Genomic DNA, 413,275 nt, shown 5'->3' with positions numbered 1-413,275 from the left:
CACGGCGGGTGCTAACGTCCGTCGTGGAAAGGGAAACAACCCAGACCGCCAGCTAAGGTCCCAAATACCAATTAAGTGGGAAACGATGTGGGAAGGCCCAGACAGCTAGGAGGTTGGCTTAGAAGCAGCCATCCTTTAAAGAAAGCGTAATAGCTCACTAGTCGAGTCGGCCTGCGCGGAAGATATACCGGGGCTAAATTGGTAACCGAAGCTGCGGATGCCTTCGGGCATGGTAGAGGAGCGTTGTGTAAGCCGTTGAAGGTGGATCGGGAGGTCTGCTGGAGGTATCACAAGTGCGAATGCTGACATGAGTAACGATAAGGGAGGTGAAAAACCTCCCCGCCGGAAGACCAAGGGTTCCTGTCCAACGCTAATCGGGACAGGGTTAGTCGGCCCCTAAGGCGAGGGCGAAAGCCGTAGTCGATGGAAAACAGGTTAATATTCCTGTACTCGCTATTGCTGCGATGGAGTGACGGAGAAGGCTAGGCCAGCATGGCGATTGGTTGTCCATGTTTAAGGTTGTAGGCTGGGGACTTAGGCAAATCCGGGTCCCTAAGGCTGAGAACTGATGACGAGTCTCTTTTAGAGACGAAGTGGTTGATGCCCTGCTTCCAGGAAAAACTTCTAAGCTTCAGGCAATAGTGAACCGTACTCTAAACCGACACAGGTGGTCAGGTAGAGAATACCAAGGCGCTTGAGAGAACTCTGGTGAAGGAACTAGGCAAAATGGTACCGTAACTTCGGGAGAAGGTACGCCGGTTTTGGTGATGGGACTTGCTCCCTAAGCTGAGGCCGGTCGAAGTGACCAGGTGGCTGCGACTGTTTATTAAAAACATAGCACTCTGCAAACACGTAAGTGGACGTATAGGGTGTGACGCCTGCCCGGTGCCGGAAGGTTAATTGATGGGGTTAGCTTCGGCGAAGCTCTTGATCGAAGCCCCGGTAAACGGCGGCCGTAACTATAACGGTCCTAAGGTAGCGAAATTCCTTGTCGGGTAAGTTCCGACCTGCACGAATGGCGTAACGATGGCCACGCTGTCTCCACCAGAGACTCAGTGAAATTGAAATCGCTGTTAAGATGCAGTGTACCCGCGGCTAGACGGAAAGACCCCGTGAACCTTTACTACAGCTTTGCACTGAACTTTGAGCCTATTTGTGTAGGATAGGTGGGAGGCTTTGAAGCAGCGACGCTAGTTGTTGTGGAGCCGTCCTTGAAATACCACCCTGGTATGTTTGAGGTTCTAACTCTGGTCCGTTATCCGGATCGAGGACAGTGTATGGTGGGTAGTTTGACTGGGGCGGTCTCCTCCCAAAGAGTAACGGAGGAGTACGAAGGTGCACTCAGCATGGTCGGAAATCATGCAATGAGCATAATGGTATAAGTGCGCTTGACTGCGAGACAGACATGTCGAGCAGGTACGAAAGTAGGTCATAGTGATCCGGCGATTCTGTATGGAAGGGTCGTCGCTCAACGGATAAAAGGTACTCCGGGGATAACAGGCTGATACCGCCCAAGAGTTCACATCGACGGCGGTGTTTGGCACCTCGATGTCGGCTCATCACATCCTGGGGCTGAAGCCGGTCCCAAGGGTATGGCTGTTCGCCATTTAAAGTGGTACGCGAGCTGGGTTTAGAACGTCGTGAGACAGTTCGGTCCCTATCTGCCGTGGGCGTTGGAGATTTGAGAAGAGTTGCTCCTAGTACGAGAGGACCGGAGTGAACGAACCTCTGGTGTTCCGGTTGTCACGCCAGTGGCATTGCCGGGTAGCTATGTTCGGACGGGATAACCGCTGAAAGCATCTAAGCGGGAAGCCTCCTTCAAGATAAGATCTCCCTGGGAACTTGATTCCCCTAAAGGGCCGTGGAAGACTACCACGTTGATAGGCTGGGTGTGGAAGCGTTGTGAGGCGTTGAGCTAACCAGTACTAATTGCCCGTGCGGCTTGACCATACAACAGAGATGGTTACTAACGACTAGCTAAGCTAGCGGATTGTGAGTTAGAGACATACGATCGCTTGCGGTGTATTACTACAGATTGTTTTACCGACTTATTTGGGGTTATCGCCGGTCAACAACATGACCGAGGCAAACAGCGATAACGCGGCAGGCCAAGCACATTGCTTATAAGACCAGCGCCAACCCAAGCCAGTTTGCCTGACGACAATAGAGTTGTGGAACCACCTGATCCCTTGCCGAACTCAGAAGTGAAACGCAACATCGCCGATGGTAGTGTGGGGCTTCCCCATGTGAGAGTAGGTCATCGTCAGGCTTCTAATCCGAAAGGGCCACCCATTGGGTGGCCCTTTTTTTATGTGTAAAAAAATACCCGTGAAGAGCCGCAAAGAAGAAAAGCAAAAACTTGGAAGTTAAAAATAAAAAGAAATCAAAAATAAAAAGAAGGCAAAGATGAAACGAAGAAAAATTAAAAAAGAAAAGCTAAAAATAAAAACTAAGAAAATAATGTGACAAAGAAACCCCTTGAAAAATTTAAACAGGAAAAACCCCGCTAAAAAGTCGAACACGTTTACGCGGCTGTAAATAAAGAGTTCTCCTCGCGGCTTTCTCTCCTGAAAAAAATTGAGCGCCCAGCTATTTTTTACTGCAACCTTCCCTGGAATGGCATTCCCAAATAATTTACCGCAGTACTACTAGTAGTCTTCCCGGAAAAAATCTTCCCAATAAAGAAATTATCTCCGCTGTAAAAAAGGGCCTGACAGGGATAAAAGTGACACAAAAATACCAACGAAAAAGCCGGTGATTTTTTGTGCGCTCGCGCAATGTCACACAACTGTAAGGCTGGCAGCGGATATACCACAGTTATACACAAGTCTATCCAGCCATTCTGTTAATAACGGCCGACCTGTGGAAATCACCCTAGAATCAGTGGTGTTTTTTTACCCATTAAAAGACCCCCTATGGAAACAAAGGCCTGAAAGTGGATATCCCGGAGTTATGCACAGGTCTATCCATGGATTCTGTTAGTAACCGTCTCTTCATCCGCTTGTCATCAGTTATAAACAACTACCTGTTTAGACAGAGATGTCAGTTTTATTAAAGGTGGCACGGAAGTCTTTGTGATCGAAAGTTTGGCTTGGGTGGAATAAGAGGGAAATAAAAAAGCCCCTCTGAGTGGGGCTTTTTAAAATAACTGGAGTATTTATAGATTACTCAGATTTAGTGGGAATACGCCCGAGGTCACCTTCCATTTCGGTGGCAAGGAAAGACATCACCACCCAGGCAGCGACATTTTGGCGTAGGTTCTCAGGGTCGATTTTGTCCAGGGTATCGTTGGGAGTATGGTGGTAGTCGAAGTAATCAGTACCATCCTGGTAAAGGCCAAAGGCTGGCACACCCTGGGCGACGAAAACACTGCTATCGGGGCCGCCATAGGATTCGTTATTACCACGCTCAATGCCTAGCGGCGCCAATAATTGCATCATCTGGTCGGCGATATCGAATTTACTCTCCGGCAGCCTAGTATCAAAGCGCCAGACTTTTCCTGCGCCAAAGTCAGATTCTGAAATGGCGATAATGTTGTCGAGTTCATGGCGGTGGGCATCGACATATTGCTTAGCACCGACCAAGCCAATTTCTTCTGCACCGAACAGGACTACACGCAGGGTGCGACGTGGACGCTCGGGTAACTCACCAATCAGGCGTGCAGTCTCCAAAACAATGGCGACACCAGCACCATCGTCAAGGGCACCTGTGGCTTCGTCCCAGGAGTCCAGATGGGCCCCAATGATCATGACTTCTTCCGGTTTTTCGCGACCAGTAATTTCCCCAATCACATTAAAAGAGGGGCCATCGGCAAGGCGCTCATTATTCACATTGAGCTTAACTTCTACAGGTGCACCGCGTTTGAGCATGGCTTCAAGCAGGTTGGCATCGGGTGCTGAGAGCGCCAGGGCGGGGACTGGATTTTTAATACCGTCGATAGACATCATACCGGTGTGAGCGAAACGGTCTGAGTCTGTACCGACGGAGCGCAGGAGCAGGGCAGCTGCACCTTTCTCTGAAGCTGCGCGCATACCGCGACTGCGCCCCTGAACTGCAGGGCCATAGCCTTCACCGGTGCGGGCTTTTTCCATGCGTTTGTTGATAAACGCTATTTTACCCTTAACCTGTTTTGGCGATGCTTTAATTAAAGCCTCTACATCGGCGAACTCGACAATCTCGGCGGTGAGACCGCCATCGGGTGTTGCAACACTGTAGCCCAGGGAGCTGACAACCAGGGGTTGCGGATAAGGAGAAACAACTTCTGCGTGGGCATGGCCACGAGCCCAGCGCGGTACGTCTATCTGTTCCGTATAGACCCGGTCAAAACCCAGGTCTTGCATCTTTTTCTGAGCCCAGGCCACTGCACGCCGGTCTCCCTCGGTACCTGCGCGGCGAGGCCCAACTTCCACTGTCAATGATTCCACGATGCTGTATGCATCTGAGGACTCCAGGGCGCGGTCGCGTAGTACCTCGGCAACTGAGAGGTCCTCCTGAGGCAGCGGTTTTGCCTGGGCGATACCAATCGCCATGGTTGCTATAAGACCCCCGGTAAGGGATAACAGTGGTTTAAACATATGTTTATCCTTGATTAACACTCGTTGGCTCAAGATTTTGACTGTTTGTCTGATGTATTAATAAGTAGTTTGCTGCGAATTTGGCGCAGCTGTTCCAGTCCCCTTTCGGTAAATAAATAGGGTGGGCTATCACTGGACTCGTACTCTTCTATTTCCAGGCACTTGAGACGCATTTTCTCCAGCTCTGGGTCATGGCGCATCGGAATCGCCACCAAAGCACGCCACTCACTCTCGCTGGCCTGACCGGTAATGGCGTCTTCCAGGCCTTTAATAAAACTGGCTCTATCCATGCGAAAACGCGGGGTACGCAGGTGCATAAAAGTCCAGATTACAATGACGAATGCACAGAAGGACAGCAGCAAGGTGAGAAACAGGGTCACTTTTCTACGGCTCCAATAGTAATTTTATCGCGACAGCCAGGGTGGCAAGAATAATCACAGGCTTAATTAGCCTGGCTCCATGTGTGATAACCAGGTTGGACCCAAGTCTTGCACCAATTATCTGGGCGGCAGCCATAGTAATACCCAGCATTAGAGAGAGGTGGCCACCTAGTATAAATATAATTAGTGAAGTGATATTTGTGGCCAAAACCAATGGTTTGGTCGACGCAGTAGCTTTACGCATGTTGTAGCCGAGTAGCGCCGCAAATGCTAAAGCATAAAAGGCTCCCATGCCGGGGCCAAAAAAACCGCCGTAAAAACCTATCCCGCCACCGACAAAAAGATGAAAGAGCCTCGAGTCCATTCTGGGTTTGGAGTCGATGTCAGAAATTCTCGGTGAAAAACTGAAGTAGAGAGCAATGGCGATAATCAGTAAAGGCAGTAATGAATCCAGTGTTTCAACGCCGAGCTTTGTGACAGCCCAGGTCCCCATGGATGAACCGATCATTGCTGTGACCAGGCTGGGCCACAGGGGTCTCAGTTGCAAGTGCCCCTTTTGAAAATAGTTAAAACTGGATGAGAGAGTGCCGAAAACCGCTTGGAATTTATTGGTGCCGAGGGCATCGAGCGGGGGAAGGCCAGCCCATAAAAGTGTGGGCAGGGTGATCAGACCTCCGCCACCGGAGATGGCGTTGATAAAGCCCGCGGTGAAGGCCACCGCGGTGAGTATCAGGAGTGTGGTTAAGGTTAAATCGCTACTAAGTTCTATCACGGGAGGATTCGTTACCCTCCAAGGTGCCAGTCTGCATTTTGCGGTGGAACCCCTGGTATTTACTGAAGCGGTGCTGGATCTCTCTCATATCCTCGTCCAGGTTTCCGGTGGGATGGTAGAGGGAGTCAAGGCAGAAGCGTTTACGTGAAAAATCCCAGGCAACCAATAAGATTGGTACATTGGCTGCGTAAGCAATTCGCAGGAAACCACTTTTCCACTTGGTAACTTTCTTACGAGTTCCTTCGGGAGTAATACCGACCCACATTTTTTCGTTATTGCGGTACTGCGTGGCTACCTGTTTTGCGATACCCCCTGCGGAGCCGCGATTGGTAGGGACACCGCCGAGCCACATAAAGAGATTTTTAAAGGGAAAGAAAAAAGCTTCCCGTTTCATCAGCCAGGAAATTTTTACCCTGTAGGCCATGATAAAAGGCATGGCTACGACAAAATCCCAGTTGGATGTGTGTGGGGCCAGGGCCACCATCACTTTCTTCTCAGGGGGGAAGGTGCCCTCCAGGCGCCAGCCCATCAGCCTGATCAGCAGCCTGCCAATAGCAGCGGTGACGCTGTTGCCAAGGCGGGGTATCTCTGCCGGTAATTCTTTCTGCTGACTCATTATGGATCTCTCAGTCTACTGCTTAAACGCCCTGGAACTGGCAAATGGTCTCAGGAAAAGCCCGCATAAATTAATGCTCACGGGTAGCGTAGAAGCGAATATCCGGATAACGCTCCTCTGCCAACTGCAAATTCACTCGGGTTGGTGCCAGATAGGTTAGGTGGCCGCTACCGTCAATGGCGAGATTGGTACTTGCTTTGCGTTTGAAGTTCTCCAATTCTTTGACGATTTCACTTTCCACCCAACGGGCTGTATTCACATTTACATTTTCGTAAATGGCTTCTACTTTGTATTCGTCCTTAAGGCGATAGGCAACCACTTCAAACTGCAGTACACCAACGGCACCGACAATAATGTCGTTGTTATCCAGCGGGAAAAATACCTGGGTAGAGCCTTCTTCAGAAAGCTGTTGTAAACCTTTTTGTAACTGTTTCAGTTTCAACGGATCTTTGAGGCGAATCCGGCGGAACAACTCTGGAGCAAAATTGGGGATACCAGTAAATTTAAGAGCCTCACCTTCGGTAAATGTATCGCCAATCTGGATAGTACCGTGGTTGTGTAAGCCGATAATGTCACCGGCAATGGCCTCTTCTACATGGGTGCGGTCGCCGGCCATAAACGTCACGGCGTCGGCAATTTTTACATCCTTGCCAATGCGCACATGCTTCATTTTCATTCCGCGGGAGTAGGTACCGGAACAAACGCGCATAAAGGCGATACGATCCCGGTGTTTGGGGTCCATGTTGGCCTGGATCTTAAACACAAAACCGGAAAACTTTTCTTCGCTCGGTTCAACCTGGCGCTCTTGGGTAGCGCGGGACTGGGGACCCGGAGCCCACTCCACAAACCCATCGAGCATTTCACGAACGCCAAAGTTACCAAGGGCAGTACCAAAAAATACTGGGGTAAGTTCACCCGCAAGGTAAGCTTCCAGATTGAACTCATGGGTGGCACCGCGCACCAGCTCGATCTCCTCGCGGATATCCTCTGCGTACTCCCCGAGCAATTCGTCAGCCTCTGCTGAATCAAGTCCCTTAATCTGGATATCATCCGGGATGGTGTGGCCTTGGCCTTGGGTAAATACGTGAATCGTATCGGTGTAGAGGTTGTAAACCCCTTTAAAGCTTTTGCCGGAACTGAGCGGCCAATTGATAGGAGCGGCCTGGATGTTGAGGACCTCCTCAATTTCATCCATCACTTCGATGGGGTCTCGAATGTCCCGATCGAGTTTGTTGATAAAAGATAGAATGGGAGTGGTACGCAGGCGGCACACATTCATTAGTTTTATTGTACGGTCTTCGACCCCCTTGGCCCCATCGATCACCATCAGTGCCGAGTCCACTGCGGTGAGTACCCGGTAAGTATCCTCGGAGAAGTCCTCGTGTCCAGGAGTATCGAGCAGGTTAACCGTGCGCTCTTTGTAGGGAAACTGCATGACCGATGAGGTGACAGAGATGCCCCTTTCTTGTTCCATGGTCATCCAGTCAGAGCGCGCATGGGGCCCCTTCTTACCTTTGACAGAGCCTGCCATCTGGATTGCGTTTCCGAACAAAAGTAACTTTTCGGTCACGGTCGTTTTACCGGCATCCGGGTGGGAAATGATGGCGAAAGTTCTACGTCTTTGAAATCGTTGAGAAAAATCTTGGTTCACTTAGATTTAACCTTATCTGTGTACGCCCTGTGTACACATATAGAAATATACTCCAAGGCCGAATCCGAAAGGACGCATTATATCAAATTGGCCTTTGGTTTTGCTCTTGGCTGGTGACCAATGAATACTATCCGGTCAGGCTGGTCGATGCTAATAGGGTGGCAGGGTAGGCTCTTGGCTGTATACATTTACTGTTGCTGGAGTTGACTCTTTCCAACGTTCCTGGGTTAGCTTCACTGATTAGTTTTCGCGGTCCATGTTTTGTATTGATGTGACAATATTGACATTTGATGACAGACTGGGTTGAAATGACTATGGACTTGCTGAAAGTCTTCACACGTCATTTTCAAGGAGCACTGAAATGGAAGTTAAACGAAAATTTTTTCTAACAGCAGCATTACTTGTATCAGTAGCGCACTCTGTACCGGCACTGGCATCTACATTATCAACAAGCATAGAACTCAAAAATAACACTTCTTCTGATAATGTGCTCATTAATGGAACAAATTCAACCGGGATTATTTCTCCATTATTTCCAAGCCCAGCAGTTGCAAACAATTCGACTTTCCACACCTCTATCACTAATGGTGTGGCGGATGCTGGGGTATTAACCTATCAATCATGTAGGTTCAATTGGTCAGTTATCCAGATGAATGGCTATTATCAATTTTCAATAGGAGCAACCCCTTCATCTAAGTGCAGTTCAGATGTATTGGTTCAAAATGTGTTTACTGGGGAATACAAAATAAGATTCAACATCGACGCCTAAATAAGTAAGTAATCCTTAGCGAAGGCGATGAGGTGCCTGCCATCGCTAAGGATGGACTGGAAAGCAACTGTGTATTTTTTAAGTGTAAAATTTGAACCTCCCGCTGCTCATCACCTTTGATCGACTAATATCCATTTGAAATCTTTTTGCCTTCGATATCGAAAATCCTTTAGAGATACACAAAATGTAATACCCGCTCAATTTTAACGCAGAAGAAATAATTATTTTCTATTAATTGATTATGGGTAATGGAGATAGATTTATTGAGAAATGCAATAAAAGACGCCGTGTAATTGTGTGTGATAAATAATGAAGTTCGAAGCGTAACAACTTACCCTTTAGTGCCGACAAATAATCTCAAGTCAGATTTTTTACTTGAACTTAGTGGATAAATTTATTTGCGACGGTTATGTAAGGAGAATGATGATGTGTAATAGTTGTTATAGTTCTGGGGCAACTTATACCTTAATAAATAAAATTGAACTGTGGGCCAATAATGGTCTTACCTATACCGATTTGGAGTGTTTGGTTCGTTCATCTGCTGTGACTTATCCAAATACTTATGTTTTTGTTTTTAAAAATGCAATTTTATTTAACGGTACCGCTCGAAAGGTATACGTCGACGTACATTATGTTGGCAACAAAATAATTCCGGGTTCGCCGCGACAAGCATTTGGAGGGCTTTGGGTGAGCGGAGTTAGAAATCAAGCGATGAAACCAGAACAGCACGGTGGTGTGCTACTAAGACAATTAAAATTGGAGCTTCCCAGTCATGCGCCAAAAGGTGGAGTAAAAGCTGTATTTGGTGACCGACATGGCAATCGGCCATTACCAAATGGGATAATTCAATCGAATAAGTTAATATAAGGTGCCCTTTTCGGGTTGATATCCTTCCCGCCCGATAAAATACAAGCTTTCCTCTTCGGGTGGGGAAGTATTGGTCTCAAGCTGCTTCTGGATGTGAAACTTGAGGCTCCCACTTTTCAATATCATCGATAGCCCAATGTTTGTGACTGTCAGATGCTTTGATGTGTGGCTATGGAAAAGGGTTTGTGTCTCGTTTTATCCATCTAAAAAATGTACGGCTTGAGCAGCGGTAGTGCTGGTATAAATCCTTGGTTGACCAATATCCTTTAATCATATTTTTTCTGTTTCTTAATATCTAGACATTTTGCTCTACACAAAGGCAAATCCCTGGCCGTTGTGTGTGAGTTCACCTGCTTGCTACACGGAGTCGTAAACGGGATTAACCGTTGCGTGTCCGAAGAAAATATCGTTGATAATATTGCGTATCATTAGGTGATGTGATCGCCGAAGTTACCATTACCGCTATACAGACTCCATACATCACCGGTGATTCGTAGGTAGATTTTCGGCAGGTCAGAAAGTCCATTATTGGGTCGTAATTGCCAGGTGAGGGGAAACTATACAAACGATCGAAAGACTCAATTTAAAGCCTGGCTAGGGAACCCTTTATCTGGGGGCTGTAGGTCCCCAAAAGAAATGGAAGATACAGGAGGCTTATATATCTCCTGCTTATACCATTAGGTGGGGACTTGCCAAGGGTGATGACTTGAGTAGTTAGTGGAAGCTGTACCTTAGGAGTGGGATTTGCTGAGGGTAGCAACTTGAGTGGCTTGCAGAAATTTTACCCTTAGAAAATTAACATTTAAATCAGGTAGTGTTCCACTTCATATTCTTTGTGCCATCTCAGCCACTGTATTCTGCCAAGTGTCCGACAGTGCTCAGTATGTATACATTTTCACGGTTAACAACAAGTCGATTTGTGAACATGCCTATATACAGATTTTCTTGTGGCTGAGGTTGGTTTTGTATGCGTCGGTACTGTTTAGAGGGTGGGGTATACTGCGAATTAGGCAATATGTGAGCTTGATCAGCGAAGACCAAGCTCCAATGGGCTGTGTTGCTGTCAGGGCTGGCGCTTCTGGACATCTTTCGAATAAAGTTGGCCTTTCAGCCAAATCAATGTTGGGCGGATTGCACAGTGGGACCAGCCAAGGCTGGTGAACGGGTTTGCAGTTCTCGTAAGCTAAGGGGGATCTATGAGTCAGGACAGGTTGCAGGCGTTGCGTGGTGAGCTCAAGCAGCAGGGGGTGGAGGCCTTCCTGGTTCCCCGCGCTGATGAATATCAGAATGAGTATGTACCCGCCGCCGATGAACGACTGTCCTGGATAACTGGGTTTACCGGGTCCGCCGGCATGGCAGTAATCAGTCAGAGGGAAGCAGCGCTGTTTGTCGATGGGCGTTATACATTGCAGGGAGAGCAGCAGATAGGGGATCAACCCATTGAGTTGGAAAACCTTGATGGTCAGGCTATTGCTGCTTGGGTTTGCGATCAATTACGTGAAGGACAGTCGCTTGGCTTTGACCCACGTCTACATACCGAACCTGGACTGGCACTGCTGAAAAAGCGTCTCGCCGAGAGGGATATCTCCCTCCGGCCACTGGAACAAAATCCAATAGATGCGGTTTGGCGGGATCGGCCCCACCCTCCCTGTGGAGCCGCGCGTCCACATCCATTGGTATTTACCGGGGAGCACTCTAGAGAAAAGCGCCAGCGTATTGCTGGATTACTGGCGGAAAAACGTGTAGATGCCCTTTGGCTGCCCAACCCCGAAAGCTGCGCTTGGCTTTTTAATATCCGCGGTGATGATATTCCCCACCTCCCCGTTGCCCTGGCTAATGCGGTGTTGTACCGGGATGGCAGTGCCACACTGTACCTGGCCGAGCAGGCTATTGGTGAAGGGGTGCTGGAGCATCTGGATCACGAAGTGACACTGGTGTCAGAAAAAGGGCAGTTATTCGAAGACTTGCGCCGTCGCCATGCCAATAAGATCTGGGTAGATGCCTCAATAAGCAATTGCTGGACCCTGCAGCAGCTGCGCGAACTGGATTTACAGTTGCTACTTGAGCGCGATCCCGTGATTGAGGCGAAGGCTTGTAAAAATTCTGTGGAGCTGGCCGGCTCCAGGGCCGCCCATGAGCGCGATGGCGCGGCACTGTGTGAGTTTCTGTGCGAGTTACCCAGCGCGGTTCAAAATGGCCTCGACGAACTGTCGGCGGTGCAACTGCTGTATAGCAAGCGCGAGGAGCGCGAGGGTTTTCGCGGAAATAGTTTTGAAACTATCTCGGGCTACGGACCTAACGGTGCCATTGTGCACTACCGGGTGAGTGATCAATCCAGCTTGGCGATGAAAGCGGAAAGCATTTACCTGTGTGATTCCGGGGCTCAATACCCGGATGGCACCACCGATGTCACTCGCACAGTGGCCCTGGGGAAATTTCCGGCACCTGCAAAGGAGCACTTTACCAGAGTACTGAAGGGCCACATTGCAATAGCCACCCTGCGCTTCCCACTAGGCACCTGCGGAGAGCAGATAGATGCTATCGCAAGGCGCTCACTGTGGGAGGCGGGTCTGGATTATGCTCATGGTACAGGCCATGGGGTTGGCAGTTTCTTAAGTGTGCATGAAGGACCACAGAGAATTGGCAAGGTAGCCACTGGTGTGGCATTGCAGCCAGGCATGATTCTTTCCAATGAGCCCGGCTTTTACCTTACCGGCCAATATGGAATTCGAATAGAAAATCTGGTTTTCGTTAAAGAGAGTGCGGATTACATCGGTTTTCTGGAGTTTGAGGAGCTGACATTGGCGCCGATCGATCACCGTTTAATTGATGTGGAGCTGCTGACAAAAAAGGAGTTGGACTGGCTCAATCGCTATCACCAGCGCGTACGCGATACTATTACGCCGCTGGTCAATGAGAAGACTGCTGAGTGGCTGCAAAAGGCGACCGAAGCCCTGTAATTTTTTAGCTGGGGCTTGCCCCCAGCTGTTGTTATAAGCACCAAAATTTGCCTGTGAATAACAAGGCTATTATTGCATCTCGAATTTATATCCCGCCCCATACACCGATTGAATAAGCTCTGTGTCTGGTAGTACAGCGGTTATTTTCTTGCGTACTTTTTTGATATGGCTGTCGATAGTGCGGTCGCTGATTACCCGGTAATCTGAATAGATGCGATCCATGATTTGCTCTCGGGAAAAAATGCGGCCGGGTTCACTGTAGAGCAGCTCAAACAAGTGAAACTCCAGGGAGGTCAAACCAACATCGCGGCCGCCAATACGCAGCTGCCTGGTTTTGGGTTCCAGTTGTATCGTGCCCAGGTCTGGTTGCCCGGTGGCAGTGGTACGACGTAATACCGCCTTTACCCTTGCTACCAGCTCCCTGGGACTGTACGGCTTGCACACATAGTCGTCCGCACCAATTTCCAGCCCTCGCAGGCGGTCTGCTTCCTCTATTCTGGCGGTCATCATAATAATCGGTACGTTACTGGTGCGACGGATTTCCTCGCAGATTTCCAGTCCGCCTTTTCCAGGGAGCATCAGGTCCAGCAAAATTAAATCTGGCGATTGGGACTTCACATAGGGCACAACCTGATTGCCATCAGAAAGGATATCGGCTTGATATTCAGCTGCGCGTAAATAGTCCAGCAGCAGGTTGGCCAGCTCGGTTTCATCTTCAACTATAAGGATTTTTGCGGTCATTATTCCTACCATTTGATCCGCTGAATAAGGGGGAGAAAAATACTGATTTCCAGGCCTCCTAAGCGCGAAGAGGTGGCTGAGATACTGCCCTCATGGGCTTTGACAATATTTTGACAGATTGACAAACCCAGGCCAGCCCCACCGGTCTCGCGGCTGCGTGAACTTTCAGTACGGTATAGGCGGTCGAAAAGGTGGGGTATATCCCCACTGGTGACTCCAGGGGCTGAATCCTCGAAAGTGAGGATAACGGTTTGTGCTTTGGCACGGGCTGAAACTCGTAATTGGCCGCCACTATCGGTATAGCGCAAACTGTTAGTGAGCAGGTTGCCGAATAGCTGCTGTAGGCGCGCCGCATCGGCATAGATAAGCCTGTCTACACCTAGTTTATTGGTCAATTTCAAGGCTATATTTTTCTGCGCAAAGGCACTGCGAAAATCATCGACGATATCATTTAGTAATGGAGCTAGGGGAATATCGGTTTTGCAATAACTAAGAGCTCCCACGTCAGATAGGGAGAGTTCGTAGAGGTCGTTGATCAGGCGATTTAACTGGTGAATTTTATCATGGAGTATATCGAGGTTTTTTGGGGAAGCGGTGCGTACACCATCCTGTAACGCCTCAATTTGTCCCTTCAACACTGCCAGTGGAGTGCGCAATTCATGGGATATATCTGCCATCCAGCGATTGCGTGCGTGTTCATTGGCCTCAAGGGTTGCAGCCAGCCGGTTGAAATCCGCACTTAGCTGGCCCAGCTCATCGCTGCGTTCAATATCGATACGGGTTTTGTAATTGCCGGAGGTAAGGCGATGGGTAGCTTCAGCTAGGCGGCGGATGGGGCGAACCAGCTGCCAGGCCAGGGGCAGGGCGATACCAAGGGCCAGGATGAAGGTGACAATAGAGATCAGTGCAAAAGTACGTGACTGTTCCCGTATAAAGCCCTGCTCATAATTATTGGACAGGGATGCCGGTGGGTTGATAGTGAGAAACCCCACTGTCTTGCCTTCAATGGTCAAGGGTTGGTAGAGCAATTTCTCTGCTGGTGCGGGGCGTCCAATCACCAGGCGCTTTTCGCTATCGAGCAGGCTTAGGCGTGGGCCGAGACGGTCACCAGCGGGTGGGGGCATTCCTGGTCTGCCACCTTCTGGACCCATGCCCCTTGGAGGCCTGCCGGGGCCGCCAGGGGGCGGTGGTGGTAATTGTCCCAGTTGGCGAAAGATAGTTTGGTGGTGTAGGTCCAGCCATTCATGGCCGTTGCCTTCCAGGGACTGCCAGCTCCCTTTATGTGCATAATAGTCTTCCAGCGCTTGAACAAGGTCTTCAACATCGCGTAGTTCCTGTGCACGCATGTAGGCGAGAAAACCGTGGCTAAAACTCCACTGGAAAAATACAAACATACCACCGACGGTAATTGCGGTGGTCAGTAAAAATGCCAAGCTGAGTTTGTAGCGAATATTTAACGACATATCGTATCCGGTTCGTCCTTCAGGCTGTAAACGCGGCGAATCCTCCCGTTCCGTTGATCCTGGGTCGTGCCTGTGCTGGTAGGTTGTAACACAAGCGTACACGTACAGTAATTATGCAGTAAATACGCAGGTGATTTTCTTTCCCATGGCGGGTGAGTAGCTTTTGCTGTGCAGAACAAAAGCTCAATTATTTGCAAGGGCGGCTCCCAGTGTTGGAGCCTGATTTTTAACGGAAGCTCCGAGAGAAATTGGCGAAGTGGAAAACCGGTGTAAGACGAAGTTTTCCCGGTCGCACTGTATAAAGAGGGTTGCCAGTATCCGTTTACCTCCACGGCTCCAGGTGCTGTGATCATGTGCATTTAGGGTTACAGTGATTTGGTTAAATCCGGGCCGTAATAGCTTTTCTGGCAGGTGCACATCGGCGGCATAGAGGCGCTGTACTTTTTTGCCATTAATATAAAGATGTGCGTGGCCCTCAAGAAATCTTTGTGGGGTATCACTGGCATCGCGAGGTGATTCGAGTTCGAAGCGGTCAAAGTCGATGTGTAAATTGAATCCGGACATCGTATCCCGGCTGATGTTCAGCTCAATTCTCGGTGTGGCAATATGCATTGGTATTTTCACAATGGGGTGCTGATCACCACCGTGTCCTGTATGCGGATTGGCTTGGGCTATCACTGTGAGGGTGCCGATCACTGCATATACCAGGAACCCAGCAATTAAATACTTGTGTAATTTCATAAGCTGCTCGCTTCCAAGTATGATTAAACTTTAACGACCAACAGTAGTGGAGCATCGATTCACGATAGTTTGGTCGTCCAGTTTTCCGTAAAAGCGCGGCCCAAAAGTAAATGGGAATGCCGGTATCAGCTGGGCATCATCACTGAGCGTAACCGTTAGGTGGTAGTGATAGCCGCGCTCGCTATCGCTGTGCCCGTTGTACTGATCAAGGTAGGCTCCGCCCAGAGCGGTTAATTCGGAATCCCAGTAGTAATCTTCGTAAAAGAAACCAGAGGTTGTATCGAATTCATTACCCGATAGTGAGGTATAGCTGCCGCTGGTAGTGGGACCGGTATTATTGGTGGTTTGGGTCCCCTGGTTGATGTTGTATTCATCTACCAAGAGACAGCTCCGCTCTCCGGCATCGCCACAGCCGGTTTTCGAGTTGGGATCGTTATAGTTGCGCACCGCCCAACTACTCAGTGCCAGTTGGTCGTCGTCTTCCCAGGGGCCGTGAATGGCATAGCCATCGGCAGTGTAGCCGTAGATTGGTGAGTGGCTATCACCCACATCACCCACCAGGTCAGCGAGGCAGTTGCTGTAGAAGTGATGGTGGTAGTCGCCATTGGCGGCATGGCCTCCACAGACATCCACATCGTAGACCTCTGCGAAAGGTGCGAGAGTGTGCCAGGTGTTGTTAACTGACTGGCCATCACTCCATTGGTAAATTGAGGTGCCGTTCACCCAGTAGCCCTGGACGCCGAGGCCGGTCTCGCAATCCTCGGTAGCAACTTCTGGCGTTTTGGGAATATAGCCTTCATGGGAAACGTTTTCTGGGCAAACGGGCCCCGGTGGCCAAAAACCATATCCAGCTTCAGCGCCGCAAGAGGAATTACTGCGGTAACCAATATCCTGACCAAAACTGATAATATCCCCTGGCTGCACTGTAGGGCTGCCACTGAGGAAGTCTGTGCTGACTTTGGGGCGGCTGAGAAGCGCGTTGAGGATATTGTCAGTGATAAGAATTTCGTAGTCGGGGATGCCTGTAGCAGTTACCCGTGTATAGTCTCTGCCATTCACCGTTACTGACTCGACACTTTGTACGTTTACCTGAACCTGTTCATTACTGTTATTCTCATAGATGTAAGGAGCGCGCTCATCGGTGGTGTTGATGATCCAAACACCGGCATCCCCCGAGCCGCCATCATCGCTGCTGTTATCCCCAGAGTCACTATCGCCATCACTGCCACTGCTGCTCACATCACTGCTTGTTTCTGTTTCAGAGGAGGAGTTTCCACCACCTCCACAGCCATGCAGTACACCAGCGAGTAATGTGAGGGTGAGGGCATAGGACAGTAGCGAGTACCCGTCGTGATTTAAGAGTGCTTTTACTTTCATAATCCACCGAGGCATCAAAGGATAAGTACTTTGAAACTACCCGAGAAAAGTGGACAAAATATGGATGCTTGCTGTGCATTTTGATACTGGATGCAGTACAAGAATTATACTGAGAAGCGGTTTCTAAACTGGAAATTCCCCCCGACAACCTAAACTGAAAAGCTGTCCTATGTCTTTGCCGCTAAGTAATTCAGTCATTTTTTAGAGAGAGCAAATTCCTCCTGTACCTATGATTATTTATCGCCGGGCATTGTGTACAGTGCGCCTGGGGTAATGGTGTTAATTTTTGCAAAGCCCAATATTTTTATGGACAGAGTTCCAGCGCACAGTCTGTGCGCTGGAGTCCCGTCGAGTCACGGAGGGAATCAGGGGCGTGGAGGTGGTCTGGGTGGCAGCCCGCCGCCGACTTCACCGGAGCAGACATTTACCAGGGTTTGATCGTCCAGCTTGCCGAAGAAGCGTGGGCCAAAGGTATAGGGGAAGGCTGGAATTAACTGCGTGTTGTCACTCAGGGTCACGGTCAGGTGGTAATGGTAGCCACGCTCGCCCCATTCTATTGGTCCAGATAAGCGCCGCCTTGTGCGGTTAGATGCGGGTCCCAGTAGTAATCCCTATAAAAGAAGCCGGCAGAAGTTTTGAAGATATTGCCGGACAGAGCGGTAAAAGTATCGCTGGTACTGGGACCAGGTTTATTCAGCACTTCATAACCCTGTGCCAGGCTTTATTCGTCGACCAGCCGGCGGTTCCTCTCTCCGGGAGAACCACACCCGCTGATTGAGTTGGATCGTCGTAATTTTCGGATAGCTCAGCTACTTTTGGCCAGCACACCATCTTCTTCCGAGGACCCATAAACTGCATAGCCGTCGGCAGTAAAGCCGTAAATGGGTGGGTGGTTGTTACCTATGTCGGCTACAAGCTCTGCAAGGCAGTCGCTATAGGAATGGTGGTGGTAATCGCCACGTGCGGCGTGCCCACCGCAAATATCCACATCCTACATTTCTGCCACTGGCGCCAGAGTGTGCAAGGTTCCATCCAAAACCTGGCCGTCGCTCCACTGATAGATAGAGGTACCGTTAACCCAGTACTCTTGGACACCCAGGCCAGTTTCACACGCCTCCCCAGACTCTTCCGGCACCAGCGGAAAATACCCCTCGTGGGAGATATTTTCCGGGCAGACCGGGCCTGATGGCCAGTAATCATAGCCAGCATTCACGCCACAGGAAGAGTTACTGCGATAGCCGATGTCCTGGCCAAATCTGATGAGATCGCCAACCTGTAGGAGTGGATTGCCGCTGACGAAACCGGTATCCACCCTGGGTCGACTTAGGAGCCATTCGTACAGGTCTTCAGTAATTTTGGTTTCATAGTCGGGGATACCGGTGGCCGTTACACTCGAATAATCTTTTTCACTCACCGTTACCGAATCGACACTCTGTACATTCACCAGAACCTGTTCATGACTGTTGGCTTCGTAAATATAGGGCGCGCGTTTATTGTCGATATTTATTATCCAGGGGGAATTATCCAAGTTTTCAGTGAAGTTATTTAAATTCTCACTCGAGTCAGAGCTTTCTTGGGTTGGGTTATCCCGATCGCATCCGCCTAACAAGCCAATGAATATGATTAACAGGATTTTTTCAGGCAGCAGGCGCTGCATTGAGCGGGGGTATTCCATTGCTTCCATAGGTCACCGACCATGTTGGGAATTGGTCGATTTCTAAGTGATCCTTCACCGGAAATGCCGGATTTGAGGTGAGGCTTGCCGGTGGTGTCTGAAGCGATTGAGGAAAAGTGGAAGTAATGTGCATGAAGAGAAAAGTGGCGGTCGCTTCCTTGACTGGTACTGACGTTTGAGTGAGTGGAGTGCCTGAGGTGGGGAGTAAGCCCCGGTGTGCCCGGGGCTGCTGTTTAGCTGGCTGGCAGCTGCTCCGGGGTGGCTACTTCGGCCGTACGCTGTCGGGTATCGTGGCGTAGCCACCACCATGAAAGGATACCCAGGAGGATATTGGATGTGGCTGTCGCAACAAACAAACCGGTCATTCCCCATAGCTGATTTCCCAGCCAAGCCAGGGGCAGGTAGATACCGAGCACCCTCAAGAAGGAAATCATGGTAGCGGGCAGGGGGCGTCCAAGGCCGTTAAAGGCGGCATTGGCTGACATTACAAAGCCGTAACCGGCATAACTGATGGGCACCAGGGTGAGGTAGGCGACTGCCACGGCGATAACTTCTGGGGACTCACTAAACAGGCGCGCGATAGGTTCGCCAATAAAATATAAAAGTACTGCCAGGCTACTGCCCAGTATGAGGCAGAAACGTGCCAGTACGCTGACAGTTTCCCGCAGCCGATCGATTTTTCCAGCTCCAGCATTCTGTCCCATAAAAGGACCAACTACCGCTGAAAGCGCATAGAAGATAATCAGAGCCATCGGCTCAATACGCATCGCTACCCCCAGGCCGGCAACGGCATCATCACCATGCACAGCAACCAGTGCTACAACGACACCGCCAGACATGGGGATGATCACATTGGTCAGTATCGCCGGCAGTCCTACGGCCAGTATCTTGCGCCAGGATTCAATCAGGGTGCCCAGATGCCATTGGGGTGGGGCCATCAAGTGTTCGCGGCGAATCAGGAAATAAAGAGCTGCAAAGAAACTCAGTGCGCGCACGATGACCGTCGCGATTGCCGCACCCTGTAATTCCAGGCGGGGGAAGCCAAACAGCCCAAAGATCAGGATGGGATCGAGAATAAGGTTAAACAGGGCCACACCCACCATAATACGCCCGGTCAAGGCGCTGTTGCCGATGGCGCGTAAGGCGGACATGGCGATCGTGGGGACAATCACGAAGATAGTGCCGAGGTACCAGGGCACCATATAGTCGGCAATGAGTGGCAGTAGCTCAGGGCTCGCACCAAGCAGTGAGAATAGTGGTCGGATCGTGAGCAGGCCGGCAACTGAGATTACCAGGGAGATCAGTAACGCCAAAATCGAAGTATCGGTAACCAGTCTGCGTACATCCTGTACTTCTCCGGCACCAAAGGCACGGGCGACTGCCGATGAGGTGCCGGCGCCCAGGCCGATAGCAAAGCTGTTGATTACCATCACTACGGGAAAGGTAAAACTCATGGCCGCCAGTGGCGCACTGCCCAATTGGGAGACAAAGAAAGTGTCCACAATATTGAAGGACATTACGGCGAGAATGCCCCATACCATAGGAAGGGCCAGCCTCTGCAGGTGAGCGGGCACCGAGCCTTCGAGGAGTGATGGGCTGCTGTTCGATAGCGTCATTCAATAACTCTTTTTACGCGGTCGGATCAGTGGGAACCTCGGTGATGCTGCCGCAAAAACTGATGGGTGGTGACGCTGTTTGGCAGGGCGCCCCCCTTGAAAGTCGCCCTCTAGGCGCAGTGAGAAAACGGTCCTTTCTGTCGTCAGTGGGTATTTTACGACCCGCTATCGTCCAGGGCGAGGCTCATGAGTACAGCATTCTCTCTGCTACCGTTTTCTGCGGGATAGTAATTCTTACGCAAGCCGTCTTCAGAAAAACCTAGTTTGCGGTAGAGCGAGAGTGCGGCGAGATTTGAACTGCGCACCTCAAGCAGTAGCCGCCGGATGTCATCGGGTAGCTCTGTGATTAACCCCTTGAGCAATCTCTCGGCGATGCCGTGCCGGCGCCAATTAGGCGCGACGGCTACATCGAGGATTTCCACCTCGTCGAATAGATGGCTGATGACACAGCAGGCGATCATTTCCCCTTCATTCTCAAGTAGCCAGCCTTGGTGTCCAGACTCAAGACTTTGTCGGTATTGGGTTTCATTCCACGGGTGGCTGTGAGCACTGCGTGCAAGCGCAGCGAGAGCTGCACAATCAGTTACTCCTGCCAGGCGTTTTCGTAACCCAACAGCTGCCGGCAAACTCATTTTGCCTCTGTCTCTGCCGGGTAAGTTACACGCAGTAATTGCCAGAGGTCGCGTTTGCGCTCGGGTTCCTGTAACAACAGGGACAGGCTTGGCATGCCGATGACACGGACCCCTTGCCAATTATTGACAGTTTCATCGAGTGGAATGGGAGTACAAAACTTCTGTGCTTCATCGCCCATCAGCCAAATAGACTTTACCGGGTGGCGGGCACAGGAAGCTTCTAGCCAGCTGGAAAAAGTATCTCGAGCTTCAGAGGCATCGGCTATCGGGCCAAAGCGGTTTTGTGCCAGAGGCCAGTGCAAGCGCTCCTGCTGACGCGATAACTGATGCCAGTTCATCGCTTGTACAATATTGCCAAACAGGGCATCCAGCGGTAGGGCGGCTCCGGGTTCATGGCTGTCCACAGCGAGAAGCTCTTCCCCGAGTCGCCAGCAATTGAGGACAAATGGCCGAACCTCCTGTCGGGGCGGCGCAACCTGCGTAATGACCGCAGGTTGCACTTGGGGTACGCCACCGGTAAGCGTTGCAATATCCGGCGGGCTAACAGCTGTGTCAGCCTGCTCTGGGGTAGAGACAATGTGCGCTACCGATTGAGGCAGAGGGTTGGCAGCGGGCTCTGCCTGTCGCAGTGGGGGTGGGGCAGCCTCTACAGCCGGTGGCAGCAGGGCTTGGCGAGGCTCCGGTGCGAGCGGCAATACGAAGCGCGGCGCATAGCTGGCGACACCAAGTACTGACAAATATTCCGCTCGCTGCAGTTCGTTCACTTACACGCCCTGTTTTTTACTCTCACTACTGGCGAGCAAGTTTAACGCATCCATATAGGCTTGTGCGGAGGCAATTAGAATATCGGTATCTGCCCCTACCCCGTTAACCAAACGGCCATCTTTTTCCAGGCGTACAGTCACTGATCCCTGGGAATCGGTTCCCTGGGTAACAGCATTCACGGAATAGAGTTTCAGGTCTGCACCGCTATCGACGATATGCTCAATGGCTTTAAACGTGGCATCTACGGGGCCGTCACCCTTAGCTTCTGTCTCGTGAGCTTTGCCATCAATTGACAGGCTGATAAAAGCCTGGGGGGCGCTGCCAATTTTGCTGCGTACATCCAGGTCGTTGAGCTGAAAGCGCTCCACAGGAGCTTCACTTTCAGCAACCAGGGAGTGTAGGTCTTCGTCGAAAATTTCGTGTTTCTTGTCAGCCAGTTCTTTAAAGCGCAGGAATACCTGATGGAATTCTTCGCTGTCTGAGAAATTGATGCCCAGTTCTTCGTAGCGGGCGCGCACGGCAGCACGACCGGAGTGTTTGCCTAAAACTAGGCGGTTCTGGCCCCAGCCCACATCCTCAGCACGCATGATTTCATAGGTTTCACGATGCTTGAGTACACCGTCCTGGTGAATGCCGGATTCGTGCGCGAAGGCATTGGCGCCGACGATAGCTTTGTTTGGCTGCACCGGGAAGCCGGTTACTGAGGAAACCATGCGTGAAGTGGGTACAATATGGCTGGTATCGATACCGGTTTCTACTGGGTAGAGATCCTGGCGGGTCTGCACAGCCATAACAATTTCTTCCAGGGAAGCATTGCCTGCGCGCTCTCCCAGACCGTTGATAGTGCACTCTACTTGACGTACCCCATTCATCACGGCGGATAGGGAGTTGGCTACTGCCAGGCCCAAGTCGTTGTGGCAATGGGTGGAGAAGATGGCTTTATCGGAATTGGGGACACTCTCGATAACCCGGCGGAACATGGCACCGTATTCTTCTGGTTCGCCGTAGCCGACAGTATCGGGAATATTGATGGTGCCAGCCCCGGCAGTGATTACCGCTTCAATAATGCGGTACATAAAATCGGGCTCGGAACGGCTACCGTCCTCCAGGGAGAATTCCACATCATCGGTAAACTGGCGTGCGGTTTTAACTGCGTTTACCGCTTGCTGCAACACGTCTTCCGGATCCATCTGTAGCTTGTACTTCATATGGATCGGAGAGGTGGCGATAAATGTGTGGATGCGGGAGGCGTTGGCTTTCTTTAAGGCTTCACCGGCACGCAGAATATCGGCGTTAACCGCGCGGGCCAAGCTACAAATCCGGGATTCGGTCACTGCTTCAGCGACTGCCTGCACGGCTTCGAAGTCCCCGGGGCTAGCGATTGCAAAACCGGCTTCTATAACGTCCACCCGCATGCGCTCCAGCATACGGGCAATACGTACCTTTTCCTCTTTGGTCATAGAGGCGCCGGGGCTCTGCTCACCATCGCGCAGAGTCGTATCAAAAATGACTAACTTATCTTTCTTTGTGCTCATTTTCGCTTGTTCTCCTTATTTGTTCCGAGGCTAAACAAGCGGCTCTGCTGCTGTCTATGCGCCGTCCAAATAAAGTTGGGAATTCTGTTGGGGGTGGGGGAGAGAAAATTATATGCCGCGTAGCGGCAGTCGTAGCGAGGAAGCTAGGGCGAGATGATGCTGGCTAAATGTACAGATGTCAGTCTTCATGTCTGGCGATATCCGCGTCGGACTGGATTTCACACATTATGTATATTTTTCAACCTTGCAGTCAATGGTTATCCTAAATTTGCACTTTATTCTTTTTTTTGTAGTTTTTTCATCCTATTTTATATCGGTTTTCAATGAATTTTATTTAATAAATACATGTCCCCTCAAACTGTGAGGCCAATGAGGGGGCATAAATGGAGCAGTAGAGTCTATTTAGTAGGTGAACTGGCAGTCTCACTTCCCAGCTTATTCAGGAATTGCCAAAGGTCTCCGTGCAATTGCTCCACTTCAGACCTAGTGATTGAAGACTGGTCAATGCGTTGTTGTACCCAGGCGCGGGCCCGGGGCTTAAGATCCAGAGCTACTTCGGTAGCCGACAGTAGGGTGACACGTTCATCCCAGGAGGCGCGGTATCTTTGAACCAGACCGCGCTGCTCCATGCGCTTTAATAGGGGGGTGAGTGTGCCCGAATCGAGCATGAGGCGCTGGCCAAGAGCTCCAAGGCTCCGATCTTTGTGGCTTTGATCCCCCTCCGCGGCCCACTCCCACAGAACCATCAATACCAGGTACTGGGGGTAGGTGATATCCAGGTCCTTCAGCATGGGCTGATATGCCCGGGTCATAGCTCGGGAGGCGGCGTAAAGGGCAAAGCAGAGCTGGCGATTGAGAGCCAGCTCTATGGAATCATCATCACAGACCACAGTCACAGCATCCGCTCAATTTCCGCCTGGAGGGATTCGGGAGTGTCCTTGGGAGCGTAGCGCTTTACCTGTTCGCCGTCCTTACTAATCAGAAACTTGGTGAAATTCCACTTGATTCCTTCGGTGCCAAGCAGCCCCGGTGCACGCTTCTTCAATTCTACAAACAGTGGATGTGCAGAGGGGCCATTTACGTCCAGCTTGGCGTAAACAGGGAAACTGACTCCAAAATTCAGCTCACAAAACTCCTGAATCTCTTCATCACTGCCTGGTTCCTGCTTGCCGAATTGGTTGCAAGGAAAACCGAGAACAGTCAGGCCGCGATCCTTGTACTCTTTGTAGAGGTTTTCCAGCCCACTGTACTGTTTGGTAAAGCCGCATTTACTAGCGGTATTGACTATCAGGATCACCTTGCCCTTAAAGTCTTCGAGAGTTGCAGTCTCACCAGCGGCAGTCTTGACGGGAATCGAGTAGAGGTCAGTCATGATCATCTCCTGTAATTTATATTGTACGCAATGTAATTGTGTGCAATATAAATTACAAGCTTATCTCTGAAGCAGTTAGTGTTCATGCGGACTTTGTTGTGAGAATGGTTATCAATTATATTATGCGCCATATTCTCAACATTGTTTGCAGCAACAGAAAAGGACTCTCCATGCGCCTTTCCCAATACCTGGCCCGCCTGTTTGTGGCGTTGTTGGCGATTACGATAATCCCCACCCAGGCCCAGCAGGCAGGCCTTTCCGAGCAGCAGCTGCGCCAGCTTATGCAGATGGCGGAATATATAGGTGTGGATTACCCGGAGGCGGTGGCCGACGGTGAGATCATTAACACGGATGAATATGCTGAGATGGAGGAGTTTGCCCAGTTGTTGATCGACCGTGGGCAACAGCTCGCGGATTCCGCAGAGGCTGTGACAATCCGCGCCGAAGCCAGGGCTTTACAGGAGGCGATTCAGCGCAAAGCAGCTATTGCCGAGGTCCAGGTGCACACGGCTAAATTGCGACAGGGATTACTGTCTATTGCGCCAGCGCTTTCTCTGCCTACCACGCTGCTCGATCTTAATGAAAGTCGTGCCCTCTATCAGGCTCAGTGTATCGCTTGCCACGGTGTGGAAGGTAAAGGGGATGGCCCTCTGGCGGCCCAGCTGGAACCTGCACCGACCGATTTCCACGAGCGCGAGCGGGCTGAGAATCGCTCGCTGCTTGGGCTCTATGATGCCATTAGCAATGGTATCGACGGTACTGCCATGACAGCATTCAAGAACCTCAACGAACAGCAGCGCTGGTCACTGGCTTTTTTCGTGGGGAGCCTGGCTTTTACAGGAGAAAGCGCTGACGCTGCAGAACCGAAGCTGAGCTTGCAGGATCTAGTGATGTACAGCCCACAGGTACTGCGAAGCGACCGTCCGGATTTTTCCCCCCAGTCAGTAGCGGCTCTGCGTGGAAATCCCAGCGCGCTGTTTAGCACTGCAATGGAAGAGGGGGACACCCCAATTGATGTCGCGCGTGTACAGTTGCAAAAATCCCTGCAAGCCTACCAGCAGGGCGACTTTGTCAGTGCCCGTACTCTGGCTATCAGCGCTTACCTGGATGGCTTTGAGATGGCTGAGAACTCGCTGGATTCACTGGATGTGCATCTGCGCCAGGCCACTGAGCGTGAACTGCTGGGTTTGCGTGCACAACTGAACGCAGACAGCGACCCACAACAGGTTGAAGATCAGGTTGAGGCGATTCTGCAGCAACTGGCTCAGGCGGAAGCACTGATGGAGGATAGCAATCTGTCCGGCGCCGCCTTGTTTATTGCCAGCTTGGTAATCCTACTGCGTGAAGGGCTGGAGGCCCTGCTGGTGGTAATTGCGCTGACAACAATTCTGGTGAAGACTGGACGCCGCGATGCCCTCAAATTTGTGCACTTGGGTTGGATTGGTGCATTTGCAGCTGGCTTTGCCACCTGGGTTGCGGCCCAAAGCGTTATCACCATCAGCGGTGCCAGCCGTGAGGTCATGGAAGGTGTCGCTGCGCTGTTGGCCGCAATGGTGCTCTTCTATGTAGGTTTCTGGATGCATAGTAAGACACAGGCGTCAGGGTGGCAGAAATATATTCAAGATAGTATCAATCGCAGCTTGAGTACTGGCGCCCTGTGGGGGATTGCCGGCCTAGCCTTCATTGCGGTTTATCGTGAAATTTTTGAAACTATTCTGTTCTATCAGTCGCTGTTGGCGCAGACTTCAGAAAGTCAGTACAACACACTCTGGGGAGGTATTGTCGCTGGTGTGGCCCTGCTCGCAGTAGTTGGCTTTGCCCTGATGCGTTACTCAGTGAGCCTGCCGATTGGCAAGTTCTTCTCTGCGACCACTTATGTACTGCTGGCCCTGTCATTCGTGCTCGCAGGAAAAGCGGTGGCGGCGCTACAGGAAGCGGCCTGGATTGCTATTTCACCCCTTCCAGTACAATTCAGTATTGACTGGTTGGGAATTTACTCCACTTGGCAGGGGCTAGGTCTGCAGGCCACTATTCTTGTGGCCGCGTTATGGCTGATGAGAAAAGGCGGTGCTACTGCTGAAGCTGCGGGCAAAGCGGCTTAGATGTCAACGAGATACCCGTTCTTGTGGACGGGTATCACCTCCCCCTACTCCTCCTTCAAGTTTGCATTTGCTCTTGCAGAGTTTCCGCGTCAATTTTAAAAGCGGTCAAAGTCTTACCTGTCACGGCCAGAGTTCTGGGAAAGCTGGTTTTTTTCTTGTCTCTGGTTGTCGGGCCAGTGAGTTTGCAATATGGCTTTTGGGGAGCTAGGGGCATTACTGGCGCCGACGAACAATTGCTCAAGTACCCTTTGGAGATCATTGGTGAAAGGTTTTCGTATCTTCAGGAGTAATTGCTGCTCCAGCGGTGATATGAACTTTGGACAGAAGTTTCTGCCGCTTTTTACTCTTATTATTTCTGTGCGTATTGAGCCCCTGTAAAAAGATAGGAAAAAGGGGAGTAGTTATGCCGGACAGAACTCTGTCGATAGAGACCCGGTTATCTTGGGTATGATCTTTATCCGTTCCAGTACTGGGGAATAAGCAAACCAGATCACCATTGCCTAGCGCATTTTGGATGTCTCCAGATACTTTCTCTTCACCTTCGGTTATGTCATGGATGATGGGATTGGTGCCGTAATTCTTGAATATAAAGTGCAATACCGGTGCTTCATAGATAGACCTGGGCAACACAAAACGAATAGGGCGTGAAAACGTGTCCATTAATAGTAGAGGGGCAAGTTTCCCGTCAGGAGAGCAAGCCAATAGAGCCGCGCCCTTTTTGGGTATTTGATTGAGGTTTCCGTGTGTTGTGCGGACCAAAAGGCGAGATGAAAACCAGATTATCAGGTGCACAATAAATTCGGGTAATTTGCAAAAGAGGAAGGTTATGACTGCAATATTTAAAAGAGCGATGAGAATAAACAACTGTGGAATGGTGATTTTCAACACGTCCAAAAATACGATATTCAGCAGTGAGATAGCTACAATAAAGAAAGCGTTAAGTACGTTATTGAGAGATAAAACCTGAGCGCGAACCGTTTTTTCTGTTCGGTCCTGAATAATGGTATAGAGTGGAACGATAAAAATACCTCCAAAAATGCCCAGTAAAGCGGTGTATATCAGGATTGCATAGGCGCCATCGCTGCGGAGGTACTCTGCTACCGATGCCCCGGATAGTGTTTCAAACTGGGCGGCACTCCAACCCAACCCAAGACCGGCCAGTGTTATACCTAACGCACCGACAGGCACGATACCGAAGGTAATTCGTCCCCTGGAGAGACTCTCACACATCAGTGAGCCTACCGCGACCCCAATAGATAAACAGCATAAGATGAGGGTGATAACAGGTTCACTGGCGCCCAGTATATTTCTAGTGAAGCTGGGAATCTGGGCCAAATAGGCTGAGCTCACCAGCCAAAACCAGGAACAGGCAATAATTGCATAAAAAACAGATGGTGTTTTTATGGTCAGCCGTAAGATGCGCCAAGCCTGTGACAGGGGGTTCCAGCCGATATGTAGCTTGGGAGCCGATGATGGTGCTGTCGGGATCCAGCGACTAGTTAAGTAGCCAAATATTGCGACGATGACCATGATCCAGCCTATATCGAATAGACCAGGCTGTCCCGGTTTGGTATAGCCAGCCAGTAGAGAGCCGGCAATGGTACCGATAAGTACCCCGGCAAAGGAGCCCATTTGTGCAAGCCCGTTACCGCCCATTAACTCCTGGCGCTGCAAGTGCTGGGGTAAAATGGCATATTGCACTGGGCTGAAGATCGCTGTGTGTGCTGCCAGCAGGAAGAGCACAAGAAAGTCCAAGGTACGGCTGTTGTAAATCAGGGCATAGGCCCCGAGTATCACAATAAAAATCTCAGCCAGCTTCAATATTCTGATGATTACGCTTTTGTCATACTTGTCGGCCAACTGCCCGGCGGTAATGGAAAATAAGAAGTAGGGCAATATATAGAAGCCGGTAGCCAGGTTGATCAGTGCGTTGGCCTGACCTTCTGATAGGCGGAATGCCAACATTACCAGGAGCGCATTTTTGAATATATTGTCATTGAATGCCGCGGTAGTCAGCGACAGAAATAATGGCAGGAATCGGCGTCTACATAGCAGTTTGAATTGATTGTGCTGAGCCATTGATGCTCGCTTCATAGAATTATTAGCGCTGGATATTGCCGAGAGGCTCTAAGTATCTAGGGCATCAGTAAACGCAGCCTCGCCGCCCAATAGTGTGGAAATATCAAGATGCTAGTTATAAGAATGCTAGCAGGTTGTGGCAGTCATATTTGCCTGGCTTGTTTCAAGCTAGAAATACTTTTTCCATAGGTAAGAAAACTGTCGCTCAATACTCGCTTTATTTACACTGGCGCCATTAATAGGCTTATCAGCGAGGAGATAAAGCCGTCTAAATAGATGATGATGTTCATTATTGCCCTGTGTATCTTGAATTGAACCCGATTGCGTCTTTCCTGTTAAAAGTAGCGGAATGACTGGAAGTTCACTGTGCGCAAGGATTTTCCCTATCCGTCTATCCCAAGTACGTTCACCAACTTCTAGCTCAGGAAAAATACACAGTAGCTCGCTCTGACCGATGGCCCGCTCCAGTTCGGCACGAGTGGTCTTTGTGAAGTCCCCTGTGGGTAAGTCATACCAAATAGGAGAGGGGCCGCCATGTTTCAGTGTGAATCGCAGAAGTGCCGATAATTCTTGGCAGTATAAAGCGGGCTTGTCGAGGTGCCGTGTCATAAATAATCAGTGGAGCCAGTTAATCAAATGGGCTGCAGAATTTTACTGCCAATAAAGAGGGCGGCCGCACCCAGTAGAACTATAGGAATCTCTATCAGTTTGATGATTCGCAGCATACGGCTTTTATCTACCCTATCTGCCAATTGCCCTGCGGTAACTAAAAATAGGAAGAACGGGAGTAAGTAAAAACCGGTGGCGAAGTTGATCAGGGCATTGGCTTCTGACTTTGCCAGCTGGAATGCCAGTATGACCAGTAGAGCATTCCGGAATAAATCATCGTTGAAAAAGGTGGTGACGAGAGATAAAAAGAGTGGCAGAAAGCGACGTTTGCCCAGCAGTTTAAATTGATTTTCTCTGGCCATCGCCGCTTATTCTGGGAATAGGATTGTGCAGAGTCGTATAAATAACTGACAGCCATACTCTAGGCACATTCTGTACAATAAGTGGAGCGTCAGAGCGGAGCTAGGTGGGGAAAGGTTAGCGTTTGGGAGACTGTGGCTCAGTATCGTAACAATGAACTGGGGCTGAGCATGCAGGTCAGCCCCGGGAATAAGGGCTTTTAGCGCTGTTCGCCGCGCAATTCTAAAACTTCATCGTGGAGTATTTCTGCTTTGGCCTCGGGGGGCTCAATTGGACTACCGGCAACTACGCTCACTTTGGACCAGAAGCGCCGGGGCCAGGTAGAAAAAGCGTGCCCATCCTTGTGGCTGAAAAAACTGCCCCACAAGCCCCTTAGCGCCATAGGAATTACCGGCACCGGGGTTCGCGCCAATATTTTTTCAATACCGGCTTTAAACGGTTGTATTTCTCCATCCTTTGTCAGTTGTCCCTCGGGGAAAATACATAGTAGATCGCCATTCTTCAGCCCCTGTTCAATTTCCTGGAAAGCTTTTTCGTAACCCTCTGGGTCCTTCGCCTTGGAGCAGATGGGAATGGCGCGCCCGGTTCGGAAAATAAAATGCAAGACCGGAATTTGGTAAATGGGCTTGTACATGATGAAGCGAATCGGGCGTCGCACGGCGCCGGCCAATAGTAAAGCATCGACATAACTGACATGGTTGCACACAATTAGTGCCGGACCATTTGCGGGTATCTGTTCCAACCCTTCGTGCTTTACCCGGTACATCGTATGGGAAAGCATCCAGATCAGTAAGCGCATGGCAAACTCGGGCACCTTGGTAAATACGAAGGTGGCCACAGCGGCATTCATCAAGGCAATTACCAGAAAGAACTGTGGAATGGTGACTTCCAGGATATTCAGGAAGAACAGGCCGAGCAAGGCGGAGACCACCATAAACAGCGCGTTGAGGATATTGTTGACGGAGATAATTTGTGCGCGAATTTTTGGGGCTGAACGGTCTTGCATCATCGCGTAAAGAGGTACTATGTAGAGTCCCCCGCAGATACCGATCAGAACCAGACAGGTAAGGATTGGGTAAGCTCCGTCACTGCTGAGGAAAGCGCCCAGGCTTGCCTGCTGTAATTCGACAAAATTGCTGCCGAAAACAGATAGGGCAATACCGGTAACAGTAAGGCCGGCGGCCCCAAGGGGAACCAGGCCCAGTTCAATATTTCCATCCGACAAGCGCTCACATAGCAGTGAACCCAGGGCTATGCCAATGGTAAAGGTACATAACAGCAGGGTGACGAGGGATTCGTCACCGCCGAGAACATTTTTGGTAAAGCTGGGAATCTGTGTCAAGTAGGCTGCACCCATTAACCAGAACCAGGAAATACCAATAATTGCGTAGAAAATGGATGGGGTTTTGGAAGTCTGAACCAGGATGTTTTCTGTTTGGGTAAAAGGGTTTGGGTTGACGCGTAGGTTTGGCGCTGGTGCTGGAGCCAGTGGAATACTGCGACTAGTCAGGTATCCCAGGACTGCCGCCCCCATAATCACCAGGCTTAGGTAGAAGAGGCCGTTTTCTCCCTGGCCGGTTATCCCTGCCAGCAGGCCGCCGACGATGGTCCCGGTAAGGATGCCGACAAAGGTTCCCATCTCTACCAATGCATTGCCGCCAACCAGCTCAGAGCGCTTCAGGTGTTGCGGCAGGATGGCATATTTAACTGGGCCGAAGAAAGCGGACTGTATACCAAGCAAGAAGAGCACGGCGAGACAGAATACATTATTTCCACTGTAAAGTGCGGTGACGCCAAGTGCCCCAATACAGATTTCCCCGAGCTTGATAAGCCTGATCAGACGGCTTTTATCGTACTTGTCGGCCAGTTGCCCGGCGGAGGCGGAAAAGAGAAAGAAAGGCAGGATGAACAGGCCCGCAGCCACATTAATCAGGGCATTGGCCTCGCTCTCTACCAAGCGGAAAGCAATCATCACGATCAGTGCATTTTTATAAACATTATCGTTAAAGGCACCGAGAAACTGGGTGAGGAAGAAAGGCAGAAAACGGCGGCTGCTTAGCAGCTGGAATTGGGTGCGGTGGGCCATAAATAATCTCTTTCCAGTAAGCACCTTACCTATGTTACGCCATAGCGGCTACAAGTTGTCTAGGCTGTAGTGGCAATGAAATATGCGAAATTGGCGCGCGGCAGTGAATAGTGCAGAGAGGGGCGGGAGGAGAGATATCGCAGGGATAAGGATGACCGGCCGCTGGCGGCGGCCGGTCTTGAGAGGAAAGTCCGTTACCAGATTTTCACCCGCTCTTCCTCAGGCAGATACATGCCGTCACCCTCTTTTACATCGAACGCCTCGTAGAAAGCTTCAATGTTGGGCAATACGCCTTGGACCCGGTATTCGGCGGGAGAATGGGTATCTGTTTTCATACGACCGCTAAGCGCTTTATCGCGCATTTTACTGCGCCAAACCTGGGCCCAGCCCATAAATACACGCTGATCGCCAGTGAAGCCATCAATCACCGCAGCCTCTTTGCCATTGAGGGACATTTTGTAGGCTTTGTAAGCGATGCCCAGACCGGAAAGATCACCGATATTCTCACCCAGGGTCAGCTCGCCATTGATATGTTCGCCTTCCAGCGGTTCGAAAGCGTTGTATTGGGAGACCAGCTTGCTGGTGAGGCTTTCAAAGTTGTTTCGGTCTGAGTCTGTCCACCAGTTGTTCAGATAGCCCTTGCCATCGAACTTGCTGCCTTTGTCGTCGAAGCCGTGACCAATTTCATGGCCGATCACTCCACCAATACCACCATAATTCACCGCGTCGTCCGCATTTACATTGAAGAAAGGTGGTTGCAGGATAGCGGCCGGGAAAACAATCTCGTTCATCGCCGGGTTGTAGTAGGCATTAACGGTCTGTGGGCTCATGCCCCATTCGCTGCGATCGATAGGTTTACCCAGCTTGTCACGCTCGAAGCTGGCTTCAAACAAGTTGGCGGCCAGCACGTTACCTACCAGGTTATTGGCATCCACCTGAAGGGCGGAGTAGTCGCGCCACTTATCGGGATAGCCGATTTTTGTGGTGAAGTTATCCAGCTTAAACAGCGCCTGCTTGCGGGTATCCTCCCCCATCCACTCCAGAGACTGGATGGATTCACGGTAGGCCGCTTTCAGGTTATCCACCAGAACGACCATGCGCTCCTTGGCCTCTGGCGGGAAGTGCTTTTCTACGTAGCGCTTGCCGACAAGCTCACCCACCGCGCCGTTGACGAACTGTACTCCGCGCTTCCAGCGGGGTTCCATTTGCTCTACACCGTGAATAGTGGTGCTATAAAAGTCAAAATGGGCCTGTGCCAGTTCACTGTGCATATAGGGCGCCATAGCGGATAGGACTTTGACCTTTAGATAGCGCTTCCAGGTGGCCATATCGGTATCGGTGATAATCTGGTTGGCCGCTTCCAGGTATTCGGGCTGGCCGACGATGAAGCTGTCAGCCTTACCCAGCTTGGCCTTGGCCAGATAGCTGTCCCAGTCTACCGCCGGCATCAGCTTCTTTAGCTCCGCAACAGATTTTTTGTTATAGTACTTCTCGGGGTCTCGGTTATCCAGACGGCTGCGCTGGTGCTTAGCTAAGCTCTCTTCCAGTTTGAAGATCTTGTCAGAGAAAGCTTTGGCATTGTCGAGCCCAGCCAACTCCTGGATTTGTGCCAAGTACTCTTTATATGCTTTGCGCAGTTTCTTGCTCTTCTCGGTATCCTCGAAATAGTAATCTCGATCCGGCAGTCCCAGACCCGCCTGCCAGAGGAAAGTTATGTAATTTTCAACCTGCTTCAGGTCCTGATAGATAGTACCGCCGAAAGGAACGTTGTAGCCGGCGATATCTGCATAAGCGAAGAAGTCAGTTAGGTCTTTACGGGACTTGATAGCGTCTACCTTGGTGAGTTCACCGGAAACGGCAGACAAGCCCTTTTTCTCAATCAGCTTCTCATTCATAAAGCTGTTGTAGAGGTCACCAATTTGTTTAGCGCCATCGCTTTTGGCGCCCTTGCCCGCTTCCATAATGAGGGCTTTTACCTGCTCGGTGCTCTGGTCCCGCAGGATTGAGAAGCCACCCCAGCGGGATTTGTCAGCGGGGATTTCGGTGTTTTCCAGCCAGGTACCGTTTACATAGGCAAAGAAGTCATCCTGTGGACGTACGTTAGTATCCATGGCGCTGAGATCAATGCCTGAGGAGAGCTGCTCCTGCTGGCTAGCGGCTTTATGATGGCCAGAATTGCCGTGATCGTGTGCCTGGGCTGTTATTGATAGTTGGGTGCCGGTAAGGATGCCCGCGATAGCGACTGGTAATAATAATTTTTTCATTTTTGCTCTATTGGCTAAATTTTCATCGGTCAAAACAGCCGCATATGGTAAGAGGTGACCTCAGGCCAGGACAAGGGGAACTGCGTTCAGAGGGAGATTGGTCGCGATAGACTGCGGAGGGTGCAAGTAAAAAGAATGGGATGAGGGCGGTAAAAGTATCAGGCTGAGCCAGTAATAAGGCCCCATAAGCTGGGACCTTATTGGGATGGGACTTAGTCTGGTAAGTTAAAGGTAATTGGCAGTGAGAAGCTAAAGCCCTCGCTCCCGAGCTGTGTGGGCACAGAGGGGTAGGGGGCTGCCCGCTCAACAGCAGCACGGGCTTCGCGATTGAGAATACTGTAGCGAGAGTCCTGTACCGTCTGAATTTCCTGGATATCACCAGCAGAATCAATTACCACATGCAAGCGTACACTGCCTTCCTGGCCGCGCTCCTGGGCGCGTTTGGGGTAACGAATATGGCTGAAAGTATGGCGCAATAGGGTGGAATGGAATATCTGACGGGCGAGAATCATATCTGCGGTGAGAGGGGCTTCTTCTTCCTCCTCAAGCATTTCCGCAGTGTCGGCGGAGGACTCCATGGCGTCAGTGGCAGCCAGTTGGTTGGCCTCTGCACTGTCTACACCTGCGAGTTGGCGCGGTTCACCTGCTGACTGCAGGAGTTGGTCTGTTGTCTCAGCTCCGGCCGCGCTCTCTACCAAGTCTATGACCTCAATAGTCTCGGCAGCCGCGGGTGTTAGGGTCATTGTTGGGGGGGCGAGTTCGACTGCGGCCAGAGTCGGTTTGGGTAATACCTCCTCTTTTTCCGGCTCCTGGGCAGCCGCTAGAGCTTCTTCCTGGCTGATTTGCTTCAGCTGCAATTCGGCGATGCGTTCACTGCTGGGCTCGAGTGCTTCAAAGGAAGTGAGTAGGCCACTGGGAATATTTCCCGCAGCGAGCAGACCATCGCGGAAATCTGTGGATGGCGGTACAGGACCAACCCAGGCACGCATCAGGGTATCAAAGAAATCGGGATCATTGATCTCGCCCAGAGTAATGCCGTTTAAGGCTACGGTGGTGATGCCGGTATCTGCGGCAAAATCAATGGTCAACTGGTCCCCGCGTAAAAAGCGCCCCTTAAACAGATTGGCAAATGTCACCATGGTTTCAGCCTGGCTGCTCAAGGTATCGCTGCGGTTGTTAATGGCGATGCCTTCCATCCACTGGTTGCGGAATCGGCGTGCGGGCAGGCTACTGGCTAGTACACGCACCTCGAGCCGTCGTGGCAATTCACTATTAAGTAGCCCGGCGGAGTCACCGCTGAGGTTTTCAGAATAGATGGCGGCGATGTAGAGCTCTTTGTTGAATTGCTTTTCGAGCGCGAGGCCGTTTAGGAGTGGTGCAGCTTTTGCAGATACAGCAAGTGTAAACACCAAAAGTGAGAAGACAATTTTTATCGATTTCATTGTTCTACGGTGTCTGATTACCCGGATTAAGAGGTTCCGGTAATTAAGAAGTTGGGGCCCCTCCCCAGTGCACACAAGTCAGATGAAAAAGTGCGCATTCAAAGTGTGAGCGAGCACACTGTACTCACCACTTCGTCTAACTCTACTGCAACTGCAATGGAGTTCAAGCCTAGAGCGGTTAGAATGTCCTCCTACAGGTGATTGGGCGATCACAGCGGGAAACGATTGTCACAAGTCAGGATGGGTGTTGCAGACTGTTATCGTTTAGAATCGCGCTTTATAAAGTCGCTTTGGCCACAGTTTCCAAAAAAATGGAATAGTTTTCACTAATTTGTCGTACGCATGGAAATTAAACCTCTTATCGATTACCCGCGGGATGCCGTGGATCGGCTGCTCAATGTCATTCATCTCTTTCGTGATATTCGCGCAGCCAGTGAATGGCAGTACGATGTACTGTTGAAGCGATCCAGGCTGGTAAGCCTGGAGCCGGGAGAGCAACTGTTGCGCGCCGGTGATGTGGATCAATGGGTCTATTTCCTGTTGCGTGGTGAGTTGCAGGTACAGATGGAAAATACCGGTAATGGTTTGGGGGTGTCCCCGGAGCGTACCTTGGCAGTTATTCGGCCGGGAGAATTATTTGGCGATTTGTCGATGTTGCTGGCGGAGCCGCGCAGTGCCAATGTATTTGCCGCGCGTCATAGCCGTGAGACTCAGGTACTAGGCCTCGATTGTACTTTGTTTGGTGATCTGGAAGACCTCTCCCTATTGCAGTTACCGGCTAAGCTGATTTTTTATCGCAACATGGTGCATTCACTGCGTTGGAAACTAGAGGTTTACCGCTCCAAGTATCCGGGCCACCAGTTGGCGGATAGCCACCGCAGGCTGAAACTTTATACTGGTCCCAAGAACAGTCGCGAGGAACTGCTTGCCCTTGCGGAGCAGGCTCGTGCATTGGCGCAAATACTGCTCGATTGGAATGCGGAGTTTGGTTCTGGCGAGTTGGTCGATGATGAATCTGATATGCTCGGCTTCCTCGAATCCATGCTCTCATGAGTATCAAACCAATTTAATCTTTAAGAGGGTTGAGCTGCTGTCGTGGCCCTAGGTAGTTAGTCAGAATTTGGCAGTGGCCAGCCTTCCCTCCTCTTTAGGTTAAATTCCCGGTTAAAACCAACGCTGTGATTAGGTTCCCCATATACTCAGAGTCTCTCAGACCTCTGTGGATGTAATCGGCCCTGTCGTCACGTCAGTTGGTCTATTTCCAGCAAAATTCAATTTTGGAATATGGCCGTGCTGTGTAAAATTTGGCCTGCTTAAGCCCCTGCTCCATTGAAGCGGGGCCTGTTTACCTCTGTTCAACAGGTTTTTATAGCTATGAGTTTATTGGCATCCATCTGGTCTAACCGCAATTACCGCATGGCAATGTTCATCAGCCTGTTGGCATTTGCCTGGCTGTTCAGCGGCGAATTGCGTTCAGGTGATCCTGTTGAGGAAGAGGAGAAAGCGGCGGCAGGTATAAAGCCCGAGGCGACTATGCGCGTCCAGGCCCAGCGTATCGAGGCACAGTCCTATGCAACCCAGGCACTGGTAAATGGGCACACAGAAGCTAACCGCAGTGTACGCCTGCGTGCGGAACTGGATGGGATCATTACCAATCTGCCTGTGCCCGAGGGCAGTTCTGTGCAACGCGGAGAGGTGATCTGCGAAATTGAAGCGGAGGATCGTCTGGATAAATTGGTGCTAGCGGAGGCAGCCCAGCGCAAGGCTGAGTTGGATTATGCCGGTGCCTTGCGCTTGAAAAAGAAGGGGTTGCAATCGGATACCGCCATGGCTGCTCAGCAGGTGGCATTGGCCCAGGCGCAAGCGGACTACATCCAAGCCAAGGTAATGGTTGATAACTTAAAAATCCGTGCCCCTTTTGACGGCGTTGTTAACAGCCGGGCTGTAGAGTTGGGAGACTTTATTCGCCGCGGTGAAGAGTGTGCCACTCTGTTGGATCTGGACCCGCTCCTGATAGTCGGAGAAGTATCGGAAAACCAAGTAGGCCACCTAATTCCAGGGGGACCAGCCAGCGCGCAATTACAGCGTGGAATACCGGTGCAAGGTAAGGTCCGTTATATCAGCCAACAGGCCCAGGAGATTACCCGTGCCTACCGGGTCGAGGTTGCAGTTAATAATCCTGATAATGCTCTACGGGGTGGCTTGAGTGGTCGCCTGGCCCTGCCTACCGGTGAAATCCTGGCACATCATATCAATTCCTCGCTATTGACCCTGGATGATCGGGGTGAACTGGGGGTGCGTATCCTCGATGAAAATAATCAGGTCAACTTTATTAATGTCACCCTGGTGGGCGATGGGGATGGTGGTGTCTGGGTTAGTGGTCTACCGGACAAGGTCACATTAATTACTGTAGGCCAGGAATATGTCAGTACTGGGGATATTGTCCGTGTGGAAATGATTGCACCCGAGCGGACTTTTGAAAGTCTTTCCCAGCCTGCAAATACTAACTCCGAGCCTATTTTAATACCTGCCTCGGACCAGCGCCCAATAGTAGAAGGTGACCAGCAATGAAGTTGTTGGAAGGCGCGATTGAGAGAAATCGCAGTACGCTTTGCTTGATGCTGCTGATTGTCCTGGTGGGGCTGGTGGCACGCGGAGCAATGACGATCGAATCCAGCCCCGAAGTAAATCCACCCTTTGTTATGGTGCAGGTAACCCATGAGGGAATCTCGCCGGAGGATGGAGTTCGACTGTTAGTGCGCCCAATGGAGCAGGAAATCCGTGCAGTCGAGGGCGTTGTCGAAGTGATTGCCGTCGCGCGGGAATCGCTCGCCTATATAGTGGTGGAATTTGATTCCGCAATCGACGTCGATGATGCCGTGGACGATATCCGCAATGCTGTTGAGAGAGCCAGGGCCGAATTACCCAGGGATGCGGAGGAGCCGACAGTTGAAGAGGCTTCAGCACAGCCATTCCCCACAATAGTAGTTACTCTTTCTGGAGAAAAGGTCAGTGAGCGGGTTTTACTCGATAGTGCACAACGGCTAAAACGCAAAATTGAAAATCTCAGTGATGTGCTGAGTGCAGACCTGCATGGAAACCGTGAAGAAGTTGTTGAAGCAATTATCGACCCGGTGCGCCTGGAGCATTACCAGGTAACCAGTAACCAGCTGATTAATGCGGTACTGGGTAATAATCTGCTGATTCCCGCCGGCGAACTGGATACCAAGCGCGGTCGTTTTTCAGTAAAAGTTCCAGGTTTGATAGAAACTGCCCAGGATGTTTATGAGATCCCCTTAAAAAACTCCCCCGATGGGGTCATTACCCTGGGAGACGTTACCGATATCCGCCGTACCTTCAAAGATGCCGTTAGTTATACAAGCATTAATGGCCGCCCCGGTCTCGCAATTAATGTCGAGAAACGTAACGATGCCAGCTCCGTAAATGTGGCTGACAGTGTCAGGCAGGTTGTACAGGAAGAGCTGGATATGCTGCCCAGGGGGGTGGAAGTGGAATTTGTCTTCGACCAGTCCAACTTTGCGCGGGATATGGTCAGTGAAATGCAGGGCAATATTCTCACAGCCATGCTGCTGGTGATGATTATTGTGGTCGCCGCACTTGGTTTCCGCTCGGGTATCCTCGTGGGTCTGGGCGTACCTTTTTCATTGCTATTTGGTTCCATTGTTACCTGGTATTTGGGTTACTCCTTCAACTTTATGGTGATGTTCGGCATGTTGCTGGCGCTCGGGATGTTGATTGATGGTTCCATTGTGATCACCGAGTTTGCCGATCGCAAAATGGCTGAGGGGTTGAGCGCACGCAATGCCTATATCGCCTCAGTCAGCCGCATGTTTTGGCCGGTGGTCGCCTCTACCGCGACAACGCTCGCCGCTTTTTTGCCGATTATGCTTTGGCCTGGAGTTGTCGGGGAGTTTATGCGTTATTTGCCGGTGACTGTATTTGCAGTTCTGGCGGGTTCGCTGTTGTACGCGCTCTTTTTTGCCCCGGTGCTGGGCTCCCTGTTTGGCAAGAGTAATCTGACTGCATCCACTCGAAATCACCTCAAGCAACTGGAAGAGGGAGAGCCGACCCTGCTGCCGGGCATTACCGGATATTACACACGCCTGCTGGCGTTTGTACTGCGTCGCCCCGCCGCAGCATTTGCAACCACGATAGTGATACTTGTGGCGATCTTTATGGCCTTTGGCCGTTACGGTGCTGGGGTGGAGTTTTTTACGGAAACTGAAGAGCAATATGGCAATGTAGAAATTCGGGCTCAGGGCAACTTATCTATGGCGGAAAAGAAAGTACTTGTAGCCCAGGTAGAAAAGGCTGTGTTAGGCGTACCGGAAGTTCGCGTTGCTCACAGTACTATTGGCTCTGGAGGAATATCCGGTAATTCCGATAGGGCACCGGATCAAATAGCCAATATGCTGGTTGAGCTGTTACCGGCAGAAGAGCGGGCAAGGCGCAGCCGGGAAGTATTTGAAGATATTCGTGCACGCACTGCCAACTTTGCCGGAATTAAGGTGACGGCCAATGTTATGGAGGGAGGGCCGCCGGTTGGTAAGGATATTGTCTTGGAGTTACGAGGGCAGGATTATGAAAAACTCCTGGCGGAGACTTGGCGATTGCACCGGGCGATGGAGGATGAATTCACAGGCCTGCGGGATGTTGTGAATACAGCCCCACTTCCCGGTATTCAGTGGGAGGTGCAAGTGGACCGAGCCAAAGCTGCCCTGTATGGAGCGGATCTCACTGAAGTAGGGCGCGCAGTACAATTGGTGACAAATGGTGTGCGCGTGGCCGAATACCGTCCCGATGACACTGATGAAGAGGTGGATATTCGTATTCGCTACCCAAGGAGCGCCCGTGGAATTACTGCATTGGAGCAGCTGAAGGTAAATACGGCCCGAGGTACAGTGCCGATCAGTAGCTTTGTACACACAGAGGCCATGCCCAAGGTTGATAAAATAGAGAGGATTGATGGAATAACCCGTATGCAGATTAAGGCGGACGCCCAGGAGGGAGTATTACCGGATGATAAGGTAAAAGAAATCCGGGCCTGGCTGGAAAAAAATCCGGTGGACCCGAGTATTGAATTACTGTTTCGTGGTGCAGATGAAGAGCAGAGTGAGTCTTTCCAGTTTTTAGGCGTTGCTTTCCTACTTTCACTATTCCTCATGTTTATCTTATTGGTGACCCAGTTCAACAGCTTTTATCAGTCATTGCTGATTCTATCCTCGGTAATTATGTCTACCATTGGCGTCATGCTCGGCCTGCTGGTAACCCAAAGTACTTTTAGCGTCATTATGACTGGAGTTGGCATCGTTGCTCTGGCGGGAATTGTGGTCAACAACAATATCGTACTTATTGATACTTACAATTTTGTGCGTAAGAGTGAACCGGGATTCACACCAGCCCAGGCTGCGCTAAAGGCCTCTACCCAGAGGCTGCGCCCGGTGTTTCTTACTACGGCCACAACTATTCTTGGGTTATTACCACTGGCTTTGGGGGTGAGTGTGGATATGGTTGGCAGGAATGTGGTGGTTGATGGAGTGATAGCCTCCTTCTGGGTCAAACTTGCCAGTGCTATTGTGTATGGTCTTTCTTTTTCCACATTACTAACGCTTCTGGTCACTCCGGTGATGCTGGTGCTACCGGGACATCTACGTGGAAAGCGATTTGGGACCGGGTTGGGCAAAATTCGCTGGAGTTAGCTTTATATAGTCTTATGATCACTAATTGCGGGGGCCATGGCCCCCGTTTTCTTTGTAGGAAATAAAAATGCTAAAAACCTGGCCCGAAAGTATTGTGGAGCGCAGCCGCTATCTTGTCGGGACAAACTTGCGCTCCAGTATCGTGGACTTTATTTCGCAGCATCAGTTGCCAGCGGAGTTTCACTCAGAGGTACTTCAATATTATTTGCCGCTGGCATTGTGGTTGCAGGAGTGTCATGCACCAGGAAAAACGCTGGTAGTGGGTATTAGCGGTGGCCAGGGCACTGGTAAGTCCACACTGACAGACTTTATTCGTTGCGTTTTGTCAGAGTTTGGACTCGATTGTTGTGCACTCTCCCTGGATGATATTTACCTGACCCGCGCAGAGCGACGACAACTTGCACAGGATGTTCACCCCCTTTTGCAAACTAGGGGAGTACCGGGCACTCATGACGTTCAAATGGGGATTGATATCCTTGAGGCTCTGTGTCATGCCAGCAGTCAAACGACTATAGCTCTCCCCCGTTTTGACAAAACTGTTGATGAGAGGGCGCCTCATGATCGGTGGCCGATACACAATGGGAAGGTGGATATAGTTCTGTTTGAGGGCTGGTGCCTTGGAGCTCGGCCAATGGTTAGAGCAAATTACCCATTAAACCTTCTGGAAAAGACAGAGGATCAAGCTGGTATCTGGAGGAATTACGTCAACCAACAGCTCAAAGATCATTACCAACAGCTTTTCGATAAAGTAGAAGTTATGGTATTGCTAAAGGCGCCAGATATGAGTTCTATTCTTGAGTGGCGAAAACTGCAGGAGCAAAAGCTACGTGAGCGGACTGGTATGGGGATGCGAGAAGAAGAGTTGGAGCGATTTGTTCAGCATTATGAAAGAGTAACACGAAACATCCTGATGGATATGCCTAACTGGGCGAACTGTGTTTTGCAATTAGGTAGGGACCATCGAATTAAGAAAGTCAGACTCAGGCCAGAATGAGAGAATTACGCGGCTTGGAATAGGAGGAGTGGCAAACGAAAAGCTGAACCCCGGGCCAGCCGGGGTTCGTACAGCGGGAGTTCAAGTTCCCGTTGCTAGGGCACTTACTTGGCCTTGGGCGGGCGGCCACGACCGCGCTTTACAGGAGCAGTTTTAGTTGCAGCTGGGGCTGCGGCGTCTGCTTTTTTGGGGCGCCCTGGCTTTTTCTTTGCTTCTTCGCTTTTAGCTGGGCGTCCAGGCTTCTTTTGTGCAGTTTCTGCCTTTGGTGGACGGCCGCGGCCGCGCTTCACTGGAGCAGCTTCAGTTGCAGCTGGGGCTGCAGTGTCTGCTTTTTTGGGGCGCCCTGGCTTTTTCTTTGCCGCTTCACTTTTGGCGGGACGACCGGGCTTTTTCTTGGTTTCTTCAGTTTTCTTGGGGCGACCGGGCTTCTTCTTAGTCTCTTCAGCGGCTGCTGCTTTTGGCGGACGGCCAGGCTTTTTCTTGGCTTCTTCAGTTTTAGCCGGGCGTCCAGGCTTTTTCTTTACAGCAGTTGCCTTCTTTTTCTCTGCAGCGGCGGCCTTTTTGGCAGCAGCAGCAGCTTTTTTGGCTTCAGCAGCGGCTTTCTTCTTGTCAGCAGTAGCCAGCTTTTTGGCAATAGCAGTTTCTTCTTTAGCGACAACTTTAGCTACCTTAGCGGCAAGTTTGTTGGCAGCTTTGATCGCAGCCAGTTCTTCTTTGGCTTCAGCCGCGGCATTCTTGAGTTCAGTTGCTGCGGTTTTGGCAGCTGCTGCGGCATCGCGGGCTTTCTGCAGTTGCTTTTGCTGTGCAGGAGTCTTCTTCTTGGCGCGAACAGTGGCCAGTTTTTCCTGGGTGGTTTTAGCTTTTTCTGCAGCTTTCTTGGCGTTGATGGCCAATTTTTCTGCTTTAGTGGAAAGGTCTTTCTCTTGTTTGACTCGAGCGCTTTCCAGTTTTGCGGTCAAAGAGCGAAGCTCTGCTTCTAGTTGAGCGATATCGCTAGTAGCGACCTTAGGGGCTTTCTTTGTAGCCATTAAATTATCCCTGCAAAAGATTTGTTTTAGTAAATTGGAGGCATTCCTATCAATTATTCTCAGCCATCTTTGCGTTGCATTGCGTCACTAAAGACGTTTGTTTTCGGCAGAAAACAATTGATAGTGAGTCCCTCCAAGTAAGCGGCGCTAATTGCAGCTTATTTGTATACCTAAATGCAAGTGTTTTATAGGGTTTTTTGCAATTTAAGTTAAAAAAAATGGTTTTTTTTAACTTATTTCCATTTTGTGGACCTGTCAAAGAGGATTTCGAAGGGCGTTTTGTGTTTCTTGATAAGTTATGGACACGTTTTGTTTATCGTAGTGCACGTTTATCAAATGTGTTTAAAACGTGAATAGTTGAGTAATTTCGTATGGATTAATGGTCCTACATTTTTTGTGGCCAACTCTCTTTGTTGGCAAGCTTCTCACTACGGTTAAGATGAGTTAAGTAAGCAATTTAACTTTCTTGTCTACTCATCATGCTAACAAAACCTAACTGATGGCTGTCCATGCCACTTTGTATCTCCGGAAATTTCGCTGTGCAAAGGCATCTATTATCGGGGTGTATAAGTGTGGTGAAGCAAATCATGTAGTTTGAGTGGTTCTTGAGTGTAACTAGTGCGGTGTAAATTAAGTATTTGCAGTGGAAGTGAGTGGCAGACGATATAGCCTTCTTATTTATACGGTTTTATGAGAGCAGTTCTTTGGGAGCAGATTATTAGATGATGCTTTTTGTAACCCATGGTTCTACGGCAACATGGCCGATCTCCGACACCAATGTATAGATTAGTTTTGATGCTCCAGGTTAAGGGGTGCCAACTGATTGAGGGGTTTACACAATGTTTGTGACAGGATTACCAAATAAAAAGCAGGTCAGTTCTTTCAGCCAAAGGAGGGGAAGTTCTAGAGGGGTAGATTAACTAGTTGTTTGTTGATTCATACATTCTGTATTGTCCCTACTTCAGACCGAATCAATTCATTTTGTTATATAGTGACACAAGAACGTATTTCTCTCATTTGTGAATCCCAGTTGATGTTTCGAAGCTTGAAGTAGTCTCACTAGGCAGCATTCGGCCCACGAATTATCACTTTTGTTCATTTTCTATTGAAAGTTGTAAGGGCTTAGTTTGTTAATAGTGTTCATGGGCAGATGTCAGGCTGGGTTGGCGGCAACAAAGTTATTGCGATTGATATTTGCAATTGGGTGGGAGGAGGTTGGACTTTAGTGGATTCTTTTATGGGGCTCCGGTGAAAGGAAAAGACCAGGCTGTTTCTTTCACCGAACAACTAGCTATCTTCATTAGTAATGATTAGATCATAGTGGCCCGTATGGCAGATAGCGGTTATCAGAGTGTTGGCGAATCCACAGCAGCTGTTCTCGTGATAGCGCGGCTTTACGTTGTCGAAGAACCTTTGCTAAAGGTATTACGGCTGACTCCGCTCCCGCATCCCAGCCGGCCAATTGCATTTCTGCGAGTGTGAAAAAACGTATCAGTTGCCATAGCTGATCGTTATTCCAATGCTGGCTTTGCTCCAGCCACTGTTGAGCTGGAAGTCGGATAAGTTGTGAGGCTTGTTGGTCCTCCTCATTTATGGTTTCTGCTAGAGGGCTATCTATCACTGTGGCCGCAATAAATCTTTGCAGTTGATCCCGGTTGAATTCCCAATGGCTTTCTTCTTGCTGGCCATTCACCTGTGGCTCCCAGGCACCGACACTCATACTCACTCCTTTATATAGATAGGATTTTTTTCCTATTATAACGGGCTGGAAATATTCCTGCGGGAGAGAATTTTCTTAATTGGATTGGCAAAGGGTTTTCAAGGGGAGGATGCCAGAGCTAAAAGCCAGAATTAAGATAATATAGAAGAAAATCACCCTGCCGAGGTTCCAATGGAATTTATCTCTAAAGCCCTGCCTGCTACCAAACGCGTCGCTCTAGTGGCACATGATAACCGCAAGGGAACAATGATCGACTGGTGTTTGCGCCACCGCGCGCTTCTGGAAAAGCACAACCTCCTGGCTACTGGAACTACCGGTGGCAAGATTGAGGAGGCCACGGGCCTGAGGGTGGAAAGGTTGCTAAGTGGCCCCCTTGGTGGGGATCAGCAATTGGGGGCCAGAATCAGTGAGGGAGAGGTCGACCTATTGGTTTTCTTTTGGGACCCTTTTGAGCCGATGCCACATGACCCGGATGTTAAAGCGCTATTGCGTATCGCGGCAGCCTGGAATATCCCTGTGGCTTGTAATTCGAGCAGTGCTGATATGATTGTGCAGTCGGCCTTGATGGATCAGGCTTTCAATCGTGAAGTACCGGATTATCAGAACTATTTAGAACAGCGCTAGTCGGATTTTTTCGCTCAAAAAATGATCTGCGGGGCTGGGATTATTTTGTAAGCTATTGATTTTTATGGACTATTTGTCTGAGTTATAGGTTGTGCTTGCAATGCTTGCCGATTCGCGGCAATCTTGCCCACCAGATTAGACCGGTTAATCCGGCACCTTTGGTATTTGATAATTGCACGGTGTTTTATGAGTAGACGACGCGGAAAGGCCGTAGAAGAAGAAAAGGCGGATATCGACCTGACGCCCATGCTGGACGTTGTGTTTATCATGCTGATCTTCTTTATTGTGACGGCGTCCTTTGTGAAAGAGAAAGCGTTGGACGTAAATGTGCCTGATCCGAATCAGACCAACCAGAACCCACCTGATGAAAGTAATCAGAATATTCTACTGGTTGTGAATGCCAATGATGAGATCACTCTGGCGGGTAGCAGAATTGATAGCCGTGCGGTTCGTGCCCGTATCGCCCAGCTGTACGCTGAGAATCCCCAGGCAATCGTGATTGTACGTGCGCACAACAAGTCCAGTGCCGATACTTATGTACAGATTGCTGATGCGGCTAAGGAAGTAAGCCCGGTTATCCAGGTGTCACTGGTACCCTTCGAGAAGTAAGCCCACTCAACTATTTAGTTGAGGGTTAGAGTTAAAAAGCCAGCATTGTGCTGGCTTTTTTTATGCCTGCGCAGTTTTACGGGCAGGAAGAACTACTTGACTATTCACCGACTTATAGTCATAGCTACTTTCTTAGGTCCCGAGTTGTATCTAGAATTCTGAGCGAATAGCCCACAGATCAGGAAAAACGGCCTTGAACAGGGTAGTTTGCAAGTAGCCCACACCACTAGAGCCGCCGGTGCCAATCTTGCTGCCAATGGTACGCTCCACCATCTTCACGTGCCGATACCGCCATTGTTGTAGTGAGGTATCAATATCCACCAAAGCCTCGCAAATCTCGCTAACCAGGGGATCATTGCGATAGATATCAATTAGAATTTGCTGTACCGCAGGGGATGGTTCGGCAACCAGGTTAAAATCACGCTCCAATAGACTATTGGGTATCTGGTGGCCCTCCTTAGCCAGGAAATTTAGAAAAGCGTCCCACAGTGTTGGGGATTTCAGTCGCTTTTGCAGGCGAGCATAGTGTTCAGAACCCGGTAAATAGTTATCGAGCTTTCTTGGATCCTTGGCTCCATATAAGAATTCCAGCTCGCGGAATTGAAAAGATTGAAAACCACTGGCGGTTGAAAGACGATCACGGAAAGAGAGGAACTCCAGAGGGGTGAGGGTTTCGAGGATGTCTACCTGCTGGATTAGGGTACGATAAATGGCATCCACTCTTTTCAGCGTATGCAGAGCGCGGTTGCGTTCGCCAGCATTGAAAAGGCTCACGAGGAAGTCCAGCTCGTGCAGCATTTGCTTAAACCACAATTCATAACTCTGATGAATCACAATAAATAAAAGCTCATCGTGCTCTGGGCCATCAGAAAGGGGCTTCTGGCATTGCAGAAGCTCGTCTACTTTAAGGTATGAGCTGTAGGTGAGTGGCATAGTGGGCAGCTTCCTGGTCGAGTTTTGATCAGCTACAGAATATTGCTCTCTTTAGCCAGTCAGGATCAAAACAAAAATTTCAGCAAAGTGATTAGTATGTTGCTCAATATTAGGCCCGGAGTTCTTTGAATGGAAAACCCCGTACAACAACTGCGTGTCGACGGTGCACGCCTATGGCGTAGCTTGATAGAGATGGCTGAAGTTGGGGCCACTCCTGCTGGTGGCTGCAATCGACAGGCGCTGACGGATGAAGATCGCAATGGGCGCGATTTGTTTGTGCGTTGGTGCCGTGAAGTTGGCTGCGAGATTCGTGTGGACCGGATGGGAAATATTTTTGCCAGGCGAGCGGGTTTAGATAATAGCTTGCCTGCGGTTATCACCGGGTCCCATCTGGATACCCAGCCTACTGGCGGAAAATTCGATGGTGTGTATGGAGTACTGGCGGGATTGGAGGTACTGCGTACTCTGGAGGAGAAGGGGATAAGGACCAAAGCGCCACTGGAAGTAGTCGTGTGGACTAATGAAGAGGGCGCACGTTTTTCCCCAGCGATGGTGGGTTCTGGTGTTTGGGCTGGGGAGTTCAGTCTCGAGTACGGCCATAGCCGTGTTGATAAGGCGGGATTCAGTATTGGTCAGGAGTTGGAGCGCATTGGATACCTGGGAACTGAGCCAGCCAAGCCCTTCCCGGTAAAAGCGGCTTTCGAAGCTCATATTGAGCAGGGGCCGATTCTTGAAAAGCAGGATCAGGTGATTGGTGTGGTTACCGGGGTACAGGGTATCCGCTGGTACGATGTCACTTTTTTCGGTACTCCCTGTCATGCCGGTCCTACGCCTATGGAGGACCGCCGTGATCCGGTGCAGGCTTTGGCATGGCTTTGTGAAAGGCTTTACGGCGAAGTAAAGGCTTACTCTGAAGATGCCAGAATGACCTGTGGCGATCTGCGCGCAGCTCCGGGCAGCCGCAATACAGTGCCGGAAAAGGTTGTACTGGCCCTGGACTTGCGTCACCCCAAGCCAGAGGGGTTAGAGCACCTGCATCGCAGCCTTTACCGAGTGGCAGAGCAGGTGCAGGAAGCCAGTGGTGTTGCCATTGATGTGCGGGAGGAATGGTATTCGCCGCCGGTAGCTTTCGATGAGGCGTGTATCGAGGCTGTTGACAGCGCTGTGCAAAGCCTGGGTTACAGCCATCGCAAGATGGTCTCCGGTGCTGGGCATGACTCTGTTTATGTCTCCAGGGTTGCCCCGGTCTCAATGATTTTTGTCCCCTGTGCAGGTGGCCTTTCCCATAATGAGGCTGAATCCGCTGAGCCTGGACATCTTGAGGCAGGTTGTAATGTCTTGTTGCAGGCAATGCTTTCCAGTACTGAGCTGGCCTGAGGCTATAGAGAAATAAATTAAAGACTGAATGGGCTTTTGGGGAATATAGCCAGTGGCCCGGCAATAGTAATTTGGATGGATTAGATGAGTGAATTTACCCTGAAGTACCGCAATGAGGATGGCGGCACAGTTCCCCTTGCCAATTGGGGGATGGATTCCGAATATGGCGTATTGCGCGATGTACTTATCGGGCCTGTGGATAACTTCAGCTGGCGAACTGGTAATGCCAGTGCCCGTCGCGCCGAGCGCCTCGGAATGCAGTTTGATCACAAGGTAGCTGAAGCCCAGCACGCGGAGATGCTTGATGCTTATCGACATGCGGGAGTAAATACACACCTGATTCCAGCCGATCGTAGCTTGCCTTACCAGATTTATGGGCGTGACTCCTCAGTAATGACTCCTTGGGGCCCGATAGTGACGCAGATGTACAGTCCCTGGCGTCGTGGTGAATGGGTGCCCATCGTCAAAAAATATGCCCAACTGGAAATTCCCATTTACGATGTGATTACTGCAGGTTCTCTTGAAGGCGGTGATTTCATGGTGTTAGAACCTGGGGTAATACTTTGTGGATACTCTGGAGAGCGCACTAGCCCCCAAGGCTTTGAGCAAATGCAACGCTGGGTGGAAAAAGAGGGCTGGGAAGTGAAGGGTTACCAGTTTGACCCCTTCTTCCTGCATATTGATGTCATGGTGGCGATGCTGGCAGAGAAGTTGGCAGCTATTTGTGTTGATGCTGTAGAGCCTGAGTTGGTGCAGTGGTTTAAGAGCCGTAATATCGAGATTATCGATATCCCTTTCCCTCAAGTTTTGGAACTCGGGGTTAATGTGGTGGCTCTGGGCAACGACCGGGTGATGTTGCCTAAGGCTAACACCGGCCTGGCGGAGAAATGCCGCGCTCATGGGCTGGAAGTGATTGATCCAGACATCTCCATGATCACCCCGGGGGGTGGCGGCGTTCACTGTGTGTGTCAACCTCTACGAAGGGATCCTGCGGTAAAAGGCTAGCGGTGCAGTCCTCCCGGTGACTCTCAGCTGCCGGGTTAATCCCGTCAACGAAAGTGGTTGGTTATGAACTCGCCTAAGCGAGTGCAGCCGGTAATATGAATCGCCTGAATAGGTGCTCTCTGTTATTGATCCGCTCATTGAGTGGATAGCTGGAGTCGTTTTAATGCAAAACGGCTCTATGACAGGCCAATATAAAAGACTGTTTGGCAGTCTCAAATGATTCTATACCCGGAGAATAATATGCAAAGTGCATGTACGGAAATTCTGGCCCAGGTCAACGACCGTATACTGGAAATCACCATTAATCGCCCGGAACGCAAAAATGCTCTGACCATGGCCATGTATACTGCTATGGCTGAGCTGCTCAATAGTGCAGCGAATAACTCCGATATTCGAGTGGTCATCATAACTGGTGCAGAGGGCATTTTTACAAGTGGTAATGATTTAACAGACTTCCTCGGCGGTTCCGCTGAGGGTGAAGAGTCACCGGTATTCCAGTTCATGAGTGCGCTTTACAGCTTCCCCAAGCCTGTTGTAGCAGCGATAAATGGTCCGGCGGTAGGTATCGGCACCACTATGCTGTTGCACTGTGACCTGTCCTTTGCCGGTCATGATGCTATGTTCCAAATGCCTTTTGTAAACTTGGGGCTTTGTCCCGAGTACGGTTCCAGTTACTTGCTCCCCCGTATTGCTGGCCATGCCAAAGCTTCAGAACTTCTATTACTCGGCAAGAAGTTTTCTGCACAGGAGGCTGTGGATATTGGTATTTGTAATGCGGCGGTGGAACCTGAGCAGGCGATTGCTCGTGCTCGAGAGGCCGCTTTGGAACTTGCGGCAAAGGCACCGGCAGCTGTGCGCTTGACCAAACAATTATTACGTCAGGCGACACTGGAAAAAGGACTGGAGTTTATCCAGGATGAGGGGCGCCACTTCAAGGATCGACTAGCCTCGGAGGAATTCAAAGAAGCTGCGACTGCTTTTATGGAAAAACGTCCCGCAGACTTCTCAAAGTTCGACTAAAAGTAAAAGGCCGCTAAAAAGTGGCCTTTTTTTTCGCTTGATTTACTTACTGTTGATGTTGCTTACGGTTGCCGCGGGATAGGTAATTGACTGCCTGATCGGGGTGATCTGTAAATAAACCATCCACGTGTAACTGGTAAGCGGCAAAATGTAAAAAGTGATTAAAACTTTCGAACTCTTCTGGGAGCTTTTCTGGGTCGGCGCGGAAAGTGTAAGGATGTACCTGTAAATGTCTGCGGTGAGCGCGGCGTACGACATTATTGGCACGTGGTTTTCCATCTTGAATTTCAATCAGCATGGGGTACCAGGGGCCGATGCCATCTGCGTAGTTGGCAATCTTACGCAAACCGCCCTGTTCCAACATCCAATCATAATCGTAATTTTGAATATTGCCGTTAACTTGAATTAATTTCTCTCCCCAGCTGGTTGCTGCAATAAGTTGAACCAGAGGGATGTCCATATCGAGAGCAGGCATTAATTCATATTTAATTCGTTGTAATTCTTCAGCATCAAAACACTGGAAGAAGATTTTTTGATCCCTGTTAATGTAACCGTATTGCTTAAGTTTCTCCAGTGCAATTGCGGCAATGTCCTTACCTTCCCAGTGATGAAAGTAGGGTTTTTTGATTTCCGGATAGATACCAATGTCATAGCCGAGTGAGCGGTTCAATCCCTGGATCAGTTCAATTTCCTCTTCAAATGTAGAGAGTTGGAAACTGGATTTCCACAGGGGGAAACGATGTGGATATTTCGCCTGGGGTCCATCTTCACCCATGATGAATGCTTCACTGACACGTAGTTTTTTCAGTTCTTCCAAAGTGAAGTCAATAGTGTAAAAGTGGCCGTCCTCACGGGCCCGATCGGGAAAAACATCAGCAACGTCGGTTGTGCTATCAAGATAAATATCGTGCATTACAATCAGGTGGTTATCTTTACTAAGAACCAGGTCTTGCTCGATATAATCAGGGTGCATACCGTAGGCCAGTGCTTTAGCCTCCAGGGTGTGCTCCGGTAAATAGGCAGATGCTCCACGATGGGCGATGACCAGAGTGCGCTTATTCTTGTCAAAAGAACTATCTGTTTCGGCACAGGTAAGACTTGCGACAACGGAAGAAAGTATTATTAAAAAAGATAAAAATTTTTTGAACATTTGAAATGCATCCCATATAAAGATACGAGACTTTCTAGCAAATAAATATGACAGGGATGTATCAGTATACAGGATGTAATCTGAGGTTGTGATCTGCCCAGCATTTTGCTGGGCTCCGCCAGTCAAGTCGTTGCATTCAGACAGATTCTTCATGTCTGTCTGAATGCAAAATTTACTAAACATTTTACTGCTGGATTTTATACGGTTATCTCTTGAGGCCATAGGTGTTCTGAAAATTTCTGACGCAGATCCTTTTTACTAATTTTTCCAGTAGCTGTGTGTGGTAATTCATCGATAATTATACAGTCATCGGGAATCCACCATTTGGCAAACTGCCCCTGGAAAGTACTGAGAATTTTATCGGGTTTTAGTTCAACACCTGTTTCGAGAACCACGAGCAATAGGGGACGCTCTGCCCATTTTTCATGAGTCACGCCGATAACTGCCGCCTCTGCTACACCCTCTAGTGTCATAGCGAAGTTTTCCAGCTCTATTGAGGAGATCCATTCACCACCAGATTTAATAACATCCTTAGTGCGGTCGGTAATTGTCAGGTATCCAAGAGAGTCGATAGTGGCAACATCGCCTGTGTCAAACCAACCATCGGTGGTTAGAGCAGACTCTTCGGACTTAAAGTAGCGCTCACAAATCCAGGGACCGCGCACTTGTAAGGCGCCAAAGGCAGTCCCATTGTGAGGGAGGGGGTTTTCTTGAGGGCCGACAATACGCATTTCTACTCCAAACCCTGCTCGTCCCTGCTTGAGTCGTAGTTTTTTGGCTTCTTTAGGTGCAATAGAGGGAGCGATTCGGGCGTTATAGGTACCGAGTGGGCTCATCTCGGTCATGCCCCAGGCATGGTGGGTATAGACACCATGCTGCTGTTCAAATTCTTCCATAATGCTCCAGGGACAGGCGGAGCCACCCACTACTACGCGGTTGAGGCTCGGAAGGGTCTCTTTGCTATTGCGTAGGTACTTCAGCAGTGCCAGCCAAACAGTTGGGACGCCGGCGGCAATCGTTGCTGATTCCTGTCTTATCAGTTTACTAAGTGTCTCTCCACAACCCATACTGGGCCCAGGTAAAACGAGTTTGGCGCCGACTGCTGGTGCTGCGTAGGGAATAGACCAGGCATTGACATGGAACATGGGGACAACCGGGAGAATGGCTTCGTCGCGGCGAATAGCAAATGCATCTGGCATTAACACACCATAGGTGTGCAGTGCCATTGCGCGGTGGGAATAGAGTACGCCTTTTGGATTACCGGTGGTTCCAGATGTGTAGCAAAGAGCTGCCGCACTCTCCTCACGTAAATCTGGCCATTGGAAGCAGCTGGGCTGGTTGACTAGTAGGTCTTCATAGCAATAGTAATTGGCTAATTTACTATCGGGCATATGTGCCCTGTCTGTTAAGACAATTACACCCTCCACGGTGCTGAGCTTATCCTCCATTGATTCGATGAGTGGCACAAATAAAGGATCAATAAATAGCCAGCGATCTTCGGCGTGCTCAATAATATAGTGAATCTGCTCAGGGAAAAGCCGGGGGTTAATCGTGTGGCAGACCAAGCCGCTGCAGGATGTTGCGTAATAGAGTTCAAAGTGCCGGTGGTCATTCCAAGCGAGTGTGCCGATGCGGTCACCTCTATTTGCTCCGAGCATACATAATACTTGGGCGAGCTGCGCAGCACGAGCAAAAGCCTGCTTATAGCTGTAGCGGTGGAGGGGGTTATCCAGAGTAACCGAAATGACTTCACTATCCGGTGAATTACACAGGGCGCGGCGTATAACAGCGGTAAGTGTGAGCTGAGATTCCATCATCATGCCGTTCATAGTCGACTCCTATTATTATGTTTATTGTCATCTATCGGTAACTAGCCTGAATGGCCACACCGGACTTTAGGGGGTTCTTTCAAAATGATTCAGGTAAGCTTTGAAATCAGGGCCCAATGTTCAAGCTTATGAAAAAACAAATCACCCTTCATAAAGTAGGCAAATAAAAGCTTTACAGAAAAGAGATACTGTTGCCAAGAAATTAATGTGGATGAAGCAGTCACAATGCGTTACCGCACTATCTTAATCCATTCACCAGGTTGAGGTTCACCGCGAGGGTAGTAACCATTTAAAAGTCTTAATTGCTCTTCGGCATATTCACCAATTTCCATATGTTTAGCCAGAGAGGAAAAAGTAGTTTTTTCATTTGCTTTTACGTAGTGCAACCGGCGAATATCTTTCTCCACAATATCTGTTTTACGTAGGGGCCGGAAACTACGGATACTAGTTAGGAACATAGTGTCATATTTTTCCAGGGCCTCTTTATCCTGAGAGCCAGAGTTGGTTACCTTGCCCTCCAACATAAATTGCCGGCTTCCATAGTAGATAACTGCAACTCTGTCGGGATCGGGCGCCTCTTTCTCAAGGTTGGGAAATTTTCCTGTGTGACCCACAAGCTGATATTGTTGTAATTTTTCCCCTTGCTCCAGTTTTCGTAAGTCATATTCCTCACGCAAGGCCATATCTGCAGGTTGGTTACCATCGCGTTTTGCTACCTTGATAGTAATTGTGGCGGAGCTATCTGGGGCGGATCCTACAATTGAAGACCGCTGGTTTGCCACCGTCCAGCCATCTGGGAAGAGGAGAGAGAAGCCCAGGCGTTTATGATTAAATCGATTTTTATTGGATTGCCGGGAGTTATCCCCGTACACCAGACCATCAGTCTTCTCCCGATAATAGGCCACTTTGGTTTCTTTATTATCTTCAGGTAGGGTACCCGCTGCTTTTACTACTTCCTGCAGGCGAAGATCATTACGAGGATGAGTAGAAAAAACACCATGATAGGTTTGGGGTTTTTTACCCTCAATACGGGCACGTCTTCTGGCAAAGGTCTCCTGGTCTTTTAATAGCCCGATAACATTTATCATTGCCTGTGGATCATAGCCCGCATTAAACATATATTGCGCACCGAATCGGTCTGCTTCCAACTCCATTTCCCGGCCATAACCCTTTACCGCTGCTGTACTGTATAAATTGGCTACATCGCCAACCACGCCGCTACCGGTTACTAGAACCGATAAAACTGATGCGACGCTGGCACCAGTGGCTGCAGTTTTTTGCCGAACAGCGTGTCGCGCAGTAATGTGCCCGATTTCATGGGCTAGTACGGCGGCCATTTCTGCCTCTGAATGTAAATAGGTGAGTAGGCCGCGATTGATATAGACATAACCGCCAGGAAGGGCGAAGGCATTGATGTCCTGGCTGTCGATGATGGTGAAATGGTACTTGAGATCAGGCCGATCACTGGCAGCAGCCACTTTTTGCCCGACATGATTGACGTAGGCTGTGAGAATCGGATCCTGGTAAATAGGAGTACTTTCTATCAGCTTCTCATGCATCTCTTTGCCAATAGAGATTTCCTTGCCTTCAGACATTAACACCAAGTCTGGGCTTTTTGTGGCAGGGTTGAATGCACACCCTGCCCCCACTGCTACCAGCGCACTGGCGAGCCACCGATTAATGGTTTTCATTACCCCCTGCCTCCCTGTCTATTTATTGTCTAAGAGCTTGTACCACTAGCTGGAACCAGGAACTGTTGTAGCTGGGCCGCCATACCTTTACAGGCATTATTCTGTACCCTGGCAATCAAGGGGATTGGGATGACAATCGCAGGCATATAAGAGGTGCCTTTGGCATCAGCACTCAGTTTGCCTGATAATTCCCGATCGCGGAAATCCCAAACAGAGGCCTCATAGTCGGATTCCTTATCCCAGGTACCAAACCCGAAACAGCCGGCGCCGCCGGTACTGATGGTGCAGCTAATAGACCCAGCACTTGCCGTCGTTTCAGTGGATCCATCAATCCATACTATGTACTTAACCCCGTAGTTTTCCATGCGCTCACGCACGCCTTCATTTTCCATTAGACGGTCCAGAGAACGCACATGCATGGGAGCTGTGCGGGGTTCAAACCAGGGGTACATAATGTCGACAAATTCTTTCTCTGGAATGATGTTTACACCCATCTCCGGGTTGTGTAGCTCTCTGCCGACACAGGCAATAAGATCTGGTTCTGTCTCATAATCGCTGGAGTGACGGCGCCCGAGAATAACTACGGAGTCGCCTGCTCTTAGCTCTCCATCGCTACGCCGGTATTCGTCAATAACAACAGTGGTACAACCGGTCAGGAAAATCAGTGCGAAAATAATGAATGGCTTGAACACAACAAAAATCCTCTATTCAGCCTTGCTGGATTTCACTTTGAACTCCTGCAATGAAGCAGACCTTAATTTCCCAGAGAGAAATGCCTGTAACTCAGGTACTTTTTCGAAGCCGGTGTAGAGCGTTGCCCCTGCGTCACGCAGGGCAATGTTGATTGCCTGGGTTAGAGCCTGCTCCTGGGACTTCAGGAAGGCTGTAGGTGTTTTTCCGTAGGCAGTAATTACCCAGCTGGCTACCTGTTGCCCACGGGGATCATAAGCATTCATGTCATATTTGATCCACACTTCAAAAATATTAACTCTGGTTTCCCGTGGCATTGTGAATTGCAGCTCCCTGACTTCGGGAACTATTACCAACTCGACATTGTCAGGTACTTTTTGTGGGTACTCGGAAAGGGAAACTGTATTGGTAAACATGGAACCGAGTACTGTCTCGAACAGGTTTTTTTGTGCCCGGCCAGTATTAATCTTCCATTCCTCACGATCTTCGCTATCTTCCTCGTAAATGTAATTTCTAAAATCGTCACTGAGGTAAATGCCTACAGAGAGGGGGAGCTGTTCACCCACAGGTGATGGATACTTCCCCTCCACCCGCACAGTATGAGAGCAGGCCGCAACCAGTAGTGAAAACAACACCACCGCGGTAAAGTGGAGTGGCAAAGCCGCCTTTATCCTGTACTTCATGAATTGCTCCTGGAATCAATCAGCTAGCGAAAATCGTTTAGTCCTACAAAAGTGCCACCATTGCGATAGGTGAGTTCACGCATAAGGGCTGCAAATCGCAGGCCAGTGGTTTGCAAATGGGGAGGGCGGGAAAACTGGATGGGAAATCCCACAGCATGAATGCGGATATTGCGCTTTCCTTCTCCATGCTTTGCGTTCACCCGATCGACCGCTAGCATCACATTACGGATAGATTTACCAGTAAATTCATCGCCCAAGACATAGATACTGATTTTCTTGTCGGGATCGTAAAAGCTACGAACTGCTTTTTGTATACCTTCCACCGGACTGGAATTGCTAAAGGGGTTCCAGGTTTTTAAACGATTAAGAATAGCCTGGCGACGCCCGGGTGTATCGGGAATCCACTTGTTGCGGTAATTGAAAAACATGTAATCGCCCATGTCATTCATTACCTGAATGCCCTTAACATTGGGATAGAGATCCAGAGTATTAACCATTTCTGCCATCATGCGGTCCCAGCCGTAATTGAACATACTTCCGGAGGTATCGATGATGAAGAGAATGTATTCGCTGTCTACAGGAATACCGCCAATAACATTGTTTTTACGTTGATAGTTTTCACCCAGTAAGCGACGCATTTCTTCAGTCAGTGTCTGTAATGCGACGGTAAGTTCCCCTTTTAATTTCCCCTCTTCACTTTGCCCTTCGGTTTTACTGGCATAGACGGCCTGCAGAGCTACTAACTCTCCACGAAGATTGGCAATTCGCTTGTGTTCAATATCAATTTGTTCTCGTTTAGCATTGAGGTCTCGATTGAGGACTGTGGTCTCCCCACGGATTTCTGCCAACTGCTGTTGCAGTTCCATTACCTGGGCTTCCAGGTCGACTTCTGCCTCCTCTAGAACTATGGGTTCGGCAGTTTTAGCGATCATCAAGAGCAAGACAATGGCTCCGAAACCACAGCAGATTACGTCGAGAAAGGAAATACTGAACTCTTCTTGGCGTCTTTTCTTTCGTGAAACTGTCATGGCCAGTCCCTCGATGGTGCGAGAAAAGAGCCTTGGGTTTCCATTGCCAACTTCCAAAACTCGCTGGCAGCAAATGGGTCGCCTTCCATAGGAGTCAGGATAATATTCACGGGGACATTTTTAGGAAGTACCTTGACGGCGCGCTTGAACAGGTTGCGCCTTTCTCTACCAGAAATTGTGGAGCCCCTGGGCGATTTAATTCCCTGGGTAGGTAGCCCATCTGTGATGAGAATAATGTTATCCGGTAGTGGAGTCATAGCATGAATGGCGTTGAACACCCTTTCCAGGCTGGTACCGTTTTCAGGTACTATTTCATTCAGTCCTTTAATTGCCTGGTCCAACTGGTCGCGATCATCCACATTGAGCCAGCGATCTTCCGTACCGGCAATGGCGGCGCGAAAAGAGGTATTAAAAGTATAGATCTGGTACTGGCTGTCTGGAGGCAGCTGTGCGGTTAACCAAGAGACTGTGTTGATAGCCCTACGCCACTTTTCAGTTTGTCGTTTCACTCGTGACGACATATTTCGAGCGCGTATGATTTTGATCAGTTCATCGCCGAGCATAGAAGCGGAAGAGTCCAGCAGGACCAGGATTCTGTTGCCTCCCAGGCGTAGCCCGGTCAGGTATTGGCGATCACCATCACCGGTATATTTGCGCACATTGTTGCCTAACTTCTTATTTTCCTCCTCAAGATTTTTCTTGGCCTGTTCCAGCTTTTTAAGCTTATCCTGAAGCCTTTTAATATCCTCTTGTTCGTCAATGCTGTCGATTTCAGCGATATTACCTTTTACCTCTTCAATTTGATCCAGTATACGGCGGGCGAGCCCTTGGGCCTCAGCGAACTCATCGCTGACGATATCTAAGGTATTACGTGCCTGGACCAAGTGCTCTTGACCGAATTCAACCTCTTCTTGGAGCAGGTTTACTTCGGCGCTCAAGTCTTCTGTTTCCACCTCTATTTCGTGGTCTGAGCCGTGTTTGATGATTAAAAAAATCAGTGCCACGGCGCCGAAGCCACAAGACATGATGTCTAGGAAGGATAAACTGAAGGTGGAAAAACGACGCTGCTTACGTCTCATGGCGTTCCACGCTAATTGCCGTTATCACATCCGGTTGATTGGCAATACTAATTTGGTCTCCTGCATTTAGATTGACCGGAGCAGACACCTCCTCGCCATTCAGCATTAGACGGGTTCCCGCATCCACACGTAGAGCCAGGCGACCTGCGTGATTAGTGACTGTTGCTGCAGGGTGTTTTGGGGGAGTGGGAGTTATTTGAAACTTATCTTCATGCCAAAAAACAAACAGTGGCTGATGCGCAGCTAGGGCACGATGGCCGAACAGGAGATGCGTTGCCGCTGCTTCAGATGGCGCTTCGAGGCGTATGGTAATTTCGCTCTCCGGTGTTGCGCTGATACTGTTTATCAAGCGCAGAGCCGAGTCTTGGCTTCGCAGTTCCTGCCAACGATTATTGATGGATTGCGCGATACTGTCTCTGGAGAGAAGGTACATGTGCTGTGCCAGCTGAACACCTCCGGGAATCTCCGCCCAGCGGTGAGATATAAAGCTGACACTGTTATTCTCTGAGAGGTTTTCAATCATCGCCCGTACGCGGGAGAGTATAGGCGCAGTGGCATCCTGTAGCTGACGCAGAGTGATTTTTGCGGTGCGATCATCCAGCTCTGCCAGAACTTCTCCCTGGCGCATGGCGCGACTTACCCACTGTGGCATCAGGTCGTATAGCTGCTGTTCAGACTCTGCGGAGTGGAGTGGGTCAAAGCGACACTGCATGACAAAAGCGTCGGTAAAAACCCGTGCCCAAGCCTCCTGGAAATGATACTGTCCAGCATCGGCTACTGTTTCAGCGGACTTGACGACAGCCTCTTGATCAACATTGATACGGGAGACCAGGGTTTGGTGTAGTTGTAGTTCTACATGCAATTGCAATCCGGAAGGAGCAATATGGCCAATATTTGCAGTGGCAGAGTCAATAAGGCCCACAACATTTATACTGCTTTCTTTGATAATACCCAGCAACAAGGCCAGCTGCTCTCGAGTGAAGTTTCCTGGCACTGCGAGTACAAGTTCCTCTGGAAGATCGCAATGCTCAGAAATTTCTTGTAAATGGCAGTAGGCCAAATCGGCATGATGACGACAGCTCTGGTTTTCAGATTTCAGTGATTCCAGGCTGAGCCTGCGCCAGAACTGATTATTGACTTGGGTTGGGTGGTTGCGTGCACGCATTTGTGCTGCAGTACCTATATGGATCTGTCGGGGTTCAATTACCGCTATACCAGGGCTTTCTAGAACTTCCGTAGTTCCAATAAAAACCCTTAGACCATAATCATTGATTTCAAGGACACCTTGTCCCATGGGGGCTTCCTCGCGGCCAATAACCGATATGTTGACAACCTGTGTCGGTTAACTAATTTTCAGGAATCGCAAAAGACGGTTGTCACAGTAGTTCTGCGTATCGAGTACCAGCCTCTCTTGCATCAATTGCAACTGGTGCGTAAAAAACATAATGACAATACTGATTACCAGAGCGATAAAAGTTGAATTGAAGGCGACACCGAGGCTCACGGTCACCCCGGCAATATCACCCTCCACAGCTTTGTGCGCTTGTGCTAGAGCTTCACCGATGCCACGCACCGTACCAATAAAACCAATAGAGGGGATTGCCCAGGTGATATAGCGAACCATTGCCAGCTCTGAGTCAAGGCGGTCTCCCTCGGTTTCACAAACCTCTTTTATAGAGTTGGAAACTGCAGCCACATTACGGGTTGAACCAAATCGCTGCAGGGCGGTGAGAATAGCTCTGGGTACCAGATAACTACGCTCCTCCTCAGGGAGTGCCTGAATCGGTCGAGACAGGTCGCGAGTATCTTCTGGTAAAATAGGCGTGCCTTCACTGACATTGAGAAGTGCTCTGTTGAGCAGCTTCCGTTCTCGCATACTTCGCTGGGCTTTCAAACCCATTATTGCCATGGCCCAGAGCATTAGTACAAAACAGGCCTCCTGCTCATAGTCTCGCATCACAATATAGATGGAGCGCTGTTGCACGTAGGTTTCTCCCGCCGCCTCACGAGCCAGCTGCTCCTCAATTAATGCATCAGCGTTTGGACGGATAATGGCTACATAAATGGCATGTACCAGGATAACTGAGCCCAACAGCGCAAATATCTGGAAAATAAAATCTGATGATTTGAATTTCATGATGGTGCTCTTGGCAACTTTTCTCTATATATCTACTGGATAGGAAACGGATAGATCCTCAGAAATTTCTTCGGAAGCTTTGTAATCATCGGAACTGCTTTTACTACTTTTTGACTTCTTTTCATCCGATTTTTTTTGCGCGACCTGAGTGAGGGTCTCCCCTTCTTTTTCCTGCTTTTCCTGTGCAAATAAAAAGGAAGGTAACAGAAGGATGAAAATAAAAATAAATTTAGGCATAGCTCTCTCCTAATTGACCCAGCGCGCCACTCTGAAGCCGATATCGTTTCTTGGGGCCTCTCCATAGTCGCGATAAGACAAACGCAACTCCGTCAGCCCTGAGTGACGCCAGCTGGAGCCACGAATAACATGGTAGTCACCATCCTGTGGGCCCACTGGATTTTCCTCCTGGCGGGATGAAAGACCTGTGCCAATGGTATAGAGATCGTGTATCCATTCAGATACATTGCCTCCAAGGTCATAAATTCCCAACGGGTTTGGGCTATAGCTGGCTACAGGTGCAGTCGCTGCATAGCGATCACTATAGGTGCGCAGTACAGTGGGAATTAGCTTGGCAGCATGACTGTCGGCATAATTACCTGAGTTATTACCAATGGGCAGGTCATTCCCCCAAGGATATTTGCGCATAACACCGCGGTCGTAACGGGCTAGCCATGCCCATTCAGCTTCAGTTGGTAAACGATATCCATTTGCGGCGGAATCAAAGCCGACAACCCGACCGCGTTCTGTCAGGTATACAGGAGTCAGCCCATCCCGTTGGCTGAGCCAATTGCAAAAGAGAACAGCATCGGCCCAACTGACATTGACTACGGGAAGGTTGTCGTTATCTAAGCTCACACCGTTTACATGGCTTGAGGTATGTGAGGGTTTAAATCTTCGGTATTCCCGGTTGGTGACCTCTGTGGTGCCTATATAAAAGGGGCGGTTTAAAGCGACCTGCCGCATAACTTCATTTGCGCGACGCCCTTGCTCGCGTCGGGATGAGCCCATAGTGAATACAGCGTTGGGGCGCATTAATTTCATGGTGCCGCCTGCGCCATGGCGAAGCTCTGGTGGAACTTGTTGCCAGCGAGCCTGCTCCTTGGTTAATAAAACTGCACGCACAGTTTGCTCCAGTCTGGCACTGGGAATCACGCGGGTATCAAATGTTTCATAGCCTCGCTTGCGCACTTCAATACGGTGAGTTCTTGCGGGTAGGTTGAAAGTCTGTCCGGTATTCCCCGCAAATTGCCCATCAATATAGACTTCTGCATCTGGTGGCACACTGGAGACACGAACCCTGCCATACACTGCATTCAGGTTAATATTCAAGTCGCGCTGCATACCTGCAGCGAGGTCGATGGTGTGTTCTACGGAGGCATAACCGTCCTTAAAAAAACGCAGGCGATGGATTTCCCCTGATGTGAGCTCGAGCTCCAGTGGGGTATGACCTCGAAACTCCCCATCCACGGTTACACTCGCGCCCTCAGGAGTGGTAACGACACGCAATAGCCCGTCAGCTGGCCCGAGGGTTACTGTGGCTAGTGCCTGGTCTACTCCAGCGGTAACAGCGACAGGGATATCAACCGTCTTATGCTCGGCAAGGGAGATAGAGATAACTCTATCTCCCTGGATTAACTCTGCGTTAAGTGGCGTAGTTCCAAGTACCTTGCCGCCCACGGTTACTGTAGCGCCTTGCGGATTGCTGTTGATTCGGATACTGGCCCAGGCTGGACGTAGTTTGGCTTCAAGGCGGTAGGTTTTATCGAGCCCCTCGATATTAACCTCGCGGGTAAAAGGCAGATAGCGGTCAGATAAAACTGTTATCCGCATGGACCCCGTAGAGACATTTTTCACCAGACCATTTTCATTTGGAACTTCACGACCATTCATCAGAACTTTTACAGGTACTGGGGGATCCGTTTCGATTTGTAGATGGCCCGGAAGTTTTTCAAGGGTAACCGAGTGGCGACTATGGCCTTCCCGGCTGACTTCTACTTCGCCACTTTTGGCTAGATAGCCCTCAGCTTTAATTGTGTAGCTGTAGTTTCCAGGTAATACGAGGTGGCCATTGCCGAGGGGAATTGCAAAGCCACTGATACTGATTTTTGCATGGACGGGCTGTGTATCGAAAATTAGGGAGCGGGCGATAACTAAATAATATAGCGCCAACGCGCTTAAGAGTAAGCAGGCCGCAACAATCAAGGCGCGCTTGGAGAAAAATAACCGAGCACGAGTGGATTTTGGCTGTACTGGAGTGAAACCAATTGGTTCGATGAGGGGGGATTCATCGATTGCGGGTTTCTCATCCTGGACAGGTACTGCCTCTTTCACTGTCATTTATGCTTCCCTATTGCCACATCGTTATGGAGTTATCGCAATGACTTCGGTGTCGCTGGATAGGCCTTGTTAGGGCCAGGTTGGCAAAACCGAAGCAGGGGTGCTGTGTGCAACAAAGCTTAGCTCGCCGATACCATGGCTATGTGGCATGGTGAGAGGTTTGTCGCGGAACTCTTCATATCCTGAATTTAAATCAGGCGCTCTAAATCAGGCACGGCCCCACTGCGAAAAGACCTGTTTTTTTGATTTTTCGAGGCAATGGAGGTTCTTGTAATTAGCTGTTATTAGCGCCGTTAATTTTTTCCGCACATTGTATGACAACTTCTGTGACAGGTTTCCCTGGCTTGACGATAAACTCCCGACGCACATCCCGATAGCCGTCTCGGGTACCGATGGCTGTATAACGGCCGGGCTTTAAGGCAATTTCTCGCTGATCAAAATAGCCCAGCCTTCCCACATGATAAATCGTGACACTGGTACTACGGTCGGACTTAAAACGTACGGGCATGGGGATTAGTGCTTTAGTGAGTGCATCTTCAAGATCTTCGATCTGTTGTGCCAAACGTGGTGTTTGGCTATTGAGTTTCCGTGCATCACTGAGTACTTTTCTGGCAAAATGATTACGCTTTCCTTCGCCTAAAGTCAGAGGATCTTTAAGGAGATCCTGCATTTGATCATCCAGTTGAGCCCTGGCCGTGGCGCGGGCTTTCCCTGTCACAGCAGCCACTAAACTAGCGTCTTTTTTTACTAAGGTAGTGTAACTCTGCAGGGCTTTGTGCCAGTTTTCCTGCTTTTCCTGGTCGCGCGCGTGAGTGAGAAGTTCTTCGATCTTGGCCTGCTCGGCCCCATTTTTTGCCTGCTTAAGGCCTATACCTGGGGCCTTGGCTTCAGGCTTCAACTTACTGGCTTGGTTGAAGTGTTTCTTTGCTGAGTCAAATTTTTTATCAGCAATAGCGGCATACCCTGCGGACATGGCATTTTTGTAGTCGCGTTCGGTGATTTCCTGTTCTACTTTTGCCAATAATTTTTTTGCAGGCTTTGTTTGTGGATCAGAAGAAAGAGATTCCTTTAAAGATTTCTTGGCAAGATCTAAGTCTGAATCCAGATAGGCACTTTTCCCTTCTGTGAATTTCCACCAAGCCAGCGGAAGCGTATCGGTGCGCTCTAATCCTCTTAATCCCCTGGGGTGCTTCTCGGAAATTATAAGGGTAAGTTTGAAAGCTTCTGTTGCAGAATCCAGGTCCCCACTTTCTAGCGCTCTTTCGCCTTCAGCAAGATGTATTTCAATACGCTCGGGTATACCGTCACGTAATACTTCTAGTGCCTGCAATGATTCCTGATATTTCTCCAAAGCGGGCATAAATTGTCGTTTGCGGTAGAGGCTGTCGGCCTTGAGGGCCAGATCTTCTGCCGCATAGAATTCTTCATATGCCCATAGCTCTACTTTTCGCTCCTTTAATTCTTCCTTGAGGGCGAGAATATCCTGCAGAATTTTCTGGACTTCCCGGCGTTGCTGCATAATTTCGGCATCTGTATAAGGAGATGCTTGGGCAACATTTTCCGAGATGTTATTAGTTGGGGGGGAGCTTATTTGCAGGCTACGTAACGGAGGTTTTTCCACCACCTGGGGAAGCCCCCAAAAGACGCCAATGAGACCGCTGAGCATGGCTGCACCAATTACTATGGGTCCATAAAACCTTTCTTTTTTAGGTTTTCCCTTATTGGTGTTGGTTGCCTTGGGAGAATGAGCCTCCTCACCGCCAAAGGTAAAATTGGCTGGCTCGATTGGTGCTATATCTTCCTTGGCATTATCGCGGTGCTGCATAGTATTTCCGCCTAGTTATTCGTGGTCCCAGTGAAGATGTTGGGTGAAAAGAGTGGAAAAGCGCTTTGATTTACCTCAGTTAGTAGCACTTGTGATGCTAGATACTGTTACTGGATGAGCCCGTCTCAGCATCGTATATTTCCTTCAGAATTTCGCGCCATTGCCGATATTGGTTTTCTACTGAACCGGTAAGAGTCACAGTACGATCCTCAAGCTCTACGATTTGTGGCTCAACTTCGGCCTCCATTGAGTCACCCAGCTCCTGCAGTGCCTCTAAGTGCATCTTGGCATCAGCACGGCGATCAAAGGCGCTCTTTATCAGGTAACCACCTGCGCCGATACCGACCTGGCCCGCAGCTTGGGCGCTGCCACCTCCAGCTCCTGCGGCAGCAATTCCGCCGATAATGGCTGCGGCACCCATAATGGTGTGATTACGGGCCTTACGCTTTAATTCGCGCATCTCCCGAACCTCCTCGTAACTGCGCGCACGCCATTCCTGATAGGGCACCTCCATGGTTTTTGCGAATGTGCCGTAATACTCCTGTAGGGTATCGACAAACAGGTAGTCCCGCTCACGAATTTTGCGCACCCTTGCTAGCATCGGATCATTTTCTGCGGGTAGGGCACTTAGATAGTAGATACCACTTTCGCTTTGGTGCAGGTAGCGGTCGAAGGCTTCAGGGGAGAAGCTGCGGGCAAAGCGCATTTCGGAAATAGTGCGAAGCTCGACAATTTGCTGATTTGATAGTTTTTGCCGGTACTGCAGCATGTCGTTGGCAATACGGTTGTAGATGCCTTGGAAAGCATCCCCCTCCGTAGGGTGCTTGCGATCGTAGGCATAATGCGAGGCGTTTTCACTGTACTCTTTTGTAAACCAGAGCTGGCCTCGGGAGTCAGCGACAGTAATTTCAACTGTCAGGGATTCGCCGTCGGATTTGAGAATACGGCCAGAGACGGTTACATCTATATTGGTGCGTGCAGATGGGATAACTCGAACTGCTCCCCAGCCAAGGCTTGATTGCAATGAGTCGGCCAAGGTGACGGCCATAAAGCGAGACTCCGCCTGGCGCAATTCAGGAAATACCAGGGTATCTTCGTCTGCCTCAGTAGTTTCTAGGCCTGGGTCAAACTGAATTACGCCTACGTCGAGTAATCGCTCTTCAGCAATATTTTTGTCCTCAATAGTAAGGGGCGTAAATGCGGTAGTTCGTACTTCCGTTGTGGTACAGCCTGTGAAAATTAATGCGACTACCGACCACAATAATATGGTAAATAAGCATGTCGGGGAGTGGCCGTTTTTGTAAGTGGACTTGTAAAATGACATACAGGCATCCTTAGTAACTACTTCGTCGCTTTTTTATACTTTCGGTATTCTTCCCATAATTTTTCCCGCAATTCGGGGTCGGTTTCCCGGGTGGCTGCTTCACGAATTTGCCTTGCTACAACATCGTCATCTGTACCACTGGGTATATCTGCGGGTACTATGGCCTGTGAGCTGCTGTGGTTGTAGTCCCCCTGTCGCCCTTTTGTAGGCAGCCCGGGTCCGGTAACCTGGCCACTGGAGTTATTTTGCTGCGGTCCTCCTCCAGCTGGTGCTCCACTGCCTGGTGGTGCGGGGATTTCAGCTTCGGCTGATTCAATGAGGTCTTCCAGGGATTCCCCTGGCGGCGCTTCATCCATGGCGTCCTCGTCACTTTCAGCGGAGGCCGAGCCAGGCCTATTACGCACGTAATCACGCTCGCGCAGGATCATGCCGTCGTAACTCACCATGGTGGATTCAAAGCGGCCCTCCAGTTCCGCAACCTGCTCCGCAGCCGATGTCGGGGCTTCGTTGGGTGCGCTTCCCGCCCTTGATGCACTATCGCCTGGTTGCCCGGCATTAGCGCTATTGGCATTACTACTGCTGGAAGATGCACTGCTGGAAGAACTGCTACTGGAGGCGCTGGAAGATGAAGCGGTTTGATCCTCCTCGGAAAAATCGATTTCGTTTGGAGGAGTGCCTTCCTCTCCAGAGGAGGGGTCTGGCGGATTACTTTGATCCCTTTGTGATTGCTTTGAATCACTATAAACCGGTGTGGAGCGATTGCGGGAATCAGATTCCGGCATAGAATCTCCAGCTGAACTCTGGCGGGAAGCCTGTTCCTCTCCCGGTGCCGTACTGCTGTTACTCTGGGAGTTTCTTTCCGCACCGGGCATGCTCATACTGGGCTGGCTAGAAGAGTTGCTACGTGGCTGGCCGCTGCTACTGCTGGCGGTCTGCGACTGGCTGGAGCTCTGTGAACTGCTGCTGGACGAAGAACTGCTCTGAGACTGCGATTGTGACTGTGGCTGCGATTGAGACTGAGAACTGGCAGAGGGCATTGATGGCATTGCTGGCGGTTGCGATTGTGTCTGTTGGCTCTTACAGCCGACCATCGCTGAGGTCAATAAGGCAACGGAGAGCAGAGTATGCCAGCCAATACACTGGCAATGACCTTTTCGAAGCGCTTTCCGAATTGTCATCTGCTTTCTCCTAAAATATTTGATATGTGCCCGGGCAGGCGGGTCGGTGAACAGTCTACGTAATCTGCCAGTCCGATAAGTAAACGGTGTGGAATCTTAAAAATAGTTGTTATTTGATTATTTGCGCGTTTACCACACCGCTTTAAAAGTGCTTTGCAGCAAAAATCCTCAATCAAAGACGAATCGTTGCACTATGCCGCGGGTTTCTACTGCTTCGCCGTCCTCAAAGCGAGGGCGAAACTTGGCGCGCTTTAATATGTTGCGGACTTTGGAACGAATGCGCACCTTGTCCGATGGGTAGGCTCTCAACACCTTAATATTGCGTGCTTTTCCGAAAGCGGTAACGTCGTATGAAACAGTGATGTGGGAGTTGGCTAGGGCCTTACTGTCGGAGTCCAGTATTGGAAGTGCTGGCAGGGCGACAGGACGCCCAAAAATATCCTCTATTTCGTCATTGGAGGCGCCATTGTCCCATAGTGCCTGATAGGCTTCGCCATATGTCTGGCGAGCCGAATGCCACTTGTTAAACATCATGTACCAGTCACCTAGCTCTACTTTTGCTTTGGCTGAAGCTGCCGGTGGGGATAGGGGATTTCTTTGGTAAACGTCGACGATACGGGTTATGGCTTTTTTACCGGTGTTAAAACTCTTCGTCCGGTAGTGATCTACTTTGTGAAGTTGACTGGCATTGGATCCACCAGCGCCAAAGCTGGTATTGACGATAACTGGTGCCTGTGGTTCGCCCTTATAGGTTGCCAAGTAATAATTGGTTGCTTTGAGTCCGCGTAGAGCGTCTACCAAGCGCAAATCACTGGCACCAAAATTCTTTGTGATGATATCAACCGCTAAGGTATAAAGTTTTGTAGCATTGATCAGGTGCTCAACAAGAGTCTCACCTTTTTCTTCTATGTAAGACTGTAGATGCCAGCGGCTCAGGTTATTGATAACGGGTAACATCCGTGGATCTTTTTCACCGTAATTTTTTTCGTAAAGCCAGTAGAGGTACTGTTGATTGTCGTTAGCTTCCTCCCACTGATTCAGGGCAATCTGACTTTCGATCAGTCGCTCAATCATAGGGATCTGGTTAAGGGAGTAGAGTCCTTCATTGACCCTATTTACCAGCATGGCACGACGGAACTCACTGGCGGCTTCTTTATGTGCACCAGTTTTTTGCAAAGCTGTGGCTAACCCAAGTAATTGTTCATCAATTCCCGCGCCATAAGCACCGTGTTGTGCCTCAAGTTCTTCAATTCGTTCGCGGTAGCTTTCTACCGCCTCAGAAGGACGAAGTTGTCGTCGATTTTTTTGTAGGGGTTTGGAGGCGGCCTCAATAAATGCCTTGGGAGGGGCATTAGTATCCTGGCTCACAGTTACGCCATCTGCAGCGAAGGCGCTTTTACACAGCAGTGCTGTGGCTGTAAACATCAAGCCGATAGCAAGTGATTTGCTGGTATCTATCTGTGTCACGATTGAACCACTTCCATTCCGGTTTTCATTACCCACAACTGCGAAAAAAGCCATGGCCTCACGCAGGGTATGTGGGTCTCGTTTCCACCTGTGGACCCCAAAGGTCGTTGAGTGGAAGCTCTCTCCTGAAATGTGGTTCTGCTTCAACACGAGGGCCGGCGGTGAGTTCGCTCTTGGGGCCTCGGGGAAGACGCAGCCGGATGCTTATCTTTGCGCTCCTGGCTGCGTATTAAACAGTATAGCCAGCACAATCTGTCATCAGAGGGATTGTGACGGAGACTTCAACCAACCGGCTATCGATTTGCCGGCATGCCTGCGACCACCCTTTTGGTTTAGCAGGCCGGGAGAAATAGCAGAACTCAAGGTCGGTAAGCAGGTGCCAAAAGTTTATTGTGCTTGTTTGGGCGACAGTTGATATTGCCGGGGGGATGCCGTATCTGACACTGTGGGGCAAGTAATACGAACTGCTTAGTGGATTTTCATCCTAAATTTTTGCGTTTTTTTAGGGGCTATTAGCTGTATCTGATCAACCCTCGGGTGACATATTTGGATTGCAGCGCAACAGGCGCCATAATCAGCCAATTGGAATGAGAGGAGAGAGCTGGTGAGCATCTATATCGACCCTGACGTAGCCCCGAGCCTGCGTGGATATGAAATGCCTGAGAGGCTGGGTTTTGGGGCAGTAATGGCGCCAGTAATGTTTCGTGCTGTCTGTCAGGATGGTTGCTGGAGCAGTGGTGAGTTGGTCCCCTACGCACCACTATCTGTTGACCCGGCAGCTAAGGTATTGCATTACGCTCAGTCGTGCTTTGAGGGGATGAAAGCTTACCGTACGTCGCAGGGTATTGCCCTTTTCCGCCCTGAAAAAAATGCAGAGCGCATGTCTTATTCAGCCAAGCGCCTATGTATGCCTCCAGTGCCTGAGTCTCTGTTCATGGATGGTGTGCGCACTGTCGCTGCTTACTGCGCAAATTTAGTACCTGGTAACAGTGGAGAATCCCTCTACTTGCGTCCCTTTCTGATGGGTACCCAGGCAGACCTAACGGTATCTGCGAGCACCTCCTATGAGTTTTATGTGATCGCAAGCCCTTCAGAGGCTTACCACTCCGGTAATATGCGACTTTGGGTAGAGCGAGAAGACGCCAGAGCTGCAGTAGGGGGCACTGGGGATGCAAAGGTCGGTGGTAACTACGCAGGCTCCTTGCTTAGTATTGGTCGCTTAAAAGAGCGTGGCTTTGACCAGTCACTATGGCTTAACCCAGACGACCGCAGTAGTGTGGATGAGTTGTCTGGTATGAATTTCTTCGCGGTAATCGACGGCGAGCTTCACACTCCGGCGCTTAATGGCTCCATTCTAGAGGGGATTACCCGTTTTAGTCTGATTGAATTGGCTAGGGACCTCGGATACAAAGTAATTGAGGGTGCAATTCATATTGATGAATTACTAGGGCAGGTCGCCTCGGGCGTCTGCTCTGAAACATTTGCCTGTGGCACCGCTGCGATTATCAGCCCTATAAGCGTGATAGGTGATGAAAGTGGTACCTACAAACTTCCTCAGGCACCTGGTCCTGTGGCCCAGCACCTGCGTCAGGCGCTCCTTGATATTCAGGAAGGGCGAGAGGAGGATCGTTTTGGTTGGATGTGCGCTATTCAGGCGGTCAGTTTCTGAGGCTGGAATGTCCCTTCAGATAGCTGGCTGAGTTAATTCGCCAGCTACCTCTGATATGGCTATATCCACTTATTTGTCTCTCTTTTATTTATACAGATAATTATCCTCCCGGGTTGTTTTGTATCATTTTCGGTGGGTTAAATGTTTCTCCTAGAAACGCTCATGTAAGCATTTCCGCCAATTCCTTCCTTATTGTTGACTTGAACGACTTAAGCTCCTAAAAGTAAGTCGATAGAAGAAGAAATGAACTGGAGCTTCGAGGATGGCCTTTTAGTGGTACACCTCATTTTGACCAGCAGTTTCAAGATCAAATTGAGCAAATAGGTCGCACTTAGAGTTCCTTACAGAGCGTGAGGAAAACGGAATGTTGATCCATATGTTCGGCCTTATGATACAGCCCCGCAGGCAGTGGGAACTGATCAGTAGCCTCCCTGAAAAGAAATTACGCAGTCAGTTGCCCTACGTGATTGTTTTGGCGTTGCTTCCAGCAGCGGCGTGGTATTTTGGCACCACTCAGGTGGGTTGGAGTATTGGTGGCGGTGAACCGGTCAGAATTACAGGTCAGAGTGCACTGGAGTTAGTTGCGGTTTTTTACTGCACTATGGTATTGACTGTTGTTGCGATTGGTTACTTCATTCATTGGATGGCCAAGACCTATGGAGCTGAAACACACCCATTGAAGGGCGTTGTTATCGCTGGATTTACTGCAACACCAATCTTTTTAGTCGGTGTCGCCGGTATATACCCTTTGCTATGGTTAGATATTCTTTTGGCTACCGTTGCAGTTGCCTATGCCGTTTATTTGTTATATTTGGGAATTCCCATTGTTATGGGTGTCTCGGAAGAGCGCGGGTTTCTTTTTGCCAGTGCCATTATTACTGTCTCTCTGGTAATGGCTGTGTTGATTATGGTGGGAACTGTACTTTTCTGGAGCTATGTCTCCGAGCCAGTTTTCCACTGATATCACCATTATTCTTCAAATAGCCAGTTTACTTGTTAATTCTAAGCTGGCTGCTTTTAGTAGACAAAGTAATTATATCTATGGATTCTTAATTATTTCCTACCAGTTAATCAGGAAGCCTTTATGTATGGAGGCTACTTATAATGTTGATGACTGCTTTGTGATTTACCTGAGAGGACAGCCTGTTGCGAAAGGTAAATGCGAAACTGATCCCTTTTCTGGATCAACTCAACGAGAGTATGGCTGCGCAAGCAGCTCAGGGGTTCAAGTTTAGTGTAATTAATTCTCGTGAGATGTCTGGAAAAATGATCAGGAGTTACATTTCTGATATTCCAGAAGTGGACTGCATATTTGATGAAGTAGTCTATTCCACTGGCTATAACGTGCCTGTCAGGGTATATAATCCTGCACCAGAGAAGAAGTTGCCTGTACTTTTATATTTTCATGGTGGTGGTCATGTTGTGGGAAGTGTAGAAAACTACGATCCGATATGCCGGAAGTTTTCCCTCGCGACGCAGCATATTTTGGTGGCACCAGAGTATCGGCTGGCTCCCGAAAATCCATATCCCGCTGCAGTGGTCGATTCGTGTGCTGTCGCTCGTGGGATATGGACGGTTTTGGATAAAAGAAAAGTCAATTATCAAACAAGTTTATCTGTTGCTGGAGACTCAGCAGGTGGAGCCCTGTCTGCATCAGTTTCGCATCTCGCCCAATATGATCTAGGTATTACTATTTCCAAACAAGTTCTGGTCTATCCCTGTGTTGATTATACAGCTAGGTGTGCGTCATATAAGGAAAATGGTGTGGGCTATTATGTCGAACGCGATAAATGCATCTGGTTTTCTGAGCAGTACTTTAAGGATGGCCAATGTAGAAAGTCAGCATCTCCATTACATATGGATTTCTCCGGAGGATTGCCGGATACCCTAGTTATAACGGCAGGGTTTTGCCCCTTGCGAGATGAGGGGGTGCTTTATTATAAGTCTATAAAAAATACTGGGGTTCGTTCAGAAAATTTCCACTTTCCAGATATGATACATGGCTTCTTAAACATGGAGGACTTAGTAAGAGATGAATGTCAAGAAACTTATTTTCAGGCTGGTAAGTTTCTAAATGGTTAATTACTTGTATTGTTTTATTTTGGAGTGTAATGATATTTTAAAATGTAGCCGTTGCTTAGCTCCAGTTCCTCTTGCTTTTCTATGTTCCTCATAAGATCAATTTCTCCAATAGTGTTAAATATCTGTTTTGGCTCGGTATCAATACAATGAATGCCCATACTTGCTACTGTCAAATCTTTATTGATTACTGAATACTCGATAAACTGTAGGTATACTCGATCATTCTTCTTGAAAATCTCTATGCCTGGACCGCTTGATAGCATCACCTTGTACTTAATTGCACCCCATGGGCCGTTGCACCGTATCGCTTGATACTCTCTCATTATTGCCCTTATAGATATTACGGGAGTGCTTTCTGTGAGTCGATTTTCCAATATTTGTTTTGTTTGAAATGTTTCTCCATTAGGTGTCATGATCACTACTTTAAGTGACTGCTCGGCGAGAGTGCTCTCCGCCAATAAGCTGATGGAAATCAAGGCTGGCTTTAAGATTTTCATCGCTTTAGCTTTCCTGGGCCAATTTAAAGTGTAAGTGACGGATAATTTGCTAATGCCGAGTCGGTATTGTTTTCCGGTTCATTAATAATAGTGTCTTGATGCAGAGGCACTGGTTGGATAGTATCGGTAAAGCTATGTAAGAGGGTTTTTTGCGCAACCTAATTGGTACATTCGTGCCTATTTTTATAGATTGCCACTAATTGCTACCGATAATAATTCAAATAAAGGACGTATCATGAAAACATCAATCTGTGTGGGAGTGGTTTTGGCACTAATGGCTTCCACAGCTTGCTCGCCTGGTGACAAGGACAAGCGGGTACAAAATGACGCTCCCGGCGTAAAAACTAGCCATGATTTTCAGAAGCAACTACTCAGGCAACTGATATCTGCAAAACCGGGGGATGTGGTGTTAATTCCCGAAGGAGAGTTTCAAATTAACCGCAGCTTATCCTTGAATGTGGATGGCGTCACGATACGCGGTGCGGGTATGGATAAATCTATTCTCTCGTTTAAAGGGCAGATTCAGGGGGCCGAAGGATTACTGGTGAATGCAAGTAATTTCACTATCGAAAATCTTGCCATTGAAGACACAATCGGTGATGCCTTAAAAGTAAATGAAGGCGAGAACATAGTGATTCGCAATATACGTGTTGAGTGGACAAATGGGCCAGCCACTGAGAATGGAGCTTACGGCATATATCCTGTTCAAACTAAAAATACCCTGGTGGAGAGTTCAGTTGCTATAGGGGCATCCGATGCGGGTATTTACGTAGGGCAGTCGAGAAATGTCATAGTGCGTAATAATCGTGCCGAATTCAATGTGGCTGGGATTGAAATTGAAAACACGATCGGCGCTGATGTATACGGAAATGTGGCAACTAACAATACGGGTGGAGTCTTGGTTTTTAATATGCCAAACCTTCCTCAGCCTGGGCATAGCACCCGTATTTTCAATAATAAAATTTTTAAAAATAATACATCAAATTTTGGTCATGAAGGTACGCCAGTAGCTGCAGTTCCTGCAGGGTCAGGTATTGTAATTAACTCCAATGATAATGTTGAGATATTTGAGAATGAGATAGCAGATAACGATACCGCTAATATAGTAGTGAGTAGCTACTTTACGGCGGGTTATTATAGCGACAAATCCACACAGGAAGATTTCGACCCATATCCTGAAGGAATTTATATCTATGATAACCAGTTTTCTGGTGGGGGCACTTCACCCGACCACCTGGAATTGAAAGCCTTGAAATTGGCTCGATTTGGACTGGGTGGAAGCATTCCCGATGTACTTTGGGACGGGGTTGTCAATCAAGAGAAAACAGTTGATGGAGCCCTGCCGGATCACTTGAAATTATGCATTGATAATGCAGAAGCTGGTATTCTCAATGTGGATTTCCTCAATGGCTATCAAAATATCTCTACCGATATTTCCGCACATAAATGCCAGCTTGAGAAATTACCCCAAATTGTCCTGGAGTTTGAGCAGCCCGTAGAGGATCAGAAGACAGATAATCATCTGGCAGTATTAGAGGGTAGAAATGAATAGTTGGATATCCTGGGCAAGTGCCTTTATCCTGCTTGCAGGAATGATGCTGTCCACTATAGCAGGCTGTGATAAATCTCGCCCTCAAGTGGTCGTGTTTGCTGAAAATGCGATTCCGGAACGACTGAGTGATTGGAACCTGGTAAATATTCTCGATGGTGTATTAACGCCAAATATCGGAGTGGTGCCCTATGATCTCAACACAGGACTATTTACTGATTATGCCCATAAGTTGCGTACAGTGTGGATGCCTGATGGTGTTTCGGCCCGATATGGCGATGAGCAGTTTGACTACCCTGTTGGCACAGTTTTAACCAAAACATTTTACTATCCAAGGGGCGAAAACGAGACAGTACTGCGCACTGATAATTTCGAGCATGACTATGCTGAAGGCCGTATGGGTGAGGCCCTGGATATGCAGCGGGTGCGTCTGATGGAAACCCGGTTGCTAGTGAGGCGTGAGAGTGGCTGGCAGGCGATTCCCTATATTTGGAATGAATCACAGACAGAAGCGGTATTTGAAATTGCTGGTGATGCCAGTCGACTTAAGCTAAAAACGGCAACGGGGGATATTACAGAATTTACCTATGTGGTGCCTGATGCTAATCAGTGTGCTGGATGCCATGCAGATAATTTCACCGGCAAGAAAATTTCACCTCTCGGCCCAAGGGCCAGACACCTCAATCGAGATTACCCCTACCTCAGTGGTACAGAAAATCAGCTGAAGCACTGGCAAAAGATTGGTTATCTTCGTGATGTTCCCAAGACTATTGAACTGCCCAGCTTAGCCAAATTTATGGATAACAGTGTAACGCTGAATGAGCGAGCCAGGGCCTATCTTGATATCAATTGTGGTCATTGCCATAACCCTGCTGGCGCGGCCGATACCTCTGGTTTAATGCTAAATCATAGTGAGACAGACTTGCGTAAGTTGGGCTTGTGCAAGCCACCGGTGGCGGCGGGAACTGGCAGTGGCGAGCGCTTATTTGCCATAGTGCCGGGTGAACCGGATCACTCCATTTTGAATTTCAGAATTGAGTCTGTTGATCCCGGTGCGATGATGCCGGAACTGGGTCGCAGTTTGGTGCATGAGGAGGGGGTGGAGCTGCTGCGCCAGTGGGTTGCGGCTATGCCGGGTACTTGCACATAAACCCTTCTAAAAGACGGAGCTAGTTCAGAATAATGGGTACAGTGCCCGAGGGCACCGTACCTTTTCCGAACCCCATTTTAACCGTATGCTGCGGCTTCAGTAACCGGAGTGGCGGCGGGAATCAGCCCGTGGACCATCATGGTTACCGTACGCTCGAGTAGTGGTGAGTCGAGGGCAATAGTGCCACTCAGTATTTCATACTCTAGCTTTAGAATTGTGCCATGGGCGATCTGAGCTGCAGCTTCGGGGTCTGTGAGGCCAAGCAGGTGGAAGAATTCCTGCATCAGGGATTCCCGTGCATGGTTTGACATGCGTACTGCTCGTGTCAACTGCTCATTCCGCAGTGCTTCATTGCGAAATGCTAGTTCTATAAGGCGCCGGTCCTTGTCCTCAGCTTGGCTTCGGACATGGGTCAGCACAAAACGGGTTAGCTGTTGGACTAATAATTTGCGGCTACTGTTCGAGGCGCGTTCTTGTGCTGAAAGGTTACGGGCAGCGCTGAAGCTTTCTTCCTGAAGTTGGCGCGTACTCTCTAGTCCCTGTTCGACGAAATATGTAAATGAGTCGCTGATAAGGTCATTGAGGTCTTTAAAGTAGTAGGTAGTGGCAGCCAGGGGTACACTTGCTTCCCGGGCTACAGCGCGGTGACGAATACCGCGAATACCTTCCTTTACGATCAGTCGCAGGGTGGCCTCAAGGATTGCCTTGCGGCGCAGGCGGCTGTCGGCGCGTTGAGCGCGGCGGCCGTGGTAGACCAAATCAGACTTTCCATTGTCTACAGTCATAGCAGTATCCCTGTTCTTATTGCGTTGGCACCGATAGCACTCTCAAGCTGGTCGGTCGTGCCATTCTAGCCAAACGAATTCAAAAAGAGACAATAATGCTATTACATTCGATTACACCGGTATTGCACTGAAAAAGGGCTTTATTTTCAGTGTGTTAGCAAAGGTGTATATTTTTGGGCTTTTGGTGACAGATAGGTGTTTATTAATCTATCAAAGGAAAATAAATACGCCAAATATGAATATTTTATTTAGAAGAATAAATGAAATATGCCCTTTAAATAATCACTGGCAATCAAATGGTTTTCGCTAAACTAAGAGATTGCCGTCGATATTTTTTCTCCAAGTTTATTTCTAAGAAATTTTTCCGGTAACGCGAACACGTTTAGAGCCGGGAACAATTTTTACTTGTTGGCTGCGACGACGTTCAATACCTGAATCTATTGCATTTTTTGCTGCGATTAGTAGACCTGCAACCAGGAATGCTCCTGGGGGGAGTACCGCCACAAGTACTCCAGGATAGTTACTACCCAGAACCGAGATGCCCCAGTCTTTTGCCATGGGGCCGAGTAATAAATCCATATCTGAAAAGAGAGTGCCCTGGCCCAATATTTCCCGTACGGCGCCAATTACGATTAATACTGCGGTAAAGCCAACTCCCATCATAAATCCATCTACCAGCGAGGGAAGGACCGGGTTTTTACTCGCGAAGGCATCTGCACGCCCGAGAATGGCGCAATTGGTAACAATCAAGGGAATAAAAATACCGAGCACCAAGTACAACTCATAAGTGAAGGCCTTCATGAGCAGCTCGACACAGGTAACGAAGGTGGCGATGATCATGACCGAAGCGGGCAGTCGAACAGTATCTGGCATTTGCTGACGCACGAGGGATACCGCCAGGTTTGAGCAGGTAAGAACTCCGGTTGTGGCTAGGCCCAATCCAATAGCGTTGACCACTGTGCCTGTCACTGCCAACAGGGGGCAAAGCCCCAGTAGCTGCACCAGTGCAGGGTTATTCTTCCAAAGCCCATTGTGGGTGATTTCTGCGTAACCGGGGGTTGCCATCAGTTTTGCTCCATCTCTGGTTGGGCCCCATCTGTTTTTTCTGCTTCGGGGTTCTCAACTTCCACCGCACGCTTTGATATTGGCGCACTAAAAATCTTTTGGTGATTCTGTGCGACAAACTCCAATACTTGACGCACCTCATTCACGACCGCGCGCGGGGTAATTGTGGCCCCGGTAAACTGATCGAACACTCCGCCATCTTTCTGTACTTTCCATTCATTAGCGGGTGGATTTTTTAATGACAAACCATCGAATTGCAGTATCCAGTCACTTTTCTTCAGCTCAACTTTGTCGCCGAGGCCGGGGGTTTCGCTATGACCTGTAACCCGCACCCCGGCAATAGTACCGTCGCGGTTTACTCCCACCAGCAATTGGATAGGGCCTGAATAACCGTCGGGTGCCACCGCTGGCACAATCACAGCGGAGATTTTTCCATCCTCCCCCCGCGCGAGGTTGATATCACCACCCTGGGGGAGGCCGAGCTGGTTCCAGAAGACCTTGGGAATTGGATAGGTATCAACCAGTAGGTCGTTACTGTGGCGATCCAGGGGAATGATTTCCAACAGTGCTTTTGCCGATGCTGCCCGTATGGCGCGCTCAATGGGTTCACGTGTAGTGATCTGGGTCACTGCCAGCGTTCCGGCAGTGACCAGGGCAAATAGGGTTAAGACAGCGGCGTTTGTCGCCATGGACTGTTTGAGCATCAGTGCTCCTCCAGATCGGTGGCGCGTCGTGGCCGCTTATGGCCATAAGTGCGGGGCAGGGAATAATTGTCGATAGTGGGCGCGGCAAAGTTCATCAAGAGCACTGCGAAAGCCACTGCATCCGGGTAGCTGCCCCATGCGCGGATAATATAGGTAAAGAGTCCTACCCCCGCCCCAAAAATCAGGCGCCCCTTATTACTCGTACAGCCGCTAACCGGATCGGTAATAATAAAGAAGGCCCCAAACATGGTGGCACCAGAAAATAGGTGCAATAGCGGCGAACCTTCAGACAGTGAACTGCCACTGTCATAAAAAAACAGGGATAAAAGAGTCAGGGTGGCAAGCATCGCGACCGGCGCATGCCAGGTGATAATGCCGCGGAAGAGCAGAAATAGTCCTCCGAACAGGAAACCAAAACTAATGGTTTCCCAGCCAGCCCCAGCAAAGGTGCCCTTGTTGAAAATGGGCTCCAATTCATACAGCTGTGACAAAAGAACTGATTCATTGAGGCGGACAATCTCCAAGGGTGTAGCGCGGGTGAAACCATCCACGTTGTAATTGCCGAAGACGAGGGCGAAGGCTTCCCCAACACTGGGGGCACCCCCGATTACATCTGCAGCGCCCACCCAGCGAGTCATGTCCACAGGGAAGCTGATGAGTAGCACCACATAGCCCACCATTGCAGGGTTGAACGGGTTGTAGCCCATACCGCCATAGAGGTGTTTAGCCAGTATTACAGCCACGGCACTGCCTACTACCGGCAGCCACCAAGCACAATAGGGAGGAAGGGCGATGCCAAGGAGCAATGCGGTAACAAAGGCACTATAGTCACGCAAGTAAAAGGCCACGGGGCGATTGCGTAATTTCATCACCGCCGCTTCGCACAGCATGGCGGTGATAATCGACAAGGCAATATTGATCAGAACGCCTATGCCAAAGTAGATTACCATCGCCAGTACACCCGGGGCGGTGGCGGCGGCCACCTGCAGCATCACTTTGGCTGTTTGATCTCCGGAGCGGGCATGGGGAGAGGTGGCACGGATCAGTGACATTATTGATCTCCACCCTGTGCCGATTGCTGTTCATGCATCTTGTTTTCCAATTTTTTCTGCAGCTTCTCCAAGGCGGTCTCAAAAGCCTCTAGATTAGCGTCATCTTCTTCCCGGGCCTTTTGCAGTCGTGCTTCGGCTTTGGATACCCTCTTGCGTAGAGCATCGATATCCGCAGTGAGCTTTTCCGCATCACTTAACTGGGCCCGCGCCTCTGCGGCGGAACGGGCTTTGTTGATAGCGCGTACAGCGGCATTGGTTTCTTCTTTGCTGGGTTCTCGCGCGGGGTCGCGGTCAGCGCGTCGCTTGGCCAGGGTGAGCTTGTGTTCAGCTTCCTGTAGTTTCAATTCAGCGGCTTTGAGTTGAGCGGCAAGCTGGTCGCGCTGGCTGTCATTGGCGGTTTCCAGTTTGCCGCGTAGGCGCTCCACGCGGCTCTCTGCACTGGAGAACGTGCGCTGAGCACGGGCGAATAATTGCTGGGGGTCCTCTTGGCGGGACTGGACCCTAGCTAGCGCTGCGGCGACAACATCGGCCTCCTGTTTACTGGCTTTGGCTTGCTCAGACTCTGGGTTTTGCTCGCGCTGCTGGCGGGCCAGTTCGGCTGCCTTGCGTCGGGCTTCACGTTTTGCCTCTTTTTCCTTTTCCGCCTTTTCCAGGCGCAGTTTACGGAATTCGAAGCGGTCGCGAGCACGGTCGGATTTCTCCTTCTCCGCCTCGGTCTGGCGTATAGCCCCCTTTGCCGCGCGGTAATACTGGACCAGAGGAATCGTGCTGGGACAAACATAGGAGCAGGCCCCGCATTCAATGCAGTCAAACAAATTGTAAGCCTGTAGTTTTTCCCGTTCATCAGCGCGTGCATACCAGTAGAGTTGTTGTGGTAGCAGCGATGCAGGGCAGGCTTCTGCGCAGAAACCACAGCGGATACAAGCTTTGGCTATTGGAGCGGGTGGCAGCTCATCAATGGTAGGTACCAGCAGACAATTGGTGGTTTTTACAACTGGTGAGCTTTCATCATCAATGGTGTACCCCATCATGGGGCCACCGATAATCACCTTTTGCATCAATCCGCGGTGAATTCCGTGATGCTGAAGGATATGACGAATGGGGGTACCGATGGGTACTTCAATATTGCGTTGTCGCTCCAGGGCTTTGCCCACTACAGTGGTAACCCGGCTGATCAAAGGCTCTCCGAAGTGTACTGCGCGGAATATGGCTCTGGCAGTACCCACGTTCTGGCATACGATACCGACATTGGCCGGCAGTCCCTGGTTGGGGACCTCACGCCCTGTGAGAATCTGGATCAGTTGCTTTTCACCGCCGGAGGGGTATTTAGTAGGAAATACGACAATATCGAAACGAGTGCCTTTGGCGGCCTCGCGCATCGCTGCAATCGCTTGAGGTTTGTTATCCTCAATCCCGATGAGAACCCGTTCCGGTTCATCAAGGATGTAGGAAAGGATACCGACTCCGGCAATAATTTCTCCAGCGCGCTCCCGCATCAGCATATCGTCAGCGGTGATATAGGGTTCGCACTCGGTGCCATTGATAATCAAAGTATCAATCTCTGCACCGCCATGAGGGTCCAGTTTTACTGCAGTGGGGAAACCGGCACCTCCCATTCCCGCGATGCCGCAGTCACGAATTTTCTCCAGCAACTCCACTCGGCTGAGCTGGGTAAAGTCCTCACAGGTCTCAAGCTTGCACCAGCGCTCCTCACCATCGGTGCGAATAACAACGCAGTCTTCCACCTGCCCCGATGGGTGGGGGACGGCGCAGGGCTCTATAGCAACGACCTTGCCAGAGCTGGGAGCGTGCACTGGACAGCTGATCAAGCCATCCGCTTCAGCAATTTTTTGCCCCTTTAATACATCGTCACCAAGATTAACCAGTGGCAGGGCTGTAGCACCTGTGTGCTGTAGAAGGGGCACTATCAGATCTTCGGCTAAGGGAATACTGCCAATGGGCTCGCCGGTACTTTGATGCTTATTCTCCGGGGGGTGTACGCCACCGTGAAAATCATTGGGGCGCAGCTCCCGCGCTTTTTCGCTGGCAATTAACTGGGCCTCACGGGCAGCGCGACGCTCGGTAACCGCTTTCCGCTGTTGGGCTCTCTCTTGCTGTGCTTGGGTCTCGTTCTCGGGGCTCAAACTGCACCTCCCCCAGTTTCTGTCTGATTACCGCGACGGTCAGAGGCTATTAACTGGATGCCGTCCTCAGGTTTCCGGGGGTGCCAGTCTTGTAAAGGCATATCCACAGGCACCATATCAATACAATCCACTGGGCAGGGTTCCACACACAGGTCGCAGCCAGTGCATTCATCGGTGATGACGGTATGCATGTATTTAGCAGCCCCGGCGATAGCGTCCACCGGGCATGCCTGGATACATTTGGTACAGCCGATACATTCTGCCTCGCGAATAAAAGCGACTTTCTTTACTTCCTCTACCCCGTGCTCGGCGTCCAGTGGCATGGGTTCCATGTCCAGTAAGTTGGCCAGCTCATTGATGGTGGCCTGGCCTCCGGGTGGGCACTTGTTGATGGCATCGCCGTGCACGATGGCTTCCGCATAGGGTCTACAGCCGGGGTAACCGCACTGTCCACACTGGGTCTGTGGTAGTAGCGCATCAACCTGTTCCACCAGGGGGTCGCCTTCAACTTTAAAGCGTACAGCGGCAAATCCCAGCAGGGCACCAAACGTCAGCGCCATGCCGCCAAGTACCAGTAGGGGAGAGGAAATTTCTGAGATCCAGTCCAGCATCGTAAAACCCTATACCAGACCGCTAAAGCCCATAAATGCCAGGGACATCAGCCCAGCAGTTACCATACCGATAGCTGCACCGCGAAATGGCAGGGGTACATCTGCGGCAAAGAGACGCTCACGCATGGAGGAGAAAAGAATCAAAACCAGGGAGAAGCCTACAGCAGCTCCGAAGCCGTACAAGGTGGACTGCATAAATGTATGGGCCTTCATGGTGTTTTGCAGGGCCACTCCTAATACTGCGCAATTAGTGGTGATTAGAGGTAGGAAAACCCCTAGTACCTTGTACATTAATGGGCTGGTTTTCTCGATAAACATTCGCGCAAACTGCACTACTACTGCAATTACCAGAATAAAGGAGATAGTGCGCAAATACTCGATACCAAAAGGCTCAAGCAGGTAGGTATTTACCAAGTAGGAGCAAATTGACGCCAGGGTTAGTACAAAGGTTGTGGCACCGGCCATGCCCACGGCGGTCTCCAACTTGTTGGAGACACCCATAAAGGGGCACAGGCCCAGAAACTGTACCAACACATAGTTGTTGACCAGGATGGTACTGAGCAGGATAACTGCGAATTCGGTCATAACAGGTCCGGTTGAAGCCCTGGGGCGAAATGGCACGAGCGCTATGGCGGTGTATATGCCCCTGCCCCTGATAGTGGTGCGTTCTGTGAGCAAGGTGTCCGTCGAATGTCGCGCAGGGCCGGTATTATGGGTGAGTCGCAGAGGGCCTTCAACTCGGAACAGGCATCTTCTGGCAGGTGAGGGGCCCCAGCTTCGGGGTCAGTAATATGACCAAATAGCCGCTGCATGACTATAAGCTGTGCGAGGTTATTGAGATATGGGGTTGTCGTTAGTGTCCATATAAAAAATAGGGCTTATTTCAGCTGGTTTGCCGGTTGTGAGTGTAGTTTCGGGTGAATTAAGTGAACTCCTTTGAACTTTCTCGATAAATGCTGGCGCGCCCCTTTACAGTAAATTGACGTGGCCATATCTATGGCTGGACAAATCCTAATATCAGTTGGAGCCGTGAAATGTCGGATCAACCTTATACCCCACCAAAAGTCTGGACCTGGGATTCGGAGAGCGGTGGGCAGTTCGCCAAGATCAATCGCCCGGTGGCGGGTGCCACACATGAGAAGGCGTTGTCCCGGGGTAAGCACCCGATGCAGCTGTATTCACTGGGGACGCCGAATGGGGTCAAAGTGACGATCATGCTGGAGGAGTTGTTGGAGCTGGGTTTTGATGGAGCTGAATACGATGCCCATCTGGTTCGTATTACTGAGGGAGATCAGTTTGGCAGTGGTTTTGTGGAGGTGAACCCCAACTCGAAAATTCCTGCTCTTTTGGACCAGAGCACAAATCCGCCTATCAGGGTATTTGAAAGTGGCTCGATACTCCTTTACCTGGGAGAGAAGTTTGGCGCCTACCTACCGCATACCCCGGAGCAGCGCACGGAAACTCTCAACTGGCTTTTCTGGCAAATGGGCGCTGCCCCCTATCTCGGTGGTGGTTTTGGCCACTTCTATGCCTACGCCCCTGAGAAGTATGAATATCCGATCAATCGTTTTGCTATGGAAGTAAAGCGGCAAATGGATGTCTTGGATCAGCAGCTGGCAAAACACCAATATATAGCCGGGCGTGAATACACTATTGCAGATATCGCGATCTGGCCCTGGTATGGAGCATTGGTACGCAATGAGGCTTATGATGCTGCCGAATTTCTCGATACCCAAAGTTACAAACATCTGAATCGCTGGGTTGAGGAAATTGCCGCACGGCCTGCGGTGCAACGTGGACGCATGGTAAATCGAACCTGGGGAGATCCCAAAAAACAGCTTCACGAGCGCCATGATGCCGGTGATTTTGAGACAAAGACCCAGGACAAATTAACAGATGAAGAGAGCTAACAGGGAGTTGTTTATGAGAAAAAAGCTCGCCTTCCTCTTTAGAAAGTACGCAGTGAAAGCATCAGCTGAACTATTTGCGAGGTGCGTGGCAGCCGCCACAATTTCTCGGTAATAAAACCAGCAGCGAATGCCAGACCGAGCATTAGTGGTACAGGAATTGAACTCAGGAGTTGGCGGGCCTGCTGCTGCTGTTGATTGATTAAGTGCAATGCGCTACGACGCTGTTTTTCTGTATCGTGGCGGCATTGTTCAATCTGTTTATTTAAAGTTCTCAGCGACATCGCTTAAGGCCTCTTTCACCTGCCGCTTGGTTTCTTCAAACCCAAGCAGCGGGCGCAGTTTCTGTTGGTATATCAGCACGCCGATAAAAATAGCAATTTGTAATAAGAGAAAGACGAGAAAGCCAATATAGATAGACTGGGAAAAATAGTAGGCAAAAAGGCCTACGCCGCCGCAAATAGTGACAAGCAGGGCTGTTCCCAGGGGCACTAACATCAGTTGCAAAAATATAAGGCGTTTGCCAGCAGTCAGAGTCCGATCCAATTCCAATTGGAATAATCGCTGAATATTGCTGATCCAGGCAGTAAGTAACGTGAGAGTGGCTTCGGCACGGGCCAAAGTTGTTTCTAAACTGTCATCGTCGCTATTTCCAACGCCGTTGGCTGATCCATCTGTTTCGTCCCGGCCGCGATCGTGCGCAGCCGGGCCGGAATTAGAGTCAGGCTTTTTTCCATTTCCCATCTAGGGTATCCCTACCGGTAAAAAAATGATCAGAGCTATTTAAAAAGCTTAGCGATTGCCCAACCGACTACAAAGGCACAACCCACCGCAAGAATTGGGCGTTCCCGCAATGAAGATTCCGCTTTTTCCATAACTTCCGCAGCACGCTGTCTCTGGGTTTCCACTGAAGATTTAGCTCGCTGTCTCAAGCTTTCCGCAGCATCAGTTGCCGCCTCGCCTGCGAGATTATAGGCCTGTTGCAGCTTTTCCCTACTGGAGTTTGTGTGGGGAGATCTTGCAGTTGCCATCGGGTTGCTCCTTTTCAGGGGTTGATTGGCAAGGAATGATATAGTCGTCCCCTGTATTCCCCAGTCAAATTAGCGCTTTTATTAGGGGAATTGAAAATAAGCACAATTAATTATTTTATAAAAAGCTATATACACTCTCTTTTCTTGTCTCCTAACCAAAATCACTGAAATTCCTTCCTGGGTATAAGTACTTTTTAGGGTGAGAATCGTGCCCAATGGGTAGGATAGTGACCCCGAGCCTTAATTGTGATCATTTTTCTAAGGCTCTGTTGGGTGCGGGGAGAGCATATAGATAGAAGAGGGAAGTCACGGCTTAAGGGGTGCGTTGTCGAATTCCCGTCTCCAGGATTCAATATTATTAACCACGCCATTTAATAGGCGCTGGCGGCTTTCTCGGCTGATCCAGGCATTGTGAGGGGTAAGGATTAGGTTGGGAATGTCGTTATCCAGCAGAGGGTGGCTTGCGGGTGGGGGTTCTTCGCTGAGTACATCCAAGGCTGCCCCACCCAGCTTGCCGCTGCGCAATGCGTCGGCGAGAGCTTCCTCATCTACCAGGCCGCCGCGGGCTGTATTGATCAATAGAGCGCCGGGTTTCATTGCAGCGATAAATGTGCGATCGATAAGTTTCTCAGTTTGCTCTGTGAGTGGACAGTGCAGACTGAGCACATCTGACTCCGACTGCAACTGCGCCAGGGGCACCCGGTTTTTCTTTTCAGTTTGTCCGGAGGATTCAGCGATCAAAATCCGCATATCCAGAGCCTCGCCGAGGCGAGCAACCCTCTGACCTAACTCCCCATAGCCAATAATGCCGAGAGTTTTTCCCGATAGTTCAACTACTGGATGATCCAGCAGGCAAAAAATCTCTGACTGACTCCATTGTCCCGCCATTACGTCCTGGTGATAGAGGTGCCAACGTGAGGCGAGGGCCAGCATTAAGGCCAGAGTATGTTGTGGCACTGAGGCTCCAGCGTAGCCTTGGACATTGCGCACTGGGATGTCGAATTCTTTTGCGGCCTCAAGGTCAACATTGTTGGTGCCGGTAGCGCATACACAGATCAGTTTGAGGTTTTTTGCTTGCGCTAAAACGGCGCGATTTAATACCACCTTGTTGGTGATTACCACCTCCGCATCGGCAATGTGCTCAGCAGTTTGCGTGTCGGAAGTGGTATCGTGGAAATCCCAGTGGTCTAGACTGTTTTGCAGGGCTGATATGTCCAACTCCTCCAGCTTCATTGTCAGTGCGTCAAGAAATACGCCGCGCATGGGGTCTCCTTAGTTTCTGTGTTGTTTTAGGCATGCTACGGCAGTTGATGCCGATTGCAATGGCTTCGCTGGAGGGGCGCGTGATCTGTCCTGTGTGGGTGGCTACGGTTTGTTTGTCGGGCCTTTCTGTTTCAGTTGAAGAGGGCTCTTAATGGGAATATCGGTAACCGCAGCAACACTGGTTTTAGTATCGGCATTTCTCCATGCGGGATGGAATTTACTGGGAAAATCCCGCACACCTTCCCCGGCTTTTTTTTGCATCGCCACACTGAGCGTGGGCTTATTACTTCTTCCCCTTGGTGTTTGGGTCTTGTCTCAAGCACAGGGATTGCCGCGTGCGTTCTGGCTGCTTCTGATAGGCAGTGGCTTTTTTCAGATGATTTATATGGGAGGCCTGGCGTTAGCATACCAGCGCGCCAATATGGGGCTTGTTTATCCCATAGCACGAGCACTGCCTGTATTACTGGTGGCGCTGGCAACGGTGCTGCTCGGACAGACTCTGCCGTGGCTTGCCTGGCTGGGCATGTTACTGGTCACCATTGGCTGTCTGTTAGTGCCACTGGTGTATTTTCGTCAATGGCACTGGCGCGCTTACTGGCGAGCTGATTGTGCCTGGGCCCTGGTCGCCGCACTGGGGACTGTAGGGTATTCACTGGCAGATAAGGGAGCTTTACTCCACCTGGAGACAGCTCTCGACGGTGCCGTTCGGCCTATGGCGATGGCATACAGTTACCTGGGTATGCAGTTCTTTGCCAGCGGCTTGTGGTTGCTTTTCGGTTGTCTTGGTAGCAATGGGCGTGCCCAATTGGTGCGAAGCCTGGGTGATTTGAAGCTCGGGTTAGTAACGGGACTGATGATGGGAGCTACCTATGGCCTTGTTTTGCTGGCCATGGCGATGACGGAGAATGTGAGCTATGTAGTGGCCTTGCGCCAGCTCAGTATTCCGCTGGGAGTTGGTTTTGGTATCTGGCTATTAAAAGAGCCGGCATACAGGCCCCAACTGCTTGGTGTGGGGCTAGTATGCGCCGGCCTGATTGCGGTGTCACTGCGCTAGGCTAGGGACATCGCCAGATTCAATTACATGACTCGCATGCCGGGCTTGGCGCCCTCGTGAGGCTCTAGAATCCAAAGGTCTTTACCACCAGGCCCGGCGGCCAACACCATACCTTCGCTCACCCCGAAGCGCATTTTGCGCGGCGCCAGATTAGCTACCATGACAGTATGCTTGCCCTCCAGTTCTTCTGGCGAATAGGCGCTCTTGATGCCGGCAAACACCTGTCGTGTTTCGCCGCCCAAGTCTAGGGTCAGCCGCAGTAACTTACCGGCGCCCTCTACGTGTTCTGCTTTGGCAATCAGGGCGATACGCAGGTCTACCTTGGCGAAATCATCGAACTGGATTTGCTCGGCAATGGGCTCATCGGCCAGGGGACCTGTGGCGGCCTTGGCCTCGGCCTGCAGTTGGGCCAGAGACTCCTTTGCCGCATCCATCACTGCATCCACTTGGGTTTTTTCTACACGCTGCAGCAGCGGCTTGAACTTGTTGATCTCATGGTCGACCAGAGGTGTAATCGCACTGTTCCATCCCAGCCCGCTGTTGAGGAATTCAGCCGCCTTTTGCGCGGTGTTGGGCAGTATTGGGGCGAGCCATGTGATCAGCGCGCGGAACATATTCACGCCTTGAGAACAAATTGCCAGTACTTCGGACTCAGCTCCTTCCTGCTTAGCCAGGGACCAGGGGGCTTTGTCGGCGATCCAGGCATTGGCAGCATCGGCCAGTGCCATAATGTCACGCATGGCGCGGGCATATTCGCGCTGCTCATAGTAATTGGCAACGCGTGGTGCGGCTTCTATAAACTGGTCCCACAATTTTTCATCGGCCAGTTCAGTGGCGAGCTTGCCACCGGCCTTACTGACAAACTTGGCGGTGCGTGAGGCGATATTGACTACCTTGCCTACCAAGTCGGAATTCACCTTGGCGATAAAATCATCCAGGTTGAGGTCCAGGTCATCCACTCCGGCGGTGAGTTTGGCGGCGAAGTAGTAGCGCAGGTATTCGGGATTCAGGTGATCCAGGTAGTTGCGGGCGTTGATAAAAGTGCCGCGGGACTTGGACATTTTCTTGCCGTTGACGGTTAGGAAGCCATGCACACATACCTTGTTGGGGGTGCGGAAATCTGCGGAGTCCAGCATGGCCGGCCAGAATAGGGCGTGGAAGTTGACGATATCCTTGCCGATAAAGTGATATACCTCAGCATTGCTGTCTTTCTTCCAGTAATCCAGCCAGTCGCTACCATTCTTGTCGCAGTAATTTTTCAGGCTAGCCATATAGCCGATAGGAGCATCCAGCCATACATAGAAATATTTGCCCGGCGCGTCTGGGATCTCAAAACCGAAGTAAGGTGCGTCGCGGGAGATGTCCCATTCCTGCAACCCCTCTTCGAGCCACTCGGCCAGCTTATTGGCGACTTCATCCTGCAGGGTGCCGGAGCGAGTCCAGTCACGCAGAAATTCGGTGAAGGCGGGCAGTGTAAAAAAGAAGTGCTCGGACTCTTTTTCCACCGGTGTAGCGCCAGAGATGGCGGAAACCGGATCGATTAGCTCTGTGGGGCTGTAAGTAGCGCCACAAGCCTCACAGTTATCACCGTATTGATCGGGTGTGCTACAGCGTGGGCAGGTACCCTTGATATAGCGGTCTGCCAGGAATAGCTGTTTCTCTGGATCGAATGCCTGGGTGATGGTGCGAGAGGCGATATGGCCATTGTCGCTCAAACGCTGATAAATCATAGAGGACAACTCGCGGTTTTCCTCTGAATGGGTGGAGTGGTAATTATCCACGCCGATCAGGAAGTCGGCAAAATCACGCTCATGTTCCGCCTGCATGTTGGCGATGTGCTGCTCCGGAGTCAGGCCCAATTGTTCGGCCTTGAGCATGATTGCGGTGCCGTGCGCATCATCTGCGCAAATGTATAGGCAATCGTTGCCGCGCGCACGCTGGAAGCGCGACCAGATGTCGGTCTGGATGTACTCGAGAACGTGGCCCAGGTGCAGGGAGCCATTGGCATAAGGGAGTGCGCTGGTGACTAGGATTTTGCGCGTATCGGGCATCGGTTTTTCCATCGCTTTGGGGTTGCGGCCGGGGGCTCCGCTGGAGCGGCCGGAGAACGTCAAAAGACCGCGGAATATAGCAGATTTGTGCTATGCCGGGGAGGTATGTGGGATGTCGTTGAAATGATCCATTCACTGGCGTTGGGCTGTTTCATCCTACACAATGCATCCCAGACAAGAAGCACCAAGAGGGAGATACCGTGAGCGATCATCACGACCATGAAGAGCTATCAATGGAAGTTCAGGCCGAACTCGAGCGCCTGGCTGAATGCCTTGGTCAGTTGCACGACTCGGCCAGTGGGTTGTTACTGGACGAGTTGGATGCGGACATTGAGGTAGGTTACGAGGGCGATACAGTGCTTGTAGGTATAACCCTTGGCTACCCTTGCGCGAGCCAGGTGGAATCCTGGCACAAAAGGGTCAAAGAGGCCTGTGAGCCCTTGTTGAAAAGTGGCCCCCTGGGTGGTAGCAGCCTGCAGTTTGAGCTCTTCAGTGATATCCCCGCGACTTCATCGCCAAGTGCCCCTGAGCCACTGCAAGGGGTAAAAAATATCGTTGCGGTAGCCTCTGGCAAGGGGGGGGTGGGGAAGTCCACCACAGCAGTAAACCTGGCGCTGGCGCTGGCGGCAGAGGGAGCCCGGGTAGGGTTACTCGACGCAGATATCTATGGCCCCAGCCTACCTACGATGCTCGGTACTGAGGGGCAACGTCCTCACGTAAAGGAGCAGAAATTCTTTGTGCCGGTGGATGCTCTGGGAATTGAGACCATGTCTCTGGGCTACCTGATGACTGAGGATACCCCAGCTGTATGGCGTGGCCCGATGGCCAGTGGTGCTCTTAATCAAATCCTTACCCAGACTTTATGGTGCGATGCAAAGGAAGAGCTAGATTACCTGATTGTGGATATGCCGCCCGGCACAGGTGATATTCAGCTGACATTGGCACAAAAAACTACTCTAGCTGGGGCGATTATAGTGACTACCCCCCAAGACTTGGCGCTGAAAGATGCCATCAAGGGAGTAGAGATGTTCCGTAAGGTCTCTGTGCCTGTACTTGGTATCGTCGAAAATATGGCACTGCACACCTGCTCCAAATGTGGTCACAGCGAACCGATTTTTGGCGTTGGTGGCGGTGAACGCATTGCTGAGGAATACGATACACATTTACTTGGTGAGTTGCCGTTGGCACAAAAAATCCGTGCAGATGTCGATAGTGGCTGTCCGAGCGTTACCGCAGATCCAGATGGGGAGATTGCTGGGTTTTATCGGGAAATTGCTCGTAAAGCTGCTGCTCAAGTCTGGCTCAATGCCAGTAGCGAGGAGGACCTTCCAGAAATCGAAATTAGTTGAACCCATTCGCGATATTGATCACAAAGAATTAATTTTTTTATTATTGTGGTTTTTCGCGGTGGTAAAAATCCCTATATTGAGCCTCTCCGGTGTGCCTTCCATGGAATTTTCTGTTGTGTGAAAGGTGCCTAAATCAATGGCCGGGTATTATACCCGGCCATTACGTATCAACTGTCGGTTTGTGAGTTCTGGCCGAACAGTGCCTCAACCTTTTAATTAAAATATTTTTCGTAATTTACGGGTATCACTGTAGGTTGCCTTATTTAGAAGCTTAAAGGGAGGTTGTCCGTATTTGCAGTATTTTAGGGGGCATTTGCTCTGCACTGAGATTGATGATTGTGTTAATGAGCATTTATACCTATTTAAGAAAAATTAAGTATTTATGCTGTATTTATGCTGGTGGTCGTCATAGCTATTAGTCAGTGATTCTGCCAAGGCTTCACAATTCAGGGAGGGCAAAAGGCCGATATAGATTGCGTGATAAGAAATTTCGACGATCCGGCAGAACAGCACAAATTTGTCGGGTTAAAGTGATAATTTCAGGAGTGTGCGAAAAGTCCCCAGCAGCTGCGTTAGCCATAGTTGCAGGTGAGGCTCATAAAAGGCATTGCAAAAGCTGTAGTCGATAAAAATAACAAAGACAAAAGCGCGGGTGCTTATATCAATGAATTTTCAAATCAGCTATCGACCGATAGGGGGTATTGCGCGGGTATTATTTTATGGGCCGGTTGGTTTTGCGGAGAAAATGGAAGCTGCAGCCCGGCTTGTGGAAAAATACCGCCACAGGGTGCCATTACGAGTACTTTTGGACCTGCGCTATGCGCGTTCGAAAGTCACTTTAGAGGAGCAGCGGAAATTTACTACTTACATCGCGGAGCATCCGGTATTGCGACGTGCTTATATAGCTGTGTTGCATCCACGCAGTCGTTGTACATCTCCGCTGGCGACACAGGGGACCTGCCTATGCAGACATAGCTCGCGGGAATTTGTCGCCGAAGCCGAGGCTGAGGCCTGGCTTACCCAAAATAAGGGAGCTGTCAGGCCTGTCGCGCTCTAGTTATTTTAAGCCTGCTGCTGGATCTGTGTGCGCTGGGCTTCAGCCTGGCGTCGGCGCTCTTCTTTTTTCTGCAGACGTTTATTTGAGGTCAGGTCACGGGCATCCTGTCCCATATGTTTTTCGCCCCGTTGTTTGGCCAGCTGAATCTGCCTTTCACGCTCGCGGAAGCGGGCGCGATCGGCATCGCTGACCTTGTCGTGGCAGTGTGGGCAACTGACCCCCTGTTCAAACAGTGGGGACTTCTGGTCTTCCTGAGTGATCGGCATTCGGCAGGCGTTGCACTGGTCGTACTGCCCGCGTTCCAGGTCGTGGTTGACAGTAACACGCTCGTCGAAAACAAAGCACTCACCTTCCCATAGGGACTCCTCTTTGGGCACCTCTTCGAGGTACTTCAAGATCCCGCCGTGCAGGTGATACACCTCTTCAAAGCCCTGCTCTTTCATATAGGCTGTGGACTTCTCGCAGCGAATGCCCCCAGTGCAGAACATGGCGACCTTCTTGTGTTTGGTCGGGTCCAGGTTTTCTTTTACGTACCGGGGAAATTCGCGGAAAGTATCGGTTTTTGGGTTGATTGAATCCTTGAAAGTACCGACTTGGAATTCATAGTCATTGCGAGTGTCGACTAAAACGACTTCTGGGTCGCTGATCAGGGCATTCCAGTCCTTGGGTTTGACGTAGGTCCCCACCACGCGGAGAGGATCAATACCCTCCACACCCATAGTGACAATTTCCCTCTTCAGTTTGACTTTGCTGCGAAGGAAAGGCATCTCGCCGGTAAGGGATTCCTTGTATTCCAGTTCGGCTAGACGCTTGTCAGATCTTAGGTGGGCAAGGACAGTGTCTATGCCCGCGCGGGAACCGGCAATAGTGCCGTTAATGCCCTCGCTGGCCAGAAGTAGGGTGCCGCGTACACTGTGTTCCAGCATGACATCCAGTAGAGGGGCGCGCAGAGACTCGAAGTCCTCCAGGGTGACGAACTTATAGAGTGCACATACAACAAATTGATCCATGGTACTTCCTCATTTGCGGGCCGGAGCGTAAATCCGGAGCAGAAAAAATCGCCGCGCATTTTATCGCAAAAAAAACAGCTTGTCGTACATTTAGCAAGCAGTTCATAGCTTGCCCCAACACAGATTTGTGGTTGACCGGGAGGCTGCAAATTGTCAAAGTTCTGGCCGAAATATAAGGGTCACAGCGAGGCGAACCCCATGGGCGAAGAATTTGCACCGAAAGAGTCGGAGTTAAGCCAGGTCTACCGCGAGGGCGAGGTTTCTGTCCAAATTGATATTTATGAGGATGGAGAGGGCGGCTGGCTACTTGAAATCGTCGATGAGAATAATAACTCCACGGTGTGGGAAGACTCATTCGAGACTGAAAAAGAGGCCCTGGATGAGGCGGTGGATGCTCTGCGTGAGGAGGGCATTACGGCCTTTATAGGCCCGGTACAGGAGGTAGATGGTCATTGGTGAGTAGTTCTTTTCATACATCATGCGGGAGGCTGCGCCCCGTCTAAAGCCGGCAAACCCACCGGCTTTTGAGGTGCCACCGACTTTTACTGCTATGGTTAAGGTGAGAAGGGAATCGCGACTGTGTGACAGCACACCCAATCACCGCGCCGTCGCGAGGCAACTGTGTAGTCTTTGTCTCCGGCGGTGCTATCTAGCCAGCGGTTACCCTGCCGATGAAACTGCGCTGCGTATTGCCTCTTCTATCTTTGTGCATTCTGCCAGCCTCTGCTGAAACCTTAATTCTCTCCGATAAACAGCTGCTTAATACAGGCCTCAAGGAAGCTCGTCTGATTTCAGAACTACATGGTTACGCCATTGTAGCTGGGCGCTATTGCGTGGATTGTGATGAGAATTTGGCAATTTATATTCATCAGATCCCCCGACAGGAGGAGGGTGGTGGTGAATTGCTGGGCTCGATAGGTTCTGACCGCTATACCTACCCAGGTCGCTATATCGATTACATGACCAAAAAACTGGTAGAGAAAACCCGGATGTTTTATGGCTACTGTTATGAAGGGCAAGCTTCTTTACTGTGGCTTACGGAATACTTCACTGGTGACAAGTGGGTCAAAGCGGAGTATCTGATAGTGCTGGGTGATAATGGACTAGAACATCGCTATAACGAGAACCAGCAGCCGGGTATTTTTAATCTTGAAAATGAAGACTGTCGGGAGTTAAAGGGTATCTTTGCAGAAATGGAGCCTTAGGGATTTTTAAAAAGAATATAAGCCCTTAGGCTCATCTGTGCTTTTAATAGCAAGGTATCGCACAATAAAAAAACCCCGCTGGAGGGCGGGGCCAAAAGGGTCGTTGAAATCAGTTCTGCTTACTTAACAGGTTCGAAAACAATCTTCAGTTTTTTCTTGCCCCAAGCTCGGGCTTTGCGAATATCTTTTTCCATCCACACGTCAATACGGTTGGTAAATCGCTTGTTCATACGGTCACGCACAGTGTAAGTACCGGGCAGACCTTCAATTTGTACTTTGGCACCGTTCGTCAGGCCGTGCTTTTCCAAGTCACGGGATACGGCAATTATTTTATCGCCTGGGCGCAGGCGGTTGTTCCAGGCGGCAACCCAAGGGTCGCTGTCAGTTTGTCCTGGTACAGAGTTATAGGCGGTTGCATCAACGATCATGGTTTTCTTGATTGCCGCGGACGCGTTGACACTTACACCAATTGCAAGAAGAGCGGCGATGAAAAAAGCTGTATTGCGCAGAGTCTGTTTCATGATGTCCCATTACCTCCAGGAATCAAATGGTCACAAGCCAAGAGGCGCTTGTGAAATTTCCAAGTGTTTTTGGAAATCGTTGATCAATATTTAATCAACGCTGGTTATATTACCGGCGATTTAGGAGGTATCAACTTTTTCTTATTTGATGACAGGATCACCAGCAGAACGGAGGCGGGCATAAAAACTTTGGAATTATTTGTTAAATAAATAGATAAAATAGAAATTTTAAAAGCATAATATGGAAATTTTTTACTCTAAAAAAGAATTAAAAAGGTCTTTCAGAGGGAAATAATTTCAATATCAAAAATCCACCTGACAGCGATGTCATTCTAAATATTGCTGGGCGGTACGAGGATCGGCTTTCTAATTAGCAGCAAAAAAGTAAAAAATTTCTCTGTAACTATTTGTGACTAGACCTTCAAAACCTTCATATTGGAGAGATATAGGGTTATGAAATGGTGTGACTAATTATCCATATGGCCGGTTGGGCTTAAAGAGCATTTTTGTCGAAGGCTAAAGAGTAGTTTCGGGGTTCTGACCAATAGGTTCCACCTGCTGACGCAATGTGGCGAGATAGTCAGCATCCTCTTTCAGGTCAGGGAGTTTGTATTGAAGATCTAGTTGTACCGCTTTCTCCAGCCATGCGATAGCTTCTTCCAGATTTCCTTGCCACTCACATACCTGTCCGATATTGAAGTAAGTAATGGCCAGGTTATGCCACTCTTCCTGAGCCGATAGCCCGTTAATAGCACTCTTATAAAGAAGGTAAGCGGTGTTTAGTAGGTGGGCACGTTGGGTTATGGTTTCCTCGCTGGCTGCTTGGCGATGGTAGGTGTGTGCCATAGCTGAGCGCACCCTGGCAGCAGAGTGTGGCAATTCAGCACCGGAGTCCAGGTAATTCAATACAGATTTAAACTGGGCGCGAGCCAGAGGGTAGAGATCAGGGCGGGATTTTGCTCCCAGGGCATTTAACACAATGCCATAGCGATAACGCAGGGCCTGCTGCTGTGCTGGGTAAGGGGATAGTGCGGAGATAGCTTTTTCATAAAGGGGCAGAGCGGCACCGTATTCCCCTTTACGAGCCAGAGTTTCAGCTTCATTCACCCAGGTAACAGCGCCATGGGTGCTGCTGTGCGAGTCGAGCTTCTCGATTTGGGCATGTTGTGTGATCGATATAGCGGGCACTAGTATCGCAAGGGTGAGAAGGGCGCAAAATAGGATCTGAAAACTGAAAAAATTTCTGTGCATAAGGATTTCCGCAATCTGGCCCGGTCGACGGTAACAAGGCCCACTTTCGTAGGCCCCTTACGTCAGTAAATCCCTAGTTCTTGAGTTGTGCCAGGAGTCCTTGCAGAGGGTGGCGCAGGCTGACACCTGCGAAGCGATTGGCTTGGCAGCGACAGGAATAACCGGTGGCTAGTTGGTTGCCCTTGCCGCCACTAAGTTTGGGTGCCCATGACTGCTGGAATATTACTTGCGAGGTATCCTTGTGTGTGGCCTCGTGGCCATAAGTGCCCGCCATTCCGCAGCAGCCGAGACTTTCGGTTTGCAGTTCCAGGCCGAGGGTGGCAAAAACCTCCTGCCAATCCTTCAAAGAAGCGGTGGCGTTGGTTTGTTCACTGCAGTGGGGCAAGAGCTGAAAACTGGCTGGGCGCACTCGCTCGCGTTGTTTGTATAGGTGTTCTTCTTGCTGTGCCAGCCACTCCTGTAAAAGATGGACTTTCGGTGCCTGTTCGCCCAGGAGTTTTTTGTACTCGGAGCGGTAGGTGAGAGTCATGGAGGGGTCTATCCCCACAAGAGGTATGCCACTGTCCGCCAGATTGTTGAGCATCTCGCTATTACCCTCGGCAACCCGTTGAAACTGGCGCAGGAATCCATGCACATGCAAGGGTTTGCCGTTGGCGCGGTAGGGAGCAAGTATCGGTACAAAGTCCAACTGTTTGAGCAGGCGCAAGATATCGGCCACCACTTCAGCATCAAAATAACTGGTGAAAGCATCTTGCACGATGATTACCGCCCGGCTGCGCTGGGACGGTCCCAGGGTTTCCAGGCAGGCTTTACTGGCAGTAGGCACGCCGAGTTCACGCACACTGGCTTGCAGAGTTTTCTGCGATAACTGAGGACTATCTACCATGCCGAAAATACGTTCCATTAAGAAGGAAACCGGCTTCAGTTTTAAGGGCCAATTGTAGAGCTGTGGCAGTTTTGCCATATGCGGCATCAGAAATTCCAGTCCGCCGACGGCGTAATCTTTTAACGGACGCAGGTATCGGCTGTAATAGAGTTCGAGAAACTTGCTGCGGAATTCCGGTACATCTACTTTGATTGGGCATTGGCCGACACAGGACTTACATGCGAGGCAGCCTTGCATGGCTTCATTCACTTCGTGGTTGAAGTCGTATTCGCCGCGGGTTTTAGCCAGGGTATTGATGAAGCGTTTGGGCAGGCCGACAAAAAAGGAGCGCTCGCGGTACTTGCGCGCGCTGGCTACAGCATCTACATCGTGCTTGCTTAACAGCCGCAGCCATTCGCGCATTAGAGAGGCGCGCCCCTTGGGAGAGTGGATTCGATTGCGGGTGGCCTTATAGGACGGGCACATCGCTTCATCGGGGTTCCAGTTAAAGCAGGCGCCGTTGCCATTACAGTGCACGCCTTCATCATAGCCCTCCCATACCTGGGCTGGGATCTGTCGGTCGAGTTCTCCGCGGGTGTTTACCGCATCAATTTTCAGCAGGCTGGAGTTGTCATCAGGCGTGGCAATTTTGCCGGGATTAAACTGGTTACGTGGATCGAAAGCGGATTTAATTTTTTGCAGCTCGGGATACAGTTCCCCAAAAAATTCTGGTGCATACTCGGAGCGAATGCCTTTGCCGTGTTCCCCCCAAAGTAGCCCCTTATATTTTTGCGTAAGTGCCACGACCTGGTCGGTGATTGGGCGAATTTGTGCGGCCTGCTGAGGATCTTTCATATCGATAGCTGGACGCACATGTAATACACCGGCATCCACATGACCGAACATGCCATAGTCGAGGTTGGCTTTATCCAATACTGCGCGAAACTCAGCAATAAAATCTGCCAGGTTTTCGGGCGGTACGGCGGTGTCTTCCACGAATGGAATCGGGCGTTTTTCCCCTTGGGCATTACCCAATAGGCCTACCGCTCGTTTGCGCATGGCCCATATCCGGTTGACCTCCGTGTGACCGCGGGCGATGGAATAGCCGAAGCTTTTACCCGGTCGGCCTATGGTCTCATCAATGTGCCCAGTGAATGTTCTTAATGCATGCTCCAGCTCTTCTTCTGTGTCTGCAGCGTATTCCACCAAGTTGACACCTTTGACTGGGCGATCCTCTGAGGGAAAAAATTCGCTCACGCTGTGCCATACGATATCTTCCATGGCCAGCTGCAGGACTTTACTGTCTACCGTTTCGATAGACATGGGCCCCGCGCGCATCAAATCATTAGCATCGCGCAGTGCTTCCTGGAAGTGATCATACTTCAAGTTGACTAGCGCTACGCACTTGGGGATGGGTAGAAGGTTTAGCTTCGCTTCAGCGATAAAACCGAGGGTCCCCTCGGACCCGCAGAGTACACTATTGAGGTTAAAGCGCTCGCCTTCGCGGATATGGGCCAAGTCATAACCAGTAAGGCAGCGATTGAGCTTGGGGAACCTCTGTTCAATTAATTCGGCTTTTTCCCTGGCGATGTCATCACAGGTTTCGTGTACCTTTGCGGAGCGGCTGTCCTCTTGACATATTTTTTGTAGCTCTGTTTCCTCTATGGAAGAGGAGTGCCACAGCTCCCCCCCCATGAGTACTGTATGCAGCTCGAGCACGTGATCGCGGGTTTTACCGTAAACACAGGAGCCCTGGCCTGAGGCATCGGTATTGATCATGCCGCCGATGGTGGCGCGGTTACTGGTTGATAGCTCAGGTGCAAAAAACAGACCATGGGGTTTCAAGGCGGCATTTAACTGGTCTTTAACTACGCCAGCCTGCACTCGCACCCAGCATTCTTTTGCATTGATTTCCAGGATTTGATTCATATGACGGGAGATATCCACTACCAGTCCGTCAGTGAGTGACTGGCCATTAGTGCCAGTGCCGCCACCTCTAGGAGAGAGCACAATAGAGTGAAACTCTTTCTGATCCGCCAGCGAGGCCAGCAGCTGCAAATCGCGGCTATCACGGGGGTACACCACTGCCTGTGGCAGCACTTGATAGATGGAATTATCGGTGGCTAGGACCGTGCGGCTGGCGTAACTGGGGGTGGTATCGCCGCGGAAACCCGCATCTGTCAGTTCTTGCAAAAACTGCAAATAGAGCGCTTGAACCTCGTCGACTTCGCGCAATGCTGGAATCATGAGCTAATCCGTAATTTCGGGGGAGGTGAAGGCCGCATACAAGACCGGAGTGGAAGGCAGGTAATAACTTAAAGCCTGGCCGCTCGGTAGGAATGCGGCTCTGCATTGTAGCTGCGGTGTGGGTGGGCGCAAGCGGCATAGCGCTAAATCCAGGGTGCCGAAAAAGTTATACAAAGTGGAAGCTTGTATAACTAATTGCCGCAGGCTATAAAAAAGATACATGAAATTTTTCTGCGCACCATAACTATGCATATCCATCTACTGCCTAAGAAAATCCCTGTGGGAATTAGTCGCTGCGCGGTGGGGGACCCGGTGCGTTACAACGGCAGTCACAAGCACAGTAAAGTCTGCACTCAGCTGCTGAGCAATTGCTTCGAGCTCCATTCCTATTGTCCGGAAGTGGCAATTGGCATGGGAGTGCCTCGACCACCTATTCATCTCATTGTGAGTGACCGCCTGCGAGCGGTGGGAAGAGAGGATGCCACCCTGGATGTGACGGAGTCACTGGAGCACTATGCGGATCAGGTAGTACCAGAAGTGGAAAATCTTCGCGGTTTTATTCTGATGCAGAAGTCTCCCAGTTGTGGCATTCGCACCACGCCCCATTACAAGGTGGATGGAACCGGAGTACTTGCCCATGACTCTGGATTGTTTGCCGCGCGTTTACGCCATCATTTTCCGCATTTGCCGATGGAAGAGGTGGGGCGTCTGAATGCCAGTGATATACGTGAAAATTTCCTCACCCGCGTTTTTGCCTACGATGCCTGGCATCGCTACGTGGCTTCCGACCCCCGCCCGGCTCGCGTGATCGAGTTTTATACCGCTTATAAGTACTTGCTGCTGGCCCATAGCCAGCCACAGACACGTGCACTTGGCCAGTTTGTTTCAAATTCCCGAGCGTTGGAAGCTGAGCGGTTTGCCTATGAAGTGCGGGGAAAAATTATGGAAATTCTTACCAACCAAGCCAGCCGCAAGGATCGAACTAATGCCCTGATGCATAGCCAGGGCCACCTGAAAGGTTATTTGACCAAAGAAGAGCGGGCCGAGTTGGCACATCTTATTGATGAGTACCGCCAGGGGCGCAAACCTTTATCGGCAGTGCTTACTATGCTGCGCCATTATTTACCGCGCAGTCCCCATCATTTTATCCATAGCCAGGTCTTGCTTGCTGCAGAGCCAGCTGAACTTGGTTTGTGTGAGTTTCGTTGATGGTTAGCATGAATGATACAGGTCTCACAGAAGTTGCCTATCTGCCTATTCGAGAAGTGGCACGTCGCACTGGTGTTCAGCCGGTAACATTGAGGGCCTGGGAGCGCCGTTACGGCCTCTTGACTCCGGTCCGTACCAGTAAAGGCCATCGTCTCTACAGTGACGAGGAGGTCGGGCGTATCGAAACTATTTTGACGTTCCTAGCGCGTGGCGTGTCTATAGGACAGGTTCGTGCACTATTGGAGCGTGGTGATGGAATAGTATTGCGCGCAGAGGAAAGTATAGAAACCGGGAGCAGTTGGCGTGAGTTACTTGATGAAACTTGTGAGCTGCTTCGAGAGGTTGCTGAGCCTCAGTTACGCCGGCGATTAGATCAGTGGATAACCGGTTTTTCTCCGCAGTTATTATTGGAGTGCTGGTTAAAGCCCTTGAGAGAAAGACTGGATCGGTCGCCTTTACCTGACAGGACGTTGGTTCTTTCCCTTTTTTGGCAGTTGCTACATGAGCAGCTGATAGTGGCCAACGATATTGCCCGAAAAAACCTGTGCAAAGATAACAAACCAGATAAGTGTCGTATTTTTCTCCTGGGGCCTCCGGGTGAGGAGCAAAAGGTTTTTACCCTGATGTTTGGCAACGTGCTGCTTGCCAATGGTATCGATGCTTTTGTCTTTAATGGTCAGGTAGGCATGGGCAACTTGGCAGCAATTATGCAAAAGCTGCAGGTGGATGGTGTACTTTGTTATAGCTACCGTGCGTTGCCCAAGCATTTTGTTACTAGGGATTTATCGACTCTGGCCTCAGGGCTTCGGGTGCCTCTATGGCTGGCGGGGGACTATGTTGAGATCCAAATTACTGAGTTGGATGGCATTATGAGACTGCCTTTTTGCTCAATTCTGCCAGGAGCTACCGCTAGTATTATTGCTCAATTACGGGAGCAGCTGAAGTAATGAGCCAACAATTTACCCTGGGGCGCGGTTTGGTTTGGTTGCGCAGTGATCTGCGGTTACATGATAATTCTGCGCTCTACCATGCCAGCAAATGTTGTGAACAGTTGGCCGCGATTTTCATTGCATGCCCCGATAGTTGGAAAAGCCATAATGAAGGTGATGCATTAGTGGCTTTTCGTATGGGCTGCCTTTACGAACTACAGCTCCAGTTGCAAACCAAAAATATCCCCCTGTATTTTCTCGAGGTGCCCACATTTTCTGGGGTTCCTCAGGCACTGCAGAAAATTATCCGACGCCTTAAAATAGACGCGCTATTTGCCAATGCTGAATATCCCCTAAATGAACAGCGCAGGGATAATGCTGTGCGGGAAAAGCTACAGAGAAGTGGTATTCAGGTAAATTATTATAGTGATCGTACGCTCTTTTCTCCGGGGTCAGTGAGGACAGGTAGTGGAGATCCTTACAGGGTTTTTACTCCTTTTAAGCGCGCACTGATAGAACGATGTACAGATAGTGATGTTAAGCCTTTGCCCGCCCCTCGAAAAATACCCCTGACTGATGAGAGAGCACAATGGCCGAGGTCGGTGACCCTGGAGGGGGGCGAAAAACTGAATCAAAAAGTACCTGGTAAGTTATTACATTTTTCAATTGAGGCCTTTAATTCGGGGGTTGTCAATGGCTGGAAGACTGGGGAAAAAGCTGCGCAAAAACGCCTGAAGGCATTTAGTGAAATAGTTAATAAATATCAGGCAGAACGGGATTTTCCTGCCTTGGATAGTACCTCGCGGCTATCGCCCTACTTAAATAGTGGGGCTATCTCAATCCGTCAGTGTGTAGGAATGGCCCTAAAACTCAATGACGGACACTGGTTAGGTGGACAAGATGGTATCGCCTGCTGGATTAGTGAGCTGATCTGGCGGGAGTTTTATACCCATTTATTGGTGGATTTCCCTCGGCTGAGTAAAGGAAAACCATTCAAAGAGGAAACTGATCAAATTCCCTGGTCATATGATAAAGATAGATTTGAGCGTTGGAGCCGAGGTGAAACTGGAGTGCCTATTGTCGACGCGGCTATGCGACAGCTGAACGAAACGGCATGGATGCACAACCGGTTACGTATGATAGTAGCTTCATTTTTAAGCAAAAATATGCTTATCGATTGGCGCTGGGGTGAACGGTATTTTATGCAACGCTTGATTGATGCTGACTATGCATCTAATAATGGCGGTTGGCAGTGGACGGCATCCACCGGTACTGATGCTGCACCCTATTTCCGTGTATTCAACCCTTATAGTCAATCTCGGAAATTTGATCCCAAAGGTGAGTTTATCCGAAAATTTGTGCCGGAGTTAGCTTCTCTTGATGACAAGGGTATCCATGATCCACCACCTGTTGCAGGTTATCCGCAGGTTATTTGTGATGTGGGAGCTGGACGAAAACGGGCGATTGAGCTTTTTTCGAAATTGAAATAAAGGCCGCTAACGTGTTTTAGTAAGTATCATGTGCTCCAGTTAATAAGATACGTTCAAAATATTTCATCTTCATCATATGTAGAGATTGATAAGTCTCCATTCATATCAATATTTATGCGAAAAACTATTGGATTGCAACATACTTGGCAGTCTTCGGTGTATTGCTGTGGGGTTACAGAGGTGTCGATCAATACCGTAATTGATTCACCACAATATGGGCAATATATTCTCTCTTCAATTAAGGCATTAGGCATGGTCTGCTACCTTGCTAAGTTGGGGTAAAACTTTCATTTATCTTGCCATAAGAAAAGCTTTTTGAAATCGTTGTTCGAATCTATGATTAGAATATTCGACAATTTGTGTCATGATTACTTATGTGAATATAGCAGAAATTATTTCTTTGCTATAAGGCGGGCTCCCTATTGTAACTACCCCCCCCCTCTTTTTTTTTGGAGAATTTTTTAATTTATGAAGTTGTCGATGTGAAAGGGGATGGCTTAATTAAAACAGGGGAGAGTCTGGTTTTAAACCTGAAAGCAGATTTTGCCATCTTATAACAGGGCTTTTTCATGTCTAGCCAGCTTTATTGGCTTTAAAAAGAAAGAGAGCTACTTTTTAGATCGTCATTTTCTTCCGATGAATAATAAATTGATACTACAAGATCTTGTTGCCCTCTAAGGCAGTAGCATATATGGTGTGGATTATTGCTTTAGGACTTCTGTATTACTTGACAGATATAAAGGTAGCTTTGAAATTTATGGGCAGCTTGGTTGATTTTGGGTTTGTAGGTCTTTTTATTTCCGCATTCTTGGCTGCAACTATCTTACCTTTAAGTTCAGAGGTTATTTTAAGTGCATTATTATTAAGTGGCCTATCACCAATTTCTTTAATTGCTGTAGCAACTGTTGGGAATGTGGCAGGCTCTCTGACTAATTATGCCTTGGGGTACTGGGCTGGCTTGGGGCTTGCGAAGAAATGGCTTAAGATGACCGAGAATGAATTTGATCAGGCAGAGCAAAGATTTAAGAAGTACGGGGTACTTTCACTTTGCTTTTCCTGGGTTCCAATTATTGGCGATCCATTGACAGTTGTAGCTGGTATTTTACGGGTGCGCTTGTTGTGGTTTTTGATATTAGTAGGCCTGGGTAAGCTGCTTCGATATATAGTTCTTAGCTATATGGTGTTAAAAGTTGTATAGCTATAAGGCTTTGTTATGTTTTCCTCCTGTAATGTCCAGTTTATGGTACTTTAAAGGGTAGCCGTGTTGCCTAATTGGAGTGGCGAGTACCGTAATGCCACTTCTCAAAGAGGTGAAATAGAGGCGAAAAGTAAGATATGTTTTTTGGACTAATTTATTAGAAGTCAAAATTTGTATATGCTCAGTCATTTTTACTTTATAAAACGAAATGCTCAATTGTCTTGCTGTTAAGCCAGTTTTTCAATTTTATTTCCAGTTTTTAATACCTCCGATATAGACCTCGTCGACATGGTAGTATAAGAATGTGCGGTCTCCGCGTTCAAACTTGTGTATTAACCTATCGATAAAGCTTCTATCAGGTGGTGTGGAGAAGAGAGAGTAAACAAATTGACCTGTTTGGGAATGTAAGCGTGCCTGCCCATTTCTCAACTTATGCCTCCAGTTTTGGCTTGGTAGCTTCAAGAATGTATTGATATCCATTAGCTTTAATCTGTGTTCGGGCGGATTAACCCAATTATAATTTTTCTTGTGGCGAGTGATTCTAAGCTGTCTATTTACTTTTGATATAGTTTCCATCTGTTCAGCTAATCCCTCATTTAGCCTGGAGGGAGAGTAGAGTGTTATAGTATTTTTGATAGCGTGGCTAACATCATGTTTGGTTGTACGAAACGTCCTAGCTCTTGTTTGCTTATCTAGGTATTTAACGTTTCACCGGTGATTTTGAACGGAGATCAGTCTGATATGTACTTTTTAGAATTGATTATTTCTTGTTTTACATTTTCATTTTTCTTATCACTAAAATGTACTTGGCCGATTTTTATCGGCCCACTTATAAATATTGGCATTGGCTGTAAACGAAATTAGGATAAAAAAGAGAAAGGTAATGGAAGATAAAGGGGAGGTCACTGCGGATATTCTCTAGATGACAGATACTTGGTGCTTTTGTATATATTAATGATTGCTATTTTGACCGCATCAATATCGCTTCTGCCATAGCTGCCTCTGCCAATAATCGATTGGAGTTTAACGTTGGAATGGGTGAATTACTATCGTTAATTATCAATGGTATTTCCGTGCAGCCAAGGACTACAGCATCGCATCCCGCTTCCCCGAATTGCCTTATGATATCCTGAAAATATTGAATGGTGTCTGGTTTAAAAATCCCGTTGACCAGTTCATACATAATTAAGTGGCCGACTTTTTCAATTGTTCTTTGTGGTGGGCGCTGCCAGCTTATATTTGCCGCCTCAATTTTTTCCGGATATACATCACTCTCCACAAGCCACTGGGTCCCAAGTATGCCTAGATTTGTATAGCCCTTTGACAGTGCTGAATCAACTACACAGTCAACGATATGGAGCCAAGGCAGTGGAGACTTTGAGCTTATATAATTGAATGCTTGATGGATGGTATTGTCAGGGCAAATTAGTAGATCAGCCCCTTGAGCTTTGAGTTTCTTTGCGGAAGAGAGCATCAGGTCGCCGATACCCTCGAAATTATTTGACTCCAGGTACTGTACATAACTTGCCAGGGAGTGGGTGTGCATGGAAACCTCAGGATGGGCGTGTTTCCCAAGATACTTGGCGCTCTCATTGCAAATTGTCTTGTAGCAAAGCGCTGCTCCCTCAGCGGAGCATCCCACAATACCAATGTGCTTTATTTCGTTATTTAGCTTCACCGACTACTTCCTTTGATGTTTGAATAGCCCCCAAACACGCTCTCAATTGCTTATAGGGACAGGGTTTACTGACTCGGCAATAGGAATAGTTATCTTAAACGATGCATCCAGTGGAAAGAATTGTCAGGGATTAGCTTTTCCTTTGGTAATCTCACCAAGTAGAGTGGCTCTCTTTAAGTGTTTTTGGTAGTAAGCAAATGCTTTTGTACTAGAGAATGTGTTTTTGCTGGCCCTAAAAAAATAGGAGTATCAGATCTTCTTTCGCCGTTAATATTATCGGAAGTTCAGAGTTCTGATGTTTTATTGGAAGCTTTCCAATAAATGCTGTTCAAGTGTGTAGGCATATCAATAAGCAGCTGCCAATCGGCTGGCCCATATTTCCATCACCGCCACAATTATTCCTGAGAGCAAAGATGATGAAATCGGTATCTTCTGCTTGTGTCTCTTTAGATTGGGAAGCCCTCTGTAGACTTTTGTGAATTGCAGGAATGTTTCCTGTAGGATGTAACAGCTGGACATTTCCAAGTTAAGCGCACTAATTAAAGTGTCTTTTTGCTCTTTTGGTAAAGACGTGGAGAAGGCTAAACTTGCGATATGTAATAGCGATTTAGCCAGACATCTGTTCATTTGGTCCAAGCTCTTTTTTATTTGTCCCTGAATGTCCAGTTCAGAATGGCAACTGAAAATTATCGGCGATTGTAAACCTAAAAAGGTTATGACAGATCTTCCTAGTCTCGGTTGCAGAAATAGGCGCCAATAGAAAACAGGTTTGTGCACCTTGGTAACAGGTTGACTCTTACCGGGCCTAAAATGAATTTTGCCTATCTGATCAGGTTGCTGCTGAATTATCCAGACCAACTGGTCATATTCAGGTGCTTGATAGCATTATCTGATTACCTGCTTTAACTCCTCCCCTTTAACTCTCTCTCTGGTATCTCTTTGCCGACCAGAACCCACTCCCCGGTCGCAAATCGAGAGAGACGGATACTCACAGAATTTTCTGCGGTAATGCCCCTGCAAAATTCTGCCTAATGCGAAATCAGCCCTGATTTATAGCCATCAATTACCCTGACGGTTGTTACCGTATCGGGCATAAATGGCAGATAAATAGTGAAGAACGTGACAGATTTTACTCCCCGATTCAGCCTGCAAAGTCAGGCTCTGAACAGCGAGGATTCTAATGTATGGGCCGTCAGTGACCGGGCCCATGGCCTGGCTGACAAGGGGGAGGACGTCATATTTCTATGTGTGGGTGATCCAAACTTCGACACCCCGGAGCCCATACTGGATTTTGCCCGTGCCAGGCTTGGCGTGGGACGTACCCATTACTCTCCCGCCGCGGGGGAGCCTATGTTGCGCCGCGCTATTGCCGATATCGAGAGTAAGGTATCTCAACACCCCTGCAACCCCGATGATGTCGTAGTGTTTCCAGGTGGAACCAACGCTATCTACGCAGTGCTTTCCTGCCTTCTGAATCCTGGTGAGGAGATAGTGATTCCCGAGCCGATGTATATTGGTTATGTGCCAATTTGCGACGGTCTCAGGCTCTCTGTTAAGCGGGTGGCTTGCCCTGCAGAGAAAGATTTTGCTTTCGATGTGGAAGCAATCAAGGCAGCTATTGGTGAAGAGACCCGGGTGGTAATGATCAATACCCCGGTAAACCCCACTGGCGCCATGGCAACCCCAGAGCAGTTACATGAACTGGCGGCATACTGTCGCCAGCGCAATGTCTGGTTGGTGTGCGATGAGATGTATTCCATGATTACGTTCGCTCGCCGTCATACTTCCCTACGCACGGCCGCTGAAGAGCTGGATAACATTGTGGTCATTGACGGCCTATCTAAATCCCATGCCATGAGTGGATGGCGCCTTGGCTGGGCAGTAGCTCGTGGTCCGTTGGTTGATCGGCTGGCGGAGTTTGCAGGTGCTACTATTTTCGGTTGCCCACAGTTTATCCAGGAAGCAGCGGCTTTCGCCCTGGAGTTCGATTCCTATTTCGTCAAACAGATGCGGGATGCTTACGAGCGCCGCCGCGACTTAATTGTCGAACGCATTGGCAAAATACCTGGCCTTAGCTGCTACAGCCCAGAGGCGGGAATGTTTGTTATGGTGAACGTGTCTGAAGTCGCTACCTCTGGGCAGGAGTTTGCCGAGGCCCTGCTGGATGCTGAGCGGGTATCCGTGCTACCTGGCGCACCTTTTGGTGAGAGTGCAGTGAACCATGTTCGCCTTACCCTTGCCGCGGATGAAGCTGAACTGTCCCGAGCGTTGGATCGTATCGAGCAGTTTGTCACCAGTGGAAATCGCCAGGCCGGCTGAGCCGATGAGCGAAAGAGGTCGCCTCAGACTAAAGTGTTGAGGCGGTGGCTTTTGCCGCTGTGGAGGCTGTAATGTTTCAGCCTTCAGCGAATACCGCTATCCTTGCCCCCTTTCAGATTCAAAAGAAATCAGTTCTGTGAAAATTGACCGGCATAATTTGCGTATTTTGCGGGCGCTGCAAACCAACGCCCGTATTAGCAACCTGAATTTGAGTGAACAGATTGGTCTGTCGGAGAGTGCCTGCCTGGCTCGGGTTAAGCGCCTGACCAGTGAGCGCTACATCCGCGAATTTCTTGCCGAGATTAACTTGGATAAGGTGCGCCATGCAGAGTTTTATGTAAACGTGGCCCTTAAGCGCCAGGATGCGCGTACCAGTGAAAATTTCCGGCGGATTATCAATGACATCCCTCAGATAGTATCCTGTGTGAAGATGTCTGGTGAGTTTGACTATATGTTGCGTTTCGTTTGCCCTGATGCGGCGGACTTCAATCGGGTCTCTGAGCAGCTGCTGGCCAACGAGGAAGCTGCGATCTCACGTATGACCTCGCACTTAGTCATTGAAAAAACCAAACCTTTCACTGGCTATCCCCTGGAGCTGCTGTTTCAGGACTGAGCCAAAACCGCAGGTGGTGGGGCTGAATAGCCCTACCACTGGAGCCAAGGGCTAGATTAGTAGCGATAGAGTTCTATCCAGACACCACCAGCAGGCGACTGCGCCGATCAAGTAGGCAATTGGTGTTGCTATCCAGACTGTTATATTGCCCCTTTCCCACTTCTTTTCAGGCACCTGCTGCCCTGGGATGTATCGTTGATGGAGCAGCCTGAGTATGTGACAAAACCCTATGAATAGAGTGGCAGTGATGGCGACAAACAGTATTTGTCCAGCTTCCACACCCAGGTTGAAACTGAGAAGTGCCAGGGGGATAGAGCTTTGCGGCAGCCCAATATCCGCCAGAGCACCGGCAAAGCCGAGGCCATGCAGCAAACCGAAGGCGAAGGCCACAAGCCATGGCAGGCGCGTTGTCAGGCTGCTGTAACCATGACCCTTGGCCAATATTTCTCGGGCTATAAAGACAATGCTGAGAGCGATGATTACTTCGACAGGGGCTTGTGGCAGGGATAAATGCCCCAGGGTGGTGGCGCCCAGGGTTATGCTGTGAGCTAGGGTGAAACCGGTGAGGGCAAGCAGTAGCTGCTGCCAGCCACTGCAGAGCAACATCAGGGCCAGGACAAACAAGAGGTGATCTATGCCGAGTAGAATGTGTTCCAGGCCGAGCTTGAAATAGGTGCTGGTAACTTGATCATGGGATTCCTTTTTGCCGACAGTAAAGCCAGTGCGCTCGGGCATCAGTCGTTGGAATATTTCATTCCCATCTAGCCAGGCAATCCGTACAAGTACGTCGGTGAGGGTGTGTTCCAGCCCATCAATGGAGATGGGCAGTTGTGAAAGCGCATTGGGGTGATATATCTGCCAGCGCTCTGTATAAAATCCGTTTTGGAAGCCACCACTGGCTGGGCCAAGTACAGTAGAACCCAGGCCCAGATGTACATCCAGAGACAGCCGTAATTCTCCGCGCGCGGGCACTCGCCACATAACATCAAATCGCCGTGAGTCTATCTGTTCAATTTGGAGATAGGCGGATCGTAACTCATGGGCGGTGGTAGGGAGTGAGAGAGCAGCTATACACAGCACTAATAAGTATATTTTTGCCCAGCTTTTATAGTGCATCTTTTTCGTCCTGCTATAGTGTGGCAATTTCAGAGGGATGGGGCGTCAATACGTACTGTGTAATTTTCTCGGTACTGCTGATATTGCTGTTCCAGTTGTGCTTTTCGCCTGTTTAATTGCCAATCACGCAGCACCTGAGTCCGCACTTCTGAAAACTTGGCTGCGCTGCTGGGTTCATAATCATCTACGAAAACCAGGTGCCAACCATAAGCGGACTTCAGTGGTCCAAACCAGTTTCCCTGCGATGATTTAGTAAGTTGGCTGGAAAAGCCGGGGCCAAATAGCTGATCAATACGCGTGCTGCTCTTATTGTTTATCTGATTGGGCAATAGGCTACTGTCTCCGGCAGAGGCGTCTTCCAGGCCCTGGTTAAGCCGGATGAGGACTTTTTTAATATCCTCCTGGCTATTACTGGTTTGAAAATAGAGTTGTCGGAAGCTGAAGTGGGCTTGGCGCTGGTAGTCTTTCCCATTTTGCTCCATGTATTGCTGCAGCGTGCTTTCCGCCGGCTCAACGTTGTCGGCAATATCCCTGGCGGCAAGTTCTATCTTCATACGTAAACGTCGCCGGATCACGGTGTCATTGTGATCCAGACCGAGGTTCAGCGCCTCACGGTACAATATTTCTTCTCGCACATAAGTTTCCACAAGCTGCTGTACCTCAACAGGAGAGGGTGCCCGTTGCCAGCGACGGGAAAATACTGCGGAAAGGTGCTCAATACGGTCCTCAGTTATGACAATTTTGTTGCGGTCCACCGATTGTTCTTGTACAAGCGTATCAAGGATAAACAGTGCACCGCCGATGATTAACATATGAGTGAGCGGCTCTTTGATTAGTGCTCTCATACTCGGGACCTGTTTGAAGTAACTGGTGGGAATGAAGTGGCGACCGGTAAGTATGGAAGGCGGTAAGTGTTTTGCCAGAAAGAAAAAGCTTTCCCTGCCGGCCAATTTACCAAGGAATGGTGACCTATTAGAAAGAGTGGCGGCTTGGGCCTCATATATACTTGAGGAAGGCTTTCGGGAAGGCTTGCGGTTTTGCGAGCCTTCCTAGACGTTAGATCACCGCTGGTGGAGGGGAGTTGCAGTTGAAATATTTGGGTAGAGTCTATTTAACTCTCAACTTGTTGATTTTTGCGTCTATCGGTCTGGGAGCCCTGTTTAATCCAGAGGCTTTCGCTGCAGCAGTTGGCCTGTCATTCATTTCCCCTGCAGCTGTGCCAGAGTTTCTTGCTACTTATGGTGGCTTTATGCTGGCAATTGCCGTAATTCTCTTAATTGCTCTGGCAATGCGGCCACACCGCCGGGCAGCCTATGCGGCTTTGTCGATTTCTTATATTGGGTTCGCCATGGGTAGACTTTTTGGCATGCTGGCAACCGGCAGCTTTGACGAGCGCAACTTGTTGTTTTTGGCCCTGGAAATATTGATGGTGGTCTGGGGACTTTTCTGTTATCGAGAATCTCGCTGGTTGCCGTTGCAACATGGACACTAAATGAGAGTTTTCCAATTCAAGTTGTACCTCTAAAGCTTTCGCTTATTGATAAATGACTTATTCTTTTCCCATCCAATAATTTTCCTTGTATTAATTATTGCCAAAAAGCCTGGCGAGGGCTTTCAGCCCTGGCCTGCTGTGTCTTTTTTATCAATTGAAAAATTGTTGCGCAGTGGCCCTGTGTGGCCTCTGATTGGTGGGTGAAATGTCACAGTTCCAAAGCTTGGTTGAAGCCTTGGTTATCCTGGTTGCTCTCTGTGCCTCGGCAATCTGGTTGCGTAAGCACCGGGTGATTCTCGAAGAGGAGCAGGGCGTTTTTGGGCGCCTAACGACGGATTTTGCACTGCCCGCAGTCATCCTACTCAGTTTGAGTAAGGTTCCTTTTTCCTCTCAGGCGTTAATACCGGCTGCAATTTTGTTCGTGGTTAGCATCGGTATTATGGTGCCCGCGTGGCTCATCGGAAAAATGATGGGATTAGGTCGCAAGACACTTGGCTCTATTGTATTGGTGGCTGGGTTTGGCGGCTCATCCACCTTGGGACTATCGTTGATCCGGCGGGTTTTTAACAATAATCCACTGGTAATGAGAGATAGTGTACTGATAGGGGAATATGGCGCCTTATTATCCGTGTTTACTTTTGGTGTTGCCGTAGCTATTTACTTCGGCAGGGATGAGGGAAAAAGGGAAAGTCTGTGGGAAGCCTGCAGGCCTTTTTTTACATCGCCAATTTTCATTGCCATGATCCTAGGAACTGTTATTTCTCTTATTAGCTTGCCTCAGGGAAATGTCTTTGTTCAACTATTTGAAGATATTTTGCGAGTTTCGGGTCGGTCCCTGATTGTACTGGTGGCATTCAGTATCGGTTTGGCATTGCGTCCAATTGCGGTGCGTGAACTGGCAGGTCTGATTACTGTTGCTGTGCTTTTGAAGTTAGCGGCAGAGCCTCTTCTTGCCTGGGTTCTGGCGCTGTCTTTTGAGCTGCCACACCTGGAGCGGGAGTTACTGGTTTTACAGTCTGCTATGCCCTCTGGTGCGATTGCTGCTGTCCTGGCTAAACGTTATGGATGTGATGGTGCGGTTGCCTCAGCTATGGTGGTGGCGACAGCCTTTATCAGCTTGGTATCACTGCCACTCACGCTGTATTTGGGAGGATGAGCATTCGGGAACCGGACCTGTGAATATCAGTTGAATGCCACAGGTCCGACCGAACGCCCTATGCGATAATTTTTTCTCCGTCCTCCCTATCTGGAGTTGGTGCCGTCCCATGGGCTTGAGGCAGCTTTTCACCATGGAGCTCCCCGTCTACCGCTTGGCGGAAAACTTTCTTGTAGTCTTTGAATTCAGTACCCATCAACCGGTCCCACCAAGTGAAGTAGAAGCCATAATTACCCTGGAATCGTTGATGGTGAAGGTCGTGGTGGGTGGTTGTAGTCATATTGTCCAGCGGACCATCCACCCAGCTGCGCGGGTGAAATTCGCGGCCGGTATGTAGCATGGAGTTACGGAAAATCATTACAAACAGGAAACTGAGCCAGATAGTTGGGTGTAGGGGTATTGTTAGTGCAATCAGGGGGGAGAAGAGCCCATTAACAAAAATTTCCCCGATTGAAAAACTGTAAGCCGTCCAGGGTGTGGGAGTCCGCGACATATGGTGCAGACGGTGGAAGTGTTTAAACACCCTTGGGTGGTGCATGGCCCTGTGGGTCCAGTAAAAGTAGGCGTCATGTAAAAGGATAACTACAGGCAGGCTGATCAGGTTCCACCACATAGGGTAATCACTCCACTGCCAGTAAAGCTTGGCAATGCCCATATCCTGCAGCAGATTAATAGTGATACCGAAAAGAGTGAAAATACAAACGGTCAGCATTGAGTAGCTGACTTCTCGTCGAATGTCCCCCCAGTTGGCTCGGCGTTCTTGAATTCGGCGCCGGTTCATCCAAGCGCGAAATAGCCAGCCTGCACAGATACTCATTACCGAAGCCGCCAGCACATAGCGAAATAGGGTTAATTTAAAGTGAGTGGCTCCGTAGTGACTCACGTCCATTAGAAAATCCATACTCTCACCATCAATATTGTATTGGAAATGGAGTCGCTGTTTTCCCGGTAGGATTGGGGCAGCGCGTGCGGTGGAGTTTCCAGTCTGGGGACGTTTTTTAATAGAGGCTTGCGGAAAATGAAAAAATGCTGACGGATTCCGAACGGCTGCCCAATCAGGCGGGCAGCTTCTCGCGACGGTACTCGGTGGGAGTCAAATTATGGCGGCGCTTGAAGGCAGCATTAAAGGGGCTGAGTGAGCGGTAGCCGATATCCAGGGCGATAGTCAGTACCGGAAGGTGCGCCTGTTCAGGGTCTGCAAGGCGGGCGCTGGCTTCATCAATACGGAACTGATTTAGATACTCATTAAAATTCCGATAACCGAGATGGCGATTAATCAGAGTGCGCAGCAGGTGTTCGCGAGTATCCAGTTGCTCTGCCAGCTCCCGAATAGTAAGACCCGTGTGACGGTAGCCGCCGTTTTCCATATGCTCCTGCAGTTTTACCAGCTGTGCCTGCTGCTGTTCATCCAGACTTGGCACTGGTTCTGGTGGTGGTGCCTCTTCCTCTGGGGATTCTACTGGTGCTTGTGAAAGGGACTCCCCCAAGGCGCTGGGTGCTAGTGCCAGCAGCCATAAACAAGCTGCCAGCGATAAAAGGCTGGCTAACAGTGCGTGTAGGGTCGGTACACCATTCGGCACAGGTCGGTAAGCAAACAAAGACTCGGCACTGATCACAATAAACATATAAGCGCCAACTACAATTAACAGGATTGCGCGCAGGCGGCGGCGCTCTTCCACAAGGTCGGATTGGAATTGCCCTAACAGTGTCAACACTCCCAAGCCAATCAGGGCGAGGCGCAGGAATTGGGATAGATTAAAGAAAATTTCCTGTGCGTTGGCGCTCACTGAAATTGGTGCGTGATTTGCCATGACGCTGAAGATGATGGAGAGGGAAATCGGGAGCCAGCCCCAATGTGGGAAGGATTCCTCCTCTCGGCATAGCAAATGTGTAAAAAGCCAAAAGGCGGCAGGCACCAGAATCACAGGCATATGAACAAGCATGGCAACGGTGCCACTAAGCGCGGGCAGTGTCGGTAGTAGTAGGTAGCAAATTACGCCTAGCAGGACCAGAATCAGCCACCGACCTGCAGCGAGCTGGTAGTGGTTAATGGATACTTTGGCAGCCGCCAGCAACAGTAAAGCGCAGGCCCCGCCAGAGAAAAATAAATAACCGGCGGTCATGGCTTACCTCCAGCGGTTAGCCCAGGCATCCAGGACTTTGCTGCTATAGCTGTGGCGGCCATAGCTGCCATTGTAATAAGCGAGGGCATTGGCCAAGTTACCCTTGGCTTTCTTAATATAGTGCTTGAGGATTGTGCAGCCATAGCGCAGATTGGTATCCATATCGATCAGGTTGTCATCCGGACGCCCGATTTCCTTTTTCCAGAATGGCATCACCTGCATCATACCCTGGGCACCTACTCGGGATACCGCATAGGGATTGAAGGCGCTCTCGATCTGGATTACGGCGAGGACAATCTCCGGTCGTAGTCCCGCACGCGTCGCTTCGCGGTGCACCGCTTTCAGCACATGCATCCGTCTTTTAGGGTCTTTGATATAGCGGGATAGAGGCTGGGATTTTGACATCAGCCACACCTCTGCATCGAAGCGATCGACAAAACTGTCTGCCTGGCTGATGGCTTCTCTCAGGGCGAGGCGCAACTCGGGATCGACTTCATTGGAGATGCTCTGGGATTGGGCGCCACACCAAGACAAGCATAACCATATTGTGGCGATAGCTTTTTTTATCATGGCTTGGATTTTACGAAATCCTGACAAAATGGGCAGTGCCTTTTTGCGGACCTGTAACGCAAATCTACTTTATCGCGGAGTATTGGCAGGATACCCGGCCCGCTAAGGAGCCGGGATGGCGGGTTGTGGATTAGTGGCTGATTTTATCCAGTAAGACTTCTTCCAGCTGGGAGACAGCAAACTCCTGGCTTTCAGCATCGCCGCGCCCTTTGTACTCCACCACACCTTTTTCCAGGCCGCGGTCGCCGATTACGATACGGTGTGGGATACCGATCAACTCGACATCTGCAAGCATGGCGCCAAGTCGTGCCTTTGGCTCATCCATCAGCAATACATCGATGCCTTTGTTGCGCAGGGATTCGTACAGGTGGTCGCACTTCTCCCGCACCACTTCGCTTTTGTGCATATTGATAGGCACGATCGCCAGCTGGAACGGAGCGATTGCATCTGGCCACAGAATGCCGGAATCGTCGTGATTCTGTTCGATCGCTGCCGCTACGATACGGGAAACACCGATGCCGTAACAACCCATCGGCATTACCTGTTCCTTACCGTTTTCGTCGAGTACAGTGGCATTCATTGCGCGGCTGTATTTGTCACCCAGCTGGAAGATATGGCCTACTTCAATGCCGCGTTTGATTTCCAGGGTCCCCTGTCCATCAGGGCTGATATCGCCGGGAACCACATTGCGCAGATCGGCAATACGGCCGAGCTCTACATCGCGACCCCAGTTCACGCCGGTATAGTGGTAATCGTCGCGGTTAGCACCACAGATGAAATCTGCCAAGTGCGCTGCTGATCTATCCACAACCATCTCGATCTTCATGCCCACTGGGCCCAGAGAACCGATATTGCAGCCCAGCTCGTCAGCGATACGTTGCTCTGGTGCGAACTCAAGCGGGCTTGCGATACCGGCCAGCTTTTCCGCTTTTAGTTCATTTAACTCGTGGTCGCCGCGGAGGACCAGCGCGACCAGTGGTGCGGTTTCCCCTTCTTCGCATGCGCCCATCACAATGAGAGTTTTCACCGAGTGGGCAGGGTCGCTCTTCAGGAATTCGCTGACATCGACGATGGTTTTCTGCCCTGGGGTGTGCACTTCCTGCATATCCCCACTGGGTGCGGCACGCTCACCGGCAGGGGCTACAGCTTCAGCCAGCTCTACGTTGGCTGCGTAACGGGACTCTGTGGAGAAGGCGATATCATCTTCACCACTTTGTGCCAGAACGTGGAACTCGTGGGAACTGGAGCCTCCGATAGAGCCGGTATCCGCCAGCACTGGACGGTAGTCCAGGCCAATGCGGTCAAAAATACGACAATAGGCATTGTGCATTATGTCGTAGGTTTCCTGCAGGGAGTCCGCATCGATATGGAAGGAGTAGGCGTCTTTCATGGTGAACTCGCGTGCGCGCATTACACCAAAACGGGGGCGAATTTCGTCGCGGAATTTGGTTTGTACCTGGTAGAAACTCGCCGGTAGTTGTTTATAGCTGTTGATCTCGTTGCGGATCAAATCGGTGATCACTTCTTCGTGGGTTGGGCCCAGGCAGAAGTGATTATTGTGGCGGTCCTGGATTCGCAGCAGCTCAGGGCCATACTGCTGCCAGCGGCCGGATTCTTCCCAAAGCTCTGCCGGTTGTACCACGGGCATTAGTACTTCCAGTGCTCCGGCTCGGTCCATTTCCTCGCGTACAATACGCTCCACCTTACGCAGCACGCGCAATCCTGTGGGTAACCAGGTGTACAGGCCGGATGACAGGCGACGGATCATACCCGCGCGCAACATTAGTTGATGGCTAATTACCACCGCGTCGTTTGGGGTTTCTTTTTGGGTTGCAATGAGATAACGGGATGCGCGCATAGGAATCTGTTGGGCTCAATTATCAGTAAGCTGGCTATTTTACGCTATTCATCGCGCAATAAATATTGCCGCTTGGTTCTGGTCTGGTTATTAAGATTGGGGGGCAGTGAGCTCTAACTGGCTCATATCCTATGTAAGCCAAATTAAGTAGGAAAGGGCGTTTTCCGAGTACATCAGTAAAAAACCCCGCATGAGCGGGGTTTTTTACTGAGGAAGAGGGATGTCTTAGGACTCCGCCATTTCTTTCAGCTTCTTCAGCGGACGAACTTTCACCTGAATGCTGGCCGGCTTGGCCTTAAAGGTGGTCTCTTCACCAGTGAACGGGTTGATGCCCTTGCGAGCCTTCTTGGCCGGCTTCTTCACGGTGGTGATTTTCATCAGGCCAGGCAGAGCGAACTCGCCAATAGCGCGCTTCTTGATGTGACCTTCGATGATATCGCTCAGCTCATCCAGAACAGACTGAACCTGTTTGCGGGACAGCTCAGTGTTTTCCGCAATTTGGTTCAGGACCTGGGTTTTAGTGTACTTTTCCTTGATTGCCTTTACTTTTTTGGCCGGTGCGGCTTTCTTAGCTGGAGCCTTTTTGGCAGCAGCTGTTTTAGTAGCAGCTTTCCTGGTAACAGCCATGGCTTACTTCCTTCTTTTGTTGTTTGGTATGTATCCGGTAAAAGTGTGTTTGGTCTCCCGCTGCGCTGCATCCAAAAAACGGCGGTCTCAGCGGGTGATGGAGGGAAGTATATATAGTTTTTGTTCGGCCGCACGGGGAAATACTGGAAAAATAGTGCTTTTTCTATAGTTTTTAGCCTTTTTGTGACTCTGAAACCCCTCTCGACAGGCCAAAAGGTGGGGGCAGCTTCTTCCCTTTGGGGGGCTCATGTATACTCTGTCCCCCTTTTTACAGCACCAGGTACTGAGCAATGCCGATCTATGAATACCAGTGCAATGCCTGCGGCCATGAAATGGAGGCCCTGCAGCGCATGAGCGATGACCCGCTCAAAGACTGTCTAGCCTGTGAACAGGCAGAGCTGCGTAAGAAAGTTTCCGCGGCTGGATTCCGCCTGAAGGGCGGCGGTTGGTATGAGACTGACTTTAAAACCGGTAATAAGAAAAACCTTGCCGGTGGCGCAGCCAATAATGGTAATGCCAAGGGCGACAAGCCCGCTAAGCCGGCGGCAAAGACGGCCTAGATCCGCTGTGCGGGTTTGCCCGCGCGGTGTACTCTCTACTTAAACTTTTCACCTATCGATAACGGGAATTTTCATCCATGCGCAGCGACTACTGTGGCGTCCTTCGTTCCGCGGACATAGACCGTGTAGTAACCCTCTGTGGCTGGGTCGATCGCCGTCGAGATCACGGCGGTGTGATCTTCATCGACCTGCGCGATCGCGAGGGTATTGTTCAAGTAGTATTTGATCCGGATGCTGCCGAGCATTTCGAAATGGCCGACCGCGTGCGCAGTGAATATGTGCTTAAGGTCACTGGGCGTGTGCGTGCCCGCGCTCCAGAGGCATTGAATCCAAATATGGATACAGGTGAAGTCGAGGTATATGGCACCGAGCTGGAAATTCTCAATGCAGCGGAAACCGTACCTTTCCAGTTGGATGAGCATACCGAAGTAGGTGAGGACGTACGTCTTAAGTACCGTTACCTGGATCTGCGCCGCAATGAGATGCAGAGCAATTTGTATTTCCGCTCCAAGTTGACCACTGCTATCCGCAATTACCTGGATGAACACGGCTTCCTCGATATTGAAACTCCAATCCTGACCCGTGCCACCCCGGAAGGCGCGAGGGATTATCTGGTCCCAAGCCGGACCCACGAAGGTAAATTCTTCGCCCTGCCGCAGTCTCCACAGCTGTTTAAGCAGTTGTTGATGGTTTCCGGCTTTGACCGCTACTACCAGATAGCCAAGTGTTTCCGAGACGAGGACCTGCGTGCGGACCGCCAGCCGGAATTTACCCAGATCGATATCGAGACTTCCTTCCTCGACGAGGAAGAGATCATGGCGATCACCGAAGGTATGGTCCGCAAGCTGTTTAAGGAATTGAAGGGCATTGAGTTGGGCGAGTTCCCCCGCATGACCCACTATCAGGCCATGTTGCGCTACGGTTCCGACAAGCCGGATCTGCGTATTCCGCTGGAAATGGTAGAAATTAAAGACCTGATGACCGAAGTGGATTTCAAGGTATTTTCCGGACCGGCTAATGACCCTAAGGGCCGTGTGGCCGCGATCAAAGTACCTGGTGGCTGCGATAAGCTGACCCGCAAGCAGATCGATGACTACGGTAAGTTTGTCGGAATCTATGGCGCTAAGGGGTTGGCCTATGTGAAAGTCAACGATCGCGCTGACCTTGAAAACGGTCTGCAGTCTCCAATTGTTAAATTCCTACCCCTGGAAACACGCGCGGCAATCCTCGACCGTTTGCAGGCGCAAGATGGAGATATTATTTTCTTCGGAGCGGATACGGCTAAGGTGGTTTCTGAAGCCCTGGGTGCATTGCGCTGCAAGCTGGGTGAAGACCTGGATCTCTATACCAGCGAGTGGGCTCCCTTATGGGTGGTGGCCTTCCCGATGTTTGAGGAAAATGATGACGGTAGCCTCACCGCATTGCACCACCCGTTTACTGCGCCCTCTTGCAGCCCGGAAGAGTTGGAGAAAAATCCGCTCGAAGCTTTGTCGCGCGCTTACGATATGGTGCTAAATGGCACTGAGCTGGGTGGTGGCTCTGTACGTATCCATGATCAAGAGATGCAGCAGGCGGTATTCCGCATTCTCGGCATTGATGAGGAAGAGCAGCGCGAGAAATTTGGCTTCCTGTTAGATGCGCTTAAATACGGTGCGCCCCCCCACGGTGGCCTTGCCTTTGGTTTGGATCGTCTGGTTATGCTAATGACCGGCAGCGACTCTATCCGCGATGTGATCGCTTTCCCAAAAACCCAGAGTGCGGCCTGTGTGATGACAGATGCACCGGGAACGGTGGACGCCAAGCAGCTGCGTGAATTAAGCATCCGACTGCGCCAGAAAGAAGAACAAATCAGCTGATTTTCCCCGGTGGGCTATGCGAAGCGAGCCCGCGAAATCGTGTAGATGGACAACTCGCTTCGCTTACTGGTCCATCCCACGCACAGACTGAAGAGAGACGACAATGGCCGGACATAGTAAATGGGCCAATATCAAGCACCGCAAAGCGGCCCAAGATGCCAAGCGGGGCAAGGTTTTTACCAAGATTATTCGCGAATTGACGGTTGCAGCGAAAGCAGGGCCGAACCCAGATGATAACCCGACGTTAAGGGCTACCATTGATAAAGCTCTGGGCGCCAATATGAAGCGCGATACCATCGATAAGGCGATCGCCCGCGGGGCCGGAAATGCTGAGGGTGAAAACTACGAAGCGGTTGTATACGAAGGGTACGGTGTTGGTGGTGTAGCGGTGTTGGTAGAGTGCCTGACCGACAACCGCAACCGTACGGTGGCCGAAGTGCGCCACGCTTTTTCCAAGCGCGGTGGAAACCTGGGTACAGATGGCTCGGTAAGTTACCTGTTCACGCGTAAAGGTCAGATGTTCTACGAGACTGGGGTCGATGAGGATTCGCTGATGGAAGCGGCCCTGGAAGCGGGTGCTGAAGATATCGAGACCAATGACGATGGCAGCGTTGAAGTTACCACTGAATTCCAGGACTACCTGACAGTAAAAGACGCGCTGGTAGAAGCTGGTTTTACTCCGGATAGTGCCGAGATTGCGATGATCCCCTCCACCACAGTTCCCCTGGATAAAGAAGGTGCGGAGAAGGTGCTGGCGCTGGTCGAGATGCTGGAGGATCTCGATGATGTGCAAAACGTTTACACCAATGCGGATATTCCTGCAGAGGTCATGGAAGAGTTGGGCTAACTCCCGCTCACTGCAGGGCAGGGAGCGTCCTGCCTTGCCCCATGAGATTTTCGATACGCTCCTCGCAAGCTCTCCCTTGACGCTTTCATCTCACCTTGGGACACTCCCACCACTATATAAACATACAGATACCTGGGGAGCTGCCTCTTGACCCGAATCTTGGGTATTGACCCCGGCTCGCGTAAAACGGGCTATGGAATTATCGATGTGGAGCGGGGTAAGGCTCGCTATGTGGCTAGTGGGGTTATTCGTATTCCCGAGGGACCTCTGCCGGAACGCCTCAAGCTGATTTTCGATGCGGTGTGCCAGATTGCACTGCAATACCAGCCTGCACAGATGGCAATTGAAAACGTATTTATGTCCAAGAGTGCAGGCTCCGCCCTAAAACTGGGGCAAGCCCGTGGTGCCGCTATTGTGGCTGGGACCAATAGCGGCCTCGAGGTTGCCGAGTATGAAGCGCGCAAGGTCAAACAGGCGGTGGTGGGCAATGGCGGTGCAGATAAATTGCAAGTTCAGCATATGGTAAAAACCCTGCTGTCGCTGCCAGCGGCGCCCCAGGAGGATGCCGCTGATGCGCTCGCGGTGGCGCTGTGTCATATGCATACAGAGCAGACATTGGCATTTACCGCTGGAGATGGGGGGGCGCGCAGTCGCTTCCGTCGCGGGCGTCTCAGTATGTGAATGGCTCCTGCCGCTCTCCCTCTTTCGTTGGGGCAGGTATAACAAATTTGGAATAACACATGATTGGACGATTGAGCGGCTCTCTGGCCGCAGTGCAGCCGCCGCAGCTATTGGTGGATGTGCAGGGAGTTGGCTACGAAGTGCTCGCTCCCATGACCACTATCTTTGAGCTCCCGGCCCTGGGTCAGCAGGTGCAGTTGCACACCCATTTGGCCGTTTCAGAGACTGCCCAGCAGTTGTATGGCTTTATCCGTGATGCCGATCGTAAGCTTTTTCGGATCCTGATAAAGGTAAGTGGTGTTGGACCCAAAATGGCACTGGCAATTCTGTCTGGACTCGACGGTGCGGCGTTGGCGCGCTGTGTTGCAGAAGACAATGTTGCAGCTCTGGTAAAAGTGCCTGGTGTGGGTAAGAAGACTGCTGAGCGTTTGATAGTGGAGCTGCGGGATAAGTTGACCCCGGACTTTGGTGATGCCAACGATATCCCCTTGATAGCCGCGACTGCCAGCCCCAGGGCAGATCATGCCGGAGAGGCTGAAAGTGCCCTGGCGGCATTGGGCTACAAGCCAACTGAAGCCAGTAAAATGGTTGCCCGCGCCAGCAAGGAGCAGCCTGATGCAGATAGTGCTACCTTGATTCGCTTGGCCCTGAAGGGCATGGCGCCCGCGTAAATTGAGTGCCCTGGAGTTGTTGCGATGATAGAAGCTGATCGCCTGGTAGCACCAGATCCGGTAGGCCCTGCAGGCCACGAAGAGCAGTATGACCGCGCTGTGCGCCCCAAGACTCTGTCGGACTATGTGGGTCAGCCGGTGGTGCGTGAACAGATGGAGATCTTTATCCAGGCCGCCAAACTGCGCAAAGAGGCCCTGGATCACACCCTGGTGTTTGGCCCGCCCGGCCTGGGTAAAACCACCCTTGCGAATATTATTGCTGCGGAGATGGGAGTGGCTATCAAGACCACTTCCGGGCCCGTGCTGGAAAAGGCGGGCGACCTGGCCGCCTTGATGACCAATTTAGAGCCGGGTGATGTGTTGTTTATCGATGAGATTCACCGCCTGAGCCCACATGTGGAGGAAGTCCTGTATCCGGCGATGGAGGACTACCAGCTGGATATCATGATTGGTGAAGGGCCTGCGGCACGCTCAATCAAACTGGATTTGCCACCTTTCACCCTGGTGGGCGCCACAACCAGGGCAGGCTTGCTCACCTCCCCCCTGCGCGATCGCTTCGGCATAGTTCAACGCCTTGAATTCTATAACGTGAAAGACCTCACCAGCATCGTGCGCCGCTCCGCGGGCCTTATGGGGGTGGATATGGATGAGGGGGGAGCCCTGGAGGTGGCGCGGCGCGCCCGCGGCACCCCGCGGATTGCAAACCGCCTGCTCCGCCGCGTCCGCGATTATGCCGATGTTAAGGGCAATGGCTCTGTGGATTCGGCCACCGCGGATGCCGCGCTCAATATGCTCAATGTAGATGCCCGCGGCTTCGACCAGCTCGACCGACGCATGTTGCTAGCCATGATTGAGAAGTTTGATGGCGGCCCGGTTGGGGTAGACAGCCTAGCAGCAGCGGTGAGTGAGGAGCGCGATACCCTGGAGGACGTAATTGAGCCCTACCTGATTCAACAGGGCTATATCGCTCGCACACCTCGCGGACGGGTGGTTACAGGGCTCGCCTATGAACATTTCGGCATACCAGCGCCGGATAAAAAGCAGTGAGAGGAAACGGGGTGAAGGGAGACTTCAGTATTCCCATGCGTGTGTATATCGAAGATACAGACGCGGGCGGCATTGTGTATTACGTGAATTATTTGAAATATATGGAGCGCGCGCGCACAGAACTGTTGCGCTCCCTCGGTTATGATAAGCCGGCGATGCCGGCGCAGGGACTCTTACTGGTGGTGCACTCCGCCGAGATCCAGTACCGCCGCTCCGCTCTACTCGATGATGCATTGCGCGCTACTGCGGCGATTGGCAAACTGGGGCGAGCCGCGGTAACTTTCGAGCAAAAAATCTGGCGCGGCGATGAGCTAATTTGCGAAGGTGTGGTCAAAGTTGCCTGTGTCGCTGACGACAGCCGCAGGCCCTGTGCCCTGCCGGAACCTATTTATTCAGCATTAAAGGCAGTTATTTAAGAAGATGAACGCCGGTGAACAACTTTCTCTTTGGGGGCTAATCCAGAACGCCAGCCTGTTGGTACAGCTCGTGATGCTGTTGCTTTTATTGGCCTCTGTGGTGTCTTGGGTCATGATTATCCAGCGCGGGCTTTACCTGTCCCAGGCCAAGCGCGGCCTCAGTAGCTTTGAGCGTCGCTTCTGGTCCGGTGCGGACCTCAACAAGCTGTTTCGCGAGGGGAGTGAGCGCGCCGAAAAAGGCAAAACCGATGGGGTCGAATCCCTGTTCCGCGCCGGCTTTACCGAGTTTACCCGCCTGCGACAGCAGGGCAGCAGTGGCCCTGAAGCGGTTATGGAGGGTACTGAGCGGGCGATGCGCGTGGCCATGTCACGTGAGCAGGAAAAGGTGGAAATGAATCTGCCGTTTCTGGCTACTGTTGGCTCTGTCAGTCCCTATATCGGCCTGTTTGGCACCGTTTGGGGGATTATGAATTCTTTCCGCGGTCTCGCCACGATGCACCAAGCCACCATCGCCACGGTTGCCCCAGGTATCAGTGAGGCACTGGTGGCCACGGCTATGGGCCTATTTGCGGCAATACCTGCAGTGATGGCATACAACCGCTACTCGGCCAAAGCGGAGTGGCTGTTATCCAGCTACGAAACTTTTGCCGAGGAGTTTTCCTCGATCCTGCACCGCAAAGTGCACTCTGGCTGAGTAGTGAGTAGGCGAACCCTATGAGTGTGTTTCGCAAAGGAACCAAGAAGAAGCTGGTATCCGAAATCAATGTGGTGCCCTACATCGATGTGATGCTGGTGCTTCTAATTGTCTTTATGGTCACGGCACCATTATTGATGCAAGGGGTCAAAGTCGACCTGCCCAACGCGCCCTCGGCGCCGATGGAGGATACCGACGAGGAGCCGTTGATCGTGTCTGTACGAGCCGACGGTACCTATTACCTGAACCTGGGATCAGAGGAAAAAGAAGCTAAGCCACTGTCTGAAATCAAGGAGACGGTTGGCAAGGTTTTGCGCCAAAAGCCAAAAACCCCGGTGTTGGTATGGGGCGATACCGATGCCAGGTACGGCCTGATCGTGAATGCCATGACTGAGCTGCAACAGGCGGGAGCGCCCAGTGTCGGTCTGGTGACAGAGCCACCGCAGGGGTAGTGTGTCGGTGAATAAAGGCTTTTATGCACTGGCGATTATAATCAGCCTCCTGTTGCACGGAGCGCTGATTGCTGCCATCACTTATGGCTGGGAAGCCAGCAGTATGCCCGAGCGCAAACCGATGCCAAAGTTTGTGCAGGCCAAGCTGGTGACGATTGAAGCGGCAACACCGAAGAAGAAACTGCCGAAAAAGGTCGATAAAATAAAACAGCGTGCTGAGCGCGAGGCGGAGCAAAAACGCAAGGCTGAGGTCGAACGTAAGCGCCGCGCAGCCTTGGAGCAGAAGAAAAAGCTCGAGGCGGAAAAGAAGCGCAAGGCGAAAGTCGAAGCTGATCGCAAGGCGCAGGCAGAAAAAGCCCGTCGCGAAAAAGAACAGCAAGAGAAGGCGCGCAAAGAGAAAGAGCTTCAGGAGAAGCTGGCCAAAGAGCGCCAGAGTTCCTTTGATGAGGCACTTCAGGATGAAGAGGACCTGCTGGATGCCCCCGAGGCGGAACAGGCTTTAGCTTCGGTTAGTGATGCGATCAATCGACATATTGCAGGTGTATGGAGTCGTCCACCTAGCGCCCGTAACGGTATGCTAACCACGGTAAAAATAAACTTTGTCCCCACCGGTCGGGTGGTGGCAGCTAATATCATCGAGAGTAGCGGAAATGCGGCTTACGATCGCTCCGTACTCACCGCCATTAAAAAGGTGGAAGTTTTTCCTGAGGTTGCCGAGTTGGCCAGGGAGGAACCGGTGATATTTGAGCGGGAAGTCCGTACAACTATAGTTAACTTTAGACCCGAAGATCTGCGCCAATGATCAAGAGCTTATTGAAAACAATTGTTATTTTTGCAATCGCCTCGGTGAGCCTAGGGGTTCGAGCCCAGCTGGTGGTAGATATCACAAGCGGTATCGATGATCCTACTCCTATTGCGATATCTCCTTTCAGCTGGTCCGGCAGCGGTGTGCTGAAAGAGGATGTCTCCGGGATTATTTCCGCAGACCTGCGCCGGAGCGGCCTATTCTCTCCGGTGCCCAAAGAGGACATGCTGTCTTTTCCTAAAACCCCGGAGGATGTGGTGTTTCGGGACTGGCGTATTCTCGGCACCGAGTACATAGTGACTGGCCGCATTGAGCCCCAGGCCACCGGTTACCTGCTCACTTTTGATCTGGTCAATGTGTTTGGGCAGCATAAGGTGTTTACCAAGCAAGTGCGCGGTGGCCAGACCCAGCTGCGGGATATCGCCCACCGCGCCGCCGATGAAATTTTTGAAGCCGTTACCGGTATTCGTGGTGCCTTCTCTACCGAAATGGTATACGTGCAGGAAGAAACCCGCGGTGGTAAGCCCAGCTATGTACTGATGCGCTCAGATATCGATGGTGCCCGCGCCAAGCAGATTCGCCGCTTTAATGCGCCGGTGATGTCTCCCATGTGGTCGCCAAATGGACAGGAGCTGGCTTATGTTTCTTTCGAGACCGGCCGCCCGGCGATATTCCGCGAGAACCTGCGCACCGGTGCGCGCAAGCAACTGACTAATTTCAAGGGCATCAATAGCTCGCCGACGTGGTCCCCCGATGGAACCAAGTTGGCCATGGTGCTCTCCAAGGACGGCAACCCGGAGATCTACGTACTGGATCTGGTGAGCAACAAGTTCACCCGTATGACCAGACACTTCTCCATTGATACCGAGCCAAACTGGATGCCTGATGGTAAATCGTTGGTTTTCACATCCGATAGGGGAGGAAAACCACAAATTTACCAATTGACTCTTGCCACTGGTCAAGTCGACCGCTTAACCTTCGATGGCGACTACAATGCGCGGCCGCGTGTTTCTCCTGATGGGAAGACGTTGGTCATGGTACATCGCAACCGGGGAACCTTTACCATCGCCACGATGGATATTAATTCGGGCAGAATGCGTGTCCTCACGGAGACCACACTGGACGAATCCCCTAGCATTGCACCGAATGGGGCAATGTTGATGTACGCAACCAAGCGCGGAGACAAAGGTATTCTGGCTGCGGTATCGCTGGATGCTGGGGTGAAGTACAACCTGCCCTCACAAAGAGGTGATGTCCGGGAACCGGCATGGTCGCCATACTTTGATTGAGGCGGGGGCCCGACGCGTTGATGCGTAGGGTGTTTAAAAGACCAATTTTAAAAATCTTTCAGGATTTTCGATAACACAAAAAAGCGGAGTAGCTTATGTTGAAATCAGTTAAAACAGGTTTTGGACTGGCCTGTGTATTTGCAGTAATGGCCGGTTGTAGCAGCACTGACAGTGACCAGAGCGGTCAGGAAGTTGTAAACCAAACCGACATTGAAGCTCCGGTTGAGACCAATGTTGTAGACGATGGCGAGGCTCTGGCTCCTCTGGAAAACGTAGTTTACTTCGACTTCGACCAATCCCTTCTGAAGCCGGAAACCCGTGAGTTACTGATCCGTCATGCTGACCGTATGCGCAGTGCTTCTGGCTCTGTGCGTCTGGAAGGCCACGCTGATGAGCTGGGTACCCGTGAGTACAACCTGGCTCTGGGTGAGCGCCGTGCTAATGCTGTACGCGACTTTTTGGTACTGCAAGGCGTAGATGCAGCTACTCTGGAAGTGATCAGCTACGGTGAAGAGCGCCCGGCTCAAATGGGCTCTAACGAAGCTGCCCGTGCGATGAACCGTCGCGTTGTTATTAACTAATCGTCAAAATGGATGCCAATGGCTTTTACGATTAGAAAACTGGCGATTACCGCAGCAATAATGGCTGCGGCATCGCCCGTATTCTCCCAGGCTCCGATTGTGGATCTGTCTGCCAGCAGTCAGGAGCAGTCTATTTCCCCGAGCGATAGTGACGCTGCGGAAATGCAGCTCGCCCGTGCCGGAAGTCCGGCTCCGAAAGCCAAGACTAACCCCCAGGCCGAAGCCTACTACCAGATGCAAGTGCTGCAGCAGGAAGTACGTGAACTGAGGGGGACGGTCGAGGAGCTGCGCCACGAGATCAAACGTCTCAAGCAGCAGCGCACCGAGGACTACATGGACCTGGATCGGCGTATTGCCCGCCTCAGCGGTACAGAGCCCTCGTCTCAGCCGCCAGCCAATGCCGACGATGGCGGAGCAACTTCCGCTCAGGGCGGTAGCGCAATGCCTGCCAAGCCTCAGGGCCCAAAAGACGGCAAGAGTGAGCGCGATCGCTATCAGGCCAGTTTTGGCCTCGCTCGCAATGGCGACTACGGTGGTGCCAGCGCTGAGTTCAAGAGTCTGCTGCAAGACTTTCCCAATGGGCAGTACGCTCCCAATGCCAACTACTGGCTGGGTGAGATAGCACTAGTGCAGGGAAACCTGGAAGAGGCTCGAGAATGGTTTGTGGCACTGCTTGATGGCTACCCCAACTCCAATAAAGTCTGGGACGGTCGTTACAAGCTGGGTACTGTTTACCACCAGCTTGGTGACCAGCAGAAAGCCCGCAACCTGCTTGAGCAGGTTGCTGCCAGCGACGCCAGGGCATCAAACCTGGCGAAGAAGTATCTCCAGGAGAACTTTTAGTAGCGGATAATTCGTTACTCTCAAAGTACCATCGCTGGTTTTTTGAGCAGAAAAAGCCTATGATCCCGCGCCCGGATGGCATGTGCCCTCTGGGCGTTTTTGTGTCGGGTGTATATGTCCAGTCTGTCTAAAGAATCACTGAGAATTAGTGAAATTTTCTACTCCCTTCAGGGGGAAGCACGAGAAAGTGGCCTGCCAACAGTGTTTGTTCGCTTAACTGGCTGCCCGCTGCGCTGTACCTATTGCGACTCCGAATACGCTTTTTATGGTGGAGAGCGTATGACCCTGGAGCAGATATTACAGCAGGTAAAGAGCCATCCTGCGCGACATGTCTGTGTGACTGGCGGTGAGCCCCTGGCGCAACCCAATTGCCTGCCCTTGCTGGAGTCCTTGTGTGATGAGGGTTACTCAGTAAGCCTGGAGACCAGCGGGGCCATGCCTGTGGACCAGGTAGACCCGCGTGTCTCCCGGGTTGTGGATCTGAAGACACCAGCTTCTGGGGAGCAGCACCGCAACCGCATGGAAAATATGCAAGTGCTCACCCGCGATGACCAGATTAAATTTGTGATCTGCGATCGCGGCGATTACGAGTGGGCCAGATTTACGCTGGATCAGTACAGCTTGCCAGAGCGAGTAGGAGAAGTGCTCTTCTCGCCCAGTTATGAGCAGCTGCAGGCGCGGCAGCTAGCTGAGTGGATACTGGCGGATGGCCTGCCGGTGCGTATGCAGATGCAGCTACATAAGTTGCTCTGGGGAGATATTCCTGGGGTTTAATTCCATGCCCGGGTTTGCCGTCTGCTGCGTATAAATAAATGAGGAACTGATGACTGCAAAGAAAGCGGTAATTTTGCTATCTGGAGGCCTGGATTCAGCCACCGTACTCGCTATGGCGAATGCTGAGGGCTATGAATGCTACGCATTAGGGTTCGATTATGGTCAGCGCCATGAGGCCGAACTGTTAGCCGCGGAAAGGGTTGCCAAGGCCCAGGGTGCCCGTGAGCACAAGGTAGTCAAGCTGGACCTGCGCGCTATTGGCGGCTCTGCTCTGACCGATGACTCTATTGAGGTACCGGAAGAGGAAACTGCTGGCATCCCTGTCACCTATGTACCTGCACGAAATACGGTTTTCCTTTCTATTGCCCTCGGTTGGGCTGAGGTTCTGGGGGCGCAGGATATTTTCGTTGGTGTTAATGCGGTGGACTATTCTGGGTATCCCGACTGCCGCCCAGAATACATTGATGCCTATGAAAAAATGGCAAACCTTGCCACCCGTGCTGGCGTTGAGGGGCACAAGCTCTCAATTCGCGCGCCTCTGATGCAGATGAGTAAAGCGGATATTGTGCGTGAAGGGACGCGTCTTGGGGTGGACTACAGTTTGACGGTATCCTGTTACCAGGCGCGCCCGGATGGAGCCGCCTGTGGGCGTTGCGATAGTTGCCGTCTGCGCGCAGCGGGTTTTGCAGATGCAGGCCTTGAAGACCCTACAGTCTATGCACAGTGACCGGTACCTGGTGCCAAATTTCAAAGAAAATACCTAACTCCTTAAATTTGTTGGATTTTTTTTCGAATTAGGTATTGTCTTTTCGGAATAGATCCGTAAGATACGCAGCTCCTCACATTGAGGCACGGAAAAGGGTCGTTAGCTCAGTTGGTAGAGCAGTTGGCTTTTAACCAATTGGTCGCTGGTTCGAATCCAGCACGACCCACCATTTTCCACCGGGTAAGCACACAATTACCCAGTATGCTTTTTATATCTCCGCGCGAGAATAAAAGGTTCCTGAGTTGGGACATACCAAGATAGCCCAACGTTAAAGGGTCGTTAGCTCAGTTGGTAGAGCAGTTGGCTTTTAACCAATTGGTCGCTGGTTCGAATCCAGCACGACCCACCATCTCCAAAACCTCTCAGAATTCAGCGATTATGAGAGCATCTGAATTTCTCTACAGTCTCCTTCTGTCATCCGATTCCCGAGAGATTATTGCATAACTACATTTCGTCAACATGATTCCCCTCTTTGGCATAGTTTCCAATATTCTTATGGTGAAACTTAAATTCAGTTATGCCAGTGCGAATGTTGAAGTTGAATAGGGAAGTGGGCACAAATTTTTTTCCTATACTTTCAGTGCTTCTTTCTCATGGCGATATCCCTCTCGTTCAATAAAAATTAGCTCAGTGGTTGATCGGCCCAGGATCAGCCGATTTGAGAATAGTTTCTAAGTATTTAGCTTTTCTGTATCTCAATTGATTCAGTGCTATGGGGCGTAAGTCTCTCGTAGTCAGTTATCCACATTCCGATCTGTAATTCTTATCGCGCATTGACCTTAGTGAAAATCAGCGCTGTTTTATAGCTGTATTCTGCAAAGAGCGATTGCTTTGGCTTTTTGGGTGGTTAATAGTACCTGTTTAGGCCATGCAGAATTTAGTGATAAAACTTTAGTGGAATTTTATTGCCAGGAATTGTTTCCGGGTTCATGAGACTTACTGAAAAAATAAAAAATTCTATAGTCTGAGAATTATCATTGGGCCGGTTAAAGTTGTTGCGAACTGATTTGGAATTACCGGTAAAGTGCCGCTGGTAGACTGGAGCAAAGCCTAATGGCGACTGACATTCTGACTGAAAATCCAATGTAGAGTTGTGGTACGAATATTGGATCTATTATCCGGTCATTTCAGCCATATCTTTAGGGTAGGGGGTGAAATGAATGTTGCTGAGACCGAGCAGAATGCTATTAGCGGAGGTGCTGTAATGGTTAATCAACTAGGGGGTGACAATTTACAGTTTGCTTCCCAGACAAATGGCAGCCAAACCGCCCAGGTAACACAAAATGGCAGTGGAAATATGGGGAGCGTTTTCCAATAGATAAGCCAAAGAAGGCGCAGGATATTAAGTGGATATGATCTTGTGGAAGGGGTTGCTGTTCCATTTTACAGTGTGCAAAAAGAATTTCTGAGTGGGAGCTTTCGTCAAGAAATTAAAAGATAATTGAGCAGTTATTCCCGGCTAAGATATTTTCCCATGGCTAGGGCAGCGAGTTCGCCGAGGTAAAGTGCAGAGGTTAAGCCGGGGGATTCAATACCAAAAAAGGCTAGCAACTGCAGGTTAGATGCCTGGCCTTTTTGATAGATGTAAAAATCGCCTGCAGGGGCACCTTTGGGGACCAGTTTTGGGCGTATTCCTGCGTAGTCAGCGTGTAAAGAGCCACTTGGTAGGCCGGGCCAATACCGGCGGATGTTTCGATAGAATTTTTCACCGCGCTTTGCATCTATGCTGTAGTCAATCGCATTGACCCATTCTACATCAGGCCCAAATCGAGCATGGCCGGCTAAATCGAGAGTGAGATGTATACCCAGCCCACCTTGTTCAGGCAGGGGGTAAATCAAGTGTGAGAAAGGAGCCTTGCCGGATAGGGTAAAGTAGCTCCCCTTGGCCATATATAGTGGTGGGATTGCTCTGAGAGTGGTTTCATCTATGCCGGAAAGCAACTTATTGGTGTGGAGTCCTGCGGCTACTACCAGCCGGGGTGTCTTGAGCTGGTAGCCATCCTCCATTGTCAGCAGATAGTCGTGCCCAGTGAACGACAGGTTTGTGACTCTGGTTGATAGGGCTAGTTGGCCACCTTGATCTTCCAGGGCTCCCTGAAGAGCGAGTAGCAGGGCGTGGCTATCAAAAATGCCTGTCGTTGGGGAATAAATTGCAGCGCAGCACTCCAAATCGGGTTCCAGCTTTCGGACATCCTTTGCAGTAAGAATTTGCAGCCCCCCTGCGTTGTTTGCATCGCCTTGTACTTTCAACGCATGTAGTTGAGGCAATTGGTCCTCGCTGGTGGCCACGATTAACTTACCGATGCGCTTGTGCGCTACGGCATATTGCTCGCAGAACCTGTAGAGCCTGGACTTGCCTTCGACGCACGCGCGGGCTTTTAGGCTATTAGTCGGGTAGTAGATCCCTGCATGAATGACTTCGCTGCTGCGAGCGCTGATCCCCGTACCTATAGCATTGTGTTGCTCGAGTACTATAACCCGGCGACCAGAGCGGGCGAGTGCATTAGCACTGGCAAGACCCAGGGCTCCGGCCCCGATCACTATGCAATCAGCTGTATCCATAAATTCCTTTGGGGACGGTCAAAACCAGGAGGAATGCGCAGATACAAACTCCAGGCAGTCGGCGCTGTCCAATGGCGTAGTAACTATAGATGAGGTTGTGAAAGCACTGTGTTGGCGCTGCAATGCGCTATAATGCGCCCTTTTCGCGAGTAGTGGTAGTTAGCCATGACCCAAAAGTCCGTTGCCGCAGAAACGGTAGAATCCCGCTCACTGGTGCAGGCACACCTGGCGGAGCCGGTTGTGACTCAATACAGTGATGAGGAATTGCAAGGCTGGCGTGAACGTATCAAGCGCCTCTTAGAAGAGCAGAATGCCGTACTGGTGGCTCACTATTATACGGATCCACTGATCCAGGCTCTGGCTGAAGAGACGGGCGGCTGTGTATCTGACTCCTTGGAAATGGCCCGCTTTGGCGCTAGGCATAGCGCTGATACTCTCGTGGTGGCGGGGGTGAAATTTATGGGGGAGACGGCCAAGATCCTGACCCCAAACAAGCGTGTCCTGATGCCTACTCTGGAGGCCACCTGTTCCCTGGACCTGGGCTGCCCACCCGATGAATTTTCAGAATTCTGTGACCAGCATCCCGATCGCACAGTAGTGGTATATGCCAATACGTCCGCTGCGGTAAAGGCACGCGCGGATTGGGTGGTAACCTCCAGCATCGCCCTGGATGTGGTAGATCACCTAGATGCCAACGGTGAGAAAATCCTCTGGGCACCGGATAAACATCTTGGTGGCTACGTTCAGCGCGAGACCGGCGCAGACGTCTTACTGTGGGATGGCTCCTGTATTGTGCATGAGGAGTTCAAGGCCAAGGGAGTGGAAGACCTGAAAGCCCTGTATCCAGATGCGGTGGTATTGGTACACCCGGAATCTCCCGCGTCGGTGGTTGCTTTGGCGGATGTCGTAGGCTCCACTTCGCAGATTATCAACGCGGCCAAAACCCGCCCGGAAAAGCGCTTTATTGTAGCCACCGATCAGGGCATCTTTTACAAAATGCAGCAGGAGTGTCCAGATAAGGAACTGATGGTTGCGCCTACTGCCGGTGCCGGTGCCACTTGTCGCAGCTGTGCCAACTGCCCTTGGATGGCGATGAACTCCCTGGAAAATCTCTGTGGGGTTTTGGAGCGCGGCGATAATGAAATTTTTGTAGATGCGGAGCTGGGCCGTAAGGCAATGATTCCCCTGCAGCGAATGTTGGATTTTCGCAGGGCCTGACGGGTTAATTTAGCCGTATAGCGATAAAAAGCGGCTGTTGGCCGCTTTTTATTTTGGGTTAAAGCTCTTTGGCTTTTTCCTGCATTTTGATCACATCCTTGAGGCGCTGCTCGAGAATGGCATTGGTCTGGTATTCGTTTTTAGTCATGCGAATACCGTGACGCAGGTGCTGAAGGGCTTTATCGAAGACGCCATTGAGAATGTAGTACTCGGCGCGGGCCTCATGCACTCCGACGATGTCCCCAGCGAGTCCATGGGTCTCCGCCAGCAGATACCATACGGAGGGGTCTTTCTTGCGTATGCGGCTATATTTGGCCAACAGGCGCTCCGCAGCCAGGTAATTGCCGGCTTTAAAGTGGGCATTGGCGAGGCCCATGATTAGGGCGTGATCACCAGGGTTGCGGTCAAGTGCATGCTGCAGACGCTGGGTGGCACTGGAATAATCTTCCCGCACCAGGTCGATGTCGGCTCGCGCCAGTACAAAGGCGGCCTTTGAAGGTTCTTTATCAAGCAGAGGCTGAAGGGTATCCAGGGCTGTATCTGGTTTACCCGCGGCAAGCTGCGCCAAGGCCAGGCCATAGCGTGCGGCGTCTTCATTGTCATTGATGCCGTTTAGCTCGGCATTGAAGCGTTTTACAGCTTGTTGGGGGGTTGGCTCCCCGGCCAGGCGAATACGGGCGCGCATCAGATGATAGTCCCGGCTATCACTCGGAGGTACTTTTGTCATGCGCTGGGAGCGGAGCTTGGCATCAGCGATACGTTTTTCTGTCACTGGGTGGGTGAGCAGGAATTCTGGTGGGCGGCGGTAGTAGCGGGTTGCCTTGAGCATTTGTTCGAACATTTCACCGGCGGCTTCCGGATCGCGCCCGGATTTGGCCAGGGTTTCGATGCCGACCCGGTCTGCTTCCTGCTCATTCTTGCGGCTGAAGCGTAGCTGGTTATCCAAAGCTGCAGCTTGGGTGGCAGTCATGGCAGCGAGGCCGGCTTCGCCGCCGGCAGTGGCGGCGAGTACCAGGGCGCCGAGCATGCCAGCCAGAGTGGGGATGGTACTGTTGCGCTGGGCTTCCAGTGATCGCGCGTAGTGCCGCTGACTGAGGTGCCCGAGTTCGTGGGCGATCACCGAGGCGAACTGGTCTTCATTTTCGGCAAATAGAAAGAGACCGGTATGGATACCCATAATCCCACCGGGAACCGCAAATGCGTTCATGGTTTCATTGCTCACCACGACCACATCGATATTCTTGTCTTCCAGTGGGCTGTATTCCGCCAGCCCCTTTACGGTTTGCTCTACATATTGTTGGAGCAGGGCATCAGAGGAGGTTTTCACTTGGCTGCGGAACATACGCAGCCACATTTGTCCCAGCTCTTTTTCCCGTTGGCGCGAAACTACCCCGCTAGTGCTGTCGCCCAGCTCCGGTAGACGTATTTCCTCGCTGTCTGCGGTGGTGGCGATCGGGGTGGCGCCGAGTAGCAGGCCTATACCCAGCGCCCTAAGGCCGGTGCGGAATCGCTGCGTTAGAGGCGCTTTGTTACAACGGCGAGGCAGGGTCTTGTGGGAATCAGTCATCTCAATTACTGCTCGGTCTGTCCGTGAAGGATCTATAGTCCAACTCTATACGCAACCCTATTGAACTGTCGAGGTTTGGACTCAGTGGAGCACAAATGGTTCAGCTTTGCGCCACGTAGAGGGTTAAAAAGGGTAAAGCTTTGTGGGTGTGTGGCGCAGATTACGCGCTATAATCCGCGGCAATTCAAAGCGTGTGACTGAATAGCCAATGGCAAAAATCCCCACTGAGACAGTGCGAGAACAACCACTTCCAGATTGGGACGCGGCGGAGAGGGTGGATGCGCGGAATTTGCCGTGCCCCCAGCCCCTGTTGGCCATGCGTCGCGCCCTGCGCGAGTATGAGGTGGGAACTCTTTTGTGTGTGATAGCAACAGATGAAGCTTCCTGGCGCGATTTTCACAGCTTTGCCGCCTTGAGCGGTAGGTCGCTACTGCGCGCAGAGCGGCGTGATAATACCTTTCTATATTGGCTGTACGCTGGCAAATGATGAACCAATCCCGAGAATCCATGTTATCGATTGTTAAAGGCTGGGTGAATCGCTACTTCAGCCAGGAAGAAGTGGTGCTGCTGGTGCTGCTTCTTACTGTAGCTCTGGTGGTGCTGGCCACACTCGGGGTGGTATTAGCGCCTGTACTTACGGCTTTGGTAATAGCCTTTTTAATGCAGGGCATGGTGCAAAAGCTTAAATCCTGGCGGGTGCCCCACTGGATGGCAGTAACACTGGCTTGCCTGGTGCTGGTGGGCGCCATCGTTGCCTTACTGTTTGTAGTGCTACCAATTATCTGGCGCCAGTTAGTGCGGCTGGGTGCGGAGTTGCCGAATATGGTTCAGCGCGGGCAGGAACTTTTACTGCTGTTGCCTGAGCGATACCCACGCCTGATTTCAGCGGCGCAGATCGATGAGATTTTTAACTTACTGGGCAGTGAGTTGGGTGGCATAGGTCAGACCCTGCTAGCCTTCTCCCTGACCAACCTGCCAATTTTTGCCGGATTGTTGATTTATGTGGTGGTGGTGCCGATCCTGGTGTTTTTCTTCCTCAAGGATTCCGATCAATTGATCCGCTGGTGCACCTCCTTCTTGCCAAAGGAGCGTCCGATGATGCATCAGATCTGGCATGAGATGAACGACCAGGTGGCAAACTATGTGCGCGGTAAGGTGGTAGAGATTGGCATAGTGGCAGCGGTCAGCTATGCCGCTTTTCTACTGTTAGGGGTGAATTACGCCTTACTGCTCGCGGTAGCAGTAGGGTTCAGCGTGTTGATTCCCTATATCGGCGCTGCGGTAGTGACGATTCCAGTGGCGGCCATAGGCTTGTTTCAGTGGGGGTGGAGCAATGAGTTTTTCTACTTGATGATCACCTACGGCATTATCCAGCTGCTCGATGGTAATGTGTTGGTACCGTTGCTTTTTTCTGAAGCGGTCAACCTTCACCCAGTGGCAATTATTCTGGCAGTTTTGTTTTTTGGTGGCATCTGGGGGTTCTGGGGTGTCTTCTTTGCTATCCCTCTGGCGACTTTGCTTAAGGCCATTATGAGTGCCTGGCCTACCAGTGAGCACCAGGCTGAGTGGGAGGCGAGGCGAATATCGGATTAATTATCTGATTTGGGTATTTAATCGATATCTTTTCTTTGTCTGTAGGTCGCGGCATTTGCTAGAATGCCGCGCTTTCTTTTATTTGGTCCCTTCAAATAGGTGAGAGCCCATGAGCCTGGCTGACAAAGTCCTAGCGGTCAATAATGACCTGCCTATCCGCACTGACAAGTCCATCCACAGTGGCAAAGTTCGCTCCGTTTACTGGCTGACCGAGGCCGACAGCCGTCGCCTGATCGAGGAGAAAGGTTATCCGGTAGCGCCGGACGCGCCTCTCGCAGTGATGGTAATTTCTGATCGCATCTCTGCATTCGACTGCATCTGGACCGGTGAAGGCGGTATGCGTGGCGTGCCTGGCAAGGGCGCGGCATTGAACGCTATTTCCAACCACTGGTTCAAGTTGTTTAAAGAACAAGGCCTGGCCGATAGCCACATTCTGGATATTCCGCACCCGCTGGTGTGGATCGTACAGAAGGCACGCCCGGTTATGATCGAAGCGATCGCCCGCCAGTACATCACTGGCTCCATGTGGCGTTCCTATCAGAAGGGTGAGCGCGAGTTCTGCGGGATTGAAATCCCCGATGGTCTGCAAAAAGACCAGAAGCTGCCAGAGCTGCTAATTACTCCCTCCACGAAAGGTATTCTCAAGGGCATCCCCGGTGTGCCGGAAGCAGATGATGTAAATATCACCCGCAAGAATATTGAGGACAATGTCGAGGCATTTGACTTCCGCGATTCGGGAGACATTGACCTGTATGAAAAGCTGCTGAAAGAGGGCTTCGATGTAATTTCTACGGAGCTTGAAAAGCTTGACCAAGTCTTCGTCGACACCAAGTTTGAGTTCGGTTACGTGACCGATGCCAACGGTGAAGAAAAACTGATCTACATGGATGAGGTGGGCACCCCGGATTCCTCTCGTATCTGGGACGGTGAACAATACCGCGCTGGCAAGGTTGTGGAAAACTCCAAAGAGGGTTTCCGTCAGGCCCTGCTAAACCACTTCCCGGATTCCGATATCCTTCTGAACAAAGACCGTATGGGTGAGCGTCTGGCTCTGGCCCGTGATAACGAGTTGCCCGAGTCTATGCTGATGGATCTCTCCGCCACCTACGTGGGTATTGCCGAGAAAATTACCGGCAAGAAACTGGAGATTTCAGATAACCCCAAAGAAGAGCTGCTTGAAGTTCTGCGCAAGGATTACGGCCTGGTCGATTAATCCAGTTCTAGTTGAAAAACCGGCGCTGGCGCCGGTTTTTTTGTTCCTGCAGTTCCGGCTTGGCTCTTAGGGCTTTGCAATTTTCTACCCGCCATAATTCGTCATTTTTGCTCCTTACTTTCGCCCGATTCGTTGCCGTGTTTCGCCTGCTTCCCTGTTTTTAATAACCCCAGTTAATTAAAAAGTGGAGGGAATTTTGTGAACAGGGTGATGTTGTACGGGCAACGCTTTCACAAAGATGATCTGATGCTGCCGACAGAGGAATACTATCGCCGCCGTCAGCGCAGCGGTGGTCTGGGCCGCTGGATATTGTTTATTGTGGTGGTATTGGCGGCGGCTATTGGTGCAGAGGTGAACGCGCAAGAACTGCCCGGTGAGGTGGACACTGATGCTGCCTTCTTGGAAACGGTTACCCTGGATGAGGTAAAGGCTGGTGACTTGTTATTTACCGGTGCTGAGATGGGCCGCTATATTCCCGCAGTACACCTAGCGAGCCAAGTCAAAATAGTTATTCGCGGACTGGTTGCAGATGTACAGCTACAGCAAAAATTTCAAAATACCAGCGATAATTGGCAGGAAGCCATTTATGCATTACCACTGCCAGAACAGGCGGCCGTTGCCAGGTTACAAATCCAGTTAGGCGAGCGCTTGATTGTCGGAAAAGTACGTGAACGCAAGCAGGCGGCGAAGATTTATAAGGCTGCCCGTGCGGCGGGCAAGCGCGCAGCCTTACTGGAGCAACAACGGCCTAATTTGTTCACCAATAAGGTTGCCAATATTGCACCGGGAGAGGTAGTGCAGGTAAATATCCGCTACATCCAACCGGTGACTTACGATGGGGGTACGTTTTCCCTACGTATGCCTACTACGCTAACACCCCGTTATATCCCAGGTGAGTCTGTCCCTGTGCATGCGCTTGGTGGAGATGAGTTGAATCTGGTAACACAACATAATGGCTGGGCCCTACCGACAAATCAGGTACCGGATGCCCCGGCCATTACCCCACTAATGCAGCCGGCTGAGGAGCTTCACGCTATTGGCAGCCATAAGATGGCTATTGAAGTGGAGTTGCATAGCGGTCTGCCACTGGCACAAGTCAGCAGCCCCTATCACAAAATTGATGTTGAGGATCAAGAGGGCGGGCGCTACGACGTCCATCTGCGAGAAGGAGCGGTGAGTATGGATCGGGATTTTGTCCTGCGCTGGCAGCCGCATGCCTCGGCCCTGCCTCGCGCCGCCCTGTTCAGTGAGAGGATCGATGCTACTAGTGAGAAAGCTGGAACCTACTTACAGGTGATGTTACTGCCGCCCGATGACGGTATTCGCAGCCAGCGCCTGCAGCGGGAAGTGGTTTTTGTAATTGATACCTCTGGCTCCATGTCCGGCAATTCCATTCGTCAGGCTAAGGAAAGCCTGACACTGGCACTTGCTCGCCTGAGTGCGAATGATCGTTTTAATGTGATCGCATTTAACAGCGCTAGCCGTGCCCTTTTTCCACGCCCTGTAGTGGCAAGTGCGGAAAATATCCGTCGCGCACGGCAGGAAATAGAAATCTTGAATGCAGAAGGTGGCACAGAGATGGCACCGGCTCTGCGCCTGGCTTTGGAGCAGCAGTTACCGGGCGATATCAACCTGGTGCACCAGGTGGTTTTCATTACTGACGGGGCGGTAGGGAATGAACAAGCGCTGTTTGAGGTAATTCACCAGCACTTAAATAACACCCGTCTTTTCACTGTGGGGATTGGCTCGGCACCCAACAATCATTTTATGCGCAAGGCTGCGCAGTTTGGGCGAGGTGCCTTTGTCACCATCGGAGATATTACTGAAGTGCGTGAGCGTATGCACGCCCTGTTCACCAAGCTTGAAAACCCCGTGGCCACTGACCTGCAGCTCAGCTGGCCCGAGGGGTTAGTAGCGGATGCTTACCCCAAGAGAATTCCGGATCTTTATCGTGGTGAACCCTTACAACTGGTGGCCAGGGTAGAGGGCGGTAATTTTCAGGGGGAAATCAAGCTACGTGGGCGTATGGCAGACAAACAGTTTGTGCGTAAGCTGGCTTTAAAAGTCGATGAATCTGGACATGGTGGCAGTCTTGGAAGCCTGTGGGCGCGCAGCAAAATTGAATCCTTGCGTGACCAGCAGATGCAGATCGGTGAGAGCAGTGATACTGGCCAAGTATTGCGTGAACAAATTTTGCAGCTAGCCCTGGCGCACCAGCTGGCTAGCCCTTATACCAGTTTTGTTGCTGTAGAGGAGAAAGTGGTTCGCAATGAAAAGGATAAACTCGCCCGCGGCCCGGTTACCAATGTGGTGCCTCGAGGGCAGGTGCTGCAGCGCCAGGCTTACCCCAGTACAGCGACTGGAGTCTATACCCAACTGCTTGCTGCCATGGGATTATTCAGCTTTGCAGCATTGTTAAGTCGCGGGCGTAAGCTTCCCAGCAACATGGTGCATCAATTGCGCTACCTGTTGCGCACGGTAATGCCGGATGTGCGCTGTACCCAAAATAGCTTTGAAGCCCGGCCTGGGGGAGTTCGTCCGTGATCCGCCCCCTGCTTTTCCTGGTGTGCTTCGTGGCGGGGTTATGGCAGCTGGGTTCCGCTGCCTGGTTGCTGGCAAAGGCACAGTTGGCTCAGCTACTGATTGTCAGCGCCTGGGAGGAGCAGTTGCAGGGTGGGGCTCCGCAAAAGCCCTGGCCCTGGGCGGATACTTGGCCTGTGGCCAAATTGAAGCTGGAAGGACAGTCGCCATTAATTGTTCTCGCCGGAGGCAGTGGGCAGGCGCTGGCTTTTGGCCCCGGCTTGTTGTCGGGTTCAGGGAGCCCAGGGGAAAACCGCACTACAGTGATTGCGGCTCATCGGGATACTCACTTTGCAGGATTGGACCGTGTCAGGCGAGGTACCTCCATTTATCTGCAAGATAAATACGGACGCTGGCATACTTACCGGGTTTCGGAGATGCGGATTGTGGATAGCGAGAGCGAACGCCTGCCGGTCTTTGCCGAGCGCGGGTTATTGCTGGTGACCTGTTACCCCTTCAATGCCCTGGCGGCGGGTGGTCCCCTGCGCTACTTGGTCTACGCTGAATATCAATCCGGCGGGGAGCTGGTTCGGCTGTGACCGAGACTATTATTTGGGACTCGATTTTGTAGTTCATTTTCTGAATCTTTCCATAAAATATTCCGGTAAAAGGACAAAATGGCAAATAATTGTTTTGCCCTTTTGTTTTATTTGTTACTAACCGTCCTATCTGGAAAATTTTTTGTAGTAATACTACAATCCTCTCCGCTAACAACCGGGAATGGGGTTTTGTCCGCCACTTTGCGCGGATCCCGGAGTAGATAATCACAGTCAAACTAGGCATTTGCGGTAGCAGATGGCGTCGCTTTTCCTCTCCGCCATATTCAAGTGAAGAAACACGCACTTTGCATTTGCGCCAACAAAGTTGGTGAATTGGCGGAACCAAGAAAAAAAGGAAGCTTTTTTTTGCCCGCGCTGTAGTTTGCCCGCGTACCGATTTTTGAGAAATAGACCGACTCGACGTCGCCTAATTCGCCGAGGAGCACTTGATGCACGAAGATACCGATAACCTCGAAACGCAGGAATGGCTGGATGCGCTGCAGGCGGTTATCCGCTACAGCGGCAAAGAACGCGCAGCCTTCCTTCTGAAGCAGTTGTCCGATCGCGCTACTGATGTAGGCGTACAGCTGCCCGCGGCTATCACCACACCCTACCGCAATACCATTCCGCCCAATGCGGAAAAACGCATGCCCGGCGATCTGTTTATGGAGCGCCGCATACGCTCTCTGATCCGCTGGAATGCCCTGGCGATGGTAGTGCGCGCTAACCAGAACAACGACCATCTCGGCGGCCATATCTCCAGCTTCTCTTCTGCGGCTACTCTCTACGATGTGGGCTTCAACTACTTCTTCCGTGGCAATGAAGGTGAAGAGCGCGGCGACCTGATTTTCTTCCAGGGTCACAGTGCGCCGGGCATTTATGCACGTTCCTACCTCGAGGGGCGCTTCGATGAAGAGCAGCTGGACAACTTCCGTCGCGAAGTAAACGGCAATGGCCTCTCCTCTTACCCGCACCCTTGGCTGATGCCGGAGTACTGGCAGTTCCCCACGGTTTCCATGGGATTGGGGCCGATCCAGGCGATTTACCAGGCACACATTATGCGCTACCTGTCTGCCCGCGGCCTGTCCCCGCGCGGCGATCGCAAGGTGTGGGCTTTCCTCGGTGACGGCGAGTGTGACGAGCCGGAAACCCTGGGCGCAATTTCCCTGGCGGGTCGAGAGCAACTGGAAAACCTGGTGTTTGTGGTCAACTGTAACCTGCAGCGCCTGGACGGCCCGGTTCGCGGCAACGGCAAGATCGTGCAGGAGCTGGAAGGCGTATTCCGCGGTGCCGGCTGGAACGTTGTCAAAGTACTCTGGGGCCGCCTGTGGGATCCGCTGCTGGAGAAAGATGATAAAGGCCTGTTGCAGAAAGTCATGGACGAAGTGGTCGATGGCGAGATGCAGAACTTCAAGGCCAACGGTGGTGCCTATACCCGTGAACACTTCTTCGGCAAATACCCGGAGCTGTTGGAGCTGGTTAAGGATATGTCCGATGATGAGATTATGAAGCTCAATCGCGGCGGCCACGATCCTTACAAAGTTTACGCAGCCTACGCGGCGGCGATGGCCCACAAAGGGCAGCCCACTGTAATCCTGGCGCAAACGGTTAAAGGCTACGGCCTGGGCTCCGCCGGTGAAGCGGCGATGGATACTCACTCCGTGAAGAAGCTGGACCTGGATTCCCTCAAGCGTTTCCGCGACCGTTTTGCCATTCCGCTCACCGACAAAGAGTTGGAAGAAGTGCCTTACTACCGTCCATCTCCGGACAGCCCGGAAATGAAATATATGGCGGAGCGTCGCAAGGCCCTGGGTGGTCCGGTTCCCCGTCGCCCGGTTGAGTGCCCGAAATTGGAAATTCCCGGTCTCGACGCATTTAGCGCACTGACTAAAGGCTCCGGTGAGCGTGAAATCTCCACCACCATGGCATTCGTTCGCGCCATTGCCGCACTAGTAAAAGACAAGAATATCGGCAAGAACATCGCGCCGATCGTTCCCGATGAAGCCCGTACCTTTGGTATGGAAGGCCTGTTCCGCCAGCTGGGTATCTATTCCTCCCAGGGGCAGCGCTACACCCCGGTGGATCACGGCCAGATCATGTATTACAAGGAAGACAAGAAAGGCCAGGTGCTGGAAGAGGGCATCAACGAAGCTGGCGCTATGTCCGCCTGGATGGCGTTGGCCACTGCCTACAGCAACCACGGCGTGCCGATGGTGCCTTTCTATATTTACTATTCAATGTTTGGCTTCCAGCGCGTGGGCGACCTGGCCTGGGCCGCTGGAGATATGCAGGCACGCGGTTTTCTGATCGGCGCCACTGCCGGCCGCACCACCCTGAACGGTGAGGGTCTGCAGCACCAGGACGGTCACAGCCACGTGCTGTCCTCCACTATCCCCAACTGCCGCAGCTATGACCCAGCCTACGGTTACGAGCTGGCAGTGGTTATGCAGCGCGGCTTGAAAGAGATGTACGAGGAGCAGAAGAACCTCTTCTACTACATCACCATCGAGAACGAAAACTACCTGCAGCCGGAAATGCCCCAGGGTGTGGAAGAAGGCATTATTCGCGGTATCTACAAGCTGCAGTCCAACGTCAAGAAAGGCGCCAAGGGCAAAGTGGCGAAAAAGCATGTGCAGCTGATTGGTGGCGGTACTATTTTGCGCGAAGTACTGGCAGCGGCGGATATCCTCGCCGACCAGTTCGGTGTGACTTCTGACGTGTGGAGCCTCACCTCCGCCGTTGAAGCTGCCCGTGAAGGTCAGGATGCGGCGCGCTGGAATATGCTGCACCCGGAAGCTGAGCCGCGCAAAGCCTGGATCACTGAGCAGTTCGAAGGCAACACGTCTCCCGTTATCGCCTCCACCGACTACATCCGTTCCTATGTGGAGCCACTGCGCGAATTTATCGACGGTGAACTGACCACCCTGGGTACCGATGGTTTTGGCCGCAGTGACAGCCGCGAGCAGCTGCGCCGCTTCTTCGAAGTGGATCGCAACTACGTGGTAATCGCCGCACTGAACGGCTTGGCCAAGCAGGGCGTTATTGATGCGAAAGAGGTTGCGGAAGCGATCGTGAAGCTCAATATCGACGCCGAAAAAGTTAACCCACGCATCAGCTAAGAGAAGGCAGAACTCCTATGGCAAAACAAGTCATTAAAGTGCCTGATCTCGGTGGTGCCGATCAGGTGGATGTGATTGAAATTACTGTTGCTGTCGGCGATACCGTCGCGCAAGAGGATTCACTGATTGTGGTGGAGGGCGATAAAGCCTCCATGGATGTCCCAGCCCCAGTGGCTGGCAAAATCCTCAGCATCAGCGTGAAAGAGGGCGATAAGGTCTCTGAAGGCGATGTGATTGGGGAGATCGAAACCGATGTAGCGGAAGCGCCGGCAGAGGAGCCCGCTGCGGCACCTGCCAAGGAAGAAACTGCACCGGCGGCCGAGCCCGCAGCTGAAGCCCCTGCGGCAGCAGTGAGCGGTGAGCCGAAAGAGGAAACGATCCAGGTCCCGGACCTGGGTGGTGCCGATGCAGTTGATGTGATCGAGATCAGTGTACAGCCCGGCGATGCGGTCGAAGAGGGCGACTCCCTGATTGTGGTGGAAGGCGATAAAGCCTCTATGGATGTGCCTTCCCCCAGCGCCGGTACTGTGGTCTCTATCGCCGTTAAGGAAGGTGATAAGGTTTCCACTGGCGATACCCTTGGTGTGTTGAAAGTAGTTGCCACAGGCGCCGCCGAGCCCGCGGCTACAGCTGCAGCCCCTGCAGCGACAGCGCCTGCCGAGAGCGCGCCACAGCAGGCATCTGCGTCTGTTGAGCCCCCGGCAGTGCCGCAAAAAGATCATCAGCTGGAACGAGATTTTACCGCCGCAGCCCAGGTTTACGCCGGTCCTGCCGTGCGCAAACTGGCGCGGGAGTTGGGCGTTACCCTGAACAAGGTGAAGCCCACGGGTCCCCGCAACCGGGTCTCCAAGGATGATCTGCACAACTATATCCGCGAACAGGTGAAGAAGGCTGAGAGCGGTGCCGTTGGCGTAGGCGGTGGAATCGGTATTGCCAAGATGCCGGATATCGACTTCAGCCAGTTTGGCCCGGTGAACGTGGAGCCGATGAGCAAGATCCACAAGATCACCGCTGCCAACATGTCGCGTAACTGGCTTAATGTGCCCCACGTCACCCAGTTTGATGATGCGGATATCACTGAGCTGGAAACCTTCCGCAAGTCCATGAAGGCCGAGGCGGAGAAGCGCGGAGTGAAGCTCACCCCAGTGCCTTTCCTGCTGAAAGCGGTAGCCGCAGCCCTGCGCGCAGAGCCCAGCTTTAATGTATCCCTGCACAATGATGGCGAGCACATTGTGCGCAAGGACTATGTACATGTGGGGATGGCAGTGGATACGCCAAAAGGCTTAATGGTGCCGGTTATCCGCGATGTGGATAAAAAAGGCTTGTACGAGCTGGCGGCCGAGGCCACTGAGATGGCCCTGAAAGCCCGTGATGGCAAGCTGAAACCCAACGAGATGCAGGGTGCTTGCTTCACTATCTCCAGCCTGGGGGCTATCGGCGGCACCGGATTTACCCCGATCGTCAATTCTCCGGAAGTGGGTATCCTCGGAGTATCCAAGCTGGCGATGAAGCCGGTGTGGAACGGTAAGGACTTTGAGCCCCGGCAGATGTTGCCCTTGGCGCTCTCCTACGATCACCGCGCGGTGAATGGCGGAGATGCCGGACGCTTTATGACTTATTTGGTCAGCGTGCTGGCAGACGTGCGTCGACTGTTGCTGTAAAGGTTCCAGAGTCATTACCCTAAAAAAGCGGCCTTTGGCCGCTTTTTTATTTTTCGAGCTGCCTTATGTAGCTATTGCTTTTCGGTATGCTGGCCTATGCAGTGGGGTGGAAGGAAAATGACGTTTAAATTCACTTAAAGATGAATTATGTGAATAAATGACTTGGCGCCAACTGGCTGGAAATTCCCTGGCAACTAGACTCAGAGAAAGACAACTATCAACGCAACACTGAAAATGTGGAGTGTCGGATCATGAGACCTTCAGGGAAATTCGCCTTTCCTGTCGTATCGGCACTGGTGATGCAGGGTTGCTTGTTTTTGCCGGCTGAGGAAGTGGAGGGTGAAGATCCATTCTTCTTTGAGACTGGCACAGCCAGGCAAGGCGAGAGTTTTGTTGATGCCGGCGCCTATCACTCCCAGCTTCGGCCACCTATAACGGTCGGTTTTCAGTGTGAGGAGAGTTGCGAGGATAGAGTGTACGATTCCTCTAGTTGGTTTTTCCCGATACTGAGGGTGTATTAGCCTCTGCGGGAATCCGCATGGAGATCGCTACAGCATAACCCGGTCTTTTACCGAAGTACGCGAAGTCAATTTCGCGTGGTACCGATACGGAGAAGTGCCCATGCAAAAATCCCCGATAGTAATTTCATTGTTTACAACGAGCTTGTTATTGGCAGCTTGTGGAACACCAGATACACGCAATCAAGTGGTTTACCCTTACAGTCCACCTACACCGCGCCATCTGGATTACCGTGCTTATCCTGCCCCTTCGTCACACGTGCCCGCAGCGCCCCCATCACGTAAATCCAGTTATTCCAGTTGTCCCGGAGATTCTGAAGAGCTAGCGCCCGGTTCTATTTGTCCACCCAGTGCTCGTTGTATAGATATTTCTGGCGGAAGGCGATGTATCTCTTATGAAGAGTAAAATTATACTGCCTTTGATATTTGCGCAGTTACTCGGCGGCTGCGCCGACGGCTTTTGGCAGGATTTGTGTGGCGACCCGGTTTATTACACTTATAAGCGCAGCCCAGTACCACCCGATGAAATTACGGCTTTCCCGCGTTTTTGTCTTGTGGGCGACCCCTACATGGGTGAACTTGAAAACTGCATTGCCGCCGGTGTGCACTGTTACCAACTAGATACTGGCGACTGGTGTGCGGGACCTTATTCGCCATTTGTATTGAGCTACAGTTTTTACTAGCACCGGATGCGTGCAGCTTTATTTGATTCAGGTTTGGGTGGTTTAAGAATGCTTAAATATTAAGTTTACTCAGGCTAAGGTAATTAGATTTTAAGCAAGGACTTTAAACTGTCTTTGATGGTCGTGCCGATATAGTGCTTTAATCCATTGAATGTATTCTTGATGTTAACCTCATGGTAATAATCATATCCTAGTTCTTTTAGTAGTACGTGAATATTCTTTGTAACACCTATGGCGAACCAGCTGCATGGAAAGGAAATAATGCAGGGCATCTCTTTATTTTTAAGCTGGATTTGCCCCTGGGCAATGCAATTTATCTGATTGAGAAGGTTAAAGCTTCCGTCTGAGAGGTCAAAGTTATAAAAGAGCTTGGACTTGCCGTCTATTCCAATGTGTTCAGGCGAATGGTGTGTGTAGTATTCCCTTATCATTTTTTGGTCATCGCTATAGTCGGGATACATCTTCTTAATGACAGAAAATAGATGACTTAATGTTTTTACTTTTCCTATAAATATACCCGTTGAAAATATGGTGTTTCCTGCAAAGTACTTTCGCTCGAAGAAACCCTGTGTTCCACTATGTTGGTGGTCATTTGAGAATACTATATCTCGGTCAAAAGAATAAAATTTACTCTCGAGTTGATGAATGGCCGGTAAGATTATTGAATCGAAACCATCAAAATAACAGAGGATATCTTCTTCCGGTAGAGTCTTGCAGAAAGGGAGAAGCAGATCGATTTTTGTGGAAAAATTTTCCCATGGTTGTTCTTGCCCGAGTATGGTGAGTGAAACTCCATTGCGTTTGGCGGATTCCTGTAGAACAGGGAACATTCTTTCAGAGTGAGTGGCAATAGTGACGAGGTGTAACATTTCAGGAACAAGACTACCTGGGTTCCATGGCCTTAATCGTTGACTGGTGAATTCCAGCTGCTGAAGCAAGTCTAGTCCAAGGTTTGTGAACCGTTTGGAGGGGCTGGTTTCCTCGCGTAGTGTGACTCCACGCCTTGCCTATGAGGGCAAGAGTTACTTTTGAGCAAATGGGAAAAGGGTTCCAGGCCGGTGCCCGCTATTGAAAAGACGAGCGTAAAAAGAAAAAGCCCCAGGCACAAATATGTGCCTGGGGGTAAGGGGCTTTAGCCGTTAGCAGGTTGTTCTAACGGCAAGGGGGTATCCTGGACTTGATGTGCGCTTACATTCTTTGACGTGGATATTTTACCGCCGGCAATTTTGCGTAGGGCAACATAAAACACGGGTGTCAGGAACAGGCCAAACAGTGTGACACCGATCATGCCGGTAAATACGGTAATGCCCATGGCATTGCGCACCTCAGCGCCAGCGCCGCCGGCCAATACCAGTGGAACAACACCGGCAATAAAGGCGACGGAAGTCATAATGATCGGACGAAGACGTAGGCGGCAGGCTTCCAAGGCAGCTTCTACCGGGCCCTTACCGTCCATTTCCAGTTCGCGGGCAAACTCCACAATCAGAATGGCGTTTTTACAGGCAAGTCCCATTAAAACAACCAGCCCGACTTGAACGAAAACATTGTTGTCGCCGCCAGTAGCCCAGACACCAAATAGTGCAGCCAGCAGGCACATGGGCACGATCAGGATCACCGCCAGCGGCATAACCCAGCTCTCATAGAGTGCGGCCAGTACCAGGAATACCAGCAGTACTGCGAGTGGGAAAACCACCATAGCGGCATTGCCCTGGTTGACCTGCTGGAAGCTGAGGTCGGTCCACTGGATTTGCATGCCCGGTGGCAGGGCTTGGCTGGCAACCTGCTCAACCGCTGCCAGTGCCTCGGAAGAGGACAACATGCTGGGATCGGACTGCCCCATCAGGTCGGCTGCCGGATAGCCGTTGTAGCGGATCACCGGGTCTGGTCCGTAACTCTGGCGCAGGGTCACCATGGTGCTGATGGGCACCATCTCCCCATTCATATTGCGAGTGTAGAGATTATCGAGATCCTGCACTTCATCGCGGAAAGGCGCATCTGCCTGGGCAACCACCTGGTAGGTGCGACCGAACAAGTTGAAGTCGTTGATATACATGGAGCCGAAATACAGCTGTAGGGTGCCGAATAGATCGTCCATACGCACGCCCTGGGCTTTGGCCTGTAGGCGGTCTACCTCGGCGTCCATCTGCGGCACATTGGCCTGGTAGGAGCTGAAGGGGTAGCTGAGGCCGCTGGCTTGGCTCAGGGCCCCAGCCAGCATATTGGTAGCATTTTGCAGCTCACCGTAGCCGGCACCGCGACGGTCCTGGACATAGAGGGAGTAGCCGGACCCAGCACCCAGCCCGAAGATGGGCGGCGGCATAAAGGTCATGGCAAAGCCTTCTTTGATCTGTGAGATTTTGCCATTTAGCTCCGCAGCGATTTCCTGGGCACTGCGCTCACGTTCATCGAAATCGTCGAATAGGATAAATACCGTGCCCACGTTGGGGGTGTTGGTACTTTGCAGGGCATTGAAGCCGACAAAGGCCGCGGCGTTGGCAACCCCCTCAGTTTCCAAAGCCAATTCACTCACGCGGCGAGCAACTTCCTCGGTGCGGTCCAGGGAGGCACCTTCCGGCAGGCGAATACTACCCACCAGGTAAGTCTTATCCTGAACCGGAATAAAGCCGCCGGGCACCTGTTGGAACAGGGCGAAGGTACCGCCGAGCAATATCAGGTAGGCCCCAAATACGATACCGCGACGCTTGAGGCTATGGCCCACCACCCGCTGATAGCGCTCGGAGTTGCGCTGGAAGAAGCGGTTGAACGGGCGGAATAACCAGCCGAACAGGCGCTCGATAATGCGCGCGGGTATATCCGGCTTGGCACCGTGGGGCTTCAGCAGGGTTGCCGCCAGAGCCGGGGACAGAGTCAGGGAGTTGATCGCGGAGATAATGGTGGCGATGGCAATGGTGGTGGCGAACTGGCGGTAGAACTGACCGGTGATGCCGTCCAGGAAGGCCATGGGCACAAATACCGCACAGAGCACCAAACTGATGGCGACAATCGGACCGCTCACCTCGCGCATGGCTTGGTGGGCAGCGGCTAAAGGTGTCAGTCCCTCCTCGATATTGCGCTCGACGTTTTCCACCACCACGATGGCGTCATCCACCACAATACCGATGGCCAGTACCATGGCGAACAGGGTCAGGGTGTTGATCGAGAAGCCCAGCATCAACAGCACCGCAAAGGTGCCGACAATAGATACCGGCACGGCCAAGAGTGGAATCAGGGAGGCGCGCCAGGTCTGCAGGAACAGGATAACCACCAGCACTACCAGCAGCACCGCCTCCAGAAGGGTCTTGATCACAGAGCTGATGGAAGTGCTGACGAATACGGTTGGGTCGTAGGCAACTTTCCACTCCAGGCCTTCGGGGAACTGTTCTCCCAGTTCTGCCATCTTCTCGCGCACTGCAGCGGAGACTTCCAGGGAATTGGAGCCTGGAGACTGGAAAATCGGAATGGCAACCGCCTGGCGGCCGTTTAATAAGGCGCGTAGAGAGTCTTGAGATGAAGCCAGTTCAACCCGCGCCACGTCACGCAATCGGGTAATTTCACCATCGCTGCCGGTCTTCAGTACCACATTGCCAAACTCTTCCTCGCTTTGCAGGCGGCCCTTGGCGTTGATAGAGATCAGGAAATCAGAACCATTGGGCATCGGCGAGGCGCCGATCTGTCCGGCGGACACCTGTACATTTTGTTCACGCACTGAGCTGACGATATCCGCTGCAGTCACGCCCAGGGCCGCCGCTTTCTGCGGGTCCACCCACAGGCGCATGGCATAGTCTCCGGAGCCAAATACGGCGGCCAGGCCCACACCGGGAATGCGCGACAGCTCATCACGGATATGCAGTACGGCGTAGTTGCGAATATAGGTCGCATCGAGGCTGTCGTCTGGAGAGATCAGATGCACCGCCATCATCAGGTTGGGCGACTGCTTCTGCGTGGTTACCCCCTGGCGGCGTACATCTTCCGGTAGACGGGGTAGTGCCTGGGATACCCGGTTTTGTACCTGAACCTGGGCCTGGTCTGGATCGGTGCCCAGTTTAAAAGTGACATTTAAAGTGAGGGTGCCGTCACTGCCTGCTACCGACTTCATGTAGATCATGTTTTCTACACCATTGATGGCTTCCTCCAATGGTGTGGCAACAGTTTCGGAAATCGTTTTGGGGTTGGCTCCAGGGTAGCGAGCGCTAACTTGCACGCTGGGTGGTACAACTTCCGGATATTCACTAACCGGTAGCGATGGGATACTGATCAGACCCACCACAAAAATAATGATCGACAGCACCGATGCAAAAATAGGTCGGTCGACAAAGAAACGGGAAAAATTCATACACTGCTACCCCGTGAGCGGCAATATAAACGCTCGAATTCCATTGATATAACTCTTCCAGAGTGGATGCTGGCCATAGTAGGGCTGCCTTCTACCCGTTGTCTCAGTGGCCCGCTGCCTGGGCGCCACCACCCCGCACTTGCTGGGCAACCATTTCAGGCACCACGGGCATACCGGGGAAGAAAATTTTCTGCAGGCCGTTGACCACAATTCGTTCGCCAACTTGCAGGCCACTGCGAATTACCGTGCGCTCACCCTGGCGTGGCCCTACTTGAATTGGGCGACGTTCTGTCAGGTTCTCTTGAGTGACCACATAGACGTAGCGGCGGTCCTGATCGGTAAGTACGGCCTTGCTATCGATTAGTACTGCTTGATCCATTTCTTCAATGGGCATCTCCACACGGGCGAACTGTCCGGGCTTAAAAGTACCTTCGGTATTGGAAACCACTGCCCGGAACTGGATGGTGCCTGTGTGGCTATTGAGGCGATTATCGATAAAGTCCAGCTTGCCCTTATGGGGGTAGCCGTTTTCACCGGAGAGGCCGATATGTACTGGAGGCGCAGAATCGGCCTTGAGCAGGCGGCGGCTCTCGGCGAAAGTCTGTTCATCGCTTTCGAAGTAGACGTACATGGGGTCTACAGAGACCAGAGTGGTCAGCAAGGTGGCATCGGCATTAGCGAGATTACCTTTAGTGACTAGGGCGCGACTTACCTGACCACTAATTGGAGCCTTGACCTGAGTGTACTGGAGGTCGAGTCGGGCGTTTTCCACTGCTGCTTCTGCGGCGCTTAGGGCTGCGCGTTCCGCGTCCCTTGAGGCGATGCGACGGTCGTATTCCTCGCGGGAGATCGCTTTACTGTCCAGTAGCTGCTGAGCGCGGCCGGCCTGTTTTTCACTGAAGGACAGCTGGCTGCGCACTCGCTGTAAATCGGCCTCAGCAGCACGAAGACGGGCTTTATAGGGGCGTTGGTCGATGGTGAACAGGACATCGCCACGTTTTACTAGGGCACCTTCGGCAAAGGAAACCTGGTCGATATAGCCACTCACGCGGGGACGTAATTCCACGGTTTCGGGCGCTACAACTCGCCCGGTAAAACTGCGCCACAGGGTGGTAGGCTCAGAGCCGACTTTTGCAACTTCAACCGCAGGTGGCGGCGGCTGTTGTCCCGCAGGCTCGCCGGTGCCACAACCGGACAGAACCAGTGCGGACAGACCGAGTAAAGTGACTGTTAATTTCTTGACCATAACGCGTGTACTCCCTTTGCTACGGAAGAGGGAGGTGCTGAATGGCTCCTCTCCTACTAGGACTGCAACTTTAATGATGAGCAAGATGATGAGGGTATCCGGTAACTATGGATTGATTGCCTATTCCTGCTTAAGGGGGAAAGTGATGTAGAAATGAGTGCCGCATGGGGGGAGTAATTGGAACTGGATATATAACTAGTTGTTTGTCAAATTGAATGAGATTTTACCGTGATTTGAGAGGTATGATTCGTCTGCGGTTATCTATTACTGCACGGTAATTGCCCATTCCTGCAAAAGAGTCGGGAGATTGCCTAAAACTCCGTATACTGTGAGCCACCTAGATTGATGTAGCCCGCTGGGATGCGGTCGAAAGGGGAACGTATGAGAACCGATGGCAGTGTGAATCAACAGTCTCCAACTTCTTTGCTGGAACCTACTCGCAAGAAGTTGGCCGGGACACTCCAGCGACTGGCACCCGAGCAGGGGCTAATAGAAACCTACTTGGATGGTTTGGCCCTAATCCGTTGTAACGAGCCGGTAGCTTGTGCCTCCTCTGTATATGCGCCATCTCTCAATTTTATTATTCAGGGAAGTAAAACTCTGGAGTTGGGAGACAGGGAAATTTCCTATATGCCTCTCAGCTATGTGGCGACTTCAGTACATCTTCCCATTCTTGGGCGAGTAGAGCGTGCTTCGGAGGACACCCCTTTCCTCGGTGTGAAGTTAACGATAGATCCCAAAGAAGTAGCTGACCTGGTATTGGAGCTGGGAGATAAGGCCCCGGGAGTGGAGGCGGGGTATGACTGCCCTGAAGTGAGTTGTGGCCTTTGTGTGACGCAGATGGATCAGGGAATGCTGGATGCATTGAGCCGGCTGGTACACCTGTTGGAAACTCCTGTGGATGCTCAGATATTGGCCCCCCTGGCGCGACGGGAGATTATCTATCGCGCCTTAATGGGTGAAATCGGTGCCCGTATGCGCAAGTTTGCTATGGCAGACAGTCAGGCAAATCGGGTATCCAGAGTCATTGAAGTATTGAAGGACCGCTACTCGGAGCCGCTACGCATTAGTGACTTGGCAGAGCAGGCGAATATGAGCGAGTCATCGCTGTATCACAGCTTCAAGCAAATCACCCGCATGTCGCCCCTGCAGTTTCAAAAGAAATTGCGCTTACATGAAGCCCGCCGCTTGATGCTCACTGAGGGCCTGGAGGCAGCTTCCGCCAGCTATAGGGTGGGCTATGAAAGTCCTTCACATTTTAGCCGTGAGTACAGCCGCATGTTTGGCCTCCCCCCACGTGCGGATGTGAGTAAGCTGCGTGGTGAGCAAAGGGTGCCAGCCTAGTCCGAGGTGGCATCACCCTGTTTGAGGACAAACAGGCTGCACCACCCCTCAGGACTGATTTCTCCTTCGACCACGATGCAGGCATTAGGCGGCTGGAAAAGCTGGCAGTCAACGCACTTCTTGCCATTATTTGGTGTGTCCTGATAATTCACGGCTTCTTTTTTTGCCTTGATCTGTGCGTTAGTGCGATCTGTGACAATAACTGCCGCCGGTAATATCGCTAGTGAGCAGCTGGAGATTTTGAGGAATTTTCTACGGGAGATAGTCTGTTTCCGGTCCATGCTAGAAAAGTGTCCAAATTAATTGGTTAGGGCTTCAAAAATTCAGAGTAGCTGGACGAGAGGTTTTTGCTGGGATTAACACTTTTTACAGAAAAAAAAGAGAAGTAAGAATCAATCTTATTGTCATTTAAGGGTTCAATACACCTGTCTGTTCCCTGGTCAGCTGAAATCAGGCTTCGCACTAAATTAGCCGCTGGAGGAGCACTATTTAATCTGCCGTGATTTTTTTGGATAGGGTTGCTTTAGGTAGTTGTATAAAAGAAATTTTTGTTAAAGTTTTTTGCTCCCATAAATAGGGGGCCGCCTTGTTTAGCCAAAGCTGCTATAGGTCTGAATGACACTTAATTTATTGTATAACTTGCTATTTGAGCAGATAACCATTTGATGGTTTGCTTTTTGGGCAAGTTCCTCGCTAGTGAGATTCTTTAGCCCAGGGCAGCCATAAGGTAATTTGTAATCCTCCCTCAGGACGGTTTAGCAGTTGAATGTGTCCTCCGTGGGCATCGACAATTTCTCTGCACAGCGCTAAGCCAAGGCCCACACCCTGTTCTTTGGTAGAAAAAAATGGAAGTAGTGCCTGTTGTAGAACTTTTTCACTCATGCCGCAGCCGCGATCCGCAATTACGAGTTTTTGTCCTAGGCCATCAGTGCTGATGGTAATTTTAATATCTTCATTACTGGAACCGGCCTCGTGGGAGTTTTTGATCAGGTTCAGTAGGGCTTGCTCGATTTGTACTGGGTCAAAATACCCCTGGCGCTCTGGTAAATCCCCCGACAAGGTGAATTCCTGCAAGGGGGCAATACGTTCGATAAGTGTCTGCCAATCCACAGTTTCGCAACTGGGGGCGGGCAGCTTCGCGAAACTGGCATAGCCCTGGGTAAATTCCGTCAGGTGTTTGCAGCGGTCGGCGATGATATCAAAAACTTTTTCCAGCGCCGCAGCTTTATCTGGCTTGGCGATAAGCATTTTGCCTGAGTGCGCCAGTGAGGATATGGGGGCCAAAGAATTATTGAGCTCATGGCTGATTAGGCGAATGACTTTTTTCCAAACTTCTACTTCAGCGCGGGTTAACTCTCTTGTCATCTCACGCAAAACAATCAAGCGGTGCTTTTGCGCATTGAGTACAAATGTACTATTACCGATGTGCATGGAGTGAGTTCCATTTGTATCGGTGTAGTTAAAAAGCCCATTTTCCCAATTATTAATAGCATTTGCGATCTCCCCTGGGCTATTGGGGAGTAGTTTCTGTAAAAGCAGGCCTTGGATGGGCCTGCCGGCATTAAGTAGTTTTTTGGCACTGCTGTTGGAATAAATGATGTGATCGCTTTGATCGAGAAGTAACAGCGCTTGCGGTGAGCTTTGGATCACAGTATCGAGGAGCAATTCGCGCTGATAAATATGAGCGCGCTCACGTCGCAGGTGCTCACCGATTTCGTTGTATAAATTTGTAATCTGGCGGAGCTCTATATCCCTGGGAGGGACCAGAGAGATCGAAAAATCACCATCGCGAAAATTAAGTAGCCCCCCCTGTAAGGATTTAAGGGTGGTCGTCAGGGGAGTGAGAACCTGACGCATCAGCCCCAGGATAATAATAATCCCGAGGAACAGCCCCGTAGCCCACGATAAGCGTGGATCCAGGCCTATATAAATACAAAGCCACGGGATAGCTGTACCTATAATCAATGCCACAGTGGCTGTGGCAACGATGCGCCCCTCCAGGGAAAAATATTTGGACATCAATAGGAAATACCATGTTTTTCCAAGCGACGATACAGCGCTTGACGGCTCATACCCAGCTCTCTTGCGGCCTGGGCAATAATACCATTGCAGCTGGCTAGGGTTTGCTGTAGTAGCTCCCTACTAGGCTCAAAACTCACATCAACTTTTTCAGTTGCAGGCTGTTCGGGCAAGGCCAGCACTGCCTCATCAATGGTGTCCTCCTGGCACAGGACTGATGCACGCTGCATCACATTCTGTAATTCGCGTACATTGCCTGGCCACTGGTAGCGAGTCATTGCGGTCAGTGCCTGTGGGGAAAGTTTTTTGGGGTTACTGTTTTCACCTAAAAAGCTTATTGCCAGAGGTGCTATATCCTCGGGGCGTTCACAAAGAGGCGGTAGACGCAGCTCGATCACATTCAGGCGGTAGTATAAGTCCTGGCGGAAGTTGCCCTCAGTGATGGACTTGGGCAGGTCACTGTTGGTAGCGCTGATTACCCGTACTTTAACCTTCCGCGTTTGACTGCTGCCAAGACGCTGGAATTCGCCGGTTTGCAGCACGCGTAGCAGTTTTACCTGGCCACTGGCAGAGAGTTCGCCGATCTCGTCGAGAAACAGGGTGCCTCCATCGGCCGCCTCAAAACGACCTTCACGGGCCTTATTTCCTGCTCCGGTGTAGGCTCCGGGCTCCGCGCCAAAGAGCTCCGCTTCCATCAGCTCCTCCGGCAGTGCTCCGACATTCACTTTGATAAAGGGGCCATCACGGAGTAGTGAGTTAGCTTGAACAATATCGGCTATTTTTTCTTTACCCGCCCCGTTGGGGCCTGTGATCAGCACAGGTACATCGGACTTGGCTACCTGGGTGGCCATTTCCAAAAGCTTTTGCATATTATCGCTACGGTAAATAATATCTCGTAGATCAAACTTTTCTCGCAGTTCGCTGCGGGCATTCATTGCCTGTTGTTGTGACGCACGCTGGCGCTTTTGTAGCTCGCCCAGCTCTAGTAAGTTGACAATCGTGGAGATTAGCTTGTTATCGTCCCAGGGTTTGCCCAGGTAATCGGCCGCTCCAGCGCGGACCAGCTCCACCGCCATTTCCAATTGCGTCCAGGCGGTCAAGAGGATAATGGGCAGATCCGGATTGATTTCGCGAATAGCAAAAAACAGTTCGCGCCCCTCTTCACCAGAGGTGGTATCCGCAGTGAAGTTCATATCCTGGATCACCAGGCTGATATCCCGGTTCTCTCGTAATAATTGCAGACCTGCCTGGGGAGTAATGGCACAGAGGGGCTGCAAGTCATGTAATGACAACAGTATTTCCAGGGCCGAGACGATACCGCTGTTATCGTCAATAATGAGTATTTTATCCATAGGACCAAGAGCCAGCTTGTAAGCTGGCCATTATGCAATGAGTGGGTGGTTAGGGGGAACTGCTGCCGCTGGTGTTTAAATCCAGGCCGTAGGTTTGAACGTTAGTGTCAGAGGCTAATGACCATTGCTGGCAGGTTGGTGATCAAAACTCAATACTCTGGCGAGCTTCCACTGCCCATCCTCTTTTTTCCAGAGGTGGGTGAACTGTCCACTCTCGCGTAATACTTCGCTGTTATCAGCATTTATGCCATAAAATTTATGTGTACCGCTTTGAATGGCCCCGTAGTTGTTCATTGGGAAAACTCTAACACTATCGTTGATGAGTTCGCGGCGCGCTTTAATGTCACTGCCGGATTTTTGACGTTCACACATACTGCTAATACCATTGAGAAACTCTTGTGCTGAGCTTGCAGTTTTCCCCCACTTATCATGGTACATTTCAAAATCATCGGTGACGAGTTGACCCAGTTTTTTAATGTCGCAGCTGTTGAAAACAGCATCAAAAAGTTGTGAGTCCACAACGGTGATTTCCTTTTCTAATTCCTCTGTAGCTTGAGGGCCGGCAACGACGGGATGTTGCTCGGCAATTGCTGTGGGTATGAAAATTGATATGGCAGTAAAACCTAGAGCCATCAAATAATTTCGCATAATAAATTCTCCCTTTTTATTTACTATCTTACTTTTCGCCAAACTGGCGGTCAGCTAAAAAGCCCGACCACCAGTTTCAATTTGATTTTATACACTGCGCGTGGCGGTAGCCGGAGAGATATTGGCTGCACGCAGTGCTGGCGCTAGTGCAGCAGCGAGACTAACAACCAATACCAATAGAGCACAGATAAGGAGAGGTAGTAGGGTTAATACCGGCTGAGAGTAATCGCGTACCATATACTGATTAACGATTAGGGCTGCGGCACTACCCAGGGCGATACCGGTAACGGCAATCAGACTGTTTTCAATCAGGAAATAGCGGCTGATATTGCTGCGGCTAGCCCCTAGTGCCCGTCTAACACCTATTTGTTTGGCGCGTTGGTTAATCCAGAAGATTGTCAGCCCGACGATCCCCAGCGCTACGATAAAGCTGAGTGTGGCCGCAACAATAGATAACACTTTGACCATTAAGTTATCGCCTGCATAACTGCGAGCGACATACTCTGAGAGCACTCTGGTTTTAATGACTCTTTGAGGGTCCCTTTCAGACAGTTTATCTACCAAGGTTTTTAACACATCATCGCGCTTGCCTGGTTCGGCGCGTACTAAATAATTGACGTCCTGAGTATTTCTGACAATGGGGAAAAAGGCCACATTACCTGCTTTTGACCAGTCCACCCAGGCGCCCAGATGCCGTTCGATAACACCAATAATTTCTATTGGATGGGAAGTGTTGCCATCATAGAGGGGTTTTCCAATAGGATCTTGGTCTGGGTAAATTTTATCGGCGAACTGCTGGGTAATAACTGCGACATTGATATCCCGAATTTCACTTGGATCAAAATATTGCATTTCTGCATTGGTAAAATTTCGCCCCGCCACTAATTTTAAACCTAGGGTATTGATAAAGTTTGGGTCGGTGTTGTATCTGTTAGAGACCTCTCCGCCGACCTCCTGATTAGGTTGAGTGTAAAAAGTGCCCGCGGAGCCAGACCGCGATAAGGGGACTTGGTTGGTAATGGTTGCATCTTTGACGAAAGGCAGTTTTCGCAGTAACTCCAAATCAGAAGAAACGGCTCCAATCATGTCGTAGTTATTGGGAATTGCCATCACGTTGATGGCAATGATCTCCTCTACGGCAATACCGGTGGGCCTTTCTATTTTTGCAATACGATCTTTTACGATCACAACCGTGTTGCTGATGATTGCTAGTGTCAATGCAAGTTGAAGAGCGATCAGCAGGGCAGGCACTTTGTTACGCCAGAGGGCGGATAACATGGGTTTTAATTCAAGCATGACTCGTCCTTACTGGGTTTTCAGGTAAATGGAAGGGTTAGTGCGACTGATACGCCAAGCTGGGTAAAGCCCTGCCAGCAGGCTTGCGATTAGCGCGAGACCAATGGCTGCGATCACCATCACCCAATCCATCCTCGCGACCGTATCCAGTTGTCCCATAGCTAAATAACGGATTCCACTGATCCCCATAAAAGCAAGTAAAATACCGGCTATTCCACCGAGAATACCGATGGTTGAACTTTCAATGAGGTGCTGCGTGAAAATGGCATTGCGGCTGGCTCCAAGTGCCCGACGCACACCCGCTTCAGGCGCTTTGCGGAGAAACTTGGCGAGTAATAGAGCTACTGCGTTGATAACGCAAACTAACAGAAAAGCCAGGGATACCCAGCCCAATACGCGGTTGTCATCGCTGAGGACTTCGTTGAGAACCAGCCATTCGGAAGGTTTACTCAGGGCAAATTTCAATGGTCGCTCGAAGCGCCCTTGGTCCTTCTGCCCTTGAATATATGCGGTTAGAAAGTTTTCGTACTCGGTTTTTTGTTCTTTATTAGTGAGTTCCACCCAGTACTGAATCCAGACGCTCTCACTTTGTAGGAAACCCTCATAACCTTCGCCCTCTCCACTATCCCAGCCATTGGTATTCCCCCAGCTGTAAATTTCCAGCTTGCGGTGAAGACCAAAAGGCACGAAAAGGGATTCAACTTTCGTAAAGGAACCATTATTGACATCGTAAACTTTGGGTGAGGGTTCCCAGGTATCAATAACGCCAATGACGGTAAAAGGTTGGCTATTTAATATGACGGTTTCACCAACGCTGTCTTCTCCAGAGAATAACTTTTCATTGGTGGCCTTGGAGAGTATCACCACTTGCATGGGTGAGCTGTCGGCAGTCTTCTCCCAGGTGCCTCCATATATAAAAGGGATATCGAATAGGTTAAAGAAATCACGGGTGGTTACGCGGATGTCAGCGGTATAAGGCCGGATTGCTGACTCTTCCAGTTCCACGGTAAAACCATAGCGGTGCATGGCCACCTGATGAGTGGGGATGTCAGAGCGCAGTAGGGCTTGGGCATCTCTATAAGTCAACTGCCAGGGAATTTCATTGGTGGTATTTGCGGCTTCATTAACATCCCAGCTATCGAGTTGAACGGCAAAAAGAACATCGTCTTTATGCTCTAGCGCGTTCTGCGACATCATGTAGTTGAGGGTGAGTACTGTCATGGAGGCACCCACACCCACCGCGATAGCAGCGACCATCAACGCACTTAATGTCGGTGTACTACGCAGGCTTCGCAGTGCCAGGGAAATATAGTATCCAATCATTACTGCAGACTCCTTAAGCAGTAGCGGCTTCGGGTTGCTCTGTGACCGGGCGCAGGTCGCACACTTGCCCATCCACGATCTGGATATTGCGGTGCGCACGACGGGCCAGCTCCGGATCATGGGTAACCATTACGATGGTAGTTCCCCACTCATTGATAAATTCCAGTAGCTCCATTACTTGGCGTGCCATTAGGGAGTCGAGGTTTCCAGTGGGCTCATCTGCGAGCAGGAAACGTGGCTCCCCTGCCAGGGCCCGGGCAATAGCAATACGTTGTTGCTGTCCGCCGGAAAGCTGTGCAGGCAAGTGTTTTGCGCGGGCGGACAAGCCCACTTGCTCCAGTACTTTCTCAATACGCTTGCGGCGTTCTTTAGCGCTGAATCCACGGTAGCGAAGAGGGACATCAATATTGTCGAACAAGCTTAGATCCGGGATCAGGTTAAACCCTTGGAAAATAAACCCGATCTTTTCATTACGCAGGCGGGAGCGCTGGCGATCGTTCAGGTTACTTACATCCTCGCCATCCAGCAGGTACTGGCCGCCGGTTGGGGTTTCCAATAACCCTGCGATATTCAGAAAGGTCGTTTTTCCGGAGCCACTGGGGCCGGTGACAGAGACAAATTCCCCCTCCTTCACTTCTAGGCTGAAGTCACGCAGGGCGTGGGTTTCAATAGTGTCTGTGCGGAAACTCTTGCGGACGTTATGCATCTTAAGCATGGCGATGTTCCTTGTTTGTCACTGAATTTTTAAATCGTTGATAAATCGCGGAAACTGAGAGGGTGTAGCTTGCGCGTGTTGAATGTCTCGCTCGGTTTATTCTTTCAGGGCAACTAGCTGTGCCCTCTCCAATTCTTCGGAGGCGGAGATAATGATTTGATCTCCCTCTTGCAGGCCGGAAATGATTTCCACTTGTTTCAGTCCCAGCGCGCCAATTTGAATGGCAACGCGCTCTGCCTGTTGTTGATCGTTGAGACGGAATGCAAAGCGGCCGCCGCTCTGATCCAGGAAACCACCACGTTTCACCAGCAGCACATCATTGCGATTCTCCAGTAGCACGCGGGCGGTGAGGCGCAGGTTTTGGCGCAAGTTTTGGGGTTGTCCCTCGCTAAAGCGCACCCGGGCGATGACTTGGTTGTCGATGACTTCGGGGGATATCGCAGTGATTTCACCGGGTAGTTCACGCCCCCCTAGGTTGACGGCCACGGCCATATTCAAGCCGAGGTCGTCGGCGTAGTTCTCTGGCACTGCCGCCTCAAGCTCAAAACTGGTGAGGTCAACTACGGTGATCAAGGGGGCGTTAGCGGCAACGGCGCTGCGCTGGGATACGGCGAGACTGCCGATGGTGCCGCTGACAGGGGAGAGGATTTCTAATTCCCGCACGCGGCGCTCGAGTTCCTCTACCTGCAACTTCTGCTGGGACACTTGTAAATGAAGGGTTTGGGTATCAAAGCTCAGGGACTCTTTTTCCAGCTCGGCATTTTGTACAGCCTGCTCATACTCCAGTTGTGCTCGGGCCATATCGTCCTTGCTCTTTTCAAAGTCGAGCAGGGAAATAATCTGCTTCTCCTTGGAAAGCTCAGCCCGTTTTAACTCCCGTTTGGCGGCGGTGAGGTTTACCCGGGCGAGATCGGCCTTTTGCTGGTTTTCCAACTGCTGGCGCTTGGCCTGTATTTTCTGCCGTTGCAATTCTACGGACAGTTTATTGAGTTGAGCTTCCTCCTGGGCGAGTTGGTTGGATAGCTCAGGGCTGTCAACCGAGGCGAGGACTTGCCCAGCTTTCACAGTATCTCCGGCTTTTACCGCAAACTTAACGATGCCCTGCGCAGGGCTATAAAGTGTGGGGCTGTTGGCTGCGACCACTTTGCCCTGAACCACCAAGTCTCGAATCAGGTCACCGCGCTCAACCTGGGCAATATTGATACGGGATAAGGACAGGGTGTTATCTACTGAGCCGGTCCTATGCCAGGCATTAACACCCCAGATCAAAAATGCGATGGTGAGGCCAAGCAAGGCGGCAGCCTTATAGGCTTTGGGGTTTTTCCAAAGCGGTAGGGCTTCGATTTGTGTATCTTGCCTGGAAGTATCTCTAATCATTGTTGCTTTCCACTTCTCTGTGCGATTGCTTCTGCTTTGTAATTTGGATGCAGTGCATTTCTGTTTCGGATGCAAATCAAAAAAATCTGCTCTGTGAGCTACTACGCAAACCCTGTGCCAACTTTTTTTTGTCTGTAACTTATTGATATTTATTGATATTTTTCTTTTATGGGGATGTGCACAATCACAGGGGTGTCCGCTAAAAGTGTCCGCTGTCCGCCCTGTCCGGGAGATGGATAGGGCACTGTAAGCTGCATATTTGCGCCGGAAGAGGGGCGGATACCGAACTTTGCTTGCGGTTTCACGAGAGTGGTTGTCATGCGGGGGGACGGCGGTTTGTGGTAGAGTGCGCGGCCTTTTTTTGATCAATTCAAATTTATTTGCGTTTATGTTCCTTCCATCGCTGCTCTCTTCGACCAAAGCCGACTGGTTCGGCAATATACGTCGCGACGTACTCGCCGGCCTGGTAGTGGCCCTGGCACTGATTCCCGAAGCCATTGCTTTCTCGATTATCGCGGGAGTTGATCCCCGAGTTGGCCTCTACGCCTCTTTCTGTATTGCTGTGGTTATTGCCTTTGTGGGCGGTCGGCCGGGGATGATTTCCGCCGCTACTGGTGCAATGGCCCTTCTGATGGTGACCCTGGTGAAGGAGCACGGACTGCAATATCTGCTCGCAGCCACATTGCTCACCGGGGTTTTGCAGATCATCGCTGGCTATCTGAAGCTGGGTAGTTTGATGAGCTTTGTCTCACGGGCGGTGGTCACGGGGTTTGTGAATGCCCTGGCGATCCTTATCTTCCTGGCGCAAATGCCCGAGTTGATTGGTGGTACCTGGGAGGTCTATGCCATGACAGCTGCGGGTCTGGGGGTCATTTACCTATTCCCCTATGTCCCGGTGATTGGTAAAGCTGTGCCTTCACCGCTGGTATGTATCCTGTTGCTGACAGCAGTGGCTGTCACCATGGGGATGGATATCCGTACCGTGGGGGATATGGGCGAGTTGCCGGATACCCTGCCTATTTTCCTCTGGCCCGAGGTTCCGCTGAATTTCGAAACCCTACAGATTATTTTCCCCTACTCCGCTGGTCTGGCAGTGGTAGGTCTGCTGGAATCCCTGATGACAGCAACGATTGTGGACGACTTGACCGATACTCCGAGTGATAAGAACCGCGAGTGTAAAGGTCAGGGGATCGCCAATATCGCGGCCGGCTCCCTGGGGGGGATGGCCGGTTGCGCCATGATTGGCCAGTCTGTCATCAATGTGAAGTCCGGTGGCCGAGGTCGGCTCTCAACTCTGGTAGCTGGCGTTGGCCTGCTGACCCTGGTGGTGTTTCTCAGTGACTGGGTTGCGGTAATTCCTATGGCAGCACTAGTTGCGGTCATGATTATGGTTTCCATAGGTACTTTTGACTGGAGTTCTATCCGCAACCTGAAACGCTACCCGCTCTCCACAAATTTGGTGATGTTGGCTACTGTGGTTGTGGTAGTGTGGACCCATAACCTGGCCTATGGTGTATTTGTTGGTGTGTTACTGGCCTCGCTGTTCTTTGCCAATAAGGTTAGCCACTTTATGTACGTGAGCAGCTCTCTCGAAGAAGCTCAGAGCCGCCGAACCTACAAGGTCATTGGACAGGTCTTCTTCAACTCCGCCGATAAGTTCATGGCCTCTTTCGATTTTAAGGAAGTGGTGGATACTGTAGTGATCGATCTCAATCGCGCGCATTTCTGGGATATTTCCGGAGTAAATGCGCTGGATAAGGTGGTGCTCAAGTTCCGTCGTGAGGGTGCAGAAGTGGAGCTGGTAGGGTTGAACGAAGCTAGTGAAACCATCGTCGACCGGTTCGGCGTACACGATAAGCCCGAGGAAATTGAGCGGGTTCTTGGAGGACATTGATGGCCGTAAGCAGCAGCGAAAATAACAATAAAGAGACACATAATGGTGGGTCTTTACCAGTGGTACTTTCCTGTATTGATGGTTCCCAATACACCGGCGCCGTCTGTGATTACTCCGCTTGGCTGGCTGCCAAGCTGGACGCACCGCTAAAGCTGTTGCATAACATTGAGCGCAGTAGTGTACCTGCGGTCACCGATTTTACCGGCAGTATCGGCTTAGGCAGCCAGGAAGAGCTGCTGGAAGAACTGACGGCGCTTGAGCAACAGCGTGCGCAATTGCTGGTGAAGCAGGGCAAGCTCATGCTGCAGGCGGCACGAAATCGCGCTGAGGATGCCGGCGTTGGACAGGTCATTACCTGCCAGCGCCACGACACCCTGACAGAATCTGTGGTGGAGCTGGAAGACTGCATTCGTGTTCTGGTACTCGGTATTCGCGGTGAGGAGCACGGCGAGTCAGAGCAGGGGCTGGGCGCACAGTTGGAAACTGTAGTCCGCTCCCTGCACAAACCGATACTGGTGGTTAATCGGGAATTTCAGCAGCCGCAGAGGATTATGCTTGCCTATGACGGTAGTGAGGCGGCGTGCAAGGCCCTGGGCCTGATAGCTGGTAGCCCGCTGTTCCGCGACCTGTCCTGCCACCTGGTAAATGTAGGACCGGCGCAAGTGGCGGAAAAGCTGTTAGCTGAGGCCAGTGCCGAATTGGACAAGGCCGGCCTCGCAGTAACGGCCAGTAATCTGGAGGGTAATACAGTTGAGGCCTTGATCACCTATCAGGAGGAGCACCAGATTGACCTCACTGTGATGGGGGCGTTCAGTCACAATCGTCTGCGCGATTTGTTGATGGGCAGTATCACAGCGAAGATGCTACTCAAGACCCGCCAGCCTCTGCTGCTATTGCGATAACTTTCCTAGAGCGCGAGTACTGCGTCCCGGGGGCTGACAAACCAACGCAAAACCTCCGCATCCTCGGGAAGCGGTAGATCGTAGAATTTTGCATTGCGTGGTTTGCGGCAAAGCTCCCGCTCGGCAATGGCCAGGTACTCCTCTAGAGGAAGTAATGACACCTCCTGCTCGCTTTTACTGGAAGGGCAATTGCTGAAGTTCAATTGCGCCAGGCTGGCTGCGGACTCTGGTTTTTTGCCTTGATAGCGCCAGACTCCCTGATCCTGGTCGAAATAATAATACGGCAGTAGTCTCCAGCCGTGGCGCGCTACCAGAGCCACGGCTTCAAGCAGATATTCGAATACTGTCTCACTGATGAAGTAATTGAAGTTCAGGCGTACCCAGCCCGGACGCATTAATTTTTGCCCTTTGAGTATCTGTCCCTCCAGCGCCCGGCTATAGGCCATATCGATATTGAGAAGGGTATGCCCATAGGGGCCTGCGCAGGAACAGCCACCGCGGGCCTGGATTCCGAAAAGGTCATTGAGTAGTGCTACTACAAAGCCGTAGTGCAAATCCTTCCCGCGCCATTTGATGCGCAGCGAGACAATTGAAAGACGCGGTATATCAAGGCTGCCGAGAACCTCGATGTTCTCTTCCTTTGACCAGCGCTCGAGAGCATGGCCGATCAGCCGCTTCTCCCTCTGGGTTATTTCATTGATACCCACAGTTTGCTGGAGTTTAAAGACCATGCCTGCGCGAATGGACTCGACTATCGCCGGGGTGCCGCCTTCCTCGCTGCGCTCCGGGTCTTCGAGGTAACGGTGATCCTCAGGAGTGACATAGAGCACTGTGCCACCGCCGGGTGCTGCAGGGACGGCGTTTTGCAGCAGCTTCTCTTTCACCACCAGAATTCCTGGAGTGCCGGGGCCACCGACAAATTTATGCGGAGAGATAAATACAGCGTCTTTTGAACTATCGCCCCGGGGGTCTTGCTCACCGCGCACATCAATTGCCATATAGGGGGCGGCCGCGGCGTAGTCCCAGAAAGACAGGGCACCGTACTGGTGAAGTAGGCGGGTGACAGCTTCTACTTCGGTCACGATGCCGGTGACATTAGAGGCGGCGGAAAAGCTGCCGATCCGCAGGGGGCGGTCAGCGTACGCACGCAGCTGATTTTCGAGCGTATCAAGATCCAATGTGCCGGTGCTATTCAACGGAATAGACACTAGTTCGGCAATGCTTTCCCGCCAGGGCAATTCATTGGAGTGGTGTTCATAGGGCCCAATAAATACGACAGGACGCTGGCTGGCAGAAATACTGTCACTGAAGCGATGCTGCAGGTTCAAGTCCACCGGAGGACGCAACTTTAGAATATCGATCAGCTTGTTAATGGCGGCAGTGGCACCGGAGCCACAGAATATGATTTTGTGCTCCTCGCTCCCGTTGACTGCACGCCGGATCTCTTTCCTCGCCTCCTCTCTGAATCCTGTGGTTTGAGCACCGGTGTAAGACGTTTCGCTATGGGTGTTGGCATAGTAAGGCAACACCTTTTGGCGAATAGAGTCTTCGATGAAAGATAGTGAGCGGCCGGATGCAGTGTAATCAGCGTACACCAGTGGTCGCTGTCCGAAGGGGGTGGCAATGGGCTGCATATCGCCAATAACTGAGTCACGGATGTATTTGATGAGAGCTGTCACGAGTTCCATTTCCTGTATTTTTCATGGAAATTACTCTAGTGCTTTAACACCGAAACAATGTCCCTGTTTGTCTTTTTTAATTGGTAAATTTCGAAACATTGTGCCGTTTTATTTAATTTTCGGTACGTTAATACTTTAAAAAGGTATGGTGGAAACACTAGTAATTATTATGAATGTTTTAAAGGAGGGGCTTTAATGGCGGCGCGGCTAAACAGGCAAGACAAACAAATTCTGGAGCTGTTACAGGGGGATGCGACGCTGTCTGTTGGGGAAATTGCTGAGCGAGTGGGTGTGTCAAAATCCGCTTGCTGGAGGCGCATTCACAAGATGGAAGAGGAAGGGATTATCGCTGATAGAGTGACCTTGCTAAACCAGCATAAGTTAAATTTGCCCCTGACTGTATATATCTCTATCCGTACCAACCAACACAATGATCAGTGGGCAGCCCAGTTTGCCGAATTGGTGCAGGGGGTTGCTGAGATTCTGGAGGTACACCGGATGAGTGGGGATCTGGATTACCTGATCAAGGCGGTGGTGACCGATATGCCTGGTTACGACCGCCTGTATAAAGAACTAATTAAGGCCGATCTGTTTGATGTCAGTTCCAGCTTCGTAATGGAGACCATGAAACAGACGACCCGTTTACCTCTCACATACGCTATTGATAAGTAAGCTTCAGTGGCTGTGGCGCTTGCGTAACCATTGGCGGAGTTTTACCTCGCCAAGAGCCTTGTCTCCATGTGGTACTTTGAGGCTATTGCGGATTTCCCGCCAGGCATTGGAGCTGAGCCAGAGATTCAAGGCCAGTACGACCAGCATCACCAGGATGGAGCCCAGCCCCGCCAGCAGCATGTCCTTTTGCGCGTCCCAGATATCGCCCTGGGAGCCGAGGAACGCGATTCCCAGCTCCGGAGAAACTGTCCGTGCTGCCAACCATTCAATAATTTCGTAAATAGAAGAGAGGGCAAACGTCACATCTACTGGGAAGAAGTAGGCCCAGAATCCACGCAGACCAGCCAGGCGTATTAATATTTCCCGCACTGGGTAGGCGAGCAGCAACCCAAAACTAAAGTGCACCAGGCGATCGTACATATTGCGCTCGGCGCCAAGCCATTCCTGCAGAGTGTAACCAAAGGGCACTTCTGCATAGGTGTAGTGGGAGCCAAACACATGCAGGCACATAAACACGGTGATCAGCGTATAAGAGACGTTGGAGAGCGGGAGCATACGTATGCTGATCAAAATTACCGGCAGCGCCGCAAAGACCAGGTAATTTTCTAATAACCAGTCATCCGGATGCAGCGGCTGCCAGGCTGACCAGCCCCATGCGACTGAGAAAATAGCCAGTAATAACAGGCGGTACCAGTGTTTTCGAATAGCGGACATGACTGTAAAAACCCACTGCAAAAAAAGTATATCTGCGCCAGGATACACCATTGTCCGCCGTTGTGGGTTGGGCCAAATGACCCCTGGTATGAATAGCTAATGCAGGGCCGGCCGGTAGGGAAGGGCGGCAATAATCCTGGCTTCCTCATTCAGCAAATGGGCAAGACGACTCTCCACCGCCTCACGGGGGAAATACTCCAAGGCCAACTCAACAAACAGTTCATGGTGGCGGGCCTCACTTTCTGTAATGACCTTATAGAAAGTTTGTAATGATCCCGCTGGAAGGGCCTCAGCGACCAAGCCAAAACGCTCACAGCCTCGCGCTTCAATAATTGCTGCGGTGAGCAGGCGGTCTATCAGGTACTCTTCCGGACCACGGCGAATCAGCTTGCGCAGGGCATGAATATAGGGATCTTTCTCATCTGGTGCCTGATAGATCCCCCGCTCATGCATAATCCTGATCACTTGGCGGAAATGGTTCATCTCCTCTAAAGCCAGATTCACCATGGCCTCCACCAGTAGAGGTTTATCGGGATAGTGAGAGAACATGGACACTGCCATACCAGAGGCTTTCTTTTCCGCTGCGGCATGATCCTGCAGGAAGCGGTTAAAGTCACTGAGAACGACTTGGGCCCAGTCTTTCGGGGTCTTGTAATACAGTTGGAACATGGTGGATGGCGGTGACGCAAAAACGCCATTATACCGCCATCGATAGGATTGACCTGCTGGCCCTGTTGAAAAAGGTTTTAGCTCGCCAGGCGGCGTTCGCGTACTTCCCGATCGCGCTGGGTAGCAATTCGCGCCTGCTCCAGGGACATGCCGGCTTTAGCATGGGGGGTTGGCCTGCCATTAGCACCCAAAGCTACGAAGACTATTTGCTCGACTTGCACAATCAACTCCTGGCTCTGCTTATTGCGAACCTCACAGTGCACGGTGAGTGAACTCTGGCCAATGCCGATCACTTCAAACCCAAACTCTACTACGTCTCCGCAGCAGGCTGGGCTGACAAAATCGATCTCTGACATTAGCTTGGTTACCAGCATTGGTGTACCCATCTGACAGCCGGCAAAAATGGCAGCCTCTTCATCAATCCAGGCGAGTAACTGGCCGCCAAACAGGCGCTGGGCGGGGTTCAGGTCGCCGGGCTTTACACAGTGACGCGAATAGTATTTCACACTGACCTTCCTAACTAACTGTGGAATGAACAATTGGTGAGCTACTGGTGGCGAATTTGCCAGAAGTAATCCTCGGCAAATTTCGCAACAGAGATTAAATCGATACTCACATAGGGAGTTACTGCATACAGCGTGCCAAGGCAAAAAAAGTGTAGCCGAGGAAAAAGGTTGTAAAGAGTGTCATGGAGTTTAAGGCAAGCACATATTTGGCGCGATTAGGCACCTGAGAGCACATAAATAGTGCGATAAGTCACAATAGATGGGTTTGGTGGCTGCTTTGGCCGCTGGGTGGGATATTCTGGACAATCTGCTCGCCAGCCTGGAAATGTCGCTATGGGACTCACCAGCCACAACCAGTAGAATGGCCGGGAATTTGTCCCAAGTGTCTTTATTCTTGGGGCCGTCAGTGTTTTCCCGATGCGCTGTAAGCGTATCTGTGATCACATAACCACGATTCCCCAAGTGCAAAGGGAGAGACAGTAAGGATGATCATCCAGCCGAAAGTACGCGGATTTATTTGTACCAATGCCCACCCGCAGGGCTGTGCAGCCAATGTGCGTGAACAGATTGAGTACATCAAGTCTCAGCCAGCAATTGAGAATGGCCCCAAGCGGGTTCTGGTTGTAGGTGCCTCCACCGGTTACGGCCTCGCTTCGCGTATCACTGCCGCTTTTGGTTGTGGCGCCAAGACCCTGGGGGTGTTCTTTGAGAAGCCGCCCACAGAAAAGCGCACCGCTTCTGCCGGTTATTACAACTCGGCTGCGTTCGAGGACGAAGCGCATAAGGCGGGCCTGTACGCCAAGAGTATTAATGGGGATGCCTTCTCTGATGAGGTGAAGGCCCAGGCGATTGAGATGATTCAAGAGGATCTGGGGCAGGTAGACCTGGTGGTCTACAGCTTGGCATCTCCGCGTCGTACCGACCCCAAGACTGGTGAACTTTACAGTTCTGTATTGAAGCCGATCGGTGAGTCTTACACCGCCAGGAACCTCAATACCGACAAGCTGGAAATCTCGGACATCACAGTTGATCCTGCCAGTGAGGAAGAGATTTCCAATACCGTGAAGGTTATGGGCGGTGAGGATTGGGAACTTTGGATGCAGGCTTTAGGCGATGCCGGCGTATTGTCAGATACCTGCAAGACAGTTGCTTACACCTATATCGGTGAAAAGTTAACTTGGCCTATTTACGGTCATGCGACTATTGGTAAGGCGAAAGAGGACCTGGATCGGGCGGCCAGAGCCATTACTGAAAGTGGTCAGGCGGCGGCAAATGTCGCGGTACTGAAAGCACTGGTCACTCAGTCGAGCTCTGCAATTCCAGTGATGCCACTATATATCTCCCTGGTCTACAAGGTGATGAAAGAAGAGGGCACCCACGAAGGCTGTATCGAGCAGTTGTACCGCTTGTATACCGAGGGTCTGTACACCGATAGCCCACGCCTCGATAGTGATAACCGCCTGCGTATGGATGACAAGGAGTTGCGCGAGGAGACCCAGGCTAAGATTGAAAAATTGTGGCCAGAGGTGACCAAAGAAAATCTTTTTGAGTTGACTGATTACAAAGGTTATCAGGCCGATTTTCTCAAGCTGTTTGGTTTTGGCGTAACCGGTGTTGATTACGACGCAGATACCAGCCCGCAGGTAGAAGCTGAATTCAGCTGATCACGCTGAACCAGTCCCGACTGCAATTTTGCATTCTACAAGGAGCGGCATGGCCGCTCCTTGATCCAACCCCACCCAGGTCTTCTATCTACTCTCTCAAGCCCCAAAACGGCATAATTCCTGTTTCGCCTTTTTGTGGAGAGAGGACGCCATGAATTACCGCCAGCTTGGCACCAGCAATCTCAAAGTCAGCCAGATTTGTCTGGGCACAATGACTTTTGGTGAGCAAAATACAGCTGCTGATGCGGCTAAACAGCTGGATTATGTCTTTGATCAAGGGGTAAATTTTATCGATTGTGCCGAGATGTATCCGGTGCCGCCGCGCCCTGAGACTCAGGGGCTCACCGAGGAATATATCGGTAAATGGCTGTCGGCCCGTGGCGGTCGTGACAAGGTAATTATTGCCACAAAAGTGGCGGGGCGCGGTGAGGCTAATCCGGGGGTTAGGCACCTGCGTTCTGGACCGCGCCTCAGCCGAGATCATGTACTGAAAGCTTGTGATGAGTCCCTAAAAAGGCTGGGCACCGATTACCTCGATCTCTATCAGGTCCATTGGCCGGAACGCCAAACCAACTTTTTTGGTTGTCTAGGGTACCAGCATGGAGGTGATGATGGCATTACTATTGCCGAGACACTCAATGCACTGGAGGAGTTGGTCAAGGCAGGCAAGGTGCGTTATATCGGTATTTCTAACGAGACGCCTTGGGGCATGCATGAATACCTAAGAGAGTCAGTTGTTTATGGTAAGCCGCGTATCGTTTCCATTCAGAATCCATACAATCTGCTCAACCGGAGCTTTGAAGTGGGCTGTGCGGAGATCTCCATCCGGGAGCAATGTGGCCTTCTGGCATATTCGCCACTTGCCTTTGGTGTCTTGTCCGGCAAGTACCTTGGCGGCGCAAGGCCTGCAGGGGCACGCCTGACTTTGTATGAGCGTTTTCAACGCTACACAAACGATCGCAGTGCAACAGCTACCGGTGCTTATGTGGAGTTGGCCCGCCAGTTTGGTCTAGACCCTGCACAGATGGCTCTGGCATTCGTCAACCAGCAGCCGTTTGTGACTAGCAATATCATCGGCGCAACCACCATGGAACAGTTGCGTAGCAATATTGCCAGTACTGAATTACTTTTGGATAACGAACAGCTAGCTGCGATTGAAGCTATTCATCAGTACAACCCAAATCCGGCTCCGTAATAGGTGGCTCTGCTATCTATAATGGGGAACACAAACCGCTAAATCGGTACCAATACATCACGTGAGCACGAGAGAGGCAGCTCCCATGGAAACGACCGGGCATCACACGCTCAACGATCTCTTTGCCCAGCTGGGGATGTCGTCGGAAGATGCGGCGATTCATGAGTTTCTGATTACTCACTATTTGCATAGGCATGAGAAATTATCTTCCGCATCATTTTGGACTGAGGGGCAGAGGGAGTTTCTTCGGAGCGCCATAGAGGAAGATTCTGACTGGTGCGTCGCTGTTGATGAGCTGGATTCCCTCCTGCGCCATTAAGTTGTAACACTCCTGCGGCTGCTGTCCATTCCAGCCTTTATCCCATGGGTTATACTACGCCGAATTCAACCGATTAAGCTGGTGACTATTCGCCGGCAGCGTAGCGATACCCGATGGAAAAACCCCGATTTCGAGTTGCCTTACTGCACCCCCGGCACTGGCTGACCTGGTTGCTCTTTGCTTTTTGGTTCCTGCTGGCTCAGCTGCCTTTTCGTTGGCAGTTGTCTATAGGGCGTGGTGTGGGCAAGGTGATGATGAGGCTAGCCCCAAGCCGGCGCACTATTGCCGAGCGCAACCTTGCCCTGTGTTTTCCTGAGTTCAGTAAGGCTGAACGCTCACAACTTCTTCGTCGAAATTTCGAGTCCAGCGGAATTGCCCTAATGGAAACCGGCATGGCCTGGTTTCGCTCTGCGCGCTGGCTGCGTAAGCGTGTCTCTATAGAGGGGCTGGAAGCCTTGCAGGATATCCAGGCTGAGGGGCAAGGTGTGCTGCTAATGGCTATGCACTTTACCACCCTGGAATTGGGGGCGGCTCTTATGGGGATGAGCATTACCCTTGATGGTATGTACCGGCCGCACAAAAACCCTGTATATGACTATATGCAGCGTAAAGGGCGTGAGCGCCATACTGGTGATGGTAGTGTCTACCAGCGTAAGGATGTTCGTGGGGTACTGCGCGCCCTGCAGCAGGGGCGTGCCGTCTGGTATGCTCCAGACCAGGATTATGGAATTAAGCAGGGCGTCTTTGCCCCGTTTTTTGCCAATCCTGCGGCAACGGTGACAGGCACATCGCGATTTGCCCGGGTGGGGCGCGCCAAGGTAGTACCCTATGTGCTGACCCGTTTGGAGGATTGCTCCGGTTACCGCCTGAAGGTGTACCCACCTATTGAGGAGATTCCCTCTGGAGACGAACTGCAGGATGCCATCCTGGTTAACCAGTTCATTGAAGCTCGTATTCGAGAGGCACCAGAACAGTATATGTGGGTGCATCGACGTTTTAAGACCCGGCCGGAAGGCGCCAATAATGTGTACGAAGGGGTCCGCAAGAAGAAAAAGAAGCGCAGGAAAGTGGCGAGCTAGTCACACTGGCATAGACACTGCGCCCTAAGTAACATACAGGTTCGATTCTGGCGGTGCTATTCCAGGCCGAGCGCGAAAATTAAGGAGAGAGAATGTTTACCGGCAGTATGGTGGCCTTGGCTACCCCAATGTACGCAGACGGAAGCCTGGATTGGGACAGTCTGCGCAATTTGGTTGAGTGGCATATAGAACAAGGCACCCGCGCATTGGTTGCAGTAGGTACTACCGGCGAATCAGCCACTCTGGATGTGAATGAACACATTGAGGTCATCCGGCGCGTGGTAGATCAGGTTGCGGGGCGCGTTCCAGTGATTGCAGGAACGGGCGCCAACTCAACTACTGAAGCGATTGAACTGACAGAAAATGCCGCTCGTTGTGGCGCCGATGCCTGTTTATTGGTGACCCCCTATTACAATAAGCCTTCCCAGGAGGGCTTGTATCAACACCACCGCGCTATCGCCAAAGCGGTGGCCATTCCGCAGATCCTGTATAACGTGCCTGGGCGCACAGCCGTGGATATGTTGCCCGAGACTGTGCAACGTTTGGCTGCCATTGGCAATATTGTTGGAATCAAGGAAGCGACTGGAGACCTGGAGCGGGCTAAAGTTCTATTAGAAACTCTTCCCCAGGGTTTCGCCGTTTACTCCGGCGATGACTGCACTGCGATGGAGTTGATCCTGATGGGGGGGCAAGGTGATATCAGCGTCACCGCCAATGTCGCCCCAGCTGCTGTTGCGCAAATGTGTGAAGCTGCTCTGGCCGGAGATGCTGCGACTGCACGGGCAATTGATCAGCGTATCCAAATATTGCACAAAGTGCTGTTTTTGGAGTCCAACCCGATACCGGTGAAATGGGCTCTGCGGGAAATGGGGCGTATAGACGGGGGGATTCGCCTGCCGCTGACCAGCCTTTCCCCTGAGCATCATGCTACAGTGCGCGAAGCTTTGCGCAGTGCCGGCGTACTGTGAGTCCGCGAACAGAGAATTAACCAGGAAAGCTTTGATGAATAAATTGACCGTTGGAGCCGCGCTCTGTATTTCCAGTCTTACCCTGGCAGGTTGTGGTGTGTTCGGCAACGATGGCTATTTCCGCGATCGCAGCAATGATTACCAACAGGCCGACAGCTTGGCACCGCTGCAGATACCGGAAGGCATCAACGCCAAGCACCAGGAGGAGCTCTATGAGATCCCCCAGATTGCAGGAAATGAACTGGAGCAGAGTGACTTCGAGGTTCCGCGGCCTCAAGCATTATCTGTCAATGCTGGAACGGAACGGGTAAAGATACAAAAGCTGGGTAGCAACCGTTGGGTGCTGGTATCCCAACCACCGGCAGAGGTTTGGCCTCAGCTGCATTATTTCTTGCGCTCCTCGGGCTTACATGTGGAGATGTCTGATGCCAGCACCGGTATTATGGAAACGGCCTGGATGACATTTAACGAGAGCCCGGAAACCAAAGATAAGTACCGCCTGCAGATTGAAACCGGTGTGCAGCCCGACACTACCGAGATCCACGTGCGTCACCTGTCGGTTGCCGCGGATGCTCCGGTGGGAGGCTCCGTCAACTGGCCACAGCGTTCCAGTAGCCCTGAACGCGAAGGTTGGATGATCGATGAAATGTCCACATCCCTGGCAACCGAATCCACTGGTGCTTCTGCTTCATTGGTGGCCCAAGCTATCGGTGGCAGTACTGTGAAGGTTCAGTTGCGCGAGCCGGTTGGCCATGAGCCCTATATCTCTATGGGGCTGGAGATGGAGCGCGCTTGGGCGACAGTCGCTCATGCGGTGAATGCGGGAGGTTATCGTCTGCATCGTGAAGATTCTGATATCGGCCTTTTCTACGTCACTTACGATGAGGAGCGCGAGTTGGCCGATAGTGAGGATGACGGTGGCTGGTTCTCTTGGGGTAAGAAGGACAAACAAGATGAGCTGGCCGATAGTGCTAACCAGGTTACCCTGCAGCAGATTCTTGCCGGTATCGATACCACTGAAGGCACTGAGCCTCCCTTGTTCAAAGAGATCAAAGGGCTTGGTGTAAGCGCTAGTCCCGAAGGAGAATATCCTGGCTACTTGATTGTGATTCGCGGAAATGATGATGAGATTGAAGTGCGTATCCGCGATACCCGTGGCCAGCCGCTGTCTCGGACCAAAGCCTCTGAGTTACTACTCTCGATTCAGCAGAACTTGATTTAATGGGCCTGCGCTTCGCCTCACTGGGAAGCGGCAGCAAAGGCAACGGCACTCTGGTCGCCAGTGGCGACCACTGCCTGCTTGTTGATTGTGGCTTTACCATCAAGGAGACCGAGCGGCGTATGGCGCGGCTCGGTATGTCCCCTGCCGATCTCACTGCCATTCTGGTAACCCATGAACACAGCGACCACCTGTCTGGGGTTGCTCCTCTCGCGCGTAAGTATGGCTTGGCTGTTTACCTGACCCCGGGCACTCTCCGAGCTCGCGATATTGGCAAGTTGCCTGAAGTTCACCTGATTGAAGGTCATCAACCGCTTACTGTTGCCGGTATACAAGTCACACCTGTGGCTGTGCCTCACGATGCGCGGGAAGCTGCGCAGTATGTTTTCCGCAGTCGTGGCAGTAGTCTCGGCCTCCTTACTGATCTGGGTACGGTGACACCTCATGTAGAGGCCCACTTTAGCGGCTGCGACGCACTGGTTTTGGAGGCTAATCACGATCCCCAGATGCTGGCACAGGGGCCATACCCTCCCTCATTAAAAAGGCGGGTTGGCGGAGCTTATGGTCATTTGAGTAATCAACAGGCTGCCGGATTTTTGCAGCGGGTGGGCTATGAACAGCTGCAGCACTTAGTGGTGGCCCATATTAGTGAGAAGAATAATACGCTGGAACTTGCCCGTTCAGCGATGGCTGAGATGGCGGAAAGTGTGGAGAATTGTATTTTTGCCTGCCAGCAAGAGGGATTCGACTGGCTCACAGTGGAAGCACGGGGATAGGCCCCATTCGCTTCGTACCACTCGGCTCTAAATCTCTCAATACAAATCTGCTTTGCCTTAGTTAGGACGACCTCTGGCTATTCGAGGGACGGGGGATATATGGAAACAATACTGATTTATCTATTGGTTGGGGCGGTGGCTGGCACTATCGCTGGCCTATTTGGTGTTGGTGGCGGCCTGATTATTGTTCCAGCGCTGGTACTGGTTTTTACCGCTATGGGAGTCTCGCCAGAAATTCTGACCCATATGGCTGTTGGGACCTCACTTGCCACGATTGTTATTACTTCTATTAGTTCTGTACGAGCCCATCACAAGAGAGAAGCTGTGGATTGGCAGCTGTTCAGGAAGATGACGCCGGGAATACTGCTGGGCTCTTGGCTGGGAGGGATGACGGCGGAACTGTTACCTGGGGCCTGGTTACAGTTATTGATAGGAGTCTTCGCCATTGTGATTGCCGTCCGTATGTGGCTGAGTGGCCTCCGCCATGGCCAGGTTGAGGAGGGAGTTGGTAATCCTCCAGTTGCTCCTTTGCTGGCTGCTGCCGGCGGCGTGATAGGTTGGGCCTCTGCAATTTTTGGTATTGGCGGAGGGTCCCTCACCGTACCTTTTCTTTCCCGGTGTCGTGTACAAATACAGCGCGCGGTTGCTACCTCTGCAGCTTGCGGGTTACCAATCGCTTTAGCTGGGGCGCTGAGTTTTACGGTGCAGGGGTGGGATAATAGCCAGCTGCCGAGCTGGAGCAGTGGATATATCTATTGGCCCGCTTTCCTGGGAATCGTCGCAACCAGTACCTTGTTTGCCCGTTTTGGGGCCAATCTGGCTCACCGTCTTCCGGCAAAGTGGTTAAAACATGGCTTTGCTGTTTTACTTTGTATGATAGGCGGGCGCTTTATTTGGCTCAATAGCAGCTTGCTAACCTCTTAGATACTGGCAGATTTTAATGGTAGTTTCCTCTTGAAGCGATTTGGTTGATTGGGGGGATCTTAAGATTCTTTTCCTTTGGCAGAATCAGGTGATCCCGTCTTATTATATCTGCCTACTTATCTGTTTATGGGCTCTAAAATATTCACTAACATCTGTCTCGGTGCGCTATTAGTAGTGACTAAAATGAAGCATCATGGAGATGTTTTTTATTTATTTATTGCTCGGTGCGGTTGCTGGGACTGCAGCAGGCCTCTTGGGAATTGGAGGAGGCCTGATTATTGTGCCGGCACTGGTACTGATTTTTTCTGCAATAGATATTTCTCCTAAGGTCCTAACCCACATGGCCGTGGGGACTTCTCTGGCGACAATAGTCGTAACTTCAATCAGCTCAGTGCGAGCGCACAACGCAAAGGGCGCAGTAGACTGGCACTTATTTTGGCTGATGACCCCGGGAATACTTTTGGGGTCCTGGCTGGGTGGTGTGACTGCAGACTTATTGCCTGGTGCTTGGCTACAGCTCTTGATAGGTATTTTTGCCATCTTAATGGCAATACGCATGGGATTGAGTGGCTTGAGAGCTATGCCTCTAAAGAACGGTAATAGCCGGTTACCATCTCGATTTCCCTTAATTTGTTCTGGTGGGGTAATTGGCTGGTTAGCGGCCATTTTCGGAATCGGAGGTGGGGCTCTGGTAGTACCTTATTTATCTCACTACCGGGTCAAGATGCAGCATGCTGTGGGAACCTCTGCGGCATTTGGGTTGCCTATCGCAATTTCGGGGACTCTCAGTTTTGTTGTGCAAGGATGGAGTAATAAGTTGCTGCCTAGCTGGAGTAGTGGCTACATCTATTGGCCCGCATTTTTGGGTATTGTTTTAACCAGTGTGTTCTTTGCCAAAGTAGGAGCGAGCTTGGCGCATAGGTTTTCAGCTGAGCGATTGAAATTGTGTTTTGCTTTACTGCTCTGTGTTATCGGGGGACGGTTTATTTGGCAAAATTTCAGTTTGCTAACAAATGTTTTAGCTAATTGACTTCAATTACTGGCAATCAACTATCTCGGTTAGCCTTTAAATGAAAGCCGCTGTTTCCAGCGGCTTTCATCAAACTGGACTCAGTTTAAGGCGTCTCTCATGCAGTTTTTGTTTCCACTTGGGATTCTGCCGCCTGCTGACTTTCATTGGTGTCACTTTCCCAATACTTGGATTTCAGGCTGATCAACGCGAGGATAATACCTACGCCGATGGTGAACAGGCTGATTTGCAGGTAAAGGTCGGGCATTTCTGCAACATTACTAGGATCGAAGTGTCCAGCCAGAAGACCCGAGAAAATATTGCCGATGGAATAAGTTAGGACAAAGACTCCCATCATCTGTCCAGCGAAGCGGCGCGGAGACAGTTTGCTAACAGCACTCAATGCTACCGGGCTCAGGCAGAGTTCGCCAACAGTATGCAGGAAGTAAGTTGTAACCAGCCAGTATGGAGCGACTTTAAGGCCATCAGCGGCATATTGAGCCGCAAAGAACATCACCAGGAAGCCGCTTGCCATAATGATGAGGCCAATTGCACACTTTAGCCCATAGGATGGCGTGATCATCCGCTTACCAAGATTAATCCATAGGGCGGCGAAGAAAGGTGAAAGGGTAATAATAAAGATGGAGTTGAAGCTCTGCAGCCAAGATGCCGGCATTTCAAAAGAGCCGATAAGGCGGTCAGTATAATCACGACCAAACAAGTTTAGAGATGAGCCGGCTTGCTCGAAGCCTGACCAGAAAAAAGTAGAGGCCACACAAACCAGGAACAGGGCCCACATTTTCTTTTTTTCGGAACCGCTCAACTTTCCGCCGAAGTAAATGAAGCCGAAGTAGGCCAGGAAAGTTAAAGTAAAGGCCACCGCGACATATTGAGCCATGACCGTTGGATTAATAACGATAGTGCCATTCATGGCAAGACCGGTGATCAAGGCCACACCGACAGCGATTACTCCGATGATCCGCCATGCAAGCTTGGCCTTTTCTGGAGCTAGAGGGTTTTCCGGTGCCAGGCTCGCATCACCCAGATTCCCGATTGTCCTACGGTATTGGATAAGACCGATCGCCATACCGACCGCTGCTGCACCAAAGCCCCAATGCCAGCCAACATTCTCACCAAAATATCCACAAATTGCATAACCGAGAATCGAACCAATATTGATACCCATATAATAAAGTGCGTAGCCACTATCACGGCGAACATCATCGGGCTGATAGAGGTGACCGACCAGGGCACTGATATTGGGTTTGAGTAGACCAGTACCGCAAGCAACCAGAATCAGGCCAATAAAGAAACTGCTATCTGTAGGGATTGCCAGAACGATATGGCCACACATGATAATAATGCCGCCATACCATATGGTCCGCTGTCCGCCAAGGAGGCGATCCGCAATCCAGCCGCCAGGCAGGCCAAGGAAGTAGACAGCGCCAGTGTAAAGACCATAGATCGCCGTAGCAGCAGCGACAGTGAAGGCTAAACCTTCTTCTTGCAAGCTGGCGGTCATAAACAGTACGAGCAGAGCGCGCATACCGTAGTAACTCATCCGCTCCCACATTTCAGTGAAGAACAGTGTGGAAAGCCCTTTGGGGTGGCCAAAAAAGCCCCCTCCATTCTGATGTGTATTCGACGACATAAGCTGAATTTCCAATTGTTATAGCTCTAGTAGGGTATGCAGGGCATACCGGGTACATCTCTATTGATCCCGAGCAGTTGCTCGCTTTGACCATGCGGTCATCTCGTCTATTCAGGAGAAACTATACCCCCTCAAGTATTGATTCGAGATTCTTTAGCTAACTAGTTCTTTTCCTTGCCATAAGAAAGCCCTTCTCATGGAATTAGAAGATAGAAGCTTGCGAGCTAGCCCCCAAAGCAATTCCTGAAGTTTACCAGTTGTCTAATTTACAGGCGAACCGTTGTCGGATTATTTGGTGAAATGGAAATTGGGCACTTCCTTTACTCTCAAAATAGTGGTAAATCCTGTTTGAAAACCTATTTCAAGGGGAAAATAACAATGAAAGCCCCATTGCTGCTTAGCCTGATCCTGTTCTTGGCTGCTTGTTCAAGCTTGCCCTCTAAAAAAGATAAAGCGGAGATAGACCTGACCTCGGCCTTGAGCGGGGAGGCAATACTTGGGTATCCGGTCAGCCTGAATGAGTTGCCCTCAGAGGATCTTCTTTGGCTATCTCCCGAGGTGCGAGATTTTTTGGCGACTCTGGCTCCTGACTCTGATTCTCGCCACCGCCTTGCCGCTCTGATAAGGGCCTTCGAGGAGCGAGAGTTTCTGGTCCAGTACGATGAAAACAGTACGCTTTCGGCTATGGAAACCTATCGCCAGGAAAGAGGTAATTGCCTTGCTTTTACGTTGATGATGGTGGCTATGGCTCGGGAGTTGGGAGCGGAAGCTTACTTCAATCAGGTAGAGGTTCCACCAGTTTGGAGTCATGATGAGGCGGAGACCTTTGTACTTTACCGCCATATAAATATGGTTTCTGAAAGCCTCCGTGGCCGCCGGGTAGTCGACTTTAATCTGGCTGCCTATGACCCAGTCTATAAACAGTTCGAGCTGGATGACACCACAGCCTTTTCGCTTTATTACAGTAATCGGGGAATTGAGCTGATGCGTGCAGGAGAGCGGAAGCAAGCTTTTTTGCACTTGCGAAAGGCGGTGGAGATGAGCCCGGAGAGAAGCGACTTGTGGGCTAACCTAGGTGCAATGTACAGCCACTTTGGATTCCTCCAAGAAGCGGAGCAAAGTTATCGTAAATCCTTGTTCCTGAAGAATAATAATCTCACCGCAATTAGTAACTTAGAGCGACTTTATCGCTTCAAGGGTGAAGAGGGTCTTGCTGATATATATGCCAAGCGTGCTCGCTTTCATCGCGAGAGAAATCCTTATTATCTCTACTATCAGGCTCGGGAAGCCTACGAAGTTGGCGAGTATAGGCAAGCCGAGAAGCATTTGCGCCGTGCTGTTTGGCGGTATGAGGGCGATCACCGCTTTCACTTTCTTTTAGGGTTGGCAAGGTACCAGCTTGGGAACATGGCGGCATCACGAGCAAGCTTTGAAGAGGCCTTTTCTTTGGTAACTGGGCCATCTACTGCGAAAGCTTATGAGCGCAAGTTGAATTTACTTTTGAAGTAGGGGGTTTTGTACAGATTGTGACTTGTCACAATTGAGGGAAGTGTTCAGAGATGCAGGTTAGCAAGGTAAGCACTTTTTTTGAGTTTTGGGTAAATTTTTATTGAGGGGGGGAGTATCTGGTTCGTCTCTATCTACGTTGGGAGCTGAAGTGGCCATGGGGGTGGTTGCTTCATGAGTAAACTCAAACGTATCTAGTAGGGCCCAGCCCTACTCTAGAGAGAGATAAAACAATGAAAAGGAATATCCTTTCGTCTGCAATCAAGACAGCACTTGGAGTATCTGTAGTCCTTGGAGCAACTGGCCAAGCTTTTGCCCAGGAATCCGCGGATGCAAATGACGCGACACTGGTTGAGGAAGTAATCGTAACCGGTTCACGCATCACCAGATCTAACCTGGAAGCTGCTACACCAATCACAACCGTAAACTCTGAGAGTATCGAATTCTCCGGCATGATAAACAGTGCTGACGTTCTGCGGAGTCTGCCGGCAACTGGTGTGTCAGGTATTTCTAGTAGCAACTCTAACTTCTTTACTTCTGGGGCTGGTGTCAACACCGTTGAGCTCCGCAACCTGGGTGAGGATCGTACCCTTGTTCTGGTTAACGGGCGCCGTTATGTTTCTGGTGTTGCAGGTACATCAGCTGTTGACTGGAACACTATCCCTACTGAGCTAATCGAGCGCGTAGAAGTTATTACTGGTGGAGCATCAGCTATCTATGGTTCTGATGCACTTGCTGGTGTAATCAACGTTATCCTCAAGGATGACTTCGAGGGCCTGAGCATCACCTCCTCGCATGGTGAAACAGTAGAGTTTGGCGACGACCAAACGGATCGTTTTAACATCACTGCTGGTGGCAATTTTGATGACGGTAAAGGTAATGCCGTTATCTCTATGACCTACACCGATCAAAAAGGTGTTTTGGCGCGTGACCGTAAGAATACTGAAGTTGACGATATTGCTACTTGCCGCTTGACACAAAATATCGACGATTGTCAGGATAGCACCGCTCCTTTTTACTCTTCTTACTCTGAGCACGGCCGCTTCTTTGTCCCATCCACAGGGGATTCTTATGTAGTTGATGGTGGCCAAGTTGTTCCTTGGGACCAGGAGAAGTATGGGTTTAACCGTCAAAACTTCCGTCGCTACACTATACCAACAGAACGTTACCTGATTAGCTCTAACCTGAACTATCAGATTAGTGACTCTCTGGAAGCGTTTATCGAGACCACCTTTGCCCGCACCGAAACGCAGAGTGAAATCGAGCCATATCCACACAGTAATGAAGATTTATTTATTACTGGAATCTCCGTTGATAATCCCTTCGTGCCTGATGACCTGCGCGCTGCTGTAGTAGCTGAGGGTGACGACGTAATCGAATATTTCCGTCGTACCACAGAGCTGGAGCAGCGGGGCAATTTTGCGGAGCGTCAAACTTTCCGTGGTTTGATGGGTCTGCGCGGTGAGTTCAACGACTGGAATTGGGATGCTTATTTTGGTCAAGGCCAAATGCAGGATAGCCAGCGTGGCACAGGTCAGCTTAATATTTCCAACTTCCGAAATGCGTTGAATGCGACCGTTGATGGCGATGGCAATATCGTATGTGCAGATGCCGCTGCAGTAGCAGAAGGGTGTGTACCAATTAACCTGTTTGGTTATGGTGCCATTTCTGCGGATGCAGCAAAGTACGTAACTGCTCCGTCAATTCGCGACCAGCGCACCAAGCAAACCTTTGGTGGTATCAACATAAGTGGCGAACTGCTTGAGTTACCTTCTGGCCCCTTAAGCTTGGCAGCTGGCCTTGAGTACCGTGATGAGTACGCGGCAGATTTCCCTGACGCCTTAACTCGTACCGGTCAGAATGCCGGAAACAAAGAAGAGCCTACTGAAGGTAGCTTCGATGCTACTGAGTTGTATGTTGAGGTAGAGGCACCAATACTCTCGGGTCTTCCTGGTGTCCAAGAGTTGAGCGTCGGCGCTGCATATCGTTATGCCGATTACAATACTGTTGGCAATACCGATGCTTACACTGCACGTTTTTCATGGATTCTTAATGATGATCTGCGAGTTCGTGGCCAGTATGCACGCGCTGTACGTGCCCCAAATATCAGTGAACTTTTTGCACCCGGTGGAGAATCCTTTGGTGCAGTAAGTGATCCTTGTAATGGAGTAACTGCATCTACTACCGGCACTATTGCAGAAAACTGCCGTGCTATTCCTGCTGTAGCTGCTCGAATTGCCGATCAGGGTGTGTTCGACTTGTCACAGACTGAAATCCAAGGAACAGGTGGTTTCGTTGGTAAGGGCAACGGTAACTTGGATCCTGAGACCTCTGACAGTTACACCTTAGGTGTGGTGTTTGATCGTGACTTGGGTATTGGTAGCCTGTCTGTTTCTGTTGACTGGTACAACATCGAAATTGAAAATCTAATCGATACTGTTGGTCGTCAGACTTCTGTGGATTTCTGCTACAACGCTACTAGTTATCCAAATAATTTCTGTGATTTTGTTGTCCGTGATACTTCTGGCGCTGACTTCCAGTTGGGTGAAATTACTGAAGTAAATTCCGGCTATATCAATGAAGGCTCCCTCGAGACCGAAGGTGTGGATGTCCAGGTTCAGTGGGGCATGGAGTTAGGTAGCGGCCAGTTGGATCTCTCTTTAGTCTATGGCCATGTAATTGATTACACTGAGACCAAGTTTGGAGAAAGGGATGAGCTCGTAGGAGAGGTTGGCCTTTCTGAGAACGAGTGGGTTGCGACAGTTAATTACTCCTTGGATCGACTGATGGTACAGTGGGAGACCTCTTTCATTGGCGATGCAGTGCCTGACTTGAGTAATGACCTGTACAATTTTGAGGTGGGCACTTATGTCTCTCATGACCTGTACGCTTCTTATCAGTTCACTGATAGCATCAGCGCAAACCTCGGTATTAATAATGTCCTGGATGAAGAGGCTCCGGTTATCTTGAGTGGTATTCCGGGCAATACAACCGGGCACGATACTGCTGCTGCTGTCTACAATGATATTGGTCGCAGTGCATTCGTGGGCGTTCGTATGGAGTTCTAATCCTCTTTACTGAAATCGCTAACAGCGGGCCATAAGGCCCGCTTTTTTATTTTCCTCTCCTCTAGAGTCCTCGCTAGTACTTGTTTTGGTTCCGCTTCATCTAGGGCTTGATTTTTAGCCATCTCTTTCCTTTCCATAAATATACTGCTTGCTAATGCGAAGTGCGTGATTCTCTGCTTAGGTGAATTATTTTTCCTAGGACAAAAGTGACTTTTACGAATATAAGGGCAAGCCCGAATTTATTGAGGTTTTCCTGGTTTAGACCGTCCAAGAACTGTTGGGAAGAAAGCAGCCACTTGGGGGTAGTTGTTTTCATGACACGTCAAAAATGACAAAAAACAAATAAGTCCAACGATCAAGAGAGGATTGACCATGAAGAAGAATCTCCTATCTGTGGCTGTAAAGGGAGCCCTTGGCTTCACTGCAGCGGCAATTATGGTTCCAGCTATGCCAGCTTTTGCCCAAGAAGATGCGCAAATGGTGGAAGAGGTTGTTGTAACAGGCTCCCGTATTGAGCGTGCGAATGATGTGAGTGTTAGCCCTGTAACTTCCGTTACTGCTGAAGACTTAAAAGCAACGGGGGTTGTACGTGTAGAAGATTTGATTAACGATCTTCCGCAGGTTGCTGCTACTCAAACAGCTGGGCAGGCCAATGGTTCAACTGGTACGGCAACGGTTTCTTTGCGTGGGCTCGGCTCCCAGCGCACACTGGTGCTGATTGATGGTCGCAGAATGCCGGCAGGTTCTCCACTGCAGGGTGGTTCTGGTGCTGACTTAAACCAAATACCTGGCGCTTTAGTGGAGCGGGTTGAGGTACTTACAGGTGGCTCTTCCGCAACTTATGGATCTGATGCAATTGCTGGTGTTGTCAACTTCATCATGATGGATGATTTTGAGGGCGTTCGTTTCGAAACCCAAACAAGTGTGTATCAACACAATAATGACAACAGCAAAATGCAAAGCTTGGTCGAATCTAATGGATTTGATGTGGCTGATGGCAGTGTGACCGACGGGGAAACCAATGATTTCTCCCTGATTATGGGGGCCAATCTCGATAACGGTCGCGGCAATGTAACAGCTTATGCGAACTATCGAAAAATTGATGCAGTACTACAATCTGACCGGGATTACAGTGGCTGTAGCCTGGATGGAGGCCCTGACAGCTTCGAGTGTGGTGGCTCCTCAACAGTTCCTTGGGGGCGTTTTACTGATTTTGGGGGCAATGAGGGAGATAATACAGAGGGCTTTGACTACAGTCTTGATGGGACTGGCTTCACTAACTTTAGCCGCCTGTATAATTATGGCCCACTGAACTACTTCCAGCGCCCTGATGAGCGCTGGACAATGGGTGCTTTCGGTCATTATGAAATCAATGAGAAAGCTGAAGCTTATGCTCAGCTGATGTTTACGGATGACCGTACCGTTGCACAGATTGCCCCCTCAGGTGCTTTCTTCGTTACCGATGATTTGTATTGCGGCAACCCCCTTCTTTCTGAAGAGCAGTTCCAAGCAATCTGCGGCGTTTACGGCTTAACAAAAGATAATTATGTTAGTGATCTAACAGTTGTTAATACTGATCCAGACACAGGCCTTCAAACTTTTAATCCAGGTAAGGTATACATTGGTCGTCGAAATGTGGAAGGCGGACCTCGTCAGGATGATATGCGTCACACCACCTTCCGTGGCGTGTTTGGGCTGCGTGGCGACATAAACGATAGCTGGAACTATGATGTTTACTATCAGTATTCTGAAGTTAGTTTAGAACAGACTTATCTGAACGATATGTCTGTAACTAATATTCGCCGGGCGCTGGACGTTCGTACTGATGATCGTTTGGATGCAAATGGAAACCCCCTTGCAGAAACATACGGCCAACCTGTTTGTCAATCTGTTATTGATGGTTCTGACCCCAACTGTGTGCCCTGGAATGTATTTCAAGAGGGCGGTGTAACTCAGGAAGCGATTGATTACTTGGTCTTGCCACTTTATGCCCGTGGTACGACTGATCAGGAAATTATCTCAGGATATGTGACCGGTGATCTGACTGATTACGGCTGGAAACTCCCCAGCGCAGATAATGGTATCGCTGTAGTAATGGGCCTGGAAAGTCGCCGTGAGAGCCTGGTTTATTCTCCCGATGCTGGTTATCAGAATGGTGAGGGTGCTGGACAGGGTGGACCAACATTGCCTGTTGACGGCTCTTTGAGTGTTAAAGAAATTTTTAGTGAGATGAATGTCCCACTCATCAATGGAATGCCAGGTATTGAATACTTGGGATTAGAGCTAGCTTACCGCTACTCCGACTATTCTACAGATGAGCAGACTAATACCTATAAAATTGCAGCGGACTGGCAGCCTACTGAAGACTTAAAACTGCGTGGTAGCTTCCAATCAGCTGTTCGTCATGCAAATATTCGTGAACTTTTTCGCCCCCAGTCAATACAACTTTTTGATATGACTGAGGACCCTTGTGGATCTCGCACTAAAGATGGCCAGCCAGTTGCGCCTTCAGCAACTCTTGAGGCCTGTATGAATAGCGGCATTACTGCAGCCACCTATGGTAATTCAATAGATTCACCCGCTGGTCAATATAATTTTATTGGTGGAGGCAACCAGGAGTTGACACCAGAGGAGTCTGAGACTCTTTCATTTGGTTTTGTGTACTCTCCTTCATTTGTTGAGGGGCTGACTGTCAGTGCCGACTACTTCAATATTACTGTTGAGGATGCAATTGCCAATATTCAGCCAGAAACCATCTTGAATAAGTGTCTGGAAACTGGTGAGGCTCGATTCTGTGATTCTATTAGCCGCGGTGGTAATGGTAACTTGTGGATTGGTGAAGCGGCTATTACAGCGGTAGATGTCAATATCGGTTACTTTGAGACTGAAGGGGTTGATATTAATGCAAACTATGGCTTTGATATTGGAAGCTATGGCGCAATTGATATGAACTTGATTGCAACATACCTCACAAAGTGGGATCAGCAGGAGTTTAAAGGCGAGCCAGTTGAAGAATGCGCCGGTAATTGGGGCAGTTCTTGTGGTACACCCACTCCAGATTTCGTAAGCACCTTACGTACAACGTGGTCTACCCCTTGGAATTTGGATGTGGTTGGTAGTTGGCGCCATATTGGTGGTGTTACTGATCTTGGTGCAAATGAAGCAGACTTTGATGCAGTTGACTACTTTGATTTAGCTGCTTCTTGGGCAGCTTCTGAAAATTGGACCATTCGTGGTGGTATTAATAATGTTTTTGACAAGGAGCCACCTCTAACCGCTGATGCAGGTTCAAGTATTTTTGGTAATGGTAATACCTTCCCAGGAATCTATGATGCACTTGGACGTTATGCATTCTTAGGTCTGACAGTGGATTTCTAAATTTAGAAGCTAGATTTAGAAGTTAAAAGGCGCGGCATGATATGCCGCGCCTTTTTTGTTGGTGTTTTAGAATAGATTTAGCTCTTATATTTATTTAAGATTTTTAAATGCTTGCTGTAATAATTATTTCTTCCCATAGAGGTGCTATACAGAGGGTTGCGGACCTGCCAAATACTGGCTGTTTTCACATAATTTTTCCTTTGGGAGAAGTCTAGGCAGCTGGACTCCCATGGTAACTCTAGAAATCTCAGAAGTTCTCTAGTTGTGATTTCAGAATTAGTTACAAGGTTCTCGTAGTTGATTTCATAGATATCATTTGGGAAAAGATTCTTCCAGTGATCCATTAAGTCAATATGTTCGCTGTAGTAGTGTGCAATATGTTCCAGGTTTACTGAATAATTAAAATCTGGCCCCATTTGTTGGAAGAAAATTGATAGGCAGTTGTCTAAAAAGTTTCTTGTTGTCCATACTATTTTCGCTTTAGGAAAAATTTTTTTTATTAATCCAATGTGGAGGAAGTTGTCAGGCCTTTTGTCTGTGATATATTTTTCGATTGGAACAGGTCTTTTTAATTCTTTTATATAGAGTTTTGATAAACTATTGAAAAAGTCTTGTTTTTTTGTCTTCAGGATTGGAGGGTATTGGCTTCCCATCTTTTTAACCTGTTCAGGTATAAATTTTATTTCTCCACCTGGGGAGACTTGAGAGTGGCCACTTAATATTTGTTCAAGTAGGGTGGAGCCTGAACGGAACATACCACAAATAAAGATTGGAGTGATACTGCTATTCCCTGATCCCTCTGGGATGGAATTATCTTTAAAAAACACATCTTTCAGTGTGTTTGTTTGCCACTCCTGTAGTTTAGGGTCGTAAGGTGGGATTCGTTGAGCACCTAAGGCATTGGCTTCGCAATAAGTTTTAAATGCTGCATCATACTGGTGGCAATCATCAAGCAATTTTCCTAGTGCGAAATTTAGTTCCTCCATGTTAAGGTTAGAGAGCCTACCAGAATCTAAGGCTTTTCTTATATTGTTTATACGAGGGTCCTGGATGCTGTCGGCATGGTACATATATGATAGTCGAGCGAGAGCCAAACTGCATTTTGGATCGACTTTCAGGGCTTCGTGATATATTTTAGTTGCTTTCTGTTTGTCGCCTTGTTCTTCAAACAGAGCGGCAAGGTTTAAAAGGGCGGGTGTATATTCTCTGTTTTTATTTAGTGCAAGCTGATAACTGTCTTTGGCTTTATCCTCTTGTCTTAGTTCAGAATAAATGACCCCGATATTTGTGTAGACCTCTTCCGGATTTGAGATCCCCTTGCTCAGAGCTTTTTTGTAAAAGGATAAGGATTCTGAAAGTCTGTTTTCTATTTTTAAATGGTATGCGAGGTTGTAGACAATGTTTGGGGAGCACTCTGGCGTTTGTTGGATGTAATAGTTTAGAGCCTGTATAGCCTTATCGTTATATCCTTGTGACTGAGCTAGCTTATATGCTTCGGCCCAATAGCTTGTGTCATTTTTTTTTATTGAAGCAAGAGAAAATAAATGATCTAGGGCCTTATCCTTTCTGCCAAGCCTCAAAGTAAGTTTGTATAGCTCCTCAAGAGCCAAAGTTTTCAAGTTGTTATCAGAGTCTTCTAGAACCCTCAGTAATTTAGCCTCAGCTGCTGTATATTGGTGCTTATTAATGAGCTTTTTGGATTGTTGCAATTCACTAAATGAAGCCTGAGGTTTAGTCATTTGAGTTGTCCACAGCAGATGATTGAAAAAAAGGCGCTTACACAAGCGCCTTGGTGGATGATCAATTTTTTTGAAGCTTCTGCCCCAAAAACTTTAGTTGGTACAAATTATCCACCTTCAGGATTGCCTAAAACCCCTTTACGATTTTGGTTATTTACCATGTTGGATGATTCGCGAGACATCCTTTTCCATTCTTCCGCTGTCATGCATGTTTTTTGCTTAAACCTGGAGCCGGTAATTGCTCTTGATTTACAAATCAGTTGATTGCTGGTGTTACTCTCGACTTCATTTGTATTTTGGCTGGATGGCGCAATGTTTTGGCCTTGTTGTTGCTCACTTGCGCAGCCTATAAGTAGCCCCAATCCGAAAAAAACAGAGATGAGTGATTTTTTTCTCATTAGATATTTCCAATTATCTTAAACAAGTCCATGCTAATGCTTAAATAAAGGCGGATCTATTATAAGGCCACCAATCGTTGAGGTCACCCTAAGGCGGAGAAAGGAACGATTCAGGGGCAGGCTAATTAAGAACTATATTGCTCATGTTAATAAAGATGGTAAAACCGGCTGGTTCTAATAACTGATTCTTTCTTAATGGTCTTGAAGTAAAAACTTTCGATATTTATTGCGTAAAGTGAAGTTCCTCTTAATTTTCGATCATTCTCATGGTGAGCGGCACTCTTTTTTAATTTTGGCTTTTATCTTTTTGGTTGATGTGTGTTTCCACTAGTGGTTTTTGGGGGTAGAGGTCGGAATGTGATAATAAGCAGGGGTTTTTAGGTTGGTCTGGTGCGTTCTGAGCCTAGGGGGCAGCGTGAGCTGACTGTAATGAGGTTTGTCAGTCATGTGTGGTAAGTGATATAGGTTCATAATGATACAGATCGCTGCCTCCTTGAGAATAATCTCATCAAGAGGACTCTTTAAGTCCTGGCTATACAGTTTCATGTTTTCATTCTGGAGAGATCGATAAGCCCTGAATTGGTAGAGGACCCTTTGCTCTCTCACCCCATTTCCCCACAAGCTCCCCCTAATATGAGTAAACCCGGGGCTAAATCTTGCCAAAATAGCCTTCAATCAGCTTATCTTGGATAGCATTGGGCTTAAGTGTTTTTATACTAATAAAGCCCTATATTTCGCAATATAAAGCTAATTTTAGACTGCTAGATAAGTATGTATATCTGATATCGAACGGTATATGTACTAAATATCTTTTTGTTTTTAATCACAAGCAAGCCAACCTTGAACAAAAAAAAGTCACAATAGTTCCATAAATCTCTTCAATGCTTTAAAGTCAGGTACGTTCTTTAAGAATGCTAATAGATAAAAGCAGTTTAAGTACCTTAAGTATAAGAAGGTTCCACTATGATCAAGACCAAACTGAGCGTTGCCATTGCAGCACTGGGCACGATCGCCAGCACTGGCGTATTCGCCCAGGAATCCGTCCCCGGACCAGAGGTTGAAGAAGTAGTTGTTACTGGTTCTCGCATTGCGCGTGACCCACTGTCCACTACTGGCCCAATTACCCTCGTTGACTCAGAAGCCATCCAGCGTTCTGGAGTGGGCACCATCGACGAACTGTTGAACCAACTACCGTCCATGGGTACCACCGGTATCAACGCCAACGATAATAATGGCGGTGCTGGTCTTTCATTCGTGGACCTACGTAACCTGGGTTCAGCGCGTACCCTGGTACTGGTTAATGGTCGCCGCTTTGTGTCTTCAAGCTCAGGCGTGAGTTCTGCTGTAGATATGAACAATATCCCTGTAGACATGATTGACCGGATTGAAGTGCTGACTGATGGTGCCTCTGCGGTATACGGCTCTGACGCTGTGGCTGGAGTTATCAACGTAGTATTGAAAGACTCTTTCGATGGTGTGCGTATAAATGCCCGTGCTGGTGCTACTGAAGCTGGTGGCGGAGAGAATGGCGAGCTGTCTATCACTTTCGGTAAAGAGTTTGATCGCGGACAATTCATCGGCAACGTTACTCATAGTAAGCGCGATGAGATCGCTTACACCGACCGTGACTGGGCTGGCCTACAAAGCTCTATGTCCCCGACTGGCAATATTTTCACCAACTACGGTGCTTTTAGTGTTGGTGAGGATGGTGAAACGCTTGGTGATTACTCCTCCTACGACATTGGCCAGTACATGTGGCTGTCCGGGTCTATGGAACGTACCAGCTTTACAGGAAGCGGCACCTTCTCAATTACTGACTCCATCGAATTCTATGGAGAAGGTTCTTACACCACTAAAACTACCAATCAGCAGCTTGCTGCTCAGCCGATGTATGCAGGCAATGGCCTGAACATCACTGCTGACCATCTTTCAGCAGAAGTCCAGTCTCAGTTGTCCGACGCTTGGCAAGCGGCTGAAGATGCCTACCAAATTGAGCTCGCGGCATATAACGCAGCTGTTGCAGAGTGGGAAGCCCAGGGCAGCCCTGATGACCTGAAGCCTACTGAACCAGAAGCCACTCACGGGGAAAACTGGCAAGACGGCCTCAGTGATGTGCGCTTACGCCCGGTTGCTGGTGGTACTCGCGACTCTGAGCAACAAACTGAAACTTACCGAATTCTCGGCGGCTTGCGTGGTGATTTCTCCAATGGCTGGGGCTGGGATGCGTTCGTGAGCTACGGCAGAAACGAAGGTGATAACACCGTTGGCAACTCCATCAGCAAGACGAAAGTTCAGGAAATTCTTGATGGTGTAAGCGGTATTGCAGAGGAAGATATCCAGTTCCTCGGCGGCATGAGCGGTGAAGTTATCGACTACATCAGCTACACCGATCGTGAAGACAACGAATACGATATGCTTAATGTCGGCGCCAGCTTGACCGGAGACATCGAACCTATTCAGTTCCAAGGTGGAGCTTTAGGTTTTGCTGCGGGCGTTGAGTATCGTAAAGAGTCTGGTGAGTTTAATCCGAGTGAAGAAACTCAACTTGGTGAGACCTTTAGCAACCAACAAGATGCCACTTCTGGCGACTTTGCGGTAACTGAGGTATTTGCAGAGTTCAACCTGCCAATCCTGGCTGGTGCCAAGTTTGCTGATGAACTCTCCGTTGACGCTGCTGTACGTTACTCTGACTATGACACCTTTGGCGGTCAGGCAACTTATAAGCTTGGCGCTGTATACGCACCAACAGAAAACCTGCGTTTCCGCACCAGCTTATCCACTGCATTCCGTGCTCCAGGTATCTATGAACTCTATAGTGGTTCTGCTCAGAGCTACGAGTACCTCATCGATCCCTGTGATACCAGCAGCAACAATGAGGATGGGCAGGGTGCAAACTGTGGCATGGTAGGCGCAGGCTTCACCCAGGCAGGCAATCAGGTACCAACCAACATCGGTGGTAACGAAGATCTGCAGCCTGAAGAATCTACAAGCTTCACGGCTGGTATCGTATGGACCCCGGCTTTTGCTGAAGATCTGTCTATCACCCTTGATTACTTCAAAATTGAAGTCGAGGATGCAATCACTTCAGCTGATACACAGCAAATCCTGGATGACTGCTACCGCGATGGCAACGCTACAGCTTGTACGCTGGTACGCCGCAGCGACAGTGGCCAGATCGAGTATCTGGAGGGCTCCCTGATGAACATCGGTGAGATCAACACCAGCGGTATTGATATCGATGTAGTTCAGAACTTCCATTACGATGCGGGTAAATTGGCTCTGCGTGCCCAGGCAACTCACCTGCTTGAGTACGAAGAGTACAACTCTCAGACAGACCAGACCACTGACCGGGTAGACTACATCGGCACTACCAGTGAGGCTTACACCAAGTGGCGCGGCCTTGCCAGTGCAACCTGGTACGCTGACAACTGGGACTTTGGAGCTGACATTCAGTACATTGGTGATGGCCACAGCCCATACATGGACATGCCTTCCCACACTTATCTGAATTTGAAAGCAGGCTGGGATGTAAATGAGTCCATGCGCCTAACCGCTGGTATCGATAATGTGACCGATCGTGAACCGTCTACTACTTCAGGTAGCGATTGGAACGGCACTTACGACTTCCAGGGCCGCTACGCCTGGGCTGGTGTTACCTATCAGTTCTAAGAGCTGTTAAAGCATCATATTAAGGGGGCTATTTTAGCCCCCTTTTTATTGCTTTGATTTTTGTTAATTTCTTAGAAAGATTATCGGTCAAATACTGCGAAGTTCTACATGGTTGTTTAAAGTAACCTAAACCAATATCAATTTATTGGCCTCAGTGACGCTTTTTATTGAGGTTGAGTTTCTTTACTTTATTCTCCTAATCTAAGTACCTGTAGATTCAATTGATCAGTGCAACACCCCTGTAGGAATATGGCCTATCGGGGGATCATTGAATGAAGCGCATATTTACAGCAGAAGAAAAGGAGTGGATTTTCGACGCTTGGAAAAAGGGCATTGGCTTTTGTGAAATTGCCAATGCCATAGATTCTAAGTCAGGAACCATTTTTACTGTTTTGAGAGATACTGGCGGAATTAAACCAATATCCAGAAAGCCATCTCCTCAACACCTCACATTAGCCGAACGCGAGGAAATACGTGCAGATCTTTCTGCAAAACAAAGTATTCGAGTAATCGCTCGCTCCTTGAATCGGAATCCATCCACAATCTCGCGTGAGATTCAGAGAAATCGGGGGCGACGATACTGTAAAGCAGTAGACGCAAACAACCGTGCAAAACGGATGGCAAGGCGTCCCAAGCCGTATTTGCTGGAGCAAAACTCGAGGCTAAAGAAGCTTGTTTTGGAAAAATTAGAGTTGAGCTGGTCTCCAGAGCAGATATCGGGTTGGTTACGGAAGACATATCAGGCTGATGAATCAATGCAGATATCAGCAGAGACTATCTATAAAACACTGTACTTCCATGTGCGTTCAGCACTTCATCATAAGCTAGTAAAGCATTCGCGTCGATCTCACAGTCTTCGTCACAGCAAACAACATTCACGTAAAGGCGAGCGCGGTACTATCAACATCTTCAACGGTATATCGATAAGGGAGCGTCCTCAGGAGATACAAGAGCGATGTGTTTTAGGTCATTGGGAGGGTGACTTAGTGTCAGGTTCAAACAACACTCATCTCGCCACGCTTGTGGATCGAAAATCGCGGTTTACGATCATTCTTAAATTGAAAGGGAAAGATGCGACTTCTGTGAACCAGGTGCTTGTTGCTAGGTCTAAAAACTGCCAAAAGAGCTTTGCCAATCACTGACGTGGGACCGAGGAATGGAGTTGGCGAAGCACGCTGAATTTAAGGAAAATACAGATGTTCCTGTCTTCTTCTGCGATCCTCAGAGCCCTTGGCAAAGGGGAACGAATGAGAATACCAACAGTTTAATCCGTCAGTACTTTCCAAAAAAGACATGCTTGGCGCAGCATACTCAGAGGAAACTCAATCAAGTTGCTAACGAGCTTGATAGCAGGCCAAGAAAAACACTGAATTTTGCGACACCAAAGCAGGTTATTAAACAGGGTGTTGCCTTGACAGGTTGAACCCACACCTGCTTTTTCCTTGTCGGTGGTGTGATTGATAGAATATTAGTGCCCAGCCAATTGTTAGAATTGCCTTTAATGATCGACACCTAGGTTTTCCTCGCTTTTTCTTTAAGTTCTAAATAAAAGAGGAAGTGCTTATTGTTTTATCTGATGTAGATTTCACACTTTTTTGGGTAAGGGAAAGGTTGTAAGTGTGGGATGTATACTAGCCTTGAATTGAGTTTAATATACTTGGTCATGAAATTGTGGGCTTAAATTTTCGATCCTAATCAGGGCTGTTGAAGTTATTTTAATAGCGTTATAGCAATGGGTTAGGGTGATTCGTATTGTACTGCTATCTAATTCTTCTATTAGGTTGTCGGTTGATGCTTCAGGGGAAGGTGTTCTTCTGGAGGCGTAGTGAATTGCATCTTGGTACGTAACTGGGAGGCTGGCTATAAGTCAGAATTTGAATGAAATATTACCAAATAAAAACCGGCCAGTTAAATCATATGTGCGATAGTCAAAATTATTATCTGTAGCGGTAATAGTAAGAGGAGGGGCGGTGTCGAACAGGTTTCTTATTCCAAATGAAAGTTTATAATTTGATGCGACAGAGAAGGCAAATTGTAAATCGTGTGTAGACCAGCTATTAATTTTTCGATCTACAAATGCATTACCCTCAACATAGGACTCCCTCATTTCTCCTACGAAGTGTACAGTGTATCCGGCTTCCCATTGATTTCCAGTCCAATAAATCCCTGCATTAGCTTTCCAGTCGGGAAGAGATCCCGCTCCACCCTTTGCAGTATTTACAAATAATCCTGCTAAGTCTTCCTCAGGCAAGCTCGGGGCACTTTGGTTTAGGTAGTGCAGCATGTGGCTCAGGTTCAGAGCAAAGCTAACTTGGCCGATACCCTCTGGATTTACCACTTGGCGGAGGGCAATATCGTAGCCTCTTATATGGCGGCTTCCTTTATTGATACGCGTGGCTAAGATTTTTGTAATTTCACCATTTTCATCCCTAATAACTTTTTGATCAAAGGTTCCCATGTAAGCATTTTGCTCGACTAAAAACTGCGGACTAGCACCGATCACTTCTTCTTGTCGTATGTCGTAGAACTCAATAGTTGCGTTAAGACCTTCAAGTTGACTTGGGGTCCAGCTGAGACTGGCGAAGAGGCTTTTTGATGTCTCTGGCTTCAGGTTGGGGTTACCACCAAACTCAGTTAGGTATTGGATTCGAGCGCTGTCTGATTGTTTTAAGCATCCAATTAGTCTGTCTGCATTCTGACCCGTACATGGATCTAAGATAAACTCCTGACTCTGATAACCCTGCTGGTACATATCGGTAAGAGTTGGGGCCCTAAACCCTGTAGTAAAACTGGCTCTCAGCTGCAGGCTCTCTGTAGGGTGCCAGCGAATAGCTAACTTAGGGTTATGAGTACTGCCAAAGTCACTGTAGTCGGAAAGTCTTACTGCGCCATCTAGCCATAGTTTACTTTCTTGTATGGGTATCGAAACTTCTGCGAAAGCTTCTCTGATGGTACGGGACCCTTTAGCTGAGCCAGGTGTATAGCCTCCAATGAATGAAAGCTCCATGCTGTCATTGGAGTTTGAGGTTAAGCCCTCGTGTCGAATTTCAATACCCCCTGCTGCTAGTATTTCCCCTGATTTTATTTGCCCTAGTGCACCATCAGAGACAAAGGTTAGTGACTCCATGCGTGAATGGTTCCGGGTGGAGCTTTGGTCACGGATGAAGTCCAGTTGCTCCTCGTTGATGCTGCCACTTGGACCTAGAAGATTTACAGGGGTACAGCCGTTATTTGTGCTGCAAACATCAGGCCCCTTTAGCCCCAGGGAGAGAGCAAAAGGATCGATTAAGTTACTGATTTTCTCGGTTCTGTCGGTATGGTGAAAAGCTGCGCCGAGTTCCCATTGCCACTCATTGTGTACACCTTTCAGGCCTCCGTTAAAACGCCAGGTTGTTGCATGGTTCTCTTGGATGCGGGGCCCTAGTTCAATGATTCGTTTCCGGACGTCAATGACATCTTGATTGAAAGGGTTGTAGATGTTGTCTGCTGTTATAGTCAATTCACCATTATCAAAGCGGGTGAATACCGGGGTGGGAGCGTTGGTGGCTTCTGCTGAGGTGTGCAGTCCCATTATTTCTGCAAAAAGCTGAGTGTTCTCACTTAAATCGAAGCTGGTGGATATATAGCCGGAGTTACTTTCGACAGGGGTTATTGCAGAAGTGTAGTCATTGTAGTTGTACCTCTCCTCAAGAGACCAATCCTGGTAGCTCCCACTTGGGGCGTTGGTAAGTACCTGATTTCTGCCTAAAGCAATAAAGCCTTCAGGAATTGCAGATGAACGTTTATCTGTACCGCCATCCCCGCGGCTATCCGCTGACTCTGACAGGCTGCGATCGCGGCTCATCACCGATCCCTGTCGATAGTGTGCCAAGCCTATCATCAGGTGACTGCGCTCCCCTTGCCGTCCCCAGGTTAGGTGGTGGGATTCAGTCTGGCGGTCATTTTCATATGCTTGGCCGTAGTAGCTATCGACAGAGAGTCCCTCGAAGTCCTTGCGGAGAATGATATTGATAACCCCGGCAATTGCATCTGATCCATAGATAGCTGATGCGCCGTCTTTTAGGATTTCAACGCGCTCAACCAGAGACAGGGGAATGGTGTTGAGGTCTGTAGCCTCACCGTTAAATCCATCTCCTATGATGCGGCGGCCATTGATCAGGACTAAGGTATTGCTCGCAGGTAGGCCGCGTAATGATACTGTTGCCGTGCCGTTGTCTTCTTGGCTGACTGATGTGCTGGTGGAGTTGCCGGATACTGCCGGTAAGAATTTTAATAAGCCCGCAATTGTTTGCGCCCCTGTAAGCTCAAGTTGCTCTCGGGAAAGTCGGTCGATAGGGGCGTAACTATCAAGCTGGTAATGACGCAGGTGGCTGCCCGTCAGACTTTGTCCTGTAACAGTGACTTCCTCTGTTGGGAGAATGGTTGTGCCTAAGGGGTCTGGTGACTGCTCTTTGTTAGGTGTTATCGCAAAAGAGCTTGGGCCAATGCGCTGGTAGGTGAATGGAAGGTCCCGCAATAACTGCTGTAGTATGGGTTCGAATTGGCCATCATCACTTGTCAAGGTCTGCTTGGGTACCGCATAGCGGGATGCAGATGAGGTTTGCACCAGAACGGAGATCTTACACTGTTGGCCTAATGATATTAGGGCCTGGGGAAGCGACCCTGCTGGTAGTTGGATTTTGGGTTCTGGGCAGGCGGCATCAGCTGTACCAGTATTTGGTAGCAGCAAAGCCAGAGAGAAAAAAGCCCAGTGCTTTAGCTTCAAAGAGGGTGCCCATGTTTATTGTATTCAGTGCCATAGCTGGCACTGAAGTACTTGTTACTATTTTATTAGTGGGCGGCAAATTGTAATTTGCACAATAAACAACCGCCAAATTAAGACGGTTATAACCTAGTTGTGCTTTGGGGACAAGATAGTCAGGTTAGAGTTACTGCGGTCTTGCTGAAGTTGTAAGGCTGTTGCAATGGCCTCTAGGGTATTATCAGGGTCAGAAACGGCGAAAGTACCAGAAACCAGACGCCCCTCTACTTGTGGAGTGGCAGCTACAGGTACCGAAAGATAACGATTTAACTCCTCTAGGGCCTCTTTTAGTGGAGTTTTCTCAAAAACGAGAAGGCCGCGGGTCCAGTCAGTTACTTCCTCGGGAGAGGTCCTACGGACTTCGCCAAGGCCTCGATCAGTAATGCTGACTTTCTGGTTTTTGGTTAATTTTACCGACTCTGGGGCCAGTCCGGGGCTGGATTCTGCCTCGCTTACTGATACTGTACCTTCAGTGACAGATACCCTGGTGCTCTCCGGGTTGAGCTCTACATTAAACTCCGTCCCAAGTACGCGAATATTGGCGCCGCCGGCTGAGACAGTGAATGGTCGGGAAGTTTGTCGGGCAACTTCAAAGAAGGCTTCGCCGCGAATTAGTTGGGTCTGCCTTTCGTTTCGGCTGTAGTTAATAAGCAGCTTACTGTTGGAGTTTAGTTTTATTTCTGACCCATCAGCTAGGTTTATCGTTCGAATCTCACCAAGTTCGGTGGTATAGACTTCCTGCTTGGGTTTTCCTGTATTAAGCCACTCTAAACCGACCAGGGCAGCGAGAAATACGCCACAGGTAGCTAGCCCACCACTGAGGATCCACTGCGGCATACCCCAACTGCTACGCATTGACTTCTTCGAGGTCCCAAAATTTTGCTTTCTTTCGTGAGTAGAATCAGCTATCTGTGGCGCTGGAGTGCTTTCTGGGAAGAGCTGGTCAACCGGCATATGTGCAAGTGCACCTAGGTCACCCCATAGCTCTGCAATTTCCTCAAAGGCCTGGTGGTTCTCACTCGACCCGGACAGCCAAACTGCAAAATCACGCTTATCAGCTTTACTGACGACATCAGAGCGTAAGCGCGCAACCCAAGCGCAGGCCTGATCCAGGCTTTCTTCGCTTAAGTTTTGTTGTGCGTTGATATTCATGCTTGCTCTGATATTTCGTGTTTCTGGCTATTCAGTGAGACTGTCGTGCCTAAATTTGTGGTGCATCTTACTCAAATTCCGCTGATTTGTGTGATGCATGCGGCTCAAACTTTCCATTTGCGAAATAATCACAATGTACTCGATCACTTTGTCAGCAAAATATTCTGAAAGTGCCCTGATTGGCAGGGTTGTTCAAGCTTTAAGTATCTCCCTTGCATTCTGAGACGGCTGAGCAGATTCCCCCCTCAACAAAATTTTGAATTCTTGGGGGATCGCAGAGATTTAGTCGACCTTCTTTCTACAGGCTTTTAGAGCCTGTAGAATATATTTCTCCACACTACTGACCGAAATATTCATTTCTCGTGCAATTTCACTGTAGGAAAGCCCGCGGGCTCTATGTAGCAGGAAGGCCTGGCGACATTTGAGTGGCAGTTTATCCATGGTTTCGTAGATGGACTGAAGCTGTTGACGTGCTGCGAGAACCCTTTCCGGGGATTGATGGTCAGCGTGATCATCGCTGTGGGGCTCCCCATCAAAGGGAACTTGCTGATTGATATATTCCACATGCAGCTTGCCCCGGCGCAGTTGATCGACAGCCAGGTTGTTGGCAATTTGATAGAGGTAAGCGCGGGGGTTGTCCAGTTCCTTTTCGTCGCTGAGTTTTTGCAGGCGCAGGTAGGCGTGTTGTGCGATATCTTCGGCATCATCTGGACTTTTAACAATGCGTGCAACAAACCGTACCAGGGCTTGGCCGTGCTCGGCAAACAGCTTTTCCAGAAGCGTCTTCCTGGCCTTATTCATTACTTATCGTGATCCCCGTACCAAACTCGCTGTAGTTATGGACTGATTGTTCTAAGTGCGAGTTGGCGCACAGTTATAACACAAGCATTGCTTTGGCTACGAGTGGCACGATCGATCTCTTTAGGTTGCTGTTGGTGACCGGCTATGCGTAGGCGCCTATGCCGGTATAATGGCGCCCGCGCAAGTGGCGCACGATGATCGATTTTGCAGAGGTGTGCCGAGCACCGGAGACTGGATGAGCTATCAAGTACTGGCACGTAAGTGGCGCCCACGGCTATTTCGGGAGATGGTAGGGCAGGAGCATGTACTCCAGGCACTGATCAACGCCCTGGACAACGGCCGCCTGCATCACGCTTACCTATTTGCCGGTACCCGGGGGGTGGGCAAGACCACCATAGCCCGAATTCTAGCCAAGTGTTTGAACTGTGAAGAGGGTGTCAGCTCTGAGCCCTGCGGCAAGTGTGACACTTGCATGGAGATTGCTGATGGTCGCTTTGTTGACCTAATTGAAGTGGACGCGGCATCTCGCACCAAGGTAGAGGATACCCGTGAACTGCTGGAGAATGTTCAATATGCTCCGACAAGAGGGCGCTATAAAGTTTACCTGATTGATGAAGTCCATATGCTCTCCAATAGCTCCTTCAACGCCCTGTTGAAAACCTTGGAAGAGCCCCCTCCTCATGTGAAGTTTCTTCTCGCCACAACAGATCCGCAAAAGCTGCCGGTCACTGTGCTATCCCGCTGCCTGCAATTCAAACTAAAGAATATGAGTCCTGAACGGGTGGTTGAGCATTTGCGCTTTGTTTTGGAGCAGGAGCAGGTACCTTTTGAAGAGGGGGCCCTCTGGCACCTTGGGCGCGCTGCGGACGGCAGTATGCGAGATGGCATGAGTCTTACCGATCAGGCGATCGCTTTCGGAGCCGGAAAAATTAGTGAGGCTGAGGTTCGAGGTATGCTCGGTAGTATTGATACCGGGCTGGTGTGGAAGTTACTCCAAGCTCTGGCTGATGAGGATGCCGTAGCGCTGTTTGCGGTGGTTGCAGAGCTGTCCCAACAGGCACCCGACTACGGCGCTGCGTTAGCGGAGATTGCAGATAACCTACATCGCTTGGCAGTCGCCCAGGTTTTACCTCAATCGATGGATAATTCTCTTGGGGATGGGGAGCGGCTGAAGACTCTTGCGGCTCAAATAGCCCCGGAAAATATACAGCTTTATTACCAGATGGCTCTACATGCCCGCCGCGACTTGCCTCTGGCCCCAGACCCGCGAAGTGGTTTCGAAATGGCGTTGCTGCGTATGTTGGCATTCCGCCCCCAAGGGGTAGCGGATATCCCCAGGAAGGCACTTCCCGTGAATGAGCGGGAAGGGCAGGGCATTCCTGAAAAGGTAGAATTACAATCTAGCTCCCCAATAGTACGGGAGGATGCCGAGGCAAAAAAGTCTGAACTGACCTCGCTACAGCCAGAGGTTGCGGCGGATAAAGTGATACCTGTTTCCGGGGAACAGTTGAAGCCAGTTCAAGCAGATGAACAACCGGTGCTGAAGGTTGCAGGAGAGCCTGCGGAGCCGGACATACCTGAGTCCGAGATCACTCCGGGCCGTGTGGATGAGGAGCTACCCTCTCCCGAGATCGAAGCAGGAGTGTCATCGCCGAGCCCCCGTGAAAATGTCTTGGCTGAGCTTCGACAGCGTGTAGCGGAAGTGGAGTCGACCCCGGTAGTTCCCGCACAGCCGCAGCAGAGGCCAGCAGTGGTAGCCACCGAGGTGCCAAAAGCGCGCCTTGATGCGCTCACTCCAGGCAGTTGGCCGGCGATGTACCAGCAACTGGGAATCAGCGGGATACTGCATTCTATCGCCCAGCACCTTGAGCTTGTGGGGCGCCGGGACAATATACTGTCCTTTACCTTGGATGAATCCTATAGCAGCCTCTATGACGATGTGCATCAGAGGCGTCTCGGAGATCTGCTTGGAGACTTCTTTCAGCAGCCGGTGGTGGCGCAGATCCAGGTTGGCTCGGTGCAAGGCGGCACACCTGCGCGTTTGGCAGCCGCGACCCGTGAGGCTCGCCTTGTCGCTGCCCGTGAAGCGCTGACTACTGATCCTTTGGTTCAGGAGCTACAGGCCGAGTTAAATGCGCAGTTACTGCCAGACTCCGTCGAATCGCTAGTCGAAGCAGATTAATACAATATTGTATGCCCGGTTTTTATTTGGGTGGTTACATGAAACAGGAATAGAGGTTACTTATGAAAGGTTTGGGCGATTTGATGCAGCAGGCCCAGAAAATGCAAGCCGACATGCAAGAAAAGATGCAGAAGCTCCAGCAGGAGTTAAGTGACCTGCGTGTCTGTGGTGAGGCTGGTGCGGGTCTGATTAAAGTCACTATGAATGGCCGTCACGATGTGACATCAGTAGAAATTGATCCTTCGTTGCTTACTGAAGATAAAGAAATGCTTGAAGACTTACTTGCGGCGGCAGTCAATGATGCGGTGCGCAGGGCTGAAGAAAAGGCTCAGGAGCTGCAAAAGCAGCAGGTTGGCGATCTTGCTTCGGGTATTAATCTGCCCGAGGGTTTTAAATTCCCGTTCTGATAGCCGGGCATCCCATCTAATTAGAGTTTTATGTTTAGTCCCCTGATCGAAGAACTGATTCGCGCATTGCGCTGCCTGCCTAGTGTTGGGCCCAAGTCTGCGCAGCGCATGGCGATGTACCTGCTGGAAAAGGATCGCGATGCTGCAGTGCTTTTGGCGCAGAGCCTGTCGCAGGCAGTGGAAAAGGTTGGCCGCTGCAACCAGTGCCGGACACTCACAGAGGAAACTATTTGCGCGCTGTGTAATAACAGTCGTCGCGAGCAAACGTCCCTATGTGTAGTGGAAACCCCCGCAGATGTTTTGGCGATAGAGCAGGCTGGCAATTATCATGGCCGTTACTTTGTACTGCATGGCCATCTCTCCCCAATTGATGGTGTAGGGCCAGCGGACCTGGGAGTAGATTTGCTGGAGCAACGCCTCGCCAGTGAGTCCCTGCAGGAATTAATTGTAGCGACCAACCCGACGGTCGAAGGTGAGGCAACGGCGCAATATATAGCTGAGCGTGCAAGGGCGCATGGTGTAGCGGTAAGCCGCATCGCTCACGGGGTTCCCATTGGAGGAGAACTGGAATATATCGACGGCGGAACTCTGGCTCATGCCTTTAACAGCCGCACATCTTTTTTCCCCTCTGTTGAGTGATACCGATGGTTGAGATAGATACCACTCCACGCTGGGTGGATAGCAGCGAGCAGCTGGCTGCCCTGTGTACCGAGTGGCGCCGGCAGCGCGCGGTAGCACTGGATACTGAGTTCATGCGCAGTCGTACCTTTTACCCTCAGCCGGCCCTGGTGCAGGTAGGGGATGGGAAGTACTGTTACTTGATCGATAATCTAGCTATTGAAGACCTTCAGCCTCTGAGGGATTTACTCCTGGATGCGGCTGTGACCAAGATCATGCATAGCTGCAGCGAGGACCTGGAAACCCTGGAATGTCTGTTGGGAGCCGTTCCTGAGCCGATTTTCGATACCCAGATTGCAGCTGCTATGAGTGGCATGGGGGCGGGCCTGGGATATGCGGCTACTGTTCGCGAGTTATTGAATATTGAATTACCGAAAAGTGAGACCCGCTCTGACTGGCTGCAGCGTCCACTGAGTGAGGCACAACAGAGTTATGCAGCTCTTGATGTCGCTTGGTTGCCAGTGCTTTATGGTGTTTTACTGAAGCGACTAGAGGGATATGGCCGGGAAGGATGGCTTCAAGAGGATTGCGCTGCACTGGTAATTGCTGCGCGTAGTCCACAGGCGCCGGAACTCTATTATAAGAAAGTAAAGGGGGCATGGCGCCTGCGTGGCAAGCAGCTGGCGGCTCTTCAAGACCTCTGTGCCTGGCGTGAGCGCGAGGCACGGGTACTAAACATGCCGCGTAATCATCTGCTCAAAGAAAATATCTGTATGGCCCTGGCCCAGCAGTTACCGCGGCATAAAGGTGCTCTGAGTCAGGCTGGGTTTGAAGGTCGCGCCCTCAGGGAGCATGGGGACAGTCTGTTGCAGGTGATTTCCCAGGCTGTACAGCGGAGCGATATGCCAGCACGCCTACCGCAGCCCCTCAATCGCCAGCAGGGAGAGGTTCTCAAACAATTGCGCCAACATCTCAGCATAATTGCTGAACGCGAGGGCCTGCCAGCTGAAATCCTTATCCGCAAGAAGGAGCTAGAGACTCTGGTGCAGGCCCGCAAGCCGGAGCTACAAGGGCGCATGTGTGGTTGGCGGGCAAAGGTTGTGGGCGAGCCTCTGCTTGATGTATTGCGCCAGCTGCGCAAAGAGGAACTATAAGTGAAAGTTTTATGTGATATATACCGCAGTCCCAAAAAAGAGGAAATGTACCTGTACGTGGATAAACGTGAGGGAACTGCGCGGGTACCTGAAAATCTATTGGAGCTATTTGGCAGCCCTCAGCACCTGACTACCATGTTGTTAACCCCGGAGCGTAAACTGGCGCGCGCAAATGCTGACAAGGTCCTGCAGGATGTGCGTGCGCGAGGTTACTATTTACAAATGCCGCCGGTAGCTGATTCTGAAATGAGTGAAATCGCATTGAAGAACAGTAAGCTGCAACGCTGAGACTGAAATGGCTCAAGTGCCTTTTTGGCGGCGTAAGACCCTTGAACAAATGAATTCTTCCGAGTGGGAGGCGCTTTGTGATGGCTGTGGACGCTGCTGTATACATAGTCTCGAAGATGAGGAGACGGGAGAGGTATATAGTACCAACGTTGCCTGTCGACTGCTCGATACATATTCCTGTCGCTGTAGCCAGTACAGCCGGCGTAAAGTATTGGTGCCTGGCTGTATACAGCTTCAAGTAGAGGACGTTCCAGAGTTCGGTTGGTTGCCGAGTACTTGTGCTTACCGCTGCCTGTCAGAAGGGCGCTCTCTACCGGATTGGCATCCACTGATTAGTGGGGACACAGAGTCGGTGCATAAGGCCGGTATTTCAGTTCGTGGCAGAGTCGTAAGTGAGGAGCTGGTGCACCCGGATGATATGGAAGAGCATGTCGTTACCTGGGTTGATGTTGATTGAGAGGATGCCTCCAGATGTTCTTGCGGGAGGCGATGAGGATTTAGAGAAGAAAGTAAAAATGTCAGAAGATTTTCAACTTGCCTGGATTGTTTACACGGCGTCGACTCTGGTGCTGTTATTGGCGGGCTGGTGGTTTATGCGCAATTGGCGCTGGAGCTGGTTGCGCCGTACTCTCTTATTAATCTTTGCAGCGGTATTGTTAGTGCCGGTAAAGGTACCTGTTGCTGAATCAGTGGCGATGCCAGTGTTACCTCTCTTTGTTTATCAGATGCTTTTTGAAGAAAATGGCGCAGCGCCGGAGGTCACCGCAAATCTGGTTTTTTCCGCTGGCGGAGCTTTGGCTGTGATGGTTTTTTGGGGGATTGTCACACTGCTGCTGCGCTTTCGGCGCGATCGACGCAGTCGCTTTGATGATGATCCTTACTTTAATGAGCAGTAACCGCCAGAGACCAGACTTTTTTTAGTTAGCGATCACTTTTAAGGGCTGGTGGACAAATAGTTGCCTATTAGCCTTTCTTGCATCTAGCCAGTTAATAGTCGACCCAAATATTTCTTCTGCGAACTACCTTTCCCCATTGGATCAAAGGCGCCGTATCCTCTGCTCCGGAGTTCTCTATCCGGTGACAGCTGCTATATCTATTAGGCTGCCTGCAGGCTTGGCGTGAGGCCATGCTAGTCGGTTCAATTTTCGACGTTGAATAAGGGCGTAGCCATATAGAAAATGCGGCTTGGAATGTCCGTAAGCAATTCGAAAATTCACTATGCTGGCAGCTTGATGGCCGGACTTAAAGAAAAATACTGAAGAAGTGCAATTGGCACATTATTCCGTCCTTGTAAGTTGGCGGAGGCTGCCATTGACGTCTGAGGAATCCTGATGCTCGACCACCTGCTGATTCTTACCGCGGTAATGCTGGTTTCGGGCATTCTTGGCGGGTTGGTGAATTACTATCAGATGCTGTTTACAGAGGAGGATCCGGCCGGTCTTGCACGTTGCCTGATTATGGGCTTGTGCGGTGCCTTGATAGTGCCAATTTTCCTCAAATTCACTCAAAGTGACCTCTTGATCGAGATCCAAGGGGATCCATCGCGCCTGCTGATTTTCACCGGCTATTGTTTACTGGCTGCCATTGCCTCGCGTATGTTCGTTTTTAATGCTGCACGTCGTCAGTTACGGGACGCCAGTATTGCCCGGGCCAGGGTTGAGAACCTTGAGCAGGAGCTGCGTACAATGCAGCTCGAGATGATGCCGTTATTGGAGCATGAAATTGAAGGGGATCTGGAGCAGGGGCCAGTGCTGGATTTTAACCAGATCCGTAAGCTGGATGAGAATGCCCTGCAAGTGCTCAACCTCCTTAATAGTGGTGAGTGTGTATTTCGCTCCCTGTCAGGAATGGTGCAAGACAGCGGTATGGAGACCAATTCTGTCGCCCGCGCCTTAAATAGCCTGTTAGTGTTGGAGATGGTCGGTAAGATTCATAGTCACTTGGGAATCCGCTGGTACATCACCAGTAAGGGAAGACAGGTGGTACATCGCCGTAGTACCCAGATGGCTTGACCCCGGTTGCATAAGCAGTCGCTCAGCCTACTCAAGCTGGTCATCCAATTTGGTCGTTCCCGCCTCGCCTCCTGCCCTGTTGTTCAATTATCATTCGCTAAATCAGATAGATAGCGGCGAATACAGGATTGGAGTAGTCATGAAATTTACCGGTACCGACAGCTATGTAGCTACTGAAGACCTGCAGATGGCGGTAAACGCAGCGGTCACCCTGCAGCGTCCCCTTCTGATCAAAGGCGAGCCGGGCACCGGCAAAACTTTGCTTGCGGAGCAGGTTGCGCAGAGCCTCGGCATGAAGTTGATCCAGTGGCATATTAAGTCCACTACCAAGGCACAGCAGGGTTTGTATGAATATGATGCCGTGTCACGCCTGAGGGATTCCCAATTGGGAGTGGATAAAGTCCATGATATTGGCAATTACATCAAGCGCGGTAAGCTGTGGGAGGCTTTCGCGGCTGAGGAACGTGTAGTACTGCTGATTGATGAAATTGACAAGGCAGATATTGAGTTTCCCAATGACTTGCTGGTAGAGCTGGATCGCATGGAGTTTTTCGTCTATGAAACCGGCGAAACCATCAAAGCCAAGCAGCGTCCCATCGTAATTATTACCTCCAATAATGAGAAAGAGTTGCCTGATGCTTTCTTGCGCCGGTGTTTTTTCCATTACATCAGCTTCCCCGACCGTGACACCATGCGCAAAATTGTTGACGTGCATTACCCGGATATAAAGGGGCAGATGGTGGCAGAGGCGATGGATATCTTCTTCCAGTTGAGGGAAGTGCCAGGCCTAAAGAAAAAGCCCTCCACTTCGGAGTTGATTGACTGGCTGAAATTGTTGATGGCAGATGATATTCCCGAAGAAGTCTTGAAAAACCGTGATAACAGCAGTGCGATCCCTCCTCTCTACGGAGCCCTGCTGAAAAATGAACAAGATGTTCATATGCTGGAGCGTCTTGCGTTTATGGCGCGTCGAGATAATCGTTAATTGGTGAATCGCTGTGTTTCAGGGAGAGGATATGCTCTTCCTGAAGTTTCATCGGTTGGTTCGATTGCAACCCTATTTTCCTATGCTGACTGCGAATTACTATGCTGATTGGCTTTTTTCTAAATTTACGCCGCTATAAATTACCGGTATCTATTACCGAGCTGCTTTCATTGCTCGAAGCTTTGCAGCAACATTTGGTGTTTGCAGACTTGGAGGAATTTTACTTCCTGGCCCGAGTTTGCCTAGTGAAGGATGAGAAGCATTTCGATAAATTCGATCGCGCGTTTGAGTCTTATTTTAAAGACCTGGAAACACTGGATGATATTGTCGAGCAGATGATCCCGGATGACTGGCTCCGTGCAGAGTTCCTGAAACAGCTCACGGAAGAGGAAAAGGCTAAGGTCCAAAGCCTCGGAGGTCTGGAAAAACTGTTGGAGGAATTCAAAAAGCGCCTTGAAGAGCAGAAAAAGCGCCACAGTGGCGGCAACCGCTGGATCGGTACCGGTGGCACCAGTCCTTTTGGTAACAGCGGCTATCACCCGGGAGGAATTCGGGTTGGGGGTAAGGGCCGCAACCGCTCGGCATCCAAAGTGTGGGAGAAGCGTCAGTTTAAGAACCTGGATGACAGTGTCAGCCTGGGTACTCGTAATATCCAGGTCGCCCTGCGCAAGCTGCGAAAATTTGCCCGCACCGGCGCTGCTGAAGAGCTGGACCTGGATAACACAATTTCCTCCACAGCACGCAATGCGGGCCTTTTGGATATCCAGATGGTTCCGGAGCGGCACAACGCGATAAAAGTATTGATCTTTTTTGATGTAGGGGGCTCCATGGACCCCTACGTACGGGTTTGTGAAGAACTGTTTTCAGCCTGCCGCTCCGAATTTAAGCACCTGGAGTATTTTTATTTCCACAACTTTGTCTATGAGCATGTTTGGAGAGACAACCAGCGTCGTTTCAGTGAAAACACTTCATTGCTGGAAGTACTGCGTACTTATGCCAAAGACTATAAAGTTATTTTTGTGGGCGATGCCTCTATGGCGCCCTACGAAATTACCAGCCGCTATGGCAGTGTCGAGCATATGAATGAGGAACCCGGTGCTGCCTGGATGGAGCGAATTACGAATACCTACAGTAACCTGGTCTGGTTAAATCCTGTCGGTGAGGAGTACTGGCAATACACCCCCAGTATTGGAATGACACAGCGTTTGGTCGATGGGCACATGTACCCGATGACTTTGGCGGGGTTGGATAGGGCGATCGCCTATCTGGTAAAAGGGCGCTGATGCTGCAGTAATATCTTTCAAGTCAGGCGGCACTGTCCGAACCGCCTGATCACTTGTTACTTATCATTGCCGCTAAAGTGTTTTGGGGGCACACCGTCGTGATCGGCGGTGATACTTAATTCCTCTTTAGTGGTTTCTCCTACTGTGGCGTGCACCTCCTCCGCGCCATGCATCCAATCCACCAGTTTCTCGCGAATGAGATACAGGATAATTCCTGCAACAATGGCAACCAGGGCTACGCCCCCAAAAGTAGCGAGAGGGCCGGACACTCCCACCAACTTGCCAATTTCCGCCGCTCCTTTGTTAGCAATACCAATAAAGGCAAACCAAAGCCCCATCATTAAGGATAAATAGCGTAGAGGGGATAATTTGGTGACTACTGAAAGCCCGATAGGTGATAGGCACAGTTCACCGATAGTGTGAAAAATATAGGCAAACACCAGCCACCATATACTTGCTTTTATGGTTGTAGAGTCTCCGATTTGTAATGCTGCTCCACACATTGAAATAAAGCCGATACCAAGAAATACCAGCCCCAGGCTGAACTTGGCTGGCGAGCTGGGTTCCTTATCTCCCATTCCTATCCAGATGCTGGCCATAATCGGCGCGAGGATAATGATAAATATGGGATTCACCATCTGTAGCCAACTGGCTGGAATCTCCCATCCCAAGATATTTAGGTCGGTGCGATATTTGGCAAACAAGTTCATTGAGCCGGCAGCCTGCTCAAAACCGGCCCAGAAAATCACTATAAAAACACCAAGTACCAATATGACCTTTATACGGTCTCGCTCTTCGTGAGTCAGGGGACGATGCTTTTCGGCCTCTTCATGTTTCCGGTTTTTGAGTTCCAGGTGTGCAGAGGGCTCTACGCCGATTTCTCCCAGATAGCGCTTGGCCTGGGTCATTTGCAGCAGCAGGCCCAACAACATGCCGACTCCTGCAACGACGAAGGCCAACTGGTAGTCCACCTTCTCTCCAACCCAGCCCACAACTAAATAACCGAGGATTGAGCCCAGGTTTATGCCCATATAGAAAATGGTAAATGCCGTATCGCGACGGTGATCTCCCTCTTCGTAGAGGTCTCCGACCATGGTGGAAATATTTGGTTTGAAGAAACCATTGCCGATAATCAGCAGGGCCAGTCCCAGCCACAGCATATAGATCTCACTGCCATTGGGCAGCCAGGCGTGGGGGAAGCCAAGGGAGAATTGTCCCAGCATCATCAGGGTGCCGCCGAACATAATGCAGCGGCGTTGTCCCCAGCGGTTGTCCGCCATCCAGCCGCCGATAATTGGAGTCAGGTAGACCAGCATTGCGTACCATCCCAGGTAGCTGAGGGCTTTGGATTGTAATTCGGTCTCGGTGAGCTGCTCCCAGCCGAATACTGCAGCGGTGGCCGTGGAGGTCAGGTAGAAAACAAAAATACCGCGCATACCGTAGTAGCTGAGGCGTTCCCACATTTCTGTACCAAACAGCAGAAACAGGCCTTTGGGATGGCCAAACAGCTGCCCGGCGCTGGAGGGGGGCTTGGGCTTGATCTCTTGCATAGTACCGCTCGCAAGGTGTGACCCTGAGGCGCAATGGTGCTTCTAAAATTGACCTCTATCTGCTCCAGTATAGATGAGCGCCACAGTAAGGTTTGATAGCCCTATCGTATCCAGGGGTTATAATCCCGCGTTTGCCATTGCTGTACGAATTATGAGTCACACCGAAGCAGAAAAAGTTGTGGGAGCGCTGCAAACCCGTATCCCGGCCTGTATGGGTAGGGATCGTTTTGACTTGCGCAGAACCCTGAAGAACGTGCGCCGGCGCCAGAAAGAGGGCAAGCCGGTCGATCGAATGCTGGCCCAGCTGGAACAACAGTTACAAGCGTCTGAAGCCCTGGTGGAAGAGCGTCGGCGAAAGCTACCGGACGTGCAGTGGCCGGAAGCACTGCCCGTGGTAGCGCGGCGTGATGAAATCGCCGGGTTGATCGAAAAGCACCAGGTTGTAGTTATTGCCGGTGAAACCGGTTCTGGTAAAACCACCCAGTTACCGAAAATCTGCCTGTCTCTGGGGCGGGGGATTTACGGCCAGATTGGCCACACCCAGCCGCGCAGGATTGCCGCTCGCACTGTGGCCAATCGAATCGCCGAGGAATTGCAGCAGCCCTTGGGGGAATCAGTCGGTTACCAGGTGCGTTTTACCGATCACAGTACTGAGCATACCCATGTCAAACTAATGACAGACGGCATTCTGCTGGCAGAAATTCAGCGTGACCCACTGTTAAATAAATATGACACGCTGATTATCGATGAAGCCCATGAGCGCAGTCTCAATATTGATTTTCTGCTGGGCTATTTGAAAACTATCCTGCCCAGGCGTCCAGACCTGAAACTGATCATTACCTCGGCCACTATCGACCTGGAGAAATTCTCCCGACACTTTGATGATGCGCCCATTATCGAGGTATCTGGCCGGACCTATCCGGTGGACATTCATTACCGCCCGGCCGTGGACAGTGATGCGGATCTCAATGAACAGGTCGTAACTGCGGTAGGGGAGTTACTGCACGAGGAAAAATCCAGCAGCCGGCGCGGCGGGGATATACTGGTATTTATGAGTGGCGAGCGGGAAATCCGTGAATGTGCCAAGGCCCTGCGGGATGCGCAGATTGCCCAGCTGGAAGTATTGCCCCTTTATGCGCGTTTGAGTCTGGCGGAGCAGGCCAAAGTCTTTCACGGCCATAAAGGCCGCCGTATTGTACTCGCCACCAATGTGGCGGAGACCTCTATTACGGTGCCGGGAATTCGCTATGTGATCGACCCGGGTACTGCACGCGTCAGCCGCTACAGCTATCGCAGTAAAATTCAGCGACTGCCCATAGAGCCGGTTTCCCAGGCCAGTGCCAACCAGCGTGCCGGCCGCTGTGGCCGCGTCAGTGCCGGTGTCTGTGTACGCTTATATGAAGAGCGGGATTTTGCGCAGCGTCCGGAATTTACCGATGCGGAAATTCTGCGTACCAACCTGGCTGCAGTAATCCTGCAAATGTTGCAGTTGCGTATTGGTGATATCCGCGAGTTTCCTTTTGTTGATCCGCCCGATCCGCGCCTGATTAATGATGGTTACAAGCTATTACAGGAACTGCAGGCCGTCGATGGTCAGGGCAGGGTCACCAAACTGGGGCGAGCCCTTTCACGATTGCCGCTGGACCCACGACTGAGCCGAATGTTGCTGGCCGGGGCAGATAATGGTAGTGCGCGTGAATTATTAGTTATTGTCGCCGCCCTGGCCGTACAGGATCCGCGCGAACGCCCGGTGGAAAAGCGTCAGGCAGCGGATGAAAAACATCGCCAGTGGCAGCATGAGCAGTCAGATTTCCTGTCCTTTGTACAGCTTTGGGATACTTTCGAAATCCAGCGTCAGGAGCTGAGTCAAAATCAGTTGCGAAAATGGTGCCAGAAAAATTTCCTGTCCTGGTTGCGTATGCGTGAGTGGAGAGATATCCACCACCAACTGCGGGTGGCTTGCCGCGATCTTGAAGTAAAAGAAAACAAAGAGCCAGCGGAGTATGAAGCGGTACACCGGGCTATAGTCGCAGGTCTTCTCAGTAATATTGGCGCTCGCGATGAGAACAAGGAATTTATTGGCTGTCGCAATCGCCGCTTCCATATTTTCCCTGGATCTGGCCAGTTCAAGAAGCCTCCCCGCTGGGTTGTTGCCGCCCAGTTATTGGAAACCAGCCGTTTATTCGCCCATACGATTGCAAAAATAGAGCCCGATTGGGTATTGGCTGCATCCCAGCACCTGGTAAAGAGAAATTATTTCGAGCCTCATTTTGATGCCCGTTCGGGTCAGGTGATGGCCTTTGAGAAGGTTTCCCTGTACGGCCTGGTGCTGGTGGAGAAACGCCGGATTCCCTACGGTAAGCTTGATCCGAAAACCGCGCGGGAAGTCTTTATTCGCCAGGCTTTAGTGGAGCAGCGTTATCGAGGTAAAGGCCGTTTTTATACACACTACACCGACCTGCTGAAATCTCTGGAAGAGCTGGAGGCTAAATCCCGCAGGCGGGATATTCTGGTAGATGATGAAGTGATTTATCGCTTTTTCGATGAGCGTATACCTGCCGATATCGTTAACCTGGCTGGGTTTGAGCACTGGCGCAAGAAAGTGGAATCCACTGATCCGCAGTTGCTCTTTATTCCCCGTGAATTGTTGATGCAGCAGAGTGCGGATCACGTCGGCGAAGCCCAATTCCCCGATGAATTGCAATCGGGCGGTATTGTTTATCCGCTCAGCTATCATTTCGAGCCGGGTAGTGTGGATGACGGTGTCAGCATTCAGGTACCGGTTGCGGCTTTGCACCAGGTGCCCGCTGCTCGACTTTCCTGGCTGGTGCCTGGAATCCTACGGGATAAATGTATTGCCCTGGTCAAAGCCTTACCTAAACAGTGGCGTAAATATTTTGTCCCCGTACCAGCAGCAGTGGATAAAGCCCTGCCGCGATTGCGCCCGGATAATGTCCCCTTATGGCAGTCACTAGCACTGGAGTTACAGCGCCAGACGGCGCAGCAGTTGCCTGATAGCGCCTGGGAATCCGCTGAGCAATCCCTGGAAGATTATTATCGCTTCAATATCCAAGTGGTGGATGAGGCAGGTAAATTACTCGACCAGGACCGAGATCTCTCGCTGCTACAGGCGCGCTACCGCGATCGGGTGCAGCAGGGGCTTGCGAGTGCAGGAGACAGCTTTGAGCGGGAGGGGATTACCAGCTGGGACTTTGGAGAGCTTCCAGAAACCCACACCCTTAACCAGGGCGGCCTCAAGGTGCGGGCATACCCGGCTCTGATAGAGGAAAAAGACAGTGTTTCTCTGAAACTCCTGGATAACCCGGATGACGCGCGCCGGCTGAGTCGTGCAGGTATTTCCCGCCTGGCACTGTTGCACTTGCCGGAGAAGGTTAAATACCTGCGCAAGGAGCTGCTTCGTGGCAAGGAGCTGGGGTTATCTGCCGCGGACTTGGGGCGGCGTGAAGAGGTTGCAGACGATATCCTGTTGGCTGCCGTGCGAGAGGTATTTTGGCCCAAGGGCAATTGGCCGCGTACCGAAGCTGAATTTCTGTCCGCGCTGGAAAATGATAGTGACCTGGTGGGGGTGGCCCAGGAAATTGGGAACCTGCTGGTCAAAGCTTTAGCCCTACTTGTGCCCCTGCGCAAACAGATCAAACAGCAGAAAAACCTGGCAGTTGCAATGGCGGTGGGAGATATTCAGCAGCAATTGTCTGGGCTCTTTTATCGCGGTTTTCTGTTCGATACCCCTCTGGAATGGTTGCGTCAGTATGGCCGTTATCTTAAGGCGATCGCTATGCGACTGGAAAAAGCCGTCCTCGACCCGAATCGTGATCGCAAATTACAGGTTGAGTACCACAAGGCCGCGGAACCTTATGCCGGTCTGGCTGAAAAATATTCAAGCAGGGAGTTGGCTGCGGAAGCCTTGCTAGTGGATTACCGCTGGATGCTTGAAGAGTTCCGCGTTTCTTTATTTGCCCAGACCCTGAAAACCCTTATGCCAGTATCTTCCAAGCGCTTGCATAAGGCGTGGTTGGAGGCTGATGGGAAGGGGCTGGTAGGTTGATTGCCACTATTGGTATGAGATCACAAAAAAACTGATTTCTTTATGTAATATTCTGGCGACCGGTTCGACAAACCTTATGTGAGTAGGCTATAGGTTCAAAGTGGCGTGAGATTCTCACCCTAAGCTGGCTAGCCTCAACAAATGACGGTTTTCCACCCCGCGTCATTATACTGGCGCGGGAGAAAAGAAAGTCTTTGGTACTTTTTATTACTCAGGGTATTAATTAGGAGATCCCTTATGAACAAGAAGCATCTTTCCCCCGTAGCGGCCGCAGTTGGTGCAGCGTTTATTGCCTCTGCTGCGATGAATGTGTCTGCAACCACTGGCGAAGCTAATCCGTTTGCTGCGGCAGAGCTGACTTCTGGCTACAACCTGGCACTGGCTGACCATGGCGATAAGGAAAAAGAAGGCAAGTGTGGCCACGACAAGAAAAAAGAAGGTAAGTGCGGCGAAGGTAAGTGCGGCGAAGGCAAGAAGAAAGAAGGCAAGTGCGGCGAAGGTAAATGCGGCGAAGGCAAGAAGAAAGAGGGTAAGTGCGGCGAAGGTAAGTGTGGCGGATAATTTAAAGCCATACTCGATCGGGGCGGTATTGCGTTAACTGACGCGCCGCCCCTTGTTCTTTTCTTCATATAGAACCGTTTGAGGCAGACAGAAGTGCGAAATTATCCAGTGGAGGGGGCCGGTCTTGGACTGCGTCGCTCTATGATGGGAGAGGAAGTGCCATCTGCTGCGGTGGATTTCTTTGAGGTAGCGCCGGAAAACTGGATCGGCGTCGGTGGGCGCTATGGCCGCTGGTTTCGGGAATTTACTGAGCGCTACCCATTTATTTTGCACGGCTTGTCCCTTTCAATTGGGGCGCCGGAGCCTTTGGATATGGACCTTGTTGGGTCTATCAAGAAATTTATTCGTGAGCATGATATTCGCTATTACAGCGAGCACCTGAGCTACTGCTCCGACCACGGACATCTCTACGATTTACTGCCGATTCCCTTTACTGAAGAAGCGGTGATGTATGTCGCCGAGCGAATTCGTATTGTGCAGGATGCATTGGGGCAGCGTATTGCCATGGAAAATGTTTCCTACTATGCCGCACCAGGCCAGGAAATGAGCGAGCTGGCCTTTCTAAATGCCGTACTGGAGGAAGCAGACTGTGACCTTCTCCTTGATGTAAATAATATTTATGTCAACTCCATTAATCATCGTTACGATCCATTTGAGTTTCTGCGCGGACTTCCTTCGGAAAGAATGCGCTATGTACATGTGGCGGGACATTACGACGAGGCGGAGGATCTAAAAGTAGATACCCACGGTGCACCGGTAATTGATCCTGTGTGGGAGTTGTTGAATAAGGCTTATGAAATTCACGGTGTAATGCCAACCCTGCTTGAGCGGGATTTCAATATTCCACCCATACCGCAATTGCTCGAAGAAGTAGGGCATATCAAAACCATTCAGGCCAGTCACCAAGTAGAAGAAAACTATGTCCTCAGTCGCCGATAAAACTGACAATTTTCAGGGGTTGCAGAGAGACTTGGCTGCTCATCTGCGTGCTCCGGAGCAATGCACACCGCCTCCCCAAATTGAAGATCGGCGCTTGGCGATTTATCGGGATCTAATTTACAACAATATTGAGTCTTTTATCTCGAGCGGGTTTCCGGTGCTGCGCAGTCTCTATAGTGACGAATTCTGGCACGCTATGGTGCGTGATTTTGTGCATCACCATACTTCTAGCAGTCCCTACTTCCTGCAAATCAGTGAGGAGTTCCTCACTTACCTGCAAAATGAGCGGGGCCAGCGGGAGGGAGATCCCCCTTTTTTACTGGAGCTAGCTCACTACGAATGGGTAGAGTTGGCACTGGATGTCAGTACCGCTGAGATACCTGCCAACCTCAGCCGCGAGGGGGATATATTGGGATCCGTACCAGTAGTATCGCCCCTGGTATGGAGCCTTAGTTATCGATATCCCGTGCATCGTATTGGCCCGGTGTTCCAGCCTCAGGAACCCGATGAAACCCCCACCTTTTTGCTGGTGTATCGCGATCGCAGTGATGAGGTGAATTTCATGGAAATTAATGCGGTGACAGCGCGTTTGTTGCAACTGGCTTCAGAAGAGTCGGCCACTGGAGAGCAACTGTTGGCACAAATTGCTGCAGAGTTACCCCAGGTAGATACCAGCACCCTGAGGAGTTTTGGTGTGGAGCTATTACAGAAACTTCTGGGGAATGGTGTAATTGCAGGCCTTAAACCTCTACCTGCTGAAAAATAGGTGTCGACAGCTTATCTTTTGGCGTCATTATTATTCTAAAGCCCCGCTGCACTTGCCTGAAACTGCTTCATCTTTGACGAATCCCAGCTGCTATGCTGCCGAGGGTAGCTTACGATATGCGAGGGCGTTAGAATCCTTGGTCTTAGTATTTGTTAGTAGAGGAGCAGGGTTTTGCTAGGACGCAGAGTTTTATCGCCCTGGTTGATGGCCGCGCTGATCGCGGTTTCTCCAGTGAGTGTATTAGCGCAAGATGACCCGTTTGGAGGCGCGGCAGGGGATACCGCCGTTCAAACTGGTACTGATGGTCAGGTTACCACAAGTGGCGATGAAAATGGTTCGCTACTGGATGAATATGGCTTTGATCCCGCGGATGAATTTGGTGGTGCGGAAGGGGAGGATTTTTCCCTTCGTGACCCATGGGAAGGTTTTAACCGCGCTGTATTTAGTTTTAATGATGGCGCTGATCGCTATGTGTTGAAGCCAGCTGCCGTCAGCTATCGGCAGATCACCCCAATATTCGTGCAACACGGTGTTAGCAACTTCTTCAGTAATCTGGGTGAAGTGACCAATACCTTTAATGGCGTATTGCAAGGTAAATGGGGCCAGGCAGGCAATGATGCAGGTCGCTTGCTGATTAATACCACTATTGGTCTTGCCGGTCTTTTTGATGTTGCCAAGCATATGGGGCTTGAAAAAGGCGATGGCGAGGACTTTGGTCAAACCCTGGCTGTTTGGGGGGTGCCTTCCGGTCCATACCTGGTTTTGCCGCTTCTGGGTCCTTCCACAGTTCGGGATACGCCAGCACGGGTAGTTGATTACTACACCAACCCGCTGACCTATGTGGAACATGACCCTACACGCTATACGTTGAGGGCAACCGATATTATTCAGAGCCGCGCCAGCTTGCTGCAGGCCGAATCACTGTTACAGGGGGATCGGTATGTGCTGTTACGTGATGCTTACCTGCAGCGCCGCGACTTCCTGATCGTGGATGGCGAAGTAGATGTGCAGAGTGAAACTGAAGCCGCTGAAGCGATTGACCAGGGTGAAGTTGAAGAGTCCAGTGACTACTGATCACCGGATAGAACTTACTCTTTTTCCAAGGGCCACTCATGCCCGGTCCCGGTAGCCTGTTACTGACTGATGACGAGCGCTCCCGCAGTTTCCTGCGTGGAGCACTTTCACGCCAAGGGTTCTCTGTTGCGGAGGCAAGTAGTGGGCAACAGGGTATCCAGCAATTTTCCCCCGGTCTTTTTCAATTGGTCGCGGTGGACTTCCAGTTACCCGATATGAGCGGGCTGGAGGTGTTACAAAAAATCAAACGTCAGTCTCCAGATACCTCTGTCATCGTAATTTCATCCAGTGCAGTACTGAATGATGCCCTGCAAGCAATACGCCTGGGCGCCTGCGATTATCTCCTCAAACCTCTCAAGGAAGCCGCGCAAATTGACCGGGTTATTTGTCGTATCAGCGGTGAGGAGAATCTGGCCCAGCAGAACCGGGAATATCGGGAAGCTCTGGAGCGGCGTAACATAGAGCTGCGTGATCACGTAGAGCTTTTGCGGCGGGACCAGGAGGCTGGCCGCCAGCTGCAACAGCACTTGCTGCCGCGTACGCCTTATAGTTATCCAGGTGGTATTGAGGCGAACTATCGCCTGATTCCCTCACTGTATCTCAGTGGTGACTTTGTCGATTACGGCCTGTTTGGAGAGCGTTTTGTCGCCTTCTACCTAGTGGATATTTCCGGTCATGGTGTCTCGTCTGCGCTGGTTACCGCACTCGTCAAGCACAGCATCATGCACCGTCTGCGTGAGGGTCCACTTTTTACCCAGCTGGAGTCCCTTGGCAGTGACCTGTTAGAAGTTCTCGAGCTGATCAATCGGGAGTTGTTATCCACACATATGGGCAAACATGCCAGCATGTTCGTCGGTGTTGTGGATACGGCCGCGCGCCAGCTGCATTATGCTGTTGCCGGGCAGATTCCCATGCCGGCTCTCGCCAGTGATGGTGGCGCTGATTGGTTGCCGGGCAAAGGGCGTCCGTTAGGTATCTTTGAGCGGGGTGACTGGCAGGTAATGTGCGCCGAGCTACCGCCCAGCTGGCGTTTGGTGGCGTGCTCCGATGGCGTTCTGGAGCTGCTTCAGGGAGATCTTCTGGAAAAAGAGGAGCGCCTCTTACAGATGATCGCCGAGTGCGGAGGAAATTTGGAAAGTTTGTGCCAGAGCCTGAAAGTAGATACTTTTGGGGCGTTACCGGACGATATTACGATCCTCACCCTGGGGCACAATTAGGACGAGCGTTTGCATCGACTAAATAGTCGAATTTCATGCCCTAGTATACTTGTCAGTCCGGGCAGTCAGGAGTAAGCTCCGCCCACTTTATGCACAAAATTGCACAAGGCGGCAAAACCACCGAGTGCGGCTTGTGTTCTCTACCAGTGAACTTTTGCCACCTGTTAGCACTTTCACCTAAAAGTGTATCCGGGTGAGCCAGGGGTTGTTATGCAGTCCGGGCAAATTATGGTTGGGGCCCACGAGGGCGTTTACATCATCAAGTTGATTGGTGATGTTCGGCTCAACCTTTGTACTTCATTTGATAGCTTCATCGACAACATGTTTGCGCGAGATGACTTCGCTGGGGTGGCTTTCGACCTGGACCGTGCCGAAGGTGTTGACAGCACGACCCTTGGCCTGATGGCAAAAATTGCGATTCGCGCCCAAGAGCGCGGTTGTCAAAAGCCATTGGTTTTCTCTGCCGATAAGGGAATTCAACACCTGCTTGATGCAATGGGATTTGACTCCCTGGTGGAGATCAGTAGTGAGCAATATGATATCTCCGTTGAGACTAAACCCCTGGTCTGCAACACTCCTGATGAATGTGCTGCGCGGGAGAAGGTACTGGAAGCACACCGTGTTTTGATGAGTATGAACGAGCAAAATGCGGAAACTTTCCGCGATCTGGTGCATACCCTCGAGCGGGAATGCGAGCCCTACAGCAAACGCTCCGCCCATCTGCATTGAGCTTCTTAAGGGCTCCTGCTACCGATTTGGCGCTTTAGACCTATTCCCCCAACTTATTCAGCTAGCGACTCAATTATCTTTCAAATCCCTCGCTTCCGCCCTGGCTCTGGTGAACAGTCCGTGGGGTAGGTAGATAAGTTCGGATACCCGGCGAATAAGGTGTTCCTCAAATGCCTCGATAACATCATCGGAAAAAGCGACCTGCCACATTTGCCGAACCAGCAGGTACTTGTCCTGCTCAGTGAACTGATCATTAACTGCTTGGGTAAACTCGAATAATGAGGTGGCATGCTCCCGTTGATCAATGGCCTCATCAATAATCTCGGCGGCGCTGTGTACATCTAGTGCATAGTGTTGGCAAAGTAGATGCGTGAGGGTGTCGCGCTCGCGCTGGTCCAGCTTCTGGTCCACAGTCGCCACTTCAACTAGAAGGGCGGCGCTGATCATGCGCACGTCTTTTTCATTACGTGTTTCTACATCGGCACTGTTGCCAATCTGCTCAAACAGCTTACGGATTTGTTGCAGCATCAGTTTCCTGGTGTCCCATCACTTGGCTTTGTAGCAGCATTTCAAGTCGCTGCTGGTCTTTAACAAAGTTGCGAATGCCTTCTGCTAGCTTTTCTGTAGCCATGGCATCGCTATTGAGCTGGTAGCGGAATGTCGCTTCCTCCAATCTCTGGGTTGGCCGAGCCAAAGGTTCTGTAATCGCCGGTAGGCCTCCTACCAGCATCCCCTCACTTTCCTCCAGGGACTGCAACAACTGCGGGCTGATAGTCAGGCGATCGCAGCCAGCCAAGGCTTCTATCTCACTTGTATTACGGAAACTGGCACCCATCACGATGGTGTCGTAGTCGCGGGATTTATAGTAGTGATAAATATTGCGTACCGACAATACACCGGGATCCTCTTCGCCACTGAACCCCTTGCGCTCACCATTTGCCAGGTGCCAGTCGAGGATACGGCCGACAAAAGGAGAGATTAAAGTGGCTCCGGCCTCGGCACAGGCGATGGCCTGGCACAGGCTGAATAGCAAGGTCAGGTTACAGTGGATGCCTTCTTGTTCCAGGATTTCTGCCGCTGCAATACCCTCCCAGGTGGAAGCAATTTTGATGAGCACACGGTCCCTTTCTACATTCGTTTGTTCGTAGAGAGTGATCAGGTGCCTGGCGTAATCAATTGTGGCGCGGGTATCGAACGAGAGTCGCGCATCCACCTCGGTGGAAACCACGCCGGGGACCAGCTGTAATATCTCTGTACCGATACCCACTGCTAGCTTAATTGCCGCTAATCGCGCTGTCTCCGCTGTCCCACGTTGCTTCTGGTGGCGAGCTGCCCACCCCAATGACTCTTTGATAAGCGATTTGTATTGAGGGAGCTGGGCGGCCTTGTACAGTAGTGAGGGGTTGGTGGTGGCATCTTGAGGGCGGTAGCGGCGGATAGCCTCAATATCACCCGTATCGGCCACTACTAAGCTGCGCTGTTTAAGTTGTTCCAATTTGTTCATTGCACTCCCTCTGTCATTGATTGGCCTCCATTTCCAGCCATCTTGGTTTACCCTCTATGCGGCCTGGGTAACGAGCGTTAAAGCGTGTTCAACAATTTCTGGTCCGGCCCCTTTCTTGTGGGCATTCTCACTTAGGTGGCGGCGGAATCGCCGCGCGCCCGGCAGCCCCTGGAAAAGCCCGAGCATATGTCGGGTAATATGATTCAGGCGCTGGCCGCGCTGCATTTCATTTTCTATATAGGGCAGCATTTGCTCGACCACTTGCGCTGCATCCGGCCCTTCACTTTCACCAAATAGCAGGCTATCCACTTGGGCAAGGATTGCCGGAGTTTGATAGGCTGCACGCCCCAGCATAACACCGTCCATATGCCGCAAATGTTGCAGGCTCTCCTCTAGCGAGTTAATACCGCCGTTAATAATGATTTGTAGCTGTGGATAGTCCTGTTTCAGACGGTAAACCATATCGTAATTAAGTGGGGGGATTTCGCGGTTTTCCTTTGGGCTGAGGCCTTTTAGCCAGGCTTTGCGCGCATGTACGATAAATGTGTCAGTGCCAATAGCTGCCTGGGCCTCCACAAAACGGGTCAGGCCAGGATAGTCCTCCATATCATCAATACCGATTCGGTGCTTTACCGTAACTGGGATAGATACTGCTTCGCGCATCGCGGACAGACCCTCAGCTACCACATCCGGTTCTGCCATCAGGCAGGCACCAAAACGGCCCGATTGCACCCGGTCACTGGGGCAGCCGCAGTTGAGGTTAATTTCAGCGTAGCCCCACTCCTCGGCGATACGGGCGCATTCGGCCAGCTCTCTGGGATCGCTTCCGCCCAGTTGCAGGGCTACGGGTTGCTCTGCTGCATCAAACTGCAGGTGGCGCTCCCTGTCTCCATGCAATATTGCCCCAGTAGTCACCATCTCCGAATACAAGCGTGCCCGCTTACTCAACAGGCGCCACATATAGCGGCAATGGCGATCACTCCAATCGAGTAGTGGTGCGGTACAAAAGCGGTGGGGGCTGTATTCAGACATAAACTGCGGCGTAAAAGACTATTAAAAACAGAGTAGCCCGCCATTATATGGGATGTAAAACCCATACCCTATGGCGGGATGGCCTGTTGTTGTTGAATCTGGGTGTCAGCACGGCTCGAAATGTTACCCTTAGCTTCTCCGGATCACGTGCTGACTTGATGGCGAGCCGTATTGTCAAAGTAGTTAACTGCCGGGTTGTCCATTGTTCTATTGCGGCAATGGTGACTCTGAACGGGTGATTATTTGTTCGGAGCAAAAGCGACCACAGTTTGGTCAACACCGGAGCCAGCGGCTGAGCTGGCCAGTTCGCTCGCTATATGGGGAAGCTGGCTGACAACTTTCCCCCGCCAAAGCGGCCCTGAATAAAGCGGATGGCCTGCATTATATGAACAGAGCAGTGGTTGGCAGGTTGGCAACCGCTGCTTCGTTACGAGATAACGGTGATGCCGATACAAATCTGGCTGGGATGGTAGAGCAAACGCTTAGCGTATTAAACTGGGTTCATCAGGATAACCGAGCTACCAGACAGATAGGCTTTATTGGAAGCTACTTAACGTTTTAAACTCCCCTCGAAACCTCTCTTCCTTCCAGCTGGCTGTATCTAAGGCCTGAATAAACTTTGAAATAAAGTCAGTGAAGTTCTCGGCAATCAAGAGCTTTGTATCCTCATCTCGGCCAAAAGCTATTATCTGGCCAGGAACTCCTTTTTTACCAGGATCGAAATCGATACCAATATGGTTGCCTGCCCAATCAAAAGTTAATGGAATCCAAAACTTATTAATATATAGGGGTTTTATAAAGCCCTCCGGGTTGGACCGCATGTAATCAGCACAGTCCTCATTCATTTCTTCTTCATCCAGCTCTCGCCAACTATCCCAGCGCTGTGCAATTTCAGAGGTTGATAGAAATTGTGATTCAAAGAAAAGGCCTAACCCCTGAAAAAACTGACCATTATGTACTGACAAAAATTCTTTTAAGTCAGCCGGTAGCTCAACACCTAAGTGCTGCTCTAGTACCTCAATTTCGCCTTGTGAACAGCCTGAATTTAAATTCAACTTATCTAAACAGCCAAGTTGAGAAAGCTTCCCTTTTATAACCTCCCAAGAATCCTTCATATCTAGTATCTCATTGTTCCTTGCTATGAAATCAGCATACCATGGCAAACCAGAGTCACCAATTGAGTAATTAATTAGCCAAGGTAGCATTCTTCCATTGTGATTGGTATCGATGTATCCCTCGATGAGTATGCTGATTAGCTTTTCTGGGGTAGTGAGGGTTTTGTAGTTTCTATAGGTAGTTTCTATAGAAGGTGGAGCATGCCAAGGTATATTCAAGTTGACAACTTTACCACGTTGATAATCTATATATAGGGTTTGAATTGGATACGGTTTACCCCCATCAGTTGGCTCCTGAAGTTCATTGGTGAGGCGTTGGGAAGACTGGCGGGGTTGATGTTTTTGCTGACGAGGAGGGGGGCTGTGGAAAACTGCAAAAATAGTGCGCGGCCGGGCCGTTTATTGGATACCAATCCTACGGTAACCATTATGGCGCCCCTGTATGGGCAGGGCTTGCTATGCAAGTCATCGATAGAAAAATCTAATGGCCGAGGATTTTTGTTCATGAAGGTCAAAGATATTCGGAAGAGGTACCAAGTTGATGATAGGAAACCAGTATAAAAAAGTCAGAATCGTAAACCTTTTCGCTCAAATACATCTGATAGAAATTCTATAAAAGCACCTACCTTTGCAATCTTGGCGCGATTTTGGGGATACAGTGCATATATACCTATTCTTTCCATGCTCCATTTTGGTAGTAGGTTAATAAGAGTGCCCTCTTTAACTTCTTGAAAGCACATGTAATCTGGTAAGACTGCGATACCACAAGAATCAATTGTTGCTTGTTTAATAGTTGAGAGGTCATCTGAGTAAAACCTCGGTTTTATTTTTTGTTGAAAAACCCTATTTCCATTTTGCAAAATAATTTTTGACTCATTACCCAAGGCGTTCATAAATAGCCACTGGTGATGTACAAGTTCTTTGACATTTAAAGGTGTACCATTTTTATTGAGATAATCAGGGCTGGCATAAATTTTTCTGCAGGCGTGACCGAGGGGCCTCGCAATCAGCCTTGAGTCATCCATTTCCCCAACCCGTACAACAACGTCAAAACCCTCCTCGATCAGGTCTACCCGATGGTTCACCAGGCTCAAATTCATTTGTATTTCTGGATAGTGATTCAAAAAAATTGCCAGGGCTGGTTTTAGGATTTGCTGGCCGATAGTGATTGATGCGCCAACCTTAATAGGACCGCGGTGAACTTGTAGTACCTCAGAAACTTCGGCCTCTGCCAGCATCATTTCTTCTTCAATACGTTTACAGTGACTTAAATACTTTCTTCCTGCTTCTGTTAAAGCCTGGGAGCGGGTAGAACGTTCTAGTAGCTTGACGGATAGTCGATCTTCTAGCCGAGCGACCTTTCTGCTTACGTTGGCTTTTGGGATTCCCAGACGGTCTGCAGCTTGAGTAAAACTGCCTGTCTCTACCACCGCCAAAAAAACCATCATATCGTTTAAGTCGTGAATCATGGAAATCTATTGTTGTTAAAAATGAAATAATTTTTTTCATTTTTTAGTATATATCAAACAATAGATTGCACCTAAGATGCTCCCGTATTGCAAATGTCTGGGAGGCACATTTTGAAGATTCTCACTCGTGACTCGTTACCGTTAGGTGGTTTTGCTGGGCTAAAAGAGCACAGGCTGGTAACCGACAGTCGTGTATTTGGCCCTCATAAACGCCCAAATACCTTTGAAGGCCTGGATAACTTTGTGTATTTGGCCGATGCGCGCTTTAAACTCCGTGGTGAAACGGGCATGCATCCACATCATGAGATAGATGTTATTTCGGTGATGATAGATGGGCGTATACAGCATGAAGGCTCATTAGAAGATGGCAGGGGATTGGAAAAAGGTGGCGTACAAGTCCAGCGGGCGGGAGGACAGGGTTTTACTCACAATGAAGTAAATCCAGATACCAGGAAAAACCGAATGATCCAGCTATGGGTTCTACCTATAGCGCCTGGCCAGGCCGCTGGTTACAAGTATTACATACCTGCCGAAAGTGGAGTTACAAGAATTTATGGGGGAAATAAGAACCAAACAATTACTTTCGATAGCAGTACGATTATTGAAATTGCCAATTTATCGGCGGATCAGCAACTATCAATTAACAGTGAATCTCTGGTGTATCTAACCAAAGGTAGCGGCCGATTTATTGAAGAGGAGCAAAAAGAGACTGTAACAGATGGAGATTTGATCAGAAGTTACAGCGGTAAATTAATAGCGGATACCGATATTAGTGCCATTGTAGTTAGGAAATCCAATCAGTAAATGAGAAGGTAAATGCATGAATAAGTACGTTGAGACATTGACGGTAGATAATTCTGTATTGGCGTTAGTTGACCATCAAACAGGGTTGCTGGTGAGTTGTCGGGATATGGATCCCCATCTAATGACCCAGAATATTAAGGGGCTGACAAGTCTTGCTAAAACAGTAAACATGCCCACTGTTGTTACTGCAAGTATGCCTGACGGTCCGAATGGACCAGTTATGCCAGAAATAACAGATATCTTGGGCGATGAAATAATTGAGCGCGCGGGTGAGATAAATGCTTGGAAAAGCCCAGAATTTAAACGAGCTATAGCAGCGACGGGCCGTAAAAAAATTATTATGGCAGGTATCGTTACAGATGTTTGCCTGATGTTTCCCGCGATTTCTGCCGTGGCAGAAGGATATGATGTATATGCTGTGGTAGATGCCTCTGGTACTTGGAATAACACCGTTATGCAAGCGGCTATGCATCGTATGAGCCAAGCGGGGGTTAAGGTTGCCACCTGGTCATCTGTGTTGGCAGAGATAATGGACGATTGGCGAAGTGAACATGGAATGGAACTCGGCGAAATATTAGCTCAGCACACTACATACCGCTGGGTATACAACAGCTACCTTAGTGCAACTAACCAAAAGTAGTTCAGAGCCCCTCTTGTGTTAATAAGAGGGGTGGGAGAAAGTCCATGCGTCACCACAACAGGCATCTCGTTGTATTTATCACTTTTTTATCGTTGGTGCCCCTCGTATATTTTATTCCCGATGGAGTGGCCCAAATTTTACCAGATCAAAAATTCCTCCAAGTAGTTGTTGCAGTGGGTATAATTGTGCCTGTTACTAGCTATTTGATTTTACCCTTAGCTTTGTATGCTGTTAAATATATCAATAACAAGCATATTGGGTCTGCTGTTCATAGGTATTTCTGCAGGTAATGCTTTTTTCGGTACTATTGCCCCTATCTGGTTAGGCGAGGGGGAAGGCACTATCCTTTAGGAGAGTGGATAACCTGGGTTCAAAACAATGGCGGCATCCACTCTAGCTATATATTTGATAACTTATTGAGTGCTCAGATAAAAACTTCAGAAGTATCATTATATTGATGCAGCTTACGTTAGAGCGTATTATTTTTCATCTTCCTAGAAGTATGGCTAGCCAGAAAAAATTGATAGCTTGCTGTTTTTAAGAGTATATCTGATAAAAGGAATTAAGTATGAGAAGTAAACTAATCTGTCTGAGTATTGCAGCAATGGCTTTGGGAGGTTGCACTACTCTGATGAAAGAAACCGTCTCTAAGAGGGCGCCTTTTGACTTAAATTGTGATGCTTCATCTATAACTATCCACCAATTGGGTACCAGAACATATGGTGTTGCCGGATGTGATAAGCGAGCCACCTATGTATTACAAGGGCCTTGTTCAGGCCCTGGAAGCATGTGTGTAGCTGTAATGAATTCTAGTGTAGAGGAAGGTTAGAAGTAGGGGGCAATAAGCCAGCGGGTGCAAAGGGTTTCTCTCTGCTGGCTGAAACTTGTTACTCACATGAGTACTGCTCTTCAATAGATTTTCGGTAAAACTAATCCACTCCTGTAGTGCCAAATACCTAAACTCTTTGTTCCTTTAGAGATTCGGTTAGAGTAGAGGTTTGATTAGAAGGTACTGTAGTTTTGTATGGTTTTTCCATAACTGGCTGCCGACCTCTCCACTGATATTTTCACTGAAAATTACCACGTCCCTATTTTGCTATCGTAGAATTAAGCTCTGCGCGGGACTTTATTACGGTTAATCGAGAGAAGCATTGAATTCTTTTGATCGATTAGAGGTTCCGTTCCCGCTCAGAGGTGCTGGAATGGCTAGAGGTTTCAGTGCTTTCGTGAGTTGATGTTGCCTTATCCTGCAGAGTGGCTTCGAGTTTCCGTGCCAGTTTTCGCGCAGTGGCGCGGTAGCTGGTGAGTTTCCCACCGGCTACGGCGAGAATCCGAGGTTTGCGCTCATCATCGCAGCAGATCATAGATTCCCTTGAGCGTGCAAATGGGCTTTTCTCCGCTTCAGGTAGTACCCGCAGACCGGCAAAGCTTTCACAGATATCTTCAGCTTGCAGCCCGCGAGTCTGGGTGAAGTACTGCTGCACAGTGCGCAGCAGGTAGGACTCCTCCTCAATTGTGGGGGACACATCCCGCGGATCGCCACAATAAGGACGCTCTGTGGTGCCCACCAGGGTTTTATCCTGCCAGGGCATCACAAAAACTGCGCGCCCATCATCAGCTTCCACATAAAAGATTTTGTTGCCAAGAGATAGCGGGAGCAATATGTGGGTGCCTGCGACCAGATCTATTGGTGGAAGGGCGACTGGCGGTGAGCAGCGGGCATTTGTAGTGGCGACCCAGGGGCCGCTGCAGTTGACCAGGGCACGGGTGCGCAGTGTGTTGAGTTTACCGTCGGCCACATAGTCAATCCGTACACAATCTTCAGTGACCTCCGCTCCTACCAAACTGCCGGGACAGATAATCTGTGCACCATGGGCAATTGCGGATGCAACCACATCACGGGTGAGGGCGGCATCATCTGTCTGTGCATCGTAGTAGCGGAATACGGCAAGTAAATCTTCACGCTTTAGACCGGGCAGGGTATCCCATTCAGACCTAGGCAGGGATCGGAATCTAGAGTCGCCATTTCGAATACCGGAGAGCAGGGCATAAAGGCTGAGCCCCAGTCTGACCATCCAGGGAGATCTTTTGCTGTTGCGATACACAGGGATATAAAAAGGCACCATGCGCACCAGCTGAGGTTTGTTATCCAGTAACCAGCTGCGTTCGCGCAGGCACTCATAAACCAAGCGGAATTGTCCGCTTTCCAGATATCGCAAGCCACCGTGAATCAGTTTTGAAGAGCGTGAGGAGGTCGCAGCGGCAATCCCCAGCTGCTCCAAAATGACGACAGAGTGATGGGCTTGGGCCAGGGCCTCAGCGGTACCGGCGCCGAGAATTCCGGCGCCGACGACTAGAACGTCAAAATCCGTAGACATCACTCGCTTCCCGGGAGCGCATTAATAATGGCAGGTTACCGGTCAGGATATGGTGTGCGCCGCGTTTACGCCAGAGAACGGCCTCCTCTGTGGAGTTGATTTCATAAACAACCCACTGCCAAGGCCCCGGTGGTAGTTCATTGCACTCAACAAAACTGTCCCGAATCAGCAGATACTCAGGTGCAAGAGTAACAATATCTGCCGATAGACAGCGGGAGACGCAGCTGATCTGCAGTGCCACCCTGTGCCAACCCATATTGCGTGCAGCGCGTAAGCTGCGACAGTCCTGGGAGAGTAGGGCGAAGGATTCGCGTTCATTACGCATGAGGTCCAGCAGCTTTTCCACTGCTGCGGTGAAACCGATGCCGGTAATATTGGATGCGGAGATCCCTACAAACCAGTCCAGGTGGCGATGACAGCTTGCCCAGTCCACCAGTTGGATAAATGAGTTGATGGGCTGGTGGTGTAGTTGTGAATCCCTCAGTTCGTGAAAGAAGTGCACGCGCTTATCGCTGGGCAATTGCAGTGTATCGCTGTGGAAACACCAGGGTGTTCCGTCCAGGCTGAAGCGGACATCGCACTGGATTGCGCAGGCCCCCAAGTTATGGGCTGCTTCGAAGGCGGCGATTGTATTCTCCGGTTGGCGGGTCTTGTCGCCTCGGTGCGCGATTAGCATGTGAGTAAAGTCCGGAAAGCGGGTGTTATTGTCGGCTGGATTTGGGGCGAGCGGCCCCTGTCACCAATGGGTATTTCCGACCTGGGTAGGCCCCGGGTCTTACAGGAAAAATAGACTGTGCTCCAGTTGTTGCAAGCATCGTGGGGCTGAAATATTGGCGCCTGGTACCATGAGCCGGCAGTAGGGATTGAATTAGGCTGGATCGCCAACTGCAGTTTACGCAAATGTGATGGTGCTGGGGCTCTGAGAGGTATGGTGGGAAGTTTAACGTTGGCTTTGGTGCAGCTCATCTTTGAGGTGGCGCCATCTTCAATGCAAAGTATTGTCGCAGCAGGCAATGCAGTATCCGCTAGCGCCCGGATTATATTGATATTGCCCACCCGAGCTGAGTGGCGCCAGTTTGAGAAGGGAGCTAAGCGCGAGCTGTGTTTGAGACAGATTCCCACACAGCATTTCTCCTTGGTTGCAACTGGGTTGGATGAAGGTGAACAGCAGAAGCCGCTTTCACTGGGGGCTGGAGATTGCCTCTCTGAAGTGCGACTGAAAGATTACTCTCAATTGGTTATTACAGAGAAATAATTATCTTTCCCAAGGCTTGATTGGTAAATAAAGCCAACTGCCGCCCACTCCTAGTGTAAAATACCGCCACCAGAATAATGAATGCCGAGTTATTCACTTTCCTATGAAAAAGATATTCCTTGCATTGCTTTTGGCAATTTCACAGCCAGCCCTGGCTGCGATGTCTCTAAACAAAGTAATCCTTTACCTCGATGACGCTCCCAGTGCTCGGGATGACGTTGTAATCACCAACCCGGATAATGAGACTCTGTACTTACAAACAGAGATTTTCCGGGTGGATAACCCCGGGCAGGAGAATGAGCAGCGTGTAAGGGTGGTGAACCCCGATGAATTCAAGCTTCTTGTCAGCCCGGCCAAGGCTGTCCTGGCACCAGGAGAAAGAAGACGTTTCCGCCTGATGGCCTTGGATCGTGACCTGGAAGAAGAGAAAGTTTATCGGGTGACGTTTAAGCCAGTTGTCGGAAAAATCAAAACTGAGCAAACGGCCTTAAAAATACTCGTAGCCTACCAGGCCTTGGTATTTGTGCAGCCAAGCAGCGGCCAGTATAAAGTTGAGCTTGTTGGGGAAGGAGATAGCTACAAGCTGGTTAATGATGGCAATATCAATATTGAAGTTGTTGAAGTACGTCATTGCCTCGACGATGGAAACTGTAGGAAATTGAATGTATCGGGCCGTTTGTATGCCAGAACTAATCTCTCACTTGAGGACATCCCAAAAGATGGGGAGTTGGAAGTACTGTTACGTGGGCGCAAAAGCGAAAGGGTGCGTTTCCCTCTTAACAGTTAGCCTAAATTTTTTTCGATATAGCGACTAATAAAGTTAGTGGCTTTTTATATTTTTCTGCCTTGAGAGGTTTTATTTGACGCTGGCTCCTGTGGTAAATCTACTGGCTACTAACCGTCACCGTCAAAACATCGGTATAAAACGGTTCGTTGGCATTTTCCCAGTCTGACGGGGAGACGCTGATATAGATTCTCGCGTTGTCAGAAATACAGGACTCATCAGTCCTGCGGGAGAAGCTACCAGGCACGTCCCCGAGTCCCCCGGGCGCTATGCCGCTGGTGCCCGTTAAGTCATCTGAGAAAGTTACTGTATAGGGTATATTTTCGCTTGATCCACCTAACTCATAACCGCTGCTTCCACCACCGCCGGTACTGCCATTACTACTGCTAAGGTTAACGGTATAGTTGGAGAATCCGATACCGCCTACACAGAAATCTTCTGATCCCTTAATAACCTGGCCCAAAGTGATGCCTGAATTACTCAGGTTGATATCTCCCAGGTTGCGAATAGTAATATTTGGTTCTACTTCCAAGACTATGTCGAACTCTATGGTTTCTGTATCAATGGGGAAAATTAAAAAATACTGGCTTAGTTCCATTTGAAAGCTGCCAGAGTATCGACTGGAAGATGGAGTGAGAGAACTATCTACCTCGACAGAAAGAAAAGCACCTGTATCGTTTGTGGTACCACCAAAGGAGCCGGCCAGAACTCCAGGATTTAATACCTCTGTAATGCCTCCGTTGGAAGTGAATGTTATAGAAATATCAATCTGCTCTCCGTTATCTGAGACCAGTGAAAAAGTATTGCCGTTTAGCGATGATATTTCTAGATAGTACGACCAGGCATTACCGCGTCGATGACTGCGTAAGGTGAAAGGGATATCCTTGGGGTCTGTTTCGTAATTTAAAGTATGGGATCCCCCAAGATTACAAGTGCGTAAACTACCATTACTGGAACAACTGGTCTGCGAATTCACTGGTAAGCCCAATCCCATAGCTAGGATAAGTATAAAATAAACAGGCCAAATAGCTTTTTTTAGAAGTCTTTTAGTGGTGTACACCTTTTGCCTCCGAGGTGTATTCGATTTGGCAAAGAGCCCGAGATTGCTCAATGGTGCCTAGATTTAGCCAGTTTTCCCCACCGGATTGGATTTTTATAGGGATGCGGCAGTTACTCCAGGTAATTTCCTGGGAGGTTAGAGTTTGCTGGTCGCCACTCACTTCCAGTTGGAAAACGCCATATTGGTCGGTAACAGTATTGTGGTCGCCGATGAAAACCTGAATGTTGGCTATTCCTATACCTTCATCGCTTAGTCGGCCTAAAACCAGTGTTTGGGGCAAGATCTGGTAGCTCGCTGAACTTACGTTGCCGGGATAAAGGGTGACAGTTTCACTTCTCTCGCGAAAATCAAAGAAGCCTTGTTCAAGCGGGCGCAGTGACAAATCGTAGCTTTTAAAAGCCGGTAGATTAATAACGGATTTGTTACCACCCTTGGCATAGCCGCGCCGAACACCATTCACCAGTACTTCAAAATCCTGTTGATCACTTCCTTCAATATCGACAATAACTGCGCTTTCCAATGCCCTTTCGCCTCCCCAGGCCAGCTCTCGTTCTGTGGAAATCAAGTTGGTGCTAAAGCCTCCCAGATAATTAATGGCATCACCCTGATCATCATGAGTAAAACCGACAGTAGCATTTGCATAGCCCATATGTCCCGCCAGGTGGGTACGGCTTTCCAGGTAATTTGCCCCCGGTGCTTTTTCAATAAAGAGTTTCTGCTCAAACTCTGGTGCCCATAAGTCACGGTCACGCCAGCGGGTATGAAAAGCCAACCGTTCCCCGTCTGTTCCGCTATCACTATTTTCACTGTGTAAATTAGCGGTGTGCTGCCAGTGCTTTGATCGCAGGCGGAACTCGATACCAAGGTTGGAATATTGCAGCCCATCTGCTTTGCCGTAGGAGAAGCTGGCATTGCCTAGCCAATTTGCGTTTTGAAAGAAAGTGCGGCGAAACTCCAGGGTTGTTAGTTTACGTGCTCCATCGGCAGTGTTATCCAAAGTGAAATCACTGGGTAATAGATTTTGAGCTTTGTCCCGCTCGCTATGGCGCAGGGAAAGATGCCCACCCAGAATACCGCTTTGTAAGCTAAAGCTGCGCTGGGAATACCCTCCGGGTAAAAGCTGATAGTTGTTATCGAAAGGTAGTTGATCTTTTGCTGGAAGCTTGGCCTCCATCGCACTTATGGTGGCAAAAGGCGTTTTTATTAGAGCTTGAAAACGGTGGCCATTACGGCCTTCACTGGTAGTAACCAGGCTTGGGGAAAATTCCAGATATTGCCCCACCCAGCGCAGGCCAACCTCTGCCAGTTGTTGCTTCTCTGTGGTAGCTACTGAAGCGAATAGTCCTGTGCCGGTTGAAAGGCGGCGCGCAATCGAGCCTTGAACCAGTCCTTCATCATAATACTCGGGCAAAGTGCCGGTATTGTAGGGTAGAGTGGGTAGTCCTGCTTGGAAGCTCCACAACCACTCTCCCGGAGCCGGCAGCAACGAGTCCTTGGCAAAAAATTCTGTGTGCTGGCTGAGTGCTCGCCCAGTCTCATCATATGTACGAATCTCCACTTCATAGGCACCATGCGGCATAGTGGAGGTATTTAATAAACGGTTACCTGCCTCCAATAGTTCTGTGTGAACCAGGCGCTTATCCCGATAGACTTCAACCCGCCCGCGTACTGGCATATTAATTTCCAGTGGTGCTCCTTGCTGGTACTTAATATCGGTACGGCTTCGCTGGGAGTTTCGCAACTCCAAGCCGTATATAGTCTCTTTAGACTTAAAAAAATTAAGCCCACCTTGTGGCTGCAATAACCCTATTGAATAGGCCTGCCCACGAAAATCCCTGCTCCAGTGCAAGTTATGAAGCCGGCCACCCTGTTCTGTTGCGTTGGACCAGAGGCTGTGCAGCGCGCTCTCACCAAAACTGATAATGGTATTGCCGCTCAATGTTGCCTGGTAACTATTTGGGCCCCAATCACTTTCGACACCACTCCAGGTGCCACTTAGATTCTGAATTACAGAGAAGTCACTACTGGCAGCCGGTAAGTAAGGGTCTTTAATCGCTGCCTGCAGAGGCAACAGCTCGGGTGCAAAAAACAAATCAAGCCGAAAACGCTCTTCGTCATAGATAACTGCGAACTCCTCAGGCAGCAGGTATCCACAGTTCACTTGTCTAGCCGAGTGACAGATATATTGTGTATTTTTGGACTGGCTTGTTCCCAGTAAAGTGAGTACCCGTTCGGGGTCATTCACTTCTGGCAGAAGGACGAGTACAGATTCGGGGGAATCAAAGCGGATACGGTTAGACTCTACTGAAACCTGCGCGGCCCCAATTTCCTTACCACCGTAATAGAGATCAACCACAAGATGTTCGGAGACTAGCAGCGCATCAAACCCTTCCGGCGCTGATGTTTCCAGCAAGAAGGTAGCCGCTGTTGCCGCTAGGGCATCAGATTGAAGGGCTTGCGCCAAGCAAAAAGCCAGCGCCAGCCCTCTCGGGTGACGTCCTGCCATAAGGAGCTGTCGGAGCAGTTGCTAGAGTCCAACTGCCCTCTAAATTACTCGGAAGCTACGGTAATTTCGAGAATATCAGTGTAAGTTGTGCCATTTAGCACATCGGGCTGCTGCCATTCATTTTGATCCACAGTTACTTGGAAATGAGCATTGTCTGAGCCACAGGAAGCAGCCTGTCTATCCAAGTTGGTAACGGGAGTACCGCTTGTTACTTCCTGATAGAGATTAGAGGTGTCGTTTACGAAGCCAACGCTATAACCGACATCTATACCATTCCCCTTCAGGTTAAATGCAGTATCACTGTCAGTGTTATCACTTTGAAATGTGATACTAAATTTTGAGAAGCCGAAGCCGGCCACACAAAAGGTATCGTCACCTTCTGCGCTGTCACCAAGATCGTCAACTGTAATTAGGATGTCTTCGACTCCACTAATTTCAATTGCAGGGGTAATGCTCAGGGTGATTGTACTATCTGCACTAGCGCCAGCAGCCATTGAGGTCGTTGAAGCGCTGAAGAGTAAGCCTGCTGCGACTGCAGAGACCAGAGAACGAACTACATTTTTTTTCATGGCCTATCTTCCTGAGCCGTTGATTTATCATTTTGAGGAAAAGTTGCTCACGGAAATCCCTGCACAATAAGGGCTATTGCGTTAGTCAAGCTATTCCATGTTTATGGCGGCAATCATACTTTTTTCGTGAATCAAGTCACGTCAATTGTGTACTTTATTTGAGCTATGGCACGAAAAGCATCTTTTTGTTGAAAAAATACCGCCTGGGCCCAGGGGCAAGCCAGCGCTATAATCCCGCGCCTTAACAGTCCTTTATCTATCTTCTATCAGGTTTGTCATGACCGTAAGAACCCGAATTGCACCTTCACCAACCGGTGATCCCCATGTTGGTACTGCCTATATCGCTCTCTTCAACCAGTGTTTTGCCCGCGCACAGGGTGGCCAGTTTGTACTTCGTATTGAAGATACCGATCAGCAGCGCAGCACCCCGGAATCCGAGAAAGCGATTCTCGACAGCTTGCGCTGGTTGGGTTTGGATTGGCAGGAAGGGCCCGATGTAGGAGGTCCCCACGGCCCCTACCGCCAGAGCGAACGCGGTGATATCTACAAAACTTACTGCGACGAGCTGGTACAGAAAGGACATGCCTTCCACTGTTACCGTACTGCGGAAGAACTGGAGCAGCTGCGTGAAGGATTGCGCGAAGCAGGGCGCACTTCACTGAAGCCCAGCGACCTCGCCCTGCCGGAAGAAGAGGTAGAGAAGCGCCGCGCCGCCGGAGCGCCTTATGTTGTGCGCATGAATGTGCCTGAGAGCGGCACTTGTGTAGTGGAAGACCTGCTGCGCGGTACTATCGAGATTGACTGGGCCCAGGTAGATGCCCAGATTTTGCTCAAGTCCGATGGAATGCCCACTTATCACCTGGCGAATGTGGTAGATGATCACCTGATGGAGATCACCCATGTACTTCGTGGTGAAGAGTGGATTAACTCTGCGCCCAAGCACAAGCTGCTGTATGAATACTTTGGGTGGGAAATGCCGGTGCTCTGCCACTTACCGCTGTTGCGCAACCCGGACAAGACCAAGCTGTCCAAGCGTAAGAACCCCACCTCTATCCTCTATTACCAGCGCGCCGGCTTTATGCCCGAAGCCCTGCTGAACTATCTGGGCCGCATGGGCTGGTCCATGCCGGATGAGCGTGAGAAGTTCTCCCTCGAAGAGATGCTGGAACACTTCGACATCCAGCGTGTCTCCCTGGGCGGCCCGGTATTCGATGTGGAGAAGCTGTCCTGGCTGAATGGCCTGTGGATTCGCGAGCTGGAAAACGAGCAGCTCGCCGATCGCCTCACCGAGTGGATGTTTAACCGTGACAATCTGCTCAAGGTGCTGCCACAGGCCAAAGAGCGTATGGAGACCTTCGGAGATTTTGCTCCTCTGGTTAGCTTCCTCGCCTCCGGCAAATTGCCCCTGACCGAAGAGAGCTTCAACGGTAACAAGCTACCCCTGGATGACCAGAAGAAACTGCTGCAATTTGCCCTGTGGCGCCTCGAAGCCCTGCGTGCTTGGGATAAGGACAGTATCTTCCAGGCAGTGAAAGCCCTGTCCACAGCCATGGAAATCAAGCTGAAAGACTTCAACGCCCCACTGTTTGTCGCCATCAGCGGCACCACCGCCTCCTTCTCTGTGATGGAAGCCATGGTACTCCTGGGCCCCGACCTCAGTCGCGCCCGCCTGCGTCAGGCAATCGACGTACTGGGCGGCGCCGGGAAGAAGGTGCTGAAGCGCTGGGAAAAGGAGTACGCTGGGCTCAATTAAGGCTTTGCTGCCTTCATAGCCCTTGAAATTGACAGCTTCTGAGGGCGTCCATTGTTGGCAGCTAACTAATTGATTAAAAAGTTATTTTTTCTGTTGACAGGCGCCTAAACCTTGCTAAAATGCGCCCCGCTTTCGACGGAAACGTCAGGCAGCAGAATTTGGGGCTATAGCTCAGATGGGAGAGCGCAACACTGGCAGTGTTGAGGTCAGCGGTTCGATCCCGCTTAGCTCCACCAAATTTCCCTTGTCTATCAAGGGGTTGCGAGAAGAGGTTCACGACCTCTTATCCGGTGAACAAAAACTCGCGAGAAAGAAAAAGGGCCTTTAGGCCCTTTTTTTTCGCCTAAATTTTAGCTCCTTATACCTCCTCCCAAATATCTTATAAATCCACGTGGATACCGATCCTGCAGTAACTATTGCTGATTCTATTGGCGTCTGATGTATTTGATATCAGTAACAAAAGCAGTTACTTCATAAGTGCTTTTAAACAAACACGGGTACCAAATTGTCCGTACTCGCCTTGACTCTTCAACTTTGTTTGAATGAAAGGGGTTGGTTTTCAGGATGCATAAATAGATGATATAAAGGTGCTAGCTCAAATAATAACTACACGGAATATAAGCAAAAGGATTTTTAATGACTGATTTAGATGCCATAAGACTCTTTGGTTTAGCAAGTAACTTTTGGCAGCTCACATTAAATGTCTCCAATGAGCTGATCAGCTCTGGTAATCCAGATTCGATGCAGTATCGAGGTTGGGGATGGCCAAGTAAAGAAGAACACAAGGAATACGAAGAGCTTGTTAAGTGGTCGGACCTGAATATTGTTGAGCCAATACTGTTTAATTTTTACCATGGAATAGAGTTAAGTCTTAAGGCACTAATTCGAGCAAAAAATACTGAGATAGATAATATTCACAAACTTTCTAAGCTACTACAAAAGGTAACAGATCTTTATATCGATTCAGATTTTATAGATTTTTATGAGAAATATGTAAATTTGATTGGTATTCATGAAATTCTTAGAAATTTTTGTAATGAATCCGGTATAACAATGGATTTGTATTATCAAAGTCTAAAGTATCCTGTAAGCACGAAAGGCGTAGAATTTAATCATACTGTTCTAAGATATCAGGGTGAAGACGGAGTGGCTTTATTTCAGGAAATCTATGAAGACTTATCAAAAGTTAGAAAGGTTGTTAAGCAGAAGATCATCAGTGAATGTGAAGAAGTATTAAGCTGATTAGGGCTTTAATCTGACTTGTGTTCCTGAGGGAGAGTTGGAATCTAAAGGAATACTTCAAAATTAATAATAAATTAATTATGTATATTTATGTGCTGTTGCTGAGATCTGATAAGTATTATGTAGGTGTAGCTGAGGATATTGGGCTTAGGCTTTGGTCCCATTTTAAAATGGGGAATAAATCAGGTTCAGCATGGACAAAAAAGTATCCGCCAATTTCAGTTTTGCATTGCAGTGAATGCTCTAGTAGTCCTATTGAATTTAAGAGGATAGAGAAAGTTTGTACTCTTAGATTGGCAAAGCTTAAAGGTTTTGAAAATGTTAGGGGCTCAGCTTATTGTTTAAGTTCAGATGAATACCCTAAGGGCTGGGATAAATACTTAGATGGGGTGCAGCCAGCTAACCTCGATAAAATGAAGCCTTTGACAAATAAGGAATTAAAAGAGTTGATGAAAGGGAAGTATCAACTTTGGCTTAAAAAAAGAAGAGAGGGAATTGAAAAGCATAAAGCTATATAATTTTTGAAAAATATAGATTGTGGAACTGCTTATAATAAAGTAATGGGTTGCTACCAATTTCATTTTAAAATCCCCTCCCAATTGCCTGTTCATCCAAATAGATACTAATCTCCTTATAATCAATACCATGTCCTGCTTGATAGGCCTGTGTGATACGTTCATCGGTATGGGCCATCAGCTGCTGCACCGACTTGACGTCATACCCCATTCGCTTGAATCGATCTGAGGCGAGACTGCGCACTTCGTGGAAGCTGGGTGGGGTTTGGTGTTTAGGTAAGCTGATGTAAAGTCCGGTAGCGTTGCGAACCTCGGTAAACATATCGCTAAGTCGGTCTGGGCTGACTTGGCATACATGTTCTTTAGTTCTCCCCGTCCGCCGTTGTTTGGGTGTATGGCTCAGTACATAAGGACAGCGGTAATTTCTTAGGCTGAGTTCTCTTGCGCGGCTAATAAGTTTGCCAAGTTGTTGGTGGGTTTTTAAATTAAAACTTAAGTGGCTGGCGGCGAGGCTATCTCGTTGCGCTTCGGATTTATTAATCGTTTTTCGTAGGTGGTCGCCTTGCAGGTGTTTCTCAAAGTTCAGCTCGCAGATATCGGCGCGACGCATGGTGGTTAGCATACTGATACCCATAGCAATCTGGAGCGCTTCATAGCCTAATTCCCCAGCCTTTTCATAGATGGTCCAGTAAGCTTCCAGGGTTAAGCGTTGGCGCTTTTTAATGGGCTTTCCCTTTTCCAGCAGGCGCGGACGGTCGTCGGCTGTGGTGAAGGGGTTGCTTTCCAGTTTGCACAAGCCTTCAGCCATTAGGTAATTAAAGAATTTATTAAACTCGGCGCGGCGTGCGTGTTGTTGATGGTAGGTAAGGGATTCCCACCATTTGCGTAGATCTGCCAGTTTAGCTTTGTGTATTGGAATAGCCTCAAAAGCTTCACCAAACCGCTTAAGAGCGTTGCAGCGATTGCGCCAGCTGGCTTTGCTGGGTAAGCGTGGGTCGTTCTCTGTTCGCCACTCTATATAGCGTATGGCATGGTAGGCGAAGCTGGATCTATCAGGTACTTTGGCTGGTTTTCGTTTAATACGCTCCCCACGCACAGCATTGGCTTCTACGGCCATACGCATGGCATCTTCTAATGATGCAGAGAAAACACGATAGCGCCCGTCAGGTAAGCAGTAACGCCAATAATTTTCTCGCTTGCGTGCGTCTGGATAAAGGTTATCCGGTAGTGGTGTATCACCCCACATGCGGGGCTTTCTGGGTCTGGCCATTTCCTTGCTCGACTGCAGCTTTGTTGGTGTTGTTCTTAGCCTGCCAGCAGGTCTAGCCCGCTTTTAGGTTGGCCATCGTTAATGGCGGTATTCTGAGCTGGGCTTTTGCCGGTGTGATCGCGTATGGCGAATCGGTCGGCATCGACATAGGGTTCCCCGGCAATGATCTGGCCTGGGATATGTTCGGCGGTGATCCATTCAATAATTTTGTCCCTACCAGGGCGAGAGCCTAATTCAAATTGCTCTCTGGCCCAGGTAGTGCCTTTAACTAGCTTACCCACGGGGTAGCCCTCCATGGCTTATTCAGGTAAAGCTCGTTCCTTTAGTTCACCATTAATAATGCTATAGCTGGTGAATGTATCGGTTTCTTTATCGAAGATTTGTACCCAGTATTTGAAGCGTTTTTCTTTGGCAATTTGCTCTGCTTTTTTCTTCGCTTCTTCTAGAGTTTCTGCTGATTGCCGGAAATCTTTAGCACCACCCATTAGTAAGTTATAACTGCCGCAAAATAGTGCATACCTTTTCATTGGATTCTCCGATTTTAAAAAGGGGCTCCTTACCGGCAGCCCAAGGATGGTTACCTCTGACTGAATGCGCCGGGGCGCGGTTAAATCTTTAGCTGGCCTGGGGGATGGTTCCTTTTTCGATTAAGTCCCGAATCCACACCATGCCTTTCGATGTCACTTTGGTATTGATATACGGCACCTTCACCGGGCCGCGGCTATATTCGGCATTTTCTGCAACCAGTAGCCCCTGCTGTACTGCGGTTTTTGTGGGTGAATTGCGCATAGGTTCACGGCTGTGCAAAAGGTCATTATTGCGCAGCAGTTTCAACAGGTTATTCCTGCCCATTTCCAGCGTTCGGGCGGCTTGAGTGATTGTGAATAGTTTTTCCTTTTTCACGCTGCCTCCTGGTTATCCACAGTTTGTTTTGGGGGCTGACCTTGGATAGCTTCAGAGAGCGCGGCGATCTGCTCGCGCATGCCGTTTATTTGTAACTGCTGGGCTTCTACCGTGGCCATCAGGTCTTGGGTGATTTGCAACAGCTGGGAGAATTCATTCATGGCCTGTGCTTACCACTTTCTTGAACTTTCTTTCCCGGCCTATTGCCGGCTCCCAGTACTTGCAGAGCTGGCAAGCCCAGCCGCGTAATAACAGCTTCCCATTAAATACTGGCTCTGCGAGTTTTCCACAGAGGGGGCAGCGTATTCTTGGGAGCTGCTGGGCTTGGTTCACGCTGCTCCCTTCCTTTGGGTTTCAAGGTGAGACCACTCGACACAAAGGGTGCGAAACTTTTTCTCGCCATGCGCAATGACGTATTGGGGTTCTTTACCTTGGTAGCGAAGCGTAATTACGTTGAGTGCGTGCTGATAGTTATCCCCATCCAGTAGAGCGAGCTCGGCAACGGGTATCGTGAAATCATTGCTATTCCAGGCTGAAAGCAATACCTGTGCAGCAATTGCACTAGCGCCGGAGTAGCCGTTGGCTACGGTGAGTAGGGCTTCCACACTTTGTTTTGGGCTGAAATTACTCATGCCGCATCACCTCCAAACGGAGACCAATCGTCACCTTGCTTGGGTGTATCCGAACTTGGTTTGGTCTGTGTGGCTACTGCGTGACGGCCTTTATGAATTGCGGCAACGATTGGCCCGGTACAGCCATTTGGGCGTTTGATACCGCGTTGAGTTTGAGCTGTTGGGAGTACATAGACTTTGGCGGTCATACGATGCCCTCGCGGTTATTGCGGGTGCGAATAGTTCGAATAGTGGGGCGGCGTTGGATACGGGTGCGTAATTGCTCCTGTGCATCGGTACCAATACCGCTAAGAACTGAGGCAATTAGGGCGAACTGAATTAATCCGTGCTTTACCGCTTTGGCCACTGCGTCTGTGCTGTTGCGGGCGTGGAGTTTGTAAAAGCACTCTGTCAGCAGGTTGGTAACATTGGTCACAGAGCACTGCATAGCCTGGGCTGTTTCTCGATTGGAGAGTCCACGAGCGCGGTGGGTAAGTGCTTCAGCTTGGCGTGGGGCCAGAGGTCTTAGGTGGTTTGTGTAGTTATCCATTCTGATTGCCCTATCCTTAGCTTTAGTAGACAGTAGCCGAAAGTTAATTGTTAAGTCAATAGCCAAAAGTTAATATTTAAGAGGGCGAGCTTGGGTAGGGGCCCAGATTGTGGTATTAATGCTTCCGCTCCATAATTAACCCCTGTTTTTATGTACAGTTTTTATGGATTTGGAGTGGCTTTACTTTTATTGGATTGGGATTGAATAGATGCCTTCGATTGCGGCTGTTGATTTGTTTTGTGGGGCTGGAGGACTGTCCCATGGTCTACTAAAGGCTGATATCAACGTTGTTGCCGGTTATGATGTTGATGAGATGTGTGGCTTTCCCTATGAAAGAAACAATGAGAGAGCTCGTTTTTTTCATCGTGATGTAACTTCGGTAACAGCTGATGAATTGGCACCTTTATACCCCGATGAAAGTGTCAAACTGCTCGCAGGATGTGCCCCATGCCAGCCTTTCTCTAAATATTCTCAAGGTAGGGATGTAACGAGTGATAAGAAATGGCCGTTGCTGTATGAGTTTGCAAGGTTAATTAAGGAAGTCCAGCCCGAGCTGGTTACTATGGAAAACGTACCTGAAGTAGTTAAGCATCAGGTTTATCATGACTTTGTCGCAGATTTAGAAAATCAAGGATATTTTGTTTGGGCTGAGTCTGTGTATTGTCCTGAATATGGAGTTCCACAGAGTCGGACACGTCACGTGTTGCTTGCTTCAAAGCTTGGAGAAGTGGAGCTGATACCTGTAACACGTAAAAAGGGGCGCTTTAAAACGGTAGAAGAAACCATTGGTCGTGGGAAGTTGAGGCCCCTAAAAGCCGGTGAGTGTGATGTAATTGATCCATTGCATAAGGCGTCTGCACTATCTCCTCTTAATTTGAAGAGAATTAAAGTTTCTAAGCCAGGTGGTACGTGGAGGGATTGGCCTGAAGATCTAAGGGCGGAGTGTCATCGACGCGAAAGTGGTCGATCATATGGAGGAGTCTATGCGAGGATGCGTTGGGATGAACCTAGTCCAACGATGACAACTCAGTGTTATGGGTATGGAAATGGAAGGTTTGGTCATCCGGATCAAGATAGAGCAATATCTCTACGCGAAGCAGCAATGCTTCAAACATTCCCTAAAGCGTATCAATTCGTGCCAAAGGGTGCTGAGGTTAATTTCAAGTCAATTGGCAGAATGATTGGAAATGCTGTGCCGGTTAGGCTGGGAGTTATTATCGGCCGAAGCCTGGCTGCTCACGTCAATAAGCTTTAATTGGAAGCTTGTTGGTATTCTTCTGCTTTTAGGTATCGCTCTACACCGTCTAAGACAGCCTCTAGGTATAGACTGCTTTCTTTGTAGAGCTTAATTACATCATCAATGGCTGTGTCTTGTCCGCATTGTTCGAATGAAATGTTTCCATGTGAAAGCTCATTGCGTTTTACACGAATAACTTTCATTCGTATACCATCCTGGCTTTTGGATTTGTCATGATCGGCGATTTTAAACCCATAGGATCTCGCTTTTTCTTGTATGATTTTGGCGTCGATATTTCCACTAAATAATTTCTTTTTATCATACCCCATCCAAGTTAAGGCTTCATTTATGAGCGTTTCTCCATGAGAGTGTGCAATTTTTGATGTTACAGCCTCTCTAAAGTTTTTAATGCAAATTGACTTTAAAGGTTCACTCAATTTTTCAAAAGTAAGCTTTTTATTTCGGACTTGTTGATGAATGCTGTCCAAAGCATGGGTCATTGTTGATTCAATGAGATTGTATATTAACAAGTAGGCAGTGGCAGATAGGGTTTTAGTTAAACTGCGTTCAATTGGGAAAATTGACTCGACCTCACCGGAATCTTTTCTAGTTCTAGCTAATGTGTTTGCTTTTTTATCAATAAGGGCTTCCGTGAAATCAAGGTATCGTTGAATTTCAGCTTTCCTTTCTTCAAAATTATCACGAGCTATTGTAATTTCATTGATGTACATGTGTATTAGCTATCCCCAAAGATATCGGATTGAACGTCAATCTTTCTGGGGTCGGCGAATATTTTTTCTGGATCTCCCTCATACTCAACGTTTCGATTAAGGAGGTTGTCCCGCACGAAATGTAGTCTATTGATCAGTTTAGGCCGAGAATTGCTCGCATCGGAACGAGTTAGGTGTCCGAACTCTTTACCAAAAATCCAGTCATTGGTTTCAATTTTTAACTCAGGATTTTCTCGGAGTGCAAGGGTTGTTCCGATGGCCATTGCTTCAAATCTAATGCGAGGTACAGACTTGTTGTTGGCGGTTTTTCTAAATCCGTATTGAAAATTACTTTCAATGAATTCAAGCATTTTGTTGAATTCATCTGCCATTTCTATTCCATTGAATCCGTTGTTGTTCTTATCGTCAAGATAATCGTCAAGAAAGCTATCAACTCGTTTGTTGAATGATTTGTATTTTTCTAAATACGCAAAATATCTCAATACGAGTTCTTCGTGTTCTCTGTGTTGTGTTCTAGCGGTGCTAATTGGACACAGCTCAATGAGTTTCGGACTGTTAGCTAGTTCCTTAATGAACTTTAAGAAACCTCCATCTCTAGAGCCCATCCTTTGTTCCATTGATGTGAGTTTAGTTCCACCGCTATTGAGGCGATCAAACATTTGACGACGCGCCTCTTCATCCATATTCTCAGTTAATTCGATAAGCCTGATTGTTTTTCTACTAAAGCGTCGCTGCCTAGACTTTGGTAAGTCGCAAAACCTAAAGTCGTTAACTTCGGAAAGTAATGTTAATCCTGAAAGAGTTAAGGAGTTCTGCATAAAGCTAACTAGAGTTCTAATGCGCTGTGACCCGTCAACAATTTCTAATCGCCCGTCATTATCTGCAACAAATAAGTAAGGGACAGGTAGATTTATTAGTATTGATTCAATAAATCGTGATTGCTGGTCTAGTTTCCAGACCATCTCCCGTTGGTAGTCGGGTATGAATATTTCAGCTTCGTCAGACTCTAGACCATTTACAAATTTATCAACAATGACTTCAACAGGGTATTCACGAATGTCATAGTCAGAAATTTTTTGCCGATCAATAATTTGTTTTTCGGCGGCCTCTTGTCTATCTTGGTTAAACCGAGATTTATCTTCATCCAGTTGAAACTGCATATCACTTCCTTTGTTAGGTGTTAGATTAATCAGGAATGTATGAGCCTAATATTACTCCGCAAAAACTCACTTCCATATTAGTAATATCCATTGATGGATAGCTGGGATTGATTGGGCGTAAGAAAGTGTGCCCCATATCTTCGGCATAAATTTTGAAGGTTACTTCGTCATTAAGCTTGGCTATAACCCGGCAACCATTGGTAAGGGGTTTGTCTGGATCAACAAAAATGATTGTCCCTTCCGGGTAAGAGCGTTGGCCAGGGTAAGGGCTAGTCATGCTATCGCCATTTACGCGTAGTGCGTAGGCGCGGTCTGAGTGGGCAGCGGGGCAGGGCAGCCAGGCTTCGGCTTCGCCGGGTTCTAGCAGATCTACCGCTTCACAAAAAGCGCCTGCTTGTACCCAGCTGATCAGGGGGATTCTCCCTTGAATTCTTGGTCCTTGTGTAACATTGCTTCCCTCCTTGTTACCTAGCGGTCCTGGACCGGCCCCAGTGAGCAACCAATCCACTGACACCCCGAGAGTTTCTGCAATCCGTGTGGCGGTACTCATGCGCGGTAATTTTTCACCGTTCCGGTAGCTCCAAATTGTCACGGTGCTGACATCAAATAGGCGAGCCAGGGCTTCTTGCGTGTCTTCTACGCCAGCATGTGTGACGGCCTGTTTAAACCGCTTTGCAAAGTCAGGATGTTTCATAACGACATATTAGCTACAAGTTAATTAATTAGCGGCTATTGATTTTAGGTAGCCGAAAGTTAATACTCTGGCTACTGATAGCAGGGAGGAGCCGAGATGACCCAGGATGTGATCAATACAGCAATTGATGATGCTGTGAGGGTGGTTGGCTCTCAGGCCAAGCTAGCGCGGGCGATTGGGGTTACAGCTGTCTTTGTCTCTCAGATGCGTCGAGGGCTGAGAGCAGTGCCGCCAAAGCTGTGCACAAAGATTGAGTTAGCCACTAAGCGCAAGGTATCTCGCGCCAGCTTGCGCCCTGATGTGTTTGGTTCTTTGGAGGATCAAATAGATCAACAAGGCACTCCAGAAGTTCATCAGGCAAGTTAAGCCGATACGGGTTAGCTGTCGAGATCAGAATAACGATCATTTTCAAATCCTCATTTTATTGTCTTGCCATTCTGCGGTGAATGAGTGTTGGGATTAATTCATTTCGGTATATGGGGATTTATATAGGGTGGGGAATCCTGTCTGCAGCCGGACAAGACCGGTAACACTTCTCTGCGTCTGTCTTAGGCGCTTCTGTAGATTGGAATTCGCTATGCACGAATAGTGAAATCAAGGATAGGTAAAAACAATATGACCAATGCATTTTGTTCTAGGGGGGCTGCCGCATGATTCGTCGAAGTGCCCGACCATCTTCAAATTATTTGGTGGTCTCGAATTCCGTTGTGTGTGATCGCCGTATTTCCTTCGCTGCTGGCGGTTTACTGCTACACCTGCTGTCAAAGCCTGATCACTGGGAAGTTTTCCCTTCGGCATTAGCCAAAGAGGCTCAGGAGGGTAGAGATAAAATCTACAAGCTGTTGGGTGAGTTGATTGATGCTGGTTATTGCAAGCGTATCACCCGGCGTGGTGAGCGAGGAAAAATAGTCGGCACAGACTATGAAATCTCGGATGTTCCACGAGATGCTGATCCACTTCTTGAAAACCCGGATACGGATTTACCGGATACGGATTTACCGGATACGGATTTACCGGATACGGATTTACCGGATACGGATTTACCGGATACGGATTTACCGGATACGGATTTACCGGATACGGATTTACCGGATACGGATTTACCGGATACGGATTTACCGGATACGGATTTACCGGATACGGATTTACCGGATACGGATTTACCGGATACGGATTTACCGGATACGGATTTACCGGATACGGATTTACCGGATACGGATTTACCGGATACGGATTTACCGGATACGGATTTACCAGATACGGGTTTACCGTATCCGGATTTGCCGACACAAGAAAGTAAAGATACTAAGAAAGTAACTAATCTAGAAAATAACCAGAGAGAGGGCGGACAGGGAGATGCCCATGCCGTTCCCCATCAGCCCGCCCCAACATCCAAGCGCGGAACACGCCTTCCCGACGATTGGCAGCTGACCAGAGAATTTTACGATGAGGCAGCCAGGGTGCGCCCAGAGGTGATGCATCAGATCTACGATATCGCGGCCAGTTTTGGTGATTACTGGAAATCTCAGTCAGGCAAGCAGGGGGTGCGGTGCGATTGGCTGGCGGTGTGGCGCAACTGGGTGAGACGGGAAAGGTTTATTCCTCCGCAGCGCTCAGTGCCCCAGCAGCGAACGCGAGACCGCCCAATCGGTGAGATGTTGAGAGATACCAGCTGGTAAACCCCGCGGAACAAGCCGGTAGTTTTCAGTTGGCCGCGTGATAGGGCCCAACTGGGCCAGTTGAGATTAGTGTTTACAGTCTTGGAGGGGTGACATGAGATTCGAATCAGCGAGACAGGCTTGGCATGATGCCTTTGATGGCTCTACAGCAGCGTTTGATTATGAGGCGATGGGCAACAGGAGCACGGTCACCTCAAACACCCGGCGAGGCCGGAAATTAATTATTCGGGGTGAGGTGCAGGGAAAGGCGAATCAAGTGATTTGCCGAATTGATGCGCCCCGGGTGAGTGGTGCCGAAACTGTTGTGGGGAAGAGCAGCAGTAACCGAGTTATGGATTCATGTGAGAAGGGAATTATTCAAAACGTGGTTGCCAAGCTGAGACAAAGTGACCCACTGGCTTACTGCTGGGGCATGGCTGCCTATGCACCACCGGCAAAAAGATTTAAAGAGCGGGCGGCGCTATTGCAATACTTGATGTCTGAGTTTGACAAGTGGGAGGAGCCGCACCCGAGAGAAAAGGTGAGTCAGTTGGCGCTATTTTGTATTAATGCGTGTGCACTGCGTGATGTGAATGGCCGATTAATAGACCTGGGCCATGCGCGGACAATTTTAGGGTGTAACAAAAAGCGTTGGGATAGGGAGTGGGTAAAAATTTGGAAACGTTTGCAGCGGCGTTTGGACCCTCTACCCGCAAGTGCATTAGGGCCTATTTCTGAGGTTGTGCAGGAGTACAGAGGGCGGCTTAAAGCCGCTTGTTGACAGCTTTGTCCTGAGTAGGTATAAATTCCCCAGAATGCGGTTTTTCCGCTTTGCAGAATAAAACCGGCCTCTGAGCCGGTTTTTTTACGCTGTTAATTTCTAAATCTATTGAGCGAATGTATGCACATGGAAATATTGGACGTAAAATTCTCATGAACTATTTTTATATAATTTTTTTAATGTTGTTAAGCATAAGCAGTTTAGCTTCTAATGATACTTCCTTCATGGAGGTGAATAATAATTCAAGCCATGAAAAAATCTCGAAGATTGATAGTGCAGACCAGAGCACTAGAGATGAAGCAAGGATGGGTGCTGAATTAGATAATTGTATGAGCTTACTTAGAGATAAAGTAGTAGCTTATGCTTCTAGTCCTAATGGTATGAGTATAGATAAGCTTGTATATAAGGGAAGTCTAGATGATAAGTATAGTGTATCTAGAACACTGAGATCCATAATGAAGAGTGGTGTAGAGGAAATATCCTATTTTACACTAGAAGCTTATAATGCTCGCTATGGAGCTTCTCCTATACCCAATGTAAGAGATGAAATAGAACCAACGCATTTAATTTTTATTAAGCCGAATGGTAATAGATTTTCCAGTGGTTTAAGTTTTCCTGCTGGTCGCTCAGGTGATGTTTGTTATTTCCTTGAACCTGAACTTTTAGTTATTGACTGACATATGTAAATGTTAATGGCGGTTGCCTAAGCGCAAGGATTTTTCAGGATATTTTAAGTTGTTTATCTTAACTCATTTGCGGGGAAGAGCTTTGGAGTAGTATTTGAGTTGGAGAAAAAGGGTCAAGAAGCGATTTAAAGTAGTCTGTTGACAGTTTTGTCCTGAATAGGTATAAATTCCCCAGAATGCGGTTTTTCCGCTTTGCAATAAACCCGGCTCCCCCAGCCGGGTTTTTTCGTTTCTGACTTTCTATTTTTCATTGCTCCATTACCTGTACTTGGCGGCGTTTTTGTGGGCGCCGTTTTTTATTCCTTAGCTCTGCGAGCGGAAATTCATGAACTGCGATCTGCAACGATTCGCCTATGGGCCTGATGCCACATTGGGGCGACTGAGAGTGCGTGACTGTGTGTTTTATACGGTAGAGCGCCCGTGGTTGGGTAATCGTCCGTTCGAGAGCTGTATTCCTGAAGGGGTTTATTCCTGTAATCCCTATAACTCACTTAGGTTCCCCAATGTGTGGGAGCTTCAGGAAGTCCCTGGCCGCACAAAAATATTAATCCACACCGCTAATTATTCGGCGGACGTGCGGGGCTGTATTGGTATTGGTTCTAACCTGGCTCATGGTGGTTGGTGGGTGACGCAATCCCGCAAGGCAATGCAGCAGTTGCGAGAGCTGTTGCCACCTGAGTTTGATCTGACAATTACGCACTATGTGCCGGAGTATCCGTGATGGGTATTTGGTCTGGAGTTAAGGGTTTATTTGCTGGCCCCGAGTCTGCGGGCAAGGTTCTGGATGCCACTGTAAATACTGTGGATGCGGTGTGGTTTACCAATGAGGAAAAATCCCGTTGGTATCTCAAGTACCTGGAGGCAACGCAGCCTCAGAACCGGGCACGGCGATTAATTGCCTTTTTGGTGACATTAGTTTGGGCGTTACTGGTTTTATTTATTGCAGCGGCCATGGCTTTTAAGGCGCCTTTTGTAGCAGACCTAAAGGGCCTGCTGGTTGATGTGGTTGTGCAGCCTTATAGCATCATCATCGGCTTCTATTTCGTGAAGTCGTGGGTGAGTGAGGTTAAGCGGTGAACACTGTAGCTCAAGAGGCAGCGAGGGAAGCCATGGTTCAGAAGGTCGCCAGTGCAACCACTACGGTTGCTGCGGGTACAGCGGTAGTCGGTGGATATGCAGCACAAGAGTTATTGGCGGTGGGTGGTTTCTTGATTGCTTTGAGTGGGTTCATTGTGAATTGGTATTACAACCATAAGCGCTTGAAGCTGCAGGAAAGGCAGCAGGACGGGGACGATGGACGTTAGTGTAAAGCTGGATACTTCAAAGTTTGATCGGGCATCTGCTGAATTAAAAAAGCAGTTACCTTATGCCAGTTCGGTTGCCCTAAATAACGTGGCCTTTCGAATCCGGGGAGAAGAGCGCTCAGCGATGGGGCGTGTATTTACAAACCCGGCAAAGTTAACGCTGAACTCTGTATTGGTAAAGAAAGCCACGAAGCGTTCTGGCATTGCCAAAGTCTTTATCCGTGATCAGGTTTCCAACGGAAATGCACCGAGTAAATATCTGGCCCCGTCAGTCATGGATGTGGACCGGAACGACAAGCGCTTTGAGCGTGCCCTTCGATATATGGGTGTCCTGCCTGCTGGTATGTATGTGGTGCATGGTGAGGCGGCGAGATTAAACAAGCATGGGAATATCTCAGTCGGAACCTATAAAAAAATCCTGGCTGAACTACGGGATAACCCTGGCTCTACAAGTGGGGCAGGTAGTGCGCAGGGTAAGAAGGGGAAATATTTCGTTGGCAAAGTTAATGGTGTCTTAGGCGTTTGGAAGAGGGCAGGCGGTAAGCGCCGGCCAACGGTTAAGCCCATCCTGGTATTCCTCAAAGGCAAGCCAGACTACCGCAAGCGTTTCCCATTTATCCAAATTGCCGAAGGCATAGCGCGGCGTCACCTGCCGATTGAACTGGATAAGGCTATGGATCATGCGATTGCGACCGCAAAGAGACGTTGAACGGGTCCTCCTGAGGGGTCCAACACACGGGTAATTCGAACCCCGTTTTTTTAACAGATATCTGAAATTTCCTAGGGGGTTATACCTTGGCTGAAAACCTATCACTTGATGATCAGGCAACCCAGTCTGGTTTCGCTCGCCTGGTTGGTGCTTCTCAACCTGCTATTTCCAAGCACTACAAAGCTCAGCTTTTTACGGAAGGCGCCAGTTTCAGAGTCTGGCTTCATGAATACTGTGAGCGTCTGCGAACCGAGGCCGCAGGACGCCAGGCGAATGAGGCCCGCAACCGTCGCGATATGGCTCAGGCGATTGAGTCGGAAGCCAATGCTCAGCTGAAAATGCGCGAACTATATCGGCAAGACGAATTAATTCTGGATATTGAGTCAGTGCGTAAAGCGATGGTGGAGTGGTCCACCATTGGGAAGAATGAATTTATAGGAGCGGTAGAAAGCATCCTTATTGCTATCGAGAGTCAGCATGCCATTACCGTCGACCGCGAACCTCTACAGTCAGACATTGACGCTGCCCTCAAAGCTATTGGCAGTTACCAGATTGAATCTGAAGAGGCTGGTGGAGGAGGTGCGCCAAGCTTGGATACCGCAGCCTAAGATTCCTCTGATTGAGTGGTTGCCGGACAATATCAAACTGCCCTCGGAGGATAGCGATAACGCCGGATATTACCGCAACGATTATGTGCCCTATTTTTGGGGCGTAATGCATGCACTGGATAATCCCGTGTCGTGGATGGTGGTGATGCAGAAAGCCGCGCAGATTGGTTGGACGGTTTTGCTGGCCACCGATATCTGTAAGGTCGCCGTCACTGACCCGGCCCGCATCCTGATGCTATTTCCCAAGGATGAAAAGGGCCGGCTGTTTATGGATGAAAAGCTGGTGCCGATTATCGAAGGGTCACCAGTAGTTAATAGGGTGATCGATGTCACCACTAGCCGCAAGGGCGGTAGCCGCTCAACGCGCAAGAAATTTCCTGGAGGTGAGGTGCGCACCATTGGCTCCAACTCGATTTCCAATGTGAAATCCACTACGGCCCGCCGGGGCTATGTGGAGGAGCCAGACGATACCAACAAAGACGTTGGCGATCAGGGCGACTCTATTCGCCACCTCCGTGAACGCCTTAAGCGCATGCGCAACAAGAAATTAATTATTGGTGGCACGCCAGCGGTTGCCGATCTTTCCCAGGTGGAGCACTACACCAAGCTCGGCACCATGCGCGTCTTGCCGATTACCTGCCATGACTGCGATGAGTCTCATGTACTGGATTGGGAAAACGTCACCTGGCTGAAGAAAGAAGACGGCATACCGCACCCGGTATTCGGTCTGCATCAGCCTGATACTGCCATCTATGGCTGCCCGGAATGTGGCAGCGAATGGGATGACTACCGCCGCCAGGCCAATATTCTGCAGACCTGCAAAACCGCGCAGGAAATTGGCGATGACTTTGCCGGCTGGATCAAAACCCAATGCGGCGAGGATTTCGCAGAGGATGAAATAGAACCGATAGAAACCTTTATGGAACTATCGGAGCTTTATGTGTGTATCCCTGGCACAAGCCTTGCTGATGTGGTGCGGGATTTTCTCGAAGCCGAACACGAAGCTAAAAGCGGCGATGAATCCGCACGTATTGTTTTCCAGAACAACAAACTGGGCAGGCCCTACCAGTACGCAGCTAGTCGATTACTTGACCATGAAGAACTTCAAAAAGCTGCAGAGGACTACCCAGAGCTAGTTTGCCCTTCGGGTGGCCTGCTGGTAACGGTTGGCATTGATGTGCAGCACGACCGGCTAGCGATCACTATTCGCGCCTATGGCCGCAATGAAGAAAGCTGGCAAATGTTCTGGGGCGAGATCGACGGTGATACCGCCGATAAACAAGATGATTGCTGGTCAGCCCTGGATAAGCTGGTTTTCCAGAGTTTTGAGCATGAGCGCTTTGGAGAAATTCGCGCATCAGCGGTAAGTATCGACTCGTCTGACGGTGGCACCAGCAACGCGGTGTATCACTGGGTAAGAACCCGCGATAAAAAGCACCGCGGTGTACTGGTGATGGCCATTAAAGGAGACAGTAATGACTTCGGCACCAAAGAAATATTCACCCAGCCCAAACAGGTAGATTTTAAAAACCCTAAACGCCGAACCAAGGCAGACCGCTATGGCGTAAAGGTTTATATGGTCGGCACACACAAGGCTAAAGACCTGATCGCCAAGCGTTTGCTCGGCACCAGTGCTTATATGCACAGCTGTAAGCATGTACGCCAGGATTATTGGGAGCAGGTAACCGCCGAAGTTAAAGCGCCCAGTAAAAAGCATAAAGGCAGAGAAACTTGGCAGCCGCGCCCCGGTAGGCCCAACGAAGGCACAGATACCGAGGTCTATGCCCTGCACGCAGCCCACGCCAAAGGTATGCACAAATATACCGAGAAAAAATGGTCCACCATCGAATCACAATTGGGTCAGCGCACCTTGTTTAGTGAACCCGATCAATCACCGGATCAACCCAAAACAGCCCCGAAAAATACAGCCCGGCCAGCTCAGCCGGTGGGTTCCCTACTGGATAGTTAAATGTCAAAAACTGCGCAAGAAATGGTCGACCTCTATATTGAGGCCGAGATAGACGTGCTCGCCGGTAAAACCACGGTAATCAATGGCCGCCAATTTACCGCAGAGAACCTGCAGGAGATCCGCGCCGGTCGGCAGGAGTGGGAGCGTCGAGCAATTCAAGAAAATTTAAAGGCTTCCGGTAAGCGCCGTGGACCCGCCTACGCGAACTTTTGCTAATGAATAAATTAGATTCTGTTATCGGTTTTTTTTCGCCCGAGGCTGCCTTGCGTCGTGTGCAAGCTCGGCGCGCCTTGGAAATTGCCGCGGCCTATGAAGCTGCAAAGCCAAGCCGACTGAGAAAAAACCCCGGTGATAACCGTAGTGGTGATTTGGTACTTGAGGGCAGTGTGGAAGCGCTGCGCGGCCAGGCCCGGCACCTGGAGCAAAACCACGATTTTGCCTTTGGCATTCTCACCACCCTGGTGAACAACATTGTCGGCCCACGCGGTATTGATGTGGAGTTCCAACCCAAGACTTGGGATGGCGATATCCATGAAGGTCTCGCCAGCCAAATGAATGACGCTCACCAAGAGTGGGCGCGGCGCCCGGAATGTACTCGGCAATTCAGCTGGGCCAAATCCCAGCGGCTTTTATGCAATACCTGGCTGCGCGATGGCGAAACTTTGTTAAGGCATCTACAGGGCACGGTGCCAGGACTAAAACACCGCACCCCGGTGCCTTACAGCATCGAATGTCTGGAACCGGATTTTCTGCCGGTGGATTACAACGATTCCAGCAAGCGCATAGTGCAGGGCATCGAGAAATCGGCCTGGGGCGAATCTAAAGCGTTTTGGCTCTACGACGAGCACCCCGGCGCCTCTCTTAACTGGCGTATGAAGCGCAGACGTCATAGTGCCGAAAATATCGAGCACCTGAAATTTGTGCGCAGGCTGCACCAGTCTCGTGGGGTTTCCATCTTTGCAGCGGTAATGAATCGCCTCAATGATATAAAAGACTATGAAGAAAACGAGCGCGTTGCCGCCAAGATTGCCTCGGCCATGGTTGGCTTTATTCAAAAAGGCAGCCCTGATAATTATGACAATGACAATTATGATGCGAATGGAAACCGCGTTATTGATGTTCGCGCCGGTGCCATCTACGACACTCTCGCACCTGGGGAAACCGTCGGCACCATCCAGAGTAATCGCCCCAGTGGTCTGCTAACCCCATTTTTAGAAACCATGCATCGCATGGCCGCCGCCGGCACCATGGCCAGCTTTAGTAGTATCAGCAAAAACTACAACGGCACTTATAGTTCGCAGCGCCAGGAACTGGTGGAGCAGTGGAATAATTACGAAACCCTCAGCCTGGAATTCTGTGAGGAGATTGTGGAGCCGGTCACCCGGCGCTGGGTACAGATGGGTTTACTGGCGGATGCCTTCAAAGTGCCTAGTGATGTCGATCCATCCACATTAATGAACGTCGATTTTATTACACCGGTGATGCCCTGGATTAATCCAGCCCACGAAGCCAGCGCCGATGAAACCCTGCTGGAAAATGTACTGGCCAGCCCACAGCAGACCATCCGCCGCCGTGGCAAAAAGCCGAATGATGTGATCAAGCAGACCGCCGCCTGGCAGCAAAAACTGCGAAAAAACAAGATCACCACCCCAACCAAACGCACTGCGGTCCCCGCAGAAAATACTGATTCAGAATAGGAGACCGCTATGCCGAATAAATCCTGGTACAGCATCACCGCTGCCGCAAATAACAGTGAAGCCGATATCTATACGACACCATCGGTTATTGGGGCGTAACTGCAAAAGACTTTGCCCGCGATCTTAAAGCGCTAGGCGATGTCAGCAAGATCAATCTGCATATTAACTGCCCCGGTGGTGATGTGTTCGACGGCACGGCTATTTACAACCTGCTCAAAGATCATAAAGCCGAAGTGGAAACCTGGATTGAAGGCATCGCAGCCAGTATGGGCAGTGTAATCGCCCTCGCCGGGGATACGGTTCATATTGCCGAAAATGCCTATTACATGGTGCACAATCCCAGTGCCGGTGTGCGAGGCGATGAGCGTGCCCTGGAAAAAACCAAAAGCCTGCTGGCAAAAGTGAAAACCACCATGATCGGCCTCTATTCCTCCCGCTCAGGAATGTCGGATGAGGAGGTCAGCCAAGTGATGGATGACGAGACCTGGTATACCGGCGCCGAGGCCGTGGAAGCCGGCTTTGCTACCGATACCACAGCAGCAGTGGAAATGGCTGCAAGCTTCAGTGCTGATCACTTAAACCAGTTCAAAAATACCCCTCAAGCCATTAGTGCATTGGTAATGCAGGGGCCTACTGAATTTAGATTCCCGTCTGCGGTTGCAGACAACCCACCCAAAACCAAGGAGGCGCAAGCCATGCCGAAAACTACCTCCACCACGCCAGCTGCAACCGCTGCGACCGAGGTTACCCCAGAAATGAAAGCGCAGATTACCGCCGATGCAAAAGCACAATTTGCAGCGGATGAGCAAAAGCGCAAAGATACGATTAAAGCCGTTTTTAAGGGCTTCGAAGCACACAGCACCGTAATGCAATCCTGCCTGGATGATATGGACTGTACCGATGAAAAAGCCAAAGACCAGCTGCTCACTGCGCTCGGCAGCCAAACTCCAACCCCGGTGCAAAGCTACAGCCTGGTGGTACAGGAAGGTGAAGGCATCAAGCGCTTAAAAGCCGATGCGGAAAATGCCATTGCCATGCGCGCCCTCGGTGAAAAGCGCACCGAAGGCAACGAACTCACCGGCTACTCCATGATGGAGATTGCCCGCATTCTGATGCAGGCCCACGGCCAGAATTTGGGTGGTATGGATAAGATGGCAATAGTCGCTGCTGCCTTTACCCACAGCTCCGGTGACTTTGCGACTGTCCTCGGCAATATCGCCAATAAATCCATGCTGAAAGGTTATTCGGAAGCAGCAGAAGTATTTCCGCAGTTTACCGCCTCCGGCAACTTGAGTGATTTCAAGATCGCCACGCGTACCGATCTCGGCACCTTCCCCTCACTGCGCCAAGTGGCACCTGGGGCAGAATTTAAATACGTGAGTATTGGGGAGCGCGCCGAAACTGCCGCGCTGGCCACTTACGGGGAAATGTTCTCTATAAACCGCCAGGCAATTATCAATGACGACCTGGGGGCCTTCACCCGAATCCCACAAAAGATGGGGCTCGCTGCTATTCGCACAGTGGGGGATCTGGTGTTCAGTATTCTGATCAACAATCCCAATATGGCCGATGGCAAGGCCTTATTCCATACCGACCATGGCAACCTAGCTACTAAGGCAGGCATCAATACGGCCAGCATCGACGCCGCGAGGGTATTGATGGGTAAACAGAAGGACGGCACCGCCTTCCTGAATATCCGCCCCAAATTCCTGCTGTGTGATATCGCTGACGAGGGTGCCGCAAAGGTTGCGCTGGAGTCAGAGTTTGAAGTGGGTGAAACCAGTAAAAACAACACCGTACCTAATAGCGTGCGTAATATTGCCAGTGTGATCTCCGATGGTCGCCTTAGCGGCCACAATGGCTGGTACCTCAATGCCGACCCGGTAGCGCACGACACTATTGAAGTGCTTTACCTTGATGGCCAGCAAGCCCCAGTGCTGGAACAGCAAAATGGCTGGAATATCGATGGAGTGGAATTCAAAGTGCGCCTGGATGCTGCTGCGAAAGCCTGGGATGCAAAAGGCATGGTGAAAACGCCCAAGACCTAATACCCAGCTCAAACCGAACCAAACCTTAAAAAATCCGAAAAGGGCTGCACATCGTGGCCTTTTTCATTTCAACAATTATTAATCCAAGCGGGGAAAGTGAAATGGCTACTAATTTTGTGCAAGACGGGCGCATGCTGGATTACACCAACAACACCAGCGCCGCTATTACCTCTGGCCAGGTGTTAGCAGTAGGCGCAGTGCTGGGTGTGGCGATGGATGATATCGCCGTGGGCGCATCTGGTGTGATCGCTATTGAAGGAGTATTCACTGTGCCCAAGGTATCCGGCGCAGTGATTGGCCAGGGGCAGGATCTAACCTGGGATGTTTCCGCAAAAGCCTTTGATGATTCTGCGGCAACAGCTGCAAGTGGTGATATCACCGGCGCTACAGCCTTTGCTGCAGAGGCTGCCGGTAATGGTGCAACCAGTCTAGCGGTGAAGTTTACCGGCGTACCGGGCACGGTGAAGGCATAGGTGATCTATGGACCTCGACCAGAGAGCCGCAGAGCGCGCGTTTCGTAAATGGGGCAAGCCCGCTACCTATTCAGACGGTAGCGGTGCTAAGCCAATTGCTTGCCGGGTGATTAAAGACGAAGAGATTGACGAGTTCGAAGATGATGAGCGGGTGCGGGTGCCGCGTATCGAGTTGAGTCTGCTGGTGAGTGAGGTGGGGTCTTACAATTATGAGGCGGTTATTACGCTTGGTGGTGTGGCGTATACGGTGCGTAAGCGGCTTGGGGATGATGGGGTTGTTTGGCGGGTGTTGGTGGATGCTTAGCCTAAACCGACAGATCAGCAGGGGGTTTATGATCACTGTGACTGTTTTTTTTTGGGGTTGCTCAATTTGGCGGATAAAACCAGTAAAATCAATGGGTTGAGAGATCTGTGAAAATTGGGGATAGTGGTCACGATGACCGTTTTTCTAGTTGGGTCGATAGTGCTAAGTGATCGCAATCTATTGATTTAGTAGAAGAAGACGGCGTGTTGGCGTAAATTTGCACCAGAAATAGTGGTCAAGGGGATAGTAGTCATGATGACCACTATATAAATGTTAAGGCTCCCTATGAGATTGCGAGGAAATTGGGATATTGATCGTGTTCCAACTAAAAAGGAGCGTATATTTTCGATCGTAGTTTCCCTCATTATCTGCACATTTACTGGAATAGTATCTTACTTCGGGATGCTTATGTTCCTTAATGGAGAAGCTTCACTTTTAAGCTACTCATTTTTCTATGTGACTTTCCTTCTATCCCTTTGGGCGTTGATTCGTGCATGTGTAAGTCACGCGTCGAAACCTAGTGGGGTTGCAATTATGGCTGTTGGCTCATTCCTATTCATAAGTGGTGTAGCATTCCTATTTATCCCTTATAGCAATGCATTTCAGGCAAATTTTGTTTTTGTAGGGCTCTTCGGCGGTACCACCATCTTCCTTCAAGGGTTGCGTAAGCTAAATGCGCCTTAACAAAGTTATCAAGCATCGCCCGCGAGCGGGCTGGACCTCCACTCCGTTGCTTAGTTTGCGGTTTAACGCTACGCTACCGCAAACAAACCAACTCCGTTCCGGCCACTTATAACGGCGTTATGTTTCTGGAGCAATATGCTGAATCCTAATGATTTTGCGAATGAAGTGTCTCCAGCTTCGAGAAAAGTGATCGGAGATGCTTGAACGCTCATTGGTTTGGCTCTTGCCTTGTCTGCTTGGCTTACAGGTGAAATGGTTGTTGTTATTTTGAGTTTTGTTGCAGGTTTACCTGTAGGTCTAGTTGGGTTGTCTTTACTCTTCGGTAAAGCAAAGCGTGGGAATGGAATATTTTCGCCATTAATCCTTTATGTTATTGGTTCGCTCATCGCATTAGCCTCGGTTGTAGGTGCGTACAATGGGCAGCCCAAGACAGGCTTCGGTGTATTGGTTGCTTTTGGTTGTTTCGTTTTAGCAAGAAAGAGGAGCAATTAACGAAAGGCATGGTAAAACATAACAAGGCCATTAAATACGTTCGGGGCACAAATAGCGCGCCCTCCACCCGACTACCTACGCTTTGCTTTGGTAGCCGTTTATGGCAGCGTTAGAGTATTCAAAAAGAGTATTTATGGAATTAGTGCTAATAGAAAAACGAAAAGAGATTTCCAACGCTCAGGAAGCATTGGAAAGCCTGTTATATTCAGAACTTACGGATACTCTAGATTGCACTATTGGCTTTCCTAGTGGTAGTTGGAATACGCAAATTGCTCTAAACGAATCTATTTGGTTTAACAGTTACCTTCTCGACGAGAATGGTAAAACGAAGAGGTTCTGGAATGGTTTTGGTGTGTCTGGTGAAATAGACCAGAACAAATCCAATAACATCACGGTTGAGGTAAACATTCCCTTTGAAGGGCTAAACCGTTCGGTTGCAGGGGCATTTGCTTTTGATAGTGAAGGTGAAATCTATCTGTTACATCGAGGACGGATAGGGGGAGGCCGAAAAGGTATCGGAAAGGACTCATTTCTCAATTGGACATCTAAGAATCTGACTGAAGTGCGAACTTCAAAAGGTATTGATAGTTTTATCGTAATTGGGGGCATAAACGAAAGTAATTTTATTCGTAATTTATCTGGTTTTATACATGATGTGAAGCGCTTCAAAAGCTACATTACGTCATCTGACTTTGATGATATCTCCCTACTAAGCCTTGAAGAAATTGAAGTTCTCATAGAGTCATCTTCAGAAACAGAAGAATCTACGACTAATTCTTCGTCGAGATATAGCCGATCGCATTTGGTTAAAGAGCATGCTCGTCGACGAGCGAACGGGATTTGCCAACTCTGCGAGCTAGACGCGCCATTTAAAGATCGCCATGGACAACCTTTTCTAGAGGTTCACCATATTGAATGGCTATCTAGGGGCGGTGCAGATACAGTCAAAAACACTGTAGCGCTTTGTCCCAATTGTCATAGAAAAATGCATATTGTCGATGAATGTGTAGATACAGATTTATTGCATGCCAAGGTGTGTCTACTCTAACAAGCGGCTGCATTTCGTCCCGGCCTGCGGCCTCCACCGGACTCGCTTCGCTCGCCGATGAGCCGGGCGTTAAGCAAAAGGTAACTTATGAAATTTTTATTGCTGTTTCTTACGCTTTCTTTTATTTGCTCTTGTGCAAGCATTGTAGAAGAAGCGGATTATTCAAAATATCTAAATGAAGATGAAAAGTGCTATGTAATCGTTGAATATGAGATTATGAAAAACGGAAGAACAAAAGATCATCGTATTGTTGAATCGATTCCTCCAGGCTTGTGCGATTCTGATGCAATTAAACAGGCAAAGGGTTGGAGGTACACAAGTCAGGAATCTGTGTCTCAAAGTATTAGAACAAGAGTTGGTTTCAAAGAATAGTGAGCAATGCTTAACAAGTGACTATGAGTAAAGCTGTCCCTTTTTTTGATTTGCATGGTTCTTTGTGATTTAGGTAATCATCAAAGAGAAGATGGTTAGTACGAAAAATATTCCTGCACTGTAAACACCCTAACCCGCAATCGCGGGTTTTTTTATGCCCATAATTTATCAGGAATAGACTATGACTCGACGCATAGCCATACGCGATGCAGTACAGAAAGAAATAGAGAACCTAAGCGGCTATTCATTCCCACCCCCTGGTACCACAGAAGAAATCGATTCCAAAAAACTGCCAGCGATTGTGGTGGGTTTTGCAACCGAAAACACCGACCACGAAATGTATGGCGGCACCAGTCGGCAGCTGGATCTGACTATTGCTGCGGTAGTAAAGAGCGATGGCGATATATATGCCGCACTGGATCAAGCGGCTGCGGATATTGAGAGTGCCCTGCAGGATGATGCCACTCTGGGCAACACCTGTGACTTATTCCTACTCAGCGCAAACCCAGTTTGCGCTGGACCAGGATCACCCACTGGGCGAAGTGCGGCTTACCTATAGCGCCCAGTATTCCACCGAACCCACAGACCTTTAATTGAGCAACCCACAGAGGGCACAACGATGGCACAAGGTTATAAAACAAAATTTTCCCGCAGCGATGATGGCAACTCATATACGTCAGTGGCGGGCATGTTGGATATCGACCCCGGTGAGGAGTCGCGCGGTTCTGTTGAGGTGACGCCGATTGATGGTACCAGCGGCTATATGGACTACGACCCTTCAGGCTTACGCGATGCCGGCGAGGTTTCCATTACTTTGATCTGGAAAGAGAGCGATAGCGGCCAGCAGGCGCTGCGGGCAGATTACGACTCCGATACTAATAAGTATTACCAGATTGAATATCCTGAAGGCACGACAGTAGAGTTTACCGGCCATATTACCGGCTGGGGTAAGGCAGTGCCTAAGGATGACAAGATCACTCGCACTGTGAAATTCAAGATTTCCGGTAAACCCACTGTAACCGCAGGCAGCTAACAATGAATTCAGTTCTCACGCCTATTTTAGAATCCGAAACTGTTGTATTTGGTCAGCAGGAAGTAGAGTTGTTTGAACTGAGCGCCTACCACCGCTGTGAATATCTGCAAAGGACTACCGAAGATATTCCACTGCCGCAGGATGAAGAGGTGCCGGAAACTGAGCTGGAAAACTTTGGTCAGCTTTGGGCGTTCCGTGCAGGCGAGGTGAGCAAGAAGTTGTTGCTGGTTGCCTATGCCATCTGGATGAAGCCGGATTGCCAGGATTCACTGGAGGATATTCACCAGGGGCTGATCCGCAGCATTACCCCTAAGCTAATTGATGTGCTTTATGTGCCTGCGGCCAAGTTATCTGGTCTCTATGTAGAAGCATCCATTGAGGAAGAGAGCAGCGAACCAGAAAGCGAGGACAACGAAAAAAAAGGCTAGTGCCGGGTTTCTATTTCGCCCGGCAGCTCGCGCGGGATTTTAACCGTCCCGACTATTTCAATATGTTGCGCTCCATGAGTTCTACCGAGTTCGACCACTGGTATGAATATCACTCTGAGCGTCCTCTAAATACCGAAGTCCAGCAGTGGCAACTCGCCCACATTGCCGCCGGCACACTGGGGGGCAAAGTCTCAAACTTCCTACCTCAGCCGCACAAGCCCAAAACCGTGCAGCAACAAATCGCAATCTGGAACTCCATGAGCTGAGCAATGGCAAAACAAACTTCCATGGCCACCATGGTGGCGAATCTGGAGCTGCGCTCCACTCAATATAAGCGAGAGATGGCCCAGGCCGCCGCACGTAATAAACAGCTTACCCGCGAAATGAAATCTACCAGTTCAGCGGGCACTATGTTTGGCCGCTCAATGCGTGGTGCTGCTCAAGGGGTTGCAGCTATTGATGGTCCCTTGGGTGGTGTATCTGGCCGAGTAGGTGCCCTTAATGGTCTGTTGACTAATGGCGCGGCTAGCTGGGCATTGTTTGGTGCAGGGGTCGCCGGTGTTACTGCGGTGTTTTATCAGAGCATACGCGCCGGTGAGGAAATGGAGCGGCAGCAGCTCAAGATTGAGGCGCTTCTCAAGGCGACTGGGAGTGCCAGCGGCCGCACTGCAGAACAACTGGATGAACAGGCACGCTCAGTGGCTCGCGCTACCCTGGCCAGCGTTACTGGTATCAGGGAAGCCCAAGGCGTATTGCTCACCTTTAAGGGTGTGCAAGGGCCAGTCTTTGATGATGCTATTCGACTGAGCCAGGATTTATCAGCCGTTATGGGTGGGGATGCCAAGAGTGCAGCGCTGCAACTGGGTAAGGCATTAGAGGAACCATCGACCGGGTTGACCGCACTTAAGCGCGCGGGGGTGAGTTTTACCGAGCAAGAAAAGGAGCAGATTAAAACCCTGGAGCAGTCGGGCCGTGTAGCGGAAGCCCAGCGCATGATTTTGCTCAAGTTGGAGCAACAGGTTGGTGGTGCAGGTGCGGCTGAAGCTGGAGGCCTTACCGGTGCTACAGATTCCCTCGCCCAATCCTGGCAGGAATTTCTCGAAGGCCTCAGTGAAACCAGTGGCTCTACCAGTATCGCTACGGCAGGGATTCAGAAGCTCACCGGGGTAGTGGATACCTTGCGCCGAGGTATTGCACCAACTGATGAAGAAAAGCAGCGCACCCAGTTTGCTGAGCTTCATAGCCGGTATGTTTCGCATCAGCACCTGCTGGCCAAGGCGGAAGCCGAAGGTGTTCAGGTTCAGATAGAAATTCACCGCCACAAATCGGAGCAAATACGTAAACAGCTTGATGAGTTACAGAATGCACACATAGCCGCGCAGAAGAAGCGACAAGAGGAAGAGCGCATAGCTGAAGAAGCTGCTGCAGCGGCGAGGGAGCAATCTGAGCGCGACCGTATTGCGCAACAACGTGCCATGGCAGAGGAGGCCGGTGGGGCTCAGTTAATACAGCTGGATCAATTTCTGGCAGATCAGCAGGGAAAAATAAAACTCGATCATGAGCAGAGACTGCAGCAAATAGACGCCCTTCAGGTTGCTGAGCAGGAGCTGACAAGGCGCGGCTTCGATTCTATCGAGGCTCTGCGGGCTGAATACTCTGAGCGTGAGAAAGAGCGCTATCAAATGGCCCTGGCTGAAGAGCAGGCGCGTTCTGAGGGTGGTGAGGGCGATGGTAACCAAGCTGGCGCCGATGGTCTTACAGATGCAGAACGTCAGCGCATGGTGGCCCGTCTGGAAACTTTACAGCTTTCCTGGCTTACCGAGATGGAACAATTACAGGTCCAGCAAGATGAGGAAATGGCCCTGCTGGATCAGGGTTATGCCAGCAAACTATTTGCCCATGATGAATATGAACGCAGGCTCACCCTTTTAGAAAACAAACACCGAAAGCAGCGCGAAAAGCTCGAACAAGCTTCTAACAAAAGCAAGCTGAAAATGTTTACTGCCGGTGCCGGCCAGATACTGTCTGCCGCGGCTGCTTACAACCAAAAAGCGGCAAAGGCAGAAATGGCTATGGCTGTTTTCTCTACTGGGGTTTCGCTAGTAAAGAATATTGCTAAGGCTTCTGAGATCGGTTATCCGCAAAATATTCCGATGATCGCCGGTGCTATTACATAAGGGGCGCAGATCGCCGGCATGTTGTCATCGCTGAAAGCACCCGGTGGGGTTTCCGGTGATGCCAGCGCACCCAGTATGAGTACCGGGGGTGCGGTAGCAGCCACACCATCAGAGAGTTTTGCCAGTTCTGGTAATGATGGTTTTGTAGAAGGTGAAACCAAACAGCCGGCAAGCCAGTATATTTTTGAATTCCATGGCCCGGTTGGTGATCGCGCTGATCAGTTTATCGAGGATATAAAAACTCAAATTGAGGAAGGGGATCTGGTGTTATTTGATAAGAATAGCCGTCAGGGTCAGGAACTGATGGGGTAGGGTCATGCTAATTCAATACACTTCAACACGTTCTATTGTCGGTGATGGCAGTAATTATCAGATTGAAGCCAAGCTAAAACGCTATGATTGTAGTGACCGCCCCGAAAGTAAAGAGCACAAAGCGCTCAGTGGTAAAACAGAATACACAGTTTACCGCCTTGAAGAAGAATATCTTTGTCAGACGGTACCGCTAAAACTCACTTACACAGATTTGGCCCGTTGGCGGGAGTTTAAAAGAAGCTGCGCCTTCGGTGAGTTTTTTATCTTCGATGCCTATGGCAGTGCGGCTACTGCCGATTTTCCACAACAAGTGCAACTCAAATATAAATCCTTCAAAGAGCAGCGCCAGAAAGATGGCCGCTTTATTTTCTCTTTTACTACCGTCCAAATTATCGCTTAATCATGCACAACTTGTCGCCCCAATGAGAGGTGATTTAGATAGATGCTCTAGAGTAGAGTTGCTATTTGGTGACAACAATTAAGGAGGCATAGATGGGAATATTGTTCCGAAAATTAGCTGATGTGATATATTAGTCAGTAGATGGGTTTCAAGGCTATATCGTCCTTTAGCTGCTTCAATAAATTTGAAGAGCCGCCTTTTACCAAGTTTTAAGCACCATCTGATTGAGCTGCTCAAACCGTTTTTTACTATATTTTGGACAAAGATCGATATCAAAAATTGGACTCAAAATGAAAAAATTACTTTCTATTCTTATGTTGTCTTCTATCAGTGGTGTTACCTTTGCAGAGTGTGCAGGGGGGCAATGCGTAGCTGTTGATATTGATAAGCTTTACGTAACCACTGGTAATATCACATATGTTGGAACTAGTGGTGATGAGAAGCTGTTAAATTGTAGCGCGGAAGCAGGGGTGTATACGACTTTAGATAAAAATCAGGTAGGTGCCGATGCTATATATGCCACGCTACTGGCTGCGCAAATGGCAGGAAAAAAGATAAATATAAGAATTGTTGATGGATCACAGAGCTGTTCAATCCAATATGTCACTCTAGAGAGACAGTAAGTGAGATATGCACACCACTATTAAGATAGCTTGGTAGTGGTGATTTCTTACAGCGAATACGAATTTTCTTAAGTGTTCCTTATATGACCACAGTCCCAACAGGTGATTTATGGCTTATCCTCAATGCAGCTATACTTTAGCTTTTCGATAACTCACCTGTGAATTTCCCCAAGGATTTCCTTTCTGAATTGGGATCCTCGTTCTTATCGATATAAACACCTCTTTCAAGCAATTTGAATTGCTCTGGTGATGTCTCGTACCTTGATTGTAGCTGTGCTCCCAGCTGTTCAGTAAAAGCTAGCTCTTGTACATAGTCTACCAAGCGACTTTTTTCTTTCACTATCACTGTAGTCATAGATTAATCATGCGCAATAATTCAGAAACTTTTGACCGGTACAACCGGGGGGCTCAGCGTGAGCTGCGTTTGGTGATCGAGATCGGTTTTGATCTTCCCCTATATATTACTAGCCACAACGATATTCCCGGCCTTCCGTTAAATGCGATTCTTGGAAGCCTGAAAAAGTGCAGTGCTACCAGCCAAAAATTAATTCCCGAGCAGGGCCTGGCACAGATCGGCAATATCTCCTTTGAAGTGGTGGATATCGGCGGTCAGCTTTCCTATGTGCTACGTGATGAGTTAGAACAGGGTAACGGCATCAAGGGGCGTACAGTACGTTTATATCAAGGCTTTGCCGGGCTCGACTGGGCGGATTTTCGCCTGGAGCAAACCCAGATTGCCGAGGAGTCTATTTCCTACGCTGAGGGCGTTTACCGGGTGCGCTGCCGGGATATCCAGCGCGAGATGCGCCGCGATATTTTTATACCCAATACCGCGCGTCTGGCTGCCAATTTTGCCAAAGCAGATACCACCCTGCAGGTATTCGATACCAGCAGCTTTGAAGCGAACCCACATACTATTGCCTATGGCGATGCCCCTGGCCAATCCGTGTATTACCTGAAGATTAAATATCAGGACGGTTTCGAGATTGTGCGCGCAACCGGTAAAACGGGCAGTAGCTTTACCAACTGTACGCGCGGCCTGTTCGGCACCTTTGCCCGCGACCATGCCCTGCCTGAAGACAGCGATAACGAAAGCGGCGTAGAAGTTGAAGAATTTATCTATCTGGAAGGCCCTGGCCCCCAACTGGCCTATGCATTGCTGACCGGAAATATTCTCGGTACCAATAACGTACTGCCGAGCAACTGGCATCTGGGCATAGATCCTGCCTTTGTGGTGTTGGATGAGTTCCAAAACATTGGCGCCGACTGGTACAAGCCAGGCGACCACAGCAAGGGCAAAATCCTGCGCTTTGATGGTTTGGAAAAAGTCGACGGCAAGAAGTTTATCGAGACTGAAATCAATTTATTGCTCGGCGCTTTTATGCCAGTTAATGCGGCCGGCCAGCTGGGCTTTCGCCGTATGGCTGGGGTACTGGCTGAATCCGGCACAGTAGCCACCATCGGCCCCGATGATGTGAAAAGCCTGGGGGAACTCAAATACAACCTGGCCGGGGTGCGCAATATCTTTTCGGTACAGTGGAGCTGGTTTGAGCAGCCCGGATTCGATGGCAAGTTTTTGCGCTCGAATAATCTGATCGATGCGGATTCTGTTGCCGTGCATGGCGAAGCGAAACAACACAGCTTGAAGTTTCGCGGCCTGCACAATTCCCGTCATACCTATACCACGATTAAAAACACTTTCGATGCCCTGCGTGATCGTTTCGCCGGCCCACCGCTCAGTCTGCGCCTGGGATTACTGCCCAGCAATAACGATTTAGAAGTGGGCGATATTGTGCGGGTGAGTCTGCCGCAATTGCGCGATCACTCTATCCGCGGAGACAGGCCCTACGATTTTAATTTTAGTAGTGACAGCGAAGGCTGGACCCCTCGCGATGGCATCACCAGTTCCAGCGTAAGCAATGGTGTCCTTTCGGTAACAGTAAAAGGTGAAAACCCCTGGATCAGTCGCAGCTTTGCGCCCACTTTTTTAGGGGCGGATCTGCCCTTTATTAAATTGCGTGTGCGCCGTACCAGCGAAGAACCCATAGCAGCGGGCACCGGTAGCAAGTTGTTTTTTAAACATACCGAAAGCAGCAGCTATTTTTCCGCTGGTACTGCGGAAATGCTGGACCTGATTGAGCGCCTAAACGGGGCCAAAGGAGAGTGGCAGGAATTAGTTCTGAACCTCTCGAATAATAGCGACTGGACCGGCAAACAAATCGAACTGTTGCGCTTTGATATCGGCCATGACCACAGCGCAGACTATAGCTATGACGTGGACTATATTCGCCTGCTGCCAGCGCTGGGCCTCGATGAGTACAGCCTAGACCGCGCTATGGAAGTACAACGCATCAGTATCGATCAGGTGAGCGGTGCGGTATCCGTGGATCTATTCGGCAGTTACCAGCCTGCAGGCATGATTGCAGACCAGGCCGATAGTACTAGCGCGGAATTGCCGGATGCCTGGTACAGCGCTGAAGGTGCGGCCATGACGGCCAGTGGCTTGAGTATCGATGCCAGCGGCTTTTTAACTGCTGACGGTACTTTGGCTGGCAATGGCGATAGCCGCGCAATTTATTACTACCCGGGTGATCTTACGATTCCTGCAGGGCGCACACTTTCTGTGAGTGGCAATATTGAGTTGCGCGTGCGCGGTGTGTTGCAGATCGATGGCACTTTGCGCGGCATTCCAAGCAATAACGGCGTGGGCTTTCTCGGCTCCTGCTATGGCGGTGCTGGCCAGTTAAAAAATGCCCAAGAGATTGTCAACCGAGGAACGGCCAGAGGGGCTTGGGGAAAAACTGTCAAAGGGCGCAATGAGGTAATGCCGCCCCTCAATATCGAGAATAACGGTGGAGATCTACAAGGGATCCCAGATGATCTAGCGGGTTCTGGTGGCGCTCGCGGTGGTCACTCCTCTTTTTATTCCTTTGATGGCAGTTATGAACCCAGTGGCCGCGGTGGTTTAGGTGGAAAGGGCGGTGCGGGGATTGTTGTAATCGCAAGAGGTGTCGCCATTGGTGTCGGCGGCAAAATAGAAAACTCTGGCGAAGATGGCAGCCCCGGCATCACCGGTGATAGCAATGTAATTCAGGTGCCTGGAGGCAGTGGCGGCGGTGGTGCGCCTGGCGGCATAGTGCTGTTGGTAGACGGTACTCAGAACACCATGCCAATCCTCAGTAACAGCAAGATTGTTGCATGTTATGGGGAAAGCCCGGATAGCCCGGGTAATGCTGGTCACGGGGGCACCTGTTTAGGCACTAACGCCGTGCGCCTGATGTTTATACCCAAGTCACGCATACCCTATACCGACTATGAGGACCCGGCCTTAGATCCTGAAGTACAACAGGCAATCGACAAGGCTGAAGCCGCACAGGCCGACGCTGATGCCGCATTGGCAGACTTGGATAACATTGCCGCCGATGGTGTTTTACATCAAAACGAAAAGCTCATTGTGATTCGTGAATATGCCCAGCTTCAGTCAGAGCAAGCGGGTATTGAAGCACAGGCTGATGGTGCCGGGCTCGTAATAGAAAAAGGCAACTACTCCGGCAACCTGGCGGCACTTGCCAGTTACCTGGGCGGCCTGTTTCCAACCTGGAACGATACCGCAGCCAACACTTCTATCAGTCGCACAATATGGAATGCCAACTGGGAAGCGGTGTACAGCGCACGCCAGGTTTTACTCAACACCATCGCCCAACAAGCGCGCGAAGCGGGCATGGTCGGGGCCACGCTGCAGTTTCAGTGGGATGGACGACCTACCGGGTTGCTTTGGCCCACGAACACCACCTATGCCGGCGGCACTAAGTATTCTTTTAATGCTACTGCTGGCCGAGGCTTTATCCATGTACTGGCCTATGATGCCGAGGGCGGTCCACGCGTTGGTTTGAATGGTGTACAAGTCGGGGTAATGAGTGGACCGAATGACGCTAGTCTGTGGTACAGCTTCCCAGTCACTCTGCAGGCCGGTGCCAATGAAATCTCTATCTGGTCTAACGCTGCAGATGGCGGCACATACGGTGGCCTTGTGGTTACCCTCGGCGGTAGTGGTGACCCTGAAGCATTGCTTGGTGTTTCTGCAGCGGATGCCAAGGCACAAGCCGCAGCAAATGCCGCTCAAGATGCACAGGCCGATGCCGCGGCTGCTCTGTTAGATCTAAGCAACATAGCCGCAGATGGCAAACTGCACCCGACAGAGAAATTAACTGCAGTACGTGAATACAATCAGATCCTGGCAGAGCAGGGCGATATTGAAGGGCAGGCCAATAGCTACGGGATTACCACTGAGAAAACCAGCTACAGCGGTGCAATAACAGCACTTTCCAGTTATCTCAGCGGTGCAGGTCTAAGTAACACCTCAACAGTCACCAGCATCGATCGCAGCACCTGGAAAGCCAAGTGGGAGGCGGTATATAGCACGCGGCAAAAGGTGCTGATTAAGATCGATCAAATTGCCGGAGCCCGTGCAGACTGGGAAGAAATCTACGGGACCAATAAACCTGAGGACGGTGCCACCGTTGGCGCTACCGCACAGGAGCGCGCGCAAATTCGCTCGATGCGAAATACCTTTTTAGAGGATTTTTCTGACCTGAGCTGGCTGGATGCGTGGACCAAAGCCTTTGGTTCTGGTGGTGTGCAAGACTATACGAGCGTGGGCGGCTCTTCGCCCCTGAAAATCGGCAGCAGTGCTGCACTTCTGGGGAACAGTAGTTCTGATGGTATGGCCTACTTCCACTCAAAAGAACGCGTGCCATTCGATCCAGACAAGTTATACAGCATCGAGGCGCGCATGTTGGTATACAACGAAGGAGATACAGACCGGCATATGCACTGCGGCCTAGTTGGTTATGACGGTAGCGAGGCTTTATGTAGCGGAGTTGGAACTGATAGTTACAGTAGCCAGCACTACATTCTCACAGCCGGTCATACGCCGCCGCTGAGTAGCTGGCAAACCTATGTTGCCTACTTTAAAGGGAACTCGACAGCTAACGCGGTCTACAGTGGAACCCTTGGAGCTAACCACATCGGCAACCCAGCTAAGCTACATGCCAACGTGCGATCATTCTCTCCTATGTTTTACGTCAACTACCCGAATAAAAATGGTCGTGTCATTCTCGACTATGTAAAAGTTGACGTGATTGAGGTGCAGGACCAGCGCAACCTGCCAATGATTCAATCTGGTATCGCCAGCCTGCCTACCAGCTCTGCGCTATCCGCCTCAGATGATGGCAGTACCGCAAAAATCACGATTGCCGCGCACTCAGTGCAGTTTGGTTTCGGCACTATTAATTACAACAGTGGCAGCATCACTGGTTTGTCCTTCAGCACTAAATATTATGTGTACTGTGATGATCCCGGCACTCAGGGCGGTGCTGTTACCTATTACGCGACCACAAACATTTACCAGCTGGCCGCCAGCACCTGGCGCCGAGGTATAGGCACCATTACAATCCCGAGCAATGGAGGTGGAACCACAGTCCCTAGAGATCCCTGGTGCGTTGCCGCAGGCAGTTGGCTGCGCGAAGGTTTGCTAGCGGATAACTGCGAAAGCGGCGACCTGATCGACTGCTGGGATACCGGCGACGAGGAAACCCACCGAAGCTCCATTATTGGCGAAGTAGATACTGAGCCAGAAATACCCTGCGTATTACTCACCACAACAAGCGGTGCCCAGGTAATTTGCAGCCGCGAAACCCCCGTTACCGACCGTGCAGGCCGTGTCTATGAGGCGCAGCACTGCCAGGGGGTTGAGCTGGGGGTTTTGCATGAAGAGGAGCCGTTGACCTGGGAAACCGTCGAGCGGGTCGAATGTGCCGGCCTGCACACCGTGTACAAAATATCTGTAGGTGGTAAGAGCTACGCTGCCGGCGAAAATCCATTACACCGCGTAATCACTCACAACGGCGTACACAAATCTGATTAAGCAAAGGAATAGATAATGCCCAGCTTTTCCCCAATAACCGTACCGAACCTGGAAGCCTGGCAGTTCGCCTACACCATCGATGATGGCCACAGTGCGGGCACTATTGTGCGTGCAACGGTAACCCAGGCCACAGAGCCCACCAATAGCGATGCTCAAGCGGCTGCAGTGCTTAAATGCACCATTGCTGTTATCGATGATCAGAACAACGTACAGACCGATGGTGCCGGCGATCTAATGTCCAGCGTTTATGTAACCACTAAGACTCTGCAGACTGATGCAGGGCAACCGGTAAATGTCGCCGACCATGCAGCTGATTTGGTAGCGAGCTGCATTGTTGAGGTGGCCAATCGCCTAGCTGTGCATAGTTCTATTGCGGCTATGGCGATACCGAGTGGGTGATACTGGCTGTGGTTTTCAGTAGTGGAGTGGGCGTATCGCCGGTGCGAAAGCCCGAATTATAGGGCCACAGCTTACATCTACAGAAATTCCCCCCTAACTTATTGATTTAATTATGGGTAAAATGTGTTCAAGAGCGGGAGGTCGAACCAGACGACTTGAGCCGATGGCTCACTATCTCTGGTTACTATTTAAACGAAAGTCTATAAATTACCGCAAATAAAGGCTTTTTTGCGGAGCTTGGAGTCTCTCTCCCAGAAATAGTGGCCAAATGGATAGTGAGCCACTGGCTCTTTAATAAACTGTTAAGGCAAATAATGAATAAAGTCTTCCTCTGTATGCTGATGCTTAGTTGGTCTGTAATTGCAAAGGCAACAGATCAGAGTAGTTTCAACGGCTATTTAGTTTACGATGAAGAGTGGGTCGGGTTTTATCACTGTGGAGGTGATGTATACGGCTTAGATGACAGTAGCGATCTTGATATTTACTCTATGTACCAAAAAGAGAAGTCAGGTTTTAGGAAGCTTCTATATGTCGAGCTAATAGCAGAAGTCACGAATAATGGGATCTATACTTTTGGGCTATCCTCACCGCCGAGAGACATAAATCTCCGTATTACTAAAATTATAAAAACTGAAAATCACGACTCTCCAAAGTGTAGTATTGCTTCTGAAGCAACGATAATTACTATTTATGATGAAGCGCCAGATGCCTAGTTTCTTGTGGCAAAGTATAACGGGTACTGAAGCCGGGGCCAGGGTCCTTGTCGTCTTAACAAGGTGCGGCAGACCGACGTCTTATTTTGTGCATTTTTTGCCCAGTTGCTACGCTCCTATTTTCGTGCAAAAAATGCACAAAGTAAGCCGCCGCTGCGCACGGCGTTATGTGAGCTCATGAGTAAGGCATCAAAAATAGTAATCTGCATGATTCTGTCATGCGTCGCAATCGTAGTATTTGTATTTGGAAAACCCGATACACTCTACTATCGTCAGCACCCCATCAAGTTGACAATAATGGAAGAGGAAACAGGAGAGCCAATTGAGGATGTTGTGGTAGTTGCAAGATGGGTAGTGACTGGCGGCATGTTCAATACTCACTCTGTCGGAGTTCTGGATATACAAGAAGCTGTTTCAGATTCTAATGGCAAGGTGGTTTTTCATGGATTTGATAAGTATTGGCGATCTTGGTTTAGTGGAGAGTTCTTTCACTTTAGATCCCCCCAGCTGATTATCTACAAATTCGGTTACAAGCCGGCTGAATTAACCAACGGCCAATCACCAGACCGCTTGCTTTCTAGAAAGCACCCTGCAGAAGTATTTTGGTGGGGGAAAAAAGAAATATACTTATCGAGGTATCCAGCAGATCCTGCTAAACGAGCTGAAGAGTTCATGACTTCATTAAACAACCCTGCAAGGGATTCTAGGCCAAGTCTTACAGGTGGCTGCACCTGGACTAAAATGAGGCGTATGATTCTAGAAATAGACAAACAAATGAGGGAGGCGGAAGATCTCGGGTTTTATCGCTCTTCATTGGGCCCTTGGTTTACACCAGCTCCCCACGAGATTAATCGCAGTGATTGCCCTGGCGGGGTTGAGTGGATGAAGAAGAATAGACAACGTGCCACTAATCACATAACAATGCGTGCAAGCGGGACAAAGTGCTGCGCACTTCGCCCCTTCACTTAGCGTTATTTGTACTAGTAGAGAGATTAAATGAAGGTATCCGTTTCCGGTAGTATGGGAGAATCTGAAGAAGGGAAATTTATTATTATTTCCCTTGGTCATGAAAACTTCGTATTAAACATATGGGTGCCAATTACTGACTTGTGTTTGTTTGACAAGGTATCAAGTGCTAGCTGGGAAGATGGAGGTTTAAGAATTGGCACTTCTGCGGATAGTAGTGCTTTTTGGGGTATCGATGACGGCAAGCTTTTTATTGGAATCGGCCATGACAATCAAACTTGGGATTTTTCACTAAATTTGCCAGATGCAAATGTACTTCTTGAGGAAATTATTTCCGAGATGAAAAGGGAAATAGAATATGCTGGCTGGAATGAGCACAAATAACAAGGACAATCACAGTGGCACTCGTGCCTCGTGCACGTGTTGTCAACGTTAGTTGCTCTTAATGAAGATAATGAAACATAAATGCCCACACTGTAATAAAAAGGTGATTTCGAATTGGGGTAAATTCAATTCCAGCGCGTTGCACCCCGCCATTTGTCCAAACTGTGGTGGTTACTCTAAGCAGCACTACGCTGGTACAGCACTTGAGAGCTTACTGGTAACTTTTGGTGTTCCCGTAGCCTTGCTATGGTCTCTCCTCGCTAAAACCTGGTGGCCAGTCTTTGCCTCTGTGTTGGTTGTTATATCTAGCGGTATTCTTAAATTCTTATACGTCCCGATGGTTGCGGTTGACCTACAGGCAGCCAAAAACTATCACTGGTTTGCTTTTGGGTGCTTAGTTATAGTTCTAGCTTGGGTCTCCTATGAGGCACTTGGAAGTTAAGCAACTAACAAATCAATTAACTACGCGCCTTCGGCGCCCGACAGCTTACACTCCGCTTCGCTACATTCCAGCTGCGGGTTATTGAGGCGTTAAATGTCATCATGAATGAATTGCCATCGAAAGAAGAAATGCAGTCCATCATCGAAAAAGAAATCGATGGAATGGAGCCTGGGCTAAAGGCTTATGCATTCTCCATATTGATACCTTTGAAGAAAAAGGTTCTTAAATGGGAGTATGGAAACGACGAAGAGTTTCCCGCATGGGAGTTTGCCAACTTTGGTGAGCGCAATGTCGGTGCGGCGTACTGTTTAGGCGGTCATGGTGCAAGCGGTGATTCCTGGGGCCTCATATTCACCAATGATGATTACTTTGGTATGGATGCAGGTTGGTATAGCAGCTTCAAAGAAATGCTAACTGATGGCTGGTATGGGCAAAACATTTAACAAGTCAATGAACTTCGCGCCTTCGGCGCCGGACAGCTTACATTGCGCTTCGCTCCGTTCCAACTGCCGGTTATTGAGGCGTTACACGTCATGATTAAACGAACCATCGCAACAATATTATTGGTATTTTCAGGATTTTGCTTAGGGGGAACTGTGCAAGAAGGCAAAGAAGAATCTCAAGAATTAATGGATGCAGTATTACCGCTTGCACAAAGGCTATTGTCCGAACATGGTGAATTCTTTCCTTATGGCGGCGCAATGACTCCTGAAGGGAAAATTGTAAGTGTCGCAGCATATGATGGCGACGAGCATCCTGCCTCCTCAGAGGTGATAGACATGCTTCATAAGGCATTTCATACAGCAGCTAAGAATAAAGAATATAAAGCTACTGCTCTTGTCTACGATGTTAGGGTTCAATTAGCTAACGGCGAACCTTCAGATGCATTAGCTATCGAGCTGGATCATGAGTCGGGTTATTCTACTGTTGTTCTGCTTCCCTACACATTAAACAATGGCCAGCTTCAATACGGTGAAACTTCGGCGCAAGCAGGTGAAAGTAATGTCTTTCAATAGCAAGCAACGTGTAACAAGTCAAAGCACTTGGACGTGGCAAAGCTGTCATCTTTTGTGCAAAAACACGCACAAAAGCCGCCAACTTCACCACTCCGGTGTTTGAGGCGTTATATTACTCCATGAATTCAAAACTAAAGAAAAATGTTTTAGCCATAGTGGGGTTTGTAGGATTACTTCTCTGTGGGGGGGGCTTTAATAAATATGCCGGTAGAGTTGCCCACGGAGCACCGAGGTGAATTTAGCGTTGTTGGGAAAATCGACTCTTGCGATTTCAAAGGCTTAACTAGACACTCGCCAAAATTTTTTGTGGGTATAGCTTTGCAAGATTCTGAAGAAATATATCGAGTTAACCCTTTGCATAAAGAGCGAAAGTTTTATGAATCTATTTGCTCTTCCAAGAGCTATGTACATATAAAATTCCGTGCTATAAAGCGTTTGGTTGGTCCAATAAGATTTTGGGTAACCCATATTAAAGCAACGTAATATAACAAGCAGCGGCAGGGCGATAGCCAACGCTACGCACCTTTTGTGTTACTCGCTGTCGCTCAAACATTAACACAAAATGCGCTCCGCGCTGGCTGCGCCTGCGCTGGGCGTTATAAGTCATGATGAGAAAGTGCCCAAAATGTAAAGAGAAAGCGGTAAAGGTAAAAATGCTGTCTTTCTCAAGTAGAATGCATTGCGAAAAGTGCTTCTTCCAGTATGAATACACATCCTTATCTAAGTGGGTGATAGCATTTTACGAGGCCTGTATACCCATCCTTGCAATCTACATGGGGTTGGCACTTCAAAGCTTAGTGGTTTTTGGATCCCTATTGTTAGCTGCTCCATTTCTTGCTGAGTTTGTTTTTGCAAAGTATTGCTCACTAAAGCCAGTTGGCATCAGGGCCTTAAGGGAGAAGCTCCGTGGCAAAAGCTTATAACAAGCGGCTGTTGTCGCGCCTATGGCGCTGGGACGGCCATTTTGCCGCTTCGCGGCTCCATGGCCGCCCCAAAGCCGGGCGTTATGTGGCTATCAGATCAAAGCGGAAATGAATATTAGAAATTTTGTTGCGTTAGTTCTTGTTGTCTCTGGATCAATATTATTGGGTGGCGCCTTGTGGTCTTTAGCGGGTATATATACTTGCCCAGAGGGCACACCGGATTGTGAGGGATGGGCTATTTTGGGTGGCTATGTACTAGGTCCAACAAGCTTCGGGCTTCTAGTTGGTGGAGTAGCTCTGTATAAAAGGTATAGCGCTTGGTTCCAGCTTGTTGCAGCTCTTGGGTTAGCATGGGGCGTGTATTGGGGGTTTGTGTGAAACCGCATAACAATCACAGGCAGGTTGCTCCGGCCCTTCAGGCCTGCGCGGGACGGCCTACGCAAGGTTTCGGCCGCCCCTGCTATGGGCGTTAAGTGCCTATGAGCGATAAGTACAGTGCATATAAGCTAATTCTTGAAGAGTTAGTATTGGTTCTCGGAGAATATAATGAAGAGAATTGGTTCGCCTATTTCTCTAAATCCTTGGAGCTACTAGAAAACAATAAGCCACAAGCAAGTATTTCTCACTCATTGCGTGCATATGGAGGAATGTGTAGCTTCAGTGATGAGTTGTATTTTACTGGCGCTCCTCCAGTTGAGGCGCAAAGAGGGTATGAGCTTCGTGAATTACTATGGCAGCAATGCAAGGACAGTGAAAATGTTCTCAAGCGTATTTTTGAGCTATGAGCACTTAACAAATTTAGGCAAGCGACGCAGAAAAGCGCCGCGCGCCTGCTAAAAGCGTTAGGCACACAACATGGCATCGGAAGAGAAAAAGGATTTAGAGGTTGTTTTCAAGCCTTTGCTAAAGGAGCTCCGATTTCGAAAGAAAGGAGGGACCTGGTGGCGCGAAGTAAATGGATTTATTCAGGTCGTGAATATTCAGGGCTCTCAATTCTCAAAACGGTTTTACCTAAATTTAGGTGTTTACATTTCGGAAATTGGAGATAAGTCGCATCCAGCAGTATATGATTGCCATATCCGGATTCGCCTTGATGAGCTTCATTCCGCTAACAAAGTAAATGAGCTACTCAACTACGAACACGTTGCGCTAGGTAGCCCGGAAAGAAATGAGTTGGCAACTATTCTTAAAGAGTACGGCATTCCTTGGCTTAATCAGTGTTCGTGCTTCGATGGCGCAAAAGCAGAATACGTTTTACCGAACCGCGTCATGACAAAGCACCAGAGGGAGGCCCTAGATGAGTACTTTGCCTAACAAGGCCAGCCAGAGGGACCAAAAAACCGCCGCTTCGCTCTGGTTTTTCGGCCCCTGCCGGCGGCGTTAGGAGTCTCGATGGGTCAAGAATTTGAAAATTTTAAAAAGCTATATGATGAAGAGCTCCGCCAGGAAACACCGACTGCTGATTTTATTGTGGACGCAGCTTTTAGATTTCTCACGGAAGGAAATGTAATAGATATTCTCGAACTTTTAGCCTCAGACGAGATTGGGGCCAATGAGATGTTCTGGAAAGAGATTAACAGATCGCCAGTCTCAAACGAAGACTGGGAGAAGTGGGTTTATATAGTGGGGGAGGTAAGCCATGAAGAGTATAAGAGAAATATGCGAGAAAAAATCGAGCTCGTGAGGAATAATGTTGATCCACTAGAAAAAAGCTGCAATTCAATGTTCAGGGCTCAGTGATGTGTGGAGCTCCTAACAAAGTGCTGCTAGGGACAAACCTACGCTACGCTCAGGTTTTCCCCAGAGCACGACGTTATGTGTAATCGATAAGTTGGTGAGGCCCTAGTAATGAGAAGAGTAATATTGTTAACAGTATTTCTAGCGGCATGTGCTACGACTCCAGAGATGTATCAACCGAATTTAAATAAAGCGGTCTTGGTTGCCCAAAATGATGCTTGGGGAAAGTCATTTATTCCGCTAGAAACCCAAGCCAATACACGGATTGAAGCAATTGATGGTGAGAAGGTATCGGATTTTTTCAATAGTACAAAAAATATTTCCATTGATCCTGGAGAACATAAGGTAGTGGTTTCTTGCTATCTACGAAGGGGGGGGCTTCATCAAAAAGCGGAGCACGAGTTCATCCAAACTTTCAAGAAAGGCATAGTGTACGTTTTTGCGGGTAAGCTTGGTAAGGGCCCAGAATGTGAAGTTGATATTGAGCAACGTACATAACAATTACAATCAGGTTGCTACGGGCCTTTGGCCCTTCGCGGAACGGCCTACGCTGCGCTCCAGCCGCCCCTGTTGTAGCCATTAAATTTCATCATGGTTATATTCGCAGTTACAAGAAATGGCTACACAGAATTAGAGCCAATAATTAGATCGGCGCTGTATCCAGTATGGGTGGGCGATGGCGTGCTGAATGAGCAGGAGATAGATTCGCTACGATCAAGCGATATCGACCTGACTAACTTCAACTATGCAATAGATCCTAGCGATGATAGCGCGTTAGATGAAGCACTAGCCACGATTGCAGAGCACCATCCAAATGAACGGGTTTGGCTAGAGTGCCTACCCTAAATTTAACAAGGCATGCAAGCGGGACAAAGTGCTGCGCATTTCGCCTCTTCGCTTGGCGTTAAATTTCTATGAGCCATATTCACATTAATCACAGAGTTCTCTTGAAATCGGTGCTAATTTCAGCAATTGTGAGCACTGTTGTAATGGCTTTTTTTTCAGGCTATGGAAAAACGATTACACCTGATGGTGTTGTTACTCATTATTACAATTTCAGCTCCGTATTTTTATGGATGCCAATATTGTTTATGGTAATGATGCCAACCATCGTGATAGTTGCCTACCTGCTGGGTATTGTCCTAATCAAGAGCCGACTATTTTCATTGCCAATTGTGGTTATTGCTGGAGCTGCGGGTGGTGGCCTGGTGATATCTATGCTGTCGGGGAAATGGCTAATGTTCTCAATAGTTGGTTTGTATTACATTGTGTCAGGTATAGTTTCAGCAGTTACCTGCTATTACCTGTACAAAAAATTTAACAAGGCGCTCAATTCGCAGGCTTCGCCTGCTGGGACGCCAAAAAACGGCGCCCATTAGCGCGGCGTTATACCTCTTGGCGGTTTAGATGAAGAGAGTACGTGAAATAGAAATAGCATTAAGGGATTCGATACTAGTTTCTCTCTCGATAGAATATGAGTATTACTCTGAGCTTTTGAAACAAGGCAACTCAGTTAATATGAAGTTTATTCGCTTTGATGAAGAGATAATTGAACTTCAGTTACTCAATGTTTTGGAGGCCGACTTTTGCGATGATTACTCAGGTGTTTGCGTATCTCACATAAAAGCTTTGAGTCAAAATGATAGAATTACTTTATCATTGGATCCGTACGATGAACGTGTTGATGCTATTGAACAGAAAGACAATTTTGTGCTCACGGCTAAGCAATACTATATAAACGTAAGTCAGGTATAACAAGATGATGATGTTCGTTCCGGCCCTGCGGGCCTCCACCGGACAGCCCACGCTACGCGTGGTCTGTCGCATATCACGGCGTTAGAGCTCTCTAGGTAATTACGAAATGGTATCTGAAGGTCCTGTGTTCTCATTGGGAGAATATATCTCTGAGCACAAAGATGATGATTGTGGTACGTGGGAGAATGGTCACGCTCCTTATATTGAGTATGTTCTAAATCAATTTAATGAACAGGAATCAAAGGAATTCAGTGAAAAGATATGGATGTGGTCAGATTTTCACTTGTATATGCTGGCAGATCCAATTCTCTTTTGTAAAAATGAATATATTGATCGTTATTTTTTATATTCAAAAATATTTGGTCAGGTTGGTGATGTGGAATACTTGGAATACTTAGCTGAAAACCTACGAGCTGTTATTCTTAACTCGAAAATGAAAAATATGGATAGTGATTTTCTGAGCAGGATAAAGAGCAATCTAGTTAAGATAATTGAAACAACAAATAACCCGAATTGGGCCGATGCACATAATCAATTGATCAACTTATTGGTGGAAGAGATTCTGAGGAATGACGGGGAGAAAGCATGTCTCAAGTGGTAGCTAAAACTCGTCAAATTCTAACTCCACCGGACAGTCGACACAGCGTTCTGGCTGCCGTTTAGCAAAGCGATTATGAATCGAGTAGATTTTTGAGGATTATGAGTAATAAAGTTATTTTTATAATGGCCTTTTTTATGGTTGTTTGTGGGGTAGGTTGTGCAAGCCAAGAGGATCTTCTCCATGCTGATCTTTGGTCTGATGATTCATATATAAACACTCCTAAAAACAGTGAGGCTGCACAGGATCTAGGCAAAACACCTCGGGCTAGAATGTTGGAACAACGAAATATTGATAAAGAGCGAAAGAATCAATCATTAAAAGATCAGTTGCTTGATGATTTAGTTTTGGGTAAAGATGGGAAGATTAATTTTTAGCCTAATGTCAGTAGTACTCAAAGTATGGTGTCTCCGGCAAATCCATACAAAGCCATTAGATTCACTCTGGCCACAAAGTACGTGGCCTCCACTGGACTACCTCCGCGCTGCTCCGGCATCTGTTTATGGCGGCATTAGCTAGAAAAAGAAAATCGAATCATGAAAGAACCAGAACTAATCGTCATCCTACTAAATCTAGTCATCGTGCTTATTGCATATTTCATGATTTATCCTAAGTTAGCAGGGGCAGATGGAAATAAACTAGCAATTAGTGATATTTTTGCATCAGGCATATCGATAATAATAGCTGGCACCTTGTTCTGGAATTCAGGGCAAGAATTTAATGCCTTGTTTTTTAAGCTGAACTGGTTTTGGTTTACGTTATTCACATATGCTGCAATAGAGATACCTTTAATGCTTTGGTATTACAAAAGAAACAATGTTTGGGAATCGTTCAGCAGCTAAGAAGCATATCAAACACCTTCCAGCCGAAATTGGTAATTAAACTATTTTCAGAAATCATCTAAACTTTTGCCTGGGGACTCTTTTCCTGGGGGGTATCCGGAAGAAATGGAAGATGACATCGCCAGTCTATACGACTGGGTGGGATATTTGCCGAAGGTGGCAACTTGAGTGCGAATAAGCCTGTTTTCCCTGTCGTCAAAATGTATCTTGTGTTTGGCGGGCTAGACATTGAGTATTGAAACCAGTATTTTTCTAATAAAATCATAGCGTTACATTTTTGTGTGCGGAAGACTGGCAGTGTTGAGGTCAGCGGTTCGATCCCGCTTAGCTCCACCAAATTATCGTTGTAAATCAACGACAAAAAACCCGCTCAAGCAGCGGGTTTTTTTGTGCCTGAAATTTAAGTTCATATTAAGTCCGCCAATTCCTTTGGGGGTAAACAGGCTAAGCGACTTCTAACTGGTAATTAGCTTCGGCCAAAAACTCTAATTTTGTATAAATTTACAGTGATACACTTTGTTGGACTTGGCCGATAAAGTGATTGCGAATAGTTTTTCCTTTTTCACACTGCCTCCTGGTTATTCACAGTTTGTTTTGGGGGCTGACCTTGGGTAGCTTCAGAGTGCGCGGCTATCTGCTCGCGCATGCCGTTTATTTGTAACTGCTGGGTTTCTATTGTGGCCATCAGGTCTTGGGTGATTTGCAACAGCTGGGAGAATTCATTCATGGCCTGTGCCTACCACTTTCTTGAACCGGCCTATTGCCGGCTCCCAGTGCTTGCAGAGCTGGCAAGCCCAGCCGCGTAATAACAGCTTCCCGTTAAATACTGGCTCTGCGAGTTTTCCACAGAGAGGGCAGCGTATTCTTGGGAGCTGCTGGGCCTGGTTCACGCTGCTCCCTTCCTTTGGGTTTCAAGGTGAGACCACTCGACGCAAAGGGTGCGAAACTTTTTCTCGCCATGCGCAATGACGTTTTGGGGGTCTTTACCTGTAATTAAGTTGAGTGCGTGCTGATCGTTATCCCCATCCAGTAGAGCGAGTTCGGCAACGGGGACCGTAAAATCATTACTGTTCCAGGCCGAAAGCAATACCTGTGCAGCTATTGCGCTAGCGCCGGAGTAGCCGTTGGCTACGGTGAGTAGGGTTTCCACACTCTGTATTGGGCTGAAACTACTCATGCCGCATCACCTCCAAACGGAGGCCAATCATCACCCTGCGGAGGTCGAGCCAACGCAGGTTTTGGCTGTGTGTGGTGGTCTTTATGGCTTGAGGCAACGATTGGCCTGGTATAACCACTGGGGTGTGTTATATCGCGTTGAGTTAGGGCTGTTGGGAGTACATAGACTTTGGCGGTCATACGATTCCCTCGCGGTTATTGCAGATGCGGAGTGTTCGAATAGTGGGGCGGCGTTGGATACGGGTGCGTAATTGCTCTTGTGTACCCTTACCAATACCGCTGAGAACTGAGGCGATCAGAGCGAACTGAGTTAATCCGTGCTTTACCGCCTTGGCCACCGCTTCAGTGCTATTGCGGGCATGCAGCTTGTAAAAGCATTCCGCCAGCAGGTTAGTGACATTGGCTACAGAGCACCGCATAGCTTCGGCAGTCTCTTTGTTGGAGAGGCCGCGGGCGCGATGTGTAAGCGCTTCAGCTTGGCGTGGCGCCAATGGCCTTAGATTGCTGGCTGTGTGCATTTTGATGCCCTGTCCTTGGTTAACAACCACAGTAGCCGAAAGTTAATTTTTTAAAAGCTCCTCTCCTTGATATGCTCAGTGAGCGCTTATCACGGAGGATAAGAATGAAAAAACTAAGACATGCAGTAGTAGTAGTTCTGCTAGTGGCTGGCCTTGGTGGTTGTATTGCAACGAATGAGACGCCAGCGATTATTAGTGAGTACTTTGCTTTAGAGCACCTTTCAACAAAGCAAGAAGTATTGAGTAAGGTGAGGCAAGCTTTGTTACGGGATGGGTTTCAGATTTTGTCCTCTGATTTAGAGGCGGGTTATATCTCTACATCCCTAAAAAACAGGAAGCTCACGCCGGTGTGGTGCAAACGAGGGCAGAGATTATTTAGAGGATAATTACACCAAGACAGAAGTCGCCTTTAATGTGGTTGTTGATGATAGGGATGTGATTGTTCGCTCAAATATTCAGGGCGAATACTTACCGGGGAAGCCGGCTCGAGATCTTACTTTGAACTGTGTTTCTCGCGGTGTTATTGAAGTTGAGATGGTCAAAAAGATTCTGTTGTGATTCTCAGCATTCAAAAAAGCCCGCTACTGCGGGCTTTTTTGTGTCCTACTACAGGGGTGTAGGAGCCAATAATTACGCCACAAAACGATATATCTTTGCCTGTAACTTCCATCGGGGAGCGGATTGGATTGATGGGGAGTAGATAAATATGGCCCATATCTTCTGTATAGCCTTTGAAGGTGACCTCACCATTTATTTTGGCGATAACTCGGCAGCCATTGGTCAGAGGTTTGTCGGGGTCGACAAAAATGATTGTCCCTTCTGGATAAGAGCGCTGGCCTGCGTAGGGGCTAGTCATGCTATCGCTATTTACTCGTAATGCGAAAGCGCGGTTTGAGTGAGCAGCGGGGTAGGGCAGCCAAGCTTCGGCTTCCCCTGGCTCTAGTAGGTCTACGGCTTCACAAAATGCTCCCGCCTGCGCCCAGCTAATCAGTGGAATTCTTCCTTGGGTTCGTGGTCCTTGCGTAACATTGCTTTCCTCCTTGATACCTAGCTCACCAGGTCCACTGCCGGCACCGGTAAGAGGGCGATACCTCCGAAACTCTGTAAAAAAATCGAGCTGGCTACCCAGCTGGTTGTTACCCGTGCTCGCCTACGCCCTGATGTATTTGGTCCTTTGGACGACCAAGTAAGTGTTGAAATCCAGTGAGCAAGCTAACTGGGCATAAGTTTGCTGGTAAAACCTGAAGATCAACCATTTTCAAATCCCTCTGTTGCGACATGGTGATTCTGCTGCTTGTGGAGTAGGGCGGTAATTCGGTGCGCTATATGGAAATCTATACAGGAGGTGGGTGGTGAGCTTTGAAGCTGCGGCATGGGCCATTAAACGCAGGACTAGAACACCAACAGCAAAGCTGGTTTTAATCGCGTTGGCCGATTGCCATAACAGTGATACCGGGCAGTGTGACACGGGCAATGCGTACCTGGCCGACGTTGCGCAATGCACGAAACGTTCAGTGATCAATGCCATCGAAGAGCTGGAAGAACTGGGCTACTTGAGCGCCGAAAAATCCAACGAGCGCAGAACCAATTATGATCTCTTTTTACACGTAAACCGATGCAATGATTTCACCGATATAAATGACAACACGTCCTTCTCTATAGAACCAGTATGAAACCAGTAGAGAGAGGCACAGTTCCAAAACGCGCCAACCCCCAACGCGGCACACGCTTGCCTGGAAACTGGGTTCTCACAGATAAATTCCGCACCGAAGCCCAGCGCCTCCGCCCAGACCTGATCCCCCGAATCCACGACATTGCCGAAAGCTTCCGCGATTACTGGATATCCCAACCCGGTCAGCGCGGCGTAAAACTCGATTGGCTCGCCACCTGGCGCAACTGGCTAAAACGCGAGAAATACATCACTCCGCAACCCCGGGGGTCAGGGCAACAGCGAACACGAAGTCTCAGCGCAGTAGAAATTGCAACAGATACCAACTGGTAAAACCCAATCACCAAGGAGAGTTCACCATGTGCAAAGTCACCATTCCAGAAGCCATCAAACGGATTTCCACAACCAACCCCAGCAGCCCCCTAGCCGTATTCCGCACCAAGTCCGCCCACCTCGTGGAAGTCGTGTTCGCGAATACGGTGGTTACCCAATTCTGGATAAACCAGGGGCATATAAATTACCTCGGCACGTATCATCGAGATAATTTGCACGCAGCCGAAAGGCGATTTCAGGATTACTACGAGAGCATGCCGCAGGCTGCTTGATGGGACGCTTGGCTGGTTTTTTGTTGTTTGATAATTGCTTGGGGGGCATGACATGAAATTCGATAGTGCTAGACAAGCGTGGCACGACGCCTTTGATGGCTCCACAGCCGCATTTGATTATGAGGTCATGGGCGGCCGAAGTACGGTTTTATCAGCTGGGAGAGGGCGTAAGGTTGTAATTCGCGGAGAGGTGCAGGGGAGGGCCAATCAGGTTATTTACTGAGTGGATGCTCCAAGAGTCAGCGCGAAAGAAACCCCTGGGGCCAGGGACAGTGGCAACCGCATCATGGATGTCTGTGAGAAAGGGTTAATCCAAGATGCAGTTGCAAAGCTACAAGTGAATGACCCGTTGGCCTACTGCTGGGGCATGGCCGCCTACGCCCCTCTAGCCGCAAGAATTAAAGAGCGGGCAGCACTACTGCAATACTTGATGTCTGAGTTCGACAAATGGCAGGAACCGCACCCGCGAGAAAAGGTTAGTCAGCTAGCGCTATTTTGTATTAATGCGTGTGCACTGCGTGATGTAAATGGCCGAGTAATAGACCTGGGCCAAGCGCGGACAATTTTAGGGTGTGACAAAAAGCGTTGGGATAGGGAGTGGGTAAAAATTTGGAAACGTTTGCAGCGGCGTTTGGACCCATTACCCGCAAGAGCTTTAGGGCCTGTTTCTGAGGTTGTGCAGGAGTACAGAGGGCAGCTTAAAGCCGCTTGTTGACAGCTTTGTCCTGAGGGGGTATAAATTCCCTAGCATGCAGTTTTTCTGCTTTGCAGGAAACCCGGCCTTCCCAGCCGGGTTTTTTATATCCCGATCATGGGTCATGGATGAATGAGGGCCTTCTGTCTATGACTGTATTTAAGAAATATTAGATCGGTCGATGATATCCTTAAAAATAGTATCTTGTTAATTATTGATTGAGCTTTGGATGAAAAAATTAGCATTAGTCGTATTTGGTTTTTTGTTCTCTCTTGAAGTCGCTGCTGCGAGTAGTGGGTTTGTGGATATATCTGATAATAATATTCAACTTATAAATGGTAGTGGAATGAGTAGACTTCTTGTTTACGGCGTAACCATGAGCGGTACGACATGCACTAATACAGATGTTCCGATATTGTTATTCAGCGAAAGTGATATAGCTAAAGAAATGTATTCCATGATTCTGACTGCTAAAGCGACAGGAAGAAAGGTAAATATAATTTCTGGTGAATGTGTGGATCTAGTGGGGGTTACCTATAATTCCATCACCTCTGTCTATATGAATTGAGAGTGGAGTGGTTAAGTAACTATTTTTATCGGTGCTAACTTAAGTGGCCAAAATTAGTATTCAGTTTTAATTCTTTGTCTCTGTTGAAAAGTAACCCGGCTACTTTAGCCGGGTTTTTTCGTTTCTGGGGCTTTATTTTCATCTCTCGGTGAACTCTGTACTTGGCTTCATTTTGGACAAGCTGTCCGCTTTTATTTTCAAGGGGAAATAAGATATTGTCCTTGTCGTAAAAATTTACAGATGACTTTACAAACTTTATTCCTAGAGATTTAGCTATTTCATCTCATGGAAATTATCTAACTTTTGCTAAAAGCTTAAGCGGTTAAAAACTCATGCAGCTGTAGACATGATATTGACTAATCAGATGTCAGAATCTCCATTGATTTCCGCGATACATGAAAATAAACAAAAGTGAATATGCAATTATTGAAACCTATAGCAAATATGATCTTGGTTGTTAAGTGTGAATTTGGATAAGCACTTGCCTAGGTCACTCAGAGCGTATCAATTAAGTAAAGGAGCTACTTGTGAAGGCATTAATTGCATTTGCTGCAATCACATTGATGACAGTTAGTACAAATGTTATTTCAGATGACAATACTGCAATATTGATTCAAGTTGGTGGCGGCAATCTAGCCAATACAGATCAATCAGGCCTAACGACCCAAAATAACTTAATAGTTCAGACTCAAATTGGTACCTCTAATGAATCAGTTGCCGCGCAAAATGCTGGTACCAATAGCAGTGAAGCAACACATCTACAGAATGGTGAGTTAAACTTTTCTAGTTCGTCCCAGATTAATGACACCTCTCTTAGTAGCATCTCAATAGTGCAGCTGGGGCAATCAAATGAAGGCTTTGCAGAGCAAGGCAATGTCTCTCTAAGTGCTGCATTGGTAGGTCAAGTAGGATCATCGAACCAAGCATTTGTTGGCCAGCGTGATGTTGAAACCAGTTTTGCGAGTTCTAACCAAGTTGGCTCAATGAATGTGTCTTTCTTGGCTCAAATTCTTACCTTTGAAAGTATCGCTTTGATCAATCAACTGGGATCCATGAATCAAGCTAGCCTAGCTCAATCGGGTCCGGTCATGGCAAGTATTGCCTTGATCAATCAATTCGGAGATATGAATGGAGCTAGCCTTGGCCAAATAGCGGTTAGCGAAAGCAGTGCTTCAATCAACCAAGTAGGTTCTACGAATTGGGCCAGTATTACCCAAATTGGAGCGATGGCGAGTAGTGCTTTTATTAATCAGTTGGGCTCCACAAATGAAGCTATTCTCAGCCAAGGGAATGGGGTTGCTGGAAGTGTTGCTTACATGAATCAAGTGGGTCAAATGAATATTGGAGAAGTGGGCCAACTAGAAGCTATTGATAGTACTGCGTTTGTTAACCAGTTTGGTTCCATGAATATGGCAGGTACTGATCAGAACGAGGTTACTGGAAGTGGGGCCCTGGTCAATCAACTCGGCGCTATGAATGAAGCTAACGTTTTTCAAAATATGGTTACTTCAAGCAGTAGCACTATCAACCAGTTAGGTACCATGAATATTGCAGGAAACGGCCAAAATACCGTCGTAGCAAGTAGCACTTCAATTAATCAAATAGGTTCTATGAATGCAGTTGGTATTGGCCAGGGTACGATCACATCAGTTCATAATTTTATAAATCAAATAGGTGTAATGAATGTTGTCGGAATTTCCCAGGGGGGTACAGAAAATACAATCTCGCTTAATCAATTAGGCGTCATGAATAGTATTGGTATATCTCAGTCAGGTACAGAAGGCTCTATTAGTTCGAATCAAGTAGGGTCTATGAATGAGGCTAGACCTTTCCAAATTTCGGTTGCCGATAGTAGCGCCTTGACCAATCAAGTGGGGGTTATGAATGACGCTAACATTAATCAAAGTACAACTTTAGAAACTAGTGCATCTATCACTCAAATAGGTTCTATGAATGATGCAGATATTACCCAGCTATCCGCAGTACTTAGTGTTGCTTCTACCACTCAATTAGGAATTGGTAATAGCCATACAATTAACCAAGCTGGAGTTGGTCAAACCGCTGTAGTAGTTCAGATAGGAAATGGTAATGTAGGAACAATTACCCAGTGATAACAAGTTTTCCATCGCGATTTAGTTAAGATTTGCTTTACAGTATTAGACTTCCATTGCGAGCGAAACTGCTATCATTAGGTGCTTCCTGGAGTTGGAGTATGTTGTTGTAACTAGTTTTGTGAATGACTTGTTATGATCTTTTGACTTCCTCAATGTTTGACTATTGTAGAAAAATATTCTCTCTATAAGTCCTGAGGAAAACTAAATTCTTAAGTCTTGCTTAATGCGAGCTTTTTTATTTCTAATAACTCAATGTTCAATAATGACTACTTCCTAAACTGGGAAATGGCTTGTCATTGCTGTGGAAAAAATCATTTTAAAGATGAAACACTCAGACGCTTGATTCGAGTCAGAGAGCGTTATGGCAAACCAATGATTATTAATTCCGGTTACCGCTGTCCAGCTCATAACGCCAGATTAAATGCCACCATGACCCATGCCTCCGGCCAGGCTGTTGATGTTTCTGTAGCTGTGAGCGGGGCGCATAAGCTTATAAAAATTTCCTTAGGAGAGGGGTTCACCGGTATAGGAGTGAAGCAGAAAGGGCTAATCAAAGAGCGGTCTATTCATTTGGATGACCTTGGATCAATTTCTGGTAAGCATTCGCGCCCTACGGTGTGGAGCTATTAATGATTTTAGCTATATCCGACCTATTCGGAAAAGCCATAGACAAGGCGTTCCCGGATAAGGCGGAAGCTAACCGACTCAAGGAGCGGGTGGCACTACTACAATACTTGATGAGTGAATTTGACCAATGGGAAGAGCTGTACCTTTCAGAGAAATTGAGCTAGTTGGCACTATTTTGCATTATTGCGTGTACGTTGAGTGATGCGAATGGGCGATTAATAGACTAGGGTCATACGCGGACAATTCTACGATGTGACAAAAAGAGTTGGGATAGGGAGTGGATAAAAATTTGGAAGCGCTTGCAGAGGAGTTTGGACCCTTTACCCGCAAGAGCTTTAGGACCTGTTTCTGAAGTTGTGTAAGAGTACAGAGGGAAGCTTAAGGTCGCATTCTGACAGCTTTGTCCTGAGTAGGTATAAATTCCCTAGTATGCAGTTTTTCTGTTTACAAAAAAAACCAGCTCCCTCACCTGGGTTTTTTGTGTCTTAATATTCTATATGTTGATTTGTGAGTTGATAGACTGTCTATTTCTAATATGCCTATCTTTTATAAATATTGATCAAGTCTGCTTGATGATATTGGAGTAAAATTTGGTACAAACATTGGTTTGTCTGTTTTGATAATTTGCATTTGTGTACCAATTTGTCCCAAGCGAGAGTTATTAAATATACTGAAATCGAATTAACTGGCTTGAATGGTGGATGTTAAAAATATATTGAATTTTGTGAGCGTATTGGTGTTAATTTTTAAGTGACTATGTTTTAAAGGTATAAATAAATGGCCACCAGGTTTAAACTTTCTTTATTTTTAGTGCTTGTGTTTTTCTCAGGGGGTGTTTTTTCTCAGTCCTTACTCTACTCAAGTGAGTTTGATTTGAAAAGAAAGGGTGGGGGAGAATTGTATGGAAGTTGGGTTTCTGTAAACCAGGCGAACTATATTGTTTCTACAAGAGAAGAGCTTCAGAATGCTTTGGCTCAGGCTTCCGCTGGTCAAATTGTATATGTCAGTGATAACGCAGAAATAGATTTAACAGGATACTGGGATTTAGATATTCCTAGCGGAGTTACACTTGCTTCTGGTAGAGGACAGGATGGAGCTCTTGGAGGACTTCTTTTTACAGATGAAATGAGTAAGAGGGGGTTGTTCAATTTAGGTGATAGATCCGACATCAGGATTACAGGTCTTAGATTTAAAGGGCCATTTTCGGGGATCGAAACAGATGATTGTGGTAATAGAGATGCTGATGGTATACGAGTAATGTCATCTTCTTCTGTTGAAATTGACAACAACGAGTTCTTTGCTTGGCCCTTTTCGGGAATCAAGATTAATTCTTCAAGAGCAATTGACATACATCATAATCATATACATCACAATCGGCGAAGTGAGAGAACAGAAGGTTGTCGTTTTTATGGGCTTGGTTATGGCGTTGTTACTGACACTAGTCAGGATATGACTATTAGGCATAATCTTTTTCACCATAATCGTCATGATATTGCTAGTGCGGGTAGTATAGATGAATGGACAGAGTATGAAGCGGCATACAACCTAGTTTTAGGTGGAGCTAATAGCCATAGTTTTGATGTTCATGGAGGTGATGATAAAGATCATCGTGATGATCATAACGCTGGTCATTATTTTTTATATCACCACAATATTTTTTATAACCCCAACTATACTGCAGTTAAAGTTAGAGGAATACCTATTAAGGGGGCATGGGTCTTTGATAACGTTTTTTCTCATGATGATAAAGAGTTTGCTGTTCGACAGCATTATGTAACAGGGAATTTAACTGTTGGAAAAGATGAAGTTGGAGTAGAAAAGCCTAACGTTTATGGTGAAAAGGTGCCAGGTTATTGGAGTATTTCTTACTCTGGTGATCAATATTGGGAATGGCGTCGATTTGAAGATGAAGATTTTAATAACTTTGGCTGGGGAGACTTTGATGGCGATGGAGCGACTGATGCACTTCTTGCTAATGGCTCAGATTGGTTTACGTCTCCAAAAGCAAAGGGTGATTTAACCAAATTGGTTTCTTCGAGTGTTACTAAAGATAAGTTGCGATTTGGTGACTTTAATGGTGATGGGAAAACTGATGTTTTCAGAGCTAGTGGTGAAGGATGGTATGTAGTTTGGTCAGGAAAAGGAACCTGGAATAGAATTGGTACTTCATCTACAACAGTGGATAGCCTTTCTTTTGCTGATTTTGATGGCGATGGTATAACTGATATTGTTCATAACTCTAAAGGGACGTGGTCTGTATCTTGGTCTGGAACTTCCGGGTGGAAGACGCTAAATACAAATATGCCTGACTTTTCAGATTCAGTGATTGGTGATTTTAATGGTGATGGAATCGCAGACGTATTAAAGGCTGATGGTACTTACTGGTGGGTAAGTTTATCAGGTCAGGATCCATGGATAAAATGGGGGATATCGAAAATAACTGTGGATAGAATGAAGCTTGCTGATTTTGATGGAGATGGTACTAGTGATATTTTTATAGTAAGCAATTCAGACTGGTTGGTGTCTTTCTCCGGAAAGTCTGGATGGGAGAAAATTAATGCATCTTCTGTTTCTATTCAAGATTTAGTGATCAAAGATTTTAATGGTGACGGAAAAGCTGACGTGTTAACTAAGTTTTGATAGTGATTTAGCCCCTCCTTCATATGAGAGGGTTTTATTCTCTAATCTAAATCTAATGGTTGTTATAAAGTCCGCTTTAAGCGGGCTTTTTTATTTGTGATGATTTAATGTTCGAAAATAACTATTCCTTAAACCGGAAGCTAGCTTGTCGCTATTGTGCAAAAATCATTTTAAAGATGAAATGCTAATGCGATTAATTTGAGTTAGGGAGCGTTATGGCAAACCCGTGATGATTACTTCTGGTTATCGGCGTCCAGCTCAAAACGAAAAATTGAATGCGACCATGACCCATACCTCTGGGCAGGCTGTTGATGTTTCTGTGGCTGTAGGTTGGGTGCAAAAGCTAATCAAAATTGCCTTAGAAGAGAGTCTGACCTGTATAGACGTGAAACAAAAGGGTTGATCAAAGAGCGATTTATTTGGATGACCTTGTTTCAATTTCTGACGAGTGTTCGTTCAAACAATTTTAGGGTGTGCCGAAAAGCGTTAGGATAGGGATTAGGTAAAAATTTGGAATCGCTTGCAGCAGAGTTCGGACCCTTTGCTCGCAAAAGCTTGAGGGCCTGTGTCTGAGTTTGTGCAGGAGTACAAAGGGCGGCTTAAAGCCGCTTGTTGACACCTTTTTCCTGAGGAAGTATAAACTCCTCAGCATGCAGTTTTTCTGCTTTGAATAATTAAACCGGCTATTGAGCCGGTTTTTTACACCCTGATTACATAGAAGTTTTAATTAACAATGTAACCCCAACTCCAGTTTTCGATTTGGGAGTATGTTTTGCATGAGCTAGTCCCAACAGCATGTATTTTTTTGCCTTGAGCTTGAGCTGCCAGAAGCATTGAATATATAGCCGCGCCGCCATTTTCATTCGTGTCGAAAGCAAGCATATCTTTATAGTTGGAGGCAGTACAATCGGCGGGTTCATAGTTTAGGTCAGACTTGAATTTGACATGCCCTTTTCCTGACTCGTCGATACGTACATACTCAATATCAAATGAAGATGCGATGCCAGCTGCACTGGTGATTGATGAGTAAGATAAGGCAATGGCAATCGGTAATATTAATTTTTTCATGGTAAGATTTTTTACGTTTATTTATAAAATATTCTCATCTAAAAGTAATAAATTTGATCTATAGATGAGTTTGATATTCTTATGGTTTGATTTACTTCTATATACGGATAGTAATTAGTTATTCCATGGTAGAGTTTATTTATAGTGAGTATGCGGCCTTATGAAAATTAATAAATCCTAACATAAAGAATACGAGGGTTTGTTCCGCAACCCGATGTAATCTCAGGATCATAAGTGATCATTACTTCTCTATTGCCCATAAGGGCTGCTAAAACTATAGATTGAATATCATCAGAACCTTCGTCATCTTGAATTCTAAATGCCAAGAGCTCTCCAGTTGATTTACTTTCTAGCTGTACCGTCCGACAGTTTGGTGAATGGTGTCCTTCAGTAAATATAATTTTACCGCGAACATTAGTTGAGTCCGCCGAAACAAAAGGTGCGGCTGAAGCTAAAAGTAATGCCCCCAGAGTTTTTTTAAGATTCATGTTTCTTATCTGTCTTATTATAAAGAAGAGTAGCTTACTTATTTTTTGACTACTTTCAACCAAAAAACTAAATAGGAAATTTCTACCTCATGGATTTTAGCCTGACAAGATTTGCCTATGGGTCGAGTGCTACTTTGGGGTGATTGAGTTTGTATGGCCGAACCTTCTATAAGGTAGAGCGTCCATGATTGGGTAATCGACCGTTTGAGAGCTGTATCCCTGAGGGCCTATACCTATGTGAGCCCTATAGTTCTGCCAAGTATCCTAACGTGTGGGAACTAAAGAAAGTTCCAGATCGCTCGACAATCCTGATTCACGCCGCCAACTACGCCTCTGATGCTCAAGGAGGTATTGGAATTGGTATGCCTCTTGCTCCGGGTGCCTGGTGGGTAACCCAGTCGCGCAAAGCTATGAAGGAATTACGAGCCGTTTTGCTACCAAGATTTGAATTAAGTGTCACTCACTATATTTCGGAATAACCATGATTACAGCTATATAAGAGTTGATTAGTAAGGTTATAGATAAGGCATTCCCTGACAAGACTGAGGCTAACCGTCTCAAGGCTAAGGTGGATGCTAAGCTCATTACAATGGACCTGGAGGAGCTCAAGCGGGCTACCCAGGTGATTACTACGGAAGCTATAGGTGACTCATGGATACAGAGAAACTGGCGACCGCTAACAATGCTGACGTTCGTAGGATAGATCGTGGCTCATTGGCTGGGGTGGACAGCTCCAAACCTCGGCAAGGAACAAGCGCTCGCCCTCCTGGGGGTAGTAAAAATCGGCCTCGGTGGTTATGTCGTGGGGCGCAGCGCTGAGAAGGCTATCAAAACCTGGAAGCAGTCATGACTTTCCAGGGCGCAGTAAAAGAAATAACAGAAAAAACCAGTTATCTCACTGCTGTTAGTGTAGGCACTTTTGCCGGGTGGCTTGCAGATAACTGGTTAGGTTTTACTGGTGTACTGATAGCTGCAGCAAGCCTTGCCGTTAACTAGTATTACAATCACAATAGATAAAAAATATAGGAAAGGCTGTAGGGAAAACTCTGATGAAAGTCAGTGTTAGCCTGGATACCTCAGCATTTGATCGTGCTTCTGCTGATCTGCAGCGTCAACTCCCTTATGCCAGCTCTGTAGCCCTAAATAATGTGGCCTTTCGTATCCGGGGAAAAGAGCGCACAGCTATCTTGAATATCCACCCCAAATTCCTGCTGTGTGATATTGCCGATGAAAGTGCCACAAAGGTTGCCTCGGAGTCAGAGTTTGAAGTAGGTGTTTCTGAGAAATCCAACACTGTACCCAACAGCGTGCGCAATATTGCCAGCATGATCTCCGATGGTCGCCTCTGCGGGCACAATAGCTGGTACGTCAATGCTGACCCGGTAGCGCACGACACTATCGAAGTGCTCTACTTGGACGGCCAGTAGGCCCCAGTACTGGAACAGCAAAACGACTGGAATATCGACGGGGTGGAACTCAAAGTGCGCCTTGATGCCGTCACCAAAGCCAGGGACGCAAAATGTATAGTGAAAACCCCTAAAACCTAATACCCAACTCAGCTTAAAAGAATCCGAAAAGGGCCGCTTATTGCGGCCTTTTTTATTGCAGTAGCTCTAACCCAAGCGGGGAAATGAAATGGCTACTAATTTTGTACAAGACGGGCGCATGCTGGATTGCACCAATAACACCAGCGCAGCTATCGCTTACGGCCAAGTAGTGGCCATCGGTGCAGTACTGGGAGTGGCCCATGACAATATTGCGACTGGAGCGAGCGGGGTCGTCGCCATTGAAGGCGTATTCATGGTGCCCAAGGTAACCGGGGCAGTGATTGGCAAGGGGCAAACCTTTACTTGGGATGTTTCCACAAAAGCCTTTGATGATGCTACAGCTACAGCTACAGCTACAGCTACAGCTGCAAGCGGCGATATCACTGGTCCCACTGCCTTCGCCGCAGAGGATGGTGTTACCAGTGTTGCAGTGAAGTTTACCGGCGTACCAGGCACGGTGAAAGCCCAGGTGATTTATGGACCTGGACCAAAGAGCCGCAGAGCGCGCGTTTCGAAAATTGGATAAGCCCGCTACCTATACAGACGGTAGCGGTGGTGAGTCTATAGAGTGCCGAGTGATTTGCGAGAAGGGCCTTGATGGATTTTCTAAAGAGCGGGTGCGGGTACAACGCATTGAGTTCAGCTTTCTAGTGAGTGAGGTAGGAGCTCATAGTGTCGAAGCTATGATTAACCTTAATCGGCAGAAATTCAAAGTGCGTCAGCTGTTGGAGGATGATGGGGTTGTGCGGCGGGTACAGAGGGATGGGTAGTCCAAGCTGGCAGATCAGCAGGGAATATCTGATTACTGTGGCTGAAATTTATAGAATTGTTTAAAATAACGAATGGAAATTTGCCGAGATAGCAGTTACAACTTTGGATAATTGTCACCAAAAGCAAGCTTCCAGTAAAATTTTATATTAGCGAAGAGGGATAAATGAAAAAGTATTTGGTTCTAATATTGATGTTTATTTCGATGAATTCATTTGCTGGTGCAGGATATATTACCACGGGTGCTACAGTGACAAAAGTATCAGCAACTTCACAGAATGCAGATGCTTTTTGGGTATGGTATTCATCAGGTACAGATAAGTGCTCAGGAAAGGTAAAATTTCAGCTTGCTAATGCAGGGACTGAAGGAGTATTTCAACGAACTTTTACGCTAGCAACGACAGCTTTAGTTTCTGGCAAGCGAGTTGATGTTTATAGTTATACGGATGATACTGATTGTTTGTCAGCGGTTTCAATCGATCTAATTGGTTAGTTTAATTTTTTTTTAAATATTCCCTAAAAGATATAAGTCAGCGAAAATGTTGAGTTTTAAAGAAGCTACCATAATTTTACACTCTTAATATTGCATTAGGTGAAGTCATTTAAATAGCTTGCTTGGTTTTTCCGCGATTAGGGGCGGGAGAAGTTTTGGTTTAGAGTAGCTCTCTTTCTAGATTTTATATTGAGCGTCAAGTTGTCAATTTATTAAAGTAGGAATTACATGAAAAAAATTTTGAAACTAACAGTAGTAACTTTGGCAGTCTTTCTATCAGGATGTGGGCTAATCAAAGAAAAAAGACAGTTAGCTATTTCAGAAGTCTACACAAGTTTAGACTCAGCTGCCTCAGAAGTTCCTTCCATGTTAAAGCTTAGTAGAGGGGATTCGCTTCAAATAGAAATTAGCGAAGGTCTATCACCTCGGCTAAAAAGAGGTGAACATACAGATTATTTTGAAGTGGTAGAAGTTGAGGGTGCTAAAGAGACGGAATTCTCTTTAGTGCTTCACGCCATGTGTGATTGCTTAGGTTTGAGGAAATGGGCAGTGCTATCAGAAGTATACTTAGTTAGCCCTTCTGGCAAACAAGTTGAGTTGCATCGGTCAGGTTTGCAGTCTATGACGGTTGCAGGTGAATTTAAGGAAATGGGTCTTCACAAGTTTATTATTATTGCTTCCTCTAAATATGAAGGCCAGAAAATGGGAAGTATTGACGGTTATCTACCACTTGGTAAACCTGCACAAGTTATTGAACTTAGTTTACCTTTAACTGTTCACCCTACAGGTACGCTAAAGGTTGAATATGAGTAAACTTAAATATGGAATCATAATGATTCTGTCTTGCTTGCTTGTAACTTCGTGTGCGACTTACAATCAAAAAGAAATTGTTAATACTTATCTTGCAAAAAAAGATACTTCATATAACAAGTTTCCTATAAAGAATCTCTTTTCTTATGCGAATGACTGCAAAAATCATGGTGAGAATGAATTTTGCTCTTGTGTTGAATGGGCTAAAGACTCTTCAGGTAAATTACCAAAACCCGAATTTGGATTGGTAGACGAGGAGAAATATATGGATCAGGCACTTCCTGCTCTAATGGATTATTTCGATAAGTTAGAATCTTGTGAAGTGTTTGCGCCGATTTCAATTGATTTTGAAGTGCCGGCCAATACGGCTGTCGCAGAAAGAATTTTACTGGAAAATCAAGATAAAATACTTACGCCAGTAAATTCTAGTGATATTGAAAATATTCAGAAAGAGATAGGGTGGACTTTCAAAGTTAGTAGTGTCAAAAAGAAGCCCAGCTTTACTAGAGGGAGCTTTGTATATACGGGGAGAGTTGGAGATCAGGAGAGGTTTGATTACTCAGGTAGTGATTCAAAGTATGCCTATATCAATGGTGTAAGGCATTTTCTTGACAAAAAACAGAGCCCAAACATATTTAAAGTTAGTGGGTTGGGTGAGTGTAAGTTTGTATTGGGAGAATGCATATATGGACCTCCTGGTGATAGAAAGAAAGTTTTTACTGTTTTTGAAAATGGTGTTTGGATTCATAATGTTGGAGCTCTTTCAATAAGACATAGAATGTTAAAAAAAATGATCTACGATAGAAGTGGAATTCCTCTTTATGAATATTGGGAGAAGCCCAATTTTACATATGAAGCAATAAGACATGAAAAAAATATTTTTAGGGTGAATGTAGCTGGTTTTTTGTGAAGATAGTTATATCTAAATGGGCTCTAAAATAGGATCTCCCTTTAAATTTGTCTAGTCATCACAGAAAAGGTATTTCGGTCGCAAGGCACTGCTGTGCTATCGATATCTGAACCCGCACTAGCGGGTTTTTTTATGTCCGAAATTCATGGAGCGATCCCTAATGACCCAACGCATAACAATACGCGATGCCGTACAAAGCAAGCTACAAACCCTATCCGGCTAAACATTCCCACCCCTTGGGACCACAGAAGATATAGATTCAAAAAAGGCTATCGGCTATTGGGCTGGGCTTTACTACCGAAAAAGCTGGTCACGACATTCATGGCGGTAACAATCGACAGCTGAATCTATTTATATCTAAACTCTTTTTCATGTTTTTTTGTACCCTAGGTTTATCAAATGAGGAGTAAGTTTTGGCTCCTGAAGCTCGAGGATTTGTTAACCACTTAATTGTTTTAAGCTAAAAGCGAAACGTTCGTGCCATTAGTTTTATTAAATTCTTTTAGTTTTATAAGTGATTCACATGGCGGCGATACTTTTGGTCTGATAATATCTCGAGCGATATAAATGTATGGAGATAAGAGATGGAATTTAGGTGTTTTTTAGCTATATTTTTGATTTTTTTTGGTGTCAAAGCAGTAGCTTCAAATAATGTTATAGACTATGGTGCCATTCCGAATGATGGTATTGATGATACTGCTGCCTTTCATAGAGCGATTGAGAATTCTGATTCTATTGTTTACGTCCCTGCGGGCGAGTTTAATCTATCTGCCAGATTGAATTTTAAAGGTGATACCCTTTCTATAAAAGGGGATGGAATTGGAGTTTCTAAGCTTGTATGGGCATCTGGTTCCAATGGTATTTATGTTGAGCCACCTTCTGGGAAGCACAAAGTCGCTGTAATTCAAGGGCTTACTTTATTTACTAAGTCATCAAATTCTGGTAGTGCTTATCAGTATAATGGGAAAAATAGCATTGTTAATGATCATATTCAGCCAAGAACTAGGCCCAAAGTTATAGTTCGTGATGTAGAGTTGTCAGGTTACACAGGAGCAACTAATAGTGGCTGGAATACTGGCTTAATAATTGACACTGCTCTAGGAGTCCACATAGATGGATATTATTTTTCTGGTCAAGTAAAGAATAGTACAAATACCCCATTGAGTAGTAGGGGGATATGGATGAGGGGGAGTGGTCACTCTGTCCAGGTTACAATCGAAGAGGCTGAGATTTACTATACCAATATTGCGATAGATGTGACGAATCATGAGGGGCTTTATATCTCAGAAAGCAATCTTGTATTTGTTAATTATGGTCTAAAATTTGCAAACTCCGCTGTTGAGCCACAGTTAAACTTATCAAACTCTCATCTTAATTGTAAAATTGGTTGTGTTTGGCTTGATAAAGTTGCTCAAGTAAGTATTAAAGATAATTTGATGTATGGGCACCATACATCTAGTCAGTCTGTATTTGGTGTGCAGCTATTTAGTGGCTCAGATCATTATAATATTTCTAATAATACATTTATTAACACTTCAGGATCTTTTGGTTTTAATAGTGTTGTTGTTCATTCGGATAAGGGCATTATATCTGGAAATATTTTTTCGCTAAAAAATAAAGGGGCAGGGGTTTGGTTTAAAAGTTCTGCGAGCTATGGTAAAGCTATCAATAACATTTGTAATAGTTGTGCTACTAAAGGATTGAATCAAGGCGGTGGTACTAATAGTATTAATTGGTTATGGTAGTTAGAAGCTATACTGAAATGAATGAGCGTAAATTGTAAATCTTAAGTAATCTATTCTAGATATGTAATATTTTTGAATTTCAGCTGGTTGCTGAAAATAATATAAGAAAGCTGTTTTCTGCCATAAATACTGAAACCCGCAATAGCGGGTTTTTTATGCCCAAAATTCCCGGAGCAATTCCAATTACCCTACGCATTACACATCCGCAATATGGTTTTAAACAAGCAGTAAACTCTATGCGGCTACACACTCCCACCCTCTGGCACCACAGAAGAAATTGATTCATTAAAACTGCCATCCATTGTGGTGGGCTTTATAATCGAAAACACTGAATACGAAATGCATGGCGCACCAGTAGGTAGCTGGATCTGACTATTGCCGTGGTAGTAAAGAGCGATGGCGGTATGTATGCCGCACTGGATCAAGCGGCTGCAGATATTGTGAGTGTCCTCCAAGATGACGCGACCCTGGGCAAAACCTGTGACTTATTCCTACTCAGTCAAACCCAGAATGTTACAAAACAAAATTTTCCCGCAGCGATGATGGCAGCTCTTATTAGCCAGTGGCTGGCATGTTGGATATCGACCCCGGTGAAGAGTTGCGCGGTTCTGTTGAGATGACGCCGATTGATGGCATCAGCGATTAAATGGACTACGACTCTTCCGGCTTACATGATGCTGGCGAGGTCTCTATTACCTTGATCTGGAAAGAGGACGATAGCGGCCAACAGGCTCTGCGTGATGATTACGACATAGGAAATCGCAGAGTATGCCGCCCGGATGTTGTGTATGAGTGTTAGCGGTAAGGTCCGTGTGCTCAATACTATCCGTACCGAAGACGTGTTAGTGACCGCTTCCTTTCGGACTAAACAGAGGAAGCATGATTGCTGTTTAAGCGGGCTTGTATGATAATCCGATACGCTTTGGTGCTCCAGGATGAAGTGTTTGAATTTAATAACTGAATTATTTTTAGTCCTGTAATTCTGGCTGTGGTAGCATTGCGCCAAAAAAATAGATGGACAATTAGAGGCTATGATAAACGTGAAATTAAATGTTAATGAAAAAGGGTTCTCAACGGGTATAAAATTTTTATTGCTTACTATATTTCTTATGCCGACTGTAGCGCTGGCAGGGATTTCGCGTCACAACAGTGTAGATTGGGTTCTGGTCAGTAGTAATAAAATGAATAAAGCTAGTTTTGTCCAGTTTAAAAACAAGCTTGAAAATGATGAATGTTTCATGGGTAGTAATTCTGCGAGAATACGCTTTTCAAGTGATGATAGCTCATTGTTATCGTTACTTCTCACTGCTAAAGCTGCATCACTGAAGGTTGGTTTTTATTACAATACGAAAACTGATTTGCCAGATGTCACAGGTCATGGGACGGCAGAATGTGAGATTGTTAATGTGTGGTTAGAGTCTTAATAATATCGGTATATGTAATATATTTTTTAATTGCTAACAGTATATGGTTAGCTGAGGTTATATGAAAACTTTTTCTACATTTTTTCTTTTGGGTAGTATTTCAATTTCTGTAAGTGCAGAGACTACTAAATGGCTTGCACCTGATAATATTCAAGAGTTTTATCCAGATCGTGGCGGCGTAAATGTGGTTTTGGCGAAAGTCTCTTCGGATTATTCTATATGTAATGATGGGCGCAGATTTTATTTACCTTTAACCCATCCAAATTATGAGGTTACATCTTCAACACTTCTCACGTCATTTGCCTCCGGGAAGAGGGTCAAGCTCATTATCAAACAAATCTCTGGCTGTGCTCCTGAAATAGACAGGGTTGTTCTTGTTAATTACTAGACTCGGTAGCCTAGTTAGTCATGCTGCTTATGCTGGCTAGCCCTTTGAAAGCATTATTTGCTTAGATTGATGCGCGGGGTATTGTGGATATGAATTTAAAATTTTTTTTAAAAGATAATTATTACATTACTGCCCTGTCGTATTTAAAACACCAAACCCGCTCTCGCGGGTTTTTTTATGACTAATTGAGGCGCTGTTAAGGGCCACAGGCAACGCCAGTGGATGCACTACACAGGAGTTAGGTGAGCACGCGCTCGGTGGCTCGCAATACCCTGGCGAGCGTTTCCGGTATCTCCGATGCGCAGGGTGTGTTGCTTACCTTTAAGTCAGTGCAAACCGACGTGTTCGACCAAGCCATTGTGCTATCGCAAGACCTGGCAGCAGTAATGGGTGGCGATGCTAAGAGTACAGCGCTGCAACTTGGTAAGGCGCTGGAAGACCCAGCAAGCGGCCTGACAGCACTGAAACGATCTGGTGTCTCGTTTGCCGAGACAGAAAAAGGACAGATCAGGACCATGCAGGCGAGCGGCCAAGTGGCCGAAGCGCAGCGCTTCATCCTGGCCAAGCTGGCACAACAGGTAGGCGGGGCTGGCTCTGATGAGGCGGGCGGACTCGCCGGCCAGGTCGAAACTCTAAGCCAGAACTGGCAAGAGTTTCTGTAGGCAATGGGCAGGACCGAGGAGGCCTCCAAGAATGTTGGTTTTATCGCCGATGTAGTGAGCTGGTGGCGTACTGTGTTGATGCCAACGGAAGCCGAGAAGAATGCGGATAAATATTTCGAGCTGCCGGAGAAGTATTTGTGGCATCAAAAGGAATTGGAGAAAGCGACGGCTCAATGTGAAGCGGCAAAAATGGAAAAACAAAGATATTGGGTAGAAAAATACCGTATACAACTACAGGAAATTAAAGACGCTGATCTAAAAGCGGCAATGGCGCGGCGAGACGAGCAGAAAAAAGCGGCAGAAGCATCAGCGGCAACCAGCGAGCAAGCAGAGCGGGATTAGGCCGCGGCAGAGTTTAAGCGTCTACAGGATGCGGGCTCTCTGCAGTTGAATCAGCTGGATCAATTTCTGGTCGACTAGAGCGGCAAGATTAAACTCGACTATGAGCTGCGATTGCAACAAATTGCGGCGTTACAAATTTCTGAACAGGAACTTAGTAAGCGAGGTTTCGAATCTACTGAGGCGTTGCGGGCTGAGTATGTCGAGCGCGAGAAGGCACGCTACCAAATGGCCCAGGCTGAAGAACAGGCGCGCTCGGAGAATGGTGAAGTTGATGGTAGTCAAGCCGGCGCAGATGGACTCACCGAAGCGGAACGCTAGAGTATTGTGGCCCGCCTGGAAACCCTGCAGCTTTCCTGGCTCACTGAGATGGAACAACTGCAGGTGCAGCAGGATGATGAAATAGCCCTGCTACAACAGGCATTCGCCACCAAGCTGATAGCTCATGATGACTATGAGCGAAAACTTACCCTACTGGAAGCTAAGCACGCAAAACAGCGGCAAAAGCTTGAGCAGGCTTTCAACGAAAGCAAACTGAAAATGTTTACTGCCGGTGCCGGGCAGATACTGTCTGCTGCCGCTGTCTACACCATGGACGACGGCCGCAGCGCTGGCACTATTGTGCGCGCAACGGTAACCCAGACCATAGAGTCCACTAATAATGAAGCTCAGGCTGTTGCGGTGCTAAAATGCTCCATTGCCGTTATTGATGATCAGAACAATGTACAGACTGATGGCGCTGGAGATCTGATGTCCAGCGTTTATGTAGCCACCAAAACTCTGCAGTCTGATGCGGCCAGCCGGTAAACGTCGCCGATCATGCTGCTGATTTAGTAGCGAGTTGTATTGTCGAGGTGGCCAACCGCCTGGCTGTGCATAGTTCTATTGCGGCTATGGCGATACCGAGTGGGTGATACTGGCTGTGGTTTTCAGTATTGAAGTGGGCGTATTGCCGGTGCGAAAGCCCGAATTATAGAGCCATGGCTTACATCTATAGAAAGTTCCCCCTAACTTATTGATTTGATTATGGGTAAAATGTGTTCAAGAGAGGAAGGTCGAACTAGGCGACTTGAGCTGATGGCTCACTATATCTGGCTACTATTTGAACAAAAGTCTAAAACCTACTGCAAATAAAGGCTCTTCTGTGGAGCTTGGAAGCTCCCTCCCAGAACTAGTGGCCAAATGGATAGTGAGCCACTGGCTCTTTAATAAACTGTTATGTGTAATCCACGATGAAGCTACTGCTGCTAACGATTTTATGCGTGAGTTCATACATTCTTATGGTTTGGCTTACGACCAGAGAGAAAAAAGATAAGCTTCAATCTCTCAAATGGGTACTGCAAGCGACACTAGGCACCATGTGTGTCCTGTGGCCGGTACTATTTATTAGCAAGTTTTGGGTTCTGTTCGTGGCAGCTTTGCTGCTGGTTATAGTAGCTTACTTAGGTTCGCGAGGCGGGCTTTTCGGTAGGCTAAGTAAAAATGGTATGCTTGGTGGTTTCTGGTTAACAACCCCTTTATATGTCTACTTACTACCAAACACATAACAGGGGCCGGCACATCGCCGCCTCTGGCGGCTGGACTCGCCACTACGTGGCTCGCCTGTGCGGCCAGCGTTAAATTTCATTCAGGATTAAAACGATGTTTTCATGGATAGTATTTATTTTAGGTTTGGTTGCTTCATGGCACTACACAGACCTTCAATCAGAAAATGCATTTCAAAGTGCGATCTCGCCAATTTTAGTAGGCGTATTTCTAATTCTACTGCTAATAAAATTTGTTTTTCTTTTAGGTCCGGATAGTGGTCGTGGTGGTCACGGTGGAGATAGCGGTGGTGGTTTTGGAGGTGGTTTTGGAGGTGGTTTTGGAGGTGGTGATGGGGGCTGTGGAGGCGGAGATGGTGGCGGTTGCTAATGCTAACTTTAAAGTGCATGACAAAAACATTTAACAAAAATGTCAAACACCGCTACATGCCTTCGGCATTCCGCTGGACTCGCTTCTGCGTCGCTCGCCGCTTACATTGGCGTTATAAATCTTGGAGAGTTTTGTGCTCGGAAAGCTGAATGCGATAGCTACATATATAGCTTGGTTATTTCTTGGAGGTATGATTGCATCCTTTGTTCTTGGCTACTTCGACGTTACTTATGAGATGCCCGTCTACTATACGATCTTTGGCGGTTTCTTCTCGTTTGCAATCATTCACTTTGTATTGGTGTTTTGGGTACGTTGCCCGAATTGTAACAAGTGTTTAACCTTTCAGGGTAAGCATGGGGTTCATCCTGCCTCTATACACAAAAGCTGGTCGTCCGTTGTGCTCCACTGGTTTTCAGGTAGGGTAGGTTGCATACATTGTGGTACTACAGTTTCTACAAATGATTTATAACAAGACGCAGCAATCGCTCCCTTCGGTCTCAGGGATAGCCAAAACGCTGCGCTTATTTGTCTGCCCCTGTGCGGGACGTTACATCTCAAAGTAGTAGAAATCATGGATAAATGGACAGAAAGTCAAATAACACCAAATAAGGGATCTGGATTCAAGAAAAAACACGCTTTTCTTGGTGTTGCTGCAATAGTCTTTGCTTTTATTGTGCATTACTTATATACATGCACCTGCATTTTTGGTTCAACTATTTGCCATAAACAAGGAAAGCTTCACGATGCAAAGGATCCTTATATTACTGAAGTTAAATTTTCGTTTTTGGCCGAACCTGGCAAGCTTGTTTATCCTTGGGCATCTATGATGTTAAAAGAAGAAGGAAGCGTCGGGGTCGAACTTACAATTGATAAAAATGGAATAATTACAAAAAGTAAGATTTTCGAGTCTTCGAAATTTGAGTATCTTGATCAAGCGGCTCTGAATTCAATTCCAACATTGCTCGTTGATTCTTCAAAAATTGATAACGAGAATGGCTCCATTAAAAAAATTAAGTTTACTTTTAAAATACCAAATGAGAAAAATGTAACAAGTTTAGGCATGGGACGTAGCTGAAGCTACGCCCATGTTAAAAGCGTTAGGGCACTTTACAGCGCATGAATAAAGCAGAAGAAAAAATTGTAAAACACATCGAAGAGTACGGATGTCATGTTACCTCTGTCTTTGACCCTAAAGAAGAAGATCCTAGCTTCACCTATAGCATTGGCATTAGCCAATGCACTGACGCTCCGGAGGTTATTGTCTTAGGGCTCAGGAGCGAGCTTAGCTCTTGGATAGTAAATGAATACAACCGCAGGGTTACTGCTGGTGAAAAGTTCGAAGAGGGTAAATTTTACGAAGGATTCCTTGATGGCTTCGAAGTCACCTTTGAGGCTGTCGCTAAAAAGTATAGAGAAGAATTTATGCTGTCTTGTAATTGGCTCTATAAAGGTAGTTCCTACAACGCACTTCAACTAATCTATCCAACTGTAGATGGCATATGGCCATGGGATAACGACGCTAGCGATAGTTTTAAGGCTATTCAAGCAAGCTTTCAGGAGCCTGCCAGGTGGGAGCCCCAACAAAGCCATCAGCCCGACGTCCACTGCGTCGTTTACAGTGTGCTTAAATAGCGTACTTTAATAAACTCCGTTCCCGCCGGTTATGGCGGCGTTATGAATTTATAGGTTTGGAAAAGTTGACGATTATGAATAAATTATTTTTATTACCAATTATTTTTCTTTTTTCTGGTAATGTATATTCTGCCTATATTGAAGGTATCGATATACAGAGGGTTCATACAAAAAATAATGGTTTTACCTACTTGAAGGTAGCTAACCCTCCTGAGGATACGTGCGATTGGTATGCAGAAGATTTTAGGTTTAAATCTGATACGGAAGCTGGAAAAGCCATGCTTTCGAATATACTGTCAGCGCATGTACAGTCAAAACCAGTAACTTTATGGTATACCCCTAGTACAGGGTCAGGAACAGTTAATGAAACATGTACTGAAGAGAAATTGGCTGAAATTACAGGAGTTGGTCAATAGTAATTCATAACAAGGCGTTGCAGTACCACATCCAAAGCTGTGTACCTTTTTTGACCGCTGCGCTTATACCACAAAAGTCCCACAATTTTAGCTGCGGCTGAATGCGGCGTTATGCGAAGGTAGAAACAATGAATAAAGGATTGCTGTTCATAATATTGATGTTTTCAAGTTCAGGTGCGTTAGCATGAAGACTTACCCACGTTTAGTAGACACCCTGTATAGTTAGGTTTAGTCCTAACACGGAGGTGTGTCATGGGTAAGAAAAGAACTCAGGCGTATACGGAGGAGTTCCGTAGAGAAGCAGTTAAGAGAGCGGAAAAGCCTGGAGCAACAACGGCCTCCGTGGCACGAGAGCTAGGCGTCAGCGCACAGCAGATCTACAACTGGCGTCGTCAATTTAATCGACTGTCTGATAAGCAGTTCAATAGTTTAGGCGGCGTCAACTATTCCAAACAGGAAAGCGCTGAAGTTCGCAAGCTCAAGAAGGAACTGCATGAAGCACGTCAGGAGGTTGAATTTCTAAAAAAGGCAGCTGCGTACTTTGCGAACCACCGAGAGTAAAGTACGCACTGATACAAGAGCATGTAGGGTCATTCCCGGTTAGCTTGATGTGTCGGTGTTTAGAAGTCTCAAGATCGGGTTATTATCGATGGCGAGGGCGGTTGCCACCTCCTCACACGATTAGAAAGATACGAACAATCGATAAAATCCGAGAGACGTTTACTGCGTTTAAAGGTCGTTATGGAGCGCCTATAATCGCTTGCGAGCTTCGAGAGTTAGGTGAGCCATGTTCACGGAACTACGTCACTAAGCTTATGCATCAGGAGCATATTAAAGCGAGAAACGGCAAAGGCTTTCGATATAGTCAGCCCGTAGAGGGGAGCATTAATGTCTCCGCCAACTTACTTAAGCGTTGCTTTGATGTGGATCGACCAAATTGCCGCTGGACAAGTGACATTACGTATATCTGGGTTCTGGAGCGGTGGTTGTACCTCGCGGTAGTTATGGATCTGTACTCTCGACGTATTGTAGGTTGGGCATTCGATTCCCAGATGGCCGATGAATTGACACGTCGAGCATTGAAAATGGCTCTAGAGCGACGACAAATAAAGCCTGGACTAATAGTTCACTCTGACAGGGGTGTGCAATATCGATCGCAGAAATACCAGGATCTCTTGTCCGAAAGCAAGTGCAAGCCGAGTATGAGTCGCCAGGCTAACTGTTGGGATAATGCGGCAATGGAATCATTCTTTTGCAGGCTAAAAGTCGAGCTGGTCTATGCCGGAACATTCGAAAGCGAAGAGCAAGCAAAATCTGAGGTGTTTGAGTACATTGAGATTTTCTACAATAGGGTTCGTAAGCACTCTGCATTGGGCTATGTAAGTCCAGCAGAGTATGAGCGTAACTATACATAGTTAGAGTGTCTACTTTTAGTGGGCAAGACCAATAGTAAAATAACTTAAATTTGATTATAACGAACCCAAATGCAAAGGATAATTAATTGAGCTGAAAACAATCTATTGAAAAATATGTGCGCTAGTACCGATTATTCGGCTGAATCACTGTTGCGTAAACTAAGTATATAGATTTAAGGTGAATTGTCGATTAAACCTTTACAATCTAAATTAAATTTTTATGACAAGAATAAATGTTTAGCGTTTAAGGTTAGTTAAGAATATTCTACTAATTTTTAGTAAATCTTCTAGAGCGTAATAGAAGTATTTTGTCATCACACTAATTTTTTAGTTCAAGTATTATTTGAACCAGATTGGAAATATGTTTATTAGATTCTTGTTATAGAGCAATATTAAGCACCTAAAGCATAGATTCAATAAACTAGCAGGTTTGATTGGTAGTATATTTGTATTTCATGTAGTGGTTTACCAATTTAATAATAAAGGAAATTCTCTAAATGAAAAAAATTTTAAAAGCCATTGCCTGTCTTGCTTTAGGAGTCGGTTTCTGTAATCAGGCCTTAGCTATAGAGATTCTTGCTCACAGGGGGGCGTCTGGTGAGTACCCTCAAAGTACTTCCCTAGCATTTGATATGGCCATGGAACAGGGTGCAGATATCCTGGAGCTGGATGTTCATTTATCAAAAGATCGTTACATCATTATTAATCATGATGCAGATCTCAAAGACAATGTAGGGGTGTCTGATAAAATTGAAGATTTGACCTTAGGTGAAATTAAATCCCTAGATGCAGGATATGAATTCACTCGTGATAATGGTAACAGTTATCCCTTTCGAAATCAGGGGCTTACTTTGTTAACACTGAATGAACTATTCGAGCGTTATCCTGATGGTTTATTCAATGTAGAGATTAAACCTAATGATAAAGTGCTCTCAGAGGTACTTTGGCAGATTATTTCAGATTATCGGATGCAGGGGCAGGTTACCGTTGCGAGCCAACATAGCAAAGCAATGAATCATTTTCGTGATATCAGCGGGGGTGAGGTTAGAACCAGTGCAACCATAGGTGAACTTATTGAGGCAAGTCTTGCCTGGAGCACAGGGTTCGGTTGGGCTTTCAAGCCTAAGTTTGATGTTGCTCAGCTTCCATATAGCATTACAACTAAGCCCTATGTGCGTTTTTTCCAGAAAAAAGGGGTACTTGTTGATTTGTGGACTGTGAATGATGAAGACCATATAGAGCGCAGTATTTCACTGGGTGTAGACGGCATTATTGGTGATTATCCTGATCGTATTTATCAGGCACTTGTAGATGCTGGAGAACGCTAATTTTTGAACCAAATTTCTTTATACTAATTTACAGCCATAGCAAGCCATCATTAATAGAAGAGGGGCATCGTTGATAATGAAATGAGTAATCCCAGGCAATTTTGGATCATTTTGATGGTTTATGTAAATTTACGATACCGGCTTAAGAGTCGGTTTTTTATTGAAAAATAAATATTAATATATTGAAGTCATAGATTGTAATCAATTCCCTTGATATTTAGCGTCGCCCTTCTGCTTGCTACCCCATCAATTTGATGTTTAATAGAATCGATTTGTAGACGCCAGACAACAGTACAGTATAATTTTAAAGTGTGTAAAACGGTTTCTTCAAAATAAAGAAATTTAATTGTCACCAATTAAAACCGATCAGGAAAGCGGATCCACTTTCAATTTTTAGAATAGTTCCTATGTTTATTTTTATAATTTATCAATCAATTTTTTATTTTAAAATGTGATGGCACCTCTTTAGCTTGGTTTTCTGTCAATTACAGGACTTTGATATGGCCGAATAGATTTTTTCAGTATTTTTTACATTGGCCAGCTTGGTTTCAGATAATGCGCATTAAATAATGTATGATGGGCAGTATCCAACTCTATTTAGGAGTTTTATCTAGGAAAATATTCTAAATTCCGGTGACTAATATAAACCTTTTGGTGATGTGGAATGAAGCGGCTACGAATGTCAAGTTGGGGAGAATGTGCAAAATGAGCGGTGATTTACTTCAGTTTAGGTATATAGCTCCTATTGAATAAAAGTAACAGGAACTTTGATAAGGAAAAGATTGCATTAAAGATGGTTCAATTTAATGCCTCTTACTACGGGAAATTTCAAATATCCGTGAAGGATGGAAGAAGTAGGCAGCCCTCCTAAAGCTTTTAACTGCTGCTTATTTATTTGAAGGAGTAAATAATACCAAAGATGCTGGAAAGATTTTCATGCCAAAAGGGATTAATATTTAATTTTGTATTCCACGCAGGTTAATTATCTATAGAGGTCCACCAATCTATACGCGCCACTGACATCACATTCGACTCATGGGCGAATTTTGGCGCTAGTCCGTGTCCATTACCATATAAGGTATTATTTCATAGCCTAATCTACTATCTAACTTATTCTAATTTCGGTGTCATTCTGAGTATTGTTATGCAAAACAATGGATTAAAACAGCTAGTTTTGATTTCCTTTCTATTTGGTTATGCACTGTTCACTTCCGCGTCAGAGCTTAAAGTAGCGATTGAGGAGGATGCGCCACCATATGTGGGGAATAATGCGGAACGCGGACTCGAGGTAGATGTAATACTAAAGTCACTTCCAGGATATTCAATAACATTTTTACAGATGAGCTGGGGTGATATTCCAAAAGCAATTGGGAGGGGAATTGCAAACGCAGAAGCAAATGCGATCGAACATAGTGGCCCAGAGAAGTACTACTACTCAAAATACTATATCGGTTTTGTGAATTATGCGATTAGTCACAAAAATAAAGGTTATAAGATAGATAGTGTGAATGATCTTGTTGGGCATGATCTCATTGTTTGGCAGGGAGCCCATCTTACTCTCGGACCAGATTTTAAGCGCCTGTTCTCGCCTGGAGCGCCAGGCAGGAAAAACTATGTTGAGGCTGATAACTCAGAGGATCAAGTCTTAGACTTCTGGAGAAATCCAGATTCTATCATAATAGTTGATAAAAGTATTTTTATGAATTTCACTATTGTGGAGGGACACTCAATGGATGAAGTGGATATCCACAAGATTTTTTTGCCTGTTACTAAGTTCAAGATGGCATTTAAGAATGAAAAACCTAGAGATGATTTCAATAAGGGGTTAGACCGACTCTGTGCCAAAGGTGAATATGCTAAGTTGTTGAAGGAATATGGTATCCCAGAAAAAGCAAATATATGTGAATGAAGTGTATTTGTGGACTAGAATTTTAAATTATGAATGCATGAAAAAATAAGCTGTATGAATATATTTATAAATTATCTAGATAATAATTGGTTTTAAAATCATTACTCTCTAAGTAACCTATTCATATATTGCAATAAATATTCCTCGGCTAGTTCTCCCCAAGAATCGTCATGGTAAGAGATTTATAACTGATGATTCTATAGAAAATATAGGCAGGATTGTCGCTCTTGAAGATTAAGATAACTTAAAAACGAAGTCCTTGATGCTTGATCTTACATAATTAGATACTTCAGTAAACTAATCTTAAGAAAAACTGGCTCTCTTCGCCTTGCATAACGTCTAGCTAAATATCATTATGATCCGAGCTCTTGTGTGGTTGAGAATGCATATTACCTTATGAGTATCATGTTGAATGATTTATTCATGAGGATATGTATAAAATAAGAGCAATTATTGAGAAGTTAATTTTTATTTCTATGGATTCTTGAGTTGACTTTTAGTGAGAATAACCGCCTCAAGTTTTTTATGAATTTTGATATTTTTCCAAGCCTGTATTTCTTATAAAAATCATAGCTGAGCTTGGTTCCCAGTAGATTACGATAAACATGGGAACACTCTAGTCTGCTAAGCAGGTTATTTCATTAAAACGACTGGTCTAGAAAGCTTGACTCAATCTACTAAGACTAACTTCCGTAGAATGGATTGATGCTTATTGGTTAGAGTTTCAAGGCTTACCACAACAAATTGTCTGTAGTTTACAAAGTTTACTTTTTTGTGTGGCAAGCTGCCACCAGTTATCGAACGATAATCGATGCTATGTAGAATAATTGATATTATCCCAAACTGAAAAGAAACAACTGTCTAACAAGCGGATAATTTTTGATGTTAGTGTATACCCATTGATTTGAGCTTGCCCCGAAATACGTAGTCTTTTACCACACACTGAGAGAAAGGGACAGATATCGAAAATGCGTAGTTTTTCAACTAGATTATTCATTGAGCCATTAGGCTTGTAACTTTATAGATCTTGCTGGTGGTAGCTGCGGGCAGTTAAATACGACTAATCTACTAACAAACTTAGCCTGCTTAATAGCTGGTTTACGATGCTTTAAGCTGGGTGTGTATTATTTTGGTAACGTATAGTGACCTTGCAGTATCTATTAAAAGCTCATCGGCGATGATCTCGGTCGGCTGGTTGATTGATTGGGTGGACGAAGTGTTAGCCTAAATTTAGGTTGTTCAGTGACCGTTAACCACAAGGCAACCTTACTTGGATTGTTTTACTAAAAGCCTTTTTAAGGCGTGAATCTTGTTATCACCAACAGAGCGTTGCTGTGAAGCAAATTGAGCTGGTTTGGCTTTTATGAAAAGTCACTCCAATCGGGCACGGGCTTAATTAAGAGATGTCATTTTCACATGCTAGGCAAGCATACGCCTAAGTGCGGATCACAGTGTGAGAACCTTTGTTTATTGCGTGAGTATGGGAGCCTATACCTTTGCAAGGTATGGCGTTGGTCAAGTCAGCCCTGAAGTAAAATCTTATCACTGTAGTTTTGGCATATGGGTACTAACGTATGCAAAAGATTGAGTAGACTTATTGCTTTCTTTAGAATGCAATCGATTGCATCGTTGAGCGACACCCTCTGAGAGCACTACCTCAATCAGGAGCGCCTCTATCGTTGCATAAGATTTGTTCAATTTATAAGGTTTATTAGTACGCTCAATAAATGATCGAATCGTTGGGTCATATACCGTGAATTTAGGTTGGAGCGGAAATTGTAACTGGTAAATTACGAAGAGCTGCACACGTTACGTTGAGGGAATGTTTGAGATTTTGGGTGAAGGTTCTTGCTGGAAATTTGCCCAGAGTGGATGCTTATTCGCCTGCTTGCCATTCAAACCATTTGGTCCAAGATTAGCCATTGGCGACAGGAAGCGTGCGTGCATTGAGTGGATTGATCAAAGAGTGTACCTTTTCAGACTACTCAGTCTGATCTCACCAATTTAGTGTAGGAAAGTTCGTAATGGCGCGTAATTAATTCGTCAAGACGCTGATGGCGGGACTGCGATAGCATACCGCGCCTATTAAGGACGCAACTGGCGTTTTCAGGAAGATTCGCTATATAAAGTGTGTGACCCTAGTATTTTTCACGCTAATAACAACGATCACAGCAAAAAGGCGCGTGTAACAGTTGTAACAATGTGAAAAAAATCCCACCAAATGGAATTGAGTTAATTATCCCAGTTTGTTGCCCTGGTTGGCGTGGAACTGGTTCACATATATCAAAGAAAAAGCTGATATGGAATCCTCCGTTCAACGCACAGTGTGGCAGATCCAGCGTGATGTAATTCATGCGATGCTGGTTAGGGAGATGAAAACCCGTTTTGGTAAGTGGCGGCTGGGCTATGTGTGGGTGCTGCTCGAACCGTCTCTGCATATGATGGTGCTTGTAACAATTTTCAGCTTGGTTAGGGAAAACTTCTACCCTGGTATTCCCACTGCATTGTTCATGTTATCTGGAATTGCGCCTTTCCTTTGTTTCAGCCATTGCTTTGGGAAGGGGCTTACTGCTATTGAGCCGAATAGGGGGCTGTTTAACTATCGGCAACTGAGACCATTTGACGCAGTACTGACTCGCACGCTGTTGGAGTTTGCCATCTATTTAGTAGCCCTGACATGCTTACTTGGCTTGCTAGCGTGGTTCGGAGTGTCCACTCGTTTTAATAACTTCTTGTTGTTAGTAGTCGTAAACTTGCTATTTTTCTGCTTCTGCCTTGGGCTTAGTTTGGCTCTCTGTGTTGTTGGCCAAAGGTTTCCTGAAGCTGCGAAGATGTCCCCAATAATTGTACGATCGCTATATTTTTTGTCTGGGGTGTTTTTCTCACTGGAGCAAATTCCAGAAGAGTATCACCCTTACCTGGTATGGAACCCACTCCTACATGTTATTGAGCTTACTCGAGAGGGGTTATTTGTTCAGTATCAAGGAGCTTTTGGAAACCTTAACTACTTGATATTTATTTCCGTTTCTTTCCTCGCCTTTGGCTTGCTGACATATAGGGCTAACTGGCGTGACCTGGTGAGAAGCCAATGATCAAGTTGGAAAATCTAACAAAGTCTTATCGTACGCCAAATGGCCGTAAAGTACTGTTTCGCAATGTGAACTCGACTTTTCCAGAAGGAAAAAATATCGGTATTTTGGGCCGCAATGGTGCGGGTAAATCAACATTGTTACGCATCATGGGAGGTATTGACTATCCCGATTCAGGACGGGTGGTAACTGATCGGAGAATTTCCTGGCCCATGGGGCTTTCTGGCGGGTTCCAGGGAAGCCTAACTGGAAGGGATAATGTAGCTTTTGTTTGTGGAATACATGGCATTTGGGGTGAGGAACAGCGCAAGGTTATGGACCGGGTTCAGGACTTTGCTGAAATCGGCGATTATTTCGATGCCCCAGTAAAAAGTTATTCTTCTGGAATGCGCTCGCGCCTCGCATTTGGGCTCAGTATCGCCGTAGATTTTGATACTTACTTGGTTGATGAGGTGATGTCTGTCGGGGATGCGCACTTTAAGAGAAAGTGTGAAGAGATTATTGCCGAGAAGCGCAAAACTTCAACGTTCATTATTGTTGCCCATGCTATGCCATTGTTACGAAAAAATTGTGACGTTGGTATTTATCTTGATGCTGGACAGCTTACCGTATTCGATACGGTGGATGACGCTATTGAAAAATACCAGGATGAACAACCTAGACCCAAACCCAAAGCTGGCAACGCCAATAAGGCTCTTAAAGTATAAAAGTTGATTATGGAAGCTAGAGACTCGCTCAAAGCAGAGCAAAAAATGGACCTTGCCAAGTATAAAGCGAAAAGCACTCTACGGAACGCTTTTAAGAGCTTAAAGCAATGGGTGGGGGAAAATGCATCAGTGAAAGATAAAACAATTAAAGATCATCTCTATCGGTGGCGTGGTATCACCCTGTTTGTTGTCTTACCACTTATCATGGTCAGTGCTTACTATCTTTTCTGGGTTTCTGAGCGCTATTTAAGTAGCACCCAGCTAATTGTAAAAGATAGCGGTTCCAGTCAAGTGGCCTCACCAGCTCTGGGTTTCCTTATGCCAGGAGTCGGCACAGATAATCAGGATGCCTTCCTGGTGGTCAACTATATCCAGTCTCTGGATATGGCTCTGTATCTCGATGAAAAACTGAAGTTGGCTGAGTATTACCAGAGCGATCGCCATGACATTTTCTCCAGGCTGGCTCTAGATGCTACGCAAGAAGACTACCTGGAGTATTACCGGAGCCATATCAACGTAGGCCATGATGAGGCTACAGGTATCATCACAATAGATATGCAGGCCTATGACCCTACTTTTGCGCAGCTCTTGGTGGAGACAGTTACTCAAAAATCTGAAGACTTTGTCAATGCGGTGAGCAATCAGCTGGCAGACAAGCAAGTTGCCTTTGTGAAAACCGAAGTCGAACTGGCGCAAAGCAAGTTACGAAGTACTAAACAGGAGATTCTTGATTTCCAGAACAACAATAATGTGGTTAGCCCGGAGGAGTTAACCAAGGGGATAAGCAGCATTATTCAAGGCCTGGAAGCTCGCTTGGCAGAGCAGCGGGCGAATCTCACTGCAGCTAAAACCTACCTGAATACTGACTCCTCGCAAATTGTTTCCATGATGGCCGAAATTGGAGCACTGGAAAAGCAAATTGAAATGGAGAAGGTTCGCTTGGTCGGTATAGGTGAGGAAGAGGGCGACCAGAGGCTTAATAGCTTGGGAGCGCATTTTCAAAATCTGGAGTTAGACCTTCAATTTGCTACTGATGCCTACGCGGCTTCTTTGAAAGCACTGGAAACTGCCCGAATGGAGGCTTCAGGTAAGCTAAAACATTTAATGGTAGTGACTCAGCCTTCTCTTGCCGAGGAAGCCGAATACCCACACAAACTATATAACCTGACAACTCTCGCCATAATACTATTGATGCTATATGGGATAGTAAAAATGTTAGTCGCCAGCATTCGCGATCACAGAGTGTAACCTGGGCAGGGAAGGACCTGGCTCATAGATAGAACCGGCGAATATCGCCCTCTTATTAACTAAGTTAATTTTCATTTACAAAGAATGACGAAAATGATTAAAGGGAAAATAAGAAGCTTTGGTTTAGGAGTAGGGCTACTAGTTTCATTTGTCAGTATACAGTCTGTAGCTCTAGAGACTCAGCTAATAGATGAAGTGGCACCTACAGAAATACCGCGATCAGGTGTGCCAGTTTTTGGTGAATCCCTCTTTAAAGGAGCCTTCAAGGACCAGCCATTTAGCGGTTTTAATCCTGACTACCGGATCACTATAGGTGATCAAATCAATCTGCAGCTCTGGGGTGCTTATAGTTTTAGTGCCACCTTGCCAGTTGATCCCCAGGGCAATATTTTTGTGCCTGAAGTTGGGCCTGTTCATGTTGCAGGCGTTAAAAATGGCGTGCTGAATGATTTTGTCCTGCGGCATGTAAAGCGCGTCTTTAAAAATAATGTACAAGCGTACGCGAATTTAGAGGCTAGTCAGCCGGTAAAAGTGTTTGTTACCGGGTATGTTAACAGTCCCGGCCTATACAACGGCTTTAGTTCTGATTCTATTTTGTACTATCTGGATAGTGCCAGCGGTATTGATGCAGAAAGTGGTAGTTTTGTTGACATTAAAGTCATGCGCCAGGGAGAGGAGATACAAGGAGTAAATCTGTACAACTTCCTGGTGGACGGCATTATGCCAGCTCTCCAGCTTCGTAATGGTGATGTTGTTGTAGTGGGCGGGCGGCATGGATCGGTAACCGTGGAAGGTGCGGTACAGCAACCCGCTCAAATGGAATTCGTAGGGCCTTATACCCAGCTTGGGGAAATGCTACTTGTGACCAAGCCCGACCCACAAGCCAATTTTGCCCGAATTACTCAGGTCATTGGTGGAGTTCAGCAGGCTAATTACATGCCGTTAGCGGATGCTATGACAACGCGATTGTACCCTGGAGCACAAGTAGAGTTAGTACGAGATAACGATATTGAGTCTATTTCGATACGTGTATCGGGTGAGCTGGATGGTCCAGCTACCTATGTTCTTCCCTATGGAGCAACACTCAATGAATTGTTAGATCAGTTGAGTTTCCGAGGCAACGCTGATGTAGATTCTATTCAGCTTTACCGTAAAAGTGTTGCCGAGAGGCAGAGAGCAGCTTTAGATCGTTCGTTGGATGCCCTGCAAATGGAAGTATTAACGCGTCAGCCCAATACTGATCTGGAGAAGTCAGCGCAAAAAGACAATGCCATGATGATTCAAAATTTCATTGAGCAGGCACGCAAGGCTGAACCCAGAGGGCAGGTCGTGATTGCAAACAACCCAAACGCGGCGGAAATGCTTCTTGAGGATGGTGATGAACTGGTAGTGCCTCTAAAATCTTCAACGGTTTCAATAGTGGGAGAGGTTATATTTCCAACTTCTCTTGTGTATAGCAAAAAGCGTACTTTAGAGGACTATATCGAGCTGGCCGGTGGATTCGCTAATAATGCTAATCGCGATGAACTCGTTATTTTGCACCTCGATGGCACTATCAGTCGTATTGATGATAGGGACTTTGATAATCGCCTGGGAGATCGTTTGCGCCCCGGAGATGAAATCATGGTGATGCCAAAAATACAGTCTAGTGAATTACAAGTAACCAAAGATGTCACCGAGATACTTTATCGTATCGCAGTTGGCACAGCCGCAGTTCTCTCCTTCTAAATTGGTACGCGGTGCCCGTTATTTTTATTCATATTGGCCTCATTATTGCTGATTAATTGTCAGGAGCCGCGGAGTTTGGCTCCTGTCTTTTACGGTTATGAATATAGCTTTTGGCGAGTGTAGGCACGTGTAATACCGTTTTCATTAATTGTATGTAACTATGCACGTCAAAATTATTTAAATAAATTTTGACTGATAATCGCATTCTGTCCAATTAAACAAACCGGGCAAAAACCCCTGAATTTATCTCTGAGGGGCGTTCTCGGATCATTAAAGGATGTAAATTCAAGGGTGGGCGAAATGGTTGTGAAAGGATCTTCTGATAGAAAGGGGATAATCTTAGCTGGAGGTTCAGGTACTCGCCTGTATCCCCTGACCAAAGGTGTAAGTAAGCAGCTGATGGCTGTCTATGATAAACCGATGATTTACTATCCACTGACAACCCTGATGTTGGCAGGTATCAGAGACATCTTAATTATCACTACACCAGAGGAACAGTGCCTATACCAGCGCTTGCTTGAAGATGGTGCTCAATGGGGTATCAGTATTTCTTATGCAGTGCAGCCCTCACCGGATGGTCTCGCCCAGGCCTTCTTGATTGGGAGAGAGTATGTGGGTAATCATAAAAGTGCACTTGTTTTGGGTGATAATATTTTCTACGCACAGAATTTCAGCCAGATACTTCAACATGCCAATGCTAAAGAGGCTGGAGCCACAGTATTTGGGTACCGTGTTGCGGACCCTCGTGCCTATGGGGTAGTTGAGTTTGATAGCGAAGGCTGTGCCATAAGCCTGGAGGAAAAGCCCGAACATCCAAGGTCCAACCATGCTGTTACGGGTTTGTATTTTTATGACAACCAGGTTTGTGATATTGCCCGGGAAATTAAACCTAGTGCTCGTGGTGAACTGGAAATTACCGATATTAATAAGGTCTATCTGAATGAAGGGCAACTTGACGTAGAGCGACTTGGACGAGGAAGCGCCTGGCTGGATACTGGCACCCATGACAATCTGTTGGAAGCTGCACATTTTGTTCAGACTATTGAGCGGCGTCAGGGTCAAAAAATAGCTTGCCCGGAAGAAGTTGCCTATCGTAAAGGGTTTATAAGCGCTGAAGACTTGGAAAAGCAAGCCCATCCGCTAATGAAGAGTGGTTACGGCAAATACCTGATGCAAATACTGATTGAGAGTGGAGAGAGTTCAACTCTGAATGCACGACGATACGCACTAGGGACATAAAAAGAATTGCTTCGGGATAATTCGAGCCAGAAATTTTAGTCAGTAGGCTATTGCAATATTGCCGGTTGTTCATGATGGGCCGTCAGCCGGCGCCTTCCCCTCTTATTTTGTGATTACTAATGTTGTATGAAAATCATTGAAACAAAAATCCCTGATGTAAAAATTATCGAACCCAAAGTATTTGGGGACGAGCGTGGCTTCTTTTTTGAGTCTTTTCGAGATGATGTTTTTAATAGAGAGTGCGCTGAGAGAGTCTTTGTGCAGGACAATCATAGTAAATCTTCTCTGGGGATACTACGTGGCTTACATTATCAGACTGAGCAGACGCAGGGTAAATTAGTTAGGGTGACTCAAGGCGAGGTTTTTGATGTTGCCGTGGATCTACGCAAAGGTTCAACCACTTTTGGTCTGTGGGTTGGTGTTTATCTTTCTGCAGAGAATAGAAGACAGCTCTGGGTGCCCGAAGGTTTTGCGCACGGGTTTTATGTTACTAGCAAATCTGCCGAATTTGTCTATAAATGTACGGATTATTATGCACCAAAGTATGAGCAGTCGATTGTTTGGAATGACCCGGATTTGAACATAGAATGGCCGCTCGTCGGTGATGAGCAGCCACAGCTATCGCCGAAAGATCGGGATGGGAAATACTTTAAGGATGCTACCTATTTCGCCTGAAATTTAGGACTTATTTCCTTAAAAGAGTGTAATTACCCTTCTGGTTGTAATTCAGTCTCGTTGAATCGGAAACTTCTTTTTTTGAGCGGCAAACTGAGCTGCTTTTAGTGCATTGGTAAGCAGGCATAAGAGACACTTATGAAAATTCTAGTAACTGGGAAGAATGGGCAGCTGGCCACTGAGCTTCAGCAGCAGTGCCCCAATGAGTTTGAACTGGTGTCTCTGGCAAAAGAAGAACTGGATATTTCTGATAGAGCGGCTGTATTTTCGGCAGTCGAGCATTTTTGCCCTGACGTGATTATTAATGCAGCAGCCTACACTGCAGTAGATAAGGCTGAGCAAGAGAAAGAAAAAGCTTTCTCTATAAATACGCTTGGTGCAGAAAATCTGGCTCACGCCTGTAAAGAGTTTAATTTACGTTTTCTACATGTATCAACGGATTTTGTTTTCGATGGTAAAAAATCTTCCCCCTATTTAGTATCTGATACCGTAAATCCACTTGGCGTCTATGGAGCCAGTAAAGCTGAAGGCGAGTCCGCTGTTCAGAATATAGCTCCTGAAGCAATAATTTTAAGAACAGCCTGGGTCTATGCTGCCCATGGTAATAATTTTGTTAATACGATGTTGCGCCTGATGAGTGAGCGCGATGAGCTAGGAGTAGTGGCTGATCAGGTGGGAACACCGACGTGGACCGGATCCATTGCACAAGCTCTATTTTGCTTGGCCGAAAGTAAAGAGGCGTATGGTATTTATCATTGTACAGATCTCGGTGTGGCCAGCTGGTATGACTTTGCAGTAGCTATCTTTGAAGAGGGAAAGGCAAGTGGCCGGATTCCCCTTGATAAGGAATTGATCATTAAAGCTATTGCAACGAAGGATTACCCGACCCTTGCAAGAAGACCCGCTTACAGCGTGTTGGATAAGAGCCGTTTAGTTGATGAGCTAGGTATGGAGTTGAGGAACTGGCGTGATTCGTTGAGATTAGCCTTATCTCATAAAGCACTTCAGCGAAATGTTGAGCAATAACCCCCTTTTAATATTTAAGAACTAAAATTAATAGTGATCTTAAGATGAAAAACTTACTGGTAACTGGCGGCGCTGGTTTTATAGGTGCCAACTTTGTGCACTACTGGATAGAAAATTATCCGCAAGATACAGTTATCGTGTTAGATGCATTAACTTATGCAGGTAATCTCAAAAGTTTGAATTCGGTAAAGGATTGTCCAAATTTCCAGTTTTACCAGGGTGACATCTGTGACACTGATCTAGTAGAAACGCTTCTCAGAGAGCATCGTATAGATACATTGGTACACTTTGCGGCGGAAAGCCATGTAGATCGCTCTATCAGTGGTCCCGATGTATTTATTCAGACCAATGTCATAGGTACTCATAGCCTACTTAAAGCGGCAAAAAAAGTTTGGCTGGAAGAGGGGGTCAATCGCGAGATACACCGTTTCCATCATGTTTCAACTGATGAAGTATACGGAACTCTCGAAGCTGAAGATCCTGCATTTAGTGAGGCTACGCCTTACGCACCTAATAGTCCTTATTCAGCGAGTAAAGCCGCATCAGATCATCTGGTACGCGCCTACCACCACACTTACGGACTAAAGGTAACCACCAGTAATTGCTCAAACAATTATGGTCCCTACCATTTTCCGGAAAAGCTGATCCCGCTGCTGATCACCAATATCTTACAAGACAAGCCATTGCCAATTTATGGTGATGGCCAGCAAATTCGTGATTGGCTCTATGTTGAGGACCATGCTCGAGGTATCGATTTGGTAATCCGCAAAGGAGAGCTGGGCGAGTGTTACAACATCGGGGGAATTAACGAATGGACCAACATCAATATCGTAAAAATGATTTGTGAGTTGATGAATAGGGAGTTTGAAAATCAACCAATACTTGCCAACAGGTATCCGCAGGCAACTTCTGTAATAGCTGGCAAAGCCCAAGATCTTATTATTTTTGTGGACGACAGGGCTGCTCATGATCGGCGCTACGCTATAGACCCACGGAAATCCAATAGCCAGCTGGGCTATCAACCACAGGAGAGCTTTGAAACTGGCATCCGAAAAACGCTCCTTTGGTATTTAGAAAATGAGGATTGGTGGTCTTCAGTGATGGATGGCAGTTATCGACAGTGGATAGAACAGCAATACAGCACCGCTGAGTAAGGATGGATAAATCAATGGGTATTAAGATACGAAAACGTTTCAAGGCTGCTGGATCCGTGCAGGAAAAAATGTTCTCAGAGCAGGTGCAGGTATGGGTAGACGTATGTGGAGTTATCGGTAGACGACATCTGTTGATACAAGGTTGGGCGTTCCACCCCGAATATAAATCTCTGGATTTCCGGCTTGAATATATCGGCAGTGAAGAGGACAGCAGCTCTCAGGATGTAGGTGAGCTTAATTATTATACCCTGAGAACTACTCGATTAGATGTAAACAGACATTTCAAATTCGAAGGTGATAGCTGCTGGGGTTATAGCCTCCTAGTGGAATGGCCCTATGATGTCGCTGTGGAAAACACTTTCCTGCGTATGACTGTAAGTGCTGACAGCCAGTCTAAAGAGGTAGAGCTTAAGCCATTTGTAGAGTTAACCGGTGAAACCTTATTTGGTCACTGTATGACTTGGCGTACGGGAGAAAAGGCTGAATTGCTCAACTTGATGTTTGAGAGCATGGGTAATGGGGTCTTTGAAATTCCGGGATTAAAAAAACTAGAAGAAAACCAACTCAAATCTCTGGTTGACTGGCACTGGGATAGTATTCTGGCAGTGCCCGGCCACGGACTATTCCTTTCTGGCTGGCTACTTGATGGTCAGCGGGATCTGGCAAGTTTAGTGCTACGTACTACTGATGGCAGCTACAGTCTCAATTTGCTCGAGGAATCTGCACGTTTTGATCGTATTGATGTCTTAGAGGCCTTTCCCGGTAGAGCTGAGCCAAACTATAAGGCAGGCTTCTTCACTTGGGTGCCCATGCCACACCTGATAGAGCGAGCCAGTCTAGAGATGCTGTTTTTTACAAAAGAGGGCGGCTTGGGCGTAGTGCCAGTTCGGCAGTCTAACGTTCGTGAAGATATCACCCAGGCCAGCCAGCAGGTGCTGGTGAATTTCAATGTAGATGGCCGGGAATACCAGAGCAATATGCGTAAATATATTGGCCCGGCACTGTCTGCGCTTTGGTCCAATCGGCGCTATCTCCTGGAAGATCCCCAAGTGGAAATATTGCAGTTCGGGCAAGAGGTGAAAGAACCCAAGCGCAGTGTGATAGTACCGCTATATGGTCGCTATGACTTCTTGCTGCACCAGATAGCCCAATTTACTGAGGATACCGATTTTGCCGAGACGGAACTGATTTATGTTCTGGATGACCCCAGGCTCTATGATGCGTTTATACCTTTCTGTTATGACACGAGTATGTTGTTCCCTGTAAGCTTCAAGGTGATTTACGGCGGTCGTAATTTGGGTTATGCCGGTGCTAATAATCTCGGAGTACGCTATGCCAGCGCAGATAACTTAGTATTGCTTAATTCAGATATTATCCCTAGCTGCAGTGGTTGGATATCCAGAATCGAACAAAAAGTATCTTCGCTGAAGGATGTCGGTGTGGTTGCACCAAAGTTGGTTTTTGATGATGGCACAATCCAACATGTGGGAATGACTTTCTCCAATAGTGTCCAGTTTGGCAACTTATGGTTGAACGAACACCCAGGTAAGGGTAATCCGGAATGGTTGGTGGACATTAATTCTGTGATGGAATCACCAGCAGTTACCGGTGCGTGTATGTTTATTAGCAAAGCGTTATATGATTCTGCGGATGGTCTGGATGAGACTTATGTACTCGGGGATTTTGAAGATTCTGATCTCTGCTTGAAATTACGCGAAGCAGGCTACCGTCACTATGTTCTTGCCGATGAAAAGCTCTACCACCTGGAGCGGATGTCACAAAATTTGTTCGAAAATAGAGACTGGAAATTTAAAATCACCCTTTATAACGCCTGGCAACATACCGAGCGCTGGGGAAGCCTGATTGAACAGCTGGTTCGTTAAGGAATTATCAATGACTGAACACAGAATACTGATTGTTTCCCACGGTCACCCGGATCACAGCAAGGGTGGTGCAGAAGTGGCCGCCTATAACCTGTTTAAGGAATACGAACGACTGGGCTTGGACACTGTTTTTTTGGCACGTACCGACCAGCCTTCCCATGGAGGATCTGCTTTCTCCACTATTAATTCGGACAAAGAGATTCTATTCCATACCTATATGTCCGATTTTTTCCTGTTCCAATCGGGTTGTAAAAAGCATGTTTGGCAGGAATTTCGTGCATTATTAAAGCGCTACAAACCGACTGTAGTACATTTTCATCACTACATTCATATGGGTTTGGAATTGATCCGTGAGGTAAGAAATACCTTACCGGATGCACGTCTTGTTGTAACACTGCACGAATATTTAGCTATCTGTGCTAATAATGGCCAAATGGTGAAGCCAGGCAAACAGATGAAGCTTTGTTATAAGTCATCTCCCACTGACTGTGCACGTTGTTTCCCCGAGCGCTCTGCAGCGGACTTCTTCCTGCGGGAGAAGTATATCAAATCCATTTTTAACTTGGTGGATATGTTCGTCTCACCCAGTCATTTTCTGATTGAGCGCTATAAAGCCTGGGGAATCCCCGAAGAAAAAATGGTAATGATCGAAAATGGCCAGCCGGAGATCGAAACGCCTGCACCTCGTCCCTTAGCAGAAGGGGAAGGGCGCGGCCGTTTCGCTTTCTTTGGTCAGATCAATCCTTTTAAAGGTGTAGATGTATTGCTGGAGGCCTTTAAACTGTTGCCCGAAGATATCCAAGAGAAGGTTCATTTGGATATTCACGGAGCTAATTTACAAGGCCAGACGGAAGAGTTTCAGGAGAAAATTCTTGGGTTGTTAGAGGATCTGGGCGATTTGGTTACCTTGCATGGATCCTATGAGTCCCATGAAATAGGTCGCTTAATGGAGCAAGCCGACTGGGTGATTATTCCTTCGGTATGGTGGGAAAACTCACCGATGGTTATTCAGGAGGCCTTTAACTATGGCCGTCCTTTGATCGGTAGTGATATCGGCGGTATGGTTGAAAAAATTTCCGATAATATAAGTGGGCATCATTTCCGTAACGGGAGTAGTAATTCTCTGAAACAGGCAATACTGAAGGCTTGTGGAGAGGATAGTAGCTGGAACCTGATCGCAAGTAATATTCCGAAACCTCTAACTGTTAGTGAATGCGCAGATAAACATATGGGTATTTATCATGGCTAAACTATTTCTGCATGTCGGAATGCCTAAGACAGGCACCAGTTATATTCAAGCCTATATGAACCTGAATGCAAAAAGGCTAAAAGCTGATCACGATGTTGATGTCATATCGGGGCGGGATCCACATATTGTTGCATGTGAGCATATTGGGGATGCTCGCTTACGAAAGCGCGAAGATATTAACGGATTGCTGCAGGAAAAAAAATTATCTGAAATATCCAAAAAACTGACTACATTTAGCACAGGCTCTGTAGCTATCTGTTCATCTGAGTATTTTACGCTCTCCGATAAGAAGTCGGTTTTGAGTTACTTCTCTTCCTATTTTGATGAAGTAGAGGTTATCTATACCGTTCGTAGACAAGACAAGTTACTGGCTTCAGGATTTAACCAGGATGTAAAAGCTTTAGGGAGAACTTCTAATCTTGTTTGGTCAAAAAAAGATAGCCTTCTGGATTATTATGCCAACTGTCAGGAATGGGTAGATCTTGGAGCGAAAGTATCGATCATTAATTTTGATCAGGTGCGAAGTTCAAACCAAAAGATAGAGGAACAGTTCTTTGAGGTCTGTGGTATATCTGGAAATTTATCAGGTTACGCTATTCCAGATTCAAAAGGAGCGAATTACTCCCTGAAAAAGAGAGAGGTCCTTTTAAAGCTGGCTCTTAATCGGAGAGGCGTGTCTGCGCCAGAGCTGCTGGAAGAGTTTATCTCCTTTAACAATCAGGATGTTGAGTTTGTACTCCCAAAATATTATGCAAGGGTATTGATGGGGTATTACTCTGAGTCAAATAGGAAGTTTGCTGATAAATTCTGTATCGGAACTGATATGAGTGAATTTATAGTTTCTGAACCCCTGGTAAATGGTATAAGTGGATTTGAATGGAATCCATTGTCCGAATCTGAATGTCTAGTCGATTTCTTTATTCAAAAATTAATTCCTTAGGTGCTTTATGAAGAGAATAGCATTTATTGGTGCTAATCCAAACGGGTCATCATTTAAAAGAAATACAGATGAAGCATTTTCAGTTTCTGGAAATAACACGGGGAATTATGCATTCTGGAATGCGGTAGATCGGCAAATTTTAGGTGATAAAGAGTATATCGAAGGCTGGAATTTCAATCCTGAGAAGATTCAATGTGAATTTGATCTAGTTGTTCTTCCTGCATCAAATTTTATACATCCTGATAGGGATATGGGTGGGTTGGCAGATAAATTAGAAAAAGTCAATCTACCAGTGTTGGTGGTTGGTTTAGGTGCACAAGCGGCACATAAGAATGAAGGAGTTAGATTTAAGAAAGGCACTGTTCGCTTTGCTAAAGTCTTGAGTGACTTGGCTACGAAAATTGCTGTTCGAGGAGAGTATACAGCCGCAGTCCTTGAGTCATTTGGCATTAATAACGTAGAGGTTATTGGTTGTCCATCGAACTTTACAAACTTAGATCCTGAGTTGGGTGTAAAGAATGAAAATTCTTTAAGTGAGTTAAGGAATATTCCTGAAGAAAATATAAGTATTTTGGTGAATATTGATGCACATAGGAAGAAGTTTAAAGGGGCATTTAAAAAGTTTCATTCTTCAATAAAAAATAATCCTTTTCAAATTGTTTGTCAGAATCCCTTCGAGTTAGTCTCTTTGGCGCGTGGGGAGGTGTATGATGAGGCTAATCATCACATGACTCATCAGGCTGACTTATGGTGTTCTGGGGAGTCTAGAGAGGTGTTTGAGCGCTTCGCCAAAGAAAGGTTTATTACTTTTTTTAACGCTGAAGCATGGATGGAGTATGCAAGAAAATTTGAACTATCAATAGGTACGCGGCTTCATGGGAATATGCTGGCCTTCCAAAGTTATGTTCCTTCATTTTTTGTATCCCATGACTCAAGAACAAATGAATTGGTTGATATTATGATGCTCCCTAGGTGTGATTGGGATGATTTCACCGGAGGACAAGTTCATAAAATAATCGAAAAATGTGAGTTTTCTGGTCGAAACTATGATCAGAACCGCCGCTATTTGGCGGCTAGCTACCAAGTTTTACTTGATAGTTATGGTGTTCCCATTTCGAGAGAATTACGTGAATTCGTTGGTTGACCTTAAGATCTTTCACATATTGAATTGGTGATCATTTTGGATTCAATAAATGTAGAAAATGGTGTATTGGTAGGGAATAATGATGAGCTTTTTCTTGCGAAAGGCAATCATAATCCCTTGGAATATATCTTAGGTGATAAGGTTGTAGACCTTGAATCTATTGAGAGCTTCTGGGCTAATATCGCAGCTAGGGCGAGTTATTGTGCTAAAGCTGGCTGTGCTTTTAAGCATGTAGTTTTTCCAGATAAACATGTTGTTCAATATAAAGATTTTCCTTTGGGAAAAGTTGATGGCCTTTTTTCTTTTTACATGGAAAGAAAATTTGATAATTCTGTAATTTACCCAGTCTCCGAGCTTCGGGAATTAGTCGAAAAACCATATCTTAAGCATGATACTCATATGAGTATGTATGGGAAAAGGTTGGTTTCGTATTTGCTCTTAAAGGAGGCTTTAGAAGAGGTCTCTTTCGAAGACCATAGAAAGATCCTTGCAGAAAATCTTAAGACTATTCGAGCGCAAGGGGATTTATCAGTTAAGTTGGGCCTTGGTCCGGACGATGTAGAAGTTGTTTCTTCCCCAAAAAGTGCAAGATATCTCAGTAATGGTGTCAGGGGAGGGAATAATGGAATTGTTGATATTTATATCAACGAAAATTCTATAACTAATAAGCGCCTTTTGATTTTTGGTGATTCTTTTTTTAGATCTATGTTGTCCATGCTTGCTTATTATTTTAATGAGATTCTGTTTCTGAGAACACCTTATTTTCATACTGAAATGTATAATTTGTATAGGCCGGATGTTGTTTTTACTGGCAATGTGGAAAGATACTTGTCGAAAGTAACATGCGACAATGAGGCTCGCCCATTTTTTATGTATCGTTATGCAAAATCTAGTGAAGACTATGGAAATGAAACCAAAGGCTTTTCTGATATTTATGGTTCTTTATTGAGCGCTAAGAATAGCTTTGTAGTCTCCAGATAGATAAGATTTTATGAAAGCAATTTTACCTGTTGCCGGCTTGGGAACCCGTATGCTGCCGGCCACCAAGGCTATTCCCAAAGAAATGCTGCCTATCGTCGATAAACCGCTTATTCAGTATGTGGTCAATGAGGCGGTTGCCGCTGGGATAAAACATATTGTGCTGGTTACCCATTCCAGTAAGAACTCTATCGAAAACCATTTCGATACCAGTTTTGAGTTGGAGGCTACCCTAGAGGCCAGGGTCAAACGACAGCTATTGGATGAGGTTCGGTCCATCTGCCCGAAAGACGTTACTATCATGCATGTACGCCAGGGTGAGGCGAAGGGGTTGGGGCATGCCATCTTATGCGCCCGACCATTGGTGGGTGATGAGGATTTTGCGGTGTTACTTCCGGACGTCATTATCGATGATGCAGCTTCTAATCTCTGCCGGGATAATTTGGCGCAAATGTTGTCGCGATTCAATCGGATTGGTGTTAGTCAGGTGATGGTTGAGCCGGTTCCGGTAGAAGAAGTGCATAAATATGGCGTGGCGGATTGTCAGGGAGCAGCGTTGTCTCCAAATGCCTCGCAGCCAATGACAGCCATTGTGGAAAAGCCTCCTGCAGCTGAAGCGCCATCGAATTTAGCAGTGGTTGGACGCTATGTATTGTCACGCAAGCTATGGCCCTTACTTGAGCAGACATTACCAGGTGCCAGTAACGAAATTCAGCTTACTGATGCTATTGCAGAGTTGATGACACAGGAAACAGTTGAGGCTTATCGTATGGTCGGCAAGAGTCATGATTGTGGCTCTAAGTTGGGCTATCTAAAGGCAAATGTTGAATACGGATTGCGCCATCCAGATTTAGCAGAAGATTACCGGGCTTATTTGAATACATTGATGCTATCTGGGGATATGGCTTCCGATAGTCAGATCCAGCTTCCAGAGGATGCTGTTGCATGATTGGGAATAGCGAAACGATGGGTAGACGGGTATTGGTTACCGGTGGCGCGGGTTACATTGGCTCTCACACCCTGGTGGCATTACAAGAGGCTGGGTTTGAGGCTGTAGTTATCGATAGTCTGTGCAATAGCTCCGAAGTAGCTCTACAAAGGGTACAGGCGATTAGCGGCAAACCGATTCGCTTCTATCGTGGTGATATTAGAAACCGCAAACTGCTAGGCCAAATTTTTACTGAGAATGCGATTCATGCCGTAATTCATTTTGCCGGACTGAAGGCAGTAGGTGAATCCTCACAGAAGCCGATCGACTACTACCAGAGTAATGTTAGTGGCAGTCTGGTATTACTGGAGGCTATGCAGGCGTTTGGAGTTAAGCAGCTGGTGTTCAGCTCTTCCGCCACTGTTTATGGTAGTGAGGCCCCTGTGCCTTATGTGGAAACTCTACAAACTGGTCGCACCAGTAACCCATATGGCACCAGTAAATGGATGGTAGAACAGGTTTTACGGGATGCGGCCGCTGCGAACCCAGAGCTTTCTGTGGCACTCCTTCGATATTTTAATCCTGTTGGTGCGCATCCTTCTGGATTGATTGGAGAAGATCCTCAGGGAATACCTAACAACCTGCTACCTTATATCGCCCAGGTTGCAGTGGGTAAGCGCAACGAGTTATCGATATTTGGCGATGACTACCCCACACCGGATGGTACCTGTCTGCGGGATTACCTTCATGTAGTGGATTTGGCGATAGGACACGTTCGAGCCTTGGAGTGGCTGGCAGATAAGTCAGGCGCAGAAGCATTTAACCTTGGGACTGGTCGGGGCACTTCTGTACTGGAAATAGTTCGAGCTTTTGAGCAGGCTTCAGGTGTAACAGTTCCCTATCGGCTGTCACCACGTCGTGCAGGCGACCTGCCAGCTTTTTGGGCTGATGCCTCCAAGGCAAAATGTGAATTGGGGTGGGTTGCAAATCTGGGGTTGGAGCAGATGATGGCCGATACTTGGCGGTGGCAGAGTAAAAACCCCCATGGCTATGGCGCTGTTGCTACCAATAAGTAGATGGAAATGGCGCTAGCGATATTTTCTTGAGAATAGCAGAAGAAAATAGAGAGTCTCGCGAACGTCTCACTATGCACTGTGTTGACGGCGTTAAGTTAGCTCGGCATTGAATAAACAAGTTTTTTAGATTTTTAGCATGAAAGTATTTCAGATTGGCTTTAATAAGTGTGGTACGACAAGCCTGAACCACTTTTTCTTGCGCAATGGCTATAAAGCTATTCACTGGGATCATGGGAACTTGGCTTTACAGATTGAAGATAACTATCTACATGGACGGCCATTGCTGAGTGGATATGAAGATTTCGATTTCTTTAGCGATATGGAGCTGGTTTCAAGTCGGTGCCTATATGCCTTCGAAAAATACTATCAGGAACTGGATCGACAGTACCCAGGTTCTCTTTTTATATTAAATACACGCCCTGTGGATAAATGGATAAAGAGTCGCCTTAATCACGGTGATGGAAGTTACTTGCGGCGTTTTGAACAAATCTATTCGTGTAACCGTGAAGGCGTTATAGATCGTTGGAAGTACGAGTGGTACAAGCATCATTCAAATGTGCTTCAGTATTTTTATGGGCGTGAGAACTTCCTTCTATTTGATATTGAAAACGATGATGGAAGCAAGATAAAAAAATTTACTGGCTGTTCAAAAATGCAGGCTTCTTTTTACAGACATGATCACCGGACCAGCTGTTAGTGTGATTGGTGCTACGACTGAGATAATGTGTGCCTGCACTTTTCTGATTGTCACTCCTGTTAGATTATACGTTATTTTAATAGTGACCACTTTCGAAACTTTCTTAGAATAGTTGACTAAAGATGGTCTTTTGGAGCGCGAATGAAGTTTGGAATCGCTGCGATTTTTAAAAATGAATATGAGTATATTCTGGAATGGATTGTCTATCACCAGTTGATAGGTGTTGATGCCTTTTATATTGCTGATAATGTCAGTGATGATGGATCCTCACAGTTATTGGAAGCACTGGACAGCCTCGGTGTGATAAAAAGGGTTTATTTCCCCAGAGTTGGTACCGGTGGTCCACAGATGCCTGCTTATAATAATATGTTGCATCGGTTCGGTAATGAAGTTGACCTTTTGTGTTTTATTGATGCCGATGAATTTCTTGTCAGCACAAATGGCAGTAATTTAAAGGATGTTTTATCTGGTTTTTATGCACTAGAGGATGCTGGTGCTCTGGCACTCAATTGGCGAAACTTTGGGTCGTCCGGTCATAAATTCAAGGATGAGGGCTTGGTAATTGAGCGTTTTACATATGCCTCAAAACAAGATCATGATTTCAATCGACATATCAAGACGATCTTAAAGCCCTCTATGGTAGAGAGGATGCATGTTCATGAATGTATCCTTAAATCTGGACGTTATTATTCAGGGAATCTTCAACCAACGGTCTTTGAGAATGGCAGTCCGTGTGAGCCCAAGACGAGCAAGGTTCTCTATGATGGGATAAGAGTTAATCATTATGTGGTTAAGTCCCGTCATGAGCATGTTATGAAAAAGGAGCATAAAGGCTCTGGAGCTGGCAGTGCAGAGAGAAAAAAGGGTGAGGCTTACTTTAAGGCGCACGATTTAAATGATGAGAGAGATAAGGCACTGCTCTGCTATGTTGATGACGTGAAGGCAGGCGTTGCAGCCCTGAGGGATCGTATTGGTGCAGAAACCCCATTCCTCTGTTACGGGAAAGCGTTTGTTGATGTTAAGCCTGAGCTGATTACCGGTTGGGCTGTTACAGAGTCTGATTGTCCTGTAAAGATTCGCTTGTTGGTCAATGGCGTAGAACACCTTGTCGATTTGAGTCGGGCGCGCCCCGATGTTGTGCGTAAGGGGCTTTCCAAAAGGCTACAATGTGGCTTCAGTTTTAAACCCAAGAAGGTTATCACCAGAGAAGATAAAATTGAGGCGTATATATACGGTACGACTGTTGAAGCGAAGGTTAACTTTAAGTTGGATATTAGCGTTTAGGAAGAAACCTTATATATGGCCGGATATGGCATTGGAACAAGTAGCTAAACTTGAAAGTAAGGTTATTCCGGTACGCATAACAAGCACGGTAAAGTGCACAATTAAATAGCGGGATTTAATACTGGTGTTTAAATTTTTGAAGTCCCTGTTTCGTATTGATTTGATCTCCAGGCTTAAGCCTGCACTTGCTATTAGTCGGGCCAGTGATGCTTCGATAAATTTTGACTGGTATTCTGAGGGAAAAGATCCGCAATTTCTGGTAAAGGGACGGATGCCCAGTGCCGGATGGTATATGGTGGAAATTGCTTTGAAGTATAATCAGTCTTCTATAGATTCAAAGATCTACTTTGATTATGGGGCTGGTTTAAGTGAATCTGACAGCATTTTTATTCCTATTAAATCCGGTAAAGTCACCAAGCGCCTGGTATACCTTTCTGCTCGACCACAGGCAGTACGTTTTGACCCCATGGAATCTGTGGGGCTATTTTCAGTAAAGCGTTTTAACTTAGTCAGACTTTTGCCCCAGTTTGCTTATGATCGCTTGGCTCAGCGTCTCAACAATATGCACTTTAAGTTTCGTAACTTGGGAAAAGCGAATGTGTTGCGGAGTATTCGCGAGGAAGCCTTAGAAAGGAATTGTTGTTGGCGTGATTTGGCGTTAGAACACTACGGGAGAACTTTTATTAAGAGACGTCAGTCTCGTGATTATAATGAGTGGATCAGAACCGTTGAGCTCAAACGCCTCGAATCTGCGGATAAGGGGCTTTCCCTAAATACAAATACAGACCCCCTGATTTCAATTGTTGTCCCTACTTACAATACTGATTTAAAGCTATTGTGCGCTTGCGTTGACTCGGTACTAGCACAAAGTTACGGCAATTGGCAGCTTTGTATTGCCGACGATGCGTCTTCGAAACCACAGGTTAAGGCTTGCTTGAAGGAATACCAAGCCAAAGATGCACGCATCCAAGTGGAATTCCGGAAAAGTAATGGACATATTTCAGCGGCTAGTAATAGCGCTTTAAATTTGGTAAAGGGCGAATATATCGCTTTACTGGACCATGATGATACTCTGGCGCCGCACGCCCTACAAAGAGTGGCAGAGGAGATTCGGAAGAAACCGCAAGCTCAATTGCTTTATAGTGATGAAGACAAAATTGATCAGTTGGGTGAGCGTTTTGATCCGCACTTCAAGCCGGATTGGAATCCTGATCTTCTATTGTCACAAAATTATATTTGCCATTTGACGGTGTTAAGGGCATCTCTAGTGGCAGGGGTAGGAGGCTTCCGCTTGGGGGTTGAGGGCAGTCAGGATCACGATTTGCTCCTGCGTTGTTCGCCCTATCTGAATGTTGATAATGTCGTACATATTCCGGAAATACTATACCACTGGCGAGCGATCAATGGTTCCACCGCCCAGGAGGGCGACGCCAAAAGTTATGCAGCCAAGGCGGGCTTAAAAGCGGTGACTGATTATTTTGAAAGTGAAGGGTTGCAAGCTATGGGAGAGCCGGGTACAGCACCAAACAGCTATCGGGTGCACTGGACTATTCCTCAGCCTGCTCCTTTGGTGAGTTTACTGATTCCAACTCGGGATGGCCTGGAGATTCTTAAGCCCTGTGTGGAGGCGATTCTGTCCAGAACAGATTATCCGAATTATGAGGTGCTGATCTTGGATAATCAGAGCCGTTGCGAGGCAACATTGCGCTTTCTGAAGGAGATAAGTAATTCTAATAGAAGGGTTTCAGTGCATCGTTGGGACCACCCATTCAATTACTCTGCGATCAATAATTTTGGCGCTGAGCTGGCCAGGGGTGAGATTATAGGGTTGGTGAATAACGACATCGAGCCTATCAACAGGGGCTGGCTGACAGAGATGGTAAGCCAGGCGCAGCGGCCTGAAATCGGCTGTGTGGGCGCAAAACTTTACTACTCCAATGATACTATCCAGCACGGTGGAGTGATTCTCGGGATTGGAGGTGTCGCAGGCCATTCCCACAAGTATTTCAACCGTAATGAATACGGTTATTTTTCGCGCCTGCACTTAGTGCAAAACCTTTCAGCAGTGACAGCCGCGTGTCTTCTGATACGTAAAGCGGTATTCGTGGAAGTGGGGGGGTTGGACAGTGCTAATTTGGCGGTGGCTTTTAATGATGTGGATTTATGTCTCAAGGTGCGCGAAGCGGGTTATCGTAATCTGTGGACACCTTATGCGGAACTCTACCATCATGAATCAGTTTCCCGAGGCGCCGACAATACCTTGGCTAAACGCCGCCGTGCGCAGCGTGAGGCGCAGTATATGCGCAATCGTTGGGGAGAGTTGTTAGATACTGATCCAGCTTATAATCCTAATCTGACGCTTGTGCATGAGGACTTCTCATTGGCATAAATCTGAAGTAGTAAGGCACCTTAGCTGTATTCACTGATTTATTCTAATGGAGACTTCTTTGCATTTGCCAACTTGCCATATTAAGAGAGTGGCGCGTATGGATGTTCTTCTGTTGCGCTTGGCGGCTAGGCTGGGGGCTTACGGGCATAACTATAGGAAGCTTTGGGCGGGCAGCATAACCGGATCAGTTTTGGCATAATCTGTTGTTGCTCCAGGCCTGCAATAAAACAAATTCTCGTATCGGTAACCAGAGCGGTGCCCTGATCTTATGACACTTTCCCAATTTTTTGTTGCGGGTATCTTTGCCCTGGTGATCGGTTCCCTGATTTTCACACGTTTCCGCCCTTCTCTGGTCTTTGCTTCAGCTGCTGGAGCCTGTTTTTTGACCGGATTGGTACCTGCGGAGTCGGTGTTACAGAAGGGGGCTAACCCGGGTTTGGTGACATTGATAATTTTGTTACTGGTATCGGTGGGGTTGGAGAAGGCCCGTTGGTTGCGGGCTCTTTCAGAAGGGTTGATCAATGGCTCCCTGAGGATCAGCCTTCTACGCTTAACTTCTGCAACAGCGCTAAGTTCAGCTTTTCTCAACAATACTGCTGTGGTGGCAGCTTTGGCGTCCAGCGTCAAAGGACAACGCCGTTTACCGGCAGCAAAGCTGCTATTACCACTTTCCTATGCCGCTATTCTCGGTGGAACCCTGACCTTGATAGGCACTTCCACCAACCTGATTGTTAATAGTTTCGTGCTGGACCGTGGCCTGCAAGGCCTGGAGTTCTTCACTTTTTTGCCAGTAGGATTGGCCGCAACCTTAGTGGGACTGGCAGTGTTGTTGTTGTGTAATCGCCTTTTACCTGAAGGGGCGGTAACTGAGGAGCCGGTGACTGAATATCTGCTGGAAGCAGAGGTAGTGGCAGATTCACCCCTGGATGGCAAGAGCGTTGAACAGAACCGCTTGCGCCAGCTGGAGACCCTCTACTTGATCGAAATTGTTCGTGGAAATCAAATCATAAGTCCAGTGGCACCTTCAGAGGTGCTCCGTTGTGGGGATAAGCTGATTTTTAGTGGTGATGTCCGAGATCTGGGACGTTTACAGGATATTGAGGGGTTACGCCTTTTCGCTCTGGAAGATGAGAAGTTGGACCTGAATCTCACCGAGGTGGTGGTAACGCCCAGTTCCAGTATCCTTGGCCAAACCCTAAAGGGGTGCAACTTTCGTACTCGTTTCGACGCTGCTGTAGTTGCTATGCGCCGTGGCGGTGAACGGTTGTCAGGGAAGCTGGGGGAGATAGAGCTGCGCGCGGGAGATGCGCTGCTGCTGGCAGTGGGAGCGGATTTCAAGCATCACTTAAATATCGATAAGAACTTTTATGTGATAAGCGGTACTGAAGTACGGCGTGAACTTTCACGGCGGGATAACTGGCTGCTGGGCCTTGGTTTTGCTGCCGTAGTTTCCGGTGCGGCGCTCGGCTATTTTTCGTTGCTGAAAGGACTGGTGGTATTGCTGGGTGGCATGATAGGGCTGGGTATCGTATCGACTACTGAGATGCAGCGACGCTTCCCTTTCCAGATATGGTTAATTATTGCCTGTGCCTTGGTACTTGCAGAGGCCTTTGCTGTTAGTGGCTTGGCGGACACGCTGGCTGGTGGTTTGAGGAGTATGCTTGCTGGCTGGGGACCGTTGGCTGGTCTGGTGGGTATATTTTTGCTGACCTTAGTCCTAACTGAACTGATGACGAATAATGCAGCCGCCGCGCTTACTTTCCCCCTTGCCTGGAGTTTGGCAGAGAGTTTTGGGGTGAGTTGGGTGCCTTTTGTAATGGCCGTGGCCTATGGGGCCAGCGCAAGTTTTTTGACTCCATTTGGCTACCAGACCAATCTGATAGTGCAAAACTTGGGTGGGTATCACTTAAGGGACTTCCTGCGTGCGGGTTTACCTCTCACCATTGCATACTCTTTAACTGTCCTAACATTATTGCCAATCGTATTTCCCTTTGAGAGTTGAAGCTTTTGAGAACTGAATTGGATAATGCGAACCGCTGGTTGATCGTTGAAGAGGGCCCAAATCCCTCAACGGATTATTTTGTTATTCCTTATTTGCGGAAGAAAAAAGCGCAAGTACAGCGGTTGTCTTTTTCGGAAGTTCTTAGTGGTGATGAGCTTGAGGGCCTGGGATTGATATTTGTACGTTATATCCCCAGATCATGGCAGTCTCTTATCCATAAAAATCTTAGTAAATTGTCAGAAATTTATTTATTTATTGATGACGATTTATTTGATTGGTCCGCCTTTGTTGGCTTGCCCCTCCGCTATCAACTAAAGATTTTTCGTTATAGTTGGTCACGACAAGGTTGGCTGAAGTCCATAGGGGCAGGTCTGTTGGTCTCAACGCCATATTTACAGAGCAAGTATCAGGAATGGTCTCCACAGTTATTACAGGCGCAGCAGATAGATTGTAGTGGAGGTCAACCTCTAACAGTTTTCTATCATGGTTCTGCATCGCATATTGAAGAAATTCGCTGGTTGGTACCAATAATTCAGAAAGTATTGCAAAGAAATTCAAGTTTGAATTTCGAAGTTATCGGTGATGGGCGTGTAAATAACCTGTTTCGAGGGATGTCAAGAGTAAAAGTAATACATCCTATGAAATGGTCAACCTATCTATCCATGTTGCAAAAGCCAGGGCGAACTATTGGTTTGGCACCGTTGCTAGACACTCCATTTAATAAAGCCCGGTCTTACACTAAGTTTTTTGATATTACACGGGCTGGTGCTGTAGGAATATATGCGAATGGGGATATTTATGGCAGGGTGATTCGTCATCAGGAAAATGGTTTGTTGGTGCCTATGGAGACTTCGGCCTGGGTAGATGGCATTTTACATTTAGCGGATGATAAACAATTACGTGAGAAGTTATTAAGTGGGGCTCGACAATGTCTGTAATCGGATATTGTTCGCTGGGCCTTAGCCGATTGCGCAACCTGGAACATTTTCTAGGGGCTCCCTGTCAGTATGTGCTGTCAAAACCAGGTAAGTCTGTTACCCATATGGTTGGTTGGGGTCTCAAGGCAACTGCGGATAAGGCGCAACGTATAGCCGTTCGCTCAAATTTACCTTATTCCTGTATTGAAGATGGATTTTTGCGATCACTGGGTCTGGGGGTTGAGGGCGCTGAACCCCACAGCTTAATTGTTGATCAGACAGGTATTTATTACGATGCCTCCCGCCCAAGTGATCTTGAGTCCTTGATCGGAGAATCTGCTTGTTCGGCAGAAGAGATAGAGCGAGCAGAAGCAGGGCTCCGGCTTTTACGAAGCTATAGACTTTGTAAATATAACTCTGCTGATGATACTCCCCTGGAATTACCGGACAGTCGCGCTTATGTGTTGGTAGTTGACCAAACCTATGGCGACAAATCTGTTAGTGGAGGATTAGCTTCAACGAAACATTTCCAGCAAATGTTGGAAAGCGCCATCCGTGAAAATCCTAGGGCTGAAATATTAGTAAAAATTCACCCAGATGTTATTGCGGGAAAGAAACGCGGATATCTGGAAGAGCTGGCGGAGGAAAAAGGCTGTAAGATACTTACCCAGGATATTTCTCCTTGGGCAATATTTGATCGAGTTGAAAAGGTCTATGTGGTAAGTAGCCAGCTGGGCTTTGATGCACTAATTGCTGGTAAAGAAGTGCATTGTTTTGGTATGCCTTTTTATGCTGGTTGGGGGTTGACCAAGGATCGCCAAAGCTCGGAACGCCGTGGAATCAAGCGTACTTTGGCGGAGATTTTCGACGCTGCTTACCTGCGCTATTGTCGATATATAAATCCCTACACAAGACAGAAGTGTGAATTTGAGGATACTGTTGGACTCATTGCGGAACAAAAAAGACAGTGGAACCGGTTTCGGGGACAGTGGCAGGGCATTGGGTTTTCAGCTTGGAAGCGTCGATTTATTCCTGATTTCCTTGGAAATAAGGATAGGGTGAAATTCTCTAAAAGATATAGCGAAGCAAGAAATCTGGATATCGGTACCAATATCCTGGTTTGGGCAAGTCGAGCGTCGAGTGAATTAAAGGAGGAATGTAAGCGCTCAAACTTAAATTTATGGCGGGTAGAGGATGGTTTCTTACGCTCTGTTGGTTTGGGGGCAGATTTAATTTCGCCAAAGTCGCTGGTTTTTGACTCTCGTGGTATCTATTTTGATGCGGAGCAACCAAGTGATCTTGAAGCGCTGTTAAATTTTGGGGTTTTTCCAGAGTCATTATTAAATAGGGCCAGAAAGCTACAAAAATCGCTGATCAGAAAACGCTTAACTAAATACAATTTAAGTGTTTGTAAGCCAATATCCAGTTTAGGCATTTCCTCAGATAAGAAAGTGATCCTGATTCCTGGTCAAGTCGAAAGTGATGCATCCATTGCCTATGGCTCACCAAAATTAAAAAGTAATTTTTCATTGCTTGAAAGAGTAAGGCGCGATAATCCAGGGGCATATATTGTGTATAAACCCCACCCGGATGTGGTAGCCGGAGCTCGACTGGGAGCGCTGCCGGCAGGTGCTGAGTCTTTGTTTGATTTAATAGTAGAGCAGGGTGATTTTCCTTTTTTATTAGAAAATGTAGATGAAGTACATACACTCAGTTCACTGAGCGGCTTTGAGGCTCTGATGCGCGGGGTAAGGGTGGTAACCTATGGCCTGCCTTTTTATGCAGGCTGGGGTCTCACAAATGATAAACTTATAGAAAACAGGGAGATGAGTAAAAAAGACTTATTTGAACTGAAGTCTCGTAGGCAGCGCCACTTAAGTCTGGATCAACTAATTGCGGCTACTTTATTGCTTTATCCGGTATATGTGGATAGGAATACTGGGGAGTATATAGACGCAGAGACAACAGTTGAACTGTTAGAGTCTGAACGAAATTTGAGTGTCCGAAATAATATTTTCTTTAAGTTTTTCTGTTGGTATCGGAGTAAATTTTTGCGTTATTAGTTTAAGCGGTTGTTGGCTAGGCGTAGACTTCTACCTTAGAAGATATGTAATACAGGTCTTTGTGAAATATATTTTCATTTAGGTTATTTGGTTTTGTGTTTTCTTGATGTTGATCTCGCACCTTTAAATAATCGCATTATTTTCTAATCGCAGTCTAATTTTGAGTGGGATTTACGGTATTTGGGTTCTTTTCAGGAATTGCTTCATCTTTTTTAAGTTAATGCCCTTTTCTCTAGTTGCGAGTCCTGTTTTGTTGTTGAAGGTAACTTTATTCTTAAGTTTTCCTGGGATTATCTGTCTCGCTTATGGTTGCTATCAATGCTGTCTAAAAGATTGAGGCGAGTCATAGAGTTTTGCTTTGCAAAAAGAGTTGATCAGTGGTTTTGTATTTAATGGTTTTTCGCTTTTCTGAGTTTTGGCAGTGATTTTATTTAAGGGGAAGATGTTTTATTCAATTCAAGCTGCAAACGATTGCAACTGCGCTGCATCTAGTCTTTGAGCTGCACTAAACTGGTCACCGATGACGTACGGCTGTGCGCAGTGATAAAAATTTGTTGGGTAAAAAACAGGGTGCGGTTATATCTGGACTGTTAGTCTACTTTGAAGGGACACATGCGCTGTATTTGTGTGTGATGGCATATTTTTTTTCTTGATATAAGATGCTTTTTTTCCGGGCACTGGCAATTGGCGGGCGATAGATTTATTTGCGTCTATGAAAATATGTAAAGGCCTAAATTAATCGACTCTCAATTTCCACTAATACAGACGCTGTCTTTGTAAATAGCTATTAAGAAAGGTTCAATGTATAGGCCTTGGCTTGTCACTGATCTGTAGAGAGCGGTATTGCGGAGTTAGAGGAGGCTTTAGGAGCTTGACTTTAGATGAGATAATACCTCACTGTGGGTTGTTGACTAACTTAGGTTTTGTGGTATCGAAATGCGTAGGCAAGTTTCTGTTCTCTCCTCCTACACTTGCCTACCGACAAGTTGTATTGCGCCAGCTTATTGATACTCAGGGGTAGATCAATTTATGTCTGTTGCAGTATTTCTACAGGGGCCTCATGGTCCATTTTTCGCCAGGGTGGCGAAAAGGCTATCCCAACATGGTGTGATCACCCATAAAATCAACTTTAACGGCGGTGATCGCTTTTTTGCGTGGGCGGATTTCCAGGAAGATTTCGCCGGTAGCGAGGATGACTGGCCATTCTTTTTTCGCCAATACCTGTTAGACAAGGGGGCTGAGGCGGTCTTTGTCTATGGCGATTGCCGACGCTACCACGCCACGGCAAGAGAAATCTGTTCATCACTTCAAATCCCTTTTTGTGTATTCGAAGAGGGATACTTGCGCCCAGATTTCGTAACTCTGGAGTGGGGAGGAGTAAATGCTTTCTCCCAGAGGGATTGGTCTGAGGAGACAATTAACCAGTACGAACCTAATGGACGCCAAAAAGGGATTCCCGTAGGGCAAACGTTCTGGCATAGAGCACTTTTTGCGATCGAATATTACTTGGCAATGCGTTTTGGACAGTCAGAATTCCCTTATTACCGGCATCACCGCAGTCGTGATTGGCTGGAGGAGGGTACTAACTGGCTTCGCAGCTTTGTTCGCAAGGGACTTTACAAGATAACGGAGCATAAGCTGACTGATCGGTTAACTTCAAATCTGAGTCAGCAGTTTTTCCTGTTTCCCCTGCAGACCCGAGATGATTTTCAGCTTAGGAGGCATTCCGACCTTCTTTCTATAGAAAACGCCATCGATGTAGTGCTGAAGTCCTTTGCCCAGAATGCTCCAGAGGGCACAGTGGTTGTTATCAAACATCACCCTATGGATAGAGGCTTTTGCCATTACCAGAAGCTGATTGATGTGTTGGCCGAGCGGTACAGTATTGCCGGAAGGGTTATCTACTGCCACGATTTACACCTACCCACTCTGCTCGATCATGCCAGGGGGGTTGTGACAATCAATAGTACGGTGGGTATTTCAGCATTGCTGCATAAAGTTCCTACCAAGGTGCTTGGTCGTGCACTTTACGATATCCCCGGATTAACCCATCAAGGTCAGTTAGCCAGCTTCTGGTCATCACCCGAGAAAGTAGACTTTACATATTTTCAGCGTTTCCATACCTATCTTTACGAGCAAACCCAGATTGACGGTAGCTTCTCCAAAGGCATTGATAAGACAATAGACGGAGTGATAAAGCACTTACAATCAGTTGCCGTATTAGCAGCACAGGGACCTGTTTCCGTCGAAACCTGTAGTACAGATGCCGTATAAAGCATGGGTGCTCCCAACTCCCTGCTCCTCCTCAGCCTAATACGGCATCTCCTAAAGGCTTTCAGTTGCACTGGTCACCCTTTGTTTAAAAAATAGGCTGATCTAAATCGACTAACCTGTTAGACTGCGCGGCCTTTTGACCCGCCGCTCCGGTCCCTCGATAGGGACTTTGGCTTCAAGTGAATTCCGAAATGACCGATACCCCTAAACCGGCCGGCTTCGACCAGCTGGGCCTGCCGCCTGAAATCCTCAATGCCATTGAAAAGCTTGGTTATGAGACTCCGTCCCCAATTCAGGCGCAGACTATCCCTTCCTTAATGGAGGGCCGCGATGTACTGGGCCAGGCACAAACTGGTACCGGCAAAACAGCTGCTTTTGCGCTGCCGCTGCTTTCCCAGTTAGATTTGAGTGACCGGCGCCCCCAGGCGCTGGTATTGGCGCCGACCCGTGAACTGGCAATCCAGGTGGCAGAAGCTTGCCAGGCCTATGCAGGCAAACTTAAAGGCTTTCATGTAGCACCGATTTACGGTGGTGCAGACTACCGTGGACAGATACAGCAGCTGAAGCGCGGAGTACAGTTAATAGTGGGAACTCCAGGTCGGGTGATGGACCATATGCGCCGCGGTTCTCTGGACCTCTCCAACTTACGTACACTGGTACTGGATGAAGCCGATGAAATGCTGCGCATGGGCTTTATTGATGACGTGCAATGGGTATTGGAACAAATTCCCGAAGAGCGCCAGATTGCCCTTTTCTCTGCGACCATGCCCAAAGAGATTGCCCGTATCGCCCGAGAGCACCTGCAGGAGCCGGTAGAAGTCAAAATTCGGGTTAAGACCGAGACTGCTGAGACTATTCGCCAGCGTTACTGGCCAGTGGGTGGTCTTCACAAGCTGGATGCACTGACCCGCATTCTGGAAGCTGAGCCAGTGGATGCCACAATTATTTTTGTGCGCACCAAGAACAGCACTGTGGAGCTCGCGGATAAGCTGGCGGCGCGTGGCTTCGCCAGTGCAGCATTGAATGGAGATATGGCACAGAACCTGCGTGAGGCGGTGATCGATAAGCTCAAGAATGGCAAGCTCGATATCGTAGTGGCCACTGATGTGGCGGCGCGAGGCTTGGATGTGAAGCGTATCAGCCATGTGATCAATTACGACATCCCCTACGATACCGAAGCCTATATCCACCGTATTGGCCGTACTGGTCGCGCAGGCCGTGAAGGTGATGCCATCCTGTTTGTTGCACCGCGTGAACGCCGCATGCTGCGAATTATTGAGAAGGCCACCAAAAAGCCGATTGAAAAGCTGGAGTTGCCAAGCGCGGCGGCGGTTAACAGTGCTCGTATGCAGCGTTTCCGTGAACGTATTACCGCAACATTGGAAGGCCAAACTGATCTGGCTCCCTACCGCCAGCTGGTAGAGGAGTTCCTGGCACAAAATGAAGTGGACCCACTGGATGTGGCCGCGGCGCTGGCTGCGATGGCTCAGGGCGATCAGCCTTTGTTGATCAAAGAGCAGGAGCCCAAGCAGCGCAGAGAACGACGCGAGCGAGATGATGACTTCGAAGGGGCGCGCGGCCGCAAGCGAGGTGGTTATGAGAAAGACCGCAAATTGCCGGCACCGGACGAAGGCCTGGAGCGCTACCGTATCGAAATCGGACGCGAACATGGTGTAAGGCCTGGCAGTATTGTTGGCGCAATTGCCAATGAAGTGGAGCTGGATAGTTCCTACATTGGTCGTATTGAGATCTACCCGGATTTCACTACGGTGGACCTGCCTGAAGGAATGCCAAAAGAAGTCTTCCAGCACCTGAAAAAAGTGCGTGTGTCTGGAAAGCCGATGAAGATATCACGCTTTGATGAGGCGAGCTCAAAGTCCAAGGGTAAACCGAAAGGTAAACCCAAGGGTAAGTCGAAAGATAAGCCAAAAGGAAAGCCCAAGTTCAAGCGGGAGAATAGCGGGGAGTAATATAGCCCCTATAAAAAACGGCGCCGAAGGCGCCGTTTTTTATTTGATAAACCATTTAGTTTATCGCTTTTTCTATTCTCTGGTGCTAGCGCTGCGGCAGCATACGGGTCAGGGTGGTATCGCGCTTCACAAAGTGATGCCACAGGGCGGCGGCAATATGCAGGCCAACCAATACCAACAGTGCCGGCCATAGAACGTCTTTGTGAAGGAAGGCGAGCTGCTTGCCCAGATCGGGGTTTTTCTCTAACAGGCGTGGCAACGCGAAGAGACCAAAAAATTCAGTATCCCGGCCAAACAGCTGGCGCATGGCAATTCCGGATACTGGCATTGCCAACAAGACCAGGTATAGGGCGCCGTGTGTCAGTTTGGAAACGGCCTTCTGCCAAGTAGCTCCCTGAATTTCCGGGCGCTTGTGACGTGCACGCCAGTAAAGGCGAACAGCCAGCAGCATCAGTACAGCAACACCCAACGAGAAGTGCAGGCGTACAAACCAGCCGCGCATGGGGTCCTCCCGGTCGAAGAACTCATGTAGCTCTACAGCGCCCCACACGGTCAGCAGTAGAATCACAAATAACCAGTGCAAGCCCTTGCTGACTGAATTCCAGCCTTCGTTCGATGTTGACATAGGTAAATCTCCTGTAAAAACAATGCCCGAGAAGAGGCTTATCAATAGTGGCGAGTGTGTGCACCCGCTCCCGTTATGTCTCTGTGGTTAATTCGGCCTGTCGGTTTTTATCCCCAGTGGCAGCGCGAATGCCCTTCAAGTGGGAAAAACAGGTATCCCGCGCTGTTTGTAGGAAGTCAGCCAAGTAAGCCTGCTCCAGTATTTCCTCTCGCACCGCTGCGTAGAGGGTGCTCCAGAGGCCCTTTTCCCCCAAGCGCAATTGCGCAATAAATCCTTTTTGCAGGTATTCGTGTAGGGCCCAGTCGGGTAGGGCACAGACACCACGGCCACTGGCCACTAGTTGCACCATCATAACCGTCAATTCTGCCGTACGCACATCTGCGGGTTCAACACCTGCCGGGTCGAGGAAATGTTGGAATATATCCAGGCGCTCCCGCTCCACGGGATAGGTGATCTGTATTTCTCCGTCCAGGTCATTGGGGGTGACCCAGCGCCGCTTGCCATTTTGTAATAAGGGGTGGTTACGGCTGAGCGCCAGGCACATCTCGAAGCTGAACAGAGGGTAGTAGTGGATACCTTTCAGCTCTGAATCAGGGTTGGAGGTGACCACGAGATCCAGATCGCCGCGAACTAGTGCCGGTAGCGGTGCGAAGTGAAATCCACTACAGAGGTCCAGCTCTACTTCGGGCCAGTCGTCGCGGTAGGTATTTAGGGTTGGCATCAGCCACTGATAACAGCTGTGGCATTCAATGGCGATATTGAGACGGCCAGACTGGCCTGAAGCGAGCCGGGCCAGGTCGCGCTGTGCGACGGCCACCCGCGGCAGTATGTCGTCAGCGAGCTGTAACAGACGCAGTCCTGCGCTGGTAAAGCGTAGCGGGCGGGATTTGCGCACAAATAACGGCTGATCGTGGCGCTCCTCCATTTCCCGGAATAAATGGGATAGTGCCGACTGGGTTAGGTGTAGCCTCTCGGCGGCTCGGACCAGGCTGCCGGTCTCCCTTAGGGTGCAAAGGGCACGTAGTTGACGCAGCTCAATCATCTTTAAATTTATTCATGTTAACCGCAAAAAATATGAAATTGATTGAATAACACTGTGCCGACACAATCAAGTCTGAATTATCGCGGAGTGTGTGACGGGATCTGGAACCGGCGATTTACCGCGAACGACCGTATACACGGAGCGATGCTCCCTCACAGGAATGGACTTGGTAACAGAGACATGGCGCAGACACATATTCTTGGCTATCCCCGTATCGGGGCCAATCGTGAGTTAAAGAAGGCCCAGGAGGCATACTGGCGTGGGGAAATTTCCCAGCAGCAACTCTTGCAGGAGGGAGAGGAAATACGTCGTAGCAACTGGCAGGCACAGAGTGATGCCGGTCTGGATTGGGTGACAGTGGGAGATTTTGCCTGGTATGACCAGGTACTGAATCACTCGTTGATGTTTGGTGTGGTGGGCGATCGTTTTTCTGAAGGTGCCGCGGAGAACAAACTGGATCAGTACTTTCGTTTGGCGCGGGGGCGAGCGCCCTCTGGGCAGCCGGTTGCGGCCAGTGCCATGACCAAGTGGTTTGATACTAACTACCACTACCTGGTACCGGAGCTTACTGATCAACAGGCCTTCTCCCTGGATAGTGAATGGTTGTTGGATGAAGTGCGTGAAGCTCAGGTTCAGGGGCATAAAGTAAAGCCGGTTGTAATGGGTCCCTTAACCTACCTATGGTTGGGAAGAGGCGTTGATAGCGCTTTGTCCCTGTTGCCGAGTTTGTTGCCGTGTTACACACAGTTGTTTTCGCAGCTGGCTGATCTCGGTGTGGGGTGGGTTCAGCTCGATGAACCAATCCTGGGTTTGGACTTGCCAGAAGAATGGCGCTCTGCATTTATTGGTGCATACAAGGGGATTGGCGCGGATTCTGGCAGCCTGAATTTACTCCTGGCAACTTACTTTTCCCCACTGCGGGAAAATCTACAGCTGGCTTTCTCTCTGCCAGTGGATGGTGTGCATCTTGACTGTATACGAGCGCCAGAAGAATTAAATACCGCCCGCGATCTCCTTGGTGATAAGCAGGTACTTTCTGCGGGTGTGGTGAACGGACGTAACATCTGGCGTGCAGATCTGGATAAATGGCAGCGTGTCCTGAAGCCAATGGCGGAAAAGCTGGGTGACCGCTTGTGGATCTCAGCCAGTTGTTCGTTGCTACACAGCCCGGTAGACCTGGATACTGAAATCTCCCTGCCCGTGGAGCAAAAGCAAAAACTTGCCTACGCTCGCCAAAAACTGGATGAGCTGGTGCACCTGCAAAGTCTTCTAGATCAAGAGGTAAGTACGACCGTAACCGAGTTGAAGAGCGGTGATAAAAGCGGTTCAGTTGCCCAACAGCTACGGGATACATGGCGTGAACAGGGTTACCTGGAGCGTGTTCCCGTGCAGGCTGAGCGCTGGCAATTACCACTGCTGCCTACAACGACTATCGGTTCATTCCCACAGACTGATCTACTGCGCAAGGTTCGCCGCCAGTATCGCAATAGTGAAATCAGTGAAAAAGATTATCTGGAGCATTTGCGCGCGGAGATTGCTGAAGCGATCCGGCGGCAGGAAATTCTTGGCTTGGATGTTCTGGTTCACGGTGAAGCGGAGCGCAACGACATGGTTGAGTACTTTGGTGAACAGCTTGATGGATTTGTGCATACCGGCAATGGTTGGGTGCAGAGTTATGGTTCCCGCTGTGTAAAACCGCCGATTATTTTTGGGGATATTTCCCGGCCCCAGGCAATAACTGTGGAGTGGAGCAGCTACGCACAGAGCCTTACCAAAAAACCTGTAAAAGGCATGTTGACTGGCCCGGTAACAATTCTCAACTGGTCCTTCCCGCGAGAGGATATTCACCGCAGTGAGAGCTGCCTGCAAATTGCCAGGGCTTTGCGTGAGGAGGTTCTGGACCTGGAGTCGGCGGGTATCGGTATTATTCAAATAGATGAGCCGGCTCTGCGCGAAGGCGTGCCCTTGAGAGAATCAGAACATGCAGATTACTTCTCGTGGGCGGTGGGTTGTTTCCGCTATACCTGCAGTGAAGTGAAAGCGGAAACGCAAATCCATACTCATATGTGCTACAGCAATTTCAATGCAATTATGGATGCGATTGTTTCCCTTGATGCGGATGTGATTACTATTGAATCTGCGAGATCTGACCTGCGCCTGCTCAGCGCTTTTGCCGACAAGGCTGGTGGTTACCCCAATGAAATTGGACCTGGCATTTACGATATCCATTCACCCAATGTACCTGAGCGAGGAGAATTGGTGGATCGCCTGAAGAAAATTGCCGAAGTGGTTCCGGTAGAGCGCCTCTGGGTAAATCCGGATTGCGGCCTTAAAACCCGTAACTGGGCTGAGGTGGGGTCATCCTTGCTGAATATGGTAGAGGCTGCGCGTACTGTGCGTACAGAACTGGCTTAGTCAATTTATAAGTAGAAAAACCGGCGATCATTTGGATTGCCGGTTTTTTCTTTTCTGTTTTTTCCGCTTCTGTTTTTTCCGTTTACTGGGACTTGGTGGCCACTGTAGTAGTGTTATTTAATTCAAATGGCACTGAAGGGTGGAAAGATTTAATACCCAAAGCTGTGTAAAGCTCATCCGGGCGATACATATTCTGCCCCTCGAGCACCAGTGCAGTGCGACGCAGCGCGGTAATATCCTCGAGAGGATTTCCCTCCAGTAAAACCAGGTCTGCATTTTTCCCCACCGCAATACTGCCAGTGTACTCGTCGGCCCCCATAACCTGAGCCGGTACCAGGGTGGCCGTGCGCAGCACATCAATATTGGGAATACCGGCTTTGGCATAGAGCTCCAGTTCACGTAACAGGGTAAATCCGGGGATACCATCGGAGCCCGCTACCATAGTGACCTTGTGCTCGTGTAGCTTGAGCATCATGGCCAGCAGGGCTTCCGCTGAAAGGTCGTAGTCATCCCGGTGTTCCGGCTTCACATCCAGTTCGGCCCCAACAAAAGCGCGCTGGATATTCACTGGAAGGTGGTCGGTAATATCGGCAAATTCAGGATCTACTTTGCCCGGCTGGCGCAGTAACATCGAGCTGAATACGGTGGTGGTTGCGTCTACGACAGTCCCTTTCTTGGCTAGCTTATCCAGGAAAGCAGCCACTTCTTTGCTATCCAGATCCAGCTCGTGGGCGTGCTCCCCGATTTCTGTAAAGCGCAGTCTTTTACGGGTATCTATCTTGCCCATAAAATTCAGGAACAGCATATTGATATGCTGAATTTCATCAAAGCCCGCATCCACGGCTTCCTCGGCGGTCATAAATGCAGGGATATGGCCGGATAAACGCATACCATTTTCGTGGATATGCTTGGCTAAGGGAGCGATCCACTCGGGCTCCATTGAGCTGTAGGTTTTAATTTGCTGATAGCCGCGATCCGCGTACCATTCGACAATATCCTTAGCTTCTTCCAGGCTGTCTGCAGTCTTGCCCATACGCATGGCATTTTCGCTTTCCCGGTCCATAAAGCCCGCGCGGAATAGGTCGCCGCCAATGATTTGCTCTGACTCAAACATCCCTTCAATACGCATGATACTTTCATGGGTATTACCGATGTCGCGAACATTGACAATGCCAGCGGCCATATTCAGAACACCATCGGTAGGGGATAAGTGGGCGTGCATATCCCAGAGGCCGGGGATCAGCGTATGGTTACGGGCATCAATGGTGGTTGCCCCGTTGGCTTTGATCGGTTTTTTACTGATTTTTGCGATCTTTCCATCTTTGATCAGAACATGCTGCTTTCTCTGTAGTTTGCCAGATTCAACATCAACCAGGTTGACGTTGCTGATCAGGATGGGTTGGGTTGATGTGTGGGTATGTTTTTTGGCAATACCTTGCAGGTACTGGTCTGCGGCTGCGACTTGCCGGGTTTTCAGTTCTTCGAGGTGAGATTTATCCCAACCTTTGCGCAGGATGGCGAACCATCCCCCCTCATCGGAGGCAAATAAATCCCCATTTTCATCGTACCAGGCGAGATCTGGGGTAAAGCCCAGGCCACTTACGCCGTAAAGGTGGACCGTTTTCTTTTTCTCGCCTTGTTGCAGGGTCACTTTATCAAGCTTATGGAGGCGTGCTTTTCCCTGCGGCAGTAAATCAATATTTTGATCTGCATCGGCAATCAGTGCTTTTACCAATTGCGCCTGTACGGCAAGGGTGCTGTTCTTGGGAATATAAAATTGAGCTTCGGAAGTTTTTGCACTGCCATGTTCATCGGAACCTTTCCAGCGAGCGACACCATTTTCCAGGGAAAATTCTTCGCTGACTGGAGCACCAAATGGGCTGATCCCTTCAATGGATAGTTGCTCGGGCATTGCCGCCTCACCGATAGTGAAGCTCTCCTTGAGGTTTAGGCGGCGGTTATTCCAGCTGAGCTTTAATTCACCAGATACCTTTGCTCCATCCTGGTGAATAATTTCAGAGCCGGCAATGCCCTCTTTATCGTAAAAAATATATTCGATTGATTTTGCATAAGCGCTATTGGCTGCGGCTAGAACTGTGGCTGCGATAAGCGTTGCCAGTGTTTTTTTTCTCATGAATTGTCCCTTTTCTTGTTGTAATACCGGTGATGGACTTTGGCTTCTTTTGGGTGAGGGGGCAAGCAGCTTAGGGGCGCAAGCGGCGAGAGGAAAAGCGGGAGCGGTAGGGCGTTCTTTAATGTTTTAACTTTCGGAGTAACGTAAAGGTATTGCGAGAGCGCTTACCTGTAAGCACTCTCACAATATTGCTTTAGCCTATGAACTAAGGGTTGCGAGAAAGGTTTTCGTTACCGGATGCGTGTACAACAATATTGTCTTCAATGCGCACGCCGCCATAGGGGCGGAAGCTGTCGACCTTATCCCAGTTAACCTCGGCAGCGAGGTCTGAGTCTTTTAGCTCTCCCAATAGGCTATCGATAAAGTAGAGTCCCGGCTCGATGGTAAATACCTGGTTCTCCTCGATAGTTCGGCTGGTACGCAGGAACGGGTACTCGGCCGGTGGGGGTGTCGTGCCTCCATCGGGGCCGGTCTGGTGACCGCCGACATCGTGTACCTGGAGGCCGAGGAAGTGACCCAGACCGTGTGGCAGGAATGGGCGAGTTAAGCCGGATTCCACAGCACTCTCGGCAGAGGTTTTGATAATGCCAAATTGGGCCAACAGCTCTCCCACGTTTAAGTGGCACTGGCGATGTAGTTCCGGGTAAGGCAGGCCAGGTTTGAGGCCGTCTACCAGCTGCAACTGCTTTTCATCCATAGCCGTTACCAGCTCTGCGAACTCATTATCGGCATAGGCGTAGGTGCGAGTGATATCAGAGCAGTAGCCATTGCAGTCGGCACCCGCATCGATCAGGAAGCTTTTCAATTGCGACTCAGGCAGGCGTTCAGTAGACAGGTGGGTGTAGTGCAGGATTGCAGCGTGTTCATTCAGGGCAACAATATTGCCGTAGGGCATACGGTTCTCGCCCTGGCCAGCAGCGCCCAGGTAGGCCTGGTTGATTTCAAATTCACTGGCGCCACTGCGGAAAGCCTGCTCGGCGGCGCGGTGCCCATTGACCGCAATACGGTTCGCCTCACGCAGGCAGGCGACCTCATAAGGCGTTTTATAAGCGCGGGCCCAGTGCAAGCGGTTGATCAGAAGCTCCGGATTTTCCTCCCCCAGTGACCAGCCTTGCAGCTTGTCGCTCTTACCGATAAAAGCAGCATTCTCTGGGCTCAGGAACGCCTGGGCATCGGCCGGCTTGCTCAGTAGCTCGATATCGTAGAAATCGCTCCAGAAGGTCTGGGGTGCCGGCGGTACATAGTGCCAAAAGTCTACTGGGCGGTAGAACAAAAGCTTTGGCTTTTGTCCGCGCTGATAGATAACCCAGCTGTGGGGATTGTCGGTAATGGGAACCAGTGCCTTAAAGTGGGGGTTCACCTTAAACGGGTAGTAGTTATCGTCCAGGAACTGCACCCTGGGAGCGCCACTGAATACGTTGAGGATTTCAAACCCGCTCTGCTCGAGGATTTCGTCGTAGCGGCGGCACAGGGTGGCCATATGATCGGCGTAAAGGTTTTTATCCATGTTCTCCCCAAAATGGATCGCTGAATCTATAAGACGGCATAGTGTATAGTCTGATGTCTGGATATTTGGCCTGAAATTCGACCATGGAAAAGAAGATACTGCTGACCGACTGCCCTGATGATAAGGGGCTGATCGCGAAGATTACCAACATTTGCTACAAGCACCAGCTCAATATCATCAAGAATGACGAGTTTGTAGACCGGGAACAGGGGCGCTTCTTTATGCGTACTGCCCTTGAAGGGATCTTCAATGATGCAACTTTCCTGGAAGATCTGGATATGGCCCTACCTCAAGGTGCTGAGCGGCGCCTGGTTTCGACAGAGCGTAAGAAACGCCTGGTGCTGATGGTTACCCGTGAGCCTCACTGCTTGGGGGATATACTGATGAAATGCTATTCAGGTGCCTTGGATGTGGAAATCACAGCAGTGATCGGTAACCACCCTGATCTGGCGAGCCTGGTACAAAAGTTTGATATTCCCTTCCATTGCGTGCCTGCGGAAGGGATGGATCGTGTGGCACATGAGCAACAGGTTGCTGCGTTAGTAGATGAGTACAACCCGGATTACCTGGTGCTGGCCAAATATATGCGTGTACTCACTTCTGATTTTGTAGCCCGCTATAGCGGTCGCATCATCAATATTCACCACTCCTTCCTACCTGCCTTTATTGGAGCAAAGCCCTACCAGCAGGCCTATGAACGTGGTGTGAAGATCATTGGAGCCACAGCGCACTTTGTTACTGATGACCTGGATGAAGGGCCGATTATTGAGCAGGATATCATTCATGTAGACCATGCTTACTCCGCAGAATCTATGGCAGATGCCGGTAGAGATGTTGAAAAGCTAGTACTTTCCCGGGCCCTGCAATTGGTGTTGCAGGAGCGGGTATTTATCCATGGGAATAAAACCGTAGTGTTTAAATAAGAGATGAAAAAGGGGGCTGAGAGGCCTTTTAGCTGAAATGGTGTATAAATTCAGAGGACAGAATGGGAATGAATAGTACCCGGATTCACAAATTTCCACCCAGACAGAGAACAATAACAGGTCTACTATTTTTTTTGTTGCTTTCAGCTTGTTCTAACCATGGGCCTATTCCCGGGATGGTGGAGTCTTTTCAAACTGAGATCGCCCCCAATGGCGCCAAGCGTTTTACATTCAGCATAAATCGAGAGCGACGTGATATACCTGCGCCTGTTGTGGCGAATACCAGCCCTCAGCGGCGAACGCAAAATGAGTCAGTGAGAAAAGTGGGTTCGACTCGTCGAGTTGAAAGTTACTTTGATTGGGCCCTTGAACAAAAGATGTTGGAAACAGGTTTTTGTACGCAAGGGTATTTTGAGATTGAACGTACTATTTCAGAGTATGGTGGTGAAGTGCGTGGGGAGTGTAGAGAAGGAGCGTTTTAGTGCTTTTTCTGACTTTCGTTCTCCAGATTAGGTTTATTGTTTAAAGAGGGCTTTTTAGTCAGTAGTAAAGCTTGGGTTTCGGTTAGTACTAAAAATGTAGATAAGAATAATGAAGTACGAATCAATTTTAGAGCAAGTCTCTACTCAGCAGATCATTGCAGTATTTGATCTTATATCAGATATTATTTTTTGGGTAAAAGATGAATCCGGCTATGTGGTGCATTGTAACCGGGAGTTTATTGAGCATGTCGGATGCAGATCCTTGCATCAGGTAGTAGGCCGCTCAGATATGGACTTCTCCCCTTCTTATCTCGCTAAAAACTATATGCGTGATGATAAAAGGGTGATGGCAGGAGAGACTATTACAGATCGGCTGGAATTGAATATTGGTAAAACAGGCGAGTTAGTTTGGTTTACGACATCAAAACGCCCATTAAAGAGTGCCAGTGGAGAAATCATAGGAACCTATGGCGTAGCTCGAGATCTTAAAGAGACAGTTAAGACTCTCTCTAGAATGGATAAACTTAAAAGGCCAGTTGAATACATAAAAAATAACTATAGCCAGCCAATTGCAGTGGAGGACTTGGCAGAGGCCGCGAGTTTATCGGTGAGTGCATTAGAGCGGCGTTTCAAAAAATATCTGGATAAAACACCTATGCAATTTGTTCGGGAAGTCAGATTAGAGAACTCTCGCCGTATGTTAGTGGAAACGCAAAGCCCAATATCTGAAATTGCTTATCGGGTGGGATTTACGTCGCATAGTTACTTCAGTAGACACTTCAAAGGCATGTTTGGACAGCTTCCAGCAAATTATCGTGATGAAGTTCAGTCCAATATATAAAGATCAATTAAGCTGAGTACCCTCAGCGACTCTGGAGAGAGTATTGCGTTATCCTTTCCTGTTGAGTTGATAGCCGCCCATTTCATTCATTTCCGAAAATTCTATACCTAAGTTTGACATAGGTTTTTATTCTTAAAAACAAACAGTTAGCTGACTGTTTTTGGCTTTCTGTGACTGTTTATTTTTTTCTTAAAATCTAAGACGCCGATTTTGTTTCATTAGTGTCCCAGTATTGATTACCTCTTCATCAGGGTTTTTTTTTAGGGTTTTAGTGCTCAACAAATGAACTGTCTTTTTGGGGTTTAGGGTCCCCTGACAGTTTTGCGTCAGCCCTCCACTTGGGGGCTGGCACTTTTTGAATCTCGGATAAAAAGAATAGAAAGTTGGGACGCTATGAAATCAATCAATAAGAATAGTCTAAACAAGGTTAAAATTCGGAGTAAGGGGCTTAAGCGCAAGACTATAGCCTCCGCTATTGTTCTAATCATTAGTAACATGGCTAATGCAGAAGAATCCTCCGGTGAGGATAAGCCGATAGAGCACATCGAGGTAATTGGCATCCTTGAAAGTAACACCAGAAACTTGGAGATCAAACGAGATTCCAATGCCATTGTGGATGCGATAACCGCAGAAGATGTAGGCAAGTTTCCGGACAAAAATGTTGCAGATTCACTTCAACGTGTACCGGGAATAACAATTACCCGCAGTGGTGGTGAGGGTAGTAGGGTTAGTATTCGTGGCACCAGTGCTGAGTGGACCTTGACCCAGTTAAATGGAAATTACATTGCAACCTCCGATGGAGGAGCACCATCTCGTAGCTTTAATTACACTTTGTTGCCTTCCAACATGATCAGCAAGGTAGAAGTCTATAAAAGCCCGGAAGCTAGAATTGATGAAGGGGGAATTGGTGGAACAGTTATTCTGCACAGCCGTAAACCTCTGGAAATGGAGTCTGGAGAGGGCGTTATTACGACTGAAACCACTTATTCAGATACCAATGAGCAGTGGGAGCCGCAGTATAGTGCTTTTTACTCCTGGAAAAATGAGAGTGAAACCTTCGGTATTCTGGCTGGCTATACCAAACAGGGCAGAACTGTAACCTCTATTGAAAACTACGCGAGCCATTGGCGATTCCACTCAGACACGGTTGAAGGTGCCGAACGCCCGGCAATTGTTGACCAGGAAACTGGCGAAGTTTACAACAATGTTTGGGCGCCCAGGGCTATGGGTATTGGTAATCATGAGCAGGATAGGGCCAGGGATGGTTATCAAATTACCACTCAATGGCGGCCAACTGAGCGCTTGGAATTTTCTCTGAACTATTTCGGTTCCCAGTTGGGATACGATACCCGTAGTCAGAACCTCACCTTAGCTGAATGGAATGATAACCATAACCCCTACTTTGGCGTTGAGCTGGAAGGGGACACCGTAGTTACCTATGGCAACGGTGATAACGGCCTGCTAAATGCGAATAACTGGGGAGATGCTGATGTCAATGGTGGTGTCGAGGTAGAGCGAGGTTTAATGTCTCCGCAATTGACCGGGCAGGATAGCTACGGTGAATCAGAATCTCATACCTTCGACCTCGAAATTCTTTATGAAGGTGACTCTTACACAGCAGCAGTAAATATTGGACGAAGCTCTGCAAAAGGTGGTGTCTCCGAAAGAATCATGGCAAATATGGATGCACGTTATGGTTCTGTAAATAGTTGGCTGTGGTCTATTGCCGATGGGGAACCTAGCTACGAAATCTCTACAGATCTCACCTCGGATCAAGAGGCCTATCCATACTATGACTGGTTTAGTTCTGACGCTACCCAAAATCGGGACAGAGAAGATTATTATCAGCTTGACCTGGGATTTGACACCAATTGGGGAATAGTCAACAAAGTCTATGTCGGTACTAAATATCGGGATCATGAAGCAAAGTCCCTAAGAGATACTTTCTTGTGGGATGACGGTATCTCGGATAACGGTGGTTATCGTGGGTGGTTGTCGGGTACAGAATGGTTCCACAACCCGGATTTTCATCCAGATACTTCCATCTTACTTGGTAGCGACGTAATCGATAATAGCGCAGGCGATACCGGGGCTATTAACTATCTACCTTTTGATATAGATGCGCTTAAAGCCTACGTGAGTGATAATTTCACCCGGACTGTAGTTCCTGTGTTATCCGGTACCTATACCATCGAGGAAAAAATATTTTCTCTTTATGCCCAGGCGGACTTTGAGTGGGAGGCTTTCCGGGGTAACCTTGGTGTCCGCTATGTTAATACAGACCTAACTACCTCGACATACGATGACATTATTGGTCAAGAGACAGATATTACCAGTGCAAATAATAGAAGTGCTGATAGTGAAAACTTTCTGCCAAGTTTAAATATTGCCTGGGATCTAACTGATGAGCTGGTATTACGATTTGCTGCAGCAAAAACCATGTCTCGAGTCAGTTATGCTGACTTGGGGCAGGCTGAGTCATATGGCCCTCCTGTAAATATAAATTCACCGGATTCTTGGACCGGACGTGGGACCGGTACTTCCGCAAATACTGGACTAGAGGCGATGCTTTCCAATCAATTCGACCTGGGAATTGAATGGTATTACCTTGATGGTTCCGCACTTGGAGCAACATTATTTAGTAAGGATATTAGCAATCTTCCTATAACTACAACTGAAGTCGTATTGCGTGAGCACAGTTGCTGTAATGGTCCCATTGAAGTCGATATGACTACAAAAACAGGAGGTGCTGAGGCAACTTCTAGAGGTGTTGAACTATTTGCACAACATGCGTTTGAAAGTGGTTTTGGTGTAATGGCTAATTATACCTACACTGACACTAGTACTTCGGGAGTATTTGTTAATGGTGTAGAAACTGAAGCAGAAATTCCTGGAACGGCAAAGCATCAATACAACCTTTCCGGTTACTATGAAAACGATTTGTATAGTGTACGAGCATCTTACAATTGGAAGGATGACCGGGCTGGAGGGCTTCATCAGGGATATAATTTGTACGACAAAGCCTATGGGCAACTTGATCTTAATGCCAGCTATACCTTTAATGAAAACCTCAATTTCACGGCATCTATTATTAATTTAACAGAGGAAAAGACAGAGGGGTTCTGGAAACAGGAAAACAGGATGACTTATTATAATTACTCTGGTCGCCGATTATATATTGGTGCAAACTATAAATTCTAACACCTCGTTGATCGTAGTATTGGGTGTAGAGCATACGCTCTACACCATTTTTTTAACTTGAGATGTTAGGCTATAAAATTTACAGAACTACATAATAAAAAATGAGAAAAGATATGAAGCAACCAACACGTAGAGCAATGCAAGCTGTTTGCGCCACCTTCCTATTTCAGGCTGGTGCATACGCAGATATTGAAGTGGTCAATTCGGATGTCTGTCCCTCGGACGCTACAACAGTAAGCTATTCTGAAGCGCTTAATTATCCTGATGAATTTTGTGGTCTTCTCAATAGTGGTGATTTAGTCGGCCTATCAGGTGGGGCTTCAATCGAACATCTGGGGGCCAATTGCCAATTGACGGGTAATGACAGTCGCCAAATAGCGAAGACATTATGTAAGTCTGAACCTTCAGCACCACATGTTGTGAGTGGAAGCAGTTGTTCATCCGATGCAGACCCGGTTACCTATCTTGAGGCACAAATTTATAAAGATGAGCTGTGTTCGGTTCTGGGGGACTGGGAAATTGCAAACCTTGCCGATAATGCCTCCATGGATGGCAGTGGATATGGGTGTGGTTCACGCAAGAATGAAATACGTGAGCTGGGCTCAACACTGTGTAAATCTGATACTCCTCAGGAAAGTGGATCTGCTCCGAAAGTTGCCTACATAGAGGTTAACAGTAATAACCTGGGCAATGCGGGCTGCTTTACAGAGAGCGATGGTAGTCAGTTGTTCGATATAGCTGTTATCTTCGCGGCAAATATTAATTACGATGGCCAGAAAGCTGTTTTGCATTTCAATAATCAAGTGTCAGACCTGCTCAATAACAATTTGAGTACAGTACAAGATTTACAAAACAAGGGTACGAAGGTGGTACTCAGCGTTCTCGGAAATCACCAAAATGCAGGTTGGTCCTGTTTTGCCGATGAGCAGTCCGCTGATGACTTCGCGCAGCAGCTCAAAGATGCCGTGGATCAATATGGGTTGGATGGTATTGATATTGATGATGAGTACTCGCAGTGCAGCCAAACCTATTCTGACTCCTTGGTAAAAGTGACTAGTGCATTACGAGAGAAGATGCCTAACAAAATTATTTCTAAAGCACTTTGGAGTGATACCGATGCTTTTCAGGCTGAATGGAATGGGAAGAAACTGGGCGACCAATTAACTTATGGTTGGGAGATGAGCTATTGGTTGGGCTCAAGCTGTACTTCACGAATTCAGAATTACTTAAATTTGGGGGTCGATAGATCCAAGTTGGGTGTTGGCGCTTCTACTGTGTTGAATACTGCTTCTGCAGCGAGCGCTTTAGCATCGTGTAATGAGAATAATAATCTTGGTGGCGGCACTATGATTTTTAATGTGACTAAAGATTCTAGCAGCTATCTTTCTACAGTATGGCCAGGTACTTCAGAGATCCCTAATTGCCTTAAGTGATTATATAAACCCTGGCTGAGAGCCCCGTGGGAATTGGCATTAGTCGATGAAGCGGGGTAGGTCTTAAAAAAAATGGAGATTGAAAAGTAGTTCAAGGGAGTGAAAAAGGTGTACTCAATTATTGACTCTGGTATTTATTCTAAAATTACTATGTTGGGTCAATTGTCATTTCTTTGAGTCAAGCGGGGGTAGCCTGATATCTTTTTACGTTGGTAACAGCAGTGCTTCCCCTACTCAGTACTTAGAAACAACTTTACGAAGCCATTACTACCTTGCCTCCCTCACAGATGGCCCCATTGTTTGGCCGATCATACCAAAACTTAATTGGTATTCGAGCAGCATGAGCAGCTAGAACTACACTTTGAATTTGTTTAATGGACTCGTGAGTTACGCCTTGGGAGTTCCCTACTTCAATATAAATACGTTTGCCACTTCCATCTGTACATGCGGAATTAAAAGCTTGTGGAAAATTAATTTCCAGCCTCCCATCGGGTAGAACACCAACAGTTTCTGGAATCTGGTAGCTGGGCATAGCTACGCTTGCTAATGATGGACTTGATATAGCCAGGAAGGATAGACCGATCACAGTTTTCTTCACTTCAACTCCTTTTCGTGTAGCTTTATAGATTAGTAATTTTTGATTGTGCTTAATGATATAGAAAAGCGGGCATATAGCCCGCTTTTAAATCCACCTGTGAGAGTGTTGGATTTTACTCGGAGTAGCTCTCGATCGGAGGGCAGGAGCAGATCAGGTTGCGGTCGCCGTATACGTTGTCGATACGGTTGGCAGCCGGCCACACCTTGTGTTCTTTTAGCCACGCTGCCGGGCGCGCAGCGATATCACGGGAATAGCTGTGGGCCCACTCTTCGCTCATCACGTCCTCAAGGGTATGAGGGGCATTGTGCAGCGGATTGTCCTCTGGGGTGTATTTACCGCTGGTTACATCTTCCACTTCCTGGCGAATTGTTGCCATCGCTTCGATAAAGCGATCCAGCTCACCCTTGGATTCACTCTCGGTAGGTTCGATCATCAGGGTGCCGGCTACCGGGAAGGACATGGTAGGGGAGTGGAAGCCAAAGTCCATCAGGCGCTTGGCGATATCCTCTTCAGTGATACCGCTAGCTTCCTTGAGCGGGCGCAGGTCAACCAGGCATTCGTGGGCAACAAAGCCATTGGTGCCGGTGTAGAGCAGGGAGTAGTGCTCACCCAGCTTCTTGGCTACGTAGTTGGCGTTCAGGATTGCCATCTCAGTAGCCTGCTTCATGCCCTGCTTACCCATCATGCGGATATACATCCAGCTGATTGGCAGGATACTGGCGGAGCCCCAGGGAGCGGCGGAGATGGTGCCGTTATCCAGGTTGGTTTCCGGTACTTCAGTCACCGGGTGGGCCGCCAGGTAGGGCTTCAGGTGTTCGCCAACAGCGATCGGGCCCATGCCGGGGCCGCCACCACCGTGAGGGATACAGAAAGTTTTGTGCAGGTTCAGGTGGGATACGTCACCACCGAACTGGCCCGGCGCGGCGACGCCGATCAGGGCGTTCATGTTGGCGCCATCAATATAAACCTGGCCGCCAGCCTGGTGTACCAGGTCGCAAACTTCGCGGATACCTTCCTCAAATACCCCGTGGGTGGATGGGTAGGTGACCATCAGTGCGGCAACGCGGTCGCCGTGCTCTTCGATTTTGGCTTTCAGGTCTTCGATATCCACATTGCCTTTATCATCACAGGCAACCACAACCACTTTCATACTCACCATCATGGCGGAAGCCGGGTTGGTGCCGTGGGCAGAGGCGGGAATCAGGCAGATATCGCGCTGGGTTTCGCCCTTCGCTTCGAAGTACTTCTTGATAGCAACCAGGCCAGCGTATTCGCCCTGGGAGCCGGCATTGGGTTGCAGGCTAACGGCATCGTAACCGGTACAGGCGGACAGCATCTGCTGGAGCTGGCGGAACATTTCCGCGTAGCCTTCCGCTTGATCTACGGGTGCGAAGGGGTGCAGCTTGCCGAACTCTGGCCAGGTGACCGGGATCATCTCGGCTGTGGCATTCAATTTCATGGTGCAGGAGCCCAGGGGAATCATGGAGTGATTCAGGGCGATATCCTTGGCTTCCAGAGACTTGAGGTAGCGCAGCATCTCGGTCTCGGAGTGGTAGGTGTTGAACACCGGGTGGGTCAGGAATTCAGAATCGCGCACCAGGGCGGCGGGTACACCCAGGGAGCCCTTGCTGGCAATTTCGCTGTCCAGAGTATGCAGATCGATGCTGTGTTCGGTGCCGATAAAGGCATTGATCAGGTCGGACACATCCTGCAGGGTGGCGGTCTCACTCAGACTCACACCCAGGGCGTCTTCACCAATTTTACGCAGGTTGATCTCAGCGGCCAGGGCGCGCTGGTAAATCTCTTCCTGCTTGGCGCCAACGGTGACATTCAGGGTATCGAACCAGCTGTCGTGGGCCAGATTGAAGCCTTCCTGCTGCAGGGCGGAAGCGAGAATATCTGCCAGGCGCTGGATGCGGGCAGCGATGGTTTTCAGGCCTTCGGGGCCGTGGTAAATCGCATAGAAAGCGCTCATTACCGCCAACAATACCTGGGAAGTACAGATATTGGAGTTGGCCTTCTCGCGGCGAATATGCTGTTCGCGGGTCTGCATAGCCATGCGCAGGGCACGCTTGCCTTTGCTGTCGACGGAAACGCCGATAATACGACCCGGTGCGGAGCGCTTGTAAGCTTCGCGGAAGGCGAAGAAACCAGCGTGGGGACCACCGTAGCCCATGGGGATGCCGAAGCGTTGGTTACAGCCAACAACTACGTCTGCACCCATATCACCCGGTGCTCTCAGGGCTACCAGGCTCATCAGGTCTGCGGCCACGGTTACCAGGGCGTTGGCTTCGTGCACCTTGGTGATGATATCGGTCAGGTCGCGTACGCGACCGGTGCTGCCGGGGTATTGCAGCAGGGCGCCGAACAGCTCGGCGGGGATATCTTTCTCCACATCGCCGACAACGACCTCGAAGCCGAAGTGCTCGGCGCGGGTTTTAACTACGGCGATGGTCTGCGGGTGGCAGTCCCGGTGCACAAAGTAGACGTTGGATTTGTTGCGTTTGACCTGGCGCTTACACATGGCCATGGCTTCAGCTGCTGCGGTACCTTCATCCAGCATGGAGGCGTTGGCTAGTTCCATACCGGTGAGGTCCATAATCATCTGCTGGAAGTTCAGCAGGCCTTCCAGGCGGCCCTGGGCAATTTCCGGCTGGTAAGGGGTATAGGCGGTGTACCAACCCGGGTTCTCCAGCACGTTGCGCAGGATCACATTGGGGGTAATGGTGTCGTGGTAACCCATACCTATAAAGGTACGGTAGATCTTGTTGCGCGCCGCAATATCTTTTAGCTCTGCGAGGGCCTCCACTTCATTGATCGCATCGGCCAGATCCAGCTCATCGGTCTTGCGAATGGCTTCGGGCACGGTTTTCTCGATCAGCTCTTCGAGGCTGGCAACTCCGAGGGTTTCCAGCATGGCCTCTACCTGTTTGGCATCGGGGCCAATATGGCGATGGATAAAGGCGTCGTGTTGTTCCAACTGCTGCAGCGATGGTTGGGTCATAAACTTCGTTCCTGTAGTCGCAGGGAGTCGTCGCGGTGCGCTCGCGGTTAAAAATAGCACCTGGCCTCGGTACCGCTTTTCCTGTGGAAAGCCTCGGGCCTCCGCATTGCGGATAGGCGAGGGTAACGCTTGGGAGAATCGGTTTGCTGGCAGCCCCAGTGTTGCAATACGGAACCAGAGGGGAAGCCGGGCCATAGCGGCAGGCGCGCATCTTAGCAATCGGCGCGAGTAGGGGCAATCTGCGGGTTTTGGGCGGGGAAACTGCTAAATTTTGGCACAAAAAGTGGGTTAAATCCTGTGAAATGGGGGCTGGGGAGATTTTGTTCTACATATGGCTGAGCAGATTTGAAGTCTGCCTATTTCACTATTAGGCCGCTCAATGCTAATGGAATGCTGAATGCCGTGCTTCTTCCCTACGTTTTTTCTTTTTTTCTCAATAAGCACACCATCTCAGCTCCTTCTACAGATTAGCCAACACCTTATTGAGAGCGACGTATCAGCCACCAAGAATTGCGATATGGGTGTAGTCAAAGCGACCATGGATGCCGCTTATGGAATGAGGCTTATATTAGATGTCGTTTAGCCCGGGTGCTGAATCTTTAAATCCACGAATGACCGGTTATCTGGGGTGAGATAGAGGAATGTTCAAAATAGAAAGAAGTTTTGACGATATAACCACCCTAAGGAATTCAATCGCTTTCCTGCAAGTAGGTAATCCCCCCGAAGGGGGATGAGACTGGACGCTAACCTTGCTCTATCATTCGCCTGTCTTTGGCTATTACTTTGGGGTTAAATTCCGGGCTCAAAAATATACAACTGCCACACAGCCCCATGGCTGCTAGCAATAACCAGGTATTGTTCAATCCCATTACGGCTGCGCCAAAACCACAAACCAGTGAACCAATAACACCGCCAAAGCGAGTTGTTAATGAAAAGATGGAATCAACAGTTGACCTGACTTCGTCCTCCACTGCTTCATGTTGTAACTGGGCAGAGGCAGAAAGCCCCAGACCGATACTAAAATTAAACAATAAGAATAAACTTACAAACAGTAACAAATCTCCAGACAGCGCCAGTAACATCACTAAAGATAATTTTATCAGGCTGGCTATCAAAAGTACTTTCCCCAATTGATGGTTCAAAAATTGAGTCATCCAGGTAGTAATTCTCGCTGACAGACTGCCTAATAGCATGATCAATGCCATTAATAATCCGTACAGCCAGCCCACGGACATATCGCCTGATAAGGCCTCTAAGCGTACCGGCCAATATTTTTCGATAGCACTGGCTATTGGAGTCAGTAATATAACAGTCAACAACAAGCGCCATAGTGATGGCGAGTAACAGGCTTTAATACCTAAACTGAGCTGGCTGGGTATTTGACTGATATTTGAAAGTCGAAAACGATCAAATACACGATTCTCCCTGATCTTTGTCTTGGTGAAGGCGAACAAGAGTAAACTACTTAGCAACGCCAAAAATATAAGTCCCCGATATAGATCCAGATCATGATGTCCGAAATATTCCCCACTTCCTACGACCAAGGCGCAGCATAGTGCACCTAGGGCTCCGATGAGTCCGGCACGAGTCGCGATACGCGCAAAACCCTCCTGTAGGCTCATTGTACCTTCAGCTTGGTTAAAGCATTCTACAAACCAGGCATTTAAAGATCCTGAAAATAATGCCTGGCTAGCTCCCCATAAAAACATCGCCACCAAGGCTCCATAGAAACTTTGCCAAACCAATAGCACCACGTAACAAGTCATAGCCATTGTCAAAGAGACTAAGTATACCTTTTTCCGACCGATCTGATCCGCCAAGCTACCAGTAGGTAATTCAAAAAGCATCACTGACAACCCCATGACTGCCAGTATCATCCCCAGCTGCGGCATAGACATACCCATAGCTAAAAACAAAGGCGTTAATATAGGCAATATTAAATAGGTGGAGAAAAAACCCCATCCCATTTGAAATCCGTATAAACGGATTAATTCTATTCGCTTCATAAACCCATCCTAAGGAGCCCCTGAAAAACTCTGTAATACCCCTGAAAGCCCCGGCGGATATCAGTTGTAGGGCAATCATACTTAATGAAACATATTCAAGTATTAGAGAGATGTTGGAAATAATTTAGAGATTGACTGAATTTAAACATAATTTTAAGGCTATACCAGAATCATAATTTCCTGTTTAGGGGAATTCGTACTCTGTAAAAGACGAATCCCCCCCCTGGAAAAATCAGGTTTACATTTCTGTAGTTTGAGCTTCTGGTGCTAGATACGTTTGTTGTCCAGCAGATAATTTACGGTTAATTGCCATGGCTATAGTATTCAGAGTCTCATCTTCGATCATGACCCGCTCGTGTTTGGCTTTAATAGAAATATAATCGCAATTTAATAACAGATCTTCGAACCCATTTTTTGGTGTTGAGAAGCCCTTTTTAAATACGCCTTGAATGTCAATATAGTCATTGATCAAAGCAAGGGTTTGTGTCGGGGTTGCTTCATCAGAGACACTGCTACCTTCAAAGAAAATCGCAGGTCCGCCATAGGGTTGGAGTGATTTAACATATTCGGCATAAAATAGAAATGTATCAACCATTTCCGCTTCAAAACGGCCACATTCGAGTAATCTGGAATCTTGTTTTATAGTATCAATCATAGTTTGTTCTATGGTGATTACTACAGGATCAATTAAAAACAACATTTCAACTTGCTCCCCTAAAGCTTCCAGCTTTTGAGCAATACCGAGAGAAACCATGGCTCCTTCGCAGTAGCCCCCCAGAAAATATGGTCCACCCGGCTGCTTTTTACGTATCACGGCTAAATAGTAATCAATCAAATGGTTCAATCTAATTTGTCGACCGCTGTACACCTGTATGTTTTCCAACAATTGGACCGGACGATCGATATCAAGCTTTTCCACCAGTGAGATAAAAGTTTCTGGCCCTGCTGCCGCAGGAATCAAAAATAAACCAGTTTTATTACTATCACCATTGAAAGTCATAAATTTTCTAAACTCATTATAATCTTTCAAAAAGTCAACAATTTCATTTTCTGTACAGGATGAAAAGTTAGGTATAGATTGTGATTTTATCTTTTCTGCCAAGCCCCTAATGGTTGGTTGTTCATTAAGTAATTTAGGCGAAACCCGGATATTACTGCGACTACAGTGATGATAAACTTTAAGTAGCAATATTGAGTCCCCGCCTAAATCAAAGAAATTGTCAAGTACACCTATGGTCTCTACACCTAATAGCTTCTCCCAAATTAAGCACAACTCGCGCTCTAATTCATTTTCTGGTTCAACATATTCTGCTACGGTGGTAAAATTGGGAAGTGGCAGTGCGTTTCGATTTAGTTTTCCGCTAATTGTCAACGGCAAAACGTCAAGCAAAGTAAAGGTTGTTGGTATCATATAGGCAGGTAAGTGAACCGAAACAAAAGCTTTTAACTCATCAATAGTTGATTCTTGTTTTTCACTTAGAACCACATAAGCAGCAAGGTACTTATTCTCTTCTTGGCACCTGTCTATTACTACCACCTGCTGCACCCTGGGATGTTGTGCAAGAACAGCTTCAATTTCGCCTAATTCAATGCGATAACCCCGGATCTTCACTTGAGAATCATTTCGCCCCAAATACTCCAGCTCGCCATTAGGTAACCAACGGACTAAATCACCAGTTTTATAAAGTCGAGTATTAACCTCGTCCTCTGGTGAAATAAATGGATTTTTAATAAATTTTTCAGCTGTGAGCTCCGCCCTATTGAGGTACTCCCTGGCCAATCCTGCTCCCCCTATATGTAATTCACCCGGGGCACCGATAGGTAAAGGTTTTAATCTACTATTGAGAACATATGCCTTCATATGTTTTAAGGGCCGCCCAATGTTGGAACGGCTGGTATCTTCATCGACTGTCAGCTCTTTGTAAGTTGCAGTCACGGTTGTCTCTGTGAGGCCATACATATTTACCAGCCTAATTGACTTACTACCATTGGTATCCCACCACTCTTTAAGTTGTTCAATATTTAATTTCTCCCCACCCAAAATCACCAAGCGAAGTAATTCAAGAGGTTCACCAGTGAACCTCAATGTATCAACCAGGGCATAAAATGCAGCCGGCGTTTGGTTTAACACCGTCACTTGCTCTTGCTGACACAGGCGGACGAATCCGGGAAGGTCCGTCTTGATTTCGGTTGTCGGTACTACCAGCTTTCCGCCTGTGGTAAGGGCTCCCCAAAGTTCCCAAACACTGAAGTCAAAGGTATAGGAGTGATATAAGACCCAGGTATCGTTATCATCGAAGCTCAAATCTGCCCGGGTGCTTTCTAACAGCCGCATCACATTTTCATGAGTTTGTAGCACTCCCTTAGGTTTGCCTGTCGTACCTGAGGTATAAATTACGTAAGCCAAATCTTGAGGCTCAATATCGCTGACAGGTATGAGGCTGACGTCATCAGCTAAGGGTACAGAGGCATCTGCAAATACTAATACGGGTGTTAGCTCAAGTTCGTCAGAGAGTGCCGTAAAGGTACCGGTGTATTTATTGTCGGTGATGACTATGGGTACTTCAGTATCCTGGAGGATATACAAGGTTCTGCTTGATGGGTAATTGGGAGAGATGGGTACGTATGCGCAACCCGTTTTAAGAATTGCAATAATACTAATCACCATTTCCATGCTATGATCGAGGAAAATACCGATCAGCGTGCCGGATTTAAGGTGCTCTCCATATGCTGATTGATAATCAGCCTGGAGCTTTAAAGCGAGTTGGTTAGCTCTATTATTTAATTGGTCATAACTTAACGTTTGCTGCTTAAAAGTTAACGCGGGTTTATCGGCAAATGACCTAGCCTGGATTTCAAACAATTGGTGAAGACATAAATTTTGTGGGGAGCATGGTGTGGTTTTGACCCAGTCAACCAACAAGGTTTTCTTCTCCTGTTCACAAATCAAGTTCATATCAGCAATAGGTTGCTGTACATCAGCAACTATCTCCGCCAGTACCCTTTGATATAAAGTGGAGAATCTAGTAATTGTCTGCAAGTCAAATAAACTAGTAGAAAAATTAATAAAACCGTCAAGTTCAACCTGCCCGTCATTAATATGTAAACTTAAATCAAATTTAGCAGGGGAATACTCTTGATTATACTGCGTGCCCTCTTGTGATTCATCATCTGAAAGTCCTTGGTTAAGCTCGCTTAAGGACTGCTGAGTAAATGGAAGGTTTTTATCTTCTTCGCGGATCTTCGACGAGGTATTCTCTAGGCTGAATACGACCTGAAACAAAGGATGACGGGAAGGGTCCCGTTCCACATTAAGCAGTTTAACTAAGCGTTCAAAAGGTAGCTCCTGGTGAACTTTGGCTCCTAGAACAAGCTGATGAACTTTATCTATCCATTGTGCAATTGTGAAGCTCTCATCTATTTCTCCCCTTAACGCTAATAAGTTAACAAAAAAACCTATCACGCCCTGAGTTTGTGCATGGTGACGATTTTCTGACGGTGTGCCGATAACTAAGTCTTTCTGGCCGCTTAAAGTCGAAAGTAACAGATAAAAACCGCTAAGCATTAGACTATACAGTGTTGTCTTCTGTTCTCGGGCTAACAATCTTAATTGGTGTGAAAGCTTTGTATCCAAAGAAAATTTCAAAATCTGCCCACGGTAATCGAGTTGGGGCGGACGTGGTCTATCTGTGAATAAATGAAGTGAGCTGTAACCATTCAGTTGCTCAAGCCAGTAATTCTCTAGATTTCGTAATTCTTCTCCTTGTAAAAATGCTCTTTGCCATACGGCATAATCGCTGTACCGAATGTCTATCTGTGCGAGCTGTGGCTCCTGCCCAAGACAGTAAGAAGAATAGGCATGAGATAATTCGGTAAAAAAAATCTGTGCTGACCAGCCGTCAAATGCAATATGGTGCCAGACAAAAAGTACAAAAGCTCCTTGGGGAGAATCAAGTCGAATAACCCTAAACGGTCTTCCTTTGGCCAGGTCAAAGTCCTGTTCTATGGCTTCTTGCAGCCCATTTAACAGAGCAGCATTGTCCTTTTTTGATATACAGCGAATAGTTAAGGGGGTATCAAGGACCTGCTGGTAAGCATCACCATTTTCATGAAGGCGATAAATGGTGTTGAGTATGGGATGGCGCCTAACCATATACTGAATGGCATCTACTAATGCCGGGTAGTTAATATCATCGGATAGTCGAATCAGGTGCGGGATATGATAGGCATTACTTCCTTGCTGCCACTGATGAATAAATAATAACCTTTCCTGGGCAAAACTAAGTTCAGACTTCTCTTCGGGTGTGGAAAATATTATCCTATTGATAAAGTCGCCTTTACTGTAAATATGATTAAATTTCAATAGGCGAGTTAATGACGACTTTTGCTCTTTGATTAACTCTAATAGATCGCTGTTCGATAAATCTTTTTTGCTGTTGAGGCGCAGTTGTTCTCCATCCAGCCAAATTGCGACTTGATTGGTTTTTATTTTGCTGATTAATTGATTCATTTTATTATCCCTATAGGACCATCTCAAATTCTTGAGTTTCGTCCTGGTTTGATGCTGCGTCTTGCTGTAACGAAGTACTTAATTTTTCAATTGTTTGATTTGCAAATAACATTGCTAGTGGGATGTCTATACCAATTATCTGGCGACTTTTGGCCCCAAGACTGATGGCTTTGATTGAATCTCCTCCGATACTAAAGTAGTTATCGCGGATACCAACCTGGTCCAATCCCAAGACTTGTTGCCAAACCTCGCATAACTGGCGTTCAAGTTGCGTACGTGGTGCCAGATAATCAGTCTGGGAAACAAGTTTGGGAGTTGGCAAGGATTTTTTATCCAGTTTACCGCTTAAATTGACAGGTACTTTATCAATCCAGTTAAAGCTTGTCGGAATCATATAGTCGGGCAATACCGATGTTAATGTAGCTTTTAATAGATCAAGATCTTTGGATTCCTCGGAATCTGGTACTAAATAGGCTGCCAAGTATTTTTGATTTTGATATTCATGATCCGTTACTACCGCTTGCTTAACTCCTTCCAGGTCATTTAAAGCCGCTTCGACTTCACCTAACTCAATACGGAAACCTCTAATTTTGACTTGTAAGTCATTGCGACCGATATAATCTAGCTCACCGCTAGGTAACCATCTGACCAGATCGCCAGTTTTGTAAAGCCTGGTATAACCTCTGGCTTTATCTTCCTCGCTGGCAAAGGGGTTTTTTATAAAACGCTCTGCTGTCAGTTGAGGTTGGTTCAAATAGCCCCGGGCAAGGCCGGCTCCGCCTATGTGCAACTCACCAACGGCCCCTATTCCTAATAACTGACCTGATTTATCGAGGACATAGCTTTTGTTATTGGCGATGGCCCTGCCTATGGGGATCTGGTTGTCTTCTGATTGAGGTGGACAATGATATTGATGGCTACTGATAGTCGCTTCTGTAGGTCCGTAGACATTAATGAGTTTATCCCCCAAATCACTGGCCAGCTTGGTTGAGGTCACTTCGCCACCCGAGATGACTCGCTTCAAGCCATGCTTTTCCCCAAGCTCCAATGCCAGTAGGAGACTGGATGGTGCATCCAGGTGAGTAATGGACTCTTGCTCAATCAACTGCTCAAGATGACTAAAAGACTGGATATCGGCTTCACTGGTAATTACTAGCCGCGAACTACTAAGCAATGCGATAAATATTTGCTCTATTGAGGCATCAAAAGTGTAGTTAGCCAGTAATAACAGAGACTCATCAGAAGAAATCTCATACGCTTGTATATTATGCTGCATCAAATTTACGCAACTACGATGCTCAATCATCACACCTTTAGGCATGCCAGTGGTACCGGATGTATAAATCACATAAGCCAGGTCGGATGGTGATGTCAGCGCAGGTAAATTTTCTCCACTTATTGCTTCATTCAGAAGTAACTCTTGGGTTACACAGAATATGAATTCTTGACGTTCAAGACCGATGATTTTTCGGAGTTTATCCTCAATACTCTCTCCCGTCAGGATCATCGGGCATTGACTGTCAGATATGATATAACGTAGGCGCTGCTCGGGGTAATCTGGAGAAAGCGGCAAATAAGCTCCACCGGCTTTTAGTACTGCTAAAATAGCAATGACCATATCGATACCGCGTTCGAAATATAGTGAAATAAGGGTATCTGGAATTATCGATTGCCCGTAGGCTGATTGATATTGTTTTGATAGGATGCGGGCCAGGCGGTTGGCCCTTTCATTAAGTTGACGATAAGTAATCCGCTGCTGTTCAAAGATCAGTGAAATGTTATTTGGCGTTTGCAGGGCTTGCTGTTCAAATAAACCATGTAAGGTTTGTCCCTCAGGGAAGTCAATTCTAGTATTATTCCACTGACCCAGGATTAGTTGACGTTCAGTTTCACTAACTCGGTCAATCTGATCTATACATAACTTCGGTGTTGCCAACAAGCTTGTGAGTAGGTGTTGATACAGGTTGGCAATGCGAATGATGGTATTTTCATCAAAAAGGCTGATTGCATAATTAAAAGTTGCAGTAATTTCCTCACTACCATCATTTAAAAATAGACTTAAATCGAAAATTGCCGGTGAATAAAGAGAAGTTTCTCCATCAAGTTCAGAGGGTAAAAAAGGAAAATTTTCATTAACATTTTCTTTCTGAACAAAGCTCTGTACGCCGAACATGACTTGGAAAAGTGGGTGGCGCGAGGTATCACGTTCAACATCAAGTGCCTCGAGCAGGCGTTCAAAAGGCAGTTCCTGATGCACTTTAGCCTGAGTAACGGTCTGATGCACCTGGGCTATCAAATCCTTTACAGTCATTTTAGTATCAAGAATAGTTCTCAATACTAGAGTGTTCACGAAAAATCCAATCAAGTCTTGAGTTTGGGCATGGTGACGATTATCTGAGGGTGTGCCTACAAGAATATCTTCCTGCCCGGATAAGGTTGCGAGGCAAAGATAAAACCCAGTTAGTAATAGAGTATATAAGGTAGTACCTTCAGCTCTTGCAAAAGCGCGTAACTGCGCTGACATATTTCTGTCTAGGATAAAGTGATAGTGCTTACCTCTTTGATCAGCCTTTGGCGGCCGTGAATGATCTAGTGGCAGTGCCAAGGGTTCATAACCGGACAACGTTTTTTGCCAGTAATTCAGCAGATTTTCCAGTGTCTCACCTTTGAGATGGGCTCGTTGCCAAACAGCATAATCATGATATTGAATTTCCAGCGACGGTAATGATGCTTGCTGCCCCTCACAAATAGCATGATAGATTTGTGAAAATTCTTTAATGAAAATGCCAGTAGACCAGCCATCAAAAGCAATATGATGCCAAAGAATCAACAAGTATCGTTGTTTTCCTAACTGGTACATATGTAAGCGGACGGCACCCTCATGGTTTAGATCAAAAGGGTGATTATTTTCCCTTAGCAGGGCAGTCTTCAATTGAGCTTCATCATTAAGCTGGTGCTTGTTTATTTTTATCTCCCTGGGCTGAACTTCTTGTAGGCTGACACCATGTTTGTCAGTGTAATAGATACTGTTGAGTACAGTATGACGTCGTACTACCTCACATATTGCCCGTTCAATATTATTCAGCGATGCCTGCGGCTTGAGCCTGACTAAGTAGGGAATATGATATGTACTTGCCCCGGAGTCGAATTTCTCGATAAAGAATAAACGTTCCTGTGAAAAAGACAGGGGATAAGGGCCGACTTTTACCGAAGGAATTCTTAGTAGAGGCTTCTCCTCAAGCCCTTTGGAGAGGGCAGCAATATTTTTTTTCTCAAACAGAGTTACTAGGGGAAGTTCAATACCTAATTCCCTGCGAATGGTAGCTATGAGTTGTACCGCATTGATCGAATGTCCACCGATTCGAAAAAAGTCATCCGCAATACCTACACGATCAAGTCCCAATATCTGCTGCCAGATCAGGCAGAGATTTTGTTCAAGATTGGTGCGGGGAGGGAGATAGTTATCATTTATAATCAATTGTGGATTTGGTAACGCACGATAATCCAGTTTTCCATTAGGGGTTAATGGCAACTTTTCTAGAAAAATATAGCTTTCAGGGACCATGTATCCCGGTAAATTAGTGGATAGAGTTTGCTTTATGGTTTCCGGTGAAGTTTTCTCTCTTGACTTAAGTACTATATAAGCAACTAATATTGTATTTTCTTCATGGTGAAAAGTAGTCACTAGTGCCTGTTTTACTACGTCAATTTCATGTAGGGCTGACTCGATTTCTCCTAATTCGATCCGGTAGCCCCGTATCTTAACCTGCTTACCAATGCGCCCAAGGTACTCTAAATTTCCGTCTGGTAACCAGCGAACCAAATCCCCGGTTTTATATAGCCGGTCATGTCCCCTTTCTCTATCTTCATCACTGGCATAAGGATTATTAATAAAGCTCTTAGCTGTCAGCTCTTTCTGATTAAGGTAGCCGTGAGCAATACCTGCACCGCCAATATATAGTTCCCCGGAAGTCCCGACAGGCGACAGCTGGCCACTTTTATCTAAAACATACAATTTCTTATTATACAGTGGACTGCCAATAGGCAGTTTTCTCATCTTGGTATTCAAGTGACAAGCAGTAGCAAAAACAACTGTTTCAGTAGGGCCATAAACATGTGTGAACGAAATTTCAGGGTGGTCGTTAACTAGCTGGTGAAAAGTTCCTGCATTGGCCTTTTCTCCACCAAACAAAATATTTTTTACCTTCAACCCGTTTAACAGATTCTCTTTGGCCAAGACATTCAGTAATGCTGTTGTGATAAAAAATGAATCAATATGATGGCTATTTAGATAATTTATTAAGTGTATAGGAGATTGGATTACGTCCTGCGTAGCGAGATGCATACTACAGCCATTAAGAACACTGTAAAATAAGTCAAATATAAAACCATCAAAAGCATAGGAGGACAAACTGGCTATATTGGTCACCCTGGAGGCTTCCAAATAACGATTATTACAAGCAAAGGCTGCTACTGCATTATGTGGCACTAAAACGCCTTTAGGCTTACCTGTTGTCCCTGAGGTATAAATCACATAGGCAAGATGATTGCTACCTGATGTTTCTGGTAAATTATCGTAATGATATTCGGCGATTCCCTTATCATCATCAACTACCAGAGTTGATGGGGCCTGGTACTCGCCAGCGTCAGATGCGGGTAGTGCCGATAAGCTCTGCTTATCACTCATTACTAACGAGACTTGGGCATCCTCCAGCATAAATTTGATACGTGCTTGAGGGAGGTCTGGAGCAATTGGCACATAGGCAGCTCCAGCTTTCAGCACAGCCAAAATGGCAACCACCATATCTGCACTACGTTGAAAACATAATCCTACTAGAGTGTTGGGTTGTATTGTCCCTGCGGCGCTGGCCCTATATTTATCTAAAAGCGCACGTGCAAGACGGTTGGACTTTTGATTAAGCTCCCGATAGCTAAATCTGCATTGCTCAAAAACCAGGGCAATACGATCAGGTGTCTGCCTGACCTGTTGTTCAAATAATCCATGTATAGTGTCTCTGTCGGGATAATTAACCTGGGTATCATTCCACTGGTACAACGTTTTCTTCCGATCAGCTGCACTTAGCTTTTCTATTTGTGCTATCGGAAGGTCTGGCCGAGAAAGGAGACCGGAAAGCATTCTTTGGTAAAGGCTGGATATACGCACTATGGATTCTTTATCAAAAAGACTTACCGCATAGTTAAACCCTGCTGTAATTTCATCGCCACAATCATTTAGGGATAAACTTAGATCAAATTTTGCCGGTACATATAAGTTGCTTTCATCAACTAATTTTTCAGGAATGAAAGGTAATTTTTCGGAATCACTGATTTCCTGCCCATTATTCTGTAGACCAAACATTACTTGGAATAAAGGGTGGCGAGAACTATCTCGCTCTATCTTCAGCTCTTCCACTAGACGCTCGAATGGGAACTCCTGGTGTACTTTGGCCGAAGTTACGATCTGGTGCACTGTGGCGAGTAGTTCTTTTACCGACATTTCGGGCTTGATTACAACACGCAGAGCCAGGGGGTTAACAAAAAAACCGATCAAATTTTGAGTCTGGGCATGATGACGATTATCTGACGGTGTGCCCACTAAAATATCTTCTTGCCCAGACAGGGTTGTCAGGCATAGGTAGAATCCACTAAGAAGTACCGTGTATAGGGAGGTTCCTTCATCTCTCGCTAATGTTCGTAACTGTGCTGAGATTTGACTACCTAGAGTGAACCGATAGTATTTACCTCGGTGATCAGCCACTGTGGGTCTGGGGTAATCAAGTGGTAAAGCCAAAGGTTCATATCCGGACAAACGTTGTTGCCAATACTGTAGCTGCTTCTTTTGCTGCTCTCCTTGCAGATAGTCGTGTTGCCAGGCAGCATAATCACGATATTGAATATCCAGTTCGGGTAGGTGAGCTTCTCGCTTTTGACATATGGCTTGGTAAATTTCTGAAAGCTCTTTAATGAAAATCCCGCTAGACCAGCCATCAAAGGCGATGTGGTGCCAGAGTATCAGTAGATAATCTACTTCCCCTAATTTATATATATGAAGTCGAATTGCCCCTTCCTTTTCAAGGTCAAAAGAACGCATACACTCTTTTCTAATTAAGAGCGTTAATTGTTTTTTATCCGCAGCCTTGTGCATTTGTAAAGTGACAGGAGTAGAGAGCACTTCTTGCCGACTAATCCCCGTGTTATCGGTATAATAGATACTGTTAAGCACAGTATGCCTACGAATCACAGCGTTTAGTGCTTGTTCAAGCTTGTCCAGCGATGTCTTTGGCTTTAGCCGGGTAAAATGAGGTATATGGTAAGCACTGCTTCCGGATTCAAATTGTTCAATAAATAGCAGTCTTTCCTGAGCGAAAGACAGTGGAAATGCGGTTGCGTTTGAGCGTGGGATTGTCAAGAGTTCCTGTCTTTTTAATCCTGAAATCAGAGTGGCTATATTTTTTTGTTCGAACAAATCTTCCAGTGAAACTTCTATAGCCAGTTCTTGGCGAATAGTAGCAATTAGTTTCACTGCATTGATTGAATGGCCACCTATACGGAAAAAATCATCCTTAACGCCTACTTGTTTCAGCCCCAGTACACGTTGCCAGATCTGACACATCTGACTTTCTAGTTCGGTTCGGGGTGCAAGGTAGTTATCCTTAGAAATTAGTTCTGGGGTGGGTAAAGCACGATAGTCTACCTTACCGTTGATGGTTAGCGGGATCTGATCCAAGTAAGCATAGCTCTCCGGTAACATATACTCAGGTAAGCTAAGAGCCAATGTCTCCCGCAAGGCTTCTGATGAAATATCTTGTGCTAGAAGAGGTACTATATAGGCTATCAGTAAGGTACTACCCTGATGATGATAAGTTGTCACCAGTGCCTGCTTTACCGCTTCTATGTTGGTGAGCGCAGTTTCGATTTCTCCTAACTCAATTCGGTAACCCCGAATTTTAACCTGCTGTCCTATGCGTTCCAGATATTCCAAGTTTCCGTTGGGTAACCAGCGCACCAAATCGCCGGTTTTATATAGGCGATCATACCCCCTGCTTTTATCTTCATTATTGGCAAAAGGGTTATCGATAAAACTCTGTGCTGTCAGTGCTTCCTGGTTGATATAGCCTCGGGCGACTCCTGCTCCACCGATATATAATTCCCCTGGAGCCCCGATGGGTACCGGGTAACCTTTTTTATTAAGTACGTAAGCCTTAACATTATTGATAGGGCGCCCTATACATCGATTATTATTTTGCTGATAAAAGTTCAGGCTTTGAATGGCTGTTACCGTAGCTTCAGTTGGTCCGTATTCATTAATAAGCTTGTCTTTCCAAATATTTACCAACTCCGGTGAACAAGATTCACCGCCAAATACCACTCTTTTTATTTGCTGTTTGTTTTTGATATCACCTAAAGTCAACAAATGAGCAGGAGATGCTACCAAGTGTGTAACCTGATGTTTGGCTAATAAGCCGATGATTTTTTCCGGTTGTTTTAATATTCCTCTTTCGGGTAATATCAACCTCCCACCATTCAACAGAGCCAAATAAAAGGGCTCAACTGAAGCGTCAAAAACATAAGACAACAGCCAAAGTACACGTTCTTGATTGTCAAAATTAAATGCTTCGCTTTGTGCTTTAATTAGATTAACAACGGATTTATGCTCTACCATTACTCCTTTAGGAGTACCGCTTGTGCCTGAGGTATAGATTAGATACGCCAGGTTGTTTCCTTGCGGACCATGACTTAGGTTTTCGATAGAATACGGCGCAGTTTCTACTTGGTTATCTACTGCAAGCAATAAAGGTGGGGTAGGGATTTCCTCGAGTAAAGAGCGGAGTTTATCTAGCTTGAAACTTTGACTTAATACCAGAGCAGAATTACTGTCTTCTAATTGAAATTTCAGACGTTTTTGAGGTGCATCATAGGCAAGGGGCAGGTAAGCTGCGCCGGCTTTTAGCACAGCTAATATCCCTATTACCATTTCCAGGCTTTGCTCAAAATATAGGGCAACGATAGTATCAGGTCTTATCGTATCTCCGTGTTTATTTTGATAGTTATGCTGTATTGCTCTTGCTAACTGATTAGCTTTTTCATTCAACTCTTGGTAAGTTAATTGTTTTTCTTCAAAACTAACCGCGATTGAATCATGATTTATTAGGGCTTGAGTTTCAAATAGATGTGATAAGCTTACCTCATTACCACCAGGTGAGCTTGTCTGATTCCAATCAATTAAAACTTTTTGGCGATCCCTATCTGACAAACTATCAAAAGTATTGATAGATCGTGAGGGCTGCTCCAGCATCTGTACCAAAATTTTTTGATAGACTCTACCGATATGAATAATGCTGTCTTCATCAAATAGACTTACGGCATAACTAAATATACCTTTTATCTGGTTCCCACTGTCATCGAGAGTTAGGCGTAAATCCGCTTTTGCAGGCGAATATAATGGATTTTGAGGATCTGTTTCTACCTGGGTAAACGGCAATTCATATAGGTTTGTCAAACCAAAATTTTGTACCGTAAACATTACCTGAAACAATGGATGGCGGGACAAATCCCTTTCCACTTCCAGTGTATCAATGAGAGACTCAAATGGTAGATCTTGGTGAGTTTTAGCCGCAGAGACTACCTGATGTACTTGCCTGATTAATTCATCAGCTGTTATATCTGCATTTAACTTTACTCGTAGCGCCAGTGAGTTGACAAAAAAGCCAATTACGTCTTGGGTCTGGGCATGATGACGATTATCTGACGGAGTACCTATCAGGATATCTTCTTGCCCTGATAGGCTAGACAGTGTTGCAAAAAAAGCACTGAGGAGGACGGTATATAGAGTAGTTTCCCTTGTTTGGGCATAGTGCCGCAATTTCAGGGATAGTCCAGTCTCTAACGTAAAGTAGGTATTTTTTCCTCGGTAATCCATTTTTTTGGGGCGAGGGCGATCTGTTGGTAAAACTAAAAGTTCATAACCGCATAAGGTATTATGCCAGAAAGACTTTAGCTTGGAGAGATTCTCTCCATTTAGGTAATCCCTCTGCCATTGGGCATAATCGCTATATTGGATAGATAGGTCTGGTAAGCGTACTTCCTGACTGTTAAGTAGAGACTGGTAGATGCTAGATAATTCCCGTAAGAAAATATCCATTGACCAGCCATCAAACGCAATATGATGCCACATAATTAGCAAATACAGCTTTTTATTGACCTCATAATATTTCAGGCGCATTGGTGGATCTTGCGACAGATCGAAGGGACGCACTATCTCATCTTTTACCGCCGGTAGTAACTTTTCTTCTGTGCTTAATTGGTTTGTCGAAATTTTAACAGGGTCAGATAATATCTGGCTGATATTCCGGTTATCAGACTCAATATAGACTGAATTGAGCACGGGATGGCGTATTGCCAAATGTGTAAAAGCACTTTGTAGAATATCTAATCGGGCATCTTGGTTCAATTGCACTAAATATGGAATGTGATATGCACAGGTTTCAGGCTGTAAACGTTCAATAAATAATAGTCGCTCCTGAGCAAAAGACAGGCGGTATTGTATGAGTTCCTCAAGCTTGGAAAACTTTTTCTGTGAGTCAATTTCTCTTTTTTGTAAATACTTAACTAACTGAGACTTTTCTGCTTTCAATCGTGTTAGTAGTTCTTGCGGTATTTCATCACCGCTACTTGCCAATTTAAGAATATCTCCACTGACCCATACAGCCAGTTTATTTTTCTTGAGTTCTTTTAATAACGCCAACATCAACTAAATCTCCATTACAAACTGATTATTAGCCGTAGGCTTATCAGCCAGCTTGGGAATGACCATGCTTTGCTGGTTTTTTAATGCAAGTGCTAATCTGGCAATGGTGCTGTGCTCTAATAGTAGGCGTAAGGGAATATCTATCCCGCTTAACTTTCGGCTGACAGCTGTGAGCTTTACTGCATTGATGGAGTTGCCACCGATACGGAAGAAGTTATCCTCAATCCCGACCTTGTCCAGCTTCAAGACTTCTTGCCAAACTGTACATAAATGTCGTTCAAGCTCATTTCTTGGCGCTTCGTAATTATGCTGCGTGACCAGTTCTGGCTCAGGTAACAGATTGGGATCAAATTTGCCATTGATATTAAGGGGGATGACATCTATTAAATTATATGAATCAGGTACCATATAATTGGGTAGGCTCGATTGTAGAAATGACTTTATTGCGTCGCAATCCAATACTACATCATGTGTTGAAACCAAATAGGCTGCCAAGACTTGATTACCCTTTAACTCCCGTTTAATAACAACTGCCTGCTTTATTTCAGGGTGAGTGCACAAGGTGTTTTCGATTTCACTTGTTTCTATTCGATAACCACGGATTTTTATTTGGCTGTCGTTTCGGCCAAAATACTCTAGAGAACCGTCAGGTAACCAGCGGACTAAATCACCAGTTTTATATAATCTATCGTAACCTTTATCCAGATCTTCCTGTGTTGCAAAATAGTTGGGAATAAATCGTTGTTGCGTTAAGGTTTCTCTATTTAAATATCCGCGAGCCAGGCAAGCTCCACCTATATATAATTCGCCAATAACACCAACAGGTGAATAATGTCCATGTTCATTTAATACATAAAGCCTCACATTATCGATTGGTTTTCCTATGTTTATTTGGTCAGGTTTCTCTATTTTTTGCTGTGTCACACATACCGTGGCTTCTGTCGGGCCATATTCATTAAATGTGAACTCGGCAGGTAATACTGCTAATGGACTTAAATTGTCACCACCTGTGTGAACTAATGTTAATGTGGAATTCCTTAGTTCTTTCGCAATTTCATTGAGTATTGCAGTTGGAATAAATGCCTGGTTAATATTATTCTCATTGATATATGAAATTAGCCTTTCACTCTCAACTCTACATTCATCCGAGGCAATATGGAGTTCCGAGCCAGATAAAAGTGCTGGAAATATTTCAAAAACACTGGCATCAAAAACATAGTTGGAGAACTGCAAGATCCGTTTTTCAGTATTCAACTGATGACTTTTGATCATGTATTGAGCCAGATTTACTACACTTTGGTGCTCTATCATCACCCCCTTGGGTTTTCCTGTAGTGCCGGAGGTGTAAATCACATATGCAAGAGCTTTGGAATCTAGCTTAATAGCGGGAGATGCTGACGATTGAGTGAGTAGCAATTCAGGTATGTCAACAGAAATAAGTAATGGAATATTTTTAAATTCTGATAGTTTTTTATCAATCGCAGTAAAGTGGTGCCGTTGCGTTAGAATAATCGGAGCTTGACTGTCTTTAAAAATAAATTGAGTACGTTGCTCTGGGTATTCTGGAGAGATAGGTAAATAGGCTCCGCCAACTTTTAAAACGGCTAACATACTAATAATCATGTCCAGGCTGCGATCTAAATACAGCGCTACTATTGTATCTGGTATTAACTCATGGCCGGTTTGAGCTCGATACTGAGTGAGAATAACCTGGGCAAGTTGATTAGCCTTCTTATTAAGCTCCTGATAGCTGATAACATTATCCTGATACACCAGGGCTGTATTTTTGGGGGCTTTACTTACCTGGGATTCAAATAATTCAACCAAAGTTCTGCTCGCTGAATATTCGGTATCGGTATTATTCCATCTGGCAATCTGTTGATTCAGTTTAGCATCAGCTATAACCAAATCTGATATTTTACTGGCATCCCCCTGCAGGATTTGGGTCATTACTGACTTAAATGAGGCCATCATATTCTGAATAAACCAAGGGGCATGTCGTTCCTGATTGAACTCCCATAGTACGGTAACAGGATCGCCACTACCTTCCTGCCCGATCCTGGGTATAACCACAATATTTAAATCGAACTTTGCAGATTTGCTTCCGATGGCTTCGACCAATTGCATCTCTGAGATGCCAGGCAATGTCATTTTGGGTAATGGAGAATCATGAAAACTAAAACAGACCTGAAATAACGGATTTAATCCTTTAATACGTTCAGGGTTTACCAAATCAACTACAGTTTCAAATGGAAGTTCCTGATTTTTTTGTATTTCTTGTGTCGTATCAAAACATGTATGAATAAAATCATTGATTTCTTGTTTTGAGTTCTGTTTTATTCTCGCAACATTGGTTGCCACCATCATTCCGATAGTGTTCTCTACTCCTTGATAATTACGGTTCGCAGTGCCAGTGCCGACGCAAATATCGGTATCGCCGGAGTACCGAGATAATACTAAGTTGACGGCCGCCAACATAAAGGAAAATGGTGTTACTCCCTGTTTCTGACAATAATTTTGTATCTTATGCCAGAAATTCCGAGGGATCTTCATTTTTTTAGTGTCTCCTCCCTTTAAATCTCCCGTGGCGGTCTGAGGTAAATTGATTTTAGTTGGGGCATCTTTGAGCTTTTCATACCAGAATAGCTTTTGTTTTTCAGCTGCTTCGCTCGTTAGCCAGTTGTTTTGAAAAACAGCAAAGTCGGCGTACTGCCCAACATGATTAAGAGTTATATTTTTTCTGCCCTCGAGTCTTTGCTGATAGCAGGAGAATAAATGCTCAAGAAATATATTCGAGGACCAGCCATCATGGACAAGGTGGTATTCAATATGAATAAGAATATGTTCTTTGTCTGTTAATTTTACTAATCCCCAGCGTACCAAAGGTAGTTGGGTAATGTCGAATACCTGATTCAGACCTTCTGCTATTAAATAGTCAACCTGCTGTTGAGCCTGGTGATAATTCATGGAGCTAAAATCATATCTGGCTAACTCAACCTGGTAGTTTTCATGGATGTATTGGCAGGGTTCTTCCAAAGAATAGGAGCTTCGGTAAATCTCATGTGCATCGACTACATCCTGGATAGAGTGAGCAAGAATGTCTGGATCGATTTCACCTTTTAGAATCAACTTGCTCTTTGCATGATATGCTCTATTTCCTGGGTTGGATTTTGTCAAAAACCATATGGCTCGCTGCTGAGAGGATAAAGGTGAAATAGTCCGATATTTATTATCCCTGGTATTGATACTGAAACTTTGCTGGCAGCGAGGTAATTCCTGCCAGATATTTTCAGGTGTGCGCTCTGTATAAATTAACTCAACTGGAATATTTACAGATATTTCTCTGGCGAGTTTTGAACATAATCGAATGGCTGAGATTGAGTCGCCACCAGCGGCAAAGAAGTCTTCTTTCCATGCCAAAGGTAACGCTGTGTATTCATTTATCCAGGCTAGAAACGTCGCCTGTTCAGAATTAAGATTCACATCCACCATCGCAGATGTGTCGTGTGTTGCCATCGATAATAAAATCGATTTATCTATTTTTCCATTCTCTGTCAGCGGAAGCTCAGGTAGAATATGAAAATGCTCAGGTACCATGTGAAGTGGCAAATGTGCCTTTAGGTGTGATGCGAGCTGTTGTATATCCAACGAGACTTCTCGCTTGAGTACTGCATATGCATGCAACGATTGTTTGTTTCCTGTATCGCTTACAAGTACACATGCCAAGGCAATGCCATTTAGAGTTTTTAGGCAATTTTCAATTTCCGAAAGCTCTATTCGGTGGCCTCGTATTTTTACTTGCGAGTCATTCCTGCCTATAAACTCAAATTCGTCTCCTTGGAGGCGTCGAACTAAATCTCCTGTTTGGTATATGCGTTTATAACCGTCGCGACTAATTACCGATGGTAGTAAACTACCGCTGATAAATTTTTCGGCTGTTAATTCTGGTTTTCTCCAGTAGCCACGAGCAATGCCTGTACCGCCAAGATATAGTTCCCCAATATCTCCGATGGCCACCTGCTGTAAATTACTATCTAACACCCAGGCTTCGGTATTCTTTAACACTTTGCCGATATTATTTGCTGAATCCCCATGTGTAAAAAGGTGTGCGGTCGCGCAAACAGTAGTCTCTGTCGGTCCATAGGCATTGAAAATTTTGCTTTGCCTGTTGAGCTTTTGCATCATATCTAGTGCCGGTGCTTCACCAGCAACAACAATACTTTGCAAGGAGTGAAGTTTTTCTTCAGGTAATAACGCTAATAATGATGGTGGTAAAGTGGCAAACTGTATTTGATTGTCTCGGATTAGGATCGCAAGTTTATTGTGATCTTTACGTTCCTCCTCGCTAGCAATATAAATCGTTTGCCCCAAAAATAGACTGGCAAATATCTCAAATACACTGGCATCAAAAACATAAGATGCAAACTGTAATGTCCTTTGATAATTAGCTAGTGAAAACCTTTCAATTTGAGCCGAAGCGAGATGAAGGATATTCTGATGAGTGATCATGACCCCTTTAGGGTTGCCTGTTGTTCCAGAGGTGTAGAGTACATAGGCAAGATCATTAAGGCAGTTCTTTTTAGCTTCACCTATTGAAGGGTCGGGTTCAGTAGTATCTTTAGTGTCGGAAAAGAGTAAAGTTGGCTGGTTATGAGATGAGTTGAGCCAGCTCGTCAGTTGAGCATCATGATGAGTTTGAGTTACAACCACTCTGGTTTTGGTATCCTGAAAAATATATAAAGCTCTCTCTCGTGGATACTCTGTAGAGATTGGAACATAGGCAGCTCCGGCCTTTATTACTGCCAACATGGCTATTATCATGTCCAAGCTTCGATCTAAATACAGTGCAACCAGATTTTCCTCTGAGTTTTCTTCTTTAGCCAGCGTCTGACTGATTAGAGTCGAAAGTGACTTTGAACGCTTATCAAGTTCTTGATAACTAATACTTATTCCTTGATGTACAAGAGCTGTTTTATTTGGATTTATACTGATTTGCTTTTCGAAACAGCTATAGACCGACTGGGCTTTTGAATTGAAATTCTCGCTGTGAATTTTTGGTGAATTAAATATTTCATTGATTTCCATTATCAGTACTCCATTATTATTTTTTGAATTAAATTTGTATTAATTGTAAATATTGAGAGGTTTAAGCTCGGGTGCTTTATCCGGTTTGTACTCTTTTTTAATGACTTTCAAATATTATAAATATGGCAGTTTTATGACTTTCTATATGGCGTATATGATCGATCAGGTCTGATAAGCCCCATGGATCTATAATTGCTTATTGCCTAATAGGCTAAGATTTCCATCTCTTGATGGACGGGGCGGTAGATACTTTGGGTGGGGCTAAGTAAATTAATATCGAATATGAGAGGCGTGCGCCAACAAAAGATAGTTTTTCAAATAATTTAAAATAAATAATTTGAAGCGAAAGTCGTTGTTTAATTTGAGGCTGCTTATCTCTTGTTTGTTTAAAGTGAGATAAGAGTGAAGTAATAAATAGAGCTAGGCGTTGATGGTAATATACATTTTTCATAGTGCCGACTTCCATGTTTATCTGTCACTACAATCCTGCGCCAGGACGTTATCAGAAATAATTCTGCGTATCAACGGCAAAATACATTGAATGAATTTATGTCGAATTTATTAATGATTATTTGTTTGTTGGTACATTTATGAATAGCGGTACAAATCGTACTTTTTGTATGGTTATGACTTCATGCGTTATAAGTTGTAGAGGGTTGTATCATTATCAGGTGACATGAAATGTTTCATCTGGCGGTTTTAAATATGTATATGCCCTTTTTACCCATATAGATGTGGGTTTGATAATACTATTTAATGGGTGATTCATTGCGCATTCACTGTGTAGGCTTGCTTAAATCTTTTCAGTTTAGTGATAGTGGATCATTTTCGATGAACAATCTGTGCTAACTATTGATAGAAAGGTATTGAATATCGTATTCTGAAAAATTTTCCCCTCAAGTCCATGTTGATTGTTGGTACCTATTTTTTAGGTTGGTCTTTTTCGACTTTATCGAATTGAGCAATTTGGATAAGTAGAAGGCTTTCTCGAATTCTTCGATAGTGATAATGCAATGTCTCAATAACGGATGATGTGGGCTTTCCTGCATAGTCACACTAAATGAGACTGAATAGCCTAATTTTTAGACAGATCTGGTCGTAGTGAAAAGTCCAAAGGCAAAGATGTTTATTTGTTTACTTAGATGAATTTAAAAATGAAAACAGCTTCTGAATTGTGCCGCTTAAAAGTACATGGAAATTTTAAAGTTGGGCTTGAGAAGAAGTGGGTGCATACCCGGCTCTGTCGGGACATTTTTTGACTAAGAAAAAATTGTCTTTGGTATTTGCATTAAATATTACTAAGGGTATCCCTATTTTCAGGGTTTATTAATTTATAGTTCGGTAAAATACCTGATCTCATGAAATCGTGTGGTGTAAGGGAGTATTGCTGGGTCTATTGTTTTGCCTAGACAAAGGACCTTTTAATGCTTTTGCAGTTATTCTGCATTAAATTAAAAGGTTCCTTAATATTAAGACAATCTAGATTAGTGTAGTTTAGCCCGGCACCTAGGGCCCTTACGTGCACTATTAAAGCCATCACGCAGGCGCTCAATCATTGCTGTACGGGCGGCATCATGATTGATGCCCATAACCACATTAACTTCCAGCCCTTCACCGCTTTCAGTAATTGTGGTTTTACCCACGGTAGGGTCGAAGGTGATGGGATCGTAGGGAGTCATACTGTCGGCCAGGCCGGCATTTAGCTGGTCTACTTCGATAAACCCAGGTACCAGGTCCATCTCCAGAGTTTCAGGCTCCAGCAGTACCAGTGCGGCGATAATATCCCACAGGCGGATGACGGTATCCATAGCGAAGTCACCATTACCTTGGAAATCTCCACCTTCAAATTCACGAATAGAGCTGAGAAGTTGAGACGTGTAGCAGGCTTCCGGCGTTGCGCGGCGTTTAGCCAGGGCTTCGATGGTGCTGCCCTGTACCTTGGCCATATCGGTAGAGTTGGTGGGTACCAGATAAGTTTCAATATTACTTTCGCTCAGGGCGTCAAAGGCCCACTGTGCACTCAAGGGGTCGAGCAGAATATTGAATTCCTGGTGGGTACTGAAGTCGCTGTCACAGCCGAAGCTTGGGTGGGAGAAAATATTGCCACCCAGGTTGCGAGATTTGTCGCCAAAGCAGGCCGCCTCGTGATCTGCAGTAAATGGCTGGTAATTTTCAAAGCCGCCACCCATCATAATTACGCGATCAATTTTATCCAGCTGCTCTTCGTTGGCTTTGCCAAGTACCCGGGCCAGGGTGGTGAGTTTGCCGGTGTTGAAAACTACTGGGGGCTTCTCCAGGTTATCCAGGGTGTCAAGAATAATATCCTCAGCTAGCTCGAAATTAAAGGAAACACCATTGTTGCCCTGGTAGCGATAGTGCGCCTGCTTTGCGCGTGGGATTAGATGATCGGTGCCATATAGGGTGGAGCCGTTGTCGCGCCAGGGGCCGGGCACATACTGGCCGTAAAGGTTAATCCCCATGGCGTTGCGGCGTTCCAGGTTCCAGGTGCCGGTGGTGAAATCCGAGGAGTTAGGCAGCTGATAATCATCGCGGCCTGCTACAGCTTTGTCGTCATTTACCGGGGTGCTGGAAGCCTTGCCATTAGCTCCGTAGGCGACCTCTTCAGTGGCAAAGTAGGCACCGCGAATTACTTTGGTATCGTTGTTGCCCAGCCACTCAAGTATGTTGTAAACCGTATTGGCTCCATGCGCTACAGTATTGAAGGAGTCTTCGACGACTGCCAGTTCCAGGGTATAGCGGGGGTCTTTGGCAATCAGCATCAGTGCCACGGCATCGTCAAAGTTATTGAAGTCGCCAATCCAAATAATGGATTGGGCATCTTCGTTTTTGCTGGCCTGATACAGCTTATTACCGTGGTGGCCACTGTCTGCGTTGCAAGAAGCGAGTGTGGCAAGACTGCCCAGTAGCAAAGCCCCTGCAGAAAACCAGTGTTTTAATTTCATCAATTCTTCCCTAATTTTCGAATGGTTTAATCCTGGAACCCAATAGGTCTTCCATGATCTATTCGGTTGCCACTTTTGTAATACTCGTGGTATATGTATTGAGATATTGCAAAAGAGATGCCGACTTTAATCGGCAGCGATACATCCCTGTTGAACCAATTGAAAACTGCCTACATCAATTTCCAATAAATGGCTTTAAATTTCGAGCCAGCTGTTGCTGTAATGGTTCCTTGCCTTGAATGCCTAAGTCTGTAAGGCGTGATTTATCCAGTTGGCAATTGTATGGGCGCGGTACAGAAAAATTGGGTTCACTATCTGCACTGATATGATCGGCCCTTAATTCGCAGGCTTCGGCAATAATGTGAGCGAGCTCATAGCGGGTGCAGGCGGTATCGCCGCTCCATTGATAAATGCCTTCAAACTTGGTGTTACAGCAAATTTTTAACAGACATTGCTCCAATACTTCTGCTACTTCCTCCACACTGGTGGGAAAGCGAACTGCCCAGTGGTCCAGTGTGACCGGTTTTTGTTCTCTCAGTGTATCCAGAAGGGCAGTAATACCGGATTCCTCCAGATAGGCGACGGGTCCAAACAGCCAGGGCAGTCTTAATACCCAATGGTTAGCGTTTTTCAGTACCGCTTCCTCTCCGGCTCGCTTGCTGCGGCCATAGAAATTTACAGGATTGGGGATGTCATCGGAACTGTAGGGTGCCGCTGTTCCATCAAAGACATAGTCGGTGCTGATATACACTAACTGTGCATCGATTTCGCTACATTGTTTTGCCAAAAGCTCTGTGCTGCTGACATTCAGTTGCCAGGCAGTATCTGGGTTTTCGGCACAGCGGTCTGGCCAGCGCTCGGCGGCACAGTGGATTACGACATCGGGCTTAATTTCTTGCAAGCAAGTTTTTACTGCGTCGCTATCAGATAAGTCCAGGTGAATGAGGTTTTCATCTACGCGGGAAAAAGCGGTACCAGCTACGGTAAAAGCCGGGTTGCTGTAAAGTTGTTTAAATACACTGCGGCCTAATAGGCCGGAGGCGCCGGTAATCAGGATTTTCACGGGTTACTTTCCTTTAATCAGGCCAGTGGGAGAAATGTGACCCTTATAGAGCAATTGATGATGCAGGATGGGTGGGCAGGAAGCGGAGAAAGCTTACCTGCTCGAGCTGCCCGGCTCGCCAACCTGCATATTTGCTGGAGGTGTGGCCGGGCAGGAGCCAATTACATTTGCTCCATCACTTCAATGCCGAGTAAACCGAGGCCAGTAGCAATAGTGCTGGCGACGAGGTTACACAGTTGAAGGCGGCTGTGCTTCTGCTCTTCGCTGACGCCTTTTTTCAGTACCGGGCAGGCTTCGTAGAAACTCATATAGGCACTGGCCAGCTCGTACAAGTAGGTGCAGAGCACGTGCGGAAAGGTATCTTTGGCTACCTGATCCAGTACTTCCCCAAATTGGCTTAGTTTAATGGCCAGGGCGCGCTCTTGAGGGCTTTCCAGATTGATGTCGCCCTTGAGTTCGCTCGGCTCAATACCGGCCTTGCGGAAAATACTGCGGACACGGGTATAGGCATACTGCAGGTAGGGGGCTGTGTTGCCTTCAAAGCTGAGCATGGATTCCCAGCTGAAGATGTAATCGTTAGTGCGGGTTTTGCTCAGATCGGCATACTTTACTGCGCCGATGCCCACCTTGCGCGCGATTTCCGCACAGGTTTTTTCATCCAGCTCAGGGTTTTTCTCGGCTACCAGTTTCTCTGCCCGCTCCACCGCTTCGTCCAGCAGGGCTGCCAGTTTTACGGTACCACCGGTGCGGGTTTTAAAAGGTTTGCCGTCATCGCCCATCATGGTGCCAAAGGCGCAGTGCTCAAGAGAAACGGATTCCGGCAGGAAGCCAGCTTTGCGTGAGGCGACGAAAGCCTGCTGCAGGTGCAGGGATTGACGGGCATCTACTACGTAGAGGATGCGGTCGGCTTTGAGCTGGTTGGCGCGATAGCGGATGGCTGCCAGGTCGGTGGTAGCATACAGGTAACCACCGCCTTTCTTCTGAATAATCATCGGGCTGGGATTGCCCTCTTTGTCGGCCATCTCTTCCAGGAACACTACGATAGCACCTTGGTCTTCTACGGCGATGCCGTTATCCAGCAGTTCTTTAACCAGCACCGGCAAATCGTCGTTGTACTGGCTCTCGGCGTAAACGTCCTCCTGTTTGAGGGTGACATTCAGCTTGGAGTAGATTTCTTCACAGTGGCTGATAGATATATCGATAAACTGCTTCCAAAGCTTCAGGCACTGCTCGTCGCCGCCTTGCAGCTTTACGACGTATTCACGGGCGCGGTCGGCAAAGCCTTCTTCGTCGTCGAAGCGCACTTTGGCTTCGCGGTAGAATACTTCCAGGTCGGCTAAGGCCACCTCTGCATCACTATCCGCCAGCTTGTCAGACAGGTGAGCCAACAACATACCGAACTGGGTTCCCCAGTCACCCATATGGTTTTGACGGATAACCTTGTGGCCCTGGAACTCCAGCAGACGCGCCAGGGCATCACCGATAATGGTGGTACGCAGGTGGCCCACGTGCATTTCTTTGGCCAGATTGGGGTGGGAGTAGTCGATAACTACGTTCTTCGGCTCTTCAACAGCGGCGATATTCAAACGCTGATCCCCATTCGCGGCCAACAGCTGCTGGCTCAGCCACTGCTCGCTCAGGTGGATATTCATAAAGCCGGGACCGGCGATCTCGACCTTTTCGATCATATCGCCTTTTTCAAGATGTTCCAGGATTTTGCTGGCCAGCTCGCGGGGGTTGGTACCGAGTCGCTTGGCTGCACCCATAGCGCCGTTGGCCTGATAGTCGCCAAATCCGGCTTTTTTCGCAGGTGCCACGATGGGGCCGCATTCTTCGGGGGTACCGGCGGCGAGCATGGCGGCCTGGAATTTATCGGAGAGGAGTTGGCGAATATTCATAGAGGGATATAGCTGTCTTAAATTCGTGGAAACGCCGAATTTTAATGGGCGGTGGCGGCTTTGCAACCAACCTTCGCTATAGAGAGGTTTAAATCTGGATGCAAGTGTCCAGACGGCATGGCGCTCAGTGGTATGATGCCGCCAAATTATGGAGGTACCGTGAGTTCTACCACACTTTATTGGCACGATTATGAAACCTGGGGTACAGACCCGGGGGCTGACAAGCCGGCGCAGTTTGCCGGTATCAGGACTGACGAAGAGCTGAATATCGTCGGCGAGCCGTTGATGATTTACTGCCGCCCCTCAGTGGACTGCCTGCCGCAGCCGATGGCGAGCCTGGTGACTGGAATCAGCCCGCAAAAGGCCCTGGCCAATGGCGTGCCGGAAATAGAATTTATCCAGCGCATCCTCGCCGAGCTGGGTGCGCCCGGCACCTGTGGGGTGGGCTATAACAGTTTGCGTTTTGACGACGAAGTTACCCGCTACACCCTGTATCGCAACCTGTTAGATCCCTATGAGCGCGAGTGGCGCTCCGGCAACAGTCGCTGGGATATTATCGACATGGTGCGACTCACATACGCCCTGCGTCCTCAGGGCATCCAATGGCCGGCCCGAGAAGACGGTGCGCCGTCCTTTCGCCTGGAAGAGTTGACCGCTGCTAATGGTATTGCCCACGAGGGTGCCCACGATGCCCTGTCGGATGTGCACGCCACGATTGATATGGCGAGACTGATCCGTAAGCAGCAGCCGAAATTATACGATTATGTATTCCGCCTGCGTCGCAAGCAGGAAGCTGCCAAGATGATTGATATGCGCGAGCGTCGCCCGCTGTTGCATATCTCCGGCAAAGTGTCTGCAAATCACGGGCATTTGACCTATGTAATGCCTTTGGCCAGCCATCCAGTTAACCGCAATGCGGTCATTGTTGCCAATCTGGCGATGGACCCCGAACCGTTGCTTAATTTGGATGCGGATACCCTGCGCGAGCGCCTTTACACTGCCCGCGACCAGCTTGGTGAGGGCGAACTGCCTGTGGGTCTGAAGTTGGTGCATTTAAACAAGTGCCCGGTTCTGGCCCCGGCAAATATGCTTGATGACAAGCGCGCCACTGAGTTAGGTATCGACCGCGCAACCTGCGAGGCGAATTGGCAGAAGCTCAAAGATGTTGACCTGACTGAAAAGCTACACAGCGTATTCCTGGATCGGGAGTTTCCCAAGAAAGATGTGGAGGCCGATTTATACGGTGGTTTGCTCAGTGATGCCGACCGCGATATCTGCCGTGAGCTCCACCGTGGGCTGGCTGCCCGAGGCCCCGAAGCGTTGGCCGGTGAAGTGCCTTTCAGTGACAAACGCCTGCCCGAGTTGTTGTTCCGCATGCGTGCGCGCAATTTTCCCGAGACCCTGTCTGAAGAGGAACATCAGCGTTGGCAGATCTGGTGTTTCCAGCGTTTAACTGACCCTACCGCTGGGGCTTCTATCACGCTCGAAGATTATTTTCGCCAGTTGTCCGATTTACGGGTACAGCACCCGGAGCGGATCTCGCTGATTACCGAGCTGGAAAACTGGGGCGATAGCCTGCTCGCCTAATGTGTCGAATCACGCCGGCGGTTATTCTTCCTCTGGGCTCTGCTGCAGTGCCCAAGTAGAATGCCGCTCGCGAACACCTGGCGCCCACAAGGCGCAACCACTGGAGTAACCATGGACTTTATCGGAGCCAATATTCTGTCCGTCAGCCAGTTCGAGCGTGCCGACATAGAGCGCGTGTTCGATGTGGCCGACGCCATGACCCCTTACGCCAAGCGCGAAAAAGTAACGCGCGTGTTGGAGGGGGCGATTCTCGGCAATATGTTTATGGAGCCGAGCACCCGCACTCGACTCAGCTTTGGCGCGGCTTTTAACCTTCTGGGTGGTACCGTGCGTGAAACCGTTGGAATTACCGCCAGTGCCATGGCAAAGGGGGAGTCTCTCTACGATACGGCGAGAGTGCTCTCTGGTTACAGTGATGTGATTTGCATGCGTCACCCACAAGAGGGCTCTGTGGCAGAATTTGCCGCGGCGAGCCGCGTGCCGGTGGTCAATGGTGGTGACGGTGCCAATGAGCACCCCACCCAGGCGCTGCTGGATCTCTATACCATCCGCAAGGAGCTGGCCGCCCACGATCGCACTTTGGACGATTTCCGTATCGCTATGATTGGCGATCTTAAGCACGGGCGCACCGTACATTCGCTATGCAAGCTGTTGTGTCTGTTTGGCAAGGTGCAGGTGGTACTGGTATCTCCACCGGAGCTGGCTATGCCGGAAGGGGTGGTAGAGAAGCTCCGTACCATAGGGCATGATGTGACGGTCACCGATCAGCTGGAAACCTCTATTACCGATGTGGATATTGTCTATTCCACCCGCATCCAAGAGGAGCGTTTCGCCTCCCAGGAAGAAGCCAACCTTTATCGCGGTCGCTTCCGTCTAAATCGTGAAATTTTCACCCGTAACGCCCAACCAAATACGGTGATTATGCATCCGTTGCCCCGGGATTCCCGCGCGGAAGCCAATGAGCTGGATACGGACCTAAATGAGCACCCGAGCCTGGCAATTTTCCGCCAGACAGATAATGGCCTGCTGGTTCGTATGGCATTGTTTGCTCTGTTATTGGGGGTGGAAAACCAAGTGGACAAGTACGCCCGTGAGGTGAACTGGCACAGTCGCCGCAACCCGGTTTAATGCTGATTGGTTCCGTTTTCAGATAGCGCCGCTTTTTTCTGTTAATCTGATTGAGTTAGCCCGGCCAGTATTGATCTATCTGGTTCGGGTGCCTCTGCAATCGCATCAGGGAAAGGTGCATGTTGAATCAGATTTCGCCTGCGGTTTTCTCTCGCAGCGTCGCTTTTCTGGCGCTGTTTTTTTCCGTATTAATTTGTAAAAGTGCCGCGCAAGAAGGCGCTTTTCCCCATGTGGCACTTTTAACCATCGATGGCGCCATTGGCCCGGCTACTACCGATTATTTTAAGCGTGCCACAGAGGAAGCGGGAGAGCGGGGTGCAGAATTAATTATTTTGCACATCGACACCCCCGGCGGCCTTGATGCCGCTTCGCGCGATATTATCCAGCACATCCTTTCTTCCCCAATTCCAATTGCAACTTATGTCTACCCATCTGGCGCCCGTGCGGCCAGCGCCGGTACTTATATCCTCTATGCCAGCCAAATAGCAGCCATGGCTCCAGCTACCACCCTTGGCGCCGCTACACCGGTACAAATAGGGGGCCCGCCAGGAACACCCACTCCGGGAGGTAAGCCCCAAGAGAGTGAAAAAAAAGAGGAAAAAGAAAAGGAAGAAGGTGACGAGAAAAGCGAAGAGGAAAAAGAGGAGAAGCCTCTATCCGGTACTGCGATGGAACGTAAGGTGGTTAATGATTCGGTCGCATTTATCCGGGGACTCGCTCAGCGCCATGGGCGCAATGCGGATTGGGCAGAAAAGGCGGTGCGCGAAGCGGCAACTCTGACGGCATCGGAAGCACTTGAAATGAATGTGGTGGATATTGTTGCCAAAAATGATCAAGACCTGTTAAAGCAGATTGCAGGGCGCAAAGTCTCCCTTGACTCCGGCGAGATCACTCTATCAACAGAAATTGCGCAACTACCCATAGAAAATTATGAGCCGGATTGGCGCAATGAATTACTGGCGCTGATTACCAATCCGCAGGTCGCCTATATTCTTCTGCTTATTGGCATTTATGGCTTGATATTTGAAGGCTATAGCCCCGGAGCCTTTGTACCCGGAATTGTCGGAGTTATCTGTTTATTATTGGCATTTTACGCATTACAGGTCTTGCCAATTAATTATGCAGGCCTGGCCCTTATTATTGTTGGCGCACTGCTGATTGTTGCGGAAGTATTTATGCCCAGCTTTGGCGCTTTGGGTATTGGCGGGATTATTGCGTTGGTGATTGGCTCGGTAATGTTGATTGATACCGATGTTCCCGGCATGCAGGTCTCGAGAAAGCTGATTGGCGCAATTGCCGGAGTAAGCGGGCTCTTTTTGTTGACATTTTTCCTGGCGATCGGCCGAAGCTTGCGTACGCCGCGGGTGCCAGCTGACCAAGCCCTTGTAGGGCGCTCCGCGGTAGTTAGTGATGTCACAGAAACGGAGGTGCTGGTGCACCTCGATGGAGAGATCTGGAAGGCCCAATGTGAGACACCATTGGAGCCGGGGCAACGTGTACGGGTAATCGCACAGCACGGTTTACTTTTATATGTAGAGCCTGGTTAATTGTTTTGAATTTATCAACCTGTGAGCGTACTTGCATGCTTGCAGATTTCAGGTGGTGAGAACAGGGAGAGAGGAAAATGGTCAGTTATTTTATTGGTCTACTAGTGCTCGCGGTAGTGCTGCTGCTGATGTATGCCATCCGCATCCTGCGAGAATATGAGCGCGCGGTGGTATTTTTTCTCGGGCGTTTCCAAACAGTTAAAGGCCCAGGCCTGATCATTATTATCCCCATCATCCAGACTATGGAGCGTGTGGATTTACGCACCGTGGTAATGGATGTACCCACGCAGGATGTTATCAGCCGCGATAATGTCTCAGTGAAAGTTAATGCAGTGGTTTATTACCGCGTAATCAACCCACAGTCTGCAATTATCAATGTAGAGTTTTACCACGAGGCAGTAAGCCAGTTATCCCAGACTACTCTTCGCTCTGTGCTAGGTAAACACGAATTGGATGAGATGCTTTCTGAACGCGATAAGCTTAATGTGGATATACAAAATATTTTGGATGAGCAAACGGATGCCTGGGGGGTAAAGGTAACCAATGTTGAAATTAAGCATATCGATCTCGATGAGAGTATGGTTCGAGCTATAGCTCAGCAGGCCGAAGCTGAGCGGGCGCGGCGCGCCAAAGTTATTCACGCAGAGGGTGAAGCCCAGGCGGCTTTGAAGCTCACTGAGGCGGCTGATCAACTTTCCAAAAATGCAAATGCAATTACCTTGCGTTATATGCAAACTATGATTGATATTGCCGGAGCCAATAACAGCTCAACATTGGTATTTCCGCTGCCGCTTGATTTGATTGAGCCGCTTCTTAAGCGAGGTTCACAGGCTGGTGGTTCCTAAATCTGGGGCCGCTTGCTTTTAGGTGTGTTATTATTTTTATAAGAACAGGTGTGAGAGGAATAAGGAAATTAACTGTGTAAAATCTAAGATAAATTAAAAAGGCCGCATTATAACCGCGGCCTTTTTTGTTGAGTAATACCTTTCTGCCCTAGGATTTTCTACAGTAGTTTTTCCATCAGAATACGGGTGGAACTATCCCAATCTTCCGGTACTTCGCTATCGGCCGCCTTATGAATTTTTGAACTCAGCTGTTTGCCAAGTTCCACACCCCATTGATCGAACGGATTGATACTGAGCAAGCAGCCGCCCACATAAACTTTATGTTCGTACAGCGCCAGCAGAGCCCCTAAGTGATGAGGGTCCAGCCTATCAAGGATCAAGGTATTACTTGGGCGGTTACCTGGGATTACTTTATGTGGGGCCAGTGCATGGGCTTCGCGATGGGTATAGCCGGCCTCTTCAAGTTCCTGGCGCGCTTCATGCAGGGATTTACCACGCAACAAAGCCTGGCTCTGGCTGATGCAACATGCCAGTAGCCAACGGTGCTGTTCATGTAATTTAGAAGTTGGCTCTTTCACCGCAATAAAATCCGCGGGGATCAGGTCGGTACCTTGGTGTAGCAGCTGGTGAAAAGAGTGTTGGCCATTAGTGCCTTCGGTACCCCAGATTACACTGCCGCTCGGATAGTCCAGCGCTTGACCATTTTTATTTACGCTTTTACCCAGGCTTTCCATGTCTAACTGCTGCAACCAGGCTGGGAATTTTGCCAAACGTTGAGCGTAGGGCAGAACAACCTGGCTGCTGGTATTCCAGCACTGCCGATACCAGAATTGAATAAGGGCCATTATCACTGGCAGGTTATCCTGCAGAGAGGTATTGGCGAAATGCTGGTCCATAGAGTGAGCGCCTTGCAGCAGCTGCTCGTAAACTTCATAACCGCAGGCTAGAACGATCGGCAGGCCAATGGCGGACCACAGGGAATAGCGGCCACCCACCCAGTTCCACATTGGGAATATATTCTCAGGGGCGATGCCGAAGTCCTGTGCCGCAACAATATTGCTGCTTACGGCAACGAAATGTTGAGCAAGTTTCTCTTCATCACAGCCAGCAGCTACTATCCAGCGGCGCGCAGAGAGAGCGTTCTCGCGGGTTTCCAAGGTGGAAAAAGATTTGGAGGCGACGATAAACAGGGTTTCCTCAGGGTTAAGACCCCGAAGGGTATCACTGAGATCAGCACCATCCACATTCGCTACAAAGTGAATCTGGAAATCTTCCTTGTACCATGGGCTAAGTGCCTCCACTACCATGCGTGGACCAAGGTCAGACCCACCAATACCGATATTAACAATATGGCGAATTGGCTTTCCGCTGAATCCTCGCCAACTTTGGTTGTGGATATTTTTGGCAAATTGCCTCATCTGTGTGCGGCAGTCAGCCACTGCGCGTTCGTGATCATTTTGTGGTTCACCCTGGAAGCGCAGGGCAGTATGTAGGGCCGGGCGGTGTTCAGTATTATTGACATTGGCGCCGCTAAGGAGTGCTGAGATCTGATTGCCTAGATTTTGCTCTTCGGCGTAATCGAGTAATAACTGGAAGGTATCCTTGCGTAGGTGATTCTTACTAAAATCCAGGTAAATACCTGCGGCTTCACAGCTAAAGTTTTTTGTACGTTGCGTATCGGTAGCGAACAGCTCACGCAGGGACCATTTATGTTGTTTAAAATGAGACTGCAATTGTTGAATTGCTGCGGCTCGGCTGAATGCCAAAGTTTCACTTGTCATGGTGATTGCTGATTAACTCTCTTGTGAGCGGTTTCTTATTGCGAATATCACACAAGCTTATGGTGCATGATTGAAAAAAGCGGGTAATGCTAACGCATTCCAGTCTGTTGGCTGGCGCCCGAAGCGTTACAGTGTATTACAGTGGATAGTTTCCGGTAAGAATGAACTGCTCAAAAGACAAATGCCGCTCGTAAAAGCGGCATTTGGTGGTGATTCATACTAAATAAAGCTTTTCAGAGTAGGTGTCTGTCAGCTCCGATTTGGTCAAAACCTCATTTAGTATGAATCACCACGCTGGTTCTGCTTGAAAGTGATTTTACTTCACCACTTTCATGCAGCGTACTCTATCCGAAGCCATCCAGCAGTCAGCATCTGCGGGGCAGGCCATTGAAAGAGGAATTTGTTCAGCGCCAGGAGGGCAGTAAGCTGGAGGTGCCGGAGGGCTACAGCAACCTGCTAGAACCAGTGCACTGATAATTCCGATTAAGTACTTGGCTGGAGTGAAATTCATCCCCTAACTCCTTTCCGTTGATGTAGACATTAGCATAGCCAATAAAACGTCACCTGTTGGTCAGCTTTGTAAAATGCTCTCTACAAAGATACCGCCTAGTTGAGTGTAATAGGCGCAGGGATTAAATAGCTGCCAAGATTAAAGTCTGGAAAAAAGTCGTGCCAATTTATTGTGTTTTGTGCTTTAAAAAGCGAGTTTTTTGCCAGTTTAGGGCGTGTTTAAATTAACGGGGTGTATTTATTTTTTTTGCTTCTTCCAAGTTGGAAAACTTGCTCAAAAGAGAGATTAATTTTAGATGGTTTTTTAATTTTATTTTGAGGGTTTGGGGAAAAGTGGCGGGAAATAAATGATGAAAGGGTGGTTGTTAAAGGAGGATGAAGCAGTGGGAATTGCTGGAAATTTACAACAAATCTTCAGAGTGAGTCACTCTGTTAGAGGTTGGGAAGAGCTTTTTATTGGTTCATTTAGTGAATTGGTTGAGATATGGCAGCTTTAAAATTATAAAACCGCCGTATTTGAATCAATGAGTGGGTTTGGGCCCATGAAGAAAATTACCAAAGGTCTGAGCAAGGGTTTCTTCACGTGCAGGGTCACGTAATGCGATTAGCAGGGAGTTTCGTATCTGGGGAATGAACATTAAGTCCGATAGTAACAGGTTAAATGTGCTTTGATCTCCAGTGTGCGCCAAGTTGGTGAGCCAGAGCTTGGCCAGTTCTGGGTTCTCCAGATCAAGTGCGCAGCGACTGCCAATTGCTGCGAGTACTTCTTTGTTCCTAGCCGCGTTAGAGGATTGCAGCAGTTTTTGTAGGAACGACTGGCGCAGCCCTTTAGCTGGCGAGTTTGAGATACCGCGTGCGGCGGCGCAAACCACATTAAAGTCAGGCGTACTATCGGCGAGTAATGTATTGGCTCGAGTGATGATGGCTTCTGCCAGTTGATGGTCGATAGTTTCGTTTTCCAGGCAGTGGCACAAGCTGACAAATACTGGCGCAGCTATCTTTGAAATTTGGCACATAAGAAGCGCCTTTTCACTTTCCCAGTGAGCGGCAAGGTCAGCAATGCCCTGCAGTGCCAGGTTGTCCCAGCGGGACTCCTGCGGGTTGCGGAAGTAACTGAGTACCGTTTCATAATGAGCGCTGGGCTTGTGTTTCAACAGCAACCCGGTATGGGCATGAAATGCAGCTTGTCGCTCGGTAGAAGGGGTATAGAGAAGGCCGCTCTGTTGTAGCAATTGATCCAGCTGCGCTGCGGATTCAGCGGCAGGCCCCCTTAATTCCTGTGCCAGCGCACGCAGTAGACCATCGCGAGCCTGTAACTGTAATTTACCCTGCTCATCGAGAGGAAAACGCAGGAACCATACCGCTGGCTCGCCGCCTTCGGCGGGTTGCAGTAAAAGCCCGGTCCAAGCCTGGCGCAAGTAGGGGGAAGGCCAGGGCTTTTGACCCGCTTCAAAGGCTTCGGCTGTGGATTTGGATATAGACTGCAGGCGCCGGCCCAGGTCGAACCAGCGCAATTTAAAGTTAGCCTCTTCGATAAGGCTGCTCAGGGTACCGCTTTCACTCATGGGTGACTTATCTACTTCCTTAGGACGCAGTGGCTGCAATAGAGATGGGTTTTTGCTTAAAGTGCAACCAGCCGTATGCAATTGCCAGCAGCGGGCAGATGATATTGAACAGGGCGTAGGGCAAATAATTCCAGGTTCCAATACCGAGAGTTGCGGCCATAAAAGCGCCACAGGTATTCCACGGAATCAATACGGAAGTGATGGTGCCTGAATCCTCTAAGGTGCGTGACAGGTTTAGCCCGTGTAACCCCTTTTCCTTGAAAGCTTCGCGGAACATACGGCCAGGAATAATAATCGCCATATATTGATCGCCAGCAGCTAAGTTCATGCCAAAACAGGTGAGTACGGTGGAGGTCACTAGGCCGCCGACAGTTTTAACGAGTGATAAGACGCCAGTGACAATCACTTGCAGGAAGCCTGCGCGCTCCATGGCTCCACCGAAAGCCATGGCGGAGGTGATCAACCACACGGTATTAAGCATGCTACTCATACCGCCCTTCGATAGCAGTGCGGCCACGTTTTCATTACTGGAAGTGGACTTGTAGCCGTCGAACAAGCTGTACCAGGCGCCTTTAAGGGCTGCCAGGGTACCCTCTCCACCGCCCAGGCGGCGTGCGGCTTCAGGTTCAAAAATCAGGGCAATCGCACAGCCAACCAGGGAGCCGATGATCAGGGTAGGGAAGGCTGGGACTTTGCGCCAGGCCATGGCCAACAGCAATACGAGGGGTAATAAGCTGATAAGCGAGATCTTAAATTCGCTTTTTAGTGCGGCTAACAACGATTCGATATCACTGGCGGAGGCACTGCTGGCTTCAGAGGTGAAGCCGAGGAAAGCAAAAGCGATCAGGGCGATTGCGAAAGCCGGGATAGCGGTGGACATCATGTGGCGGATATGCTGAAACAGGTCATTTGACGTTACCGCTGCGGCCACATTGGTGGTGTCGGAGAGGGGGGACATCTTGTCGCCAAAATAGGCGCCTGAAATCACTGCGCCAGCGGTAACTTCCAGGGACAGGCCGAGGGCGCCAGCGATCCCCATCAGAGCTACGCCCAGGGTGCCGGCGGTAGTCCAGCTGGAGCCAATACTGAGGCCTACGACGGCACAGATAATACAACTGGCGGCATAGAACCACTGGGGTGAGAGAATCTGTACGCCGTAAAAGATCATAGAGGGTACAGTGCCGGCCAGTATCCAGCTGCCGATCAGGGCGCCCACTGCCAGTAGAATTAGAATAGCGCCAAAGACCAGGCCGATGCCGTGCAGCATGCCGCCTTCCATATCGCTCCAGCTGTGACCATTCTTCATACCCATCAGGGCGACCACACAGGCGCATAACAGCAACGCAATCTGGTTCGGGCCGTAGGAGGAATCGGCACCGTAGAAATAAACAGACAGGGATAACAGGGCGATCAGGATCCCTAGTGGGATCAGCGCATCCAGCAGGCTGGGCTTGCGCGGTTCATTATTGGGGCTGGCTTGAGACAAGGTGAACTCCTGCTTGACTGCGTGGCTAGTGCCGTTTTCGTTATCGTTGTTTTTGCCGTCGGCGACGGTTGATCCTCCTATTCTCTCGGCTTGGGGCGGTGAAGTCTACTTTGAATAGAGAACCGAACAGGAGGACCTTTTCACTGACTGACCCGTCTAAGCATGCTTTCATCACTCTCATCAGGTATCTGGTTGGGAGAGGTGCTAGCAGTTCGGCGAGGCTTCCGGTATGTTCTGCGCCGATTTCTTATCCCGGCTAGCCTTAGCCGCACAATAAAATGAGCCAGGGCCACTTGAAGTTAGCAGGTCCGGCAGGTAGTGATTTCATGAGAGCAAGTGAGTTAGACCCCGCTCAATTCGAGGATATGCGCCCCTATCGCGATGATGAGGTGCGCACAGTACTGGACCGGTTGATTGCCGATCCAGAAATGTCCCATGCCGTAGCGCATTTCCTGATTCCTAAGTTGGCGCGCCTTGAAGGTCCGCTGGCTTGGTTGGTACGTCAATTTCTACGCTTTGAATTCCGCAATGTACACGATGTGCGCGGCGTGCAAGCGATTGTGGATAAATACATTGACAAGGTGGTGAGCCGTACCACCTCTGGCTTGACTATCTCTGGGTTGGATACTCTGCCCAGGGATCGCGCCTGCCTATTTGTGAGCAATCACCGGGATATTGCCATGGACCCTGCCTTTGCGATTGTGTCCATGTATAAGGAAGGGCATGAGACCTCTCGAATCGCTATTGGCGATAACCTGCTCAGCAAGCAGTTTGCCAGTGACATTATGAAGCTCAATAAGTGCTTTACGGTCAAGCGCAGTTCCGGCAGCCGTCGCGAGAAGCTGGCAGCGGCGAGCCAGCTATCCAATTACATTTATTACTCTATCGTCAACGAAAACGAGCATGTGTGGATTGCACAGCGCTCGGGCCGTGCCAAGGATGGGTTGGATCGCACCAATCCGGCCCTCGCAGCCATGTTTGCAATGACCAAGGATCGGGATACGCCTTTTGCCGAGTTCTGGAAGAAGCTGCACATTGTGCCGTTGTCCATCTCTTACGAATGGGATCCCTGTGATGGTCAGAAGGCCAAAGAACTTTACGTCACTGAGCACAAGGAAGAGTATAAAAAGGCCAAGAATGAAGACCTTGCCTCCATCGGTAAGGGGGTTATTGGCCAGAAGGGGCGTGTTCATACCGCTTTTGGCACCCCGATCGAAGGAGACTTCGACGATGTAAACAGCCTGGCTGAAGAGATTGACCGCCAGATTGTGGGCAACTATGTCCTGCACCCCACCAATTTAATCGCCTATGAGATGCTTTATGGTGATGTATGTGGCTTGCCGGTAGGTTACCCATCAAAGCCATGGGATCCCAGGGATTACGAGGAAACCCGAGAGAAGTTCAAGGCGCGTATGGCCAAAGTTGATAAGCGCTGGCGCGACAAAGCTATCCAGGCCTATGCCAATCCGGTGGTATCCCGTCTGGCATTTGAATGATCACTGGTTGGGTGGAGTGGTGGCGAGAGTGTGCTTAGTGGATAATAGCGCCCCTTGCGCCACTCACTAGCGAATAGATTCCACTTCCTGTGCTCAACGACAAACACAAAACCGCCATCCAGGCCGCCTATAGCCAATTCCTGTCCAGCCGTGGGCTTAAGGCCCGTTACGGGCAGAAGCTAATGGTGGCGGCCATCGCCCGTACGCTTGGGGCTATAAGCCAGAATGCCAGCGGCGAACGCGATGTGGAAAAGAGCGATGGTGAGCATATTTGTGTGGTTGAGGCTGGTACAGGTACGGGCAAGACAGTGTCCTATCTCCTCTCAGCTATCCCTCTGGCTCAGGCCCAGGAAAAGACCCTGGTGATTTCTACTGCCACTGTGGCTCTGCAAGAGCAGATTATCTACAAGGATCTGCCTGAAGTTGCTCGCCATAGTGGTCTGAAGTTTGAATACAGTCTGGCAAAGGGGCGAGGTCGTTACCTATGCCTGTCTAAGCTGGACCAACTACTTTCCAGTTTCTCCGCAAGTGGCACCGGTATTTCCCTCGGCCTCTATGAAGACGAGTTACCCCAAGTGGAAGCGGAGAGCATTGCCCTCTACCAGAAGATGACCGACAGCCTGGCAGCCGGCAGCTGGGATGGTGATCGTGATAACTGGGCAGATGCGATTGAAGCCGATGACTGGAGCCGGGTGACTACAGACCACCGTCAGTGCAGTGGCCGTCGATGCCCTCATGTAACTAACTGCAGCTTCTTTCGCGCTCGAGAGAATTTGGGCAAGACCCAGGTAATCGTGGCCAATCATGACTTGTTGTTGGCAGACCTGGCTCTGGGGGGGGGCGCTATATTGCCGCCGCCGGAAGAGACAATTTATGTACTCGATGAGGCCCACCACTTACCAGATAAAGCACTAAATCATTTTTCCCACCACAGCCGGGTTGGTGCCTCCACTGGTTGGCTGGACCAGGTCAATAAAGTACTGGGGCAAATGCTGGGGGAAATTGGTGATGGTGCGGAATTGGATCGCTGCGGTGAACAGCTGCCAGCGGTACTGACCTCGGCCAAACAGGGCCTTGAGCAGATGTGGCCCTTGATTGAGGAGTTGTGCGAATTTGAGGATGAACGCGGTAACACCACCCGCCACCGTTTTGAGGGCGGTGTGGTGCCGGAGACCATGGCACAGCTTGCAGAAAAATTGCGCGAGGATTTCGACGAGCTGGAGAGCTTGTTCAATAAAATGCTGCAAACAGCCCAGAGAATGCTGGAAGATGCACATTCACCTGTGCCGATTGTGGACTTGGAGCGCTGGTATCCACAATTGGGCAGCTGGTATGGCCGTGCCGAAGCCAACCTGCAGCTCTGGGCCAATTATGCCCGCCCCGATACTGGCGGTGCCTTGCCGCAGGCGCGGTGGGTAACCCTGGTGGACTGGGGTGGCTCTACTGATTTTGAGGTGTGCAGCTCACCGATACTCGCGGGTAAAGCTCTGGAGTACAGCCTGTGGCGACGTTGTTACGGTGCGGTGCTTACCTCAGCCACGCTGACCGCATTGGGTAAGTTTGACCGTTTGCGCATGCGAGCAGGTACCCCGGACAATGCCAGTTACCAAGTGGTACCTAGTCCCTTTGATTTCTCTCGGGCTACTTTGCAGGTTCCTGCCAGCGCAGTGGATGCAGGCAATGCAGACCGCCATACAGATGCGGTGATTGATGCCTTGCCGGAACTACTCAATGGCAGTGGTGGTTCTCTGGTGCTGTTTTCCTCTCGCAGGCAGATGGAAACTGTTTACGAGTCGCTGCCAGGCACCTGGCGCAATCGCATACTGATGCAGGGGCAGAAGTCCCGCCAACAGTTGCTGGATAGCCACCGAGAAATAATCGATGGAGGAGGCAACAGCGTTCTGTTCGGGCTCGCCAGTTTTGCCGAGGGGGTTGACCTTCCCGGTGACTACTGTCGCCATGTAGTGATTGCCAAGTTGCCTTTTGCCGTGCCGGATGACCCAATTGAGGCTGCACTGGCAGAATGGATTGAGGCCAAGGGTGGTAACCCCTTTATGCAGATTACTGTGCCCGATGCGGCCTTGAAGCTGGTTCAGGCCTGTGGTCGCCTACTGCGGGCTGAGGGGGATAGCGGTACTGTCACTCTGCTGGATCGGAGAGTAGTTACCCGGCGCTACGGTCAGGCAATACTTAACTCACTACCGCCCTTCAGTCGCCGAATCGAGTAATCTCTTATAAGTACTCCGACTTTCTCTGTCAGTGTGTGCGGGGTGCGTGAATCTTATTGCTGCGCAAATTGAGCAGCTCTGGTATTGGATGATATGCAAGCTATTTATTCTGAAGTTGCCGATCAATTATTGATTCTTGAGGCGGAGCTGCGCCGCATGGAGTTGTGGCAAAGTGAGCCGCCGCCGGCGGAGGCACTGGCCAGTTCGGAGCCATTTTGTGTTGATACCCTGACTCTGCCCCAGTGGTTGCAATTTATCTTCTTACCGCGCATGCGGGTGATGATTGAGCAGGAAATGCCGCTTCCCCGGGAGTGCAGTATTGCCCCCATTGCGGAGGAGTTTTTCAAGACCCGCGGTGGTGCCGAAGAGCTGATAGTAATCCTTGAGCAGATAGACCAGCGCTTACGGCTTGGCTGATACAAGTAGGAGCGATACCCATTTCTGCCTGCCGGGTGTCGCCACTTCCATTCCTCCATGTCTTTCTGATGCTGACTGTCTGTTGTCCCTATTTGGATTGCAAAGATCTGGCGCATGTCACATTGTGGCGCTTGCATAGCCCGGCTGGATGGAGATCCCTGTTCACTAGGCTCTGTCATAGGCTAATATCGACTTTTTGCTTGGCGTGGGGAGGAATTTCCCCACGTTTTACCGTGAACGCTGCTGAGACGGTATGGTCGGATTGAAATGCTAATGGGGCTAGAGGTAATCGTTAGGATGCAGAAATTTTCCCTTCTGTGGTTATTGGTGGCGGTCCAGCTTTTGGCGGGCTGCCAATCTGTATTGTATCCCGGTAAGGAGCGCACTCAACCGGCGTCAGTGGGAACACAGCAGACAGAGCCGCAGGGTGAATTGGTACAGTGCCCTGAGCCCGTGGAAGTGATTTGTGCCGAACCGGAAGTCAGGGTTGTTGAGAAGGTTATCGAACGAAGCGTTGAAAAAGTAGTCGAAGTGCCCGTTGCCAAGGACAAATTGGTGCTCGGAGCAGTGGAACAAGTCTCCGTTGAGCCCTCTGGCCTGGTAATAGAATCCATTGTCGATACAGGTTCACCGACCTCCACTTTGCGCGCCCAGGCGCTGACCCGCTTCGAGCGAGACGGCGAAGACTGGATCAGAATCCAGCTGACCAGGGCCGATGGTGATGGCAAGGCCAGGCCCGTGTCTGTGGAATTGCCGGTCAAGCGGCATATCCGCGCTACACGGCTCGGTTTTCCCAGCCAGCGGCGTCCGGTGGTGGAAATGAACCTCACCGTGGGGAGTATCACCCATATGGTTGAGGTCAGCCTGACAGACGAGGGCGGCACTGATGTTTTGATGCTGCTGGGACGCAATTTCCTCAAAGACGCCGCAGTTGTCGATGTGAGCCGTCGCAATGTTCAGGGCCCACCCCAAATATCCGGGGGCAAATAGGCCGAGTTGAAAGTTAGGTTCCGATTGGAACCGTAGATTTACGGGGAAGGGCGAATGTCGCCGCGTGTCCAAGTTTATGTCATTGCGGCATTGCTCGCATTGATCGGAGCGGGTCTTACCGCATACAAACACTTCGAATTAGGTTTTCCACTACTGCCGGGCGAATACCGCACCGTTTGGACCATTGAGGCCAAAGTGGGCTTTGATGCGGAGGGTGGGCCTGTCAAGGCAGCCCTTACACTGCCCCGTGAGCAGCGCAATATGGAAATTCTTGGGGAGACATTCAGCTCTTCAGGTTTTGGCTTTTACATTGCCCGTGAAAACGATGAGTACCGGGCAATCTGGACACGCCGCTCGGCAGAAGGGGCCCAGTCCCTATTTTACCAGTTGGATGTTTATCAGACTCCCGGTGCTGCCCTTGAACAGCCCCTGAATCTCAGTACCGAAGTGCAGAAACCCTTCCTCGGTGCGCGAGAGCAAGAGGCCGTGCGCCTGGCTATCAATTCTTTGGTACAGCAGGCCCGTGAGCGCTCCTCCGATGTGGAATCTTTTACCACCCAGCTGCTGTTTGAGCTGAATGATGACGGCAACCAGGATCGCAACCTGGTCTTTCGTCATTATGCTGATAGCTCCCTGGTAGATGTAGCTCTATTGATGCTGGCTACTGCTGATATTCCCGCGCATCGAATTCGCGGTCTCTATCTTGAAGATGACCGGCGCCGGCTGACACCCGAGGACCTTCTAGAAGTCTACGATGGCAGGCGTTGGATCGTGTTTGAGCCCAACAGTGGCATGCCCGGTGTGCCGGAAAACTTTTTTATTTGGCAGCGTGGCGGCAAGAGCCTGCTGGACCTGGAGGGTGGGCGTAACTCTCAAGTGACTTTTTCGGTGATTGCCAATGATGTACCCGCACGAGATGTTTCCATGCGCAGTACCAGCCAGGATAAAGAGGCCCTGGTTGATTTCTCTATCTACAGCCTGCCCATTGAACAACAGAGTATTTTCAAACTGATTCTGCTGGTACCCGTAGGGGCCTTGGTAGTGGTGCTACTGCGAGTATTTGTAGGGTTGCGCACCTCCGGTACCTTTATGCCGGTGCTGCTGGCGATTGCCTTTATCGAGACCCAGCTGATTACCGGACTCTCCATCTTTGTGCTTATCCTGGTGCTGGGATTATGGGTGCGTTTCTATTTAAGCCGGCTCAACTTGTTATTGGTGTCGAGGATCGCCGCCGTAGTGGTAACGGTGGTGCTCATAATGGGAATGATCAGTGTGGTTAGTTTCAAGCTCGGTATCGAGCAGGCGCTGACAGTCACTTTCTTCCCAATGATTATTCTGGCCTGGACCATCGAGCGTATGTCAATCGTGTGGGAGGAAGACGGCCCCTATGAGGTGATTGTCCAGGCCGGTGGTAGCCTGCTGGTGGCAGTGCTGGCCTGGTGGGTGATGACCAATCGATATGTTGAGCACTGGACATTCAACTTCCCTGAACTGTTATTGGTGCTGTTGGGCTTTATTCTGGTGATAGGTAATTACACCGGTTATCGCCTCAGCGAACTGATGCGCTTTCGGCCTCTGGTCAGGTAGGAGGTTGTTATGCTTCACTTTTCGTTCAAGCATATGATCAATAAGGTACGCGGTGGAGTAGTTTCACCGCTGACCTTGAACGATATCGGTGTGCTCGGTATGAATGCGCGTAATATTAATTACATCGCGCGTTACAACGACCGTAAAAAATATCCCATCGTTGATGACAAACTGAATACCAAGCACGCCGCAAAAAAGGCGGGAATCCCTGTGCCTGAACTGATTGAGGCCTTTGAGACTCCTGCCAGTCGCAAGCGGGTTATGGAAGTGATTGACCCCCTTTGGCAGTTTGTGATTAAGCCGGCACGTGGATCCGGGGGCAAAGGCATCCTGGTGATTGCGGGGCGCAATGGTGATAAATACAAGAAAATTTCCGGCTCGGAAATCGAAGCATTGGATATTTTGCGCCACGTTAATAATATCCACAGCGGCCTATACAGTCTCGGAGGCAAGCCCGACCGGGTAATGGTGGAGTCTCTGGTGGATTTCGATCCGGTCTTCCAAAGCTACTCCTTTGAAGGCGTGCCGGATATCCGTGTGATTGTTTTCCGTGGGTTTCCGGTGATGGCGATGCTGCGTTGCTCCACTCACGACTCCGATGGTAAGGCCAATTTGCACCAGGGGGCTGTTGGAGTTGGCATCGACCTGGCTACCGGAAATAGCTGTCACGCTGTGCAGCGGGGTCTACGGATTAATCGTCACCCGGATACCGAGGTGCATTTCGATCAGTTAAAAGTACCGGGCTGGTATGATCTGGTGCGTTTGGCGGCAAGTTGCTATGAAATGACTGATCTAGGTTACCTGGGTTGCGATATTGTCCTGGACCGCGCGCGGGGCCCGCTTCTCTTGGAAGCTAATGCTCGTCCCGGCCTCGCCATTCAGGTAGCCAATGGCGTCGGTCTGCGACGGCGCCTTAAGTTTATTGAGGAGCTGGATGAGGATATGCTCAATAAAAATGTGGATGAGCGGGTGGCTTTTTCTATGCGCGAATTTGCGGCTGACAAAGGGTTTTAGGGGGAGTCTTGCCACTTGAAAATTTTGATCCCGGCAATGCTAATGCTTGCCGGGATTTGTAGATGAAGCAGGCTGCCCTCTAGGTCGCTGTGAGAGGGCATAAGTGAAATTGATTCATCACCATCTTTAAGCGTTTACTCTGCATTTTTAGGGAATATTCTAATTCCCGGATTTTTGTCTGGATTTCTTTCAGTTCCCACCGGGGTGGGGGCTCTTGCCGCGCTTTATTATTTCGACGGATTTGTAAGTTGCTCCACTTGCTGTTTACGTCGGCAAGATGCTGTTCCTCCTTCGCTAGCCATTTTTGCCAAAACTCTCTGTATCGGGAGTCAGCCAGTCTCTGTCTGGCTTCTTCAAACAAAGTTGTGAGGTGTGCCTTATAGGCCTGAATCGTCGCTGCTTTTTTCAGATTTCGGGTAATACCGACCCAGCTCAGCACCTTGACCATCCACTTGGTTGGGTCGTACTGGTACCAGCGAATACCACTTCGATAGTCAATCTGGAATGTGTGATGGTAGTTGTGATAACCCTCACCAAAAGTAAACAGGTTGAGGAAGGGGTTGTCCCGTGCAGTGATGTCTGTGCGAAATGGGCGCTTTCCCCACATGTGTCCGAGGGAATTAATCATAAATGTGGTGTGATGATTAACGACTACACGCAATACCCCGGCAAGCAAAAACATACCAATAATATCGCCGGTCAAAGCTCCCAGTGCGATAGGTAGGCCGATATTCATTGCCAGGGTAATGGGTACGTAGTGGTTGAACTGCCACATAACGATCTTATCGCGTTTCAGGTCATTCACATTTTTGTAATCCAGGCGACCACTCGGGTAGTCGTGCATCATCCAATCGATATGGGAGAACCAGAAGCCGCGTTTGGCTGAATAGGGGTCTCGGTCATTATCGTCAATGTGGCGATGGTGATGACGGTGGGCGGCACACCAGTTTAGCGTGGTGTTTTGCAGTGCAGCGGCAGTAAATAAGGCAAATAAAAGGCGTAATGACCAGTGTGCCTCATAACTCCGATGCGACCACATACGATGGTTGCCTGCAGCAACCGAAAAACTGCATAGGGCGCCGTACACGGCAAAAACAAGCCACTGATACCAATGGTAGCCATGGATCACACCATAGATAGGCACCGCAGTCAGCGCTAAAAAGCCGGTACTGGAAAAAAGTATTGTGGGAATCCAAAAGCATTTGCGTTTATCTGAGTTAACGGTAGAGGCTGTGCGCATGTTTTGTTCCGGTTCAAACTGCTCCAGGTAGAAATGGTGAAATTGACGCTCAGTTCCATGGAAAAATCTGCCTTGGAACCCCGCTTTATCGCCACCTTGTTAGTCACATTGATTCAAAGATAGTCGTTGAGCAAGTCGGAGGTTGGCGGTTAATTCCCAATCTGCTGGTTGATAGGCTGAGTCATGATTCCCAGTGGCGAGAGATGCCTAGAGGTTGGTATCTCACTTCAGTAAGTGTTATTCGGTAGGATCTGGTGCACTATTCCGGCGCAAAAGAAGAAGCTGAAGTCACTTATTGGTTCACGATTGTCAGGATATTAATTAAGGTGCTGGACTGTCGGCCCCCGAGATATTGGAGTTTCAATAGTTGGCATGGCAATTGCTTTGACTAATTGTGCGGGAAGCATGACCCGCACTTCGGGAAGAATGCACGAGGTTATGGCAAACCGTCTCCTCTGAGTAACTTCCCGTTTTCTCTCATCATCGCTGATTACGGCCCCGCTTTGCGGGGCCTTTTTTATCTGTCACAGCATTTCCGTTTGAAACAATTCTTTAAGTTTGTGACCTCTTGTAGAATTCCCGCAGATGTTATTGCCGGGTGAATAGACGCCCTTTTTACTACTCGGTATAAATGACCCATTTCTACCGCAAGCGAATACCAACAAATTGAGCGCAGTGTGTCCGAGTCACAAGTTTCAGGCCAACCTCCCCTCCTATTCCAGCTGGCTACCTCCGATGAGCTGCACACTTTGGATGCTGCTCGGCTTACCCGACAAGCTGCGAACCTGCAGGGATTATTGCAGGATGTAGATTGCGGGCTGTGGGAGTGGCATTTGAAAACCGGTGCCCAGAGAGCCCAGGGAGATATTTGGCTCCTGTTTGCAGACAGCGCCCGCGGTGCATTGGAATCCCTTTGGACTGGCAGTGAGCTGCGCCAGGTCCATATAGATGAGCGCGATCGTATTTTTGCTTTGCGTGAGCAGATTAACGGTGTTGGTGGCTACTTTGATACTTGTTTCCGCGCTTATGATGTCTCAGGCCAGTTGCGTTGGCTGAGGGTATGGGGCAGGACGATTCACAGCAGTGATTCCAATGGAACAATCGCTATCGGCAGCTGTGCCGATTACAGTGAAGCCCTGTCACAGAGCTATCTTTCAAACCTACCGGCTGAGCGCCCCTTACAGGCTCTCTCTGGTGTTGGCGATGGCTTGTGGGAATGGGATCTGCGTGCAGATGAGATGGTGTTAGACGATGCCTGCTGGAGCATACTCGGTTATGAGGTGAGCCCCATTCGCAGTATTGGGCGTTCGGCTGCGGCACAGTGGAAGGCCAGGGTGTTGTCTGAAGATGTTTCCCGGGTCGAGCAGGCCATGCAGGACCACGTGCGTGAGCGCCTTCCCCTTGATGTTGAATTTCGCCTGTGGCGTTCTGATGGAAGTATTGTCTGGGTGCGCTGCCGGGGTAAGGCCCAGCTCAACAGTCGCGGCCAGCCGGTACGGGTATTAGGTACCCTGCAGGATATCAGTGGTAGCCGCGAGACTTTATCGCGAGTGGAGCGGGAGCTACAGCAGCAGCGCGAAGAGAATGCGCATCGTGCAGATCTGCTTTTTAGTCTGAGTCACGAACTGCGTACCCCACTGAATGCGATACTGGGCTATAGCCAGATGGTGGAACTGGACCAGACCCTCAATTCGGACCAGCGGCAGAGGCTGGGAGAGATTCGTCGCGCCGGCCAGCATTTGTTGCACTTGGTTGGGGATGTGCTCGAACTGGCTCGTATTGATAGCCGGCGCCTCGGTCCGTCAATGGAATCCATTCGCCCTGCGGAGCTTGTAGCCGAGTGCAAGCGTCTACTTGAGCCCCTGGCTGAAACTCGCCGGGTGAGCCTTGTTTTTGAGCCTCTGGGTTGGGAGTCCGCATATATTTGCGCGGATCCGGTGCGCTATAAACAGGTGGTTCTCAATCTCGCCGGCAATGCGGTGAAGTACAACCGGGAAAATGGTCGCGTCATTATCAACTTTGCCCCAGAGGCTGAAGGCTGGTTACGCTTGAGTATCCTCGATACGGGTAAAGGTATCCCACCGGAGCGGCGTACCGAAGTGTTCGAGCCATTTAATAGGCTGGGCGAGGAAAAAGGTCATATTGAGGGCACGGGTGTGGGGCTTGCGATTGCCAAGCGCTTGACCGAGGCCATGGGTGGGCGCATTGATTTTGATAGCCAGGAGGGGCAGGGATCGATTTTTTGGATCGAGTTTCCCATGATTGATGCTCCTGACGCGCTGATGTCTTTTTCTGCCCAGCCGGAGGCGCCGTCACATTTGCCTGAGGGGCGCCTATTGCTTGTGGATAACCGCCCTACAGCTGCGAGCAGGTTGAAAGAAATGTTGAAAGATACCCCGCAGATCCAGTGCCTGGTAGCCACTGATGTTGTGGAGGCGATTTTTATTGCGCGAACTATGCATCCCGAAGTGTTGCTGTTTCACAGTGAACTGCCGGGTATGTCTGCGGCGGACCTGGTGCGTATCCTTGAGGAGGATATTTCCACTCGGTCGACGCGTTTTGTGTTGGTTGGTGAAAATCCTACAGGGGAGAGTCACCCAATGTTGCCGGATCAATTCGATTTTGTGCAGCTTTCGAAAGTGCTGGCGGAGAGCCTTGTGAGTGCAGGCCGATCTACCTGAAATGCACTCAGGTTGTACTGAGGAAAAGTTGTAAATTACCCGGCCATTAGCCGGGTAATTTATATCGCGGGGTTAGCGGATACCACCGAGGTGCTTGCCCACGATTTGTATCAGGGGCTTGAATACTTTGGGGGTGGCGCACACCAGATTGCCGGAATCCAGGTAGTCTTCCCCTCCGCGGAAGTCACTGATCAGGCCGCCTGCCTCTTTTACTAGCAGGGAGCCCGCGGCGATATCCCAGGTGTTCAAGTACATTTCCCAGAAACCGTCAAAGCGACCAGCTGCAACATAGGCCAGGTCCAGGGCTGCGGCGCCTGGGCGGCGGATACCAGCGGTCTGCCCGGCGATTTCTTTCAGGGCGGATAGGTAGGGGTCGATGTTTTCCAGGGCCGGGCCATTAAAGGGCAGGCCAGTACCGATCAGCGCTCCGCGCATGCCCTGGCGCGGGGATACCCTGATGCGGCGTCCGTTCAGAGCAGCACCGCGACCACGACTTGCGGTGAATTCCTCTCGTTTAATCGGATCCAGCACCACGGCATGTTCAATGCGACCGCGATAGCGGCAGGCGATGGAAATCGCAAACTGGGGTACGCCATGGATAAAGTTAGTGGTGCCGTCGAGAGGATCGATAATCCATTCGTAATCGGGTTCCGCACCCTCCAGCAAGCCGCTTTCTTCAGCGCGAATGCTGTGTTTGGGATAAGCCTTGCGAAGGTGATAGATGATCTCCTGCTCGCTGGCTTTGTCCACTTCAGTGACGAAATCGTTGCGCGCTTTCTCCTCGAATTTCATCAGGTCGCCGCGCTCCCAGGCCCGTTCGATCAGTTCTCCGGCCTTGCGCGCCGCGCGCAGGGCAATATTTAGCATGGGTTCCATAACTATTCCGCACTAAGTGGTTGAAGGGGTTAAAAAGCAGACTGCGAGTTGACCGCAGCGGACGCGATTGTAGGGATTCCCATCCATTTTTGCTACACTCGCGCGCCCCCATGACACCGATTTATTACTTCAGTATGGCCAAGTCCCCTTTAGATACGACTCCGCTCAATGCGCTCGACAATGTGCGCGTGGTTTTGGTTAACAGTGCCCACCCCGGTAATATCGGAGGTGCGGCGCGC

364 protein-coding genes, 3 tRNA genes, 2 rRNA genes and 2 pseudogenes (2 of these 371 running past the window's edge) are annotated in these 413,275 nt (G+C 48.6%); 233 read left to right on the top strand and 138 right to left on the bottom strand.

Features of this window, described 5'->3' with window-relative positions:
- Together ACJJIP_RS17825 and rrf are read left to right on the top strand one after the other, a co-directional pair.
- Positions 1–1,950 (top strand): 23S ribosomal RNA (locus ACJJIP_RS17825); it begins 928 nt to the left of the window's first position.
- 203 nt (positions 1,951–2,153) lie between these two features.
- A 5S ribosomal RNA gene (gene rrf / locus ACJJIP_RS17820) occupies positions 2,154–2,269 on the top strand.
- A gap of 895 nt (positions 2,270–3,164) precedes the next feature.
- Here the strand turns inward: rrf and ACJJIP_RS17815 are convergent.
- The 5 genes from ACJJIP_RS17815 to ACJJIP_RS17795 form a co-directional block, all read right to left on the bottom strand.
- Positions 3,165–4,574 (bottom strand): M20/M25/M40 family metallo-hydrolase, encoded by a 1,410-nt coding sequence (locus tag ACJJIP_RS17815; RefSeq protein WP_444902261.1) that lies wholly within the window; start codon positions 4,572–4,574, stop codon positions 3,165–3,167.
- Positions 4,575–4,603: 29 nt separating this feature from the next.
- The gene (locus ACJJIP_RS17810) at positions 4,604–4,954 is read right to left on the bottom strand and encodes a hypothetical protein (protein ID WP_282951704.1); all 351 of its coding nucleotides are present in this window, start codon (positions 4,952–4,954) and stop codon (positions 4,604–4,606) included.
- Between the two features lie 4 nt (positions 4,955–4,958).
- The gene (locus tag ACJJIP_RS17805) at positions 4,959–5,726 is read right to left on the bottom strand and encodes a TSUP family transporter (protein WP_444945733.1); all 768 of its coding nucleotides are present in this window, start codon (positions 5,724–5,726) and stop codon (positions 4,959–4,961) included.
- On the bottom strand, positions 5,713–6,342 hold the full coding sequence (locus tag ACJJIP_RS17800; RefSeq protein WP_020411846.1) for a lysophospholipid acyltransferase family protein: 630 nt from the start codon (positions 6,340–6,342) through the stop codon (positions 5,713–5,715). The genes ACJJIP_RS17805 and ACJJIP_RS17800 overlap by 14 nt, the downstream gene beginning before the upstream one ends.
- Positions 6,343–6,412: 70 nt before the next feature.
- The gene (locus ACJJIP_RS17795; protein ID WP_282951701.1) at positions 6,413–7,993 is read right to left on the bottom strand and encodes a peptide chain release factor 3; all 1,581 of its coding nucleotides are present in this window, start codon (positions 7,991–7,993) and stop codon (positions 6,413–6,415) included.
- 361 nt (positions 7,994–8,354) lie between these two features.
- Between ACJJIP_RS17795 and ACJJIP_RS17790 the strand changes: the two genes are divergently transcribed.
- The 4 genes from ACJJIP_RS17790 (at position 8,355) to ACJJIP_RS17775 (ending at position 12,589) form a co-directional block, all read left to right on the top strand.
- Entirely contained in the window at positions 8,355–8,762 is a 408-nt protein-coding gene (locus ACJJIP_RS17790) for a hypothetical protein (protein WP_157533335.1), read from the top strand.
- 384 nt (positions 8,763–9,146) lie between these two features.
- Positions 9,147–9,629 carry a hypothetical protein gene (locus ACJJIP_RS17785; RefSeq protein ID WP_444945732.1) on the top strand — a complete coding sequence of 161 codons (483 nt, stop codon included), beginning with the start codon at positions 9,147–9,149 and terminating at the stop codon, positions 9,627–9,629.
- 610 nt (positions 9,630–10,239) lie between these two features.
- Positions 10,240–10,347 (top strand): hypothetical protein, encoded by a 108-nt coding sequence (locus ACJJIP_RS17780; RefSeq protein WP_157533350.1) that lies wholly within the window; start codon positions 10,240–10,242, stop codon positions 10,345–10,347.
- Between the two features lie 478 nt (positions 10,348–10,825).
- On the top strand, positions 10,826–12,589 hold the full coding sequence (locus ACJJIP_RS17775) for an aminopeptidase P family protein (RefSeq protein ID WP_444945731.1): 1,764 nt from the start codon (positions 10,826–10,828) through the stop codon (positions 12,587–12,589).
- A 69-nt stretch (positions 12,590–12,658) separates the two neighbouring features.
- Here the strand turns inward: ACJJIP_RS17775 and ACJJIP_RS17770 are convergent, their stop codons facing one another.
- The 13 genes from ACJJIP_RS17770 to ACJJIP_RS17710 all read right to left on the bottom strand — a co-directional run bounded on the left by ACJJIP_RS17770 (position 12,659) and on the right by ACJJIP_RS17710 (position 24,506).
- Positions 12,659–13,330, bottom strand: coding sequence for a response regulator (locus ACJJIP_RS17770; RefSeq protein ID WP_282951697.1), 672 nt, complete (start codon positions 13,328–13,330; stop codon positions 12,659–12,661).
- A gap of 5 nt (positions 13,331–13,335) precedes the next feature.
- Positions 13,336–14,793 carry an ATP-binding protein gene (locus tag ACJJIP_RS17765; protein ID WP_444945730.1) on the bottom strand — a complete coding sequence of 486 codons (1,458 nt, stop codon included), beginning with the start codon at positions 14,791–14,793 and terminating at the stop codon, positions 13,336–13,338.
- A gap of 183 nt (positions 14,794–14,976) precedes the next feature.
- A complete protein-coding gene (locus ACJJIP_RS17760; protein WP_444945729.1) occupies positions 14,977–15,534 on the bottom strand; it encodes a hypothetical protein in 558 nt (185 codons plus the stop codon).
- Between the two features lie 30 nt (positions 15,535–15,564).
- Entirely contained in the window at positions 15,565–16,911 is a 1,347-nt protein-coding gene (locus tag ACJJIP_RS17755) for a YHYH protein (protein ID WP_444945728.1), read from the bottom strand.
- Positions 16,912–17,464: 553 nt separating this feature from the next.
- Complete coding sequence (locus tag ACJJIP_RS17750) at positions 17,465–17,611, bottom strand: hypothetical protein (RefSeq protein WP_020411857.1); 147 nt, start codon at positions 17,609–17,611, stop codon at positions 17,465–17,467.
- A 105-nt stretch (positions 17,612–17,716) separates the two neighbouring features.
- Complete coding sequence (locus tag ACJJIP_RS17745) at positions 17,717–17,899, bottom strand: YHYH protein (protein WP_353376957.1); 183 nt, start codon at positions 17,897–17,899, stop codon at positions 17,717–17,719.
- A 3-nt stretch (positions 17,900–17,902) separates the two neighbouring features.
- On the bottom strand, positions 17,903–18,586 hold the full coding sequence (locus ACJJIP_RS17740) for a hypothetical protein (protein WP_444945727.1): 684 nt from the start codon (positions 18,584–18,586) through the stop codon (positions 17,903–17,905).
- Between the two features lie 233 nt (positions 18,587–18,819).
- Positions 18,820–20,202, bottom strand: coding sequence for an MATE family efflux transporter (locus tag ACJJIP_RS17735; RefSeq protein WP_020411860.1), 1,383 nt, complete (start codon positions 20,200–20,202; stop codon positions 18,820–18,822).
- A 155-nt stretch (positions 20,203–20,357) separates the two neighbouring features.
- Entirely contained in the window at positions 20,358–20,834 is a 477-nt protein-coding gene (rimI, locus tag ACJJIP_RS17730; protein WP_020411861.1) for a ribosomal protein S18-alanine N-acetyltransferase, read from the bottom strand.
- Positions 20,831–21,598: a hypothetical protein gene (locus ACJJIP_RS17725; protein ID WP_020411862.1), complete on the bottom strand. Its 768-nt coding sequence runs from the start codon at positions 21,596–21,598 to the stop codon at positions 20,831–20,833. Before ACJJIP_RS17725 ends, rimI begins: the two co-directional genes overlap by 4 nt.
- Positions 21,599–23,134, bottom strand: a complete 1,536-nt coding sequence (locus tag ACJJIP_RS17720) for a 2-isopropylmalate synthase (RefSeq protein WP_444945726.1) — start codon at positions 23,132–23,134, stop codon at positions 21,599–21,601. It lies immediately after the preceding gene.
- Positions 23,135–23,532: 398 nt separating this feature from the next.
- Complete coding sequence (locus tag ACJJIP_RS17715) at positions 23,533–24,030, bottom strand: MarR family winged helix-turn-helix transcriptional regulator (protein ID WP_020411864.1); 498 nt, start codon at positions 24,028–24,030, stop codon at positions 23,533–23,535.
- The gene (locus tag ACJJIP_RS17710) at positions 24,027–24,506 is read right to left on the bottom strand and encodes a glutathione peroxidase (protein WP_020411865.1); all 480 of its coding nucleotides are present in this window, start codon (positions 24,504–24,506) and stop codon (positions 24,027–24,029) included. Before ACJJIP_RS17710 ends, ACJJIP_RS17715 begins: the two co-directional genes overlap by 4 nt.
- A 170-nt stretch (positions 24,507–24,676) precedes the next feature.
- Between ACJJIP_RS17710 and ACJJIP_RS17705 the strand changes: the two genes are divergently transcribed.
- Entirely contained in the window at positions 24,677–26,608 is a 1,932-nt protein-coding gene (locus tag ACJJIP_RS17705; protein WP_444945725.1) for a cytochrome c/FTR1 family iron permease, read from the top strand.
- A 255-nt stretch (positions 26,609–26,863) separates the two neighbouring features.
- Here ACJJIP_RS17705 and ACJJIP_RS17700 read toward each other — a convergent pair whose 3' ends face one another.
- From ACJJIP_RS17700 to ACJJIP_RS17675, 6 genes are all read right to left on the bottom strand, one after another.
- Positions 26,864–28,687: an MFS transporter gene (locus tag ACJJIP_RS17700; protein WP_444945724.1), complete on the bottom strand. Its 1,824-nt coding sequence runs from the start codon at positions 28,685–28,687 to the stop codon at positions 26,864–26,866.
- A gap of 168 nt (positions 28,688–28,855) precedes the next feature.
- Entirely contained in the window at positions 28,856–29,296 is a 441-nt protein-coding gene (locus ACJJIP_RS17695) for a hypothetical protein (protein WP_444945723.1), read from the bottom strand.
- A 23-nt stretch (positions 29,297–29,319) separates the two neighbouring features.
- Positions 29,320–29,658, bottom strand: coding sequence for a hypothetical protein (locus ACJJIP_RS17690; protein WP_020411870.1), 339 nt, complete (start codon positions 29,656–29,658; stop codon positions 29,320–29,322).
- Positions 29,659–29,855: 197 nt separating this feature from the next.
- A complete protein-coding gene (locus ACJJIP_RS17685) occupies positions 29,856–31,742 on the bottom strand; it encodes an MFS transporter (protein ID WP_444945722.1) in 1,887 nt (628 codons plus the stop codon).
- A 194-nt stretch (positions 31,743–31,936) separates the two neighbouring features.
- Entirely contained in the window at positions 31,937–34,006 is a 2,070-nt protein-coding gene (locus tag ACJJIP_RS17680; protein WP_444945721.1) for a M13 family metallopeptidase, read from the bottom strand.
- 212 nt (positions 34,007–34,218) lie between these two features.
- The gene (locus ACJJIP_RS17675; RefSeq protein WP_444945720.1) at positions 34,219–35,448 is read right to left on the bottom strand and encodes a TonB family protein; all 1,230 of its coding nucleotides are present in this window, start codon (positions 35,446–35,448) and stop codon (positions 34,219–34,221) included.
- 342 nt (positions 35,449–35,790) lie between these two features.
- Here ACJJIP_RS17675 and ACJJIP_RS17670 point away from each other — a divergent pair, with 342 nt between their 5' ends.
- From ACJJIP_RS17670 to ACJJIP_RS17655, 4 genes are all read left to right on the top strand, one after another.
- Entirely contained in the window at positions 35,791–36,501 is a 711-nt protein-coding gene (locus tag ACJJIP_RS17670; protein WP_020411874.1) for a cyclic nucleotide-binding domain-containing protein, read from the top strand.
- A gap of 321 nt (positions 36,502–36,822) precedes the next feature.
- A complete protein-coding gene (locus ACJJIP_RS17665; protein ID WP_282951681.1) occupies positions 36,823–38,019 on the top strand; it encodes an efflux RND transporter periplasmic adaptor subunit in 1,197 nt (398 codons plus the stop codon).
- Positions 38,016–41,168, top strand: a complete 3,153-nt coding sequence (locus ACJJIP_RS17660; protein ID WP_444945719.1) for an efflux RND transporter permease subunit — start codon at positions 38,016–38,018, stop codon at positions 41,166–41,168. Before ACJJIP_RS17665 ends, ACJJIP_RS17660 begins: the two co-directional genes overlap by 4 nt.
- A 67-nt stretch (positions 41,169–41,235) precedes the next feature.
- On the top strand, positions 41,236–42,162 hold the full coding sequence (locus ACJJIP_RS17655) for a phosphoribulokinase (RefSeq protein ID WP_282951678.1): 927 nt from the start codon (positions 41,236–41,238) through the stop codon (positions 42,160–42,162).
- Between the two features lie 104 nt (positions 42,163–42,266).
- Here ACJJIP_RS17655 and ACJJIP_RS17650 read toward each other — a convergent pair whose 3' ends face one another.
- Together ACJJIP_RS17650 and ACJJIP_RS17645 are read right to left on the bottom strand one after the other, a co-directional pair.
- Positions 42,267–43,190 carry a hypothetical protein gene (locus ACJJIP_RS17650; protein WP_020411878.1) on the bottom strand — a complete coding sequence of 308 codons (924 nt, stop codon included), beginning with the start codon at positions 43,188–43,190 and terminating at the stop codon, positions 42,267–42,269.
- Positions 43,191–44,505: 1,315 nt separating this feature from the next.
- Positions 44,506–44,910: a hypothetical protein gene (locus ACJJIP_RS17645; protein WP_020411879.1), complete on the bottom strand. Its 405-nt coding sequence runs from the start codon at positions 44,908–44,910 to the stop codon at positions 44,506–44,508.
- 171 nt (positions 44,911–45,081) lie between these two features.
- On the opposite strand from ACJJIP_RS17645, the gene ACJJIP_RS17640 reads away from it, so the two are divergent.
- Together ACJJIP_RS17640 and ACJJIP_RS17635 are read left to right on the top strand one after the other, a co-directional pair.
- Positions 45,082–45,534 (top strand): methylglyoxal synthase, encoded by a 453-nt coding sequence (locus ACJJIP_RS17640; RefSeq protein ID WP_020411880.1) that lies wholly within the window; start codon positions 45,082–45,084, stop codon positions 45,532–45,534.
- A gap of 186 nt (positions 45,535–45,720) precedes the next feature.
- Positions 45,721–46,143, top strand: coding sequence for an ExbD/TolR family protein (locus tag ACJJIP_RS17635; RefSeq protein ID WP_020411881.1), 423 nt, complete (start codon positions 45,721–45,723; stop codon positions 46,141–46,143).
- A 150-nt stretch (positions 46,144–46,293) separates the two neighbouring features.
- Here the strand turns inward: ACJJIP_RS17635 and ACJJIP_RS17630 are convergent, their stop codons facing one another.
- Positions 46,294–47,085: a tryptophan 2,3-dioxygenase gene (locus ACJJIP_RS17630; RefSeq protein WP_444946937.1), complete on the bottom strand. Its 792-nt coding sequence runs from the start codon at positions 47,083–47,085 to the stop codon at positions 46,294–46,296.
- A gap of 120 nt (positions 47,086–47,205) precedes the next feature.
- Here ACJJIP_RS17630 and ACJJIP_RS17625 point away from each other — a divergent pair, with 120 nt between their 5' ends.
- The 3 genes from ACJJIP_RS17625 (at position 47,206) to ACJJIP_RS17615 (ending at position 50,478) form a co-directional block, all read left to right on the top strand.
- Positions 47,206–48,453, top strand: a complete 1,248-nt coding sequence (locus ACJJIP_RS17625; protein WP_444945718.1) for a Zn-dependent hydrolase — start codon at positions 47,206–47,208, stop codon at positions 48,451–48,453.
- Positions 48,454–48,537: 84 nt separating this feature from the next.
- A complete protein-coding gene (locus ACJJIP_RS17620; RefSeq protein WP_444945717.1) occupies positions 48,538–49,458 on the top strand; it encodes a dimethylarginine dimethylaminohydrolase family protein in 921 nt (306 codons plus the stop codon).
- A gap of 240 nt (positions 49,459–49,698) precedes the next feature.
- The gene (locus ACJJIP_RS17615; RefSeq protein WP_444945716.1) at positions 49,699–50,478 is read left to right on the top strand and encodes an enoyl-CoA hydratase; all 780 of its coding nucleotides are present in this window, start codon (positions 49,699–49,701) and stop codon (positions 50,476–50,478) included.
- 46 nt (positions 50,479–50,524) lie between these two features.
- Here the strand turns inward: ACJJIP_RS17615 and glpQ are convergent, their stop codons facing one another.
- The 14 genes from glpQ to ACJJIP_RS17545 form a co-directional block, all read right to left on the bottom strand.
- Positions 50,525–51,628, bottom strand: coding sequence for a glycerophosphodiester phosphodiesterase (gene glpQ, locus ACJJIP_RS17610; RefSeq protein ID WP_353376969.1), 1,104 nt, complete (start codon positions 51,626–51,628; stop codon positions 50,525–50,527).
- Between the two features lie 197 nt (positions 51,629–51,825).
- A complete protein-coding gene (locus tag ACJJIP_RS17605; protein ID WP_444945715.1) occupies positions 51,826–53,457 on the bottom strand; it encodes a long-chain-fatty-acid--CoA ligase in 1,632 nt (543 codons plus the stop codon).
- Positions 53,458–53,687: 230 nt separating this feature from the next.
- Positions 53,688–55,148, bottom strand: a complete 1,461-nt coding sequence (locus ACJJIP_RS17600; protein WP_444945714.1) for a M48 family metalloprotease — start codon at positions 55,146–55,148, stop codon at positions 53,688–53,690.
- Between the two features lie 29 nt (positions 55,149–55,177).
- On the bottom strand, positions 55,178–55,840 hold the full coding sequence (locus ACJJIP_RS17595; protein ID WP_020411889.1) for a hypothetical protein: 663 nt from the start codon (positions 55,838–55,840) through the stop codon (positions 55,178–55,180).
- 12 nt (positions 55,841–55,852) lie between these two features.
- The gene (locus ACJJIP_RS17590) at positions 55,853–56,521 is read right to left on the bottom strand and encodes a hypothetical protein (RefSeq protein WP_020411890.1); all 669 of its coding nucleotides are present in this window, start codon (positions 56,519–56,521) and stop codon (positions 55,853–55,855) included.
- A gap of 23 nt (positions 56,522–56,544) precedes the next feature.
- On the bottom strand, positions 56,545–57,549 hold the full coding sequence (locus tag ACJJIP_RS17585) for a VWA domain-containing protein (RefSeq protein ID WP_020411891.1): 1,005 nt from the start codon (positions 57,547–57,549) through the stop codon (positions 56,545–56,547).
- Positions 57,546–58,628: a VWA domain-containing protein gene (locus ACJJIP_RS17580; protein WP_444945713.1), complete on the bottom strand. Its 1,083-nt coding sequence runs from the start codon at positions 58,626–58,628 to the stop codon at positions 57,546–57,548. Before ACJJIP_RS17580 ends, ACJJIP_RS17585 begins: the two co-directional genes overlap by 4 nt.
- Positions 58,618–59,922: a hypothetical protein gene (locus ACJJIP_RS17575; protein ID WP_282951669.1), complete on the bottom strand. Its 1,305-nt coding sequence runs from the start codon at positions 59,920–59,922 to the stop codon at positions 58,618–58,620. Before ACJJIP_RS17575 ends, ACJJIP_RS17580 begins: the two co-directional genes overlap by 11 nt.
- Positions 59,923–59,970: 48 nt before the next feature.
- Complete coding sequence (locus tag ACJJIP_RS17570) at positions 59,971–60,765, bottom strand: MotA/TolQ/ExbB proton channel family protein (protein WP_020411894.1); 795 nt, start codon at positions 60,763–60,765, stop codon at positions 59,971–59,973.
- A gap of 24 nt (positions 60,766–60,789) precedes the next feature.
- Complete coding sequence (locus ACJJIP_RS17565) at positions 60,790–61,002, bottom strand: hypothetical protein (protein ID WP_353376972.1); 213 nt, start codon at positions 61,000–61,002, stop codon at positions 60,790–60,792.
- A 9-nt stretch (positions 61,003–61,011) separates the two neighbouring features.
- Positions 61,012–63,102 carry a PEGA domain-containing protein gene (locus ACJJIP_RS17560; protein ID WP_444945712.1) on the bottom strand — a complete coding sequence of 697 codons (2,091 nt, stop codon included), beginning with the start codon at positions 63,100–63,102 and terminating at the stop codon, positions 61,012–61,014.
- Between the two features lie 274 nt (positions 63,103–63,376).
- Positions 63,377–64,927 (bottom strand): tetratricopeptide repeat protein, encoded by a 1,551-nt coding sequence (locus ACJJIP_RS17555; protein ID WP_444945711.1) that lies wholly within the window; start codon positions 64,925–64,927, stop codon positions 63,377–63,379.
- A 97-nt stretch (positions 64,928–65,024) separates the two neighbouring features.
- Positions 65,025–66,251: a hypothetical protein gene (locus ACJJIP_RS17550; RefSeq protein WP_020411898.1), complete on the bottom strand. Its 1,227-nt coding sequence runs from the start codon at positions 66,249–66,251 to the stop codon at positions 65,025–65,027.
- A gap of 17 nt (positions 66,252–66,268) precedes the next feature.
- Positions 66,269–67,033 (bottom strand): hypothetical protein, encoded by a 765-nt coding sequence (locus tag ACJJIP_RS17545; RefSeq protein ID WP_444945710.1) that lies wholly within the window; start codon positions 67,031–67,033, stop codon positions 66,269–66,271.
- Here ACJJIP_RS17545 and ACJJIP_RS17540 point away from each other — a divergent pair.
- Positions 67,011–67,235 (top strand): hypothetical protein, encoded by a 225-nt coding sequence (locus ACJJIP_RS17540; protein WP_157533339.1) that lies wholly within the window; start codon positions 67,011–67,013, stop codon positions 67,233–67,235. The two genes, ACJJIP_RS17545 and ACJJIP_RS17540, sit on opposite strands and share 23 nt — an antisense overlap.
- Before the next feature lie 362 nt (positions 67,236–67,597).
- Here ACJJIP_RS17540 and ACJJIP_RS17535 read toward each other — a convergent pair whose 3' ends face one another.
- Positions 67,598–68,950 (bottom strand): energy transducer TonB, encoded by a 1,353-nt coding sequence (locus ACJJIP_RS17535; protein WP_020411901.1) that lies wholly within the window; start codon positions 68,948–68,950, stop codon positions 67,598–67,600.
- Between the two features lie 550 nt (positions 68,951–69,500).
- Here ACJJIP_RS17535 and ACJJIP_RS17530 point away from each other — a divergent pair.
- The 3 genes from ACJJIP_RS17530 to ACJJIP_RS17520 all read left to right on the top strand — a co-directional run bounded on the left by ACJJIP_RS17530 (position 69,501) and on the right by ACJJIP_RS17520 (position 72,647).
- Positions 69,501–70,565, top strand: a complete 1,065-nt coding sequence (locus ACJJIP_RS17530; RefSeq protein WP_020411903.1) for a branched-chain amino acid aminotransferase — start codon at positions 69,501–69,503, stop codon at positions 70,563–70,565.
- Positions 70,566–70,929: 364 nt separating this feature from the next.
- Positions 70,930–71,526, top strand: coding sequence for a Yip1 family protein (locus ACJJIP_RS17525; RefSeq protein WP_282951661.1), 597 nt, complete (start codon positions 70,930–70,932; stop codon positions 71,524–71,526).
- A gap of 185 nt (positions 71,527–71,711) precedes the next feature.
- Positions 71,712–72,647, top strand: coding sequence for an alpha/beta hydrolase (locus ACJJIP_RS17520; RefSeq protein WP_444945709.1), 936 nt, complete (start codon positions 71,712–71,714; stop codon positions 72,645–72,647).
- Between the two features lie 14 nt (positions 72,648–72,661).
- On the opposite strand, the gene ACJJIP_RS17515 is transcribed toward ACJJIP_RS17520, so the two are convergent.
- Positions 72,662–73,144, bottom strand: a complete 483-nt coding sequence (locus ACJJIP_RS17515) for a hypothetical protein (protein WP_444945708.1) — start codon at positions 73,142–73,144, stop codon at positions 72,662–72,664.
- Positions 73,145–73,379: 235 nt separating this feature from the next.
- On the opposite strand from ACJJIP_RS17515, the gene ACJJIP_RS17510 reads away from it, so the two are divergent.
- Positions 73,380–74,696, top strand: coding sequence for a parallel beta-helix domain-containing protein (locus ACJJIP_RS17510; RefSeq protein ID WP_444945707.1), 1,317 nt, complete (start codon positions 73,380–73,382; stop codon positions 74,694–74,696).
- Positions 74,689–75,843 carry an SO2930 family diheme c-type cytochrome gene (locus tag ACJJIP_RS17505; protein ID WP_444945706.1) on the top strand — a complete coding sequence of 385 codons (1,155 nt, stop codon included), beginning with the start codon at positions 74,689–74,691 and terminating at the stop codon, positions 75,841–75,843. The genes ACJJIP_RS17510 and ACJJIP_RS17505 overlap by 8 nt, the downstream gene beginning before the upstream one ends.
- Positions 75,844–75,920: 77 nt before the next feature.
- Here the strand turns inward: ACJJIP_RS17505 and ACJJIP_RS17500 are convergent, their stop codons facing one another.
- The 7 genes from ACJJIP_RS17500 to rsxA all read right to left on the bottom strand — a co-directional run bounded on the left by ACJJIP_RS17500 (position 75,921) and on the right by rsxA (position 82,789).
- Complete coding sequence (locus ACJJIP_RS17500) at positions 75,921–76,628, bottom strand: TetR/AcrR family transcriptional regulator (protein ID WP_020411909.1); 708 nt, start codon at positions 76,626–76,628, stop codon at positions 75,921–75,923.
- A 351-nt stretch (positions 76,629–76,979) separates the two neighbouring features.
- On the bottom strand, positions 76,980–77,693 hold the full coding sequence (locus tag ACJJIP_RS17495) for an electron transport complex subunit E (RefSeq protein ID WP_353376979.1): 714 nt from the start codon (positions 77,691–77,693) through the stop codon (positions 76,980–76,982).
- Positions 77,693–78,397, bottom strand: a complete 705-nt coding sequence (rsxG, locus tag ACJJIP_RS17490; protein WP_282951657.1) for an electron transport complex subunit RsxG — start codon at positions 78,395–78,397, stop codon at positions 77,693–77,695. Before rsxG ends, ACJJIP_RS17495 begins: the two co-directional genes overlap by 1 nt.
- Positions 78,397–79,449: an RnfABCDGE type electron transport complex subunit D gene (locus ACJJIP_RS17485; RefSeq protein WP_444945705.1), complete on the bottom strand. Its 1,053-nt coding sequence runs from the start codon at positions 79,447–79,449 to the stop codon at positions 78,397–78,399. Before ACJJIP_RS17485 ends, rsxG begins: the two co-directional genes overlap by 1 nt.
- A complete protein-coding gene (rsxC, locus tag ACJJIP_RS17480) occupies positions 79,449–81,593 on the bottom strand; it encodes an electron transport complex subunit RsxC (RefSeq protein ID WP_444945704.1) in 2,145 nt (714 codons plus the stop codon). The genes ACJJIP_RS17485 and rsxC overlap by 1 nt, the downstream gene beginning before the upstream one ends.
- Positions 81,590–82,204 carry an electron transport complex subunit RsxB gene (gene rsxB / locus ACJJIP_RS17475; RefSeq protein ID WP_020411914.1) on the bottom strand — a complete coding sequence of 205 codons (615 nt, stop codon included), beginning with the start codon at positions 82,202–82,204 and terminating at the stop codon, positions 81,590–81,592. Before rsxB ends, rsxC begins: the two co-directional genes overlap by 4 nt.
- Positions 82,205–82,213: 9 nt before the next feature.
- Positions 82,214–82,789, bottom strand: coding sequence for an electron transport complex subunit RsxA (rsxA, locus tag ACJJIP_RS17470; protein WP_020411915.1), 576 nt, complete (start codon positions 82,787–82,789; stop codon positions 82,214–82,216).
- A gap of 449 nt (positions 82,790–83,238) precedes the next feature.
- Between rsxA and yghU the strand changes: the two genes are divergently transcribed.
- The gene (yghU, locus tag ACJJIP_RS17465; RefSeq protein ID WP_282951655.1) at positions 83,239–84,114 is read left to right on the top strand and encodes a glutathione-dependent disulfide-bond oxidoreductase; all 876 of its coding nucleotides are present in this window, start codon (positions 83,239–83,241) and stop codon (positions 84,112–84,114) included.
- Positions 84,115–84,152: 38 nt separating this feature from the next.
- On the opposite strand, the gene ACJJIP_RS17460 is transcribed toward yghU, so the two are convergent.
- The 4 genes from ACJJIP_RS17460 to ACJJIP_RS17445 all read right to left on the bottom strand — a co-directional run bounded on the left by ACJJIP_RS17460 (position 84,153) and on the right by ACJJIP_RS17445 (position 86,405).
- The gene (locus ACJJIP_RS17460) at positions 84,153–84,395 is read right to left on the bottom strand and encodes a hypothetical protein (RefSeq protein ID WP_020411917.1); all 243 of its coding nucleotides are present in this window, start codon (positions 84,393–84,395) and stop codon (positions 84,153–84,155) included.
- A complete protein-coding gene (locus tag ACJJIP_RS17455; protein WP_020411918.1) occupies positions 84,373–84,855 on the bottom strand; it encodes a hypothetical protein in 483 nt (160 codons plus the stop codon). Before ACJJIP_RS17455 ends, ACJJIP_RS17460 begins: the two co-directional genes overlap by 23 nt.
- A 35-nt stretch (positions 84,856–84,890) precedes the next feature.
- Positions 84,891–85,142 carry a hypothetical protein gene (locus ACJJIP_RS17450; protein ID WP_020411919.1) on the bottom strand — a complete coding sequence of 84 codons (252 nt, stop codon included), beginning with the start codon at positions 85,140–85,142 and terminating at the stop codon, positions 84,891–84,893.
- Between the two features lie 306 nt (positions 85,143–85,448).
- Entirely contained in the window at positions 85,449–86,405 is a 957-nt protein-coding gene (locus ACJJIP_RS17445; RefSeq protein ID WP_444945703.1) for a D-2-hydroxyacid dehydrogenase, read from the bottom strand.
- A gap of 151 nt (positions 86,406–86,556) precedes the next feature.
- Between ACJJIP_RS17445 and ACJJIP_RS17440 the strand changes: the two genes are divergently transcribed.
- Positions 86,557–87,459 carry an EamA family transporter gene (locus ACJJIP_RS17440; RefSeq protein WP_020411921.1) on the top strand — a complete coding sequence of 301 codons (903 nt, stop codon included), beginning with the start codon at positions 86,557–86,559 and terminating at the stop codon, positions 87,457–87,459.
- A 23-nt stretch (positions 87,460–87,482) separates the two neighbouring features.
- On the opposite strand, the gene metG is transcribed toward ACJJIP_RS17440, so the two are convergent.
- Entirely contained in the window at positions 87,483–89,510 is a 2,028-nt protein-coding gene (gene metG, locus ACJJIP_RS17435; protein WP_444945702.1) for a methionine--tRNA ligase, read from the bottom strand.
- Between the two features lie 233 nt (positions 89,511–89,743).
- On the opposite strand from metG, the gene apbC reads away from it, so the two are divergent.
- Positions 89,744–90,859: an iron-sulfur cluster carrier protein ApbC gene (gene apbC, locus ACJJIP_RS17430; protein WP_020411923.1), complete on the top strand. Its 1,116-nt coding sequence runs from the start codon at positions 89,744–89,746 to the stop codon at positions 90,857–90,859.
- A gap of 664 nt (positions 90,860–91,523) precedes the next feature.
- Positions 91,524–91,916 carry a hypothetical protein gene (locus ACJJIP_RS17425; RefSeq protein WP_020411924.1) on the top strand — a complete coding sequence of 131 codons (393 nt, stop codon included), beginning with the start codon at positions 91,524–91,526 and terminating at the stop codon, positions 91,914–91,916.
- Between the two features lie 5 nt (positions 91,917–91,921).
- On the opposite strand, the gene trhO is transcribed toward ACJJIP_RS17425, so the two are convergent.
- Positions 91,922–92,926, bottom strand: coding sequence for an oxygen-dependent tRNA uridine(34) hydroxylase TrhO (gene trhO / locus ACJJIP_RS17420; protein ID WP_020411925.1), 1,005 nt, complete (start codon positions 92,924–92,926; stop codon positions 91,922–91,924).
- Between the two features lie 198 nt (positions 92,927–93,124).
- Here trhO and ACJJIP_RS17415 point away from each other — a divergent pair, with 198 nt between their 5' ends.
- Entirely contained in the window at positions 93,125–93,385 is a 261-nt protein-coding gene (locus ACJJIP_RS17415) for a hypothetical protein (RefSeq protein WP_444945701.1), read from the top strand.
- 212 nt (positions 93,386–93,597) lie between these two features.
- A complete protein-coding gene (locus ACJJIP_RS17410; RefSeq protein WP_020411927.1) occupies positions 93,598–94,131 on the top strand; it encodes a hypothetical protein in 534 nt (177 codons plus the stop codon).
- Positions 94,132–94,250: 119 nt separating this feature from the next.
- Here the strand turns inward: ACJJIP_RS17410 and ACJJIP_RS17405 are convergent, their stop codons facing one another.
- The 3 genes from ACJJIP_RS17405 to ydiJ form a co-directional block, all read right to left on the bottom strand.
- On the bottom strand, positions 94,251–94,652 hold the full coding sequence (locus ACJJIP_RS17405; protein WP_020411928.1) for a 3D domain-containing protein: 402 nt from the start codon (positions 94,650–94,652) through the stop codon (positions 94,251–94,253).
- Between the two features lie 516 nt (positions 94,653–95,168).
- Positions 95,169–95,903, bottom strand: a complete 735-nt coding sequence (locus ACJJIP_RS17400) for a tetratricopeptide repeat protein (RefSeq protein ID WP_353376982.1) — start codon at positions 95,901–95,903, stop codon at positions 95,169–95,171.
- 73 nt (positions 95,904–95,976) lie between these two features.
- Complete coding sequence (gene ydiJ / locus ACJJIP_RS17395) at positions 95,977–99,015, bottom strand: D-2-hydroxyglutarate dehydrogenase YdiJ (RefSeq protein ID WP_444945700.1); 3,039 nt, start codon at positions 99,013–99,015, stop codon at positions 95,977–95,979.
- A gap of 279 nt (positions 99,016–99,294) precedes the next feature.
- Here ydiJ and ACJJIP_RS17390 point away from each other — a divergent pair, with 279 nt between their 5' ends.
- The 3 genes from ACJJIP_RS17390 to ACJJIP_RS17380 are packed head-to-tail and all read left to right on the top strand — an operon-like array spanning position 99,295 to position 102,643.
- Positions 99,295–100,224, top strand: a complete 930-nt coding sequence (locus ACJJIP_RS17390; protein ID WP_353376984.1) for a YbgA family protein — start codon at positions 99,295–99,297, stop codon at positions 100,222–100,224.
- 8 nt (positions 100,225–100,232) lie between these two features.
- Positions 100,233–101,171, top strand: a complete 939-nt coding sequence (locus tag ACJJIP_RS17385) for a MerR family transcriptional regulator (protein ID WP_353376985.1) — start codon at positions 100,233–100,235, stop codon at positions 101,169–101,171.
- Positions 101,171–102,643, top strand: a complete 1,473-nt coding sequence (locus ACJJIP_RS17380; RefSeq protein ID WP_444945699.1) for a cryptochrome/photolyase family protein — start codon at positions 101,171–101,173, stop codon at positions 102,641–102,643. The genes ACJJIP_RS17385 and ACJJIP_RS17380 overlap by 1 nt, the downstream gene beginning before the upstream one ends.
- A gap of 53 nt (positions 102,644–102,696) precedes the next feature.
- Here the strand turns inward: ACJJIP_RS17380 and ACJJIP_RS17375 are convergent, their stop codons facing one another.
- Positions 102,697–102,897: a CPXCG motif-containing cysteine-rich protein gene (locus tag ACJJIP_RS17375; protein WP_083922672.1), complete on the bottom strand. Its 201-nt coding sequence runs from the start codon at positions 102,895–102,897 to the stop codon at positions 102,697–102,699.
- 437 nt (positions 102,898–103,334) lie between these two features.
- Between ACJJIP_RS17375 and ACJJIP_RS17370 the strand changes: the two genes are divergently transcribed.
- Positions 103,335–103,841, top strand: coding sequence for a YqaA family protein (locus ACJJIP_RS17370; protein ID WP_353376987.1), 507 nt, complete (start codon positions 103,335–103,337; stop codon positions 103,839–103,841).
- 961 nt (positions 103,842–104,802) lie between these two features.
- Here the strand turns inward: ACJJIP_RS17370 and ACJJIP_RS17365 are convergent.
- Complete coding sequence (locus ACJJIP_RS17365; protein ID WP_282951641.1) at positions 104,803–105,519, bottom strand: aspartate/glutamate racemase family protein; 717 nt, start codon at positions 105,517–105,519, stop codon at positions 104,803–104,805.
- A gap of 1,110 nt (positions 105,520–106,629) precedes the next feature.
- On the opposite strand from ACJJIP_RS17365, the gene ACJJIP_RS17360 reads away from it, so the two are divergent.
- Together ACJJIP_RS17360 and ACJJIP_RS17355 are read left to right on the top strand one after the other, a co-directional pair.
- A complete protein-coding gene (locus tag ACJJIP_RS17360; RefSeq protein ID WP_245556655.1) occupies positions 106,630–107,838 on the top strand; it encodes a pyridoxal phosphate-dependent aminotransferase in 1,209 nt (402 codons plus the stop codon).
- 136 nt (positions 107,839–107,974) lie between these two features.
- Positions 107,975–108,451 carry an Lrp/AsnC family transcriptional regulator gene (locus ACJJIP_RS17355; protein WP_282951640.1) on the top strand — a complete coding sequence of 159 codons (477 nt, stop codon included), beginning with the start codon at positions 107,975–107,977 and terminating at the stop codon, positions 108,449–108,451.
- Between the two features lie 51 nt (positions 108,452–108,502).
- On the opposite strand, the gene ACJJIP_RS17350 is transcribed toward ACJJIP_RS17355, so the two are convergent.
- Together ACJJIP_RS17350 and ACJJIP_RS17345 are read right to left on the bottom strand one after the other, a co-directional pair.
- Positions 108,503–109,432 carry a HupE/UreJ family protein gene (locus tag ACJJIP_RS17350; protein ID WP_282951639.1) on the bottom strand — a complete coding sequence of 310 codons (930 nt, stop codon included), beginning with the start codon at positions 109,430–109,432 and terminating at the stop codon, positions 108,503–108,505.
- A 164-nt stretch (positions 109,433–109,596) separates the two neighbouring features.
- A complete protein-coding gene (locus ACJJIP_RS17345) occupies positions 109,597–110,412 on the bottom strand; it encodes a peptidylprolyl isomerase (RefSeq protein ID WP_444902235.1) in 816 nt (271 codons plus the stop codon).
- Positions 110,413–110,654: 242 nt separating this feature from the next.
- Here ACJJIP_RS17345 and ACJJIP_RS17340 point away from each other — a divergent pair, with 242 nt between their 5' ends.
- Both ACJJIP_RS17340 and ACJJIP_RS17335 read left to right on the top strand, forming a co-directional pair.
- Complete coding sequence (locus ACJJIP_RS17340) at positions 110,655–111,059, top strand: DUF4345 family protein (RefSeq protein ID WP_169337095.1); 405 nt, start codon at positions 110,655–110,657, stop codon at positions 111,057–111,059.
- Between the two features lie 205 nt (positions 111,060–111,264).
- Complete coding sequence (locus ACJJIP_RS17335) at positions 111,265–112,215, top strand: AEC family transporter (RefSeq protein WP_020411947.1); 951 nt, start codon at positions 111,265–111,267, stop codon at positions 112,213–112,215.
- A gap of 58 nt (positions 112,216–112,273) precedes the next feature.
- On the opposite strand, the gene ACJJIP_RS17330 is transcribed toward ACJJIP_RS17335, so the two are convergent.
- The 5 genes from ACJJIP_RS17330 to ACJJIP_RS17310 form a co-directional block, all read right to left on the bottom strand.
- Positions 112,274–113,116, bottom strand: a complete 843-nt coding sequence (locus ACJJIP_RS17330; protein ID WP_020411948.1) for a sterol desaturase family protein — start codon at positions 113,114–113,116, stop codon at positions 112,274–112,276.
- A gap of 154 nt (positions 113,117–113,270) precedes the next feature.
- Complete coding sequence (locus ACJJIP_RS17325) at positions 113,271–114,338, bottom strand: helix-turn-helix transcriptional regulator (RefSeq protein ID WP_353376992.1); 1,068 nt, start codon at positions 114,336–114,338, stop codon at positions 113,271–113,273.
- 3 nt (positions 114,339–114,341) lie between these two features.
- Positions 114,342–114,908 carry a lytic transglycosylase domain-containing protein gene (locus ACJJIP_RS17320; protein ID WP_282951635.1) on the bottom strand — a complete coding sequence of 189 codons (567 nt, stop codon included), beginning with the start codon at positions 114,906–114,908 and terminating at the stop codon, positions 114,342–114,344.
- A 130-nt stretch (positions 114,909–115,038) separates the two neighbouring features.
- Positions 115,039–116,766, bottom strand: coding sequence for a proline--tRNA ligase (locus tag ACJJIP_RS17315; protein WP_444945698.1), 1,728 nt, complete (start codon positions 116,764–116,766; stop codon positions 115,039–115,041).
- A gap of 225 nt (positions 116,767–116,991) precedes the next feature.
- On the bottom strand, positions 116,992–117,393 hold the full coding sequence (locus ACJJIP_RS17310; RefSeq protein ID WP_020411952.1) for an HU family DNA-binding protein: 402 nt from the start codon (positions 117,391–117,393) through the stop codon (positions 116,992–116,994).
- 290 nt (positions 117,394–117,683) lie between these two features.
- Between ACJJIP_RS17310 and ACJJIP_RS17305 the strand changes: the two genes are divergently transcribed.
- From ACJJIP_RS17305 to ACJJIP_RS17220, 18 genes are all read left to right on the top strand, one after another.
- Complete coding sequence (locus ACJJIP_RS17305) at positions 117,684–117,953, top strand: FmdB family zinc ribbon protein (protein ID WP_444945697.1); 270 nt, start codon at positions 117,684–117,686, stop codon at positions 117,951–117,953.
- Positions 117,954–118,030: 77 nt separating this feature from the next.
- Entirely contained in the window at positions 118,031–119,809 is a 1,779-nt protein-coding gene (gene aspS / locus ACJJIP_RS17300; RefSeq protein ID WP_020411954.1) for an aspartate--tRNA ligase, read from the top strand.
- 103 nt (positions 119,810–119,912) lie between these two features.
- Entirely contained in the window at positions 119,913–120,656 is a 744-nt protein-coding gene (locus ACJJIP_RS17295) for a YebC/PmpR family DNA-binding transcriptional regulator (protein ID WP_353376995.1), read from the top strand.
- Between the two features lie 147 nt (positions 120,657–120,803).
- Positions 120,804–121,337 (top strand): crossover junction endodeoxyribonuclease RuvC, encoded by a 534-nt coding sequence (gene ruvC, locus ACJJIP_RS17290; protein ID WP_444945696.1) that lies wholly within the window; start codon positions 120,804–120,806, stop codon positions 121,335–121,337.
- Between the two features lie 59 nt (positions 121,338–121,396).
- Complete coding sequence (gene ruvA / locus ACJJIP_RS17285; protein WP_444945695.1) at positions 121,397–122,008, top strand: Holliday junction branch migration protein RuvA; 612 nt, start codon at positions 121,397–121,399, stop codon at positions 122,006–122,008.
- A 24-nt stretch (positions 122,009–122,032) separates the two neighbouring features.
- The gene (gene ruvB / locus ACJJIP_RS17280) at positions 122,033–123,055 is read left to right on the top strand and encodes a Holliday junction branch migration DNA helicase RuvB (protein ID WP_353376998.1); all 1,023 of its coding nucleotides are present in this window, start codon (positions 122,033–122,035) and stop codon (positions 123,053–123,055) included.
- Positions 123,056–123,090: 35 nt separating this feature from the next.
- Positions 123,091–123,471, top strand: a complete 381-nt coding sequence (locus ACJJIP_RS17275; RefSeq protein ID WP_444946936.1) for a YbgC/FadM family acyl-CoA thioesterase — start codon at positions 123,091–123,093, stop codon at positions 123,469–123,471.
- 4 nt (positions 123,472–123,475) lie between these two features.
- On the top strand, positions 123,476–124,165 hold the full coding sequence (gene tolQ, locus ACJJIP_RS17270) for a protein TolQ (protein ID WP_020411960.1): 690 nt from the start codon (positions 123,476–123,478) through the stop codon (positions 124,163–124,165).
- 20 nt (positions 124,166–124,185) lie between these two features.
- On the top strand, positions 124,186–124,617 hold the full coding sequence (tolR, locus tag ACJJIP_RS17265; protein ID WP_282951630.1) for a protein TolR: 432 nt from the start codon (positions 124,186–124,188) through the stop codon (positions 124,615–124,617).
- Position 124,618: 1 nt separating this feature from the next.
- On the top strand, positions 124,619–125,419 hold the full coding sequence (tolA, locus tag ACJJIP_RS17260; protein WP_444945694.1) for a cell envelope integrity protein TolA: 801 nt from the start codon (positions 124,619–124,621) through the stop codon (positions 125,417–125,419).
- The gene (tolB, locus tag ACJJIP_RS17255) at positions 125,416–126,711 is read left to right on the top strand and encodes a Tol-Pal system beta propeller repeat protein TolB (RefSeq protein WP_353377000.1); all 1,296 of its coding nucleotides are present in this window, start codon (positions 125,416–125,418) and stop codon (positions 126,709–126,711) included. The genes tolA and tolB overlap by 4 nt, the downstream gene beginning before the upstream one ends.
- A 95-nt stretch (positions 126,712–126,806) precedes the next feature.
- On the top strand, positions 126,807–127,292 hold the full coding sequence (locus tag ACJJIP_RS17250; RefSeq protein WP_353377001.1) for an OmpA family protein: 486 nt from the start codon (positions 126,807–126,809) through the stop codon (positions 127,290–127,292).
- Positions 127,293–127,310: 18 nt separating this feature from the next.
- Positions 127,311–128,135 (top strand): tol-pal system protein YbgF, encoded by an 825-nt coding sequence (gene ybgF, locus ACJJIP_RS17245; protein ID WP_444945693.1) that lies wholly within the window; start codon positions 127,311–127,313, stop codon positions 128,133–128,135.
- A 114-nt stretch (positions 128,136–128,249) separates the two neighbouring features.
- Complete coding sequence (gene queE, locus ACJJIP_RS17240; protein WP_020411966.1) at positions 128,250–128,909, top strand: 7-carboxy-7-deazaguanine synthase QueE; 660 nt, start codon at positions 128,250–128,252, stop codon at positions 128,907–128,909.
- A 49-nt stretch (positions 128,910–128,958) separates the two neighbouring features.
- Positions 128,959–129,636 carry a 7-cyano-7-deazaguanine synthase QueC gene (queC, locus tag ACJJIP_RS17235; protein ID WP_020411967.1) on the top strand — a complete coding sequence of 226 codons (678 nt, stop codon included), beginning with the start codon at positions 128,959–128,961 and terminating at the stop codon, positions 129,634–129,636.
- A 132-nt stretch (positions 129,637–129,768) separates the two neighbouring features.
- A tRNA-Lys gene (locus ACJJIP_RS17230) sits at positions 129,769–129,844 on the top strand.
- A gap of 104 nt (positions 129,845–129,948) precedes the next feature.
- Positions 129,949–130,024: transfer RNA gene (locus ACJJIP_RS17225), tRNA-Lys, on the top strand.
- An 807-nt stretch (positions 130,025–130,831) separates the two neighbouring features.
- A complete protein-coding gene (locus tag ACJJIP_RS17220) occupies positions 130,832–130,993 on the top strand; it encodes a hypothetical protein (RefSeq protein WP_020411969.1) in 162 nt (53 codons plus the stop codon).
- Between the two features lie 131 nt (positions 130,994–131,124).
- On the opposite strand, the gene ACJJIP_RS17215 is transcribed toward ACJJIP_RS17220, so the two are convergent.
- Positions 131,125–132,237: an NAD(P)/FAD-dependent oxidoreductase gene (locus ACJJIP_RS17215; RefSeq protein WP_444945692.1), complete on the bottom strand. Its 1,113-nt coding sequence runs from the start codon at positions 132,235–132,237 to the stop codon at positions 131,125–131,127.
- A 165-nt stretch (positions 132,238–132,402) separates the two neighbouring features.
- Here ACJJIP_RS17215 and nadA point away from each other — a divergent pair, with 165 nt between their 5' ends.
- A complete protein-coding gene (gene nadA / locus ACJJIP_RS17210) occupies positions 132,403–133,455 on the top strand; it encodes a quinolinate synthase NadA (RefSeq protein ID WP_020411971.1) in 1,053 nt (350 codons plus the stop codon).
- A 58-nt stretch (positions 133,456–133,513) separates the two neighbouring features.
- On the opposite strand, the gene ACJJIP_RS17205 is transcribed toward nadA, so the two are convergent.
- Positions 133,514–135,022, bottom strand: coding sequence for a M48 family metalloprotease (locus ACJJIP_RS17205; protein WP_020411972.1), 1,509 nt, complete (start codon positions 135,020–135,022; stop codon positions 133,514–133,516).
- A 208-nt stretch (positions 135,023–135,230) separates the two neighbouring features.
- On the opposite strand from ACJJIP_RS17205, the gene ACJJIP_RS17200 reads away from it, so the two are divergent.
- The 10 genes from ACJJIP_RS17200 (at position 135,231) to ACJJIP_RS17155 (ending at position 146,928) form a co-directional block, all read left to right on the top strand.
- Positions 135,231–135,509, top strand: a complete 279-nt coding sequence (locus tag ACJJIP_RS17200; RefSeq protein WP_020411973.1) for a sulfurtransferase TusA family protein — start codon at positions 135,231–135,233, stop codon at positions 135,507–135,509.
- 20 nt (positions 135,510–135,529) lie between these two features.
- On the top strand, positions 135,530–136,615 hold the full coding sequence (locus ACJJIP_RS17195; protein WP_040628242.1) for an AI-2E family transporter: 1,086 nt from the start codon (positions 135,530–135,532) through the stop codon (positions 136,613–136,615).
- Positions 136,616–136,724: 109 nt separating this feature from the next.
- Positions 136,725–137,828 (top strand): phosphoribosylaminoimidazolesuccinocarboxamide synthase, encoded by a 1,104-nt coding sequence (locus tag ACJJIP_RS17190; RefSeq protein ID WP_444945691.1) that lies wholly within the window; start codon positions 136,725–136,727, stop codon positions 137,826–137,828.
- A gap of 198 nt (positions 137,829–138,026) precedes the next feature.
- Positions 138,027–140,372, top strand: a complete 2,346-nt coding sequence (locus ACJJIP_RS17185; RefSeq protein ID WP_444945690.1) for a marine proteobacterial sortase target protein — start codon at positions 138,027–138,029, stop codon at positions 140,370–140,372.
- Positions 140,369–140,947, top strand: coding sequence for a class GN sortase (locus tag ACJJIP_RS17180; protein ID WP_020411977.1), 579 nt, complete (start codon positions 140,369–140,371; stop codon positions 140,945–140,947). Before ACJJIP_RS17185 ends, ACJJIP_RS17180 begins: the two co-directional genes overlap by 4 nt.
- Before the next feature lie 449 nt (positions 140,948–141,396).
- Entirely contained in the window at positions 141,397–144,066 is a 2,670-nt protein-coding gene (aceE, locus tag ACJJIP_RS17175) for a pyruvate dehydrogenase (acetyl-transferring), homodimeric type (protein WP_444945689.1), read from the top strand.
- Between the two features lie 17 nt (positions 144,067–144,083).
- Positions 144,084–145,727, top strand: a complete 1,644-nt coding sequence (aceF, locus tag ACJJIP_RS17170; RefSeq protein WP_444945688.1) for a dihydrolipoyllysine-residue acetyltransferase — start codon at positions 144,084–144,086, stop codon at positions 145,725–145,727.
- A gap of 251 nt (positions 145,728–145,978) precedes the next feature.
- Positions 145,979–146,248 carry a hypothetical protein gene (locus ACJJIP_RS17165; RefSeq protein WP_444945687.1) on the top strand — a complete coding sequence of 90 codons (270 nt, stop codon included), beginning with the start codon at positions 145,979–145,981 and terminating at the stop codon, positions 146,246–146,248.
- A gap of 100 nt (positions 146,249–146,348) precedes the next feature.
- A complete protein-coding gene (locus ACJJIP_RS17160) occupies positions 146,349–146,651 on the top strand; it encodes a hypothetical protein (protein WP_157533342.1) in 303 nt (100 codons plus the stop codon).
- Positions 146,641–146,928: a hypothetical protein gene (locus ACJJIP_RS17155; protein ID WP_020411981.1), complete on the top strand. Its 288-nt coding sequence runs from the start codon at positions 146,641–146,643 to the stop codon at positions 146,926–146,928. Before ACJJIP_RS17160 ends, ACJJIP_RS17155 begins: the two co-directional genes overlap by 11 nt.
- A gap of 83 nt (positions 146,929–147,011) precedes the next feature.
- Here ACJJIP_RS17155 and ACJJIP_RS17150 read toward each other — a convergent pair whose 3' ends face one another.
- The 3 genes from ACJJIP_RS17150 to ACJJIP_RS17140 all read right to left on the bottom strand — a co-directional run bounded on the left by ACJJIP_RS17150 (position 147,012) and on the right by ACJJIP_RS17140 (position 152,507).
- On the bottom strand, positions 147,012–147,866 hold the full coding sequence (locus ACJJIP_RS17150) for a glycosyltransferase domain-containing protein (RefSeq protein ID WP_444945686.1): 855 nt from the start codon (positions 147,864–147,866) through the stop codon (positions 147,012–147,014).
- Positions 147,867–148,060: 194 nt separating this feature from the next.
- Positions 148,061–151,261 (bottom strand): efflux RND transporter permease subunit, encoded by a 3,201-nt coding sequence (locus ACJJIP_RS17145; RefSeq protein ID WP_020411983.1) that lies wholly within the window; start codon positions 151,259–151,261, stop codon positions 148,061–148,063.
- 103 nt (positions 151,262–151,364) lie between these two features.
- Positions 151,365–152,507: an efflux RND transporter periplasmic adaptor subunit gene (locus tag ACJJIP_RS17140; RefSeq protein WP_353377010.1), complete on the bottom strand. Its 1,143-nt coding sequence runs from the start codon at positions 152,505–152,507 to the stop codon at positions 151,365–151,367.
- A 381-nt stretch (positions 152,508–152,888) separates the two neighbouring features.
- Between ACJJIP_RS17140 and ACJJIP_RS17135 the strand changes: the two genes are divergently transcribed.
- Positions 152,889–153,851: an AraC family transcriptional regulator gene (locus ACJJIP_RS17135; RefSeq protein WP_020411985.1), complete on the top strand. Its 963-nt coding sequence runs from the start codon at positions 152,889–152,891 to the stop codon at positions 153,849–153,851.
- On the opposite strand, the gene ACJJIP_RS17130 is transcribed toward ACJJIP_RS17135, so the two are convergent.
- The 8 genes from ACJJIP_RS17130 to ACJJIP_RS17095 all read right to left on the bottom strand — a co-directional run bounded on the left by ACJJIP_RS17130 (position 153,848) and on the right by ACJJIP_RS17095 (position 162,581).
- Entirely contained in the window at positions 153,848–154,132 is a 285-nt protein-coding gene (locus ACJJIP_RS17130; RefSeq protein ID WP_020411986.1) for a high-potential iron-sulfur protein, read from the bottom strand. The genes ACJJIP_RS17135 and ACJJIP_RS17130 overlap by 4 nt on opposite strands.
- Positions 154,133–154,544: 412 nt before the next feature.
- Entirely contained in the window at positions 154,545–155,870 is a 1,326-nt protein-coding gene (locus ACJJIP_RS17125; protein ID WP_444945685.1) for a sensor histidine kinase, read from the bottom strand.
- Entirely contained in the window at positions 155,870–157,222 is a 1,353-nt protein-coding gene (locus ACJJIP_RS17120; protein ID WP_444945684.1) for a sigma-54-dependent transcriptional regulator, read from the bottom strand. Before ACJJIP_RS17120 ends, ACJJIP_RS17125 begins: the two co-directional genes overlap by 1 nt.
- A gap of 114 nt (positions 157,223–157,336) precedes the next feature.
- On the bottom strand, positions 157,337–157,870 hold the full coding sequence (locus ACJJIP_RS17115; protein ID WP_444945683.1) for a nuclear transport factor 2 family protein: 534 nt from the start codon (positions 157,868–157,870) through the stop codon (positions 157,337–157,339).
- A gap of 87 nt (positions 157,871–157,957) precedes the next feature.
- Entirely contained in the window at positions 157,958–159,166 is a 1,209-nt protein-coding gene (locus ACJJIP_RS17110; RefSeq protein WP_020411990.1) for an FtsX-like permease family protein, read from the bottom strand.
- Between the two features lie 9 nt (positions 159,167–159,175).
- Positions 159,176–160,489, bottom strand: coding sequence for an ABC transporter permease (locus ACJJIP_RS17105; RefSeq protein WP_444945682.1), 1,314 nt, complete (start codon positions 160,487–160,489; stop codon positions 159,176–159,178).
- Positions 160,490–160,502: 13 nt separating this feature from the next.
- On the bottom strand, positions 160,503–161,204 hold the full coding sequence (locus tag ACJJIP_RS17100) for an ABC transporter ATP-binding protein (protein WP_020411992.1): 702 nt from the start codon (positions 161,202–161,204) through the stop codon (positions 160,503–160,505).
- Between the two features lie 96 nt (positions 161,205–161,300).
- Entirely contained in the window at positions 161,301–162,581 is a 1,281-nt protein-coding gene (locus tag ACJJIP_RS17095; RefSeq protein ID WP_020411993.1) for an efflux RND transporter periplasmic adaptor subunit, read from the bottom strand.
- 388 nt (positions 162,582–162,969) lie between these two features.
- Here ACJJIP_RS17095 and ACJJIP_RS17090 point away from each other — a divergent pair, with 388 nt between their 5' ends.
- Positions 162,970–164,475 carry a SulP family inorganic anion transporter gene (locus tag ACJJIP_RS17090; protein WP_040628253.1) on the top strand — a complete coding sequence of 502 codons (1,506 nt, stop codon included), beginning with the start codon at positions 162,970–162,972 and terminating at the stop codon, positions 164,473–164,475.
- The gene (locus tag ACJJIP_RS17085) at positions 164,475–165,377 is read left to right on the top strand and encodes a universal stress protein (RefSeq protein WP_020411995.1); all 903 of its coding nucleotides are present in this window, start codon (positions 164,475–164,477) and stop codon (positions 165,375–165,377) included. The genes ACJJIP_RS17090 and ACJJIP_RS17085 overlap by 1 nt, the downstream gene beginning before the upstream one ends.
- 5 nt (positions 165,378–165,382) lie before the next feature.
- Here the strand turns inward: ACJJIP_RS17085 and ACJJIP_RS17080 are convergent, their stop codons facing one another.
- Positions 165,383–167,065 carry an aminotransferase class V-fold PLP-dependent enzyme gene (locus ACJJIP_RS17080; RefSeq protein ID WP_444945681.1) on the bottom strand — a complete coding sequence of 561 codons (1,683 nt, stop codon included), beginning with the start codon at positions 167,063–167,065 and terminating at the stop codon, positions 165,383–165,385.
- 186 nt (positions 167,066–167,251) lie between these two features.
- Between ACJJIP_RS17080 and ACJJIP_RS17075 the strand changes: the two genes are divergently transcribed.
- Entirely contained in the window at positions 167,252–167,728 is a 477-nt protein-coding gene (locus ACJJIP_RS17075) for an Lrp/AsnC family transcriptional regulator (protein ID WP_444945680.1), read from the top strand.
- A gap of 3 nt (positions 167,729–167,731) precedes the next feature.
- Here ACJJIP_RS17075 and ACJJIP_RS17070 read toward each other — a convergent pair whose 3' ends face one another.
- From ACJJIP_RS17070 to ACJJIP_RS17060, 3 genes are all read right to left on the bottom strand, one after another.
- A complete protein-coding gene (locus tag ACJJIP_RS17070; protein ID WP_353377015.1) occupies positions 167,732–168,442 on the bottom strand; it encodes a DUF2238 domain-containing protein in 711 nt (236 codons plus the stop codon).
- A 96-nt stretch (positions 168,443–168,538) separates the two neighbouring features.
- Positions 168,539–169,111 (bottom strand): tRNA-(ms[2]io[6]A)-hydroxylase, encoded by a 573-nt coding sequence (locus ACJJIP_RS17065; protein ID WP_020411999.1) that lies wholly within the window; start codon positions 169,109–169,111, stop codon positions 168,539–168,541.
- Positions 169,112–169,188: 77 nt separating this feature from the next.
- Positions 169,189–169,617, bottom strand: coding sequence for an acyl-CoA thioesterase (locus ACJJIP_RS17060; RefSeq protein ID WP_020412000.1), 429 nt, complete (start codon positions 169,615–169,617; stop codon positions 169,189–169,191).
- 485 nt (positions 169,618–170,102) lie between these two features.
- Between ACJJIP_RS17060 and fabV the strand changes: the two genes are divergently transcribed.
- The 9 genes from fabV to ACJJIP_RS17015 all read left to right on the top strand — a co-directional run bounded on the left by fabV (position 170,103) and on the right by ACJJIP_RS17015 (position 178,791).
- On the top strand, positions 170,103–171,281 hold the full coding sequence (gene fabV, locus ACJJIP_RS17055; RefSeq protein WP_282951604.1) for an enoyl-ACP reductase FabV: 1,179 nt from the start codon (positions 170,103–170,105) through the stop codon (positions 171,279–171,281).
- A gap of 151 nt (positions 171,282–171,432) precedes the next feature.
- Entirely contained in the window at positions 171,433–172,476 is a 1,044-nt protein-coding gene (locus ACJJIP_RS17050) for an NADP(H)-dependent aldo-keto reductase (protein WP_353377017.1), read from the top strand.
- Between the two features lie 85 nt (positions 172,477–172,561).
- The gene (locus ACJJIP_RS17045; RefSeq protein ID WP_020412003.1) at positions 172,562–172,795 is read left to right on the top strand and encodes a DUF2789 family protein; all 234 of its coding nucleotides are present in this window, start codon (positions 172,562–172,564) and stop codon (positions 172,793–172,795) included.
- A 113-nt stretch (positions 172,796–172,908) separates the two neighbouring features.
- Complete coding sequence (gene lpxL, locus ACJJIP_RS17040) at positions 172,909–173,874, top strand: LpxL/LpxP family Kdo(2)-lipid IV(A) lauroyl/palmitoleoyl acyltransferase (RefSeq protein WP_444902215.1); 966 nt, start codon at positions 172,909–172,911, stop codon at positions 173,872–173,874.
- Between the two features lie 92 nt (positions 173,875–173,966).
- On the top strand, positions 173,967–174,842 hold the full coding sequence (gene dapA / locus ACJJIP_RS17035) for a 4-hydroxy-tetrahydrodipicolinate synthase (protein WP_020412005.1): 876 nt from the start codon (positions 173,967–173,969) through the stop codon (positions 174,840–174,842).
- Between the two features lie 34 nt (positions 174,843–174,876).
- Positions 174,877–176,064, top strand: a complete 1,188-nt coding sequence (locus ACJJIP_RS17030; protein ID WP_020412006.1) for an NlpB/DapX family lipoprotein — start codon at positions 174,877–174,879, stop codon at positions 176,062–176,064.
- Complete coding sequence (locus ACJJIP_RS17025) at positions 176,064–176,837, top strand: MBL fold metallo-hydrolase (RefSeq protein ID WP_282951600.1); 774 nt, start codon at positions 176,064–176,066, stop codon at positions 176,835–176,837. Before ACJJIP_RS17030 ends, ACJJIP_RS17025 begins: the two co-directional genes overlap by 1 nt.
- 99 nt (positions 176,838–176,936) lie before the next feature.
- Positions 176,937–177,761 carry a sulfite exporter TauE/SafE family protein gene (locus ACJJIP_RS17020; protein WP_444945679.1) on the top strand — a complete coding sequence of 275 codons (825 nt, stop codon included), beginning with the start codon at positions 176,937–176,939 and terminating at the stop codon, positions 177,759–177,761.
- A gap of 193 nt (positions 177,762–177,954) precedes the next feature.
- Entirely contained in the window at positions 177,955–178,791 is an 837-nt protein-coding gene (locus ACJJIP_RS17015; protein ID WP_020412009.1) for a sulfite exporter TauE/SafE family protein, read from the top strand.
- A gap of 97 nt (positions 178,792–178,888) precedes the next feature.
- On the opposite strand, the gene ACJJIP_RS17010 is transcribed toward ACJJIP_RS17015, so the two are convergent.
- Positions 178,889–180,421 carry a peptide MFS transporter gene (locus ACJJIP_RS17010; protein ID WP_020412010.1) on the bottom strand — a complete coding sequence of 511 codons (1,533 nt, stop codon included), beginning with the start codon at positions 180,419–180,421 and terminating at the stop codon, positions 178,889–178,891.
- 378 nt (positions 180,422–180,799) lie between these two features.
- Between ACJJIP_RS17010 and ACJJIP_RS17005 the strand changes: the two genes are divergently transcribed.
- From ACJJIP_RS17005 to ACJJIP_RS16995, 3 genes are all read left to right on the top strand, one after another.
- Positions 180,800–181,930 (top strand): tetratricopeptide repeat protein, encoded by a 1,131-nt coding sequence (locus ACJJIP_RS17005; protein WP_020412011.1) that lies wholly within the window; start codon positions 180,800–180,802, stop codon positions 181,928–181,930.
- Positions 181,931–182,160: 230 nt separating this feature from the next.
- Positions 182,161–184,995, top strand: coding sequence for a TonB-dependent receptor plug domain-containing protein (locus ACJJIP_RS17000; RefSeq protein WP_020412012.1), 2,835 nt, complete (start codon positions 182,161–182,163; stop codon positions 184,993–184,995).
- Positions 184,996–185,367: 372 nt separating this feature from the next.
- Positions 185,368–188,373, top strand: a complete 3,006-nt coding sequence (locus ACJJIP_RS16995; protein ID WP_020412013.1) for a TonB-dependent receptor plug domain-containing protein — start codon at positions 185,368–185,370, stop codon at positions 188,371–188,373.
- 77 nt (positions 188,374–188,450) lie between these two features.
- On the opposite strand, the gene ACJJIP_RS16990 is transcribed toward ACJJIP_RS16995, so the two are convergent.
- Together ACJJIP_RS16990 and ACJJIP_RS16985 are read right to left on the bottom strand one after the other, a co-directional pair.
- Complete coding sequence (locus ACJJIP_RS16990; RefSeq protein WP_353377020.1) at positions 188,451–190,112, bottom strand: tetratricopeptide repeat-containing sulfotransferase family protein; 1,662 nt, start codon at positions 190,110–190,112, stop codon at positions 188,451–188,453.
- Between the two features lie 107 nt (positions 190,113–190,219).
- Positions 190,220–190,510 (bottom strand): hypothetical protein, encoded by a 291-nt coding sequence (locus tag ACJJIP_RS16985; RefSeq protein ID WP_020412015.1) that lies wholly within the window; start codon positions 190,508–190,510, stop codon positions 190,220–190,222.
- A gap of 963 nt (positions 190,511–191,473) precedes the next feature.
- Between ACJJIP_RS16985 and ACJJIP_RS16980 the strand changes: the two genes are divergently transcribed.
- A complete protein-coding gene (locus ACJJIP_RS16980) occupies positions 191,474–194,179 on the top strand; it encodes a TonB-dependent receptor plug domain-containing protein (protein ID WP_282951591.1) in 2,706 nt (901 codons plus the stop codon).
- A 272-nt stretch (positions 194,180–194,451) separates the two neighbouring features.
- Positions 194,452–195,602 (top strand): annotated as a pseudogene (locus ACJJIP_RS16975) (IS30 family transposase).
- Positions 195,603–196,046: 444 nt separating this feature from the next.
- On the opposite strand, the gene ACJJIP_RS16970 reads toward ACJJIP_RS16975, so the two are convergent.
- The 3 genes from ACJJIP_RS16970 to ACJJIP_RS16960 all read right to left on the bottom strand — a co-directional run bounded on the left by ACJJIP_RS16970 (position 196,047) and on the right by ACJJIP_RS16960 (position 200,933).
- Positions 196,047–198,944, bottom strand: coding sequence for a TonB-dependent receptor (locus ACJJIP_RS16970; RefSeq protein ID WP_353377021.1), 2,898 nt, complete (start codon positions 198,942–198,944; stop codon positions 196,047–196,049).
- A 126-nt stretch (positions 198,945–199,070) separates the two neighbouring features.
- A complete protein-coding gene (locus ACJJIP_RS16965) occupies positions 199,071–200,132 on the bottom strand; it encodes a FecR family protein (protein ID WP_282951589.1) in 1,062 nt (353 codons plus the stop codon).
- 282 nt (positions 200,133–200,414) lie between these two features.
- Positions 200,415–200,933 carry an RNA polymerase sigma factor gene (locus ACJJIP_RS16960; RefSeq protein WP_020412022.1) on the bottom strand — a complete coding sequence of 173 codons (519 nt, stop codon included), beginning with the start codon at positions 200,931–200,933 and terminating at the stop codon, positions 200,415–200,417.
- A gap of 235 nt (positions 200,934–201,168) precedes the next feature.
- Here ACJJIP_RS16960 and dnaX point away from each other — a divergent pair, with 235 nt between their 5' ends.
- The 10 genes from dnaX to ACJJIP_RS16910 all read left to right on the top strand — a co-directional run bounded on the left by dnaX (position 201,169) and on the right by ACJJIP_RS16910 (position 209,862).
- On the top strand, positions 201,169–203,115 hold the full coding sequence (gene dnaX / locus ACJJIP_RS16955; protein ID WP_444945678.1) for a DNA polymerase III subunit gamma/tau: 1,947 nt from the start codon (positions 201,169–201,171) through the stop codon (positions 203,113–203,115).
- A 62-nt stretch (positions 203,116–203,177) separates the two neighbouring features.
- Positions 203,178–203,522, top strand: a complete 345-nt coding sequence (locus ACJJIP_RS16950; protein ID WP_020412024.1) for a YbaB/EbfC family nucleoid-associated protein — start codon at positions 203,178–203,180, stop codon at positions 203,520–203,522.
- Positions 203,523–203,552: 30 nt separating this feature from the next.
- Positions 203,553–204,161 (top strand): recombination mediator RecR, encoded by a 609-nt coding sequence (recR, locus tag ACJJIP_RS16945; RefSeq protein ID WP_020412025.1) that lies wholly within the window; start codon positions 203,553–203,555, stop codon positions 204,159–204,161.
- A 5-nt stretch (positions 204,162–204,166) separates the two neighbouring features.
- A complete protein-coding gene (gene rnd / locus ACJJIP_RS16940; protein ID WP_444945677.1) occupies positions 204,167–205,294 on the top strand; it encodes a ribonuclease D in 1,128 nt (375 codons plus the stop codon).
- Complete coding sequence (locus ACJJIP_RS16935; RefSeq protein ID WP_020412027.1) at positions 205,295–205,582, top strand: YcgL domain-containing protein; 288 nt, start codon at positions 205,295–205,297, stop codon at positions 205,580–205,582.
- Positions 205,583–205,589: 7 nt separating this feature from the next.
- On the top strand, positions 205,590–206,039 hold the full coding sequence (locus ACJJIP_RS16930) for a YcgN family cysteine cluster protein (RefSeq protein ID WP_444945676.1): 450 nt from the start codon (positions 205,590–205,592) through the stop codon (positions 206,037–206,039).
- Entirely contained in the window at positions 206,011–206,478 is a 468-nt protein-coding gene (locus ACJJIP_RS16925; protein WP_245556658.1) for a hypothetical protein, read from the top strand. The genes ACJJIP_RS16930 and ACJJIP_RS16925 overlap by 29 nt, the downstream gene beginning before the upstream one ends.
- Positions 206,479–206,913: 435 nt before the next feature.
- Positions 206,914–207,594, top strand: coding sequence for a YEATS-associated helix-containing protein (locus ACJJIP_RS16920; protein ID WP_020412030.1), 681 nt, complete (start codon positions 206,914–206,916; stop codon positions 207,592–207,594).
- A gap of 139 nt (positions 207,595–207,733) precedes the next feature.
- A complete protein-coding gene (locus ACJJIP_RS16915) occupies positions 207,734–208,579 on the top strand; it encodes an AAA family ATPase (RefSeq protein ID WP_444945675.1) in 846 nt (281 codons plus the stop codon).
- A 101-nt stretch (positions 208,580–208,680) separates the two neighbouring features.
- The gene (locus tag ACJJIP_RS16910; RefSeq protein WP_444945674.1) at positions 208,681–209,862 is read left to right on the top strand and encodes a vWA domain-containing protein; all 1,182 of its coding nucleotides are present in this window, start codon (positions 208,681–208,683) and stop codon (positions 209,860–209,862) included.
- Positions 209,863–209,918: 56 nt separating this feature from the next.
- Here the strand turns inward: ACJJIP_RS16910 and ACJJIP_RS16905 are convergent, their stop codons facing one another.
- Entirely contained in the window at positions 209,919–211,412 is a 1,494-nt protein-coding gene (locus ACJJIP_RS16905; protein WP_020412033.1) for a peptide MFS transporter, read from the bottom strand.
- A gap of 151 nt (positions 211,413–211,563) precedes the next feature.
- Between ACJJIP_RS16905 and hrpA the strand changes: the two genes are divergently transcribed.
- The 7 genes from hrpA (at position 211,564) to ACJJIP_RS16870 (ending at position 220,764) form a co-directional block, all read left to right on the top strand.
- Positions 211,564–215,478, top strand: coding sequence for an ATP-dependent RNA helicase HrpA (hrpA, locus tag ACJJIP_RS16900; RefSeq protein ID WP_444945673.1), 3,915 nt, complete (start codon positions 211,564–211,566; stop codon positions 215,476–215,478).
- A gap of 237 nt (positions 215,479–215,715) precedes the next feature.
- Positions 215,716–216,039 carry an HvfA family oxazolone/thioamide-modified RiPP metallophore gene (locus ACJJIP_RS16895; RefSeq protein ID WP_020412035.1) on the top strand — a complete coding sequence of 108 codons (324 nt, stop codon included), beginning with the start codon at positions 215,716–215,718 and terminating at the stop codon, positions 216,037–216,039.
- Positions 216,040–216,132: 93 nt separating this feature from the next.
- The gene (locus tag ACJJIP_RS16890) at positions 216,133–216,978 is read left to right on the top strand and encodes an HvfB family MNIO-type RiPP peptide maturase (RefSeq protein ID WP_020412036.1); all 846 of its coding nucleotides are present in this window, start codon (positions 216,133–216,135) and stop codon (positions 216,976–216,978) included.
- A complete protein-coding gene (locus tag ACJJIP_RS16885) occupies positions 216,959–217,744 on the top strand; it encodes an HvfC family RiPP maturation protein (protein WP_020412037.1) in 786 nt (261 codons plus the stop codon). Before ACJJIP_RS16890 ends, ACJJIP_RS16885 begins: the two co-directional genes overlap by 20 nt.
- A gap of 171 nt (positions 217,745–217,915) precedes the next feature.
- The gene (locus tag ACJJIP_RS16880; protein ID WP_444945672.1) at positions 217,916–218,818 is read left to right on the top strand and encodes an MlaA family lipoprotein; all 903 of its coding nucleotides are present in this window, start codon (positions 217,916–217,918) and stop codon (positions 218,816–218,818) included.
- Positions 218,819–218,856: 38 nt separating this feature from the next.
- Positions 218,857–220,035 (top strand): PP2C family protein-serine/threonine phosphatase, encoded by a 1,179-nt coding sequence (locus tag ACJJIP_RS16875; protein WP_020412039.1) that lies wholly within the window; start codon positions 218,857–218,859, stop codon positions 220,033–220,035.
- 210 nt (positions 220,036–220,245) lie between these two features.
- Positions 220,246–220,764 (top strand): STAS domain-containing protein, encoded by a 519-nt coding sequence (locus ACJJIP_RS16870; RefSeq protein ID WP_020412040.1) that lies wholly within the window; start codon positions 220,246–220,248, stop codon positions 220,762–220,764.
- Between the two features lie 69 nt (positions 220,765–220,833).
- Here ACJJIP_RS16870 and ACJJIP_RS16865 read toward each other — a convergent pair whose 3' ends face one another.
- From ACJJIP_RS16865 to ACJJIP_RS16845, 5 genes are all read right to left on the bottom strand, one after another.
- Positions 220,834–221,292: a tellurite resistance TerB family protein gene (locus tag ACJJIP_RS16865; RefSeq protein WP_020412041.1), complete on the bottom strand. Its 459-nt coding sequence runs from the start codon at positions 221,290–221,292 to the stop codon at positions 220,834–220,836.
- Positions 221,273–222,268 (bottom strand): transaldolase, encoded by a 996-nt coding sequence (gene tal, locus ACJJIP_RS16860; protein WP_020412042.1) that lies wholly within the window; start codon positions 222,266–222,268, stop codon positions 221,273–221,275. Before tal ends, ACJJIP_RS16865 begins: the two co-directional genes overlap by 20 nt.
- A 54-nt stretch (positions 222,269–222,322) precedes the next feature.
- Positions 222,323–223,300: a tRNA dihydrouridine(20/20a) synthase DusA gene (dusA, locus tag ACJJIP_RS16855; RefSeq protein WP_040628208.1), complete on the bottom strand. Its 978-nt coding sequence runs from the start codon at positions 223,298–223,300 to the stop codon at positions 222,323–222,325.
- A gap of 536 nt (positions 223,301–223,836) precedes the next feature.
- Positions 223,837–224,634, bottom strand: coding sequence for an SMI1/KNR4 family protein (locus ACJJIP_RS16850; protein ID WP_444945671.1), 798 nt, complete (start codon positions 224,632–224,634; stop codon positions 223,837–223,839).
- 347 nt (positions 224,635–224,981) lie between these two features.
- Positions 224,982–225,884 (bottom strand): LysR family transcriptional regulator, encoded by a 903-nt coding sequence (locus tag ACJJIP_RS16845; RefSeq protein ID WP_444945670.1) that lies wholly within the window; start codon positions 225,882–225,884, stop codon positions 224,982–224,984.
- A 111-nt stretch (positions 225,885–225,995) separates the two neighbouring features.
- On the opposite strand from ACJJIP_RS16845, the gene ACJJIP_RS16840 reads away from it, so the two are divergent.
- Positions 225,996–226,688, top strand: a complete 693-nt coding sequence (locus tag ACJJIP_RS16840; protein WP_444945669.1) for a pirin family protein — start codon at positions 225,996–225,998, stop codon at positions 226,686–226,688.
- Between the two features lie 16 nt (positions 226,689–226,704).
- Positions 226,705–227,328: an isochorismatase family protein gene (locus tag ACJJIP_RS16835; RefSeq protein WP_444945668.1), complete on the top strand. Its 624-nt coding sequence runs from the start codon at positions 226,705–226,707 to the stop codon at positions 227,326–227,328.
- A 1,169-nt stretch (positions 227,329–228,497) separates the two neighbouring features.
- Here ACJJIP_RS16835 and ACJJIP_RS16830 read toward each other — a convergent pair.
- Both ACJJIP_RS16830 and ACJJIP_RS16825 read right to left on the bottom strand, forming a co-directional pair.
- On the bottom strand, positions 228,498–229,706 hold the full coding sequence (locus tag ACJJIP_RS16830; RefSeq protein ID WP_020412048.1) for a glycerol-3-phosphate dehydrogenase/oxidase: 1,209 nt from the start codon (positions 229,704–229,706) through the stop codon (positions 228,498–228,500).
- Positions 229,690–230,382 (bottom strand): glycerophosphodiester phosphodiesterase family protein, encoded by a 693-nt coding sequence (locus tag ACJJIP_RS16825; RefSeq protein ID WP_020412049.1) that lies wholly within the window; start codon positions 230,380–230,382, stop codon positions 229,690–229,692. The genes ACJJIP_RS16830 and ACJJIP_RS16825 overlap by 17 nt, the downstream gene beginning before the upstream one ends.
- Positions 230,383–230,634: 252 nt before the next feature.
- On the opposite strand from ACJJIP_RS16825, the gene ACJJIP_RS16820 reads away from it, so the two are divergent.
- A complete protein-coding gene (locus ACJJIP_RS16820) occupies positions 230,635–230,961 on the top strand; it encodes a hypothetical protein (protein ID WP_020412050.1) in 327 nt (108 codons plus the stop codon).
- Positions 230,962–231,064: 103 nt separating this feature from the next.
- On the top strand, positions 231,065–231,748 hold the full coding sequence (locus tag ACJJIP_RS16815) for a fimbrial biogenesis chaperone (protein WP_020412051.1): 684 nt from the start codon (positions 231,065–231,067) through the stop codon (positions 231,746–231,748).
- 97 nt (positions 231,749–231,845) lie between these two features.
- Here the strand turns inward: ACJJIP_RS16815 and ACJJIP_RS16810 are convergent, their stop codons facing one another.
- From ACJJIP_RS16810 to ACJJIP_RS16800, 3 genes are all read right to left on the bottom strand, one after another.
- Positions 231,846–232,721 (bottom strand): hypothetical protein, encoded by an 876-nt coding sequence (locus ACJJIP_RS16810; RefSeq protein WP_444945667.1) that lies wholly within the window; start codon positions 232,719–232,721, stop codon positions 231,846–231,848.
- A gap of 70 nt (positions 232,722–232,791) precedes the next feature.
- Positions 232,792–235,311, bottom strand: coding sequence for a TcfC E-set like domain-containing protein (locus ACJJIP_RS16805; RefSeq protein ID WP_020412053.1), 2,520 nt, complete (start codon positions 235,309–235,311; stop codon positions 232,792–232,794).
- Positions 235,312–235,355: 44 nt separating this feature from the next.
- Entirely contained in the window at positions 235,356–235,880 is a 525-nt protein-coding gene (locus ACJJIP_RS16800; RefSeq protein ID WP_020412054.1) for a hypothetical protein, read from the bottom strand.
- Positions 235,881–236,157: 277 nt separating this feature from the next.
- On the opposite strand from ACJJIP_RS16800, the gene gltX reads away from it, so the two are divergent.
- From gltX to ACJJIP_RS16780, 4 genes are all read left to right on the top strand, one after another.
- A complete protein-coding gene (gene gltX / locus ACJJIP_RS16795; RefSeq protein WP_020412055.1) occupies positions 236,158–237,633 on the top strand; it encodes a glutamate--tRNA ligase in 1,476 nt (491 codons plus the stop codon).
- 160 nt (positions 237,634–237,793) lie between these two features.
- Positions 237,794–237,869: transfer RNA gene (locus tag ACJJIP_RS16790), tRNA-Ala, on the top strand.
- Positions 237,870–238,269: 400 nt separating this feature from the next.
- Positions 238,270–238,875 carry a HEPN domain-containing protein gene (locus ACJJIP_RS16785; RefSeq protein ID WP_444945666.1) on the top strand — a complete coding sequence of 202 codons (606 nt, stop codon included), beginning with the start codon at positions 238,270–238,272 and terminating at the stop codon, positions 238,873–238,875.
- 20 nt (positions 238,876–238,895) lie between these two features.
- Complete coding sequence (locus ACJJIP_RS16780) at positions 238,896–239,393, top strand: GIY-YIG nuclease family protein (protein ID WP_444945665.1); 498 nt, start codon at positions 238,896–238,898, stop codon at positions 239,391–239,393.
- Between the two features lie 64 nt (positions 239,394–239,457).
- Here the strand turns inward: ACJJIP_RS16780 and ACJJIP_RS16775 are convergent, their stop codons facing one another.
- The 8 genes from ACJJIP_RS16775 to ACJJIP_RS16740 form a co-directional block, all read right to left on the bottom strand.
- On the bottom strand, positions 239,458–240,660 hold the full coding sequence (locus tag ACJJIP_RS16775; protein WP_444945664.1) for a tyrosine-type recombinase/integrase: 1,203 nt from the start codon (positions 240,658–240,660) through the stop codon (positions 239,458–239,460).
- Positions 240,661–240,695: 35 nt separating this feature from the next.
- Positions 240,696–240,941, bottom strand: a complete 246-nt coding sequence (locus ACJJIP_RS16770) for a hypothetical protein (protein ID WP_157533347.1) — start codon at positions 240,939–240,941, stop codon at positions 240,696–240,698.
- A gap of 18 nt (positions 240,942–240,959) precedes the next feature.
- A complete protein-coding gene (locus tag ACJJIP_RS16765; protein WP_444945663.1) occupies positions 240,960–241,187 on the bottom strand; it encodes a hypothetical protein in 228 nt (75 codons plus the stop codon).
- Positions 241,188–241,275: 88 nt separating this feature from the next.
- Positions 241,276–241,563 (bottom strand): phage antirepressor KilAC domain-containing protein, encoded by a 288-nt coding sequence (locus ACJJIP_RS16760; RefSeq protein WP_444945662.1) that lies wholly within the window; start codon positions 241,561–241,563, stop codon positions 241,276–241,278.
- Positions 241,560–241,724 carry a hypothetical protein gene (locus tag ACJJIP_RS16755; RefSeq protein WP_444945661.1) on the bottom strand — a complete coding sequence of 55 codons (165 nt, stop codon included), beginning with the start codon at positions 241,722–241,724 and terminating at the stop codon, positions 241,560–241,562. The genes ACJJIP_RS16760 and ACJJIP_RS16755 overlap by 4 nt, the downstream gene beginning before the upstream one ends.
- A 168-nt stretch (positions 241,725–241,892) precedes the next feature.
- Positions 241,893–242,195, bottom strand: coding sequence for a DUF7673 family protein (locus tag ACJJIP_RS16750; RefSeq protein WP_444945660.1), 303 nt, complete (start codon positions 242,193–242,195; stop codon positions 241,893–241,895).
- Positions 242,192–242,383 carry a hypothetical protein gene (locus tag ACJJIP_RS16745; RefSeq protein WP_444945659.1) on the bottom strand — a complete coding sequence of 64 codons (192 nt, stop codon included), beginning with the start codon at positions 242,381–242,383 and terminating at the stop codon, positions 242,192–242,194. The genes ACJJIP_RS16750 and ACJJIP_RS16745 overlap by 4 nt, the downstream gene beginning before the upstream one ends.
- A complete protein-coding gene (locus tag ACJJIP_RS16740) occupies positions 242,380–242,724 on the bottom strand; it encodes a response regulator transcription factor (protein ID WP_444945658.1) in 345 nt (114 codons plus the stop codon). The genes ACJJIP_RS16745 and ACJJIP_RS16740 overlap by 4 nt, the downstream gene beginning before the upstream one ends.
- Positions 242,725–242,932: 208 nt before the next feature.
- Between ACJJIP_RS16740 and ACJJIP_RS16735 the strand changes: the two genes are divergently transcribed.
- Positions 242,933–243,979 carry a DNA cytosine methyltransferase gene (locus ACJJIP_RS16735; RefSeq protein ID WP_444945657.1) on the top strand — a complete coding sequence of 349 codons (1,047 nt, stop codon included), beginning with the start codon at positions 242,933–242,935 and terminating at the stop codon, positions 243,977–243,979.
- On the opposite strand, the gene ACJJIP_RS16730 is transcribed toward ACJJIP_RS16735, so the two are convergent.
- From ACJJIP_RS16730 to ACJJIP_RS16720, 3 genes are read right to left on the bottom strand one after another with little or no spacing between them, the layout of a single operon-like run.
- A complete protein-coding gene (locus tag ACJJIP_RS16730; RefSeq protein ID WP_444945656.1) occupies positions 243,976–244,692 on the bottom strand; it encodes an MAE_28990/MAE_18760 family HEPN-like nuclease in 717 nt (238 codons plus the stop codon). The two genes, ACJJIP_RS16735 and ACJJIP_RS16730, sit on opposite strands and share 4 nt — an antisense overlap.
- 5 nt (positions 244,693–244,697) lie before the next feature.
- A complete protein-coding gene (locus ACJJIP_RS16725; RefSeq protein ID WP_444945655.1) occupies positions 244,698–245,852 on the bottom strand; it encodes a DUF262 domain-containing protein in 1,155 nt (384 codons plus the stop codon).
- A 25-nt stretch (positions 245,853–245,877) separates the two neighbouring features.
- Positions 245,878–246,546 (bottom strand): LexA family protein, encoded by a 669-nt coding sequence (locus ACJJIP_RS16720; RefSeq protein ID WP_444945654.1) that lies wholly within the window; start codon positions 246,544–246,546, stop codon positions 245,878–245,880.
- 96 nt (positions 246,547–246,642) lie between these two features.
- Here ACJJIP_RS16720 and ACJJIP_RS16715 point away from each other — a divergent pair, with 96 nt between their 5' ends.
- The 43 genes from ACJJIP_RS16715 to ACJJIP_RS16505 all read left to right on the top strand — a co-directional run bounded on the left by ACJJIP_RS16715 (position 246,643) and on the right by ACJJIP_RS16505 (position 282,053).
- Positions 246,643–246,912 (top strand): transcriptional regulator, encoded by a 270-nt coding sequence (locus ACJJIP_RS16715; RefSeq protein ID WP_444945653.1) that lies wholly within the window; start codon positions 246,643–246,645, stop codon positions 246,910–246,912.
- Between the two features lie 284 nt (positions 246,913–247,196).
- The gene (locus ACJJIP_RS16710) at positions 247,197–248,225 is read left to right on the top strand and encodes a hypothetical protein (protein WP_444945652.1); all 1,029 of its coding nucleotides are present in this window, start codon (positions 247,197–247,199) and stop codon (positions 248,223–248,225) included.
- Positions 248,226–248,319: 94 nt separating this feature from the next.
- Positions 248,320–248,985 carry a hypothetical protein gene (locus ACJJIP_RS16705; RefSeq protein ID WP_444945651.1) on the top strand — a complete coding sequence of 222 codons (666 nt, stop codon included), beginning with the start codon at positions 248,320–248,322 and terminating at the stop codon, positions 248,983–248,985.
- Between the two features lie 152 nt (positions 248,986–249,137).
- Positions 249,138–249,662, top strand: a complete 525-nt coding sequence (locus tag ACJJIP_RS16700; RefSeq protein ID WP_444945650.1) for a hypothetical protein — start codon at positions 249,138–249,140, stop codon at positions 249,660–249,662.
- A gap of 334 nt (positions 249,663–249,996) precedes the next feature.
- Positions 249,997–250,392 carry a DUF5675 family protein gene (locus tag ACJJIP_RS16695; RefSeq protein WP_444945649.1) on the top strand — a complete coding sequence of 132 codons (396 nt, stop codon included), beginning with the start codon at positions 249,997–249,999 and terminating at the stop codon, positions 250,390–250,392.
- A complete protein-coding gene (locus tag ACJJIP_RS16690; protein WP_252084500.1) occupies positions 250,392–250,748 on the top strand; it encodes a hypothetical protein in 357 nt (118 codons plus the stop codon). Before ACJJIP_RS16695 ends, ACJJIP_RS16690 begins: the two co-directional genes overlap by 1 nt.
- Positions 250,745–250,975 carry a holin gene (locus tag ACJJIP_RS16685; RefSeq protein WP_245556633.1) on the top strand — a complete coding sequence of 77 codons (231 nt, stop codon included), beginning with the start codon at positions 250,745–250,747 and terminating at the stop codon, positions 250,973–250,975. The genes ACJJIP_RS16690 and ACJJIP_RS16685 overlap by 4 nt, the downstream gene beginning before the upstream one ends.
- A complete protein-coding gene (locus ACJJIP_RS16680; protein WP_444945648.1) occupies positions 250,965–251,684 on the top strand; it encodes a hypothetical protein in 720 nt (239 codons plus the stop codon). Before ACJJIP_RS16685 ends, ACJJIP_RS16680 begins: the two co-directional genes overlap by 11 nt.
- A gap of 86 nt (positions 251,685–251,770) precedes the next feature.
- Entirely contained in the window at positions 251,771–252,292 is a 522-nt protein-coding gene (locus ACJJIP_RS16675; protein WP_444945647.1) for a hypothetical protein, read from the top strand.
- Positions 252,237–254,261, top strand: coding sequence for a terminase gpA endonuclease subunit (locus tag ACJJIP_RS16670; protein WP_444945646.1), 2,025 nt, complete (start codon positions 252,237–252,239; stop codon positions 254,259–254,261). Before ACJJIP_RS16675 ends, ACJJIP_RS16670 begins: the two co-directional genes overlap by 56 nt.
- The gene (locus tag ACJJIP_RS16665) at positions 254,262–254,477 is read left to right on the top strand and encodes a DUF6148 family protein (RefSeq protein WP_353377243.1); all 216 of its coding nucleotides are present in this window, start codon (positions 254,262–254,264) and stop codon (positions 254,475–254,477) included.
- The gene (locus ACJJIP_RS16660; RefSeq protein ID WP_444945645.1) at positions 254,477–255,958 is read left to right on the top strand and encodes a phage portal protein; all 1,482 of its coding nucleotides are present in this window, start codon (positions 254,477–254,479) and stop codon (positions 255,956–255,958) included. The genes ACJJIP_RS16665 and ACJJIP_RS16660 overlap by 1 nt, the downstream gene beginning before the upstream one ends.
- Before the next feature lie 80 nt (positions 255,959–256,038).
- Positions 256,039–258,006 (top strand): ClpP-like prohead protease/major capsid protein fusion protein, encoded by a 1,968-nt coding sequence (locus tag ACJJIP_RS16655; RefSeq protein ID WP_444946935.1) that lies wholly within the window; start codon positions 256,039–256,041, stop codon positions 258,004–258,006.
- A 101-nt stretch (positions 258,007–258,107) separates the two neighbouring features.
- Positions 258,108–258,479, top strand: coding sequence for a capsid cement protein (locus ACJJIP_RS16650; protein ID WP_444945644.1), 372 nt, complete (start codon positions 258,108–258,110; stop codon positions 258,477–258,479).
- Positions 258,480–258,486: 7 nt separating this feature from the next.
- Positions 258,487–258,783 carry a head-tail joining protein gene (locus tag ACJJIP_RS16645; RefSeq protein ID WP_444945643.1) on the top strand — a complete coding sequence of 99 codons (297 nt, stop codon included), beginning with the start codon at positions 258,487–258,489 and terminating at the stop codon, positions 258,781–258,783.
- 912 nt (positions 258,784–259,695) lie between these two features.
- Entirely contained in the window at positions 259,696–259,959 is a 264-nt protein-coding gene (locus ACJJIP_RS16640; RefSeq protein ID WP_444945642.1) for a hypothetical protein, read from the top strand.
- A gap of 100 nt (positions 259,960–260,059) precedes the next feature.
- Positions 260,060–261,007 carry an HNH endonuclease gene (locus ACJJIP_RS16635; protein ID WP_444945641.1) on the top strand — a complete coding sequence of 316 codons (948 nt, stop codon included), beginning with the start codon at positions 260,060–260,062 and terminating at the stop codon, positions 261,005–261,007.
- 87 nt (positions 261,008–261,094) lie between these two features.
- Entirely contained in the window at positions 261,095–261,379 is a 285-nt protein-coding gene (locus ACJJIP_RS16630; RefSeq protein ID WP_444945640.1) for an energy transducer TonB, read from the top strand.
- A gap of 181 nt (positions 261,380–261,560) precedes the next feature.
- Entirely contained in the window at positions 261,561–261,938 is a 378-nt protein-coding gene (locus ACJJIP_RS16625) for a hypothetical protein (protein ID WP_444945639.1), read from the top strand.
- Between the two features lie 60 nt (positions 261,939–261,998).
- Positions 261,999–262,412: a phage tail tube protein gene (locus ACJJIP_RS16620; RefSeq protein WP_444945638.1), complete on the top strand. Its 414-nt coding sequence runs from the start codon at positions 261,999–262,001 to the stop codon at positions 262,410–262,412.
- A 2-nt stretch (positions 262,413–262,414) separates the two neighbouring features.
- Entirely contained in the window at positions 262,415–262,840 is a 426-nt protein-coding gene (locus ACJJIP_RS16615; protein ID WP_444945637.1) for a phage minor tail protein domain-containing protein, read from the top strand.
- Positions 262,840–263,106: a phage tail assembly protein T gene (locus ACJJIP_RS16610; protein ID WP_020411116.1), complete on the top strand. Its 267-nt coding sequence runs from the start codon at positions 262,840–262,842 to the stop codon at positions 263,104–263,106. The genes ACJJIP_RS16615 and ACJJIP_RS16610 overlap by 1 nt, the downstream gene beginning before the upstream one ends.
- Positions 263,107–263,109: 3 nt before the next feature.
- Positions 263,110–265,017, top strand: coding sequence for a phage tail length tape measure family protein (locus ACJJIP_RS16605; RefSeq protein WP_444945636.1), 1,908 nt, complete (start codon positions 263,110–263,112; stop codon positions 265,015–265,017).
- Positions 265,018–265,035: 18 nt separating this feature from the next.
- The gene (locus ACJJIP_RS16600; RefSeq protein ID WP_444945635.1) at positions 265,036–265,329 is read left to right on the top strand and encodes a hypothetical protein; all 294 of its coding nucleotides are present in this window, start codon (positions 265,036–265,038) and stop codon (positions 265,327–265,329) included.
- A 4-nt stretch (positions 265,330–265,333) separates the two neighbouring features.
- Positions 265,334–265,729: a hypothetical protein gene (locus ACJJIP_RS16595; protein ID WP_444945634.1), complete on the top strand. Its 396-nt coding sequence runs from the start codon at positions 265,334–265,336 to the stop codon at positions 265,727–265,729.
- A 290-nt stretch (positions 265,730–266,019) separates the two neighbouring features.
- Entirely contained in the window at positions 266,020–266,352 is a 333-nt protein-coding gene (locus ACJJIP_RS16590) for a hypothetical protein (RefSeq protein WP_353377255.1), read from the top strand.
- Between the two features lie 364 nt (positions 266,353–266,716).
- Positions 266,717–272,278, top strand: coding sequence for a hypothetical protein (locus tag ACJJIP_RS16585; protein ID WP_444945633.1), 5,562 nt, complete (start codon positions 266,717–266,719; stop codon positions 272,276–272,278).
- Positions 272,279–272,293: 15 nt separating this feature from the next.
- Positions 272,294–272,677 carry a hypothetical protein gene (locus tag ACJJIP_RS16580; protein ID WP_444945632.1) on the top strand — a complete coding sequence of 128 codons (384 nt, stop codon included), beginning with the start codon at positions 272,294–272,296 and terminating at the stop codon, positions 272,675–272,677.
- 314 nt (positions 272,678–272,991) lie between these two features.
- Positions 272,992–273,390 carry a hypothetical protein gene (locus tag ACJJIP_RS16575; protein ID WP_444945631.1) on the top strand — a complete coding sequence of 133 codons (399 nt, stop codon included), beginning with the start codon at positions 272,992–272,994 and terminating at the stop codon, positions 273,388–273,390.
- 177 nt (positions 273,391–273,567) lie between these two features.
- The gene (locus ACJJIP_RS16570) at positions 273,568–274,359 is read left to right on the top strand and encodes a hypothetical protein (RefSeq protein WP_353377287.1); all 792 of its coding nucleotides are present in this window, start codon (positions 273,568–273,570) and stop codon (positions 274,357–274,359) included.
- A 27-nt stretch (positions 274,360–274,386) separates the two neighbouring features.
- Entirely contained in the window at positions 274,387–274,740 is a 354-nt protein-coding gene (locus tag ACJJIP_RS16565; protein WP_444945630.1) for a hypothetical protein, read from the top strand.
- Positions 274,741–275,283: 543 nt separating this feature from the next.
- Positions 275,284–275,625, top strand: a complete 342-nt coding sequence (locus ACJJIP_RS16560; RefSeq protein ID WP_444945629.1) for a hypothetical protein — start codon at positions 275,284–275,286, stop codon at positions 275,623–275,625.
- A gap of 90 nt (positions 275,626–275,715) precedes the next feature.
- The gene (locus tag ACJJIP_RS16555) at positions 275,716–276,198 is read left to right on the top strand and encodes a hypothetical protein (protein WP_353377289.1); all 483 of its coding nucleotides are present in this window, start codon (positions 275,716–275,718) and stop codon (positions 276,196–276,198) included.
- A 1,402-nt stretch (positions 276,199–277,600) separates the two neighbouring features.
- Positions 277,601–277,906, top strand: a complete 306-nt coding sequence (locus ACJJIP_RS16550; protein ID WP_353377292.1) for a DUF6966 domain-containing protein — start codon at positions 277,601–277,603, stop codon at positions 277,904–277,906.
- A 70-nt stretch (positions 277,907–277,976) separates the two neighbouring features.
- The gene (locus tag ACJJIP_RS16545; RefSeq protein WP_444945628.1) at positions 277,977–278,435 is read left to right on the top strand and encodes a DUF4304 domain-containing protein; all 459 of its coding nucleotides are present in this window, start codon (positions 277,977–277,979) and stop codon (positions 278,433–278,435) included.
- Between the two features lie 78 nt (positions 278,436–278,513).
- A complete protein-coding gene (locus ACJJIP_RS16540) occupies positions 278,514–278,861 on the top strand; it encodes a hypothetical protein (protein ID WP_444945627.1) in 348 nt (115 codons plus the stop codon).
- 108 nt (positions 278,862–278,969) lie between these two features.
- The gene (locus ACJJIP_RS16535; protein WP_444945626.1) at positions 278,970–279,356 is read left to right on the top strand and encodes a hypothetical protein; all 387 of its coding nucleotides are present in this window, start codon (positions 278,970–278,972) and stop codon (positions 279,354–279,356) included.
- Positions 279,357–279,539: 183 nt separating this feature from the next.
- Positions 279,540–279,704, top strand: a complete 165-nt coding sequence (locus tag ACJJIP_RS16530) for a hypothetical protein (protein WP_444945625.1) — start codon at positions 279,540–279,542, stop codon at positions 279,702–279,704.
- Positions 279,705–279,772: 68 nt separating this feature from the next.
- Entirely contained in the window at positions 279,773–280,237 is a 465-nt protein-coding gene (locus tag ACJJIP_RS16525) for a hypothetical protein (RefSeq protein ID WP_444945624.1), read from the top strand.
- A gap of 28 nt (positions 280,238–280,265) precedes the next feature.
- Positions 280,266–280,613: a hypothetical protein gene (locus ACJJIP_RS16520; protein WP_444945623.1), complete on the top strand. Its 348-nt coding sequence runs from the start codon at positions 280,266–280,268 to the stop codon at positions 280,611–280,613.
- A 106-nt stretch (positions 280,614–280,719) separates the two neighbouring features.
- Positions 280,720–281,214, top strand: a complete 495-nt coding sequence (locus tag ACJJIP_RS16515) for a hypothetical protein (protein WP_444945622.1) — start codon at positions 280,720–280,722, stop codon at positions 281,212–281,214.
- Between the two features lie 98 nt (positions 281,215–281,312).
- A complete protein-coding gene (locus ACJJIP_RS16510) occupies positions 281,313–281,588 on the top strand; it encodes a hypothetical protein (RefSeq protein ID WP_444945621.1) in 276 nt (91 codons plus the stop codon).
- A gap of 159 nt (positions 281,589–281,747) precedes the next feature.
- Positions 281,748–282,053, top strand: a complete 306-nt coding sequence (locus ACJJIP_RS16505; protein WP_444945620.1) for a hypothetical protein — start codon at positions 281,748–281,750, stop codon at positions 282,051–282,053.
- A 562-nt stretch (positions 282,054–282,615) separates the two neighbouring features.
- Here the strand turns inward: ACJJIP_RS16505 and ACJJIP_RS16500 are convergent.
- The 3 genes from ACJJIP_RS16500 to ACJJIP_RS16490 all read right to left on the bottom strand — a co-directional run bounded on the left by ACJJIP_RS16500 (position 282,616) and on the right by ACJJIP_RS16490 (position 283,747).
- Entirely contained in the window at positions 282,616–282,780 is a 165-nt protein-coding gene (locus tag ACJJIP_RS16500) for a hypothetical protein (RefSeq protein ID WP_444945619.1), read from the bottom strand.
- 159 nt (positions 282,781–282,939) lie between these two features.
- Positions 282,940–283,230, bottom strand: a complete 291-nt coding sequence (locus ACJJIP_RS16495; protein ID WP_444945618.1) for a DUF7673 family protein — start codon at positions 283,228–283,230, stop codon at positions 282,940–282,942.
- Positions 283,231–283,405: 175 nt separating this feature from the next.
- Complete coding sequence (locus ACJJIP_RS16490; RefSeq protein ID WP_444945617.1) at positions 283,406–283,747, bottom strand: response regulator transcription factor; 342 nt, start codon at positions 283,745–283,747, stop codon at positions 283,406–283,408.
- A 104-nt stretch (positions 283,748–283,851) separates the two neighbouring features.
- On the opposite strand from ACJJIP_RS16490, the gene ACJJIP_RS16485 reads away from it, so the two are divergent.
- Complete coding sequence (locus ACJJIP_RS16485) at positions 283,852–284,133, top strand: hypothetical protein (RefSeq protein ID WP_444945616.1); 282 nt, start codon at positions 283,852–283,854, stop codon at positions 284,131–284,133.
- A 182-nt stretch (positions 284,134–284,315) separates the two neighbouring features.
- On the opposite strand, the gene ACJJIP_RS16480 is transcribed toward ACJJIP_RS16485, so the two are convergent.
- Positions 284,316–284,735: a LexA family protein gene (locus ACJJIP_RS16480; RefSeq protein ID WP_353377241.1), complete on the bottom strand. Its 420-nt coding sequence runs from the start codon at positions 284,733–284,735 to the stop codon at positions 284,316–284,318.
- 99 nt (positions 284,736–284,834) lie between these two features.
- On the opposite strand from ACJJIP_RS16480, the gene ACJJIP_RS16475 reads away from it, so the two are divergent.
- From ACJJIP_RS16475 to ACJJIP_RS16425, 11 genes and pseudogenes are all read left to right on the top strand, one after another.
- Entirely contained in the window at positions 284,835–284,954 is a 120-nt protein-coding gene (locus ACJJIP_RS16475) for a hypothetical protein (RefSeq protein ID WP_444946934.1), read from the top strand.
- Positions 284,955–285,099: 145 nt separating this feature from the next.
- Entirely contained in the window at positions 285,100–285,420 is a 321-nt protein-coding gene (locus ACJJIP_RS16470; protein WP_353377234.1) for a helix-turn-helix domain-containing protein, read from the top strand.
- Positions 285,417–285,749, top strand: coding sequence for a hypothetical protein (locus ACJJIP_RS16465; RefSeq protein WP_444945615.1), 333 nt, complete (start codon positions 285,417–285,419; stop codon positions 285,747–285,749). The genes ACJJIP_RS16470 and ACJJIP_RS16465 overlap by 4 nt, the downstream gene beginning before the upstream one ends.
- A gap of 324 nt (positions 285,750–286,073) precedes the next feature.
- Positions 286,074–286,244: a hypothetical protein gene (locus tag ACJJIP_RS16460; protein WP_353377232.1), complete on the top strand. Its 171-nt coding sequence runs from the start codon at positions 286,074–286,076 to the stop codon at positions 286,242–286,244.
- Complete coding sequence (locus ACJJIP_RS16455; protein ID WP_444945614.1) at positions 286,245–286,736, top strand: hypothetical protein; 492 nt, start codon at positions 286,245–286,247, stop codon at positions 286,734–286,736.
- A 208-nt stretch (positions 286,737–286,944) separates the two neighbouring features.
- Positions 286,945–287,283, top strand: a complete 339-nt coding sequence (locus tag ACJJIP_RS16450; protein WP_444945613.1) for a hypothetical protein — start codon at positions 286,945–286,947, stop codon at positions 287,281–287,283.
- Positions 287,284–287,810: 527 nt separating this feature from the next.
- On the top strand, positions 287,811–289,394 hold the full coding sequence (locus ACJJIP_RS16445; RefSeq protein ID WP_444945612.1) for a hypothetical protein: 1,584 nt from the start codon (positions 287,811–287,813) through the stop codon (positions 289,392–289,394).
- A gap of 255 nt (positions 289,395–289,649) precedes the next feature.
- Positions 289,650–290,027, top strand: coding sequence for a D-Ala-D-Ala carboxypeptidase family metallohydrolase (locus tag ACJJIP_RS16440; protein ID WP_083922651.1), 378 nt, complete (start codon positions 289,650–289,652; stop codon positions 290,025–290,027).
- Positions 290,027–290,188, top strand: a complete 162-nt coding sequence (locus ACJJIP_RS16435; protein WP_020411168.1) for a hypothetical protein — start codon at positions 290,027–290,029, stop codon at positions 290,186–290,188. The genes ACJJIP_RS16440 and ACJJIP_RS16435 overlap by 1 nt, the downstream gene beginning before the upstream one ends.
- A 613-nt stretch (positions 290,189–290,801) precedes the next feature.
- Positions 290,802–292,664 (top strand): FG-GAP repeat domain-containing protein, encoded by a 1,863-nt coding sequence (locus tag ACJJIP_RS16430; RefSeq protein WP_444945611.1) that lies wholly within the window; start codon positions 290,802–290,804, stop codon positions 292,662–292,664.
- A 214-nt stretch (positions 292,665–292,878) separates the two neighbouring features.
- Positions 292,879–293,067 (top strand): annotated as a pseudogene (locus ACJJIP_RS16425) (D-Ala-D-Ala carboxypeptidase family metallohydrolase); the annotation flags it as partial.
- A 320-nt stretch (positions 293,068–293,387) separates the two neighbouring features.
- Here ACJJIP_RS16425 and ACJJIP_RS16420 read toward each other — a convergent pair.
- Positions 293,388–293,732: a hypothetical protein gene (locus ACJJIP_RS16420; RefSeq protein ID WP_444902136.1), complete on the bottom strand. Its 345-nt coding sequence runs from the start codon at positions 293,730–293,732 to the stop codon at positions 293,388–293,390.
- Positions 293,733–293,899: 167 nt separating this feature from the next.
- Positions 293,900–294,220 carry a hypothetical protein gene (locus ACJJIP_RS16415; RefSeq protein ID WP_020411164.1) on the bottom strand — a complete coding sequence of 107 codons (321 nt, stop codon included), beginning with the start codon at positions 294,218–294,220 and terminating at the stop codon, positions 293,900–293,902.
- Positions 294,221–294,408: 188 nt separating this feature from the next.
- Between ACJJIP_RS16415 and ACJJIP_RS16410 the strand changes: the two genes are divergently transcribed.
- The 50 genes from ACJJIP_RS16410 (at position 294,409) to ACJJIP_RS16165 (ending at position 344,580) form a co-directional block, all read left to right on the top strand.
- A complete protein-coding gene (locus ACJJIP_RS16410) occupies positions 294,409–294,699 on the top strand; it encodes a DUF5675 family protein (RefSeq protein ID WP_245556636.1) in 291 nt (96 codons plus the stop codon).
- Between the two features lie 23 nt (positions 294,700–294,722).
- Complete coding sequence (locus ACJJIP_RS16405; RefSeq protein ID WP_444945610.1) at positions 294,723–294,923, top strand: 3TM-type holin; 201 nt, start codon at positions 294,723–294,725, stop codon at positions 294,921–294,923.
- 3 nt (positions 294,924–294,926) lie between these two features.
- A complete protein-coding gene (locus ACJJIP_RS16400; protein WP_444945609.1) occupies positions 294,927–295,070 on the top strand; it encodes a hypothetical protein in 144 nt (47 codons plus the stop codon).
- Entirely contained in the window at positions 295,067–295,216 is a 150-nt protein-coding gene (locus ACJJIP_RS16395; protein ID WP_020411160.1) for a hypothetical protein, read from the top strand. Before ACJJIP_RS16400 ends, ACJJIP_RS16395 begins: the two co-directional genes overlap by 4 nt.
- A 53-nt stretch (positions 295,217–295,269) precedes the next feature.
- Positions 295,270–295,647, top strand: a complete 378-nt coding sequence (locus ACJJIP_RS16390) for a hypothetical protein (protein ID WP_020411159.1) — start codon at positions 295,270–295,272, stop codon at positions 295,645–295,647.
- 208 nt (positions 295,648–295,855) lie between these two features.
- Positions 295,856–296,293 carry a DUF2190 family protein gene (locus ACJJIP_RS16385; protein ID WP_444945608.1) on the top strand — a complete coding sequence of 146 codons (438 nt, stop codon included), beginning with the start codon at positions 295,856–295,858 and terminating at the stop codon, positions 296,291–296,293.
- Entirely contained in the window at positions 296,286–296,537 is a 252-nt protein-coding gene (locus tag ACJJIP_RS16380; protein ID WP_020411157.1) for a hypothetical protein, read from the top strand. Before ACJJIP_RS16385 ends, ACJJIP_RS16380 begins: the two co-directional genes overlap by 8 nt.
- Positions 296,538–296,701: 164 nt before the next feature.
- Complete coding sequence (locus tag ACJJIP_RS16375) at positions 296,702–297,028, top strand: DUF5992 family protein (protein ID WP_020411156.1); 327 nt, start codon at positions 296,702–296,704, stop codon at positions 297,026–297,028.
- 228 nt (positions 297,029–297,256) lie between these two features.
- A complete protein-coding gene (locus ACJJIP_RS16370) occupies positions 297,257–297,841 on the top strand; it encodes a hypothetical protein (RefSeq protein WP_444945607.1) in 585 nt (194 codons plus the stop codon).
- Complete coding sequence (locus tag ACJJIP_RS16365) at positions 297,834–298,748, top strand: hypothetical protein (protein WP_444945606.1); 915 nt, start codon at positions 297,834–297,836, stop codon at positions 298,746–298,748. The genes ACJJIP_RS16370 and ACJJIP_RS16365 overlap by 8 nt, the downstream gene beginning before the upstream one ends.
- A gap of 584 nt (positions 298,749–299,332) precedes the next feature.
- Positions 299,333–300,493, top strand: coding sequence for a glycosyl hydrolase family 28-related protein (locus ACJJIP_RS16360; RefSeq protein WP_444945605.1), 1,161 nt, complete (start codon positions 299,333–299,335; stop codon positions 300,491–300,493).
- A gap of 380 nt (positions 300,494–300,873) precedes the next feature.
- On the top strand, positions 300,874–301,113 hold the full coding sequence (locus ACJJIP_RS16355) for a hypothetical protein (protein ID WP_444945604.1): 240 nt from the start codon (positions 300,874–300,876) through the stop codon (positions 301,111–301,113).
- 26 nt (positions 301,114–301,139) lie between these two features.
- Positions 301,140–301,292: a phage tail protein gene (locus ACJJIP_RS16350; protein WP_282951526.1), complete on the top strand. Its 153-nt coding sequence runs from the start codon at positions 301,140–301,142 to the stop codon at positions 301,290–301,292.
- Positions 301,293–301,533: 241 nt separating this feature from the next.
- Complete coding sequence (locus ACJJIP_RS16345; protein ID WP_282951525.1) at positions 301,534–301,917, top strand: hypothetical protein; 384 nt, start codon at positions 301,534–301,536, stop codon at positions 301,915–301,917.
- Between the two features lie 61 nt (positions 301,918–301,978).
- Positions 301,979–302,305, top strand: coding sequence for a hypothetical protein (locus ACJJIP_RS16340; RefSeq protein WP_282951524.1), 327 nt, complete (start codon positions 301,979–301,981; stop codon positions 302,303–302,305).
- A 242-nt stretch (positions 302,306–302,547) separates the two neighbouring features.
- Positions 302,548–302,967, top strand: a complete 420-nt coding sequence (locus ACJJIP_RS16335; protein ID WP_444945603.1) for a hypothetical protein — start codon at positions 302,548–302,550, stop codon at positions 302,965–302,967.
- Between the two features lie 3 nt (positions 302,968–302,970).
- Entirely contained in the window at positions 302,971–303,309 is a 339-nt protein-coding gene (locus tag ACJJIP_RS16330; protein ID WP_444945602.1) for a hypothetical protein, read from the top strand.
- Between the two features lie 111 nt (positions 303,310–303,420).
- Positions 303,421–303,627 carry a hypothetical protein gene (locus ACJJIP_RS16325; RefSeq protein ID WP_444945601.1) on the top strand — a complete coding sequence of 69 codons (207 nt, stop codon included), beginning with the start codon at positions 303,421–303,423 and terminating at the stop codon, positions 303,625–303,627.
- Between the two features lie 6 nt (positions 303,628–303,633).
- Positions 303,634–304,113, top strand: a complete 480-nt coding sequence (locus tag ACJJIP_RS16320; protein WP_444945600.1) for a hypothetical protein — start codon at positions 303,634–303,636, stop codon at positions 304,111–304,113.
- Between the two features lie 834 nt (positions 304,114–304,947).
- A complete protein-coding gene (locus ACJJIP_RS16315; protein WP_444945599.1) occupies positions 304,948–305,220 on the top strand; it encodes a hypothetical protein in 273 nt (90 codons plus the stop codon).
- A 571-nt stretch (positions 305,221–305,791) separates the two neighbouring features.
- Complete coding sequence (locus tag ACJJIP_RS16310) at positions 305,792–306,295, top strand: TonB family protein (protein WP_444945598.1); 504 nt, start codon at positions 305,792–305,794, stop codon at positions 306,293–306,295.
- Between the two features lie 41 nt (positions 306,296–306,336).
- On the top strand, positions 306,337–306,852 hold the full coding sequence (locus ACJJIP_RS16305; protein ID WP_444945597.1) for a DUF4262 domain-containing protein: 516 nt from the start codon (positions 306,337–306,339) through the stop codon (positions 306,850–306,852).
- 74 nt (positions 306,853–306,926) lie between these two features.
- Positions 306,927–307,268 (top strand): hypothetical protein, encoded by a 342-nt coding sequence (locus tag ACJJIP_RS16300; protein WP_444945596.1) that lies wholly within the window; start codon positions 306,927–306,929, stop codon positions 307,266–307,268.
- A gap of 252 nt (positions 307,269–307,520) precedes the next feature.
- Positions 307,521–307,829, top strand: coding sequence for a transposase (locus ACJJIP_RS16295; protein WP_282951339.1), 309 nt, complete (start codon positions 307,521–307,523; stop codon positions 307,827–307,829).
- Positions 307,784–308,683 (top strand): IS3 family transposase, encoded by a 900-nt coding sequence (locus tag ACJJIP_RS16290; protein ID WP_444946933.1) that lies wholly within the window; start codon positions 307,784–307,786, stop codon positions 308,681–308,683. The genes ACJJIP_RS16295 and ACJJIP_RS16290 overlap by 46 nt, the downstream gene beginning before the upstream one ends.
- A 497-nt stretch (positions 308,684–309,180) precedes the next feature.
- Positions 309,181–310,011 (top strand): glycerophosphodiester phosphodiesterase family protein, encoded by an 831-nt coding sequence (locus ACJJIP_RS16285; RefSeq protein ID WP_444945595.1) that lies wholly within the window; start codon positions 309,181–309,183, stop codon positions 310,009–310,011.
- Between the two features lie 1,144 nt (positions 310,012–311,155).
- Entirely contained in the window at positions 311,156–311,920 is a 765-nt protein-coding gene (locus ACJJIP_RS16280; protein WP_020412097.1) for a substrate-binding periplasmic protein, read from the top strand.
- Positions 311,921–314,220: 2,300 nt separating this feature from the next.
- On the top strand, positions 314,221–315,012 hold the full coding sequence (locus tag ACJJIP_RS16275; protein WP_020412098.1) for an ABC transporter permease: 792 nt from the start codon (positions 314,221–314,223) through the stop codon (positions 315,010–315,012).
- The gene (locus tag ACJJIP_RS16270; RefSeq protein ID WP_444945594.1) at positions 315,009–315,716 is read left to right on the top strand and encodes an ABC transporter ATP-binding protein; all 708 of its coding nucleotides are present in this window, start codon (positions 315,009–315,011) and stop codon (positions 315,714–315,716) included. Before ACJJIP_RS16275 ends, ACJJIP_RS16270 begins: the two co-directional genes overlap by 4 nt.
- 129 nt (positions 315,717–315,845) lie before the next feature.
- Positions 315,846–316,964: a KpsE/RkpR family capsule polysaccharide export protein gene (locus ACJJIP_RS16265; RefSeq protein ID WP_444945593.1), complete on the top strand. Its 1,119-nt coding sequence runs from the start codon at positions 315,846–315,848 to the stop codon at positions 316,962–316,964.
- A 93-nt stretch (positions 316,965–317,057) separates the two neighbouring features.
- Entirely contained in the window at positions 317,058–318,692 is a 1,635-nt protein-coding gene (locus tag ACJJIP_RS16260; RefSeq protein ID WP_020412101.1) for a polysaccharide biosynthesis/export family protein, read from the top strand.
- Between the two features lie 300 nt (positions 318,693–318,992).
- The gene (gene rfbA, locus ACJJIP_RS16255; RefSeq protein WP_444945592.1) at positions 318,993–319,931 is read left to right on the top strand and encodes a glucose-1-phosphate thymidylyltransferase RfbA; all 939 of its coding nucleotides are present in this window, start codon (positions 318,993–318,995) and stop codon (positions 319,929–319,931) included.
- A 126-nt stretch (positions 319,932–320,057) separates the two neighbouring features.
- A complete protein-coding gene (gene rfbC, locus ACJJIP_RS16250; protein ID WP_020412103.1) occupies positions 320,058–320,606 on the top strand; it encodes a dTDP-4-dehydrorhamnose 3,5-epimerase in 549 nt (182 codons plus the stop codon).
- Positions 320,607–320,744: 138 nt separating this feature from the next.
- The gene (gene rfbD, locus ACJJIP_RS16245) at positions 320,745–321,632 is read left to right on the top strand and encodes a dTDP-4-dehydrorhamnose reductase (RefSeq protein ID WP_444945591.1); all 888 of its coding nucleotides are present in this window, start codon (positions 320,745–320,747) and stop codon (positions 321,630–321,632) included.
- Positions 321,633–321,676: 44 nt separating this feature from the next.
- Entirely contained in the window at positions 321,677–322,786 is a 1,110-nt protein-coding gene (gene rfbB, locus ACJJIP_RS16240) for a dTDP-glucose 4,6-dehydratase (protein WP_444945590.1), read from the top strand.
- 14 nt (positions 322,787–322,800) lie between these two features.
- Positions 322,801–324,669, top strand: coding sequence for a glycosyltransferase family 2 protein (locus ACJJIP_RS16235; RefSeq protein ID WP_444945589.1), 1,869 nt, complete (start codon positions 322,801–322,803; stop codon positions 324,667–324,669).
- A 10-nt stretch (positions 324,670–324,679) separates the two neighbouring features.
- Positions 324,680–325,918, top strand: coding sequence for a glycosyltransferase family 4 protein (locus ACJJIP_RS16230; protein WP_444945588.1), 1,239 nt, complete (start codon positions 324,680–324,682; stop codon positions 325,916–325,918).
- Positions 325,911–326,858, top strand: a complete 948-nt coding sequence (locus tag ACJJIP_RS16225) for a hypothetical protein (protein ID WP_444945587.1) — start codon at positions 325,911–325,913, stop codon at positions 326,856–326,858. The genes ACJJIP_RS16230 and ACJJIP_RS16225 overlap by 8 nt, the downstream gene beginning before the upstream one ends.
- A 7-nt stretch (positions 326,859–326,865) precedes the next feature.
- The gene (locus ACJJIP_RS16220; protein ID WP_444945586.1) at positions 326,866–328,002 is read left to right on the top strand and encodes a polysaccharide pyruvyl transferase family protein; all 1,137 of its coding nucleotides are present in this window, start codon (positions 326,866–326,868) and stop codon (positions 328,000–328,002) included.
- Positions 328,003–328,038: 36 nt separating this feature from the next.
- Complete coding sequence (locus ACJJIP_RS16215; protein ID WP_444945585.1) at positions 328,039–328,983, top strand: alginate O-acetyltransferase AlgX-related protein; 945 nt, start codon at positions 328,039–328,041, stop codon at positions 328,981–328,983.
- Positions 328,984–328,993: 10 nt separating this feature from the next.
- Positions 328,994–329,929, top strand: coding sequence for a UTP--glucose-1-phosphate uridylyltransferase GalU (gene galU / locus ACJJIP_RS16210; protein ID WP_444945584.1), 936 nt, complete (start codon positions 328,994–328,996; stop codon positions 329,927–329,929).
- A 17-nt stretch (positions 329,930–329,946) separates the two neighbouring features.
- Entirely contained in the window at positions 329,947–330,984 is a 1,038-nt protein-coding gene (galE, locus tag ACJJIP_RS16205; RefSeq protein WP_444945583.1) for a UDP-glucose 4-epimerase GalE, read from the top strand.
- 136 nt (positions 330,985–331,120) lie between these two features.
- A complete protein-coding gene (locus ACJJIP_RS16200; protein ID WP_020412113.1) occupies positions 331,121–331,681 on the top strand; it encodes a sulfotransferase in 561 nt (186 codons plus the stop codon).
- 141 nt (positions 331,682–331,822) lie between these two features.
- Positions 331,823–332,965: a glycosyltransferase family 92 protein gene (locus tag ACJJIP_RS16195; protein ID WP_444945582.1), complete on the top strand. Its 1,143-nt coding sequence runs from the start codon at positions 331,823–331,825 to the stop codon at positions 332,963–332,965.
- Positions 332,966–333,089: 124 nt separating this feature from the next.
- Positions 333,090–335,354 carry a glycosyltransferase family 2 protein gene (locus tag ACJJIP_RS16190; RefSeq protein ID WP_444945581.1) on the top strand — a complete coding sequence of 755 codons (2,265 nt, stop codon included), beginning with the start codon at positions 333,090–333,092 and terminating at the stop codon, positions 335,352–335,354.
- Positions 335,355–335,622: 268 nt separating this feature from the next.
- Positions 335,623–337,356 (top strand): SLC13 family permease, encoded by a 1,734-nt coding sequence (locus ACJJIP_RS16185; RefSeq protein WP_444945580.1) that lies wholly within the window; start codon positions 335,623–335,625, stop codon positions 337,354–337,356.
- 5 nt (positions 337,357–337,361) lie between these two features.
- The gene (locus ACJJIP_RS16180; RefSeq protein ID WP_444945579.1) at positions 337,362–338,294 is read left to right on the top strand and encodes a glycosyltransferase family protein; all 933 of its coding nucleotides are present in this window, start codon (positions 337,362–337,364) and stop codon (positions 338,292–338,294) included.
- Entirely contained in the window at positions 338,285–340,336 is a 2,052-nt protein-coding gene (locus tag ACJJIP_RS16175) for a capsule polysaccharide biogenesis protein (protein ID WP_444945578.1), read from the top strand. Before ACJJIP_RS16180 ends, ACJJIP_RS16175 begins: the two co-directional genes overlap by 10 nt.
- A 1,029-nt stretch (positions 340,337–341,365) precedes the next feature.
- Entirely contained in the window at positions 341,366–342,610 is a 1,245-nt protein-coding gene (locus ACJJIP_RS16170) for a capsule polysaccharide biogenesis protein (RefSeq protein ID WP_444945577.1), read from the top strand.
- A 191-nt stretch (positions 342,611–342,801) separates the two neighbouring features.
- On the top strand, positions 342,802–344,580 hold the full coding sequence (locus ACJJIP_RS16165; RefSeq protein WP_444945576.1) for a DEAD/DEAH box helicase: 1,779 nt from the start codon (positions 342,802–342,804) through the stop codon (positions 344,578–344,580).
- Positions 344,581–344,665: 85 nt separating this feature from the next.
- Here the strand turns inward: ACJJIP_RS16165 and ACJJIP_RS16160 are convergent, their stop codons facing one another.
- Positions 344,666–345,205 (bottom strand): cytochrome b, encoded by a 540-nt coding sequence (locus ACJJIP_RS16160; RefSeq protein WP_444945575.1) that lies wholly within the window; start codon positions 345,203–345,205, stop codon positions 344,666–344,668.
- Between the two features lie 73 nt (positions 345,206–345,278).
- Entirely contained in the window at positions 345,279–346,247 is a 969-nt protein-coding gene (locus ACJJIP_RS16155) for a LysR family transcriptional regulator (RefSeq protein ID WP_020412122.1), read from the bottom strand.
- Positions 346,248–346,427: 180 nt separating this feature from the next.
- Here ACJJIP_RS16155 and metE point away from each other — a divergent pair, with 180 nt between their 5' ends.
- Positions 346,428–348,662: a 5-methyltetrahydropteroyltriglutamate--homocysteine S-methyltransferase gene (gene metE, locus ACJJIP_RS16150; RefSeq protein ID WP_444945574.1), complete on the top strand. Its 2,235-nt coding sequence runs from the start codon at positions 346,428–346,430 to the stop codon at positions 348,660–348,662.
- Between the two features lie 82 nt (positions 348,663–348,744).
- On the opposite strand, the gene ACJJIP_RS16145 is transcribed toward metE, so the two are convergent.
- Together ACJJIP_RS16145 and pepQ are read right to left on the bottom strand one after the other, a co-directional pair.
- Positions 348,745–350,796 (bottom strand): amidohydrolase family protein, encoded by a 2,052-nt coding sequence (locus tag ACJJIP_RS16145; protein WP_444945573.1) that lies wholly within the window; start codon positions 350,794–350,796, stop codon positions 348,745–348,747.
- A 205-nt stretch (positions 350,797–351,001) separates the two neighbouring features.
- Entirely contained in the window at positions 351,002–352,303 is a 1,302-nt protein-coding gene (pepQ, locus tag ACJJIP_RS16140) for a Xaa-Pro dipeptidase (protein ID WP_444945572.1), read from the bottom strand.
- A gap of 83 nt (positions 352,304–352,386) precedes the next feature.
- On the opposite strand from pepQ, the gene purU reads away from it, so the two are divergent.
- The 4 genes from purU (at position 352,387) to ACJJIP_RS16120 (ending at position 359,183) form a co-directional block, all read left to right on the top strand.
- Positions 352,387–353,226: a formyltetrahydrofolate deformylase gene (gene purU / locus ACJJIP_RS16135; protein ID WP_444945571.1), complete on the top strand. Its 840-nt coding sequence runs from the start codon at positions 352,387–352,389 to the stop codon at positions 353,224–353,226.
- Positions 353,227–353,817: 591 nt separating this feature from the next.
- The gene (locus tag ACJJIP_RS16130) at positions 353,818–354,549 is read left to right on the top strand and encodes an AraC family transcriptional regulator (RefSeq protein WP_020412128.1); all 732 of its coding nucleotides are present in this window, start codon (positions 353,818–353,820) and stop codon (positions 354,547–354,549) included.
- Positions 354,550–354,942: 393 nt separating this feature from the next.
- Positions 354,943–357,750 carry a TonB-dependent receptor gene (locus tag ACJJIP_RS16125; RefSeq protein ID WP_444945570.1) on the top strand — a complete coding sequence of 936 codons (2,808 nt, stop codon included), beginning with the start codon at positions 354,943–354,945 and terminating at the stop codon, positions 357,748–357,750.
- Positions 357,751–357,851: 101 nt separating this feature from the next.
- The gene (locus ACJJIP_RS16120) at positions 357,852–359,183 is read left to right on the top strand and encodes a glycosyl hydrolase family 18 protein (RefSeq protein WP_282951485.1); all 1,332 of its coding nucleotides are present in this window, start codon (positions 357,852–357,854) and stop codon (positions 359,181–359,183) included.
- Positions 359,184–359,436: 253 nt separating this feature from the next.
- Here ACJJIP_RS16120 and ACJJIP_RS16115 read toward each other — a convergent pair whose 3' ends face one another.
- The 9 genes from ACJJIP_RS16115 to argS form a co-directional block, all read right to left on the bottom strand.
- Positions 359,437–359,781, bottom strand: coding sequence for a hypothetical protein (locus ACJJIP_RS16115; RefSeq protein WP_157533367.1), 345 nt, complete (start codon positions 359,779–359,781; stop codon positions 359,437–359,439).
- Positions 359,782–359,893: 112 nt separating this feature from the next.
- Complete coding sequence (gene gcvP, locus ACJJIP_RS16110) at positions 359,894–362,785, bottom strand: aminomethyl-transferring glycine dehydrogenase (RefSeq protein ID WP_444945569.1); 2,892 nt, start codon at positions 362,783–362,785, stop codon at positions 359,894–359,896.
- 743 nt (positions 362,786–363,528) lie between these two features.
- Positions 363,529–364,791 (bottom strand): MFS transporter, encoded by a 1,263-nt coding sequence (locus tag ACJJIP_RS16105; RefSeq protein ID WP_353376904.1) that lies wholly within the window; start codon positions 364,789–364,791, stop codon positions 363,529–363,531.
- Positions 364,792–365,029: 238 nt separating this feature from the next.
- The gene (locus ACJJIP_RS16100) at positions 365,030–369,301 is read right to left on the bottom strand and encodes a non-ribosomal peptide synthetase (protein ID WP_444945568.1); all 4,272 of its coding nucleotides are present in this window, start codon (positions 369,299–369,301) and stop codon (positions 365,030–365,032) included.
- Positions 369,302–369,311: 10 nt separating this feature from the next.
- Positions 369,312–379,049, bottom strand: a complete 9,738-nt coding sequence (locus ACJJIP_RS16095; protein ID WP_444945567.1) for a non-ribosomal peptide synthetase — start codon at positions 379,047–379,049, stop codon at positions 369,312–369,314.
- 3 nt (positions 379,050–379,052) lie between these two features.
- Positions 379,053–384,134, bottom strand: coding sequence for a non-ribosomal peptide synthetase (locus tag ACJJIP_RS16090; RefSeq protein WP_444945566.1), 5,082 nt, complete (start codon positions 384,132–384,134; stop codon positions 379,053–379,055).
- A gap of 1,484 nt (positions 384,135–385,618) precedes the next feature.
- Positions 385,619–387,097, bottom strand: coding sequence for a nucleoside hydrolase (locus tag ACJJIP_RS16085; RefSeq protein ID WP_444945565.1), 1,479 nt, complete (start codon positions 387,095–387,097; stop codon positions 385,619–385,621).
- Between the two features lie 175 nt (positions 387,098–387,272).
- Positions 387,273–388,160, bottom strand: coding sequence for a dTDP-4-dehydrorhamnose reductase family protein (locus tag ACJJIP_RS16080; RefSeq protein WP_353376899.1), 888 nt, complete (start codon positions 388,158–388,160; stop codon positions 387,273–387,275).
- Positions 388,161–388,321: 161 nt separating this feature from the next.
- Positions 388,322–390,058, bottom strand: a complete 1,737-nt coding sequence (gene argS, locus ACJJIP_RS16075; RefSeq protein WP_353376898.1) for an arginine--tRNA ligase — start codon at positions 390,056–390,058, stop codon at positions 388,322–388,324.
- A 117-nt stretch (positions 390,059–390,175) separates the two neighbouring features.
- Between argS and sbcB the strand changes: the two genes are divergently transcribed.
- From sbcB to ACJJIP_RS16055, 4 genes are all read left to right on the top strand, one after another.
- The gene (sbcB, locus tag ACJJIP_RS16070) at positions 390,176–391,645 is read left to right on the top strand and encodes an exodeoxyribonuclease I (RefSeq protein ID WP_444946932.1); all 1,470 of its coding nucleotides are present in this window, start codon (positions 390,176–390,178) and stop codon (positions 391,643–391,645) included.
- A gap of 111 nt (positions 391,646–391,756) precedes the next feature.
- The gene (locus tag ACJJIP_RS16065; RefSeq protein ID WP_444945564.1) at positions 391,757–392,773 is read left to right on the top strand and encodes an aspartate carbamoyltransferase; all 1,017 of its coding nucleotides are present in this window, start codon (positions 391,757–391,759) and stop codon (positions 392,771–392,773) included.
- Positions 392,774–392,892: 119 nt separating this feature from the next.
- On the top strand, positions 392,893–394,320 hold the full coding sequence (locus tag ACJJIP_RS16060; RefSeq protein WP_444945563.1) for an NfeD family protein: 1,428 nt from the start codon (positions 392,893–392,895) through the stop codon (positions 394,318–394,320).
- A gap of 77 nt (positions 394,321–394,397) precedes the next feature.
- Positions 394,398–395,165: a slipin family protein gene (locus tag ACJJIP_RS16055; RefSeq protein ID WP_020412145.1), complete on the top strand. Its 768-nt coding sequence runs from the start codon at positions 394,398–394,400 to the stop codon at positions 395,163–395,165.
- A gap of 158 nt (positions 395,166–395,323) precedes the next feature.
- Here ACJJIP_RS16055 and pgi read toward each other — a convergent pair whose 3' ends face one another.
- On the bottom strand, positions 395,324–396,946 hold the full coding sequence (pgi, locus tag ACJJIP_RS16050; RefSeq protein WP_020412146.1) for a glucose-6-phosphate isomerase: 1,623 nt from the start codon (positions 396,944–396,946) through the stop codon (positions 395,324–395,326).
- Between the two features lie 70 nt (positions 396,947–397,016).
- On the opposite strand from pgi, the gene ACJJIP_RS16045 reads away from it, so the two are divergent.
- Complete coding sequence (locus tag ACJJIP_RS16045; protein ID WP_157533368.1) at positions 397,017–397,169, top strand: hypothetical protein; 153 nt, start codon at positions 397,017–397,019, stop codon at positions 397,167–397,169.
- Positions 397,170–397,262: 93 nt separating this feature from the next.
- Here the strand turns inward: ACJJIP_RS16045 and ACJJIP_RS16040 are convergent, their stop codons facing one another.
- Positions 397,263–397,457, bottom strand: coding sequence for a hypothetical protein (locus tag ACJJIP_RS16040; protein WP_157533369.1), 195 nt, complete (start codon positions 397,455–397,457; stop codon positions 397,263–397,265).
- A gap of 346 nt (positions 397,458–397,803) precedes the next feature.
- Here ACJJIP_RS16040 and ACJJIP_RS16035 point away from each other — a divergent pair, with 346 nt between their 5' ends.
- Positions 397,804–397,953, top strand: a complete 150-nt coding sequence (locus tag ACJJIP_RS16035; RefSeq protein ID WP_444945562.1) for a hypothetical protein — start codon at positions 397,804–397,806, stop codon at positions 397,951–397,953.
- A 24-nt stretch (positions 397,954–397,977) separates the two neighbouring features.
- Here ACJJIP_RS16035 and ACJJIP_RS16030 read toward each other — a convergent pair whose 3' ends face one another.
- Both ACJJIP_RS16030 and nhaC read right to left on the bottom strand, forming a co-directional pair.
- Complete coding sequence (locus tag ACJJIP_RS16030; protein WP_444945561.1) at positions 397,978–399,021, bottom strand: DUF3549 family protein; 1,044 nt, start codon at positions 399,019–399,021, stop codon at positions 397,978–397,980.
- Positions 399,022–399,040: 19 nt separating this feature from the next.
- A complete protein-coding gene (gene nhaC, locus ACJJIP_RS16025) occupies positions 399,041–400,507 on the bottom strand; it encodes a Na+/H+ antiporter NhaC (RefSeq protein WP_282951474.1) in 1,467 nt (488 codons plus the stop codon).
- A gap of 326 nt (positions 400,508–400,833) precedes the next feature.
- On the opposite strand from nhaC, the gene ACJJIP_RS16020 reads away from it, so the two are divergent.
- From ACJJIP_RS16020 to ACJJIP_RS15995, 6 genes are all read left to right on the top strand, one after another.
- Positions 400,834–402,003, top strand: a complete 1,170-nt coding sequence (locus ACJJIP_RS16020; protein WP_026304940.1) for a 1-acyl-sn-glycerol-3-phosphate acyltransferase — start codon at positions 400,834–400,836, stop codon at positions 402,001–402,003.
- 89 nt (positions 402,004–402,092) lie between these two features.
- Positions 402,093–404,231 carry an ATP-dependent DNA helicase DinG gene (dinG, locus tag ACJJIP_RS16015; RefSeq protein WP_020412151.1) on the top strand — a complete coding sequence of 713 codons (2,139 nt, stop codon included), beginning with the start codon at positions 402,093–402,095 and terminating at the stop codon, positions 404,229–404,231.
- 93 nt (positions 404,232–404,324) lie between these two features.
- Positions 404,325–404,648, top strand: a complete 324-nt coding sequence (locus ACJJIP_RS16010) for a YqcC family protein (protein ID WP_282951472.1) — start codon at positions 404,325–404,327, stop codon at positions 404,646–404,648.
- A gap of 297 nt (positions 404,649–404,945) precedes the next feature.
- Positions 404,946–405,638: an ATP-dependent zinc protease family protein gene (locus ACJJIP_RS16005; protein WP_020412153.1), complete on the top strand. Its 693-nt coding sequence runs from the start codon at positions 404,946–404,948 to the stop codon at positions 405,636–405,638.
- 54 nt (positions 405,639–405,692) lie between these two features.
- Positions 405,693–407,225: an inactive transglutaminase family protein gene (locus tag ACJJIP_RS16000; RefSeq protein WP_020412154.1), complete on the top strand. Its 1,533-nt coding sequence runs from the start codon at positions 405,693–405,695 to the stop codon at positions 407,223–407,225.
- A 9-nt stretch (positions 407,226–407,234) separates the two neighbouring features.
- Entirely contained in the window at positions 407,235–408,239 is a 1,005-nt protein-coding gene (locus ACJJIP_RS15995) for an alpha-L-glutamate ligase-like protein (RefSeq protein WP_020412155.1), read from the top strand.
- 79 nt (positions 408,240–408,318) lie between these two features.
- On the opposite strand, the gene ACJJIP_RS15990 is transcribed toward ACJJIP_RS15995, so the two are convergent.
- A complete protein-coding gene (locus ACJJIP_RS15990) occupies positions 408,319–409,479 on the bottom strand; it encodes an acyl-CoA desaturase (RefSeq protein WP_020412156.1) in 1,161 nt (386 codons plus the stop codon).
- A gap of 677 nt (positions 409,480–410,156) precedes the next feature.
- Here ACJJIP_RS15990 and ACJJIP_RS15985 point away from each other — a divergent pair.
- Positions 410,157–412,160 carry a hybrid sensor histidine kinase/response regulator gene (locus ACJJIP_RS15985; protein WP_444945560.1) on the top strand — a complete coding sequence of 668 codons (2,004 nt, stop codon included), beginning with the start codon at positions 410,157–410,159 and terminating at the stop codon, positions 412,158–412,160.
- A 72-nt stretch (positions 412,161–412,232) separates the two neighbouring features.
- Here the strand turns inward: ACJJIP_RS15985 and ACJJIP_RS15980 are convergent, their stop codons facing one another.
- The gene (locus tag ACJJIP_RS15980) at positions 412,233–413,036 is read right to left on the bottom strand and encodes an inositol monophosphatase family protein (RefSeq protein WP_020412158.1); all 804 of its coding nucleotides are present in this window, start codon (positions 413,034–413,036) and stop codon (positions 412,233–412,235) included.
- A gap of 134 nt (positions 413,037–413,170) precedes the next feature.
- Between ACJJIP_RS15980 and trmJ the strand changes: the two genes are divergently transcribed.
- Positions 413,171–413,275, top strand: partial view of a tRNA (cytosine(32)/uridine(32)-2'-O)-methyltransferase TrmJ gene (gene trmJ, locus ACJJIP_RS15975; RefSeq protein WP_051089477.1) — the 5' portion only. Its footprint extends 687 nt past the window's final position; 105 of the gene's 792 nt are visible here — the first part of the coding sequence; the start codon lies at positions 413,171–413,173; the stop codon falls past the right edge of the window.

Source organism: Microbulbifer variabilis (assembly GCF_052467165.1).
The sequence above is the reverse complement of the archived record's forward strand: the minus strand, read 5'-3'. Positions and strand labels throughout refer to the sequence as shown.

Excerpts from the sequence above, each read along its gene's own strand:
- aceE (WP_444945689.1), top strand. The coding sequence starts at position 141,397 with ATGCACGAAGATACCGATAACCTCGAAACGCAGGAATGGCTGGATGCG.
- ACJJIP_RS16095 (WP_444945567.1), bottom strand. The coding sequence starts at position 379,049 with ATGTTGGCGTTATTAAAAGAACTCAAGAAAAATAAACTGGCTGTATGG.
- ACJJIP_RS16520 (WP_444945623.1), top strand. The coding sequence starts at position 280,266 with ATGAAGAGAGTACGTGAAATAGAAATAGCATTAAGGGATTCGATACTA.
- ACJJIP_RS17020 (WP_444945679.1), top strand. The coding sequence starts at position 176,937 with ATGGAAACAATACTGATTTATCTATTGGTTGGGGCGGTGGCTGGCACT.
- ACJJIP_RS16595 (WP_444945634.1), top strand. The coding sequence starts at position 265,334 with ATGCTAATTCAATACACTTCAACACGTTCTATTGTCGGTGATGGCAGT.
- ACJJIP_RS16490 (WP_444945617.1), bottom strand. The coding sequence starts at position 283,747 with ATGCACACAGCCAGCAATCTAAGGCCATTGGCGCCACGCCAAGCTGAA.
- rnd (WP_444945677.1), top strand. The coding sequence starts at position 204,167 with ATGGTTGAGATAGATACCACTCCACGCTGGGTGGATAGCAGCGAGCAG.
- argS (WP_353376898.1), bottom strand. The coding sequence starts at position 390,058 with ATGAATATTCGCCAACTCCTCTCCGATAAATTCCAGGCCGCCATGCTC.
- ACJJIP_RS15995 (WP_020412155.1), top strand. The coding sequence starts at position 407,235 with ATGCTTCACTTTTCGTTCAAGCATATGATCAATAAGGTACGCGGTGGA.
- ACJJIP_RS16260 (WP_020412101.1), top strand. The coding sequence starts at position 317,058 with ATGATTAAAGGGAAAATAAGAAGCTTTGGTTTAGGAGTAGGGCTACTA.
- ACJJIP_RS16300 (WP_444945596.1), top strand. The coding sequence starts at position 306,927 with ATGAATAAATTATTTTTATTACCAATTATTTTTCTTTTTTCTGGTAAT.
- ACJJIP_RS16630 (WP_444945640.1), top strand. The coding sequence starts at position 261,095 with ATGAAATTTTTATTGCTGTTTCTTACGCTTTCTTTTATTTGCTCTTGT.
- ACJJIP_RS16420 (WP_444902136.1), bottom strand. The coding sequence starts at position 293,732 with ATGAAAAAATTAATATTACCGATTGCCATTGCCTTATCTTACTCATCA.
- ACJJIP_RS17685 (WP_444945722.1), bottom strand. The coding sequence starts at position 31,742 with ATGGCCCACCGCACCCAATTCCAGCTGCTAAGCAGCCGCCGTTTTCTG.
- ACJJIP_RS17165 (WP_444945687.1), top strand. The coding sequence starts at position 145,979 with ATGAGACCTTCAGGGAAATTCGCCTTTCCTGTCGTATCGGCACTGGTG.
- ACJJIP_RS17790 (WP_157533335.1), top strand. The coding sequence starts at position 8,355 with ATGGAAGTTAAACGAAAATTTTTTCTAACAGCAGCATTACTTGTATCA.
- ACJJIP_RS17320 (WP_282951635.1), bottom strand. The coding sequence starts at position 114,908 with ATGATAAAAAAAGCTATCGCCACAATATGGTTATGCTTGTCTTGGTGT.
- ACJJIP_RS16925 (WP_245556658.1), top strand. The coding sequence starts at position 206,011 with ATGTCGTTACCTGGGTTGATGTTGATTGAGAGGATGCCTCCAGATGTT.
- ACJJIP_RS16705 (WP_444945651.1), top strand. The coding sequence starts at position 248,320 with ATGAGATTCGAATCAGCGAGACAGGCTTGGCATGATGCCTTTGATGGC.
- ACJJIP_RS16745 (WP_444945659.1), bottom strand. The coding sequence starts at position 242,383 with ATGACCGCCAAAGTCTATGTACTCCCAACAGCTCAAACTCAACGCGGT.
- ACJJIP_RS16990 (WP_353377020.1), bottom strand. The coding sequence starts at position 190,112 with ATGACTAAACCTCAGGCTTCATTTAGTGAATTGCAACAATCCAAAAAG.
- ACJJIP_RS16570 (WP_353377287.1), top strand. The coding sequence starts at position 273,568 with ATGAGTAAGGCATCAAAAATAGTAATCTGCATGATTCTGTCATGCGTC.
- ACJJIP_RS16280 (WP_020412097.1), top strand. The coding sequence starts at position 311,156 with ATGCAAAACAATGGATTAAAACAGCTAGTTTTGATTTCCTTTCTATTT.
- ACJJIP_RS17425 (WP_020411924.1), top strand. The coding sequence starts at position 91,524 with ATGAATTTTCAAATCAGCTATCGACCGATAGGGGGTATTGCGCGGGTA.
- ACJJIP_RS16305 (WP_444945597.1), top strand. The coding sequence starts at position 306,337 with ATGAATAAAGCAGAAGAAAAAATTGTAAAACACATCGAAGAGTACGGA.
- dapA (WP_020412005.1), top strand. The coding sequence starts at position 173,967 with ATGTTTACCGGCAGTATGGTGGCCTTGGCTACCCCAATGTACGCAGAC.
- ACJJIP_RS17695 (WP_444945723.1), bottom strand. The coding sequence starts at position 29,296 with ATGACACGGCACCTCGACAAGCCCGCTTTATACTGCCAAGAATTATCG.
- ACJJIP_RS17765 (WP_444945730.1), bottom strand. The coding sequence starts at position 14,793 with ATGTCGTTAAATATTCGCTACAAACTCAGCTTGGCATTTTTACTGACC.
- rfbC (WP_020412103.1), top strand. The coding sequence starts at position 320,058 with ATGAAAATCATTGAAACAAAAATCCCTGATGTAAAAATTATCGAACCC.
- ACJJIP_RS17620 (WP_444945717.1), top strand. The coding sequence starts at position 48,538 with ATGAGTGAATTTACCCTGAAGTACCGCAATGAGGATGGCGGCACAGTT.
- ACJJIP_RS17375 (WP_083922672.1), bottom strand. The coding sequence starts at position 102,897 with ATGCCTAATGCCTTAATTGAAGAGAGAATATATTGCCCATATTGTGGT.
- tal (WP_020412042.1), bottom strand. The coding sequence starts at position 222,268 with ATGAACAAATTGGAACAACTTAAACAGCGCAGCTTAGTAGTGGCCGAT.
- ACJJIP_RS17560 (WP_444945712.1), bottom strand. The coding sequence starts at position 63,102 with ATGACAGTGAAAGAGGCAGTACCTGTCCAGGATGAGAAACCCGCAATC.
- ACJJIP_RS16715 (WP_444945653.1), top strand. The coding sequence starts at position 246,643 with ATGACCCAGGATGTGATCAATACAGCAATTGATGATGCTGTGAGGGTG.
- ACJJIP_RS17070 (WP_353377015.1), bottom strand. The coding sequence starts at position 168,442 with ATGTCCGCTATTCGAAAACACTGGTACCGCCTGTTATTACTGGCTATT.
- ACJJIP_RS17705 (WP_444945725.1), top strand. The coding sequence starts at position 24,677 with ATGCGCCTTTCCCAATACCTGGCCCGCCTGTTTGTGGCGTTGTTGGCG.
- ACJJIP_RS17065 (WP_020411999.1), bottom strand. The coding sequence starts at position 169,111 with ATGTTCCAACTGTATTACAAGACCCCGAAAGACTGGGCCCAAGTCGTT.
- ACJJIP_RS17525 (WP_282951661.1), top strand. The coding sequence starts at position 70,930 with ATGTTGATCCATATGTTCGGCCTTATGATACAGCCCCGCAGGCAGTGG.
- ACJJIP_RS16620 (WP_444945638.1), top strand. The coding sequence starts at position 261,999 with ATGGCACAAGGTTATAAAACAAAATTTTCCCGCAGCGATGATGGCAAC.
- ACJJIP_RS16200 (WP_020412113.1), top strand. The coding sequence starts at position 331,121 with ATGAAAGTATTTCAGATTGGCTTTAATAAGTGTGGTACGACAAGCCTG.
- ACJJIP_RS16360 (WP_444945605.1), top strand. The coding sequence starts at position 299,333 with ATGGAATTTAGGTGTTTTTTAGCTATATTTTTGATTTTTTTTGGTGTC.
- ACJJIP_RS17495 (WP_353376979.1), bottom strand. The coding sequence starts at position 77,693 with ATGGCAACCCCCGGTTACGCAGAAATCACCCACAATGGGCTTTGGAAG.
- ACJJIP_RS17545 (WP_444945710.1), bottom strand. The coding sequence starts at position 67,033 with ATGCCGGAATCTGATTCCCGCAATCGCTCCACACCGGTTTATAGTGAT.
- ACJJIP_RS17405 (WP_020411928.1), bottom strand. The coding sequence starts at position 94,652 with ATGAAACAGACTCTGCGCAATACAGCTTTTTTCATCGCCGCTCTTCTT.
- ACJJIP_RS16985 (WP_020412015.1), bottom strand. The coding sequence starts at position 190,510 with ATGAGAAAAAAATCACTCATCTCTGTTTTTTTCGGATTGGGGCTACTT.
- ACJJIP_RS16130 (WP_020412128.1), top strand. The coding sequence starts at position 353,818 with ATGAAGTACGAATCAATTTTAGAGCAAGTCTCTACTCAGCAGATCATT.
- ACJJIP_RS16365 (WP_444945606.1), top strand. The coding sequence starts at position 297,834 with ATGAGTAAACTTAAATATGGAATCATAATGATTCTGTCTTGCTTGCTT.
- ACJJIP_RS16285 (WP_444945595.1), top strand. The coding sequence starts at position 309,181 with ATGAAAAAAATTTTAAAAGCCATTGCCTGTCTTGCTTTAGGAGTCGGT.
- ACJJIP_RS17025 (WP_282951600.1), top strand. The coding sequence starts at position 176,064 with ATGGGCCTGCGCTTCGCCTCACTGGGAAGCGGCAGCAAAGGCAACGGC.
- ACJJIP_RS16390 (WP_020411159.1), top strand. The coding sequence starts at position 295,270 with ATGAAAGTCAGTGTTAGCCTGGATACCTCAGCATTTGATCGTGCTTCT.
- ACJJIP_RS17015 (WP_020412009.1), top strand. The coding sequence starts at position 177,955 with ATGGAGATGTTTTTTATTTATTTATTGCTCGGTGCGGTTGCTGGGACT.
- ACJJIP_RS16665 (WP_353377243.1), top strand. The coding sequence starts at position 254,262 with ATGTCAAAAACTGCGCAAGAAATGGTCGACCTCTATATTGAGGCCGAG.
- ACJJIP_RS17335 (WP_020411947.1), top strand. The coding sequence starts at position 111,265 with ATGTCACAGTTCCAAAGCTTGGTTGAAGCCTTGGTTATCCTGGTTGCT.
- ACJJIP_RS17650 (WP_020411878.1), bottom strand. The coding sequence starts at position 43,190 with ATGGCTACAAAGAAAGCCCCTAAGGTCGCTACTAGCGATATCGCTCAA.
- ACJJIP_RS17090 (WP_040628253.1), top strand. The coding sequence starts at position 162,970 with ATGTTCCTTCCATCGCTGCTCTCTTCGACCAAAGCCGACTGGTTCGGC.
- ACJJIP_RS16635 (WP_444945641.1), top strand. The coding sequence starts at position 260,060 with ATGGCAGCGTTAGAGTATTCAAAAAGAGTATTTATGGAATTAGTGCTA.
- ACJJIP_RS17550 (WP_020411898.1), bottom strand. The coding sequence starts at position 66,251 with ATGTCATTTTACAAGTCCACTTACAAAAACGGCCACTCCCCGACATGC.
- ACJJIP_RS16460 (WP_353377232.1), top strand. The coding sequence starts at position 286,074 with ATGAAATTCGATAGTGCTAGACAAGCGTGGCACGACGCCTTTGATGGC.
- ACJJIP_RS16710 (WP_444945652.1), top strand. The coding sequence starts at position 247,197 with ATGATTCGTCGAAGTGCCCGACCATCTTCAAATTATTTGGTGGTCTCG.
- queC (WP_020411967.1), top strand. The coding sequence starts at position 128,959 with ATGACTGCAAAGAAAGCGGTAATTTTGCTATCTGGAGGCCTGGATTCA.
- ACJJIP_RS16875 (WP_020412039.1), top strand. The coding sequence starts at position 218,857 with ATGCCCGGTCCCGGTAGCCTGTTACTGACTGATGACGAGCGCTCCCGC.
- ACJJIP_RS16650 (WP_444945644.1), top strand. The coding sequence starts at position 258,108 with ATGGCTACTAATTTTGTGCAAGACGGGCGCATGCTGGATTACACCAAC.
- galE (WP_444945583.1), top strand. The coding sequence starts at position 329,947 with ATGGGTAGACGGGTATTGGTTACCGGTGGCGCGGGTTACATTGGCTCT.
- ACJJIP_RS16895 (WP_020412035.1), top strand. The coding sequence starts at position 215,716 with ATGAACAAGAAGCATCTTTCCCCCGTAGCGGCCGCAGTTGGTGCAGCG.
- ACJJIP_RS17045 (WP_020412003.1), top strand. The coding sequence starts at position 172,562 with ATGGAAACGACCGGGCATCACACGCTCAACGATCTCTTTGCCCAGCTG.
- ACJJIP_RS17580 (WP_444945713.1), bottom strand. The coding sequence starts at position 58,628 with ATGAGACGTAAGCAGCGTCGTTTTTCCACCTTCAGTTTATCCTTCCTA.
- ACJJIP_RS17145 (WP_020411983.1), bottom strand. The coding sequence starts at position 151,261 with ATGAATTTTTCCCGTTTCTTTGTCGACCGACCTATTTTTGCATCGGTG.
- ACJJIP_RS16560 (WP_444945629.1), top strand. The coding sequence starts at position 275,284 with ATGAATGAATTGCCATCGAAAGAAGAAATGCAGTCCATCATCGAAAAA.
- ACJJIP_RS16580 (WP_444945632.1), top strand. The coding sequence starts at position 272,294 with ATGCCCAGCTTTTCCCCAATAACCGTACCGAACCTGGAAGCCTGGCAG.
- ACJJIP_RS17315 (WP_444945698.1), bottom strand. The coding sequence starts at position 116,766 with ATGCGCGCATCCCGTTATCTCATTGCAACCCAAAAAGAAACCCCAAAC.
- ACJJIP_RS17215 (WP_444945692.1), bottom strand. The coding sequence starts at position 132,237 with ATGGATACAGCTGATTGCATAGTGATCGGGGCCGGAGCCCTGGGTCTT.
- ydiJ (WP_444945700.1), bottom strand. The coding sequence starts at position 99,015 with ATGATTCCAGCATTGCGCGAAGTCGACGAGGTTCAAGCGCTCTATTTG.
- metG (WP_444945702.1), bottom strand. The coding sequence starts at position 89,510 with ATGCCCGATACGCGCAAAATCCTAGTCACCAGCGCACTCCCTTATGCC.
- ACJJIP_RS16645 (WP_444945643.1), top strand. The coding sequence starts at position 258,487 with ATGGACCTCGACCAGAGAGCCGCAGAGCGCGCGTTTCGTAAATGGGGC.
- ACJJIP_RS16930 (WP_444945676.1), top strand. The coding sequence starts at position 205,590 with ATGGCTCAAGTGCCTTTTTGGCGGCGTAAGACCCTTGAACAAATGAAT.
- ACJJIP_RS17455 (WP_020411918.1), bottom strand. The coding sequence starts at position 84,855 with ATGGGAAATGGAAAAAAGCCTGACTCTAATTCCGGCCCGGCTGCGCAC.
- ACJJIP_RS16575 (WP_444945631.1), top strand. The coding sequence starts at position 272,992 with ATGAATAAAGTCTTCCTCTGTATGCTGATGCTTAGTTGGTCTGTAATT.
- ACJJIP_RS16625 (WP_444945639.1), top strand. The coding sequence starts at position 261,561 with ATGACTCGACGCATAGCCATACGCGATGCAGTACAGAAAGAAATAGAG.
- ACJJIP_RS17800 (WP_020411846.1), bottom strand. The coding sequence starts at position 6,342 with ATGAGTCAGCAGAAAGAATTACCGGCAGAGATACCCCGCCTTGGCAAC.
- ACJJIP_RS16350 (WP_282951526.1), top strand. The coding sequence starts at position 301,140 with ATGGACTACGACTCTTCCGGCTTACATGATGCTGGCGAGGTCTCTATT.
- ACJJIP_RS17590 (WP_020411890.1), bottom strand. The coding sequence starts at position 56,521 with ATGAAGTACAGGATAAAGGCGGCTTTGCCACTCCACTTTACCGCGGTG.
- ACJJIP_RS16615 (WP_444945637.1), top strand. The coding sequence starts at position 262,415 with ATGAATTCAGTTCTCACGCCTATTTTAGAATCCGAAACTGTTGTATTT.
- ACJJIP_RS16430 (WP_444945611.1), top strand. The coding sequence starts at position 290,802 with ATGGCCACCAGGTTTAAACTTTCTTTATTTTTAGTGCTTGTGTTTTTC.
- ACJJIP_RS16830 (WP_020412048.1), bottom strand. The coding sequence starts at position 229,706 with ATGTCTACGGATTTTGACGTTCTAGTCGTCGGCGCCGGAATTCTCGGC.
- ACJJIP_RS17660 (WP_444945719.1), top strand. The coding sequence starts at position 38,016 with ATGAAGTTGTTGGAAGGCGCGATTGAGAGAAATCGCAGTACGCTTTGC.
- ACJJIP_RS16295 (WP_282951339.1), top strand. The coding sequence starts at position 307,521 with ATGGGTAAGAAAAGAACTCAGGCGTATACGGAGGAGTTCCGTAGAGAA.
- ACJJIP_RS16550 (WP_353377292.1), top strand. The coding sequence starts at position 277,601 with ATGAGCGATAAGTACAGTGCATATAAGCTAATTCTTGAAGAGTTAGTA.
- ACJJIP_RS17345 (WP_444902235.1), bottom strand. The coding sequence starts at position 110,412 with ATGAGAGCACTAATCAAAGAGCCGCTCACTCATATGTTAATCATCGGC.
- ACJJIP_RS16960 (WP_020412022.1), bottom strand. The coding sequence starts at position 200,933 with ATGAATAAGGCCAGGAAGACGCTTCTGGAAAAGCTGTTTGCCGAGCAC.
- ACJJIP_RS16040 (WP_157533369.1), bottom strand. The coding sequence starts at position 397,457 with ATGAATTTCACTCCAGCCAAGTACTTAATCGGAATTATCAGTGCACTG.
- ACJJIP_RS17770 (WP_282951697.1), bottom strand. The coding sequence starts at position 13,330 with ATGACCGCAAAAATCCTTATAGTTGAAGATGAAACCGAGCTGGCCAAC.
- ACJJIP_RS16370 (WP_444945607.1), top strand. The coding sequence starts at position 297,257 with ATGAAAAAAATTTTGAAACTAACAGTAGTAACTTTGGCAGTCTTTCTA.
- ACJJIP_RS16230 (WP_444945588.1), top strand. The coding sequence starts at position 324,680 with ATGACTGAACACAGAATACTGATTGTTTCCCACGGTCACCCGGATCAC.
- ACJJIP_RS17205 (WP_020411972.1), bottom strand. The coding sequence starts at position 135,022 with ATGACTGATTCCCACAAGACCCTGCCTCGCCGTTGTAACAAAGCGCCT.
- hrpA (WP_444945673.1), top strand. The coding sequence starts at position 211,564 with ATGAGTCACACCGAAGCAGAAAAAGTTGTGGGAGCGCTGCAAACCCGT.
- ACJJIP_RS16435 (WP_020411168.1), top strand. The coding sequence starts at position 290,027 with ATGATTTTAGCTATATCCGACCTATTCGGAAAAGCCATAGACAAGGCG.
- ACJJIP_RS17615 (WP_444945716.1), top strand. The coding sequence starts at position 49,699 with ATGCAAAGTGCATGTACGGAAATTCTGGCCCAGGTCAACGACCGTATA.
- ACJJIP_RS17125 (WP_444945685.1), bottom strand. The coding sequence starts at position 155,870 with ATGTCCAAATATTTTTCCCTGGAGGGGCGCATCGTTGCCACAGCCACT.
- ACJJIP_RS16035 (WP_444945562.1), top strand. The coding sequence starts at position 397,804 with ATGATGAAAGGGTGGTTGTTAAAGGAGGATGAAGCAGTGGGAATTGCT.
- ACJJIP_RS16735 (WP_444945657.1), top strand. The coding sequence starts at position 242,933 with ATGCCTTCGATTGCGGCTGTTGATTTGTTTTGTGGGGCTGGAGGACTG.
- lpxL (WP_444902215.1), top strand. The coding sequence starts at position 172,909 with ATGGAAAAACCCCGATTTCGAGTTGCCTTACTGCACCCCCGGCACTGG.
- ACJJIP_RS16515 (WP_444945622.1), top strand. The coding sequence starts at position 280,720 with ATGGTATCTGAAGGTCCTGTGTTCTCATTGGGAGAATATATCTCTGAG.
- ACJJIP_RS17700 (WP_444945724.1), bottom strand. The coding sequence starts at position 28,687 with ATGGCTCAGCACAATCAATTCAAACTGCTATGTAGACGCCGATTCCTG.
- ACJJIP_RS17445 (WP_444945703.1), bottom strand. The coding sequence starts at position 86,405 with ATGCGCGGCGTATTTCTTGACGCACTGACAATGAAGCTGGAGGAGTTG.
- ACJJIP_RS17670 (WP_020411874.1), top strand. The coding sequence starts at position 35,791 with ATGGAAATTAAACCTCTTATCGATTACCCGCGGGATGCCGTGGATCGG.
- ACJJIP_RS16980 (WP_282951591.1), top strand. The coding sequence starts at position 191,474 with ATGATCAAGACCAAACTGAGCGTTGCCATTGCAGCACTGGGCACGATC.
- ACJJIP_RS17760 (WP_444945729.1), bottom strand. The coding sequence starts at position 15,534 with ATGAAATTACACAAGTATTTAATTGCTGGGTTCCTGGTATATGCAGTG.
- ACJJIP_RS17120 (WP_444945684.1), bottom strand. The coding sequence starts at position 157,222 with ATGGATAAAATACTCATTATTGACGATAACAGCGGTATCGTCTCGGCC.
- ACJJIP_RS17635 (WP_020411881.1), top strand. The coding sequence starts at position 45,721 with ATGAGTAGACGACGCGGAAAGGCCGTAGAAGAAGAAAAGGCGGATATC.
- ACJJIP_RS17310 (WP_020411952.1), bottom strand. The coding sequence starts at position 117,393 with ATGGCTGTTACCAGGAAAGCTGCTACTAAAACAGCTGCTGCCAAAAAG.
- ACJJIP_RS17385 (WP_353376985.1), top strand. The coding sequence starts at position 100,233 with ATGAATGATACAGGTCTCACAGAAGTTGCCTATCTGCCTATTCGAGAA.
- dnaX (WP_444945678.1), top strand. The coding sequence starts at position 201,169 with ATGAGCTATCAAGTACTGGCACGTAAGTGGCGCCCACGGCTATTTCGG.
- ACJJIP_RS17110 (WP_020411990.1), bottom strand. The coding sequence starts at position 159,166 with ATGCTTGAATTAAAACCCATGTTATCCGCCCTCTGGCGTAACAAAGTG.
- rsxA (WP_020411915.1), bottom strand. The coding sequence starts at position 82,789 with ATGACCGAATTCGCAGTTATCCTGCTCAGTACCATCCTGGTCAACAAC.
- ACJJIP_RS17450 (WP_020411919.1), bottom strand. The coding sequence starts at position 85,142 with ATGGCAACTGCAAGATCTCCCCACACAAACTCCAGTAGGGAAAAGCTG.
- pgi (WP_020412146.1), bottom strand. The coding sequence starts at position 396,946 with ATGACAAGTGAAACTTTGGCATTCAGCCGAGCCGCAGCAATTCAACAA.
- ACJJIP_RS17415 (WP_444945701.1), top strand. The coding sequence starts at position 93,125 with ATGGGCGAAGAATTTGCACCGAAAGAGTCGGAGTTAAGCCAGGTCTAC.
- yghU (WP_282951655.1), top strand. The coding sequence starts at position 83,239 with ATGTCGGATCAACCTTATACCCCACCAAAAGTCTGGACCTGGGATTCG.
- ACJJIP_RS16235 (WP_444945589.1), top strand. The coding sequence starts at position 322,801 with ATGGGTATTAAGATACGAAAACGTTTCAAGGCTGCTGGATCCGTGCAG.
- dusA (WP_040628208.1), bottom strand. The coding sequence starts at position 223,300 with ATGTCTGAATACAGCCCCCACCGCTTTTGTACCGCACCACTACTCGAT.
- ACJJIP_RS17645 (WP_020411879.1), bottom strand. The coding sequence starts at position 44,910 with ATGAGTGTCGGTGCCTGGGAGCCACAGGTGAATGGCCAGCAAGAAGAA.
- gcvP (WP_444945569.1), bottom strand. The coding sequence starts at position 362,785 with ATGACCCAACCATCGCTGCAGCAGTTGGAACAACACGACGCCTTTATC.
- ACJJIP_RS17220 (WP_020411969.1), top strand. The coding sequence starts at position 130,832 with ATGAATGTTGCTGAGACCGAGCAGAATGCTATTAGCGGAGGTGCTGTA.
- ACJJIP_RS16765 (WP_444945663.1), bottom strand. The coding sequence starts at position 241,187 with ATGAAAAGGTATGCACTATTTTGCGGCAGTTATAACTTACTAATGGGT.
- ACJJIP_RS16785 (WP_444945666.1), top strand. The coding sequence starts at position 238,270 with ATGACTGATTTAGATGCCATAAGACTCTTTGGTTTAGCAAGTAACTTT.
- ACJJIP_RS17080 (WP_444945681.1), bottom strand. The coding sequence starts at position 167,065 with ATGGAACTCGTGACAGCTCTCATCAAATACATCCGTGACTCAGTTATT.
- ACJJIP_RS16605 (WP_444945636.1), top strand. The coding sequence starts at position 263,110 with ATGGCAAAACAAACTTCCATGGCCACCATGGTGGCGAATCTGGAGCTG.
- ACJJIP_RS16085 (WP_444945565.1), bottom strand. The coding sequence starts at position 387,097 with ATGAAATTAAAACACTGGTTTTCTGCAGGGGCTTTGCTACTGGGCAGT.
- ACJJIP_RS16845 (WP_444945670.1), bottom strand. The coding sequence starts at position 225,884 with ATGATTCACGACTTAAACGATATGATGGTTTTTTTGGCGGTGGTAGAG.
- ACJJIP_RS17000 (WP_020412012.1), top strand. The coding sequence starts at position 182,161 with ATGAAAAGGAATATCCTTTCGTCTGCAATCAAGACAGCACTTGGAGTA.
- ACJJIP_RS16730 (WP_444945656.1), bottom strand. The coding sequence starts at position 244,692 with ATGTACATCAATGAAATTACAATAGCTCGTGATAATTTTGAAGAAAGG.
- ACJJIP_RS16680 (WP_444945648.1), top strand. The coding sequence starts at position 250,965 with ATGGACGTTAGTGTAAAGCTGGATACTTCAAAGTTTGATCGGGCATCT.
- ybgF (WP_444945693.1), top strand. The coding sequence starts at position 127,311 with ATGGCTTTTACGATTAGAAAACTGGCGATTACCGCAGCAATAATGGCT.
- ACJJIP_RS16910 (WP_444945674.1), top strand. The coding sequence starts at position 208,681 with ATGCTGATTGGCTTTTTTCTAAATTTACGCCGCTATAAATTACCGGTA.
- ACJJIP_RS16870 (WP_020412040.1), top strand. The coding sequence starts at position 220,246 with ATGCAGTCCGGGCAAATTATGGTTGGGGCCCACGAGGGCGTTTACATC.
- ACJJIP_RS16100 (WP_444945568.1), bottom strand. The coding sequence starts at position 369,301 with ATGAATCAATTAATCAGCAAAATAAAAACCAATCAAGTCGCAATTTGG.
- ACJJIP_RS16055 (WP_020412145.1), top strand. The coding sequence starts at position 394,398 with ATGGTCAGTTATTTTATTGGTCTACTAGTGCTCGCGGTAGTGCTGCTG.
- ACJJIP_RS17095 (WP_020411993.1), bottom strand. The coding sequence starts at position 162,581 with ATGATTAGAGATACTTCCAGGCAAGATACACAAATCGAAGCCCTACCG.
- ACJJIP_RS17585 (WP_020411891.1), bottom strand. The coding sequence starts at position 57,549 with ATGACAGTTTCACGAAAGAAAAGACGCCAAGAAGAGTTCAGTATTTCC.
- ACJJIP_RS16950 (WP_020412024.1), top strand. The coding sequence starts at position 203,178 with ATGAAAGGTTTGGGCGATTTGATGCAGCAGGCCCAGAAAATGCAAGCC.
- ACJJIP_RS16835 (WP_444945668.1), top strand. The coding sequence starts at position 226,705 with ATGAATAAGTACGTTGAGACATTGACGGTAGATAATTCTGTATTGGCG.
- ACJJIP_RS16775 (WP_444945664.1), bottom strand. The coding sequence starts at position 240,660 with ATGGCCAGACCCAGAAAGCCCCGCATGTGGGGTGATACACCACTACCG.
- ACJJIP_RS17555 (WP_444945711.1), bottom strand. The coding sequence starts at position 64,927 with ATGCAGCACCGCGATAATGCCAAGGAAGATATAGCACCAATCGAGCCA.
- glpQ (WP_353376969.1), bottom strand. The coding sequence starts at position 51,628 with ATGTTCAAAAAATTTTTATCTTTTTTAATAATACTTTCTTCCGTTGTC.
- ACJJIP_RS16750 (WP_444945660.1), bottom strand. The coding sequence starts at position 242,195 with ATGAGTAATTTCAGCCCAAAACAAAGTGTGGAAGCCCTACTCACCGTA.
- gltX (WP_020412055.1), top strand. The coding sequence starts at position 236,158 with ATGACCGTAAGAACCCGAATTGCACCTTCACCAACCGGTGATCCCCAT.
- ACJJIP_RS16340 (WP_282951524.1), top strand. The coding sequence starts at position 301,979 with ATGAAAACTTTTTCTACATTTTTTCTTTTGGGTAGTATTTCAATTTCT.
- ACJJIP_RS17570 (WP_020411894.1), bottom strand. The coding sequence starts at position 60,765 with ATGAAATTCAAATCATCAGATTTTATTTTCCAGATATTTGCGCTGTTG.
- ACJJIP_RS17250 (WP_353377001.1), top strand. The coding sequence starts at position 126,807 with ATGTTGAAATCAGTTAAAACAGGTTTTGGACTGGCCTGTGTATTTGCA.
- ACJJIP_RS16005 (WP_020412153.1), top strand. The coding sequence starts at position 404,946 with ATGCAGAAATTTTCCCTTCTGTGGTTATTGGTGGCGGTCCAGCTTTTG.
- apbC (WP_020411923.1), top strand. The coding sequence starts at position 89,744 with ATGGAAGTTCAGGCCGAACTCGAGCGCCTGGCTGAATGCCTTGGTCAG.
- tolR (WP_282951630.1), top strand. The coding sequence starts at position 124,186 with ATGAGTGTGTTTCGCAAAGGAACCAAGAAGAAGCTGGTATCCGAAATC.
- ACJJIP_RS16145 (WP_444945573.1), bottom strand. The coding sequence starts at position 350,796 with ATGAGAAAAAAAACACTGGCAACGCTTATCGCAGCCACAGTTCTAGCC.
- ACJJIP_RS16310 (WP_444945598.1), top strand. The coding sequence starts at position 305,792 with ATGGATAAATGGACAGAAAGTCAAATAACACCAAATAAGGGATCTGGA.
- ACJJIP_RS16800 (WP_020412054.1), bottom strand. The coding sequence starts at position 235,880 with ATGAAAAAAAATGTAGTTCGTTCTCTGGTCTCTGCAGTCGCAGCAGGC.
- ACJJIP_RS16450 (WP_444945613.1), top strand. The coding sequence starts at position 286,945 with ATGAAAAAATTAGCATTAGTCGTATTTGGTTTTTTGTTCTCTCTTGAA.
- ACJJIP_RS17515 (WP_444945708.1), bottom strand. The coding sequence starts at position 73,144 with ATGAAAATCTTAAAGCCAGCCTTGATTTCCATCAGCTTATTGGCGGAG.
- ACJJIP_RS17535 (WP_020411901.1), bottom strand. The coding sequence starts at position 68,950 with ATGGCTTTTTTCGCAGTTGTGGGTAATGAAAACCGGAATGGAAGTGGT.
- ACJJIP_RS17140 (WP_353377010.1), bottom strand. The coding sequence starts at position 152,507 with ATGGTCAAGAAATTAACAGTCACTTTACTCGGTCTGTCCGCACTGGTT.
- ACJJIP_RS16415 (WP_020411164.1), bottom strand. The coding sequence starts at position 294,220 with ATGAATCTTAAAAAAACTCTGGGGGCATTACTTTTAGCTTCAGCCGCA.
- ACJJIP_RS16565 (WP_444945630.1), top strand. The coding sequence starts at position 274,387 with ATGAAGGTATCCGTTTCCGGTAGTATGGGAGAATCTGAAGAAGGGAAA.
- nadA (WP_020411971.1), top strand. The coding sequence starts at position 132,403 with ATGACCCAAAAGTCCGTTGCCGCAGAAACGGTAGAATCCCGCTCACTG.
- ACJJIP_RS17680 (WP_444945721.1), bottom strand. The coding sequence starts at position 34,006 with ATGAAAAAATTATTATTACCAGTCGCTATCGCGGGCATCCTTACCGGC.
- ACJJIP_RS17665 (WP_282951681.1), top strand. The coding sequence starts at position 36,823 with ATGAGTTTATTGGCATCCATCTGGTCTAACCGCAATTACCGCATGGCA.
- ACJJIP_RS17815 (WP_444902261.1), bottom strand. The coding sequence starts at position 4,574 with ATGTTTAAACCACTGTTATCCCTTACCGGGGGTCTTATAGCAACCATG.
- ACJJIP_RS17135 (WP_020411985.1), top strand. The coding sequence starts at position 152,889 with ATGAGAACCGATGGCAGTGTGAATCAACAGTCTCCAACTTCTTTGCTG.
- pepQ (WP_444945572.1), bottom strand. The coding sequence starts at position 352,303 with ATGGATAAAAACCTTTACGCCGATCATATGGCCACCCTGTGCCGCCGC.
- ruvB (WP_353376998.1), top strand. The coding sequence starts at position 122,033 with ATGATAGAAGCTGATCGCCTGGTAGCACCAGATCCGGTAGGCCCTGCA.
- ACJJIP_RS17400 (WP_353376982.1), bottom strand. The coding sequence starts at position 95,903 with ATGCACAGAAATTTTTTCAGTTTTCAGATCCTATTTTGCGCCCTTCTC.
- ACJJIP_RS17640 (WP_020411880.1), top strand. The coding sequence starts at position 45,082 with ATGGAATTTATCTCTAAAGCCCTGCCTGCTACCAAACGCGTCGCTCTA.
- ACJJIP_RS17720 (WP_444945726.1), bottom strand. The coding sequence starts at position 23,134 with ATGAGCACAAAGAAAGATAAGTTAGTCATTTTTGATACGACTCTGCGC.
- ACJJIP_RS16700 (WP_444945650.1), top strand. The coding sequence starts at position 249,138 with ATGAACTATTTTTATATAATTTTTTTAATGTTGTTAAGCATAAGCAGT.
- ACJJIP_RS17200 (WP_020411973.1), top strand. The coding sequence starts at position 135,231 with ATGGCAAAAATCCCCACTGAGACAGTGCGAGAACAACCACTTCCAGAT.
- ACJJIP_RS16510 (WP_444945621.1), top strand. The coding sequence starts at position 281,313 with ATGAGTAATAAAGTTATTTTTATAATGGCCTTTTTTATGGTTGTTTGT.
- ACJJIP_RS16485 (WP_444945616.1), top strand. The coding sequence starts at position 283,852 with ATGAAAAAACTAAGACATGCAGTAGTAGTAGTTCTGCTAGTGGCTGGC.
- ACJJIP_RS17005 (WP_020412011.1), top strand. The coding sequence starts at position 180,800 with ATGAAAGCCCCATTGCTGCTTAGCCTGATCCTGTTCTTGGCTGCTTGT.
- recR (WP_020412025.1), top strand. The coding sequence starts at position 203,553 with ATGTTTAGTCCCCTGATCGAAGAACTGATTCGCGCATTGCGCTGCCTG.
- ACJJIP_RS17050 (WP_353377017.1), top strand. The coding sequence starts at position 171,433 with ATGAATTACCGCCAGCTTGGCACCAGCAATCTCAAAGTCAGCCAGATT.
- ACJJIP_RS16695 (WP_444945649.1), top strand. The coding sequence starts at position 249,997 with ATGAACTGCGATCTGCAACGATTCGCCTATGGGCCTGATGCCACATTG.
- ACJJIP_RS16820 (WP_020412050.1), top strand. The coding sequence starts at position 230,635 with ATGGTGGGAAGTTTAACGTTGGCTTTGGTGCAGCTCATCTTTGAGGTG.
- ACJJIP_RS16030 (WP_444945561.1), bottom strand. The coding sequence starts at position 399,021 with ATGAGTGAAAGCGGTACCCTGAGCAGCCTTATCGAAGAGGCTAACTTT.
- ACJJIP_RS17485 (WP_444945705.1), bottom strand. The coding sequence starts at position 79,449 with ATGTCACTGATCCGTGCCACCTCTCCCCATGCCCGCTCCGGAGATCAA.
- ACJJIP_RS16590 (WP_353377255.1), top strand. The coding sequence starts at position 266,020 with ATGAAAAAATTACTTTCTATTCTTATGTTGTCTTCTATCAGTGGTGTT.
- ACJJIP_RS16120 (WP_282951485.1), top strand. The coding sequence starts at position 357,852 with ATGAGAAAAGATATGAAGCAACCAACACGTAGAGCAATGCAAGCTGTT.
- aspS (WP_020411954.1), top strand. The coding sequence starts at position 118,031 with ATGCGCAGCGACTACTGTGGCGTCCTTCGTTCCGCGGACATAGACCGT.
- ACJJIP_RS17440 (WP_020411921.1), top strand. The coding sequence starts at position 86,557 with ATGGGAATATCGGTAACCGCAGCAACACTGGTTTTAGTATCGGCATTT.
- ACJJIP_RS16225 (WP_444945587.1), top strand. The coding sequence starts at position 325,911 with ATGGCTAAACTATTTCTGCATGTCGGAATGCCTAAGACAGGCACCAGT.
- ACJJIP_RS16815 (WP_020412051.1), top strand. The coding sequence starts at position 231,065 with ATGAAAAAGATATTCCTTGCATTGCTTTTGGCAATTTCACAGCCAGCC.
- ACJJIP_RS17605 (WP_444945715.1), bottom strand. The coding sequence starts at position 53,457 with ATGAACGGCATGATGATGGAATCTCAGCTCACACTTACCGCTGTTATA.
- ACJJIP_RS16385 (WP_444945608.1), top strand. The coding sequence starts at position 295,856 with ATGGCTACTAATTTTGTACAAGACGGGCGCATGCTGGATTGCACCAAT.
- ACJJIP_RS17655 (WP_282951678.1), top strand. The coding sequence starts at position 41,236 with ATGCTAAAAACCTGGCCCGAAAGTATTGTGGAGCGCAGCCGCTATCTT.
- ACJJIP_RS17410 (WP_020411927.1), top strand. The coding sequence starts at position 93,598 with ATGAAACTGCGCTGCGTATTGCCTCTTCTATCTTTGTGCATTCTGCCA.
- ACJJIP_RS16965 (WP_282951589.1), bottom strand. The coding sequence starts at position 200,132 with ATGAATATCAACGCACAACAAAACTTAAGCGAAGAAAGCCTGGATCAG.
- ACJJIP_RS16170 (WP_444945577.1), top strand. The coding sequence starts at position 341,366 with ATGTCTGTTGCAGTATTTCTACAGGGGCCTCATGGTCCATTTTTCGCC.
- ACJJIP_RS16505 (WP_444945620.1), top strand. The coding sequence starts at position 281,748 with ATGAAAGAACCAGAACTAATCGTCATCCTACTAAATCTAGTCATCGTG.
- ACJJIP_RS17330 (WP_020411948.1), bottom strand. The coding sequence starts at position 113,116 with ATGGATTTTCTAATGGACGTGAGTCACTACGGAGCCACTCACTTTAAA.
- trhO (WP_020411925.1), bottom strand. The coding sequence starts at position 92,926 with ATGGATCAATTTGTTGTATGTGCACTCTATAAGTTCGTCACCCTGGAG.
- ACJJIP_RS16555 (WP_353377289.1), top strand. The coding sequence starts at position 275,716 with ATGATTAAACGAACCATCGCAACAATATTATTGGTATTTTCAGGATTT.
- ACJJIP_RS16525 (WP_444945624.1), top strand. The coding sequence starts at position 279,773 with ATGAGCCATATTCACATTAATCACAGAGTTCTCTTGAAATCGGTGCTA.
- ACJJIP_RS16660 (WP_444945645.1), top strand. The coding sequence starts at position 254,477 with ATGAATAAATTAGATTCTGTTATCGGTTTTTTTTCGCCCGAGGCTGCC.
- metE (WP_444945574.1), top strand. The coding sequence starts at position 346,428 with ATGGCGCAGACACATATTCTTGGCTATCCCCGTATCGGGGCCAATCGT.
- ACJJIP_RS16105 (WP_353376904.1), bottom strand. The coding sequence starts at position 364,791 with ATGAAGCGAATAGAATTAATCCGTTTATACGGATTTCAAATGGGATGG.
- ACJJIP_RS16175 (WP_444945578.1), top strand. The coding sequence starts at position 338,285 with ATGTCTGTAATCGGATATTGTTCGCTGGGCCTTAGCCGATTGCGCAAC.
- ACJJIP_RS17625 (WP_444945718.1), top strand. The coding sequence starts at position 47,206 with ATGGAAAACCCCGTACAACAACTGCGTGTCGACGGTGCACGCCTATGG.
- ACJJIP_RS17675 (WP_444945720.1), bottom strand. The coding sequence starts at position 35,448 with ATGAAATCGATAAAAATTGTCTTCTCACTTTTGGTGTTTACACTTGCT.
- ACJJIP_RS17500 (WP_020411909.1), bottom strand. The coding sequence starts at position 76,628 with ATGACTGTAGACAATGGAAAGTCTGATTTGGTCTACCACGGCCGCCGC.
- ACJJIP_RS17690 (WP_020411870.1), bottom strand. The coding sequence starts at position 29,658 with ATGGCCAGAGAAAATCAATTTAAACTGCTGGGCAAACGTCGCTTTCTG.
- ACJJIP_RS17295 (WP_353376995.1), top strand. The coding sequence starts at position 119,913 with ATGGCCGGACATAGTAAATGGGCCAATATCAAGCACCGCAAAGCGGCC.
- aceF (WP_444945688.1), top strand. The coding sequence starts at position 144,084 with ATGGCAAAACAAGTCATTAAAGTGCCTGATCTCGGTGGTGCCGATCAG.
- ACJJIP_RS16865 (WP_020412041.1), bottom strand. The coding sequence starts at position 221,292 with ATGCTGCAACAAATCCGTAAGCTGTTTGAGCAGATTGGCAACAGTGCC.
- ACJJIP_RS17155 (WP_020411981.1), top strand. The coding sequence starts at position 146,641 with ATGAAGAGTAAAATTATACTGCCTTTGATATTTGCGCAGTTACTCGGC.
- ACJJIP_RS17575 (WP_282951669.1), bottom strand. The coding sequence starts at position 59,922 with ATGGGACAAGGTGTCCTTGAAATCAATGATTATGGTCTAAGGGTTTTT.
- purU (WP_444945571.1), top strand. The coding sequence starts at position 352,387 with ATGGAAAAGAAGATACTGCTGACCGACTGCCCTGATGATAAGGGGCTG.
- ACJJIP_RS17100 (WP_020411992.1), bottom strand. The coding sequence starts at position 161,204 with ATGCTTAAGATGCATAACGTCCGCAAGAGTTTCCGCACAGACACTATT.
- ACJJIP_RS17740 (WP_444945727.1), bottom strand. The coding sequence starts at position 18,586 with ATGGAATACCCCCGCTCAATGCAGCGCCTGCTGCCTGAAAAAATCCTG.
- ruvA (WP_444945695.1), top strand. The coding sequence starts at position 121,397 with ATGATTGGACGATTGAGCGGCTCTCTGGCCGCAGTGCAGCCGCCGCAG.
- ACJJIP_RS16375 (WP_020411156.1), top strand. The coding sequence starts at position 296,702 with ATGAAAAAGTATTTGGTTCTAATATTGATGTTTATTTCGATGAATTCA.
- ACJJIP_RS17030 (WP_020412006.1), top strand. The coding sequence starts at position 174,877 with ATGAATAAATTGACCGTTGGAGCCGCGCTCTGTATTTCCAGTCTTACC.
- ACJJIP_RS17325 (WP_353376992.1), bottom strand. The coding sequence starts at position 114,338 with ATGACCGCCGGTTATTTATTTTTCTCTGGCGGGGCCTGCGCTTTACTG.
- rfbA (WP_444945592.1), top strand. The coding sequence starts at position 318,993 with ATGGTTGTGAAAGGATCTTCTGATAGAAAGGGGATAATCTTAGCTGGA.
- ACJJIP_RS16585 (WP_444945633.1), top strand. The coding sequence starts at position 266,717 with ATGCGCAATAATTCAGAAACTTTTGACCGGTACAACCGGGGGGCTCAG.
- ACJJIP_RS16155 (WP_020412122.1), bottom strand. The coding sequence starts at position 346,247 with ATGATTGAGCTGCGTCAACTACGTGCCCTTTGCACCCTAAGGGAGACC.
- ACJJIP_RS17190 (WP_444945691.1), top strand. The coding sequence starts at position 136,725 with ATGAGCCTGGCTGACAAAGTCCTAGCGGTCAATAATGACCTGCCTATC.
- rsxB (WP_020411914.1), bottom strand. The coding sequence starts at position 82,204 with ATGCTGGACTGGATCTCAGAAATTTCCTCTCCCCTACTGGTACTTGGC.
- ACJJIP_RS17775 (WP_444945731.1), top strand. The coding sequence starts at position 10,826 with ATGAGTCAGGACAGGTTGCAGGCGTTGCGTGGTGAGCTCAAGCAGCAG.
- ACJJIP_RS17010 (WP_020412010.1), bottom strand. The coding sequence starts at position 180,421 with ATGTCGTCGAATACACATCAGAATGGAGGGGGCTTTTTTGGCCACCCC.
- ACJJIP_RS16915 (WP_444945675.1), top strand. The coding sequence starts at position 207,734 with ATGAAATTTACCGGTACCGACAGCTATGTAGCTACTGAAGACCTGCAG.
- ACJJIP_RS16545 (WP_444945628.1), top strand. The coding sequence starts at position 277,977 with ATGGCATCGGAAGAGAAAAAGGATTTAGAGGTTGTTTTCAAGCCTTTG.
- galU (WP_444945584.1), top strand. The coding sequence starts at position 328,994 with ATGAAAGCAATTTTACCTGTTGCCGGCTTGGGAACCCGTATGCTGCCG.
- rfbB (WP_444945590.1), top strand. The coding sequence starts at position 321,677 with ATGAAAAACTTACTGGTAACTGGCGGCGCTGGTTTTATAGGTGCCAAC.
- fabV (WP_282951604.1), top strand. The coding sequence starts at position 170,103 with ATGATCATCCAGCCGAAAGTACGCGGATTTATTTGTACCAATGCCCAC.
- ACJJIP_RS17075 (WP_444945680.1), top strand. The coding sequence starts at position 167,252 with ATGGCGGCGCGGCTAAACAGGCAAGACAAACAAATTCTGGAGCTGTTA.
- ACJJIP_RS16905 (WP_020412033.1), bottom strand. The coding sequence starts at position 211,412 with ATGCAAGAGATCAAGCCCAAGCCCCCCTCCAGCGCCGGGCAGCTGTTT.
- ACJJIP_RS16275 (WP_020412098.1), top strand. The coding sequence starts at position 314,221 with ATGGAATCCTCCGTTCAACGCACAGTGTGGCAGATCCAGCGTGATGTA.
- ACJJIP_RS16720 (WP_444945654.1), bottom strand. The coding sequence starts at position 246,546 with ATGAAACATCCTGACTTTGCAAAGCGGTTTAAACAGGCCGTCACACAT.
- tolQ (WP_020411960.1), top strand. The coding sequence starts at position 123,476 with ATGAACGCCGGTGAACAACTTTCTCTTTGGGGGCTAATCCAGAACGCC.
- ACJJIP_RS16540 (WP_444945627.1), top strand. The coding sequence starts at position 278,514 with ATGGGTCAAGAATTTGAAAATTTTAAAAAGCTATATGATGAAGAGCTC.
- ACJJIP_RS16740 (WP_444945658.1), bottom strand. The coding sequence starts at position 242,724 with ATGGATAACTACACAAACCACCTAAGACCTCTGGCCCCACGCCAAGCT.
- ACJJIP_RS16805 (WP_020412053.1), bottom strand. The coding sequence starts at position 235,311 with ATGGCAGGACGTCACCCGAGAGGGCTGGCGCTGGCTTTTTGCTTGGCG.
- ACJJIP_RS16600 (WP_444945635.1), top strand. The coding sequence starts at position 265,036 with ATGTTGTCATCGCTGAAAGCACCCGGTGGGGTTTCCGGTGATGCCAGC.
- ACJJIP_RS16065 (WP_444945564.1), top strand. The coding sequence starts at position 391,757 with ATGGACTTTATCGGAGCCAATATTCTGTCCGTCAGCCAGTTCGAGCGT.
- ACJJIP_RS17115 (WP_444945683.1), bottom strand. The coding sequence starts at position 157,870 with ATGCGAAATTATTTGATGGCTCTAGGTTTTACTGCCATATCAATTTTC.
- ACJJIP_RS16125 (WP_444945570.1), top strand. The coding sequence starts at position 354,943 with ATGAAATCAATCAATAAGAATAGTCTAAACAAGGTTAAAATTCGGAGT.
- ACJJIP_RS16220 (WP_444945586.1), top strand. The coding sequence starts at position 326,866 with ATGAAGAGAATAGCATTTATTGGTGCTAATCCAAACGGGTCATCATTT.
- ACJJIP_RS16195 (WP_444945582.1), top strand. The coding sequence starts at position 331,823 with ATGAAGTTTGGAATCGCTGCGATTTTTAAAAATGAATATGAGTATATT.
- ACJJIP_RS16165 (WP_444945576.1), top strand. The coding sequence starts at position 342,802 with ATGACCGATACCCCTAAACCGGCCGGCTTCGACCAGCTGGGCCTGCCG.
- ACJJIP_RS16690 (WP_252084500.1), top strand. The coding sequence starts at position 250,392 with ATGGGTATTTGGTCTGGAGTTAAGGGTTTATTTGCTGGCCCCGAGTCT.
- ACJJIP_RS16825 (WP_020412049.1), bottom strand. The coding sequence starts at position 230,382 with ATGCTAATCGCGCACCGAGGCGACAAGACCCGCCAACCGGAGAATACA.
- ACJJIP_RS16500 (WP_444945619.1), bottom strand. The coding sequence starts at position 282,780 with ATGAATGAATTCTCCCAGCTGTTGCAAATCACCCAAGACCTGATGGCC.
- ACJJIP_RS17380 (WP_444945699.1), top strand. The coding sequence starts at position 101,171 with ATGAGCCAACAATTTACCCTGGGGCGCGGTTTGGTTTGGTTGCGCAGT.
- ACJJIP_RS16535 (WP_444945626.1), top strand. The coding sequence starts at position 278,970 with ATGAGAAGAGTAATATTGTTAACAGTATTTCTAGCGGCATGTGCTACG.
- ACJJIP_RS17510 (WP_444945707.1), top strand. The coding sequence starts at position 73,380 with ATGAAAACATCAATCTGTGTGGGAGTGGTTTTGGCACTAATGGCTTCC.
- rsxG (WP_282951657.1), bottom strand. The coding sequence starts at position 78,397 with ATGCTCAAACAGTCCATGGCGACAAACGCCGCTGTCTTAACCCTATTT.
- ACJJIP_RS17735 (WP_020411860.1), bottom strand. The coding sequence starts at position 20,202 with ATGACGCTATCGAACAGCAGCCCATCACTCCTCGAAGGCTCGGTGCCC.
- rimI (WP_020411861.1), bottom strand. The coding sequence starts at position 20,834 with ATGAGTTTGCCGGCAGCTGTTGGGTTACGAAAACGCCTGGCAGGAGTA.
- ACJJIP_RS17600 (WP_444945714.1), bottom strand. The coding sequence starts at position 55,148 with ATGAAAACCATTAATCGGTGGCTCGCCAGTGCGCTGGTAGCAGTGGGG.
- ACJJIP_RS17460 (WP_020411917.1), bottom strand. The coding sequence starts at position 84,395 with ATGTCGCTGAGAACTTTAAATAAACAGATTGAACAATGCCGCCACGAT.
- ACJJIP_RS17305 (WP_444945697.1), top strand. The coding sequence starts at position 117,684 with ATGCCGATCTATGAATACCAGTGCAATGCCTGCGGCCATGAAATGGAG.
- ACJJIP_RS16000 (WP_020412154.1), top strand. The coding sequence starts at position 405,693 with ATGTCGCCGCGTGTCCAAGTTTATGTCATTGCGGCATTGCTCGCATTG.
- ACJJIP_RS17105 (WP_444945682.1), bottom strand. The coding sequence starts at position 160,489 with ATGATTGGATACTATATTTCCCTGGCACTGCGAAGCCTGCGTAGTACA.
- ACJJIP_RS16920 (WP_020412030.1), top strand. The coding sequence starts at position 206,914 with ATGCTCGACCACCTGCTGATTCTTACCGCGGTAATGCTGGTTTCGGGC.
- ACJJIP_RS16060 (WP_444945563.1), top strand. The coding sequence starts at position 392,893 with ATGTTGAATCAGATTTCGCCTGCGGTTTTCTCTCGCAGCGTCGCTTTT.
- ACJJIP_RS16010 (WP_282951472.1), top strand. The coding sequence starts at position 404,325 with ATGCAAGCTATTTATTCTGAAGTTGCCGATCAATTATTGATTCTTGAG.
- ACJJIP_RS17755 (WP_444945728.1), bottom strand. The coding sequence starts at position 16,911 with ATGAAAGTAAAAGCACTCTTAAATCACGACGGGTACTCGCTACTGTCC.
- ACJJIP_RS17350 (WP_282951639.1), bottom strand. The coding sequence starts at position 109,432 with ATGTGGCGAGTGCCCGCGCGCGGAGAATTACGGCTGTCTCTGGATGTA.
- ACJJIP_RS16440 (WP_083922651.1), top strand. The coding sequence starts at position 289,650 with ATGTTCAATAATGACTACTTCCTAAACTGGGAAATGGCTTGTCATTGC.
- ACJJIP_RS17505 (WP_444945706.1), top strand. The coding sequence starts at position 74,689 with ATGAATAGTTGGATATCCTGGGCAAGTGCCTTTATCCTGCTTGCAGGA.
- ACJJIP_RS17710 (WP_020411865.1), bottom strand. The coding sequence starts at position 24,506 with ATGACTGACCTCTACTCGATTCCCGTCAAGACTGCCGCTGGTGAGACT.
- ACJJIP_RS15990 (WP_020412156.1), bottom strand. The coding sequence starts at position 409,479 with ATGCGCACAGCCTCTACCGTTAACTCAGATAAACGCAAATGCTTTTGG.
- ACJJIP_RS17085 (WP_020411995.1), top strand. The coding sequence starts at position 164,475 with ATGGCCGTAAGCAGCAGCGAAAATAACAATAAAGAGACACATAATGGT.
- ACJJIP_RS16395 (WP_020411160.1), top strand. The coding sequence starts at position 295,067 with ATGACTTTCCAGGGCGCAGTAAAAGAAATAACAGAAAAAACCAGTTAT.
- sbcB (WP_444946932.1), top strand. The coding sequence starts at position 390,176 with ATGGCGCTCAGTGGTATGATGCCGCCAAATTATGGAGGTACCGTGAGT.
- ACJJIP_RS17195 (WP_040628242.1), top strand. The coding sequence starts at position 135,530 with ATGTTATCGATTGTTAAAGGCTGGGTGAATCGCTACTTCAGCCAGGAA.
- ACJJIP_RS16160 (WP_444945575.1), bottom strand. The coding sequence starts at position 345,205 with ATGTCAACATCGAACGAAGGCTGGAATTCAGTCAGCAAGGGCTTGCAC.
- ACJJIP_RS16995 (WP_020412013.1), top strand. The coding sequence starts at position 185,368 with ATGAAGAAGAATCTCCTATCTGTGGCTGTAAAGGGAGCCCTTGGCTTC.
- ACJJIP_RS17275 (WP_444946936.1), top strand. The coding sequence starts at position 123,091 with ATGCGTGTGTATATCGAAGATACAGACGCGGGCGGCATTGTGTATTAC.
- ACJJIP_RS16270 (WP_444945594.1), top strand. The coding sequence starts at position 315,009 with ATGATCAAGTTGGAAAATCTAACAAAGTCTTATCGTACGCCAAATGGC.
- ACJJIP_RS16090 (WP_444945566.1), bottom strand. The coding sequence starts at position 384,134 with ATGGAAATCAATGAAATATTTAATTCACCAAAAATTCACAGCGAGAAT.
- ACJJIP_RS16465 (WP_444945615.1), top strand. The coding sequence starts at position 285,417 with ATGAAACCAGTAGAGAGAGGCACAGTTCCAAAACGCGCCAACCCCCAA.
- ACJJIP_RS17160 (WP_157533342.1), top strand. The coding sequence starts at position 146,349 with ATGCAAAAATCCCCGATAGTAATTTCATTGTTTACAACGAGCTTGTTA.
- ACJJIP_RS16185 (WP_444945580.1), top strand. The coding sequence starts at position 335,623 with ATGACACTTTCCCAATTTTTTGTTGCGGGTATCTTTGCCCTGGTGATC.
- ACJJIP_RS16020 (WP_026304940.1), top strand. The coding sequence starts at position 400,834 with ATGAGAGCAAGTGAGTTAGACCCCGCTCAATTCGAGGATATGCGCCCC.
- rfbD (WP_444945591.1), top strand. The coding sequence starts at position 320,745 with ATGAAAATTCTAGTAACTGGGAAGAATGGGCAGCTGGCCACTGAGCTT.
- ACJJIP_RS16315 (WP_444945599.1), top strand. The coding sequence starts at position 304,948 with ATGTTTTCATGGATAGTATTTATTTTAGGTTTGGTTGCTTCATGGCAC.
- ACJJIP_RS17130 (WP_020411986.1), bottom strand. The coding sequence starts at position 154,132 with ATGGACCGGAAACAGACTATCTCCCGTAGAAAATTCCTCAAAATCTCC.
- queE (WP_020411966.1), top strand. The coding sequence starts at position 128,250 with ATGTCCAGTCTGTCTAAAGAATCACTGAGAATTAGTGAAATTTTCTAC.
- ACJJIP_RS16755 (WP_444945661.1), bottom strand. The coding sequence starts at position 241,724 with ATGAATGAATTCTCCCAGCTGTTGCAAATCACCCAAGACCTGATGGCC.
- ACJJIP_RS16885 (WP_020412037.1), top strand. The coding sequence starts at position 216,959 with ATGTCCTCAGTCGCCGATAAAACTGACAATTTTCAGGGGTTGCAGAGA.
- ACJJIP_RS17370 (WP_353376987.1), top strand. The coding sequence starts at position 103,335 with ATGGTGTGGATTATTGCTTTAGGACTTCTGTATTACTTGACAGATATA.
- ACJJIP_RS17565 (WP_353376972.1), bottom strand. The coding sequence starts at position 61,002 with ATGCCTAAATTTATTTTTATTTTCATCCTTCTGTTACCTTCCTTTTTA.
- ACJJIP_RS16330 (WP_444945602.1), top strand. The coding sequence starts at position 302,971 with ATGGGCAGGACCGAGGAGGCCTCCAAGAATGTTGGTTTTATCGCCGAT.
- ACJJIP_RS15980 (WP_020412158.1), bottom strand. The coding sequence starts at position 413,036 with ATGGAACCCATGCTAAATATTGCCCTGCGCGCGGCGCGCAAGGCCGGA.
- ACJJIP_RS16725 (WP_444945655.1), bottom strand. The coding sequence starts at position 245,852 with ATGCAGTTTCAACTGGATGAAGATAAATCTCGGTTTAACCAAGATAGA.
- ACJJIP_RS16495 (WP_444945618.1), bottom strand. The coding sequence starts at position 283,230 with ATGAGTAGTTTCAGCCCAATACAGAGTGTGGAAACCCTACTCACCGTA.
- tolB (WP_353377000.1), top strand. The coding sequence starts at position 125,416 with ATGATCAAGAGCTTATTGAAAACAATTGTTATTTTTGCAATCGCCTCG.